381 protein-coding genes, 1 tRNA gene, 1 pseudogene and 3 riboswitches (2 of these 386 cut by a window edge) are annotated in these 461,373 nt (G+C 41.6%); of the genes and pseudogenes, 206 read left to right on the top strand and 177 right to left on the bottom strand.

Annotation, left to right across the window (positions count from 1 at the left end; all coding sequences use genetic code 11):
• Positions 1 to 1,437 carry the 3' portion of a Kelch repeat-containing protein gene (locus QQK00_RS11875; protein WP_284217796.1) on the top strand. 1,395 nt of this gene lie to the left of the window's left edge, so the window shows 1,437 of its 2,832 coding nt (coding positions 1,396–2,832); the start codon falls outside the window, past its left edge; its stop codon occupies positions 1,435 to 1,437.
• Positions 1,438 to 1,493: 56 nt separating this feature from the next.
• On the opposite strand, the gene QQK00_RS11880 is transcribed toward QQK00_RS11875, so the two are convergent.
• From QQK00_RS11880 to nudE, 4 genes are read right to left on the bottom strand one after another with little or no spacing between them, the layout of a single operon-like run.
• Positions 1,494 to 2,948 carry a sensor domain-containing diguanylate cyclase gene (locus QQK00_RS11880; RefSeq protein ID WP_284217797.1) on the bottom strand — a complete coding sequence of 485 codons (1,455 nt, stop codon included), beginning with the start codon at positions 2,946 to 2,948 and terminating at the stop codon, positions 1,494 to 1,496.
• Between the two features lie 43 nt (positions 2,949 to 2,991).
• Positions 2,992 to 3,600 (bottom strand): YceI family protein, encoded by a 609-nt coding sequence (locus QQK00_RS11885; RefSeq protein ID WP_284217798.1) that lies wholly within the window; start codon positions 3,598 to 3,600, stop codon positions 2,992 to 2,994.
• Between the two features lie 37 nt (positions 3,601 to 3,637).
• The gene (cysQ, locus tag QQK00_RS11890) at positions 3,638 to 4,480 is read right to left on the bottom strand and encodes a 3'(2'),5'-bisphosphate nucleotidase CysQ (protein ID WP_284217799.1); all 843 of its coding nucleotides are present in this window, start codon (positions 4,478 to 4,480) and stop codon (positions 3,638 to 3,640) included.
• Positions 4,477 to 5,040, bottom strand: a complete 564-nt coding sequence (gene nudE / locus QQK00_RS11895; RefSeq protein WP_284217800.1) for an ADP compounds hydrolase NudE — start codon at positions 5,038 to 5,040, stop codon at positions 4,477 to 4,479. Before nudE ends, cysQ begins: the two co-directional genes overlap by 4 nt.
• Positions 5,041 to 5,119: 79 nt before the next feature.
• On the opposite strand from nudE, the gene yrfG reads away from it, so the two are divergent.
• Together yrfG and yjjX are read left to right on the top strand one after the other, a co-directional pair.
• Positions 5,120 to 5,812: a GMP/IMP nucleotidase gene (yrfG, locus tag QQK00_RS11900; protein ID WP_284217801.1), complete on the top strand. Its 693-nt coding sequence runs from the start codon at positions 5,120 to 5,122 to the stop codon at positions 5,810 to 5,812.
• Positions 5,813 to 5,844: 32 nt separating this feature from the next.
• The gene (gene yjjX, locus QQK00_RS11905; protein WP_348521154.1) at positions 5,845 to 6,420 is read left to right on the top strand and encodes an inosine/xanthosine triphosphatase; all 576 of its coding nucleotides are present in this window, start codon (positions 5,845 to 5,847) and stop codon (positions 6,418 to 6,420) included.
• Here yjjX and QQK00_RS11910 read toward each other — a convergent pair.
• The 13 genes from QQK00_RS11910 to gspC form a co-directional block, all read right to left on the bottom strand.
• On the bottom strand, positions 6,403 to 7,362 hold the full coding sequence (locus QQK00_RS11910; protein WP_284217802.1) for a GGDEF domain-containing response regulator: 960 nt from the start codon (positions 7,360 to 7,362) through the stop codon (positions 6,403 to 6,405). The two genes, yjjX and QQK00_RS11910, sit on opposite strands and share 18 nt — an antisense overlap.
• Before the next feature lie 117 nt (positions 7,363 to 7,479).
• Positions 7,480 to 8,235 (bottom strand): type II secretion system protein N, encoded by a 756-nt coding sequence (locus tag QQK00_RS11915; RefSeq protein ID WP_284217803.1) that lies wholly within the window; start codon positions 8,233 to 8,235, stop codon positions 7,480 to 7,482.
• Entirely contained in the window at positions 8,235 to 8,711 is a 477-nt protein-coding gene (locus tag QQK00_RS11920) for a type II secretion system protein M (protein WP_284217804.1), read from the bottom strand. Before QQK00_RS11920 ends, QQK00_RS11915 begins: the two co-directional genes overlap by 1 nt.
• 31 nt (positions 8,712 to 8,742) lie before the next feature.
• Positions 8,743 to 9,927, bottom strand: coding sequence for a type II secretion system protein GspL (gene gspL / locus QQK00_RS11925; RefSeq protein ID WP_284217805.1), 1,185 nt, complete (start codon positions 9,925 to 9,927; stop codon positions 8,743 to 8,745).
• 3 nt (positions 9,928 to 9,930) lie between these two features.
• Positions 9,931 to 11,040: a type II secretion system minor pseudopilin GspK gene (gspK, locus tag QQK00_RS11930; RefSeq protein WP_284217806.1), complete on the bottom strand. Its 1,110-nt coding sequence runs from the start codon at positions 11,038 to 11,040 to the stop codon at positions 9,931 to 9,933.
• Positions 11,040 to 11,672: a type II secretion system minor pseudopilin GspJ gene (gene gspJ / locus QQK00_RS11935; RefSeq protein ID WP_284217807.1), complete on the bottom strand. Its 633-nt coding sequence runs from the start codon at positions 11,670 to 11,672 to the stop codon at positions 11,040 to 11,042. The genes gspK and gspJ overlap by 1 nt, the downstream gene beginning before the upstream one ends.
• A 2-nt stretch (positions 11,673 to 11,674) precedes the next feature.
• The gene (gene gspI / locus QQK00_RS11940) at positions 11,675 to 12,070 is read right to left on the bottom strand and encodes a type II secretion system minor pseudopilin GspI (protein ID WP_284217808.1); all 396 of its coding nucleotides are present in this window, start codon (positions 12,068 to 12,070) and stop codon (positions 11,675 to 11,677) included.
• Positions 12,067 to 12,684, bottom strand: coding sequence for a type II secretion system minor pseudopilin GspH (gene gspH, locus QQK00_RS11945; protein WP_284217809.1), 618 nt, complete (start codon positions 12,682 to 12,684; stop codon positions 12,067 to 12,069). Before gspH ends, gspI begins: the two co-directional genes overlap by 4 nt.
• Positions 12,685 to 12,694: 10 nt before the next feature.
• On the bottom strand, positions 12,695 to 13,144 hold the full coding sequence (gspG, locus tag QQK00_RS11950; RefSeq protein ID WP_284217810.1) for a type II secretion system major pseudopilin GspG: 450 nt from the start codon (positions 13,142 to 13,144) through the stop codon (positions 12,695 to 12,697).
• Between the two features lie 4 nt (positions 13,145 to 13,148).
• Positions 13,149 to 14,366 (bottom strand): type II secretion system inner membrane protein GspF, encoded by a 1,218-nt coding sequence (gene gspF / locus QQK00_RS11955; RefSeq protein WP_284217811.1) that lies wholly within the window; start codon positions 14,364 to 14,366, stop codon positions 13,149 to 13,151.
• A complete protein-coding gene (gene gspE, locus QQK00_RS11960; protein WP_284217812.1) occupies positions 14,366 to 15,943 on the bottom strand; it encodes a type II secretion system ATPase GspE in 1,578 nt (525 codons plus the stop codon). Before gspE ends, gspF begins: the two co-directional genes overlap by 1 nt.
• Entirely contained in the window at positions 15,943 to 17,964 is a 2,022-nt protein-coding gene (gene gspD / locus QQK00_RS11965) for a type II secretion system secretin GspD (RefSeq protein ID WP_284217813.1), read from the bottom strand. Before gspD ends, gspE begins: the two co-directional genes overlap by 1 nt.
• A gap of 50 nt (positions 17,965 to 18,014) precedes the next feature.
• Positions 18,015 to 18,869, bottom strand: coding sequence for a type II secretion system protein GspC (gene gspC, locus QQK00_RS11970; RefSeq protein WP_284217814.1), 855 nt, complete (start codon positions 18,867 to 18,869; stop codon positions 18,015 to 18,017).
• A gap of 203 nt (positions 18,870 to 19,072) precedes the next feature.
• Between gspC and hslR the strand changes: the two genes are divergently transcribed.
• Entirely contained in the window at positions 19,073 to 19,498 is a 426-nt protein-coding gene (gene hslR / locus QQK00_RS11975) for a ribosome-associated heat shock protein Hsp15 (protein WP_284217815.1), read from the top strand.
• Between the two features lie 75 nt (positions 19,499 to 19,573).
• Positions 19,574 to 20,482: an Hsp33 family molecular chaperone HslO gene (hslO, locus tag QQK00_RS11980; protein WP_284217816.1), complete on the top strand. Its 909-nt coding sequence runs from the start codon at positions 19,574 to 19,576 to the stop codon at positions 20,480 to 20,482.
• Between the two features lie 74 nt (positions 20,483 to 20,556).
• Here the strand turns inward: hslO and QQK00_RS11985 are convergent, their stop codons facing one another.
• The 5 genes from QQK00_RS11985 to QQK00_RS12005 form a co-directional block, all read right to left on the bottom strand.
• Positions 20,557 to 21,234 (bottom strand): hypothetical protein, encoded by a 678-nt coding sequence (locus tag QQK00_RS11985; RefSeq protein ID WP_284217817.1) that lies wholly within the window; start codon positions 21,232 to 21,234, stop codon positions 20,557 to 20,559.
• Positions 21,235 to 21,394: 160 nt separating this feature from the next.
• A complete protein-coding gene (gene envZ / locus QQK00_RS11990; protein WP_284217818.1) occupies positions 21,395 to 22,723 on the bottom strand; it encodes a two-component system sensor histidine kinase EnvZ in 1,329 nt (442 codons plus the stop codon).
• A gap of 18 nt (positions 22,724 to 22,741) precedes the next feature.
• Entirely contained in the window at positions 22,742 to 23,467 is a 726-nt protein-coding gene (gene ompR / locus QQK00_RS11995) for an osmolarity response regulator transcription factor OmpR (protein ID WP_284217819.1), read from the bottom strand.
• Positions 23,468 to 23,726: 259 nt separating this feature from the next.
• A complete protein-coding gene (locus tag QQK00_RS12000; protein ID WP_284217820.1) occupies positions 23,727 to 24,629 on the bottom strand; it encodes a phosphoribulokinase in 903 nt (300 codons plus the stop codon).
• A gap of 299 nt (positions 24,630 to 24,928) precedes the next feature.
• Positions 24,929 to 25,753 (bottom strand): class I SAM-dependent methyltransferase, encoded by an 825-nt coding sequence (locus tag QQK00_RS12005; protein WP_284217821.1) that lies wholly within the window; start codon positions 25,751 to 25,753, stop codon positions 24,929 to 24,931.
• A gap of 223 nt (positions 25,754 to 25,976) precedes the next feature.
• Between QQK00_RS12005 and QQK00_RS12010 the strand changes: the two genes are divergently transcribed.
• A complete protein-coding gene (locus tag QQK00_RS12010; RefSeq protein ID WP_284217822.1) occupies positions 25,977 to 26,522 on the top strand; it encodes a DNA-deoxyinosine glycosylase in 546 nt (181 codons plus the stop codon).
• Between the two features lie 53 nt (positions 26,523 to 26,575).
• On the opposite strand, the gene purD is transcribed toward QQK00_RS12010, so the two are convergent.
• From purD to QQK00_RS12075, 13 genes are all read right to left on the bottom strand, one after another.
• Positions 26,576 to 27,862, bottom strand: a complete 1,287-nt coding sequence (gene purD / locus QQK00_RS12015) for a phosphoribosylamine--glycine ligase (RefSeq protein ID WP_284217823.1) — start codon at positions 27,860 to 27,862, stop codon at positions 26,576 to 26,578.
• A gap of 33 nt (positions 27,863 to 27,895) precedes the next feature.
• Positions 27,896 to 29,494 carry a bifunctional phosphoribosylaminoimidazolecarboxamide formyltransferase/IMP cyclohydrolase gene (purH, locus tag QQK00_RS12020; protein ID WP_284217824.1) on the bottom strand — a complete coding sequence of 533 codons (1,599 nt, stop codon included), beginning with the start codon at positions 29,492 to 29,494 and terminating at the stop codon, positions 27,896 to 27,898.
• Between the two features lie 194 nt (positions 29,495 to 29,688).
• On the bottom strand, positions 29,689 to 29,982 hold the full coding sequence (gene fis / locus QQK00_RS12025; RefSeq protein ID WP_284217825.1) for a DNA-binding transcriptional regulator Fis: 294 nt from the start codon (positions 29,980 to 29,982) through the stop codon (positions 29,689 to 29,691).
• Between the two features lie 33 nt (positions 29,983 to 30,015).
• On the bottom strand, positions 30,016 to 31,008 hold the full coding sequence (dusB, locus tag QQK00_RS12030; RefSeq protein ID WP_284217826.1) for a tRNA dihydrouridine synthase DusB: 993 nt from the start codon (positions 31,006 to 31,008) through the stop codon (positions 30,016 to 30,018).
• 133 nt (positions 31,009 to 31,141) lie between these two features.
• Positions 31,142 to 32,020: a 50S ribosomal protein L11 methyltransferase gene (prmA, locus tag QQK00_RS12035; RefSeq protein ID WP_284217827.1), complete on the bottom strand. Its 879-nt coding sequence runs from the start codon at positions 32,018 to 32,020 to the stop codon at positions 31,142 to 31,144.
• A 188-nt stretch (positions 32,021 to 32,208) separates the two neighbouring features.
• On the bottom strand, positions 32,209 to 32,361 hold the full coding sequence (locus QQK00_RS12040) for a hypothetical protein (protein ID WP_284217828.1): 153 nt from the start codon (positions 32,359 to 32,361) through the stop codon (positions 32,209 to 32,211).
• 239 nt (positions 32,362 to 32,600) lie between these two features.
• Complete coding sequence (locus QQK00_RS12045; RefSeq protein ID WP_284217829.1) at positions 32,601 to 32,777, bottom strand: DUF6435 family protein; 177 nt, start codon at positions 32,775 to 32,777, stop codon at positions 32,601 to 32,603.
• 194 nt (positions 32,778 to 32,971) lie between these two features.
• Positions 32,972 to 34,138 carry a serine hydrolase domain-containing protein gene (locus QQK00_RS12050; RefSeq protein WP_284217830.1) on the bottom strand — a complete coding sequence of 389 codons (1,167 nt, stop codon included), beginning with the start codon at positions 34,136 to 34,138 and terminating at the stop codon, positions 32,972 to 32,974.
• A 193-nt stretch (positions 34,139 to 34,331) separates the two neighbouring features.
• Positions 34,332 to 35,489: a sensor histidine kinase gene (locus tag QQK00_RS12055; protein ID WP_284217831.1), complete on the bottom strand. Its 1,158-nt coding sequence runs from the start codon at positions 35,487 to 35,489 to the stop codon at positions 34,332 to 34,334.
• A 135-nt stretch (positions 35,490 to 35,624) separates the two neighbouring features.
• A complete protein-coding gene (gene accC / locus QQK00_RS12060) occupies positions 35,625 to 36,971 on the bottom strand; it encodes an acetyl-CoA carboxylase biotin carboxylase subunit (protein WP_284217832.1) in 1,347 nt (448 codons plus the stop codon).
• 12 nt (positions 36,972 to 36,983) lie between these two features.
• Positions 36,984 to 37,445: an acetyl-CoA carboxylase biotin carboxyl carrier protein gene (accB, locus tag QQK00_RS12065; protein WP_284217833.1), complete on the bottom strand. Its 462-nt coding sequence runs from the start codon at positions 37,443 to 37,445 to the stop codon at positions 36,984 to 36,986.
• A 142-nt stretch (positions 37,446 to 37,587) separates the two neighbouring features.
• Positions 37,588 to 38,022, bottom strand: coding sequence for a type II 3-dehydroquinate dehydratase (gene aroQ / locus QQK00_RS12070; RefSeq protein ID WP_284217834.1), 435 nt, complete (start codon positions 38,020 to 38,022; stop codon positions 37,588 to 37,590).
• 186 nt (positions 38,023 to 38,208) lie between these two features.
• Positions 38,209 to 39,075: a hypothetical protein gene (locus QQK00_RS12075; RefSeq protein ID WP_284217835.1), complete on the bottom strand. Its 867-nt coding sequence runs from the start codon at positions 39,073 to 39,075 to the stop codon at positions 38,209 to 38,211.
• Between the two features lie 240 nt (positions 39,076 to 39,315).
• Between QQK00_RS12075 and QQK00_RS12080 the strand changes: the two genes are divergently transcribed.
• On the top strand, positions 39,316 to 40,959 hold the full coding sequence (locus QQK00_RS12080) for a GGDEF domain-containing response regulator (RefSeq protein WP_284217836.1): 1,644 nt from the start codon (positions 39,316 to 39,318) through the stop codon (positions 40,957 to 40,959).
• 31 nt (positions 40,960 to 40,990) lie between these two features.
• Here QQK00_RS12080 and QQK00_RS12085 read toward each other — a convergent pair whose 3' ends face one another.
• From QQK00_RS12085 to QQK00_RS12135, 11 genes are all read right to left on the bottom strand, one after another.
• Positions 40,991 to 42,040 (bottom strand): protein-glutamate methylesterase/protein-glutamine glutaminase, encoded by a 1,050-nt coding sequence (locus tag QQK00_RS12085; protein WP_284217837.1) that lies wholly within the window; start codon positions 42,038 to 42,040, stop codon positions 40,991 to 40,993.
• 14 nt (positions 42,041 to 42,054) lie between these two features.
• On the bottom strand, positions 42,055 to 42,660 hold the full coding sequence (cheD, locus tag QQK00_RS12090) for a chemoreceptor glutamine deamidase CheD (protein ID WP_284217838.1): 606 nt from the start codon (positions 42,658 to 42,660) through the stop codon (positions 42,055 to 42,057).
• A gap of 10 nt (positions 42,661 to 42,670) precedes the next feature.
• Complete coding sequence (locus tag QQK00_RS12095; protein ID WP_284217839.1) at positions 42,671 to 43,495, bottom strand: CheR family methyltransferase; 825 nt, start codon at positions 43,493 to 43,495, stop codon at positions 42,671 to 42,673.
• A 3-nt stretch (positions 43,496 to 43,498) separates the two neighbouring features.
• Entirely contained in the window at positions 43,499 to 45,364 is a 1,866-nt protein-coding gene (locus QQK00_RS12100; RefSeq protein ID WP_348521158.1) for a methyl-accepting chemotaxis protein, read from the bottom strand.
• Positions 45,365 to 46,607: 1,243 nt separating this feature from the next.
• Complete coding sequence (locus tag QQK00_RS12105; RefSeq protein WP_284217840.1) at positions 46,608 to 47,117, bottom strand: chemotaxis protein CheW; 510 nt, start codon at positions 47,115 to 47,117, stop codon at positions 46,608 to 46,610.
• Positions 47,107 to 49,176, bottom strand: coding sequence for a chemotaxis protein CheA (locus tag QQK00_RS12110; protein WP_284217841.1), 2,070 nt, complete (start codon positions 49,174 to 49,176; stop codon positions 47,107 to 47,109). The genes QQK00_RS12105 and QQK00_RS12110 overlap by 11 nt, the downstream gene beginning before the upstream one ends.
• Positions 49,177 to 49,187: 11 nt before the next feature.
• Entirely contained in the window at positions 49,188 to 49,553 is a 366-nt protein-coding gene (locus QQK00_RS12115) for a response regulator (RefSeq protein WP_284217842.1), read from the bottom strand.
• A gap of 3 nt (positions 49,554 to 49,556) precedes the next feature.
• Positions 49,557 to 51,221: an ATP-binding SpoIIE family protein phosphatase gene (locus QQK00_RS12120; RefSeq protein ID WP_284217843.1), complete on the bottom strand. Its 1,665-nt coding sequence runs from the start codon at positions 51,219 to 51,221 to the stop codon at positions 49,557 to 49,559.
• A 62-nt stretch (positions 51,222 to 51,283) separates the two neighbouring features.
• Positions 51,284 to 51,565 (bottom strand): STAS domain-containing protein, encoded by a 282-nt coding sequence (locus QQK00_RS12125; protein WP_284217844.1) that lies wholly within the window; start codon positions 51,563 to 51,565, stop codon positions 51,284 to 51,286.
• Between the two features lie 14 nt (positions 51,566 to 51,579).
• Positions 51,580 to 52,752, bottom strand: a complete 1,173-nt coding sequence (locus tag QQK00_RS12130) for a methyl-accepting chemotaxis protein (RefSeq protein ID WP_284217845.1) — start codon at positions 52,750 to 52,752, stop codon at positions 51,580 to 51,582.
• 271 nt (positions 52,753 to 53,023) lie between these two features.
• Entirely contained in the window at positions 53,024 to 54,865 is a 1,842-nt protein-coding gene (locus QQK00_RS12135; protein ID WP_284217846.1) for a protein-disulfide reductase DsbD, read from the bottom strand.
• Positions 54,866 to 55,085: 220 nt separating this feature from the next.
• Here QQK00_RS12135 and QQK00_RS12140 point away from each other — a divergent pair, with 220 nt between their 5' ends.
• The 3 genes from QQK00_RS12140 (at position 55,086) to groL (ending at position 57,810) form a co-directional block, all read left to right on the top strand.
• On the top strand, positions 55,086 to 55,631 hold the full coding sequence (locus QQK00_RS12140) for an FxsA family protein (RefSeq protein WP_284217847.1): 546 nt from the start codon (positions 55,086 to 55,088) through the stop codon (positions 55,629 to 55,631).
• Positions 55,632 to 55,819: 188 nt separating this feature from the next.
• Positions 55,820 to 56,110, top strand: coding sequence for a co-chaperone GroES (locus QQK00_RS12145; protein ID WP_284217848.1), 291 nt, complete (start codon positions 55,820 to 55,822; stop codon positions 56,108 to 56,110).
• Between the two features lie 56 nt (positions 56,111 to 56,166).
• The gene (gene groL, locus QQK00_RS12150) at positions 56,167 to 57,810 is read left to right on the top strand and encodes a chaperonin GroEL (RefSeq protein ID WP_284217849.1); all 1,644 of its coding nucleotides are present in this window, start codon (positions 56,167 to 56,169) and stop codon (positions 57,808 to 57,810) included.
• A gap of 114 nt (positions 57,811 to 57,924) precedes the next feature.
• On the opposite strand, the gene QQK00_RS12155 is transcribed toward groL, so the two are convergent.
• A complete protein-coding gene (locus QQK00_RS12155; RefSeq protein WP_284217850.1) occupies positions 57,925 to 59,994 on the bottom strand; it encodes a winged helix-turn-helix domain-containing protein in 2,070 nt (689 codons plus the stop codon).
• A gap of 95 nt (positions 59,995 to 60,089) precedes the next feature.
• Between QQK00_RS12155 and QQK00_RS12160 the strand changes: the two genes are divergently transcribed.
• The 9 genes from QQK00_RS12160 to QQK00_RS12200 all read left to right on the top strand — a co-directional run bounded on the left by QQK00_RS12160 (position 60,090) and on the right by QQK00_RS12200 (position 68,950).
• The gene (locus QQK00_RS12160; RefSeq protein ID WP_284217851.1) at positions 60,090 to 61,022 is read left to right on the top strand and encodes a serine hydrolase domain-containing protein; all 933 of its coding nucleotides are present in this window, start codon (positions 60,090 to 60,092) and stop codon (positions 61,020 to 61,022) included.
• Entirely contained in the window at positions 60,998 to 61,564 is a 567-nt protein-coding gene (locus tag QQK00_RS12165) for a serine hydrolase domain-containing protein (RefSeq protein WP_284217852.1), read from the top strand. Before QQK00_RS12160 ends, QQK00_RS12165 begins: the two co-directional genes overlap by 25 nt.
• Positions 61,565 to 61,746: 182 nt before the next feature.
• Complete coding sequence (locus tag QQK00_RS12170) at positions 61,747 to 62,979, top strand: DUF6786 family protein (protein ID WP_284217853.1); 1,233 nt, start codon at positions 61,747 to 61,749, stop codon at positions 62,977 to 62,979.
• A 46-nt stretch (positions 62,980 to 63,025) separates the two neighbouring features.
• Positions 63,026 to 63,445 (top strand): AraC family transcriptional regulator, encoded by a 420-nt coding sequence (locus tag QQK00_RS12175; RefSeq protein WP_284218311.1) that lies wholly within the window; start codon positions 63,026 to 63,028, stop codon positions 63,443 to 63,445.
• A gap of 71 nt (positions 63,446 to 63,516) precedes the next feature.
• Positions 63,517 to 63,924 (top strand): VOC family protein, encoded by a 408-nt coding sequence (locus QQK00_RS12180; protein WP_284217854.1) that lies wholly within the window; start codon positions 63,517 to 63,519, stop codon positions 63,922 to 63,924.
• 214 nt (positions 63,925 to 64,138) lie between these two features.
• On the top strand, positions 64,139 to 65,377 hold the full coding sequence (locus tag QQK00_RS12185; RefSeq protein ID WP_284217855.1) for a serine hydrolase domain-containing protein: 1,239 nt from the start codon (positions 64,139 to 64,141) through the stop codon (positions 65,375 to 65,377).
• A 137-nt stretch (positions 65,378 to 65,514) separates the two neighbouring features.
• Entirely contained in the window at positions 65,515 to 66,252 is a 738-nt protein-coding gene (locus tag QQK00_RS12190) for an ABC transporter ATP-binding protein (RefSeq protein WP_284217856.1), read from the top strand.
• A complete protein-coding gene (locus tag QQK00_RS12195; protein WP_284217857.1) occupies positions 66,249 to 67,700 on the top strand; it encodes an ABC transporter permease in 1,452 nt (483 codons plus the stop codon). Before QQK00_RS12190 ends, QQK00_RS12195 begins: the two co-directional genes overlap by 4 nt.
• Positions 67,697 to 68,950 carry a DUF3526 domain-containing protein gene (locus QQK00_RS12200; protein ID WP_284217858.1) on the top strand — a complete coding sequence of 418 codons (1,254 nt, stop codon included), beginning with the start codon at positions 67,697 to 67,699 and terminating at the stop codon, positions 68,948 to 68,950. The genes QQK00_RS12195 and QQK00_RS12200 overlap by 4 nt, the downstream gene beginning before the upstream one ends.
• Positions 68,951 to 69,061: 111 nt before the next feature.
• Here QQK00_RS12200 and QQK00_RS12205 read toward each other — a convergent pair whose 3' ends face one another.
• Positions 69,062 to 71,260 carry a TonB-dependent siderophore receptor gene (locus QQK00_RS12205; RefSeq protein WP_284217859.1) on the bottom strand — a complete coding sequence of 733 codons (2,199 nt, stop codon included), beginning with the start codon at positions 71,258 to 71,260 and terminating at the stop codon, positions 69,062 to 69,064.
• Positions 71,261 to 71,437: 177 nt separating this feature from the next.
• Positions 71,438 to 72,304, bottom strand: a complete 867-nt coding sequence (locus tag QQK00_RS12210; protein ID WP_284217860.1) for a type 2 periplasmic-binding domain-containing protein — start codon at positions 72,302 to 72,304, stop codon at positions 71,438 to 71,440.
• Positions 72,305 to 72,457: 153 nt separating this feature from the next.
• On the opposite strand from QQK00_RS12210, the gene QQK00_RS12215 reads away from it, so the two are divergent.
• Positions 72,458 to 73,675, top strand: a complete 1,218-nt coding sequence (locus QQK00_RS12215) for an Nramp family divalent metal transporter (RefSeq protein ID WP_284217861.1) — start codon at positions 72,458 to 72,460, stop codon at positions 73,673 to 73,675.
• A gap of 16 nt (positions 73,676 to 73,691) precedes the next feature.
• On the opposite strand, the gene QQK00_RS12220 is transcribed toward QQK00_RS12215, so the two are convergent.
• Entirely contained in the window at positions 73,692 to 74,030 is a 339-nt protein-coding gene (locus QQK00_RS12220; RefSeq protein WP_284217862.1) for a hypothetical protein, read from the bottom strand.
• A gap of 99 nt (positions 74,031 to 74,129) precedes the next feature.
• Positions 74,130 to 75,023 (bottom strand): LysR family transcriptional regulator, encoded by an 894-nt coding sequence (locus tag QQK00_RS12225; protein WP_284217863.1) that lies wholly within the window; start codon positions 75,021 to 75,023, stop codon positions 74,130 to 74,132.
• 263 nt (positions 75,024 to 75,286) lie between these two features.
• A riboswitch (guanidine-I (ykkC/yxkD leader) is annotated at positions 75,287 to 75,428 on the top strand.
• Between the two features lie 53 nt (positions 75,429 to 75,481).
• Between QQK00_RS12225 and QQK00_RS12230 the strand changes: the two genes are divergently transcribed.
• The 9 genes from QQK00_RS12230 to QQK00_RS12270 all read left to right on the top strand — a co-directional run bounded on the left by QQK00_RS12230 (position 75,482) and on the right by QQK00_RS12270 (position 85,889).
• Complete coding sequence (locus tag QQK00_RS12230; protein ID WP_284217864.1) at positions 75,482 to 76,516, top strand: putative urea ABC transporter substrate-binding protein; 1,035 nt, start codon at positions 75,482 to 75,484, stop codon at positions 76,514 to 76,516.
• A gap of 41 nt (positions 76,517 to 76,557) precedes the next feature.
• Entirely contained in the window at positions 76,558 to 77,379 is an 822-nt protein-coding gene (locus QQK00_RS12235; protein ID WP_284217865.1) for an ABC transporter permease, read from the top strand.
• On the top strand, positions 77,376 to 78,158 hold the full coding sequence (locus QQK00_RS12240; RefSeq protein ID WP_284217866.1) for an ABC transporter ATP-binding protein: 783 nt from the start codon (positions 77,376 to 77,378) through the stop codon (positions 78,156 to 78,158). Before QQK00_RS12235 ends, QQK00_RS12240 begins: the two co-directional genes overlap by 4 nt.
• Positions 78,155 to 78,865 (top strand): urea amidolyase associated protein UAAP1, encoded by a 711-nt coding sequence (locus QQK00_RS12245; protein WP_284217867.1) that lies wholly within the window; start codon positions 78,155 to 78,157, stop codon positions 78,863 to 78,865. The genes QQK00_RS12240 and QQK00_RS12245 overlap by 4 nt, the downstream gene beginning before the upstream one ends.
• Before the next feature lie 20 nt (positions 78,866 to 78,885).
• Positions 78,886 to 79,524 (top strand): urea amidolyase associated protein UAAP2, encoded by a 639-nt coding sequence (locus QQK00_RS12250; protein WP_284217868.1) that lies wholly within the window; start codon positions 78,886 to 78,888, stop codon positions 79,522 to 79,524.
• Between the two features lie 122 nt (positions 79,525 to 79,646).
• Positions 79,647 to 83,300, top strand: a complete 3,654-nt coding sequence (uca, locus tag QQK00_RS12255; RefSeq protein WP_284217869.1) for an urea carboxylase — start codon at positions 79,647 to 79,649, stop codon at positions 83,298 to 83,300.
• Positions 83,301 to 83,310: 10 nt separating this feature from the next.
• On the top strand, positions 83,311 to 85,101 hold the full coding sequence (gene atzF / locus QQK00_RS12260) for an allophanate hydrolase (protein ID WP_284217870.1): 1,791 nt from the start codon (positions 83,311 to 83,313) through the stop codon (positions 85,099 to 85,101).
• 70 nt (positions 85,102 to 85,171) lie between these two features.
• Positions 85,172 to 85,480: an ArsR/SmtB family transcription factor gene (locus tag QQK00_RS12265; RefSeq protein ID WP_284217871.1), complete on the top strand. Its 309-nt coding sequence runs from the start codon at positions 85,172 to 85,174 to the stop codon at positions 85,478 to 85,480.
• Entirely contained in the window at positions 85,473 to 85,889 is a 417-nt protein-coding gene (locus QQK00_RS12270; protein ID WP_284217872.1) for an SRPBCC domain-containing protein, read from the top strand. Before QQK00_RS12265 ends, QQK00_RS12270 begins: the two co-directional genes overlap by 8 nt.
• A 62-nt stretch (positions 85,890 to 85,951) precedes the next feature.
• Here the strand turns inward: QQK00_RS12270 and QQK00_RS12275 are convergent, their stop codons facing one another.
• From QQK00_RS12275 to QQK00_RS12290, 4 genes are all read right to left on the bottom strand, one after another.
• Complete coding sequence (locus QQK00_RS12275) at positions 85,952 to 88,747, bottom strand: DUF8487 domain-containing protein (protein ID WP_284217873.1); 2,796 nt, start codon at positions 88,745 to 88,747, stop codon at positions 85,952 to 85,954.
• A gap of 11 nt (positions 88,748 to 88,758) precedes the next feature.
• The gene (locus QQK00_RS12280; RefSeq protein WP_284217874.1) at positions 88,759 to 91,941 is read right to left on the bottom strand and encodes a DUF5107 domain-containing protein; all 3,183 of its coding nucleotides are present in this window, start codon (positions 91,939 to 91,941) and stop codon (positions 88,759 to 88,761) included.
• Between the two features lie 26 nt (positions 91,942 to 91,967).
• Entirely contained in the window at positions 91,968 to 93,392 is a 1,425-nt protein-coding gene (locus tag QQK00_RS12285) for a sugar porter family MFS transporter (RefSeq protein WP_284217875.1), read from the bottom strand.
• A 137-nt stretch (positions 93,393 to 93,529) separates the two neighbouring features.
• Positions 93,530 to 94,471: an AraC family transcriptional regulator gene (locus QQK00_RS12290; RefSeq protein ID WP_284217876.1), complete on the bottom strand. Its 942-nt coding sequence runs from the start codon at positions 94,469 to 94,471 to the stop codon at positions 93,530 to 93,532.
• 234 nt (positions 94,472 to 94,705) lie between these two features.
• Between QQK00_RS12290 and QQK00_RS12295 the strand changes: the two genes are divergently transcribed.
• Positions 94,706 to 96,460, top strand: a complete 1,755-nt coding sequence (locus tag QQK00_RS12295) for a hypothetical protein (RefSeq protein ID WP_284217877.1) — start codon at positions 94,706 to 94,708, stop codon at positions 96,458 to 96,460.
• Here the strand turns inward: QQK00_RS12295 and QQK00_RS12300 are convergent.
• The gene (locus QQK00_RS12300) at positions 96,457 to 96,951 is read right to left on the bottom strand and encodes a hypothetical protein (RefSeq protein ID WP_284217878.1); all 495 of its coding nucleotides are present in this window, start codon (positions 96,949 to 96,951) and stop codon (positions 96,457 to 96,459) included. The genes QQK00_RS12295 and QQK00_RS12300 overlap by 4 nt on opposite strands.
• A gap of 268 nt (positions 96,952 to 97,219) precedes the next feature.
• On the opposite strand from QQK00_RS12300, the gene QQK00_RS12305 reads away from it, so the two are divergent.
• Positions 97,220 to 100,594, top strand: coding sequence for a DUF1592 domain-containing protein (locus QQK00_RS12305; RefSeq protein ID WP_284217879.1), 3,375 nt, complete (start codon positions 97,220 to 97,222; stop codon positions 100,592 to 100,594).
• A 43-nt stretch (positions 100,595 to 100,637) separates the two neighbouring features.
• Positions 100,638 to 101,993, top strand: a complete 1,356-nt coding sequence (locus tag QQK00_RS12310) for a DUF1552 domain-containing protein (protein ID WP_284217880.1) — start codon at positions 100,638 to 100,640, stop codon at positions 101,991 to 101,993.
• A 74-nt stretch (positions 101,994 to 102,067) separates the two neighbouring features.
• Here the strand turns inward: QQK00_RS12310 and QQK00_RS12315 are convergent, their stop codons facing one another.
• From QQK00_RS12315 to QQK00_RS12325, 3 genes are all read right to left on the bottom strand, one after another.
• Positions 102,068 to 103,387 (bottom strand): PepSY-associated TM helix domain-containing protein, encoded by a 1,320-nt coding sequence (locus QQK00_RS12315; RefSeq protein ID WP_284217881.1) that lies wholly within the window; start codon positions 103,385 to 103,387, stop codon positions 102,068 to 102,070.
• 14 nt (positions 103,388 to 103,401) lie between these two features.
• The gene (locus tag QQK00_RS12320; protein WP_284217882.1) at positions 103,402 to 105,414 is read right to left on the bottom strand and encodes a TonB-dependent receptor; all 2,013 of its coding nucleotides are present in this window, start codon (positions 105,412 to 105,414) and stop codon (positions 103,402 to 103,404) included.
• Between the two features lie 72 nt (positions 105,415 to 105,486).
• A complete protein-coding gene (locus tag QQK00_RS12325) occupies positions 105,487 to 105,954 on the bottom strand; it encodes a hypothetical protein (protein WP_284217883.1) in 468 nt (155 codons plus the stop codon).
• Positions 105,955 to 106,136: 182 nt separating this feature from the next.
• Here QQK00_RS12325 and QQK00_RS12330 point away from each other — a divergent pair, with 182 nt between their 5' ends.
• From QQK00_RS12330 to ribA, 4 genes are all read left to right on the top strand, one after another.
• Positions 106,137 to 107,093: a MipA/OmpV family protein gene (locus QQK00_RS12330; RefSeq protein ID WP_284217884.1), complete on the top strand. Its 957-nt coding sequence runs from the start codon at positions 106,137 to 106,139 to the stop codon at positions 107,091 to 107,093.
• Between the two features lie 106 nt (positions 107,094 to 107,199).
• Complete coding sequence (locus QQK00_RS12335; protein ID WP_284217885.1) at positions 107,200 to 108,063, top strand: hypothetical protein; 864 nt, start codon at positions 107,200 to 107,202, stop codon at positions 108,061 to 108,063.
• A 95-nt stretch (positions 108,064 to 108,158) separates the two neighbouring features.
• The gene (locus QQK00_RS12340; protein ID WP_284218312.1) at positions 108,159 to 108,554 is read left to right on the top strand and encodes a YccF domain-containing protein; all 396 of its coding nucleotides are present in this window, start codon (positions 108,159 to 108,161) and stop codon (positions 108,552 to 108,554) included.
• A 221-nt stretch (positions 108,555 to 108,775) separates the two neighbouring features.
• Complete coding sequence (gene ribA / locus QQK00_RS12345) at positions 108,776 to 109,405, top strand: GTP cyclohydrolase II (RefSeq protein WP_284217886.1); 630 nt, start codon at positions 108,776 to 108,778, stop codon at positions 109,403 to 109,405.
• A gap of 21 nt (positions 109,406 to 109,426) precedes the next feature.
• Here the strand turns inward: ribA and QQK00_RS12350 are convergent, their stop codons facing one another.
• The 6 genes from QQK00_RS12350 to QQK00_RS12375 are packed head-to-tail and all read right to left on the bottom strand — an operon-like array spanning position 109,427 to position 119,822.
• Entirely contained in the window at positions 109,427 to 109,960 is a 534-nt protein-coding gene (locus QQK00_RS12350; RefSeq protein WP_284217887.1) for a gluconokinase, read from the bottom strand.
• Positions 109,953 to 112,337, bottom strand: coding sequence for a GH36-type glycosyl hydrolase domain-containing protein (locus QQK00_RS12355; protein WP_284217888.1), 2,385 nt, complete (start codon positions 112,335 to 112,337; stop codon positions 109,953 to 109,955). Before QQK00_RS12355 ends, QQK00_RS12350 begins: the two co-directional genes overlap by 8 nt.
• On the bottom strand, positions 112,306 to 113,649 hold the full coding sequence (locus tag QQK00_RS12360; protein ID WP_284217889.1) for an MFS transporter: 1,344 nt from the start codon (positions 113,647 to 113,649) through the stop codon (positions 112,306 to 112,308). Before QQK00_RS12360 ends, QQK00_RS12355 begins: the two co-directional genes overlap by 32 nt.
• Positions 113,633 to 115,228: a tryptophan halogenase family protein gene (locus tag QQK00_RS12365; protein WP_284217890.1), complete on the bottom strand. Its 1,596-nt coding sequence runs from the start codon at positions 115,226 to 115,228 to the stop codon at positions 113,633 to 113,635. The genes QQK00_RS12360 and QQK00_RS12365 overlap by 17 nt, the downstream gene beginning before the upstream one ends.
• Entirely contained in the window at positions 115,225 to 116,772 is a 1,548-nt protein-coding gene (locus QQK00_RS12370; RefSeq protein WP_284217891.1) for a tryptophan halogenase family protein, read from the bottom strand. The genes QQK00_RS12365 and QQK00_RS12370 overlap by 4 nt, the downstream gene beginning before the upstream one ends.
• 47 nt (positions 116,773 to 116,819) lie before the next feature.
• Positions 116,820 to 119,822: a TonB-dependent receptor gene (locus QQK00_RS12375; protein ID WP_284217892.1), complete on the bottom strand. Its 3,003-nt coding sequence runs from the start codon at positions 119,820 to 119,822 to the stop codon at positions 116,820 to 116,822.
• Positions 119,823 to 120,076: 254 nt separating this feature from the next.
• On the opposite strand from QQK00_RS12375, the gene QQK00_RS12380 reads away from it, so the two are divergent.
• Positions 120,077 to 121,084 carry a LacI family DNA-binding transcriptional regulator gene (locus tag QQK00_RS12380; RefSeq protein WP_284217893.1) on the top strand — a complete coding sequence of 336 codons (1,008 nt, stop codon included), beginning with the start codon at positions 120,077 to 120,079 and terminating at the stop codon, positions 121,082 to 121,084.
• 15 nt (positions 121,085 to 121,099) lie between these two features.
• Here the strand turns inward: QQK00_RS12380 and QQK00_RS12385 are convergent, their stop codons facing one another.
• Positions 121,100 to 122,116, bottom strand: coding sequence for a GGDEF domain-containing response regulator (locus QQK00_RS12385; protein WP_284217894.1), 1,017 nt, complete (start codon positions 122,114 to 122,116; stop codon positions 121,100 to 121,102).
• A gap of 188 nt (positions 122,117 to 122,304) precedes the next feature.
• On the opposite strand from QQK00_RS12385, the gene speA reads away from it, so the two are divergent.
• A complete protein-coding gene (gene speA / locus QQK00_RS12390; protein WP_284217895.1) occupies positions 122,305 to 124,248 on the top strand; it encodes a biosynthetic arginine decarboxylase in 1,944 nt (647 codons plus the stop codon).
• A 26-nt stretch (positions 124,249 to 124,274) separates the two neighbouring features.
• On the opposite strand, the gene QQK00_RS12395 is transcribed toward speA, so the two are convergent.
• Complete coding sequence (locus tag QQK00_RS12395) at positions 124,275 to 125,456, bottom strand: GGDEF domain-containing protein (RefSeq protein ID WP_284217896.1); 1,182 nt, start codon at positions 125,454 to 125,456, stop codon at positions 124,275 to 124,277.
• A gap of 92 nt (positions 125,457 to 125,548) precedes the next feature.
• Positions 125,549 to 126,577 (bottom strand): serine hydrolase domain-containing protein, encoded by a 1,029-nt coding sequence (locus QQK00_RS12400; RefSeq protein ID WP_431307739.1) that lies wholly within the window; start codon positions 126,575 to 126,577, stop codon positions 125,549 to 125,551.
• 196 nt (positions 126,578 to 126,773) lie between these two features.
• Between QQK00_RS12400 and QQK00_RS12405 the strand changes: the two genes are divergently transcribed.
• The 5 genes from QQK00_RS12405 (at position 126,774) to glmS (ending at position 132,971) form a co-directional block, all read left to right on the top strand.
• The gene (locus QQK00_RS12405; RefSeq protein ID WP_284217897.1) at positions 126,774 to 128,162 is read left to right on the top strand and encodes a DNA-3-methyladenine glycosylase 2 family protein; all 1,389 of its coding nucleotides are present in this window, start codon (positions 126,774 to 126,776) and stop codon (positions 128,160 to 128,162) included.
• Positions 128,163 to 128,164: 2 nt separating this feature from the next.
• The gene (locus QQK00_RS12410; protein WP_284218314.1) at positions 128,165 to 128,671 is read left to right on the top strand and encodes a methylated-DNA--[protein]-cysteine S-methyltransferase; all 507 of its coding nucleotides are present in this window, start codon (positions 128,165 to 128,167) and stop codon (positions 128,669 to 128,671) included.
• Positions 128,672 to 128,736: 65 nt separating this feature from the next.
• Positions 128,737 to 129,630: a DMT family transporter gene (locus tag QQK00_RS12415; protein ID WP_284217898.1), complete on the top strand. Its 894-nt coding sequence runs from the start codon at positions 128,737 to 128,739 to the stop codon at positions 129,628 to 129,630.
• 126 nt (positions 129,631 to 129,756) lie between these two features.
• A complete protein-coding gene (gene glmU / locus QQK00_RS12420; RefSeq protein ID WP_284217899.1) occupies positions 129,757 to 131,130 on the top strand; it encodes a bifunctional UDP-N-acetylglucosamine diphosphorylase/glucosamine-1-phosphate N-acetyltransferase GlmU in 1,374 nt (457 codons plus the stop codon).
• 11 nt (positions 131,131 to 131,141) lie between these two features.
• Entirely contained in the window at positions 131,142 to 132,971 is a 1,830-nt protein-coding gene (gene glmS / locus QQK00_RS12425; RefSeq protein ID WP_284217900.1) for a glutamine--fructose-6-phosphate transaminase (isomerizing), read from the top strand.
• A 140-nt stretch (positions 132,972 to 133,111) separates the two neighbouring features.
• Here glmS and QQK00_RS12430 read toward each other — a convergent pair whose 3' ends face one another.
• A complete protein-coding gene (locus QQK00_RS12430; protein ID WP_284217901.1) occupies positions 133,112 to 133,315 on the bottom strand; it encodes a transposase in 204 nt (67 codons plus the stop codon).
• A 274-nt stretch (positions 133,316 to 133,589) separates the two neighbouring features.
• Here QQK00_RS12430 and fic point away from each other — a divergent pair, with 274 nt between their 5' ends.
• Positions 133,590 to 134,696: a protein adenylyltransferase Fic gene (fic, locus tag QQK00_RS12435; protein ID WP_284217902.1), complete on the top strand. Its 1,107-nt coding sequence runs from the start codon at positions 133,590 to 133,592 to the stop codon at positions 134,694 to 134,696.
• A 98-nt stretch (positions 134,697 to 134,794) separates the two neighbouring features.
• Here the strand turns inward: fic and QQK00_RS12440 are convergent, their stop codons facing one another.
• Positions 134,795 to 135,352: a helix-turn-helix domain-containing protein gene (locus QQK00_RS12440; RefSeq protein ID WP_284217903.1), complete on the bottom strand. Its 558-nt coding sequence runs from the start codon at positions 135,350 to 135,352 to the stop codon at positions 134,795 to 134,797.
• A gap of 160 nt (positions 135,353 to 135,512) precedes the next feature.
• Between QQK00_RS12440 and QQK00_RS12445 the strand changes: the two genes are divergently transcribed.
• Positions 135,513 to 136,130: a LysE family translocator gene (locus QQK00_RS12445; protein WP_284217904.1), complete on the top strand. Its 618-nt coding sequence runs from the start codon at positions 135,513 to 135,515 to the stop codon at positions 136,128 to 136,130.
• Here QQK00_RS12445 and QQK00_RS12450 read toward each other — a convergent pair.
• The 4 genes from QQK00_RS12450 to QQK00_RS12465 form a co-directional block, all read right to left on the bottom strand.
• Complete coding sequence (locus tag QQK00_RS12450; RefSeq protein WP_284217905.1) at positions 136,116 to 137,309, bottom strand: acetyltransferase domain-containing protein; 1,194 nt, start codon at positions 137,307 to 137,309, stop codon at positions 136,116 to 136,118. The genes QQK00_RS12445 and QQK00_RS12450 overlap by 15 nt on opposite strands.
• Positions 137,310 to 137,506: 197 nt before the next feature.
• Entirely contained in the window at positions 137,507 to 137,953 is a 447-nt protein-coding gene (locus QQK00_RS12455) for a RidA family protein (protein WP_284217906.1), read from the bottom strand.
• 59 nt (positions 137,954 to 138,012) lie between these two features.
• Positions 138,013 to 138,906, bottom strand: coding sequence for an RNA polymerase sigma factor SigJ (gene sigJ, locus QQK00_RS12460; RefSeq protein ID WP_284217907.1), 894 nt, complete (start codon positions 138,904 to 138,906; stop codon positions 138,013 to 138,015).
• A gap of 3 nt (positions 138,907 to 138,909) precedes the next feature.
• Positions 138,910 to 139,341: a carboxymuconolactone decarboxylase family protein gene (locus tag QQK00_RS12465; protein WP_284217908.1), complete on the bottom strand. Its 432-nt coding sequence runs from the start codon at positions 139,339 to 139,341 to the stop codon at positions 138,910 to 138,912.
• Between the two features lie 329 nt (positions 139,342 to 139,670).
• On the opposite strand from QQK00_RS12465, the gene QQK00_RS12470 reads away from it, so the two are divergent.
• The 5 genes from QQK00_RS12470 (at position 139,671) to QQK00_RS12490 (ending at position 146,601) form a co-directional block, all read left to right on the top strand.
• Positions 139,671 to 140,426, top strand: a complete 756-nt coding sequence (locus QQK00_RS12470) for a MipA/OmpV family protein (RefSeq protein WP_284217909.1) — start codon at positions 139,671 to 139,673, stop codon at positions 140,424 to 140,426.
• Positions 140,416 to 141,534 (top strand): efflux RND transporter periplasmic adaptor subunit, encoded by a 1,119-nt coding sequence (locus tag QQK00_RS12475; protein WP_284217910.1) that lies wholly within the window; start codon positions 140,416 to 140,418, stop codon positions 141,532 to 141,534. Before QQK00_RS12470 ends, QQK00_RS12475 begins: the two co-directional genes overlap by 11 nt.
• 9 nt (positions 141,535 to 141,543) lie before the next feature.
• A complete protein-coding gene (locus tag QQK00_RS12480) occupies positions 141,544 to 144,579 on the top strand; it encodes an efflux RND transporter permease subunit (protein WP_284217911.1) in 3,036 nt (1,011 codons plus the stop codon).
• Positions 144,576 to 145,241: a response regulator gene (locus tag QQK00_RS12485; protein WP_284217912.1), complete on the top strand. Its 666-nt coding sequence runs from the start codon at positions 144,576 to 144,578 to the stop codon at positions 145,239 to 145,241. Before QQK00_RS12480 ends, QQK00_RS12485 begins: the two co-directional genes overlap by 4 nt.
• A 136-nt stretch (positions 145,242 to 145,377) precedes the next feature.
• Positions 145,378 to 146,601: a sensor histidine kinase gene (locus QQK00_RS12490; RefSeq protein WP_284217913.1), complete on the top strand. Its 1,224-nt coding sequence runs from the start codon at positions 145,378 to 145,380 to the stop codon at positions 146,599 to 146,601.
• A gap of 76 nt (positions 146,602 to 146,677) precedes the next feature.
• Here QQK00_RS12490 and QQK00_RS12495 read toward each other — a convergent pair whose 3' ends face one another.
• Positions 146,678 to 147,514 carry a hypothetical protein gene (locus tag QQK00_RS12495; RefSeq protein WP_284217914.1) on the bottom strand — a complete coding sequence of 279 codons (837 nt, stop codon included), beginning with the start codon at positions 147,512 to 147,514 and terminating at the stop codon, positions 146,678 to 146,680.
• A 390-nt stretch (positions 147,515 to 147,904) separates the two neighbouring features.
• Between QQK00_RS12495 and QQK00_RS12500 the strand changes: the two genes are divergently transcribed.
• Entirely contained in the window at positions 147,905 to 149,491 is a 1,587-nt protein-coding gene (locus QQK00_RS12500; protein WP_284217915.1) for a tetratricopeptide repeat-containing sulfotransferase family protein, read from the top strand.
• 61 nt (positions 149,492 to 149,552) lie between these two features.
• Here the strand turns inward: QQK00_RS12500 and QQK00_RS12505 are convergent, their stop codons facing one another.
• Positions 149,553 to 151,898, bottom strand: coding sequence for a TonB-dependent receptor (locus QQK00_RS12505; RefSeq protein ID WP_284218315.1), 2,346 nt, complete (start codon positions 151,896 to 151,898; stop codon positions 149,553 to 149,555).
• Positions 151,899 to 152,306: 408 nt separating this feature from the next.
• On the bottom strand, positions 152,307 to 153,173 hold the full coding sequence (locus QQK00_RS12510; protein ID WP_284217916.1) for an alpha/beta hydrolase: 867 nt from the start codon (positions 153,171 to 153,173) through the stop codon (positions 152,307 to 152,309).
• Between the two features lie 222 nt (positions 153,174 to 153,395).
• On the opposite strand from QQK00_RS12510, the gene QQK00_RS12515 reads away from it, so the two are divergent.
• A complete protein-coding gene (locus QQK00_RS12515; RefSeq protein WP_284217917.1) occupies positions 153,396 to 155,567 on the top strand; it encodes a winged helix-turn-helix domain-containing protein in 2,172 nt (723 codons plus the stop codon).
• A gap of 149 nt (positions 155,568 to 155,716) precedes the next feature.
• The gene (locus QQK00_RS12520; RefSeq protein ID WP_284217918.1) at positions 155,717 to 156,490 is read left to right on the top strand and encodes a hypothetical protein; all 774 of its coding nucleotides are present in this window, start codon (positions 155,717 to 155,719) and stop codon (positions 156,488 to 156,490) included.
• A gap of 19 nt (positions 156,491 to 156,509) precedes the next feature.
• On the opposite strand, the gene QQK00_RS12525 is transcribed toward QQK00_RS12520, so the two are convergent.
• The 5 genes from QQK00_RS12525 to QQK00_RS12545 all read right to left on the bottom strand — a co-directional run bounded on the left by QQK00_RS12525 (position 156,510) and on the right by QQK00_RS12545 (position 163,153).
• Positions 156,510 to 157,703 (bottom strand): sensor histidine kinase, encoded by a 1,194-nt coding sequence (locus QQK00_RS12525; RefSeq protein ID WP_284217919.1) that lies wholly within the window; start codon positions 157,701 to 157,703, stop codon positions 156,510 to 156,512.
• A 109-nt stretch (positions 157,704 to 157,812) separates the two neighbouring features.
• Positions 157,813 to 158,529, bottom strand: a complete 717-nt coding sequence (locus QQK00_RS12530; RefSeq protein ID WP_284218316.1) for a response regulator transcription factor — start codon at positions 158,527 to 158,529, stop codon at positions 157,813 to 157,815.
• Positions 158,530 to 158,706: 177 nt separating this feature from the next.
• Positions 158,707 to 159,855, bottom strand: coding sequence for a type 1 glutamine amidotransferase domain-containing protein (locus QQK00_RS12535; protein ID WP_284217920.1), 1,149 nt, complete (start codon positions 159,853 to 159,855; stop codon positions 158,707 to 158,709).
• 120 nt (positions 159,856 to 159,975) lie between these two features.
• On the bottom strand, positions 159,976 to 162,456 hold the full coding sequence (locus tag QQK00_RS12540; protein ID WP_284217921.1) for an ABC transporter permease: 2,481 nt from the start codon (positions 162,454 to 162,456) through the stop codon (positions 159,976 to 159,978).
• On the bottom strand, positions 162,449 to 163,153 hold the full coding sequence (locus QQK00_RS12545; RefSeq protein WP_284217922.1) for an ABC transporter ATP-binding protein: 705 nt from the start codon (positions 163,151 to 163,153) through the stop codon (positions 162,449 to 162,451). The genes QQK00_RS12540 and QQK00_RS12545 overlap by 8 nt, the downstream gene beginning before the upstream one ends.
• Positions 163,154 to 163,526: 373 nt before the next feature.
• Between QQK00_RS12545 and QQK00_RS12550 the strand changes: the two genes are divergently transcribed.
• Positions 163,527 to 166,340, top strand: coding sequence for a TonB-dependent receptor (locus QQK00_RS12550; protein WP_284217923.1), 2,814 nt, complete (start codon positions 163,527 to 163,529; stop codon positions 166,338 to 166,340).
• Between the two features lie 66 nt (positions 166,341 to 166,406).
• On the opposite strand, the gene QQK00_RS12555 is transcribed toward QQK00_RS12550, so the two are convergent.
• Complete coding sequence (locus QQK00_RS12555; protein ID WP_284217924.1) at positions 166,407 to 166,904, bottom strand: hypothetical protein; 498 nt, start codon at positions 166,902 to 166,904, stop codon at positions 166,407 to 166,409.
• Entirely contained in the window at positions 166,901 to 167,938 is a 1,038-nt protein-coding gene (locus QQK00_RS12560; protein ID WP_284217925.1) for a M35 family metallo-endopeptidase, read from the bottom strand. The genes QQK00_RS12555 and QQK00_RS12560 overlap by 4 nt, the downstream gene beginning before the upstream one ends.
• A gap of 399 nt (positions 167,939 to 168,337) precedes the next feature.
• Here QQK00_RS12560 and QQK00_RS12565 point away from each other — a divergent pair, with 399 nt between their 5' ends.
• On the top strand, positions 168,338 to 169,957 hold the full coding sequence (locus QQK00_RS12565) for a methyl-accepting chemotaxis protein (protein ID WP_284217926.1): 1,620 nt from the start codon (positions 168,338 to 168,340) through the stop codon (positions 169,955 to 169,957).
• Between the two features lie 114 nt (positions 169,958 to 170,071).
• On the opposite strand, the gene QQK00_RS12570 is transcribed toward QQK00_RS12565, so the two are convergent.
• A complete protein-coding gene (locus QQK00_RS12570; protein ID WP_284217927.1) occupies positions 170,072 to 171,301 on the bottom strand; it encodes an ABC transporter permease in 1,230 nt (409 codons plus the stop codon).
• Complete coding sequence (locus QQK00_RS12575) at positions 171,295 to 172,017, bottom strand: ABC transporter ATP-binding protein (protein ID WP_284217928.1); 723 nt, start codon at positions 172,015 to 172,017, stop codon at positions 171,295 to 171,297. Before QQK00_RS12575 ends, QQK00_RS12570 begins: the two co-directional genes overlap by 7 nt.
• Positions 172,018 to 172,095: 78 nt before the next feature.
• On the opposite strand from QQK00_RS12575, the gene QQK00_RS12580 reads away from it, so the two are divergent.
• From QQK00_RS12580 to QQK00_RS12590, 3 genes are all read left to right on the top strand, one after another.
• Positions 172,096 to 172,674: a DUF3299 domain-containing protein gene (locus QQK00_RS12580; protein ID WP_284217929.1), complete on the top strand. Its 579-nt coding sequence runs from the start codon at positions 172,096 to 172,098 to the stop codon at positions 172,672 to 172,674.
• 10 nt (positions 172,675 to 172,684) lie between these two features.
• Complete coding sequence (locus QQK00_RS12585; protein WP_284217930.1) at positions 172,685 to 173,134, top strand: hypothetical protein; 450 nt, start codon at positions 172,685 to 172,687, stop codon at positions 173,132 to 173,134.
• Positions 173,135 to 173,202: 68 nt separating this feature from the next.
• Entirely contained in the window at positions 173,203 to 173,862 is a 660-nt protein-coding gene (locus tag QQK00_RS12590; protein WP_284217931.1) for a DUF3299 domain-containing protein, read from the top strand.
• Positions 173,863 to 173,870: 8 nt separating this feature from the next.
• On the opposite strand, the gene QQK00_RS12595 is transcribed toward QQK00_RS12590, so the two are convergent.
• Together QQK00_RS12595 and QQK00_RS12600 are read right to left on the bottom strand one after the other, a co-directional pair.
• Positions 173,871 to 174,287, bottom strand: coding sequence for a MerC domain-containing protein (locus tag QQK00_RS12595; protein WP_284217932.1), 417 nt, complete (start codon positions 174,285 to 174,287; stop codon positions 173,871 to 173,873).
• Between the two features lie 18 nt (positions 174,288 to 174,305).
• Positions 174,306 to 174,878 carry a ZrgA family zinc uptake protein gene (locus tag QQK00_RS12600; RefSeq protein ID WP_284217933.1) on the bottom strand — a complete coding sequence of 191 codons (573 nt, stop codon included), beginning with the start codon at positions 174,876 to 174,878 and terminating at the stop codon, positions 174,306 to 174,308.
• A gap of 123 nt (positions 174,879 to 175,001) precedes the next feature.
• Between QQK00_RS12600 and QQK00_RS12605 the strand changes: the two genes are divergently transcribed.
• Positions 175,002 to 176,012 carry a CobW family GTP-binding protein gene (locus QQK00_RS12605; protein WP_284217934.1) on the top strand — a complete coding sequence of 337 codons (1,011 nt, stop codon included), beginning with the start codon at positions 175,002 to 175,004 and terminating at the stop codon, positions 176,010 to 176,012.
• Positions 176,013 to 176,180: 168 nt separating this feature from the next.
• Complete coding sequence (locus QQK00_RS12610; protein WP_284217935.1) at positions 176,181 to 176,594, top strand: globin family protein; 414 nt, start codon at positions 176,181 to 176,183, stop codon at positions 176,592 to 176,594.
• Between the two features lie 24 nt (positions 176,595 to 176,618).
• Here QQK00_RS12610 and QQK00_RS12615 read toward each other — a convergent pair whose 3' ends face one another.
• On the bottom strand, positions 176,619 to 177,509 hold the full coding sequence (locus QQK00_RS12615) for a LysR family transcriptional regulator (RefSeq protein ID WP_284217936.1): 891 nt from the start codon (positions 177,507 to 177,509) through the stop codon (positions 176,619 to 176,621).
• Positions 177,510 to 177,586: 77 nt separating this feature from the next.
• On the opposite strand from QQK00_RS12615, the gene QQK00_RS12620 reads away from it, so the two are divergent.
• From QQK00_RS12620 to QQK00_RS12630, 3 genes are all read left to right on the top strand, one after another.
• Positions 177,587 to 178,258 carry a LysE family translocator gene (locus QQK00_RS12620; RefSeq protein WP_284217937.1) on the top strand — a complete coding sequence of 224 codons (672 nt, stop codon included), beginning with the start codon at positions 177,587 to 177,589 and terminating at the stop codon, positions 178,256 to 178,258.
• Positions 178,259 to 178,373: 115 nt separating this feature from the next.
• Entirely contained in the window at positions 178,374 to 179,717 is a 1,344-nt protein-coding gene (locus QQK00_RS12625; RefSeq protein ID WP_284217938.1) for an alkaline phosphatase PhoX, read from the top strand.
• 339 nt (positions 179,718 to 180,056) lie between these two features.
• Positions 180,057 to 182,444, top strand: a complete 2,388-nt coding sequence (locus QQK00_RS12630) for a hypothetical protein (RefSeq protein WP_284217939.1) — start codon at positions 180,057 to 180,059, stop codon at positions 182,442 to 182,444.
• Positions 182,445 to 182,503: 59 nt separating this feature from the next.
• Here QQK00_RS12630 and QQK00_RS12635 read toward each other — a convergent pair whose 3' ends face one another.
• Together QQK00_RS12635 and QQK00_RS12640 are read right to left on the bottom strand one after the other, a co-directional pair.
• Complete coding sequence (locus QQK00_RS12635) at positions 182,504 to 183,409, bottom strand: hypothetical protein (protein WP_284217940.1); 906 nt, start codon at positions 183,407 to 183,409, stop codon at positions 182,504 to 182,506.
• A 309-nt stretch (positions 183,410 to 183,718) separates the two neighbouring features.
• Positions 183,719 to 186,466, bottom strand: coding sequence for a WD40/YVTN/BNR-like repeat-containing protein (locus tag QQK00_RS12640; RefSeq protein ID WP_284217941.1), 2,748 nt, complete (start codon positions 186,464 to 186,466; stop codon positions 183,719 to 183,721).
• Between the two features lie 245 nt (positions 186,467 to 186,711).
• On the opposite strand from QQK00_RS12640, the gene QQK00_RS12645 reads away from it, so the two are divergent.
• Positions 186,712 to 187,164 (top strand): CreA family protein, encoded by a 453-nt coding sequence (locus QQK00_RS12645; protein ID WP_284217942.1) that lies wholly within the window; start codon positions 186,712 to 186,714, stop codon positions 187,162 to 187,164.
• A 24-nt stretch (positions 187,165 to 187,188) separates the two neighbouring features.
• Here the strand turns inward: QQK00_RS12645 and QQK00_RS12650 are convergent, their stop codons facing one another.
• Both QQK00_RS12650 and QQK00_RS12655 read right to left on the bottom strand, forming a co-directional pair.
• A complete protein-coding gene (locus QQK00_RS12650) occupies positions 187,189 to 189,231 on the bottom strand; it encodes a sensor domain-containing protein (RefSeq protein WP_284217943.1) in 2,043 nt (680 codons plus the stop codon).
• 294 nt (positions 189,232 to 189,525) lie between these two features.
• Positions 189,526 to 190,389, bottom strand: a complete 864-nt coding sequence (locus tag QQK00_RS12655; RefSeq protein ID WP_284217944.1) for a LytR/AlgR family response regulator transcription factor — start codon at positions 190,387 to 190,389, stop codon at positions 189,526 to 189,528.
• Positions 190,390 to 190,661: 272 nt separating this feature from the next.
• On the opposite strand from QQK00_RS12655, the gene QQK00_RS12660 reads away from it, so the two are divergent.
• The 3 genes and pseudogenes from QQK00_RS12660 to QQK00_RS12670 all read left to right on the top strand — a co-directional run.
• Positions 190,662 to 192,176: a LamG domain-containing protein gene (locus QQK00_RS12660; protein ID WP_284217945.1), complete on the top strand. Its 1,515-nt coding sequence runs from the start codon at positions 190,662 to 190,664 to the stop codon at positions 192,174 to 192,176.
• Between the two features lie 246 nt (positions 192,177 to 192,422).
• Entirely contained in the window at positions 192,423 to 193,928 is a 1,506-nt protein-coding gene (locus QQK00_RS12665; protein ID WP_284217946.1) for a S41 family peptidase, read from the top strand.
• Positions 193,929 to 194,346: 418 nt separating this feature from the next.
• Positions 194,347 to 194,601 (top strand): annotated as a pseudogene (locus QQK00_RS12670) (transposase); the annotation flags it as partial.
• A 3-nt stretch (positions 194,602 to 194,604) separates the two neighbouring features.
• On the opposite strand, the gene QQK00_RS12675 reads toward QQK00_RS12670, so the two are convergent.
• Positions 194,605 to 195,765: an IS30 family transposase gene (locus QQK00_RS12675; RefSeq protein WP_284217947.1), complete on the bottom strand. Its 1,161-nt coding sequence runs from the start codon at positions 195,763 to 195,765 to the stop codon at positions 194,605 to 194,607.
• Positions 195,766 to 195,820: 55 nt separating this feature from the next.
• On the opposite strand from QQK00_RS12675, the gene QQK00_RS12680 reads away from it, so the two are divergent.
• The gene (locus tag QQK00_RS12680; RefSeq protein ID WP_284218317.1) at positions 195,821 to 196,726 is read left to right on the top strand and encodes an IS3 family transposase; all 906 of its coding nucleotides are present in this window, start codon (positions 195,821 to 195,823) and stop codon (positions 196,724 to 196,726) included.
• 186 nt (positions 196,727 to 196,912) lie between these two features.
• Here QQK00_RS12680 and QQK00_RS12685 read toward each other — a convergent pair whose 3' ends face one another.
• Complete coding sequence (locus tag QQK00_RS12685) at positions 196,913 to 200,128, bottom strand: Ig-like domain-containing protein (RefSeq protein WP_284217948.1); 3,216 nt, start codon at positions 200,126 to 200,128, stop codon at positions 196,913 to 196,915.
• Positions 200,129 to 200,250: 122 nt separating this feature from the next.
• Here QQK00_RS12685 and QQK00_RS12690 point away from each other — a divergent pair, with 122 nt between their 5' ends.
• Positions 200,251 to 200,541: an IS66 family transposase gene (locus QQK00_RS12690; RefSeq protein WP_284217949.1), complete on the top strand. Its 291-nt coding sequence runs from the start codon at positions 200,251 to 200,253 to the stop codon at positions 200,539 to 200,541.
• Between the two features lie 459 nt (positions 200,542 to 201,000).
• Here the strand turns inward: QQK00_RS12690 and QQK00_RS12695 are convergent, their stop codons facing one another.
• Positions 201,001 to 203,361, bottom strand: coding sequence for an agarase (locus QQK00_RS12695; RefSeq protein ID WP_284217950.1), 2,361 nt, complete (start codon positions 203,359 to 203,361; stop codon positions 201,001 to 201,003).
• A 154-nt stretch (positions 203,362 to 203,515) separates the two neighbouring features.
• Entirely contained in the window at positions 203,516 to 207,010 is a 3,495-nt protein-coding gene (locus tag QQK00_RS12700; RefSeq protein ID WP_284217951.1) for a ThuA domain-containing protein, read from the bottom strand.
• A 278-nt stretch (positions 207,011 to 207,288) separates the two neighbouring features.
• Positions 207,289 to 207,453, top strand: a riboswitch (cobalamin riboswitch).
• Between the two features lie 181 nt (positions 207,454 to 207,634).
• On the opposite strand from QQK00_RS12700, the gene QQK00_RS12705 reads away from it, so the two are divergent.
• The 17 genes from QQK00_RS12705 (at position 207,635) to QQK00_RS12785 (ending at position 231,079) form a co-directional block, all read left to right on the top strand.
• The gene (locus tag QQK00_RS12705) at positions 207,635 to 208,459 is read left to right on the top strand and encodes an ABC transporter ATP-binding protein (RefSeq protein ID WP_284217952.1); all 825 of its coding nucleotides are present in this window, start codon (positions 207,635 to 207,637) and stop codon (positions 208,457 to 208,459) included.
• Between the two features lie 17 nt (positions 208,460 to 208,476).
• Positions 208,477 to 209,484 carry a FecCD family ABC transporter permease gene (locus QQK00_RS12710; protein ID WP_431307740.1) on the top strand — a complete coding sequence of 336 codons (1,008 nt, stop codon included), beginning with the start codon at positions 208,477 to 208,479 and terminating at the stop codon, positions 209,482 to 209,484.
• 135 nt (positions 209,485 to 209,619) lie between these two features.
• A complete protein-coding gene (cobT, locus tag QQK00_RS12715) occupies positions 209,620 to 210,702 on the top strand; it encodes a nicotinate-nucleotide--dimethylbenzimidazole phosphoribosyltransferase (RefSeq protein WP_284217954.1) in 1,083 nt (360 codons plus the stop codon).
• Between the two features lie 53 nt (positions 210,703 to 210,755).
• Positions 210,756 to 211,538, top strand: coding sequence for an adenosylcobinamide-GDP ribazoletransferase (gene cobS, locus QQK00_RS12720; protein ID WP_284217955.1), 783 nt, complete (start codon positions 210,756 to 210,758; stop codon positions 211,536 to 211,538).
• A gap of 1 nt (position 211,539) precedes the next feature.
• A complete protein-coding gene (gene cobU / locus QQK00_RS12725) occupies positions 211,540 to 212,121 on the top strand; it encodes a bifunctional adenosylcobinamide kinase/adenosylcobinamide-phosphate guanylyltransferase (protein ID WP_284217956.1) in 582 nt (193 codons plus the stop codon).
• 1 nt (position 212,122) lies between these two features.
• Positions 212,123 to 212,758 (top strand): histidine phosphatase family protein, encoded by a 636-nt coding sequence (locus QQK00_RS12730; RefSeq protein ID WP_284217957.1) that lies wholly within the window; start codon positions 212,123 to 212,125, stop codon positions 212,756 to 212,758.
• Between the two features lie 29 nt (positions 212,759 to 212,787).
• Positions 212,788 to 214,287, top strand: a complete 1,500-nt coding sequence (locus QQK00_RS12735) for a cobyric acid synthase (RefSeq protein ID WP_284218318.1) — start codon at positions 212,788 to 212,790, stop codon at positions 214,285 to 214,287.
• Position 214,288: 1 nt separating this feature from the next.
• Positions 214,289 to 214,903 (top strand): cob(I)yrinic acid a,c-diamide adenosyltransferase, encoded by a 615-nt coding sequence (gene cobO, locus QQK00_RS12740; RefSeq protein ID WP_284217958.1) that lies wholly within the window; start codon positions 214,289 to 214,291, stop codon positions 214,901 to 214,903.
• Entirely contained in the window at positions 214,903 to 215,811 is a 909-nt protein-coding gene (locus QQK00_RS12745; RefSeq protein WP_284217959.1) for a cobalamin-binding protein, read from the top strand. Before cobO ends, QQK00_RS12745 begins: the two co-directional genes overlap by 1 nt.
• 115 nt (positions 215,812 to 215,926) lie before the next feature.
• Positions 215,927 to 216,120, top strand: a riboswitch (cobalamin riboswitch).
• A 215-nt stretch (positions 216,121 to 216,335) separates the two neighbouring features.
• A complete protein-coding gene (locus tag QQK00_RS12750; RefSeq protein ID WP_284217960.1) occupies positions 216,336 to 218,180 on the top strand; it encodes a TonB-dependent receptor plug domain-containing protein in 1,845 nt (614 codons plus the stop codon).
• 184 nt (positions 218,181 to 218,364) lie between these two features.
• Positions 218,365 to 219,417 carry an HD domain-containing phosphohydrolase gene (locus QQK00_RS12755; protein WP_284217961.1) on the top strand — a complete coding sequence of 351 codons (1,053 nt, stop codon included), beginning with the start codon at positions 218,365 to 218,367 and terminating at the stop codon, positions 219,415 to 219,417.
• A 1-nt stretch (position 219,418) separates the two neighbouring features.
• A complete protein-coding gene (locus QQK00_RS12760) occupies positions 219,419 to 223,618 on the top strand; it encodes a transporter substrate-binding domain-containing protein (RefSeq protein WP_284217962.1) in 4,200 nt (1,399 codons plus the stop codon).
• A 274-nt stretch (positions 223,619 to 223,892) separates the two neighbouring features.
• Positions 223,893 to 225,815, top strand: coding sequence for a type VI secretion system contractile sheath large subunit (gene tssC / locus QQK00_RS12765; RefSeq protein WP_284217963.1), 1,923 nt, complete (start codon positions 223,893 to 223,895; stop codon positions 225,813 to 225,815).
• Between the two features lie 13 nt (positions 225,816 to 225,828).
• On the top strand, positions 225,829 to 227,607 hold the full coding sequence (locus QQK00_RS12770; protein WP_284217964.1) for a P-loop NTPase fold protein: 1,779 nt from the start codon (positions 225,829 to 225,831) through the stop codon (positions 227,605 to 227,607).
• A gap of 78 nt (positions 227,608 to 227,685) precedes the next feature.
• A complete protein-coding gene (locus QQK00_RS12775) occupies positions 227,686 to 228,546 on the top strand; it encodes an alpha/beta hydrolase (RefSeq protein WP_284217966.1) in 861 nt (286 codons plus the stop codon).
• Between the two features lie 24 nt (positions 228,547 to 228,570).
• Positions 228,571 to 229,539 carry a phosphotransferase gene (locus QQK00_RS12780; protein WP_284217967.1) on the top strand — a complete coding sequence of 323 codons (969 nt, stop codon included), beginning with the start codon at positions 228,571 to 228,573 and terminating at the stop codon, positions 229,537 to 229,539.
• Between the two features lie 235 nt (positions 229,540 to 229,774).
• Entirely contained in the window at positions 229,775 to 231,079 is a 1,305-nt protein-coding gene (locus QQK00_RS12785) for a DEAD/DEAH box helicase (protein ID WP_284217968.1), read from the top strand.
• A gap of 13 nt (positions 231,080 to 231,092) precedes the next feature.
• On the opposite strand, the gene QQK00_RS12790 is transcribed toward QQK00_RS12785, so the two are convergent.
• The 4 genes from QQK00_RS12790 to QQK00_RS12805 all read right to left on the bottom strand — a co-directional run bounded on the left by QQK00_RS12790 (position 231,093) and on the right by QQK00_RS12805 (position 236,861).
• Positions 231,093 to 232,232, bottom strand: coding sequence for a pyridoxal-phosphate-dependent aminotransferase family protein (locus QQK00_RS12790; protein WP_431307741.1), 1,140 nt, complete (start codon positions 232,230 to 232,232; stop codon positions 231,093 to 231,095).
• A 199-nt stretch (positions 232,233 to 232,431) separates the two neighbouring features.
• The gene (gene mdoH, locus QQK00_RS12795; protein WP_284217970.1) at positions 232,432 to 234,408 is read right to left on the bottom strand and encodes a glucans biosynthesis glucosyltransferase MdoH; all 1,977 of its coding nucleotides are present in this window, start codon (positions 234,406 to 234,408) and stop codon (positions 232,432 to 232,434) included.
• Entirely contained in the window at positions 234,401 to 235,936 is a 1,536-nt protein-coding gene (locus QQK00_RS12800; RefSeq protein WP_284217971.1) for an OpgD/OpgG family glucan biosynthesis protein, read from the bottom strand. The genes mdoH and QQK00_RS12800 overlap by 8 nt, the downstream gene beginning before the upstream one ends.
• 343 nt (positions 235,937 to 236,279) lie before the next feature.
• Positions 236,280 to 236,861, bottom strand: coding sequence for a TetR/AcrR family transcriptional regulator (locus QQK00_RS12805; RefSeq protein WP_284217972.1), 582 nt, complete (start codon positions 236,859 to 236,861; stop codon positions 236,280 to 236,282).
• 144 nt (positions 236,862 to 237,005) lie between these two features.
• On the opposite strand from QQK00_RS12805, the gene QQK00_RS12810 reads away from it, so the two are divergent.
• The 17 genes from QQK00_RS12810 to QQK00_RS12890 all read left to right on the top strand — a co-directional run bounded on the left by QQK00_RS12810 (position 237,006) and on the right by QQK00_RS12890 (position 247,419).
• Entirely contained in the window at positions 237,006 to 237,425 is a 420-nt protein-coding gene (locus tag QQK00_RS12810; protein ID WP_284217973.1) for a GFA family protein, read from the top strand.
• 1,057 nt (positions 237,426 to 238,482) lie between these two features.
• A complete protein-coding gene (locus QQK00_RS12815) occupies positions 238,483 to 239,202 on the top strand; it encodes a site-specific integrase (protein ID WP_284217974.1) in 720 nt (239 codons plus the stop codon).
• A gap of 22 nt (positions 239,203 to 239,224) precedes the next feature.
• The gene (locus QQK00_RS12820; RefSeq protein WP_284217975.1) at positions 239,225 to 239,557 is read left to right on the top strand and encodes a type II toxin-antitoxin system RelE/ParE family toxin; all 333 of its coding nucleotides are present in this window, start codon (positions 239,225 to 239,227) and stop codon (positions 239,555 to 239,557) included.
• Between the two features lie 74 nt (positions 239,558 to 239,631).
• A complete protein-coding gene (locus tag QQK00_RS12825) occupies positions 239,632 to 239,940 on the top strand; it encodes a helix-turn-helix domain-containing protein (protein ID WP_284217976.1) in 309 nt (102 codons plus the stop codon).
• A gap of 15 nt (positions 239,941 to 239,955) precedes the next feature.
• A complete protein-coding gene (locus tag QQK00_RS12830; protein WP_284217977.1) occupies positions 239,956 to 240,129 on the top strand; it encodes a hypothetical protein in 174 nt (57 codons plus the stop codon).
• A 13-nt stretch (positions 240,130 to 240,142) separates the two neighbouring features.
• On the top strand, positions 240,143 to 240,499 hold the full coding sequence (locus QQK00_RS12835) for a hypothetical protein (protein WP_284217978.1): 357 nt from the start codon (positions 240,143 to 240,145) through the stop codon (positions 240,497 to 240,499).
• Between the two features lie 14 nt (positions 240,500 to 240,513).
• On the top strand, positions 240,514 to 240,696 hold the full coding sequence (locus QQK00_RS12840; protein WP_284217979.1) for a hypothetical protein: 183 nt from the start codon (positions 240,514 to 240,516) through the stop codon (positions 240,694 to 240,696).
• Between the two features lie 236 nt (positions 240,697 to 240,932).
• Positions 240,933 to 241,235 (top strand): hypothetical protein, encoded by a 303-nt coding sequence (locus tag QQK00_RS12845; protein WP_284217980.1) that lies wholly within the window; start codon positions 240,933 to 240,935, stop codon positions 241,233 to 241,235.
• A gap of 335 nt (positions 241,236 to 241,570) precedes the next feature.
• Positions 241,571 to 241,909, top strand: coding sequence for a hypothetical protein (locus QQK00_RS12850; protein WP_284217981.1), 339 nt, complete (start codon positions 241,571 to 241,573; stop codon positions 241,907 to 241,909).
• 62 nt (positions 241,910 to 241,971) lie between these two features.
• On the top strand, positions 241,972 to 242,595 hold the full coding sequence (locus QQK00_RS12855) for a hypothetical protein (protein ID WP_284217982.1): 624 nt from the start codon (positions 241,972 to 241,974) through the stop codon (positions 242,593 to 242,595).
• A gap of 1 nt (position 242,596) precedes the next feature.
• A complete protein-coding gene (locus tag QQK00_RS12860; RefSeq protein ID WP_284217983.1) occupies positions 242,597 to 243,136 on the top strand; it encodes a hypothetical protein in 540 nt (179 codons plus the stop codon).
• 17 nt (positions 243,137 to 243,153) lie between these two features.
• Entirely contained in the window at positions 243,154 to 243,792 is a 639-nt protein-coding gene (locus QQK00_RS12865; RefSeq protein WP_284217984.1) for a hypothetical protein, read from the top strand.
• Positions 243,779 to 244,252, top strand: a complete 474-nt coding sequence (locus tag QQK00_RS12870) for a hypothetical protein (RefSeq protein WP_284217985.1) — start codon at positions 243,779 to 243,781, stop codon at positions 244,250 to 244,252. Before QQK00_RS12865 ends, QQK00_RS12870 begins: the two co-directional genes overlap by 14 nt.
• Before the next feature lie 557 nt (positions 244,253 to 244,809).
• The gene (locus QQK00_RS12875) at positions 244,810 to 245,118 is read left to right on the top strand and encodes a transposase (RefSeq protein WP_284217986.1); all 309 of its coding nucleotides are present in this window, start codon (positions 244,810 to 244,812) and stop codon (positions 245,116 to 245,118) included.
• A gap of 2 nt (positions 245,119 to 245,120) precedes the next feature.
• The gene (locus QQK00_RS12880; RefSeq protein ID WP_284217987.1) at positions 245,121 to 245,957 is read left to right on the top strand and encodes an IS3 family transposase; all 837 of its coding nucleotides are present in this window, start codon (positions 245,121 to 245,123) and stop codon (positions 245,955 to 245,957) included.
• Positions 245,958 to 245,986: 29 nt separating this feature from the next.
• The gene (locus QQK00_RS12885; RefSeq protein WP_284218319.1) at positions 245,987 to 246,637 is read left to right on the top strand and encodes an alpha/beta hydrolase; all 651 of its coding nucleotides are present in this window, start codon (positions 245,987 to 245,989) and stop codon (positions 246,635 to 246,637) included.
• Between the two features lie 458 nt (positions 246,638 to 247,095).
• Positions 247,096 to 247,419 carry a hypothetical protein gene (locus QQK00_RS12890; RefSeq protein WP_284217988.1) on the top strand — a complete coding sequence of 108 codons (324 nt, stop codon included), beginning with the start codon at positions 247,096 to 247,098 and terminating at the stop codon, positions 247,417 to 247,419.
• On the opposite strand, the gene QQK00_RS12895 is transcribed toward QQK00_RS12890, so the two are convergent.
• The 6 genes from QQK00_RS12895 to QQK00_RS12920 all read right to left on the bottom strand — a co-directional run bounded on the left by QQK00_RS12895 (position 247,408) and on the right by QQK00_RS12920 (position 255,807).
• Positions 247,408 to 248,156 (bottom strand): IS5 family transposase gene (locus QQK00_RS12895; protein WP_284217989.1). Its coding sequence is split into 2 segments (ribosomal slippage): positions 247,408 to 247,925 and positions 247,925 to 248,156, totalling 750 coding nucleotides; the frame shifts between segments, so codons are not numbered across the junction. The genes QQK00_RS12890 and QQK00_RS12895 overlap by 12 nt on opposite strands.
• A 92-nt stretch (positions 248,157 to 248,248) precedes the next feature.
• Positions 248,249 to 249,088, bottom strand: coding sequence for an alpha/beta hydrolase (locus QQK00_RS12900; protein ID WP_284217990.1), 840 nt, complete (start codon positions 249,086 to 249,088; stop codon positions 248,249 to 248,251).
• A gap of 41 nt (positions 249,089 to 249,129) precedes the next feature.
• Positions 249,130 to 250,203: a Gfo/Idh/MocA family protein gene (locus QQK00_RS12905; RefSeq protein ID WP_284217991.1), complete on the bottom strand. Its 1,074-nt coding sequence runs from the start codon at positions 250,201 to 250,203 to the stop codon at positions 249,130 to 249,132.
• A gap of 79 nt (positions 250,204 to 250,282) precedes the next feature.
• Positions 250,283 to 251,389 (bottom strand): hypothetical protein, encoded by a 1,107-nt coding sequence (locus QQK00_RS12910; protein WP_284218320.1) that lies wholly within the window; start codon positions 251,387 to 251,389, stop codon positions 250,283 to 250,285.
• Between the two features lie 136 nt (positions 251,390 to 251,525).
• Positions 251,526 to 252,413 (bottom strand): response regulator transcription factor, encoded by an 888-nt coding sequence (locus tag QQK00_RS12915; RefSeq protein WP_284217992.1) that lies wholly within the window; start codon positions 252,411 to 252,413, stop codon positions 251,526 to 251,528.
• On the bottom strand, positions 252,406 to 255,807 hold the full coding sequence (locus QQK00_RS12920) for an ATP-binding protein (RefSeq protein WP_284217993.1): 3,402 nt from the start codon (positions 255,805 to 255,807) through the stop codon (positions 252,406 to 252,408). The genes QQK00_RS12915 and QQK00_RS12920 overlap by 8 nt, the downstream gene beginning before the upstream one ends.
• A 283-nt stretch (positions 255,808 to 256,090) precedes the next feature.
• Here QQK00_RS12920 and QQK00_RS12925 point away from each other — a divergent pair, with 283 nt between their 5' ends.
• The 15 genes from QQK00_RS12925 (at position 256,091) to QQK00_RS12995 (ending at position 269,220) form a co-directional block, all read left to right on the top strand.
• On the top strand, positions 256,091 to 257,080 hold the full coding sequence (locus tag QQK00_RS12925; RefSeq protein WP_284217994.1) for an outer membrane beta-barrel protein: 990 nt from the start codon (positions 256,091 to 256,093) through the stop codon (positions 257,078 to 257,080).
• A 40-nt stretch (positions 257,081 to 257,120) separates the two neighbouring features.
• The gene (urtA, locus tag QQK00_RS12930) at positions 257,121 to 258,404 is read left to right on the top strand and encodes an urea ABC transporter substrate-binding protein (protein ID WP_284217995.1); all 1,284 of its coding nucleotides are present in this window, start codon (positions 257,121 to 257,123) and stop codon (positions 258,402 to 258,404) included.
• Between the two features lie 120 nt (positions 258,405 to 258,524).
• Positions 258,525 to 260,183, top strand: a complete 1,659-nt coding sequence (gene urtB, locus QQK00_RS12935; RefSeq protein ID WP_284217996.1) for an urea ABC transporter permease subunit UrtB — start codon at positions 258,525 to 258,527, stop codon at positions 260,181 to 260,183.
• A gap of 44 nt (positions 260,184 to 260,227) precedes the next feature.
• A complete protein-coding gene (gene urtC / locus QQK00_RS12940) occupies positions 260,228 to 261,385 on the top strand; it encodes an urea ABC transporter permease subunit UrtC (RefSeq protein WP_431307742.1) in 1,158 nt (385 codons plus the stop codon).
• Positions 261,385 to 262,278 carry an urea ABC transporter ATP-binding protein UrtD gene (urtD, locus tag QQK00_RS12945; RefSeq protein ID WP_284218321.1) on the top strand — a complete coding sequence of 298 codons (894 nt, stop codon included), beginning with the start codon at positions 261,385 to 261,387 and terminating at the stop codon, positions 262,276 to 262,278. The genes urtC and urtD overlap by 1 nt, the downstream gene beginning before the upstream one ends.
• Positions 262,279 to 262,974: an urea ABC transporter ATP-binding subunit UrtE gene (urtE, locus tag QQK00_RS12950; protein ID WP_284217998.1), complete on the top strand. Its 696-nt coding sequence runs from the start codon at positions 262,279 to 262,281 to the stop codon at positions 262,972 to 262,974. It begins immediately after the preceding gene.
• A gap of 1 nt (position 262,975) precedes the next feature.
• Complete coding sequence (locus QQK00_RS12955) at positions 262,976 to 263,863, top strand: urease accessory protein UreD (RefSeq protein ID WP_284217999.1); 888 nt, start codon at positions 262,976 to 262,978, stop codon at positions 263,861 to 263,863.
• A 50-nt stretch (positions 263,864 to 263,913) separates the two neighbouring features.
• Complete coding sequence (locus tag QQK00_RS12960) at positions 263,914 to 264,216, top strand: urease subunit gamma (protein WP_284218000.1); 303 nt, start codon at positions 263,914 to 263,916, stop codon at positions 264,214 to 264,216.
• A gap of 44 nt (positions 264,217 to 264,260) precedes the next feature.
• Entirely contained in the window at positions 264,261 to 264,566 is a 306-nt protein-coding gene (locus QQK00_RS12965; protein WP_284218322.1) for an urease subunit beta, read from the top strand.
• Positions 264,567 to 266,270 carry an urease subunit alpha gene (ureC, locus tag QQK00_RS12970; RefSeq protein WP_284218001.1) on the top strand — a complete coding sequence of 568 codons (1,704 nt, stop codon included), beginning with the start codon at positions 264,567 to 264,569 and terminating at the stop codon, positions 266,268 to 266,270.
• 122 nt (positions 266,271 to 266,392) lie between these two features.
• Positions 266,393 to 266,851 carry an urease accessory protein UreE gene (gene ureE, locus QQK00_RS12975; protein WP_284218002.1) on the top strand — a complete coding sequence of 153 codons (459 nt, stop codon included), beginning with the start codon at positions 266,393 to 266,395 and terminating at the stop codon, positions 266,849 to 266,851.
• 22 nt (positions 266,852 to 266,873) lie between these two features.
• Positions 266,874 to 267,545 (top strand): urease accessory protein UreF, encoded by a 672-nt coding sequence (locus tag QQK00_RS12980; protein WP_284218003.1) that lies wholly within the window; start codon positions 266,874 to 266,876, stop codon positions 267,543 to 267,545.
• A 48-nt stretch (positions 267,546 to 267,593) separates the two neighbouring features.
• The gene (ureG, locus tag QQK00_RS12985) at positions 267,594 to 268,205 is read left to right on the top strand and encodes an urease accessory protein UreG (RefSeq protein WP_284218004.1); all 612 of its coding nucleotides are present in this window, start codon (positions 267,594 to 267,596) and stop codon (positions 268,203 to 268,205) included.
• A 49-nt stretch (positions 268,206 to 268,254) separates the two neighbouring features.
• The gene (locus QQK00_RS12990; RefSeq protein ID WP_284218005.1) at positions 268,255 to 268,434 is read left to right on the top strand and encodes a hypothetical protein; all 180 of its coding nucleotides are present in this window, start codon (positions 268,255 to 268,257) and stop codon (positions 268,432 to 268,434) included.
• Between the two features lie 33 nt (positions 268,435 to 268,467).
• The gene (locus QQK00_RS12995; protein ID WP_284218006.1) at positions 268,468 to 269,220 is read left to right on the top strand and encodes an SDR family oxidoreductase; all 753 of its coding nucleotides are present in this window, start codon (positions 268,468 to 268,470) and stop codon (positions 269,218 to 269,220) included.
• A 5-nt stretch (positions 269,221 to 269,225) separates the two neighbouring features.
• On the opposite strand, the gene moeB is transcribed toward QQK00_RS12995, so the two are convergent.
• From moeB to QQK00_RS13010, 3 genes are read right to left on the bottom strand one after another with little or no spacing between them, the layout of a single operon-like run.
• Positions 269,226 to 269,981, bottom strand: coding sequence for a molybdopterin-synthase adenylyltransferase MoeB (moeB, locus tag QQK00_RS13000; protein WP_284218007.1), 756 nt, complete (start codon positions 269,979 to 269,981; stop codon positions 269,226 to 269,228).
• Positions 269,982 to 270,032: 51 nt separating this feature from the next.
• Positions 270,033 to 270,437, bottom strand: a complete 405-nt coding sequence (locus tag QQK00_RS13005; protein WP_284218008.1) for a GFA family protein — start codon at positions 270,435 to 270,437, stop codon at positions 270,033 to 270,035.
• Positions 270,438 to 270,496: 59 nt separating this feature from the next.
• A complete protein-coding gene (locus tag QQK00_RS13010) occupies positions 270,497 to 271,372 on the bottom strand; it encodes a glucosamine kinase nucleotide-binding domain-containing protein (protein ID WP_284218009.1) in 876 nt (291 codons plus the stop codon).
• A gap of 163 nt (positions 271,373 to 271,535) precedes the next feature.
• Here QQK00_RS13010 and QQK00_RS13015 point away from each other — a divergent pair, with 163 nt between their 5' ends.
• Complete coding sequence (locus tag QQK00_RS13015) at positions 271,536 to 273,923, top strand: Ig-like domain-containing protein (RefSeq protein WP_284218010.1); 2,388 nt, start codon at positions 271,536 to 271,538, stop codon at positions 273,921 to 273,923.
• A gap of 7 nt (positions 273,924 to 273,930) precedes the next feature.
• Here QQK00_RS13015 and QQK00_RS13020 read toward each other — a convergent pair whose 3' ends face one another.
• From QQK00_RS13020 to QQK00_RS13030, 3 genes are all read right to left on the bottom strand, one after another.
• A complete protein-coding gene (locus QQK00_RS13020; RefSeq protein ID WP_284218011.1) occupies positions 273,931 to 274,386 on the bottom strand; it encodes a methylglyoxal synthase in 456 nt (151 codons plus the stop codon).
• A 35-nt stretch (positions 274,387 to 274,421) separates the two neighbouring features.
• Positions 274,422 to 275,726 carry a DsbA family protein gene (locus tag QQK00_RS13025; RefSeq protein WP_284218012.1) on the bottom strand — a complete coding sequence of 435 codons (1,305 nt, stop codon included), beginning with the start codon at positions 275,724 to 275,726 and terminating at the stop codon, positions 274,422 to 274,424.
• Between the two features lie 194 nt (positions 275,727 to 275,920).
• On the bottom strand, positions 275,921 to 276,772 hold the full coding sequence (locus QQK00_RS13030) for a hypothetical protein (RefSeq protein WP_284218013.1): 852 nt from the start codon (positions 276,770 to 276,772) through the stop codon (positions 275,921 to 275,923).
• Between the two features lie 190 nt (positions 276,773 to 276,962).
• Between QQK00_RS13030 and QQK00_RS13035 the strand changes: the two genes are divergently transcribed.
• Complete coding sequence (locus tag QQK00_RS13035; protein ID WP_284218014.1) at positions 276,963 to 277,823, top strand: substrate-binding periplasmic protein; 861 nt, start codon at positions 276,963 to 276,965, stop codon at positions 277,821 to 277,823.
• 41 nt (positions 277,824 to 277,864) lie between these two features.
• On the opposite strand, the gene QQK00_RS13040 is transcribed toward QQK00_RS13035, so the two are convergent.
• Positions 277,865 to 280,114: a TonB-dependent hemoglobin/transferrin/lactoferrin family receptor gene (locus QQK00_RS13040; protein ID WP_284218015.1), complete on the bottom strand. Its 2,250-nt coding sequence runs from the start codon at positions 280,112 to 280,114 to the stop codon at positions 277,865 to 277,867.
• A gap of 105 nt (positions 280,115 to 280,219) precedes the next feature.
• Between QQK00_RS13040 and QQK00_RS13045 the strand changes: the two genes are divergently transcribed.
• From QQK00_RS13045 to QQK00_RS13085, 9 genes are all read left to right on the top strand, one after another.
• Positions 280,220 to 281,116, top strand: coding sequence for a heme/hemin ABC transporter substrate-binding protein (locus QQK00_RS13045; RefSeq protein WP_284218016.1), 897 nt, complete (start codon positions 280,220 to 280,222; stop codon positions 281,114 to 281,116).
• Positions 281,103 to 282,191, top strand: a complete 1,089-nt coding sequence (locus tag QQK00_RS13050; RefSeq protein WP_284218017.1) for a FecCD family ABC transporter permease — start codon at positions 281,103 to 281,105, stop codon at positions 282,189 to 282,191. Before QQK00_RS13045 ends, QQK00_RS13050 begins: the two co-directional genes overlap by 14 nt.
• Positions 282,184 to 283,071 (top strand): ATP-binding cassette domain-containing protein, encoded by an 888-nt coding sequence (locus QQK00_RS13055; protein WP_284218018.1) that lies wholly within the window; start codon positions 282,184 to 282,186, stop codon positions 283,069 to 283,071. Before QQK00_RS13050 ends, QQK00_RS13055 begins: the two co-directional genes overlap by 8 nt.
• Before the next feature lie 13 nt (positions 283,072 to 283,084).
• Complete coding sequence (locus tag QQK00_RS13060) at positions 283,085 to 283,903, top strand: HugZ family pyridoxamine 5'-phosphate oxidase (RefSeq protein WP_284218019.1); 819 nt, start codon at positions 283,085 to 283,087, stop codon at positions 283,901 to 283,903.
• 93 nt (positions 283,904 to 283,996) lie between these two features.
• Complete coding sequence (locus QQK00_RS13065; protein WP_284218020.1) at positions 283,997 to 284,494, top strand: RNA polymerase sigma factor; 498 nt, start codon at positions 283,997 to 283,999, stop codon at positions 284,492 to 284,494.
• 16 nt (positions 284,495 to 284,510) lie between these two features.
• The gene (locus QQK00_RS13070; protein ID WP_284218021.1) at positions 284,511 to 285,380 is read left to right on the top strand and encodes a FecR family protein; all 870 of its coding nucleotides are present in this window, start codon (positions 284,511 to 284,513) and stop codon (positions 285,378 to 285,380) included.
• Position 285,381: 1 nt separating this feature from the next.
• Positions 285,382 to 288,300 (top strand): TonB-dependent receptor, encoded by a 2,919-nt coding sequence (locus QQK00_RS13075; RefSeq protein WP_284218022.1) that lies wholly within the window; start codon positions 285,382 to 285,384, stop codon positions 288,298 to 288,300.
• Positions 288,301 to 288,557: 257 nt separating this feature from the next.
• Entirely contained in the window at positions 288,558 to 290,027 is a 1,470-nt protein-coding gene (locus QQK00_RS13080) for a Ca2+-dependent phosphoinositide-specific phospholipase C (protein WP_284218023.1), read from the top strand.
• A 297-nt stretch (positions 290,028 to 290,324) separates the two neighbouring features.
• Positions 290,325 to 292,913, top strand: coding sequence for a TonB-dependent receptor (locus QQK00_RS13085; protein WP_284218024.1), 2,589 nt, complete (start codon positions 290,325 to 290,327; stop codon positions 292,911 to 292,913).
• Between the two features lie 136 nt (positions 292,914 to 293,049).
• Here the strand turns inward: QQK00_RS13085 and QQK00_RS13090 are convergent, their stop codons facing one another.
• Entirely contained in the window at positions 293,050 to 294,216 is a 1,167-nt protein-coding gene (locus QQK00_RS13090) for a diguanylate cyclase (protein ID WP_284218025.1), read from the bottom strand.
• Positions 294,217 to 294,397: 181 nt separating this feature from the next.
• Between QQK00_RS13090 and QQK00_RS13095 the strand changes: the two genes are divergently transcribed.
• Both QQK00_RS13095 and QQK00_RS13100 read left to right on the top strand, forming a co-directional pair.
• Positions 294,398 to 295,531, top strand: a complete 1,134-nt coding sequence (locus QQK00_RS13095; protein WP_284218026.1) for a DNA alkylation repair protein — start codon at positions 294,398 to 294,400, stop codon at positions 295,529 to 295,531.
• A gap of 3 nt (positions 295,532 to 295,534) precedes the next feature.
• Positions 295,535 to 296,860 carry a DUF2252 family protein gene (locus QQK00_RS13100; RefSeq protein ID WP_284218027.1) on the top strand — a complete coding sequence of 442 codons (1,326 nt, stop codon included), beginning with the start codon at positions 295,535 to 295,537 and terminating at the stop codon, positions 296,858 to 296,860.
• Positions 296,861 to 296,911: 51 nt separating this feature from the next.
• Here QQK00_RS13100 and QQK00_RS13105 read toward each other — a convergent pair whose 3' ends face one another.
• The 6 genes from QQK00_RS13105 to QQK00_RS13130 all read right to left on the bottom strand — a co-directional run bounded on the left by QQK00_RS13105 (position 296,912) and on the right by QQK00_RS13130 (position 301,235).
• Positions 296,912 to 297,301 carry a hypothetical protein gene (locus tag QQK00_RS13105; RefSeq protein WP_284218028.1) on the bottom strand — a complete coding sequence of 130 codons (390 nt, stop codon included), beginning with the start codon at positions 297,299 to 297,301 and terminating at the stop codon, positions 296,912 to 296,914.
• Between the two features lie 133 nt (positions 297,302 to 297,434).
• Positions 297,435 to 298,037: a response regulator transcription factor gene (locus QQK00_RS13110; RefSeq protein WP_284218029.1), complete on the bottom strand. Its 603-nt coding sequence runs from the start codon at positions 298,035 to 298,037 to the stop codon at positions 297,435 to 297,437.
• Positions 298,034 to 299,182, bottom strand: a complete 1,149-nt coding sequence (locus QQK00_RS13115) for a sensor histidine kinase (RefSeq protein WP_284218030.1) — start codon at positions 299,180 to 299,182, stop codon at positions 298,034 to 298,036. Before QQK00_RS13115 ends, QQK00_RS13110 begins: the two co-directional genes overlap by 4 nt.
• A 67-nt stretch (positions 299,183 to 299,249) precedes the next feature.
• On the bottom strand, positions 299,250 to 299,579 hold the full coding sequence (locus QQK00_RS13120; protein WP_284218031.1) for a DMT family transporter: 330 nt from the start codon (positions 299,577 to 299,579) through the stop codon (positions 299,250 to 299,252).
• Positions 299,579 to 300,172 (bottom strand): DUF7010 family protein, encoded by a 594-nt coding sequence (locus QQK00_RS13125; RefSeq protein ID WP_284218032.1) that lies wholly within the window; start codon positions 300,170 to 300,172, stop codon positions 299,579 to 299,581. The genes QQK00_RS13120 and QQK00_RS13125 overlap by 1 nt, the downstream gene beginning before the upstream one ends.
• A 157-nt stretch (positions 300,173 to 300,329) precedes the next feature.
• A complete protein-coding gene (locus QQK00_RS13130) occupies positions 300,330 to 301,235 on the bottom strand; it encodes a LysR substrate-binding domain-containing protein (RefSeq protein WP_284218033.1) in 906 nt (301 codons plus the stop codon).
• A gap of 127 nt (positions 301,236 to 301,362) precedes the next feature.
• Between QQK00_RS13130 and QQK00_RS13135 the strand changes: the two genes are divergently transcribed.
• The 4 genes from QQK00_RS13135 to QQK00_RS13150 all read left to right on the top strand — a co-directional run bounded on the left by QQK00_RS13135 (position 301,363) and on the right by QQK00_RS13150 (position 304,361).
• The gene (locus tag QQK00_RS13135) at positions 301,363 to 302,259 is read left to right on the top strand and encodes a pirin family protein (RefSeq protein WP_284218034.1); all 897 of its coding nucleotides are present in this window, start codon (positions 301,363 to 301,365) and stop codon (positions 302,257 to 302,259) included.
• A gap of 27 nt (positions 302,260 to 302,286) precedes the next feature.
• On the top strand, positions 302,287 to 302,823 hold the full coding sequence (locus QQK00_RS13140) for an NADPH-dependent FMN reductase (protein ID WP_284218035.1): 537 nt from the start codon (positions 302,287 to 302,289) through the stop codon (positions 302,821 to 302,823).
• A gap of 150 nt (positions 302,824 to 302,973) precedes the next feature.
• Positions 302,974 to 303,396 carry a GlcG/HbpS family heme-binding protein gene (locus QQK00_RS13145; RefSeq protein WP_284218036.1) on the top strand — a complete coding sequence of 141 codons (423 nt, stop codon included), beginning with the start codon at positions 302,974 to 302,976 and terminating at the stop codon, positions 303,394 to 303,396.
• A 77-nt stretch (positions 303,397 to 303,473) separates the two neighbouring features.
• Complete coding sequence (locus tag QQK00_RS13150; protein ID WP_284218037.1) at positions 303,474 to 304,361, top strand: DNA ligase; 888 nt, start codon at positions 303,474 to 303,476, stop codon at positions 304,359 to 304,361.
• 8 nt (positions 304,362 to 304,369) lie between these two features.
• Here the strand turns inward: QQK00_RS13150 and QQK00_RS13155 are convergent, their stop codons facing one another.
• The 3 genes from QQK00_RS13155 to QQK00_RS13165 all read right to left on the bottom strand — a co-directional run bounded on the left by QQK00_RS13155 (position 304,370) and on the right by QQK00_RS13165 (position 307,416).
• Positions 304,370 to 304,630 (bottom strand): hypothetical protein, encoded by a 261-nt coding sequence (locus QQK00_RS13155; RefSeq protein WP_284218038.1) that lies wholly within the window; start codon positions 304,628 to 304,630, stop codon positions 304,370 to 304,372.
• Between the two features lie 197 nt (positions 304,631 to 304,827).
• Positions 304,828 to 305,727 (bottom strand): LysR substrate-binding domain-containing protein, encoded by a 900-nt coding sequence (locus QQK00_RS13160; RefSeq protein WP_284218039.1) that lies wholly within the window; start codon positions 305,725 to 305,727, stop codon positions 304,828 to 304,830.
• Between the two features lie 72 nt (positions 305,728 to 305,799).
• Positions 305,800 to 307,416: an RNA polymerase sigma factor gene (locus tag QQK00_RS13165; RefSeq protein WP_284218040.1), complete on the bottom strand. Its 1,617-nt coding sequence runs from the start codon at positions 307,414 to 307,416 to the stop codon at positions 305,800 to 305,802.
• 177 nt (positions 307,417 to 307,593) lie between these two features.
• On the opposite strand from QQK00_RS13165, the gene QQK00_RS13170 reads away from it, so the two are divergent.
• From QQK00_RS13170 to QQK00_RS13185, 4 genes are all read left to right on the top strand, one after another.
• Complete coding sequence (locus QQK00_RS13170; RefSeq protein WP_284218041.1) at positions 307,594 to 308,193, top strand: CIA30 family protein; 600 nt, start codon at positions 307,594 to 307,596, stop codon at positions 308,191 to 308,193.
• Between the two features lie 19 nt (positions 308,194 to 308,212).
• Complete coding sequence (locus tag QQK00_RS13175; RefSeq protein WP_284218042.1) at positions 308,213 to 309,433, top strand: acyltransferase family protein; 1,221 nt, start codon at positions 308,213 to 308,215, stop codon at positions 309,431 to 309,433.
• 178 nt (positions 309,434 to 309,611) lie between these two features.
• Complete coding sequence (locus QQK00_RS13180; protein ID WP_284218043.1) at positions 309,612 to 310,754, top strand: methyl-accepting chemotaxis protein; 1,143 nt, start codon at positions 309,612 to 309,614, stop codon at positions 310,752 to 310,754.
• Positions 310,751 to 311,542, top strand: coding sequence for a nitrate- and nitrite sensing domain-containing protein (locus tag QQK00_RS13185; RefSeq protein ID WP_284218044.1), 792 nt, complete (start codon positions 310,751 to 310,753; stop codon positions 311,540 to 311,542). Before QQK00_RS13180 ends, QQK00_RS13185 begins: the two co-directional genes overlap by 4 nt.
• A gap of 27 nt (positions 311,543 to 311,569) precedes the next feature.
• Here the strand turns inward: QQK00_RS13185 and QQK00_RS13190 are convergent, their stop codons facing one another.
• Positions 311,570 to 312,172, bottom strand: coding sequence for a LysE/ArgO family amino acid transporter (locus QQK00_RS13190; RefSeq protein ID WP_284218045.1), 603 nt, complete (start codon positions 312,170 to 312,172; stop codon positions 311,570 to 311,572).
• A 134-nt stretch (positions 312,173 to 312,306) separates the two neighbouring features.
• Between QQK00_RS13190 and QQK00_RS13195 the strand changes: the two genes are divergently transcribed.
• Complete coding sequence (locus tag QQK00_RS13195) at positions 312,307 to 313,206, top strand: LysR family transcriptional regulator ArgP (protein ID WP_284218046.1); 900 nt, start codon at positions 312,307 to 312,309, stop codon at positions 313,204 to 313,206.
• A 49-nt stretch (positions 313,207 to 313,255) separates the two neighbouring features.
• Entirely contained in the window at positions 313,256 to 313,855 is a 600-nt protein-coding gene (locus QQK00_RS13200) for a LysE family translocator (RefSeq protein WP_284218047.1), read from the top strand.
• Between the two features lie 12 nt (positions 313,856 to 313,867).
• Here the strand turns inward: QQK00_RS13200 and QQK00_RS13205 are convergent, their stop codons facing one another.
• The 3 genes from QQK00_RS13205 to hppD are packed head-to-tail and all read right to left on the bottom strand — an operon-like array spanning position 313,868 to position 316,529.
• Entirely contained in the window at positions 313,868 to 314,875 is a 1,008-nt protein-coding gene (locus QQK00_RS13205) for a fumarylacetoacetate hydrolase family protein (protein ID WP_284218048.1), read from the bottom strand.
• Positions 314,872 to 315,414, bottom strand: a complete 543-nt coding sequence (locus tag QQK00_RS13210) for a VOC family protein (protein ID WP_284218323.1) — start codon at positions 315,412 to 315,414, stop codon at positions 314,872 to 314,874. Before QQK00_RS13210 ends, QQK00_RS13205 begins: the two co-directional genes overlap by 4 nt.
• Positions 315,414 to 316,529, bottom strand: coding sequence for a 4-hydroxyphenylpyruvate dioxygenase (hppD, locus tag QQK00_RS13215; protein WP_284218049.1), 1,116 nt, complete (start codon positions 316,527 to 316,529; stop codon positions 315,414 to 315,416). The genes QQK00_RS13210 and hppD overlap by 1 nt, the downstream gene beginning before the upstream one ends.
• A 217-nt stretch (positions 316,530 to 316,746) precedes the next feature.
• On the opposite strand from hppD, the gene QQK00_RS13220 reads away from it, so the two are divergent.
• The gene (locus tag QQK00_RS13220) at positions 316,747 to 317,193 is read left to right on the top strand and encodes a MarR family winged helix-turn-helix transcriptional regulator (protein ID WP_284218050.1); all 447 of its coding nucleotides are present in this window, start codon (positions 316,747 to 316,749) and stop codon (positions 317,191 to 317,193) included.
• A 26-nt stretch (positions 317,194 to 317,219) separates the two neighbouring features.
• Here the strand turns inward: QQK00_RS13220 and QQK00_RS13225 are convergent, their stop codons facing one another.
• Together QQK00_RS13225 and QQK00_RS13230 are read right to left on the bottom strand one after the other, a co-directional pair.
• Positions 317,220 to 317,912, bottom strand: coding sequence for a FadR/GntR family transcriptional regulator (locus QQK00_RS13225; protein ID WP_284218051.1), 693 nt, complete (start codon positions 317,910 to 317,912; stop codon positions 317,220 to 317,222).
• A 164-nt stretch (positions 317,913 to 318,076) separates the two neighbouring features.
• Entirely contained in the window at positions 318,077 to 320,212 is a 2,136-nt protein-coding gene (locus QQK00_RS13230; RefSeq protein ID WP_284218052.1) for an alpha-galactosidase, read from the bottom strand.
• A 194-nt stretch (positions 320,213 to 320,406) separates the two neighbouring features.
• Here QQK00_RS13230 and QQK00_RS13235 point away from each other — a divergent pair, with 194 nt between their 5' ends.
• On the top strand, positions 320,407 to 322,368 hold the full coding sequence (locus QQK00_RS13235; RefSeq protein WP_284218053.1) for a beta-galactosidase: 1,962 nt from the start codon (positions 320,407 to 320,409) through the stop codon (positions 322,366 to 322,368).
• Between the two features lie 92 nt (positions 322,369 to 322,460).
• Here QQK00_RS13235 and QQK00_RS13240 read toward each other — a convergent pair whose 3' ends face one another.
• The 4 genes from QQK00_RS13240 to QQK00_RS13255 all read right to left on the bottom strand — a co-directional run bounded on the left by QQK00_RS13240 (position 322,461) and on the right by QQK00_RS13255 (position 329,195).
• A complete protein-coding gene (locus QQK00_RS13240; protein ID WP_284218054.1) occupies positions 322,461 to 323,960 on the bottom strand; it encodes an SLC5 family protein in 1,500 nt (499 codons plus the stop codon).
• 4 nt (positions 323,961 to 323,964) lie between these two features.
• Positions 323,965 to 324,729 (bottom strand): SapC family protein, encoded by a 765-nt coding sequence (locus tag QQK00_RS13245; protein ID WP_284218055.1) that lies wholly within the window; start codon positions 324,727 to 324,729, stop codon positions 323,965 to 323,967.
• Between the two features lie 17 nt (positions 324,730 to 324,746).
• Positions 324,747 to 326,276, bottom strand: coding sequence for a tryptophan halogenase family protein (locus tag QQK00_RS13250; protein WP_284218324.1), 1,530 nt, complete (start codon positions 326,274 to 326,276; stop codon positions 324,747 to 324,749).
• A gap of 156 nt (positions 326,277 to 326,432) precedes the next feature.
• Positions 326,433 to 329,195 carry a TonB-dependent receptor gene (locus QQK00_RS13255; protein WP_284218056.1) on the bottom strand — a complete coding sequence of 921 codons (2,763 nt, stop codon included), beginning with the start codon at positions 329,193 to 329,195 and terminating at the stop codon, positions 326,433 to 326,435.
• 336 nt (positions 329,196 to 329,531) lie between these two features.
• Here QQK00_RS13255 and QQK00_RS13260 point away from each other — a divergent pair, with 336 nt between their 5' ends.
• The 3 genes from QQK00_RS13260 to QQK00_RS13270 are packed head-to-tail and all read left to right on the top strand — an operon-like array spanning position 329,532 to position 332,710.
• On the top strand, positions 329,532 to 330,560 hold the full coding sequence (locus QQK00_RS13260; protein ID WP_284218057.1) for a UDP-glucose--hexose-1-phosphate uridylyltransferase: 1,029 nt from the start codon (positions 329,532 to 329,534) through the stop codon (positions 330,558 to 330,560).
• 5 nt (positions 330,561 to 330,565) lie between these two features.
• Positions 330,566 to 331,714, top strand: a complete 1,149-nt coding sequence (gene galK / locus QQK00_RS13265; protein ID WP_284218058.1) for a galactokinase — start codon at positions 330,566 to 330,568, stop codon at positions 331,712 to 331,714.
• A 15-nt stretch (positions 331,715 to 331,729) separates the two neighbouring features.
• Positions 331,730 to 332,710, top strand: coding sequence for a Gfo/Idh/MocA family protein (locus QQK00_RS13270; protein WP_284218059.1), 981 nt, complete (start codon positions 331,730 to 331,732; stop codon positions 332,708 to 332,710).
• A 28-nt stretch (positions 332,711 to 332,738) separates the two neighbouring features.
• On the opposite strand, the gene QQK00_RS13275 is transcribed toward QQK00_RS13270, so the two are convergent.
• The gene (locus QQK00_RS13275; protein ID WP_284218060.1) at positions 332,739 to 333,314 is read right to left on the bottom strand and encodes a nucleoside deaminase; all 576 of its coding nucleotides are present in this window, start codon (positions 333,312 to 333,314) and stop codon (positions 332,739 to 332,741) included.
• Positions 333,315 to 333,357: 43 nt separating this feature from the next.
• A complete protein-coding gene (yjgA, locus tag QQK00_RS13280) occupies positions 333,358 to 333,876 on the bottom strand; it encodes a ribosome biogenesis factor YjgA (RefSeq protein ID WP_284218061.1) in 519 nt (172 codons plus the stop codon).
• A gap of 82 nt (positions 333,877 to 333,958) precedes the next feature.
• Here yjgA and pmbA point away from each other — a divergent pair, with 82 nt between their 5' ends.
• Entirely contained in the window at positions 333,959 to 335,290 is a 1,332-nt protein-coding gene (pmbA, locus tag QQK00_RS13285; RefSeq protein ID WP_284218062.1) for a metalloprotease PmbA, read from the top strand.
• 102 nt (positions 335,291 to 335,392) lie between these two features.
• Here the strand turns inward: pmbA and QQK00_RS13290 are convergent, their stop codons facing one another.
• From QQK00_RS13290 to QQK00_RS13315, 6 genes are all read right to left on the bottom strand, one after another.
• Complete coding sequence (locus QQK00_RS13290) at positions 335,393 to 336,310, bottom strand: phosphotransferase (RefSeq protein WP_284218063.1); 918 nt, start codon at positions 336,308 to 336,310, stop codon at positions 335,393 to 335,395.
• Positions 336,311 to 336,440: 130 nt separating this feature from the next.
• Entirely contained in the window at positions 336,441 to 337,145 is a 705-nt protein-coding gene (arcA, locus tag QQK00_RS13295; protein WP_284218064.1) for a two-component system response regulator ArcA, read from the bottom strand.
• A gap of 289 nt (positions 337,146 to 337,434) precedes the next feature.
• Positions 337,435 to 338,868, bottom strand: a complete 1,434-nt coding sequence (locus QQK00_RS13300) for a glycogen synthase (protein ID WP_284218065.1) — start codon at positions 338,866 to 338,868, stop codon at positions 337,435 to 337,437.
• 33 nt (positions 338,869 to 338,901) lie between these two features.
• Positions 338,902 to 339,945 (bottom strand): methyltransferase, encoded by a 1,044-nt coding sequence (locus tag QQK00_RS13305; RefSeq protein ID WP_284218066.1) that lies wholly within the window; start codon positions 339,943 to 339,945, stop codon positions 338,902 to 338,904.
• Entirely contained in the window at positions 339,945 to 340,664 is a 720-nt protein-coding gene (gene trmB, locus QQK00_RS13310; protein WP_284218067.1) for a tRNA (guanosine(46)-N7)-methyltransferase TrmB, read from the bottom strand. The genes QQK00_RS13305 and trmB overlap by 1 nt, the downstream gene beginning before the upstream one ends.
• 80 nt (positions 340,665 to 340,744) lie before the next feature.
• Positions 340,745 to 341,488: an alpha/beta fold hydrolase gene (locus QQK00_RS13315; RefSeq protein ID WP_284218068.1), complete on the bottom strand. Its 744-nt coding sequence runs from the start codon at positions 341,486 to 341,488 to the stop codon at positions 340,745 to 340,747.
• Positions 341,489 to 341,669: 181 nt separating this feature from the next.
• On the opposite strand from QQK00_RS13315, the gene mutY reads away from it, so the two are divergent.
• The 4 genes from mutY (at position 341,670) to QQK00_RS13335 (ending at position 343,655) form a co-directional block, all read left to right on the top strand.
• Complete coding sequence (mutY, locus tag QQK00_RS13320; protein WP_284218069.1) at positions 341,670 to 342,728, top strand: A/G-specific adenine glycosylase; 1,059 nt, start codon at positions 341,670 to 341,672, stop codon at positions 342,726 to 342,728.
• A gap of 9 nt (positions 342,729 to 342,737) precedes the next feature.
• Positions 342,738 to 343,010, top strand: a complete 273-nt coding sequence (locus QQK00_RS13325) for an oxidative damage protection protein (RefSeq protein ID WP_284218070.1) — start codon at positions 342,738 to 342,740, stop codon at positions 343,008 to 343,010.
• Positions 343,011 to 343,134: 124 nt separating this feature from the next.
• Positions 343,135 to 343,210: transfer RNA gene (locus QQK00_RS13330), tRNA-Phe, on the top strand.
• Between the two features lie 163 nt (positions 343,211 to 343,373).
• Positions 343,374 to 343,655 carry a helix-turn-helix domain-containing protein gene (locus QQK00_RS13335; RefSeq protein WP_284218331.1) on the top strand — a complete coding sequence of 94 codons (282 nt, stop codon included), beginning with the start codon at positions 343,374 to 343,376 and terminating at the stop codon, positions 343,653 to 343,655.
• Here the strand turns inward: QQK00_RS13335 and QQK00_RS13340 are convergent, their stop codons facing one another.
• Positions 343,656 to 344,249 carry an outer membrane beta-barrel protein gene (locus QQK00_RS13340; RefSeq protein ID WP_284218071.1) on the bottom strand — a complete coding sequence of 198 codons (594 nt, stop codon included), beginning with the start codon at positions 344,247 to 344,249 and terminating at the stop codon, positions 343,656 to 343,658.
• Between the two features lie 274 nt (positions 344,250 to 344,523).
• Here QQK00_RS13340 and QQK00_RS13345 point away from each other — a divergent pair, with 274 nt between their 5' ends.
• The 3 genes from QQK00_RS13345 to QQK00_RS13355 are packed head-to-tail and all read left to right on the top strand — an operon-like array spanning position 344,524 to position 350,927.
• The gene (locus tag QQK00_RS13345) at positions 344,524 to 347,871 is read left to right on the top strand and encodes a ligand-binding sensor domain-containing protein (RefSeq protein WP_284218072.1); all 3,348 of its coding nucleotides are present in this window, start codon (positions 344,524 to 344,526) and stop codon (positions 347,869 to 347,871) included.
• Between the two features lie 28 nt (positions 347,872 to 347,899).
• Complete coding sequence (locus QQK00_RS13350; protein WP_284218074.1) at positions 347,900 to 348,574, top strand: response regulator transcription factor; 675 nt, start codon at positions 347,900 to 347,902, stop codon at positions 348,572 to 348,574.
• A 58-nt stretch (positions 348,575 to 348,632) separates the two neighbouring features.
• Positions 348,633 to 350,927, top strand: a complete 2,295-nt coding sequence (locus QQK00_RS13355) for a DUF5916 domain-containing protein (RefSeq protein ID WP_284218075.1) — start codon at positions 348,633 to 348,635, stop codon at positions 350,925 to 350,927.
• Between the two features lie 29 nt (positions 350,928 to 350,956).
• Here QQK00_RS13355 and QQK00_RS13360 read toward each other — a convergent pair whose 3' ends face one another.
• A complete protein-coding gene (locus QQK00_RS13360) occupies positions 350,957 to 351,250 on the bottom strand; it encodes a PepSY domain-containing protein (protein WP_284218076.1) in 294 nt (97 codons plus the stop codon).
• Between the two features lie 445 nt (positions 351,251 to 351,695).
• Entirely contained in the window at positions 351,696 to 352,523 is an 828-nt protein-coding gene (locus QQK00_RS13365) for a hypothetical protein (RefSeq protein WP_284218077.1), read from the bottom strand.
• 361 nt (positions 352,524 to 352,884) lie between these two features.
• Between QQK00_RS13365 and QQK00_RS13370 the strand changes: the two genes are divergently transcribed.
• The 4 genes from QQK00_RS13370 (at position 352,885) to QQK00_RS13385 (ending at position 358,195) form a co-directional block, all read left to right on the top strand.
• Positions 352,885 to 353,688 (top strand): hypothetical protein, encoded by an 804-nt coding sequence (locus QQK00_RS13370; protein ID WP_284218078.1) that lies wholly within the window; start codon positions 352,885 to 352,887, stop codon positions 353,686 to 353,688.
• A gap of 129 nt (positions 353,689 to 353,817) precedes the next feature.
• Positions 353,818 to 355,374, top strand: a complete 1,557-nt coding sequence (locus QQK00_RS13375; RefSeq protein ID WP_284218079.1) for a tetratricopeptide repeat protein — start codon at positions 353,818 to 353,820, stop codon at positions 355,372 to 355,374.
• Between the two features lie 413 nt (positions 355,375 to 355,787).
• Positions 355,788 to 357,263 carry a carbohydrate-binding protein gene (locus QQK00_RS13380; protein WP_284218080.1) on the top strand — a complete coding sequence of 492 codons (1,476 nt, stop codon included), beginning with the start codon at positions 355,788 to 355,790 and terminating at the stop codon, positions 357,261 to 357,263.
• Between the two features lie 266 nt (positions 357,264 to 357,529).
• Positions 357,530 to 358,195, top strand: a complete 666-nt coding sequence (locus tag QQK00_RS13385; RefSeq protein ID WP_284218081.1) for an SDR family oxidoreductase — start codon at positions 357,530 to 357,532, stop codon at positions 358,193 to 358,195.
• A gap of 23 nt (positions 358,196 to 358,218) precedes the next feature.
• On the opposite strand, the gene QQK00_RS13390 is transcribed toward QQK00_RS13385, so the two are convergent.
• Both QQK00_RS13390 and QQK00_RS13395 read right to left on the bottom strand, forming a co-directional pair.
• The gene (locus QQK00_RS13390) at positions 358,219 to 359,031 is read right to left on the bottom strand and encodes an MBL fold metallo-hydrolase (RefSeq protein WP_284218082.1); all 813 of its coding nucleotides are present in this window, start codon (positions 359,029 to 359,031) and stop codon (positions 358,219 to 358,221) included.
• A gap of 133 nt (positions 359,032 to 359,164) precedes the next feature.
• The gene (locus QQK00_RS13395) at positions 359,165 to 360,868 is read right to left on the bottom strand and encodes a CocE/NonD family hydrolase (RefSeq protein WP_284218083.1); all 1,704 of its coding nucleotides are present in this window, start codon (positions 360,866 to 360,868) and stop codon (positions 359,165 to 359,167) included.
• Positions 360,869 to 361,198: 330 nt separating this feature from the next.
• On the opposite strand from QQK00_RS13395, the gene QQK00_RS13400 reads away from it, so the two are divergent.
• Entirely contained in the window at positions 361,199 to 362,269 is a 1,071-nt protein-coding gene (locus QQK00_RS13400) for a haloalkane dehalogenase (RefSeq protein WP_284218084.1), read from the top strand.
• 127 nt (positions 362,270 to 362,396) lie between these two features.
• Positions 362,397 to 363,563, top strand: coding sequence for a helix-turn-helix domain-containing protein (locus QQK00_RS13405; protein WP_284218086.1), 1,167 nt, complete (start codon positions 362,397 to 362,399; stop codon positions 363,561 to 363,563).
• Between the two features lie 30 nt (positions 363,564 to 363,593).
• Here the strand turns inward: QQK00_RS13405 and QQK00_RS13410 are convergent, their stop codons facing one another.
• On the bottom strand, positions 363,594 to 365,510 hold the full coding sequence (locus QQK00_RS13410) for a methyl-accepting chemotaxis protein (RefSeq protein ID WP_284218087.1): 1,917 nt from the start codon (positions 365,508 to 365,510) through the stop codon (positions 363,594 to 363,596).
• Positions 365,511 to 365,855: 345 nt separating this feature from the next.
• On the opposite strand from QQK00_RS13410, the gene QQK00_RS13415 reads away from it, so the two are divergent.
• The 6 genes from QQK00_RS13415 to QQK00_RS13440 all read left to right on the top strand — a co-directional run bounded on the left by QQK00_RS13415 (position 365,856) and on the right by QQK00_RS13440 (position 373,833).
• Entirely contained in the window at positions 365,856 to 367,484 is a 1,629-nt protein-coding gene (locus tag QQK00_RS13415) for a serine hydrolase domain-containing protein (protein ID WP_284218088.1), read from the top strand.
• Between the two features lie 75 nt (positions 367,485 to 367,559).
• On the top strand, positions 367,560 to 368,741 hold the full coding sequence (locus QQK00_RS13420; RefSeq protein ID WP_284218089.1) for a sensor histidine kinase: 1,182 nt from the start codon (positions 367,560 to 367,562) through the stop codon (positions 368,739 to 368,741).
• A 49-nt stretch (positions 368,742 to 368,790) separates the two neighbouring features.
• Complete coding sequence (locus tag QQK00_RS13425) at positions 368,791 to 369,486, top strand: LytR/AlgR family response regulator transcription factor (RefSeq protein WP_284218090.1); 696 nt, start codon at positions 368,791 to 368,793, stop codon at positions 369,484 to 369,486.
• A gap of 287 nt (positions 369,487 to 369,773) precedes the next feature.
• On the top strand, positions 369,774 to 371,594 hold the full coding sequence (locus QQK00_RS13430) for an arylsulfatase (RefSeq protein ID WP_284218091.1): 1,821 nt from the start codon (positions 369,774 to 369,776) through the stop codon (positions 371,592 to 371,594).
• Positions 371,595 to 371,836: 242 nt separating this feature from the next.
• Positions 371,837 to 372,916 (top strand): methyl-accepting chemotaxis protein, encoded by a 1,080-nt coding sequence (locus tag QQK00_RS13435; protein ID WP_284218092.1) that lies wholly within the window; start codon positions 371,837 to 371,839, stop codon positions 372,914 to 372,916.
• A 122-nt stretch (positions 372,917 to 373,038) separates the two neighbouring features.
• A complete protein-coding gene (locus QQK00_RS13440) occupies positions 373,039 to 373,833 on the top strand; it encodes a UDP-2,3-diacylglucosamine diphosphatase (RefSeq protein WP_284218093.1) in 795 nt (264 codons plus the stop codon).
• Between the two features lie 44 nt (positions 373,834 to 373,877).
• Here QQK00_RS13440 and QQK00_RS13445 read toward each other — a convergent pair whose 3' ends face one another.
• On the bottom strand, positions 373,878 to 374,369 hold the full coding sequence (locus tag QQK00_RS13445; protein ID WP_284218094.1) for a cupin domain-containing protein: 492 nt from the start codon (positions 374,367 to 374,369) through the stop codon (positions 373,878 to 373,880).
• A gap of 206 nt (positions 374,370 to 374,575) precedes the next feature.
• On the opposite strand from QQK00_RS13445, the gene QQK00_RS13450 reads away from it, so the two are divergent.
• Positions 374,576 to 375,523: an SPFH domain-containing protein gene (locus QQK00_RS13450; protein WP_284218095.1), complete on the top strand. Its 948-nt coding sequence runs from the start codon at positions 374,576 to 374,578 to the stop codon at positions 375,521 to 375,523.
• A gap of 8 nt (positions 375,524 to 375,531) precedes the next feature.
• On the top strand, positions 375,532 to 375,996 hold the full coding sequence (locus tag QQK00_RS13455; protein WP_284218096.1) for an NfeD family protein: 465 nt from the start codon (positions 375,532 to 375,534) through the stop codon (positions 375,994 to 375,996).
• A 7-nt stretch (positions 375,997 to 376,003) separates the two neighbouring features.
• Here QQK00_RS13455 and QQK00_RS13460 read toward each other — a convergent pair whose 3' ends face one another.
• Positions 376,004 to 377,200: a helix-turn-helix domain-containing protein gene (locus QQK00_RS13460; protein ID WP_284218097.1), complete on the bottom strand. Its 1,197-nt coding sequence runs from the start codon at positions 377,198 to 377,200 to the stop codon at positions 376,004 to 376,006.
• 181 nt (positions 377,201 to 377,381) lie between these two features.
• On the opposite strand from QQK00_RS13460, the gene QQK00_RS13465 reads away from it, so the two are divergent.
• From QQK00_RS13465 to QQK00_RS13495, 7 genes are all read left to right on the top strand, one after another.
• The gene (locus QQK00_RS13465) at positions 377,382 to 378,290 is read left to right on the top strand and encodes a hypothetical protein (protein WP_284218098.1); all 909 of its coding nucleotides are present in this window, start codon (positions 377,382 to 377,384) and stop codon (positions 378,288 to 378,290) included.
• Positions 378,291 to 378,480: 190 nt separating this feature from the next.
• Positions 378,481 to 378,870 carry a 30S ribosomal protein S6 gene (gene rpsF / locus QQK00_RS13470; protein WP_284218099.1) on the top strand — a complete coding sequence of 130 codons (390 nt, stop codon included), beginning with the start codon at positions 378,481 to 378,483 and terminating at the stop codon, positions 378,868 to 378,870.
• Entirely contained in the window at positions 378,870 to 379,097 is a 228-nt protein-coding gene (rpsR, locus tag QQK00_RS13475; RefSeq protein ID WP_284218100.1) for a 30S ribosomal protein S18, read from the top strand. The genes rpsF and rpsR overlap by 1 nt, the downstream gene beginning before the upstream one ends.
• Positions 379,098 to 379,122: 25 nt before the next feature.
• A complete protein-coding gene (rplI, locus tag QQK00_RS13480) occupies positions 379,123 to 379,575 on the top strand; it encodes a 50S ribosomal protein L9 (RefSeq protein ID WP_284218101.1) in 453 nt (150 codons plus the stop codon).
• A gap of 164 nt (positions 379,576 to 379,739) precedes the next feature.
• A complete protein-coding gene (locus QQK00_RS13485) occupies positions 379,740 to 380,663 on the top strand; it encodes a hypothetical protein (RefSeq protein WP_284218102.1) in 924 nt (307 codons plus the stop codon).
• A gap of 170 nt (positions 380,664 to 380,833) precedes the next feature.
• A complete protein-coding gene (locus tag QQK00_RS13490; protein WP_284218103.1) occupies positions 380,834 to 382,051 on the top strand; it encodes a sensor histidine kinase in 1,218 nt (405 codons plus the stop codon).
• A gap of 171 nt (positions 382,052 to 382,222) precedes the next feature.
• Positions 382,223 to 383,950, top strand: coding sequence for a putative bifunctional diguanylate cyclase/phosphodiesterase (locus tag QQK00_RS13495; RefSeq protein WP_284218104.1), 1,728 nt, complete (start codon positions 382,223 to 382,225; stop codon positions 383,948 to 383,950).
• Between the two features lie 92 nt (positions 383,951 to 384,042).
• Here QQK00_RS13495 and QQK00_RS13500 read toward each other — a convergent pair whose 3' ends face one another.
• The 3 genes from QQK00_RS13500 to moeA form a co-directional block, all read right to left on the bottom strand.
• Positions 384,043 to 384,789 carry a DUF1223 domain-containing protein gene (locus QQK00_RS13500; protein WP_284218105.1) on the bottom strand — a complete coding sequence of 249 codons (747 nt, stop codon included), beginning with the start codon at positions 384,787 to 384,789 and terminating at the stop codon, positions 384,043 to 384,045.
• 158 nt (positions 384,790 to 384,947) lie between these two features.
• On the bottom strand, positions 384,948 to 385,853 hold the full coding sequence (locus QQK00_RS13505; RefSeq protein WP_284218106.1) for a hypothetical protein: 906 nt from the start codon (positions 385,851 to 385,853) through the stop codon (positions 384,948 to 384,950).
• Between the two features lie 26 nt (positions 385,854 to 385,879).
• Positions 385,880 to 387,103 (bottom strand): molybdopterin molybdotransferase MoeA, encoded by a 1,224-nt coding sequence (gene moeA, locus QQK00_RS13510; protein ID WP_284218107.1) that lies wholly within the window; start codon positions 387,101 to 387,103, stop codon positions 385,880 to 385,882.
• A 228-nt stretch (positions 387,104 to 387,331) separates the two neighbouring features.
• On the opposite strand from moeA, the gene QQK00_RS13515 reads away from it, so the two are divergent.
• The gene (locus QQK00_RS13515) at positions 387,332 to 391,882 is read left to right on the top strand and encodes a PAS domain-containing protein (protein ID WP_284218108.1); all 4,551 of its coding nucleotides are present in this window, start codon (positions 387,332 to 387,334) and stop codon (positions 391,880 to 391,882) included.
• Between the two features lie 756 nt (positions 391,883 to 392,638).
• Here QQK00_RS13515 and QQK00_RS13520 read toward each other — a convergent pair.
• Both QQK00_RS13520 and QQK00_RS13525 read right to left on the bottom strand, forming a co-directional pair.
• On the bottom strand, positions 392,639 to 393,520 hold the full coding sequence (locus QQK00_RS13520) for a sterol desaturase family protein (RefSeq protein WP_284218109.1): 882 nt from the start codon (positions 393,518 to 393,520) through the stop codon (positions 392,639 to 392,641).
• Between the two features lie 84 nt (positions 393,521 to 393,604).
• Positions 393,605 to 394,444, bottom strand: a complete 840-nt coding sequence (locus tag QQK00_RS13525; protein ID WP_284218110.1) for a patatin-like phospholipase family protein — start codon at positions 394,442 to 394,444, stop codon at positions 393,605 to 393,607.
• A gap of 177 nt (positions 394,445 to 394,621) precedes the next feature.
• Here QQK00_RS13525 and QQK00_RS13530 point away from each other — a divergent pair, with 177 nt between their 5' ends.
• Positions 394,622 to 397,186 (top strand): glycoside hydrolase family 2 TIM barrel-domain containing protein, encoded by a 2,565-nt coding sequence (locus QQK00_RS13530; protein ID WP_284218111.1) that lies wholly within the window; start codon positions 394,622 to 394,624, stop codon positions 397,184 to 397,186.
• A gap of 125 nt (positions 397,187 to 397,311) precedes the next feature.
• Here the strand turns inward: QQK00_RS13530 and QQK00_RS13535 are convergent, their stop codons facing one another.
• Positions 397,312 to 399,021 (bottom strand): sodium:solute symporter family transporter, encoded by a 1,710-nt coding sequence (locus QQK00_RS13535; RefSeq protein ID WP_284218112.1) that lies wholly within the window; start codon positions 399,019 to 399,021, stop codon positions 397,312 to 397,314.
• A gap of 681 nt (positions 399,022 to 399,702) precedes the next feature.
• Here QQK00_RS13535 and QQK00_RS13540 point away from each other — a divergent pair.
• On the top strand, positions 399,703 to 402,030 hold the full coding sequence (locus tag QQK00_RS13540; protein ID WP_284218113.1) for a hypothetical protein: 2,328 nt from the start codon (positions 399,703 to 399,705) through the stop codon (positions 402,028 to 402,030).
• Between the two features lie 86 nt (positions 402,031 to 402,116).
• Here the strand turns inward: QQK00_RS13540 and QQK00_RS13545 are convergent, their stop codons facing one another.
• The 4 genes from QQK00_RS13545 to QQK00_RS13560 all read right to left on the bottom strand — a co-directional run bounded on the left by QQK00_RS13545 (position 402,117) and on the right by QQK00_RS13560 (position 405,933).
• Complete coding sequence (locus QQK00_RS13545) at positions 402,117 to 403,682, bottom strand: PQQ-dependent sugar dehydrogenase family protein (RefSeq protein ID WP_284218114.1); 1,566 nt, start codon at positions 403,680 to 403,682, stop codon at positions 402,117 to 402,119.
• Between the two features lie 16 nt (positions 403,683 to 403,698).
• Entirely contained in the window at positions 403,699 to 404,616 is a 918-nt protein-coding gene (locus QQK00_RS13550; RefSeq protein ID WP_284218115.1) for a c-type cytochrome, read from the bottom strand.
• Entirely contained in the window at positions 404,598 to 405,380 is a 783-nt protein-coding gene (locus QQK00_RS13555; protein ID WP_284218116.1) for a 3-keto-disaccharide hydrolase, read from the bottom strand. The genes QQK00_RS13550 and QQK00_RS13555 overlap by 19 nt, the downstream gene beginning before the upstream one ends.
• A 169-nt stretch (positions 405,381 to 405,549) precedes the next feature.
• Positions 405,550 to 405,933, bottom strand: a complete 384-nt coding sequence (locus QQK00_RS13560; protein ID WP_284218117.1) for a DUF3224 domain-containing protein — start codon at positions 405,931 to 405,933, stop codon at positions 405,550 to 405,552.
• A 143-nt stretch (positions 405,934 to 406,076) separates the two neighbouring features.
• Here QQK00_RS13560 and QQK00_RS13565 point away from each other — a divergent pair, with 143 nt between their 5' ends.
• From QQK00_RS13565 to QQK00_RS13585, 5 genes are all read left to right on the top strand, one after another.
• Entirely contained in the window at positions 406,077 to 406,952 is an 876-nt protein-coding gene (locus QQK00_RS13565) for a helix-turn-helix domain-containing protein (RefSeq protein ID WP_284218118.1), read from the top strand.
• Between the two features lie 165 nt (positions 406,953 to 407,117).
• Positions 407,118 to 407,645 carry a tetratricopeptide repeat protein gene (locus tag QQK00_RS13570; RefSeq protein ID WP_284218119.1) on the top strand — a complete coding sequence of 176 codons (528 nt, stop codon included), beginning with the start codon at positions 407,118 to 407,120 and terminating at the stop codon, positions 407,643 to 407,645.
• Positions 407,646 to 407,941: 296 nt separating this feature from the next.
• The gene (locus QQK00_RS13575; RefSeq protein WP_284218120.1) at positions 407,942 to 408,502 is read left to right on the top strand and encodes an RNA polymerase sigma factor; all 561 of its coding nucleotides are present in this window, start codon (positions 407,942 to 407,944) and stop codon (positions 408,500 to 408,502) included.
• Complete coding sequence (locus tag QQK00_RS13580; protein WP_284218121.1) at positions 408,495 to 408,983, top strand: hypothetical protein; 489 nt, start codon at positions 408,495 to 408,497, stop codon at positions 408,981 to 408,983. The genes QQK00_RS13575 and QQK00_RS13580 overlap by 8 nt, the downstream gene beginning before the upstream one ends.
• Positions 408,984 to 408,999: 16 nt before the next feature.
• A complete protein-coding gene (locus QQK00_RS13585; RefSeq protein ID WP_284218122.1) occupies positions 409,000 to 409,983 on the top strand; it encodes a DUF4097 family beta strand repeat-containing protein in 984 nt (327 codons plus the stop codon).
• A gap of 528 nt (positions 409,984 to 410,511) precedes the next feature.
• Here QQK00_RS13585 and QQK00_RS13590 read toward each other — a convergent pair.
• Both QQK00_RS13590 and QQK00_RS13595 read right to left on the bottom strand, forming a co-directional pair.
• Complete coding sequence (locus QQK00_RS13590; RefSeq protein ID WP_284218123.1) at positions 410,512 to 412,422, bottom strand: hypothetical protein; 1,911 nt, start codon at positions 412,420 to 412,422, stop codon at positions 410,512 to 410,514.
• Between the two features lie 702 nt (positions 412,423 to 413,124).
• A complete protein-coding gene (locus QQK00_RS13595; RefSeq protein ID WP_284218124.1) occupies positions 413,125 to 414,078 on the bottom strand; it encodes a hypothetical protein in 954 nt (317 codons plus the stop codon).
• A gap of 277 nt (positions 414,079 to 414,355) precedes the next feature.
• Here QQK00_RS13595 and QQK00_RS13600 point away from each other — a divergent pair, with 277 nt between their 5' ends.
• The 8 genes from QQK00_RS13600 (at position 414,356) to QQK00_RS13635 (ending at position 424,177) form a co-directional block, all read left to right on the top strand.
• The gene (locus QQK00_RS13600) at positions 414,356 to 414,682 is read left to right on the top strand and encodes a hypothetical protein (RefSeq protein WP_284218125.1); all 327 of its coding nucleotides are present in this window, start codon (positions 414,356 to 414,358) and stop codon (positions 414,680 to 414,682) included.
• A gap of 202 nt (positions 414,683 to 414,884) precedes the next feature.
• Positions 414,885 to 417,284: a beta-galactosidase gene (locus QQK00_RS13605; protein ID WP_284218126.1), complete on the top strand. Its 2,400-nt coding sequence runs from the start codon at positions 414,885 to 414,887 to the stop codon at positions 417,282 to 417,284.
• Positions 417,285 to 417,644: 360 nt separating this feature from the next.
• Positions 417,645 to 418,790: a 3-dehydroquinate synthase gene (locus QQK00_RS13610; protein WP_284218127.1), complete on the top strand. Its 1,146-nt coding sequence runs from the start codon at positions 417,645 to 417,647 to the stop codon at positions 418,788 to 418,790.
• A 30-nt stretch (positions 418,791 to 418,820) separates the two neighbouring features.
• The gene (locus QQK00_RS13615) at positions 418,821 to 419,723 is read left to right on the top strand and encodes a UbiA family prenyltransferase (RefSeq protein ID WP_284218128.1); all 903 of its coding nucleotides are present in this window, start codon (positions 418,821 to 418,823) and stop codon (positions 419,721 to 419,723) included.
• Between the two features lie 12 nt (positions 419,724 to 419,735).
• On the top strand, positions 419,736 to 420,500 hold the full coding sequence (locus QQK00_RS13620) for an EboA domain-containing protein (protein WP_284218129.1): 765 nt from the start codon (positions 419,736 to 419,738) through the stop codon (positions 420,498 to 420,500).
• 63 nt (positions 420,501 to 420,563) lie between these two features.
• A complete protein-coding gene (locus tag QQK00_RS13625; RefSeq protein ID WP_284218130.1) occupies positions 420,564 to 421,454 on the top strand; it encodes a TatD family hydrolase in 891 nt (296 codons plus the stop codon).
• The gene (gene eboE, locus QQK00_RS13630) at positions 421,432 to 422,715 is read left to right on the top strand and encodes a metabolite traffic protein EboE (RefSeq protein ID WP_284218131.1); all 1,284 of its coding nucleotides are present in this window, start codon (positions 421,432 to 421,434) and stop codon (positions 422,713 to 422,715) included. Before QQK00_RS13625 ends, eboE begins: the two co-directional genes overlap by 23 nt.
• Positions 422,716 to 422,752: 37 nt before the next feature.
• On the top strand, positions 422,753 to 424,177 hold the full coding sequence (locus tag QQK00_RS13635) for an alkaline phosphatase family protein (protein ID WP_284218132.1): 1,425 nt from the start codon (positions 422,753 to 422,755) through the stop codon (positions 424,175 to 424,177).
• Positions 424,178 to 424,220: 43 nt separating this feature from the next.
• On the opposite strand, the gene QQK00_RS13640 is transcribed toward QQK00_RS13635, so the two are convergent.
• Entirely contained in the window at positions 424,221 to 424,631 is a 411-nt protein-coding gene (locus QQK00_RS13640; RefSeq protein ID WP_431307743.1) for a 3-phosphoshikimate 1-carboxyvinyltransferase, read from the bottom strand.
• A 436-nt stretch (positions 424,632 to 425,067) separates the two neighbouring features.
• Between QQK00_RS13640 and QQK00_RS13645 the strand changes: the two genes are divergently transcribed.
• Positions 425,068 to 427,209, top strand: coding sequence for a beta-galactosidase (locus QQK00_RS13645; RefSeq protein WP_284218133.1), 2,142 nt, complete (start codon positions 425,068 to 425,070; stop codon positions 427,207 to 427,209).
• 17 nt (positions 427,210 to 427,226) lie between these two features.
• On the opposite strand, the gene QQK00_RS13650 is transcribed toward QQK00_RS13645, so the two are convergent.
• The 3 genes from QQK00_RS13650 to QQK00_RS13660 all read right to left on the bottom strand — a co-directional run bounded on the left by QQK00_RS13650 (position 427,227) and on the right by QQK00_RS13660 (position 430,910).
• On the bottom strand, positions 427,227 to 429,041 hold the full coding sequence (locus QQK00_RS13650) for a putative bifunctional diguanylate cyclase/phosphodiesterase (RefSeq protein ID WP_284218134.1): 1,815 nt from the start codon (positions 429,039 to 429,041) through the stop codon (positions 427,227 to 427,229).
• Positions 429,042 to 429,071: 30 nt separating this feature from the next.
• Positions 429,072 to 430,193, bottom strand: a complete 1,122-nt coding sequence (locus tag QQK00_RS13655) for an FIST signal transduction protein (RefSeq protein WP_284218135.1) — start codon at positions 430,191 to 430,193, stop codon at positions 429,072 to 429,074.
• Positions 430,194 to 430,352: 159 nt separating this feature from the next.
• A complete protein-coding gene (locus QQK00_RS13660; RefSeq protein ID WP_284218136.1) occupies positions 430,353 to 430,910 on the bottom strand; it encodes a tryptophan 7-halogenase in 558 nt (185 codons plus the stop codon).
• A gap of 533 nt (positions 430,911 to 431,443) precedes the next feature.
• Here QQK00_RS13660 and QQK00_RS13665 point away from each other — a divergent pair.
• From QQK00_RS13665 to QQK00_RS13675, 3 genes are all read left to right on the top strand, one after another.
• Complete coding sequence (locus QQK00_RS13665) at positions 431,444 to 433,306, top strand: sodium:solute symporter family protein (RefSeq protein ID WP_284218137.1); 1,863 nt, start codon at positions 431,444 to 431,446, stop codon at positions 433,304 to 433,306.
• A complete protein-coding gene (locus QQK00_RS13670) occupies positions 433,303 to 435,828 on the top strand; it encodes a glycoside hydrolase family 94 protein (RefSeq protein WP_284218138.1) in 2,526 nt (841 codons plus the stop codon). The genes QQK00_RS13665 and QQK00_RS13670 overlap by 4 nt, the downstream gene beginning before the upstream one ends.
• A gap of 88 nt (positions 435,829 to 435,916) precedes the next feature.
• A complete protein-coding gene (locus QQK00_RS13675; protein WP_284218139.1) occupies positions 435,917 to 437,008 on the top strand; it encodes a glycoside hydrolase family 5 protein in 1,092 nt (363 codons plus the stop codon).
• 17 nt (positions 437,009 to 437,025) lie between these two features.
• On the opposite strand, the gene QQK00_RS13680 is transcribed toward QQK00_RS13675, so the two are convergent.
• Positions 437,026 to 438,081 carry a S66 family peptidase gene (locus tag QQK00_RS13680; RefSeq protein WP_284218140.1) on the bottom strand — a complete coding sequence of 352 codons (1,056 nt, stop codon included), beginning with the start codon at positions 438,079 to 438,081 and terminating at the stop codon, positions 437,026 to 437,028.
• 40 nt (positions 438,082 to 438,121) lie between these two features.
• Positions 438,122 to 438,751 carry a uracil phosphoribosyltransferase gene (gene upp / locus QQK00_RS13685; protein ID WP_284218141.1) on the bottom strand — a complete coding sequence of 210 codons (630 nt, stop codon included), beginning with the start codon at positions 438,749 to 438,751 and terminating at the stop codon, positions 438,122 to 438,124.
• Positions 438,752 to 438,935: 184 nt separating this feature from the next.
• On the opposite strand from upp, the gene QQK00_RS13690 reads away from it, so the two are divergent.
• Entirely contained in the window at positions 438,936 to 441,326 is a 2,391-nt protein-coding gene (locus QQK00_RS13690; RefSeq protein ID WP_284218142.1) for a DUF5060 domain-containing protein, read from the top strand.
• A gap of 115 nt (positions 441,327 to 441,441) precedes the next feature.
• Here QQK00_RS13690 and QQK00_RS13695 read toward each other — a convergent pair whose 3' ends face one another.
• On the bottom strand, positions 441,442 to 443,298 hold the full coding sequence (locus QQK00_RS13695) for a DUF5060 domain-containing protein (RefSeq protein WP_284218143.1): 1,857 nt from the start codon (positions 443,296 to 443,298) through the stop codon (positions 441,442 to 441,444).
• A gap of 27 nt (positions 443,299 to 443,325) precedes the next feature.
• The gene (locus QQK00_RS13700) at positions 443,326 to 444,222 is read right to left on the bottom strand and encodes a family 16 glycosylhydrolase (RefSeq protein ID WP_284218144.1); all 897 of its coding nucleotides are present in this window, start codon (positions 444,220 to 444,222) and stop codon (positions 443,326 to 443,328) included.
• 484 nt (positions 444,223 to 444,706) lie between these two features.
• Between QQK00_RS13700 and QQK00_RS13705 the strand changes: the two genes are divergently transcribed.
• The gene (locus QQK00_RS13705) at positions 444,707 to 445,897 is read left to right on the top strand and encodes a trypsin-like serine protease (protein WP_284218145.1); all 1,191 of its coding nucleotides are present in this window, start codon (positions 444,707 to 444,709) and stop codon (positions 445,895 to 445,897) included.
• Between the two features lie 86 nt (positions 445,898 to 445,983).
• On the opposite strand, the gene QQK00_RS13710 is transcribed toward QQK00_RS13705, so the two are convergent.
• Positions 445,984 to 446,220 (bottom strand): TIGR02647 family protein, encoded by a 237-nt coding sequence (locus tag QQK00_RS13710; RefSeq protein ID WP_284218146.1) that lies wholly within the window; start codon positions 446,218 to 446,220, stop codon positions 445,984 to 445,986.
• A 159-nt stretch (positions 446,221 to 446,379) separates the two neighbouring features.
• On the bottom strand, positions 446,380 to 447,039 hold the full coding sequence (lepB, locus tag QQK00_RS13715) for a signal peptidase I (protein WP_284218147.1): 660 nt from the start codon (positions 447,037 to 447,039) through the stop codon (positions 446,380 to 446,382).
• A gap of 229 nt (positions 447,040 to 447,268) precedes the next feature.
• On the opposite strand from lepB, the gene QQK00_RS13720 reads away from it, so the two are divergent.
• Positions 447,269 to 447,919 carry a YehS family protein gene (locus QQK00_RS13720; RefSeq protein WP_284218148.1) on the top strand — a complete coding sequence of 217 codons (651 nt, stop codon included), beginning with the start codon at positions 447,269 to 447,271 and terminating at the stop codon, positions 447,917 to 447,919.
• 16 nt (positions 447,920 to 447,935) lie between these two features.
• On the opposite strand, the gene pdxR is transcribed toward QQK00_RS13720, so the two are convergent.
• Complete coding sequence (gene pdxR, locus QQK00_RS13725) at positions 447,936 to 449,408, bottom strand: MocR-like pyridoxine biosynthesis transcription factor PdxR (protein WP_284218149.1); 1,473 nt, start codon at positions 449,406 to 449,408, stop codon at positions 447,936 to 447,938.
• An 85-nt stretch (positions 449,409 to 449,493) separates the two neighbouring features.
• On the opposite strand from pdxR, the gene QQK00_RS13730 reads away from it, so the two are divergent.
• Positions 449,494 to 450,480, top strand: a complete 987-nt coding sequence (locus QQK00_RS13730) for a TlpA family protein disulfide reductase (protein WP_284218151.1) — start codon at positions 449,494 to 449,496, stop codon at positions 450,478 to 450,480.
• Position 450,481: 1 nt separating this feature from the next.
• Here the strand turns inward: QQK00_RS13730 and QQK00_RS13735 are convergent, their stop codons facing one another.
• A complete protein-coding gene (locus QQK00_RS13735; protein WP_284218152.1) occupies positions 450,482 to 451,501 on the bottom strand; it encodes a LacI family DNA-binding transcriptional regulator in 1,020 nt (339 codons plus the stop codon).
• A 226-nt stretch (positions 451,502 to 451,727) separates the two neighbouring features.
• On the opposite strand from QQK00_RS13735, the gene QQK00_RS13740 reads away from it, so the two are divergent.
• A complete protein-coding gene (locus tag QQK00_RS13740) occupies positions 451,728 to 451,883 on the top strand; it encodes a hypothetical protein (RefSeq protein WP_284218153.1) in 156 nt (51 codons plus the stop codon).
• Between the two features lie 90 nt (positions 451,884 to 451,973).
• Positions 451,974 to 453,359, top strand: a complete 1,386-nt coding sequence (gene dnaB, locus QQK00_RS13745) for a replicative DNA helicase (RefSeq protein WP_284218326.1) — start codon at positions 451,974 to 451,976, stop codon at positions 453,357 to 453,359.
• A 109-nt stretch (positions 453,360 to 453,468) separates the two neighbouring features.
• Here the strand turns inward: dnaB and QQK00_RS13750 are convergent, their stop codons facing one another.
• Both QQK00_RS13750 and QQK00_RS13755 read right to left on the bottom strand, forming a co-directional pair.
• Positions 453,469 to 454,677 carry an OmpA family protein gene (locus QQK00_RS13750; protein WP_284218154.1) on the bottom strand — a complete coding sequence of 403 codons (1,209 nt, stop codon included), beginning with the start codon at positions 454,675 to 454,677 and terminating at the stop codon, positions 453,469 to 453,471.
• Positions 454,678 to 454,843: 166 nt separating this feature from the next.
• A complete protein-coding gene (locus QQK00_RS13755) occupies positions 454,844 to 455,299 on the bottom strand; it encodes a transcriptional repressor (protein WP_284218155.1) in 456 nt (151 codons plus the stop codon).
• Between the two features lie 113 nt (positions 455,300 to 455,412).
• Between QQK00_RS13755 and nudC the strand changes: the two genes are divergently transcribed.
• Positions 455,413 to 456,198 carry an NAD(+) diphosphatase gene (gene nudC / locus QQK00_RS13760; protein ID WP_284218156.1) on the top strand — a complete coding sequence of 262 codons (786 nt, stop codon included), beginning with the start codon at positions 455,413 to 455,415 and terminating at the stop codon, positions 456,196 to 456,198.
• A gap of 115 nt (positions 456,199 to 456,313) precedes the next feature.
• Positions 456,314 to 457,378, top strand: a complete 1,065-nt coding sequence (gene hemE, locus QQK00_RS13765) for a uroporphyrinogen decarboxylase (RefSeq protein WP_284218327.1) — start codon at positions 456,314 to 456,316, stop codon at positions 457,376 to 457,378.
• 13 nt (positions 457,379 to 457,391) lie between these two features.
• Here the strand turns inward: hemE and queG are convergent, their stop codons facing one another.
• Positions 457,392 to 458,552 carry a tRNA epoxyqueuosine(34) reductase QueG gene (queG, locus tag QQK00_RS13770; RefSeq protein WP_284218157.1) on the bottom strand — a complete coding sequence of 387 codons (1,161 nt, stop codon included), beginning with the start codon at positions 458,550 to 458,552 and terminating at the stop codon, positions 457,392 to 457,394.
• Positions 458,553 to 458,558: 6 nt separating this feature from the next.
• Between queG and QQK00_RS13775 the strand changes: the two genes are divergently transcribed.
• The 3 genes in view from QQK00_RS13775 to QQK00_RS13785 are tightly spaced (at most 1 nt apart) and all read left to right on the top strand, a layout consistent with a single transcriptional unit that may run on beyond the window.
• On the top strand, positions 458,559 to 460,058 hold the full coding sequence (locus QQK00_RS13775) for an NAD(P)H-hydrate dehydratase (RefSeq protein ID WP_284218158.1): 1,500 nt from the start codon (positions 458,559 to 458,561) through the stop codon (positions 460,056 to 460,058).
• Positions 460,058 to 460,546 carry a tRNA (adenosine(37)-N6)-threonylcarbamoyltransferase complex ATPase subunit type 1 TsaE gene (gene tsaE / locus QQK00_RS13780; RefSeq protein WP_284218159.1) on the top strand — a complete coding sequence of 163 codons (489 nt, stop codon included), beginning with the start codon at positions 460,058 to 460,060 and terminating at the stop codon, positions 460,544 to 460,546. Before QQK00_RS13775 ends, tsaE begins: the two co-directional genes overlap by 1 nt.
• Before the next feature lies 1 nt (position 460,547).
• Positions 460,548 to 461,373 carry the 5' portion of an N-acetylmuramoyl-L-alanine amidase gene (locus tag QQK00_RS13785; protein ID WP_284218160.1) on the top strand. It continues 563 nt past the right edge of the window, so only the first 826 of its 1,389 coding nucleotides appear in the window; it begins with the start codon at positions 460,548 to 460,550; the stop codon falls past the right edge of the window.

Consider the following 461,373-nt stretch of genomic DNA (forward strand, 5'->3'; position numbering starts at 1 on the left):
AAAGGCAACATATCAATTACAAATGGCACTGGTAACATAGACGTCGTTGCTAATCGCTGCAAAGCCCCCGACTTTTGTGCTTTAGGTAAAATATCTATCGTCGACGGCTACTTTTATGCTGATAATCAAGATAAACATTGGTTGAAAGGCGGCACGAATAGTCCTGAAAACTTATTGGGCTTTGAAGGTTTTGATGGTACCTATCGCTTACAATCTCAAACAAGGCAGTATGAAGCATCCGTAAATACGCAACTCCATGAATTTAAACCACATAGTAATGATTGGCAAATTGGTGATCCTGTATGGCAACAAGAGAAAGGTAAAAATCTAATTGGTTTGATTAATTACCTTGAGAGCGCATCGCTTAATTCAGCATACTTTTTAAGTTTTAATATTAATGGTGACGGGAATGACGTGTGGCCGCACGTGTCGCCTGATCACATGACTCGATTTGATGTGAGTAAGTTAGATCAATGGCGGATCGTGTTCGAACACATGCAACGTAAAGGGGTAATGGTGCATGTGGTATTGCAAGAAACCGAAAATGAAACTTTGCTTGATAATGGCAATACTGGATTAACGCGTCAGCTGTATCTATCTGAAATGATTGCGCGCTTTGCTCATCTAAATGGCATCATTTGGAATTTAGGTGAAGAAAATGGTCCCACGCATTGGTCGCCGGTTGGACAGAGCCATGCGCAACGCAAAGCAATGTTTAATTATCTACATGAGCATGACCCTTATGGTCGACCAACAATCATTCATACCCATTCAACAAGCAAAGAGAAACACGATATTTTACCTCCCCTACTGGCTGATGAAAGTGTAGATGGTTTGTCATTCCAAGTTGATCAGCCCAAATTAGTCAATGAGCAACTGGTTGAATGGAAGGCTATCAGTCAAGCATCTGGATTGCCATGGCTGATTACAATGGATGAAGTGGGTTTATGGAAGGACGGTGCGCGACCTGATAGTGTGGATGCCTCTCACGATATTATTCGATTTCATACGCTATGGGGCAGTTTGATGGCTGGTGGTGCGGGTGTAGAGTGGTACTTTGGTGCTCATCATCCTCACAATGATTTAAGTGCTGAAGATCTTCGTAGTCGCACGAATATTTGGAAACAAACACGCATTGCTTTGGATTTTTTCGAAAATCAACTCGCCTATTGGCAAATGAAGCCCTTGAACCAATTAGTTATCTCAAACAATAGTTATGCCTTCGGTAACCTGCATTCAAAAATGGTCGTTTACGTCGCAAAAAATAGTCAGGTGAAAGTTGATCTTTCGGATACTAAGATGTCATACATTGCTTGGTTTAACCCTATTGAAGGTGGATTTCACGTGCAGCGCACTAGTTTACAAAACGTCAATAAGGCAAACACATCGCTAAGGCCCCCTTCAAAAGCTCATGATTGGGTAGCCTTGATTTATTAGTCATAAAATATGTTAAGAGTGAACAAAGGTTTACTAAGTCTTTCCAAGCGAGATGGCTATAACGTTTGTTCACAACCGCTAAGTACTCGATTCTTACCTTCTGCTTTGGCTCTGTACATTGCTCGGTCTGCGCGTTCAATCATCACGTCTAAAGTATCAGCGTATTGTCTAGACGCATAGATACCGAAACTAGCCGTTGCTTTGACGTTAACAGACTCGTTAATATGAATCTCCAAACGCTCAATCGCTAGTCGGGCTGCCTCTGCTAATTCTTTCGCTTCTTCCCCATCAGTATCGGGTAGAATGAAGGCAAATTCTTCTCCACCCCATCGAACCACTAAGTCTTGTTTTTTCACAACACTAGAGAAACAATCAGAAATTGTTTTAAGTACCTGATCGCCTGCCATATGCCCATAGGTATCATTTATGCGTTTGAAATGGTCTAAGTCAGTCACTACTACAGCAATTTGTCTATTGCGTTTGCGCATTCTATTGAAGAACATGCGGCCATACTTACGGTTGGATAGTCCAGTTAAAGGGTCTTGATTCATGTTAGAACTGACTTTGTCGATATAGGCATCCACTATCCGGTAAAGGATTTTGTAAGCAAATAAAATCAATACCATGCCAAGCGCAACGTAGATAGCAAATGATTGATTCACTTCTTGTTGGCGGCTATTGAGTGGCGTAAGAATGTATAGACTCCAATTGAGATTTTCCAAATTTAATCTCGATACCAATAAGTCACCTTCTTCGGCTTCAACAATAACGCTTGGTTCTACGGTATCTTTTGATTTTTCAGTAAATTCATCGTACCAATAGAGTTCAGGCAATTGCTTGATACCAATTCCTGACGTTGCCGTTTCTGCCTGCGCAGGAGAGAGTTCGGAAATGGAGGAAAGCACAATCTCATCGCGATTATTAACAAATACAAATTCATGTCCATACTCGCCGCGAAAACGTTCGAATGACTCTAGAAAGTCAGATAACGATTTACCTACACCAGCGAAGCCGATAAATTTCCCATCGTCGTCATATTGACGAACATCAATGTATAAGTGAACATCTTCTCGTTGACCAAGTACGGCTTGTATTTCCGAATCCGTCTCATCTTTCAAGGCGAAATACCAGATTATCTGACCTTCTATCAGGTCGAACACTCTACCATCGGAGTTAAATTGTTTTCTTGATTTGTCGTGTGCTAAGTAAAATTGGAAACCAAATGCATCTTGATAGCCTTTTAGCTGTGTAACTAAGGCATCTTTGTCAGGCTCTTCGCTTCTAAAGTATTGGTCGTACACGCCAATTTCACCGAGTGTTTTTGCAATATGTAAGGGTTCAGTGAGCTCATTTTCGATAAGCGCAAATACAGGTGATATAGATTGCTGATGTTGTTGGCTTTGCTTACCTGCTAAGTCATTAATTGTGGCGTAACCTGATATTACTAAGACAAGAAATACCGCTACACCTAGCGCAAGAAACAGGTTCTTTTGATTTTGATTTGCTGCCACTGTTAACCTCTATCCACTTGAATCTTAAGAGCTAGTATTTTCCTTACTGTTTAGTAAATTCAATACTAAACGTCAGTGGAATTGTACTAGATATCTGAGCCAATTTGGCAATTTCTCGCAGCGCTTCAATACCAGTACCTAAGTCGAACTGAGCAGCATTTAATACTGTGGGCTTTAAGGTGGTTGCAGATATATTCCCATTGTTTAACCTCACTATTAGCACCTCAAAACTTACTTTTTGAGAAATACCACTAATAGTTAAGTCACCCTCAACTGTAACCCGTTTGGCTGTACCTACTGGATGTGTCAACAAAGCCTTATCTACGTTTGCAGTATATGTTGCTGTTGCATGTTCGCTTACGTTGAAGAGCATATTTTGCATACGCTCGTTGCGTATCGGTATTAGTGTGTTCACTGAGCTTAAATCAATATCAATTTGCAAGTGACCTGAAGCACTGAGTGTACCGCTGATACTATCGAAGGTATGAGTTTCAGTAATATTGATATTCTTAGTCGATAAAAAATATAATGAACTAGCGTTTTCATCGAGTAAGTAATTGGCATGTGCTTGACCCGCCAAACAAAAGGTTAGCAAGGTGCTAATAATAATTGATGAAGCTAATGTGAATTGCTTATATAGTGTTAGTTTCATTGCCTAACTGTCCTTGTGTAAACGTTTAAAACGAAGGCTACGAATCACTTTCGTCTGTTGAATAATATTGCACAATGCTTCGCCAATCAACACGACTATCGCCTAAGACAACAAAATCAGGATTGTCTACCGATTCTCTTAGGTTATAAGTGATTTCGTTAAAATCGGCCGCGCAAATTTCGCCACCAGCTTCATTTATAATGCATTGAGAAGCGCCAGTATCCCATTCTCCTGTTTTGCCTAAACGCATGAATACGTCTGCTTTACCTTCAGCAATGAAGCAGGCTTTGAGGGAGCAGCTGCCTGTAGGTAAGGTTTGGTATTCGCGTTTTGAGGTAAGACGATTGAGTACGCGTTCTCTGGATTGTCTGCGACTAATAGCAATGACCACAACATCTTCACTGGGGACAGAAAATTTCCGCACATTAATTGGCTTAGTTTCGATTGGACAACGTTTATATGCGCCTTCGTTGTGGCTAGCAAAATAAAGTGACTGACCACAGGGCCAGTAAATAACGCCAATTACGGGTTTGTTGTCTTCAATTAGTGCTATATTTACTGTGAAATCTCCCGAACGCGCAATAAATTCTTGCGTGCCATCAATGGGGTCAATTAACCAATACCGTCGCCAATTTTCGCGTTCCAAAAGCGGTGGAATCGTTGTCTCTTCAGACATAATTGGAATTTTAGGTGTTAGCCGTTTGAGCGCTTCAACGATAATTTCATTTGCGCGATAATCTGCACTAGTGACCGGGGATTCGTCATCTTTTTCATAGGCCTCAAAGTCACCTTTGTCGTATATATCGAGTACTTCCTTACCCGCTTGAACAGCGATGTCTTTCGCTATTTCTAATAACTCGGCGATTGGTTTTGACATCATTTGCTATCTCTCCATCGTTGTAATAAGAGTAATGCAGCTACACTGCGGGCTTCCCCAAAATCTTCTCTATCTAATAGTTCGTCAATATTGTCGATTGGCCAGGGGATCACGTCCAAAGGCTCAGGCTCATCACCTTCAAGGCTAGCCGGATGCAGATCTTGAGCGATAAGAATATGCATGGATGCGTTAAAAAACGTCGGGGCCATCTGCACTGTCTGCAATCTTAACAAGTGTTTCGCTGAATATCCTACTTCCTCTTGAAGTTCTCGGTTAGCCGCGATTTCTGGGGTTTCATTCGGGTCGATTAACCCTTTTGGAAATCCTAATTGATATGAATGAGTGCCTGCGGCATATTCTTTAATCAGCAGCATAGTATTGTTGTCGAGTAAGGGAATAATCATTACCGCCCCTCTGCCGCTGCCAGCCATTCGCTCGAAGGTGCGCTTTTCGCCATTGCTAAACTCTAAGTCGACTTCTTCTATGCAAAACAATCTACTTTTGGCAACGTTTCGACGGGCATGTATTACCGGTAAGGTTTTTGGTTGATTCGATTTACTCATTGAGCCGATACAAGATACACTTAGTTAGATTAAAATTTTGTAAATTCTGTTTTGGCTACAGTAGCATAAGGAAGCTCGATTGACACGATTACCCTGGCATAATATAGAAACAGTTTTGTTGGATATGGATGGTACTTTGCTTGATTTACATTTCGACAATCAGTTTTGGCTAGAGTTAATTCCGCAGAAGCTTGCTATACGCAGCGGAAAGTCAATAGAGATATGTAAACAAGAACTTGAAGCGCTTTATGCAAAGGTACATGGGCAACTTGAGTGGTATTGCCTTGACTATTGGGCGAAAACGCTTGATCTCGATATTGTCGCGGCAAAACAGGAACTAAAGCATCTTATTGAGATGCGAAAAGATACCATTCCGTTTTTAGTCGCATTGAGGCAATCTGGGCGACAAGTGATATTGGTAACAAACGCACATCCAGAAAGTTTACGTTTAAAAGTGGAGCAAACGCAGTTAGATCAATATGTCGATATGTTAATTTCAAGCCATGAATTTGGCGTCAGTAAAGAGTCTCAGTCTTTTTGGCAAAAATTACATAACAAGCTATTGTTTCGTCCAGAACATACCTTGTTTGTGGATGACAGTGAACGCATTTTGGATGCGGCAAGTGAGTATGGTATTAAATACACGCTTGGCATTACTAATCCAGATAGCAAAAAAGACGAAAACGTTATGTCACGTCATTTACATATTAATGACTATGCGCTAATAGCTGATTCGATCATTAGTGATAACTTCGTCGGTGCGTCAAAATAAGAAAGTAAACTCGATATATAGATGAGCGAATAGTGGAAAAACTGAGAGTCATTGTGGGTTCCAAGAATCCCGTTAAAATTAATGCAGCCTTAACTGCTTTCCAGGCGATGTTTCCTGGTAATGAGGTGTTAGTTGAAGGTGCTGATGCGCCTTCTAGTGTACCTGATCAGCCAATGAATTTTGAAGAGACTCGCGACGGCGCCAAAAACCGCGTTGAGTATTTAATCCACCATCAGGCAATGGTGGCTGAGGTCAAAGAACGAAACAATGAACTAAAGAATTTTTACATCGCCTATGAAGGCGGTGTTGATGTTTTTGATGAAGGGCCAAGAACCTTTGCTGTTATTTGTATTTCTGACGAACGCACCATGTGTTTTGGGCAAACAGCAACCATGCCTATTCCTTTATCGGTATACCAAAAGTTATTGCAAGGTGAAGAGTTAGGCGGTGCAATGGATGGTCTTTTTAATACCGTGAATATAAAACAAAAGGGGGGAGCAATAGGTCAATTAACAAATGGGCTAGAAACAAGGCAGTCGGTTTATACCAGCGCAACTATTCTCGCTTTAGCCCCATATGTATATTCAGATTTATTTGAAGTGAGCTAACTTAGACTCAGTAGTGTAGTAAGGCTTAGACAATTCATATCGATTTTTACCGCTTTTTTTACATTCATATAAAACTCGGTCGGCGGCTTGAAAGGCATCGAATGAATCTGATTTAGTATCTGGATACATTATCGACATGCCCATACTCAAGGTTAGCTTATATTCACCCTGCGCGTTCTTTTGGGGAGGGATTAGTGCAACACTGTCTAATATTGATTGGCATTTAGTTTCAGCAGCACAAGGTTCAAAATCACTAAAAATGAGGGCAAATTCGTCGCCACCTATTCTTGCTACCATATCGCCGGGCCGATGAATACTATTGCGCAAAATACCTGCAACCGTTGTTAGGCATTGGTCGCCAACACTGTGCCCCAAATTATCATTAATTACTTTAAAGTCGTCTAAATCAACAATTAGTAACGCAAGTGGTTGGTGATAACGCGTGCATCTTGCCCATTCTCGCTGCAGGGTCTCGTTAAACTTGCGTCTATTAGCCACTAGGGTGAGTGGATCTTGATAGGCAAGTCGTTCTAGCGCACGAGTTTGTCTATTTAAGCTTAGATGTGTGGCTATTCTTGCTTTGAGTTCGGTTTGCCTAATGGGCTTAACCAAATAATCAACACAGCCAACGTTAAACCCCTTCGCCATGTCTTCTGCACTCTCATTTCCTGAGATAAATATAATGGGAATATCATGGGTGACTGCATCGGCTTTTAGCATTGAACACAGTTGATACCCGTTGCACTTTGGCATAACGATATCCATCAAAATGATGTCAGGTTGTGGAAATTGATGGCACAACTTATATGCATCGTCAGTATTGCAAGCAAAACTGACTTCATAGTCGGCGTGAAGGGTCGAGCGAATCGTCATGATTTGGCTCGCTTCATCATCAATAATGAGAACTCGAGCTCTTTGAACTGCTTCCTGCGGTATATCCATATGAAATACCTCTTTGATTAATAGAAAGTTCAGTATCGAATCGGCATGATTAACGCAAACTGAAGAAAAAAACAACAGTTTTTGTGTAAAACTAGCCTAAAGTATAATTTGTTAAGTTTAAAAGTTAATTTGATAAAAGCCTTGTTGGTCTGGTTGACCAAAGAAATTAGCGGCTTGTTTTATTTCTGATGGAAGTGAATCATCGGGTTTAAACTTGCCCGAAACTTTGTAGCTACCCGTTGTTGTGAGGGATAGACTCGCATCAAGGTTCAGAATGTTTTTGTTATTCATAGTAATCACGTATGCGTTTTCTACACAGCTTAGGTTTGCATCAAAGCTGCCTAAGTTAGTTACTTTGCCATTAGAGCTAATAGCTGCATTCTGCCAGCTGCCTGTGCCTGTTAACTCGATACAGTTTGGACTAGCGTCAAGATGCTGGATGTTGGCTCTTACACGACCCTCTGCAGTAATAAATACAGGTAGCTGTACTTGCGCTAAAAGTGTTTTTACCGGTATGTAAGTTTGTAAATTTTGTATATTGAGATCATTTGTATCTAAGAGGTTAATTGTTATGTCACCGGCGACATACGTTTGAGCCATGTCACGTAAATTACCACCAGTAATGTCGACATTTGCTGAAAGTAATAGTAGCTTTAACGGCGAAAGTTCCCATTTTACGTTGTTAATGTTAATACCGTTTACTATGACTTGGTCCGCACCTCCAGAAAAGAACGTACCATTTGGCGTGCTAAAAAGGACTTTATTTTGGCTGTTTTTTTGAATGGCATTGGTAAGCAAACTTGCGGGCGCATAAATTACCAAACCAAGCACATATATTAAGACACAAAATAATATCCACTGCCAAACTCTCATTAACTCTTTCCTAATTGAAGGCGACGAACTTGAACTATTCCTGGGTTATCGGTTTCGCTGATATCTGATTGAATAATTGTAACGCCTTGTTTTTCAAGCGTATCTAACCAACGTAATAAGTTATTAAATGGCACTGCATCTATCCATACTTGCAGACCTTCGCCTTGGGGCTGCATACGCGAAACTGAAATATTGGCGCCGCGAGTCGTTTGATTTACAAGCTGAGTAAGTGAACCTGAAAAGCGCTTTGCTTGTCCACTTTGTTTCAATAGCTGAGCGCGAGAAGCCCGTTCTTGTATCCATACGTTGAGTGCTTTGGCATTCGACAATTGTGATTTATTTTCATCTATCGCCTGATTCAGTGGTGCCCATATGGCAAAGTAAAAAAGTGCGATAATACCTACGCCGCCACCGATTAAAACAATCAGTTTTTCGCGCTCAGAGAGTGACTTAAACCACTGGGAAACTGCGTTCATTTGATAATTATTCCTTTACGACTATGTATGCTTAACCTTTGACCACTATAACGCCAACAACTTGATCGCCTCTATTGTTGATGGCGCCTTGATCAACTTGCAAACCGAGTGATTGAATGTCGCGGCGGAAGCGTTCTAACGATTCAAAGTTATTGGCAACAGATTGCATACGCAGTTCCGTGCGGCTACTATCAAAGCGCAAAGTTTGTGGTGTAACGCCAGAATTACTAAACGCCCCGGACATTTTGGATAATAGTGCTAGCATACTAGCGCCTCCACCAGCACCTTCTAGACGCTGCATCTCTTGTTCTACTAAACGTTTTATGATTGACATACGCACACGCTGGATACCGGGAAAAGAGGCCTTAACTGTTTGTGATATTGATTGATCTACTTTTGCTTTTTCGCTTTTAAGATGGTTTAACTCAATCGTTTTACCGACTAAATTTGCCGACAATGCGAAAATGGCCAATACCGCTGCAATTCGCCATTTTTGCCAGAACGGATTAGATGCCGCTTTTACAGCAAAATCACCCTGGAATAGGTTTATATCTGCGCTAGATATTTGCTGTCGTAAACGTTCTAATGGCAACTCATCAAAGTTAAATTCGCTATTATCAGGCAGATCAGCGTTTTCTATTTCACTAAACGCATTTATTTGAATTTCGTCATTCGCCAATATCAGCGGCAGTAGCCAATCAACTTCGCCTTGAAGTGCTTCATATTCAGAGGTTTTAACTAGCAGCGAATTGCCAAGCTGCAATAAGCTGACATGATTTTCCGATGGGGTCGGCAGTAATATTGCGTCTGGAATCAGCCGCTGACAAAAAATGCCGGCGTCTTTGAGCGTTTCTTGCCAATCTATGAGTTTTTGCTTTTCTATTACCGCGACCTGCTGACGTTCTCCTTCACGCTTTCCGAGCGCAACATGTTGTTCGGATACGTCGGCACAAATATTTTCTTCCAACATATATGGAATCGCGCTCAGTACCTTTCTATTTGCATTTTTAGGTATAGTGACGGTGGTTAGCAATACGTCGGAGGCGGGCGCTAAGGCAATCACTGTAGATTCTGTCGCGTGTTCTTGCAAGCTACTTAGTTGACTGTCGTTACTGAGTTCGCCAGAGGCAATGATCTCACCTTCTGTTGTGGAATATAACATCCAATGGATAGGCAAATCGGCATGACTAGCCAATCGAATCACTAGTTGTTGCATTTGTTAGATCCCTCCAAACTCTCTACTCACGGTCGTTATAGCGGTATTATCGTCATTCACTTTAAACACGGTTACCATGCTAAATTGAGTGCCGTTATCAAAGGCACTTTGTGTTGATAATTTAAAATATTTTGTTGTTACATCGAACCAGTTAGTTTGCGCAGGCCGTAAACTTAATGCTCGCACTTCTGGCAAGTCTAAAAAATTTTCTTTCTCAGTAAAACCTTCTTCAGGCCGTGTTGAAATAATCTGAGCGGCATCTTCATTGGATATTCCGAGTAAAGCGGCGAGCACTATAGCAGATTCTTCCGTTACTGTATTGACATTGAGTTTGAAATTTCTTTCAGGTACAACGCATAGTTGGGGCAATAAATGTTTTAGCCATCCTTGTTTCATAGCGTCTTCAATGCCATTGATGAGTCTAATTTCGGAGATATTTGCAAACATACTATTTGCAGCCAAATATGGTTGAGGCAAAGATTCGTAATTTGCGTCTTCTGCACCAAAGTCAGATTGGAAGTCGTCTTCATCAATCCAGTCAATGATTGAATCTCGCAAAGTGTCAACAACATAAGAATCTTCAATGTAGTGTGTCAGTATATTACCTAATGCATCTTTTGCAGCTTGTGTAACGGTTTTTATTGAATCACTGCTATTGTTTTCAGGCGCTTGGGTATTGTTGGTTTGATTTTCTGTGTTTTCGGCGTCATTGCTATTGGCGTCGTCCCTGTTGTTTTGTTGCGAGGTATCTGGAGTATCGCTCGCCGTAGGCAGCACGCCATTTAAGTTAAAGCACGCTTGTAAATCCGTAATTTTTGCCTTAATTACTCCGCCATCTATGGGGTATTCGAATTGTTTTGCCCATGGTTGACTTAAGTTGATGTTATCTGGCGTTAAAGACATAAGTTCAAGTAAAGACTGTTTAGCGAATTGCTCAGCACCTAAGGCATACCAATACGCTTGATTATTATTCTTGATATTGCTTGTTCTAGCTACGTTAAGTTGCAGCCGAGAGGTCATTTGCGTTGCCATAATACTAATTAAAGCGACAATCAGCATCACGACTATCAATGCCACGCCACGTTGTTTGCTTTTAGCTCTTGATAGTGTCATTAAGGGGCCACTTGAAACATGCGAATAATGGTACCGTAGGCGTCTGTTTCTAAGGTGATTTTAATTGCAATTGGTAGGCTTGTTTTTTCGATTTTCTCGACAAAATCAAGTTCGTCATTTGTGAATTCAAACGCGGCTTCTACTTGAAAATCTGTCACACCTTCATATAGCACTCTCACCTTAGGTTCGGTACCAATGACTGAATCTACGTGGTTAGTATGCAAACGTTGCAGCTGTTTATCTTGCAAACGGTAAACTACATTTTGCAAAGTACTCCTTGGCAGTATAAATTGTGGATTATGCCAACCATTGCGAACAAAACCGATGGCATCCTCATCACTTTCGAATTCAAAGTTGCCGCCTTTAATGACAAAGGGTTCTCCCTCTTGCCCTGACACTTTTGGTGCGCGTGCCACCATTTGTAAAAAATCGCGCTCCATTATCAGCATTGTGCGTTGTATTGCCTGCAGATCTTTTAGGGCTATTTGAGAATTGTCATTGCTTGACTTAATCGTTGTGAATACAGCCCCTGTCGCTAATGCAATCATTGAAAAAATAGCGATTGCAATGATTAACTCAATCAGGGTAAAACCATGCTTGTGAGTTCTCTGTAGCGCGAAATTAGTCTCCATACTTAAATGCTTTCTTTTACGACAAAGGTTGATACAGAGGTAATGGCATCTTGCCGTTGCGCGTCATCAAATACTGTGACCGTGACTTGGCTTAAGCCATTTGTGGGTGTTTTAGAGACAGTTTGCAACCAGTACCAAGTGCGTTCATTCATTTTGGATTCGCCGGACAGGTTGTTTTTTACTGGCCACTGTCGTTTACTGAGTAATACAGCTTCGGTAATTTGATTGTTGGCAACCCATGTGGCTACGGTCGTATTTTTGAGTAAAGATACAGAACTTAAATGTTCGCTGGCGGCTTTAACAATTGCGCCACCCGCTATAGCAAAGATGGCTACTGCGACCATAACCTCTAGCAGTGTAAAGCCACGTTGTTTGGTTGGCCCAATAAAAAATGTCATAGGGGTTCTGGCCCTATTTTATTCACAGGGATGGTTTCTTCACCCTGTAGTGCGTAATAGAAGGGGTCGATACTGTTATCTATGCCATTATATGTAAATTTTAGTTCGAACGGGGTCAACTCGCCGCTCGACAGGATTAATATTTGAGGCGGTGGCGGGGGGATGTCTTCTTCATCGCCAATTTGAACGCTATCCTCGCTTACACTAAGATTTTCGTCAAAAATTTCCCTATCAAATAACTCATCTTCTTGCTGCCATGGAAGATTGTCTAACAGCAATTCTACTTGAATATCCTCAGGCAGCTCGCGCATTCTAAAGTACTTGTTATCCGAGATAGGCAACCATTTATCATTTTGTAAGCTAACAAATTCATAGGTTTGGCGATCGATATCAATGCGTAAGCCCATTTGTAATTGATTTAGAATAGCGAAATCACTGGCCAAATCGATAAGGACTTGTAACCTTGAAGCTTCTTCGCCGATTTCTTCTGTAATGTCTTTGGAAAATCCACGAAAACTTATTACCGACACAATCAGCCCAAGTAAAAAAACCACCACGATAATTTCGAGTAAAGAGAATCCTGATTGCCTTTTCATTGGACGTGAGTAGTGCATTTAGTTTGCCCTATTGAAGATACTCGTTCACATTCCAAGTACCAATGTCGTCCTCAGTGCCATCGACGCGGTCTGGTCCAAAAGAGTAAATATCATATTTATCTACTTGGCCAGGATTTAGTAAGACGTATTCATTTCCCCAAGGATCTAGCGGCAGGCGTTTGATAATACCGTCTTCAGGGTAATTTTTTGGAATCGGATCAATGGTTGGGATAGATATCAGTGCTTCCAAGCCTTGTTCTGTCGTTGGCATCAAATTAGTACGTAATTGGTACATTTCTAATGAGCTTTCTAATTGTTGTATATCGACGGCCGCTTTTTTAATAGATGCAGCATCTTTATTGCCCAAAATTTGCGGTGCGACGACAGCCGCCATAATACCGATGATAAAAAGTACAACCATGATTTCTATAAGTGAGAAACCTGCCTGTGAGCGATGATTTTTATTTAGACGATTCATATATTTACCCGACAAGGTTATTAAGTGCCAAAATTGGTAACAGGATTGCCATTACAATAAACAAAACTATTCCGGCCATAGATATAATCAACAAAGGCTCAAATAGTTTGAGTGACATATTTACTGTTGCTTCAAATTGTGTTTCTTGATTATCTGCGGCGCGTTTTAGCATTTGCTGAAGCTCACCTGACTTTTCACCGGACGCTATCATATGTAACATCATCGGTGGAAATACTTTAGTCTGTGCTAACGCAGCACGCAAACTGCTGCCTTCTTTTACTTTACCTGCAGCTTCGCTAATCTGTTTCTTTAAGTATTTATTTGCGAGTACGTCACCAGAAATTTTCATTGCTTCTAATAAGGGGACTGCGCTTGCAGACAATATACTGAGTGTTTGAGCAAATCTAGCGGTATTAGTTCCACGAGATAAGCGACCAATGAAAGGTAAATTGAGTATCCGCTTATGCCATGCCAGTTTCATATGCGGAAGTTTAAGCATACGATTAAATGCAAACATTAAAATAACGAACAAAATGCCTGCGTAAATACCGTAATCCCTCACCCAATCAGATATGCCAATAAGTATCCTTGTCATTAAAGGAAGCGTTTGCTCCATGTTGTCGAATTGACCAACAATCTCAGGTACGACGACAGTGAGTAGCATCACCACAACACTGATTGCGACAAACACCATGACTAAAGGATACACCAGCGCTTGCGTGACTTGGCTCGCAGTTTGGTGGCGTTTCTCGGTATAGTCTGCAAGACGACTTAATACTGTATCTAGATGGCCCGACTTTTCTCCTGCAGCGACCATGGCGCAATATAGTTCATCGAAAACGTAGGGAAAGTCGGCTAAGGCGACCGCGAAAGAATGCCCCTCTACGACTTTACTTCTTACTGCCATCATCATATTTTTTTGATTGGGCTTTTCACATTGCTCCGCAACGGCTAGCAAGGCTTCTTCAATAGGCAATGCCGCTTCTATTAAGGTGGCAATCTGCCGTGTAATCAACGCTAAATCGTTAACTGATATTTTGCGTTTAAACAGGCCTGAAAAAGACTTTTTTGCATTAACTTTTTCGGCGACGGTATTGACTTCAATAGGAATTAGGTCGCGCTCTCGCAACTGTTGACGAACCTGTCTAGGCGTATCGGCTTCAATTACGCCCGATTGATTTTTCCCTTTACTATTTACTGCCTTGTACGCAAACGCTGCCATTACTCTTCTCGCGTTACTCGCAATACTTCCTCAAGAGAAGTTTCTCCTGCAAGTACTTTATCTGTGCCGTCCTGCCTAATCGACGGTGTAAACTCGCGGACATACTTTTCAACGGCTTGCTCACCTTTGCTTTCATGCATCATTTCACGTACTTTTTCATCAACGATCAGTTGCTCATGAATGCCGGTCCTGCCTTTGTAGCCTGTATGATTACACTCGGGACAGCCAACAGGGCCATAAATTTTGATATCTTCTGAATCTGATACACCTAATGCTTCTCGCTCTTTTGGTGTTGGCTTATGCGCTTGTTTACATTTGTCGCAAAGTGTTCGAACTAAGCGCTGCGACAAGACAGACAATAAACTAGAAGAAAGTAAGAAAGGTTCTATTCCCATATCTTCTAAACGAGTAATTGCACCTGCTGCCGTATTGGTATGCAAAGTAGATAATACTAAGTGGCCGGTTAAACTGGCTTGAACCGCTATTTGTGCTGTCTCTATGTCACGAATTTCACCAATCATTACAACGTCAGGATCTTGGCGTAAGATAGCGCGGAGACCACGTGCAAACGTCATGTCAACTTTTGGGTTTACTTGGGTTTGCCCGATGCCAGCAATATCAAATTCGATTGGATCTTCAACAGTAAGAATATTTCGATCTTTAGAATTAATTTCAGTTAAGCCAGCATAAAGCGTCGTACTCTTACCTGAACCTGTTGGGCCGGTAACCAGAATAATACCGTGCGGTTTACGAATTAAATTGGCAAAATGTTCTCGGTTGGCTTCTGTCATCCCCAAATCTTCAAGATTTAGGCGTGCGTTATTCTTGTCTAGCAAACGCATTACGACACGCTCGCCATGAGAAGATGGCATGGTTGAAACACGCACATCTACCGCCCGTCCACCAATACGTAAACTAATGCGTCCGTCTTGTGGGACGCGTTTCTCAGCGATATCTAATTTTGCCATTACTTTAATACGCGAGACCAACATTGACGCCATTTTTCGATGTGGCTTCAGAATTTCTCGTAGTACGCCATCCACTCGAAAACGAACAATGAGCTTGTTTTCAAAAGTTTCAATATGTATATCTGAAGCGCCTTCCTTGATAGCCTCGCCTAACATGGCATTGATAAGCTTTATTATTGGTGCATCGTCTTCACTATCGAGTAAGTCTTCTGTGTCGGGCAAGTCTTCGGCAAGCGCAAATAAATCGCTTTCGTTACCCAGATCTTCCATCAATTGTTGCGCCTGAGACGAGTCTCGTTGAAACGATACAGTTAGTAGTTGCTCAAAGGTGTCTTCATCAATTTTTTTAAGGGTAAAAGGTTTCCCTAAAAAGCGTCTAACTTCCGCTAATGCAGACAGTGAGGTGAGTTCTGTATAATTTAACGTGAGGGGTTCCGTCGAAATATCGGAGAGTACTTGATTCCGTTTGGCAAAGCCAAACGGAATTTGATAGTCCAATACAAGGTCTTCACCTAACGCAAGATTGTCAGTTACTGCTGAATCTACCGCTGTATCCACTAATGACTCATTGTCTAAAGGTAGATGTGAGCTTCCAGCTTCGTTAACCATTACTGTTCCTCTTCGTCTTTCTCTAGCAAATACTCTTCAAAAGAGGGAGGGAGGACTAATTTATCATCCCATGCAGGCAAATCTGGACCTTCAGTAAATGGCATTAAAGCAACACCTTCTGCTTGACGCTTCAGTTGTTGCACACGCATAAAGTTATATTTGCGATGACTAATATTGTTCATTGTGGCAGCGTCACGCACAATTGTTGGGCGTAAAAATACCATCAAGTTACGTTTACGCTTAGCGGTGCTTGTACTTTTAAATAAGTGTCCTAAGATCGGAATATCACCTAATAGAGGTACTTTGGAAACGGATTCTTGTACATCTTCATCAATCAAGCCGCCAAGCACAATTGTGCCGCCATCATCGACAATAACGGTAGTTTTGATTTCACGTTTGTTGATAGTGATATCGACCGATGTTGCGCCGCTTACGCTCGAGACTTCTTGTTCAATCGTTAGTTGTACTGCGTCACCTTCGTTAATTTGTGGCGTGACTTTTAACTTGATACCCACTTCTTGACGGTCGACCTGTTGAAATGGGTTTGCATTGTTTGAACCGGTCGTAGAACCCGTAATGATTGGTACGTCTTGACCAACAATAAAAAATGCTTCTTCATTGTCCATCGTGGTTAGATGTGGTGTGGCTAAAATATTTGAGTTGGTATCACTGCTGACCGCTTGCACGACTGCGCCCCAACCATTATCTACAACACCCGCGATTAAACCGCTCGCCCCACCAAGTAATTGTGCTAGCGGAGTTAGATTTCCTTCAATTGTTTCGTTCGTTTGTACTGGCACGCCGTTAGCTGAAGTGGTTGATCTTGTTACTGTTCTATCTTCTGCCTGCCTAAGCGCAACACCTAAACCGCCAACAGGCACCACGCCATTATTGAATTGAGTGCCACCGCCGCTTTCAGATACAAACTGCACGCCAAGCTGCACACCGTCGCTTTCGAATACTTCGACGATAATGGCTTCAACTTGCACTTGTGCTCGTCTAACATCTAATTGGCGGATGACCGCTTCTAACGAGCGCATCATGTCCGGTTCGGCTGTAATAACCAACGAGTTGCTGTCTTCGTGTGAATCGATACTTACGTCACGTGTGCTATTTCGGCTAGAGCGACGTTGCTGCTGATTAGTATTTGCTTGCCCTTCGGCTTGAATGGTAGCACTGACGCCTTGTAATACATTGACCAAATCTTCGGCTTTTGCATAATTTAAAAAGATAACGCGTGTGTTACCACTGGTTTCTAATTCTTGATCCATACGCCTGATCAGGTTAATCATGCGTTGGCGAGCTTTCACGTCTCCACTAATGATGACGCTGTTAGTTCTATCATCGGCTACTAGTCTCGGGCCTGATTTACCGCCCGTGGGTTGTTTACCTTGTGTTTGATTAATACTGTCGATAATCCGCACCATCTCAGAGGCAGACGCATACTTAAGTTTGATAACCTCGACTTCTTCGTCGCCAGCTTGGTCAACACGCTGGATGATTTCTGCTAAGCGATTAACCACTGCTGCACGGCCAGTTAACATCATGACATTTGATGGTTCATGCGCTACTACATTACCGCCACCAGAGGCGTCATTCAGTTGACGAAGAATAGGTGCAAGTTCACGCACAGGTACGTTGTATACGGGAAGTACACGAGTGATCATTTCGTCACCATCAAAACGTGTCCCTTCTACCACCGGAATGTTGGATGATTTTGCATCTTTAGAGCGGACGACTTTGAGAATACCATTTGGCATTTCAACAACGGCATAATCGTAGACTTGTAACACATTGAGAAAAAATTGGTAATACTGATCTTCAGTCATTAGGTCGTAGCTACGTACACTAATTTTGCCTCGAACATTAGGATCGACAACGATGGTCTTCTTCAAATTTTTACCAACGGTGTTAATAAACTCCGTTATTTCAGTATTTTTGAAATTTGGTTGATATTCAGATGCGTTAGCAAATACGCTCGCTGACAATATCACTAACGCCAATAAACTCCGTTTTGTCATAATTTTCCTATTACCAACTCTGGTAACTTGTATTTTGCTTAATAAATTATTCATATGTCTCTGGGGATCTCGATAGAGAGCGAAATAGGCTCATTGTTGCGCAATAACACTAAATCAAGCTCTTCAGCTTCTTGCAATATTCTTAATGCTTCAAGTGCCTGTTGAGGATTTGACAAATCTCTACCATTTAGTTCGGTTAGTACATCACCATTTTTAAGGCCTACACTGTTAAAAAAGGCCGGTTTCTTACCTGGCGCCACTTTATAGCCAATAATACCGAGTTCGTTTTTTGCTGGTGTTAAGCGAATAAAGTCAGCGAATGATTCAGGGTTTTGGAACACTTGTTGTCTTATTTCTTGCGCTTCTTGTTGGGATACTTCTCGTGTTGGCTGTGGACCGACATTCACTGGGTTTCGACTAACGTTTGGCCCTTGTCTTTCGCGCTGACGATTGGCTTCATCAAAATCTAAACCTTCCATCATCAGTGTTTCACGCGTGAGTCTGTTTTTGATGATTACTCTGTCGCTGAATATTTCTACCAGTGTAACACTCGTACCTTCAATCTTGTCGCCTATACCATAGGTTTGCTGCGTATTCCTGTAGGCAATAACGGCGACCCCACCATTTTCTTCAGAGCTTGCTACCACGCCCGATAGTGTCAAATTGAGCTTTGTCTCCGGGGCTTCAGTTATTTGTTCTTCTTGTACTTGTGGCGCGGCCGCTGTATCACCAAATAAATTCAATGAAACTATTGCATCTAGGTTGGTTTTTACTTGTGCTGACCCGATATTACTTTGGTTCAGCGTTTGCGTGTTCTGGCCAGCGACAGACGTGTTATTGTCGTTGGGTAATAAAGACCACGTGAGTTTTGCCGCCCATAAAAGAAGGTATACACTTAGCAGCATAACAATTACAAGTATCAGCTTGGTGTCATGCCGCTGATAAAATTGTTGTATTGGGGTAACAAACTGCGTGTTAATAAGATGTCTCGCTAGGATAAAGTTGGCTTTCTAGTTCAATCTGCCATCATAGCTAGACATTGGCTTATGAACAATAGGTTAATGCAATTGTGATGAAACTTTAACATTTATTGGAGGTTATTTAGCCAATGGGCAATCAGAAACATACCTCTGGAAGCAAAGACGCGCCGACATCGCCAGTAGTTAGACTCGATAAATGGATATGGGCTGCGCGTTTCTGTAAAACAAGGGCCATTGCGCGCGATTGGGTGCAAGCCGGTAAAGTGAATTACAATGGGCAACGCAGTAAGCCGAGTAAAATTGTAGAGTTAGGGGCGATTATCAAAGTCCCCGCTGGATTTGATCATAAGACGATTGAAATACTTGCGTTGTCAGATAAACGTGTAAGTGCAAGTTTGGCACAAGGCTTATACAAAGAAACAGACGAAAGCATTGCGTTACGAGAAAAAAACAAACAAGCGAGGCAATTGAGTGCTTTTCATAGCCCGAAGCCGGATCATCGACCTGACAAAAAACAGCGTCGACAAATAATTAAGATTAAACATCAGGATTAGGAGTGGCGCTATTTTGGCAAAAGCTAATTATGATTGCCTACAACGATGTGCCAGAACTAAGATAAGGTCAAATTCATGAGTGACAAATTAACCCGATTTTTATTTGATGCCTATGCGATACGCGGGGAAGTCGTTAAATTAAATACCGCTTATCAAGGAATACTGTCTTCCTATGATTATCCGCCTAGAATAGCTATTTTACTTGGTGAATTAATGGCGGCAACATCACTCTTAACAGCCACCTTGAAATTTGAAGGTGAAATTGCCTTACAAATACAAAGTGAAGGTCTGGTTAAGTACGCAGTGATTAATGGTACCCACGATCAAAAATTACGAGGTGTAGCCCGTTGGGATGAGTCAGTCAGTGATTTTCCAGAAAACTTTAGTGACCTTTTTAAAAAAGGGGTATTAGCTATTACAATTACGCCAACAGAAGGCGAGCGTTATCAAGGTATAGTTGGCCTAAATAATGAAAGTCTAGCGAAGTGTTTAGAGGACTATTTTTATCAATCAGAGCAGTTACCTACAAGTGTGAACCTATTCGCTTCGGTTGACGAAAAAAATGGGGCTTGCGCAAGCGGTTTATTGCTACAAGTATTGCCTACCTCCAGTGAAACCTCACAAGCTGAAGATAACCCCGATTTTGAACACATAAGAACATTAGGGAATACTATTACCGAAGAGGAACTAAAAACACTCGACGAGATAGATGTGTTGCATCGCCTATATCACGAAGAAAAGGTAAGACTATTAGCATCATCCGATGTGGTATTTGAGTGTGATTGTTCAAAAACACGCAGCGCAAATGCGCTTAGAAATGTAGCCAAGGCTGAACTCTTAAATATTGTTGCTGAGGAAGGTATGGTAAAAATGAATTGTCAATTTTGTCATGCTGAATATGCATTTGACGCTGTTGATATAGAAAATATTCATGCGGATAACTTTCAAACGTTAGCTGCTGGTGATAGTCAATCGAGACATTAAGCGTATGCTATGTGGCTCAGCGTTGGCCGAGCCATTCACTATACGCGTAGATTGCTAATTGTATATGTTGACGACTAGATATCTTCCGCAAATACGACAGGTGCATTTTCACCATCGGCGTATACCAAGTACGAATGCCCAGGTGTGCCTATTTGGCATAAATTGACGACTAAATTATTTATCATTAAATCATCGCACCCTTGGATGTTTATCGGGGAAGTGGGTTCACCGACTTCAGTCCTTACTGCTAGCTGATTGTTGCCTGTGTACATTACATTTAAACGTTGGTTCGCAAATATTCTTACTCTGTATTCTCCTGGGCTTGAAATGGTGCTTCTATCAAAAGCAGAAACATTTATTCTATTCCCGCTTTGCCATGCAAGTACCCAATATTGAAAGCCGTCGTCAGCAAAAAATTCATCTCTAGACTTTTTAACTTTTGTGTTTACATCTTCTATCGATACTTCAGTGTTTGAATATGGATGTAACCATTTGTATCTTGTGACATTGGAGTGTTGATCTACCTGTAAGTCTCTTACTTTAAAGTCGTTATTAAACACGTCTCTACGAAAACGTTCATTTTTAATGAAAAAACTGACATCTGTGTCGGTGACATTTGCATACACAATATCTGCTGAACGATCGGTTTTCACCTGTTCAACAATTTTATCCGTTAATTTATCTCCATCTCCGCATCCATTTAGTAGTGCTACACACCCAACAATCCATAGTTTTGTCATTACTCTTTTCATTTTGTTTTCCTTTCAGAGACTTTTGAATCTCTATTATCGCTGCCAGAGAACTTGAAAACTGTTTAATACTTGTAAGTTATTGTCTAAATCAGTGAGAACTTGTCTGAATGGTATGTATTTGCTTGCGGAGAGTAAGTTTCTGAGGATTTTTTTAGTACGTCTACAATTCTTCGTCGTCTATTTGTTTTCGCGGAGAATAAAACACTGGTAGTGTAAATCCTGCTTCTAAACCGCCGTCGACATGGTTTGAGAACTCCATTTGTCCGCCATGACTTTCTACTATTCGTTTTGTAATTGAGAGACCTAAACCTGAACCTTGCGTGCCTCTCGCCTTGTCACCCTGTTGGAATGGATTGAACAAGCTTTGCATCTGCGCGTCTTCAATACCAGAACCATAGTCTCGAACGGCAATATAAACAGTACGTGAACGTTGTGAATAGCGGGTTTTAATCGATATGTTGTCACTACCATACCGAAAAGCGTTTTCAATCAGGTTATCAATCACTCGTTTTATACCAATTATTCTGATGCGTATGATTGGGATATCTCGCAAGTCGAGCGTTATGTGTTTGTCTTCATGAATTTTTCTTGCATCCGCCAGTTCTACAATAAGATCATTTATCAGTGTTGGCGTTAGCTTCTCTTCTTGATCTTGCCGCGCATAGTCGATGAATTGATCAATGATGGCATTCATATCTTCGATATCGTGTTCTACGCCTTCTTTTATCCAATTTTGCTCCTCGGGTAACATCTCTGCGGATAAGCGAATTCGAGTTAACGGAGTGCGTAAGTCGTGAGAGATACCAGCAGTCATCAATACCCTGTCAGCTTCCAGTTGGCGAATACTCGCGGACATTTTATTGAAGGCTTGTGTCACGGCAATCATTTCTGAACTACCTTGTGCTGGTAAGGGGTCTGGAAAATTGCCATGGCCGACGTTAACCGCGGCTTTTTGTAACGCTTGTAATGGTTTATTTAAGCGCCTTACATACAACCAGCCGCCCAAAACACTTAGTCCGCCAATAACGATGAAGTACATACTCAAGGGGGAAATATCATTTTCAGAGATGCCATCTAAGGGGACTGATATCCATAGATCGTCATTTGTATTGGGTTTAATCCAAACAACGTAGTTTTCACCTGGCTTCACACGCACTTCAATATCTCTGGCTAAACGCTTTGATACTTCTTGTGACATGTATTCATAATACGTCGCGTTATTTAAACCTGCATGCATGGCGCTTATTTGATCATGGAATTTGACGCCAGTAATTAATTGGAGGCGCAACTTCTCGTCTTCACTGAGCGTATTGTCGCCACTAATGAAAAGCGTCGATAGCTGATTAGAGACAAGGGTGTTAATTTGTGTGTAACTTGGGTTGATAAAATAATATGTAACAGATAAGTACGAGACAAGTTGGTTGATAAGCAACAAACCACCGATAAGCAAGGCGGTTTGTGCAAAGGTGCTTTTGGGTATTAATGGCATGGCTTATCCCAAGTGGGCTTAGCTTGCACTCTCACCGTCAGGCACAAACACGTAGCCTAAGCCCCAAACGGTTTGAATATATCGTGGGCTAGTTGGATCGTCTTCTAGCATGCGACGCAACCTTGAAACTTGCACATCAATACTGCGCTCTAAAGCGCTGTAGTCTCTGCCACGGGCGAGGTTCATTAATTTGTCTCTCGAAAGCGGTTCTCTTGGGTGTGTCACAAGTGACTTAAGTACTGCAAACTCCCCGCTTGTTAATGACATTGGGGTTTCCTCGTCCTTCATTTCACGGGTGGCTAGATTGAGCGAGTACGTGCCAAACTTAACGATTTGTTCAGCTTGCGAAGGCGCGCCAGGTGCTTCGTTTGTCTTTCTGCGTAACACGGCTTTTACCCGAGCAAGTAATTCTCTGGGATTAAATGGTTTTGGGAGATAGTCATCGGCCCCCATTTCTAAACCAATAATTCGGTCTACTTCATCACCTTTAGCGGTTAGCATAACAATGGGAATTTCGTTTTCTTGTTGTCTAAGACGTCGGCAAATGGACAAGCCATCTTCATCGGGCAGCATGAGATCCAATACAATTAAATGAAAATTTTCCCTTTCTAGCAAGCGGTCCATTTGCTCACTATTTGCGGCACTGCGCACTTGATAACCCTGTTCTTGAAGGTATCTTTCGAGCAGAGAGCGTAAACGCATATCGTCGTCTACGACTAAAATTTTGGTTGTTTCTTGTCTCATATACTTGCTTTTAAACTCGTCTACTTCCCTAGATAAGGTTTACTATATGGCACCGCTTGCAAATATCCAAGTGTGGCTTTGTTTCATTTTGTTTCAAGTTTGGTTGCGTAGTTTGGCTTACATCGCCTCCTAGCCTATAGCAAAACCGCTGCAAGTCCATCCATGGACGCTCAAATTTTTCATCCATAAAAAATATGTTTTGCTATAGGCTAGGAGGCGATATAAGCCTAGATAATCGCTGTAAACTCACCGATGAGCCTTAGTTGTCGGCGACCCAATCGACCTGATACCCAGCGCGACGCTGCTTATCCATTAATTCTTCAATCAATGGGGTGAGTATTAATTCCATCGCCAAGCCCATTTTCCCGCCGGGAACGACCAAAGTATTAATACGTGACATAAATGCGCCGTCAATCATTTGTAGGAGGTAAGGGAAATCAATATTAGTCATGCCACGCCTGAATCGCACCACCACAAAACTCTCATCTTGGGAGGGGATTTCACGTGCACTAAAGGGATTTGAAGTATCGACCGTGGGGACGCGTTGAAAATTAATATGGGTGCGCGAAAACTGCGGGGTTATGTACTGAAAATAATCATCTAGGCTACGTACTATGCTGCTCATCACGGCATCTCTTGAATGTCCGCGATCGGTAGTGTCACGTACAATTTTTTGAATCCACTCTAAGTTTACGATTGGTACCATGCCTACCAGCAAATCTACATGTGATGCAACGTCATTCTCTTCAGTGGTTACGCCGCCGTGTAGACCTTCATAAAAAAGCAGATCGGTACTTTCGGGTAAGTCCTGCCAAGGCGTAAAGGTACCAGGCATTTGATTAAACGGTACTGCTTCATCGAAGGTGTGTAAATATTGGCGAAACTGGCCGTTGCCAGATTCACCATAGGACTTAAACAGGCTTTCGAGTAATTCAAAATCATTGGCTTTTGGGCCAAAGTAGCTAATGTGTTTGCCTTGTTCTTGTGCCTTGCGAATCTCTACTTCCATTTCGGGGCGGGTAAATCGATGAAAGCTATCACCGCCAACACTGGCTGCATTGATGTCTAAGTTTCTGAAAATATGGCGGATTGCGTTTGTCGTGGTTGTGGTACCAGCGCCAGAAGAACCAGTTATCGCAATGATTGGGTGTTTAACAGACATGATAAGAGCAACTTTTCTTTATAGTTATAAAGTGAGGTGATTTAAGGGTCAAGTTTTTTGTCAAATAAAGTGTGTTACTTTGGTAAATTTACTGAGATACAATCTATAAGGTGGCACTTAATTGGCATTTAATAAATTAAGCCCCACGTACAACCCATCGGCGAACCATAAGATTATCTACCATTTCAATATTTTTATATGTTTTCGTCGCCAATGAAAAGCTATATTTGGCAGATATATAAAACGAAAAAAGCAGCAATAAATGCTGCTTCAATTTCGACTGTTATAGTTAGTGCTTACTAAAGTTTTTTGAACTTTAATGTCATGCGATCGCTTTCGCCGATAGCCAGATATTTAGCGCGATCTTTATCGCCTAAAGACAATGATGGCATCAGTGTCCATACGCCTTTTTCATGATCTTTTGTGTCGAGTGGGTTGAAGTTGACTGGGCTTTCGCCAACTAACTCGAAGCCTGCCTTTTTAGCGGCAGCAATGACGACAGATTGTTTCATGTACCCACTGCTTTTTTGCATTTCATCATCTGCGCTTTCTGGCAATTTATGCTCAACCAAGCCAAGAATACCGCCCTTTTTGAGCGCTTTCGCATAGGCTGCAAAGGCGTTGTTTAAGCCTTGTTGCTCGCCATCCATATACCAGTTGTGCACATTTCTAAAGGTCAGTACGCGATCAAGTGAGCCTGCAGGTGCAAAATCAGGTGCTTTGTTGTGATGAAAAGCAGTGATTTTCATGTTGGCAAAGTCAGGGTTAGCTGCTGTTTTTTCTTTAAAAGCTTTTAGTGTGCGCGCGTAATATTCGTGGGCGCCTTCGTAAACATAGTTGTGCGCGGCGTAAAATGTGCCTTTATCTTTTAACAGTGGTGCCAGTATGCTGCTGTACCAACCGCCACCGGGTGATATTTCAGCGACCGCCATGTCAGGTTGCACATCAAAAAAACGCAGGGTAGCTTGTGGGTTGCGATATTCGTCGCGTAAGCGTTGATCTGCTGCGCGATTTTCGCTGTTTACTGCATCGGCGATTGGGTCTGCAAATACACTAGAGGATGTCGTTAGGATTATGCTCAGTGCCGAAAGGCTAATGGCTGTTTTTAACACTTGCTTTAACATGGTTTGTCTCTTTCTTATTGGTTTATTTTACAGCTAAGGTTTGATTCAACGTTTTTTGATCTAACGTCACTTAATTCAAAATAACGAGACACAGTTTAAGCGTGAAATCTTTCGTTCGCCAATAAAAAAAATTTGGACATTGTATCTCGTTTACCAGTCTCAAGTGTTACCCTAGTCATAAAACAATGTGGTAGACAATACGTTTTTTTGGGATAAATGATAAATGGCGATAGGAAATAATAGTAGTAATTTACTTAAGTCATTTAGCTACGTTGCTAAGACTGACGCTACGTTGTTAATTCTTGGGTCAATGCCGGGAAAGGTTTCGCTTACCCAAAATGAATACTACGCGCATCCTCGTAATGCGTTTTGGTCGATTATGAGCCATTTGCTGGGCTTTCCGCTTGCGTTAGCTTATCCATTGCGCTTGCAAAAATTGTTAGATAATCAAGTCGCATTATGGGATGTGATGAAGCATTGCGAAAGGGATTCGAGTTTAGATGCGGATATCCTTGAATCATCTATTGTTGCCAATGATTTCAGCGCTTTTCTCAACAAACACACTGACATAAAAGTGATTGCACTAAATGGTAAAAAAGCGGAGCAAAGCTTTCATCGTCATGTGTGGAAAGATTTATCTGCTGAGTTTCCGAGTGTTCGGCCTATTGGTCTGCCGTCTACGAGTCCGGCAAATGCGCGGATATCATTGGAGCAGAAGAGGGAAGTTTGGATAAATCATTTGAATAAATCCCCGATTGCTCGGGGATAAGTTTATTCCGTGGCACTATTGCTTATTACTTGTAAGGATATTACAAGCTTATGTTAAGCCTGCTCGCGCGCAATGGCACGATAAGCAATATCTTTACGATAAAACATGCCGTCCCATGATATTTTGGCGACTGCAGCGTATGCGTTTGCTTGTGCTTCGGTGACGGTAACGCCAAGGCTTGTCACGCAAAGTACACGCCCGCCGGTTGTGACTAGGTTATCACTGACTTTTTCAGTTGCTGCATGGAACACTTTAGTATGCTCTGCGTCAACATCTGCAAGACCTGATATTGGCTTTTTAGTTTCATACGCGCCAGGGTATCCGCCGGATGCTAATACAACGCCAACGGCAGCACGCGAGTCAAATGATATCTCACATTCGTCGAGTTTGCCTTCACACGCTTTGACACAAAGTGAAGCTAAATCAGATTGCATACGCATCATAATTGGCTGGGTTTCAGGGTCGCCACAACGGCAATTGTATTCGATGACCTTGGGGTTTCCTTCACTATCTATCATCAAGCCAGCATATAAAAAGCCTTTATAAGGATTGCCTTCTTTAGCCATGCCTTCCATTGTAGGTAAAATAACGTCTTGCATGATTTTATCGTGCACGGCTTGGGTGACTACTGGCGCAGGTGAATAGGCGCCCATACCACCTGTATTTGGCCCTTCGTCATTGTCGTAAGCGCGTTTATGATCTTGGCTAGTCGCCAGTGGAAGTACATTTTTACCGTCACATAGCACGATAAAGCTGGCTTCCTCACCGTCAAGAAACTCTTCAATAACTACGCGGCTACCCGCATCTCCAAACTTGTTGTCAGAGAGCATGTCGGTCACCGCATCGATAGCAGTTTGCTCGTCCATGGCAACAATGACGCCTTTACCTGCCGCTAGGCCATCCGCTTTAACAACGATAGGCGCGCCTTGTTGTTTAATATAAGCAATGGCCTCGTCGATTACTTCAAAGGTTTTGTAGTAGCCGGTAGGAATGTCGTAACGCGCTAAAAAGTCTTTAGTGTATGACTTAGACGTTTCGAGTTGCGCTGCGGCTTGCGTTGGGCCAAAAATCAATTTTCCGTTGGCTTCAAAGAAATCTACCACGCCTTTAGATAACGGCGCTTCGGGGCCAACAATCGTTAGTTCAATACCTAAGCGATTGACTTCGGCAAGTAAGGCTACTTTATCATCTTCTTTAATCGCAAGGCGTGTGATTTTAGCTTCTTGATCCATACCGGCGTTGCCGTCGGCTACATAAACCGCGTCTACCTGATCGGATTTGGCAACTTGATAGGCCAATGCATGTTCGCGTCCGCCGCGTCCGAGTACTAGTACTTTCATATGTTTATCCTTTACAGTCCGTGATTTCGTCAATTAGTGCTTAAAGTGACGCATGCCGGTAAATACCATGGCAATACCATGCTCATTTGCCGCGGCAATTACTTCGTCATCACGCATAGAGCCGCCAGGCTGAATAATTGCCTTTATGCCTGCAGCAGCAGCGGCATCAATGCCGTCTCTGAAAGGGAAGAATGCATCAGACGCCATCACACAACCTTCAACAACGAGGTTTTCGTCTTGTGCTTTAATACCAGCGATTTTGGCTGAGTATACTCTGCTCATTTGTCCAGCACCCACACCTACTGTCTTGCCATCTTTAGCATATACAATAGCGTTGGATTTTACATATTTGGCGACTTTCCACGTAAATAATAAATCTTCCAGTTGCTCGTCGGTAGGTGCTAGGTCGGATACGACTTTTAAGTCATCAGCATCGACCATACCAAAATCACGGTCTTGCACTAACATGCCGCCGTTAACACGTTTAAAGTCATAGCCTTCGGTCAGTTGGCCTTGCCAATCACCACAACTTAACACGCGTACGTTTTGTTTTGCGCTGAGTACTTCTGCCGCTTCATTACTTACGCTAGGCGCAATAATAACTTCAACAAACTGACGCGCAATGATTTCGCTGGCAGTTGCGGCGTCCAAGGCTTGGTTAAATGCAATGATACCGCCAAATGCAGATGTCGGGTCGGTTTTAAATGCGCTGTCGTAAGCATCTAGTATGTTGTCTGCTACAGCAACACCACACGGGTTTGCGTGTTTAACGATAACACAAGCTGGCTGGGTAAATTCTTTCACACATTCAAGCGCTGCGTCAGTATCTGCAATGTTGTTGAACGACAATGCCTTACCTTGAAGTTGGGTTGCCGTCGCTACTGAGGCTTCTTGGATGTCATTTTCTACATAAAATGCGGCGTTTTGGTGACTGTTTTCGCCGTAGCGTAAATCTTGTTTTTTCTGCATTTGCACATTGAAGGTACGTGGGAATTGAGAAGCTTCTGCTTGCTCATCATCTTCTTCATCGTCGCCATTTACCATTGTGCCAAAGTAATTTGCGATCATACCGTCATATTGTGCGGTATGCTCAAACGCTTTGATAGCTAGGTCAAAGCGAGTGGAATGGCTAATACAATTATCGTTGGATTGCATTTCCCGAATCACTTTACTGTAGTCATTTGGGTTAACAATGATCGTGACATCCTTATGGTTTTTTGCCGCGGCTCTTACCATCGTAGGACCGCCGATGTCGATGTTTTCGATAGCGTCTTCTAAGGTACAGTCTTCATTGGCAACCGTAAGCGCGAATGGATATAAATTTACGACTACCATATCGATAGGTAATATTTCATGTCTATCCATGACATTGGCATCAATATCGCGACGTCCTAAAATACCACCATGGACTTTAGGGTGAAGTGTTTTTACTCGCCCATCCATTATTTCTGGGTGTCCGGTATACTCACTTACGTCTTTAACACTTATGCCTTCTTTTCTGAGCAAGCTTGCTGTGCCGCCGGTAGATAGAAGCTCAACACCAATACTGTCTAAATATTTAGCAAGACTGATGATATTTTCTTTATCTGATACGCTCAGTAGCGCGCGTTTTATGGGTGTGTTTTGTTGCATAGCTTATATGGCCTAATAAGTTTGATACTGTTTGTTAAGCAATCTTACGCTGCTAATCTGCCGTGTTGTTGTTTTAATTGGACGCGAATGTTGTAACAAAAACTATTAATTTAAATAAGGTAAATATTGAAGTTGATTAATAAATATCACAAATAAAAAGAGCGCAAAAAGCGCTCTAACAATTGAAATGCAACTTAGCCTAAACCGTACATTTTTAGCTTTTTGCGCAAGGTACCACGGTTAATGCCCATAAGGTTTGCAGCGCGTGTTTGATTGCCACGAGTATAAGTCATCACTTCTTCCAATAACGGTGCTTCTATTTCAGCTAATACTAGCTCGTATAGGTTATCAATATCTTGGTTGTTTAACTCTTTAAGATATTTGTTTACTGCTTGTTTTACCGAAGAGCGCAAAGGCTTTTGTGCTTGGGCTTGAGTCGGTGTTGTTACCGTTGTCGTAAAAGGTGATGTCAAATTCTGATCGAACATAAATGCTGCTCTCTGTAATGTACAATAATAAAGCTATGCTACTGAAGACAGCGATTGGCTGCTCTGTAACGATGAAAAATACTCTGTTAACGAATCGAGTTGGCTTTTTGCATCTTCGAGGCCGTTGAACCTGCGTCTAAATGATTTGCCTTCGTCTTGTTGGCTGACGTACCAGCCAACATGTTTACGTGCTATTCGAACACCGGAATACTCGCCATATAGGTCGTGAACTCCTCTTACATGTTCTAGTAACACGCTGGCCTGTTCTTGAATACTCGGTTTGTCAAGAATAGTACCAGTGGTAAGGTAGTGATGAATTTGTTTAAAAATCCAAGGGTTACCTTGCGCTGCTCGACCTATCATCAGCGCATCAGCGCCGGTGTAGTCGAGCACGTGTTTGGCCTGAATTTCGTTACATATATCGCCATTTGCGACAACAGGAATCGAAATTGCCTGCTTGATTTGACGAATTGTGTCGTATTCAGCATGGCCTTTAAACATACAAGTACGGGTTCTGCCGTGAACCGCCAAGGCTTGTATGCCTGCTGCTTCAGCGATTTTCGCTATTTCTACGCCGTTTCTGTTATCTTCATCCCAACCGGTGCGAATTTTTAAGGTCACAGGAACGTCAACAGCGTTTACCACCTCTGTTAAAATACTTTCAACTAATGTGGGTTCTTTCAATAGCGCTGAACCAGCTAATTTTTTATTTACCTTTTTTGCAGGACATCCCATATTAATGTCGATTATCTGTGCGCCTTGCTCGACATTAAATCGTGCAGCGTGTGCCATCAATTCTGGTTCGCTACCTGCTATTTGTACACTACGTACACCCGATTCTCCGTCGTGATTCATTCGAGCCATTGATTTGGCCGTTTTCCACACTCTAGGGTTACTAGAAAGCATCTCTGATACCACTAGTCCTGCGCCCATTCTTCGACAAAGTTCGCGAAATGGGCGGTCAGTTACACCAGCCATTGGCGCAAGTATCAAATTGTTCGCTAATTTGTAAGGACCAATTTGCACAATATTGCCTGCTCCAACACTTTCTGCTTCTGACTAAATCGGCGGCGTAATATACGTGTTTTTTTGCTTTTTGAAAAGTCTATTTTTTAAACAATTCATAGAAAAATTGCTTGACTTAGTTGATTGTTGACAGTTATCGCTTCTTTGCAGATATTCTTGCCCATTCCCCTTCTTGTTCGATAGGGTCAAATTGGAATTCGTCTGAATACGCGTCGACTACGTCTTGCGCTTGTTCGACAAGTACGCCCGACATCACTAACCAACCACCGCTTTTGCAGTGCGAAGCAATTTTGGATTTAAGTGTTTTGAGAGGACCTGACAAAATATTCGCGATAACGATGTCACTTTGAACATCGGGTTGTTGATCAGCTAAGTAGAGACTGAATTGCTTATTCACATGATTTTGTTCAGCGTTACTTTTACTTGCAATAAGTGCTTGAGGGTCTATATCGATACCGAGTGCGCTTTTCGCCCCGAGTTTCAGTGCGGCAATCGCTAGAATGCCACTGCCACAACCAAAATCAACGACAGTCTTGTTTGCTATGTCTTGACTGTCTAACCATCTTAGGCACATTGACGTCGTTGGATGAGTGCCGGTGCCAAAAGCCAAGCCAGGGTCAAGGAGTACATTCACGGCATTGGGATCGGGAGCACTGCGCCAACTGGGACATATCCACAAACGTTTTCCAAACTGCATTGGATGGAAATTTTCCATCCATTCTCGTTCCCAATCTTTGTCTTCGAGTTGATCTATGCTGTAAAGAAATTCATGCTTGAAGACGGAGGCTTTGCCTATGCGCTCAATAATAGGTACTAAGTTTACGCTAGCATCATAAAGGCCAATGACTTGAGTGTCTGGCCAAAGCAAAACTTCTCCCGGTTTTGGCTCGTACATTGGTGTATCTTTTGCGTCTAAAAATGTTACCGCTTGTGCTTGATTGGCACTTAGCATGTCACCAACGGCTTCGGCATGTTCTGCTTTTATACTAATTTTAAGTTGTTGCCATGCCATATTGAAAGTAATTTCCGTTGGTTTAATTGGGCGTAAATATACAACAACTTGAACTTGATGATAATGCTTTAGTTGGTTTTATACTTTGATTGCCGCTTTCATTTACTATATATCAGCGATGTCTGGGCTTATTAAAAAGTTAATGTATCTTTAGGATAGAACGTGGACACAAGATATTTGACAATCTATCAGGTCTTTTTGCCCAAAATAAACTTTTCAACTAAGTAAAATGTGAGAGCTATACCAATAACAACGATTGCTTCTTGCCAGAGCAACAAATTGAAACGCGACAAAATAAGTGCTGTTACAAAGCCACTAAAGAAAAGTAAGTATCTTTTCATTGTGTCTCTCCTAGAGAATTAAACTTTATTCCTGCGTTATTTGTTGCATATTCAAACTAGATACCTTTTTAATATCCAAATTGAAAATTGCAAAAATGTCGACACTTAATTGCCAACAGAATTTAGAATAGCATTGAGAATATTAATTACAAACTGTACTAAGGTCCAAAATGTTACTCCGTCAGCAGCAAAAGATATTCATAGCTACCGTTTAATTCTTTTTATCACCGGCATTATTTTTAATCAGAGTTTCCTTCAAGTTTTTCGATTTCTTTCCACATGCTTTCTGCCTCGGCAGTGAGCATTGAATAGCTTTTAATATCGCCTTTGCGTTGAGCAAGCATGGCTTGCTCAAGCTTTATGTCATATTGCTTTCGTAATTTTTTGGTGGGATTAGACTTTAAAAAGCCAAACATGCATTTTCCTATCAAATAAGTTTGTGACCTTGACTGCTTACGTAGAAAAAAGTCTTTTGTATCTTTTAATGTGACTAATAAAACCTAAGCACTTTAAACAATTAACTTTGTTTAATGATAGATATATTGGCAGTCAGTCTTTCTTCTTAACGACTCAACACTGCCAATGTTGGTCGCAGAGATAAGATCAAAAACTATTTCTTTATCCTTTCTTTACGCGCTTTGTATTCATGTAACTTCGGAGAGTCAGGATCGATTAACTTTAATATATCAACCATGGCCGTGATGCCAAAATCGTTTGGTGCATTTAAGAAAATTATTAGTCCGTCTTTGCTATTTTCATAGTAATAGCTTAGCGCTACAGTTGACCAGTCAGAGCCAGAATGACCAATTAACTTATCTTGTTTCAGTTCGGTCACGTTCCAACCAAGACCGTATCCAAGTTTGGTCGGGCACAAGGCTTCAGGAGACTGGCTGCAATCTATTTCATAGGATACGGTTTGCACCGAGTGCGCCAGTGTTTTTAGTTCGGCGCTTAAGCCATTCCCTTTCATCACATCGACTAAAAAAGTCGCGTAATCACTAAGCGTAATTACCATGTCACCTGCCGCAGAAAAATCACCTTGATGCCGGCAGTAACCACCTGGATAACAATAATAGCCATGAAATTTTTGCTCTTTCCCTAAGGGTCTCGCAATGCGAGTAAAGTTGGCTTTATTGACGCTCATGAATGCGTTTTTTATGCCTAGAGGTGTAAAAATCTCTTGTTGAACTAAGGTTTCAAAACTGGCATTCAATTTTTTTTCGGCATAGCGAGCCAAATAGTTAAATCCTTCTCCAGAATAACCAAAACTAGTGCCAGGAGGGGCGACAAATTTCAATTTGTTGTCATCTGCGTAAAATCTCCAATTCATAAATCCCGTCGTATGTGTTAGCGCTGTCCTTGGGGTAAGTTTAGATAAATTGGAGTCATCTTTTATATCGGGATCTATCCAATGTTCACTCATAGACTCGTCTAGATTAAGCAGCCCTTTGGAAACGAGTCTTATTGTGGTTTCAGCGGTGATTGTCTTAGTAATTGAGGCGATATTATATAGGGTATCTGGAGACGCTTTTGTGTTTGTATTCTGTGCGCCAAAATGAAACTCTTGTTGGAGCGTACCGTTCTTGATAATCGCGACAGCAGCGGTATTCAGTTGATTGTCTGACACTATGGATGCTAGACGATTTTTGAAGGGTCTTATTTTTTCAGCAGATATTGATTCTATATCACCTGCAAGCACTAAAGATGACGATAGTGCATAAATTAGCAGGGCTTTTACTGCAACTAACGCGGTTTGGAATATTGAGTTTAATTGCATTTTATTGTCTTTGGGCTTGTCTATCAATTCATTGAGTAAGTAGACATTAAAGTGAAGCTAACTACAATTAATCAATGTAATTTTTCATTTCAGCTTTTCAGCGTTAAGATTTGCTAATGTGCTTCAATAACGTCGAATTTCGCTATCGATAAATACCACATTTATCTTACTTTTTGTTAAAGCGACTCTCTTGTCATTCTTTAGATGCTTCAATCGGAATTCTGATACACACTTTAAGGCCTTGAGGCGTATTTTCTTGTACCATAAATTGATGATGTTTAGGGTAGAGAACGGCAAGGCGTTCTTTAATATTACGCAGACCTACGCCTTTTGCTTTTGCATCTGCGTTGCTGTGAATTTTTGAAATAGATGCATGGCCATCAGGCCCATTGTCAGCGACGTCTAGCTGTAAAAACGTTTCGTCAACGGCCGCTTTTATAGCAATTTCACCACCCGATGGCATTTTTGCAATTGAATATTTGATACTGTTTTCCACTAGTGGTTGTAAAATTAGACTCGGTACGAGTAAATTCTTAGTGGCTTCGTCTATGTCAAGTTGTATGTTTAGGCGCTCGTCAAAGCGTGTCTTTTCTATTTCCAAATATAACATAAGTGCCTTGAGTTCGTCATATAACACTACCTTTTTCTCAGGATCGTTATCTAAGCTAAAGCGCAGAAACGTCGATAGGTGTACTAACATACCGTTAGCTTTTTCTTTATTTCCCATCAACACAAGGGTAGAGATTGCATTGAGCGTATTAAACAAAAAATGCGGGTTAATTTGGTAGCGCAACATCTTAATTTGTGCACTATGGGAGAGGCGAACCGCGGCTAGGTGCATCTCTTTTTCGTTGACTAGTCTAAAATAGAAGTTGACGCTAAAGTAGAGAGTACTCCAGGCAAGAATCATTGCTAGACTATATGTCAGACCGCTAAAATAATTGAATATGTTGATGCTTTTTTCTACTTTAGAATGATCGAGCTCAGGATTAACCAGTGGGTGGATTATCCACATGGCGATGCTTTTTGCAGGCGTCCAAATGAGAGCTACCACCACGCAAGATAAAATGACGAGTAACAATATTTTTTGCGGAGAAAAGCGCCAAAAGCCTCTATATAGATATCTCAATGGAATCGTCAATATGGCGGCCATAGAAGCGCTTACCAGCAAAGGAATACCAATCAAGTAATCTTTAGAGATAGAGCTGCCGAATGACAATACGGTATTTTCGATTAGGAATAGCAGCCAGTATACAAACCAACCAACACTGTGTAGCAACCAAAATGAAGGCTTTGTTATATTTGGAGAACGATAAATCTCGTCTGTTTCAGGTACAACTGCTTTATTCATACTAATGTGTAATACATCAAAATTACATAGTAAATACTAATATTGCTGATGAGTACAGTCTAATGAGACGAATTGCATTTTTATGAGGCAAAAAAATAGCCTCAAACAAGAGGCTATTTTGATTGACATAAATTTTTAGACTTCTGCGTCAAGCTTCTTTTCTAAATAGTGAATATTGGTTCCACCATTAAAGAAGTTCTCGTCTGCCATGATTTTTTGCTGCAAAGGGACGTTTGTTTTAATGCCATCGATAACCAACTCGTTTAGCGCATGGCGCATACGGGCAATGGCTTCGTCTCGACTTTCACCATAAGTGATGAGTTTGCCGATCATCGAGTCGTAGTAAGGGGGGACTTTGTACCCTGAATAAATGTGAGACTCCCATCTAACACCTAAACCGCCCGGGGAGTGGAACATTTTTATTAGCCCTGGGCTTGGAATAAAGGTTTTAGGGTCTTCAGCATTAATGCGGCATTCGATGGCATGACCATGAATCTTAATTTGTGACTGCTCAACAGATAATGGTTGACCAGCAGCGATGCGCAATTGCTCTTTAATTAAATCCACACCGGTTATCATTTCTGTTACCGGGTGTTCTACTTGAATACGCGTATTCATTTCGATGAAATAAAATTCGCCATTTTCGTAAAGGAATTCAAATGTACCCGCGCCGCGGTAGCCGATTTCTATACAAGCTTTCCGGCAACGTTCACCAATTTTTTCACGCATGCTTTCTGTAATACCTGGCGCTGGTGCTTCCTCGACAACCTTCTGGTGGCGGCGCTGCATTGAACAATCGCGCTCACCTAGGTGCACAGCATTGCCTTGTCCATCGGCCAATACTTGAATTTCAACATGGCGTGGATTTTCTAAGAACTTTTCCATGTACACAATATCATTATTGAACGCCGCTCCGGCTTCTGCTTTAGTTGTGCGAATAGACGTTTCAAGCTCTTCTTCAGTGCGCACAACTCGCATGCCACGTCCACCACCGCCGCCAGCGGCCTTTACGATGATTGGGTAGCCAATGCGTTTAGCAATGGTTTTATTTTTGTCCATGTCTTCGCTAAGCGGGCCGTCAGACCCTGGTACGCAAGGTACACCTGCTTTACGCATAGAGGCAATAGCCGATACTTTGTCACCCATTAAGTTAATGGTGTCCGCAGTTGGGCCAATAAAAACAAAGCCGCTTTTTTCTACGGCTTCCGCAAAATCTGCATTTTCGGACAGAAAACCATAGCCTGGGTGAATAGCAATAGAGTTGGTTACTTCTGCCGCTGCAATGATTCTTGGAATATTTAAATAACTCTCTGTTGCCGATGCATTGCCGATGCAAATCGTTTCGTCAGCTAGCAACACGTGCTTTAAGTCGCGGTCAGCGGAGGAGTGAGCGGCCACAGTTTTTATGCCTAGCTCTTTGCAGGCCCGGAGAATGCGTAGTGCAATTTCACCGCGATTGGCAATTAGTACTTTATCAAGCATGATGCCCGCCTTTTATTCGACAATGAATAGTGGTTGATCGAATTCTACTGGCTCTTGATTATCAACCAGAATTTCTTTCACGACACCGTCTGCGTCAGACTCAATCTGGTTCATCATCTTCATTGCTTCGATGATACACAAGGTATCGCCTTTCTTCACTTTTTGGCCCACTTCTACAAAAGACCCAGCTTCTGGCGAAGATGCTCGATAAAACGTGCCTACCATGGGGGATTTAACTATATGGCCAGAGGCAACGGTTGGTGCCGCACTTTCTGCGGCTGGCGGAGCTACTGCCGCTGCTGCGGCAGGCAATGGAGCTGCTGGCGCAGCCATTTGCGGCATATACTGTATTTGCTGCGCCTGACTTGTACCACGGTTGATACGAACAGACTCTTCACCTTCGGTGATTTCAAGTTCTGCAATACCTGATTCTTCTACTAGCTCAATGAGTTTTTTTACTTTGCGTATGTCCATCTGATAACCCTTAAAAATTAGCTGTTGTATGTGTATGCGATTAAAGTGTTGTTGAGCCTTAATCGTCTATTATCTATTATTTAGTCTGCTGACTATATGTTTTTAGAATAGTTGCTTCATCTGCAGTGTTTGGTCTTTATTATTATGTTTTTAACTTAAAACGTAAGGCATCTAACGCAAGCTTATATCCAAGAGTGCCACAGCCAACAATAATGCCGACAGCAACATCAGATAAGAAAGACTTATGCCTAAATTCTTCCCGCGCATGTACATTTGATAGATGAACTTCAATAAATGGCAGTTTAGTGCCTAAAAAGGCATCTCGAAGAGCCACACTTGTATGTGTAAACGCGCCGGGGTTAATGATGACGCCGTCAACTTCCCCCATGCCAGCATGAATAGCATCAATCAACTCGTGTTCGGCATTTGATTGCAAGGTACTCAATTGACAATCAGTAGACTTTGCATAAATAGATAAGTCATTCTCGATATCAGCTAAGGTTTGGCTACCGTAAATTTCAGGTTCACGTTTACCAAGTAAATTTAAGTTCGGACCATTCAATAAGAGTACTTTCATCAAGTTAGCGCTTATAATTGTTTATATTGTAGTTAACGTGCTAGTAACGTGTAATTTTTATTCTTTTTAACTAAAAAGTACACAAAAACTTAACTTAGTCTTTCAATATAGCAAATATAACAGAGATGTTTGCACTTTTTCAGCAATTTACTGGTCTAATCACGGAAGTTAGCGATGGATGTAGGTTTAAAGGGGATCGATTTTGAATTTGAAACTACCGACAGCAAATTCATAGTCTTCATCTGTCGATTCGTTTTTATAACCGGGAAATAGCCGAAATTTCCCTAAGACTTTTTTACCGCTTGCAAGTGTGAGTTCTTCTTCAAAAACGGCTTGCTCATTCTGTTGATGTTTTTTTATGGCGTCCAAGGGGAGTGCGTCAGCAAGTGCGATTTGTTTGTCTTTTATGTTTTCAATTTCTGGCAACGACAGTAGCTTTTCTGCGGCGATGGTTGTTTCTACGTGCATTGAATCTAGTTTTAGTATGAACATGGGTTCAGCTGAACGCAGAAACGAATGGGCGATGGTATTTAAGGTTATTTGTTGTTCATATTTGCGAGTAATATCTTTAACTATGCCAATGAAGTGAGTGCCAACGCCACTGGCATCTCGACTTACAAATTGCCCGCAAACCCTAGCCCAGCGCAAGCCGTTTGTATCTTCATTAAAGTAATTTACATGCATGTCTATTTTTTTAGTTTCGCCGATTTTATGTGCATTCCAGCTTTCGATGAGTTTTGCTCGATTCTTTTTGGACACTAAGTTAAAACCGGCTTCTAAATTGCCAATAGTTTTAATTTTCACTTCGGTTTTGTCTATTGATAAGTATATGCGAATAGTGTCTTCTTTGGATTGCCACTCCCACACAGACTCGCCGCTGGCGTACAATGCCTGATTTAAGCGCTCGATGGTGCGGTCAAGCCGTTGATTTGCATCAAGAAGATCAAGTGTTTTTTGACGAATGACTTCTTCAGCTTGTTTCCGGCTGGCTCGTTCTCGCCCTAATTGGCGCTCAAGCAATTGAATTTTTTCTTTGAGCTCTGTATCTGTCATTCGTTTTTTTACTCAAGATATTTTTATAAAGCGGCTAGTTTAGAATGTGAACTAGGTGCTTGCTCTCTATTTCAAAATAATTCTTTTAACAGTATGTGTTATCGGGTTTTTGCTTACTTCCTTTAGGAATAAATCATTGGGTCGATAACAAGCATAGAAAGCGAATCGCTAGTTGAAATAATAAATGATTGAGAAATCGGTAAGCTGATCATATATTGTCCAACGAAAGCATTTTAAGGAGTGTTCCGTATCTCTGTTCCTCAGACGCAAGAAACGTATTATTACGACACGCTTAAGCAGCTTATTGAGTTGTGGGCAAATGCGCGCAAAAGTCGAAAAAAAGCCCCTTTTGTTGAATTCAATGCGAAGATTCGTGAACTTTCCAATGAAATGGCTGTTTATGCTGTTTATGTGCTGCACCACCAGTTAGAAGAAATTAAACAAACTATCAATAATGCGCTCAATGAAAATATTCCATTGAAAGTGGCCGTCAGTAAAATAGATACTGCATTGAATGTGTTGATTTATGGTAGTAAAACTCAACCCGATCCAATACTCGCAGAAATGGTTGATGGCGACCATGCCAGTATCATTGCTGCGTTATGTCAAACGGCCAAAAACACCTTGCCACTTAGTAACGGTGATACCTTGATTGCAGTCATTGATGATGAAAAGTCAGTAGGCGTAAATCTGTGTACTGCTTTAAAGCAGTTCAATTACAACGCTGAATATTTTGCGAACATTCAAGATTATAAACAATCAACACTTGTTGAAAAGTGCACCTTAGTTATTCTCGATGTAACGATGCCTGACTACATTCAGGAAGAGGTGTTTTCGTTTGCATCAGCGTTGCAAGCGTCTGGTGTGAACGTCATTGCGTGTTCATGCCTATTTAATTTAGAAACTCGCTTAGCTGCTGTTAGGGCAGGCGTTTCAGATTACATTGTAAAACCGATAAGCTCGTATTCTCTGTTTGAGAAAATCAGTCGAATATTGCAACGTCAACAGGACGATAGCTTTAATATCGTGCTTGTAGATGATCAAGAGTCGATGGGTATTTTTTATAAAACAGTATTTGAGCAAGCTGGTTGCCATGTGGAATACATTCAAACCGCTCAGAAACTGCTTGATTCTCTTGAATATTTGAAGCCGGATCTTTTTTTGCTGGACATGATGATGCCTGATATCGATGGTTTAGAAATTGCGTCTATGCTGCGCCAAGAAGAGAAGTTTGATTTTGCGCCTATCGTGTTTTTAACCGCGGATGACAGGCTTGAAACCAAACTACGGGTGCTGGATTCTGGCGCAGACGACGTTATTGCAAAATCCACTCCTGCACCGTTAGTGGTAAAGCAGGTAATGGCGCGTTTGAATCGTTCTTCCGTTATCCGTAATTTTGTGTCTAAAGATGCATTAACTGGTGTTTTAAATCATGGTCAAATAGTGGAGTCGGCCAGTAATGTTTTACGCCTAAGTAAACGGCATGGAAACGACAGTGTACTTGCCTTAGTTGACGTCGATTATTTTAAAACAGTCAATGACAGTTACGGACATTCAAATGGCGATCAGGTGTTACGTGCGCTAGGTCAGCAATTAAGGCGAACATTGCGTGAATCAGATCATGTCGGCCGATATGGCGGTGAAGAGTTTTTACTGCTTTTACAGGACTGTGATTTAGCGAGTGCAGTTGAAAAGCTTGATAAATTAAGAGAAGCTTTTTCTAACATTAAATTTAAGTATGAAAGTGGATATTTTAACGTGACATTTAGTGTCGGGGTTGTTGCCTTAGAAAAATACGCGCAAATCCAGGATGCTATTAACGAAGCTGACGTTCGTTTGTATGCAGCGAAAGACGCAGGAAGAAATCAAATAAAGTATAGCTGACATGTACCTTACGACTCAAGATTACGTCGTGCTATAAACGTGTACCAGCCCCTTTACTTTCAACTGCTTGTATTAACGCCTTATTCATGCTTTCTAAAGGGACAACATTGTTTGTTGCACCAAGTTCAATAGCTACCCTCGGCATCCCAAACACGACACAACTTGCTTCATCTTGAGCCATCGTAATTGCCCCCGCGTTTTTTAAAGATAAAAGACCTTGTGCACCATCTCTTCCCATTCCGGTTAAAAGTGTAGCTACAGCATTTTTCCCTACTGTTTTTGCTAAGGATTCGAACATCACATCAACTGAAGGTTTGTGACCACTTACTAGTGGACCGTCATTAAATTTTATCCGGTAGTCAGCGCCACTTCTGGCAATTTCGATATGTTTATCGCCAGGCGCAATATATACGTTTCCTGGCAATAAGCGTTCTCGATGTTCAGCTTCTTTCACTGTTATTTTGCATACGCCATTGAGGCGAGTGGCAAAAGATTTTGTAAAATTGGGTGGCATATGTTGCGTGATTATTGTTGCTGGGAATGAAGGTGGTAATCCTAATAAAACCTCCTTTATCGCTTCAGTACCACCGGTGGATGCCCCAATACCTACAATAATTTCGGTGCCCTTATATTGAAGAGGTGGTGTATTTATTGACGCAATATTCTTTTTAGCTTGGCGCGGTGTAGATTTTGCTGCAATTTTAATTTTTGTGGTTATTTCTTCCTGATATTCTGCAATGCCTTTCGCTACGTCGAGCTTTGGCTTAGGGATAAAGTCAATCGCGCCTAGTTCTAGCGAGCGAATAGTGGCCTCTGCACCTTTTTCTGTTAATGTTGATATCATTAATACCGGTGTTGGTTTAGCTTTCATTAACTTATCTAAAAACGTCAGCCCATCCACTTTTGGCATCTCGATGTCGAGGGTAATCACGTCTGGATTTAGTTTAACCACCATGTCTTTGGCTACATAGGCATCGGCTGCAACGCCAACAAGCGTTAATTCAGGATCTTGTTTAATTATTTCACTCAACAAACTGCGAATTAACGCGGAATCATCAACAACTAATACTTTTATTGGCATAAGTCTCTCTTGTGTTAAAACAAATCTACGTCGCCTGATGCAGGCTGTTTGTCAATTTTAGAGCGGTAGGCTGACTCACGATCAATGATAGTCGTGTTATGCATTGATTTGAGTTTTCTGACTTTTACCTCCCCGGATTCTGGGAAAAAGTAAATCTTTCTTGGGTATTCTCCCAATACATCAGTAGCCGTTACCTTGATGTCTTCTGTTTGCATATATTCAGTGATGAATGCAGCATTTTTTTCGCCGACGCTATGGGTTCTAAATTGTTGCATTACGTTGCCACCGCCAAATATTTTGGCCTCAAGGCGACGTTTAGGAGAGCCTAGCTTCAACATATGATTGATGAGTACTTCCATTGCATAAACGCCATATCGAGCCGAATCTGTGTCAACGCTAGCATCGTCATTGTTCGCAGGTAGTAAGAAATGATTCATACCCGCAACTCTCAATATCGGGTCACGCAAACATACCGAAATGCAAGACCCAAGCACGGTAACGATGAGTGTGTTTTCTTGGGTTGCAAAATATTCGCCAGGTAAAATTTTAACGGCATTCATATTGAAATTTTTATCAAAATATCGATTAGGTGCCAAGTGTTCAGTTAAATATTCACTCATGCGTTATACCTTATATCTTAGGCCGATAGATGGTTTTACCAAGGGGCGTTAGTAGTGTGCTTACATGAGAAAAATTTTCAGAGTGACCGGCAAAATAAAGACTGTCTGATTTCATATGGCGGACAATCTTTGTCAAAATGTCGAGTTGGGTTGGTTTGTCGAAATAAATCATGACATTTCTGCAAAATACAATATCAAAGTCTTTTGCTAAATCCCAAGACGCGTCCATTAAATTTATCTTTTTAAAGTTAACTAGTCGCCTAAGCTCGGGGACTACACGAGCCAAGTCTTGATTTTTTCCTTTGCCACGGTGAAAAAAACGTTTTTTTACATCCTTGGCTAATCCATCCAATTGTTTTATGTCGTATATGCCTGCGCTTGCTTTTGTTAGCACTTTACTATCGATATCAGAAGATACCACGTTGACAGGGATATCAAACTTGCCGAATCCTTCCACTACGCTCATCGCAATCGAGTAGGGTTCTTCTCCTGTCGAAGCCGCCGCACACCATATTTTCAATGGACGTTTATTTGATGCTACAAAACGCTTTAAATAGTCGAAGTGATGTTTCTCTCTGAAGAATGACGTGAGGTTTGTCGTCAACGCATTTACAAATTCTTCGTGCTCATCAATATGTGCGTCTACGTATTGTAAATATTCAGAGAATGAGCGAAGTTTCAAATGTCTTATGCGCCGAGATAGGCGGCTGTATACCATTGAATCTTTATTCTCAGATAAATTGATGCCGGCAATTGCCTTGAGTTTCGTTCTCACCGCATTAAAATCAGCCGAGCGAAACTCAAATTCTTTGTCTTTTTCAGCGCTTAAAGCCATTGTCTAAAAGCTTTCCCATTCATCTTCTTCCGAGATGGCTGGTATGGCTTTGGTACTTGGCCTCGCGCTCGCGACTGAGGGCAATTCATCAAATTGTTGACTTAGTAAATCAGGTGAGCTTTTGACGATATTTGTGGTTACATCTTTAGTATCTAGTTTAAATGTTCCAACTTGACTATTTAAGTCGCCAGCTTGACCCCGCATGCTTTCTGCGGCGGCAGCAGCTTCTTCAACCAGCGCAGCATTCTGTTGCGTCATTTCATCCATTTGAGATACTGCTTTACTGACTTCATCTATGCCACTTGCTTGTTCTGCGGATGCGGCAGCAATTTCGCTCATGATGTCGTTAACGCGTTGGATTGCCACAACGATTTCTTGCATGGTTTCACCCGATTGACTAACAAGTTCATTGCCACTTTCAACTTTGGTTACCGAGTCTGAAATCAAGTCTTTAATGTCTTTTGCAGCATTTGCAGAACGTTGTGCAAGTGTGCGTACTTCTGACGCAACTACTGCAAACCCTCGACCTTGCTCCCCGGCTCTGGCCGCTTCAACTGCCGCATTTAACGCTAATATGTTAGTTTGGAAGGCAATGCCATCAATTACGCCAATGATGTCAGATATTTTCTGTGCACTTTCGTTGATTGAGGCCATGGTAGTAACCACTTGTTGGATAAGGGCGCCACCATTTCCGGCGACGTCAACAGCTTGTGATGCTAGACCATTGGCTTGGTTTGCGTTCTCTGCGTTTAGTCGGACAGTACTGGTGAGTTCTTCCATGCTTGACGCCGTTTCTTCAAGGCTTGATGCTTGCTGTTCTGTGCGAGTAGAAAGATCTGAGTTACCTTGTGCAATTTCAGAAGAAGCGTTGTTGATTGTATCACTAGCTTCGCGAATTTTGCTGATAACGGACACTAAGTTCTCATTGGTTGTATTGCAGTAATTTTTGAGGTCATTAAATGTGCCCTTAAAATCAGAGTTGATACGCTTAGTTAAATCACCCTCTGAAATGGCTAGCAATACATTACTTACTTCATTCAGGCCGCTTTCTGTTGTTTTCATTAGTTGATTCAAGCCTTGTGCCATTGTTAGCATAAAGCCTTCTTTGTCGTTTTCGTTTACGCGTTTTTCAAAATTACCTTCTAAGCTTGCTTGAACAATTTCAGCAATTTCTTGTTCTGCGTTAACTTCTTTAGTTCGCTCTAACCACTCTACTACATAACCTAGGCGCTCTCCGTCAGAGTCAAAGATTGGATTTGCGACAAGCCTAAAATGCCTAGGACCGACTTTAATATGAGATGTATATGATTTTTTTAGCCTCTCAAGAAGAGCCTTTTGATGGCTAGGATCTTTATGGAATGTATCCATATTTGCACCTATTAGTGTGTCAGCATCAAAATGTGGTAAGACTTTCTTTAAGTCTGATTCGGCCTGTTTCATCAACGCTCGTACAGACCGGTTCATATAAATAATGTTTCTATTTGCATCGGCAAGCATTACATTTGTGGTTGTACAATTTAGTGCTTCCAGTATACGCGCAACTTTACGCTCTTCTTCCTTAATTTTTGTTAAATCTTGCCACTCTACACTATGACCTAAGTTATTCCCGCCCTCATCAATAATTGGGTTTACTATCAACTTAAATATGTATCCGCCTAACTTAAGGTTGGCTTCATGTTTGCCTTCTAGTTTGTCAAGGATACGGTGCTGATGCGATGGGTTAACGTGAAACGAATCAATATTTGTCCCTATTAGGGATTCTACGTTGAAATGCGGGAGTTCTTTGCGAATTGCAGATTCAGCTTCCTTTAGAAGTTTATATACTGAGTGATTCATGTACACGATATTTCTGTTTGTGTCTGCCATCATAAAGCAACTGGAAGTATTATCGAGCGCCTCTTTAACTCTAGATGCCTCAATTGAGGTTTTTGCTGCGATCTGAAGTTGAGTATTTAACTTGGATAGTTCATTTTCTAATATCCCCATTTCATCTTTTCGGTCAACATTAAACTTAATGTTATATTCGCCTTTTGAAATTTTGATGAAATGTCCAATTAAAGACATGGTAGAAACTTGAATTGAGCGTATGACGACAAATCCAATAACGCTAATGATACCTAATAAAATACATATTATAGTGAGCGTCGTAATTCTATCTTGGGCTATTGCGCTTTTTCGTTCAGCAATTATTGTCGTTAATTTTACCATGTTTTCATCGTGTTGCGCATACAGTGTATTTAGCAACTCAGTGTATTCATTAAAGAATTGTGTTGCGTCATAAGTTGGTGAATTTTTTTCTAATGTTTCTCTTTCTGCCATTTTTAATGCAGAATCGACGCTGCTGATAAAGTTACTAGCGGCACTATAACCATCCCTTAATCGAATATCTGCATGCGAAGCTGCAGCCATGTTCATTTTGAAATCTTGCAAGGGCGTTCTAATGCTAGATATATTTGCTCGAATAGTGCTTTTTACTCCATTGGCGATTGTCGAAGTAGAAAGAGCTCCAGCGCCAGCTCCTCTGACTTTGCCAATGGCATCTGCTAAACGAGGCATATCCTGCAAATTGGCTACTATCAAGTGGTGGCTTGCCGCACCAGTATCATAGTTAAGTGAGAAATGATTCATTACTTCACCTAAGTACAAATCAGCAATGACGATTAAGTTTGAATGTACGTTAAATGATTCAATAGCAGTGTAGTTTCTACTGTTTACATTTGACTTTATTGTATTCCATCGATTATTCAATTCATTTAAGCCATCCAATAAATCCTTAGTTTCTTCTCCACCGGCTTCGTTAATTAGCTGCCCAATCGCAGTAAATTGTTGATCTACTTTGCTACTTTTGCTCTCGATTGCGGAAACAGCCGCTTGATTGCCGTTAAATAGTTTTGCTGATGTGCCTCGATGCAAGGCTACATACTTCTTAAGCTTAACCACGGCAGACGCAACTGGAATACCGCGAAGTTCCATTTCTGCTGATAGTTGGTTTTTGTACGAAAGTTCGGAGTAGTAGTACGTAGGTAAGCCTAGTCCTATCAGCGCGAGTATAGCTATGATACTCATTTTTTTAGATAATTTAACGTTATCGAGCCAGTTGAGGAATTTCATGTTAATCTTGCTCCGCGGTTACTGCTGGGTCATATAAGCCCAGTTCGTCACTTGAAATTAATTTTTGAATATTGACTAAAATAATCATTTGTTCACTGATGGTCGTTAGCCCATGTAAATAAGCACTATCGAACGCAACGCCGAATTCAGGAGGGGGTTTAATTTGAGAAGTGCCGACTTTTATGACGTCACTCACTTCATCCACTACGATGCCGACGATACGTTCGTCAATCATCAACATAATGACGATCGTAAATTCGTTGTAAGTGGCTTGACCTACACCAAATTTAATACGTAAGTCGATAATCGGCACAATGTCGCCGCGCAGATTGAGGACTCCCTTAATGTAGTCAGGTGCGTTGGCAATTTTAGTTACTTGTTCATAGCCCCGAATTTCTTTTACTGTCATGATATCTAGTGCGTAGTTTTCTTCGCCCAATACAAAGGTAAGAAATTCGTTTTTGTGTTCATTTTCTGTGTGTTGTTCTGGCTTCTTTGTACTAGTTGCCACCTGACACCTCCTGAATAGTCGGGATGTTTATTTCGTTTGATAGCGATTCTACGTCAAGGATCATGGCAACACAGCCGTCACCCATAATGGTTGCACCGGCTACACCTGGTACGCGTTTATAGTGTCGTTCTAAGCTCTTTATGACAACTTGCTGTTGCCCTTCAAGGTCATCTACTAAAATGCCAAAGCGTTTGCGACTGGTTTCTACCAACACAATAATGGCGTCGGTTGGCTTTGTCTTCGCTTTACCGATACTCATCATTTTGTGCAGTTCAATGATTGGCCAGTATTCGTCTCTTACCCACAATAAGTGGTCATTGCCAATAGTTTTTATTTGTCCCGCTTGCGGTTGCATCGATTCAACAATATTCGTGAGGGGAATCACAAAGGTTTGCTCGCCGACAGATACGCACATACCGTCAACAATTGCTAAGGTCAGTGGTAATCGAATGCTAAAGACTGAGCCTTCGCCAGCGTGGCTTTCAATCTCGACAATACCACCAATAGACTCAATATTCCTTCGTACAACGTCCATGCCTACACCACGACCGGATACATCCGTTACTGCTTCAGCAGTCGAAAAACCAGGTTCAAAAATCAGCGGCCACACCTCGTTATCAGGAATGTCGTTTGATTGCACAAGGCCATTTGCTATCGCTTTACTCAGTATTTTTTCTCTGTTTAACCCTGCGCCGTCATCAGTGATTGTAATTATAATGCTACCGCCGCGTTGTTCGGCGTTAAGAATAACAGTGCCTTGAGGTGATTTGCCCATCGCACTGCGCGTGTCTGGCATCTCGATGCCATGATCAATACTATTGCGGATTAAATGGGTTAGGGGATCAACAAGTTTTTCAATTAAGCCTTTGTCGATTTCAGTGTTACCACCTTCGATAACTAAATTAATATCTTTACCAAGTTTATCGGCGAGATCCCTGACAACCCGGGGAAAGCGGTTAAATGCGAATGACATTGGCAACATGCGCATAGACATCACTGCTTCTTGAATTTCTCTAATATTGCGAGACAGCTCGCCAATGGCACCGTCGAGCTTTTCTTCCGTTTCCCCATGTACTTCTTTCCCTAGAATTTGAATCATGGATTGCGTGATAACAAGTTCACCGACTAAATTGACGATAGAATCAATCTTGCCTGTGTCGACTCTAATAGATGATGATTCTTTGCTTTCAGTACGCGGTTTTTTACTTGCCTTGGGTTTAGGTTTTTTTACCGCAGTTTTGGTAGTTTGCTTTGGTGCAGAAGCTGCAGACTGAGGCGTCGCTGTTGCCGGTTTGATAGATTCTGTATTCTTGGGCGTTGAGTCATCGGATGTGGGGGCATCAAAAAAACCGAATCCATCTTCGTCAGGTGCTTTACTTTCTGAATTTACTTGATCATTGCTTGATTCTTCATCAAAGAAACCAAATGCTTCACCGTGATCATTAGAAGTGTCTTTATCGGTAGGCGTTTGTTCATTTCCAGGCGCTGCGTTGTTTTGCGTTCCGTCTTCATCTTCAAAGAAGCCATACGCTGTCTCTTTCTTTTCAATTTCTTGGGTATCGAAAAAACCAAAGGTTTCATCGCCATTTTCGGCTACTACAGGGCTTTCAAATAAACCGAAACCTTCATCTTCTTCGGGGGTAGTGTCGCCGCTTTCACTATCTATGGGAGAATCTTTTAGCAGGGCCTCTAAAGCTGAAGTGCCTTTTTCAATCGCCGACCAGTCGATATCTTCTTCATTTTGATAACATTCAAGAATGACTTTTAGTTTATCGACGGTGATGAGCAATTGGTCGACAATTTCTTTGGTAATGGTTATTTCTTGATTACGTGCTAAGTCAAGAATATTCTCCATTACATGGGTGAGACCCGTAAGGGCATCGAAGCCAAATACACCGCTGCCACCTTTTATTGAGTGCGCAGCCCTGAATATACTATTTAAATCTTCAATATCAGGCTCATCGAGAGAAAGGTTCATCAACAGACGTTCCATTTCATCGAGGTGCTCATGACTTTCTTCGAAAAATACTTCGAAGAATTGACTCATGTCTACAGACATAAAGTTTGCCTCTAGTTCAGAACTTTTGACGCGACTGCGAGCAGCTTTTGCGGATCGAATGGTTTTACCATCCAACCTGTCGCACCTGCTGCTCGACCTTGTGCTTTCATATTGTCACTTGCTTCAGTGGTCAACACTACGATAGGCGTTGCTCGATAAGAACCAATATTTCTAAGCGACTTTATGAGTGTGAGGCCGTCCATACGAGGCATGTTTTGGTCTGTCAACACAAAGTCAAACTGCATGCGTTTACACACATCCAGGGCAGCTTGACCATCTTCTGCAGTAGTGACTTGATAACTCGCAGATTTAAGCGTTACTTGAACCATTTGACGAATCGATGGCGAATCGTCAACGACTAAAATGTGCTTACTCATCAATTAAAACTCTCTTTTTATTTGCACTGTTGTTTGGTTGCCGGGCGGGCTTACCTCAACTGTTTTGCAAAGTTTCTTTATTAATGAAAGACCGCGACCTGAGAGGGAGCCATCTTGCATTTCGGATGTGGACTCCATGTCATAACCAGCCCCAGAATCCTTGATGCCGAACGTGACTTCGTTCTTACTGGGGTCATATATAAATGTAATTACTATTTCATCGTTGTCGTCAACGGACGTTAGGCGTTCTTCTTTTAGCGCCAAATATTCTGCAAATCCGGCATAATCGTCTTTTAACGAAGAATCTAGCTCCAATACGCCATGATCTAAGGCGTTGCTAATAAGTTCGGCAAATACCGTGAACGCCCGTTGCCGCAAATCACCAATAATATCGACACAACGCATAAGGCCATCGAAACAACCGACAATGTCAGTAGTGGCAATTAAACTGCCTGACAACGTAACAGAAGCATTAACCTTGCCAGATTTACCGAGCTCATCAGGTTTTTCGCTATGCAGGTAGTTGTCTACTAGCGTATCTAGTTGAACGTCGCAAAGAGATAAATCGTCTTCTAGTTCACGCATCTTGTTGAAAATAGTAAAATAATTTACTACTAGACTGACTAAAGAGTCTCTGTTTTTGTAGCGACTTAACACCGACAACAGACGAGTCATACCATACTCTTCGCCTTCAGAGTTGCGTTGTTCAATCAAGCCGTCACTAAAGAAAAAGAGATTCTTATAAGGGTGAATCTCCCGCGTCGCGATTATTGGTTCAAATTCGTCAGATTCTAAAATACCGAGTGCCATACTCTTGGCACTGAAGCTTTCGATTTCGCCATCATGGCGTAAAGCTATAAGGTCTGGCATTCCGCCGTTGAAGATAGAAAACTGTTTTAAATTGAAGCTAATTTCTAGTCCGATAAGTGCCACGAATTTGTCGTCAGGTAGCTCTTTACAAAGTTTAGAGTTGGTTTCATGAACAATATGAGCTAGCGCTAACCCTTTCCTTATCATGGCCTTAATTGTCGTTACTAGTGGGAGAATACTAATTGCAGCGGCAAGACCATGCCCTGTTGCATCAGCTAAGAAAATAATTCTATTACCGTTGGGTGACGTTTCTGAAATAAGTACATCACCATTAAATGAACTAGATGATTGCAGGTATGGGTCGATACCTTTGGTATCTTGGATTAATGTTGATGCCATGTGTTCATATACATAGCGAGCTAATCGTTCTTCCTGTTCGTTTTGGTCGAGCAACGCTCTTAAACGACTAGTCTGTTCTGCTAACATGCTTTCTTTTTTGTAAAGTGCACTGACGCGTTGAACTTTTTGCCAAAGTAAATCTAAAGAAAGGGGCTTCATTAAGAAGTCATCGGCGCCCCTTTCGAATGCTTCTGACATAGTAATTTGATTGTCTTCTGCTGTAATCATTACAACCGGAGTGCCAATCGCTAATTCTTCTTTTATTACGTCAATAAAGCTTATGCCATCGCCATCGGGTAGATGATTGTCTAGCAAAATGAATTGAAAGCTCGACGCGCGTAAGAGCTGTCTAGCTGACGCTATAGTATCTGCAATGATTGTGTTGCACTGCTTCTCTTCCAAAAAGCTTTGCAATATTTCAGCAAATAACGCGTCATCTTCGATGATAAGGACTCTCATCGTTGCACTCTTCTATAGTTCAAAACATTTAAACCTTGGTTGTCTTTTGGCACACTGAATCATTAGCTGATGTCAAACAGCCTGTCGAAATTGGCAATGAGTAGAATTTCTTTTGCGCTCTCTCGTGCACCTCTAATACGTACTGATATATTTTGGCTTTTTGCCTTTTTTTGAAAAAGTACCATCATGCCTAATGCTGAACTGTCTAAATAACTTACTTTTGTAAAATCTAATGCGATATCGCTTATACCGCCTTCGTTTAATATTCGTTGATATTGCTCAGTGAATTCTTTGTGGTAACCAAAATCAAATCGCTCGGGAATACTCAATGACTTTTCACTCATAACTTGCTCCTCAGTTAAAACAGGTCGACATCGCCAGCGTCCATACTATTCGCGGACACTGGGTTATGTTGGCTGTTTTTACGCTCGTTAATTTTGTTAATGTGTGCGTGCACCTGTTGGGTGACTTCTTCAATGTTGGATATGTTTGTACTTGCTAAACTATTGCCAATGAAAGTGATAGAATCTTTCGTATAACTTAAGTTCTGGCCATTGATATCACCAAACTGTAAGCCGCGTATCGCTTTGGATAAGGACGCTTCTAAGTCAATAGACATTTTCTCTAGTCCAGACGTGACTTCTGAATCTGATTCGGCTTTTTCTATGATACTGTTGAGCGCTAGATTAATATCTTTTTTGGCTTCAATAACATAACTTACGTCATAACTTGCCAGCGCACCTACCTCTCCGGTTAATCCTTCAATTTGTTTTGACATAGCGGTTAGTTTGGCCTGAATTTGTTCACTAAATTCTGATGACCGATTGGATAGTGAGCGAACTTCGTCAGCAACTACCGCGAAACCTCTGCCATGTTCACCTGCACGAGCTGCTTCAATTGCCGCATTTAAGGCCAGTAAGTTTGTTTGGTCGGCAATACTGTCTATGTCTTTCACTGCTTTTAAGACTTCAGGCACAGACTCGTATATTTCGGTTACTTGATCCAGTAGTGCCATAGATGAAGCGGACATATCGACAGTAGACTGAATGAATTTGTCTAAGGTAATCGCTGTATTATTTGCGAACTGCCGCATTTGTTCGCTATATAGAAGCTCTTCATCAGATTGTTCTTCGTTGTCGTCAATTCTTATTAAACGTTGAATTGTTTCTGATTGCATGCGCACCAATTCTTGCAATTCCGTAAAACTCTCGCCCAAGGTATGTACTGCGTCGTCTTGGGTACTTTTAATGTCAGCGAGATTACGTTCACATTCAGAGAGGGCCGGAACGAACTCTTCAAAGAGACATTCCATTTCAGAAAAAGCGGCGCTAGAATCAGACGATGTTATCGCATTTTCTTCGACATCAGGCACTTTCGTACTATGTGCTTTTCCTTGCAGTACTAAGCACACTAGTAAGCCAATCGACAACCAAACGATTGCGACGTGTGCGAATCCCGTGTATAAAATGACTGCAGATACAACTATAAAAAAGCAGGCAAGCAACAGCATTTTTGGAGACATTGAAAACATATTCAAATAACTCAAGGAACCAGCAAAATATACTGTTATCTATCGGTTTACAACGACAAAGAATTGACACTAATGACCAAAAAATTGACGATTTATTGTACAAATTGTAAAGAGTGTTAGATAAAGCAATTTTGCAGACTAAGGTATAAGAAGTTATCGTAGGGGTTCACTAAAAGTTTAGACTTAATTAGACAAAAGTTTAATTTTTTTGCATTCGGCCACGTTACCGAGAGCATTATTCATGAACAGTCTAGTTGCGAATAAGATTCGATTAATTTTTTAGCGTTAGTTTGACATGTTCAGCAAAGGGGGCAGCTTTCATAAAACCCGTTACACGCGCTTGCGCTACTTCGCCGCCGTTTACATTAAAAAACAATATAGTGGGGAGCCCCAATACATTAAACTTTTCCTGAAAAGCTAAATTGGTCGGTGTATTGTCGGTCAAATCAATTTGCATCCAGACGGTGTCTTTCAAAGCATCGACTACTTGCGGGTCTGGAAATGTGTATTTTTCAAATTCCTTACAGGCAACGCACCAATCGGCATATAAATCTACCATAACTGATTTACCTTGTGCATTCGCGTCAGCAAGCTTTTGCTCGAAATCTTTGAGGTCTTTAACTACAACAAATTCTGGGTGTGCTGCTTTGTCGTGTTCGCTACTAGCATAAGAAAACAAGCCAGTGTTAAGTGCAGTATTCCGCTCAATACTTTGTAGTGCATATATTGTTGCATAAACCAAACCCGCGATAACAACAATACTGCGAATACCTTTTGCAAATGACGCTGATGTTTCCTGGTTAACCACGTAAAGGTAACCAAATAAGCCTAAACTGAGTGCTGACCAAAGCAGTGTGGTCCAGTCGGCAACAAAAATTCTTTCAATAAAGAGGATGGCTACAGTTAGCATCATAAAGCCAAATACAATTTTGATAACGTTCATCCATTGGCCTGCTTTTGGCAGCAGTTTTCCACCCGTCATGGCAAACAATATCAGTGGAATTCCCATACCAAGAGATAGCGCGTATAAGGCACTAAATCCAAAAACCAATGACTCTGATTGCGCAACTACTAACAACACTGCAGTCAGCGGTGCCGTTGTGCAAGGAGATGCGACAAGCCCCGAAATCACGCCCATAAAAAACACGCCGACTAAATTTCCGCGTTTTTGGTTATTGCTAAGACTGTTAAGTCTTTCTTGCCATTTGCTGGGTAACTGGATTTCATATAAGCCGAACATGGCGAGCGATAACAGTACAAATAGAATGATGAAAATACCAAGAAGCACCGGATGTTGAAGCATCGCCTGAAACTGCACGCCAGCGGACGCCACAATTAGGCCAAGAATACTGTATGTAATTGCCATCCCTTGAACATACACAAATGAGAGAACAAAGGCATTCACGAGCGATACCTGTTCTTTGCCTTTACCAATAACAATACTCGAAATAATTGGGTACATTGGATAAACACATGGCGTAAATGCCAAACCAATGCCAAGGAGTAAAAGGAGTCCTAAGCTAATGGCAAGGCTTTGATCTGACAAAAGTTGATCAGCAAGCGTAAATTGTTGTGATTTTACTCGCGTTCCGTCTGATTCTGCGCTAACAGAGGTGTTAGTGGACTCTCCTACGGCGTCTAAATATATGACTTTGGTTGTCGGCGGGTAGCAAAGCCCCGCTTCTGCACAGCCTTGAAAACGCAAACTGATAACGCTGTCTTTATTCGCGTGTTTGATGGGGTAAACAATTTCGGTGTTGTCGAAGAATACTTCAGAAATGCCGAAAAACTCATCTTCAATTTCTACCCCTTTTTGATATGACGCTTCGCCAATTTCGGCACCTTTTGCTTTTGTCTTAAACTGCTTCTTGTATAAATAGTAACCATTGGCAATTGTCCATTTAACGATAAGCTTGTCTTCGCGTTGTTCGAAATCAAGCATGAAGGCTTCGTCAACTTTCAAAAAAGTAGGTGAATCAGAAAATAAAGATTCTGGCGTTAACTGTGCACGCGCATTATTGGCACTTGTAATACCACTTAAGATAACGAAAAATGCAAAAGTGAATGCAGCTAACTGTTTGCTTGTGCGAGATACTGCTTGTGTAACGCCCATGGTTTGCCTTCTACTGATATTGCTGTCTAATATTGATATTGTGCTGTGTTACGCACAAATTGATTACACAAGTGACCCAATCAATGGTCAAAAAATTTCGTGCTAGGCACTTCGTAATGCATCAAACCCTAACAAGAGTGTAGATACTATCTTTTTATTGCACTGGATTGAAAGTGAATAAAAAATCCCAATGTATATATTTCGAACACTGGAGGCGATTTTGCTCATTCTTTTTTTACTTTTTGCTGTATTACCAATTTCCGAAATTATGTTATTGATGTCGGTTTCTGATGGCATTGGCGGTTGGAATACCTTCTTTTTAGTACTAGTCACGGCATTTTTTGGTGCCTATTTTGTTAAACGGGAAGGCTTATCAACCTTGCAAACGGTGCAAGCAAAAACAGCGGCAGGCGAAATGCCCGGTAAAGAGTTAAGTGAAGGGATACTTTTACTTATTGCTGGTGTGCTATTGGTGACACCTGGGTTTATTACTGATGGTATTGGCCTACTTTTTACCCTACCTTTTTCTCGCGCAATGATTGCCGCATCAGTTGTAAAACATTTGATGCATAGGCAACAAAAAACGGGTAGCAGTGGTTTTTACTTTAATATGCATGGCACTGGAAATCGCAGTCAGCATGATAGCGCTAATGCGGAGTCATTTAATGCAAATAGCCAGCAAAACTCAGACGGAGCTCAAGGCACGGTGTTTGATGGTGAATATGTTGATAAAACAGACAACGACAATAAGCCCCGGCTCGAATAAATTGTGTGATGAATAACTTATAAAAAAAATATAAAAAATTTAAATCCAACCCTTGAGTTTATTTCTACGACCCCCACTTAGCTTGCATCATAACGATTTCATACTTGTTTTTAATGTTCTGTATGAGCAGCAAGAATAAGTGATTACTTAAACCATAATGTAAATTGGAATTTTCAGGAGATTTGAAAATGGCAATTCGTCCTTTACACGATCGCGTCATCATTAAGCGCGAAGAAGTTGAAAGCAAGTCTGCAGGTGGCATCGTACTTACCGGTTCTGCAGCAGAAAAATCTACTCGCGGTAGCGTTATTGCTGTAGGCAATGGCCGTGTACTTGAAAACGGTAATGTGCAAGCACTTGATGTAAAAGTGGGTGACACGGTGATTTTCAACGACGGTTACGGCGTTAAAACTGACAAATTAGACGGTGAAGAAGTGCTTATCCTAAGCGAAAGCGACATTCTTGCAATCGTTGAGTAATAAACCAATTTAACTCATCAAGTTTGAGCAATTAATCAAATTAGAGGAAAAAACACATGGCAGCTAAAGAAGTACGTTTTGGCGACGACGCTCGCACAAAAATGCTAAAAGGCGTTAATGTATTAGCTAACGCAGTAAAAGTTACCCTAGGCCCTAAAGGCCGTAACGTAGTACTAGATAAATCATTTGGTGCTCCAACCATTACTAAAGATGGTGTGTCTGTTGCAAAAGAGATCGAGCTAGACGATAAGTTCGAAAACATGGGCGCACAAATGGTAAAAGAAGTCGCGTCTAAAGCAAATGATGAAGCGGGTGACGGTACGACTACTGCAACTGTACTTGCGCAAGCAATTGTTACTGAAGGCCTTAAATCAGTCGCCGCTGGTATGAACCCAATGGATCTTAAGCGCGGTATCGACAAAGCAGTAATTGCTGCTGTTGAAGAGCTTAAAACATTATCTACTGAGTGTTCTGATAGTAAAGCTATCGCTCAAGTAGGTACTATCTCTGCAAACTCCGATGCTGAAGTTGGTCAAATTATTGCCGATGCAATGGACAAAGTAGGTAAAGAAGGTGTTATTACCGTAGAAGAAGGCCAAGCACTGCAAAACGAATTAGAAGTCGTTGAAGGTATGCAGTTTGACCGTGGTTACTTGTCACCTTACTTTATGACTAATCAAGAAAATGGTTCTGTTGAGCTAGACAGCCCATTCATTTTGTTAGTAGACAAAAAAGTGTCTAACATTCGTGAATTACTACCAACGCTTGAAGCAGTAGCAAAGGCCTCTAAGCCTTTACTTATTATTGCTGAAGATGTTGAAGGTGAAGCACTTGCGACGCTTGTTGTAAACAACATGCGCGGTATCGTTAAAGTTGCTGCGGTTAAAGCACCAGGTTTTGGTGACCGTCGTAAAGCAATGCTACAAGACATCGCGACACTTACTGGTGGTACAGTAATTTCTGAAGAGATTGGTCTAGAGCTTGAAAAAGTGCAATTAGAAGACCTAGGTACTGCTAAGCGCGTTGTTATCAGCAAAGACAACACTACGGTTGTTGATGGCGCTGGTGACCAAGATGCTATTGAAGGTCGTTGCTCACAAATTCGTGGTCAAATCGAAGAATCTAGCTCTGACTACGACAAAGAAAAACTTCAAGAACGTCTGGCTAAACTAGCGGGTGGTGTTGCAGTTATCAAAGTAGGCGCTGCGACTGAAGTTGAAATGAAAGAGAAAAAAGCACGTGTTGAAGATGCATTGCATGCAACTCGCGCGGCAGTAGAAGAAGGCGTTGTCCCTGGTGGTGGTGTTGCACTTGTACGTACTGCAGCTAAAATTGCTGGATTAACAGGTGATAACGAAGACCAAACACACGGCGTAAACTTGTTACTTCGTGCGATGGAAGCACCTTTACGTCAGATTTCTACTAACGCTGGTGCAGAAGCATCTGTTGTAACTAATGCAATCAAGAACGGCGAAGGTAACTTCGGCTTTAATGCGGGCAACGATACATACGGCGACATGCTAGAAATGGGTATTCTTGACCCAACTAAAGTAACGCGTTCTGCGCTTCAATTCGCTGCGTCAATCGCTAGCTTGATGATCACTACCGAAGCAATGGTAGCCGATTTACCACAAGACGAAGCGCCAGCACCTGCAATGCCTGATATGGGCGGCATGGGTGGAATGGGCGGCATGATGTAAGCCACTCCATCACAATGCATTGAGTCTTTTTGCAATGCAAAAATATTGAAGCCCGCAACTTTCTGAGTTGCGGGTTTTTTGTGAGTTACTTCGAAGCTATGACAGGCGGTAAAATTATTTTTGTAGCACAGTTTGAAATATGTCAGTGTGGGGCTGTTCCGCACTGTGGAAAATGATGCCTTCTGAGAAGACATCAAAGTGCTCGTGATCTGACCGCAATATAGGCTTGGGCTCAGTACCATTTTCATTCATTTCATATAACTGATATTGGTTATTGTCCCATTTTTGCCAATACCAACTGTTCCCGAACTTTCTTAAATTAAAGTTTCTTCCATGCATCAGCTCAAATTTATCAAATCCAGATATGGATATCGGATTTGCAGAAGCACCGGCGTATATTTTGTTTTCTTGGTCTATCCACAAAGTATCCTCTTCATTCGCATCGAAATGAATAAATTGCCATCGATTGTCAAAATTTGAAACCTCGAGTGTTTCGATGTTGTATCGTTTTGCGATCCATTTATCGTTTTGTTTAACGCTAAAGGCGATCGTCCGATTGTCTTTAAAAGACATTGCACGTATTTCTGCTTGGGGTAGAGGCAACACATTCTCTTTAGCGAGAGTTATATCGTATAGATGAATCTCATTTAATGTGAGCCCAGCAAGAAGTTTTCCATTTGGTGACCAACTTAAATCTACGTAATGCCGCTGATCGTCAAAGTGTGTAAGCTGCCTTTGATGTTTTCCAGTACTGTCGGATATCCAAATTTCTTCGTTGCCACTGGCAAGTCCAACGAAAGCAACTCGCAGATCTACTGGGTTGGCTATGGCCAATCTATCGTCAACCGAAGTATTTACAATATGGTGACTGTCAGACGAATTAAAGGGAAAGACTTTAACATCAAGATTACTCTTGCCTGCAGACAAAAGGTAATCTAGTCCGTTTGGATGTCTTTCTGGTGGATATAGCCTTTGGGAACCGCTGTAGAAAACGGTCTTATCTTGGCCTTGTAGATCATAACTAATAAGTTGCGTTGCTGGGTGATCACCCATAAGTACGATACGTTCGCCAGAATGCTCCCAAATCCCGCAACATATATAGCTATCAAGCTTGAATAAAAGTGAAAGTTCATCTGTATCAAGGTCAATTGAATAGAATCCCTCCCAAATTTTTTCGTCAGGAGATGAAATCAACAATCGGTTTTTTCTTGGGTGCAAATCGAAAGATATATTGCCGCCAAGAATCAAAGGTGGTTGATTTAATCTCCGCTTAGTACCAGTTGTAAGATCAAATTCAAATAGCACATATGGCGCATTAGCGGTTAGACGTTCAGCAAATATTAGTTGTTCATTAGAATGAGTATAAGCAATTTTTCCATAACTTCCTGCTGGGCAACTATAAATAAGTTTGGGTTTACCAAGTCGTAGTTGATCAAATGATTGGGTGTAGTAGCGGCAGTAGTTTTTGGTCGCCACTAAATAAACAATATTGCTACCATCAGGGCTCCAGCTTGCAGGTCCGACCCAAGCGTTTGGATCATCACTTGGCTTAACTTCTATTTTTTGTCCATCAGAAAGTTGCTTAATATATAAATACATTTTGTTGGCGAGTACTTCTACAAACATTAAGTATTTTTGGTCTGGAGAAACAGAGGGGCTCCATTCTTGGCCACTTGCGCGAGTAAGAGGCTTTAGCTGTGGTAACAGCGCAGGCTTGTCATCGTTTGCCATAATCCAAAACAACACAAGGCTAATAACGATAAAGGGAATAACAAAGCTGAATTTGAATAGTCTGTTTTTTGTGAGTTTCGGTTTCGAATAAGTATTCTCGCTTGTTCGACGTGTCGTGCGAATCTCACCATACTGAGTGATTCTCTCGACGTCAGCGATAAATTTGTAGCCCTTTTTAGGAAAAGTAGCAATGAATTTTGGAGGTTTAGGGCTGTCACCTAAGCACTTTCTGAGTTTAGTGATAGCGCGGTTAACAGCGTTATCACTTACTATGCGCCCAAGCCAAACCGACTCTATTAGTTCGTCCCTACTAATGATTTTGTCAGGATGATGACAAAAGTAAGATAGCAATTCTACTAAGATGGGTTCGAGCTGTTGTTCGTTGTTTTCTGTAGACAACAACTGTGTTTGATCGCAGAAAACAAAACTATCACAAACACTATTAAAGGTCACCAATGGTCATAAAAAGTCACCGAAAAATCATGTTTTTAGGATTAGCTTTAGCAATCATTGAAGCATCAAATTCTAGTCATATTAAAGAGAAACACATGAAGCAAATTTTGTTCATATTGTTGGTGTTAAGTTGCGGTTTATCAAAGGCTAACAGCGGTGTTGAAAAAAAATCGATTTCGGTAACGCAACAATCATTGGTTGAAAACGGACTACGGTTACCTGTTAGTTTTGGTCACGATAAGACTTTCACAGTCGAGGAAAGGCTTTTACGTTATAAAGTACCGGGTCTTAGTTTCGCGTTGATTAAAAGTGGGAAAATATCTTGGGTTGCGGGATATGGCTCTGTCTCAGTTTCATCACAAGAAGCTGTTACGCCGATAACGGTGTTTCAGGCTGCATCTATTGCAAAACCAGCGACCGCATTCGGCGTTATGAGAATGCGAGACAAAGGGGTTGTTAATATTGATAAAAATATTGAAGAATATTTGTTCTCAAGCGCTCTACCGTCCGGAAAACAAAACCAAGAATCGCCAGTCACGTTTAAAAATTTACTCAATCATTCATCGGGTTTAAGTGAAGGGGGCTATATGGGCTACGAAAAGGGCGAAAACATACCCTCCGATGTTCAAACGTTTAATGGCGTTCATCCCGCAAAAAATAAGCCTGTTACTATTGAATCTGCGCCTGACACAACAATTCGTTACTCAGGGGCAGGTTATACATTAGTTGAAATAACGCTTAGCGATATTTTCAAACAACCCTTTGAAAAAATCATGGATGATTGGGTGTTATCGACAGTGGGTATGAAAAATAGCTCATTCGATATGAATTACCCATATATAGATGGTAAACAAGTTGCTCTAGGGCACGATAATTTGGGTAAACAAATCAAAGGCGGATGGCGGTTACATCCTGAACAAGCGGCAGCAGGTTTGTGGTCTACCCCTACAGATTTGGCAACGTTAGCCATTGAAGTGGGCAGGCATATAAAGGAGAAAGCCAGTTGTTATCCAGAGCATCTGCCCTAGCGATGCTATCCCCAGTGATGCCTGAAAAAGATCTAGCGGCGCAATTCGGTGGACAGCCAGCCATGACTTTTGTCGTCAACGGGCAAGGTCGCGACTTTATGTTTCAGCATGGTGGAGGCAATGTTGGTTATCGTTGCCTAATGGTAATGTATCCAGAAACAGGTAACGGCGCAGTATTTATGGCAAATTCGGATATGGGTTTTGGCGTTGGCATGGAAATGATAAGGGCAGCATCGTTTGTGTATGAGTGGCCAGACTTTAAAACTAAACGACTAAACAAACGCACAGTCAGTATCGATGAAGCGTCAAATTTCGTCGGTACGTATTATTTTGACTCTGGTTGGAAAGTTGACATTATTGGAGTTGATATGGCTGATGGTATAGCCATTAAGTTTCCAAATGGCGATATTTATCCCTTAACTGGTGTCAAAAGTAAAAACATTTATGTACATGAAGAAACCGGCGTTGAGATTAGTTTTACCGACGTTGCAGGAAAGCATGAAATTTATTTGTACAACCAACGTGGATACAGTAAACAATAAAGCTTTTAATACGGCGTCATTGTTTATTGTGAAAAAGGTGGTTCCGGCAAATAAGACGCTAGACGTCTGGAAAGTAGAACTTACTTTCTTAGGTTGAGTGACATTTAATGTTGATGCGCTCGACTAAATATGGAAAGGTAAATGAACACGGTTCATAACGTTTACTCGCAGGAAAATTGCAGATGCCATCCTTGCCACCATTATTTTCAAGTTTGCATAAGGCTGCTTACCAAAAAACGAACGCATATCTTATGGCGCTCTCTATTTTCCTAATTAGCAATAGTGTTTGCGCCGAGAGCTATGTTCAAGCCATTGAGTTTTTGAATAAACATGACAATCCTATCGTGTTAGAAAGTAATAATGGGCAGCAAAAAATTGTTGTTTCGCCTAAGCATCAAGGACGGGTGATGACGAGTACGGCTCAAGGATTGAATGGTTTAAGCAATGGATGGATAGACAAGCACGCCTTGGAACAAGGCAAAAGTGGCGGTGGCGAAGATCGCACGTGGATTGCGCCAATTGGCTCAAAATATTCGCTTTATTATCCTGTTGGTACCAAAATGAGCGGTGAAAACTGGCGAGTACCACATGCTTTACTTGAGCAAAATTATCCAATCATTAAACAAGGTCGTGACTCAATTACCTTTCAAAAAAAGCTATTTTTCGAGAACTTTCAAGGTAGCCACTTTTCCACCCAGCTAACGCGAAAAGTTACATTAAGGACAAAAGCAGAGGTAGAAAATAGTTTAGGGATTACATTATCAGATGCAATAAGTTGGGTATCGTTTACTGCAGACAATGCATTGATGAATATTGGTAAAGATTGGCGCGCAAGCAATGGACTAATTACTATTTGGTCGATGGCGATGTATCAGGGAACAGATGATATGGTATCTATTTTCCCGACAACGATCGCAAATGAGCTAAATGCCGAAAAACAAGTGAATCAATATTTGTATCCGCTGAATGAAAAAAGGCTACGCCAAGTGAGGCAAGCAATCTTGTATAAAACGGATGGGCGTTACCGAAGCAAAATTGGTATACCTGCAAACATTAGTAAAAATGTAATCGCTGCTTATTCTTCATCTTTAAGGCGCTTAACAATTGTTAAATTTTCGCTACACAAAAATAATACCTATCCTATTTCGCTCGAAGAAGTTGCAACAAAAGGCGTATTGGGCGATGTCAGCAATGCCTATAACCATGGCGCTAATGATGGGAGCATACTTGCTAAACCTGCTTTCTTTGAGTTAGAAAGTGCGGCACCTATGAGAGCGTTAAAGAAAGGTGAATCTATTCAACATACACAGCAGGTTTCTCATTTTTTTGGTTCGGTAGAGGAGCTTGACGCTATCAGTGAGAAGGTGTTGGGTGTTAAATTGTTGGATGTTCTTCGTTTTGGTGAGGATGGATGAATACAGGTAGTTTTGGTTTTATTAAGCTCGGGGTATATTGCTAGTGATGACTACAAATTACAAATTGAAAAAATTGAATGCTGGCAGAGATTATATTGCTGATAATTATCAAGCACCGCTCAGTTTATCCGACATAGCTAAGTGCTCATGTATGTCCCCGTATCATTTTTTGCGCGTTTTCAAGGACACGTATGGAGAAACGCCTAACGAATTCTTGATTCGGCTTAGAGTCGAAAAAGCCAAGAGAATGCTCATTACAGAAAATTGGAATGTCTCAGAAGTTTGCGAAAAAGTGGGTTACATAAGCCTAGGTAGTTTTTCTTCATTGTTTTTAAAACAAGTGGGTATGGCGCCTACTTTATATCGTCGTAAGCTTTGGAGTTTGTCTACTGAAGTATACCGTTTTCCTTCGCAAGCTATACCGGCATGTTATGCCTACCATTTTTTGGGTAAATTGGCTAATTGAGCAATATTGGAGAAATACTGTTTTGATTAGTCCTATAAAATACAAATGAATTAACAACTGAGAATATAGAGATGATCACATCCATAGCACATGCAACAATATATGTACTTAATCAGGACGAAGCGCTTGATTTTTATAAAAACAAGCTCGGTTTCGAGGTTGGTGATGACATGAAAGTGGAAGGCGGCTTTCGATGGCTAACAGTACATCCGAAATCTAATTCACAACTCCAACTGGTATTGGCAGAGCCAAAAGAGGGACCTATGTTCACCAAAGATTCTGCCGAAAAAATACGAAGTTTAATCGAAGAGGGCGCTTTTGGAGCGGGCGTTTTCGAAACTGAAAATTGCCAAAAAACCTACGAAGAGCTTGTGGCGAAAGGCGTGGAATTTATGCAGCCTCCTACAAAACAGCTTTATGGCGTCGAAGCTATGGGTGTAGACAACTCTGGGAACTGGTTTAGCTTAGTTCAAAGGTAAAAGTATAATGTAACAACTAGAGCTAGCAGGACGTCGCAAGCTGCGTCCTGCTTAAGACATTGAGATTACAAAAAACAACAACTCAAATCATACAAAAATCAGTAATAAATCAGCCTTTTTTCATGTGTTTTTAATCCTTACCAGTATGTTGGTAGCAGTTTGTGGTGTTACTAAGCAACGCCATACTAAGTTCAAACATATATAAGGGATAAACATGGCTATCAATTCACATCTTAAAAATTCACTAGTGGTTGTTGTTTTCGTTGTTTTTGGCGGCGTTTCGGCATTAAGCGCAGTCGCAGACAATAGCTCTGCACCAACTGCAACACCTGAAGAAGCAAAAATTAAACATTGGGGCATGCCCGAGATTGGACTGTCTTTTACGGATATTCCCGAACTAGAAAAAGCATACGTTGACGCAACACCCTCTGATATGAAAGATGGAATTCCAGTAGGTAAGTTAAATACAAGTGAAAGCAATAAAGATATTTTATTTACGCTCGCAAAGGAAATATTTAAAGGCAAACATGGGAACTATGACAGTTTACTTATCGCCCACAATGGTAAATTAGTATTCGAATCTTACTACAAGCGCGGTCGTGTTGATTTATCGCATCCACAGTCCTCAGCAACCAAAACTTATACTGGTTTAGCTCTTGGTCGTGCAATTCAGTTAGGTTATTTAAGCATGGCAGATTTAGACAAACCTGTGTATAGTTTTTTGAGTGAATTAGACCCAGCTAAGTTTGTTGAAGGCGTGGAAAGTATTACACTCCGACATGCATTGACGATGACAACGGGTATCGTGCTTAGCCAAGAACAGTGGAAGAATATACGCGAAAATCCAAGTGAGTTTAAAGGCCAGAAAGAGGTTCAAGCGATGTTTGAACAAAGTGAACCAATTACGCCTGACTCACAGACTTTTCGCTATGGCACTGGCCCTGGGATAGTAATGCAAATCATTGAGTCGGTGGTACCTGACACGGCAGAAAATTTTATAAAAAACGAACTTTTCGGCAAAATGGGGATTACAAATTATGATTGGCGTACTGCACCGAACGGATTACCAGCAGCTGGCTGGAAGGCTAGTTTAACATCACGCGATATGCTCAAATTAGGTATCTTAGCGCAGGACAAAGGGCGCTGGAGAGGTAAACAAATAATCCCTGAAGCGTATATCGCCGAAGCTACCAGTAGGCAAGTTTATACCGGCGATGACGACATCTATGGTGGTGGAAAAGATGTATCTAATCAAGGATATGGATATTTTTGGTGGGGCACTGATTTAACCTATGACGATAAACAATATGTGAGTACGTCAGCGCAAGGGGGCGGCGGTGTGTACATCATGTTGGTTGACGCATTAGACTTAATAATTGTAGTGACTGCGCATGAGCGTGAGGATAAGACCCAGCAATTAGTGGCGGAGAGAATTTTGCCAGCATTTATCTAAAACACAATGCTACTTGGCCAATACCGCGCTATTTTAGCGCGCTTTCCCTCTCTTTTATAATTAAACATTGAAACTCACTAATGTAATAATATAACATAGTGGATGTATACGTTATATTATTACATCAAGGCCTCAGTGTGACCAAAAACAACAATAGTAAAGCGCTCATCGAAGCTCGCGACCTCTGTGTCGATATTAAAGATGCTACCATTTTAAAAAATCTAAATTTCAAGGTTGCCGCAGGTGAGATATATGCGCTGCTTGGTGGCAACGGCGCGGGTAAATCTACAACCTTAAAAACATTTTTAGGATTTAATAAACCTGTTAGCGGAAATGCCGTTATCGATGGGCAAGAAGTCACGTCCGCGCTTGATTCGGTGCGCAGTAAAACCGCTTATTTGCCTGAATCTGCGACCTTGTATCCACATTTAACGGCACGCGAAAATGTCAGCTATTTTTTATCGCTCGCTGACATTAAAAAAACAGACGCTGAAATTGACACTGCGTTTGAAAAAGTTGCGTTGCAAGCTAATGCGCGTGAACGGCAACTTCAAACCTATTCAAAGGGGATGCGACAAAAAACCGCAATTGCCTTGGCCTTACTGCGCGAGGCACCAATATTTTTCTTGGATGAACCAACATCTGGTTTAGATCCCGTGGCGATTGACGAATTTAACCAGCTTGTCAGCGATTTAGCTGCAAACGGTGCGACAATCTTGATGGTAACGCACGATGTATACGGCGCGTGTCAGGTGGCCGATCGCATTGGCTTACTTCGCGATGGTGAACTAGTGGGTGAATACGAGGCACCTGAAGGCGGTCGTATTGACACCGAACAAGTGCATATTGCATTTGCACAAAGGCAAACCGCATGAGCGTTGGCATGACTACTAATGCGGTGTTTAGTGTCGCAAAAGATGAATGGCGTTATTGGGTGCGTTCCAAAATAGCGGTGTCTGTGTTGATCATTGGTTTGCTGCTAACAATATCATCGGTCATTGTCACGTTAGCAAATATGCATGAACTTAGCCATCAACGGTCCTCTATGCAAAATAACGCTGAAGAAACCTTTGTCGACCAACCCGATAGGCATCCGCATCGCATGGTGCACTATGGACATTATGCTTTTAGAGTACCTTCGCCTTTGAGTATTCTTGACCCAGGGGTTGACGCGTACACCGGTAATTCTATCTTTTTAGAGGGGCATCGCCAAAATAGCGCGATGTTTGCTGACCAAAAGCAAGGCACTGGCCTAACTAGTTTAGGTAGCTTATCACCTGCTTTCGTTGTGCAAGTACTTGCCCCACTATTATTGATATTGATTGCTTATAGCTCGATGAGCCGAGAAAAAGAATCTCAAACGCTGTCGTTTATTCTTTCACAAGGTACGTCAATTTATGCGCTTATACTAGGCAAAGGTTTGGCTTTGCTGTCGGTGGTCGGGCTCATATTAGTACCTTTAGCCATTGCTGGCATGTATGCCGTTACTCAAGGCGAAAGCGGTATTGTAGTAGTAGGTTTTTTATTGGCTTACTTTTTTTACTTGCTAGTTTGGGCACTTATTGTGTTGTTGTTTTCTAGTCTGTTTTCGAAAAACAGTGAGAGCTTTACAGCGCTTGCTTTTGTTTGGATTTTGCTATGTATTGCTATGCCGCGAATAGCAAGCACAACTGCTGCAACGGTATCACCTTCATCCGGGAAGTTAGAAACCGACTTTGCGGTTTTAGCAGAGCTACGCACACTCGGCGATGGTCATAATGCTAACGATCCTGCATTTGCAAAGTTAAAGGCATCGCTGCTAGAAAAATACAATGTCGACAAAGTAGAAGACTTGCCTGTCAATTTCCGAGGTATGGTGGCTAGTGCTTCTGAAGAAGAGTTAACCCATGTATTGAATCGCTTTGCAGAGCAAAGTATGCAAGACGAATTGGCGCAAACGCAGATTTCCCGTTATTTTGGGTGGTTGTCGCCAATGGTGGCGATTCGTTCTTTGTCAATGATCAGCGCAGGGTCTAGTATTGAAACCCATCACCGTTTTTTGCGAGAGGCTGAGGAGCTACGTTATAGCTTCGTGCAATCGTTAAATAAAGTTCACGTTGAACAGTTGAGCTACATCGATGATATTAATCGGAGTAAAGGCGAGGAAGCGTGGAAAAAGGCTCGAGTAAGTGCCGATAACTGGCAGATGATCCAAGATTTTACGTTTGAGACAGATGCTGCAGAAACACGTTTAAATAGAAGCATTCCGAGCTTTTTACAACTAGCGCTATGGCTAGGTATTTTAGCATTTGGTATCCGCTTGGCAGGGAGGCAGTCATTATGATGTATAGTATTGCTCAGATAAAGCGCGAGTGGCAGTTTATGCTGTCTCAACGATATGTATTGGCACTATTACTTTGTGGGCTGCTTGTGTCAGTTTTTTCTGTGGTAACTGGCATTAGCGAAGTCAATCAGCAACGCGCAACTATTGAGCGGCTTAAAGCTGCAGACGAAATCGACAGAGCAGAAGCACAAGAAAAATATGACGATCCAGGTTCATTGGCTTATTACACCTTTCATTTAACGTATGCTTCGCCCTCAAATTTAGCCTTTGCAGCCCTTGGTGAACGAGATATCTATCCTTGGAAGCATCGTGTTCGCATGCTTGCTTTGGAGGGGCAAATTTACGAAAGCGACGCGCAAAACCCTGAACTAGCGCAAATCGGTAAAATTGACTTTGTATTTGTGATAAGCGCACTGTCCCCATTAATTATTATTCTGCTTTTTCATGATTTAGTGGCGAGTGAACGTAATAACGGACGTTATGATTTTATTGTAAGTACTGCTAAATCGTCTTTTGCGCTCTGGGGAGCTCGTTCTGCGGTGCGTTTTATCTCGCTTTATGTTTGTTTTATGTTGCCGTTTGTAGTTGGTGCGGTGATAAGTGATACCGCGTTTATTGATGTTCTATTGGTAAGCTTTATGTGCTTTGCATATTTTATATTTTGGACATTGCTTAGTCTGTGGTTTGGGCGACATTCCAGTAGTGCACCCAAAATTGCCTCAAGCCTTATTGGTATATGGGTGTTGTTTGCATTTGTATTACCTATTTTGGGTGATATCGCCATCAACAAACATATTGAATCCCCGGATGGCGGTGACATTCTGTTGGTGCAACGAGAGGCGGTAAATGACGCATGGGATCTATCCATTGACACAACAATGGCATCTTTTCTAGCTGAACACCCAGAGTACGACTATTACGAGGAGCTGCAGTCTGGAGGTTTCAATTGGTGGTGGTACTATGCCTTTCAGCAAGTAGGTGATCAAACGGCAGGGTCGTTGTCGGTACAATACAGGCATGCATCAGTGGCGAAATACGAGAGTGCGAAGTATGTGTCGTGGTTATCGCCACCTCTGCTCTTGCAACGCAGTATGACACGTATCGCTGACACAGATGCGAAAGCGGCGTTTGAGTATGAAAATCAAATTCGCGAGTTTCACAAGGCGCTTCGCATGTTTTATTACCCGGAGTTATTCTCGTCAGACACCTTTGATAAAAACAAGCTAGAATCCATGCCTCAATTCAAATAGAGTTCACGAAGCACAATTACCGTGAACGATGAGTTACGTAATTGTATAGATAATTTGTATAGGTAATTAAAAGCCCTTAATTGAGAAGATTAAGGGCTTCTTTAGTGGAGTTTAGAACTTGTAAGAGACGGTAATACGAGCGCTTCTTGGTGTACCAGGCTCTACCCAAACATTGGCATAAGAGTTGGTATAAAATGTTTTATCAAACAGATTTTCTACATCAAGCCTGAGCACTACGTTATTGCCAAAGTCAGCTTCAGTAAACACGCTGGTGGTTGTATAACTAGGTAAATTGAAGTCAGAACCAACCCAGCCATTTCGTTCGCCAACATATAGCAATCCGCCACCCACTCTTAACTGTGTGCTTGCGACATCGTAAACCTTAGCAGCTTGTATGCTTGCTTGATGTTCTGGCGTATTAATGAGTGGGTCCCCAGCATTAATAGTGAAGCCGAAACCATCAACATCAGCAAAGGTACTCAAAAACTCTGCATCCGTATATGCGTAAGAAAACCAAATGCTGGTACTATTTTCGAACTCGATATTGGCATCTACCTCTAGCCCTGTGCTTTCAGCTTCACCTGCGGCAATTGAGAAAAACCCAACTGCGGTAGCTTCAGGTCTGTCGTCGTTAACCAAAAAATTACTTTGTTTTACTTGGAATAAAGTAACATTCAGTAGACCTTCAGCTGATTCAAATACAGAATCAAGCGAAATTTTAACGCCAACTTCGGTAGATTCAGTTATGTTAGGAGCAAATTGATTACCAGCGAAATCTTGCCCTGTTTGTTGGCGATACCCTTCTCCATATGAGGCAAATAAGCTTGTGCCTTCACTCAAGGAATACACCGCGCCTACTTGAGGGGAAACGCGACTATCGTCAGTTGTGACTGTATCAGCAGGAGAAGCCAAAAAGTTTGTGAGGTCTTGCTCAAAATCATCATAGCGTAAGCCGAGTCTTACTTGCAGGTTTTCGCCTAGCTCTAGTTGGTCTTGTACATAAATACCATAGCCCGTTAGCTCTTCGTTTCTATTAGTGTTCGCGCCTGGGTCAGGATTAAGATTAACTCCGTAAACCGGGTTATTGATGTTAAGTAGCAGGTGCGTACTGATATCATCAGGCGTCAATGCTGCTAAATCACCATTGAATCTGGAACGATAACGGTCAATAACCAGTGTGTTATCGAATTTGTCGTAGTCAGCACCGATGATCAAACGATGCTTAATGCTTCCAGTTGAGATGCTGCCTGATAGTTCACCACGGAGTACTAAGTAATCTGATTCAAAATCTCGTGACCGGAAAAATCGCGATATTGTTTCGCCATCTCTAAAGTACGTTTGACGTGAACCAAATTGCGGTTCAAATGCATCACCTTCTAAACTTGTTTCTCGATACCCTAATCCACCAAGAAAGCTCCACTCGTCATTGAAATCATGTTGTACTTCGAGTTGATGCCCAAGCACTTCAGTTTCGATTGGCACAGCTTCACCAACAAACACATCGCGAGGTGAAAAACCAAATTCATCTGAATACACCACACCACGGTCGAATGGCAATTCTTGACTCGTATATTCGAGTTCATAGGTCAAATTGGTTTGGTCAGATATGCTCCATTTGAGCGAGGGATAAAAACCTTGTTTTTGGGTTTCTACCTCAGGCCTAAAACTCTCTGCATCCTCATAAAATCCGACGAGACGCAAGCCAATGTCTTCATTTTTATCGAGTATTGCTTGATAATCGCCTTCAACACGCAATTGACTCCAGCTACCTAGGCTTGCTTTAACATACCCACCTTTTTCATAGGTGGGACGTTTTGTGGTTAGGTTCACTGTACCACCTGGCTCTCCGCGCCCAAACAATGCTGAGCGTGGGCCTTTAAGTACTTCAACTGATGCTATTCCAACCAAATCACGCGGACCACCAAAGCCTCTACCAGCGTTAAACCCATTCACAAGGAATCCACTGGGTAAGTTAATATCCCCAGAAAAGCCTCTTATAGAAAACGCATTCCAGAGGCCACCAAAATTGTTTTGACGAGAGACAGAAGCTGATAAGTCGAGCGCATCATCTAAGCTCAAGACTCCGGCATCACTAAGCGTTTGAAGGTCGATGACTTGATTGGCCGCCGGCGTTTCAAGTGGCGCAAAATTACCCGTGTAGGCTCGACGCTCACCGAGTACTTCGAATACTTCTACGTCTTGGTTCGCATTATTGTCTGAAGGTGAATTGGGTGTGTTTGCAAAAGCGAGAGAAGCGGTTGCCGACATCGCTACGGCGAGTGCCGCGCGTTTGAAATTGTGTTTGTCCATGGTAGATTTACGTCTTAAAATTATGTGAATGTTATATTATCACATGTATATTTGTTAGCAATGTTGGCATGGTTTTTAATATGAATATTAATGGCTTATGCAGTAAGTAGTCCTGAGCTTAAGCCTGTAAAAACTTTAGTTGAATAAATTGGGGAAGTACTTGCATGCTCTCTCGCATCATTGGTTTAAACCAACAAAACTGGCAATACCATACTGATTTACGGTGTCTAGTATTTTAGGACTCGCATTCGTGCGTTGGAAAATAATGAGTTTACGGTTATAGAAATCATATTTTTTCATGATGTCTAAATAGTGTTTGTCAAATAACTCATAAAAAGATCTATCCTCAATCGCCATTTTAAGTCCTTTTTCTAAGCGTTCTTTTAAGCGAGGCGTGGTTTTGCTGACAAACATAAAGGCGGCGTAAGGGTATACAAATGCAACATGCTTTTCAGCGACAACGCCTTTTGGTGCGTATTTTATAGCTTCTGGCTCAATTTCATTTAAGCTTCGTAAAAAACAATCAAATCGCCTGCGTTTTAGCATTTCAAAAAGAAGCTCATAAGTAGATGAATGCACGGTACGAAGCCCATTCAATTCATATATTCGTCGGTCAGGCCAATGTGTTCCAGCGCCAATTAACAAGTTCTTTTGGTTAAAATCTTTTACCGTATCAATGCCTGAGAATCCAGGGTTGTCGTCAGTGATTAGGCAGATTTTAAACCCCAATAAGCCCCGATCAATTGGAATATATATCGTTAAGTGTTGCGCTTCTCTATCTTCGCTACTACCAGCTATTGCTAGGTTTAATGTTTTGCCCCGAATAAGGTCTGAAAATGCCCTACCTTGCTCCATGTTGACTGACGGAAGGATTTCGTATTCACCGTACTCGGCTTTTGTTTTTTGAGCTGCAAGTATGACAAAGTCTCTAAAGGCAGGGCGTTCATAATTGCGTTGCCATAAGATAATTTGATCTTTTGCATAAACTGTGGAGAAATATGAGGTTAACAGAAGCGTGCTGATGGCAGCGACTAACAACTTCATTGATTAACCTTAGCGTAGATATGGATTTCTAATCAGAGAATATACGATGTACAATTTCTAATCAAATTAGTGATGCTTTTAGGCTATTGACGCTGTAAACACTTGAAAGTGTTAGCGCCCCCCAGTATTAGCTAACAATCATATGAGGTATGCATGATCAACAAGTTACGCAATTTAGGCCCAGGCATTATTGTTGCTGCTGCGTTTATCGGCCCTGGCACTGTTACAACCTCTACTATTGCGGGGGCAAATTTTGGCTACACCTTGTTGTGGGCGTTGGTGTTAGCTACTGCTGCGACAATGGTACTTCAAGAAATGTCAGCTCGACTTGGTACTGTGGCGCAACAAGGTCTTGGCGAGGCACTTGCTAAAGAATTTCAATCTTCTCCATTTAAGTGGCCAATGTTTGTGCTCGTGGGCATCGCAATTTTTGTCGGAAATGCTGCATACGAAGGTGGTAACCTGACGGGAGCAGCACTGGGTGCTCAAGCGATATTTGATAGCTCGGATGGGAGCTTCAAGGGCATCGTTCTTGGCTTGGCGATTACCTCGATTATCATACTCACTATAGGGAACTACAAGCAAATTGAAAAAGTGCTAATAGCTTTGGTTTGCCTCATGGGCATTGCGTTTATTGTCACTTTTTTTGTTGTGCAACCCGCGTTGTTAAGTGTATTTAGTGGCATGTTTGTCCCACATATGCCCAAAGGCAGTTTGCTAACAATCATGGCACTTATTGGTACAACCGTCGTGCCTTACAACCTCTTTTTACATGCGTCTGCGGCAAAACAAAAATACAAGGGAGAGGCTCAATTAAAAGCTGCTCGTATTGACACGATGCTATCGATTAGCTTAGGCGGGCTTGTGGCTATATTTATTGTTTCTACCGCGGCTGCCAGTATGTTTGCGGCAGGACTCAAAGTAAATAACGCGACAGATATGGCAATTCAGCTTGAGCCACTATTTGGTGAATATTCGCAATGGTTAATTGGTTTTGGCTTATTGGCCGCGGGTTTAAGTAGTGCAATTACCGCTCCACTTGCCACGGGGTTTGCTATTTCAGGGTTATTGCAGCTTGCACCAGAGAAGAAACAAATGATTGCTAAGTATACTAGTTTATTGGTTGCAGTGGTTGGTACTTTGATTGCGGTTATTGGCATAAAACCCATTACCGTCATTTTGCTTGCGCAATTTGCCAATGGGTTATTACTACCAATCATTGCCGGATTTTTACTTTATGTTATGAATAAAAAGGCGGTACTTGGTCGCTACACGAATACCATTGTATCAAATGTAATGGGGTTTGCCGTAATGCTATTTACCGCGGTTCTTGGTGCAAGACTCATTGGGTTGTCCGTTGGCGTATTTTGAGTCACGCTTTAACGAATCATCTGCCGTGATATTCATCAATCAAGTTAGCCAATAATTCTTGGAATTGTTCTTCAAATGTATCTAGGTCTTGCCCAAAAATTTGTAAATATTTTTCGGCTTTATCATGGTCTAAGCGTTTGCTTTTTGTCTTATACTCAGTTTCTGGAAGGGATTTGTCGTAGCGAGGTGTGACTTTCCAGCGAACGAAATCAGAATGTAAAACAGTCACTTTATTTTTTGCAAACGTACAGAAAGCTTCAATATGCTCCATACCGTCAGGCCCTAAACACCCTGGTTCAAGTCGAAACAACACACTTAGCTTTTTGTAGAGTGGTAAAGGCAAATCTTGAGTCATTATAGGTAAGGTCTCTGAGTTTGGCTTATCACATACTGCGTGAAAAAACGGGCATCTAATTCTAGCGGGTTACAGTGAACAAAAGCAATGCTTACCTACTCATTCTTGCAACTCATTCACTAGTTGCTGAGCAAATTTTGCTGCAGCGACTGGCAGTGTTCGACCACTCCGTTGTCCAAGGTATAGCATTCCATAAGGCACATCTTTAGTATTTAGAGGGACCGCTGTCATATTTAGTTGAGATAAATCTTCCGGTAAACCAATGGAAATTTGAAAGGTAATATATTGCTTATGTAACGCAAGGTATCTCAAAAACTCAAAGCTATCTGATTCAATCGCTGGACTAAGTGATTGGGCGCTTCGGTTGGCCTTACTGTTTAAAATACGCCGAATGCCATAGTCACTGCTTGGCAGCGCAAGCGTATATTGAAGGCAATCGCTTAGTTTTAACTGCGGTCTGCCGGCTAATGGGTGTTCGGTTGACATAATTGCATACGTTTGTTGCTTGCTTACAGAAAGGATCTGAAAGTCAGCTAGCGATTCAGGCTCAAATACCAGTGCAATATCAGAACTCAAATTACGTAAGGATTCTTCAGCCTCTTTTCGATCTTTTTTCTGAACACTGAATGTGACGCCAGGATGCTTTTCACGGTAAATTGAAATCTGTGCGGGCAAGAATGCCGTCAATAAGGCCTGACTGCAAGCGATGCGGACATGCCCCCTGCGTTCTCCAGACAAGTCGGCAATTTGGCTTTTCACTCTTTCGATGTCGGTAAGTTGTTCTCTAACATGGTGCAGAAAAATTTCCCCAGCTGACGACAACCTCACTCCTTTAGGTAAGCGTTCGAATAATTCCACTCCGATGTCTTCTTCAATCGCCAAAATACGTCGATTCAAGGCAGTTGATGTAATCGTAAGTGATTCAGCGGCTTTTCTTATTGAGCCAGCCTCAACAATGGTTTTAAAAAATAAGTAATCTTGTAAATGTCTCATCGCCTATACCAAACTGTGTTTTGGTGAGGTAGTAAAGCAAATGTAAAATAGTGATGCAAAATTTGCACTGCTCTGCTGTGAAATTAGCAGTATACACACTTACGATCGATTGTTTTAATAAACACATACTAGAAATCACGCGTTGTTGTGGTTTTTAACGATAGGCGTTTACATGTATCTATATCTTTACTTTGCATCAGCAAAACGACCTACGCAGAAACAGTTAGCACAAGACGTTAATATATAGTTTCACGTTATTTTGCCAAAAGGATATCTAGGGTTCCGATTAGTTGTTGATTTATTACAAGTAATGTCTGGTCCGAGAGTTATCAACCTGGCTAATATATTCCTAGAATATATTTTGCATCTGCAAGGGTTACACGGAGGGATAAAAGCCCGGGAGGTCAAATAATTTAACCTCTTGTGCTCTTAATTCGTGTAATTATTGGAGATGAAAAATGCGCAAAATCAAACTATTACTGGTGCTAATCACGCTACTAACCTCTCAGCAACTGCTTGCCAAAGAGAAATTTTCTATTTGCTGGTCAATCTATGTGGGTTGGATGCCTTGGGAATATGGTGATAGTTCCGGCATTATTAAAAAGTGGGCCGACAAGTACGATATTGAAATTGATGTCGTACAAATTAACGACTATATCGAGTCTATTAATCAATATACAGCGGGTCAGTTTGACGGTTGCAGTATGACCAATATGGACGCACTGACCATCCCTTCAGCTAGTTTTGTTGACAGTACAGCACTCATCGTTGGTGATTTTTCTAATGGTAATGATGGTGTAGTGCTCAAGGACAAAGGCGCATTAACAGACATTAAAGGCCAAAAAGTTAACTTAGTAGAGCTAAGTGTCTCTCATTATTTGCTTGCAAGAGGTTTAGAAAGTGTTGGCTTATCCGAACGCGACATTCAGGTCGTTAATACGTCAGATGCTGATTTGGTTGCGGCATATTCTACCGCAGGTGTAACAGCCGTCACTACATGGAATCCCTTGTTATCTGAAATTACCGCGCAACCTAATGCAACAAAGGTATATGACTCGTCGGACATTCCCGGCGAAATTATTGACTTAATGGTTGTGAATACCGACACCTTAAATGAGAACCCTAAATTTGGTAAGGCCTTGGCTGGGGCATGGTATGAAATCATGCAAAAAATGCGAGCTGATAAAGCGGTATTAACGCACATGGCAGAAGCATCTGGGACAGACCTTGCTGGGTATGAAGCGCAGCTTTCAACGACAAAAATGTTTTACCAAGCAAAAGATGCGGTAGCCTTCACTAAAAGTGAACAGTTACCAAAAACGATGGAATATGTGGCGAAGTTTTCGTTCGAACATGGCTTGTTGGGCGATGGTGCGCCAGATGCAGGGTTTATTGGTATAGAAACACCTGCTGGCATTGTTGGTGACAAGAATAATATACAACTGCGTTTCAATCCTAGTTACATGCAAATGGCGGCCGACGGCAAACTGTAAGCTGAACATTGGGTAACTAGTTTGCTTTGGGGAGTGAAGATATGAAACGTTTGATGAATATAGAGCCTTCACCCGTGGTAAAAGTGTTTCTAACAATGCTACCTTTTGTTATTGCGGTGGTCGTTTATTGGTTAGCATCAGAAGCACGTTTGTCAGAAAATCCCAACGATAAATTACTGCCGAGTTTTACACAAATAGCGGCTGCAGTTGAACGGTACGCGTTTGTCGAAAATAAACGGACCGGTGAATATTTGTTTTGGCAAGACAGTGCGGCAAGCCTTTGGCGTATTGGTTTGGGTATTGGCATTAGTGCATGCGTAGGCCTTGTTGTTGGCATGCTAAATGGCTTGTTGCCAATGGTGAGAGCAGGCTTATCGCCATTCATCACTATTCTTTCGTTGATTCCTCCAATGGCGATTTTACCGATATTGTTTATTACCTTTGGGCTCGACGAACTCGCCAAAGTAATGTTGATTATTATTGGCACCGCCCCGGTGATCATGCGAGATATGCAGTCGCAAGTGACTCAGCTACCCCGTGAGCAACTGATTAAGGCGCAGACCTTGGGCGCGTCTACATGGTTAGTGGCTATTCGCGTTGTGCTTCCGCAGATTTTACCGCGTTTACTTGCGTCGGTGAGGCTAACGTTAGGTGCCGCTTGGCTCTTTCTTATTGCGGCCGAAGCCATTGCAGCGCAAGAGGGTTTAGGTTACCGAATTTTTTTGGTTCGTCGCTATATGTCGATGGATGTCATTTTACCTTACGTTATTTGGATTACATCGTTGGCGTTTGCAATGGACTTTAGCTTGAAGAAACTGTCCATGCTTTGTTTTCCTTGGTTTCATCAAGGAGAGGCGAAGTGAGTTTTTTGACGATCAACAATTTATGGAAATCTTACGGCGACGTACAAGTTTTAGAGCGTATTAATTTGTCAGTCGAGCAAGGCGAATTTGTTTCCATGGTTGGGGCATCAGGCTGCGGTAAATCAACCTTTTTAAATATGTTACTGGGAAAAGAGCAAGCGACACGAGGGCAAATATTGCTTGAGGGAAACATGCTTAAGCAAGAGCCAGATGAAGAGCGAGGCATTGTTTTTCAGCGCTACTCAGTGTTTCCACATTTAAATGTTTTACAAAATGTCATGATAGCGGACGAATTTACGGAGGCTAAAATACTTGGCTGGGTGTTAGGCAGTAAACGCAAATTAATCAAAGAAAAAGCGCTTGCCTTTATTGATGCCGTAGGATTAACGCCGGCATTGAAAAAGTATCCTCATGAATTGTCTGGCGGTATGCAGCAAAGGCTAGCCATTGCACAAGCCTTGATGAAAGCACCCAAAATATTGCTGTTAGATGAACCTTTTGGTGCGCTCGATCCGGGTATTCGAGCCGATATGCACCAACTAATTCGAGACATTTGGAAAAAGAATAAACTCACTATTTTTATGGTCACGCATGATATCAAAGAGGGCTTTGAGCTAGGTTCTCGTTTATGGGTATTTGATAAAGTGCGTCATGACCCGCATGCGCCAAATATGTATGGCGCTCGAGTAACGTATGATTTGGCATTGAATACCGGTGGGCAGTCAGCTGACATTAACAACATTGTGGCTGAGATTAATCAGCATGAGAAGAATAAATGATTTTATACAAAGATATTTTGGCCAGTGGTAAGCATTGGTCGATGCGCATGCGACGAGGGATGAGTTTAACGTTGGTTGACCTGCATGGTGGGGCCAACGTGGGCATGCTGTTCTACAATCCCGAAAATTTGTTAGAGCGTTACAATGCGCCAGACACACTAAAGTGCCAACATACGTTTAAGCTAACAAAAGGGCATTGTTTATATTCGGATATGGGCAGAATTTTTTGTTCGATAGTTGAGGATAGTGTTGGTTGGCACGATACCTTATGTGGTAATAGCCATGCAGTGTCAGTTGCCACAAAATATGGTAAACGAGACTATCAACTCGACCGGAATAACTGGCATCAAAATGGAAATGATGCCTTCTTGGTAGAAGCGGCAAAATACGGACTCAATAAACAAGACTTAGCAGCCAATTTGAATGTGTTTACTAAAATTGTGCCGAACGAAGATGGCGTACTTACTTACGCTGCAAATCAATCGAAAGCAAATGACGCTATTCAACTGCGTTTTGAAATGGACACGCTTGTTTTGTTGCATACTTGTCCTCACCCCTTAAATCCAGCACTGGAATATCCATTGGGAGAGGTGGAATATCAAATTTCGCGCGCTGAACCAATACAAGACGACGACTTTTGTAAAAACAGTTGTAGTGAAAATCAACGTGGTTTTGAGAACAATCGTCTATATCACTTAGGGTTATAAGGTAGCGTGAGGAATATAAAATGATGATAGAAAGTAATTTGAGTCTTGCGCAAGCCACACATAAAAAAACAGTCGGCGCGGGTGACTACTATATTAACGTTATTAAAAAGGGACAAGTGCTGCGGATTCTCGATATTGAGGGAAATCAGGCGGCAGATACATTGTTTTACAATGCAGATGACCCGGCCGAGCGCTACAGTGCAACGGACACTATTCGCGAACAAGGGAATGTGTATTTGACGGCAGGCAGCGTGTTGATGTCGAATGATTGTAAGCCAATGTTAAAAATTGTCGCGGACACATGCGGTCGCCATGACACTGTCGGAGGAGCGTGCGCCTCCGAAAGCAATACAGTGCGTTATGCTTTGGAAAAAAAATGTATGCATGCTTGTCGTGACAGTTGGTTACTGGCGATTTCTGAGCACCCTGAATACGGTTTAAGTAAGCGGGATATTACTCATAATATTAATTTCTTTATGAATGTACCTGTTACCGAGACCGGGGGCCTAAGTTTTGCAGATGGGATCAGCGGGGCAGGCAAATATGTTGAACTTGAAGCCTTGATGGACACAATCGTATTAGTGTCAAATTGCCCGCAATTAAATAATCCGTGTAACGCATACAATCCAACGCCAGTTGAGATTATTGTTTGGAATTAATGAGCGCTAATTAACGCCAAGTCAGTTCCCGTTGAGGACGACCTCAACGACAGAGACTATCAAACGTAGTAATGGTCTCGATACTTTTGGAAGCGGGACGACCCGCGTACGCGAGTAATGTAATGTCGATTCAAAAAATTACGCCAAAGATAACATTTACAAAAGTTTTAATTGCCAATAGGGGCGCAATTGCCTGCCGTATTATCCGTTCCCTCAAGCGTTTGGGTATTATAAGTGTCGCCGTTTATTCTGAAGCCGATCGGGAATCCTTGCATGTGGCTCAGGCCGATGAAGCCTATAGTTTAGGTGAAGGCGGAGCAAGTCATACGTACCTTGCGCAAGACAAAATAATTGATATTGCAAAACAAGCTGGCGTTGAGGCAATTCATCCTGGGTATGGCTTCTTAAGTGAAAACGCGGAGTTTTCTGAGCGTTTGCAAGCTGAAAAAATCACTTTCATCGGACCAACACCCCAGCAAATGGTTGATTTTGGATTAAAGCATCAGGCACGTGAGTTAGCTGACGCCGCAGGTGTGCCGCTTGTCCCAGGCAGCGGTTTATTGGCTGATTTAGAGGCAGTGACTCATTTTGCAGCACACGTTGGTTATCCTGTGATGCTTAAAAGTACGGCGGGTGGCGGCGGCATAGGGATGCAACGCTGTGATGATCAAACTCAGCTAGAAAAAGCCTTTATTAATGTAAAGCACCTAGGCGCTCAAAATTTTGCAAATGACGGCGTCTTTCTCGAAAAATTTGTAGAGCATGCACGCCATATCGAAGTGCAGGTCTTGGGCAATGGCGTTGGAGAAATCGTCACTTTAGGTGAACGGGATTGTTCAAGTCAGCGCAGAAATCAAAAGGTGGTTGAAGAAACGCCCGCGCCAAATTTACCCACACATACACGCCAAGCAATCCATCGCACTGCGAAGTCATTGATGGCGTCCATCAACTATTTAAATGCTGGTACGGTAGAGTTTATTTATGACCAAGAAGATGATCAATTTTATTTTTTGGAAGTAAATACTCGCTTACAAGTGGAGCATGGTATTACTGAGCTTTGCTTTGAGGTTGATTTAGTGGAGTGGATGCTAAAAATAGCTGCGACACCTGGGTTGGATATGTCGAATATCGCAGACTTAACGCCGACAGGTCATGCTATTCAAGCGCGAATTTATGCTGAAAACCCTGTTAAGAACTTTCAACCATCATCTGGTTTGCTAACAGAAGTAGTGTGGCCATCTGATGAAAGCATCAGAGTTGACCATTGGCTAGAAGCAGGCCTTACTGTGTCGCCGTTTTTTGATCCCATGCTAGCTAAAATCATGGCGCATGGTGAAAACCGATTAGATGCCATTGCAAAATTGAATGACGCGCTAGCAGACACGCAGCTATATGGCATTATGAATAATATCAGCTACGTGCAGCAAATATTAGCGTCCAGCGTATTTCAACAAGGCATGATGAGCACAAGAAGTATCAATGCATTGTCTGCGCAATATATAGGGTTTGAAGTACTTCAGGCTGGCACGATGACTTCGATTCAAGATTACCCTGCACGAACGGGCTACTGGAATATTGGTGTACCGCCATCTGGCCCATTTGATAATTATTCATTTTGTTTAGCCAATCGCTTATTGAACAATGAAGACAATGCGGCAGGTTTAGAAGTAACGCTGGAAGGGCCAAGTTTAAAGTTTTATAGCGAGACACAAGTTGTTGTATGTGGTGCAAACATTGATATCTGGTTAGACAAAATACCTCAACGCTGTTATGAAATTATCGTAGTTAAATCGGGGCAAACATTAAAAATTGGCAAAGTAGGTACTGCCGGCGCTAGGGCATATCTTGCGTTTGCAGGTGGTATTCAGTGCCCTGACTATTTAGGCAGTAAAAGTACGTTTACACTGGGACGTTTTGGCGGGCATGCTGGCAGAGCATTGCGCACAGGTGATTTTATATCATTAACAAACACGCAGACTCGTCAGGCCGCGGCCCAAACCGATGCCATTCAAACACACTCGGTTCAAATACATCCAGATATTGTGCCCCCGATTACTAATGATTGGACGCTACGGGTAATGTACGGTCCGCACGGTGCGCCTGATTTTTTTACAGTCGAAGACATTGCTACTATTCAGTCTCACTCTTGGAAAGTCCACTATAACTCTAGCAGAACAGGCATTCGCCTCATTGGTCCCAAACCCGAATGGGCAAGAGAAACGGGCGGTGAAGCTGGACTCCATCCTTCAAATATACATGACAATGCGTATGCCTTTGGGACGGTCGATTTTACCGGAGACATGCCTGTCATTTTAGGCCCTGATGGGCCAAGTTTTGGCGGCTTTGTTTGTCCGTTCACAGTAATAAGTGCGGATTTGTGGAAACTCGGCCAAGTTAAATCCGGCGATGTGATTCAATTTGAAGTCGTTGATTTAGCTAGCGCAAACTGTATTGAACAAATGCAGCTAAAACAAATTAGCACCTTGCAACCACAAATCGTAGCATACACAGCCATAGATACTGACACGCCGATTATCGATACCTTAGTCACTGATGACGGTGAGCCTGATGTCATTTTTCGACATGCTGGTGATAAATTCATCTTGGTCGAGTATGGTGAGTTAGTGTTAGACGTCACAATACGCGCGCGCGTCCAGGCGCTGTTTGAAGCCGTTCAATCTGCCAACATCGCGGGTGTGCTAGAGCTCACGCCAGGCATTCGTTCTCTGCAAGTCCATTTTAATAGTTTGGCATTGCGTGTTGATGACTTGATTGGAAGACTAAAAGCAATCGACATTGCGCTTGGGGATACTCGGCAACTCAGTTTTGAGTCTCGCATTGTGCATTTACCTTTGAGCTGGGACGACATTGCTTGTCGCCAAGCTATCGAAAAGTATATGCAATCTGTCCGAAAAGATGCGCCTTGGTGTCCATCCAACCTCGATTTTATTCGCAGGATTAATGGTTTAACTGAGATTGAACACGTTAAAAAGATTGTGTTTGATGCGAATTACTTAGTCCTTGGTTTAGGTGATGTGTATTTGGGGGCACCAGTCGCAACGCCCATAGATCAATGCCATCGTTTAGTAACGACTAAATATAACCCTGCACGCACGTGGACCGCAGAAAACTCGGTAGGTATCGGTGGGGCATACATGTGTATATATGGCATGGAAGGCCCTGGAGGATATCAGTTTGTTGGGCGTACCATTCAAATGTGGAACCGTTACCGCGAAAATACAGTCTTTTCCCGTCCTTGGTTATTGCGATTGTTTGATCAGATCAAGTTTTACCCCGTCACAAGTGACGAACTTACCGCATTGCGCGCGGACTTTCCTTTAGGGAAGTGGCAGCCGAAAATCGAAGAGTGCCAAATTTCAATGCCTGATCTAAGCGCGCAGTGGGTCGCAAATGAAGAAAATATCAAGCAATTTAAGCAACAACGAGAAACGGCATTTGCAAAGGAAATGTCAGACTGGAAAGCCAATGGACAACTCAATTACCAATTCGAACCAGATGAGACGCATGAAACAGAAGTCGTTGATTTAAAAGACGGGCAATACCTTGTGGAATCAAGTGCGGCAGGCAGTGTATGGCAGATAAATGTTAACGCTGGGGAACAGGTGCGAAACAACCAAGCATTAGTTGTTCTTGAATCCATGAAAATGGAAATTGATATCAGTGCATTTGAACATGCAACGGTAGTGAAATTATTAGTTAGCAAAGGGCAACAAGTCAGCGCTGGACAAGCTCTATTAATACTAGAATCAAATTAAGGTTAGCGAAGTGAAATCTATTAATTTAAACATAGCGGCATTGCAGCAAGCATATATTGCTGGTGAGTTAACGCCAGAACAACTCATCGGGCAGCTATTGCCCAAAGCCAAGGCCTTGAGTGCGGTGTGGATACATGTGTTGAGTGAAAGTGAAATTGCGCCCTACTTAACCAATTTGGTTGGCAAATCTCCCAGTACTCACCCCTTATATGGGGTCCCATTTGCCATAAAAGACAACATAGACTTGGCTGGCATCCCGACAACTGCAGGATGTGAGGCGTTTAGTTATCTGCCAGAAAAGTCAGCACATGTGGTGCAAATGCTTATTGACGCGGGCGCCATACCCTTAGGAAAAACGAACTTAGATCAATTTGCTACGGGCCTTGTTGGTACGCGCTCTCCCTATGGTCAGACACCCAATAGTTTTGATGCAAATTATATTTCTGGTGGGTCTAGCTCTGGGTCTGCGGTCGCGACGGCAAGTGGTGTGGTTAGTTTTTCCTTGGGTAGCGACACTGCTGGCTCAGGAAGAATCCCAGCTTGTTTTAATAACCTTGTTGGTTTAAAGCCGAGTATCGGTTTGTTGTCGGCATCTGGGTTGGTGCCTGCCTGTCGAAGTTTAGATTGCGTTAGCATATTTGCATTAACGGCTAATGATGCTCGCAAGGTGTTTAATGTGGCAGCACGTTATGACGAAGAAGACTGCTTTGCTCGCCCGAACCCTTTAGGCAACCAATCTCCTTTTAAAACTCAACAGGCCTTCAGTTTTGCAGTACCCAAGCGTGAGCAGTTATCGTTTTTTGGCAGTGAAGAGTATGAAAAGGCATTCTATAAATCAGTAAGTGACCTTGAAGCCATTGGTGGTGAACGCCTTGAGTTAGACTTTTCACCTATGCTGGCCGCCGCTAGGTTACTCTATGAAGGCCCATGGGTGGCCGAACGATATTTGGCGACGAAAGACATCATTGAAAATGCACCAGAAGCGATGATGGATGTAACAAGGACGATTATTGGACAAGGAAAACGTGCAACCGCGCCAGATACGTTTGCGGCTTTGTATCAACTGAAAGCACTAAAAATGCAAGCGGATAAACTGCTTCGACAAGTCGATATTGTTGTCACACCGACCGCCGGGCGGCATTTTACCTTAGATGAAATTAATGAGCAGCCTATTGAGCGGAATTCTCAATTAGGCTACTACACTAATTTTATGAATTTACTCGATTACGCCGCGATTGCGGTACCGACTGCAATCACTGAGCAAGGTATGCCGTTTGGTATTACGCTATTTAGTGATGCGATGAGCGACCAAAAATTACTTTCTTATGCCGACCGTATTCAAACGTATTTGGCGCTTCCACTTGGCGCAACAGACTTTTTGTATCAAGCCAGTGACACGGAATATGCTGAAAATGATGGTTTTGTAGATTTAGTTGTTGGCGGCGCACATTTATCTGGGATGGCCTTAAATTGGCAACTAAAACAACGACAAGCGGTGTTGCTGGAAGAAACCAAAACAACAAAAAAATATAAGATGTTTGCCGTCCCAGGCAAAGTCGAAAGACCTGCATTGGTCAGAGATGAAAAACATGGTAAAGACTTCATCGTCGAAGTCTGGCGCTTGCCAATCGAAAGCTTTGGCTCTTTTGTAAAGGGTATTGCTCAACCACTTGGCATAGGTAAAGTGGAGCTTGCTGACGGACGTTGGTTGACCGGCTTTATTGCAGAAGGTTATGCATCAGACCTTGGCGAGCCAATTAGTCAATATGACGGATGGCGCAGTTACTTGGGGAGAGCTTGAGGCATCGATTGAACATTTTATTTTCCATTATTAGTTGACATGCAACCTTTAGGTTGCTCATGCTTAGTTCATGGATATTTTTAGTGCACTTTCTGACCCTACCAGACGGCATATTCTGGAGCAGCTAAATCGATTAGGCCCGCAATCGATAAAACAGCTAAATGCAGGATTGCCTATTACTAGGCAAGCATTAACCAAACACTTAAATAGGTTAATTAAAGCAAAGTTAGTAATGGCTGAATTTTCGGGAAAGGAGAAAGTTCACAAACTTAATCCCAACGCATTGTTAACTGTAGAACGTTGGATCGCACCTTTTGCCAAGCAATGGGATAAACGATTACAGGGTTTGCAAATTCATATGGAGAATAAAGATGAATGATGTAGATGTTATTGAACGCGTGCTCGATATCAATAAACCTATTGGCCTTGTCTGGCAGGCAATTACTTCCCCTGAAGAAATCTGCCAGTGGTTTGGTTCAGCCTGCAGTGTTGTACTAGAGGAAGGTGCAGAAGGTTATTTTGAATGGCAGGAGGAGTGTGAAGGCCAGTTTGCCATGAAGATCATTCGCATTGAAAAACCGACATATTTTGCGTGGCGTTGGATGCTAAAACAAAACATGCCGTTCAATTTAGCGACGTCTACACTTGTCGAATGGCGACTGACTGAGACAGACACTGGCACGCGGTTAAAGCTTCGTGAATCCGGCTTTGCAAGCGCCAAGCATTTAGACATGAATAAACAAGGGTGGGAACAAGAGCTAACAGACCTACAAGAGTATCTTAAGTAGGTGTGAAGCTCTTATTGCCTCACAAGGTGCTTATAAACGCGTATAATTGTGCTTAACGCCTTTTACTTTAAAATTAAACCTAGTTGCGCGCTAGTGAGTGCTACTTTTGGCGAGAACTCATCACTCACAAGGTATCTTTCTAAGCTTTTCCTAAGTTGCTTGGCCGCTAAACGATTGTCTAAGTCGGTAGTTAAGTCCATGGTTGTTATCAACAATTTGCCTTTACCTACTTTAACTTCAATGATGTTTGCGAGCTTGTGATTGCGGTTAAAATTATCGACTAATTGTACAAGCGGCTGAACGTCGACTGGCATGTCGTCCAATACAATTGCATTCGACTTTTCTAACAAATCCCACCATTGCCAGTTTGTATACTCTTCCGTTGGGAAGTCCGAAAATACTGGGTGTTTGGGATCGGTTAAAATACTCATGTTTACGTAGCCGCCGCGAGGCTTAGTCCACCACCAGCTGGGGCTCCAAAATACGGTTTTAAATTGCGCAGGAATGCTACTCACTAAGCTATCTTCAGCGGCAATTAACAATACAGACTCGCCTTTGTTTAAGGCGTCTTTAAGGCCTTTATTATATTTAGTAAACACCTGCACATTCTTGGATGGCGTATTGCTCACATCTGGATATACCCATATATCCCAATCATTTGCTATTTTCGTGCCTTCAATAGTTATGCTGACATTTAGTTTCTGAGGCTTGCTAACGAACGATAAGCCAGTATTAATTTGTCCGATTTTTACGCGTCCGCCACGCGGAATATTACTGATAGGTAGGTGTCCTTTTGCAATCACCTTGTCGTTGCTATCACTCATTGTCCAAATAGGTCTGGCTTTATTTAAATCTGTTGGCCCGTAGTGATGTATTTCCACGTCGCCGATAAAGCTCTCAGAGTTTAGATAAGTGCGTTTTTGCATTCTCAATAGCGGTACAATCGGGCCGCTAAAACGTTTAAATTCCGCTGCCGACATTCCGCCTTTTGGCTCCCAAAAAGCGTTCAGTAGACCAACGTGAGCAGTACCTTGACCCACATAGTCATGTAGTGCCAGTAGTTGAAATCCGGCATGGTCTTCGGTTCTAAGGAGTACTTCAACTTCTTCTTTATAAAGAAGCGCCGCGTGTTTTGCCGTCACGCGAAAAAAATCATCTGCTTGGTCAAGTAAACCTAATGACGTTAAGTCTTTGCGTACATCGATTAAATTTTGTGGTTTCAACACCCCCGTATATTTTGAGATATCGCTGATATTTGGGTATGTCGCCCACTGGCCCACTTCATGCGAGAGGAAGGGAAGCTCCGTTCTAGACATCTTGGGCGTATGATCCTGCACAGTCGATGGCGCTGAAAAACCTCGAATGCTGCCTACTTTGTATTGGTCAATAAACGCCGTACTCTGGATATGTTTCATCCCATGGCCGCCAGAGGTAGTCGAATACAAATGGCGGTCGTCGTCTTGTTTGGCGCGAGCAACCATATTTGCATTGATTGGCTCTGGGGACGTAAGTTCATTGCCTGAAGTCATCAACATAAAAGACGGGTGATTGCCATAATGTTGGTTTATGCGCAGAAGTTCGTTTTGGATAAACACATCGCGTGCTGGCATTGAGTTATCAATATTGGCGCGTGGACCTTCTGGTTGCAAATACATGCCGACACGGCTTGCAGCGCTGAATGCTGCCTCTGGCGGCGTCCATGAATGGAAGCGTACGTGATTAAGGCCGTGATCTTTCATGGTTTGCATGATCTCAATCCAACCACTTTCGTTCATTGTGGGATAACCCGTCAACGGAAAAATACAGCTTTCCAAATTACCACGTAAATAAATTTTCTCGCCATTCAACGTAAATTGTCTGCCTTCTACGCTGACCTCACGCATGCCAAACAACTCTGACAACTTATCTGCAAACATGGGCTTTGGCGCATTTGAAGCGGCCGTTGATGCCTGTAAATGAGCGTGCATTACATATAGATCAGGCGAAAATTCACCCCACAACAAAACATCATCGCCCATCGGTACAATTGTTTCGATTGTCGTTTCTTTGCCAGTAAAGTTAAAATCAACCGTGCTTGTTTTCAGATGTTTACTATTAGTATCATTATTCGCTTGATGACTACTATGTGTTCTATCAAGTACGGCCTTAAGCGCCACGCTGCCGCTCACACTTTCATTTGATGTATTATGTAAAGTTAAGCGCACGAGCGCCTGTTTTTCCTTGATATTAGGGTAAACTCGAAGCTCATCAATCCATACCGCATCTCTAGCTTGTAATTCAAGTCTTCCGACTAGACCATTCCAATTCGACTGCGTATGCTCTGATACTGACGACGCAAACGCGCCCAAACTAAACGGGTATTTATTATTCACTGCAATAGTTAAACGATGTGTGCCAGATGTAAGATAGTTAGTTAAATCGTATTCATGTGGGGTAGATAAACTGTCTTCACTCCCTACCTTTTGCTCGTTTATCCAAACTTCTGATATCCAGTGCGCACGTTCTAAAAATAACGCGATATGCTTGCCATCCCACTCTTTCGGTATATGGATATCTCGCTGATACCACGCTTTACCTACATAAAAATGTGGCCGAACCAAGGCATTGTACTTTACGGTAGATACTTCTGGTTTACCGTAACCGCCCTCATCCGTCGTGCCTGGTAGGGATATTTTATCCGGCAATTCATGCGCAAACCATTTACCTGCTTCACCGACATTTTCAGGATCTAGTTTAAATTGCCACTCTCCATCCAAGGAGACCGTGTCGTTTGCGTGCGCGTAATGTATTTGCATAAGAAATACGGCCACTACACAGGCGCTTAAACATTTCAGTCGTGATGTGGATAACCATTTCATTGATATTTCCTTTACTTTTCAAGTAATTCAGGGGGATGAGATTCAAACGCGAGCATCATCGGTAAGGATGTTGCGAAGTAATCTATTGGCTTTGGGGCAGCTAGCCGAGACGCTTGATAGTTTTTTAACTTAGTAAAGAGGACAGTTGCTTCGTCTTGCCGACCTAATTCGACAAGTGCTAATCCTCTAAAATGCGACGATTCGGAATATTCGGTAACCGCCATGTCTTTAAAATCTGTTGAGTCAGCGATACATGCGGTAAATTTTTCATCGGCTTCATCGATACGACCTAATGCTTGCAGTGCTTTCCCCTGCCAGTAATTAACCTCACTTGTGGCTTGTAGCAGGTGGTACGCTTCGCCAAGATTCTCAGGGGGTGACATAGCATCAGTAAAAAACGTCAAGGCGATATCTGCTTTGCCCTGCATCAATGCGTCTTGACCAGTTAACAGCATGGCTTGTGTGTATTGGGCTAGGACTTTTCCTTCGCCGCCTTCCCAAGGATGAAACCGGCGTGTGCGTAATATATCCAAGGCCTGTCTATGTTTGCCCGTGTCGTTTAACAGTGTTAGGTAATTTACCGCGCAGTCATCGCGTGTCATTACCAAGTCAACGTTTGAATGTAAAAATGCTAAACGAGACGTTTTGTTGTCCCCGAGTTTTTCGCATAGTTGGTCATATTCAGATACGACTCGCGCATCTCTTGCATTGGCTGACAGTGATTCAAGGTAATATGCTCTGGCGCTTTTACCGTCTTTTCTAATATTCCAATAGGCAATACCAAGGTTGCGACGACTAGTTGCATAAGCCTTGGTATTTTCATTCACCATAGTCCACATCGCGATAGCGTCTTCATAACGTTTTTTATCGTAGTAATAATTACCTAAGGCAAAGGCCTCATTGCTAATGTTGGTGTAAACAGTATCTGCATTAGCGTCAGTTGATTGTGCAATCGCCCACTCAAGCACAATTTGATCTTGCAATCGCGAAGGGAAAAAGTAGTCGCTGGTACTTGTTCTTGCTTTACTCAGGATTTGCATGTCATTCGTTAGCCAAGCCAATAAATACAGGCACATCGGTGATTTTGATAATGGATTTGGTACTGGGCTTTTGTTCGTGTCTTGGTCATTGCAAGATAGGTGCAATGTCACTAATTCAATCGCTATATTGTTAAAGCCGGCCTCAATGCAATCGTAGCAAAGGTCTAAAATGGTTTGCGCATCGTTTCTCGATTTTTCCAACACGCCTTGCTTATCGCCAAATACAAACCGGGCCCAATGATCGAGTGGGTCCGCAACTAGTAAGGCTTGCAGGCTCTTATTTGCGTCAGCAGTTTTGTCTAAAGTTTGCAATACTATCGCTCGCAGTACAATGGCCTTATTGTGTTGAGCATTTGTTGTTAACGATAGTTCGCAATGGTGAAGCGCTTTTTCATAATCTTGTTGGCGACTGTCTAGGCAGGCAAGTTCATAAAAAGCGGCGCTGCGCCAAGCACTATTCCAAGTGGCTTTATAAAATGCTTTGTAAGCAAGCGCTAATTTACCGTCAAATCGAAGCGCTAGCCCTAAAAAGTAGTGTGCTTCGCCCGTTGAAGGATTAGGATGCAGGCTTGTTAGCCTATTCGCTGCAACCCTCAAGTGCTCAATTGCTTGGGTAAATTCGCCGTTTGATAATTTATGTTTACCGTAGGCAATATTACTGCGAATGTCTTGGCTGTCTCGCTTAAGTACTTCGTCCCAATATATCTCTGGGTAGCGGGTAGGATGCCGATATTGCACTAAATGCTCAGCCACAAGGTTTAGCTCTTCAATCGAATCGATATCTTTTGGCATTGCTGGCTCGCGAGCGATTTCTCGGTTTTTTTCAAGCCCACCTAGTTTGACGGGTTGGTACGCTATGTATTCGCCAACACTCAGTTTTAGCTGATAAAAATGGCTAAACGTACATTCAAAATTCGGTAAATACCAAGGTGTGTCTGGTGATAAATCAATATGTAAATCGAGTAGTATTTGGTCGTTTTCTTGCAAGATTATTTGTACATTTTTTAACAGACGAGGGCTTGCAGCACCTAAATCTAATGTGTTGTCTGCATTGCGTACTAAACGAATCGCAGCTTCCTTGTTCGCGTTTTGCACAGGACCAATTTTTTTGTAAGGCCACCAATATTGTGAGAACGTTTTTGTTTCATAAGGTGTTAAATAACTGAAGTCGGGCTGATTATCTGTATACACGCCAGCCATTAATTCAATGTAAGGCGCAGGTCTTTTGGTTGGCCCTACTCTGTCCGTTAGTTCTCTGTCCCATGCCCATCCAAATTCTTCATTTCCCCATGTCCATTGTTTTTTGCCCGGTGCAATATGTTTGTTTGCGACGTGAACAAAGCCGCCTTCGGCATCAAAGTCGTAGGCGCCAAAAAAATCAAAATTGGTTTCGCATACCATGTAACTAGTGGGTACAGGAATATGACTATATTGCCTTAAGTCATTTTTGGGTTGTCTGCTCGCATAGTCAATGCCGTAGTAATCGTTAGTTGCAAAAGGAAAAGTACTTTGTGCCCGTACCGCATGATCAGCGACATAATGTACGTCTGGCGGAAAAAAACTCTGCATGTTGTCGTGAGATTCTACAGCGATATTCGCCCACCACAGAAACGTTTGTGTAAAGGGAGTACGGTTGTATAAGCGAGCGTTTAACTCAATTACGGCACTATCTTCCTGCAAAGAAATTGCGTGCATGCCTTTCATACGATTAAACGGGTCGTGCTCTGATAAATGCACAGTGGCATCGTTTATGTGGACGTTGTTGTTAGTGGCCTCAATATGCACATCTGTTGGCATAAAAGTGCTTGGGCGATGGTGTTGAGGCCAATTAAATTCAACCCCACCGGAAATCCAAGGCCCGGCAAGGCCGACCAAGGCGGGTTTTATTTCGTCTTGGCGATAAAAGAAGTCAAAGTCCTTATTGGTTTTATCCTGCGCCAAAAATATGCGACCACCAATTTCTGGGAGCAACACTAGGCGAACAAAGGCGTTTTCTAATTGTACTGCGTCATAGTCGCAATTTTCTTTGCTATCAAATACCTTATCGATAAATGGTAAGGGGTATATTTTTCCGTTAGACCCTTGGTACACGCGTTTTTCAAAGAACATAGGGTTCTTTTCAGGTTCACCCAATGCATATGTCGGTATTGCCATGTGGCTCCTTTCAACAACGACCTTACTCATGCGTCACCCACTAGAGATTTTTCAATGTCTTCTAACGATTTGTCTTTGGTTTCTGGCACATGCTTTTTGATAAAAACGAAACCAATGAGGCATATTGCACCATAGAGCCAAAAGCTTCCCGCGGCACCCAATGCTGTATTTATTGGTTTGAATGTTAAAGTCAGTACAAGGCTTGCTATCCAAAGCGCAGACACACATATACTCATGGCGAAGGCACGAATATGGTTTGGGAAAATTTCTGATAACAGGACCCAAGTGATAGGTGCTAACGTCATGGCATAAAATGCAATGGCGGCTAGCAATACAACCAATACCGCACTACCTGTTACGCCAAAGTAGTAACATGCGCCTAATATAGTGTAGGTCACCATTAAGCCCGCTGAACCAAATAACATCAGAGGGCGTCTGCCCCAACGATCAACTGTATTAATGGCAATTAGGGTAAACACTAAATTTACGATGCCAGTGATCACAATATTGAACATCGTGCCGCTGACATCGTATCCCGCCGCAGTAAAGATTTCTTGTGCGTAATTGAAAATAACATTAATACCGCACCACTGTTGAAACACTGCCAACACAATCCCTAAACCTAAGACTTTCAGCAATTTGGGGTTGTTCAATACTTGCTTGTAGCCAAAAGTATGTGTTTGGTTCAATAAGGTTTTTTGAATATTTACTAGCTCTGTTTCGGCATATACGTTGCCCCCAATCTTTTCTAGTACGCGTCGCGCTTGTTTGATTTTTTCGTGGTCAGTATTCGCTTTTTTAATTAGCCAACGAGGAGATTCGGGAATAACAAAGGCCAACACCAAGAACAAAAGCGCTGGAATGGTTTCTACAGCGAACATCCAGCGCCATCCAAATTGCCCATTCCATGAATTAAGTAGTTGTTCAGTCGAGGCCTCTGGTTCAACAGGGTGACTATTGTAAATAAGTAAATTGATAACTTGAGCAGCAAGTACGCCAATAACGATAGTCAATTGATTGATTGATACAAACCGGCCGCGCATTTTCGCTGGCGACATTTCTGAAATATACATTGGGGATACATTCGACGCGATGCCTATGCCGATACCGCCCAGTATTCTGGCGACGATGAATATGTCGAAACTCGCGGCTAACGCAGAACTAATGGCTGATATGGTGAATAGTATTGCAGCTAGGATTAATACCTTCTTACGCCCTATTTTGTCGGTGATGGCACCGGAGAGTAATGCACCAAACAAACAACCGACTAAGGCAGAACTCATGGCCCAACCTGATGCCCATGCGTTGTCTTCGCCATCAATCGCGAAATACACCTCATAGAAAGGTTTTGCTCCGCCAATAACGACCCAATCATATCCAAAAAGCAAGCCGCCCATGGCGGCGACTAAGCTAATCATCCAAATAAATCTATAGTTATATCCCTGTTCCAAGGATGCCTACACTTTTGTTAATTTTGTGTGAATAAAAGCATTAAACCAGAAAGATAGCGGTAAATGGAATAGCCAATTTTATTTTTAATGATGGATAATATTATTCTTCGTTCAGCACCACGGGGTATCTGAATTGACTACTCATGGTGTAAGCCTTCGTTAATGAGGTTTTTACGATATTGCTCCGGTGAACAACCTTGAGACTTCTTAAACACTCGGCTGAAGTAGTAGGGGTCGCTATAGCCTAATAACTCACCAATAGCCTTTACCGTTAAGGTACTTTGATACAGATGGTCACAGGCTTTTCGAATTTTTAAGCGTGTAAAATAAGCAATAGGCGATTGGTTAGTGCCATGCTTAAAAGATTTGCAATAATATGGCACAGATACACCCGCGTCCTTCGCCAATTCGTCAATACTGATGCTTGTGTGTAGATGTTGTTTCATATATTCAACACTATTTTCAATCATGTTAGATATGCACAGCTTTGTATCATTTTCTTCTGATGCCATGCTTTTCTTAGACGTCAATGTTTGACGAAGTTTAATCAGACCGAATAAATGCAATAGTTTAGACGACATTAAAAATAGCCCTGCGTCTGAGTAGTTGTAGTCAATACACGCATATAACTGTTCAAATGCTTGTATCATCGAGTTTGTATCGCTGACACTGACAAGATGCTTGTTCTTAGTAGTCGCGACGCTATGTAAGGTTTGCAGACTTTGAGCGCCAGAAAAGTGCACCCAAAAAATCGACCATGGTTGGTGTTCATTACTGCCATATGCATGTGGCATGTCGGCAGGAATAAGCAGCAACTGCCCAGCTTCAACAATGGATGTAGTGCCACCAATGGTCAACCAACCCACTCCTTTCATGCAATAAATTAACACTGACTGCTTGCAACCCTTAGGTCGTTCAACACTGTGTTTAGGCGCGGATGGAAAAGCGCCAATGTGAGTAACAAATAGTGAACTTACGACAGGCAGTTGCTTACATGTGTCGATCACCGACGGTTGCAATATTACTAGTCGTTGATGAGGAAAGCCTTCGCTTAGTTTTGTGTTTGTTTGGCTATTCAAGCGTATATACAATGCGAATTTTATTTAATGCTTAGCATAAAGCAAAGTGTTGCTTAGGTCATTCCTTTGCAATAGTGGCATTTCAAATGCCTTAATAATTTTCCAGTAAGCCCTTATTTTATGAGAAAACCAAAGATTTATTCATGAATAACAGTGGTTGCATGCCATACCTATAAGGTTTACTCTTTTTTGAACTAAAGCATGGCGTGTTTAATTACTTAGGACAAATTTACGATGGGATTGATAAGGTTACGCTATGTTTTAATACTCATTTTTAGCTTTGCTTCGATGAGTTTTGTTGCGCACTGCCAAACACCGTCTGAGCTTTATCAAGAAGCTGAAGCCGCATTCAATAATGGCGAATGGCAAAAGGCACATGATTTTTATCAAAAGTATATTTTAACTCGCCCTAGACCTCCTCCTCGGTTCCAAAAGTACGTGAATAATCGAATACGATATTTGCAAGCACAAAAAGGCGCAGTTGATGAAATGGCGATTGAAAGAGAGAGGCAACGACAAGCGTCACTAGTGGTAAAGGTGAATCCTCGTGTTCGTGATTTTAAAGTGACAAAAGGCCAGTTACAGTCAGCTGAAGACATTACTAGTAACCTCAAAATTCTTGCATCCAAAAGTAAAGCAATCGTTCAAAAATTTAATGCGGATGCGTCGCTAAAAACGTCCCTTATGGTCGAAGCAGATACTCGCTTATTACCAGAGTATGATGCTCTGGCAGACTCGATATTCCGATTCATAGCGGTGAAGCCCGCGTCTAACGAGCACTACGTAAATGCAGTTATCAACACGGATGTATTAAGAGAAGAATGGCGACGGTCTTTTGCAAACCTTTCTCCCCTAGATTTTCAACTTTATTCACCGTATTCAAATAAATTCGTAAACATATTCGAATCTCGATTAAGAAAGTATCGGAATATGTTTACTGGTTTTGGACTGGATTTAGATAAAATTGTAGACGAAATTATGGCTGGCGCATGGAATATATACGACCCGTCACGTGTGTTGCAAAAGTATTTCCCTGAAAATGACGGGCGAGCCGAAGTTTACCCCGAGAAGGTGACGTTGGCCTTCCAATCAATAAATGGAAAAATGGATTATTATTGGGCTTTGCTACCTAAAGACTCAGCCCCTAAATTGCAGGCGGAAAAAATCGCTAGCGATATAAATAGAGTGTCTGGCTTGTGGCATAGTTTAGCTGTAATTAAAGCACACAATGCGTATGGTGGGTGGGGAACAGATTACATGCCGTTGCCCGTTCGCGAAGCCATCGATGCATCGGAAGCCCGCCGCCGCAGTGATGCAAAAAAACTGAGACGCAGTATCAGTCAAGTCAGTGCTGACCAGCGTAACCCTAATGTTTATGGGTTTGTATTGTCGGTATCTACTAAAGCCGAAGTAATGGATAACTATACGTCTATGCTAGAGCGTTTTTTTGCAGAAAAGGCGTTCTCATTTCCACGGATTGGCGTTAACAGTACTGGCTTATTGGATAGACCGTTCTTTTTAAGGCGCGCAGATATGCCAGTCAATGGGCATGACTTAGAAATTAGTTGTTTAGAATATAAAGCTATTCGTAAGGGAAACACGCAAGCAATAGATTGTTTCTTCTTTGAAAAGAATATTCTGGTTGGGTTTAACCTGAACTTATCGCAAGAAAACTGCGCTGAAAACTGTGTCGGCTACAAGCCTTATATTATGCATTTGCGTAAATATGGGTTTGACTTCTTAGACGAAAGTTCTTTAGTTGAAGAAGGAGTTACTAAGCAAGTGTGGGCTAAATTTGATTCTGACAAATTCAAAATGAATGTCACTCTTTGGGGGGCTTTGTATTCTATAAAAAGAGAGAAAAGTCGCTTCTTCGAACGCGAAAGCTCAGGCTTTAGACAGTTTGCACAATTGTGTGTATTCCCCAAAAAAATAGAAGCCCTACTGAAGGATGTTTCAACAAATACGCCGTCATATACGTGCACTTAATTTTCAGGAAATTTTACTATCGAGTCCGGCGAAAATATTACCCAATGTTTATCGGCCCATTTACTGTTGTCGTTTCCGACGAAATAAAACGTTGCGTGTTGGGTTAAGTGATCTTGTAACGTTTCTTGTGAGATAGTATTTGGGTCGAAACTCAAAAACCATGATCTAAGTGAACGCGTAATTGCCGATAGGTACTGCTTCTCTAGTATTGAAGTACTGGTTGCGTTTTCAAGTTCAATATCAACAACCGTTGTTTTCCAAGGATCAAATTTTAGTCCAACAGCTGTTTCCTGTTTTAACTGTAGTTTCACTGTAACCGCGGCGTTGACTTTTTGTGTTTTCGCTTGATGCGGCATCGTTGGCACCGACGACATGACGACCAATATGCTGTTATCTTCGTCTTGATAAACGATATCGTCTTGTGCATTTACTGCCGATGCGACTAGATATGTAATTATTAACGACGCCCAGAACCTACATACATTTTTCATCTTTTTGCCCTAATTGTTATTGGTTTATATAGGTTAAATCGTGCTATTGATAAAGTGGAGAGGTGCTATTCAGATATAGTCACGGTGCACACAGTGAAGTGTAACATCAATCGTATCCATCTTAATCTTCTGTAAGGTGAAAAGAAAGGTGCTTTTTATCTCCGTTAATGTGAACTTAACAATCTGTTTACTTTAAATTCGCATTCTTTATCGGTATTATCATTGATGAATAATTAAGCAGTATCAGGCAAATCTATTGCAGGCTTTAATGCGTGATCAAATTCGAAAATTATGTTTCGCTTGGGGTGTGGCTCTTGGGGCAATATCCTTGGTGGTTTTATGCGCTTTTGCTTTTCCATTGGACGGCGTTTCAGGACAAGGTGTTACTCGATTTTTGGGGCGGTTTCACCCGCTAGCACTTCACTTCCCTGTTGTATGTTTACTGTTAGCCGGTGTTTTTGAGCTTGTTCGATTTCACCCTAAAGCAAGCTCATTGGCTCGCCTTTCATTTCCGCTTATATCATTGGGTGCGATAACGGCCGTTGTTACTGTCATATTGGGCATTATGCTTGCGAGCAATGAAGGGCATCAAGGTGATTTGATTGCTCGGCATCGATTTGGCGGTATTGTGGTGGCGTTGCTATCATGCATCACTGCTGCCTTATATTTCACATCTAAGATGAACGTGGCGATCAAATTAGCGAACTGGTCATATCGCGCGGTGTTAACGATAGCGATTGTCGCGATGATGTTCACCGCTCACGAGGGCGGAAGTTTAGTGCATGGTGAGCGTTACTTATCAGAATATGCGCCGAAGTTTCTTCAACCGTTTTTTGCTCCTAATGATGATGAGGCCATAGAAAACAACCTGAATAGTCGTGCGGGGAGTGACGCGGAGACGAGTTATATCTCACCGAATGTTAATGCCCGTTACGACAACGAAATGCGCCCGTTTATTGAGGCATACTGTGCGCGTTGTCACGGTGCAGGTAAGCAAGAAGCAAATGTGCGCTTGGATACTTTAGACCAGTCTTTTATGCACTTCTCTAGTCAATATGATTGGCAGAAAGTATTGGATGTACTGGGTGCACACCGAATGCCGCCCGATGATGCTAAACAACCTTCTGACGCGGAACGTGCGCAAGCCATCAATTGGATTCAGGATGCGTTGCATGAATATGCTTATGCTAAACGCGCAGAACGTGACGATTCTTCCATGCGCAGACTTAATCGGCGAGAGCTCAATTACACATATCAAGATTTGTTTAACGTAGATGCAGATTTTGCGACGCATTTATCTGCTGATGCTAAATCTCTGCATGGTTACGATACTGACGCCAATATGTTGGTTTTGGCGATGTCCGATGTAAAGGCGTATCACGAGATAGCACGGCAAGCGGTTGAGCGCTATGTGCAGTTTACGCCGTCTACGACATTCAGTAAGGCCGATGTTGATCACTATTTTATTGAGATGGAAGACATCTATCACTTTTGCCGATTAGAAGGTGACAAGTTGTCGTATCAACGAGCACCTGAACCAATCGCGTTTAGTGAGCTACATCGGATGAAGCAGCAACGTAAAAGCAAGCCGATTGAATATCGTTACCGAGACTACGGACCTTTACCTTTTGGGCCGGTGCCGGTCGGCGACGTCAAAGAATTAGGCGAAGGACGAGGATTTGCGCGAGCGCATGAACAGTTCATGCTAATTAAAACGCGGCATAGGGTGGGTGAAGTCGTCGTTAAGGTACATGCAGCAAAAACACAGTCACGTATGGGTGACAACAGTATGCCTAAGTTACGTGTGGAAGCGGGTTGGCGCAAAGAGCAAAGCTTGCGCGTAAAAGTAATAGGTGAAGAAGATATTACTGCGGCCTTAGATAGCCCTCAAGAGAGTGAATTTAGATTTCGATTAGAAGACGTTGTTGCACCACAAACCGCTACATTTTATGACGAAGACAGTGAGTACAACTGGCTATTGTTGGTGTTATCAAATTATGCTCGACATGAAGACGGCGCACTTGGCGGGTCAATCTATGGCCAAGTAGATACGCGTTTAGCGTCATCAAAGCAAGCGCATCCAACGTTTGCAAGACAGGCAGAGACTGCATTGGCTTCACAAACGCGTGCTCAACAAAAATGGCAAGGCTCGCAAGTGCCGCTATTAAAATTGGATGCGGTAGAAATAAGTATTACGCCTGTTGATAGTGATGCTGGGTCTCCTTTTTTAATTGCTTTACCTGCAGATTCTTCAGAACAAAATGAAGTAGTGACGGTTAAAAATACGCTTTCTTCATTTTTAGAAAAAGCCTTTAGGCGCAAGGTTCAAACGATTGACATCCAGCGCTATTTAGATTTATTTCAAGCGCTACGTCAACAAGGCGATGATTTTGAAACAGCAATGCGAGAGACCATGGCTGCGTCATTAATTTCCCCTGAATTTTTGTACATTGGATTTCCAAAAGCTGATACGTCAAACCCAGGCGTCGATTCATCAAACGCCGATTTACCAAACACCAATTTATCAAACACGATGCTCGACAACCAAGCAGCGGCTCACAAACGATCTGACAAAGAAAAGCTTGAGTATAAGAATCAACTGCTTGCGTCTAAAATATCGTATTTTTTGTGGTCATCTATGCCAGATGAAACCTTACGTATGTTGGCAGACAAGGGGACATTGCATGACCCATATGTATTATCAAATCAGATAGACAGGATGTTAGACGATCCTAAAGCGCAGCGTATGAGTGCCGATTTTGCTAAGCAGTGGCTGCAATTGAGTAAGTTTATCAATATCACTGTATCTGAAGAAAAATTCCCTGATTATGGGGACGAGCTTGGTGAATTAATGGTTAAGCAATCTGTCATGCGGTTTCAGGATAACTTTCATCATATGCGTGATGCCCGTGACTTGTATTTTTCTGAGCATATGATGCTTAATAAGCCATTAGCGAATCATTATGGCATTCCTAATGTAGAGAACGGTGTAATTCAACGTATTGATTTACGGGCGCTTGAGGAGAATACGGCGACAGTACCGAAGCAATTGGGTTTATTGACGCATGCTAGTGTGTTGACTATTAATTCTGACGGGGAGGATTCGCATCCCATTAAACGTGGTGTATGGATGTTGGAGCGAGCGTTCAATAATCCGCCTCCACCACCACCGCCCTCTGTGCCGGAGTTAGACACTAGTAACCCTCAGTTAGCGGGTTTAAGTTTAAAGCAAAAAATTGAACAACACCGTGAACTTAGTGGGTGCTCCGGTTGCCACGAAAAAATCGACCCTTGGGGCGTATTAATGGAAAATTATGATGCACTTGGGCGTTGGCGTGATGTTACATGGTTAGCAGATGAAAGTGCCTTAGCGATCGATGCTAGTTCAATTTTACCCGATGGCACCAAAATTAATAATTTCGAAGAGTTTAGTGCTTATTTGCAAGGCAAAGGTGAGACGAAATTAATGAAGGCCCTTGTGCATCATTTTATGCTATATGCTTTAGGGCGGGAATTGGATATTTTGGATGAAGAAGAAGCCGACGCCATTTATGCCAGCTTTCGTGCGTCAGGTTATCGTTTGAGTGCCTTAACGAAAGCAATTGTGCAAAGTGATGCATTTACCAATCGACAAAAAGGCTGAGTTTGTTGCAGCGCTTAAGTAGGTTTTAGTAGGAGGACGTTAGATGAAAAACATTGTTAGATTGAATAGACGGACGTTTTTAAAGGCTGCGGGTTCGTCGTTGCTATTGCCTACTTTACCCTCATTATTTTCAAGCGCAGCGGTTGCTGATACCTATGGCAAACAACAACTCTCACCTAAGCGTATGTGTAATGTCTTTTTTGGCATGGGTGTGTCACTTCCGCCAGAAGAACATATATCCCATAAAGATTGGCATTGGTTTCCGCACGAAACTGGCGCTGACTACCAGTTTACAAAATCTCTTCAAGCACTCGCCCCGCATCGTAAGAATATGACCATAATGTCGGGCTTATCTCATCCGCGCACACGCACAATGTATTCTCATTCTACAGGCGCATATTTTTTGAGTGGCGCAGATCCTAAAACTCCAGCAGGCAATGCTATATCAGCAGACCAAGTATATGCTGAATATGTTGGTCAGCACACTCGTTATCCTTTCATTACGATGGATTCGGAAGGGGGGATCGGTGATTTTAGAGAACCCACCACCTTATCGTATAACCGCAGTGGTCAGCCAATACCGTCTATTGGTAAACCGCGAGGCGTGTTCAATGAACTATTTGGTGTGGGTGAGGGGGACAAAAATACTGAACTTAGAGACATTGGTCGTAAAAAATCTATTTTAGATCGTATGACTCAGGACTTAGGCCGGCTAAATGATAAGCTCGCAGGAGAAGACCGGCGCCGTTTAGATCAATACTTAACATCAGTAAGAGAGTTAGAGCATCGAGTGGAACGTGCGGAAGCGTGGCTAGATGTAGAAAAACCGAATGTCAGTCCATCAGATTTTTCGTTGGACGTGGATCCGCTAAAAGACGGCCCGACTGATTTTATCGATGCGATGTATCAACTCATGTACACCGCGTTCTTAACGGACAGTACGCGCACTATTTCGTATCAAAAGGTGCGAGAGAGTCCAGGGGCATATTCGGTTAAATTTTCAAAAGCAATTGGTTTACCTGACCACCATGCCTTATCTCATAACTTTAAAGAAGACGGCGGGTATGAGCGTTGGGGACAGTATGATGCCTACTTAAGTGAACGTTTTGCTAAGTTCTTGACACAAATGGCTGACACCGATGATCCATTTGCTGAAGGTTCGTTGCTCGACAATACCATTGTTTTATATGGGTCAGGTACAAGCACCGTGCACAACACGCGAAACTTTCCGTTGATATTAGCCGGTGGGAAAAACTTAGGTTTATCCCACGGTGAGCACCGTCACTACGATGAAAAGGTCCCGATGTCTAATTTGCTTAATACCATATTGCAACAACTGGGAACGCCCATCGAACAGTTTTCGGACAGCACAGGTACCATACAGAATATCTTAAGCTAAGGCCTTGGTGTTGGGGCCTTCTGATGAGTCAACGTCTACCCCTTCGATACGCCAAAGCATAGTGGCTATTGGCTCTATTTTGCCTCTTTTCCGTGTATACCTAGTTTTGTGAGCAATGTTTTAGTTAATGAAGCAATGTAAATTAACACCACACTACTGCCGAACATTGGAAATACAATACCGAGACACACGATGATTCCGAGTAATGCTTTGTCTACGTGAAACTTTGCTGGCACAGCGGGTATTCCCCATTGTCCTTTTGGTTTTCGCATAAGGTAAGAGATAAAGCCTGCAATACTTGAGAATGTAAATAATATCGCGACCAACAAAAGTATGCTCCAGTTCACTAGGCCGTATTGCCCTTCGTGCAAGCGCATGAATACTTGGCGCATGTCCATCAATATACCTACGTCATCCCACGTCAATCGTTTAACTACTGTACCTGTATACTGGTCGAGATAAATCACTTGTTGGTTTTCTGTGTAGAAAGCGCGATTGGTAATTTTGTAAACACCTGTCGGTGACGTAGGTAGTTGAATAGTCACTTGCCCTTGTAAATCGATAGATGAAACTAGGTGATGAACAGCATCAATAGAGAGCCTTGGCGTGTTTGTGTCTTTGGGCTGGTGTGATTGAATGCCCTTGCCACTGCGCCAATGCGTTGGATACCCTGATTCAGTTTGTTGTTGTACCCATTTTAGCTGAGTGCCAAATACTTCTGTCCAAGGCATTGCACCGGCAACAATAATGAGCATAAAAACGGACAGCCAAAAACCCAAAACAGCATGTATATCGCGATACAAGATGCGCTTGCTTCTATTAAAGCGAACTAAAAACATACCGCTGATACCTTGTCCTTCCCGTGGCCACCATACGTAAAGGCCTGTTAAAATTAGTACAATAAACCAACTGGCGAACAGTTCGACGACTAGCGTGCCGAACGTGCCCAAGAGTAACTCACCATGAAGTTTTCGTATGGTATACATAAAGGTCTCTTTACGATCAATTTCGCCTTTTACTTCACCTGTGTATGGGTCGACATACAGATTATTTTTAGCGCGGCCCTTTCCTGCTAAACTAAATATTGTGGTGTCTTCGCTGGTTTTCGGTAGCGTAATCGACGCGACTTTTTTGTCGGTTGCACGACTAGCATTGTGCAATTGCGTCGACAACGGCAGCACTTTTGCTCGGTTTAGCGCGGCCATCGCAGTGTCGTCGTTGAATGTTGATGCCACCAATTGCTCCTGATATACCGCTTTATTTACGTCATCTTTAAACAAGTAAATTGTACCAGTAATACTCAACATCAATATAACGGGTAGGGTAAGCAAGCCCGCGATCACGTGCCACTTCCAGAGCCATGCATTTAATGTATTATTTTTTGAAATAGCCATTGTTGCTCCTTTTTCTAAAATGTGACCGATGTGCCGGCATATAAGGTGCGGCCGTCTATAGTGCGAAAGCGTAACGCACCTCGGCTAAATGTGGCTCTGTCTTCCATGGTGTTGGTTAAATTTAAGGCATGCAGCCAAATTCGCCATTGCGCTATTTGATAGTCTAAGCGAAGATTAATGCGTTCAGGTCGTGTATATTTTCCTTCTGGTGAATTGGCATTGTCACTAAAATAACTGGTATAAAAATCGCCTTCGAGTTCAATGCTTAAATCTTCATTTGGTAACCATGCAAGACGTGCATTAAGGTGGTGTTTTGGCGAGCGACGAAGGACTTTACCGCTTAAATCATCGGGCGCACCAATTGAGCTTTGTACAAAGCTGTCGTAGGTATTTTGGGTGTATGTATGAGTTATGCCGACACGCCAACGTGTACCTTTAGGCGCATACTCAACGACGGACTCTATGCCCTTGATACTTACTTTTCCTGCATTATTGGTGCGCTCTACTTCGTTGCCATCGGAATCCATGAACTCCTGAGTGACCAAGTAATCTTTGATATCCATGTAATATGCTGACGAATCATAGTGCCAATCGCCAACATCGCCCCTTAGCCCAATTTCGTGATTAAGTGCTTGTTCAGGTTTTAGCGCAGTATTGCCATTATCCAAATCAAATAAATCCGTTGCGTCCGGCGCATAAAAACCTTCCGCAAGACTAAACCAAAGCATGTGGTTTTCTTGAACTTGATATGTCAGCCCAAACTTAGCGGCAAAGTCGTTAAAATTTTGAGATTGAGTCGCACCGAGTTGGCCTGTATTTTCTGAGCTGCTAAGCGTAATGTCTTCATGTCTGCCACCTAGCGTGAGTGTTAGCCTTTCATTTGGGTCATATTGATACTGTAGGTAGTAAGCATGAATGCCGAGCGTATTTGTAAATTCAACAAACTCGCCAGCTAAATCAATATCGCTTCGGTCATATTGCTGTGTGTCTTGAGTGCCATTATATGATTGATACCCGCCAATAATATTGCCCTTGTTAAGCGTATGGCGATATTGTAATTTTGCACTATAACCTATGTCGTTTTCGTCCTGTGGTCCGCGAAATCGAGACGCGCCAACAGTGTCTTTTTCTCGCCGAACAAGCGCCATTTCAAATGCACCGCTGGTCAGTGTATGTGAAAGAGCCAATGCTAAGGTGTTTTGGCTCAAGTCGGTGGAGGCACTTAGACTGCCCGCTTGTTTAGGATCTTCGTCAATTTGAGCTTGGCTTAAATCACCGCGCGCATTTGTGACTTCTTCAAGCCATTCGAGTCGCGCAGTTATGTGCGTGTTATCGGAGAGATCGTAGCGAAGTTTTGTGCTGGCTTGGTCTCTATCGTTTTTCGAAAACTCTCGTAAACCATCTAATTGACGTGTATTGGCATTAAATGAGTATGCAAACGCTTGCTCACCAATATCTTTACTGCCAACTGTGCTAATGTTGCCTCTAAAGCGATTAAAGTCTCCTGCTTCAAGCGATATCATGGATTTTTGTTGTATTTGCGTATCCCGCGAAACGACATTCACAATGCCACCAAATGCATTGTTTGGAAACAACGCGGATGTCGGCCCCTTTATAACTTCTACACGTTCTATATCGAAGGTATTTGTGCGAGTGAGTCGTTGCGTGGCACCTTCATAGGGATTTTCAAGAGGCATGCCGTCAAGCATGGGTATCGTATATCCTTTACCGCCATCGGGTATTCTAAGGTTACGCACCTGTGTTTCGCCAGGAATACGGTCAAGAAACTCATCAGGATCGACAAAACGGAGTCTTTCTATTTCTGCTCTGCCCACCACATGTGAATTTAACGGCAAGGATTTTAGTTCGATACCACCTAAATTGGCACCGGTAGTATTTGCATTGCCGAGTACGGTAATTTTCTCGATATTTGATGATTGATTGCTTTTTGTCGCGGCGAGAATATTAAGGTGTACACTCACACAAATTGCGCCCGCAAGCGATGCGGTAATTAAGCTAAATTTCATTTGAAATCTTCTGTGTTTAACTAATGGATTACGTCTCATACAGCGCTGAGACGATATGGTAAATTTAAGTTATTAGCTTAGAACAGAAGCAGGGGGTGCTCTTGAAAGCGAGCGCGTATAAGGAAATGCAGTATAGGGGCGTTGTGAAAGTGTTTGAATGAGCGCTTTATATGCTATCCATTTTACTTGCACAGTATTCATTGTCATTTGTTCAAATGTCGGCTCAACGATAGGGTCGAAAGAGCAATCAACGCTGTGAACTGATTTCGGTAAGTCGGGTAAATCTGTCGACAAAGAAAGTTCGACGATTTTACCTGTATTGAGGTAAATTGACTCTGATATCCATTTAGTTTGCGACCCCGTACATATCAGCATGACGTCATTGTTTTTATTTGATGGGTTTATCAAGTTTAAGGCGCCGGCGATTGATTGCGCAGACGACAAATTAAATGACGTCACAATCGACCCAAAAACGCCTTGCGACAACAGCATGGCGCAAGCGATGAAGGTAATCAATTGTTGAGTAAATTTATTCTGCATAAAAGCAATAATCAATTGCGTCACGTCGATTTATGTAATTATCGTAAAGTAAATGATTTGTAAAAAATAGCGTTTTTTCAATGTTTTTTTACCAATGCTTATTTGCATTGTTTTAAATCAACCTAAATCGATTAAACTGCGTAATGAGTTTATAAGAAAAGCAAAAAAGGTAATTTTTATACATGTCTGATCCACTCGCTCTTAGACGGGCACTTTCTTTTGCGCAGTCTATATTTGCATCTAAGGCCTTGTTGATGTGCATGGCTATATTAATATTCATGCCTGTAACGACCGCTAGTGAGTTGGCGTCCGATACCAGAGAAACACCAGAACGCTCTATCACAGGCTTTGAAGGTGCAGACGAACAACAACCTCTTTGGGAAGTTGGGCTTGGCGGTGGTGTGGGAGAAGTCCCTAATTACCCTGCCTCCTCTGAGCGTAATTTTATTGCACTTGCCGCACCATATGTTGTTTATCGGGGGGATGTATTTAGAGTGGGAGACGGCAACGGCGTGAGGGCCGTTGTAGCAGAAGATGATAAATGGGAGTTTGATGTTTCATTTGGCGGTGCATTCGCTGCAGATAGCGATGACAATACAGTGCGAGAGGGGATGCCTGAACTAGATGTGTTATTTGAAGTAGGTCCTCAATTGATTTATCAAATACATAAACGCAAATTCGAAAGTGGTGGTCAAGGGCGTCTCAATTTTCGTTTACAGGCGCGCTCAGTATTTAGTACTGATTTTTCCAAAATTCAACATCAAGGGTACGTACTGGAGCCTGAACTACAATGGCAACAACGAGGATATTGGCGCAAAGATACTGCGTTGAGTGTGCGTCTATCGACAACCTTTGCGTCTGAAAAACTACATGATTACTTTTATGAAGTTGATGAAACCTTTGTGACTGAACAACGACCATTTTACGATGCATCTGCCGGGTACTTGGGTGCAGATTTAGGCGTCGCATTGTCATTTCGAATCAGTAAAAATGCGAGAGGATTTGTAGGAGGATCGTTAAGGTTTCATCAAGGGGCGGCAAACGACGACAGTCCATTATTTGAGCGCAAGAATACAACGCAATTAGCGGCGGGTTTCGTGTGGCGACTTTATCAGAGTGACTCAAAAGCTGGCTATTAACTTTAGCATGCCTAATGGCTTAAATATTCTCTAAATGGCGCGATAACCTTTATAAGATGTTTGGGTTGACGCTTAAGGCGTTTCGTACCTTAGTTAGGAAAATACAATGTTTGAATTATCACAACTTCATATAGATATGGCGAGAAATGCGACAGATGATTTTAATTTGTTTCATGACAGACATCGTTGGAGCTGGATAAAAGACAACCCTTTTCATGGGCCTATAGCCTTGGGGTTTCAGTTGGGGATGTTTATTGAAAGTGAGCTAAAAAAACAAAATCTCGAAGCGCCAGAAGCTAATTACCGATTTTCGACATATGAGTTTAATTTTGCTAACCCCGCAAAAGTAGGTGACAAGCTTACACTCGATATAAAGCCGCCTAGAATGAGTGAAAAGGAGCAAGGCGAGCTGCTCTCTCAACGACTTTGTTTAAAAGTGAATGGTAAACCGGGTTTAATTGGCTTTCATCGAAAAAGCAATTTTGCCACCATTTCAAATGACTTTGGTGAAGTTAACCCTGATCATTTGACAAATTTCACGGATAAAAGCTTTACTGATGACGGCTTTTTTTTGAAGCGAAAATGGATGATCGTGGGTAATGCTAAAAACTTTCTACTAAGTGCTTTTGCAGACCAAACCATGTTCATTGACGAGTTTGCAGACAAGGTGAGTTTTCCGAATATGTACCCATTGTCTCTCATTTCTTCGGCGTTACTTGAACGCGCGAAAGCGAAGCATTATGACTTGATTGGCAATCCGTTGATTTACGTGTCACAACATCTGTGTATTGACAACCAGCAAGTACAAAATTTAAGAAGCAACGATTGCCTACAGATGTTAGTAAAAGAAACGTCTGAAGACGCTAGCGATATCGTGACGCTTCAATGTTCAGGGTGGGTGAAGCAAACAGCTCCCATGTTTGCCGCAGAGTTAAAACTAACCCCCTTGCAGTCAATTTTAGCAAAGTGATCGTGCAGGTATACTAATTGTGTTGTTCTACGTTGTTGGATGCTTTAATGTAAGTGTTTGACAAATGATGGAGCAAATCATGTCTTTTATTCTGAATATTATTTGGTGGCCTTGTTCTAGGTTTTTCATGGTTGTTTTTAGGTATCATTATGTTTATTACCATCATTGGCATACCTTGGGGGCGAGCTGCATTTAATTTTGGTTTACTGATGCTTTGGCCTTTTGGGCGCGTAGCGGTGAGTAGAGCTGCCTACAATGGTGAAGGCGATTTAGGTACTGGTACATTGGGCCTAATCGGCAATATTATTTGGATGATATTTGGTGGAATATGGCTAGCAATTGGTCACTTAATCGCTGCGTTAGTTTGCGCAATCACCATTATTGGTATTCCGTTCGCATTGCAACATCTAAAATTTGCCATGATGGCACCTATGCCCATTGGAAAAGTGATTATTTCTAAGGAAGAAGCGCGTTCTCGCGGCCTAGCGTAAGTCTTGCGCAAGTAAAGCGTGCGCCTTACTACAAACGACAGTGAGCTAAAAGTTCTATAAAAAGTGTCCTACCTGCCCTGATTCGATTTTTTATCAAATTATTTTGTGCGCCGTGCAACTTTTGTATTTACCTGTCGTAAGGTTTTACTAGTAGTGCGGAATTGCGTGCATAAAATAGTTTGAATAAATGAAAAATTAAACGGAGCAATACAGATAGGACAATGCAACATTCATTAAACAATATAAAACCCCGGTACGAGTATGTTAGCTCTGCAAAATTACCGACGCTCTTTGGTTTATTTAACATCCATGGCTTTTTTGATACTACTGAGAATCAAGAACATGTCGTGTTAACCCACGGACAATGGGACGCAAATGATATAGTGCCTATTCGCATTCACTCTGAGTGTTTAACGGGGGACAGTTTGTTTAGCACAAAATGTGACTGTGGTTTTCAGCTTGAAAAAGCCCTACAGAACATTGCAGATCATGGTTTTGGGGCTATTTTGTATTTGCGTCAAGAGGGTAGAGGCATTGGTTTACTCAATAAAATTAAGGCTTACCATCTACAAGACCAAGGCTTTGACACCGTAGAGGCCAATGAACACTTGGGCTTTGACGCTGACTTAAGAGATTATAATATCTGCAAAACAATGCTTGATACCCTCGATATAGTGAACGTCGAACTGATGACAAATAACCCAAAAAAATTGCGTGCATTGGAAGATTTGGGCATTAATGTCGTGACGCGCAGGGCAATTGATCACGGCGTCACAAAAGACAACAAAGGCTACTTGAAGGTTAAGACGAATAAACTAGGACACACATTTAATTTAGACAAGTTGAAATGAGCCCGTTTTAACCAAGCGTTATTAAGCTTTGTTGACAGAATCAAGCACTTGATTCACCAAAATGTCGAGACTTAGTTCTCCATCTAAAACGGTAATGTTCTCGTCTTTACCTATGGGGTTAAAGCTATCGAACTGGCTTTGTAACAGTGCAGGATTGAAGAAGTGTTGCTTGGCATTTATGCGATTGATTAAGCGTTTTTCTAAGGTATCAAAAGAAACGTCTAACAAAAAGCTCAATGATGTGTCACAGCAGGCAGCCACTGCTTTTCTTTGCCTGCTGATTAGGCCTGAGTATGCCACAACACATTGTTGTTGATTTTTAAGCAAGGTGTGAATATGCGCATTTAAACGTAAAATCCATTGATCGCGAATGTCATCAGTTAGTGGAATGCCGTCAGACATCATTTGTTTTGCTTGCGTGGAGTGAAAGTCATCAGCATCTACAAACACCGCTTGGCAGCGTTGGGCGATGTTTTCAGCTAAGGTAGATTTACCCGTGCCGCTTACGCCCATAATGACAATAAGACGTGTTTGTTTAGATGTAAGATCACTCATTTATAATCACGCTAATAAGATAGGTTTTTTTCGCTTCAAACCCACTAATATGACTGCCCTCAATCTGCAAATTATTTGAGTCGCTTGATACTGAGGCTTCTGCCCCGCGCTTAATATTGATTCTTACATTTGCGCCAAAGATCTTTTTACTTATGGACGCATTGGTCCAGCTTGAGGGTAGATTGGGCTTAACGGTTAATGAGCCTTTAGATTGTTTTATGCCAAATAGGCCCTCAATAACGCTTCTGTAATACCATGCACAAGTACCTGTGTTAAATAGTTGGCTCGAGCGACCAGCCGCTTCTGGGAGTTGATGGTATGCCCCCCGGTAATAATTGGGAATGAAGTTAGGTAACTGGCCTCGTTTTAGGCAGTCACTATCTGTCGCGAGCATGCTAAAAAGCACTTCGAATGCAATATCGTTATGCTTGTTTGTGTTATTAATTTTGGCTTGTTGGTACAAGGCGTATGCATAAAAACTTGCCGCGTGGTTATACACCGAGCCATTTTCTGCCGTACCAGGAAACTTCTGCGTCACGCGTCCAATACGTTCGTCCATATGGGTGTATGCTGGCGCTAGCATACAATAGCCAAAGGGAGTTCTTAGTTTGCTTTCGATGGCATTTACCATCTTATCCGCTTGTTCTGGGGTTGGAGCCTCACTAAGCATTGCCCATGCTTGGGGGTTTAAAAATATTTGTCCTTCTTGATCTCGTGATATGCCAAAGTGTTCATCGTCATCAGTAATGCCCCTAGCATACCAATCACCATCCCAACCAAGTGTGTTGCAGGTATCATTTAAAATTTGTTGATAGTCATGCCATTTTGCGGCGCGTATAGTGTCTTGCGTTGTTTTTAATATTTTGGACCAAATACCAAAGGCATATGCACTTGCAAATGTTAACCAGAAAGAAACACCTCGGCCTTGAATACCGACCATATTCATCGGGTCACACCAATCTCCCTGCTGAATAAGACTTAAACCTCGATGATCGCGTTGTGCCCACAAGTAATCACAGGCAAGCTCAAGGTGCTCACTGACGGTGCTTTCATGGTCGCTATCACCAAAACCCACGGTTGTCTCCAGTATGCTAAAGTCATTTGTTTCGCTTAAATATAGTTCGACAAAAGGAAATAGCCAAACATTGTGGTCGCTGTGAGGAACTTGATTAATATATTTAAGCTCAGCGCCTTCATGCAGGAGAATACCATCAGGCATTGCTCCATTTTTTCCCTGTTGGCTTAGGGCAAGCAGAAGGTTACGTTTTGCTAGTGTTGGATTGAGCCAAATGCTGGATAAATGATCTTGTAGAAAGTTTCGCGTTTGTGGATCTGTCGTTAGGCGATTACTTTCAATGTGGTAAGACAACTGGCGTGGCAACCAACTATTAATCATGTGGTTAAGGTCAGCATTGGGCGTCTGAATACTAATCCCTTGTTTTAAGTAGCTTGGCTTGGCAGTGATGTGCTGCTGTAAGCGATTACTCAAGGTTTTTGCATGTGTCTCACTCTGGCAGGGGCCAAATAACCAACTTAGTTTTTTTTGTTGTCGTGGTTCAAGGCGAATTTTATGTTGTAGCACCGCTATGGGCGTTTCGTATAAGGCAGTAGAATTGAACAGTGAAGAATGCTTCACACCGTCAGGGCAATGCATGTGGCCTTCACCTAAAAAACGATTTGTAGAGGTATCAAAGCTCTCGATTGGAGAGTCAGCGATGAATAAGGTTTTATCCATCGATTGTTTGATTTTTGGGTAGTCTTTTGCTTTTTGATAAGGAGTGATGTATTCACCCAATATACCATTAAGTTCAGGGACGAATCGGGCAGATTGATTCATCCATGAAGCATAGCCAATGGTAAAACATGGGTAGATATCAAGGTGTATTTCATTGTTAGATTTATTGACGATATCCAAACGCCAATCTTCTAAAGCAACATCGTCAGCGAGGGTCACACGCAGTGTAAATTGAATATTTGCATGCTCTATTTCCCAGCGAAGCGTGTCTTGGCCTTGTATAAAAGCAAACTTGTCGAGTGTTTGTCGTGTTGGCTCGTAGGGTAAAGAAAATATATCACTATTGCTTAATTTGATGTAAAAGAAGCGCCCCGGATGACCGCTATAATAATGGTGTTCGGGTTGCATGAATGTTTTGGCTTCAAAACTTTGTCCATACGCATATTTGGCAGGTTCAGGTTGCATATGCAGCGCGTTAGCATAGCCTCGACATGTCATCTGAAACATCATTTTTTTGTTCCACAAGTAACCTGTCGCATTTGGCATCGAAAGCGGGCTATGCAAACGGATCTCAGCACCACCTGTGCCTTTTTCATAGGAAAATATGGGTTTATTGATATTCTGGGTCACGGCGTCGCTCATCTAAATCTTGTTGGTAACTGGCTAGGGATGCATCGTCTAAATTATAAAAGTACAAAAACACAATGGAGAGTAAGGCAAAAAAGCCGGGTATGAGTGTCATGAGTAATACGATGCCGTGAATTGACCCCGTGGTCTGCTCGGCGTTGGCAACGTACCCTAAATATCCAAGTACATACCCTATTGTCGCGCCTGCTATAGCACCGCCCAATTTTTGAGAAAAGGCTGCGGCGGCGAATACCATTGCCGTCGACCGTCGGCCGTTTTTCCATTCGCCATAGTCGGCAGTATCGGCATACATCGAAAATACTAAGGGCGATTTGGGACCTAAACACAATCCAATACCTATTTGGATCGCAAATGCTAGGGGTATGCTATCGTTTGGTACCAAGTAAAATAGCACTGAGAGTAACGTTACCCCTAGCATTAACGAGATTAACAAACGGCGTTTATCAAAGAACTTTGTCAGTATTGGCGTCGCGGCTGCGCCAATGCCAAGTGAAATGAGGTATGCACCGCTGAACATGCCAATTAAGTCTTCTCGCGCTAATACATACTTGAAATAAAAGGTACCGACACTCCCCCTAATGGAAATAGTCAACATGATGATTAGTGCAATACTGAACAAAATTAACCACGGTTTATTCTTGAATAAGTCCAAAATATCTTGTTGAGGTTTTGCTTGTTGTTTTGGCGGTTGAATGCGCTCTCGACAAGTAAGAAATGTGACGCAAAATAATCCACCAGCAATTAGCCCGTAGAGTGCCATTGTAAGTTGCCAGCCAAGGATTTCATTGTCGCCACCGAGGGTACTTACCCAAAATGGTGTCATAAAAGCCACAATAGTACCGCCAGAAAACGCCCCGACAAACCGGAAGCTACTGAGCATAGTGCGTTGTTGCGTGTCTTGGGTAATTACACCCAGAAGTGCGCCGTAGGGGACGTTAATGAATGTATAGGCAAGCATCATAAAGATGTAAGTTAAATAGGCCCAAACGAGTTTTCCATCTTGGTCAAGATCTGGCACCGTAAAGGTTAAGATACCTGCAGCGGCAATTGGGATAATGCCCCACAATAAATATGGACGATATTTCCCCCACTTTGTCTTGGTTCTGTCAGACAGTGCGCCCATCATTGGGTCCGTAAACGCGTCAATAATGCGGGTGACCAGCATCATCGTGCCGACAGCTGCGGCAGGTATACCAAACACATCGGTATAGAAAATAAAGAGGAATACGTCAAATACGCGCCAGTAAAAATTTGATGCAATATCACCGCAGGCATAGCCTACTTTTTCTTTAATAGATAACTTCATTCTTAGTCCATGGAGTTTTGCTTGGCGACCCTTGTTCATTCGCTTTTGCTGGATCTTGCCTATTCGTCGAATTGATGTCTGTATTCATGATTTTATTATGTTTAAGGAAGGCCTCATGTATTGGCAATTTAGTGACTGCATGATTAATTGTGGACAGCATTCCGCCAAGAAAATTTTCGAATTCGCTGTCAGGCATCTCATCGGCGATTCTATGATATGCGCGCGGAATGAGTCCTTGCCCAATTAATACTTGCGTCCAAGAATCAACACGGAAAATGTCGCCGTCGTCCAAAAATACCCGTGCACTTTCTTCAAACAACTGTAATTTATGCGCTAAACTATCAGGTACCGCCATTTGTTGGCATGCGCGCCAAAATTCACTGTCATTACGTTGATTTACTTTGTAATGCATGATGATGAAGTCACGAATAGCGAGCATTTCTGATTGCCATTTTTGATTAAACTCATTAACGAGAGATGGCATCACGCCATCAAACGGGAATACACGCATAAATCTAACGATTGATGTCATAATCAGATGGATACTTGTCGACTCTAGCGGCTCGATAAACCCGGATGACAAACCTATTGCGAGGCAGTTATTACGCCATGCTTCGGGCCGAACACCTGGCGTAAAAGCGATTTTCCTTGGTTCGTTAATTGGGTCGCCAGGCAAGTTGCTGATTAATGTGTCGAGCGCTTGCTTATCGTCCCAGAAATGACTACTAAACACTAAACCATTGCCAACGCGGTGTTGCAACGGGATTTGCCACTGCCAACCTGCGCCATGGGCAATAGATTTTGTATAAGGTAACGGTGCTTGATGCGAGTGAGTTTGTACTGCATACGCGCTGTCACAAAATAGCCATTGAGACCAATCCTCATAAGGCGAGCGTAGCGCCTGATCAATCAACAGTGCTCGAAACCCAGTGCAATCAATAAAGAAGTCGCCTTTAACGTGCTGTCCATTATTTAACGACAATGATTGAATATTGCCGGTTTCAGCATCTTGCTCAACAGCAATAATTTTGCCTTCAATCCGTTCAATGCCATTTTTTTCCGCAAAGCCCCTTAAATATTTAGCATATGCGGTAGCATCTAAATGATATGCAAAATTCATAGGTGCTTGTTTAGTATGTAAGAATTTTGCATGTTTAGCGGCTTGCAGTTCATAACAATAGTCGCCAAAGCTAGCTGTAGTAGCCCCTGAAGATTCGGCTTCTTTCAGTGCTCTCAAATAAAAATGATGGAATTCGCCCGCCCAACACTCTTTGCCGGTGACACCAAAAGAGTGAATGTACGCATCGCCTTTCGCCTTCCAGTTTGAAAATTCGATGCCGAGCTTAAACGTTGCTTGCGTTTGTTGCATAAACTCGAGCTCATCAATACCGAGCAATTTATGGAACGTGCGAATAGGCGGTATTGTTGCTTCGCCGACACCTACGGTGGCGATGTCATCGGATTCCACTAAGGTAACCTTTACTGAAGAGGGCAGCAATTTGCTGACCGCTGCTGCAGTCATCCAACCTGCAGTGCCTCCGCCAGCAATCACTAAATGTTTAACGTGTGTATTGCTCATGCGTACTCCATTTGTGCCATGTTTATATGCGTGAGTAGTTCATTATTGTTTGGTAAGCCGCGAACAAGGGCAGCTTGACGGGTTTGATTTTGATGCTGAATTTGCTTGTAAGCAAGCAAGTCTGACTCGCTGGGTGAGTGCAAAAAATCGCTTTTGTGCCGCATGCCATACAAGACATACTGATAACTCAATGAGCTAAATATTTCTTCGTTCTCATATACGTCATGGCGACTGGGTGCTTGGTATTGCCACAATTCCATCAACGACTGTAGTTCATCACTGGCGCTTGCAATGTCACTCACCGAACACCAGAACTCTGAATCTCTGCGCTTGCTTGTTATGTAATGCAATTTAATGAAATCGCTGACTCGCTGCCATCGGTAAGTAAATCGTTTATTGTATCGTTGAGAGACGATAGACATGTGCCGTTTTGTAGACGGAAAGTCATCTAGTAACATACGTATTGACAGCTCAACCATAGCTAACGCCGAAGCTTCCAACGGCTCTAGAAAACCAGCAGACATGCCGATAGCAACGCAATTGTTTTGCCAAAATCTTTCTCGATAACCGGGTGTAAACTCAAGTTGTTTTACGTTATCAAAGGCTAAATTAGGGGTGTTGGTGTATTTACTTAATTCAATGAGCGCTTGGTGTTGAGAGCAAAAATCACTGGCGAATACCATACCTACGCCACGGCGAGTCGACAACGGAATGTCCCAACACCAACCAAAACTATTCGCAGTGGCTTTGGTTGTAGAATGTATTGCCGCCGAGTAATTGTTGCCCGGTAATTCTGCATGTGGCAATTGGAGTGCTAACGCGCGATTGTTTGGTAATGCGCTGCTTAAGTCGACAATCGGGACTTGGTAGTGATTACCTAACAAGCGAGACTTCATGCCAGTACAGTCAACAAAAAGGTCTGCGCTTAGCTTGCCGGAATGTGCAGTGTTTAATGACAGAATATCGTTTGTACTTGGTTCAGGTGTTACATCAAGTACATAGTCCTTAATGTGCGTAATACCCAGTTTATTCACGCAATGTTGCGTTAAAAACTCGGCAAATTTATTTGCATCTAGATGATAGCCATAAGTGAGTACCCCAGCATACTCCGGCGTACTTTTTTGTTTGGGGGCTAAGCCTTGTTTGCAAATTTTTACTTGTGGGCAAACTGTTTCGTCAAACGAATCTTTTGGGTGCTCATGTTGCCATATGTGCGCGAGATTTATATGCTCATGTCCAGTTGGATTCGAAAAAGGATGATGGTACTCATGGCCTTGAGAGTGCCAATTATAAAAGCTTGATCCTTGTTTAAAGGACGCGTGGCAGTGGCGAATAAAATCATATTCGCCAATACCCATCTGTTGCAGTGTTTGGCGCATGGAGGGCCAGGTTCCCTCGCCAACACCCAATATTGGAATATTGGGTGCTTCAATCAGAGTGACATCTAATTGAGGGTATTTAGCCGCTATTGAACCCGCGCTTAACCACCCCGCGGCTCCACCACCAACGACCAATACCCTAGTAATGTTTACATCTTCTGACATTCACATGCGCCTTTTGTACTCTTAACTTAGTAAGTGTATTGAGTACCTTAGAAAGTGTATCTTGCACCAAGCGTATATCGAGCACCTAGTTGTTCTAAACGCCATATTTGTGCTTCAGTACGCCCGTGGGAGCGAGAGTTTTCTTCAGTAATATTGATACCTTCAACGAACACCGTCAAATCTTCATTTACGTCATACGACACACTAAAATCTATTTGAGATAATGACTCAACAAAGCCTGGTTCATTTACGTATTGAGTCGCATTTGCTAAGAATTTATCTCGCCAGTTGTAGGCGATACGCGCTTGAATTGCATCTTTTTCGTACATTAACACAAGGTTAGCGGTGTCACTCAAACCCACCAGTGCAAACTGGGTTTTGCTAGGGTCCGCGGTGATATCGAAGCCAATATCACCATTTACAGTCGTATAGTTAGCTTGTACACCAAACCCTGTATCAGCAAAAAAGTATTGTGACGCTAATTCAAACCCATAAATATGAGCGCCTTGGTTATTTTGCGGTTTTGCATTGATAAAGATTAATTCTGGGTCGTCGGCATTCGGTAGCACATCAAATCGAGCTTCAAATTGTTCGTCAGTCAGTGAGAAGTAATCTACATTGTTTTCCATGGCGGCTACCATGTTAAACAGGGTAGTGTCACTGACTGCAATACCTAAACGGTTCAGCTCCGCTTCTGCGGCAAGCGCTCTAGGACCTGCGGTCGCATCTCGCAGTCCATAGACGTTTTCTTCAACTTGTTGCGATCCGATGAAGTTTTTAACACGTTTATCATAGTAGCCAATAGACACATAGCTGGCGTCATCTAAATAATACTCGAGAGATAAGTCGACGTTGTCAGATTCTACAGGTAACAATGCAGGGTTGCCGGAGCTTGCAGTTGCGGTTGCATCACCTGAGATCAACGTTGGGCTTGAAGGCGTCGACACCGATGACGCTGCACTTAAGTTATTATAAGTCGCTCGGGCAATCGTTTTACTGTAAGAGAAACGCGCCATGAGGTTTTCTTTTAGCTCGATATCAAAATCTAGGCTCGGTAACAGATAGTCATAGTCTGAGTCTAGGCTAAAGTCTTGAGTATCTGTGCCAAATCTGACGTTAAAGTCATTATTCCCTTCCCATGCTACACCACTTGGTAAGTTAATGTTTGCGATAGCGGTTACATCTGTTTTTTCATATCTTAGGCCGGTTAAGAAATTGAACGGCATACCGCTAATTTCGCCTGAATGATCAACCTCAAAATAGACGCCAAATACATCTTCTTCAATAGTACGGTTGGTTGCAAGCGGGTTATTGGCCAACAAGTCGAAACCATATTGTTGTGCTGCCCATGCGCCTATTTCGCCAACGCGGCCTGTAAAGCCCTGGCTAAATATGCCGGAAGTATCATAATCGTCATATAGCGACTGAATATTCAGCGGTGTTAAAATGCCATCAGGTAATTCACCTGGGTTTTCAATCCCCCAGTTTCCTAATGTTTGTCTAGTCAAAGATTGTTGAGAAGTACTTTCCATCGAGCGGGATTCGATACCAAAATTAATCGCTGTGTTGTCGAGTGCATAAGTACCATTAATTTGAGCTTGTGTTACTTCAGTTTTTTGCCTATTGAAGTTCATATCGAAGATGGACGTCCCGACGTCGTCTTGGTCAAGCGTTCCATTTGGATTTAAGTTACCTCTTGCCGCGTCGTCAAAATCAACCATCATGATAGGAAATTCACCACGAAAATCGGCTGTTTGACCGCGCACAACGTTTGCGCCTAGTCCCAGATTTGCCCAACTGCCATACGGTGCATCAGGTCTACCTTCAGCACTTGAATCGTGGAAATCAAATTCTAGCGACAAATCGTCGTTTACATTGTAGTCAACGTTAAAACCGATAGATTTGTTTTCATTCACCTGATTGAGTTCTTGTACTGCAAGCCCTAAATCCCGAGGCGCAAGGGAGCGTCTTTCCTGTCTAGCAATGACCGGTGTTTTGACCGCTTCATCATCAAAGGTTAATTCGGCAAAGAAGCGATCGTCCATCCAAATGGATTGTTCAGCGCGTTGCTCATGTAACTCTTGTTTTGCATAGGTGTAATCTAGCGTGATTTCAATGTCGTCATTTGGCGCAAACTGTGCCGTGACTTGCGCATTTGTTCTGGTGCGTTTTCTGTCTGCTACGTAGTAACGTAAATCGGATGGTATCGCGAATAGTTGGCCGATAGCTGGCGCATTATTTAGCACTACCGCTGGGCCGTTATCGGCATCTGGAGATTGAGGAACCGTGCCATCAAAAGGATTGACACGCCATTCATTAACAAAAGCACCGACAGCGGAAGAATCACGTTCTTGCAAACTTGCCGATAAGGAAATGCCGAACACTCGGTCTTCATTTACGTAACTGACTAATGTGGCAAATTCTGGCGTAACGTCATCACCTGTTCTATTTGTGGTATCTGAAAGCGCTTTCACTGATGCGGTCGCCGACAAGCCGTCTTCTCGTGCATTAAATGGTTTGAATGTTTTAATATTGATAGCTGAACCAATCCAACCCGGTGCAATTCTGGCCTTGCCTGTCTTATACACATCAACGGCTCTCACACTTTCTGAAGCTAAGTCTGAAAAGTCGAAAGCGCGTGAATTCGGAGTACCGCCACCGCTTGGTAAGACTGAACCGGGCATTACTCGATTGTTTAACAACACTTGGTTGAAGTCTTGCCCAAAACCCCTCGCCGTAATTAAGTTACCCTCACCGTTATTGCGACTGATGGATATCCCTGTAATGCGTTGCAGTGACTCTGCAAGGTTTGAATCTGGGAATTTACCAATATCTTCTGCTGAAATTGCATCGACAATCCCGGATGAATCTCGTTTTACACCCAAAGATTCTTGCAGGGAGCTTCGTAGCCCACTGACTTGGATTATTTCTACGCTGTCGTTGTTAGCGCCATTGTCTTGTGCTTGTGCAATTGAAGCAGAGCCTGTAGCGAGCAAGATGGAAATGCTCTTAGCTAATAGTGACTGATTAAACTTCGCTTTAGAAGTCATGGTGCACCGCCTATGCTGGTTGAATGAGTTCTCATTGTTTATTGATATTATTGTTTTATTAATAGTCATTAATTGACTGTAAAAACAACGTGTAAGCGCTTTCATAAACAGGCCAAAAAAATTTATTATTTTGCGTGCCGTGCTCAATAAGGTTCATTTTAACAAATGACTGTCAAATGAAAGCGCTTTCAAAATATCTAAAATTCTCGTATAATGCAATCTAAAATTACAATAATTTAATAACTATTTAACAAATGCCGACAATATACGAAGTATCAGAACTTGCTGGTGTATCACTTGCTACTGTCTCTAGGGTCATGAATGGCTCAGCAAAAGTAAGTGAAAAAAGCAAAAAGAAGGTGCGAGATGCAATGGAGGAGCTAGGTTATCGACCTAATTCAGTGGCAATTTCGCTAGCGTCAAAGCGTTCAAACTGTATCGGTATTTTGGTAGCGGAATTGGATGGTGCGTTTTTTGGTAGCATGATGACGGGTATCGAAAAGACACTTCGTCAATACCAAAAGCATGTTGTTATTACTGCTGGCCACAGCAATGACGCCGATGAACGCGAAGGTGTTGAGTTTCTTAAATCGCGCAATTGCGATGCCCTAGTGATTCATGCTGAACAGTTAAGTGATGAATATTTGATTGAACTGAGTAAAGGCGATACCCCAATTGTTGTAATGAATCGACAAATAGACGCTATCGCTGAAAAGTGTGTGTCGTTAGACAACGTTAAAGGCGGATATATCGCAACGCGACATGTATTAGAGAAAGGTCATCGCCAGTTGGTTAATATTGCAGGGCCTAAATTTAAGAATGATGCAATGGAGCGTATCGTTGGTTTTCAGCAAGCCGTAAATGAAGCGGGTATCGATTTTGATGAAAACCGAGTGTTTGAAGGGGACTATTTACAAGAGAGTGGTGCGGCCGCGATTGATCATTTTGTTATGAGTGGTATTGAATTCACGGGTGTCGTGTGTGGTAATGATCAAATGGCGATTGGCGCCATGGCACGTTTGCGAGAATATAAACGCTTGCCCTCAAAAGATGTTGCAGTAATAGGCTTTGACGATGTGTCGTTTGCAGCATGTACTTATCCAACCTTAACAACCATTAACTACCCAATAAAACTCATGGGCCAGCAAGCAGCAAAATTAGTATTAAAAGATGTATATAAAATCGGCGTTAAAGATATTCGACAGATTTATGAACCCACATTGATGGAACGTAACTCTGTAAAACGCCTGAGATCAAAATAGGCTAGCGGCTAGGACTCAGTTTGCATCTAAATCATCAACACCCATGATATGCCCGAGTTCAACAATGCCTTTGTGATGTTCTTTCTTTGCTTTAAATAGCAAGTTGTCTGCGGCTTGATATAACTGAACGGCATTTCCGCCGCCAGCGGGGGCGGCAACAGCGACTGCAATTGTGCACTCGATTTTATGATCGCCAAATTCTTGATTAACGACAAAATTAGGTTGATTAAACGTATTTATTATTTGGTTAGCTTTGATTTTTGCGCCACTCGTTGAGCAATCTGATAACAAAAGCCCAAAACAGTCATCATCTAGGGAGGCGAATAAATCACCCGGTCTTGCGCCAATGCCAGACAAGGCATCCGCAATACTCGCGGTCATTGCGTAGTATTCGTCTTTACCATATTCCTTTTTGAACCATTGCATGTCTTCCAATCTAACCAAGAGCAACGACAAATGGTGCCAATAGCGTGCGCATCGAGACCATTCTTGCTTGAGTACTTCATCAAACTTAGCTGAGTTAGGTAAGTGCGTGAGTGGATCTATAAAAATAAGGGCTTCGAGTCGTTTTGTTTTACGATATTGCGCTGCGTGACGGTTGATACGAGCAACTAGTTCTTCGATAATTGGGGGTTTGACTACAAAGTCAGCACCACCAAGCTGAAAAGCTTGTGCTTTAATATTTGATCCCGTTAAGCTCGACATAAAAATAATGGGGATGTTACTGGTGTATTGGTTTTCTCTGAGTCGCTCGCAAAATTGAAGACCGTCTTCATCAGGCATCAGAATATCAAGTATTATAGCGTCAGGTAGTGGTGCTCTATTTAGCAATTCCCACGCTTTTTCGGTTGTGCGGGCAAAAGACATTGTGAAGTGTTTGGCAAGACCATTTGCGTATAACTTCAATTCTATATCGTTGTCGTCAATTACCATCACGCGAAACTGTCGGTTTTCACCTGCTTCATCTGATAATAGTTCCATACTAATAGGTCCGTTATGACGCTGAGCGTCATCTAGCGAGTATTTTTCCATGTCACTTGCTCTAGGTTTACGTACTGCGTTAACAATTAAGTTACACTAGGTTCATAAATCTCGCAAACATATTATGTGTAAAATGCAAATGCTTACTATATCTGCCCGCGAATACAACTGCTGGTATCGAACAAAATGCTCGTTATAATACGCGCAAATGAAACGTAATTTATTAACTAGTGTGGCGTATGAGTCAAGTGAATAATCAGCGTAAACGCGATTGGTCTATTGAAGAAGCTGAGCGAGTATTTGGTGTGGCTAGCTGGGGGGGCGGATATTTTGATATTGGTCAAAATGGGCATATTCATGTTATTCCACAGCCAAACAGCCCCGATATTCGGATTGATTTTAAAGCGGTTATTGATGAAATTCGAGGCGAAGGAATTCAATTCCCTATTGTTATTCGTTTCCATGATGTACTGCGTTCGCAAGTCGTAGCGCTTAACCAAACCTTTGGTCGCGCAATTGATGCCGCAAAATATGAAGCAGAATATCGTGGTGTATTTCCAATTAAAGTCAATCAAATGCGCGAAGTAGTGGAAGAGATTGTCGACGCTGGCGCAGAATACAATTTTGGATTGGAAGCTGGCTCTAAACCTGAATTACTCGCGGTACTAGCATATAACACCAACCAAGATGCTCTCACCATACTTAATGGATACAAAGACGAAGAATTTATGCGCTTGGCATTATTGGGTCGCCGCTTAGGCCGCAAGGTGGTTGTGGTCATCGAAAAATTTAGTGAGTTGGTATCATTGGTAAGGCTCAGTAAAGAGTTAAATATTGAGCCAATGGTGGGACTGCGCGCCAAAATGCAAGTTAAGAGCTTAGGTCGTTGGCAAGGCTCTAGTGGAGAGCGAGCAAAATTTGGGCTGACGATAGCTGAAATCATTAAGGCAGCTCGCTATTTAGAAGCGCATGAAATGGGAGATGCGCTCAAATTACTGCATTTTCATATTGGCAGTCAGTTGCCTGATATCCGTGCGATTAAAGATGCCGTGAATGAGAGTGCGATGATTTATGCCGAGTTGGTACATATGGGCTTTCCGCTCGAATATGTGGATGTAGGCGGCGGTTTAGGCATTGACTATGATGGCAGTAAATCCACAAATGATTCATCTCGAAATTACACCTTAGAAGAATATGTTGCCGACGTCGTTTACGGTTTAAAGGAAGTGTGTGACTTGGAAAACGTGCCGCACCCACACATTGTTTCTGAAAGTGGTCGGGCAATTACCGCGCATCATAGCTGCGTAATAACGGAAGTTGTCGGTGAAATTAAGCCTGATGGCGCTGAAATAGATACAACGCCACGAGAAAATGACCATGTGTTACTTAAGAATCTATATGAGTTACACCAATACATCGACGATCACAAAAATTATCAAGAAGTCTACAACGATGCGACACAGTGGAAGGAACAAGCTGCTGAGGCGTTTAAACTACGAGTTATTAGCTTAGAAGAGCTTGGTAAGATAGAAACACTGTATTGGCAAATAATGCGCAAGGTACAAAGCTACTATCAGTCAGAAGATTTTGTGCCTGCGGAGGTACAGTCCCTTGATTTTTCTATTAGCTCTCAGTATTTGTGTAATTTTTCAATCTTTCAATCCGCAGTCGATAGTTGGGCTATTGACCAAATTTTACCTGTTGTACCTATTACGGGTTTAGATAAGCCTCCCACTAAAAATTGCTCTTTGGTCGATATTACTTGTGATAGCGACGGCAAAATCGACAAATTCATTGTTGATCATGAATTGAGTAATGTCCTTCCGATGTATGATATTCCTGAAGATGAACCTTTATATTTGGGGATGTTTTTGACGGGTGCTTATCAAGACGTTATGGGTGACATGCACAACTTATTTGGTCGTCTAAATGAAGTACATATTTTTAGCTATGATGACGATCCAGAAGATTTTTACATCGAAGAAGTGGTAAAAGGCTCGTCTGTCGACAAAGTCTTGTCAGTAATGCAATACCACCCAAGTTCAATGGCCTTAGATGTAAAAAAACTCATTGATAGACAAGTGGCTGAAGGCCACATAAAACCTAGAGAAGGCGTAAAGTGGACGGATTTTTATGAGTATTGCCTTGAGGGTTACACATACTTGAACACATCGAAACCTTGATTGCATTTGCATACGACCAAGATGACTTAGGCAGTATCTTGGTCAACGTTTAACGACTCGTAATACTTTACTCGATTTCGCCCTTGGCGCTTAGCTTCGTATAGGGCTTTGTCTGCACGATTTATTAGCGCATCCGAGCTCAGTTTGCTCAACGGTGGTAAGGTCGTTACACCTACACTAATGGTAATTGACTGAAGATAAGTTAGTTTGGACGTAGCATGTGGGATACGTTTTTCTTGTATCGAGAGTTGCAGTTTTTCAGCAAAATTGAAAGCACCTTTTGCATCAATATTTGGTAGAATGATTGCAAATTCTTCACCGCCATAACGTGCAATTAAGTCACCTTTTCGTTTGGCTAAGTCGGATAAATGCTGCGCGATATTAATGAGGCAATTGTCACCTGCCACATGACCATAGTGATCGTTATATTCCTTAAAGTGATCGACATCCAAGATGATTAACGAGAGCGAAGAATGGTTACGATAAGCTCTGCCGATTTCTGTCGTGAGCATTTCATCAAAGTAGCGACGATTGAACAAGCCTGTTAGGCCATCACGACGAGATATTTCCTGAAGTTGGTGCTCTACAATTTTCCGCTTTTCGATTTCGTGGCTATGTTGGTGATTTAATGAGATAGACTTTTTAAATGCGGCGTTTACAGTGCGTACAAGGCTTAACACAATGCCTGAAAAAAACACAATGCAAAGCGACGAAATGTACCCTGCGTACCCTCCGTATATTGCGATGTGAATCGTACTTGGTACGGCGATGGGTATAATAAAACTTAATAGGCTTAAGTAACTTGCGCCAAACCCGACACAAGCGATTGAACTGAGCATTATGATAAATAAACCAATGGACATGACATATTCAGGTTTATCCATTGGTACAAAAGATATAAATGCGAATGAATATGCAAACCCTGCCAAAGCAGAGACGCCCATCCATGCATATTTCCAATATTGAAACTGTTGTTTATCAATTTTTTTACGCTGTGTTTTGTACATAAAGAACAAGGACAAGCGCAAAATGGACAGTAATAAAACCGCGCAAAACCATTGATATAACGACGTGTGATTAGCTACAGGGAGGATCCAAAACAAAAACAATAGCGCAGACACTGGGTGCGCTATCGCGACGCGCCAAGTTTGCTTATACAGTAAATCGATGACTTCGATTTGTGTCAGTCGGGCAATGCTTTCTTTCATTAAAAGCGCTTTACTTATACTCTTGCTTAATGTTCTTCTATTCGCTGTTATCGGCCAGAATAAAGATGGGTTTAACGCAAATCAGATGATATTCATTTTTCGGTGACTTTTGACCAAAATTTTGGCGTAGCAGTATTTATTAAGTTACTTTCTGCGTTCATTAAAAATCCGAAACCAATACCGAGTTCGGGGGCAAAAGACACATCCGCACGATAACCCTGTACCCAACCACCGTGATAATTTAATTTAATCCCATTAAAGTTATACACACGCCATCCTAGTCCATAGTGAGCGCTTCTTAACTTTCCGCGCCATCCGCGTCGGCGTAATTCGTTTTTGGTTTCAACGCGAGGTTGGGTCATGTCATTCACCATTTCATTACTGACGACGTCTGGGTTCTCAAGCAACATCGCACGCATCCATTTTGCTAAATCTTCCGCGCTTGCGTTGATGCCGGCGGCTGGCGAAAACCGATAATAATCGTCTTTAACTCTTACCTTAACCCATTTGTTTTTTGCAACCGCAGCATGGGGTTTCGCCCATTTAGATGAGGACATCAGCGCTTGTTTACCAACACTGGCTTGCATATCAAGTGGCGCAAAAAAATGCGTATCTAATTGCGCTGAAAAAGAGGAGTTTTGCTCGATAAAGTGCTCTTCAAGCACACCAAAAAATGCATTTTGGTAGGTATAGCAATGGCCGGGTTTACAGATTGGATCAAGGCCAGTTAAGGCTTTTAATACACGCGGACGTTTATAATTCGCCTCAATTAAATTGTCATAAGCATTAGGAATAAAGCCCGTAGATTGACCTATTACGTGGCGCAATAAAATTGGCGCGTCGTTATGTTTATCAAAGGTGTATTGAGGTGTTATTGCCTTTATTGGTGTTTGCCATCCTAACGCTGAGCTTTCTTGCTTAGCGACTAAGGCCGCGGTAAATGTTTTAGACACCGACGCTAGCCTAAACATAGTGTCTTTGCCAATGCGCTCGCCACCACGCTCGGTATTCCCAAAGGTATAGTATTTATTGGGTTTGCCTTCCTCTACAATAACGAAGATAAACCCGGGAATGCCTTTTTTCTTGGCTTCGTTTCTGACGTTCACTGCATAACTGTCCATCCAAGCTTCTGCGGAGACATATAATGGGAATAGAAGGCAAAGGATGGCGGTAAATATTCGGTTCAACTGCTAACTCTTATTACTAATATTTTAGACGACAACGAGTTCCGAAAAACACGTATATTTTGTTTTATATGACGTAGACTACTACGTAAAGTTTACTGATATTATCATTTTTTTTAGTGACATGTTATCCATGCAAGCAACAAGCAAATATCAATTGACCACGGAACAGTGTCAAAGCGCACGTATGGCAAAAGATCCTAGATTTGATGGTGTCTTTTTTGTGTTGGTAAAGACGACAGGGATTTTTTGTCGACCGGTGTGTAAAGTAAGGGCTCCGTTGGAAAAAAATGTCGCATATGCATTTTCAGCGATTGAAGCCGTACATAAAGGGTATCGGCCTTGTTTGCGTTGTCGCCCAGATAGTGCCCCAAGTTCATATGCATGGCTAGGGGTCGAAACAACGGTTAAAAGAGCATGTCATTTACTTGAAGATTTTCCTGAGCAAAATATTGAAACAATCGCGCAAAGAATGGGGATTAGTTCACGTTATTTGTCAAAGTTATTTAGTGAGTATTTGCATATTTCGCCTAAGCAATATCGTTTATACCATCAATTGTTAAGGGCCAAATATTTATTGCACCAAACGACGTGTTCAATCGAAGAGGTCGCGCTAACGGTAGGGTTTAACTCAGCAAGACAACTGCAAACGAACAGTAAAAAAGTATTTGGCTTGAGCCCGAGTAAGATAAGACAGTCTTTGCCCAATACTCAAATAAGCAATGCGTCAAAGCAAATACAAATATTTTTGTCCTACCGTCCCCCTTATGATTGGGGAGCCTTGAGGGACTTTTTTGCCCTGCGTGAAATACAAGGTAATGAAATAATAACAAGTAATGGCATAACAAAAGTACTTACAATTCAAGACCAAAGTGTGCGTGTAGAAATGGTGCATGATGGCGCAAACAATGGATTTTGCGTAAACGTTAATGCAGAAAATAGCCGTTTTATCCCAATGATTATTAAAGCCGTGCAAACGATGTTGGATTTGCATGCAACGCCCTTAATTATTGATAAAGCAATGCGTAAGTCCGGTCTACCAGCAGAAAAATCTGTGCCTGGTATTCGTATTCCTGGCATCGTAAATCGTTATGAAGCGGCTTGCAGGGCGGTGTTGGGGCAGCAAGTAAGTATTAAAGCCGCAATTACACAGTTAAATCGCTTACACGAACATTTGTCTGAACAAGGCGAGTTTCCTTCCCCATCAGCGGTAGCAAATTCAGAATTACGCTTTTTGAAGATGCCTGAACGACGCAAGCAAGCCTTACGAGACTTGTCTATGTTGCTGCACAACACTCCCGATGCAGACTGGGATGAATGGCTAGCAATCAAAGGTATCGGCCCTTGGACATGTGAGTATGTAAACATGCGTACACATGCATCAACCGATATATTTTTAGGGACAGACTTGGTGGTTAAACAACAACTCAAAAAATTAAACGAACAAAATGTGTTTATTGATGACACACAAGCTGCCCCTTGGCGTAGTTATTTAACTTACAATATATGGAGTCAGGCGTGAAGATTATAAAGCAATTACCTGAAGGACATTTTGTGTCGCAATTACAAACGGATATTGGTTATTTACGATTGTATGCCAATGACTCAGCCATTACTGAAATTCGCTTTTTTGAAGACGCAATTGATGAAATAGAGAACTCTGTAACACGCGATGCTAAAGCTCAACTAACGGCTTACTTTGAAAAAAAGCTAAAGACATTTGATTTGCCGCTTGCCCCCAAAGGGACTGATTTTCAGAAGAGCGTATGGGCGCAATTATTAACCGTGCCGCATGGTGAGGTAGTGTCATATTTGGATATTGCCAATCAGCTTGGAAAGCCAACCGCCTGCAGAGCCGTGGGCGCAGCAAATGGAAAAAACCCAATTTCGATTGTTATTCCGTGTCATCGTATTATTGGCAGCAGTGGAAAGTTAACTGGTTACGCGGGTGGCTTGCCAAGAAAATCTTTTTTGTTGACCTTAGAAGGTGCTGATTTTTATACAGAAAAACAATACAATATTGCCCTGTAAAGCAGGAGTGTTGTTATTTAGCATGTCTTAATAAAAACCAAGATAGCCAACGTAAAGGAATGATTGTGAGAGCAAAAGATTTTGCGGAGTTAATTTTACTAGGCGCTATTTGGGGAGCATCCTTCATGTTGATGAGGGCCGCAGTGCCAGAATTTGGTGTATTTGCTTTAGTTGAAGTGAGGGCTATTGGTGCGGCCTTGTGTCTTTTACCCTTGGTATGGCTTAAAAAGCAAGGTCGAGATTTATTTGCCAATTGGCGACATTTGTTTGTTGTTGGCCTACTCAATACCGCGGTGCCTTTTTCACTTTATAATTACGCCCTTGGGCACATTGATTCAAGTTTGGGTGCGATTTTAAATGCGACAGCGCCGATGTTTGGTATTTTAGTTGCTTGGCTATATTTGCGCGATCATATTGGGCGTTGGAGCGTATTGGGCATGCTCGTAGGTTTTACTGGTGTGGTCGTTATAAGTTTTGATCAAAAAACATCTGAATCGGCGTCATTATTGCCTGTCTTTGCTGCATTAGGCGCTGCAATTTGTTACGCCATTGCGGCAAGTTACATGAAGAAGCATTTGTCGCATGCGAAGCCGTTTGCCGTGGCAGCCGGCAGCCAGATATTGGCGGCCGCGATGTTATTGCCTTTTGCTATGTGGTATTTACCTACTGAAATGCCATCATATAACGCTTGGATAGCGGCTAGCATACTGTCTATTGTCTGCACTGGTTTAGCGTATGTCATGTACTTTGATTTAATAGCAAAGGTGGGTACGTCTAGTGCGATTTCTGTTGGGTATTTAATTCCAATGTTTGGCATTTTTTGGGGCGTACTTATATTGGATGAAAGCCTGTCTTTCAAACAACTCTTTGGTGCAGGACTAATATTACTTGGCGTAGTATTGGCCACCAATGCTATTCAGCTATTGCGGCGGAAAAAAGTGGGCGCCGAGATGATTTGATCATAACTATTTTTGCGTCTTCTGGTATGACCTCTAGGCATTGTTAGCGAAGTGTAATGTAAAAAATGCTGACAATGCCGATGACCTTAAGTACACTCTTGCGCAATTAGTTTTTGAGGAATGAAAATGGCGTTATCCGTGATCATTTTGGCGGCAGGGAAAGGCACCAGAATGAAGTCTGCCCTACCCAAAGTTTTGCATCCGTTAGCAAATAAACCCATTGTTGAGCATATTATTGACACCGTTAAATCATTGGATTGTGGTGCGATTAATTTGGTGTATGGGCATGGCGGTGAGCTACTTCAGTCGCGCTTATCTCACCACGAGCTAAACTGGTGTTTACAAGCTGAACAACTAGGTACCGGGCATGCAGTAATGCAAGCGCAGCCGCATGTAAACGACCATGACGATGTTCTCATTCTTGTAGGAGATGCACCGTTGATAAGCGCAGCGACCCTGCAAGGCTTAATTCAAACCAAACAAAGCGTTGATTTAGCCTTACTTACTGTCAATATGGATGACCCGACAGGTATGGGGCGAATTATTCGCGACGGCGCAAATGGTGACAATATTCGCGCCATTGTTGAACACAAAGACGCAAGCGACGAGCAGCTTAAAATTACCGAAATCAACACCGGTATGATGATTATGTCGGGTAAAGACTTAAAACGTTGGTTAGCTGATTTGTCGAATGAAAATGCGCAAGGTGAATACTACCTCACTGATGTCATTGAAATGGCAGCAAAAGAAGGCAAACGAATTGGCGCGGCGCAGCCTGTTTGGCATAAAGAAGTTGAGGGAATAAATAACCGTGCTCAATTAGCCTCGCTAGAAAGAGCCTACCAACGCAAGCAAGCGGATGATTTAATGACGGGCGGTGTGCACATATTTGATCCAGAAAGAATAGACATTCGCGGTAGTCTTACGGTGGGTAAAGACGTAAGTATTGACGTGAATGCCGTGTTTGAAGGCAATGTTAACCTTGGCGATAACGTCGTCATTGGCCCAAATTGCGTGCTTAAAAACTGTGACGTTGGTGCAAATACGCGTATTGACGCCTTTTCACATATTGAAGACGCGCAATTAGCCGATAATTGCCAAATAGGCCCATATGCGAGGCTCAGACCTAAAGCTAACTTAGCCGAAGGTGTAAAGATTGGTAATTTTGTAGAAGTCAAAAAAGCAAATATTGGTAAAGGCAGCAAAGTGAATCACTTAAGCTATATTGGTGATGCAGAAGTTGGCGCAAGCGTGAACATTGGTGCCGGTACAATTACTTGCAACTATGATGGCGTAAACAAATTTAAAACGACCATAGCTGATGGTGTCTTTGTAGGATCAAATTCTGCCATTGTAGCGCCGGTGACGATTGGTGTTGACGCGACAGTTGGCGCAGGAAGTATAGTCACCAAAGATATTGCCGATAAAGAGCTAGCCGTCGCTCGCAGTAAGCAACGCAACATTAAGGATTGGGCGCGCCCAACTAAATTGGAAAAGTAGAGAATTAGCATATGTGTGGAATCGTAGGTGCAGTTGCCGAACGTAATGTAGTACAAATTTTGCTTGAAGGACTAAGACGCCTTGAATATCGCGGGTACGACTCAGCGGGCGTAGCGCTTATTCACAATGGTCAACTCAACACCGTAAAACGCACAGGTAAAGTACAAAGCCTAAGCGACGCCATAAATAGCGAAAATGGTTTAGGTGCAACAGGTATCGCGCATACCCGTTGGGCAACGCATGGCAGCGTAACAGAAACTAACGCTCACCCACATGTGAGCACCGAGCGTTTTGCAGTGGTACACAATGGTATTATCGAAAACCACAAAGTACTGCGTGAAGCGTTGATTTCTCAAGGATACACCTTCAACTCAGATACAGACACCGAAACTATTGCGCACTCAATCGCTGAACAAATGAAAATCACGGGTGACTTACTGCAGTCAGTCCTAAACGCCGTAAAAACCTTTCATGGTGCATATGGTACCGTGGTTGTCGACAAAGAAGACCCCAATACAATGGTCGTGGCACGCTCTGGAAGCCCGCTAGTGATTGGTTTGGGCTTTGGTGAAAACTTTATCGCGTCAGATCAAATGGCATTATTGCCGGTAACACGTCGCTTTATCTTTTTAGAAGAAGGCGATGTTGCAGAAATTACCCGCACTACAGTAAAAATCATTGATACCGACGGTAATGAAGTTGAACGTGACATTATTGAATCATTAGTAGAGCACGACGCAGGTGACAAAGCCGGCTATCGTCACTACATGCTAAAAGAGATTTACGAACAACCCAGTGTTATTCGTAATACTTTAAAAGATCGCGTAAGTGCTGACGGCTTAGCTGACAACATTTTTGGCCGTGATTCGGAAAGTATATTTGCAAAAACCGAATACGTTAAAATTATTGCCTGTGGTACGTCTTACCATGCAGGCGTGACAGCCAAATACTGGTTAGAGCAATACGCAGGCGTTAGCTGTGATGTAGAAATTGCCTCAGAGTTTAGGTACCGCAAGTCGGTAGTACCTGCAAATAGCTTATTGGTGACAATATCGCAATCGGGCGAAACGGCCGATACCTTGGCAGCATTAAAGCTTGCCAAAGAAATTGGCTACACCTCAAGCCTTGCTATTTGTAACGTAGACGGTTCATCGTTAGTGCGTGAATCAGCGTTATCGTTTATGACCCGCGCAGGCACTGAGATTGGTGTAGCGTCGACAAAAGCGTTTACAACGCAATTAGCGTGTTTACTCATGTTAACGATTGCCATCGGCAAGCATAAAAACATGCCAAAAGAAGTACAGCAAAACGTACTAGAAGCCTTACTAACACTACCTACTAAGTTAGAAGAAACCTTACAACTGGCAAGCGAAGTAGAGGATTTGGCAGAAGAATTCTCTGATAAATATCATAGCCTATTTTTAGGGCGCGGGGACCAATACCCAATTGCAATGGAAGGCGCACTTAAACTTAAAGAAATTTCATACATTCACGCAGAAGCCTATGCTTCGGGCGAGCTTAAACACGGCCCACTCGCACTTATTGATGCAGAAATGCCGGTTATCGTTGTGGCACCAAACAATGAGCTACTCGAAAAACTGCACTCAAACGTGGAAGAAGTACGCGCCAGAGGCGGCATTATGTATGTGTTTGCGGATAAAGAAGCGCAGTTTGAAAGTGATGAAACCATGCGCGTGGTTAACGTACCCCATTGCATGGAATCGATTGCCCCGATTGTATATACCATCCCGCTACAGCTATTGTCTTACTATGTTGCTTTGATTAAAGGCACGGATGTTGATCAGCCGAGGAACTTGGCGAAGTCAGTGACGGTTGAGTAGGGAGGGCTCTTTGGAGATCTTGTTGTGCGCGATCGAATTAAAGTTTGAAACTTAACATTAAAGTGTGAAACTACACAATAAAGTTGAAAACATTTAAAATCCGATTACGCTGTTTAAAAGCTGATCGGATTTTTTTATGGCTAAGAAAAAATATACGCTGTCGGAACTGCAGAGGCTGTTGGCGTAAGTCCCTGTTGCTCTTCTCGATACTGCCGAATCCGACGTTGGAGTGTGGAAAAGCCAATATTCATCGCGACTGCTGCTTGTTTGACTTGATAACCTTGTCGAACAACGAGTTCAACACATTCTTGTTTAAATTCTGCTGAGAACGTATTACGGCTCATATTTACCTCATTAGCTGGGGGTAGTGTACCTCTAACAAGGTGTCTAGGAAAAGTAGACCGTTACACATATATAGAAAAGCCAAAAAATTACATACATGTCGTAGGTCATGTACATAAAAGTCAATTTTATGTACATATTTGGCTTTCATGTCGATAACATCGACATAAAACCAGAACGTGTCGAAATAGATACATTTTGTAAACATACTTACTTTACCTGTCGACCTCATCGACATATACTTATCTCATGTCGAAAAAATAGATAAAAATAAACATGACATGGCAAGCAGATGTTCCATTCAATCAACTTCCGCCACTGCCACCTGCAGTTGAGGTGGCGGAGTCTGTTGCTGTGCTTAAAGCCTGTATTCCCGCTCGTGCCGCTCTGGCCGAACTTAAACAGGCTGGGGCATTATTACCTAATCAACGCTTACTGATAAATCTATTACCCTTGTTGGAAGCAAAAGACAGTTCCGAGATTGAGAACATTATCACCACTTCAGACAAGTTATTTCAACATGCGCAGGAAGATAGTCAGGCCGATGCTGTCACTAAAGAAGCATTGCGTTATCGCACCGCTTTGTATGAGGGTTTTACCCAATTAAAATGTCGGCCTTTGTGCACCAGCACAGCAATAGAGGTATGCAGCACATTAAAAGGCACCCAAATGGATGTGCGCAAGGTGCCGGGCACTGTTATTGCCAACTCAAGTCGCGGTGAGGTTATTTACACTCCACCTGTGGGTGAAAAACAGATCCGTGACTTGCTTAGCAACTGGGAGCTGTTTCTGCATGCTGACGACGGTATCGACCCGCTGATTAAAATGACTATCAGCCATTATCAGTTTGAAGCGATTCATCCTTTTCATGATGGCAATGGTCGAACCGGCCGTATATTGAATATTCTCTATTTGATAGAGCAAGACTTATTGACTCTGCCGATCTTGTATTTAAGTCGCTATATTGTGCAGCACAAAGCCGACTATTACGCATTGTTAAATGCTGTTACCAAAGACGGCAATTGGCAAGCATGGATCATATACATGTTGACGGGCGTGACCGAGATGGCCACGTGGACTACGGCTAAAATAGCCGCGGTTAAAGAATTGATTGAACATACCAGTGAGTTTATCAGGCTAAACTTGCCAAAAGCGTACAGCTTTGAGTTAGTACAAGTGATTTTTGAGCAACCTTATTGTCGAATTGCCAATTTAGTAGATAAAGACATTGCCAAACGGCAAACCGCTTCGGTCTACTTGAAACAACTAGTAGACATCGGTGTATTGCAAGAACAGCAAGTGGGTAAAGAAAAGCTTTTTGTACACCCTAAACTGATGAAATTAATAACCTTAGATAGCAATGAATTTGAACTTTACGTCTGACTAGTTTGGTGTGGATGCACTAAATTTTTATGGATGCCCACGACCGATAGTGGAAAATTTATAACGACGATGGACGAAATATAGTCAGCCATTGAAATTCAACGGTATTCCGAAACTAAGATTGCACTTGTTCTGCCCTGCAGTGCTTCAAAAATATGCGGCAGTGCCCCTGAGTAAGAAATATAGTCGCCCTCGTCAAGTTCATAATTTTCAGAAGCTAGACCAAGCCGTGCTTTTCCTTTAGTGATTATTACATGCTCAACTACACCTTGATGGTGTGGTTCGGATACATGTACCTGACCAGGTTCTACTTCTATTTGATAGATATCTCGACAGGTATTTGGGGGGCACGCAGCAAGCAATGTTGCGCGGTAGTTGTTGTTTTTTGATGCCAATGTTGTGCCTTCGCCACGCCGAATCACTTTTGGTGTTTGTATTGGTGGCTCGAGTAAATGAGATACCTGTATGTTAAGCACTAGGCATATTGACCACAACGTTTCGATGCTTGGATTTCCTATACCCGCTTCCAGTTGAGATAAGGTTGATTTCGCAATTTTCGCTTGCCTGGCTACTTCAGCAATACTTAATCCTAGACGGTTTCTTTCGTACTTGAGTGCCTTAGCAATTTGGGGAATTGGCGGTTCAATCTGGCTCATAGGTAATCCTTTATTCACAACAACTTGTTCACTATAACAAACGAACGTTTCTTTTGATAAACAAAGTAAGGGTATTCATTATATTGGGCTTATCGTTTTATATATCAAGATTAGTTGAAAACCTTACACTAACTTAAACGAACCTATTTGGGAGGTCGAAGTGGAATATTTGTCGTCAATCATATTGTTTGCAGTTTTTTCTTCTATTACGCCTGGTCCAAACAACGTAATGGTCATGACCTCAGGATTAAACTTTGGTGTAAAAGAGAGTCTTCCCTTACTTAGTGGGATTTGCGTCGGTTTTGCTACTATGCTTTTACTTGTTGGTTTTGGCATTGGTCAACTTTTTATACTTTTTCCCGAATTAAACTTAACTCTAAAGATGGTAGGCGCTACTTACTTATTTTATTTAGCCTGGCTTATCGCAAAGAACCACAATATGCGCAGTGAAAATAGACAAAGCCAGCCCTTAGGTTTTTTCAAAGGCTTCATTTTTCAATGGGTAAATGCTAAGGCATGGATAGTCGCTATTGGCGCTGTTGCTACATTTTCAAATAGTGCAGATACGTCTGTCGTTGAAAGCTTCTATATTGCGATGGTATTCTTTTTCATCTCGTTTCCATGCGTAGGCGTATGGTTAATGTTTGGGTCGCTACTTCGTGAAAAATTTAAAAGCACGCGTTATTTACGATGGTTTAACGTTTCTATGTCTGCTTTATTAGTCTTTTCAATACTGCCTATATTGAGAGACATCTTCTTGCATCTACAAATATTTTAGCCAGCGTATGTCTTTGCGTGTCTGTTTTAATTGACCAAACCAGCCTGTCAAAAAATGCAGGGGGAGCATCATGCCAACAAACATTAACCACAGTTGCCACATCGAATCGAAGCCATACTTGTCTCCATGATTAATGCCGAAAAATTTGATGCATAACAGATAACAGATACCGATAAGGTATAAATGAACGATGTAAAAAAACATAGGTGCACTGCCAAAAGAGACGAGTGATAAAACAAATCGCTTGTCTTGCCAGCGTTCAAAACAAGCAAGAATTATCACGCCAATACCCAATGTGAACAACAAGAACAATAGGGAAGGCGGATATTTAGTCAGCGCAAAAAAGCTCATTAAGGTGATGTTTAAATGCTCACTTACAAACCAATGATCATCCCCATATTGGTTTATGAAACGTATAAGGCAAAAAGATATAAGTAACCCAAGGCCAAGTCTGATTAGCCGTGATTGGCGTACTTCATTTTTAATGCCTGGCTTAAACCACTTACCTAGTTGATAACCTAAAAGCATCACTGAAGGCCACGGTAGCAATGGATAGCTGGTACGCGCGCTCAGTGTATCAGTAATATGAATCCAATCTCTTTGATGCACAATGGCCCAAACAGTATGTAGACTATGTTCATGAGTTAAGTTAATGCCATCAAGAAGATTGTGCCCTACTATACCGGACACAATAACTAACCACTGTGCAGGTTTGGGCAGGTAAATGAGCCCTGCCATGGCAATCATACTCAATCCTATTACCCAAATAACTTGCAGGTAGAGTTTACTAGGAGGAATAGCGCCAGTCCAAGCTACGCTAATAACGGTCACTTCAAGAAAGATGAGGAAAAGTCCTCGCTTGAGCAGAAATGCCGCTATTTGTTCTTTAGAATGATGCAATCCATATAAGTAGGCAGATAGCCCAGTTAACAATACGAATACTGGGGCGCATAAAGAGCTAAATAAGCGAATCAAAAACTGGCTGGTATCGGTTGTTAGAACGTCCACTGGATCGCTGATATTCAAATGGTTAAAGAAAATATCGCGAATGTGATCGACCAGCATAATTACGATTACGAGTCCTCGCAATGCGTCTATACTGGCTAGGCGTTTATTTACCTTAAGTTGCGTACTTTGGTCGCTATTCGATTGCTCTATATAATTAGAGTGATATTTCATTGAATATTCTGCGTCGTCGGTGTGGATTCATAGGAGATAGTGTCAAATAGTGATTGTAGATTCATACACAGTAGAGTTCAACCGACAGATTTTTATTGGACTTGTAAGGCATCTAAGCTCCAATACCTAGAGGCAAAGTATCAAATTTTGGTAAGCCACTAGGAAAGGTTGCCCATGATGGAGCAGTATATGCAGTGTTAGTTGTTTTCGATTACCACTACGGCATCGACTTCAAACAACATACCGTCCAACGTAAGGCGCGGCACCGGGACTAGCGTTTGAGCCGGCAAGTGCTCACCAAATACTGCAACTAGTTCTTGTGTCATAACGTCAAGCATTGTTGGCTCGTAATTCACAACATAGGTTGTTAACTTCGTTACATGCTTGGTTTCAGCATTCGTTGACTCTATCGCTACTTTTAGATTTTTATATGCCTGCTTAACTTGGTTCGCAAAGTTACTATCAAGTTTTCCGTTTTTATCTTCTCCTCCTTGTCCTGCAATATAAGCAATTTTTTGTACATTCTCTGCAACTACAGCATGGCTAAAACCATATGGCGCGGGATTAAATAATGTGTCGGAATTTACTACGGTAGTGGTCATTGCTTTTTCTTGTACGGCTGCATTTGGGGATGAAGTTGTCATGATTAATGTTAGTCCTATTAATGGTGTTAAAAAGTGCATCGGGATTCTCATATTTCGGTTCAATGGATTGTAACGGTTTTAAATTCAATCGTTTTATCGGGGTTTCTTACAATGAAAACGTTGGTGATTTTGTTGTGTTTATCAAATTCGAAAGAGACGATTGCGTGAATTGCATCATTGTGTTTAATAACAAAACCAGTGTTACAGTTAATAAGGGTCATTTGCCAAGTAAAGTTAACCCAAAAAGCTGAAAGTTCTTCGGTAAGAAATTTACTCACGGTATTGTTGCCAATAACATCTTGAAGGATCGCAGGTACTTTTCCACCTCCGTCAGCTTTAACGATGGCGTCATTGGCTAGCAACGTTTGTAATTGTGTTATGTCTTTGGTAACAACGGCCTGCTTAAAAGAGTTTAATAAGCTAACGGTTTGCGTTTTATCTAAATTGTTTTTTCTTTGTGGGTTGCTTAGGTTTTTTTTGGCCCGTGAGACTAATTTACGGCATGCGGGTGAACTTATTGCTAAGGTGTCTGCCACTTCTTCATAAGGCGTATCAAAAACTTCATGTAACAAAAATGCGGCTCTTTCTTTTGCTGTTAGTCTATTTAACGTTAACAGAAAGGCCGTCGTAAGTGACTCAGCTAATTCTCTTTGAAAGGATTTATCGGTATTATCAAAATGCTCTGGTAGTATAGGCTCTGGTAACCAAGTACCGACATAGTCGATGCGACTTTTTTCAACAGACTTAACGACGTCTAAGCATCTTCTTACGCACACTTTTTTAAGCCATGCTTCTGGGTTTTTAATGGTTGTTTTATCTATATCTGACCATGTTAAATACACATCTTGAACAATGTCTTCTGCATCAGATACTGCGCTAAAAAATCGATACGCTATACCCATTAGTTTAGGCCTGACACTTTGAAATAGTTGAATGTTTTTTTCTATTTCCATGCTTCAATACTCTGATTTTCTTATTCGATTCCATGTATTTATAGTACAAATGAGCGCGGTGAGTGCGGATAATTCTTGTTTACTATAAAACGTTAATAACTCAACGCGTATCACCGAATAATCTGTCGCCGGAAGTAAATCAGTTAAAATTTCTGCCCACGCTAAACTTAGTTTTTCTTTTGGCGTAAATTTATTGGACTGTTGAAACACTACCAATTGGTCAAGTCGATCATTACTTTCTTTCGCTGCCCTTGCTTCCTGGGTATGCAATTCTACGCAATAGCCGCACTGATTAATTTGAGAGACGCGTAACATAATTAAGTTTGCTAAATCAGGTGTTATACCGTATTTGTTTACGCTTTCATGTATCGATAACAGCGATGAAAATATTTCAGGCACTTCATTTTGAAATGTTATTTTTGATGTTGTTGACATAAGTCGTCTTATTTTGATTACGTTAATATATAGACGAATTAGCTATTCTATTTGTGACATTTTGAAAGGATTTTTTTCAGTTCTCTTATTTTTCAGCTTAGAACTTAGCTTGCCAGTTAATTAAAAACTAATCTGTAATACATAAATACACTGTGTGAACAACGCTTGTTAAAGTCTCAAATTTTTAGAAATATTAAACTAACTCTTTCCACAACCTTACGAAAACTTTGATTCAATCTTGTGACGGTAAGTTTCGAGAAAGCCTCCCCATTCATAATGACGACATCCTGAACAATACAACAATCTAAAATCTCATTGGAGTAGAACGTATGATGTCGAATGAATTCATTGGTACCTTATTATTTAGCGCAATTGCGGTTGCCGCTAGTCCCCCTGTATTAGCTGAAGAACCAGAAAGCCGTTGGGGTTTAGGATTAGGCCTAGTGATTAGTGATCAAGGCTATATAGATGTAAGTAACGAAGTAACGCCAGTTCCGGTGGTTTACTACCAAACAGAAAACTTCCAATTACTTGGCCCAAATTTTAGTTACAAACTGGCTGAAATGAGCGATCTAACGTTAGATTTTGTTGGTCAACTACGATTTGATGGTTTTGAGGAAGGTGACAGCGATACATTCCGAGGTATGGAAGATCGTTCTGGCTCTTTTGATCTTGGGTTATCGGTAGGTTATCAAACTGGCTTTGGTGATTTTTCAGCACAATTTATTACTGATGCAACAAATGAGCATAAAGGTAATGAATTTAGCTTAACGTATTCTACATCCTATAACTTTGAAACCTACAACATAAAGCCTTACCTAACATTGACAAGACAAAGCGAAGACATTGTTGATTATTATTATGGAGTTCGTTCAGACGAAGAAACTCAAAGTCGTGCTCTATATATTGGTGAAGCGACTACTAATGTCGAACTGGGTGTTCAGGCGAATTGGCGTGTTGGTCAACATCATAATTTTATTACGTATGCGTCTTACACAGCGTTTGGTAGCGAAATTAAAGACAGCCCACTGGTTGATGCCTCAGGTAGCGCCAATCTAATTCTTGGTTACATGTATGTTTTTTGACAAGCGCTACACGCAACCATCCCTTCTTTTTTACACGGCAATGCTAGCCATATTGCTTGGGTTATCGGCTTGTAGTGATGACAAAGATATAGCGGCAAGTGAGTCGCGTATTGAGCCAAACAATACGCAAGTAAAAATATCGAATGCCGCAGCAAAGCTAGATACGGCATCTCTTGAACAAACGTTGTATAAAAAAGCTTTTCAATTTCATGGCATTGTTAAGGGTATTCACTCATACAATGAAACGATTTTTGAGTCTGGAAAAATAGTACAGTTAGACGCTAAAGAAGGACAAACTGTAAAATCTGGCCAGTTTATCGCTAAACTTTACTCTCCTATTTTGGCTGAAAAACTCGAGCAAACTTATGCGACTTTAAAGAAAAGCAAAGCCGAGTTATCACTTAGCCAACATACGTTAGCACGAAATAAAGTGCTGTTTGAAAAAAAACTAATCGCTCAACAATTACTTGATGAAGCTAAACGTGACAATAGCATTGCGCTACAAGCTAAAAATGAAGCACAAGCTATGGTTGCTCAAGCTAAAAATGAGCTTGCCGACACGGTTATTAAAGCTAAAAGTGACGGTATTGTCGCGAAAATTTATAAGCGTGAAGGTGAATTTGTTAGCCCAGGTGAATCAGTTTTTCGATTTGAGTCTACACATAAGCAAAAAGTCAGTTTTTTGATACCTGAAACCACAGCGGTTGCTATTACTTTGGGAGAAGTCTATCAAATATCGATACCTTCAACTGGCAAGGTGTTAAACGCTATTGTTGTAGAGAAAGCTCTACCTACTGAAGATGGCATCAGGCAACATAACATTACGTTTGAACTCGCTTCGTCAATGCCTGAATTGGTTGGCCTTCGTGTGATATTAAATTATGTAGGTACAAGTGTTTTGGCTTATGAAGTTGATTATCGTGCCATACGTTATAGCGCAGATAATACTCCTTATATCATTAAGGCTGCTGACAAACTTAGCCACATTCCCGTTGCAATTTTGGCGATGAATAATAGCAGTATTCTGATCACCGCAAACCTAGCCGCTGATACCAACATATTAATAAGCAATGAAGTGTCGTTACCTGTTAATTTATATCAATTTTAGGTGCCAACTATGCAGCAATATCATAAGTTTTGGTTTTTACAAGAGCGCTTAATTTTTGGCTTAGTGATAATTATCAGCCTAGTTGGCTTATTTACTTGGTTTAATATTAACGAGCAAGAGGACCCCTTTTTTCCTTACCGCAATGGTAATGTCACCATTATTGCGCCAGGCATGTCGGCAAAAGCAATTGAAGATACCATAGTGCAGCCATTTGAGAGATTACTGGCGACTGTTGATGGTATTGACAGAGTCTCTTCCGAATCGTCTGATGGAACCGCGATTATCGAAATAGAACTAGACGAAACCATCTACGAAACGGAATTTTATTGGCAACGTATACGAGAAAAAGTCTCAGAAGCTCAATCAAAATACGGTCATTTAGTTTCTAAATTGTCGCTCGATGACCGTGTTCAAGACACGGCAGGGGTCGTACTAACAATTGAAACTAGCAAGCCTTTATTGGAAGCGCGACACTACGCGTTATTCGTTCGAGATGAATTATATAAATTAGCAGCTGTACGTAAAATAGAACTGATTGGCGATCCTGGAGAGCAAATAGACGTGCTTTATTCACAAGCCTCTATGCTCGAGTTAGGTATTTCGCCTGAGAATATTGCTAACCAAATTGCAGATGCTAACTCATTAAGAAACATAGGCGTGTTAAAAGGCCAGCTCTATCAAAGCAATATTTCATCGCTTACTCGAATCGACAACATTGAAAAATTAAAAGCGGTTGAAATAACCACTGCTGACAATAAAATCGTTACGCTGAGTGATATTGCAAAGGTGCGCAAAGCGCCGCTAACTATTGAGCAAACAAGCTTTTGGCTTAATGGTAAAAAAAGCATTGGTTTAACCCTTGTTGTGCCGCCAAATACCATACGGGTTACCGATTTTGGCGATGCCTTGATAACAAAAATTGATGCGCTCAATCAGAAACAAAGTGACTACGTAATTAAACCCGTTTTCTTTCAGCCAGAGTGGACTGAAAGGCGTCGCAACGATCTTGCCCTGTCGCTTTTCTACAGTAGTATTGGCGTTGGTTTAGTGCTGTTTTTGCTGATGTCAAAAAAGGTTGCCTTTGTGGTTACTTTAACTATTCCTGCGATTGCACTTTCTGCGATAGCCATTTTTGGTATCTATGGAGGCGTCTTGCATCAAATGTCGATCGCAGGCTTAGTGATAAGCTTAGGGCTTATGGTTGACAATAGTATTGTGATGTCAGAGTTAATTTCTCGTTATCGACAGCAAGGTTTCAGTAATATTGCAGCTTCTCACAAAGCGATTAAAGAATTGTATCGGCCGCTTGCCACCTCAACTTTTACCACTATAGCAGCATTTGTTCCTATGCTATTGTCAGAAGGTAACGTTGCTGATTTTATTCGCATGATCCCCGTGGTCGTTATTATCGCTATTGTGATAAGTTATCTGTATTCATTGGCACTGCTTCCGGCAATCACCAATAATTTAGCAATATTTAAAGAAGGCGGCAGTTCTACTAGGTTCAATCGTTTAGGTGAAGAATTAGCTAAGCTAGGTACTCGCCATCCTAAACTAGTGATTTTGCTATTTATTGGTTTGGTTGTTCTGTCATTTATGGGATCAGAACAACAAGGCGGAGAATTTTTTCCTAAATCAAGTCGAAATCAGGCCTATATTGATATTGAAGGCAGCTTTGGTTTAAGCCTCGAAGCAAGCTTACAAACTACAAAGCAAGTTGAACACTTGTTAAAGCAAAACGATAACATAACCAATATTATTAGCTTTGTAGGTAATTCAGGCCCTTCATTTTACTATAATTTGAACCCAGCACCGCATAACCCTCATGTGGCTAGAGTAGTTTTTGAAACGAGCTCCAATGAATTAATTCCAGGCATTGTTGAACAGTTAAACCAAACGTTCGCCAAACAATTTACGTCTACTCGTGTGCAGGCGAGAGAAATTGGCCAAGGTCCACCTATTGAAGCGCCAATTGAAATAAGAGTATTAGGTGATAACCGTAAGCAATTGCTCGCAGCCTCAGAAGCAATATTTAGCTTGGTCAACAATCACCACGACACTACCGACGCACGTCGGGGCTACATAGTTGGCAAGCCGACACTAGGATTTGAGGTTAATGAGCTAAATTTACAAAATGCACAGATAAAACGCTCAGAGTTATCAAACATGATTTCATGGCGAACCACAGGCATAAATGTGACTGAAGTACCGCAAGAACGTGAGTCAACGCCAGTGGTATTGCGAGAGAACCAAGACATCAACCACGTTGATAGTAACTACATTATGAATACGGTCGTTATGAACCATCAAGGGCAAACATTTCCGCTAAGTTTATTTGCCCAACAACGTTTTACCGGTGAAGTACCACGACTCATGCGCTGGAAAGGCTTTAATAGCAATGTAATTAAAGCCAATGTAAAGCTAGGAGTTGACGCCGCAAGTGTCATCGAAAATTTATTACCGAAGCTGAATAAAATTACTGAGCAATACCAGGTAACGTTAGCGTTAGGTGGGGAAGCCGAAGAAACCTCAAACTCAAATGATGCTTTACTAAAAACCTTGCCTATAGGCGCCATTTTATTGTTTTCAGCGCTAATTTTGCAATTTAACTCGTTCAGAATTTCAGGGTTAATTATGTTAACAATTCCACTTGCTATGATAGGCGTAAAGCCGACTTTAGCTATCGTTGGCGTTAACTTTGGCTTTATGTCGATACTTGGCCTTTTAGCGCTAACGGGTATAGTGGTAAACACCGCTATCATATTGATTGACACTGTACTAGTAAAAATTAAAGAAGAAAAAGCGTCTCTAAGCACTGCGATAGAGCTGGCAACCATAGAACGGTTTCGTCCGGTACTATTAAGCGCTTGTACTACCATTGTAGGGATGATCCCATTAACATCGCCATCAAGCCCACTATGGCCTCCTATGGCATGGACAATCATTGGGGGCTTAATTACGTCTACTGTTTTAACGTTAATTGTTTTACCCGCATGTTTAACATTAACCTTAGATGAGAAGAAGATAAGAGGTGATAAAATTTGAGAGTCTTAATAACAGAAGACAATGGTGAATTAGCTGAATTTATTCAAGAAGCGCTAGCGCTAGAAGGCTATTTATCTGATATTGCCAGAAGCGGCGGTGAATTAAAATTATATTTAAACGAAAGCAGTTACGCGGCCATTATTCTGGATTTAGGCCTGCCTGATATTGATGGTATTGAAGTGCTTAAGAATTTGCGTCGCATTGGTAATATGGTTCCAGTGCTAATCCTAACCGCCAGAGGAGGAGTCCAAGATCGCATCAAAGGCTTAGATCATGGCGCAGATGATTATTTAATTAAGCCTTTTGCTATTGATGAGCTAATCGCTAGATTGCGTGCCTTACTTAGGCGGCCAAATGAACTTTCAAATACTGTACTTACAGCAGGTAACGTGAATATTGATATCATCGCAAAGTCTGTAACAGTAAATGGTAACAACGTTATTTTAGGAAAAACAGAAGTGGCTATTGTTGAGTACTTCATGTGGAACTTAGGACTTACCGTATCAAAGGAGTCTTTAGAAGATATGGTTTATCAAGACGGTTACACTTTAACAGATAATGCTTTGCAGGTTGCTGTACATAGGGTACGAAAAAAACTTACTGAAGCTGGTGCTACGCCCGTTATTTCAACTATAAGAGGAGTGGGTTATCTTTTTAAGTAACGTTATTCCAAGGCATTCTATTGCCTTCAAATTGTTAGTCTATTTTGTTTCATCCGGCACCATTTTATTTGGCTTGCTACTGATTTTTTTTCTACTTTTATCTGAACGTTATGCTCAAATGACCATTGAAAGCGTTATGAATGGCTTAACAAAAGAAATGTCTGAATCTCTCTATATCGATGATTCAGGAACCATCAAACTTGATGATTCAGAGTTGATAATGAAGTGGGGCTTTGATGCGCTCTTTTCTAATTTGGGTTATCGCCTTATTGAAGTTGATACTCAAAATACGATGCTTATGTCAGTACCTCATGGAAAGGAAGGAAGCATATTTAACGGTATTAGCTTAAGTATTCCAATGTACTTTTCACGAGTAGAGGGCAGCAATACCAGTATTTATCGGGTAAAAGTTGAACTAGCTGATAAAAGTTATTATTTTGATGCTGTACGAAGTGATTTGTTGATAGAGCTTGCAAATGAGGCGGTTGAACCAACCATCGTTGATGTGGCAACCACCGTTATTTTGATGACATTTATTATTTTTTTATCTGTTAGTGTTATTGCTATCAAACTCATTGTAAAACCATCTAGCCACTTAACGAAACAAATTCAACATATAAAACCTGAAGACTTGCACAAACGTATCGATGTGGAAAATGTGCCAAACGAGCTCTTACCTATAGCTAATGCAATGAACGACGCACTTAGTCGAGTTGAAGAAAGCTTTGAACAGCAAAAACGATTTATTGCTGATGCTGCCCATGAACTTCGCACGCCACTAACCATATTGTTAAATCGTTTAGAGTTGAAAATCCCGCCTTCTCCAACAAAAAGTGAGTTGTTCGACGATGCTCATTTTATCTCGCGGATCGTAGAACAGTTACTTGATTTATCACGCGCACAAAATACTAGTAGTCAACACCATATTTCAATAAAGCTATCTGATGTCGTAAAGAATGTTTGCTCACATATTGCGCCTATGGTAATTGATAAAAATCAGGCGTTAGAATTGATTGGTGAAAATGATTTAAGTAGGGTAAATGTTGATGAAGGGGAATTAACTGTTATTGTTAAAAACTTGCTCGAAAATGCCATTAAACATATACCCGAAGGTGGAAGAATTAAAACAACAGTGTCTAATAATTCAATCATTGTTGAAGATTCAGGTTACGGTATTCCTAAAGAATTTCATCGACAAATATTTGAACGATTTTGGAGAGAAAATCAATCTAACCGCAATGGTAGCGGCTTAGGTTTAGCAATAACTAAGGAATTAATCAGTCATTATAATGCAACAATTACTGTCAACAATAATTCAAGTTTAGGCGGTGCAAAATTCACCGTAGAGTTCTATAAATAAATCCGAGAACGCTCTGGTATGTAAAGCAGCATTAACATCTAATGCTGCATGACGATGGGCTATTGAGGCAATTACTCTATTGATATAGTTCGATCTCGTCAATTTCGATAAACTTACTGTCTCCGAAATTGCTTTCAAACCTTAGTTTAAAAAAGCGAGCATTGAGTTCAGATGAGAAAGTAAACGTATTACTTTCTTTAAGACTAAGAGTAAATTTAGACTCCTCGTCAAAATCTACACCGTCTTCTGATGTCAATAAAGTGACGTAACGTGGCAGTCTCCCCAACTCTAGCGATTGTTTATTAATGAAAACGCCAAGACCTCTGAGGGTTACACGATATCCATAATCGATTTCTACCCAAGGAGATAAATCTTGTTCGTTAGTATTTTTTATTTCACTGAGCCATATTCCGCGAGCAATTTTATCTGAGGATTCTTCATTGAATTGTTGAGTATATATGTAGCCATCAAATGCGGCTGCAACCTCGTCAACTTTGTAGTGTTGCGAGGAACGAAAGCTATCTTGGTCTAGACCATTTGTTCCAATCAGAGCTACGTTGCCATTGAGCCCGCTTTCCTGTAAGTCTCCTGCAACTACATCGCCTTCGTTATCTTCATATAGCATTGGCATTGCAATTGAGTTTATCAGGCACGTGTCCGCGTCAAAGTTAAAGTCTATAAGTTGCTGTTGTTGGCGTGACAAAACAACTGTATCTAACCAAGCAGATGAGTATTGTTGATCGAGTGGGAATGATAGACCTTCATCTAGGCAATCTGGTGCTTCGTCTCCTATTTGTATAATTGTGATGTTTACATCTGTTGGAGTGAGCAGTATCCCATTGGCAAATGATGTGTATTCTTCAGCGTTAGAATTGAATACAACCATGAATGCAATAAACGAAAAACGTTTCATCTTGTTTCCCCTAAATAAAATTATTCATATTGAAACAGCAAGTTTTACGCCAACTGGCTAAAACCGTATGGAGTAGGGTTAAATAACATCTCGGAATTTACATAGTAGTGACCATTATTTTTTTTTGGACGGCTACGTTTTATGTTAAGAAAAATTAGTGTTCAATACTTTACCTAGATTTTCATCCTTGTAGGTTTTATCATTCTTTTTCGCGTGATGAGTGTTAAGCATTTTGTTTAGCAAATTTTCTTGAAAAAAGCCGCCGTGGCATATCACTAAAGCGTCGTGCTGAATCTGTTAATTACGAACTCATATTTGTACATTTCTATCGTTTTGTAATTGATTTATGTAGAATAATTTTATCTTGCAAACACAGTAGTAGGGCAATCATTGTCTTCTGACAAAATAAGGCAATTACATCTAGCCGCACAAAAATTAATTAATCAAGGTCAATTAAAGTTGGCTCATGGCGCCTGCTCGCAAATTTTGTCTATTGAACCAAAACATGCCGACGCGCATTTTTTACTTGGTATGATCGCATTAAATATGCAGCAAATGACAAAGGCAATTGGCTTAATTAATGTTGCACTTACAGCTTCACCTGATAACGCCGAATATCATGCGTTTTATGCGAGGGCCTTAGTGCTGGTTAATCGGTATCAAGAGGCAAGTGATGCAGTAAACACTGCAATTGCTTTGGGCAGTAACAAGGCTGTTGTGAATGATACAATTGGAGTAGTACTCAGTCGCATGGGTCTTCATGTAGAAGCATTAGTTGCATTCAATAAAGCGATTGATATAGATGCAACTACCCCTACTTATTTTTATAACTTGGCAGCTTCCTTAAAATTTATCGGTAAGTTCAAAGAGGCTAAAGCCGCTTACGACAGGGTTATTTCGCTCCAGCCAAATTATTATGCCGCTTATTCAGCGTTGGCGGAATTGCAGTTGGCTACAAAGAAGCAAAATCATATACAGCGAATCCAAGAGCAACTAGATATTGTGGCAGGCAATGTGGAAGGACAGCTTCATTTGTGTCATGCGATGGCTAAAGAATTAGAATGTTTAGGAGAATTTGAAAAAGCACTCGAATTTTTGACCTTAGGAAATCAGGCTAAAAAACAGCAGATTGCTTACGACGTAAAATCCGATGAAAAGTTATTTGATTCGATAAAGCAATCGCATAGAACCTACTCAAAAGAGAATAGGCTAACTGGTCATTTGTCCAAAACGCCAATATTTGTGCTGGGAATGCCCAGGTCGGGTACCACCTTAGTCGATCGAATTATTTCAAGTCACTCTGCGGTAGTCTCTGCGGGTGAGCTGCAACACTTTGCGGTTGAGGCAAAAAAATTAACCAAAACGAAGTCAAGGCAGGTTTTAGATAGTGAAACCATAGACGCGTTTTCGACACTTGATTTTTCTGAGTTAGGCGCGTCTTACTTGCGTTCAACAGCATCATTTTTGCATCAAGGAAACCGCGTTGTTGATAAGATGCCTCTTAATTTTTTATACATAGGCTTAATCAAAAAAGCGCTGCCAAACGCCAAAATTATCCTGTTAAAAAGGCACGCGGTAGATGTTTGCTTGAGTAACTTTAGAACCCTTTTTGCTACAAGCTTTTCGTATTATAACTACTCCTACGATCTAACAGATTGTGGAAGGTATTACGCCTTATTTGATAACTTGATGGAATATTGGAAATCTGAGTTTGCAGACGAGTTGTTAGAAGTCTCCTATGAAGCCTTAGTCGAACAGCCCGAACGACAAACTAGAAACATACTTAATTACCTTGAGCTACCTTGGGAAGAAAGTTGTCTAAACTTTCATGAAAACCCTTCCCCTGTATCAACGGCCAGCAGTGTTCAAGTGCGTAAACCGATGAATAGTTCTTCAATCGGGAGATGGCAGAAGTACGGCAATCAGTTAGATGAGTTAGTTGATTTTTTAGTGAAACAAAAGTTGATTGAGCATTAGCGGCGTTGATTAGCCGCTAATACTAAGTAGGTATACTTATCTGAGTGACTAGAGCGTGTAATTAGTCTCCGAAATTATAAGTAAACTCTACACCAACGGTACGAGGTTGATTAATAAATCGACCATATGAGCGAATATCAAAGCCATTGACGGCTCTTATGTCCTCTCTGCCCGCACGTGTAGAAGTGACCGCATATTTATCAAACAAGTTCTTCGCATACAATGTGACGTCCCAGCTTTCACCCGTTAGTGTCACGGACATGTTATGTAGAGTATAGCTTGGTAATACTTCCCCAAAGTCACGTAATCCTACACGAGTATATATATCACCAGTATAAGACACGCCATAATTAATAAGCAATGGCATACCGTTGAATACTTCAGTGTTATAAGTTAACCCCATCGACAACGAACGCTCAGGTGAGCCAGGCAGGCGATCACCATCAAATGCATCATCCCCGTCAACAAATTCGGCTGCGTCAGCACCTAGTTCTGCTTTGGTGTATGCAAATGAGCCTTGAGTCGAGAAGCCACCCCCTAACAACGCACGCCACGAGAGCTCTACGCCTTGTGAACTCGCTTCGCTGCCATTAATGGTGATGGGCAATCCACCATTTTCCGTTACGTCTGAAATTTGAATATCAGTCCAGTCTATGTGAAATAGAGAGCCGTTCACGACTAGGTTGTTATTTAACCAAGTGCTATGAATACCAAGTTCGTAGTTTTTCGTTTCGTCAGGCAATATTAAGACTTCATCTGGTAAAGCACACAATGCCTGCCCAGGGGTATTTATATCGTCTGGCGTGCAAGGCGCAACAGAATTGACGCCACCAATACGATACCCTTCGCTTGCAGTAAAATACACGAGTGCATCGTCAGTCATGTCATAGCCGATGTTTAGTTTAAATAAACTTCCATCATCGGATGCTTCGTTTTCCTGTAAATTGGGTTCGATACGATCAGAAGGCGCGCCGCCCAGCGTATCCAATAGCGGAAGATCGAAGCCTTGTGTAACTTCAGTTTCGTATTCGTAGAATCTAGCACCTAAGGTGACAGTGAGATCTTCGGTAACTTCATAGCCCACTTCACCAAAAAATGCTGTTTCTTTTATGTTTTCATCCAATACCGAAAAATACTCTAAATTATCAGGGCGCTCGACACCAAAAAATGCTGGGATTCCTGGGGTAAATTCTTCGCTTGTACCAAATCTATCAAATTCATTGTCGAAGTAGCCGACGATCCATGACAGAGGGCCGTCTGAAGTAGAAACTAATCTTATTTCCTGAGTAATCGTTTCCTGCTCTTCTATTTCTCGTGTAAAGGCAGTAAATGAAGGAAAAGACTCGTAACCGTATTCGAAGTCGAGTAACAAATCTGTTTGATCACGCTGTCCCAACTCATCATAATTTGATATTCCTGTCGCGGAGACTAGCTCAGCAAATCCCAAGTCAAACACTAGTTCAAGGCTAAATAGCTCGTTTTTGAGGTTATTTGGTTCAAGTACACGCAAACCCGATTCATACGGCCCGGTGTTAAAAGATTCTTGGTGAACTAATGAACGTCCCTCAATCTCTTGGTCTTGGTAGTAGTAAGTAAAGTTTGCTTCGAACTCATCAGCGGGTGTCCAGCGAAGACTAATTCTAGCCGAATCTGTGGTTTCGCCGTTTGCATCATTTACTCTTATTAAGTTGTCGTCGAACGCTTCATTGCTTGGCTGTGGATTTGATACACCAATCTCTTTCACTACATACGCGTAATCGATAAAACCCGGGTCGTCATAATGTTGAAAACTTGCGCGTAGCGCGAGGGAGTCATCAATAATTGGTATGTTGACAATGGCACCAAATGTATTGCCATTGCTATCGCTTTCAGACATAGAGTATATGTCACCATAAACTTGCGCGGATGTAACATCCATTTCAGCTTTCTTCGGAATGTATCTGATAGCGCCGCCGAGTGTTCCTGCTCCATATAATGTGCCCTGCGGTCCAATCAATACTTCAACCCGTTCCATATCTGTTAATTTGAGGTCCAGATATAACGGAATTTCACCTAAATATGTGGCAACTGTTCCACCACCAGTATTTGTGCCGCTAGGCCCGAGAGAATCAGTATTCAGGCCACGTACGATTATTGTGTTACTCGAACGGCCACCTTGGTCAACGACGGTTAATCCAGGCACCCACTTCGATACATCGACTAAATCATACACTCTGTCTCTTTCGAGTTGAGTTGCACTTAGGGCCATGATATTTACTGGTATGTCTTGTACATCGTTAACGCGTCTTGTTCCTGTGACCACGATTTGCTCAACACCTTGCTCTTCAGCTTGGTCATCTTGGGCACTTGCTAAGACAGGCATAAATGAGGCTGATATAGCTAGAGTGAGAGCTGAGTATGTGAATATTTTTTTGTTAATATTATTATGTTGCATCATGTTTTCTCGTTAGTTCATAGTTGTATAGCGCGTAATAAGTGTACTATTTTGTTCGAAGTCTCGTTTTGAATAGCACTTTTCATGCCTAAAAGAAAGAGCATGACAGCCAAATTACGTTAGAAAAACTTGTTTTCGCTGGGTAATTATTCTTAGTTTATGCAAAAAAAGAAAAATTTCACCATTTTAGTGCTTTTGCGCATCTTCATGGTGCGGTAATTTTAATGAGGAATTTAGATGGAATTCTTTAACTATATGTATTTATTGAATTTATCCATAGCATCAGGAAAATAGTTGAAAACCCATAAGGTTTTCAATGAATATTTATTCAAAAATGAAGTGAAAGTTAGAATAAAAGCCATTTGGTCAGCGTTAGCGCCCTTAGATTTTCGTTTTCAGACCAGACAGCCATGTGATGCCTTGTACCCCGGTCATCGGAAATGCTGCTTGATGACCGCCCTCTGCAATAAAGTGTTGAAGAGATACGCTCTTTGCGCGTTGGGTTTTCAATATGTGAATAAATTCTTCTGCGTATTTTCCTAGCTCTGTTTCCAATGCGCCGTAAGATATAAATACCTTACGATTCGGCAGCCGTTTACTATCTTGTGCGCTATCGTGAGTATTAGACGCGAGTTTGGACAAATATGAAATGTTCCCTTTCAGTGAAGGACTACCCAGAATGTAATTTTTGAAGGTGTCTGGTTGCGCTAGCAAGGTGTAAGCACCGAATTCCCCACCTAATGAGTAGCCAAAATATGTACGGTCGTTAGGCATCGTGCGGTAGTTCTTTTCTACATATTTGATAACGTCATTACGTATAAATGATAAGTGGCTTTTGGCTTGTCCAAATTGGTATTTAGCTTGGTTATCCGCATTGGTGGATTTTTCGCTCGAGTAATCTCTGTAGCGACTAACATGTTTTCCGACTTCATTTTTTAACTTTTCGTCAATATCTGTTTGCCAAGAAATACCGACGAGGATAACGTCTTCCATCAAAAATGTCGTGGCGGCAGACAGCAATTCGATATGCCACATAGCATCAGTAAAATAAATGACGGGATATTTTTTGTCGCGCTTTTGCGAATAGCTCTCTGGTAGCTTAATGTAAAGCTCATAGCGCCAGTCTGTTGCCGAATTACTTATTGGGACGACCTGCGTACCCGGTATCTCATACAAGGTAGGTTCGCTAGCAGCACTGCTTATAAGTGGCACTAACATTAAAAAAACGATGCTTATAAGTTTATTCATACTAATCTACTAAGGCTATATCAACTGTTGCCATTGACGCTACGGTAATTTGACCTGAAATGCTTGATGTTGCCCTGATGTCTTTCTGAATTTTTTCTGACGTTAAATTATTATATATTTATCAATTAGTTATAAATTTTGGCGCGGTTGAAATTTGTGCCAACTTCGGTGTTTTTGTGTAGACTATTGTTCAGGCTATCGTGTTTTACAATTTGAGGTTTCATGTCAGTACAATATTGGGTGGGTGGTTTCTTTATTGATTTATCTAGAAATCAAATTACTCAAAATGAGCAATCACAAACAATTGCGCCGAAAGCGCTGTCGGTACTCACATACTTGGCAGAACACCGCGGTAAAGTCATAAGTCATGACGAACTGCTTGAAAATGTATGGGAAGGTACTGTTGTATCGCCAAATACCCTACAAAGAAGCATCGCACAATTAAGAAAAGCATTAGGCGATGACGGTAAAATTTATATAAAAACGCATGCCAAACAAGGTTATAGCTTGGAGTGTGATGTTAGGTGGCATGGTCAAGAAGGTGTTGCACCTGCGCGTGAAGCAACAAACGCCGCTACCAACCAAACTATTGATTCACATACGATTGATATACATATTGCTACGCCAGTTAACGTGGCCAGTACAAAAAGCGATGGGAACTCAGCGCCTACAACATATGTTAAACGTTTGATCTTTGCATTTTTTGCAATCGTTATTGTCAGTATTGTTGGCGCAAATTTAGTTATTTCAGACGCTACACCAAATTTATCTTTTGGCGAATTGCGTCTATTGACGACAACCGACAATAGAGAGTTAGCCAGTATATATTCGCCCGATGGGCAATATGTGGTGTTCCATCGTTATTCAGAAGAATTCTGCCTAAATAACATTTGGGCAAAAAATTTGAATACGCAGGAAGAATTTCAGTTAACGAGTGAGCTGGATTCGTATGGCAGTCACAGCTTCTCAAAAGATGGTAATAAATTGGCTTTTATTATTTCTAGGGACTGCGTAGCACCTACTTCCCAGAAAAAATGTTACGTCTTAATGACCTTAGACTTTCACAAGGCGATTGTTTCCCCTCAACGTCCGACTGAACTGATAGAGTGTAAAAACTCGGTAATTCGAAGTCCAGTTTGGTTAAATAACGACAATATAGCCTTGTTGCAAAAAACAGCCGAGCGCTGGACGTTAATTAGCTATTCGCCAGAAGACGATACGAGCGATATTATCTATTCGCTTGAAGACGGCAATATCATCGACTATGACTACTCCGCTAAAGAGGATCTTATTGCACTGACAAGTGTTCGTAGTGACGGCCTATATTACATTGAAATACTCAGCTCAGAAGGTGTTTTGTTATCAAGTAATAAAATAGAGTACCCCGATGAAATTGCGCCCTTAAGGTATGTTTATCCCAACTTTTCTCCTTATGAAAATCAGCTGATTTTCAGTACAGGTCGACAACTTTTTACACTGTCCTATGAGGGGCACGTGGACAATGTAAGTCTCCCGCTAGATTCACCAATGGGAACACCCGTCTTTCACCCCAGTGGTGGAAAAATGTTGGTTATTAAAGGGCATTACGATAGTGATATTGCATCAATCTCTATTGAACACCTCATGCAAAAAGATGGAGACCTCAGCGAAAGCGCAGATTATGAAGTGTTGGAACGCTCAATCCTAAGGGATTATTCTGCGAGAAAGCAGGCCAACGGCAGCGCTATTGCTTACTTGTCAGGGCGCTCAGGTGAAACACAAGTGTGGCTGTTTGACGGCAATCAGTCTCAGCAACTCACGCATTTTCCGTTGGACACCAATATTTATGGTATGGATTGGGCAACTGACGGCAACAGTCTTTTAGTGAATGTTGATCATCAACTTGTTCAGGTTTCGTTGGATGGTACGCAACACAGCATTCCTTTTGAGTACCCGCTTGATAGTTTGCTTCAATGGGACAGCAATGAGCAAACGGCGCTTATCAATCTGCGAATAAATGGTGTGCTGGCGTTTGCTGAACTAAATTTACGTAATTCACAGATGCGTATTATTAAAAACGAGCGAGTTGATTGGGCGTATAAAAATGATGAAGGTAATTTAATTTATATCGATCATATGGATCGGTTTTGGTTGTCAGGCGCACTTGAAGATCAAAGAATACAGGCGCTTGATGATCAGGGAAGCGATAAGCGATTTGTCGTAAAAAATGACATAATTTACGGTGTAAATGAGGATTTTGAGCTATGGTCGTATTCCCTGAATGATAGTACCTTTAATATTATCGCTAAATTACCCACAAACGTAGACTATTTGACAGATATAGACGACTCACAACTGCTCATAACAATTAGAGATTCTGCGCGTAAAGAAGTGGCGGAGCTTTCTTTGAAGTAATGCGACAAGTCGAATGGTCGTTGGTAAATTTCTAAATTGTTTGGCTGTGTAATATTTATTTAGAAAACAATGCTGATTATTTTTTCACACCTATTTCACAAGGCATTCAGTACTTTCAAGCTCTAATTTAGAGCTTGAAAGGGCATATCATGCAAAATAAATATTGGTTTTTACTCGCAGGACTTGGCTTGGGGAACATGCCCCTCGCGAATGACCTTGAATCTCCACCTTTATCACCTCACCATACGGTGATTGATACCCAAAAACGTTTACAAGATAAAATCTCACATGCAATAACTGCGTTTGAGCAAACACCCCGTGAAGACTGGTCGTTTCGCCTTACAAGGCATGAGAATGAAGAAGGCGATATTACGAGTAGTATTGAAATCTTTAACCCGACTAAGGCTGCGCATGAACGATGGACGTTGTTGCGATCCAACGGCGAAATACCCAACCAAAAGCAAATACGTAAGTATATAAAAGGTAAACAGAAAGGTGCTAAAAACTCTGAAGAACAGGGGGTTTCAATGAGGTTGCGAGACATTGTTCAATTAGAGAGTTTACAACTTACTAGTGAAGACGAAATGTTTATCAATGCAAGCTTTGAGGTGTCATTAGTGCAATTGGGTGAAGAGGCAGCGAAACACTTAAAAGGGACGCTTACCTACGTGAAAGAACAAGCATTTATTGAGCGTATTGTCATTGTTAATACCGCGCCGTTTTCGCCAATGTTCAGCGCTAAGATAACAGACTTTACACTGAGTTTTCGGTTTACAAAAATAAATGCGGCTATACTCCGGCGACAACATGATTTATCGATGAAAGGGAGTTTTGCGTTTTTTACAGAGATTGATGAAGTATCAAAAGATGTCTTCTCTGACTATAAATATGTAGGGCAAAGTATCGCGAAGCAACCAAACTAGCGTTTGCAGTGGCAATCACTCACGACGAAAAATTAAGTGTAACGGTAGTGCCGCTGTCGCTGTTTACGGCCATAAACCACCCTTGAGATTCGCAGAGTCGTTTGACGATAGACAAACCAAAGCCAAACCCCGTGCTTTGCTGACCTTTAATGCCAATTTCTGTCACTTGATCTGATATCGCCGGGTCGATGCCAGGGCCTGTGTCTTGAATAATCAGGGTGTTGTTTGTAAACGCGATTTTTACTACACCTGACTCGGTGTACTTAAAGGCATTGCTAATGAGGTTATCTAAAACTACTTTAAGTACGTTTGCGTCGGCGTCAATATTTACATGGCAGCTGTCCTGTATATCGACGACTAGCGATTTGTGTTCTATTAGTATTCGGTTGTCCAAAATTGCCTTTTCTACTATCGGCATAAGCGGCGTACTATTGCTTTTAATATGCGAATGTTCTTCTCGGGCCAGCATCAACAGGGTTTGTACTGTTTTTTCCATTTGATCTGTTGCATCAAAGATTCTTTCTAGCACGGCAGTGTCAGCAGTTGGCTGTTGCGGACGCGCACGACAGAGCTCAATTGCATTTTTTATGACGGCAAGTGGCGTTCGGAGTTCATGACTGACATCTCTGGTAAAGCTCTTTTCTCGCAGCAGTGCTTGTGTAATTTTATCCAAGGTATCTTCAAGTGTTCTTGCCAAAATACCCACTTCGTTATTTGGGAATTGCTGAGCAAATTTTTCAGGGAGGTCTTCTGGCGCTACATCTTCTACTAGTGTTGCTAATTGTTGCAAAGGTTTGGTGGTTTTTCTGCCAATGAACCATGCTATCAAACAGGCGAGCGTCGAGATCAGTATGGCACTTACTAGCAAAAATTGAATAACACCACCGCGAATGGGACGGACAAGGAGTTGCTCGCTTACCTCTGCAATAAGAAAAACATTTGGGTGTTTTTCGACATGGTGTAGGTGGTAGTGTCGGCCTTCTAAGCCAAAAAATTCTTTTCGAAGTGGTTCTTCAATTGCGATGCTGCGAATATCCTTTGGCAATGTAGACTTTGAGAAGTGTAGTTGCATATTTGAGCTTCTTGTTTTGGGCCACGTTCCAGTGCGTTCATATGTAGCGCTTAAGTAGTCCGCTTCATTTACAATGCCCTTTTCGATAAAGCTGTCTTCAAGCGTGTACATAAGTACAAATGAAATTAAACTGTAAACCACTGAAATTACTAGCGTAAATATACAAAACAGTAAAACAATGCGCCGGCTTAAGCTGTGAAACTTTCTTTTGTTTACGTACATTTTTTGCCCATAGTGTCTGCTAAATCCGCTATTCTTGAAGTTCAATGGTAAATCCGACGCCGAATACCGTTTTAATCATTGGGTATTGATAGGGTTTGTCAATTGCAGCCCGCAGTTGATAAATATGAGAACGCAGAGCGTCGGATTCAGTGGGTTCATCTCCCCATAGTTTTTGACTCAATTCCGAACGACTAACGATTTGTGGATACGCCTCTGCTAGCACCACTAGTATCTTATAGCCCATGGCGTTAAGTTCGATTTTTTCTTCATTACGGGTAACATATTTGCGTTTTCTGTCAATGCGTAATGGACCCAATGTTAAGGCATCTTTGGTGTGTAAACGATGTCGCCTAGACAGCGCTAGGCAGCGTACTTCAAGTTCTTGTAGCGAAAAGGGCTTTGTTAAGTAGTCGTCTGTGCCCACTAAAAAACCTGACACTTTGTCATCAATACTGTCTCTCGCGGTGAGCATGAGAATGGGAATATGTCGATCGGCTTTTTCTCTTAGTTGTCGACACACATCTATGCCATCCATGGTTGGCAGGTTTAAATCGAGAATAACGACGTCGTAATGGTGCTGGAGTGCTAGCTCAAGCCCTTGTTTTCCTTTGTTTGCAAAGTCGAATATATAGCCTTTATGTTCCATATATTCCGCAATATTCTTTGCAATGCTAAGTTCGTCTTCTACAAGCAAAATATGCAATGCTGCTTGTTTAGATAGCTGTTGCTCAGATATCTGTTGCATAGAGGTCTGTCGCTTAAATGTTTGAGCTGCTGGTAAGGGCTTGATCATTTCAGCGTCCTTCTGATTTTCTATGATTGTGTTCGGTGTTCGGTGTTCGGTGTTCGGTAACCGGGTGATCAATAAACCGATTATAAATAACGTGGCGATTAACGCACTGTGACCTTAACCGCCGAGCATTCATAAGCTGTTTAACATGTCACGCGCGGATTCAAAGTCTGGCTTATCGACCAAAATCTGATGAAGTGTTTCTTTGGTAGCGGCCATGTCTCCAAGCTTATATTGCGCTTTCGCTATTTGCATATCAAGTTTAGTGCTATTTATGGATTTTTGCCCTAATTTCATGAGCTTTAAGGCATTTGCTATTTCTGTGTCAGTTTCGGTGGCTTTAAAATAGTAAAACCCGTACATACCTACTAGCTGAATATTAAATTGCTCAGGTGTGGACAATAACGCCTTCTCTGCTTGAATATTTCCCTTTAAAATATCGGCGACTATACTCAAGGTTCTGTCATCAGAAAACTGCGCGATATCGACTGTTTTAATGCCAAGCGATTCGATTAGGGCTTTTGCAACGCCGACGGTAGAGGATGGGTTTTGTCCAGTAATGAGTCGCTCATCTACGGCAACATGACTTAACATGATGTCACTAGATTGAAATTTTCCGCCGCGTTCTGTGAGTTTGTCTTCTAGCATAAATTCAAATTTTGGTAGCCATTTTTGCCCAAACAGTTGTTCTTCTTGGTTTGTAAAACCGTTTACAATTTTATTTGTGACTAAAAAATTTCCATCCGCTAGTTTAACGTTTACAAGCGCTGCCGGTCCGTGACATACCGCCGCTACGGTGCCATTTTGCTGATAAATATCTGCAATCAGCCTCTGCAGCGGCAGGTCGTTAGGCAAATCAAACATTGCACCTTTTCCACCCACAATAAATATCCCGTCATAGTGCACTGCGTTAAGTGTTGCGGTTGGCTGTGTATTATTTAATTTAGCCATGATTGCAGTGTCATTCAGCACTTGCGCATTGTAAGGCTTATTAGGGTCATATTTATCAGCGTCAACTGCACCGCCCTTCGGACTTGCGATATCTACGTCGACGTCATGCGCTTTAAACACTAAATATGCTTTTGCAAATTCATCGAACTCATAGCCTGGCGCTTCTTTACCTTGTTGTTGGCCGTGCGCACTCACTACCATCAGCACTTTTTTATTGTCACTAGCGATGAGTTCAAATGATAAAAGCCCTAATGATAAAAAAACCAATGATAAAAATTGTATTGGCAGCCATGCGATGAATGAATATAAATAATGTTTACTATGCTTCATTGTGTTTTCTCCTGTTAGTTGTCAAAAAGGATGCGGATAGGTGTGTGAAAAGGATGTGAAAAGAATACAAATCATAAAAGCGAGTATAAAAAGAGAGCAAAAAGGGGCAAATTGCCCCAACTACTCCGTCATCAACTCCCTTATCGAGCTCGACAAGCTATTCTTGTTGGCGACAATACCTATCGCAGTGACTATGAATAATATGATGGACAACGTTGTCAGTAACCAAAAGAAATTTGGCCGATATAGCATAGAAAACTGAGACTCATAAATGAGTAAGCCTGCAATCCAGGTCCCTATGATCGCGCCGCTTGCAGCAATGCTTCCAGTAACAAACCATTCAATGATATTGAGGTGAAAGCATGTTTTTTTGGATAAACCAAAACTCATAATGATGCTGTTTTTTTTCTTTTCTTTGGCTTCAAGTGCATGCACAGAAGACAAAATGACGATGCTCGCTAGTAAACTAATCAAGATAGAAAAGCCGCTGATTATCTGCGTTACCATTGCGAGTGTTTTGTCAAAGCGTTGCGTTATTTCATCCATCGAAACCATACGCAATGAGGGGTGTTTTTGCCATACTTGAGCGAGCAACGAAAATTGCGCGTCTTCGAGTTCTAGGCTTGCCATGTGGTAGTGTGGCGCGGCAATAAAATCAAGTGCAGCGGCGGGCATTTGTGCCCAAAAGGTGATCGAACCTGCGCCGGGTTTGTATGCATGGCTCGCGGTAATTTCAAATTCGACGCTTTGTTCGGTGATATAAAACGTTAATCGATCGCCTAACTGCAAGCCTAGGTCGGTCATCACTTCTTGTTCAATTGATATTTGTTGCCAGTGTGTAGCATTTGTTTGCCACCATTCACCATCGACTATACGATTGTTTTCCGGTATTGAATCATTCCAATGTAAGCGAATAGATCGCATAAAAGTAGCTAAGCTATCACTTGGTGTATCTGCATAATCCGACAAATGCATATCATTTATATGCGTAAGTTTGCCGTACATAAAGGGTTTACGTTGGCGTATTTCAATGGCGTTTTTGGCGACCCATGTATCAATGTCGATCATTTGTGTTTCGCTGGCTTGCGTTATCAATAAGTTGCCATCATGCTGACGCTGATATGCATTCATGGTGCCACCAAGGTCTTTAAGTAACATTAAGGTAAATAGCAGCAAGAATGCACACAGGCCGACGCCTAATATCTGTGTAGTCTTGCTAAGCAATCGTTGTTTCATCATGTAAAGTGCAAATGGAATTAGACCAGAGAATTTTTTCGTTGATTTTTCACCGAGTGACAATGCAAACCAACTAATCAATAAAATGAGGGTTATGCTTATCCCTATTGCGCCCAAGACCATCGCGGTTAGCAGAGCATTGTCAGAATAAATCGCTGACACTGTTGCTAATACTATCAAGGCACAGGTAAAAGATAAGCTTTTGCTGACCTTACTATCTAGGTTGTTAATGAGCTGTCTCACAGATGCCTGTTTGAGCCGAAACCAAATAGGTAAGTGAAATGCGCTAAAGATAATGGCGGCAATCAGCATTGGTTTAATCGAATGCAGAATATTCCAATGCCATTCGAGCGCGTCAAATCGGGTGCTTAACCATTGAATGGCTAGCCAGTGAAGTAGGGTCGATAGCAACAACACAAGCGGCAATAAAAATGCGATATTCAATAGCCATTTTATAATAGAGATTTGCAGCCCTGTACTTTTTGACGCACCAAAGCTTATACACACTGCTGAGAAAAACTGTTCTTTTTGCATCTGCAACTGATTAAGTTGTTGGATGGCGATAGCTGCCATGAAAAATAGAATAATCGATGCGAGGCCAATGAAGTTCTCTGTCCGCTGCCAAAACAAAGCCAAGGGGTGTGCACCTTGCTTGTGATGAATCTGTGCGGCGGGCAAGTGCGCTTTTTGCCATTCAATCATGTCGTTAATTTGCTTTTTATTGGCGGAAAATAAATAACGAGAATGAATAATATCTTTAGGGAAGTTGAGTTGTTCTAAATCGTCATGGTGTATCAAGGCACGCATATCTACGTTATGCCCTTCCATTAATCGATCCGGTTCGTGCAGTATAATACGGGATACTGTAAACCTTTGATCCCCAATATTTAATTGTTCACCCAGTTGAATTGACAGTACGGTAAGTAGGCGTGAATCCATCCAAATTTCACCGCTTAGCGGACCTGAACTACCAGCAATAGTTTTACCTCCTAGTGAGTAAGATGTGAGTAACTCCCCTTGCAGAGGATAGTTGTTACCTACTGCTTTGAGTGTTACTCGTTGCCAATTATCATTGTAAGTTAAGGTCGTCTTGAGGCTTTGAGTAAGCGCGCTTCTCTCTGATATCCTATTGAGGTGTGTTTCTTGTGCATCCGTCAAGCGACCTTTTTGACTGATAACTATGTCAGCACCTAATAAGTTGTTGAGGTTAGTGTTGAGGTAGGTTTGAATGGAGTTGCTTGTCTGACTCAATGTAACGATAAATACCATTAAAATCAATTGGATAAGCGCAGGAAAACGTCTATACGCATGCCCCTTTTCTTGGTGGTAAAATTGCCAAGCTAAACTAAGATTATTGCTACGCATAATGCACCTTACCTTTATCATGCTCATGCTCGAGCAGTTCACATTGTCCATTTTTGAAAGCCAATATGTGTTGTGCGCGTGCCGCTAAGGTCTCGCTATGCGTAACCATAACGAGTCCCGCCCCATTTTCTAAACAGCAAGAAAATAATATGTCAGCGACTTCTTTTGCACTCTTCGTATCTAAATTGCCTGTGGGCTCATCTGCAAAAATGAATTTGGGTTCGAAAACTAGTGCTCTAGCAATGGCAACACGTTGTTGCTCACCACCACTTAATTGTTGCGGTTTGTGTTTAAGTCGCTGCGCTAGTCCAACGCGCGTTAGCCAATATTTTGCTTTTTCTTCAGCGCCCTTTTGTCCACGCAGTTTTAGCGGCAAGGCAACATTATTTAATGCATCTAATTCGGGGAGTAAATGAAATTGTTGAAAGATAAAACCAATCTCTCCACGTAAATCACTTAAAGGGAGTTTGTGTGTATTTTGAAGATATGTTACTTGCCCTTTTGAGGGGAGTTCTAAGCCTGACATTAGCATTAATAGACTCGATTTACCGGATCCTGATGGACCTGTGATGGCATACGATTCTCCTTGAACAAGGGAAATACTTAAGTCTTGAAATAGAAGCACTTCATGTTCATTGCTGGTGAAAGATTGGCCAACCTTATCTAATTCAATTCGGTTATTTGGATTTATTGACATAGTCATGATCCTTTTTTAGGTAATTTTGCTGCAGCTTAGAAAGCGAACTGTGAAATGGATGTGAAACGATTAGCGGTGCAATTTTTTAAATGTTAAGTATTTCGCTAAACGGGTTTTTGATAGCGATATCATATTTGGAAATTCTTGTTTTATTTTTGGTGTTAACTCATTGAACCATATTTAATAACAAATTATTAATAATTTGATAACGCTATCAAAATGATTTACAGTGTTTTTGAATCATTATTATGTGCAATAAATATTTTAATTGAGTGTAATAAGTAGTCGGTTATGCGTTTTTATTCTTAATGCTATGTATAGAACTTAATCAGTTATTCGCTTGTTTATTCCAAAACTTATGAGGGGTAACACTATGCCAGTAAAGAAACTATTTACAAAAAAAACGCTAGCTATAGCCGTGACTGGAGCGCTTTATAATATTGCCTTGCCTGCAAGCGCGCAATCTGAAACCAAGGCGGATAAAAATGTTGAATATGTTGAAGTAAAAGGTATACGGCGGTCGCTATTTTTATCTGGGAGTATTAAACGCGAGTCCTCTGGCGTTGTAGATGCAATAACGGCGGAAGATATCGGTAAATTTCCTGATACCAACTTAGCTGAGTCATTGCAACGTATCACCGGTGTGTCGATTGACCGCTCAAATAACGAGGGTAATCAAGTGACGGTGCGCGGCTTTGGACCCAGTTTTAACATGGTTACTTTAAATGGCAGGCAAATGCCACGCTCATCATCTCTTACATCGGACGGCATTCCCCGAAGTTTTAATTTTCGTGAGTTGTCCTCAGAGTCTGTGTCTGAAATTCAAGTGTATAAAACAGCAAGAGCAAATGTCGATTCGGGTGGGATAGGCGCGACAATCAATATTGAAACAGCGAAACCTTTCGACTACGACGGTTTTAAAGCATACGGCAGTGTAAAAGGGATTATTGATACGAGTGTTGAAAGCGGTGATACCGTTACACCTGAGTTATCAGGGGCAATCAGTAACACGTTTTTAGACGGCAAATTGGGCGTACTGTTGTCACTTGGTCATTCTGTTAGGCATAGTCATACGGATAGAGCGGGCACTGAAGGCTGGGTGCGAAATCACGGACAAAATATCAATACATCCCAAATAAATAATGGTACAGGCGCGTGGTGGGCTGCACAAACGGTTGATTTAGACTTAATAGACACCGAAAGGGAGCGTCAAAATGCGCAGCTTGTCGTGCAATTTGCGCCAAACGAAAATGTAGTGGCAACGCTCGACTATACACTTCAGCGCTTTGAGCAAAAGTCGCAAATGAATCGTCAAGGCATGTGGTTTGATTCACCCACAGGGACGCCAGACGTCAATGGTACCTTAGTAAACCCTATCGAAGTAACCGACGAATTAAACTTTTGGGCGTGGCAGTTTTTAGAACAAACTGAAGGTGATTCACTCGGGCTAAATATTGAGTGGCAAGTAAATGATTCCCTCAGTTTTAATGTTGACCTTCACGGCGCTGAGTCTAAATCAAACCCCAACGGAATTAACTCTGAGCATCGCGCAAACTTGGCCAATGGCGCATATCAGCTAAATGACAGCGGTGACTTGGTCGCAGTCGCAACTAAACTTGTTGATATTACAGCAGATTTTTCCACAGATATTCCAAGAGTTGTAGTGGACGACTCTGCACTGCCGGGCGGGAATGCTTATGACCCTTCAAATATTATTCCCGACTTGTTTCATACCTTCGGTTATGAAATCGACAATAACATTCAACAAAATCGTATTACGGGTAAATGGGAAAATAACAATAGTGGTGCTTTAGTTGAGGTTAATTTTGGTCTTCAGAATACCCAATACGAAGTCGATACTCGGCGTTTTGGTACCTTTTCATTTGTGACTTCTCTTAATATAGACAATCTTGGATTAACATTTGAAGATGTAGGTGATGCCTTAAGTGAGTTTGGCGGCGCTCAGTCTTTGTATCCGTTGGTGCCTAGATATTCAGCAGACCGTTTTATTCAACTCGCAGAAGAGCAAGGATTGTTTTTTCAAGTACCGCCCTCTCAAGATGGCGTAGAGGAAAAAACCACCGCCGCGTTTGTGAGCGCTGATTTTGAGTTTGAACTGGCAGGCATGCAAACTTATGCAAATATTGGTTTGCGCCATGAGCAAACCGACGTTAGCGCATATTCAGTGCTAGAGAGCATACAAAACCTCCAGTACAACCATGTGACCGGTATCCAACAGGTGCCAGATGGTGTGCCAGTAGCGCAAACACTCAAGGGCGAATACAACAATACCTTACCAAACCTTGACGTAAAGCTTGATTTAACGGATAAGCTAGTGGGGCGATTTTCCTATGGAAAGAGCATCACGCGTAGTGATTTAGATAAAATGTTCCCATCGACTAGAATCACCCAGTTGCGTCCAAATGAAGTCGCTAAGGCGAGACAAGGCAACCCAAATCTTTTACCCTATGTATCTGATAATATTGATATTTCATTTGAGTATTATTATGGTGATGCAAGTTACGTTTCGATGGGATATTTTCACAAAGATGTCGATAACTTTATCGGTGAAATTACGGTCAATCGAACACTTGACGATGTGAATGGCAATCCCCTAACTAATCCGAGTGTAAATGCCGACCCAGATCTTTGTCCGAGTGCCGTAGTGCCTGATCCTGCGTGTTTTAATCGTGCCGACCAACCAGCAATTGAGTTTGAATTCACTACGCCAAGCAATTTAGACTCGTCTGAAGTCGACGGTTGGGAATTTACGTTGCAACATGTCTTCGGTGAAAGCGGATTTGGCACAATTGCCAATTATACTGTCGTAAATTCTGATGCAGAATACGACATCAGAAAAATAGATGGTAATCGGGCGCTTACCGGCCTTAGTGACTCAGCAAATTTTGTTGGATTTTATGAAAAAGGCGATGTCTTGGTGCGTATTGCGTATAACTGGCGAGACCAGTTTCTTCTTCAAGGAGGTAATGAACCTACTTTCACAGAGGATTATGGTCAGTTAGACGCCAATGCAAGTTATCAGGTCAATGAGCATTTTACGGTATTTGTTGAAGGCTTGAATTTAACGAACGCCACCATTCGAAGACATGGTCGTTACCAGCAACAACTCATCGATGCTGAACAATACGGTAGTCGCTTTAATGTGGGTGTGCGGGCAACGTTCTAAGCTTGTTTATTACTAACCGCATTGGTCACAGACGCTGACTAATGCGGCTTCAAATGATTTGTGAAACTAATCAGTAATCAAGCTGTGTGTATCCAAGTCAACTACGTATTTATTGCTTTGTTCGTCGGTTATCGTAAGTCTACGTTGCACTTCATCTACCTCCATGCTGGCGGGATAAATTTCTTGTACGTCTGTTTCAATTAATGGGTCGAAGGCAATTTTGTATAGCTCAAGTGACCAAGAGAGTGTTTGTTGTTGGTCAAGTGCGTTTAATGTTGTACTTGAGGACGTTAACTCCTCATTAGTCTTTGTTGTCAGTAAATAGGTCATGCCCTCAAATTTAAGCGACGGGACATCTGGTGGCGCTGCTCTTTTTGTCGCTATTGATGGGGCTGAGCTTTGTCCATTATCATTGGGAAGCGGAATGCCACTCATATGTATGTCCTCTTTAGGTATTGGCGTATCTTGTCGGGTCGTTGTTGTATCGTCACATGCAAACAAAGTGAAGGTTAGCACAATAATACATAAGGCTTGCAGGCGATATTTGTGGTGCAAGTTACTCATGGTTTGTTTAAGACCTTGTTTAAAGAGTTATTGCTCAAGGCTTTTGCTGCATTGGCACAAAAGTATGCCCATGAATCTGCATTCTCAATGGCTTGAGCCGGAGTAAGGTTTTTATCAGGCCGAAGACCATCAAAGTCGTATTTGTGATCCTTTGTACTTAATTCTAAATGTGTGATTTCGTGAATTACTGTTAAGGCCCAATAGTCGCGATCAGGCATGATGCTGTTGTTGCTGAAGAAGCCATTTTCGATATAGATAATTGGAATTTTTTCATAGTTCCCGGCGTAAACAAACGCAAGGGCCGCTGCCAAACCCTTATCTTTGGCGTCAGTTGACGATCGTATTGTTGGCATGTCAGTAAAGATTATTTTATTTGAACTAATGACAGATACTACTTTGCGGATGCCAGCGATAAGTTTAGTAATACATTTATCAACTTCTGTTTCGTCGAGCTTGTTTCCTACAAACCATCTGCGTACGATTCTTTTTGCTCTCGATTTGGAAGACAGATGCGCCAGTGACAGCTCAATTAACGTAGCTTGACACCATTTCATTGCAACATTAGTGGCTTCGCCCAGCGCTTTCTTTTGTTGTGATGTGAAGCGTTCATCGACTTCCGCAATGCTTGCTGCTAGCAAAACGGGGTTATTGCGTACATCGTATAATTCATTCGAAATGTATTTTGAAAATATTTTCGGTGTAGAAATCACCCACACTTCTTGAGAACCCTGAGCTTTAATAAGATAGACATGCCTGAGAAACTTTACTAAAGAAGCTAGTATCACTTGTGTGTCTGTCATTGCCTTAGATGTGTCGGCACCCACAGACAAGTATATTTTCTCTCGCTCTTTTGCTAAGAGCGCTAACCTAAGGCCATCCAGTTGTCCTGAAAATTTGCGGTCAAAGCCATCAGATACCATAATGCTTTTTATTGCTAGCATGACGTTTTTTAAAGGGGCAGTGTACTTATCGGTATAGCCATCTAGAATTGACTTTTGATAGTTAAATTCTTCAGAAAAAGGTTTCAATGGCATACTAAAACTCCATGTTTTTGCATCTCTTTGAGCTGAATAATAGACAGGATTACTATCATATTTCAAATACTATTTGATTGAATTAGCAGCAATATTAAGGCTTGCATCGTTTCCGTGTTGTGTTACGCCCTTTTTGTTGTAACTTCGATATTGCGTTAATGCAACGTGACATATATTACGCTTATGATGAATATCGATAAAGTAAATAGCTACCCCAAAAATGCTTTTTTCTCTCCTTTTGTATAATAAAGCGAATGAAAAACAAACGTAATAACGCGGTATCAGGGCGTTAGTGATCTCTCTTTCTTTTTCTTTCAGTGTTAATAACTATTTCGCATATAAAAATACGATTTAGCTGTCGATAAACATAAGTGTTCATTACCCAACTTATCTTTCAATATGAAAATCAATAGTCTTAAATCACGTTTGTTACTGATTAGTATGACGGCAGCGTTGTCGATATTTTTGTGTTCGGTCCTTATTACCTTTTTACTCTCCAATAAAATCGACAAGTATGAATATTTGTTAGCGAATGAAAGCCGGGCGGCTGTATTAACCGGCACTATGAATCAGTTGTTTAAAACCCAAGTGCAGGAATGGAAGAATGTACTGTTGCGCGGGCACGATAACAACGACCGCGAAAAATATTGGAATCGATTTATCGATAAACAACAACAAATTCAAACGCAAGTCACCGCAGTATTAAATATGCCTTTAGCGGCAGATATTAAACAAAATTTGAATCAATTTAAGTCATCACATGCCGCAATTTTTGCTCACTATCAAGCTGCATACTCACAGTTTTTGGACAATGATTTTAATCATAAAGCTACGGATAGGATTGTTCGAGGGATTGACAGAGAACCATCTAAGCTGCTGGCCGACGCAGTTGAAATGTTGCAATTGGAAGTGAAAGTCACTAGCGATAACTTGGCTAAACGAACAAAGTTTCAGCGGACCGCGGCTTACATTAGTTCTGCAGTCGTACTTGTATTAGCATTATTTTTAATGCGCTACTTTTTAACACGTAAAGTGTCCTATCCAATATCGAAACTGATCAAAGCGATAGAGGCGGTGAGTCATGGGGATTTTACAAAACAAGTATCATCAAAACGCAATGGAGAACTTGGTTTATTGGCAGGCGCCATTAATCTCGTTAGGAAAAAGCTCCACCATGTTAGCGAGCAACTAGAACATGAGCAAAGAGCGTTAATCAGCGTGAGCCATGAAATCAGTGGTGATGCAACATTGGTTTATACAATTGCATCTCAATTGAATGAGCAAGCGAATAATATTTCTGACGTATCCCAGCATATTTCGAGTGCAGTCGCACAAATGAGCGAGAATGTCTCAGAGGCTAACATCACTGTGACAACAGCTAAAAAATCTGCCAATAAAAGTCGAGAAGTGATGCAAAATACAATTGTGGCTATACAATCCTCGAGCACCAAAATAAGAGAAACGTCTGACGTTATTCGGCAACTAGGGGAAGATACAGCACTTGTCGGTAGTGTTGTCGACGTTATTAACGGTGTTGCAGAGCAAACAAACTTGCTCGCGCTGAATGCTGCGATTGAAGCAGCACGTGCAGGTGAGCAAGGGCGAGGTTTTGCTGTAGTAGCCGATGAAGTGAGAACATTGGCGTCTCGTACTCAGCAATCCACGGAAGAAATTAAAGGTATAATTGATAAGCTACAAAAAGGCGCAAGTGCGGCAGTACAGGCAATCATGGAAGGGGAAGCTGAGGTCGTTGCCAGCGAGAATACGGTAAACAGCGCCTCCTCAATGTTACTGGAAGTGGATGATGCCGTAGCAAAGATTACCCTCATCAACGAAAAGATATCGTCATCTTTAAGCACACAATTAACACTCAATGATAAAATTGTTGAGCGTGTCGTTAACCTAACATCAACTGCAAAAGATAGCAGAGAATGCGGTGAAAACCTGAATACTAATGCGGTTAAATTGGCGGAAGTAAAAGATAAAATGTTGGCAGAATTGGAACATTTAACAGCATAGCCTATCTACTTTCGCTTGAATTTATCATGCATGTTAACGAAAACAGTCCCTGTTTTTTTCAACAGGTACTGTTTTTATAACGTATGAAGGTTTTAGCTTCTTATTGCAAGGCTATCAAGACAACTGGGCTTGCAAGGCTTTTTTATACGCTTCGATTGCAGGTGCAATGGCGGCTAGCACCACGGCTAAAAATATAAAAGCCCCTAAAATAAGCACTTCTTGGCTAAAAATATTAGCGCTCAAGAATAACCCGTAAGTGCTCGCTAGCCAGTCAGACAGCGCCATTAAACTTGTCGATACGAGAACACAAGCACTTAAAAATGCCAATATGGCAATCAGTATTGCTTCGTACACGATGAGCTGAAAGATTGTTATTGGAGACGCACCTAGGGTGCGTAACACGGCAATTTCAATGCTGCGTTCATTCATCGAGGCAATGAGCATCGTGGTCAATCCAAATAAAGACGATAGTAGCACCAAAAATGCAATCACTCTAAGCAGGTTTTCTATATTCCCCATGAGCTGCCACAACTGCATCATCGCGACTCCTGGCAATACTGCCATTAAGCGATCATCATTATAGTTATTGAGTTTACGTTGCAGAGTAAACGTCGCAAACTTATTGTCTAGGCCGACTAAAGCCGCGGTAATCGCTGTCGGTTTTAGTAAATCGAATCGTTGCTGTTCAACAATACTGTTTAGCTTTGAGGGAGGAAGGTGAATTGCTTCTATTGCCTCTAAGCTAACATGCACGGTTTTGTCTACCGGTGTGCCTGTCGGTTCGAGTATCCCAACAATGACAAATGGCGCGTTGTCGTGGTTTTTAAAACTCGTCGCACCGATGCCATGAGATATAACAATTTTGTCGCCAATGGCATATGCTAACGACGTCGCAACTTCAGCGCCGAGTACTACTTCAAATAGATTATTAAACTGTTGGCCATTAGAAAACGTAAGTGAGCGTTTTTCACCATAGCGAAAATGTGTGAAGTAGCTATCCGATGTCCCCAATACTCTGTACCCTCGATGAGAATCACCGAGTGAAATTGGAATAGTCCACGCAACATTTTTTTGTTTACCCAACATTTCATAGCTATCAAAACGAATATTATTTGTCGGATTGCCCATCCTAAAAATGGAATAGAGCAGTAAATTTAAGTCGCCGCTCGGTGCTCCGACAATTAGGTCCGTACCAGAAATCGAGCGGTTAAAACTTTCTTTTGCTTCAGCTCTTAAATGCTCAACTGCAATTAACACGCTAATACTTACTAGCAACGATAAAAAAGTTAGGACTACGGTTTTTTTGCGGCTGCGTAAGCTCTGCCAAGCAAGCGTTCTTAACATGCCGACTCCTTACTGTTAGTGCGCCACTGACAAATATCTGATACAGCAATATGTTGCGTAAAATATTGACGCAATGATTGATCATGACTGACAAAAATCATCGTTGTATCGCGTGTTTGTTCCATTGACATTAACATCTGCATGAAGCCGTCTCGCGCATTTGCGTCAAGTGCGGATGTGGGCTCATCAATTAACAACAAATCAGGTGAATTGATCAAGGCTCTCAGTATGGCAACGCGTTGCTTTTGTCCGACACTTAATTGAGCGACTTGTTTATTCAAAATATCAGTGGGTAGTTTTACGCTATCTAACATCGGTGCTAAGCTGTCACGCACATTGACGCTGGTTTTTGCGAAATATACTGCCAGTTCAATATTTTTGATAACACTTAAGTACGGGATAAGATTAAACTGCTGAAAAACAATACCAATGTTGCAGGCGCGAAATTTGTCTACTTGAGATGCAGACAGTTTACTTAAGTTACTTGTACCTATGTCAATGCTGCCACTGTTGGGCTTGGTGATGCCAGACAGTAAGCTGAGTATCGTCGATTTACCACTGCCCGAATCGCCGTGCAAGAATATGCGTTCACTAGTTTTTACCTGCCAATTTTCACAATATAATGTGGGCGCTGTATTCGCATAACGGTAGGTAATATCAGACAATTTTACTGCAATGGCTTGATTGTCAGCTTGCTGTAATTTTGCAATGCTCATAGTAATTGGATGGCTCGTTATTGGTAAATATTATGCTGTTATGATATAACATATTTTGTATTAGGGATCAGTATCGATATGAATAAACTAAAAATTAAACGCGATATTTTTGCGCGCGCATTAGCATGTATTGCCGCACTGCTGTTTTGTGCAAACGCTTTTGCTGACAAAAAAGAGTTTGTCGAGATAGAGTGGATAGAACTCATGCCCAAAGAAGATTTAGCGGTATTACTCGACCCCCCAGAGTTTCTCTTGAATATTCAGGATGGTGCTGCTGACGATAATATGGAAAAACTCGCTGAAAAAAGTGCTATCGACGAAAAAGCGAAGCGGTTTAACGAAGTACTTAAATCAGAGAAGATTATTCCAGCGTTTGATGGCCGTGATATTAGAATTCCTGGCTTTATTGTTCCGTTGAGCAATAACGAAGACCGTAAAGTGACAGAATTTTTTATTGTGCCTTATTTCGGTGCTTGTTTGCATTTGCCGCCTCCGCCGCCAAATCAAATCATTTTTGCTCGCTGGCCTGAAGGGATTACAGTCGAAAGTCTTTCTGTTCCTATGTTGTTTGAGGGTAAAATGTACATCGAAACCGTTGCTAATGATATGGGTACATCTGCTTATGGCCTGACCTTAGATAACGTTCAACCTTATTGAGTGGTGCGTCATGAAAAAACACTATACTACCAGCCTTGTTTTGTTGTCACTTATCTCTGCTTCTAGTGTCGCGTGCGATATGCATGGTAGCGGCCTAAATTTTGGTATTTTTGGCAATATGGCGACAATGCCTAAACAAAATTTTCATAGTGAATATGACCAAACGCTGTCGCTAGCGCACATAGATGAGAAAACTGTTGAGAAAGGCACTGATGCTTCTGTCAACTTTACATATGTCGCCCCTATTCGTTTTGAACGAATTAACGTTGAGTTTGCGGCGAGTGACGATCTTGTATTCATCAGCGACGAAAAAGTAAGTTTGATGCAGCTTCGAGGTGACTTCACATTGCAGTTTCAAGCAAAAAGTAAAGGGCAGCACTCAATAATAGTCAACATTTCCGCCACTGAAAATGGTAAGCCTCACTTTATGCGACAAGAGATTTTGGTAAATGCCAGTTAAGATACAACGCGTAACTAGCCATATAAAATCAAAACGCTGCATTCTATTAACTAGTTGAGCTTAAATCGATGAAAACCAAAGGCATTGTCGGCATAATATTGATGTCATTTATTGCAGCCTTTGTAACACATGTAAGTATTAAGCACTCTAGGCAAATAGCGTCAATGTTACTGCCCGCGTCGACGGTATATGAGGCGAAACCTACTTGGTATACAAGCCAAACCAAATTTGAAGAATTGACCTGGGAAATGTTACTCCCGGAGCATGAGTATGAATTGATCAGTCGTTATCAACAGGGAGAGGCTAAAACAGTCTCTGATTTCACTTCTCAAATCCTAAACTCGATAGAGTCAGCGAGCGACAAAGAATATCAGCAAGCAATGATATCCGTAAATACAGTGGATACTTTTGCTGAGCAGCGTGTTTCTATTTCGGGATTCATTGTGCCAATTGATTTTTACCCGAATAAAGACTTACAAAATGTGTTTTTAGTCCCCTACTTTGGTGCCTGTCTTCATTTTCCACCACCGCCGCCCAACCAAATGATTTTCATACAATTAGCACAAGGTTTTGGTGATTTTGATATTGGTCAAGCGTATACGGTAAAAGGAAAGCTTAAAGTCGAGTTATTCGAAGATTTTATTGGGACGTCGGCATATTCATTAGAGCCTAGTTCGATTAAAACATACAGTGGTGAGCCTGATACCTTCAGAACTCACGCACGGTAATATTTTAATTAGCTGACAGCTGAAAGCCGACCATTTTTAAATTTAGTATTTCTTAATTTCATGTTCTTCAAGTGGCCCCAAACGATAAGCGTCGAGCCAGCGATTGATATTAATACTTCTGCCGTATGGCCAAACGTATCGTGACCAATCGCGGCAGAAACTATGATTAACATCAAGCCTATGAGTGCGAGTATCAAAGTTTTTTTATTACGATGCTGGCGATAACCCCAACTTATAGTGAATAGGCTTAAGGGCACAACAAAAATAATTAACCAAAGGTGAAATGCCTCGTCTGTTAAATAACTTAGGCCTGCGAAGTAGGGCAAAATCAACGACAATAGTATGGGTAAAATACAATGCACGATGCATAGGCCAGAAAGCGCAATAGCAGATTTATCGGCAATATCAGTGGCAGTATCAGGCACGTTTGAGTTTCCTTTCCATTAAAGTTTAACCTTAGGGTTTGATGCAGAGATTTCACTTTGTCCTTGTCCCGAACTCAATGTCCACAACACGTCTACGGTTTCGAGACTGTTAAAGCTCTCAAAAATAGCGAAATTCAAAACAGATATGGCGGTATTGCAATCTAAGGTGGTCGTTACTTGGATATCTGCGTGCGTATCTGCATGGTCGCTCGTATGCTTTTCATGCTCATGCTCATGCTCATGCTCATGAGAAGGTTTGTCATCATTGCTGTGTTTGTCGAAGTGTTTAATGTCAAATTCATTCGGGATTACTACTTCGTGAGTAATAAGTGCGCAGTCATTTGGCAGCGAGAGGACTTTATCCAGTTGCTTTAGGCGTTTCGATTGCATATGAACATACTCTTGCTGCTTTTTTGTCTCTGGCTGATGTTCAAACCCGAAAACATCAGATGCTGGCAGGGTAAATTGCAGTTGCCATGTGTTTCCATCTTGCGCGATGAATAGCGTGCCTTTGCCGTGCATATGTGTTTGGGCTAGCGAATAACTTGATAGTAGGCATGAAAAAACTGCCAGTTGTTTCAATAGTTTCATTTCTCAACCACTTATAGTTAACTCGAATCAATTCTTGCTGATGGTTTTGTTATAATATAACATTTCTACAATAATTAAAGAATTAATTCGTAAGCTACTGGTTTTAAATCTAATGGACTTGTCATGGTAAAAAACGTACCGACTAACGTCATTACTGGTGCGCTAGGTGTCGGCAAAACGACGCTGATACAATCACTTTTATCGAATAAACCTGATGGCGAACGTTGGGCCGTTTTGGTGAATGAGTTTGGAGAGGTTGGCATTGACGGCTCAATGCTGTCTGGTGGCACTGTTGATGGGAAAGAGAAAAGCATTTTTATTAAAGAAGTACCTGGCGGTTGTATGTGTTGCACCTCAGGTTTGCCCATGCAAATTGCGCTTAATCTTTTGCTTGCACAAGCAAAACCGCATCGCTTACTAATAGAGCCAACTGGCCTAGGACATCCTAAAGAAGTGTTAGAAACACTGTCGCAAAGTCACTATAAAGATGTGCTCAATGTTCAAGCGACGCTGACCTTAATTGATGTCAGGAAGCTTGATGACCAAAAATGGCGAAATCACGAAACGTTTCAAGCGCAAATGCAGATTGCAGATACCGTCGTCGTGACTAAATCTGATTTATATACGCATGATTGTATGCCGACACTAGAAACTTATATGCATGAGATTGGTGTCTCCTCAACGCCAGTGGTGCATGCTAATTGCGGAAAGGTTGATAATCGCTTGTTGGCCAATGCTTCGAATTTTACGCTGCACTTGTCTGATTCGGAGCAACATCATCATACAAATAAGCTAAATAGTGCAAATACGCTTATTGCACCAAAAGAAGGCGCTTTGCGCATTGCTAACCAAGGCGAGGGTTATTTTTCTAGAGGTTGGTTATGCGCTGCTACATATGCATTTAGCTATAAGCAATGTGTAATGCTATTTAAAACATATACTGCAGAAAGATTAAAAGCGGTAATTATTACTGATAGCGGCATCTTTGCTTTTAATGTCGCGGACGGTGCTTTTGAAGAGCGTCGTTTGGATGAGGCTGAAGATTCGCGTATCGAATTGATATCGAGTAGCGAAGACTTCGCCAATACATTTGCTGAGGCGATTGATAGTTTGATTGACGAATACACTAAGTAGTGCACTTTATTGGTGAAGTAAACTTTTAACCTTGTTTTAAACAGTGCAAAGACCTGATTAAGTGACGAATGTGAAACAGTAAGTTATTGAAAATATAGCGTATTATGAAGTGGTGCGATATGTGCTGAGTAACATAGATATCGTTAATTACACATAGGAGTTGTATTCATGAGTCCAGAAACTGTTTCCTTGGTACAAGGTACTTTTGCGAAAGTAGCACCAATAGCACCAACTGCGGCTGCACTGTTTTATGGTAAGTTATTTGAACTAGATCCAACGCTAAAGCCCATGTTCAAGGGTGATATAACGGAGCAGGGGGCCAAATTAATGAAAATGATTGGTATGGCGGTAAATAGTTTAAACAATTTGGACGCGCTCGTACCTGTTGTGCAAGACCTTGGTACACGACATGTAGATTATGGCGTTAAGGATAAGCACTACGATACGGTTGGTGAGGCCTTAATTTGGACATTGAGTGAAGGTTTGGGAGAAGATTTTACAGACGCAGTAAAAGCCGCATGGATAGAGACTTACACCGTATTAGCAACGGTCATGAAAGAGGCCGCTAGCGAAACTGCGTAGGTGAATGAATATCGCCTTATATCTCTAGTTATCTGTAAAATCTGTTTCACACAAATAGTCTAGTAGTTTCCGCACAGCGCTTTGCGTTGCAGCGTTGTTGGGTCTAACTGCATAGAGAGCGATGGGCGGGACTTGCCAAGTCGGACAAATTTCTATTAATTGGCCTTTTTCGATGGCGGTTTTAGCAAGGTGAACAGGCGGAGTGGCGACCCCTTGTCCTTGAATACATAGCTCTGTCATTGCCTCCACATTATTTACAGTGACCTTACTGGTAAAATGAAGTTTGTGCCGTTTTCCTTCAGGGTCGACGATTTCTCTGCTTCGTGGCATTGGTGTTAAATGTACCCATGGCCAATTCTGCACATCCAATGGCGTGTCCGGTGTCGCTAGTGTTGCATATAGCGTAGATGCACAGACCAATTTACGCTGAAGAAATCCAATGCGCCTCGATTTCAAGCTACTGTCTGGCAACTCACCAGCCCTAATCGCTAGATCTATGCCTTGCTCAACTATATGTTGACGTTGATCCGTATATTCTAATTGAAGTGTTAACTCCGGGTGCTTGGAAGCGAAGCTGGCTATACCTTGACTAATTGGATGGCGTGTCAGTGCGGTGGGTAGCGTAATACTTAACTTACCATGAAGGTGTTTTTTACTGGCAGAAATTTCGGCAAGGCCCGAGCGTGCGGTAGATAGCATTTCATTTGTTTTTAGATACAGCATCTGCCCTTCGTGAGTGAGTGAAAGATTACGTGTTGTTCTGTATAAAAGTGGCGTCTCCAATGATTTTTCAAGTCGGCTGATGTGATAACTAACCACCGATGGTGACAAACCCAAGGTTTTCGCCGCCAATCGAAATGATCCCTTTTTAGCTGTTTCAGCAAATATTGCCATCGCACGCAGTTCATCAATCATCGTTATTGTACCAATTTATGAAATAGTTAAATCGAATACTAGCATATTTTAAACCAATGAAGTGCGAGGTAAATTACGTGGATAGTTTTGCGACAGCAAAAAATTCAATTGTTGAAAAGGTAGTAACCGCCATGTCTTTGTTTATTGCAATGTGCTTGTATTCTATATCTATGTCAGTTTCCCCCGGACCTGTAAATCTTATTACCTTTGCCTCAGCAATAAATTTTGGTGTGCACAAAACAATGCCATTTGTATCTGGGGCAACAGTCGGTTTTGTCTTCTTACTGCTATTTGTTGGCCTAGGGTTCCACCAGTTGTTCACCTTTCAACATGACGCCATTGAACAAGGTTTTACCATTGTATCTTGTCTATTTATTGCTTATATAGGGTATAAAATAGCTACAGCCGATGTGACATTGAGTCGCAAAAGCGATGAGGCACCAAGGTTTTTTAGTGGTTTCATGCTTCAATGGCTAAACCCAAAAGCGTGGTTAGCTTGCGTTGCTGGTATATCCGCCTTTGAATTGAATGAATCTCTCGAAGCGCTACTAGGCTTTATTAGCATTTATTTTATATGTTGTTATCCCTGCTTAGCACTTTGGGCAGTGGCTGGTCATAAAATGCGTAACGTAATGAAGCAAAAGAGTTTTCTACAAATTTTAAATCGATTGACCGGCGCAGTACTGATTATTATTGCCACTTATCTTTTATTAAGTAATTTCATTGCGATTGGCGTGCCTTACATATAAATGTCATAGTTATTGGCGACACTATATGCAATATTATGTCGCACATTAACCTACGAGTATTTTCGAAAGTGAAAGATAAGAAGGTTAGCAATAAAATAAAAATACAGGGAATATTATGCTTACTCGCCGACGCTTTAATCAAGGGCTCCTTTTTTCTGCGCTTAGTGGTTTAGCGCTTAATCTACAAGCGAACCCAAGTGCTAAGACAATTAAACATAGTCGTGGTCTTGGTGCTTTGCTGCCTGATCCAAAAGGTGTTATCGATTTACCACAAGGTTTTACTTATCAGGTCATTTCGTCCCTAGGCGATAAAATGGATGATGGCCTCACAGTGCCAGATCGAGCCGATGGCATGGGCTGTCTTAAGTTGGACGATGAGCGTGTGGCGCTTATTCGAAACCACGAGCAGAAGCCAGAACATAGTAAAGATTGGGACGTTAACTTTAGTGACGAACAATTAGCTAGAGCCTATGATGCGCATCGCTCGGGCATCCCCTTGCCTGGTGGCACGTCGAATATCATTTTCAATATGAAAACCGGGAAAGTCGAACAACAGTTTATGTCGCTTCTTGGCACAATTCGTAATTGTTCTGGTGGCATTACGCCGTGGGGTAGTTGGTTAACCTGCGAAGAGTCGGTTGACAAGGCATCTGACAAAATCAGTAAAGACCACGGTTATGTGTTTGAGGTACCAAGCACAACCAAAGGCTTAGTCGACCCTAAGCCGATAAAAGCCATGGGGCGTTTTAATCACGAAGCCGCTTGTGTAGACCCTAAGTCAGGCATAGTGTATTTAACCGAAGATAGAGGCGATAGCCTGTTTTATCGTTTTATTCCCAACGAAAAGCAAAACTTACATGCCGGTGGTCAACTACAAGCTTTAGTGATAAAGGGAAAATCGAAATTTGATACGCGCAATTGGTCGTCTTCAAGTATGCAAGTGCAAGTCGATTACGCATGTGAATGGATTGATTTAGACAATCCCGAAAGCCCGAAAGATGATTTGCGCAAACGAGGTTATGAAAAAGGCGCGGCGCTTTTTGCTAGAGGTGAAGGGGTCTTTTTTGGAGATGACGAGTTGTATTTTTGTTGCACTGACGGTGGGGCAAAAAAGTTAGGGCAAATCATGCGCTATAAAGTGTCAGGCAATTCTCCTACGATTAGCCTATTTTTTGAAAGTGATGATCCTACAAGCATGAATTTTGGCGACAATCTTTGTTTGGCACCTAGCGGGCATTTGGTCGTGTGTGAAGACCAGTATCTGGACACAGTCAATAATCATCTAAAAGGCGTTAGTCCGAGCGGTAAGTCTTATGATATTGCAAAAGTGCGCTGGCAAACCGAACCAGCAGGTGCATGTTTTTCGCCGGATGGCTCCACTCTTTTTGTAAATATGTATTCACCGACAGCAACGTTGGCAATCACGGGGCCTTGGCACAAAATGGAGGCGTTAGCCTAGGTTGGTGAGTGCTAGGTCATGAATATCATGTCAGTGAACAACAATGCAAATAATAAGCAGGGCTAGCGATAACCCAGTATCGTTAGCTCCTGCGCTTCTTTAATCGTATTTTTAAGAAGAATACGCGAGACGCTTATGCAACGAATGAAGTGACTTAACAATAGACGTAAATATGTTAATTTAAAGGCTTGTGGAAGTATTCATCCATGAGCCTTTTTTATGAGAAATTACTGGCCTAAATAACACTAAAAATACGCAGCAGGCTAGAACAATACAAACGAAAGATTAAGCACTACATTAACCGGATTGCGTTTCACTAACTTATGAAGGAACAATCGAATGTCTTACTTACGTATAGCGAAGCCTTATAAAGCGAGTATTAGGGCTGATGTCTTCACGAGTTTTGGTATTACGTCGTTCCAGTGTGTGATGACGGTAATTACCTTGCTAATGGTCTTAAAAGTTGATCAACTAAAAGATATCTTTTACCAAGTAAATGCTGCCAGAAGTTGGCTCGAATATCTTCCTTACATCGCCAGTATTACGTTCTTTAGCTTGAGTTTGTGGTGGACATCCCGGTTTATTCTAGACCTAAATTCTTATCCTAAACGTCGGCCTAAGAGCATCCTCAAAAACCCTTCTATTTTCGCGCGTTTTCTTTTTCACCATTACGGCTTAGGGTTTGTTAAATCAAAAGAAATTATCGACGCCAATAAATATGCTGGCAGAAAAGTTGGTAAATACTTACCTCGAATATATGCTACTTTGCCGTTGGTTATTATTGGGATTTTTAACCTTTACGATGATATGACCAGCGTTGGTTTTGTTACCCTTTGTACATCTGCATTCGTTGGAATATTTGTCACATTTCGGCGTCGATATTTTTTGAGTCATAAAGCCAAAAAAATAACATCTAATCGTTTAGTCATGCGGTTGTTGAATCCTTGGACATGGACGGTAGTGCTTATAATTTGCTATTCAGTTGTTGCATTTGCTGCAATAACTAACACCCAGAGTTTCGCTAAAGAAACGGGCGCAGCATTTATCATCTTTTGGGGCTTGGCGAGTGTTATTTTTAGTTTAACTTTATTCGTATATATTGTCGTTGTTCCTACTATTAACCTAATGTTTTTCATTATTAACGTTGTGATTAGTAAGGTTCGACATAAGTTTCATGACAATCCCCGTAACCCTCCTAAAAGTAACCGAGTACATTTATTCGATAAAGGTATTTCATTGCCTTATCCAATTGTCACCATCGCCATAATTTTTGCTGCACTGATGTCGTATTTCGTAGACACGGATAACCATCAGGTACGAAAATTACAGGCAAGTGACAATCAAGTGATTGCTGATAGTTACGCATTTAGTTCTTTAGCATCTGCGTTAGATAAATTTCACCAGGTAAAGGGCAAATATTACTACCTAGATAACAAAAGCAACACCAAAAAAGTCCCAATGTTTTTTGTGGTAAGCCAAGGTGGTGGATTGCGAGCGTCGTATTGGAGTGCGGGGTTTTTGTCGATGCTTGAAAGCAGATACCCTGGCATTCATAAGAATATATTTTCTTTATCTGGGGCGTCTGGTGGCACGGTAGGCAACGTATTTTTCACAGGAGCACTCCATTATTGTCTACAAGACGAAAATACCGACAATTGCCGCACCGATAACTTCCAATCGTCTCTGTTACAAGCGGTCGGTCGGGACTATTTGTCTACAGTCGCAACCTCCTTTATGTATAACGACCTGCTCTATCGCTTTTTACCCCTTCCGTTTTTAAGCACTGATCGTGCGACGTATTTAGAGCAAGATTGGGAAATCGGATTTAAAGATACGTTTAGTTCTGATGGTTTAGGGCAGGGTTTCCAAAGTACCTACCTTAATAATACACCGGATAGTCATTGGTTGCCGCTTGTGTTGTCGATGGGCAGTATTCAAGAGAGTGGCTCGCGTGTAATTACAGCGCCTTTTCCTGTTAAGCCCAATGTGTTCAGAGATAAGCTCGATATTTATCCCCAAATGGGTTGTAAAAATGGCAATCTTAAGGCATGTAATATGCGCCTTAGTACGGTTGGTTTAAACTCGGCTCGTTTCCCATATATCACGCCTGCGGGGACACTTGATAACAGTGTGGAATGGGAAGAAAAGCAGCATATACTAGATGGTGGTTACGTTGATAACTATGGTGCCCATTCAACTGCTGACTTAGTAAGATACTTGAAGCAAAGCGCTTGGCTAGATAAAACTCAGGACGCCCAAGCTGTCGAGTATGTGCCGGTGGTGATTGTACTGAAAAATTCAGTAGATACGGCATCAAAAAAAGAAACGAATGACGGCCTGTCATTATTTGATGTCAGCAGGACTGCCCCGTATGGTGAGCATAGCAGTTGGCCATTAAATGAAATGCTAGCGCCGATACAAGGGATCGTATCTGTGCGTGCGGGGCATACAAGTGCCGCCATGTCAGACTTGCTGCACTTGCAAAAAAGTGCGGATACTGCCTTATTTACAGACGATAGTTTTTGTAGTGAAAACATCGATATACATGATTGTATCTTATTGAATACTTTAGTGATTTCTTACTCAGGGCTAGTGCATGAACAAGATGGCAAGATGGACCCACCGTTAGGTTGGTGGTTATCTCCCGCGTCTACAATGCAAATGGACAATCAATTAAGCGCAATGGAAGCCAAAACCATGAAATTAATGAAAGGCTTACAACGTTAAGCATTAACTAGGGCATGTTAGGGTAAGTAGCTTATAAAGTGAGTACTTTCCTTTTTGGTTTAGTCTTTTGGGTTGGCAACTTTCCAGTTTGCTACTTGAGGGTTTATCATGCCATGAGTCACATACAGTGGCCTTATTTTGTTAGCTTGTCGCAATTTACTTAAACCAGTTTGCAGTGCAGAAAATATCATCCTGCTGTTCGCTACTTCTTTAGACATGACGAAAACGCGAGCGTCCATTATTCTGACTTTTATGCCGTTGACAGGCTTTACTAAGGTACCTTTGTGATTGAATATGAAATCCTTCCCACCGGAAAACTCGATAAGAGAAAAGTCCGCTCGGCCAGCTGCTAACATATTGACGATTGAGTCATACTGAATCGATGTTAGCACCTTGGGTGTTACCTGAAGCAGTGCTTGTAAGTCATGTCGCCAATTTCGAAACGTAATTGCAGAGTATTGCGTAAAGTCTATGTCTTCGAGCGCCATCTTTTGTAAGGGGTGGGAGACAATAGTGTAAAGTCCCTTTTCAAACTCGCCATATCGAATAATATCTTGTGAAATAAATACGTTCGGATTGCCTTGTACATCCTCTTTCCATATCGTCTCCGCGGGCATTAGCATTGTACCGTTGCTTACATCTCTTAATGATCGGCTGTAATTAGGGACGATAAGGAGCGCTATCTGAATATCAAAGTTTGCCGCTTTAAATGCCTGACATATAAGTGATAAATCGACCATCATTCGATGATTGGGGCGACCTTTGAATAGCCGTAAATCCTCACAAACATTGTTTAATTTGTCTAGTTCGTAGACTTCGTAGGTATCTTTGAGCATGGCAATTTTGGCGATGACTTTGTCATTCGCGCTGACGATGTGGGAGAAAATCATCAAAACAACACAAGTCAGTGTCTGCGTGAACACTTGCGTACTTATACTAGATTGTAGATTGGCCCATGGTGACATATAAATACCAAGGTAAAATTAATCGTTATACAGATTTTTCTTACGTCTGCTTTATCTTTTATTAAAGCCTGTTTGCGTAATATAAGCAATTAGTATAATTACTTCATGCTGTATCGAACAGTATACCCAAAACAGAATCTCATCTGTTTTTTTACGGACGGAAAAATTTTTGATTTGAAAATAAGTACTATGGCAGGCCAACTGTGTATTTTATCGCATAACTAGATATATGCGCTTTCGTTATCTATGTATTTAGATATTTTGAATTGAGATCTACTTAAGTAGATCTCAATTTTATTAATGAGTTTTTTACTTCGACGTAAACCATGGTTCGTTATTGGCGCCGTCAATATACCCAACGTACCAGCCGCTTCCCCAGCCAGATGCCCACAGTAAATGGCGATTATGTGGATCGGGTTTGGCGTCAATAATCTTGTCACTATTCGCCAAATTAGTATTAATTTTCTTCCAACGTTTGCCGTTGTCTTGAGATAGATATAACCCTGGATTCATGAATTGGCGATCCATGCGCATTTGGCTACCTGTATTTAACAGTAATATGTTTGGATCGACGGGCGACGTTTCTATTTGTAGTACCATCGGCGCGTCAAAGAATTTATGCCAAGTTTTTCCTTTATCTGCGCTGCGCCAAGCACCACCTTCTTCGTTGTTGCCTTCATAAAAACGGCCGGTGCTAATAAACATCTCATTTGTTTGCTTATCTATATAGATGTTATTCACACTTTTGATTTGTTTAGGAAGGGATATTTTTTTCCAATGTTCACCTTGGTCAATAGTCTTGTAAAGGCCACCATTGTTTCCTGTAGCGGCAGCATAAATCACCTGAGAATTTAGTGGATCTAGGGCCAGTCGGCGTAAGCTTGTGGTTTTGTTAAAGCCATTGTTACTTACCTTCCAGGTAAGACCGCCATCTTCAGACTTCATAAAACCGTAACCACCTTTAGTTGGTTCGCGTCTGGGCGCTCGGTAGATCTCAGAAAAAGCATCTCGCTCATTTACAAAAAACATCGTATCTGGATTACTCGGATCTATAAGCAGAGAGTTACTCGCAGGTAACATGCCCGGCGGGCCTTGAATTATCTTGCCGTCTCTATTGTTTCGTTCGGTAGAGGTTTCAAGTACGGTAGAGATATTTTGCCATGTTTTTCCGCCATCAGTAGAGCGTCGCAATTGCCCTTTGTGCGCTTGGCGCCACGCCATAATATACATTGTATTTGGATCATCTGGATGCACTGCAATAGTGGATATAGAGTACATCCCATCCACTTGTGCCTGACCTTCAATTTGCCGCAGGGCAACCGCTTGAGGGTTGTTGTCATTTGCTAAAGGTACAGTTTCCCAAACACCATGCTCTCCGCTCGTGAGTAAACGGCGATGTTGTATGCCTGTGTCTAACAGCATAATGCGTCCGGGCAAGTCACTGTTACCTCTGCCAATCCAGACATCGCTGTTGGGAGCCGTTTCGACATCGTCTACTTGTTGCCAAGTCTTGCCTTTGTCTACAGATTTATGCGTTTGTTGCGCAATGCTTAAGAACACTTCGCCCTTTGCATTTACTTCTAAGAGCCTATTGCCTTCCATTTCTTCATGGTCATCCATGTACGCTTGCACGTGGGAAAACTCGACGTTCGCGTCTGAAGGATTATTGCGAGACGCCCAATATTCAGCGTCTTTGTCGCTCAACCAATATTTGCCATGCCGAGCAACAACGTTCCATGTTTTGCCCCCGTCTAATGAACGCCACGCTTCTCCTGGACCAAAGGTGCGATCGTGCTTCTTATTGTACGACACATAGATTTCATTCTTATCATTTGGGTTAATGGCGATGCGATTAAATACTGGCAAAATGTTAGTCGGGAGCGTTGGAAACTGTTTGCGTGCTTTGTCAGTGCCAATACCCAACCAATGACCTATTGCTCTGTAATAGCGCCATATCTCGGCAGGATAGCTTACTTGACTTAGGTCAAACGCTAGGTTGCCAGTGATGTCCTGCCAACTAAGTCCTGCATCAACGCTCTGATATATACCGCCCGACGATGTTATCGATTTGCCGTCAGCGTGGTACTGCGTTTGGTCGATGAGGTAAAGTATAAATTCGCCAGACGCCTTGTCGAAATAGTAGCTTAAATCTCTAGGCATGTTATGCGGTAAACCGTTTGCCTTTGTTTCCCAATTGAGTCCGGCATCGTGGCTATGCATCAATCCATGATTACTCATCATGATCACGTGCTCTGAATTCAAAGGGTTTACGATGATTTCTCCAACATCTAAATTGTCAGGAAACCCTTTGCTAATTTTCTGCCAAGTACGTCCTCTGTCTATACTTTTTAAGATATAGCCATAATCTGCGTAGGTAAGTATGTTGCCGTGAGGTTTTTTGAGTGAGCGATGATTTTCTTTCACGTTCCAAAAGTCACCCGCGCCAACGTACCAAATGTTGTCGTCATTTGGATCAATGGCTAAATCGCTTAAACGCATACCAATTTGTTCATCGTACCAGCCTTTTTTAAAGGCTAATGGGTCGTACGGGTCAACGCCGTATTGCTTGTATGATGGTGAAAGCTCGGCGAGTTTAGACCAGTTTTTACCTTGATTGACTGATTCGTAAACCCAACCATTCCAATCTAACGCCACCGCATAATTTGGGTTTTGCCTCGAAAACTCTATATCAAGCACACGTTTCATCAATTGACCCAATTCATCATGATCTTGAATACTCTGCCATGAATTACCTGCATCCCAACTACCATAAGCAACGTGCATATCTGGGGCCATAAACATGACATTTGCATCCGCCGGGTGTAGCCAAAGCTCCTCGTTATAACCAGACATCCCTGGACCAATGTTTTGCCATTGTACAATTGGGTCAGAGTCGACGCGTTCGTTTTTTAGCGTTTTAAAATATGCGACATTTGATGAAGATATCTGCGAAGCAGCTTGCTCAATAGGTCGATCTTGCTTTACATCTTGACCAGCAACACATGCCGTTAAAATTGCAGAAAAACTGCATACAACTGAAAATTGAAAAATGCGCATTATTAAAACCTTAGTATTAATGTGTTGCTGTCACAATTTGCGAAAACCGCATGAGCTGGCAGTCTCGCTGTAAGCCGCAAATGATTGAGACATATTACAATAAATTTACATGCAGAAGATATGATTTACATATAAATTTATTGTGATTTAGGTAGTTTTGCGACGTAAAGAGTGCCTAAACGTAGTGTTTTGTGTTTGAAAGGGTATACTTGCTTTTGTCACTAATACCGATTGAGGATTGTCTTGTGCATCGCGTACTGTTATTCGTTTTGATTACTATACTCACTGCTGCCTGCAGTGATAAAGAAGTCGGTGACGTGTCGTTGGGTGTGTTTACTACGAAAGACATTAAAATTGACGCCTTGCAGGATCCTATTGTATCTGGAGTGACGTGTCATATTTCAAGTATCGAAGCTAATTTAGATTTATCGGATCCTTCTGATAGTTCTATTGCATGTCGACAAACGGGAGAGATTACCGTCCAGATGCTCAGCCAAATAGATCAATCTGACGCCGGTGAAGTCGTGTTTAAAAAATCAAAAAGTATCTTTTTTAAGAATATGAAAGTGAGGCGAATATACGACAAAACCAATCACACCCTAATATACGTGTCGTATTCGACGAAAGAAATTTCCGGCAGTTATAAACACAGTCTTTCTACTGTACCGCTATGGGAGACGATTGCGCAGGACAAATAGTTATCTGAGGTTCTGCTTAGCTACTCACTTCTGTGAGTCCAATAAATGCTCAAACTCATTTGCAGGCAAAGGTTTTGAATAAAGATATCCCTGGACAAAACGACAATTTATACTGCTTAAATATGCGGCTTGTTCTTTAGTTTCAACACCTTCAGCCACCACATGTAATCCTAATTTATGTGCCATAACAACAATGGCCTCAGTGAGCACCTGATCATTGTCGCTATTCTCTAGGTTGCGAATAAATGCACGGTCTATTTTGAGAAAATCTATATCTAGTTTATTAAGGTATGCCAATGATGAATATCCGGTGCCAAAATCGTCAATGGCAACTTCTATTCCTGCATCACGGAGTCGATGAAATTGCGCTAATACACTTGGCTCAGCGTTTAGTAATAGGCTCTCGGTTATTTCAAGTATTAAGACTTTGTGTAAATTTTTTGACTTAACGTCTTTTATCCAATGATTCCAAAACTCAATGTTTTCATATCGAAATTGGATGGGTGATACGTTGAAACTGATTTGAAAGTCATCATGCGTTTTTTGTCCCCATTTTAGCCGATACATAATGGCTTGATTTGCGACCCATGTGCCTATGTCATTAATCAATCCGGCAGATTCAGCAAGTGAAATGAAATCGCTAGGGGGGACCGTACCCAAGGTAGGGTGGTGCCACCTTAGTAAACTTTCTGCCTTACAAATCAACCCGGACTGTAGGTCGATGATAGGTTGGAAATGCAGGCTGAGTTGCTTTTCTGACAACGCCGCTCTCAACGCGTTGGTCAATGTCATTTTCTTTAGAGCGTCTTCCTGCATGGATTTGGTAAAGTAACAAAAACGGTTACGGCCCATTCTTTTTGCCATGAACATTGCTTGATCAGCCTGTTTAATCAACGATTTAGGCTCACAAGCATCACTCGGACAATGCACCAAACCAATACTCGCTGAGACATATAGCGTTTCCGTAGGTGTTTTGAAAGGTTTTGCAAATGAGTGTACGAGTTTTTCGGCTATTGCGCCGGCGTGGCTGGGACTTTCGATTTCTGGCAGTATTGCAATAAACTCGTCGCCGCCGATTCTTGCGACGAAATCCGTTTTTCGTAAATGCAGCAATAGGCGTTTTCCGACTAAGGTGAGTAATTCGTCACCTACGTCATGGCCCAAAGTATCATTAACTTCCTTAAATTCATCTAAATCGATCAATAGTAAACTAAAAGGATGTTCATTCAGATTAGTCATTTCTAAATGTCGCTGTAGTGCCGTTTGAAAATGATGTCGATTTGCTAGTCCTGTTAGCGTATCAAAATTAGCTTGTTTCCATAGTGCGTCTTCCCAGCGTTTTGCTGCAGTCATATCTGATAATAAGGCGACGTATCGTGTGACTTTTCCAGAGTGTTCAACAATAGAGTCGACACTTGTGCGAAGTACTAACTTTTCGCCCCATTTGCTGGTCAATCTAAGTTCACCCTGCCAATTATTTAAGTCATCGAGGTGTTTTGTCATTGCTGCATATTGTTCAAATGAAGATGGGTCAGAGAGAATATTGTCGAGGCATTTATTTTTTACGTCTGAGAACTCGTAGCCAGTGATCTCTGTAAACGCAGGATTGGTAGAGACTATACATTTACTTTCATCTAAGATAACCACAGCTTCGCTACTATTTTCTATGGCCAGCGACGACAAGCGGAGCTTCTCCTTAGCAGCTTCAAATTCAGAAATATCCTCTACCGCCGACAAGGTGATTCTTTCTCCATTAGCTAAGTTGATGCGATTGCCATTCAGGCGAACGGCAACCCAATTGCCAGCCTTAGTAATATAATGTTTCTCGTAGGGACCATAACTACCGGTGTTTTGCATAGATTCTAGCTGCACTTGTTCTTGCATTTCATATTGCTTAGGCGTTAAATCCCAGAAACTGAGTGTGTTTAACTCTTCCAAGCTGTAACCCGTAATTTTAGCAAAGGCTTTGTTTACGAAGACAAATTTACCACTTTCGGTTTTGTTGACTGCTAGCCCAACGGACGCATCATCAAATAGTGCTTTATAAATGTTCTGGTCGTCTTTCATAGGTAAATTGGCGTATCGTTCATATTCATCGGCGGTTATTTATTCTGTATCATAGTTATACACAACTAAGGTCATACTACTAAAGTCGGCATTTTGTGATTTTCCATTAGTGAGCAAGTTTGTGATCCATAAAACCCTAAAATCTGCTTGCGAGGCCTTAGCAAATTGTAAGCATTGTGAGCCAGCACTGCCCATAGGAGCAAAGCCAATTTTTCAGTTGAATGCGCATGCGAAGATATTGAGTGAGCGTAGGTGAGGCGACGCTTTATAACCCAGAAAACTTTGTCATTATGCCTATGACATTTTGTTACTCTCGGCTTGGTGAAAGTGTGGTAGCGATTTTAGGTACTTTTTACCAATTCTTAAGCGTTGATTGTTTTGCATTTTCGCTTCTAGACTGTTGCGGCAAATTGTATGTATTTCTGAACGTCTTACTATATATGAACGATGAATACGGATAAACTGATCGGCTGCCAACTGTGTCTCAATCTCTTTCATGGTTTTGCGCATTAGATAGCTGGATTCTTTTGTATGGATCTCTAAGTAATTTCCGTTTACTCGCACATAAATAATGTCTTGTGCGTTAATAACGGCCTTGGATCTACCTTTATAAACCACAAAGCTCTGCGCTGATTTATTCATAGTTTCTTCAAAGCTATGAATTTGATGTTTGTAATTTCTGATTTGAGCTTCTGTTTGCAATCTATATGCATAAAACGTGCATGTCAGCAACGTAAGTAAAGAGGCAACAATATATCGAGGGAAATAGACGTAAATTGTTTTAATGGCATCATACCCCTGCACCCAGTACTCAACTAAAACCCGATAAGTGCCGCTGAATAAAATACAAATTAGAAAACTACGGGCTAAAAATTTTAACCCTTCTTGAGTGGAAATATCGTGTTTGGCGGCGGTTCTTAGCAGCAATGGCGACAGGGCTACCCAAACAATCCAATCTTTCAGTACACATTGAAATGCCTGTTGCCATGAACTGTAGTAACTGTTGTCAGTGATCAGCATGTAACTATAGCTGTAAGCTGTCATGAAACAGAAAAAAATCACCCACGAAAGCAGTAGCCCTAGAATATACTTTGATTCAATACCACCCTTGCGCCCTGGCTTATCTATTTTAGGAAAATATCTACGGGTAATTATCATGGCGTGTTTAACTCGACAGCATTATCTGACTAAATTTTACCTTAGCTTCGTCTGGATGAAAACCGAGGCCTACATATACGTAAGTTTTTGATTATAGGCTTTGGTGTACTTGCACTACTTTTATCCCTCTCAGAGTCGTTTTGTCACAATTTTGTTTTACAAGCGCGAGATAAATTTATGATGCAGATAATAGTCAGCTTCATAAATTCGAGTGTCTTACGAGAGTGCTCCGCATCCGCACATTTTTTTGTACGAAAAGGTTCAATAATCAAATGAAAATATCAAACAACTTTCTTTTTTTAACTATTTTATTGGTGTTGTCCTTCAGTGCAATAGCCGAGCCACCGCGGCCACCTTTGGGCAAGAAATGGGTGCTCAATCATGTATTTTCCGATGAGTTTAATGGTACAGAATTAGACAAGTCTAAGTGGTTCGATTATCATCCCACGTGGGCAGGTCGTGAGCCGGGTATTTTTTTACCCTCGCAAATATCGGTACGTGATGGTTTGATGCGAATTAAAGGTGAAAAACTAGCGCAAGATAAAGTGATTACTTCACAGGATATTGTGACTGAAGAAGGCACCGAACGAACATACAGCATCGCAGGTGGCGCGGTGATATCTAAAACCGAAGACGCTTACTTTGGATATTATGAAAGCCGATTTAAGGCGGCCAAAACTACGATGTCCACTACCTTCTGGTTGGCAACCCGCAATTGGGATTTTCCTGGGCCAAAAGAGTGTAATGACCGATACGGATTGGAGTTGGATATACAAGAGTCTATTGGTCGAGAAGGCAACTTTGATGGAAAAATATTTGCAAAAGGTATGCATGCAAATGGCCATTTTTGGTATGCCGACTGTGACGGAAAAATGCAAGACCTGCGATCACCTCAAACTACCGTTAAGACGGATACTTTTGCTTCGGATGGTTTTAATACCTATGGCGGCTGGTGGCATAACGAAAGCTCGGCAAGCTTTTATTTTAATAATGGCGCACCTAAATTTATGACATTTTATTCTGAGATAAAAGATAAACCCTTTGATCAGCCAATGGGCGTGAATTTAGTCTCAGAGACCTACCCTTTTCCTTGGGTTGAACTTCCGAATGATGAGGAGTTAGCAGATCCTGAGAAAAACGTCGCATATTATGATTGGGTGCGCGCTTATGTGCTAGTTGATGCGGAAAGTGATCAACAAAATTCGGTTAAAGATACACCGGAAATCTATGCAGAGTCTATCCACCTTAATACAGATTCGGCGACCCTTATAGGCGACAATAAACTGTCCTTTTTGGCAACATATAAAACCAACCGTCGCAGAGTCTTGCGATTTGAACTAAAAGATGCGCAAAACAACGTGCTAGGAACATATCAAGTTCAAGTTAACCCTGGTTACGCTTTCTTGCCGTATCAGCTTAGCTTCTCAAAACCGTTGTCACGTTCAAAAGAGTACAGTATTACTACTAGTATTTGGTCGGTTCAGAAAGCTAATCATTCAGAGCAAGCTGTATTTGTTCAAACCGCGCAATTGCCTAATTTAAATACTGTCGATAATCTGCACCCAAGAAAACACGGTTTAACTTTGCTCGAAGTGTCGGCTGAAGGGAGTGTTAGCTTAACTCAAAAGCCAGGTGTGTATCACTTTGGTGTCTTTGACAGCCAAAACGACATTGTTCATCAGGGCATCACATACGATAATTTGATTGATGTTAGCAATTTATCCAGTGGTGATTTTACAATAAGATTGGACGGTATTCAGGCTGCCAAGTTTACAATAGTGAAATGATGCTGTTTTATGCGCGTTTCAATACCTAGTATATTGTAAATAGTATTGAGGAGCGCTCTGTACTCCTCTCTGCTGCCATCAGCCGTCAGCTGGCGGCAATATCCGCAATATTCACCTCATTTTTCACCTCACTATTCACATTGATACATTTTCTAACAGTACCTTACATTTATTCACTACATTCTCAACGGAACAATGAGCGTATGTGCTTCATTATTGATGAACTTTTTTAATTTCAGGAATTAAATGATGCACTACAACTCTAAACGCTTCTTGAGCGTTATTTTGGCAGTTGCCGCTGTTAGCATAACTGCATGCAATAGTAAAAGTAAAAACAAGACGGATCCGATACCGGATCCTAACCCGCCTCAAACACCGATAGACAATGTACCAGCTACCAACGGCTTATGGCACTCTCAGGCTTATGGCATGGTGTTGGATGTAAAGTCAGATGCTCATCAGTTTTATCAAATCACAAATGAATACTGCCAAACAGCGGATTATAGTTTTGATAGCTCAGCGCTTATCGATAGTATTTCGCTGACTGACTCAGAAGATAGTATGGAAATAACTTTCGCAGGTCTCAAGGTACCGGGCGTTGTCATGCAACGAATTAAAGATCTACCCGATCAATGCCTCACTGACATTGTTGCAAACGATGGCGAAGACAGCTATGTGTTTGATGCACAAAGAGACTTTGAGATTTTTTGGGCGAATTTTAATGAGTACTATGCATTCTTTCATTTGGAAGGTATCGATTGGGATGAGACCTATCAGTGGGCAAATGATCAAATTAACGACAATACAACGGAAGCTGAATTGTTTGAAATTTTAGCTAAAATGATTGAGCCCTTAAAAGACTTTCATGTGTCTTTAGAAAACATAGAATTAGACGAGCATTTTAGCGTAGATAGAAAACCAACATTAGACGACATAGCCTTGGTTGATTTTATAGCCATTAATCAAATTCATCCTCCTTTTAGCGACGAACAAATTGAGGCATTTGAGGAATATTTGCAAGAGGCAGAAGATACTTCGTTTACCATTATTCAGTCTTATTTTGACGAAGAAAGTGAGATTAAAATTAATGACAGCGACACAATTGCATGGACAATGTTGAATGATAATATTGGCTATATCAATATCGCGACAATGGACATTGTGAGTATTGGTGTTGAAGGCAATACCGTTCAAGAAAATCGAGTCATATTGTCTAGCGTATTAGACAGAATAGTTGAAGACTTAAAAGATACGGCCGGTATCATTATCGATATTCGTTATAACGAGGGCGGTGACGATTTAGTTGGGCAAATGTTTGCAGAACGATTTTTTCCAGAACGTACACAAGTTTATAGCAAGCAAGCACGTTTATTGGACGAGCGAACTCCCTTACAAACGGTATTTGTAACACCTGTTGGTGAAACCATTTTGGATAAGCCAACAGCAATATTGACTAGCTCTTCAACATCAAGTGCAGCAGAATCTTTTGCCTTGAGTATGCGCGAGCATGACAAATCGATATTAGTAGGTGAAGCCACAGCAGGAGGCTTGTCAGATACGCTGCCAAAATCATTGCCACATGGCACCATTTATAGCATATCGAATGAATTTTATTTGTCGGTCGACGGTATTTCCTACGAAGGTCTTGGTATTCCTGTAGGCATTGAGCAAGCATTCTTTACTCGAGACCAATTAGAAGGCGGTGTGGATCTGGGGTTGGAAAAAGCGCACGAGTGGATTTTAGCGCAGTAAGTGAATACAGCTAAGTGATACGTAAATCCCAGTTATTTATTGTTGGCAATGCGTAGCACATGATAAATGAGGGCTTGCCTCTATGCGTGTCCACTTATTAAACTCATGGGCTGGAATACTACTTTTTCCAGCTTTTTCAATGCTTTGAGCATATAATGGATGATGTTCATGATGGTCTCTGTGCACGAAGAGCAAAGACATCATACATACAATGGCTAAACAAGCCGCGAATGCGGTTCTCCAATGACGTTTGTATGATTGGGTGTTTGATTGATGGTATTCATTTTAAGGTGTCTTTAGTTCGTATCTGATTTTGCCTGTGGGCGATTTATTATGCTAAGTATTTTGGAGATATGAACTTCCCAGAGTTTGCTAGACACTTTTAACAGTTACAATGTAACTTACAGTAGAGGTGTTTATGAGCAAAGGCAAAAGATATACCGAAGAATTTAAGATTGAAGCCGTCAAGCAGGTGACTGATCGTGGATATTCGGTGAATGAAGTCGCTGAGCGACTCGGAATAACGACTAAATCATTGTACAACTGGCGTAGCCAATTAAGCGGCAAGAAATCTGTTCACACATCATCCGATAACTCGGTTCGTATAGCGAAGTTAGAGGCTGAATTAAAGCGTGTTACGGAGGAACGAGACATATTAAAAAAGGCAGATGTAGATTCAAGTGATCATCGCAACACTCTTTTCAATCATGTGTGATGGTGTTTTGAATTTCAATGTTTTTCTAGGTCGTTCGTTTAATTGAGTTGCAACCTCATTAAGTCTTGCTTGTGAATGTGGGGACAAATCCGTCTTTTTAGGGAAGTATTGTCTAATAAGGCTATTCGTATTCTCATTTGTGCCACGCTGCCATGGGCACTGAGGGTCACAAAAATATACCGGCATACCGAACTCTTCAGTAATGACACTATGCTTAGCCAACTCCATACCTCTGTCCCAAGTTAGTGACTGGCGATACTTAGCAGGCATTTTACTAAACGTTTCACATAGTGCTTCGTTTACAGAGTCTGCATCTTTTCCGACTAATTTCAGAATAATGGTGAAACGAGATTTTCGGTCGACCAAGGTGGCTATATGCGTATTCTTAGAGCCGGACACTAAATCACCTTCCCAATGCCCTAGTGAGCGCCTATTGTCGATATGTTTAGAGCGTTCGTGAATCGAAACGCCATTCACTATATTAATTGAGCCCCTATCACCTTTTCTCGAATGAAATCGACTATGGCGCATTGGGCGCTTCCTTCTCAGGTGTTGACAAAATGAATGGTGAATAATTTTTTTTGAGCGGACATAGAGTGACTTATAGATAGTTTCGTGCGAAACCTGCATCTTTTTACGTCGTGCATATTCAACACGTAACCAACCGGATATCTGCTCGGGAGACCATTTTAATTGAAGTTTATCCAACACTAACTGCTTAAGTTCTGGGTGTAATTGAAGCAAGCCAAGCTTTGGTCGCTTTGCCATACGTTTAGCTCGATTATCTGCATCTACCGCTTGATAACATCTACGCCCTCGATTTCTAGATACTTCTCTGGAAATCGTTGAAGGAGACCGATTGAGTTGCTCCGCTATAGCTCTAATACTTTTTTTAGCGGAAAGTGCGACCCGAATTTCTTCACGCTCTCTCATGGTCAAATGAGTAATATTACGTTTTCTAGGGGGTGGTTTAATACCGCCAGAACTTTTTAATATTGTAAAAACAGAGCCTGGCTTAGCTTCAATTACTCGGCCAATATCACTAAACCCTGCACCTTGTTTCCATAAATCAAAAACCAGCTCTCGTTCGTCCTGGGTAAATGTCCGTTTTAGTTGCTTCATCAAATGTCCTCACGCAAATCAGTATTTTAATATAACTGTTGCGATGATCACTTGAATCTACAGCAAGGTACTTTGCAAGCCACCCAGAATAAAGTACGCCTTTATTCGCGAAAACCAGAATACGTTTTCTGTGTCAGCAATGTGCAGAGTGCTTAAAATAAATCGTAGTGGGTTTTATGCATGGCTAAAAAAGCCGTTGAGTACTCGCTCTATAGAAGACAATCGCTTACTTAAGCGCATTCATGAGTTCTATGAAGCCAGTGGTGGAACGTACGGTAGTCCTTGGATACACCAAGATTTACGTGAAGCTGGAGAAGTGTGCAGTGTTAATCGTGTCGCCAAAATTATGCGGCAAAACAACTTGGTAGCTCAAATAGGTTATAAACGAAAATATATTAAGGGCAGCAAGCTTTCCAATGTGGCGGATAATGTTTTAAAGCGTGACTTTGCACCTGATGCACCCAATATTGCGTGGGTAAGCGACATCACGTATATCCGCACTTATGAGGGATTTTTGTATTTGGCAATTGTCATCGATTTATATTCTCGTCGAGTTGTCGGTTGGTCAATGAACAAAAATATGGATAAACGACTAGTGATCAACGCGTTACTAATGGCGGTTTATCAGCGTAGGCCTGCACAATCAGTGCTAGTGCATACTGATCAAGGTAGTCAATATGGCAGTGCCGACTACTTAGCATTCTTGAATGAACATAACCTTGTTCCCTCAATGAGCAGACGTGGCAATTGTCATGACAATGCGCTAGCAGAGAGCTTTTTTGGTACACTTAAAAAGCGCGTGTTAAGAAAGAAGATATTTTCGACGAGAGACGAAGCGAAGACTGAGATATTTAATTTTATCGAAATGTTTTACAATCCAAAAAAGCGTCATTCACATACAGGTGGTGTATCACCTGTTAAATTTGAAGATACGTACTTTTTGGAAAAACAAATTGTCTAGGGAAGTCTGGGAAGTTCAATAGTTTGTACGAGCCTGCAATAGAAAAACGCGACAAAAGCTTTTATTGCGTTCGCAACTAATTAAGTGCCAGAAAAATTCCGGCACACGTGTACCAAAGTCGCTAAATTACTTGTTCAATCGATTAATGTGAATGCTTGTTCTTAATCTTGTATGCTTACCAAACGATTAAACTCTATATGTGTATTTGCGAATAAGTAATAAACACAATAGCCACATTTGCCAAAATTGTAGTGCACCACCGCTCCGACTATCTGATGTATTAACTGTGCTACGCTCATTAATGATTACGGTCACACTTGCTTGAGTAACTTCACCGTCTTGGTCACTGGCTTCAATTACAAAGCTATCTGTTCCCGTTGCCCCAGAGTTAGGTGTGTATTGGAATTGACCGTTTTGCGAAAGTGTTACCTGTCCTGAAGTAGGTTGAGTAGCTACGTTCAATGTCAATTCATCACCGTCATCAATATCTTCGAAATTGACGGAAGAAGACACAGAACGATCTTGTGTAACAGACAGGCTAATTGTGTCATTCGATATAAAAGGTGCGTCGTTAATCGGATTCACGTTGATGGTAATAGTTTGTAGTGTTGAGTCTGTGCCATCGTTTATATCAATTTGCAATTGGAAAGACCCATTATCATTAGCTTGAGGGGTAACTTCTAACACATCGTTCGAAATTACCGTGCTCCATCCCTCTGGCGGGTTCGTAACGTTGTACGAAACCGCATCATCTTCTACGTCTTGTGCTGTAAGGTTCAGTGTAAAAGAATTATCTTCATCAACGCTTATTTCAGTGTCGCCCGTGAATTCAGGGGCATCATTGACTGCGGTAATTGAAATGGGTATTTCGCGCGTGGTTTCGGCGTCGCTATTGTCGGTTACCGAAACAGTAATACTATCAGTACCAAAAATGTTTTCCGAGGGGGTATAGGTAAGCACCCCACTCTCTGAAATAGTTGTAATACCCAAACTAGATGTACTAGAAATCATATAAGTAAAGATAGTGTCGTCAACATCATCTATTTCAAGTGTCATACTTACACTTTGATCTTCAGCGGTTTCAATGGATTCCGAAAGTATAATAGGTACGTCGTTAACTGCGGCAATTTCTATGTTAACCTGGAATACCGACGTACCTCCATGAATATCACTCACCTGTATTTCCCCGTTGTCGCTACCGGAAAAATTTTCGTTTGGCATGTAAGTCAGCAGATTATCAACGATAGATAATTGACCATTTTCTGGCTCTCTGAACACAGCGAAAGAGACTTCATCATTTTCTGTATCTGTGGCTAATAATGTTGATTCTACGGTAGTGTCTTCGTCTGTTCGAAGGTTAACATCGGCGTGGGTCGGTGCTAGATTAATTTGTATCTGATTAATAAACCCACCACTTCCTCGAGCAACAGTAAATAGTCTGTTGTTTTCACCAAAACTAATACCGTTTGAAGTAATGCGGTCGTTTTCATCGATTAAAATAGGGTCGTTAGGATTACTAATATCATAGACAAATCCTTTTCCATTGATAACCACAAGGTAATTGCCATTGATGTATACAGTAAAGTCATTGAAGTGGGTAAAGAAACTCAAATGAGGTATCTCTATGGTATTGACTAGGACTGGGTTACTCGCATCACTCACATTATATAAATTGACCACAGGTTGCACTGAGTTTAAAAAATCAGGGACAAACAATAAATCGCCATTTTTATAAACCCCTCCAATCACAATGCTTTGTCGTTCAATAACCGCTACTGGTGTAACTTGAGTTAGGTCGCTAGAATCGTAAATGGTGACTTCATTAGGAATGTTAGTGGGTACAAATAAATTGTTTCCTTCAGCAAATACGGGCTGATAAAAAATTGAAGAAAAAGTAACATTATTCAATTCAAATCTATCTACTTGGGTAAGCGATGAAGTAAAAAATGCGAAGTGATCAAAAGTCCGTGCAAGTACTCCATTTGATAAAGTAATCACTTCGCCATTACTACCAGTGATACCAGCGCTTCCTAAATGAATACCGTTATCTACTCCTGCTAGTATGTCAGCTTTAGTGTGTCTTTCTAGGGAGCCAGCTTTGAAAAGCAGCAAGTCATCATCAAAAAACTCCACACCAGCAACTATATCTCTGTATGTATAGCGACCATCCAGCGAATTGCTTTGGTCGCTTCCAAGTGTCCAGAAATGCACTGAATGATTTAAAGAAGACGTGACTAATACAGAATCTTGGATATCAAAATCAGTGACTTCTCCCGATTGTGAGAAGGCGCTTGCCGAAGATAAATCCGTGCTATTCTCAACACTAATAGCTTCAATGCCTTCGAAATCTTTTGATACCACTAGTAAGTCGTCTATCAACAAAGAGTCACGCAGAAAGCCATCAGTGTCGAAAGAGGAATGAAATGACATTTGATTGTCATTATTTATTTGATACACGTGTATCGAACCAAATGTAGATATGGCAAATAAAAGTGAATCAGATCTTTCAAAATTAGTGTAGGAAAAATTATTATCTGATTGATAAATCAAACTCACTTGATCATTATTATTGCTAATTTCAAGCACTTGTAAGCCATCACCACTGCTGCCAAGAAACCATAAGTTTTCTTTTACGAGAGACCCTACATACCTCTCTGTAGCCTCGTCGAATGCAATTTCCGTCGCATCAAGAGGAATACCTTGCTCATCAACAGGTAAAGTGAACAGTGTAGCAGGTGTTGTTTCTTGGTTGAGAACGATGAAAAATACATTGTTATCAAAAGAAATAGAAAATCGATTATCAGTGAAAAAGTTGTTTGGTGTAATGCCTACACTTTTGACCGATACATCTCCAATCTGACCTGCTTCTGAGACATTGAAGTGATGAATAGACATTGATCCTGTATGCGCTACATCAGCCACATAAACATTATTGTTGTTGCCTGCCACAATTGTAGGATTACCCGGAAGACTGTCTAATGAATTTTCAGAAATAATGGTGAGTGTTTCCTGTTGAATGGTTGCGTTGACTAAATAAAGGCCTTGATTGGTATCAATAAGGAATAACCAATACCCATTGAAAAAAGATACATCGAGTACATTTTCGACACTTGCGTTGTTGATATGGAAAAATTCGTACTGAAATGAAGGCGTGAATTCGCTGCCGTCAAAATTTAATATATCAACGACTCTACTGTTATTAAAAGGTGCCCCAGCCCCAGCCCCATTAAGGCCTGTGACTGCAAATATGCCATTATTGTAGGCTACTTGATTGTAAGGATCTGACCCAAATTGCTGTTCCAGTACCAGTGATACGGGCTTGGTAGTTCCAGTTACATGGATAGAAAATAGCAGTGCAGTGTATAAAAGTAACCTAGTAGTGTAGGCAGTGAAGCGAAGCATTCTGTTCCCTCAGTATATCTTTGTAAAATACGCAAGTAACTTTGCGCAACCTCTTTGGGGGAATATATTAACCTTCTTAAAAATGAATGTCAGCACTATTTGAATAACCGTTTTAAGGCCGAGTGCCAATTAATTTGCCGCGTCTCAAACAATTCGAAATGTGGCTCATCACATCCGAACTAAAAGTACTACCTAAAACCAAATTGGGCGAAGCCATCGAATACTGGCTCAGCCAATGGGATACGCTTCAACGCTACACACTCGAAGATGAGGTGAATATCGACAATAATCGTACGCTTACTTTTATAGACTCTCTCAAAGGTCAGGAGATTAACACGAAAGTCATCTGCACACTGAAATACCAATCTCTGGCATGCATAAGACAAATTAAAGCTATGGATTACACAATGTGACAGCTGTATTAGACGTGTGTTGCACTTGTGTCAAATGGGGATTTTTCAGAAAATAGCAAATGAGTTGTCGTCCAGATAGGTAAGTGATTTGGTCTTTGGTACTGAAATTTGGAAACAAATATTTGAAAGGTCATGCCTCAACATATCCTATGTTCAAGCGATGATTTATTTTAGGTCTCAAGCACCAGAATCAAAATCTCGTTGGATTGTATAGTCGTCAATAGATTTCCTTTGTCAATTGCAATATGAGGTAAGTAACCAGCTCGATAAACTAGTTCATTATTATTGTGTTCGAGAGAGCAATGGCTAAGAAAGCCCAGTGTGAAGAAACAGATGCGTGAAAAAGCACTGTGTTTTAGGAAACGAAGGAAGCGGTTTACATTCGAATACTGTCAGTCACCACCTAAAACCAAAATTTTAGGTGGTGCATGGCTATAGACGTATATTCGACTGTTTTAGTTACTTCTCTTGACCATTAAAACGCCTAGGATATAGCTCCGTATTAATTTCCCTTGCTGCTTCTACCATTTCTGTATAAGGGACATCTGCATTACTAACAAAACCAACATTATAGTTTTCACCGTCATAGGCGCGTCCAGTCACAGGTGAATCGGTGTACTGGAACCAATGTGCGCCTACCATGTATGGGTTATCTATGACTTTGCGCATATACGCTTTATATCCGCGCGCACGATCTGCCTGGTCGCTCGAATGAATAAGCCCTGGGTGGTACAAACCAGTATCCATTGCACCAAAGTGATATTCACCAATAATACTCGGCATATCTACTTCAGGTAAAAAGTGCCAAACAGCGTCATGCATACCTTCTCGGTAGTAGTTGTAACTCATTACATCCACGTACTTTTTGGCGGCACGCACGCCCTCAGGGTTAATACTCCATGCAGCCATTCGTACGCCCATGTACATATGATTTGGCATCACGGCCGTTAATGCTTTGTCAACAACGTCGAAATACTGGGTAGTATAAGCTTCTAAAATCATCGACATATCTGGGATCATACCGTCGGTAATCTCCTCTACCTTATAGCCTTTGGCGAATGACGCCCAAGACGCAATTGAGCTGCCCCATGTAGCGTTTAGTTTTTCAATTGTGCCATGTTTATCTTGTAGCATTTTCATGAAAACTTGTTTAGCTGGGCTTTCAGCTGCATCCATTAAAAAGTTTTGTACAGGGATGCGATAGTGACTATTTATGTTTGCAGGATTTCCCCAGCTTTTTTCATTGTCGATGAATACACCTATACACCAAGGGTTGTTTTGCACTTCGTCTGCAATCACTTTTGTCGTTACCGCAGCGCGTCGCGTAAACTCTGGATCATATGGGTCTGGCATAGGAGACCATCCGTGACCATCCGCGGTGACGGTTTTGAAATCACCAATGATCCAACCGTTGGCAAAATACGGGAATTGATTTTTTTGATAGAATTCTTTGTCTACCCAGTTGCCGAAGGATGTCATCCCCCAACTACGCTGCCGTTTAATTGTTACATCTTCCCAATCATCAATGAATGATTCAGTGTATCGCTCACCATATCTACGTTCTAAGTTTGACTGATAAAAACTAAAGGTTTCACCGTGCGCCAATGGACCTTTGTGAGTACTTCTTCTGTAAGAGTAATGATTGGCTAATTCGTCATCGTATTCTGGTAACCAGTTAAACATCTTGTGTCTCAGGTCAGATGACACAAAACGAGTTTTTTGCGCGTCGGCAGACACCGGACGAATACCTAAAGAGTCTTCTGGCGTGACGTCTTCTGGATCAATATAACGAACGGCGTCATCTTTAAAATCGACACCAGTAAGCGTCGTTGTATTTGCTATACGAATGTTGGCAAGCCCTGACGAGAAGAATAAATATCCCTCTGGGTCAACAAGGTACCACTTACCTTTTACTTTTTCTGTTCGGAAGTACCCGGTCGCTTCCAATTTTGGCCCATTTTTCCAACCACCAAATTTTGAGCGATCTGGCAGTACAGGATTGGCTGCTAGATCAGCTAATTCTTCCTTTGCTAGCTGTTTTAAATGCGCGTCAGATTTTACTTTGTTTTTATAGTTGCTTTTAGCCGGTTGTCCAAATTCATCGACCAAACCGACTAAGTAAGTTGAGTCTATTTCTGGGTTTGAGCGTGCTCTAATATTGTCTAAGACGATGGATTTGTCTTCTAAATTGGTAGAAATATAGAAATTAGCCGTAGTAATGCCACTAAGATCTAATAATTTTTCACCATTCATATAGGGCATTCTAAAATCATCAGAAGGCCACGCCGGCGGATCAGCTCTTAGCCCACTGTCTCTAGATATTTGTTCGCCGCTTAAGTCAATATAGTAGGTTTCGCTGCTGTTAGCTGGAATAATCATACTACGTAACTGAGATTGGTAATTTTTATCTTTCACTCTTACATACAACTGCACAGACACATCGCTTGTATTTGTTGCATCAAATGCCAAATTCATATTGCCCAACGAAGTAAAATCCCAAGGTGTTTCGGGTGTAATTTCTAAAACCGAATCTTCAACACTTGAATCAAACAGCAATTTTGCAGCTTGTTTACCCTGAGTGACACCGTCCGTTTTTGTCAAATTAATGTCGATATCTCTCTTTTGGTAAGTGCTTGGTAAGGATGCATTTTCAAAGTCCTCTAGCAAGATTTCCTGTTCATTTCCTGCTTGAGATACACCAGCGGATGTTGATTTAGCGTCAGAAGCATTATGAGAGCATCCTGTGACACTTATGGCAGAGGCCATCATGCTTGACGCAATGACAGCTGATAAAACGATAGAGATTCGAGATTTTTTCACAGCGGTATCCAGAGTGGTTTGTTAAAAGTGTATTGTAAACAATTTACATATAAAAAACATTCTTTAAATAAGAATTTTATTGTTGTTCGGATAGCGCGGAATAGCATCAGACAATTATTGATGCTATTCCTCGGGCCTGTTGATTTTTGTCGGGTTATTGTAAAAATTGCACGGCTGTAATGTGCGCTGTACTGTCGTCGTTTAGCGCTTCAGCCAAAGTAACTACTAAGTAGATTGGTGTGTTTTCATCTAGCGTTTTGGTAAATTTTAACCTTAGTTCACTGGGTTGATATTCTTTTGTGCCTGCATAATCGAATTTACCTGAAGCCAATACGTCACTGCCATCTTGTTGTGTCGAAACAGAAAATATTGCGCCTTTGGGTAGCCAGTTTCGGTATTTTTGTTCTATTTGAATGGAAGAGACGCCAGTCATATCAAAACTGCCCAAAGGTAAGACAGATTTAGCCCCCGACATGATAATTGTTTGGGCGTTACCGCCGGAATACCGTAAATTCTCGGCGCCTTCTTTATTGTCGAATAATTGTTTGGCATTTAATTTGGGTGATCGTAGTGTAATGCTTGAATGCGCGCTTACACTTGATAAATTTGCTGCGCCATTGTCACGATAACTTGCTTTTAGCGTATAGTTTTCCAGTGTTTCTTTTGTTGGGAGCTTTCCACTTAACGGCAAACTTGGGGCTTTAGACTTAAGCATCATAATGAATTTGGCGAGTTCTTCGCGTTTTTCATCAGACAGGAAGTCATGTGCGGGCATTTGGTGTTGTCCCCATTTTCCAGTGCTACCAGCGGCAATACTTTTAACCAAGTACGCAACAGGATCATCCATCGAAGCGTACTTATCAGCAACTGCCTGAAATGCTGGGCCCACTGACTGCGCTTGTTCTTGGTGGCAGCCAATACACAAATGCTTTTTAGCCGCGGCTCTGCCGGGCCCCATAGGGTCACTCGCCGCAAGATGACCCACTGCGTCTTGTTTGTCACTGGTGTCCACTTTGTCAAAAACAATCTCTACTTTTGAGAACTCTGGTGAATCTTGCCGAATAATACCGTCTTCGCTGTCTTGTATTGCTACCGTATATGTACGTGAGGTTTCGTTAGGCCAAATAAAACTCTGATTCCCCGACACTTTAATGTCGATTGTTGGTGAAGCATTACCCACTTCTATTAGTTGTGTCGCTATGCTAGTAAGCCCTTCCTTGTCTGTTACTGTCAGTGCGATGGCGTACCTGCCATTGTTCTCGAAGTTAATTGATGTAGTATGACCAGAACGCGTGTTTGCATCAGAATTAGTAAACGTTGCGTCTTTCAGGTCTTGTCCTGCATTTAGTGTTGATGTCTGCCACTGATATTCAAGCCTATCATTGTCGGGGTCAAATGATTCGACACCAGACAATTTGACCATTAACGGCGCTAAACCATTTGTTACGGATGTCGTTAGTTTGGCTGTAGGTTCACGATTTCCGTCGCCCGTATATGTGATTTTAGAGAGGCGAGCGTCTACATTACCCGAGTGCCATTTTGAGCCATATTCCAATACATATAGTTGTCCTTGATAACTAAACTTCAGGTCGATCGGCGCAACAAATTCAGCGTCAGGCGCAAAGTCTTCAATTTTATAGATGTCACCATTTTCATCTTCAAAGACAACTTTGATCCAACGGCGCATAAAATCAGAGATAAATAAGCCGCCGTCATAATATTCTGGAAGAGCGTCAGCGTGACTGTTGCTACGATAAACACCCGCGACTAGAGCATTTCTAGAACCAGCACCCAATTCTGGGAATATTTCTGAATGGCTATATGGATACCAAATATAAGCTGGCTGCGCTTCTGGCAAGTGTCTAGCACCCGTATTTCGCGGTGACGTATTGATTGGCTTGAGAGGGTTATTCCATGCGCCAGCTATATTTGTTGCATAGTCAAATTGTCTAAATGCCTTATTGTTGCCAATGAACAAGGGCCACCCGAAATTTCCCGCTTTAGTGACTTTGTTCACTTCATCGTAACCCTTTGCACCGTGCTCTGCATTTGCGCCTTTACTGTCAGGGCCGACATCACCGTAATAAAGTGTTTTTTCTTTGTTATCAAAGGCAATGGTGTAGGGGTTACGAGTGCCCATTACATAGATTTCGGGTTTTCCTATGGTGGCGTCAGTAAAAAGATTACCTTTGGGGATGGTGTAAGTTCCGTCAGCTTGCGGAGTAATGCGCAATATCTTCCCTCTAAAGTCTTGCGTGTTTGCTGATGAGCGATATGCGTCATGCGCTTCACGCCCATCTCTAAAGTCGGCAGGTCCAACACCGAAGGATTTGAATGGATTAGTATTGTCACCAATGGCAATAAATAGATTGCCTTCAGCATCAAATTCCATGTTGCCCCCAGTATGGCAACAGGTATCTTCGTTAGCAAAATCCAATAAGGTAATTTGGCTAGATAAGTCGATTTTGTTGTCTACTATTGTGTATCGAGATATACGTTGGAGCGGCCCCGTGGCGTCGTTTTTTGAGGCGACGTTGTACATTAAAAAAATATGCTTGTTTGTGTCGAAGTTGGGGTCAAGCGCTAGTGCGAGTAAGCCAAACTCACCAAAACCTTCGGCAGAGAAAACATCGATATTACCAATTTGTGTAGTTGTTCGACTGCTTACGTCCACCCAATGTATTTTGCCTTTTCGTTCGACAAATACAACCGCGCTACCATCTTTTGTAATATCTAAACTAACAGGCTCATTTAGCTTGTCTAACAACACGTCTTTTACGAAACGATTCGGTTCTGGCCTCGACAGGCTATAATTTCTCGTATTGTTACCTATCGCATATTCAATACCGCCAAGTATGTGTTTCATGACTATGTCATTTTTAAAACTGCTTTCGTCACGGCCTAGGCCAGAATAAAATGACCGTCCGCCGTCAAATTCAAGAAACCATGCAATGGGAAGGTAGGTATCGCGAGTTTCAGCGCTGTTTTGGCTTGAATCAGGCGCATAAGTATTACGATTGTATGAGCCACTATCAATGGCGAGTATATCCGTTCTGCGGGTTGATAAATTTGAGAATTCTAGCCACTCATTGTTAATGCTGAAATTGTCGGGTATATGTATGGCCGATGCGTGCGTTTTATCAAGCACCCGGATGCGGGCAGTTTGAATGTTAGATGGCACGGTAGAATGACTTTTATAGGTGCCACCGAGTAAGCGTTGGTACCAAATCCAAGCACTTTTTTGTTCGGCTTTGCTTGCCGAATGAAGTCCGACAAAGCCGCCTCCCGCCTGTATATACCGCTCCATCGCTATTTGCTGAGCAGGCGTAAGAATATCGCCCGTATTGTTTAAGAAGATAAGGGCAGCGTACTCTTTTAAATTAGCATCATTAAATAGGCTACTGTCGTCAGAAACCGTCGCATTAACGTTATGCGTAGAAAGCGTTTCTCTTAATATTTGGGCGCTTGCTTCTCTAGATTCTTTGGCTGCCGTGGTGTCATCCAGTGCTTTCGTAAAAATAAGCACGTTCTTGGGTGTAATTTCGACAGAATCAACGGCTTTACTCTGTTCGTCAGAACTGCATGCCGTTATGAATATCGAAAAAAATACGACGACAATGACTAATTGGCATTTTACAAACGATTGCATATTGGGGTGCGCCTTTTTTGTTTTTCAAAATGTTAAATCAAAAACTTAGCAGGCCATACTACGAGAGCATTGCATCAAGTCAATCATCATTAACATATTGTTTACATCATATGTGGCTGAACACCTTTACGGCACTCGCTTTTAGCAGAATTTATGAGATTTAACATCTATATTGATTTTTTTGCTATGGACGTATTGACCGTTGATTCACTCTTTTTGAACAAGCGTTGCAATCCGAACCACAACACTGCCGTTTTAAACCTTTCCATTTATTGTTACACTCATGAGCGTTAATTGGTTTGTCATCACTGTGAACGTTAGTGATAGCAATTAAATGGGAATTTGGTGAGACGCCAAGACTGTGCCCGCAACTGTAATCTGCGCAATGTTGTTTACCTAAACGACGCAGAAAGTCAGATACCAACCAATTAGCTGTGGCCTATTAACTTGGGTCTATTAATTGCGGCCTATTAGTTTCGGTGATTAATCAGCTGCTTATGCTTTCGTGCGGGAATACACGAATGAAAACATGTATTGCGCTCTCTTTTTTTGTTTTCTGCTTGGTCTATTCCTGTCCGTACTTTTTCCTCGGTAGATACGTTGCTTGTAGGTAGGTAGTATCAAATGGCAAACGCGCCTGCGCTCAAAGCGTCAAACATATCTGTGAAAATCGATAATAAACCAATACTAAATGGTATCAGCTTGGGTTTGCCTGCTGGCAAGCTATATGGCGTGCTAGGGCCAAATGGGGCCGGAAAAACAACATTATTAAAATGCTTGTCTGCGCAACTCAATGGCAAAGGCGAAGTGCTTTGGCAAGGACAAGATATTACAACACTGGATATTAAGTCTCTTGCACAGCAGGTGGCCGTTGTGAATCAAATCAACGACACGGTATTCGCGCTTACTTCTCAACAAGTTATCGAAATGGGTTTGCTGCCTCATAAAACCTTGCTTGCTAGACGCAATGATGAAGATGAGAAAGCCATTCAAAATGCACTTAATGCGGTAGGGTTGGTGGATAAGCGTCAACAACTATTTAGTGCGCTCTCTGGTGGTGAACAACAACGTTGTTTAATCGCAAGAGCATTGGTGCAACGTTCCCCCTTGTTGATACTTGACGAGCCGGTCAATCATCTAGACGTATATTATCAACACCAAATACTGCAGCTACTAAAAGCCTTGTGCCGCTCGCAAAATAAGACCATTGTTGTTAGTTTGCATGACCTAACGCTTGCGGCGAGTTATTGCGATGAGCTGGGTTTACTCTCACAAGGTAATCTTGTTGCGACCGGCTTACCTAAAGATGTGTTACAGGCAACATTGCTTACTAAAACGTTTAATGTGCCATGTGAAGTGAAGCATAGTCAAGATGGATATTTACAGGTGAATTTTCGGCCTGAGTTTAACGCGCAACGGTCGTTTTTTCAGGGATCTACATGCGCATAAATTTGATGAAGGTGAATATTAAATCACCTTGGATGTGGCTCGTCATTTTTGCGCTGATCACACCTTTGTTTTCTCTATTATTTGGTGCCGCAAATTTGAGCGCTACTGACGTAGCAGTGTGTTTATTTTCAGATTGTCATGATGAAATCAGTAAGGTAATTTTTTGGGATATTCGGTTTCCCCGCGTTGCTGTAGGATTTTTAGTTGGTGCTGCATTGTCGCTTGCTGGCGCAACCTTGCAAAATGTCACGCGTAACGGCCTTGCTGACCCTTACTTATTTGGTGTCGTGTCAGGCGCGGGTTTGGGTGCGGCTATTGCTACAGTATTTATCAATAATGTGCTTCGCGTGCCGACAGACGCAAAAGGCGAGGCCTTTGCTATTGCGCTGCCTTTGGCGGCATTCTTAGGGGCGTTATTGGCCGTCAGTTTAGTGTTAATCTTGGCGCGTACCACATTTGGCCGGAAAGTTGAGCATATGCTGTTAGCCGGTGTGGCGGTATCTTTTATGCTCAGTGCGCTCAGCCATTTTATTCTATATGTAGGGGACCCATTTGCTGCTAACCAAGTAGTATTTTGGTTGATGGGGAGTCTAGCCAGAGCGGAAGTTTGGTATGCATGGGTAATGTTACCAATAGTTGCTATTTGCATGTCGTTGCTATTGCTATTTGGCCCGCAAATAGATGCTCTGCTACTGGGCGACGAAAACGCGCTTACCCTGGGTGTCAATGTAAAGTATCTGCGTGTTTTATGTTTAACCATATGCGCTGGATTAACCGCGTGCGTGGTGGCTTATTGCGGTGGCATTGGTTTTGTCGGCTTAATGATTCCGCATATTGTACGAAATTGGATTGGGGTAACGAGCAGAGCTTTACTGCTTGGTAGTGCGTTGTTCGGTGGCATTTTTATGGTGTTAGTCGATGTATTTGCTCGTGTAGCGATTGACGGACAAGAGATTCCGATTGGTATTATCACTTCCGCGATTGGCAGTGTTTTCTTTTTGTTGGCAATGAAGCAGCGTGGATGACTTTGTATCGCAAAGGCGAGGTGTGTTATTTCAGTAAGCTGCGCAATACCTGCAACTAAGCAAACTAAGCAAATTATGCATGTAACACCAACTCTCACATACCGAATTGGTATTTAAAAAGGTAGCAATCATTTTATGTCAGTCTTTAGTGCCGATTATTGGCAAATTTCACCTGTTGACAATGCACTTGCCCCGCAGATTAGACAGATCATTGATGGCAAGATAAAACCCATCGGGTCGCTCGGCGTCCTCGAAGCTTTAGCTTTGCAATTGGCATGTATTCAGTCCGACGAAAAACAACAAACAAGGCAATCGAAGGTCGTGATTACATCACCCACAGTGTTGTTGTTTGCCGCAGATCATGGTGTGGCAATGCATGGAGTAAGTATTGCGCCTCAGCAAGTCACTGGTTTTATGACGGAGCGCTTTTTGGAAGGCAGTTCGGCAATCAACTGTTTTTGCAGGGCGAATGACGTCGCGTTGAGAGTCATAGATGCGGGTTTATTACACCCCATAAGTAGCGACGCGAATATATTTTTTGAGCAACGTATTGCGGCAGGAACGGCTGATTTTTCAGTGCAAGCCGCAATGACTCAAACACAAGTTACTGCGGCGATGGCGGCGGGAGAGGCGATTGCAAAACAAACCATTAGTGAAGGTTCAAATACGCTGGCATTTGGCGAGATGGGTATTGGCAATACTACCAGCGCATCTACGTTACTTGCTACGTTACTTGGTTTGAACGCGAGTGAAGTAGCTGGGCTCGGGACCGGTATATCTCCGGAACAATTGTGCAAAAAAACGGCGTTAATTGATAAGTCGCTCAGACGTGTGCAAGCGGGTAAAGGCTGCCCACTATTAGATGCAGAGTTAGCATTGACCGAGTTCGGCGGGTTTGAAATTGCGCAAATAGTTGGTGCAATGCTAGCGACAGCGCAAATGAAAAAAACGATTATTGTCGATGGTTTTATCGTTGGGGTCGCTGCGATGCTCGCCAGCTATATTCACCCAAATGTTAAAGACTACATGGTATTTAGCCATCACTCGGCTGAAGGGGCGTTTCCCTACTTAGCAACGGCCTTGGGCGCTACTCCGCTATTGGATTTAGGTTTGCGATTGGGTGAGGGCACTGGCGCTGTGCTCGCTGTTCCTCTGCTACGAAGTGCTGCGAGTTTTTACAACGACATGGCGGTACTTGATCCAAGTGTGTTGACGTAAGTTGATTTACAATGGCTTAAAGAAATTTAAAACAGCTTAATAGGAACATTAATATGAGTACTCGCATACGGCAAGAACTTAATTTATTAATGCTGAGTATCAGTTTTTTTTCACGACTACCGGTAAAAAAGAACTTGAATTACAGCCCAGATAAAATGCACGAAGCAGGCAAGTATGTCGCGCTTGTGGGCTGGATATTGGCATCACTTTTGTCTTTGCTTTACATGTTCTATAGTGCTGTTTTTCCAAGCAACGTTGCTGTATTTTTGCTTGTTGTGAGCAGCGTATTAATGACTGGCGCTTTCCATGAAGATGGTTTAGCTGATACTGCTGATGGATTTTGGGGTGGGTATACTAAAGAGCGTAAACTTAGCATCATGAAAGACAGCCGCTTAGGCACTTATGGTGCTAGCGCGTTGATTTGCGCACTGTTAGGAAAGTTTGTATTACTATCTGCTTTGGCCGAACACGCTTTTGTTATTCCAGCCCTATGTATTGCCTACCCATTGAGCCGTACAATTGGCATCAGTTATGTGCAAGACATGGCGCATGTATCTACACCCCATAGTGAATCAAAGAGTTCACCCATGGCGAAACCTTTTCGCGCGTCGCATCTTAGTATTTTATTGTTAACTGCCCTTGTCGCTTGCCTACTTTTACCTTTCACTACGATGCTTATTTTACTGACAATATGTTGGGTCAGTCGTGTTCTACTAAAGGCTTGGCAAAACAAGCATATAGATGGCTTTACCGGAGATACCTTAGGGGCGAGCATCATTATTAATGAACTGCTTATATATGGCGTGATGTTGGCAACTCTTGTAGGCGAGGGCTAAAGTGATTTATTTGATTTTAGGTGGTGCGCGCTCTGGTAAGAGTCAATACGCGACACAAATTGCAACGCAATTGAGCGAAAGTGATGGCCTACAGGTGAGCTATATAGCCCCTGCAACAGCTATCGACGATGAGATGAAGGCGCGTATTCAACGTCACCAACGTGAGCGACCTGACACCTGGCATTTAATTGAAGAGCCGCTTGCCGTAAGTACAGCAATTAGACGCACTAATGATACTCAAATTGTACTCGTTGATTGTTTAACATTATGGCTAAATAATCAAATTTATCATTGCCCCAATCAAGATTTTGAGTGTTTATTTGCTGACCTAATTGCGGCGGCGAGTGCGAGCAAAAGCCACATTATCTTTGTCTCGAACGAAGTGGGGTTGGGCGTTATTCCGATGGGCGAAGTGACCCGGCAATTTGTTGATCAGGCCGGGTGGATGAATCAAGCCATTGCGAAAGCGGCGGACGAAGTCAAGTTTATCGCAGCAGGCTTACCCATGTCGTTAAAATCTCGGACGAATAAAGTTCCTATGTCCGCAGCTAATGCTGAGCAAACGAGTAAAAGACGTGAATAAGATGGCAAATACGACCATCGACTTACTTCGTCACGGTGATGTGGCTGGTAAATCTGCACTGTATGGGCATACAGATGTAGCGCTAAGTGATGACGGGTGGCAAAAGATGCAATCGCAAACCGAGAGCCTACCTATACCCGATGTAATAATAAGTTCGCCCTTAAGCAGATGCTATGCCTTTGCTAAAAACACAGGAAACACAAAATTAATTCCTGTGCAGACATCTAACGACTTGATGGAATGTAATTTTGGCCGTTGGGATGGTGTCGCCTTTGACGACTTACATGGCAACTTGCAAAACGAGTGGCCGCTTTTAGATGCTTTTTGGCAATCGCCATCAACAAATACACCGCCCCAGGGTGAGGCGCTTGCAGCAATGTATCAACGAGTGTGCAAAGGCTTTACAGACATATGTCAACAATACAAAGGTCAACGGGTACTTGTTGTGAGTCACGGCGGTGTTATTCGTCAAATTGTTGCATCCATTTTGGGTATTGACTGGCAAGGAGGTGATTTGTATCAGCAGTTGAGTATTGAGTACGCAAGCTTGACTCGTATTGTGATACTTGATGTTCCGAACGCTAAACCCATCCTTAAGTTTATAGGTAAACCTGCGCCCTTAGAGAGCCAATTTTGAGTGAATCAAGATATAAACAAAACACCATTATGGTACAAGGTACCATGTCTGACGCGGGCAAGAGTATGCTTGTGGCTGCACTGTGCCGCTGTCTAAAAAATAAAGGTTACAATGTGGCGCCTTTTAAGCCGCAGAATATGGCCTTAAATAGTGCAGTCACTGCAGAGGGCGGCGAAATCGGACGTGCGCAAGCCGTACAGGCAAAAGCGGCGGGTATTGTCCCTCATGTGGATATGAATCCGATATTGTTAAAACCATCTACTGATACTGGCGCGCAGGTAATTGTGCATGGGAAGGCTATTGGTGATATGCAAGCAGGGCCTTATCACGCGTATAAAACCAAAGCGATGAGTGCAGTGATTGAATCTCACGCACGTTTAAGGTCTCAGTATGACGTCGTTGTTGTTGAAGGGGCGGGAAGTCCTGCTGAAATTAACTTACGCGATAGAGACATCGCGAATATGGGCTTTGCAGAAGCAGTGGACTGCCCCGTGATTTTGATTGCTGATATTGACCGCGGGGGTGTGTTTGCGCAATTAGTCGGGACCCTCGATTTACTCTCTGCTTCGGAACGCGCGCGGGTAGTTGGTTTTGTCATTAATAAGTTTCGTGGCGATATCTCATTGTTGACATCAGGCCTCGATTGGTTAGAGGCACGAACAGAAAAACCAGTACTTGGCGTGTTGCCATATCTTCATAATTTACAGCTTGCCGCCGAAGATGCCATTCAAGTTGAGCAGAAGGTCTCTAAGGTAAAACTGAAGGTTGTGGTGCCAGTGTTTAGTCGGATTAGTAATCACACTGACTTCGATACCTTGCGTTTACATCCCGAAGTAGATTTGCAACTGGTGCCTCAGGGTAGCCCGCTACCGCCTGCTGATCTAATTATTTTACCTGGTAGTAAAAATGTGCGAGCAGACTTGCTTATGCTTAAAGCGCAATCCTGGCAACAGGATATTCAGCGCCATTTGCGATATGGCGGCAAGGTGCTTGGCATATGTGGTGGGTATCAAATGTTAGGTGAATCAGTGAGTGACCCAAAAGGTATTGAAGGCAATCCCGGTGTTAGTGAGGGCTTAGGGTATTTGCCAATTTCTACGGTGCTTAAGGCAGAAAAACAACTCACACAAGACAGCGGTGTGTTGTGCTTGTCTGCAAGCAACCAAATGCCTATGCCTAAGGTGCAGATAAAAGGCTATCAGATACATGCAGGTGTTTCCCGTAAAACAGCGATGGTTAGTCCGTTTTGTCTGCTCAATGGTGACAACAGTGCGGGTGAGGAAGGTAAGTGCAAGGAAGATGGTTGCGTCTCGGCAGACAATCAAGTCGCAGGGTCGTATTTACATGGCTTGTTTGATGAGCCTGAAGCGATGCAGCACATTTTATGCTGGGCCGGCGCAAACACACAATTGATGGAAGATTATGATTCGCAACAAGAAAAAGAGATTAAACGCATTGCCGATATGACTGAAAAATACTTGGATTGGCAGCGACTTCAACAATATTTACCGGGGCTTACAGGAGATTAACATGAGCAATGATGACAACGCGCAGAAAAGTAAAGAGAAGCACCGAGAGAGGATGCAAGAACACAAAGCCAAGGTAGATGAGCGTATTGCGCAAGCGCAAGAAGAACGTGGTATTTTAATTGTTCTCACCGGCAATGGGAAAGGTAAATCAACCTCGGGTTTTGGTACTGTTGCCCGTGCGGTAGGACATGGCTTAAGCGCCGCCGTTGTGCAATTTGTGAAAGGCACGTGGCCTTGTGGAGAGCGTGATTTATTGCAAAAGTGTGAAGTTCCATTTCACGTAATGGGTACAGGCTTCACTTGGGAGACACAAGACAAAGACACCGATATTAAGGCTGCAAAGGCGGCGTGGGAACAAGCAAAAATTTGGCTTGCTGACTCTTCTATTGATGTGGTGTTATTGGATGAAATTACCTATATGATTACCTACAAATATCTTGATTTAGACGATGTATTGCAAGCTTTCGAGAATAGGCCTAAAGACCAGAGTGTTATCGTGACTGGGCGAGCTTGTCATCGAGCGATAGCTGAAATGGCAGATACGGTAAGTGAAGTAAAACCAGTAAAACACGCGTTTGATAACGGCATTAAAGCACAAAAAGGTATTGATTGGTGATGGCATTATGGTTTAACAATATTCGTAGGCTTAGCACATGGATGCTGCTGCTTCTGTATACTGTCAATTGCCAAGCGTCTGACAACACGCCTGTTAGTCCTGATGACCTTGCAAAACAATCATTACGTTTTATTGTTTTAGCACCGCATATTGTTGAGTCTATGTATGAAATTGGCGCAGGCCAACAAATTATTGGTACAACGGAACACGCCGATTTTCCAAAAGACGCTGAGGCAATCCCAAGAATAGGCAACTACGCCCGATTGCAAGTTGAGAGAATTTTGCAACTACGCCCTGATGCCGTGATTGCATGGCAAACCGGTAATCCTATGGAAGACCTTGCGCGCCTCGAAAAATATAACATTAAGGTAGTGTATTCTCATCCAACTAAGCTCGAAGACGTGGCGACCGAAATTAGAATGTTAGGTGAGTTGACGGGGCGAAGTACTGCCGCTGAGCGGATTGCAAGTCGGTATTTGGTGCGATTAAATGAGATTAAAACGCAATACCAAAATGCAGCCCCAATTTCTGTATTTTATGAGCTTTGGTCTCGGCCGCTTCGTACCGTTGCAGGGCAAGCATGGCCGCAACAACAAGTTGCGCTTTGTGGCGGCAATAACCCGTTTGTAAATGCGACCGAAGATTACCCTCAAGTGTCTTTAGAAAAAGTAATTGCTTACAAACCTCAAGTGATTATTCAACCAAGTCCTCATAGTGGTGAAAGCCCAGACGGTATCGATTGGCAGCAGTGGCACGAGATTCCAGCGGTTAAACACAAGCAAATATTGCATCCGAATTCTGACAAAGTACATCGTATGACAACACGGATGTTGGATGAAATTACCCTACTGTGTGAGCAAATAGCGGCGGCAAGAACACTTTATACTGCGCAAAATGAAGCTAAATAAAGCCCTTCCAAAACTAGCGGCGGACGTTCAAGTAGACAGAAGGTTGACGCAAATATAAGCGAATGGATGTGAGTGCCGTTAGAACTGCATTGACTTTCTGCGCCTAGATTTGTATTGTTCGCGCGCTGTTTAAGGTGCCTGTCGATTGTCATACCAAGATCATCGGGACAGGGTAAACGGGAAGTGTGGTATTGCTGAACAAATTTGGTCTGTTTAACGTGAATCCACCGCTGCCCCCGCAACGGTAACACCATTCTAATTGTCCTATTGAATGGTTAGCCCGATACCGGCCTAAGACGCAATTTATCGCCAATAAGAGCACGTTATTGTAGGCGCTTATTATTGGCTTACCTTTTTGAATGAAGCGGAGGGCTTCATCGGAATTCACAGTTTTTCACATGCTAACATTTGTTGAACTGTTCTCTCCTCATATAGAATATGTGAATGAGATGTGCCATTCATTTTTGTTTGGTGCTAGCTTTCCTTTTCCCTCCCTTGATCGTTATTTTGATTAAGGAAGACACATGCAAGGCCGTAAATTATCGCTAGCCATTGGATTAGCATTATCATCTACTTATTTGTCTGCTGATGAATCTTCATCAGAAGATACTGTCGAAAAAATCGTTGTTGTATCAAGTCGAGTCGCGACCCCATTGCGAGAAGTCGCTACTTCGATATCCGTCGTCACGCAAGACGATATTGAGCGCCGTGGTTACATTAGTTTAGCTGACATACTCAAGGTACAACCGGGGGTAAATGCTACTAATAGCGGTGGTGTTGGCTCAACTTCTGCACTAAGAGTGCGGGGGGAAGAGGGCTATCGTACCTTAGTACGCGTTGACGGTGTTGATATTTCAGACCCAACGGGTACACAAGTGCAAACGCAAGTAGCGCATTTATTAAGTTCTAACATTACCCGAGTCGAAATTTTACGTGGTACACAAGGTTTAGTGTATGGCGCTGATGCAGGTGGTGTAATCAACATTCACACTGGGCAACAAAATGAAGCGCTTTTTGGAAGTGTATCTGCTGAAGGCGGGCGTTTTGATACACGCAATATTGCCGGTGAAATTGGCGGCGGTTTAGGCGGCGTTGACTATTATGTTTCTGCGTCTGACTACAATACAAATGGCTTTAATTCCAGTGTGAATGACTTAATCGATGCTGACAGCGATGGCTATTCGAATACGACTATTCATGCGCGCTTTGGATACCAAATTAATGATGATTTACGGCTAGGTGTCGTTGCAAGGAGCAACGATGGCGAAGGTAAATTTGACAGTTGTGGGTTTGGTGCAAGCTTTAGCAATTTTTGCACAACTAATTTTCAGCAAAACAACCTTCGTATAAATGCAGAATATACACTTGGTAGCACCGAACATGAATTGGCCTTTGTTAAAACCCTAGTGGAAAGGGAAAACGTCAATCAGGGTGTATCAAGCTTTTTTACCAAGGGTCACGTCGAAAGAGTCGAATATGTCGGTAACGCCGATATTAGTGACAATAGCCACGTAATTTGGGGCTTTGACTGGGAGCAGGAAGTCATTTCTTCCGCCAATCAAGCGCGTACGCAAAAAGGGTATTATCTTGAGTATCAAAGTGAAGTATTGAGTGATACTTTTGTCACCGCAGGCTTACGTTACGACGACAATGAAGATTTTGGTGAGCGGGTTAGTTACCGCTTAAGTGCAGCCAAATTATGGGAAGTAAAGGGTGGTGAACTGAAGTTGCGTGGGGCTTATGGGACTGGCTTTAGGGCACCGAGTATTTTTGAGATTGAATATAATCGAGGGCCATTTGCATTTGCGCCCGCGTCAGAAACCTCATTGAAAGAAGAGCAAACGAAAGGTTACGAGCTCGCAGTGGCTTATGCTACTGAGGCCGGATCTAGCTATGAAATCGTCTATTTCGACCAAAAAATTGAAGACAGTATCTTTTTCGATTTAGCGGGTTTTTCTGGGTATTTGCAAGACATTGGCACGTCATTCTCTGAGGGTGTTGAACTCATCGTAAATCAGCAGCTTGCAGACGAACTAGTGCTCACCGCAAACTATACATATAACGACACCGAAGATACAGCGGGTGAGCAGCGTTTACGTCGGCCAGAACACTTGGCAAACATTGGTTTAAGTTATCAATTCGATCAGTTGAGCTTTGCGGCGAACATGCGTTTTGTTCGTGACTTTGTCGATGTTGGTACGGCGTTGCCTAATTACGACGTTGTGGATGTAAGCGCTAGGTATAAATTTGATAACGGCGTTAGCGTATTTGTCAGGGTTGAAAATGCTTTTGATACGGAATATCAAGATCTTGAAGCGTTTAACACCGCAGGATCAGCGTTAAATGTCGGTGTTAAATATAGCTTCTGACAAAGTGATTGAGTGACACATAATAGTTTTTGAAGATGCACAGCCATTGCTATGCATCTTTTTTTTCACTTGTTGCCAACTGTCCTTATACTTTCATATGAAAAAAAAGTTTGTAATATTGTAGACTCCTGTGTATCAATAGCTTTCCATTTGTTAAGAATGTTTTTGATATTAAGGAGTTTTTTTGAAAAGCGGCAAAGATATACATATCCTTATTGTTGACGATGTATCCGAGAATATTCAGGTTGCGATGAATATTTTGAGGGAAGAAAGTTATATGTTTTCTTTTGCATCTGATGGTCAAGAAGCCCTCGAGTTAATAAAATGCAACTCCTTCGATTTAATTTTATTAGATATCATGATGCCCAAGGTGAATGGTTATGATGTGTGTCGTCAAATCAAAGAGATGGAGAACGTTAAAGATATACCGGTAATATTTTTGACGGCTAAAGCGGATGTAGATTCAATATCACAAGGTTTTTTGGCGGGGGGAGTCGACTATATCGTCAAGCCTTTTCATGCCAACGAGTTGCTCGTTAGAGTCAAAACACATGTTGAGCTAGCGTTGTCACGTAAAGCACTAAAAGAACATTCTGATGAAGTACAAACAAAAGCTCGGCTTCAAGCGGAGAGGCTGACAAAAGAGATTGAAGAAAATCAGTGTGAGATGATCTATATTCTGATGGAAGTTATGGAGTCTACATCTGATGAAACCGGACAGCATATTAAGCGAGTCGCAGATACTAGTAAGTTGCTAGCCCAATACGTTGACTATTTGAGTGACGAAGAAGTGAATGCTATCTTTTTAGCATCGCCTATGCATGATATTGGTAAAATCGCGATACCCAAACATATTTTGCATAAACCTGGGCGCTTGACCGACGACGAAATGACCTTAATGAAAACGCATGCTGAAAAAGGGTATGACTTACTCAAAAATTCAAAGCGTCGTTTGACGACAGCGGCGGCCATTATTGCTCGCGAACACCATGAAAAATGGGATGGCAGCGGTTATCCAAGAGGACTAAAAGGCGAAGAAATACATATTTTTGGTCGAATTGTGGCGCTAGCGGATGTATTTGATGCGCTTACCCATAAACGTCAATATAAAAACGCATGGTCGGTAGAGGATGCCGTGGAGTATATTAAACAAAACAGCGGTATACATTTTGACCCATTTTTGGTGGAAGTCCTGGTAGAACATCTGCCAGAGTTTTTGGAAATAATGAAACAGTAAGATGCCATTTCGCTTTGCGTTTTGTTTACTTTTGCTCCTTATTTTGGGTTTTCAGCAAGCCGAGGCTCAACACTTGGCAAAAGTCCAACTTACTCAACAAGAACAGGAGTGGATAGCCAACCATCAGCAGCTTGTTGTTGGTGGAAGTCCTGACTGGACGCCATTTAATTTCACCGATAAACAAGGCAATTATCAGGGCATCGCATGGGATTATTTGCAGTTGGTAGCAAAGAAAACTGGCTTGACCTACCGAGTAGTTATTGATGAATGGCACGTTAATTTAGCACGCGCAAAAAATAATCAAGTCCAGATTTTGGGCGCCGTCTACAAAACCGAAGAAAGAGAAGCCTTTCTTAATTTTTCCCGCCCATATTTTGAAGCACTAGACTATTTTTTTGTTCGTAAAGATTTACAGGTCAATAGATTAGAAGATCTCAATGGTAAGCGTCTGGCACTGCCTTTAGGTTATGCGCATCGAAAAATAATCCAACGCCACTTTCCTGAAATTATAATTGTTGATGTACTTACCTTTGGGGAAGCCATTGATGCAGTGCTGGAAAATCGCGCAGATATACTGTTTGATACATATGGTGCGTTGATATACACCTTAGATATCGAAGGTATTAATACTATTGTGCCTTTTAAATCAACTCGTCATTTAGGTAAGAACCCAATACACATTGCGTCTACTAAGGCACATCCTGAGTTGGCGAACATTATTCAAAAAGGGCTGGATGCAATTACTCCAGAGCAGCATAGAGAAATTTACAATCGTTGGTTTAGCCCCAATAGTCTTGCAGACACATCAACACAGTCGAAAGTAAGCGCTGAGTTTGGACAGGCAAAAAATCGTCTGAAGTTAACCGATGAACAGCATAAATGGATTCAGGAGCACCCGGTGATAAATGTGGCCGGCGACTACGCATGGGCACCTTTCGAATATCAAAATGAGCGAGGCGAACATGATGGCTTAAGTCATGACATGTTATTAGAAGTTGCCGCATTAACGGGCTTACAGTTTAGGTTTTCTAATGACGTTTGGGAAAGGGCATTGGTAAGCGTTGAACAGAAGCAAAGTGATTTATTAGCCGCTGCATTTAAAACGCCCGAACGTGAAAAGCACCTATTATTCTCAGTACCATACATAGATGTACTTAATTATTTTTTTATTCGAAGTGATATCGATATTTCCCGTATTGAGGAGCTGTCAGGGTATCGTTTAGCCATAATTCGTGACGCAGCTATGGAAGAAGAAATCCGTCAGCAAATCCCGGGAATAGAATTCATCTATGTAGAGTCGCCAGCGCAAGCGATACAGTATATATCTCAGAATAAAGCCGATGTGTTGTTTGATTCACATGCCGTTGTGATGTACTTGCTCGACAAAACACCACAAAGCAATATAGTGCCGCTTAAGACCTTGCCAAACCTCCCGATAAATTCGTTGCACATAGCGGTAAGAGACGATTATCAGCCCTTACTGGACATCATTAATTTGGCTTTGATTCAGATTGAGGATGATAGGTTTGACTACATGCTTGATAAATGGGGAATAAATCGACAATTAGGCGGTACGTCAAGAATAGCACTAAGCAAAGAAGAACAAGCTTGGTTATTGGAGCACAATGAATTTACGTTTGTAGCAGATCCAAGTTGGATGCCTTTCGAAGCCGTTGATCAGCAAGATCAGTATCAGGGCATGATGCCCGAGTACTATGATTTGGTGGCAAAAACCCTTGATATTACCTTTTCAAGAGTAAGCACTAATAGTTGGCAAGAAAGTACAAATCTGATGTTAACAAAAAAAGTTAACATGGGGACTGCGGCAAGCACCTATAAACCTTATCAGGACCTACTATTTACTGACAGTTTCATCCAAAGCCCATTTGTAATTGTAATGCAAAATGAGCACAAATATATCGATGATGTCAGTAAGTTGATGGACAAGCGAATAACGATAATTCACGATTATGCTAGTTCGGATGCATTGATAAATCGTTTTCCTGATAAGCAATTTCAGATTGTTTCATCCACCGATGTCGGCCTAGAAGACTTATATTTAGGTAAAACAGATGTGCTAATTAGTCCATTGGCGCAAGTAAATTACCTCATTGCCGAGAAAGGCTATAGCAGTTTACGCGTTGTGGGTAAAACAAACTACGATTTAGAGATTAGCTTTGCTATACAGCCTGAGTTTTCTGAGCTAGTGCCAATGATAAACAAGGTATTGGCGAGTATTAGTACCGTCGAAAAACAGCAGATTTTGGACAAATGGGGTGAGAAAGAATTACTGCTCAAGACGGATTATCAACTTATTTTTATCATTCTCGCAGTGGCCGTTGCCATTATTTCTTTTGTATTTTTTTGGAATAGGCGACTACAGTGTGAAATCCAACTGAGAACTCGTACTGAACTATCTTTAAAACAAAGTGAACGCAATTTATCTGTGGTTATCGATAATATTCCTGTGATCGTCTATGTGGTGGACGTGCAAACTGATTTATTGCTTATGGCTAATGTAAACGCAATTAATGCATTGGGGATAGATGAAGCCAAGGTGCACTCTGTGATGGGCACGCAGTTTTATAACGGTGAAACCGACAAAGTACTGGATCATCAAACGAAAATCTCAACTGTCGATGGTCAGAGTATTGAAGGGCTATTGTCTATTATTGCTATTCGGTATCAAAACAAAGATGCCTTATTGCATATTATTGTAGATTTAAATGAACGGATTTCGATGGAAAGAGATCTACAGAAAGCAAAGAATCACGCCGAGCTAGCGAATAAGGCTAAATCAGAGTTTCTAGCGAATATGAGCCACGAAATTCGTACGCCAATGAACGCGATAATTGGCTTTACGGAGCTGTTAGAAGAGCAAATTCAAGATACAAAGCTTACGTCATTTGTTAAAACCATTAAATCTGCCGGTAGTTCATTGTTATTGTTGATAAACGACATATTGGACTTGTCTAAGATTGAAGCCGGGAAGTTGAATATTTCGAAGGAAGTCTGTAATCCTCATAGTATTTTCGAAGATATTAGCAATGTATTTTCCATGAATGTGCGAAATAAAGGCTTAGACTTCATACTAAAAGTGGATGACCGAATTCCACATGCCTTATTGTTAGATTCTACGCGTATACGACAGGTATTATTTAATTTGGTCGGTAATGCGGTGAAGTTTACGGATACTGGCAGCATCACTTTGTTGGCCGCGGCCGAAAACAAAAATGACATTCACAGTACGGTCGATTTGCGCATTGATGTGCAAGATACCGGCATTGGCATTGAGCAACATATGCTTGAACATATTTTTCAGAGTTTTCAGCAGCATGAAGGTCAAAGCGTAAGAAAATATGGTGGTACGGGGCTAGGCCTGAGCATTAGTAAACGCTTAGTCGAATTGATGGGCGGTAAAATTTTTGTCACTAGTCAGCCTGGCAATGGCGCTTGCTTTTCGGTGTTATTACGTGAAGTTGATATTATGGCGGTTAAAAGGGGGGAGTCTGAAGCCTCCATCGATCGACAGATGCCAAGTGTTGTTACGTTTAATAAGGCGCGTGTATTAGTGGTTGACGATATTGAGGATAACCGAAATCTGTTGATTGAAATTTTTAAAATGCTGAACATTGAATGTATGCAAGCATCTAACGGTCGACAAGCGGTAGAGATGGCCAACAAGCATAAGTTTGACTTAATTGTAATGGATATACGTATGCCGGTAATGGATGGCTATCAAGCCGCAAATGAAATAAATCAAACAAAACCTAATTTGCCAATAGTGGCACTTACTGCGTCAGTGATGCGAGATGATTACGAGCGTCAACGCCGAGAAAATTTTGTGGGTTATTTGCGTAAGCCGGTATTAAAAAAGGAACTCGTTGACGAGTTGAAGAAGTACCTTCCATACAGTCAAGTTGAGTTGCAAGACACGCAGACCAAAACTACCCAATTTGGCAAGGAACTTGTCATCGAATTGGCTAAAGACTACTTGGCGCAGTGCAGACAGTTAAGTCAAAGCAATAACTTACAAGAAATCGCAGCGTTTGCGAACGCGTTGATTGAATTAGCGAAAGCGCGTAAATCAGAGGCCCTCGAAACATATGCTAAGCAACTTGTTGAGTCGACAGATAATTTTAATATTGCTGAGATTAAATCGGCATTAAATCAATTTACTATTATGTGCACAGAGCAATAATTTGCTCATTGTTAAAAATGTCTGTAGTTTGCAAATAAACCAAGCATGCCATCCATTTTGTCGACGAAATATTGATAAGACACAGTTATTAGAAAAATTTCCACAACATGCAGTCATATTTCAGCGACTTGCGCACTAATAAGTTGTGTTAAACGTTATTTTACTTGTTGATTTTGAGTAGACCTGCTAACTTTTTGAGTGCGGACAAAAATTATACAGCTCACAAACAACTACTGCGGTCTTAAATGCAATACACCAAAAAAGGAATGAGATATTGTCTGATACTTCAAAGGGACGTAGTCGACGATTAGGTTGGAAACCACTAAGATATAGTGTCGACGTCGGTGACGAAGTTAAAATTGTAGAACCTCCTTTTGTGGTCGCCGTTATTGCCAATTTAAGTGGCTCGTCGTATTCGGAACATAGGCCGCAGCTTCACGAAAGGAATTTTAAAGCAGTCGACGTTAACAACTTAGATGATTTGCTTGACCGAGTGAGTCCAAATTTACATTTCACTGTAGAAGACACCTTGGGTATAGGCGACTCAGGTCTTAGTCTAGATTTACACTTTCGACGTTTTGCAGATTTTAGGCCTGAAAATGTCATTATGCAGGTTCCTCACTTGCACAAGGTTTATCAACTTCGCAGCTATTTTTCTGAATTGATGCTCAATCTTGAGATACGACGCGAGCTTGTAGATGAATTTGAATCCTGGGAGCTGAGCGAAGAAAAGCGCGTAGAGTTACTTTCTTTCGATTTTGAATATAGTGAAGATTATGCTGAATTAGAGGGGTTACCTGAAGGTATCAGCGACGCTACTCATTATTCTGTATTGCGCGTGATCTTGAGTGACTGGAAGAGTAGCCAGTTGGGTATTGTAGAATTTGTTAATGCGAGGCTTTCTGAACTAGACAAAAAGTTATCTGCGCAGGTCGATCTTATTATTCATCATCCAGAATTTATGGCGCTGGAAGCTACCTGGCGTGGCCTTGAATATCTTGCTAGAGAAACTGAAGTTAGCGATCTATTAAAATTGAGAGTGCTGAACGTATCAAAGCGTGAAGTTTTTGAGCAATATGATAAGTGCATCGAAATTGACCGAAGTGTACTTTTTAAAAAACTCTTTGATGATGAAGTTGGTGTGATGGGTGGTGAGCCCTACGGGCTTATTGTGTGCGACTTTGATATTACACTGCAACGTGAAGACATAAGTTTACTTGACAATTTGGCGCATACGGCGGCCATATGCAGAGCGCCAGTACTAATGTCCGCTTCTCCAGATTTATTTTCACTCACGTCATGGTCTTCGCTTTCTAAACTGCATAATCTGACGAGGTTGTTCGAAAGTGCCGATTACCTTCATTGGCGAGCGTTTAGACAAACGCTTGATGCCTCCTTTGTATCACTAGTACTTCCACGCTTATTAGCCCGTATACCTTGGGACAGCGAAGGTGACATACGTCAGCACGGTTTTTTGTATACCGAAAATTGCGGAAATGACGAAAATGACGATCATTTTAGCTGGATGAGTGGCGCATTTGGCTTGGCGTCGGTTATCGTCAATGCTTTTGCTCGTGATCGATGGTGTGCTGACTTACGAGGTCCACGCTGGGGCAGAATCGAAGGCATCCCTGCCCACCATATTCATGAAGGCAATGAAATTTATAAAGTCATTGGTCCTAGCGAGTTGGATTTTTCGGAGCGACGCCTGCATGAACTAGCAGCCCTTGGTTTTGTTTCATTGTCTCGCCATAAGAGTGGGGAATTTGCGGCTGTACATACACCTACTTCTGTTGCGGAGCAAAAACTATATTCAAGTCAAGAGGCGAATGACTGCGCATATCATGCGATACAATTAGAGCATCAGCTTTGCGTTGGGCGAGTATGGAATGTTATTCGTTCTTATTTAAGTCATAGTTGTGGGCAGTATGACAATTGGGAAGTCGTGTCAGAAGATATCGAGCGTTGGCTTCGGGAGTATTGTGTCGGTGACGATATGGACAATGATAGTCGGAGCAAGTCGGTTTTTGTTGCGCCATTTAAAAGCGTTGACGTAAAAATTATAGGAACCGACAAATCACAACCGCATATTCAAGTAAGAATTGAGCTTAATTATATTCCTCAAGGGAAGGCTATCGCGAGTATGCTATTTGTGCATCCACCGACGGGTGTCTTGTCTGCTAGGCTTATCCCTTGAGTAAGGGCTGACAATGGAAAAAAATGGTCAGCACTCAAGGTCTGAGGAGTATTCTTCTAGTACCTCGATATATAACGATGAACCGGATGTAAATGATCAACTGGACCGAGTTGAGCTCGCAAAAGCGTTTTCAGAACTGGTTGATAGTTGTGAAACGCCGTTAGTGATTGGGATTTTTGGTACTTGGGGGGCAGGTAAAACGACATTCTTAAAATTGGTTGAGCAACACTTTGCAGAACAGTCTACACATAGTGTTTGGTTTAACGCCTGGGAGCATGATCAGGACGACGCGCCGGCGGTATCTTTATTACATGCAACGGTAGATTCCCTAGGACTTAACCAAGAATTTAAACACTCGTTATCCCAAGTGGCATTGGCATTTGGCTCTGTTTTGTTGAAGAAGACCACGACGCTTTCGATTGATAATGTCGAAAAAGTTAAGAAAATTCTTGATGAAGAATCGTTTCGCGTCAGGGAAGCAAGGGCCAAATTACAGAGTCACTTTAAAGAGCTACTTAAAAAAGCCGCAGATAAAGGGCATGGAAGAATTGTTTTCTTCATCGATGATTTAGACCGGTGTTCGCCTGAATGTGTGGTTCGCGTTTTGTCGTCAATTAAGCTTTATTTTAATGTACCAAATTGCGTGTTCTTCCTTGGCATTGATCGCGAGACCATTGAGCACGCAATTAATACGGAAACAGGCAAAAGTGGCAGCAGTAATGAGGCTAAATATTTGGACAAGATGGTTCAACTACCTTTTTCCCTGCCGCCTATATCAGAAAAAACCTTTGAAACATATATAACTGCGTTGTTACCAGACGATTTACTTGCATGCTCGAAGGTCTTATTCGATGGACTGGATCGAAATCCTCGTTCAGTAAAACGCTTTATTAACAATTTGATTCTTAGGCATAAACTGGCATTAAACCTTAAGATTTCAAATTACGACCCGCAACTTTTAGCGTTACTACTGCTTTTTGAACAAGCACAACCTGCATTATTTCGAGAGTTGGCTCAAAATCAATCGCTGCTATTGGATTTGCATCAGAACGACGAAAAAGCTAGAGATAAAATAGAATCGAAAAGCATTCGTAAGGCGCTTGCTAACGCATATGTGTCTGAGTTTGCTCGCCTAACGAATTATTTTAGTCTAGCTAATTTAGATGTAGCGATGAAGCAAGAGAAAGATGAATCGCTAGATCTTAGTGCATTGGCTAAGGCGCATGGGAAGTGGCTGAAAAGTGTGAGGCAAAAAGGCCAAAAATGGGTAGAAAAAGGCGTTAATTTTACCGAACAAAACTTTGATAACATGATCTTGCGAGAAGCTGACTTTACAACGGCATTGATGAACAATAGCAGTTTTAGAAAAGCAGATCTTAGACGAGCGCGTTTGGCTGGTGCAACCTTGCAACACGCAGATTTTACCGCTGCAAATTTGAGAGAGGCTGATTTGCGCGAGGCAGATTTAGTGGGTGCTAATCTACATCAAGCAGACTTAAACAATTGCAACCTGACCAGAACAAATCTGCGAGGGGCAAATTTACGCAAAACGATTGGCTTAAGCTACGAACAAATAAAAAAAAGCCTGATTGATAGTAGTACCCAGCTACCCTTGCCATTAGCAACAAAAGTCGCGAAACAAAATGACAATATTGTTACTCGTCGCGCTGTTAAAGGTAAACCTTTACAAGTAACATCATCTACTTCAATGGATAAAACAACACCCGTTAAATCTATGAGTGTAGGCGCTAAAATTAAACAGTTTTTTTCTTTTTGGCAACGTGACTTTTGATGTTGTTTGCACGACGTGAACTGCTAGGTGATTCGCATGCAATATCCCTCATTTGGGGTGTTTACAAAGGAAAGAACAATGATGTATTTTTTGCAAAAAATAAACCTTATTAATCGAAGTAGAATTCATTTGCGTCACTTCATTTCTACAATCGCATTAACGCTGTTGCTAGCGTCGAATACCGCCTTTGCCGCCGATGACAAAAAACCATGGGTTTGGCACGAACACATTAAAGGAGTGTATGACGGGCCTAAATCTTTGGTGTCTGCGATTACAGGGATTGAATATCCTTACCACGTGTACTTACCACCTTCGTATAACGAGCAGCCAAACGCCGTTTATCCAGTGTTTATTATTCTTGACGGGCAATGGAATTTGCCGGGCTATGGCTTTAACGTCGATCAAAAAAAGCTCGATATTATTCTTGTTGCGATTGAAGAAGGGCCAAAGGGAAGCAAGCGCAGAAATATTGACTACAAGTTGCCCGGTGCAATTGCATATACCGACTTTATTGCAAAAGAGTTTGTGCCTCATATCGATAGTCATTACCGAGTTGACAGTGCCAATCGTACAATTCAAGGCACCTCGCTAGGCGGCATTGCGTCGACAGTTATGTTACTTAGAGACGATGTAAAACAACCGCTTTTTAAGAACTACCTAGCGGATGATCCGTCATACTGGGATAGAGCCGATGAAATGCAGGCGTTAGCGAAATTACGCAAAGACGCGGGCGTCACTAAACAAGCCAATTTATTTGTTACTACTGCCTTTCCCTTAGGTAATCACTATGCGGCGACTGAATTATTGGACACTATAGAAAGCCTAGATATTCCCCATTTGAATATCACCAGAGAAAAGTATTTCACTACGCACAAAAACATTTCATCTGCTTCACTGAAAGATACCTTAGATAAGGTATTTGGCAGTTTAAAGCAGTAGCGCAACAACGAGACAGTATTCACCATGAAAACCCTAGATTTACAAACGCCATTGGCCACACTTCAAGCATTTTTAACTGCGTTAAATTGGCTTCAAGATGAAAATATTCAAAAAGTAGAATCGCCAGGTGAAGGCAATATGAATGTACTAATGCGTGTAGTGACCGATAAGCGCACATTTATTTTGAAACAATCCAGAGCCTATGTACGCAAATATCCTGATGTAGCCGCGCCGATCGAAAGAATTGACGCCGAGCACGAATTTTACTTAGCCATTCGGGGCGCAAACATTGAGGCACATACCCCTCGCGTTCTAGCATACGCGCCAGCACATTATTTGATGATGATGGAAGATTTAGGGGCGGGTGAAGATATGACGCAGATATATTCAGAATGCGACGTTGCTGTTGAAGATGTCACGTGTTTGCTGACTATTATGGCGCATATTCATGAACAAAAAGCCCCTGAAGACTTCCCGTTAAATCTTGCTCTGCGTAAATTAAATCATGCGCACCTTTTTGTGCTGCCTTATATGCTCGATAATGGCTTTCAGTTAGATGACGTACAACAAGGTTTGCAAGCCTTGTCGATGCCATACAAAACGGATAAAACGCTTCAAGCAATCATCGACAAATTAGGTCAACATTATCTTTCTCAAGGCACTACCTTACTTCATGGCGACTATTACCCCGGTAGTTGGATGAAAGCGAAGGGACAACTTTACATCATGGATCCTGAATTTTGCTTTGTCGGCGCAAAAGAGTATGACGTTGGGGTAATGGCCGCTCATTTGCTCATGACTACCGGCGAGCATACATGGCTAAATACCGTTTGTGCCACCTACGCAAATAAACTCGACGAGCAGTTAGTGTATCAGTATGCGGGTATGGAGATTTTGCGGCGGTTAATTGGCTTAGCGCAATTACCACTTAAAAGGACAATAGAAGAAAAGGCCGTGTTGTTAAAATTAGCGCGAGAATTAGTGATGGCCTGAGGTTGAGGTATGTGCTCGGTATTTTTTATTTACATTGGTTTTCTAATTAAATAGAAGAAAGGTAAATAAGGCCTTGCTCAATACAACAAATTACTATAAGTTCGCCGCTCCTTTTTTATCCAGTGCGCAAAGCGCTTTCGTCTGTCAGCTTTCGGTCGGTCTTCGAGCGTAGTGTTGGTATTGGCGCTGAATAAATGATTACCATCCAACATTTAACAAGAGTATTTTTAAATATATGAGTTTTTCCTCTTTAGGGCTATCTAAGGCGCTCGTCAATGCGGTTGAATCCAAAGGGTATTCAACGCCTACTCCCATACAAGCAGAAGGCATCCCTGCAGTGCTTTCCGGCAAAGATATTATGGCAGCAGCGCAAACGGGGACAGGAAAAACAGCGGCATTCACTTTGCCGCTGATTGAAAAACTCTCGAATAATTATCGGCCACCTAGAGCTAACCATATTAAAGCCTTGGTGTTAACACCTACGCGTGAATTGGCAGCTCAGGTAGCGGCCAATGTAAATGAATACAAAGTAAATACTCAGATAAAGTCGCATGTTGTGTTTGGTGGTGTATCTATTAACCCGCAAATGAAAAATTTGCGCCGTGGCTGCGATATTCTAGTCGCAACACCGGGCCGCTTATTGGATTTATTTCAACAGAACGCGGTTAAGTTTTCCGATGTTGAAGTGTTGGTACTGGACGAAGCCGACCGTATGTTAGATATGGGCTTTATTCATGATATAAAACGAGTGCTTAAACTATTGCCGGTAAAACGTCAGAATTTACTGTTTTCTGCGACGTTTTCAGACGACATTCGCACGCTCGCTAGTTCTTTGGTAAATGATCCGATTGAAATATCGGTAACGCCTAAAAATACTGCAAATACGAGTGTTGAGCATTCGATAGTCTTTCTTGAAAAAGCCAACAAAAGCCGCCTATTAAGCCACCTTATCGAGAGTAACAATTGGCAGCAAGCCTTGGTATTTACTCGCACTAAACATGGCGCCAATAGACTTACAAAGCAATTATCAGGCAAAGGGATTACCGCTGCGGCTATTCATGGTAACAAGAGCCAAGGTGCTCGTACCAAGGCATTGAAAGAGTTTAAAAGCGGTGAGTTGCGTATATTAGTTGCCACAGATATCGCGGCAAGAGGCATCGACATCGATCAATTACCAAATGTCGTTAATTATGATTTGCCAAATGTTGCAGAAGATTATGTGCATCGCATTGGCCGTACCGGCCGAGCTGGGGCGACAGGCAGCGCTGTATCATTTGTCACCATTGAAGATGTAAAGCAACTCGCGGATATTCAGAACCTAATTCAAAAAATCATACCTGTTATTCATGTAAAAGGTTTCTCGTCAAAGCATGAGTTGCCGCCAATGAAACTGAAGCCTGTGAAACCAGCAAGACCCAAAAAGCCGAAACAGGGCAGCACAGGTGCTAAAAGTGCTAACGCAGGTAATAACAGCAACTCAAGAACGCGTGCAAAACAGCGACGCAAAACGCCGCCTAAAAACCAGCATACACAAAACTAGCTATTGACCGCTATCAATCTACAACAGCATGGCGGTCTAGCACACTCTCTAGTGCGGCCATGCCAGCAGGTAAATCAAGTTGTTGGCCAAGTAAATTAATACTTGCGCCAAAGGCGTGTAATGTTCGGAATAAATTATGTGCACGGCATTGTTCGCCCATTTGCCCAATTCTGACGATATTAGCACCAAAGGACCCTGAAATTTCGACCTTATAGCGGCTTGACAGCGTGCGAAGTAGCTCAGGCGACTGAATGCCATCAGGCACTTTGATACCAACGACGGAGTTTAATCTAGCCTCGGGTTTAACATGCAAGTGAAGCCCCATGGCTTCAATTCCTGCCTGTAGCGCTTGCGAACTTCTTGCATGTCGTTCGCATCTGAGCTCAAGCGTTTCGGTACAGACTAAGCGCAACGCTTCATGAATCGCCAAAATACCGGATACAGGGGCAGTGTAATGATACGATTTTTTATACCAAAACTGGTCCGCTAATTTTGCATCTAAACACCAGTGCTTTAGTTGGTCTTTGCGGGCTAAAATATGTTCCCACGCTTGTTTAGAAAATCCAATGAGTGATACGCCAGGAATACACGATAAGCCTTTTTGGCCGCCAGTAATAACAGCATCAATTCCCCAATTGTCCATTTCAAATGGCATGGTACTTAAGGTACATACGGCATCGACAACGACTAAACAATTGTGCTTTTTCGCAATGGCGGCAATATTGGCAAGTGCATGATTGCATACGGTGCTGGAGGTTTCGCCTTGTACTATCGTAAGTACTTGCGGCTGATGTTTAACAATATATTCTTCCACTATTTCGGGGGCCGCGCTTTCGCCCTCAGGCACAAGTAGTCGGATAACATCTGCATCGACACGCGCAGCCATTTCGGCTAAGCGACTACTAAAAAAGCCGTTGCATATACTGAGTACTTTACTTTTAGGTACGACCAAATTGGCAATTGCCATTTCCATGGCCGCAGAGCCAGGCCCAGCTACACCGAGAATGTGCCCATGTTGTGTTTGAAACACATACCGAGACATTTGTTTTACTTGCTCGATAATTTGCGCCATGGTGTCCCCGAGATGATTAATCACAATGCCATTTGCTGCCGCGACTCGGGCCGGAATTGGCACAGGGCCAGCGCCCATCATGAGTAGTGGTTCGTCGGGCAAAATGTTGTCGAGTGATAATAAGCCAGTGGGCGCCTGAATTTGCAAAATGTTTCCTATAGAGTCATATGTTAGAAGATGTAGCGAGTTACATTCTCTACTACATCATATTGCACAAGCGCATATTATAAGCACATTGGGCAGCGAAAGCTCATGGCTTTTTTGCTCAACTCGATTTGATTTAGGCAAGTTTTTTGGGTGTGAGAATATTTGTACCTTCTTGTGTCTCTTTATTTTTGTCATCGGGGATAGCATTGGGCAAATGTTGCGATTGCATATCTTGCCATTGCTCTGCCGGCAGCGTAAATACATTCACGAGATAGGGTGCCGCATTCAGATTTGCTGTTGTTTGCTGAAGTTTTTTCATTTCGTAGGTTGGGCGTAGCTCTTCAGGGATGAGCAGTATACCTATGCGCTTAAACATTAAACCAAGCGATACGCTGCTCGAATAGCGAATCACCGGGTAGGCAAGCACTAAGCCTGTGAGCACCGGCAATAGCCAGTAAAATAAGGCGGGCGCAAAAACCAATACGACTGCTGACCACACCAACCCTAGTAAGGTAAGTGGCCATGTAAACGTAAAGGCAGTGCGCCAAGGCAGCATTTTCCCCTCACGCGTTTGCGCCTCCCATTTTACGCTTTTACCTGCCAATACATTGAGCACAAAATAGCTGTGATACATTAACATGATAGGTGCGAGCAATACGGCAAACGAGAATTCGAGTATCGCGCTAAACATAAATTTTAGGGGGCCGCCAAATTCACGACTGCGCTGCAATAAGGTTAGTAATATCCCAAGCATTTTGGGTAAAAATAGCAGTGCAATGGTCACGTAAAGCGTGATTTCCATCACGGCTTGTTTCGTAATTAGCCATGTGGGGAATAATTGATAGGGCTGAGTAAAATAAACTGGTGGTGTTAGCGATTTTATTACGGCATCTGCTGTTCCTGCAATAAGCATAAAAAGTAAGAGAATTGACGAGACATAAGCAAATGCACCGAATAAGAAATGTAGGCGATTGGCTGTACGTAGTTTTGGTGTTTTGATGAGTGCCAAATGTTGCATATTGCCTTGTACCCATCGGCGGTCTCTAGTCGCGTAATCAATAATGTTTGGTGGTACTTCTTCATAACTGCCATGGTGATCAGTCAGTAAATACACTTCCCAACCTGCACGGCGTAGTAACGCGGCTTCAACAAAGTCATGACTAAGAATATCGCCACCAAAAGGCTTCCTGCCTGTTAATTTTGGCAGTCCGCAGGTGTCAATAAATGCGGATATTCTTATCGTGGCATTGTGTCCCCAATAATTCGCGCTATTGGTTTGCCAGAATGCGAGGCCAGTGGCTAACATCGGACTATATACATGCGCGGCAAATTGCACAAAACGGCCGAAAAACGTCGTTTGTCTTACGGGCATGGGGATGGTCTGAATTAGGCCGACCTTTGCGTTGAACTCCATTCGCTGTGCAAGCTCAACGACTTTACTACCCGACATAACGCTATCTGCATCAAGCACGGTCATACTCTCATACATATACCCCCAGCGCTGGCAAAAGTCTTTTACATTGCCGACTTTTCTTTCGGTATTGTTGACGCGACGCCGATAAAAGCAGCGGTTTGCGATATCTGAGGGCAGGCGTTTTAGCATAGATGCCCAATACGACAATTCTTTATCTATTAAACTCTCATCTTGGGTGTCGCTTAGCATGTAAAAGTCGAATTGGTCGCTTTGTGCTTCTTTCGAAATGCCTAATACGTTTGCTTCAAAACCGGCCATAATGCGCAAGGTATCTTCATTGTATACCGGCATAATTAGCGCGTGTCGATTGTTTAGCTTTAGGTGTTTGTCGGCAAAGGCATGTTGTCTTTTTAAGGTTAAAGGGTCGCGCTTGAATAGCTTTAATATGAAGCCAATGATGGCTGTCCAAAATGCCATTGATAGCCAGAGGTATAACACCGACGCCAAACATAGTTGCACCCATTCCAATGGGCGTAGTTCGTTGGGTTCAAGAATGACAAAGGTTTGATAGCTAGTCCATACTGCCGTAGGTAACACCAGTGACAGCATAAGCAGTATTCGAAAAGCTGTAAAACGAGTAGCCAAGCCAGTTGTAGGTGGCGTTGCCGGTATTGTTGTCGATGAGGCGTTATTCATACACGTAACTCCATGTTTCGCTTATGGCCTTACCATTCTCCGTTAAGGTTAAACGAATGTCCGTGGCTAAATCGGTATCTATGGGAGTGACTAAAAATGATGCGCGAAGCTCCCGGTTAAAATTGGTGCTTAAAACGGTGATGTGCTCAACACGCCCATTGTTAGCTGTAAGATCGGCTGTAAGGTCTTTTGCGTCTATCTGTTCGATGTTGTCAAAGTCGACCACAAAACGACGCGTGAGGTTGTCTTCATCCTGTGCTTCACCAGGCAAAATTGTGTCGCCTTGCAAGGTGCGAATTACTTTTGCTTTTGCGTTATCCGTTGCCTTTGCGTTGGTGGTTTGCACTTTGTAGTCGACAAACAATGCGTCGCCTTTCTTGACCGGTTTATTGTTTATCCAATATGCGACAATGTTGTCATGCGTTTCTGATTGGGTCGGAATTTCGACAATTTCTAGCCTGCCATTTTCAAACCCAGCGTTTGGTGTTACCAATAAGCCCGGTCGCTGGTGATAATGGGCTTCGCTGTCTAAATAATGGCCGTATTGTATGTCTCTTTGTAGCATACCAAAGGCTTTTGGTTGTTTTGTTGAAAGAGACGTGATCCTTAAGCGTTGGGGATTTGTTAGCGGTCGCCATATTTGTTCGTCCTTGTCGGTAATTAGCAACACACCGTCACTGTCGTGTATTTCGGGTCTAAAATCGTCCGGTTTATCTTTTGTGTTTTCACCATAAAGAAACATACTGGTAAACGGCGCTAGGCCAAATTTTTCAATGTCTTGGCGGGCAAACATCCAAGCGCTTACGTCTGCTGTGGTTGATTTTCCCGGTTGTATTTCAAAACGAAACACTCCTGTAATTGACGGGCTGTCCAACTTTGCATATACCGTCAGTTTTTTACTAACGGTAGGTTCAATTAACCAAAACTCGGTAAATGTCGGAAATTCCTCTCCCTCAGCTAAACCTGTATCAATCGCAATGGCGCGGGACGAAATACCATAATGTTGATGCTGACCAACCAAGCGAAAATAGGTCGCGCCCAAAAATACAGCAAACTCGTCTTTGTAGCTTTGGCTATTAATGGGGTAATGTACCCGAAAACCTGCGTAAGCTATATTTTCGGATGCTATATTACTTATCTCCATAGCGGGTGGATCGTAGCTAAAAAATGACGAATCAAAGGCTAGTTCGGCATTTACATTGGCATAGTCAATCACATTTATTTTTACTGCTTGCTTGTACAAAAATCCACTATGAAATAGCTGTACTTCGTAAGGGTTACGTTTATGCCAAATGCTTTTGTCGGGCTTAAAGCGAATAGCCTTATATTCTGAATAACTCATGTTAAGCAGGTAGTCGTTTTCAATTAAGGCTGGCGCGGTGTATGCAGATTGCGCCTCTTTTTGTGCTTGTTCTACCAATGCTTTTAAAATCGGCGTGTTGGCGTCTGGCAAATTATTACTAAAACTAAACGGTGCTACGAGGCAAGCCAATAGCCCAAGCCCAGCTTTGATAAGCGCTGAATGCATATGTCGTCCTTTTTTTATTTTATGCGATGACGTTACGAATCTTGCGAGATTTGTGCAGATGCGCGTAACTGAGTAAGATTGCTATGATAGGTTTTGCAAATATCGAACCAAGATAATGTTATATTTTTGTTATTTTAAATATATGAAATGTATAGATAAATTAAGAGTTAACTAGGGATAGTTGATTGTTGGGTAAGATATTGGTGTTAGAGTTTACTTTTTTACAAGGTGAGTGTGAAAAAATTACGTGTTTTACCGGCTTGAATGTGTTGTTTCAGCGGTCCTACCTAGAGAGTATGATTAACGCTTCGAAGTGCTTTTGCCTTCACTGCTTTTTTTAATATTATATTCCGCCCAATTTTACACCTGCTTCTCGTCGACATGCAGCCAATAGATTCTCAATCGACTCTTGATTCTGAAGCGTTCTAGCAATAGCAACAGCGCCAATCATCATTGCCGTTACAGATAAAGTATCTTGTTCGTCACAGTTGGTATAGTCCCTCGCATACTCCATGATTGCCGTATTCATGCCATAGTAAACCTCTGCATAAGCAGTTTTTGTTGTTTTATTCTGCATATTGATGTCTGTGGCTAAGAACGCTAACGGACAAGACAAAGAGCGATCACCTTTAACATGCTCCATGCTTAAGTAGTTATTCAGTAGCAGAGACAGCCACTGTTTATTAGATGTACCCTCAGGTTTAAGGTTGGCAAGTTTAGTGCTGCTGGCTCTAAATTTTAATGCTTCACGATAAAGTTCTGCTTTACTCGTGAAGTGCGCATAAAATGCACCTCGAGTAAGCCCGCAGTTATTCATCAAATCATCGATGGTAACGCCTTTAAAACCTTTTATTGCAAATAGTCTGAAGGAGCTATCAAGAATTTTCTCTCGGGTTTCGTTTTTATGCTTCTTTGTATAGGGCATAGGTTATGCTTTCTAAAATTTTATATATGTTCTTTATCATATATAAAATTTGCTCTAGCATGAAGCCTTGCCTTTGGATAGGAAAATTAAATATGCATATTGTTTGTCCCATCCATGTTAAGTATCAACCAGATCGGAGATAACGTGGAAAAACATATTGGAAGTTGTATGTGCGGCGATATAGAATTTTGTTTTGAGAGCACACCAACAAATACTCTTTTTTGCTTCTGCAAAGAATGTCAGGCGCTCACTGGCTCTGATAAATGGTTTGGGCTTTGGGTTCCAAAAGATGATTTGAAATTTACGAAAGGTACACCTACATTATATACACGTACTGGAGATTCAGGCAATGCAGTAAATTATCAGTTCTGCGGCACGTGCAGCACTGTTTTATGCGCTGAGGTAACAGCGGGAAATTTTTACTCTGTATCAGCAACCTCACTAAAAAATAATCAGTTCGATCCTAAAATGTCAATCTATGCATCTTCCGCCCCTTCATGGGCAGCCTTTCCTCGTGATGTGCCAAAGTTTGACATCATGCCACCAGGAATGAATAAAAAATGAAAAAAGCCTAACTAATGTTAGGCTTTTTTCGAGGAGGATTACATAAATGGCTGTTACACAAAACCTGTTAGATAGAGGTCCCAGGCCGTTTAATTGGCTGTGTCCTTTTTATTCAACTGTTTAGTAATGTTCTGGTCAATCACCGATTAACTATGAAAATTCCTTTTGGAATGTGTCCGGTTGGACTTGACCAGAACAATTGGATAGGGTCGTTAAATGTAAACTTGACTGAGCGGGAACCAAAACTTCTAGTTCGGCCATTATCTGTTAAGTGCGATATACACCATAGACCACTAGTTCGACAATTTGAACCAAGTGTAACAATGGGTTCACCTAGTGAGTTTTCTCCTTGATAACCGATCCCATTTATCGTGTTGTTTGATAATATTGTGTGTAATGGATACGATTTCCAATCTTCTACAATCAAATTTTGAGTAGCTCTATCGAGTTCTTCAAGCGATTCATGAGTCAATAATGAGGCATGACTTTTTAAAGCTGAAACCATAATGATTAAAAAGATGTAGCTTTTAATTTGCTTTGAATTAATCAATTTTTTTACTCCTTTGTTGTATCCAATGGATTATTCAATCAATTTTTTTTACACGTTGTAATCGGATTCAAGACATCTTGTCATTTCGCGAAGCCTTGTGCTATGTAAATCCCACTTACCTATCCATTTTGGACCTATATACCAACCAACTTTTTGAATAAAACCATCAAACCTGACTGTGTGAATATACTCTATGCGACTCATGTTATCAGAGAGCTTTATCAATTTTTATCTTGTCGCCATCGATGTATTCTATACAAATGTCATATGTTGGATATTTCTTACTTGCATTACCCCGAAGGAATTCAACTCCACCTTTTCCGGCTTTTTCACAAATCACTAAATCTCCATCTGCCTAACATCCAATTCATCCAGTTTTCAGGTTTTTTGATAATTTCCTACCTACTCGCCTGTAGCTCAATAAAAATACAGGTTTTTAATGTTCGTCTTGTTGTTTGTGCATTAACCTGCCACTATAAACGCAACTGTGCACCTATAATTGCGTTTATGGACGGAAGACCTTTAGTAAATAATGAGCTTTATGATCCTCTGATTAGTAAGAATTTCGGGCGATCATCTGAACTCAAATATCGAAATAAATTATTACTTCTAATGGCTGGAATTGCTGGCCTTAGAGAAATTGAACTCACCCTTGCAACGATAGGTTTGTTTGTATCTCCTGCGGGTGATTTTAACGAGTTTGTCGTGTTACCTGAGTCGATTACAAGGGATGGTAACGAAAGACCAATTCTAATGGCTCATGATGAATTAAAAAGTTCATTTGAGACTTACATTAATTGGTTAATCGAGTCGGGTATCAACACAACACCAAACAAGCATTATCTAGGGTTAAATCCTAACGCTCAATTATTCGTGAATGATGAGTACAAAGGTTTTACGATTCAAAACCGAGGCGAAAGAACAAGTCCACATGCAATGAATAAGGTATTGGATCAGCTAATTAAAAATGCAGGGCTTTGGAATTGTGGGGTAAGACGATTATCACTCGTAAGAACCTGTGTTATTGAATCTTATCGTTCTGGTATGAGTACAACAGACATATCAATAGTTACAGGGTTTAGTGATGACTCTATCAGCAAGATATTAGCAATGGACTATACAGCATATAGCCCTATTGCCGAGTGGTTTGTTAACCGTAAAGAAACTAAACAAAAACGATTAGAAAGTTTTAAAAAGCGTAGAAAATTTATGCTTAATCTTGATTAAATAAGAGGTCTAAACCCTAAAAATGAAGAAGTTTAAATTCATTAATAGTCAGTCAAAAAAAGAGTTTTTAGCTTTGCCTGGTACAATTCAAAAACGCTTTTCTAATGACCTGAACGCAATTTGCCAAAACAAAGAGCCTTTTAGCAAATTTAAGCACTTAAAGGATAGCGTTGGTATTGGAGCGGTTGAGCTAATAGAGAACGGTAGACCAGCATTTAGAACGATTTACGTGGCTAAATTTGCCGATACTGTATTCATATTACACTCGTTCACCAAAACAACTAATGGTGTAGACAAACAAGCGATGGACACAGCCAAAAAACGTTACAAGTTAATGAAAAAAGAAATTAAATAGACAATATATCAATACTTGTATATATATCAAATCTGATATATATTGTTTATAAGTTAATCAATAAGGTTTTTAGTATGACTCTTGAATATACAAATATCTTTGATGCTATTACAGAAGATAAAGCCGAAGCCTCAGAGCTTCAAACACGCTCAGATTTAATGATAGCTATCCGTGACATTATTGATGCTAACAAATGGTCTCAAGAAGTCGCAGCAGAACGTATGGGGCTAACACAGCCGCGCGTTAGTGATTTAAAAAGTGGCCGTATAGAAAAGTTCAGTATTGATAAATTAATGACTTGCTTGTATCGCGTTGGCTTTCGTTTTAAGCCTAGTTATGTTGATAACAAGCTCACGATGACTGTTGAGTCAGTCGCGGTTTAATTAAGTAGAAATATTATGTCTAGAGACGAATTGATTAGTGCATATGGCGATGGTTGGTACGATGGTTTTCTTGCTGCGAAAAAAATTGCAGAATCCGACAACGAAGACATTTTTGATTATAAAGAAGACCACATTTTAAGTATGTCTGAACATGCCGAATCTGAGTCTCAAATAGCTAAATCAGCGTAAAGGAAAAATTACGATGTCTTGGAAATATGTATCAAACGAAAATGATGAAAAATACTGTCTGCCTCTGCCAGAAAGTCAGACATTGAGTGAGTCAGACTTACCAAAGAATGAATTTGACCTACGTGCAAAGCTAGCATTTTGGCAAATGAACTTTTTTGTTCCGTTTAATTCCTTGGGGTGGTTTGAGAAACATCTCGATAGTAAAAATTACAAGGAAGTTAAGACAAAATTAGACCACGCAGATCAGGAACTTATAGAAATAATTGCTAGTCCTGAAAACCACGCTGCGCTGAAAAGGATATTGTCTGTAATGCCAGAACATGTTCCTCAAAAGCGGTATTTAGTAGACCACGTTTTGTCATTAGGTTAACTGTAGGAAAAACGATGAAGTTTACAGGAATAGCTAAAGTAAAGCTGGCAGATGGCTCTTGGGTTGTAAGAATAACCGATGGAGATATGGAAATAGAACCAATCTCTAAGCAGGATTACATTCTGGGAACATTCCAGCCCGATTTTGACGAGCTAACTGAATCAGATTGGTTACCAAAGAGCTTTAATCACAGGTAGGAAAAATTTATGCATCGAAAGGCTGAAAACAAATTTGCAAAGTTAATTGAAACGATACTCACCTCGGACCACAGGATTTATCTATGTATTGCAATAGCACTATACATAGCAATATTCTTTCTCCCTAAGCAACCGTGGGTGGCTGGTTTAGCTGGTGTAGGCTCAGCAATACTATGCTTTCTTTGGTATCCAAATTTTATGCTTCGAAATGAGAAATTATCGACAAAGGAATAAAAATGCTCGATTTTTTAAAAGCTTCTGACAAAGAAATGGAAGACAGAAATTTGGCACAAAATGTCGTCCAAGCATTAACTCAGAGTAAAGATATTCTGCCTTGTGAGCAAGGTGCCTTCAATGTAAAAACAGGTTTGGTGTTCAAGGCGGTGCTTGAGAAAGTCCATATCGAATCTATTGGAAAAGGTAATGTTTTTGGTGAGGTTTCTTTTAATAAACCCGACTGCTTTATAAAGCTGCTCAATGCATACGACGTTCCAGGGGCAATTATTGATAAAGTGCTTGCTAACAGGGCGGAGGAATAGAGAAATGATGAGATTGCTAAGAAAAGAACCTGCCAAAACAGGGTTGTTTGTAATTGTCGTAGGTCTTCTTCTCATTTTAATGATGTTCTTTTTTATTAACTGGAGATCAGATTGGAACTTCATGACCAACGTCTCTCATTCTGCGATGTATTCAATTAAATATGACTGCCACACTAGGACGTCGCTCTTAAATAGCTACGAAACTTATGAAGCATGTGAGTATATTCATATTAAATTTAAATATTTGGTCTGGTTGCCAATTTGTTTAATTGGGTATGGGAGCTACTTACGCATATTTCAGCCCATTTCCGAAAAAGGAAGAGAGGAATAAAGAATTGAATTTACAGGAATTGTCATGGCGGTTAGGTTTCATAATTTTGTGCTATTTATCGTTTAGTGCTGTTGCAGACGAAACAAACAGTAAAGGCAAATCATCTGCGTTGCAGTGCTTATCACAATACAATAAATTGGCAGAATCAGTTAGAAAACTCAACATCGAAGAGACGTATGAATTCACATTGCTTTTCTTAGACAAGCTTCAGCAAGATGAGCTAAAAGACCAATTAAAAGAGCAAAAGTCAGAATTTTTGGAAAACCCAGAAGCAAGTAGAGTTTATTTAGATATGTTGATGACTCAATGGACCGAGGCATGTGTCAAAGATTCAGGGGAATAAAAAAATTGAGTATTTCAAAGCAAATTAAAAGCTACATCCTTTTAATCATCTCGGTTTCAACTTTGAAAAGTCATGCCTCATTAGTGACTTATGAATCGCTTGAAGAACTCGATCAAGCTACTCAAACTTTGATTGTAGAAGATTGGAAATCGTATACTTTGCACACGGTATTATCAAACAACACGATAAATGGGATCGGTTATCAAGGAGAAAACTCACTAGGTGAACCGATTGTTACACTTGGGTCTAATTGTCGAATTAGTGGTCTATGGTGTATATCGCACTTAACAGATAATGGCCGAACTAGAAGTTTTGGTTCCCGCTCAGTCACGTTTTCATTTAACGACCCTATCCAATCATTTTCTCTTTTCTTAATTCAAGGTATTAATGAGCCTGTAGCTGGTCAAAGCAGTTGGTCAATCGATTTTGACACCGGCGAGTCATTAGTAATGGATTCAATATATGAACTTGGCGAAAGTTTTGGTTTGAGTTATTTGGGGGCATCCGGTATTAATGGAGCGACAGCAGTAACAATAAGGCAAACACGAAATGATACTAATGTGGTATGGGCTTTCAATCATATTGGATACGAAACATTAAAAGTAAGCGAACCTACTACGATGGTATCTTTCTTGATTTTGATCGCAATCTATATGATTCGCTTTAAATTACGAGAAAGGAATTAAGATGCCAACTGAAATTCTAACAGCAATTATTGGTTTTTTAGCTTCAGTGATAGCAGCATGGATACAAAGTAGAAATAATCCTAATCAAACAGATAGTGATGGCCAATTTAAGAAGTCAAAAGCATTAGCAGTATTCGCTATTGGGATAGCTTTTACTAGCTTAGTAGTAAGTCTTGTCTCTTTTAAACAAGCGTTTACTCCGGAAATCAAAGTCGTCAGTGAAATGATTACTGTTTATGCGCCAGGCACTGATTTATCTGGAGTTGATAAAAATAGAACTATGAAACGCTATGTCGCCGGAGTCGATAGAGATCCTACACAAAACAAAACCATTAATATCGTTGATCTAAAGTGTTCGCAAGGTATGAAGCCAATTGGCGCTTGGTACGCTATTAACAGAAGCCGTCCTGGCGACTTACTGTACAATATATTTGTTGCTCCAAAGCATGACAATATTGAACTAACGCTACGCGTTGCTCAAGGTTCTCGGGGTTATGCCTATGTACAGATTTTCGCACTTTGTAGTAAATTCGAAAAGTGACAAGGGATAAAATACAGGTGAACATTGAGACAGTTCTGGTCGGATTAATAGGTGTTTTTGTGGGGGTTATATTAAACACTTTCAAAGACCTGTATCTACGAAAGAGAACAGAAAAAATCGCTAGAACATACCTTTCAATTCAGATCTCTGCGTTATTACATAACTTTATTTATGGTTGCTTGGATGTCGTTAATGACAATGGGTTGTATGAGGGGAAAAGAGATGAATCAGGATGCCTTAGAGCTCAGGTTGATACTCCAAAATTTGAACCCATGTCAGTTGAGGTTGATTGGACAACATTACCACCAAAATTAATGCAAAAATTGCTTCAATTTCCAAGTGATGTCGAGTATTCAAATATTTATATATCTGAAGTATGGGAATATGCGGCGACTCCTCCAAACTGGGATGAGTTTTTTGAAGCAAGAATTGAAAAATTTGCGCCCTTGGGCGTCACCGCAATTTCTTTGATAAAGGAATTGGAAGCCGTCTCAAACGTACAGTTAATTGACGACAAAGCTATTTCAGAAATTAAGAAAAGATTAGATTTAGAAATAGAAAAAGTAGAGAAAGCAATGCGTGTCAGGGATGCGCAAAACGCTGAAAATCTATCTAAATTATCAACAAGGGAATCAAGAAATTTTGGAAGTATTTAATTTGATATTGGCAATTATTGGATTTTTCGTAACGATTATTGGGGCTTTTCTTGAGCTTCGTGGCAGCTGTAAAAAGTTGGGCTTCGCTCTAGTAATTGTGGGAGCAATTGTTGGTTTCATAGGTTGGACGTTTGAAAACATTGAAACAAGAAAAATGCAAGAATCCATTTTGGAAAACCAAGAAAAACTCGGAAAAGCGCAAGCTCTTCTGGCGAAGGAACAAAAGAAAACTCTTTGCGTAGCAGAAATATTATTTAGTGCCGCTGAACAAGTTAGTAACGTGGACGCTTCTGCTTATGGGAAAGGCAATGATGGTAAAGCTAGGAGAGAAAGGCTTGTCAAATATCTAGTGGAAAACAAGGGGTATTTACTTGAAGAAGGGTACACAAACGGGCCGTATAGCACACCACAAAACTGTGTGGAAATGGAACAACTAGTAATAAAAGCGAGTAAGGAATAGAAGCAAGAACAAGCAAGGCTTGCTCTGTAATAATACTCCATTTTAGGGAGTTAACGCAAAGCCACCTTCTTTAGAAGGTGGATTATTTACTGAGCCCGTTGCGGTATATTTGTACGTGACGCCAGTGGACTTTATAAAGTCGTTTAATTTGTACTAGCTCAGACTTGCTCTTGATGTGCGTTTTGTCTGGTACTAAAAACAATCAACGTCTTTAGCAACAGTGGCAAACGTCGAACTGAAAATCCCATTTTTGACTTTTTTTCGTTGTAAGAAATTAAGCTCGTAACCTAGTCGGCAAAATTAATCAAAAGTCAGCCTGCTTGATTTCGATGAAATCGTATCATTTTTACCATAGATAGTGTCTACGTTAGCCTCATCACATAAAATACTACAGTATTTTTTAAAAGATGAAGCCACTTTTTCATATTCATGAAATGCTCCAAGGACATTTTCCTCTTTTAGATAATCCACTAGATATTCTACTGGTGCATTGTAACGGTCTACTTTTCCTAGACACCTTGTTAGAGGTACACTAACCTATAACTAATGAGGTAAATATGAGCCGTAAAACGTTCTCAGCAGAATTTAAACAAGAATGTGTTGAACTCGTTGTTCGACAAGGTTATCAAGTCAAACAAGCAGCACTCGCGATGAATATTGGCTTTTCCACACTCCAACGTTGGATTCGGCAGTATCGAGAAGAGCAACAGGGACTTACGCCAACAGCCTCTGCGATTACGCCAGAGCAACAACGTATTCAAGCGCTTGAAAAGCAGGTAAAACAACTCCAAAGTGACAATGACCTGTTAAAAAAAGCGTCAGCCTTTTTCGCCATGGAAATGAACGGCAGCAGCAAGTCGCGCTGAACTTGAAAAAGGCTGGATATCCCGTTAAACAAATATGCCGTTGTTTGCCTGTGGCTAGGAGTAGCTTCTATGCACGCTGCAAACCTAAAGCCATTAAGCCTGAGACACTGCGTTTACTCGCCGCTATACGCCAGACCCATAAGGATATGGATGCCACTTATGGCACTCGACGTATGGTTGTAGAATTACGTGAATTAGGTTTTGATGTTGGACGTTACAAAGTGAGTCGACTGATGAAAAAACTTAAGTTAGTCGCCAAGCGTCCCAAACAGCATCGATACCCTCGCTATGGACAATCATCGTTGCTTGCCCCTAATAGCCTAAATAGGCAATTTAATCCTGAAAGGGCTAATCGCTATTGGTCTGGCGACATTACCTATATCCGCACTAGCCAAGGGTGGCTGTACTTAGCGATTGTCATGGATTTGTACTCTCGAAGGGTGATTAGTTGGGCGTTTTCAGATAAACCTAATAGCGAGTTAACGACGCGAGCACTTAGGTTAGCAGTGAACAAACGACAGCCTAATCAAACAGTGGTTTTCCACTCGGCTCATGGAGGGCAATACACAAGTACGGCGTTTCAACAATGTATGGAGGAACACAACATTGAGTCAAGTATGAGTAGAAAAGGAAATTGCTTAGACAATGCCGTGACGGAACGTTTCTTTAGAAGCTTAAAATCAGAGCGAGTGAATTATAGAAGATATAAAACACGCCAAGCAGCTAAAGCAGATATCATAGACTATATTGAACCGTTCTATAATCAAAAAAGGCGCCATGCTACGCTGGGCAATATATCGCCAGCGGAATATGAGCTAAACTATTTAAAAACAGCCTAACTGGGTGTCTAAGATCATTAGACCGTTACATCAAAGCTGCGGCCGATAATCTGCATGCAATTATTGAAAGTTTCAATGAAATTAAAAAAGATTGTATCCAAGAAAAGTCCCTATACATAGTAGCTCATAGTATGGGGGGGTTAGTCGCGCGAGCACTATGCCAACTAACAGGCAGTAAAAAGTATGTGTCAAAAATAGTGACACTGGGAACACCTCATGATGGAACACTCTACGATGCTCAGGTTATAGGTCACATGATTCACTGGGGAGAGTCGATAAGTTCAAAAATGAAGGGGTTTACGCCGAATGCAAATTCGGCAAAAGAGTTAACTAAGAAGGACAATACAAACGGCCAATGCCTCATTGATAAATTACAAAGAGATTCAGATAGCTTGAAGGACATTAAAATTTTCAGTGTTTCCGGTGGGAAAAAATGGTTAGATTATGGTAGCTTTTTTAAAAGTTATATAGCAAATTGGAAAATCCAAAAATGGTTCGAAGATAAGCCTAATGATGGCCTTGTGTTGGAGTACAGCAGTAACATCAAAAACTCAACGCCCGACGCAGACAATAATCACCACCACTTTAATAAATATACTGAGTACGACGACATTAACCATTCGTATTTAATCGATAACCATCAAATACTACTTAAGTTAACCGCTTGGTTGAAAGAATAGTAATTTTTAGCGTACTTCACGGAAATATAATTTTATTCATTAAACAGCTATCTAGGTGACAAAATAGCTGCCTATAAGTTTACTTCTTCGAGTTCGCAAATTCAGATAATAAGTGCACGGAATCTCACCAGTAAATTCGGAGGCTTTTCATTTGAGATGTCCGTACATTTGCACGATTCAGAAGCTCAAAACCAGAAATTTCAACTTCCGCTGTTTGTCCTTAGCGGTGATCAGTTTCGTTAGTTGCCAATGGCTCTTTCTCGCTCAAAATCGTCAAAATGTAAAAAATACTGACAGTCGCCTAACTGCCCATTTTTGTCATTCAAGATAGAAAACAGCAACAAAAAATACCTACTCTATGCGTCCGCAAAGGAAGTCAAACAGACTGTCGAGTCTGGTTGAGCTCTCAATTTCAATGTGTTAGATGAAGTCTGAGCTAATACAAACTTGTTCGTTCAATGCTACCTGTATCACAAAGACATTTAGCCATTTATGAACGCGTGTCAAATACGAGCAAACATGCAATAAATATGTTTGATACTCAGCTTGGTTTGAGATTCCCACTATCCAATCACTCTTCAATGATTTTGAATATGCTGACCCTAATGTGCCAGCCAGATGATCAGCCACTACCTTACGATGGTACAATTGACGTTCTGGATAAACTGATTAAATTGGCTTATCAAAAACTCTCGGATAGAAAAACATCCTTGAACTATCAAGCAAATGTTGATACTAAAATTGACAGTAGATTAGGGCGTGTTGATCTTTCACATAGGTAACCAACACATAATACAAGCCAAAGCGACCATGCTTTCATAATTGGCTTTGAGTTTATCGTACCGAGTGGCTATTGCTCGGTACTTTTTGAGCTTTTCAAACGTATTCTCGACTAAATGACGATATTTGTATAGACACCAGTCAATATCGTCATTACCTACCTTTGAGTTCGATTTTCTAGGAATATTCGGTATTGAATTTCTCCCCCTTACTTGTTCTCGAATAGCCTCGCTATCGTATCCTTTATCAGCGATGATGTAATTTGCATACGGCAACATATCTATCAACGGTTTCGCTGCTTTACTGTCATGAGGTTGTCCGCCTGTAATCGTAAACTCAATGGGTAATCCGTAACTATCTACAGCTAAGTGTATTTTACTTGTATTGCCACCTTTGCTTTTGCCTATAGCTTCATCATATTTTGAGCTTGCTCCAGCACTGTGTTGATGTGCTTTAACGATACTGCCGTCAATAAATATCCATTCGAAATCAGGCTCAGAAATCAGCTTTTAAAAAGTCGCTGCAAAATACCTTTTCGAGTCCAAAGTAAAAAGCGCCTGAAAATGGTATTCCATAAGCCAAATGTGTCGGGTAAATCCTGCCAAGGGCAACCGACTCGCATTCGATAAAGAATCCCTTCCATAGTTTGTCTATGTTCTGGCTTGTCATATACACGGTCTTCAAGCAATATAGTTCGCAGCTTAGACCAGTGTTCATCTGTGAGCATTAATCTGGGCATGGCAATTTCGTTAGTTGTTTTTGGCGAAAATATTATACGAAATTGCCGACTTTTAATTTACTTACCAAAGATCAACACGCCCTAAATAGCGTTTATTCCAAAACAGTATCTTTCAGCCAATCGCGGGTTATTTGTATTACTCGCTGTGAATGAGTTTTTGATGAATCGAACACGTTGTAAATGTGGTCAGCGCCCACAACGAGCACTTTTTCCACACGTTCTGCATTGACTAGGTTGTCATATAAACGTGACTCTTCGTATATTTGAGGTTCGTCGGAGCCAACAAGATACAGCAGTTTTCCTGTAAAACAGCGTAAGGGCGGGTAAATATCTGCTGCATTCATGCCCAAGTAGTGTTCTTTCGTAATGATTAAGTTGGCCCAAGTATTCAGCGTTACACTGCCTTGAGTCATTACCTCTCGATGTTGTTGTTCGCTCAACATGCGCGGAAACAAGCTGTCGGGATTGCCTGCGTATGACCATAACACCAAGTTATCGATGCGGTTTTCATCATTCGCCGCTAGCGATAATGCAGTTGTACCACCTAAACTGTGCCCTAAGACAATGACTGGCAACGAGGGGAATTGTTTTTTTAGGTGTCCTAACGCTATCTGCGCGTCGTGTACTCTGCTTGCATAAGTGCTAGTCAGCGTATAATTAGATTTCTCTTGTTCGCTTTCGCCCCTTATATCTGTTCTTAGCGATACAATTCCCATATGCGCAAACGCTTTCGCTGTATCAACAAACAAGTCGCCGACACCATCTAGGTGAGCCGCCCAACCGGTAATAAATAGGGCGATTGCTTTGGGTGGTTTATTGTCACACTGCGTAATAGCAATACGTAAATCAGTGTCTATTTGCGTATATTCATCCAATACATGGCTGCACGTGTCGCTTTGTGCATTGGCGAATGCGCTGGTAACTATCGTCATCACACAACATAAGCATAACAACCGAGCGGTATTGAATACTGTCATACGTTTACAAACGCTTGATTACTGTTGGCAGATATAAAAGCTTTTTCAACAATATTGATATCTTTCAAGCCTTCTTCTCCTGGCACCATAACGGCTTTGTCTAGCAAGATAGCGAGGGCGTCGTCATCCATTTGTTTTGCTTGTTGATTGCCCTCGAATGCGGGTAAAACCAAGCCAGTAGACGACTTGGCAACAACGCCCGAATACGGCTGCATGGGGTTTAGCTCATACCAGCCATTTTTGCATTGTATTTTTAGATGATTGAAGCCTTTTACAACGCTAGTGCCGCAGTCCGCTTCAACCCCCGAGGGAAGTTGCAAAGTAAAATATGTCGTGGCATCGACATGGTCAAAACCAGCGGTATGTTCAATGCGTGCTTTTACTGCGGTAGGTTCAAGACCTGTCACGTAACGCACGCCATTTATTGCGTAAACGCCCATGTCATATAGCGCGCCACCACCCATTTCTGGTTTCATTCGCCAATAGTCAGAAGGGCCTGCTCGCCCCGCATATCCTGCAAATGCACTCACTGCTTGTATGTTTCCAAACGGGTTTGTTGCGCCTAGTTCAGCCATTGCACGCGTATTTGGTTCATGTTGCATACGGTAGCCAATGCTGAGTTTCACGTTGTTTTTCTTGCATGCCGTTATCATTCCTTGACATTCCTTGACGGTCATTGCCATGGGTTTTTCGCACCAAACGTGCTTTCCTGCGGCAGCGGCCATCAGCGCAAACTTTAAATGTGTAGCGGTGGGTGTTACAACATATACAACATCTATTTCGTCGTTATTTGCAATGCTGTGCATGTTGTCATAAGTATATACATTGCCGTCTGAGATACCGTATCGCGTTTGCCATGAGGGGATTTTGCTCGGCGATCCGGTAACAATACCTTTGAGTTTGCAATGCTTGGTAAACTTAAATGCTGGTGCGAGTACGTCTGTGCTGTAATAACCTAAGCCCAATAACGCCACGCCAACTTTTTTGCTAGGCGCGGCAACGCCAACGATTGGATTAACGCTGAGTCCTGCAAGTGTTCCGGCGATAAACTGACGACGGCTAATAGGCATTTTTTGCTCCTAGGCGGTAGGTTTATCAATGCTCAAATCTTAGTTAAGCACAGCGAGTGATACTTGCCAACTATTCTTCTTATACAATCAAGTCATGGATTTCTTTGAGCGAGGGAAGGTGATGGTCAGTTTGATAAAACAATCGATTCAACCGGCCTAGCAAGTTGACAGTGCGACTTGGATCGTTAGCCTTTCGACGATGCTCGCTCTCAGTTTCTAAAAATTCCCAAGGCTTCAAATTTAGTGCTTTGATTTCTTCTTCACTCACCCCTAAAGAATTTATCGTTGACAATATGCGTTCTGTTTTACTTTCTTGAATTGGGAGTAGATTTGTGTAGGTGCTGCGCAGGGGCGCGTCTACCGCTTCGATAGCTAGCTCAATTGCTTGCCAAATTTGATCATGTCCGGTATGCGCACCTTTGGGTTCATAAAACCCCATCACTTCCCATTCGAATTCTGCATTGCCTACGGCAATGGAACTATCGACTATGGGAGAGTAGGACAAATCGGGTCTGGCACCAATGTTGTAGGCGTCAACTGATAGGCCAATGACGATTGCCAAATCACCAATGAGCGCTGTGTTGGTATAAATGGCTTCGAATGCGGCGCGTTTTACGCCCATCCACCCATAAACGTAGCTATTTGTGCCGGCAAATTCCCGTATTTCATCGGGTAAGTCTTCGCCATATTTTTCGATGAAAAGTGGCGTAGGGTCTTGTGCCAAATACTCATCAGGCACCCATACTTCATACTCCTCTCTGTTGTCCCCTTTGCCGCGACTTTTTATACCTACCGATAAATTAAGTGGCCGACAAATGCTTCTATTTTCATCCACACGGTGAAAAAACTCAGAGCGAAAACGTTTTATATAAGGGGCGTCTAGCCCTGCAATTGCCGCCGTTGGATATCGAAAACCAATGTCACTACCGTTAATGATTGAAAAACCGGCAATGTTTTTTTCGAGCAGGGTTTTAACGTTTTTCAGATCTTTATAGTTTGGCACAATAATACTGCGCTCAGGTTCTATTGTTAACCGCCTACCATCAGGTGCAACAAATTTGGGTACTTTGTGATACGCGTGCTGATTAAGACCAATAGATGAGGCGAAGCCATTTCTTAGCAGTGCTAACTCGGTAAAAAGTGCATCGTGGTCTCGTATGTGCTTGATTAGCGGTCGATGAGTCATGCGGAGTGCTTGATTTCCTTTCTTATTTGTTTTTAACAAGCTATATCCATCGTATGCGCTTTTATCAATTGAAGCAATGGCTTACCGCGTAATTGTCTGGGAAGGTAGAATAAAGAATGCAGCACATATAGCGCGTCTACGACTCTAAGATGCGAATCGAAATTGCAGCCGCTGCCGTGCGATTATCTACGCCCAGCTTTTTGTAAATTTGCTGTAGGTGTTTGTTGACGGTGCGTGGACTCATATCCAATATTTGAGAAATTTCCCAGCTAGTTTTGGCATATGAGACCCAATACAACACCTCAGATTCTCGTTTAGTGATGGGTAAGTTTTGTTGTAAATCGGCAGGTGTTTTTTGTTGTTTTGTTTCTTTAATTCGCAATAGGTGCAAGGATTTTTGTTCGTTCTCATAGCTTATTTCTAGTGGGCCATCAAAACAATCAATGTTAAGTGTTGTCGCGGTGTCCCTTTTAATCCATTGGCTAATATGCGTAGCCAATGTCGCCCAAGGTACTTTGTCGTCTCCAGCAACGGCTTCGACCAACTCATGAACATGTGGCGTTGCCCATGAAAGCCGCCCTTCATTTGTCACGCAAAATACATTGCTCCCGGCGTTGTCCAAGGCGTTTTGTGCACTTAAGGTTAGGTTTGCGGTCTGGATGTGTGTTTTGATTCGGGCAATTACTTCGTCGGGGTTCATTGGTTTGGTGACATAGTCACTTCCACCTGCCTCAAAGCCACGCACAACGTCTTCAACGTCCGTTAGTCCCGTCATAAAGATGACGGGGGTATTGGGCAAGACTTGTTTGAGTCGTTTGCATGTTTCAAAGCCATCGAGTTCTGGCATTATCGCGTCTAGTAAAATCACATCAGGTTCAATCTTTTCAACAATCGATAGCGCTTGCATGCCACTTAATGCGACCAAAGCAGTATAGCCTTGTTTGTTTAAGGCAATGTTTAGCATGCCTAAAGATTCAGGAGAGTCATCTACAACTAAAACAATTTCTTGTAGCTTATTATTCATGGCTAGCTTCTTTTAGGTATTGAATAATTTCGGGAAAATTGCATTGCTCAACATATATATTGAGTTGTTTTACCATTGTGTCCGGTATGTTGTGTGATGCCTGTAAATCGTTAAGTTTTTCGCTAAAGCCAGACAGAAATCCAATTTCTGCTAAGCCAATAAGTTGTTCGTAGTCGCTTGTCTCTAACGTCGGTTTATTACATTGCTCCATCTTGTCATTGATTGACGTGTCAATTGAAATGTCAACGCCTAAGGCGTTGTTTTCGTTTGTTTTAGACTTGTATTGCCATGATAAATTTAACAACTCCCCAATTTTGGCTAGTAAAATATCTAGATTAAAGGGTTTGGCAATATATGCATCATGAAGGCCTTTAGCCGCAAGATTAATGTCATTTTCCCTGACGTTTGCAGACACCATCACCACTGGTAACTTATGTTCTTGCTCACGCAACAACTTTAGCATTTCCCATCCATCCATCACTGGCATTCTTACATCGAGTAATATTAAATCGATATGTTCTTCTTCTAAATATTCAAAGCCGGTTTTTGCGTCGATTGCGTTATATATTGAAAAGCCAAGGGGGGTTAACAACTCTCGCATCAGTTGTTGCTGTGAGGGATCGTCATCAACTACCAACACATGCTTAGGGGGGCCAATGTAAGCAATTACCTGTTTACTCTCAATTTCAAGCGGTGTTGCCTTGTGTTGAATTTGGGGGAGCATGAGTTTTACATTAAATGTACTGCCTTTTCCGACTTGGCTATGCAGTGTAATATCGCCGCCCATTAAGTGAATGAGTGAACGAGATATGGTTAAGCCTAAACCGGTGCCGCCAATACCTTGAGTATACGTGTTTCTAATTTGCTCAAAGGGTTTAAAAATGGTTTCTTGGTCTTTTTGTGCTATCCCCATCCCGGTATCTATAATATTAAAATTGATGACCTCATTTCGGTAAGATACTTCTAAGGTGACTGTGCCTTGTTGAGTGTATTTTATCGCATTAGAAATCAGATTTATCAGTACCTGTCGAAAACGTTGCTTGTCTGTGGCGACAACGTTAGGCAAATTACCCGAAGGTTTGTACAGAAAATCTAAGCCTTTTTGTTTTGCTTGCATCGCAAACATATCGACCAATTGTTGTAAGATTGCCTTTAAGTTAAATTCGTCTTTATGGAGAGAAAGTCTGCCGGCTTCGATTTTTGAAATCTCTAATAGCCCTTCAATTAAATCTGCGAGGTGTTCGCCATTGCGCTTTATAATGTTCAAGGAGTTCTGCTGGTTTACCGGAATATCTGCGTCCTGACTTAGCAATTGAGCATATCCCAACAGCACGTTTAAGGGAGTGCGAAGTTCATGGCTTAGGCCCGCTAAATAACGACTTTTCGCTTGGTTTGCTGATTCCGCAAAATCTTTAGCATCTTTGAGGGCTCTTGATGTACTCTCGTGAGCGTCTATTTCGGTCGCTAAGGCTGACGTTTGTGATCGTAATTCGTTTAATGCTATACGGTTGCTCGACCGCGCCAAAATGAACAACCAACTGACAATACCGATAATGATCAACATGAAAAAGAAGGTCTTGATAAGGGTATTGCCCAACACCGTTTGCACGTTGGTATCTTCCGCTGGAATTTGCAAATAGATTAAAAATAGAATTGAGGCACCTACAGAACCTAAGCCCAGTGTCATGTATATGAACTGGGCTGTAGAACTCGTCATTTGGTTCAGTAATTTAGTGTTTAAAAAGCGTTTAAAAAAGTGATGGGATTGGCTGAATATTGTGCCTTCTGGGCGGCACTTATCCCCGCAGCGAACGTCTAGTGAGCAACATAAGGAACAAATTGGATTCTTATATGCGGGGCAATAGGTCATGTCCTCTTGATCAAAGGTATTTTCACAGATGTAACAAGTCTTAGGCGCTGTGTAAACCGTAATTTTATTATCGACAAGGTAATACTTTCCTTTGGTTAGATAACCGATGAGTGGCACGGTGATGAACGGCAGGCCGCATGCAATGAACGATGCTAAGGCTTGTACGGTCTCTCCGTACCAGCCTAAATGTCCGGTGAAGCCAACAAATGTGGCGATAAACATAGAGCATACGCCAACCGGATTAATATCGTATAAGTGAGAGCGTTTAAACTCGATGTGTTTGGGGCTAATGCCTAGTGGCTTATTGATAACTAAATCAGCGACGACAGAACTTAACCAAGCAAGGACTACGACAGAATAGACCGATAACATGCTTTCAATGGTTTGATAAATATCCAGCTCCATCAATAGCAAAGCAATTGCCACGTTAAATACCATCCAAACAACTCGCCCAGGGTGGTTGTGCGTGACGCGAGAGAAAAAATTGGACCAAGCTAATGAGCCAGCATATGCATTGGCTACATTGATTTTTAATTGCGAAATCACTACAAAACTACAGGCAACGAGCAGACTGAATTCAGGATTCTCAAATACTAAACTGAAGGCTAGGTTGTACATGTGTGCTGGGTCATCAGCGACATTGGGTGCTATGCCTTGTTTTAAGGCAAAGTAGGCTAAAAATGAACCCAAAAATAGTTTCATTGCGCCAAATATTATCCAACCTGGGCCTGCAATGACGAGTGCCGCCCACCATTGATGTTTATTTTTTTGTGGTTTTTCAGGTAAAAAACGCAAAAAATCGACTTGTTCGCCAATTTGCGCAACGAGTGACAAAAGTACAGCTGATGCTGCACCAAATAGCATTAAGTTAAACCCTTTGCCGTCTTCGCCAGCGTTACCCGTATAGCTAATCCATTTTTTAAAATCACTGTCGGGATGCGTAAAGACAAAATACAAGGGAACCAGTTGAAGGACTATCCAAATCGGCTGGCTCCACACTTGAAATCGACTTATGTAGGCAATGCCGTGAGTCACGAGTGGTAATACGACGAGTGCACTAATTACGTAGCAAATGGCAATGGGAATATCAAATAGTAGCTGCAATGCCATCGACATGATCGCCGCTTCGAGTGCAAAAAATATGAAGGTAAATGAGGCGTAAATCAACGACGCAATGGTTGAACCAATGTAGCCAAACCCAGCGCCTCGGCTTAACAAATCAATATCAACGCCATTTTTGGCCGCATGGTAGCAAATGGGTAAGCCGGTCAGAAATATCACAAAGACCAAAGATAAAATCGCCCATGCCGCATTTTCAAAGCCAAAACTGATAGTAATTGCGCCGCCAATAGCTTCGAGTACCAAAAATGACACAATGCCTAGGGCAGTATTTGCGATTCTATTCAGCGACCATATGCGTGCGCGTTTTGCCGTAAAACGAAGCGCAAAATCCTCCATCATCTCATTAGCGACGAGCTTGTTGTAGGTTCTGCGTGTGGACAGTATTTTTCCGTTTGAATCCATTCGAGGCGCCAAAACTTCTTAAGTGTGTGCAAAACATCTATCGCAATATGTGCAATTACGACACGTATTCAGCTTGATTATAACGAATGTGTTCTCGCGATTATATCCAAAAAAAAATATCGGCAATATGCGTAATTGTGCGTAGTCGATTTCGCTATTTTGCGCATATTTTCTTTGCTGCAAAATCGAGATACTGCTACTCGTCAACATACATTCAAAGACTGTTTTTAATTTACGTAAAGCACATACACACATTTTTTTACGCATTTAAAGGGAAACAACCATGAAAAGAACACATTCTAAATTAAAACCGATTGCAGCAAGTCTATTGTTAGCGATGGGCGCGGCAGGCACAGCATCAGCTGAAATCAGTGATAAGTTTACTGTCGGTGGATTCGTAGATATGTCTTGGACATATGCGGACATTGATGGCGGCAGCTCTGAGCAATCTGCGGGTATCGACCAAGTAGAATTTAATATTGGTTATCAGTTTGACGACAAGTTATCAGCAACAGTTGACATTGAATATCAAGACAATGGCACTGGCGAAGAAGTTGACCTCGAGCAAGCGTTTGTATCTTACGCGGTGTCTGACCAGTTCTCCATTAAAGCGGGTCGCTTTTTAAGTTACACCGGTTGGGAAACTGAAGAACCTACGGGCTTATTTCAATACTCTGGCACCGGTTACGCTGCCTATTTCTATGGCGGATATCAACAAGGTGTCTCGGGCATATACAGTGGCGACGGTTTTGCTGTAGCGCTCTCAGTGGTAAATGACTTAGGTGACCTAGAAGGTGAAGCTCGTGATTCAGAGCAACCTGGCTTCGAAACGATGCTGGCCATCATGCCAACAGAAGAAATCACAATTAAAGGCTTTTATTCTACAGATAGCCTTGATGGCACATCTGAAGATACCACGCTTGTTAACTTATGGGCGAGCTATTCTACTGGCGCGTTGACGCTAGCGGCGGAATACAACACGTCTGAGAATGCACCAGCTTATGTGTTTGGTGGCGCAGGTATTGATGCGGAAGCGAGTGGTTACTTACTGATGGGTAACTATGCATTTGATTCTTTTGGTTTAACACTTCGTTATCACGATTGGGAAATTGAGACGGCCACTGGCGCAACGTATGAAGATGCTTCTGGTTTTACTATCTCTCCAAGTATCACGGTTAGCGACAACTTATTGATGGTATTCGAATATCGTCTAGATGAAGTAAACGACGTTGATTCTGATTTCATCGCCGTCGAAGCGCTAATTACATTCTAATTTGAGCTAATTTAGCCAGAAAAAATTAAGGAAACTCAAAATGAAATTGAAAAAACTCATTGCCGCAAGTTCGATTATTGCAAGTAGCTTAATGGCACAAGTGGCTGTTGCTGCAGACACCATTAAAGTTGGCGTTTTACATTCGTTGTCAGGCACTATGGCTATCAGTGAAACGACACTGAAAGACACTGTGCTTATGATGATTGAAGAACAAAACAAAGCCGGTGGCTTGCTTGGGAAAAAGCTTGAAGCTGTTGTCGTTGACCCAGCGTCTAACTGGCCGCTTTTTGCTGAGAAAACGCGTGAGCTCTTAGCAAAAGAAAAAGTTGACGTTATTTTTGGTTGCTGGACATCGGTATCTCGTAAGTCGGTATTGCCAGTGATTGAAGAGCTAAACGGTCTACTATTCTATCCAGTACAGTACGAAGGTGAAGAATCATCTAAAAATGTATTTTACACCGGTGCTGCGCCAAACCAGCAAGCGATTCCAGCCGTTGACTATTTGATGAATGACATCGGTGCTACTCGTTGGGTACTTGCGGGTACTGACTATGTTTATCCTCGTACTACAAACAAAATCCTAGAAGCTTATTTAAAAGCGAAAGGTGTTAAAGACGAAGATATCATGATCAACTACACGCCTTTTGGTCACTCTGATTGGCAAGGCATAGTATCTGATATTAAAAAGTTTGGTTCAGCAGGTAAGAAAACAGCGGTTGTATCTACTATTAACGGCGATGCAAACATTCCTTTCTATAAAGAGCTAGGCAACCAAGGTATTTCGGCAGAAGACATTCCAGTTGTTGCTTTCTCTGTTGGTGAAGAAGAGCTATCTGGTTTTGATACTAAACCACTTGTTGGCCATTTAGCGGCTTGGAACTATTTCCAAAGCGTTGAATCAGAGGAAAACGACGAATTCATCGCTGCGTGGAAGACGTTCATTGGCGACGAAAAACGCGTGACTAACGACCCGATGGAAGCGACATATATTGGTTTCAAGATGTGGGCAAAAGCGGTTGAGAAAGTGGGTACAACGGATGTTGATGCTGTTGAGCAAGCGATGATCGGTGTTGCTGTACCTAACTTAACTGGCGGTGTTGCGGTTATGAACCCTAATCACCATTTGTCTAAGCCAGTATTAATTGGTGAGATCCAAGAAGATGGTCAATTTGAAGTTGTGTGGGAAACGCCAGACACTGTTATTGGCGACGCATGGTCAGATTACTTACCTAGTTCTATGAATTTAGTTTCGGATTGGACAGCACCAATCAAATGCGGAAACTATGATGTAAAAACGGCGAAGTGTTCAGGTCAAAACTTCTAAGTTAACGATTCAATTATGTGTGTTGCAGTGAAAGGTTTGTAAATTCCCTTTCGCTGCATTTTTGTCAGGGACGACATTTTTTATTTTTTGCAGTTATTTTTTATTACAAAGGAAAACACAATGAGGCGATTTATTTCTGTGTTGTTCTGCTGTTTAGTGTCTTGGTATGCCATCGCAGATGACGATGTAAATACAAAAGATTCAACAGCCGCATCGAGTAGCATAGATAGTGAACTTATTGAATTAGTCAATCAATTACCCAACACCAAATTGAACAAAATGCAGCCCTTGGTTGAAAACATTGCTGCGATAAAAAGTCACAAGACACGAGAGGTTTTGCAAATACTACTGGCAGGTGATTTATATTACCTTAAATCAGATAAAACGCTTGTGAATGCCCAAAAACAAAATGATGGGAATTACCAATTAACAAATATTCTAACTGACGAGGCCTTAGCGCCAGTTAAAAAACGGGCTATTCGAAAAATCAGATCTAATAACCGTTTACGAAGCGCTATTCGCTCGTTTATTGCCAAAATTGACCTGACAGACGATGATAAATCAACTCGTTACGGCGCCGTAGAGCAACTACTTGAAAAGCCCTCACAAGAAACACTAGATACCATGCGGTCATTGTTACCTTTGGAAAAAGATGCCGATGTCGCTAATCTAATGCAGACGGTGTTGCTAATTGAACAGCTAAAGCATGGCAAGATTGATGAGCAGTTGTCTGCGGTCGCTGGCTTAAAATCGAGTCTGGAGCCTGTTGTATTAAATACTCTGAGTGCCTTAAGTGAGGAATTGTCGGCATCAGAAAAAACGCAAGAACAAGAACAACTGCTTACTGCCATGTCTAAAGCAATTGCTACGATTGAAAGTAAGCGCAGCAATTACAAATTTATTGAGAATGTCTTTTTTGGCTTGAGTCTAGGCTCAGTGCTTTTGCTTGCTGCCATTGGTTTAGCGATTACGTTTGGCGTGATGGGTGTCATCAATATGGCGCATGGCGAAATGATCATGTTGGGCGCTTATACTACCTATGTTGTCCAGTTAGTTTTTCCTAATTTAATTGAATATTCTTTGTTGATAGCGGTGCCTGCGGCATTTGTTGTCACAGGCCTCGTTGGTATTTTAATTGAGCGCGGGGTTATACGCTTCTTGAAAGGTCGTCCGCTGGAAACCTTATTGGCCACCTTTGGTATTTCTTTAATCTTGCAGCAGTTGGTCCGAACAGTTTTTTCTCCGCTTAATCGACAAGTTCAGTCACCTGAATGGATGACAGGATCATGGCAGATTAACCCGGTATTTTCACTTACCTTCAATCGTCTATACATCATTTTGTTTGCAATTATGGTCTTTTTTACCTTACTAATGATTCTAAAAAAATCCTCTTTAGGTTTGCATGTAAGAGCGGTTTCGCAAAATCGGGAAATGGCTAAAGCGCTAAGTATTAAAAGTGATTGGGTTGACGCGATTACATTTGGGCTTGGTTCCGGTATTGCTGGGATTGCAGGCGTGGTATTGAGTCAATTGACAAATGTAGGGCCTAACCTTGGGCAAGCGTATATTATTGATTCATTCCTAGTCGTGGTATTTGGTGGCGTAGGGAATTTGTGGGGCACGTTAGTGGCGGCAATGTCGCTTGGTTCAATAAATAAATTCCTCGAACCAATTACCGGCTCTGTGCTCGCCAACATCATAGTCCTCGTTGGCTTGGTACTATTTATTCAGAAACGCCCGAAAGGATTGTTTCCTCAAAAAGGCAGAGCGGTAGATTAATGAATATGAAAACGACGCATACCTTTGTTGAAATAATTCGAAAAATGAGCCATTTACATATTGTGGTTGGCACTTTATTCGTTGCCACCATTTATGTGAGTTTTTGCAACTTGGCGTTTGCCGAGTCAAGCTTTTTGCATGTATCTGACTACACCGTGAGCCTATTTGGTAAGTATTTGTGTTATGCCTTGCTCGCGTTAGCGGTGGACTTAGTTTGGGGCTATTGTGGAATTTTGAGTCTAGGTCATGGTGCCTTTTTTGGTTTAGGTGGCTACGCCATGGGCATGTACCTCATGCGTCAAATTGGCGACCGAGGAGTGTACGGCAACGCAGAATTACCAGATTTTATGGTTTTCTTGAATTGGACAGAGTTGCCTTGGTATTGGGCTGGCTCTTCTAGTTTTCTGTGGATGGTACTCATGGTATTTGTGGCGCCAGGAATACTCGCTTTCGTCTTCGGTATGTTGGCGTTCAGATCGCGTGTAAGCGGTGTATATCTCTCCATCATGACGCAGGCAATGACCTATGCGTTGATGTTGGCGTTTTTCCGCAACGAAATGGGCTTTGGTGGCAACAATGGCCTCACGGATTTTAAAGAAATAGCCGGTTTTTCATTGCAAGACCCGCACACTAAATTAGGCCTTTTTGTTGTTACTGCGATTGCACTTGCCATTGCTTATTGGGTAAGTAACTACATTGTTAAATCAAAATTGGGGGCGATAATTACGGCAACGCGCGACGCTGAAAGCCGTGTGCGGTTTGTTGGGTACAAGCCCGAATATTACAAAGTCTGGATTTTTGTTGTCTCGGCAATGATCGCGGGTGTGGCTGGCGCATTATATGTACCGCAGGTCGGTATTATTAACCCGGGTGAGTTTTCACCGCTAAACTCGATTGAAATTGTGGTGTGGGTGGCAATTGGTGGTCGCTATACCCTATATGGGGCGATTATTGGTGCTATTTTGGTGAGTTATGCTAAAACACGATTTACCGCAATTATGCCAGAGGCTTGGTTGTTTGCCTTAGGCGGATTGTTTGTCCTAGTTACCTTGCTTTTCCCTAAAGGGATTGCCGGTGCGTTGCCAGGTGTTGCAAGACGTTTTGGTCTCGATGCCAACACCAACGACAACAAAACCAATAAAAATAATGCACAAAGCGAAGAGCAAGGTACATTGAAAGCGCCACGCGCAGGGGGACAATGATGATCGTTGATAAAGCTGGCACCCCCATAACCGCCACTGACAATGTACAGCCGGATACGCGTCATGGCGTCATTTTATACGTCGAAGACGTGAGCGTAAGTTTTGACGGATTTAAAGCCCTAAATGACTTAAACCTTTATATCAATGACGGTGAGCTACGCTGCTTAATCGGCGCAAATGGTGCAGGTAAGACGACATTGATGGATGTTATCACCGGTAAAATTCGTCCAGACACGGGTAAAGTAAATTTTGGGCAACAAGTCGATCTTTTACAGTTAGATGAGTCTGAAATAGCGAGAGTGGGGATTGGTCGTAAATTTCAAAAACCGACGGTGTTTGAAGCACTTTCGGTGTACAAAAATATTGAACTTAGTTTAGCTGGCGACAAAGGCATTTGGACCTCGTTGTTTGGCAAGTTAACGGGTGAACAGCGAGACCGTATTGACGAAATATTGCGGACTATCGGCTTAACCAACGAAGCATTTTATATGGCCGAAAGGTTGTCTCATGGTCAGAAACAATGGCTTGAAATAGGTATGTTGCTAGCAGCAGAGCCGCGCGTATTGTTGGTTGATGAGCCGGTGGCAGGCATGACAGGCCAAGAAACCGAAAGAACCGCTGAGCTATTAACGTCTTTAGCGGGTGAGCATTCTGTCGTCGTTGTTGAGCATGACATGGCATTTGTACGCTCAATTGCGCGCACGGTCACGGTGTTACACCAAGGAAGTGTGCTTGCCGAGGGGAGTATGTCAGAAGTGCAATCTAATCCCGAGGTTATTAAAGTGTACCTTGGTGAGGATAGTGGTGAAGATAGTGGTGACGACAACAGCGAAGGCTACCCATCAGAAAGTGGTGAAGAATACATTGAAGCCTCAAGCAGTAAGGAAGGTTAAATGATTGAACTAGCTAAGGTAAATCAAAAATACGGCGGTACTCAGATTCTTTGGGATCTTAATTTAAACGTAAAGAAAGGCTCTCGTACCTGTATTATGGGGCGAAACGGGGTCGGTAAAACAACTTTACTTAAAGTTATCATGGGTATACTGCCGATCGCCGAAGGGACATTAACGATTAACGGCGTTGATATGGTAAAAAAGTCAGTGGAATCGCGTCCTGATATTGGCGTAGGTTATGTGCCCCAAGGTAGGCATATATTTGGTCAGCTTACCGTAGAAGAAAACCTTAAAATTAGTTTGAATTGCGCGCGCCAGAAAAGTAAGTTAATACCAGAACATATTTATGAGTTGTTTCCTGTATTAAAAGAAATGCTGCAACGCCGCGGTGGTGATTTATCGGGTGGGCAACAGCAGCAGTTAGCGATCGCACGTGCATTGGTGTTAAATCCAGAGATACTTATTTTGGATGAGCCTAATGAAGGTATTCAGCCAAATATCGTGCAACTCATTCGGGATGTCTTACTTAAACTCAATCGCGAACAAGGGATTACTATTGTGCTAGTTGAACAAAAGCTACCTTTTGCTCGCGCTGTCGGTGAAGAATTTGTACTAATGGAAAAAGGACATGTGATGTCAAGTGGCCTAATGGCTGATTTAAATGATGACCTAGTGAGCCAGTACCTAGCCGTTTAATATGAATCTTGCGCAAGAGAACTTGAAAAATGCATGGCAAGCATCTTTATATTTAAGGTTTGGTGATACTGCCGTAGGTACGCAACTACTAAACACCAAGCGGCATGGCCCACTCAACGTGCAGCGAGCGTTTTTTCCAGAAGGAAAAGACTGTGCTCACGTATACCTTTTGCATCCTCCTGCTGGCATTGTTTCAGGTGATGAACTCCGCATTTCCATCGACGTGCTTGAAGGAGCTCATGCACTTATTACTACCCCGGGCGCAAATCGTTTTTACCGGGCGCGAGAAGACATTTCTATTGGTGATTCGAAACAGTATCAACACGTCGAATTTAGACTAGCCAAAGACGCTAAATGTGAGAACTTTCCTTTAGAAACCATCGTTTACGATGGTGCTGACGGCGTTAATGAAGTGGATATCTACTTACATAAGAACGCATCGTATCTGGGCTGGGATATCACCTGTTTGGGTTTGCCCTCTTCAACACAGCCTTTTAAAAGTGGCAGCTTCACGCAACTTAATCGTGTGTTTTGTGATGATGAATTAATTTTTCATGATCGTATTGCTGTACACCCAAATAATGATATTTTTAATCATGTTGCTGGGCTTAACGCAAAACATGTGTTTGCGACGTTTTTAGCGCATGTGCCCTTGGATTCAGATCAAAAAAGCGCGTTAGAACAGTCGATTGATAGTCTTCGTGCAGTAGTAAGTGAGAATGACGCTGAAGGTAAAGTGAGCATTACAAAAATACGAGGGCTACTTGTGATGCGTTATCTTGGCGATAATGCTGAGGAATGCAAAGCGCTTTTTACTGAGTTATGGCAAATTTTGCGTCCAATAGTCATGCAAAAAACGGCAGTAAACCCCCGTATTTGGTACACATAATATGAGGGGGTGTAGATGGCACCTTTATTGAAAATAGAGCAGAGAATTGTATGGATTTGCTACCAAGAGAAAAAGATAAATTACTAATATTTACCGCGGCATTATTAGCTGAACGTCGTCTTAATAGAGGGTTAAAGCTTAATTACCCTGAAGCGATGGCATACATTTCAATGGAAATAATTGAAGGTGCCAGAGACGGTAAAACGGTCGCGGAGTTAATGGATTACGGCCGTACATTATTGGGTCGTGATCAAGTGATGGAAGGTATTTCCGAGTTGATACCTGAAGTGCAAGTAGAGGCGACGTTTCCGGACGGTACCAAACTAGTTACTGTGCACAACCCCATTGTTTGACAGCCATTATATTAGGCTGTTTGTTATAACGGAGAATAAACATGTTGATCCCCGGTGAAATTAAGACAGATGCTGGCGAGCACGAACTCAATCAAGGCCGCGAAAAAACGAATGTCGTTGTTGCCAACACGGGTGACAGACCAATACAAGTCGGTTCTCACTATCATTTTTACGAAGTGAATGCCGCGCTTTCTTTTGAGCGCGAAAAAACTAAGGGTTTCCGATTAGATATTACCTCGGGCACAGCAGTGCGTTTTGAACCGGGGCAAACGCGAGAAGTAACCTTGGTGGCATATCAAGGGAAACGCAGAGTATTTGGTTTTCGTGGTGATATACAGGGAGATTTGTAGATGGCGACTATAGATAAGCACGCTTATGCGCATATGTTCGGTCCAACGGTGGGTGACCGCGTGCGGCTGGCAGATACCGATTTATGGTTAGAGGTTGAAAAAGACTTCACTACTTACGGCGAAGAAGTAAAGTTTGGTGGAGGTAAGGTCATCCGAGACGGCATGGGACAGAGCCAAGCATCATGCAAAGATACCGTTGATTTGGTGATTACAAATGCCTTGATACTCGATCATTGGGGCATTGTGAAAGCAGATGTCGGTGTAAAGGACGGCCGCATTGCGATTATTGGCAAGGCCGGAAACCCCGATGTGCAAGACAACATTGATATTGAAGTTGGCCCTGGGACTGAAGTTATTGCAGGCGAGGGGCAAATTTTGACGGCCGGCGGTATAGATGCGCATATCCACTTTATTTGCCCTCAGCAAATTGATGAAGCGTTGATGTCTGGTGTGACGACAATGATTGGCGGAGGGACTGGCCCTGCAACGGGTACTAATGCGACTACATGTACACCGGGTCCGTGGAATATCCATAAAATGTTGCAAGCGACCAATGATTTCCCGATGAACTTTGGCTTTTTAGGGAAAGGTAACGCCAGTTTACCGTTGGCACTAGAAGAGCAAATTGAAGCGGGAGTTTGTGGTCTCAAACTCCATGAGGATTGGGGAACAACGCCTGCCGCTATTGATAATTGTCTATCGGTAGCAGAGCGTTATGATGTGCAAATTGCTATTCATACTGATACCTTGAATGAATCTGGTTTTGTGGAAGACACCCTAGGTGCATTTAAAGGGCGGACTATTCATACTTATCATACTGAGGGGGCTGGTGGCGGCCACTCGCCAGATATCATTCGCGCGTGTGGTGAAGACAATGTATTACCTTCATCAACCAATCCTACGCGTCCTTATACTATTAATACGGTTGATGAGCATTTGGACATGCTCATGGTGTGTCACCACTTAGATCCATCTATCCCAGAAGATATCGCCTTTGCGGACTCCCGAATTCGTAAAGAGAGCATCGCCGCAGAAGACATTATGCATGACTTAGGGGCTATCAGCATGATTGCCTCTGATTCTCAGGCCATGGGACGCGTGGGAGAGATGATCACGCGGACATGGCAAACCGCCCATAAAATGAAACAACAGCGCGGGCCGCTTGCACCAGACACTGAACGCAACGACAACTTTAGACTAAAGCGCTACATTGCTAAATACACGATAAACCCTGCCATTAGTCATGGTATCAGCCATGAAGTGGGCTCGATTGAAGTCGGTAAATTAGCGGATTTAGTCTTGTGGAAACCTGCATTTTTTGGCATTAAACCGTCGATGATTATTAAATCAGGCTTTATTGCGGCGGCGCCGATGGGTGATGCAAATGCGTCTATTCCGACACCGCAGCCCGTTTACTATCGGCCGATGTTTGGGTCTTACGGCAGTGCTGCAGCGAATACGTCAATGACCTTTATGTCGCAGGCCTCGGTGAATGCGGGTGTGCCTGCCGATATCGGCATGACAAGAATGGTGGGAATATGCAAGAACACGCGCAATATTGGTAAGAAAGATATGATACACAATGCGTGGACGCCTAAAGTAGAGGTAGATCCGCAAACCTATGAAGTGCGTGCAAACGGCGAGCTATTGCGCTGTGAACCGGCGACATCTTTGCCCCTAGCACAACGTTATACTCTTTTTTAGTCGCACTCCTATAAATAGGGAGAGTAGTTAGTTGCTATTGTTATTGTCGAGCAATAGCGTCGACTTTAGCAAGGACATTTAACGTGTATTTGTAACAATGAAAAACGTAATTGGAGTAATAAATGCTTAAAGCATATGAGCGCTATGATCACACACATGATCCTATCGCTGATACCATTACACTGGATCATGATACGCGCAAGAAAGCGCGGATTAAGGGGACGACTGACAGTGGTCAAAGCATTGGTATTTTTATGGAACGCGGTCACCCCTTGCTTGTGGGCGAAATACTTAAGACTGAGTGCGGCAAACAAATACAAGTGATTGGTGCTGAAGAACCGGTGAGTACTGCGAGTACAGACAATTGGTTAACATTTGCAAAGGCTTGTTACCATTTGGGAAATCGACATACGGTGTTGCAAGTGGGTGAATTGTGGCTACGTTACAAGCCTGATCATGTACTCGATGAATTGGTCGAAATGTTTGGTTTATGTGTTGATGCATCGCCCGCCGTATTCGAACCTGAAAATGGCGCGTATGGTAAGAGCGCGCATGCACATACGCATTCCCACGAACACTAATACTATCATGCAAGTAAATCCCATGAATATCAATCGCTTACTTCAGCTTTGTAGTGCGAATCTGCCCGTGGGTGGATTCTCGTTTTCACAAGGTTTAGAGTTTGCGATTGAAAACGGCTGGATTAAAAATCAGGCAGAAACCGCCAGTTGGGTAACATTGAATATGCGTGAATCAGTTGTAAGGACTGATGTCGCCATACTTAAGCGTTTGTATATGGCCATAGAAAAACACGATCTGAGCCAATTGCTTTACTGGAATCAACATCTGCTTGCATGCAGAGAAAGCAATGAACTTTTACTAGCAGATACAGCGATGGGAAAAGCGCTAGTGCGTTTATTAAATCAATTGGATGCGATTGATACAAGGCCCTACGAGGTGCTTTTTGCACAAGCGGATATCAGTTTTGTAAGTGCATTCACTGTCGCAGCGTATTTGTTTGAAATCGATTTACTTCAAGCACAAAGCGGCTATTGCTGGACCGTTATAGATAACCAAGTCGCGGCGGCGACCAAGCTCGTTCCCTTAGGTCAAACCCAAGCTCAAAATTTATTGTTTGGATTAAATAATGAGATCCGAACGTGGTTAGCGATTGCTAATCAACTAAGTGATGATGAAATTGGCGGTAGCTTACCTCATTTGGCAATGGCTAGCGCATGGCATGAAACACAGTATTCTCGACTATTTAGGTCGTAAAATTAGCGAATAAAAATAGATTTAACGAACATAATATTGGCAAACAAAATGAAAAAACAAGTATTAAGAATTGGCGTAGGTGGACCTGTAGGTTCGGGTAAAACCGCATTGTTGCGTCAACTGTGTCTGGCGTTGAGAGACAAGTACAATATGGCCGTAGTGACCAATGATATTTATACACGCGAAGACGCAGAGTTTTTGACAAAAAATGATGCGCTGTCGGCTGATCGAATTTTAGGTGTAGAAACGGGGGGCTGTCCGCATACCGCCATTCGAGAAGACGCCTCGATGAATTTGGCCGCAATAGAAGAATTGCAAACACGCCATGACAATTTAGATTTTGTGTTAGTAGAAAGCGGCGGTGACAACTTAAGCGCGACATTTAGTCCTGAGTTGTCTGATTTGACTATCTATGTGATCGACGTTTCTGCGGGTGACAAAATACCTAGAAAGGGTGGGCCGGGCATTACTAAATCGGATTTACTCATCATCAATAAAATAGATGTCGCTGACTTGGTTGGTGCATCACTGGATGTCATGGACAGAGATACGCGCAAAATGCGAGGCGACAAGCCGTTTATTTTTAGCAATATGAAAACCGAACAGGGCTTACAAGACATTATTGCTTTTATTGAAAAAGAAGGCATGTTGGGCGTCTAGCGTGCCATGCATAATAAAGGTTATACCAATTACACATACGGAGATACCAATGAAATTTTTTATACTTATGTTGTTAATATTGTCGTCAGGGTCTGCTTTCGCTCATCATGACCACCTAGTCAGTGACAGTACTTTGCACCTGATGTCACATATTGCCTTGATCGTTGTAGTGGCGTTATGCGGATATTTTGGTTTGCGGATGTATCGTAAAATGAAAAACTCTGATTAAATGGGCGTTAGCGCATATTTACTCGTTTGAGTGTTGATGGATAAAAAAGTTGTTGTAGTTACAGGTGGAAGTCGTGGCATTGGAGCGGCGAGCGCGAGACTATTTGCTCAAAAAGGGTTTCTCGTCTGTATCAATTACTCGTCGAATGATTTTGCGGCAATGCAATTGCAAAAAGCCTTGAATGCTGAGCTTGAATGTACGTATTTGTGTAAGGCCGATGTGTCGACTGGTGAGGGGGTTGAGCGACTTTTTAACTTTATTGATAATCAGCTAGGCAGAATTGATGTCCTTGTAAACAATGTTGGGATCCTTAAGCCGCAAGCGTCGTTGATTGATATAGACGAGGATCGTATTAACCAAATATTACGAACAAATGTCACCAGTCAATTGTTATGTGCCAAAGCAGCGGTTAGTCGAATGTCAACTTCCTATGGTGGTAGCGGTGGTGCGATTGTCAATGTATCGTCAGGTGCCGCTAAGTCTGGTTCACCTAATGAATACATTGATTACGCTGCATCGAAGGGGGCTATTGATAGCTTCACAATTGGACTCGCAAAAGAGGTTGCAAATCAGGGGATTCGAGTGAATTGTGTGCGCCCAGGCATGATTCATACTGCTATTCATGCCGATGGTGGAGAGCCAGAACGCGTAACTCGCTTAAGTCGCAAAATCCCATTGCAACGAGGGGGGCAACCCGCAGAGGTCGCTAACGCCATTTACTGGTTGGCGTCAGAAGAAGCCGCTTACACAACGGGCAGCTTTATTGATGTTACAGGCGGTTTGTAAGGTATTTAAGTCTTCCCACACACCGAACAACTATCTGAACGCTTAACGGCAAACTCGTTCCATTTAGCTGTCATTGCATCGTATAGGCATAACTTGTTAATGGCTGGAGTGCCGTAGTTTGTGAGTATTTTTATCGCTTCTATTGCTTGTGTTGCGCCTATTACACCTACAAGTGGTGACATGACACCAGATTCAACACAGCTAAGGTTTTGCTCGCCAAAAAACTGGCTGATGCAAGCATAACAAGCGGAACCTTGCTCGGGAACAACACAAAATACTTGCCCTTCCATTCGAATGGCCGCACCTGATACCAGTGGCGTCTTCTTGGCATAACTACACTTATTGATGAGGTTTCTAGTCTCGATGTTGTCGCTACAGTCGACAATGAGATCATGTGTTTTCACTAAGCCCATCAATTCAGTTTCGCTTTGACGTTTATCTATACAGGTAATGTCGATTTCACTATTGAGCTTAGTTAACGAGGTATACGCAGAGTCGACTTTTTTTAAGCCAATGGCCGATTCAGTGTGAAGCACTTGACGCTGTAAGTTGGTGTTTTCGACAACGTCATCATCAACGATGGTTAATTTGCCCACACCTGATGCCGCAAGGTATTGCGCCGCTGCGCAACCCAAACCGCCGACGCCAATAATCGCGACATTGGCGTTGATCAATATTTCCTGTCTATCTAAATCGAAGCCTGACAGCAATATATGGCGACTGTATCGCATGGCTTGTTGTGTACTGAGCGTTTTTTTCATGCACTAGCACTCAGAATGACGCGTTAGCTTTTGCATATAGATGGCTCACCATCACTCAGGAAATCCTGTGAATTTTTCAGCATTTAATCCCTTTTCGTACCAATTGGCGCGCTCTGACCAAAAAATATTGTCTTGGGGGGCAATGCTAGGGGCGTCATCTAAACTGCCTGCCGGTACTATAAGGGCTTTGCCTGAACTGGATACATAGGGCGTAGGTGAGCCACACGTCGCACAAAAGCTGCTGGTTAATGACCGGCCAGGCACATCAAAGCGTTTAACTTGCTCTTGCCCTGACAACCAAGTGATGTTGTCAACAGCCGTAAACAAGTTAGAGACATGTGCAGACCCAGTAGTTTTTTGACATTGTTGGCAGTGACAAAAATGAAATTGCATGAACGTATTTTCACATTCAAATGTTACGTCACCACAAAGGCAACTCCCTTTTATTTTACTCATCATTACTCCTAGATAATTTGGTAAAGGCGCTTAATTAGCGTTTGTATCTGCCCAAGTACTTATTTAACCATTGATCTAGCCTGCAGAACAGCCCCGAGGTCAGGCTCGGATAAACTAGGACTGCACAAGGCGCGAGCATCCTTTGCCAAATACGGCATAAGGGCATTCGAAATACCGCCAATGATACTCAAGCGTACTTTTTTAATGTCCATTAGCCTGTGAATGTATCGCCCAGTAAATGTCGCGATTTCCGTCACTACTTGCATCGCTATGGCATCGCCTTTGTCTGCGTATTCAAATACGATGGGCGCTAGGGAGGCAAAAAATGAGGGGTGTTTGGATATGCTCAAAGTGACGAGCGTTTTTGCATCCTCGCAGTTAAATGATTGCAATATGTGTTGCGTTAATGGCGTATGGGCGATTACACCATCCAAGGCTTCAAGCGTCAGTCTTATTGCTGTCAGGCCCAATTTTGCGCCACTTCCGCCATCGCCTAATAACAATCCGTGCCCGCCAATTTCTTCATAGTGGCCGAGGTGTTGAATACCTGCACAAAACCCGGTGCCGGTGATGATGACAGCGCCATCACTGCCATTGTGCGCTCCAGCCAGTGCGATATGTAAATCGGTAGTTATTTTTAACTGTTTAAACGGGTGTTGCCATTGCTTAACATCAGATGCATGGGGTTCAACTGTCGCGCCAGCAACACCAATACAAGCCGCAGTATCACTAAAAAGTGCGGGATCAATGTTTGCATCTTCAAAGGCTAATTGTGAGGCTGATAAAAATGCGTCTATCGCTTGCGTGGCACCTCGTACCAAATTAGACGCACCCGCTATACCTTCCCCTAACAGCTTGCCGTCAGCATCTTCTAATCGTGCTTTTGTTTTGGTACCGCCACCATCAATGCCTAGATAGAAATTTGGCTTTTTCATTTATGAGTCCGTGAAATCGTGAAAATTGCGTATTTGCGTTAAAAATGTCCGATGATGTCTTTACTTTTCAATTTATATACGCAGTTAGTATTTTATAAACGCAAATATGTAATTAAAACAATGTAGAGTAAAGTATAAAATACTACCAATAAAAGGAATAAATATGCTTATTCGACTGCTTGTATTAGGTTTTATAGTCTTTGGTACTATAAACTCATACGCATCAACACCAAAAGAACGTCAATTTGAGGTGCTACTACAAACCCACGTCCCAGGTGACCCTTATCGTGTTGTATCTACCGGTTATCTTATATATTACCCGGAAGACTATGAACAGGAAACGGATAAAGCGTTTCCTGTTGTGTTGTTTTTACACGGGGCTGGCGAAAATGGGACAAGTCCAAGCCTACTAAAATCAAAAGGTGGGTTTTTACCCGGTTTGGTTGAGCGAGATTGGAATTTTCCATTTATTATCGTATCCCCATTAGCTAGGTGGTCGATGGATTCATTGTCTCAGGCACCATACCTAGAAGAAATCATGTCTCATGTCCGTGCAAACAATCGTATTGATACAACCAGAGAATATGTTGCCGGTTTATCTCAAGGTGGCAAAGGCGCTCGATTATATGCTGAGAGACATGCTGATACTATTGCAGGTTTGGTTTCAGCTGCTGGTTACGCGGGTGGCGTAAATATTGATGGATTAGCGCAGAGCAATATTCCAGTCATTTTAAGCCATAATAAAGATGATGGGACGATTTCTTATAAGAGCTCGCAAGGGTATTACAATCGGCTGATTAATGCTGGTGCGACTAACGTTGTATACGATTTACAGGATACCGGCGGGCACAATGCGTGGACACGTGTATTCAAAAACATGCAACAATGGGATTGGTTACTGTCTTTTTCTAATCAAGGTACAGGCATTTCAATTAGTACTGCAAGTGCGTCGCCGAATGTCATCACATCAGACGTTACTTCTATTCAAATAAATGCAAACGTGATTGATGAATCTGGAGAATTAATTGGCATTCAGTCGGTGGTCGCAGATGTTAGTGAGGTAAGTGGCGTAGCGAATGATCTCATTGAAACAGTTGCATTAGGTGACAACAGCTATCAACTAAATTATGACCTTTTCAGCACCTTAAATTCAGGCACATATACCATAAACATAATTGCCACTGACTTAGATGGCAACACCAAATCTAAGCAAATAACGATTGAAGCAGTGTTGCCCGTTAATGCGCTGCCAAGTGCGACGATTGTTTCACCGAGTACTGGCGATCGCTTTGTTGAAGGACAAGATGTTGTTGTTGCCGTGGATGCGTTTGATAGCGATGGTGATATTCAGCAAGTATCACTTTATGTGAATGATGAACTTAGTGCAGTAAGCGACACGCAGCCGTATGAGTTTACTATTGACGATTTGTCGTATGGTGTAAATCAACTTCATGCGGTGGCGGAAGACAACCAAGGTGCTCAAACAGCGTCTGCTCGTATTACATTGATTGTCGACCCACTTAATCCGCTGCCAGCGGGTACTGAACGTCTAATTACTGTCGCAGGTGCTGGAAAAGTGACTAACGGTGGGTATTTTCCGCTAGAGATGGCGTTTGACGACCAACCAAGTTACGTAGACGATGGCACACCAGAACTTGTCGCTGGCGGCAGTTCGGCACCCTATTATTCCAGTCGCTTTGGGTATATTGATTTTGGTGAAAACTGGTTTAATGTGCGAATTACGAAAACATGGACGCTTTACAGGCCTTGGAGTGGCGGTCAACAAACGCCATATCAAAGCGTGTGGTGGGATGACGATAGCGATGCCGTGAACGACGATGGTGTTGTGGAGTCACAATTAAACTTTAATAGCGCAACAAATTTGGTAGCGCATGGTGATAGGCAATGGGCGCTTGACGGTAATTTTATACAAAATCCTATTGCGCCCAAAGCACGCTATTTGATTCTTCAGGCACCCGAGGCAATGTCCAATCGTGCGCTTGAGTATGCGATTATTGGGTGGGAGGTAGATGAACAAATACCACCACCGCCGCCTCCCGCAGCAGATTTAACCTTAATTCAACCGTTTGCAGCGGGCAAAGCTGAAGGTAGTGGTTACTTCCCTATGCAACATGCTTTTGATGACACGCCAGAATATTCAGATGGCATATTAAGTAATGCGGTGTCAGGAAACAATGCGCCATACTACAGTGGCAGAGTTGGCTATATCGACTTGGGCGACAATTGGGCAAACATCAGTATTGTTGAAACTCATACTTTATATAGGCCATGGAGTGGCGGTGATCACACGCCTTATGCGGAAGTTTGGTGGGATGACGACATTGATAGTATCAATGATGGGATCCTGGAAACGTCCATTAATTTCAATTCGGGTCAAAATTTGGCGAACAAAAACGATACCCAATGGATAAGAGATTTTGATGGTGGCGATACACCAATTCAGGCGAAAGGGCGATACATGCTCTTCCGCGCACCAGATAACATGTCTAGACGCGCGCTTGAATATGCCATTATTGGAACAGAGCAATAGTCAGTCGTTACTCTCTTCCTGCCGCGTATGCTGAGTAATCAGGTACGCGGTAATCATAAGACGTGTTTACTAATGACGATGTGATTAAATAGTCAGCGCTAGTGGGATTACAGGCAACTGCAATATTCCATACAGCGGCTATTCTCAGCAAGGCTTTTACATCAGGATCATGTGGCATAGAGGCTAACGGGTCCCAAAAAAATATCAAAATATCCAGTGTCTGTTCAGCAATTTTGGCACCTATTTGTTGATCACCACCCATTGGTCCACTGAGCAATGGCGCTACCTCCAAGCCCGTTGCTTTTTTTATTCGTTGGCCGGTGGTCCCTGTTGCACAGAGTGTTTGTTTTGCCAAATTCGCTTTATGTTTGAGGCACCATTGTGTCAAGGTATCCTTCATATGGTCGTGCGCGACTAGCGCTATACGTTTGGTTTTAGGTGCTAGTGCTTGGGTGTATTCCATAAAGTTAGTCACAATGCCTTAAATTATTTGCCCGATTAACGAGGGTCGTTAATGATGGCTTCTTCTATTCTATCCAATCTATCTTGCCCCCATACGACTATATTTTCAAATTGAATACTCGGTACACCCCAAACCCCTAATGAATACATTTCTTTTAGGTTTGCATCAACTTCTATACGCCAGCGGTTATTGTGTAAGTGCTGTTTGGCTATTTGCCAGTCTAGCCCAGCGGTCTTGACGATTTGGTACATGCCACTTTCATTGTCAGCGTGAATACCTTGCGCATTAACCGCCTTGGAAAAGCTGACTAAAAACTCAATGTATCGTCCTTGACTTCTTGCATAGTCCAGCAAGGCATAGCAGTTTTCAACGGCAGTGCCAAGCGGGTCTGCGACAAAGCCATAAGGTATCTTGTGTTTTTGTGACTCTCTTAGGGTATCTCTAAATATGTACATTTTTTTGCGCTTTGGGACATGTACACCTCGCATTACCATCGGTAATACGGGTTTTATCTCGATGCGTCGTTTGTACTTTCGGCCAATATTAATAAGCCGCATAAGCGCAAGATAAGAGTAGGGGCTTCGGGCTGACCAATATAAGATGATTGGAGATGAGCCAGCATTATCGACTTGTAGGCTTGTACGCGTGGCATATGCTCGTTCATCAGTTTTTAGTTCTGTGGATTGCGTTTGTCTATCCGATATCCCAAGTCGGGCGCTCAGGTATGAAAGCCTGTCTAGGCCCCAATACCAGTCACCAGCAAAGTAAAGCATCGCGCTATTGTAATGCCCTCGATTAATCAAATTCATGGCATTGTAGTCGCATGAGCGTTTGGCATACGCTAATTTGTTACCTAAGTCAGGGATTAATGTAGGGTTTAAGGTGAAATGATGTAAGGCTTTTAACAATACTTCCATGTTGTCTTGGGTTGTATAAGGCCGCTTTGTTATTGTTTCCAGATAGAAACTGAGCGTACGTTGATGACTAGCGGTGAGTGGCAGCTCTATTGGTGGCTTCAGGCCAAATTTATCTGCAAGGTAATGGGCATCCTGCCGCGCATATTTTTGGAGCATCACTGGTTCAGGAAACATGTCCTGCTCTTTATCTACTATCCAACGTATTGTTATGTTGAGTTTGTTTACGTCATTTCTGCTACTGCTAATGTCATCTGCAAAATGGTGCGCGAGATACTCAAGTAACAATTGACTGTATGGGTCGCCTACTTGAAGATATACCTCAATCATAGGCCAATTGCCTCTCAATTTTGATTCAATTTCGGCAGATTTATGCTGTATTGTCTGGGCAAGTTTACCGCCAATTCCTTTGGCAATGTAAGGCATTATCCTTCGCTTAATACGCATATGTGGGCTTAGTAGAGACATGTGAGAAGTGATATCGTTTGATACTACCAAAGTTTATTATTTGACTAAATATCTTGCGTTTAAACGTTATAAAAACGTGATGATTTGTATGCTTTTTAAACGTCGACTAGTGCGATGGTTATGGCGTCAGATAATTGTCAGGCTTATTTACCTTAGTTTACTAAGAAGCTCGCAATGCCGAATTGGTTGATTGACAGCAAGGCCTCTTGTGACATGTCTTTATTTTCTAAAAAAAGTAATCTCCGGTTATACATGCCATGAAGTTGTAATATGTCGGCATAATGTTTATCGAAGATTTCATAAAAGCTATTGTCTTTTAGCGCTTTAGACATACCATATTCGATGCGTTCTTTTAAGCGTATATTTTCAGATTTCACAAACATAAAATCCCCAAAGGGATAAATAAAAATTAGGGCAGGTTCTATCTTAAATTCGTCTTCTGCGTACTCAATTAGTTCTTGATCGACTTCAACAATACTTCTAGACAAACAATCAAAGCGCTTTTCTCGCAGCATTGGAAATAAGTTGCGGTACACAGGGTTATTAATCGATTTTAAGCCATGATTTGAAAATATATTTTTGTCCGGCCAATGCGTCCCTAGACCAACTAAAATATCGTTACTTTTAAAGTCTTCTAATGTACGTACGTAGGAAAAGTCAGCTTGTTCTTTTCTTACCATACATACGCGAAAGCCCAATAAGCCTCGATCCAAAGGTAAATAGATAGCGCTTGCTTTTTCTTCGCGTTCTCTGTTGACACCCGCGAGCATGAGATTTATTTGACGGTTACCATTAATTAAATCTGCAAAAGCCCTGCCTTGTTCGGTCGGCTGGCTAGGCTCAAGCGTATAGTCACCATACTCTTCTTTTGAAAGCTCAAATATATTGCGCAATGCTTCGCGTACATAGGGTTTGTCGTAATTTCTATTCCAGAGTACAACCTTGTCCACTGATAGCGCTTCAAACGCAACAACAAGCAGCAATATTCCCCAAATTCTTTTCATACCGTCATTATTCCTCTACAGCGCACAAATAGGACAATCCGGCACACTGTATATTTTTAGACTAATTACACATAAAAATCAATCTATTCAAAAAGGTCTTTTGGTAGCACACATGAACATATTTTTTTGTTTGTGCGGATCGGTGTTGTTACTATATATCTATTAAGGTCATAAATAAGGAGTTTGCAAGTTGAAAATAAAGATGTGTTGTTTACTTGTTATCTATTTTCTTGGTATTACTGCGAGTGTTGCTTCTCCTGAAAAAACCAAAATTGTGATTCATACTGATGGGTACTATCCACCATTTAGTTACCTTGACGGTAAGACTTTAAAGGGTTTTTACGTTGATTTAATCACAAAAATCGATGAACGTTTAGTTGATTACGACATAGAGTTAGTGCCCGATAAATGGAGCGTGGCCCGCGACAAACTTAAAGACGGAAACGGTTTTGCCATATTAGGTTCATATTTCCACGGACATACTCAGCCGTATTTGTACCCTTATTCAATCCCTCTTCATGAAGAAGAAGTCGTGTTGGTGTGTGGGAGTACAAACGATGACAATATTGGATTGAGTGTTTCTGAGCAAACTAGCGTTACAACTAATGCGCAGTGGCCAAAAGATTTTAAAGGTAAGTTGGTTGGTAATATAAAAGGTTACGATGGTTGGTTGCGTAATGCAGTGCGCAGTGCCGAAAATCTTGCGTACGTGCGGTTTTTAGAAATACCTAATATCGAAACTGCGTTGGCAATGATTGTCAAAGGGTCTCTTGATTGCGCGTTGTTTGAAAGGTTTGCGTTTCATAAAGCTAAAAAGCTGCTAGTGGCGTCAGGTAGATTTGATCCACAGACGGATATTCATCCGGTAATTTCAGCGTCGATAGCGCAAGAGAACGCCTATTTAGCATATTCGTCCAAAGCATTCGAATCAGAGCTATACCCCTTTTCAAGGGATTTCAAACGTGCGTTTGATATTGCTCTGTTCGAATTGCAACAATCAGGTGATTTGGAAGCGTTGACTAAACGTTATGGTGGCCTAGATATTCACTGATTTACGCATAGTATGTGCCAAATGTAAGGTGCGTCGATGCGCTAAAAACTAACAATCAAATTTGTCGAAAAATTGCGACCAGGTGACGTGAAACGATTGAGGTTAGCACTTCTGTCACGACCGAGCACTTCTGATGCAAGCCAGTATTTGTTGTTAGTCAGATTAAATACGCCAAGGTTAATTCGAATATTTGGTCGCAATTGATAGTGTCCGAGTAAATCGAAGGTTGTAAAGGATGGCGCTCTAAACAACACGGTATCAGGCGACGCATTTTCTTGTATAGGCGCTTGCGCTGTGTGAGAGGCGATAAACTCCAGGTGCCAAACACTATCTACTTCGCCGTATTGAATTCCCAACACCGACTGCGCTGGCAACACTGAAGATAGTTCTGCGCCAGTTTCAGTGTTTTCACTCGATTGATGCGATGTGCTGAATCTTGCTTGCCAGTTGTTAAAGACATCAAATGTTTCTCCGATGATCCAAGTCGCATGTAAATCTACGCCATTTATCTTAACGTCATCAATATTTTTGGCCTGAAATTCTAGTAAGTTACTTGTGGGGTTAAACCCTTTGACCGCAAGCGATTCAATAAAGTTTTTGTATGCATTCCTATATGCGCTGAACGAGAAGTCAATTGCCTTGAAAGACGTCCTGAGGCCAAATTCCCAGCTTGTGACTGATTCTGGTAATAAGTCTGGATTAGCTAAAGATGTATAGCCACCAGCAAAGTTAGTAAAGCCAACATTAACATCGTCCATTGGCGGAATACGAAAGCCTTCAGCATATTGAGCCCAAAGTGAGAGGGTCTCGTTTGGGTTGTATATTGCGCCAAACTTACCTGTGAGCTCTTCTTCTTCAACCGGCACAATGTCAACACCTGGATTAGCATTTGAAAATATTGAATCGCTATTTGGAGAAAGCGTAAACATATCATAGCGTAACCCTGGGCTTAGTCTAATTTTTCCATTTAGTAACTGATATTCGTCTTGGATGAATATGGCTTTTTCAGTCAAGGTCGATATGGGAAAGTCACGTGCTGGAAAGATTGAAAATTCTCTTTCCAATGTGTTGCTGGCCGTGTTTAGTGTAGCGCCTTCTCGAATGGATTCAGAATCCGTTTGCTGCCAACTTGCTCCATAAATTAAATAGTGCTCACCCGCGAGGTCAAAACTATGATCGAATTGCAGGTTTGTGCCTATCGCGTCTTGCTTAAATTTGCTATCACGTTGTCTAAATGTGACGGTGGGTGGTTGGGTGCTTGGGCTGCTTCTAAGCATGTTCGTATGTTGCAAGGTATCAGATTGCTGAGAAAATACACTTAAGTCAACCCGTTTAAGGTGTGAATGCTGTGGCTGATATACATAGTTTAACAGCAATCTGTGCCGGGTTTGCTCGTCGTCACCTTCACTATTTAGTGTTAAGACGCCACGAGATACAGTACCGGCATCAGAGAGTAGTGTGGTTTTGCTATCTTGCCGCTGGTAGTCTGTCGTAAACGTAAAGGCGTGTGAGACGGAGGGTTGATAGATGACTTTTGCCAATGCGGAGTGGGCATTATTGTCTTGTGGATTTGCGCTGTTGCGATTTGATCCTCTAATTTCTTGACCATTCATGTCTTTCTGTTCAGAGAAGTGACTTTGTGTTTCTTCGCCGTCGCGGATGCCAGCATTTAATAGCCATTGCCAGTCGTTATGCGTACCGGCATAGGTGATATTTGAGGAGAAAGTATTTGACTGACTATTGTAGCCGCTTTTCAGTCGTATGGCGGTATCTTTGTCGTCAGCGATTAATTCGTTTGGAGATTTACTTCTAAACGCCACTACGCCGCCAATAGCATCACTGCCATAAAGCGTCGATGCTGGCCCTCTAACAATATCGACAGTGCTAATTAAATCGATATCTACAAAGTCTCTACGTGCAGACAAATTGGGGCCAAATGAAAATTCGTCAGCAATCGGTACTCCGTCCAACAAGATTAAAACGCGATCACCATTAATGCCGCGAATATTAAAGCCCGCAAGCCCAAATCTGCCATTTCCTTCAACACTAATGCCGGGTTCATAGCGCAAAATGTCACGGATATTCGTGGACGCGAGCGAATCTATTTGTTCGCTAGTAACTTGTGTAACGGTTGCAGCAATTTCGTTAATCTCTCTTTTAGTTTTTGTCCCACTGACGGTAATGACTTCCAGCGCTTCGACTCCGTCTAGCGCATCTGCGTTAGCTGGAAAGTGCATGGAGAGGGATATTGCCGCCAGTACAGCAAAAGGCTTGGAATTGTAAGATTGCATAATTTCTCTTTTTCTAAATAAGAACAATTTTTATTTGCATTTAATGCTAATGATAACTATTATTATTTGCAACAAAATTATGTGATTTATTTTAAGGCTGCTTTAATGGACAGAGTGACAACGAGTATTCTAGTAAAATTTGTATTGATGTTTGTTTTTCTAAGCACGATGAACAAGGATGTTCATTCTCAGGAAAAAAACGCAAATTTTTCTGTGCAATTAGCAGGTGATAACACACCCCTGAAGATTGTCAGTGCAGGTGGCAGCGTCACGGAAATCCTTTTTGCGCTAGGTGCGGCAGCATCAGTCATCGCGGTTGATACAAGTTCCTCTTATCCAGCATCAGTGCAAACGCTGCCAAACGTTGGCTATTACCGTCAGTTGAGTGTTGAAGGAGTTATCTCAACCGGCGCTAGTCACTTGATTGCGCTAAAAGGCGCTGGACCGAGTACGGGCTTACAACAAATTGCGGCGGCGGGCGTGGCTGTTCATGGCGTCGATGTGCCAAAGAATATTGAGGGTTTGTATCAAGCCATTACGACCATTGGCGAGCTGGTAGAAAAACAGGAAGAGGCAAGGGCGCTGATTGCGAGCTTAACACAGCAATTTGCGACTATTCGTGCTCATGAGTGGTCTATTGTAGGAAAGACGGCGGCGTTTATGATGTCTATTTCAGACCAAGGCTTAATGGCCGCTGGTCAGAGCACAGTACCTGACTTGATTTTCTCACAATTGGGTTTGACTAACCCCTATACCGACATCAATGGTTTTAAAGCGGTTTCACCTGAATCTCTGTTGAAGCACCCGCCTGATTTTATCTTGATGCCCGCTCATCAAGCGCGAGGGCATACCGTTGAACAACTTTGCCAAAAGGCTGCAATGCGTTTATACGTCAAACAACACGGGTGTAATTTATATATTGTTGATTCTTTGAAATTCCTTGGGCTAACACCACGCCTACCTAGCGCGTTTAAAGATGTTTTAGCCTATGCAAATAACTGAGCGAAGTTTTCAATTTGAGCGTGTGGCTCGCCAACAAAAGCATCGACAAGCGTTATTGCTTTGTATATGCACACTTCCTTTTGCATTTTTGCTATCGCTAAGTATCGGCGCTGTGGATGTCAGTCTGTGGCAAATGTTAGCGTCATTCAGTGGTGATTTAAACGATGTAACGAGTGAATCAAACATGCAAGCGATGCAGCGTGCGATTGTCTTCGAAATCAGAATGCCACGTATTTTGATGACCATGCTTACTGGCGCTGGCCTTGCAATTTGTGGTGTTGTGTTGCAATCCATCTTTAGGAATCCTCTTGCTGATCCGGGACTCATTGGTGTGTCTTCATGTGCGGCTTTATTTGCGGCCTTAGGCTTTTTTATTAGTTCGATATTCATCGTGAGTGAATGGTTGCTCCCTTATTTTATTCCGGTGATGGCATTTATCGGGGCATTAGTCAGTGTTTGTTTGTTGTTTGCCGTCGCAGGGCGAAACAAACAAGTGAATACCTTAATGCTAATACTTGCTGGTGTGGCGATTAACGCTGGCGCGATGACCTTGCTCGGAATTATCACGGTTATTGTTGATGACAGCACGTTACGCCAAATTTCGTTTTGGAGTATGGGCAGTTATGCAGGTATTTCGGCGTCGGTGAGCGTAATGACCACCTTTGTAATATTTGTCGGTGCTTATTTGCTTTGGCAACAAAAAAACGCGCTGATGTTAATGGCGATTGGTGAGAAGCAAGCAAAGTTTCAAGGTATCGACACCGAACGCGTTAAAATTCGTTCACTTATCATTGTCTCTGCAATGATTGCGGTATGTGTCAGCTTTACCGGCATTGTCGGTTTTGTCGGATTGGTTGTACCACACATTTGTCGGATGTTAAGCACTAGCCACCTAAAAGTTCTTATGCCTATGTGTGCGATGGCCGGTGCAATTCTAGTTTGTTTGGCTGACACATTGGCTCGCATGGTAATCGCCCCGTCTGAGTTGCCAGTGGGTTTGATTACATCAGTGATTGGTGTGCCGGTTTTTGTTGCATTGATATACCAAGAAAAAAGGAAGCAAATGGATGTATGAAATACACGGTTTGAGTATTAATCGAGGCACAAAAGTGCTGATAAAAAACGTTGATGTCGACTTTCGTGCGAATAAAATCACGGCCATTATAGGCGCAAACGGTGCTGGAAAATCTACCCTATTTAAAGCCCTATTAGGCGAATTTATACCTGATGCAGGGCAAATACATTTTGACAACAAAAATATACAAGCATGGTCTTTATCGGACTTAAGCAAAAAGCGCGCGTACATCGCGCAAAGCTTTCGACCAACCATTGCATTACCGGTATTTGAATACTTAGCACTTGCCAGAGAGCAATACCACGAAAGTGAGCAACGTACTCAGCGCTTGGTTTTTGAGATTGCGAGTAAAATGGGGATTCATCTGAAGTTACTTGCATGCATTACGCATTTGTCTGGCGGTGAGTTTCAAATGTTAGAATTTGCTCGCGCTTGGTTACAGCTATGTGGCAGCACTAATGGCAATGGCAGTATGAAAGGCAAATGTTTAATGCTTGATGAACCAAGTAGCGCACTTGATATCTGTCAGTCTCAGCGACTATATACGCACGTTAAACATTTTCAACAGGCAGGCGGTACTGTGTTGATCATTGATCACGACATTAATGCGGTTTCGCAGTTAGCAGACGACTTGGTATTCATTAAAGACGGCGCACTGCAAACGTGCGGCCCCACTCCTTCTGTATTTACGGCAGAAAACCTGAACGATTGTTTCAATACAAGCGGCCAAATTCAGGGGCAACAAGCCAATAAATCACATTCGAACATGCGCAAACTTACGGGCGTTTATGTACTCAACGGTAATGCTTCACAAACGCCAATGCAAACTGAAAATGATGTGCATAGTGGCATACCAAATACCTTGAATTTTGATACGTAGGAAGAAATTAATTATGACAACAGCATCTATTATTACTGAGACGCAAGATGCGTCGCAGGAGAAAGACACACTGAGTATTACAGCTGAAAAACGCGACACGAAAAAAACACATATTCACAACGCACGAAAGCTAATGCGTCAGCAACACAGTGGCGTACTGTCTACGCTAAGCTTATCGATGAAGGGCTTCCCTTTTGGGTCTATCACGCCATATTTAATGACCGAGGAGGGCGACATAGTCATATATGCGTCAGATATTGCTCAACACTCTCGAAATATGAAAGTCGAATCAAAAGTGAGTTTGTGCGTACATGACGCTCATGCGCAAGATAGCCAAGCAATTGCTAGGGTGACACTATGCGCGTATGCAGAAATTGATGCAGTAGACAAAGATCTGCAACAAGCGTATTTCACTCTATTCCCCCAAGCGAAGGCTTACGTGAAAGCCCATGATTTTCGGTTTTATCTATTACATGTAGACCGTGTTCGTTATATTGGCGGGTTTGGTGAAATCTATTGGTTTTCGCAAGAAGAATGGAGTGAATCTCTGCCAGTCTCGGCGCAAAGCAAAGCGGCAATTGAACATATGCATGCTGACCATGCAGACGCACTTGCTGATATTGTCAATGCTTTTGCGATTAAATCGGGTGTAAACAAAGGTACGGTAAAGATGCTGACTTGTTACGCAGAAGGGTTTCATTACATTGTTGTCCGGAGCACCGAATCAGACAGCGATACTTGTAACAGGCAGTTTATCCCTTTTTTAAAGGAGGTTAATGAAGATTATAGTTTGCGAAAGGCGATGGTTGAGCTAACTAAATATAGTCGGTAATCTGTATTTTTCTTGTTTGTCATTCTCTTGTCATTAATTTACTTGATACTGCGTACTGCCAGAGATTTAATCATTCGGTTGTGAACGCAGTATATGAGACATTCATTTTTACAAACCTTCTTTTTTTCCGAATCCCTGAGGACTTACATCCGTTCATTGGTGCAAAGAGACTGTGACGTAGATGACGTTTTGCAAGATACTTACTTGAAGATGGCAGGGGCAGAGAATTCCATTGACCACCCGCAACGCTATGCAAAAAGGGTGGCACGAAACATTGCTTTCGATATGCACCGCAAACAATGTAACATGCCTCAAGAAATGACGCATGAGCCAACATGTGACAAAACAGATCTAGATAGATTAATGGCACAGACACAACGCATCGAGCACTATCAACGTATTGTCTCGAATATGCCAAAGGTGAGAAAGGATGTGTTTATTCGCTATCGCATCGAAGGCCAAACAAAATCTCAAATAGGCAAAGCATTAGGTTTGTCTCAAGAAAGTGTTAATAAGCACATTACACGTGCATTAAGTAGCTTAAAGTGTGAAATGGAAAAACTGATGTCAGCTAACAATGAGCACGGTTAACGAGAGCGCTGTTAATATGCATAAATTAAACAATGAATCCTGCCCGATTAAAGAGGACAAACTTGCCCAACAAATTTGGGATGACCCAGCGCTTACAGAAGCCTTAAAATCCTTACCAACTACTAATACAGTAACGTCCAATAAAAGCTATGCAAAGTATTGGGTGTCGGGCGTAGCAGCGAGTTTTATTTTGCTCGTGATAGTTAGCTTTACTCAATTTACTCCTGTCACAGGTCAAACGGAATTGAATAAACATTTAAGTAATCAATACAAAACGCAACGAGCAGAACGACAAGCGATTGCTCTTGCCGATGGTAGTAACATCCACTTAAATGCCGATACACAACTAAGTGTTGTGTTGTCTGAGTCAATGAGGCAGGTCTCGCTGAGTAAAGGCGAAGCTTACTTTGATGTCGCTCATAACGCGAATAGACCTTTCAAAATTCAATCGTTTTATGGTCAAGTCGAAGTATTGGGCACAGCATTTAATCTTGAGCAAAGTAGTCGAGGATTGAGTGTGAGCGTTTATGAAGGGCGTGTCCGTTTATCAAACTCCGATGGAGATGAGCTAATTTTACTAGGAGGCCAGAAGGCTGAGGTGGATATCTCGGGCACTATTGGACCTAAGGTCTTGTTCAATACTACTGAATCAACTGACTGGCAACAGGGTTTGCTAAACGCAAATGATATGCCGCTTGGCCAAATTGTAGAACGTCTGAGTCGTTATTCTGTTAAGCCCCTTTATCTCGCGCCAGGATTAAGTCAGCGGAAGGTTACAGGGTCATTTGCCTTGAATGAAGTCAATACAACAATTGGGCTTATTGGAGAGTTATACGACTTAGAGGTTATAGTCAACGACGATAACGTTTATTTACGTCCCAAGTAACATGACGTGGTTGTCATTTTGTTTACGTTTAACACTGTGCACATTAGGTCTTCTTGTTTGCGCTAGTAATAGCGCTTGGTCTTCTTTACAAAACGCGGCACATACGAAGTATCTAGAAAAGCACGAAGTTGACATACCTGGTGGTAGTCTAAATGAGGCTTTATCAACCCTTTCAGCAACTTTTGATGTGTCGATTGTCGCAGATACGGACTTTATTCGTCAGTTTTCAATCCTGCATGTAAGAGGCGTATATAGCCTTGATCAAGTATTGTCGTTGATGTTGTCACCACACCCAATAAACATCGCTAGAACGGAAGGCGGGATTGTGCTAAAGCCTATCGCAGCGCAACTAAATGCCCCTGAAAGTTCCGAAGTGTTTGTTACTGATAGCGATATTGAAACACTGCAAGTAAGAGGGTTTCGTACACGTTCCTCGTTTATCATAGGCAAGCAATCATGGAACCAGCAGGTCGAAGAGGAATTTTATCGCCGACTGCAATACAACGGCAGTATCAGTTCGGCAAATTACGGTGCACTAAGTGTTCTGCCGTCATCTAATCTTGCAGAAGCGTTTGGATATTTATCGGGAGTGACTATTTCACGAGATTTTGGCGAGGGTTTGAGCGTCAGCGCTCGTGGCGTCGGACCCGCTTATCAATCCACTATGCTAAATGGTCACCTACTTGCAGTAAATGAAAATGTGCGTGATAGCGGACAATTGGGTAGGGCGTTTAGGTTTGATGTGCTGCCTGTACAACACATTGAGCGTATTGATGTCTATAAGTCGCCAAATGCAGCGATGCCTGAAAGTGGTATAGGGGCAACGATTGGTATGAAAAGTATGCAAGCCTTATCTATAGGTGAAGGTATTCGTCAAATAAGTATTGGGCTTGAGCATAACGTTCATGCACAAAAAAAAGCGCTAAACACACAGGTGTTGAGTAATTGGGTGAATCAGGAGCAAAGCCTAGGACTACTGTTGACAGCTAACAGCCATGGGCGCTTTATTCGCCAAGATCACTTTCAAACTTGGGATTGGGAGCAAAATGGGAATAGTTATTTACTAGAGCAATTAGGCACTGATGTGCTGTTACCGAGTAATCGCATGGCGATCACCCTAGAAAACGAGCGACGAAACACAAATGGGGCATCGGCTTCTGTGCAGTGGCGCCCAGCAGATAATATTGATATCAGCGCTGAGCACTTTTATTCCTCGTTAACCAGTGATTACATTGAACAACGATGGTTGAGTCGACTAGATACGGCCACACAGCTAGGAGATGATTTTGCCATACACGGCAACAGTTTAGTTTCAGCAGATTTTGAAAACGTTGCGCATCGCACCGCACTAGACACGTCAAAGCAAGCCCATACAAACAGCACAAGTATGCTGACACTTACAACGCAAAGCGAACCGTGGCAATGGTATGGGTCATTTGCAAATACTGAAGCGATCAGTTCGACAGTGCGGCCAATTACCCGAACACGTATTCAAACTGCACCTATAAATGTGCGTTTTTCATTAGCGGGAGGACAAAGTGCACAGCCAGTGTATTCACTAGATCCTTTGCCTAGTATTGCCTTAGATTCATCTTTTTTTGAACATATTAGTGCTCGTAATATACGTGTCTCAGACCGAGGTAAGTCGCTCAGAAGCTTTTTATCCTACCAAGGTGATGACGCAAACTTGAGGCAGCTAAAATTTGGGGTGGACTGGCGGCAAAAAGTACGTACCTACATGCGTCAAGACGTGAATGTCGATGTTGATCAACTGGCAGATATTCCAGTCGTGCAACCGCATGTGGATGACGTCCGCGTGAGCGGTTTTTTAAATGGATATTTAGCCGGATCATTCCCCTATGTTTGGCAAGTGCCCAATCAAAGTGTGTCGGAACATGCATTGCAACAAATGCCATTTGATTTACCCTCGCAGGCAGATCGCGCGCGCAGCTATAAAATTAAAGAGCGGGTAACAGGAGCATTTACCGCAGTCGACTTTTCTTTTACAGCGCCTACGCCAATGGACGTAAACCTCGGATTAAGATGGCAATCATGGCAAGTTTCAGTGTTGGGTGCAGCACTATTCGAACTGCAAGAATCATCAATATTGCCGCTTGTGGATGAGGTGACGACGCAACATGCCTTTTGGTTACCAAACCTTAACCTTAGCGCAGATGTTTACGAGGGCGTGCAAGTAAAGTTTGCGATGGGTCAGTCTTTAGCGTTTCCCAGCTATTCAGATTTACAGCCGGGCTTGTCATTGAATACGACTGAAGGTGTTCTGCTTGCTTCGGGTGGCAATCCAAGACTGATGCCAGTGAAATCCAGTCACGCGGAAATAGGTGTGCTATTAACATCTACACCTTGGTTTAAATTGTCAGTTGGGGGGTTCTTGCGTCGCTTAACGGGCTTTGTGAATATTGGCAGCCGTCCCATCGATATAGATGGGCGTGAGTATCAGGTATCCCGTCCAGAAAACAATAAGGGGTTTACCTTGCATGGCCTTGAAGCTGATGCATTTGTGAATCTAAATAAGACAATGTCAGTTAGGCTCAGTAGCACATGGCTGGCAGATGACCTGCGCAAATATGGCGTAAGCGCAGTGGCGGATTGGGAGTACAAATTACAACTGTTATATGAGCATCAAAAAGTAACAGCAAGCGTGTCAATGGATGAACAAAGCGATATGTTATTTAACCAACGAGGTTTGTCGACACCCGACACCCGTTTGGCCTCCCAGCGTTTTATCAATGCGCATATTGCTTACCAAATAAACGACAATCTAGAACTTAGTTTAACAGGGAAAAACCTATTCGCATCGCCGGTAATTTATTACTTTGAGCACGCAGGTGAAGAGGTGTTCAAAGAAGCTGAATATGTAGGTAAGCGGCTTTCTTTTAACGTCAAATGGACGATTTAACACCCAGTCACTATGACTTCACGATAAATATGCCAACACAATAATTCTTGTTAGTGTGTGACTTTGTCACCAAATTTTCACAAAACACATTGTCCTAATCTTTCCTTGAGATCCGTCTTTTAGGTATCAACATGATAGTCGTAATCTTGGCTGGAAAAAGTGTAAATTTCTACCAGCTGATTAAGCGGTTCAACTGCGTCTGTTGTGGCGATTGTGCAAAATAACGGTAGCCCATAAATCGGATAATAGGAAAGAATATGCAAAAACTAATGTCGATAGTACTCGTTGCATTATTGCTTAGTACTAAAGTGTATGCGCAAGTAAAATATAATGAAATAAGCCAAAAGTCCTCTCACAATAGCTATTCAAGAGATGAGGGAATATTAGACCAATTAGTGTTTCATAGAATACGTTCTATCGAGTTTGATTTACATCGGGGCAAGATAGGCCGTCCGTCTATTAATAAAGACTGGTACGTTTATCATACCCCAGTTATCGACACAAAAACTAATTGCGATAAATTTAGTGACTGCTTACGTGAGCTTCAAATCTTTGATCAACAAATACCACAACATGAAGTAGTAACAGTTTGGTTTGATATAAAGGATGGCTTCGCGAGTGGTCAATCAGCAGAAGAATTGGATGCCGTAATCAAACGATTTATCGATGAAGATGATATTTTAAAACCAAGCGATTTATTTAACGCTTGCGAGAGCGCTACTGGGCTTAAACAAACAGTAACAGGAAATTGCAATTGGCCATCTCTTAGTAGCCTTAAAGGAAAATGGATTTTTGTTGTTACCGACACCAGTTATGCGAGTAATCGTCCGACGCGTTTGGGCTTTTCATCCGCAGCCATTAGCAGCATAAACGATGTCGGCCGGGCGGATAAACTATTTTTCAATACGAATAGTTCAAGTCAGGCCTTGGCTAAATATATATTTGATAGCGGTTTTATTACACGTCGTTACATCGTAAATAGTCAAAATGACTTTAATGCAGCGCTGGGCGCCCGAGTCCATCATATTGCAACGGATAAAATTAATTATCGTCGAGATACATGGTCAAAAACGCACAACCATAATGGTTATCCGTTTTTGTGTATTTTACACTCATGTCAAAATTATACCGAGGTAGATGACATAATTGGGATAAACGTAAATTCAGAAGACATATGGGGAAGCAGTGATAATTTCAGTTTTCAATATCAAAACAAAAACCAAGCTAACGGTCGATGGGAAGCGGCCGTGAATGTCGCGAGTAGTCATGTAGACCCTTTTGCAAAATCATGTTTGATGGCACGAGCCGAATTATCAGCCCAAAGCCCTTACTTTGCAGTATGTCGTTTATCAGATAATGGGCCTCTAGTCACTCAATACAGAATGCGCTATGGGGATAGAACTAATGCTAAAAATGGTACTATCCGCAATGTTACTGGTATCAGTCAAAACGATCTAAGCTATATAAAAATTGACGTTTATAGCAATGGGCGTTGTATCTCGGGGCAAGGTTCACGAGATGGTATCTCTTGGACGACAATTACAAATCAATGCTTTAATCAAACGTTAAAGTATCAAGGACTTGCTGCAAGCTCTCATGGAAACAATACGGTAAAACACCTCTTTAGTAATCCTAGGTATTGGAATAACACTCAACAAAAAAATGAATTTTCAAGCCGCCAATTTGGAACCGTTAGATCATCCACTGTGTTTCAAGGTGCTTTTTAAAAAGCACCTACGAGAAGGTAGTTAATAGATACAATATTTAGTCCGTATTCTGGATAAGTAATAGCTGATTTAAGATGGGCTTTTAAAACGCAGAGATACGCGTTTTGAGTTCTGCTAAACGTTATTGCTTCTCCAGATTCGAGTAAGTAAATTTCGATGTACAACTAATGCAATGGACAAGTCGTGCTCAATGTGAGCCTAGTTGCTTGCACCTTTGTCACTAAATTGTCACAAAAAATATTGTCCTAATCTTTTCGAGAGATCCGTCTTTTAGGCATCAACTAAGAGAGAACTCATATGAAAACTACATTATTTACACCTCTGGCAATTGCTGTAACGACCGCGTTTAGTGCAAATGCTATGGCGCAAACTACTCAAACAAACAAAGATGAAGCTGTTGAGCAAATATTGGTACTCGGCTCGTACTCAAGTAGCGTGCTGCGCGCGATGGACCTGAAGCGCTCTGCTGATACAGTGTCAGATGCAATCTCTGCGGAAGACATCGGTAAATTTCCCTCTGAAAACGTTGCAGAAGCTTTACAACTAGTACCAGGTGTTCAAATTGATAGAAACCGCGGAGAAGGGCTTGGTGTGAGTGTAAGAGGTTTAGGCCCAACGTTTCAAGTCGCTCAGCTAAATGGGCGCAGTATTGCAGTGAACGAAAACGTCGAAAACAGCGGGCAAAACGGTAGACAATTTCGGTTTGACGTGTTGCCTTCATCACTTATTTCGGGCCTCGAGGTTATAAAGGCACCAACAGCAAAAATGGAAGAAGGCGCTATTGGTGGGTTAGTAAATATACAAACCTTTAAACCCTTACAGTTAGGAAACTCGGGCTCTATCAACGTCAGTGCAACACAGTCAGACTTAGCCGATAGTATCGATCCAAAAGTGTCGGGTTTATATAGCTGGATGAGCGACGATAAGTCTTTAGGTGTATTAGTCTCAGGTGCATACTCAAAACGGGACATACGTCAAGATCGGGTGTTTACTTTTAACTGGATCAGAGGTGCGTTGAACGCGGCCGAATCAGAAACACAGTCACTTGACAATGCTTTTGCGCCTCAAAGAAACAGACCAACCTTAGAGCGTCAAGAACGGACGCGTCAGTCACTCGCTTCAAGTATTCAATGGAAAAGCAGTGATACGCATGAACTCAGTGTCGATTTACTTATGTCAAAGTTCAACGTAGCGTTTGACGAGATTGGGATCGATATTGAATTAGGCGGTAGCGTCGAAAACCCGGTGTTGCAGGGAGATTCTTTAGTATCAGGTACTGCGCTTGATACTAATTTACAATTATCTCGCGAAAGTTCTGATTCAGAGCATGATGCGTTTAGCATTGCAATAAACAACCAATGGGAGCGTAAAGACTGGGCGTTATCAGTTGATGTCAGTCACTCTACCGCAAACAGTGAAACAGTTGATCCTATTAGGCGTACCCGTATTCGATTAAACGATCAGGCTGTAGGGTTTGACTACAGTGCTGGTTTTGAAGATGCACCGTCGTTTACTTTCCCTGTAGATATTACAGATACAGCCATTTTCCCCGGACGTCGTATAGAGTACAGAACGATAGCCGTTGAAGATACCGACAATGCACTAAAACTCGACGCAGAGAGGTATTTCTCGGGCTTAGTGTCGTCAATTGAGTTTGGCCTGCACGCACGGCAGCGTGAACGTGAGTATAATCGCCGAGACATTCGAGTATCGGATGGCATCAGTGGTCAATTCTTTGATACAAGTTTCTACGAGACTTTCCCAGTTAATGATTTTGCTAGCCAAGTGAGTAGTAGCTATCCGAGCATATGGGCGGTACCTAACGAAAACAGCTTTTTCTCTAGCTTTTTTGCACCAGAATTGTTGAGCAATCCACTGACCGCAGGTGATCAGCGAAATTCTTATGTTGTCGATGAGAGCATTGCTGCCGCTTACGTCATGTTAAATGTCGAAAGCCAAGATGCTCTCCCGTTTTACGGAAACATTGGTTTGCGTGTTGTACGCTCAGAGCAATCACCGGTAGGTACCAGCATCATTGACAATACCCCCCAAGCTGTGGACTTTGAATCTAGTTCAGTAGAAATATTGCCTAGCGCAAATTTAAATTTTGAGTTGTCAGATGAACTATTGTTGCGTACCGCATTTGCCAAAGTGCTTACCCGTCCATCGCTACCAGATTTGAGGCCTGGTCTGACTTTTAGCACTGACTCGCCCACTGCGAGGGGCGGAAATCCTTTGCTTGCACCCTATGAAGCGATGCAGTACGACCTCTCCGCAGAATACTATTTTTCTGACGCAGCCTATGTATCGGCGGGTTATTTTTATAAGGACATTACCACCTTTATTTCTACCCAAGCGCAACTGTTGAATGTCGAAGGAACAGAGGTCATTTTAAGTGCGCCGTCAAACACCGGTAGCGGTGATATCTCTGGTGTTGAAATCGCTTATCAACAAGTATTTGAAACGCTGCCCGCCCCTTTTAACGGATTGGGATTACAAGCCAATTACACCTATGTTGAAAGTGAAGTAGAAGTAACAGAGGATGGACAATTGCTCGCGCAACCGATCGCAGGTTTATCTGAAAATAGCTTCAATTTAGTAGCGTTTTATGAGTATGGAGGATTTGGGCTTCGCATGGGTTACAACTGGCGAGATGATTTCTTAGTAAGTAATGGTGTAGGCGCTGTATCAGATCAATACCAAGACGCTTTTGGGACACTGGACAGTAGCGTATCCTATGACTTTACTGAGAACGTCAGGCTACAGTTTGAGGCTGTAAATATTACCGATGAATCAATTAAAACTTATTTTGATGACCGAATCAGAGGTGGTCGGATTGACCACTACGGTCGTCGTTTTTCCCTAGGTGTTAGTGCAAAGTTCTAAGTGTCACCTTTTGTGGCGCCTTTCGTTAAGGCGCCATTTTTATTATGTTTTACTCCATCAAAAGAATATCCATAGATAATTCGCTTAGCGGTTCATTTTACGCATCGTTGTTGTTATCTGCGGCCTGCACCGTCGTTTATGAAATGGATTCTGCACTTTTTTTAAAAGGTGATACTACATTTCGCCCAGATGATTTTGATGTGAAAAGTGCTTTGTCTGCACAAGAAATAGCAAATAGAAAGTCGGTGTCATCCGGCGAAAGTTGAGTTACACCAAAACTAGCGGTTAGTCTTATAGACTGCTTGTTAAAGGTGAATTCTTCTTTCATTAAGTGTCGCCGAATTTTTTCGGCGACAGCACTAGCACCGCTCGCATTTGTATCTGGCAGTACAATGACAAATTCCTCGCCCCCAAATCGCGCAACAAAATCAATATGTCTTACAGTTTGCCTTAAAATATCGGCGAATTGTATTAAGACACTATCACCCGCCAAGTGGCCATATTCATCGTTAATGGTTTTAAAGCGATCGATATCGCAGATAATAAGACTGCATTCCTTGTCTTCCTTCTGGACTAAGCTTATTTGTGCATCACCAAATTCAAATAAACCCCGGCGGTTGGCGAGTTTTGTTAGCGGGTCGTGAAATGCTTCAGTTTTAAGTTTTTGGTTCAAATTCTGATATTTTAATAACGCGGGTCTAAAAATAAAAAAACCTTCGAGTAGGACTGTCGCTATAAGAATAAGAATGACTGCGCGTTGTTGCTGATACAGCTTGGAAAAAGTAGTTTGAGATTCTTCTTCATATTGAGAAACCGCATATTCTAAACTTTTGAGTAATGCATCCTTTTCCGTTTGTATGTAAATGATGTTTTGTTCAGCGTTTGCGATAGCCAACTCATCACCGTTGAGCAGTGCGAGTTGAGTAGATAAATATTTGTCTGTTCTGGCCTTAATTTGGTGTGGGCTATTTAAATACAATGCACTTAACGCCTCTGACAATTCCAAATATTTGGGTGGGTGCTTAACGCCTTCTGACATTAAAAAGGCTAAATTATTTTGCATTTGTTGAATTGCTTGCAGCGCTTGTTGATGAGTTGTTGGATCATTACTTTTGAGATACTCAGTCGTTAATAATGCAGTGCGCTGAGATAACATTCTTTGCTGGCCGCCGATGTTTATAACTTTGCCACCTTCTGAGTAGTGGTTTAGCATTTGGTTAAGATTAAACAGTACTAACAAACAAAGCAGCGTGACAACAATAAATGACACACTAAATTTAATACTTACTTTTGTCTCACTCATGTTCAGCTGTTTCAAATGGCGTTTGTTTAAAAAAGCAAATACTGGGCCGGATTATTTCATACTTTGGTCTTACGATCGACATTCGTTATGCTGTACCTTTAAGTCCATGCTGCTGCAAATAAGTTGAAGTTAGTTACACCCTCTACTATTGTAGTGTTTTGTTTTTTTAACGAATTTTTAAATGCCTGAACCTTTTAAAAATCTATTTTCTAGCGCCTTAATTGAACAAATGGGGCGGTGTTTTACGGCGTTTTCGTCCGACTTTGATGAGCAGAAATTTGTTGCTTTAGCGTCATCTGCGCTTGATACCTTAGAATTAAAAGAACGCAGTGAGCAGATTAAGCAAGCGATGACAGATACCTTTGGTAATGACTTTGAAGCCAACTGTAATGTCCTTGTCAAAAGTTTAAAACCTATGATTACGCCTGATGACGTTAGTGAAGCGCCCGCACATTCACATCTCATAAATGGTTGGGCAATCATGCCGATGGCAGATTATGTTGCTGAACATGGACAAGATGCCTTAGACGTATCTATGCAGACTTTGTATGAGTTAACTCAGCGATTTTCTGCGGAGTTCGCTATACGTCCATTTTTATTGACCTATCCAAAAGGTGTTATTGCAATTTTAAACAAATGGGTAAGCGACCCTAGTCATCACGTGCGCCGTTTAGTTTCTGAAGGCACGCGCACGCGTCTACCGTGGGGCATACAGCTCAAGAATTTTATTGAAGATCCATCACCAGTCATTCCCCTACTTGAAGCGCTAAAAGACGATCCATCAGAATATGTTAGGCGGTCTGTTGCCAATAACCTGAATGATCTTGCTAAAGACCACCCAGCCTTAGTCGTAAATATTGTTAAGCAATGGCGAAATGGGGCGGATAAGCATAGAGAACGCTTAATAAAGCATGCCTGTCGCACCTTATTTAAGCAAGGACATGCCGGTGCTTTAGAGGTGTACGGGTACAATAGACCTAAATTACGTGTTTGCGATTTGCGTCTATCGACTCAGACCGTGTCGGTCGGTGAAGACTTATTGTTAGAAGCAACACTCATGGGCGAGGACGGTGTATCACAATCATTAATGATTGATTATGTGGTGTATCATAAAAAAGCAAACGGCAAATCAATGCCAAAAGTATTCAAGTGGAAGACAATCGAGCTGAAAGGGCTTGAGAGTAAAAAAATAAACATGACGAAAAAACACAGCTTTAAACCGGTCACAACACGCAAGTATTATGTTGGCGAGCATAAAGTTGCGCTAAAAATAAACGGCGTTGAACAAGCCTCGGTGCCCTTTGAGTTGGTATAACTTATGAAAAACAGACAGCAGATCATTGATGAAGAACTCTTAAGGGTAGACGGCGTATGCCCCGGTAATGGCCATGCAAAGCATAAGAAAATGTCGATTAGTCCGTTTGTTTTTTATCGAGGTACTTCTCAGCTTTTCTATAACGATGTTGCGTGCGGCTTGCTTGATATCCCCTCTGTTGAAAATATACCACTGACGACAATAATGGGTGATTGCCATACTTCAAATTTTGGTTTTTTTACTGAAGAAGGCAGCTTTGGTGAACGTATCATATTTTCAGTCAATGATTTTGATGATGCGTGTGTAGGCCATGGTATTTGGGATATTATTCGTTTATTGGTGAGTTTATTGCTTGCCGCAGAGCATTGTAAAGGGGTGGTTGACGGGTGTTACGCCTCAGAAAAAGACTATAGTCACAAAACGGCTGTAGACAACGGGCAAGTGCAGCGGGCAATGCAAGCCTTCTTAAATGCGTACATGTTAGTCTTAGAGCAGGGCCTGAGCAGAAAAGCCTCTGATACATATTTTCTAGATGAAACGTTTGACGATTTTGCGACCCCATCGCCAATACAAAAGCGTTATCAAAAAGCCAAAAAAGTGGTCTTGGGCGGAGAGTGTTTTCTAGAGAAAAGCTCGCTTGCCAAAGCAATTGCGCTTGAACACTATCCATTGAAGTTTAAACAACGAGAAGATAAGTTTGTCCGCTTATCTGGTGAAGAATTTAGAGAAATTACGCGTGCAGTATCTCCTTATTTTTTTGAAAGCATACTAGATATAGTCGCTAGGGTTGGCTCTGGTACCGGCTCTGTAGGCATGCAGCGTTATTACGCACTTGTTGGGCCAGAGGATATCAATGAAGTGAGTCAACTAGCCCTGTGTCATGTCGTAGAGATTAAACAACAACGAGAGGCGGCGCCGCTTTTCCATTTCCCAAATTTGCACCACCAGAACAGGCTTAATCCCGCACATTTAACCGTAAAATGTCAACGCCGAATGCAACGCCGCAGCGACTACATTCTTGATGAAGCTTATTTTAATGCGCAGCATTGGTTAGTGCGCTCTCGCCACCATGCCAAAGTAGGTATTGACCCCGAACATATCGGTATTGGCAAAGTAAATACACACCATGGCGGGTTTATTTTTTACGCGAGCGCATGTGGACAAGAGCTGGCGAGGGCACATTGTCGGGGGGATAGATATTCTCTAGATTACGAACGAGCGCAATTATCCTACTTACAAACACATGCAAAGCGTTTACTTGAAATCGCTAATCAATATGCCAAACAAGTAATGCAAGACTGGACATATTTGTGCGAAATGGAGCAATAGACGGTTACGTCAATGTGTTAATCTTAAGCCTTCGTTCAGCTCGGTCTATTCTTATTGTTTTTTCTTGGATATCGCAGAAATCATTGCGCATAAGTAAAGCACTAACGTTGCTAAGAGAATAGCGATTATGTCATGCCAGTCAAACAGACCAGTACGAAAATAGGGTTGTAAGACCTCGTATATTACTCCGCCAAGTCCCGTATAAAAAATTCTTTTATTTAAAGATAAAGATGAGTCAAAATATGAGAGGAAAAAGAATGTTGTTATTAGCCCTAAAAAGCTGGGTGCAGAACCAGCGATGCCAAAGTCGTTGATATCGTTCTCATATATATATGGGCGATAGACAAAGGTAAAGATAGTAGTAACAACTAGCCCGATAAAAAAATAAACAAATAATTTTATGTCTCGTTGTACTTTAATCTCTGTGTTTTTCTCGCCCATATTAGTGCATCTTCTTTTTAAGTTAATGTTTAATGCGTGGTAAAGAATATGAGATTGCTGCAATAACGTTAACTGGTCATTAGGTAAGATTTGTCTATTTACAACGTAAAAGATAGACAATGTGAGCTGTCATTCACAACCACCCCTTCTGTTTTGCTATTCTGGCGGCATCAGCACGATTCGTGGCATTCAATTTGGATATTGCTTCTGAAAAATAATTGCGAATGGTGCCTTCAGACAAAAAAAGGCGTTCCGCAACTTCTTTCGTTTTTAGTCCCTCACTGGCTAAGGCCAACGCTTTCGCTTCTTTGGTAGATAAGGGGTTGGTATCTTCCAGTGCCATCATCGCTAATTCTGGTTCTATTACTTTATTTCCTGCAACAACCGTTTGAATGCTTTTAAGTAAGTACTCGCTATCAGCCTCTTTGAGTATAAACCCTACTACACCTGCTTTAAGCGCGCGATTAATATAGCCTGGTTTGGCAAACGTCGTCATGATGACAAATTTACTCTGGTTGGTATTTTTCAATGATTCTGCAAGGCTCAAACCCGAGACCTTCGGCATTTCTATATCACTTAATATCACCTCTGGCGGGGGGTTAGTCGCAAGCCAATCTATAGCTGCTTGACCATCTTCGCATTTGGCGACGACATCAATATCTTCTTCCAAACTTAATAGTGTTGCAATGGCGTCGCGCACCAATCGTTGATCTTCTACTACCATGATAGTCGTCATTCTGCTTCCTTTGATGTGTTGTTTTGGCTAACCAATAGGGGGAATATCACTGAAACGCAAACGCCCTTGTCAATTGTAAAGTCAACCTTAGCACCAAGTATTGCAGCGCGCTCTTCAATACCTGTTGTCCCATTTCCTTTTACAATTGCTGAATTGGTGTCGTTGGTGGCAACGATTCCGTTGTCTTGGATAACCATTGACGCTGTGTCATTCTCTTGAGCTACAGTGATGGAGACCAAATTGCCGTTACAGTGCCGCAGTATATTTGTCATGCACTCTTTCATGATGAGTGTGAGATTGGTCTCTTGAACGGCGTTTAAGCTTGTCAGCACGTTTGTATCGATACTTTTTTCAATGATGAATTGTTTGTCTCGTAGTTGAGCAAGGCTTTTCTCAATTTCATCTTCCATTGACAAGTGTTTGATACCAGTGACTGTTTTTCTAATTTCACTCAATAAATTCTGCGATAACGTTGCGAGCTCCTTAACTTCGCTGCGGGCTTGTTCGTATTTACCTTTTTCCATGAGTTTGTCCGCTACTTGGGCTTTTAATGAAATGCCACTCAATGCATGGCCGGCAATATCATGCAAATCACGTCCTATGCGTTCACGTTCGGCAATTGCACTTAAGGTGCCAAGCGCTTCTTTAGCCTGTGTGTCTTTAATTAAATGCGTGGTTTCTCTTCTTTCCATGAAGCCAAACCCAAGCAGTGCACAACAATTTAACAGGCAAGCCAGAAGAAACAACCATTGGCCAGGGTACATAAAGTGCTGCAACGCTAGGATGCTAAGCATAACGCCAGACGTCACGCTAATACTAACGGCAGGGCGGTAATAGTAGCCGACAACAAAACTCATATAACCAAAGAGTATTGCACCTCCAACATTAAACACGCTTGCCGCGTTGTTTATTAAAAATAGACATACCAGTAATACGGGTATCAGTTTTTTCGGGGTATTTACAGTTACGACATAAAAAGCAACAAATACAAGGTAGCATGTTCCAATGATGACGTATTGGCTCGTATCTTTTGTCGCGCCAAAAAATAATGGCGTAAAGTAAAACAGTGAAAATAGTAAGGATGTATATGCCCACTTTTTTTTGCGACCTTCCGCCAATAACGGAAGAAGTACTTCATTTTTCATAGGTCAGTTCCCTTTGATCGTTATCACATATACATATTGTTGTGTTAAGTCAGTAGCGGCCTTCACGCTATTGAAACACCATGCTTGATTTACTCGTGATTAAAATAGTGCCGCAAACAATCAACAATATCCCAACAAGTGCATAAATATCAAAGCTTTGTTTGAAAATTATTACTGATGTTATGCTTACCAATGCGATTCCCATGCCTGACCAAATAGCATAGGCAACTGCGACGCCCATGTGCTTTAGCACAAAGGCAAATACTATGCCGGATATCGCGTAAAAAATAATAGATGTTGTGCCATAATTCGTATTTTCCCAGCCATTCGACGCCTTAAGGAAAAGTGTTGCTGTGACTTCTGTCAATATGGCGATAGCGAGTAGTAAATAGGTCATTAGTTTGCCTCAGAAAGTAGATTAATTTGCTGAAATTTCTGTTTCTGAGTGCGTTGCCGATGCTGATATTCCAATAGATAGATGGATACAACGTAGAGGCTGACAATAACACATGAAATTGCTTCTACTCTGTGTTCTGGAAATAAATACCATACAGCAACTATTGCCAGTGTTCTCCCGATTGCGTGAAAATAGCCAATCCAATGTTGTACTATCCACGAGAAGGGGATCCACATAATGCCTGCAAGTATACCTATACTGAGTGACAGTGTTTGATAGTCAGATTGGGCGGCAGGAATACTAATACCAAATACGAGCAATGCCATTATCAAACCGCTGAAAAATAGGCCATCAAATACATTTTTTTCTGTTTTTTTGCTAAAAAATCGCTCGCCCGTTAGATAAGACAAAGCCGCGCCTAAGTAGAAAATACCACCTGTACCAAAATACAACATCATGGTTTTTGTAAATTCATCGACAAAGGGGGATATTACGCCAATTGCTCCCCACACAATCATGCCAGCCAACGGCATAGCTAAAAATCTGCGTTGCTTAAATGCTTCTCTCTGTTGTTCTAAGGTTTGCGTAGTCATAGTTGATATCCAAGTTTTATGTATATGCCCCGAGGGGGTAACAAAGTATGGATACAGTTTGTCAACAAAATGGCTGATTGATAATTGTCGAAAGTCATTAATTTAATATGACATTTGTCATGACTTAACTTGCATAGTAAAGATCAACACGCCCTGGTTACTGTGTAATGTAATCGTCTATGTTTTTAAGCAGGTAGTTTTTGAATGTTTGCACAGCAAGTGATTGCCCATGTCGAGACGGAGCAAGTAAGCTCAGCTGCGCCCTTCCTGCATTCCAGTTTGGCAACACGTGAATAAGTGCACCACTATCGAGTTCTTGCCGACAGACGTAAGATGGCAGGTTAGTTACACCTAATCCATTTGTTGCGGCGCTTTTTAAACTACTCATATCATCACTTGAATATATTGAGTCATACACCACTTTCTTTTGTATGCTGTCTTGGTTTTGTAGTATCCAGTGAGAGCCTTTTGGTTGCCACCCAACATTTAAGCTTTTGGCATGGTTCAAGTCTTCCGGCGTTTTGATACTCCCTAATTTTTCCAAATATCTTGGACTTGCAAATAGCTGCCACGAAACGGTGGCAAGGTGGCGTTGAACGATGGATGAATCCGGTAAAGGTTTGGCGTGGCCTCGAATGGCCAAGTCAACGCCCGAAGACACAAGATCGATTGATTGATTTGTGACTTGTTGTATTAATTCAATTTTAGGATTAGCAGATAAAAACTTGACGACTAATGCCTGAATGGCAAATTGGGCTACGCCCACAGAACAGCTTATTACGACGCGACCACTGATTGTCTCTTTTTTGTTTAAGATTGATGCTTCTGCTAAAGCCATCTCATCCATCATTGCTTTGGCATGTCGGTAGAACAATTGCCCATAGTCGGTAATTTTGAATTGTCTTGAGGTGCGCTGAAAGAGTTTAACCTCCAAACGTTGTTCTAAGGTAGAAATATGCCTGCTGACTCTGGATTTAGGAATGCCCAACGCCCTAGCAGCTGCTGAGAATCCTTTTTTTTCTACCACATGCACAAAATAGAAATAATCATTTAAGTCGAACATTGTGTTTTTTATGTCCTTTCTATTGTTCTATTTATAGAACTTAACTTTCTTTTTTTACCTATTTTAACATTTATTGTTCCAATTTATATTACGTCCAGAGTAAATATTCAATTAAGGTGTACTTAGGATGAGCAAATTACGTACAAATAATACGATTTCAGATAATGCAAAAGTCGCTAGCATTTCTCCAATTGTGAAAGGCAATCCGCTTTCCATTGGTGCGGGGTTTACTGCGCTTACTTTTCGTGAAGGCAAGTTTGAACGGCTCATGGATCCACTTGTTTTAGTCGATCACTATAAGATGACAATGTCTACTTTTGGCGAGCATCCTCATGCAGGTTTATCCGCAGTGTCTGTACTTTTTGAAGATAGCGAAGGCAAGTTTCATAATCGAGATTCGCTTGGCAATGATGTTGACATTTTACCAGGTGACTTATATTGGCTTAAAGCTGGGGCGGGAGCTCTTCATGATGAGGCCCCACGCGCCAATTCTTACATTCATGGTTTGCAAGTTTTCGTTAATTTACCTACTGAACATAAACAGGATGTTCCTGCGTCTAAGCATGTTTCAGCGAAAGATATGCCCGTTATTGAAAATAACGGAGCTCGAGTAAGGATAGTGCTAGGGGAAAGCAACAATATAAGTGGTCCAACATCGCCCGCGTTACCGATGACTATTTTGGATGGAACAATTTCACACGGGGCTATTTTCCAGCATGCTATAAATGCGCAAGAAAATGCATGGGTTTATGCAGTACAAAGCGATATTGTTGTGAAAACGGTTGACCAGTCCATTCCCCTCAAGGTCGGTGAATCAATCGCTATATCTAATCAGCTCAGTGACGCACAGCAAACGATTGAGATTTCCACAATAAGCACGAAAAAAGCGCACTTTGTCTTGTTTGCTGCGATGCCGATTAACGAACCATTTGTTCAAAAAGGGCCTTTTATTATGAGCAATGAGCAGGAAATACAACAGGTAGAAAAAAAGTACGCCGCTGGCCTATTTGGTCGCTTAGATTAATTCAACGTTTGAAGAGGTTTACCACATATGAAAATTGTTACGTTTGCCGCTAGCAATAGCACCAAGTCAATCAATAGAGCTTTGCTGAAATACGCCGCCTCATTTTTGGATAGCCATGAAATCGAGATACTTGATATAAATGATTTCAGTCTACCGATTTATAGTGCAGATATAGAAGAAAAGCACGGTGTGCCCGAAGCGGCATCACGCTTCTTAAAACGCATCGAAGCGGCCGATGCTTTGCTTATTTCGTATGCTGAGCACAATGGCAATTATACTGCTGCTTATAAAAACCTATTCGACTGGGCGAGTAGAGAAAAACGCGGCGTCTATGATAAAAAACCTATTGTAATGCTTGCCACTTCGCCAGGTAAAAATGGTGCAAACTCCGTGCTTACGATGGCAAAGAATAGTGCACATCATTATGATGGAACGGTGATTGCTTCGCTTTCTGTTCCAAGTTTTTATGAAACGTTTGATTTAGCAAAAATGGAAATCAAAGATGAAGAATGGAAAGTAAAACTCGCCACCACCTTAGCGGCATTCGATTCATCTACTTTGTAAAGTAACTACCGTGCTCGTTAGTGGCTTGAGTGTTTCGTCCTTTTTTCTTGGTTGTATACTTTAAGTTAACAGTTATTGTATCTATATCTGTATTGTTTACATTTTAGTCCGCAGTGATACTTGTCGCAAATCAGCATTGAGGTGACGAATATGAATAATCGCGGTATTGATTTAATCCAAGCACAAATGCTATTGAACAATGCACTTAAGCTCGCGAGAGCTAAAGCTTTACCACCACTTTCCATTGTTGTCCTTGATAGTGGTGCTCATCTCAAAGTGATGGCGAGTGAAGACGGTGTGGGTACTCAACGTTATCAAATTGCGTTAGGGAAGGCCCAAGCGGCCTTGGGCATGGGGTTTGATACTCGGCAGTTTTACCAATTAGTTAAATCAGGTGTGTTACCAGAAATGTTTGCAACAAGCATAAACGGTGCAACGGGTGGACAGTTTATTCCTTTGCCTGGTGGTGTACTTATATACCATCAGCAGCAAGTGATTGGGGCGATGGGTGTTTCTGGGGCGTCATCAGATCTTGACGAATGGGTAGCCAAAGAAGCACTTGAAAATAGATAAAACAGGGCATTTGTACAGCTGATACTCACAGAATGAAAAACGTAGACTGACGCAAAGGTTTTTACGGATGAACAATTATGCGCCCCTATGTCATTAGTCAGTGGTTAATTACTAAGTGGTTAATTTACTTTCTTACTATTTTTTTTGTATCTGTGTTTTTTATTTCACCTGTTGCCGGCCAGCAAACGATGACCGTTCAGCTAGCCAAGGTATTTAAGGGGCATGATGTCAATGAATATCTTGTCAGCGAGAAATACGATGGCGTGAGGGCAATTTGGAGAAACAACACGCTGTTTACCCGACACGGACACGAAATACACGCGCCAGCATGGTTCACTGAAAATTGGCCTGATACGTGGTTAGATGGCGAATTGTGGTTTGAACGTAACAATTTTGAATACGTCATGTCTACGGTGAGTAAAGATAAGCCAATCGACAGCGAGTGGCAGAAAATACGTTACATGGTGTTTGACAAACCAGATTACGTAAATATCTTCGAGATGCGGTATTTAGCGTACTTATCGTTGATTAATGCGACTGACTCTCCGTATTTAGTAGCCGTTAAGCAATTTTCAATGGCATCCAATCATTCACTATATGGTCTGTTGACTGACTATGTTGATACGGGCGCAGAAGGATTGATGTTACATAAAAAAGACGCATTGTTTGGCAGTGGAAGAACCGGAAATTTAGTCAAACTGAAAACACATATGGATAGTGAGGCGCTTGTCGTCAAACATTATCAAGGAAATGGAAAGTATTCAGAGATGTTAGGGGCAATGCTCGTGAGGTGGTTTTCTCCAACGGGCAAAGAAGTGTACTTTAAAATAGGTTCAGGTTTTAGTGATTTACAGAGGTCAAATCCCCCCTCAATTGGTAGCAAGATTACGTTTAAATATTATGGTCTGACCAAGCGAGGTGTACCGAAATACGCGAGCTTTATTCGTGCTCATGACGAGGGCTAGTAAGCAAATTAATAACAAGCTTTGTGGTAACGAGTAAAGACTATTTTTACTGAAGATGGCAAGGCGGCTAGCTTTATTTTTGAATTGAGTAAATTTTCAATCTTCGCATCGACATAAATAAGTGCGCCAGCTAAGGCTAAACATATCATCGGTATATATATAAATGCAGCGACCAAATTTGGTTCGATGACTACGTTTATTAGCACTGGCAGTGTAACTATCGCACAAGCACATATGCGATACGCAGCTAAAAAAGAGAGTTTAAGCATGTTCTTTTTCCTTAAATATTGTTTGCGAAAACATTTTGCTAACGAAAACATTCCCCGCAAAAATATGCATGTAAATATGGACTGCATAATTTATAAGCAGACTTTAACGATCTTTTTGAGCACGAACAAAAGGAAAATATTCACTATATAGATGAACTAAATTCACCTATATAACAGGCTTAGATATCTATTGTTTTTTATTTTAAAAGTGGCGACTCAGTTAGCCAATCGATAAAACATTGGATATCGTGTCTATCAGCACTCTCTTCGCGGTATACCGCATAGACTGAACTAGCAAACCGTATGTTTTCTGAGAAAGGGCGCACTAGTAAGCCTAAGTCTTCATTTGATTGTTCTATTGGAAACATCGCTTGAGCAAGGCCAAGGCCCTGTGCGGCGGCGCGAATAGACGCGTCGTAGTTATTGAACGTAATGGCTCGTTTTGTGGATATGCCCGTTACACCAACAGCTTTCGCCCATCTTGGCCAGACATTGCTGACAGCTGTAATATCAATCAGTGGCACCTTGCATTTTGTAGACACTACGTCGATTGGTTTATTGAGATTATATTTTTTCTTGAAGGCCCTACTGCAAACGACTGCGATAAATACATCGCTTATTTTTTTTGTTACAAGGTCTGGCCAATCACCAGCACCTATTCGGATAGCGACATCTACGTCATCGTAGCGCAAGTCTGTCATTTGGCTACCCGTTTCGATACGTATATCGATATCAGGATACAGCTCTTGAAATTCACTAATTTGTGGTATCAGAATATTTGTTGCAAATGATGAGAAACATGAGATTTTTAGCGTTGGGGCTGAATAGTGTTGTGTGACCTTTTTGGTGCCTTGCTCGAAGGCTGCAATACCTTTCTGAATATAGTGCAAATACATTGCACCTGCACTATTGAGTTTAACGCCACGACGCTTTCTTAGAAAGACTGGAAAGCCTAAGTGGTTTTCAAGCGATTTAATTTGATGGCTAACCGCTGATGGCGTTATGAACAGTTCTTCACTTGCATTTTTGAAGCTGCCCAAACGCGCAGCAGATTCAAAGATGACAAGCAGGTGTACAGGCGGTAATTTTGTTTGCACTCGATAACCATTTAAACGTTAATATTGATAATTAAGCATAAATTAAATTCATGTAAATAGCGTAATTATTTTCTATGGTTTAGCGAAATGGTGTTTCACGCGATTTGCATAAATTACTGCAGGTACAATAATACAGATTGCCATGGCGGCAAGTACCCATAAATACACATGCTGGAAAGTAGCGATGTTAACTATGTTTGAAGCTTGCTCATTGTTTACGTGATCTGCATAAGCAATGGCGCCAACAGCGGCGTCATTAGCAATCGAAAACCCACCACTAAATGCGCTTTCCCAACCGAGTGATGACAGTGAAGAGTAGGCTTTATAGGCAAGCGCTGATGACCCCAATGCTAATATGCCGATGGCTACGGTCCCTAGACTAAACACGCCAAAACTTACTGCACCTATACTAATAATGCCCGTCGATATGATACCAACACTGATAGGTGCTATTGCAATTCCACCCCACGCAAAAAGCAAACCATGCGCTTTAGCGCCGCCCGCTATCCAGCCGAAAGCAGGTTTATCGCCATCTTCATGCGTGCTCAATTGAATGTGAATCAACGGAATACCAAATAATGCCAATTTACTTATAAAATCACGTTTTTTGCTTCCTTTTTGATGTTTTTCACCACAAAATGCGTCGGGCTCAAAAATACGCTCTTGTGCTCTAAGTTTGCGTGTCGACCTCAGCATCCATACCACCAATATTGAGTAGCTTAATACAAAGCCAAAAACAACCAACTGTGACAAAAGAGTATAAATGTCTGACAGCGCTGGTTGCTCGATTGCTGAATGTTTTAAAGTAAACATACTCGCGACATATACGCCGGCAACTAAAAAAAATAGTACTACTTGTTTAATAACTAACTTCTTTTCGCGCTGTGTACGAGACTGCGTTAAGCTAGCTTTAATACCAAAATAAGAGCTTATAACACCCGAAAAAACAGCGAAATATGTGATTAATGACGTCCAGCCAACTATTGAGCCCGTTTTACTAGCAGTAGCACTGACCGATGCAGCCTTTGCGGGGGCGGATACGCTGCCAATAGCCGCCATCACACCCACTGTAAATGCCACCGTTGGCTTACTATTTTTTAAGCCTTCTTCAATTAGAGATGACATCGCATGATTAAGTAGTTTTCTTCCTCTTGATAGGCGTTTTTTTACTGTATCTGTCGTGAGATCCAATTGCTTAGCCACGGTATCAATTGACTGCTGCTCTCGATAAAACAGCACTAATGGTTCTCTGTAAGTAGTATCAATGCCATCCAATACTTGCCAAAGTAAGCTCTGTCGTTGCTCTTTCATCAGGTCACCTTCGAGTTCTGTAGATGACAGTGACGTTTGCGTTTGATCGCATATTTCTTCTGCGGATTTTAGGGGCTGATTGGCCTCCTTACGTCGATGGTGACTGACTTTGAAGCGTAATATGCCACAAAGCCAGCTTTTTAACTTCTCTGGGTCTTGCAAAGAATCCAGTTTTTTCCATGCTTCGACAAAGACTTCTTGGGCAATATCTTCGCTGTATTTGATATCACCAAGCGATGCGTATGCAAGTGAGCATATTAAATTTTGGTAGCGCACGACTATCTGACTAAACGCTGTTTTGTCTCCGCCTAAGGCATGCATGACAAGGCTTGTATCATTTGCGTCAGGATGTATTAGCCGCTTTCTAAAAATGTTCATAAATTACAAATCTCTGGAGTGATGATGAATAAGTGCCTCGAGCCACTAAAAGGTGACAAATTTTTTTGTCACCTTTTAAGGTCATTCAGGCACTTACCTATACATGTGGCACCGGCAATGGCCAGTTGAGCCATATTTCAATCCAAATTTTTCTGACTAAAGTAGGGTAATTTAAAAATGAATCTCAAAAGTAATCATAGCATTTATATCGCCAAACTCATTTTATTAACAAGCTTTCTTGTTTTTTCATCTATTTCAAAGGGTACTCCTTCAGCACTTCTAATCGATGATTTTTCGCAACATGACAATACCAGCCTAGGGACTTCCAGAATATTCGTTAGCGATACCAGTGTTGGCGGAAATTCAACGATGGACTTTCATCTAAGTGAAGGCGTCATACAGGTGTCGGGTGACATAATGCCGCCACGTGGTCAACCAGGTTGGTCGAGCATGGTATTGCTACTAAATGAGGCGGAGCAAGTAGTGAATGCGAGTATGTACAAAGGTATTAAACTGCGTATCCAAATTAACAGTGGGGCCGTGTCTATATCTGCCAATAGTGCCGATGTTAGCAATTTCGATTACCACTCTGCGCAGGTTATAACGCAAATAGACGGCGAGTTTCATGACATTAAAATACCGTTTACGTCAATGAAACGTATGTGGTCCGAGCAAACGCAACTAAATACAAAGGCTTTGAATAGTTTGAGTATTGTGGCCTTTGGTTTGAAGCAAACTAAATATGAGTTTGCAATAGAAGAAATTAGTTTTTACTAAAGGGTGACGTTACCTATTTATGTCTATTCAACATACTCGACACTATTACCTTGATGCGGTTCGTGCGTTTGCTTTATTGCTCGGAATTGTGTTTCACGCGAGCTTATCTTTTGTGCCAATTTTTATTGGGTGGGCGGTCATGGATATCAATACAAGTGGCGTGGTGTCGATATTCGTGTTCACTAGTCATGCGTTTCGAATGCCTCTTTTTTTTCTAGTGGCGGGTTTTTTTACCGGTCTAAAATTGCATCAACTTGGGGTATCTGTTTTTATAAAATCTAGGCTAACCCGTATTGCTATCCCATTTGTTATCGCTTGGCTGATATTGCGACCACTACTTGCCTCAGGGTGGGTTATGGGGGCTGAAAGTATGCAAGGAGAGGTTAACGTCTGGACGGGGCTATTGGCTGGCGTCAATAGCTTACTTAATGCGCCGAACGATTTTTTGGTCGGGACGCATTTATGGTTTTTGCATTATTTATTGAGCATAACATTTGCCATGATTCTGTTGAAAAGTCTTTTAAGTACTGATCAGCATATTTATGAAAATGTACGTAAACTGATCTTAACTATTGTCACTTGGCTATGCAGCTCAACTTGGGGCACGTTGTGCTTGGTGATATGCACCAGCACTGTCCTTTGGTTTATGCGAGGCTGGAATATCGATACACCTGATAAATCTCTTATACCCGAACTTCCTATTTTCGCTCTTTATGCTGGATTTTTTGCATTGGGTTGGGTGTTGCAAAAACACCCCGTATTACTAGGGAAGTTTATGTGTTTAAATTGGCAAAAATGCTTTTTGTGCCTCATTTCGACAATAATTGGTGTCAGTTTGTCTGAATATGAAGGGCAAAGCGGTCACCCACATTACTATTGGCTTAAAGCACTTTTCCTGGTGTGTTATGCCATGATGATGTGGACATATGTGATGATCGCCATGCGTATATGCCGACGCTTTTTTTATCAAGCAAACAAGGTGATCCAATATATTTCAGAAGCCTCTTATAGCTTGTACTTAGTGCATCTACCGATTGTCATTTACCTACAAATAATATTCGCTGAGTTAGCTTTTCATTGGGCACTTAAATTGCTGTGTATCTGCGTGATTACGTTTGTTTTTTCGATATTACTTTATGACGTGCTGATTCGAGCAACCATCATTGGAAAGGTTCTAAATGGAAAGCGTAAACCGTCAATTATACTTAAGTATAGGTATTCTTCAGGTGTGAATAGTTAAAAACTATTAAATACTTTAGTAAAGAACTACGCAAATCGGTCGTAAACTATAAGTATATATATTTCGAAATACATTTGAAAATGCCTCTTTCTTCATCTATTACACGATCTATTCGTTCCACTTGTTTGTTTTTAATCACGACCTTAAAAGCGGCGTATCTTTGTGAGGTGAAACACTCATGAAAAACCCAGTATCTATTAATACACTGCAAAGGTTAGGCGTTTCAGGTTGTTTGGCCATATTCTTGGGTATCATTGTTGTTGCATTTACTACGGCCGTTTTTGAGCAAATGCATATGAGCATAGGCATCTTTTGTGTGGCAAGTGCTTTTGCGATATTTGTGCTAAATGCCATTCGGCGTGATGTCATGTCATTCCAAGATTATCTAGGAAATCTGACAAACGAATATGACAATCAAATAGGGGAGTGGGTAAGAGGACCGTTACATGCTTTGCAAGATCCAGTGGTAAACGTTTTGAGAAACAAACATCGTCATATAGATACGTCAGATTCCATCGTATCAGAGATGAGCTTTTCATCAAATGAACTTGCCAGCAACGCTAAGCTAGTCGTTGACCATTCGCGTTCTCAATCAGACGCCACTATGTCTGTCGCATCTGCGATTACTGAAATTACGCAAAGTATTGAGGATGTTTTCAGGCGTTTAGATAGCACAAGGGAGGCCGCAGACAGCAGTAAAAATGTTTGCCAAGCGGGGTATGAAAACTTATCTAATGCCAAGCTTATGGTACAAAAACTGTCGGAGTCAGCAAGCACAAGTGCATCTAGCTTAAAAGAATTAGAAACCAATATGGATGTCGTAAATTCTATGTCTCAGGTCATTCGTGAGATGGCAGAGCAAACAAACTTATTGGCATTAAATGCCGCAATAGAGGCCGCGCGCGCTGGCGAACATGGTCGAGGTTTTGCTGTCGTTGCCGATGAAGTGCGCAATCTAGCACAGCGTAGCCATGAGTCTGCACATGCAATCACCGAACAAACAGTGAATATATCGCAAAGTATGTCCAATGTTGCTTCACAAATAGCGCATCTACTTGACGGCAGTACTAGTACCACTGCGAAAGTGACTGAAGTATCCGATACACTGCAATCTTTAGTGGGTTCATCCGAACAAGTATCTGATGACATTACTGGTGTGGCGGTTGCTTGTGATCAGCAAGCAAGTGCATGTCGAGAAATATCGATGTTAATAGAAGATATTTCAAGTAAAGCAACAGAAAACGTCAAACGAGCGCAACAAACATCCGATGTTGCCACGCACTTACATCAACTTACCGAACAAAACAAGGAAGAAGTATGACCGTATTTATCACCATTTTGTTATGCATAATCCTTGTGATTGGGGCCTTGGTTGTATCTGGAATGCGCAATGAAAAAGGCAATCATGAAAAACAAAAAGAAGGCATTAAGTGGCTACATGAGCTTGTGCTAATGTTATCTCTGATTCAGCAACATCGGGGACTGACCGCTGGCTACATCGGCGGAGACAAGAGGCTAATGCCAAGAATCACAAAGCTTCAAACAGAGATCGAACAAATTCAGAACAACATTGACAAACATTTTGTCTGGGTGAAAACCAATGGATTCTGGATAGGAAAAATCGACCATTGGTTACGTCTTAAAACCGTCAAGGAAGACAAAACTAAAGAGTACAATTTTAACCAGCACAATAGCTTTATCCGCAACCTCTTACATCTTATCGAAGAATGCGCTGAACAACATCATTTACAAGAGATGAAATGTTCTGACGACACACCCGCAAATATTCTATGGCAATTGCTTTTGAATGCCGGTGAATCTGTCGGTCAGGCGCGGGCCATTGGCACAGGCATTGCGGCTTCTGGCAGTTCGAGCAGTGTCGAGCGAATAAAACTGCATTTTTTGCAACAACAGCTTGAGCAATTTCTTGCGCGTAATCCAATGCCAGAGTTAGCGCCGCCAATAGAGGCACTATTAGCGTGTATTGAGAGTCAGATTTTGATAGAAAAGCCAAGCTTAAATGCCACGCAGTACTTTGAGCTAGCGACTAAGGCGCTAAATAAAATTATGGACGGCTTTAAGAAGCAATTAGGTAGTTTGAGTGCGTAGTATTTCAAGCCCTCTTCACGTCGACACTCATTGCTCAATAAAGAACAATTGAATAGCAATAGCGCACAGTATTAGCCCTATGGATAGGTCGAATAAGCGCCAACGTGCAGGTGAGCTCAATATGACCTTAAGTTTTGGCGCAAAGAAAGATAAGCAACTGAACCAAAGAGTTGATGCGACGCAAGCCCCTGTTGCGAACCAAAATGGACTATCTTGCATTGCGCCAATATTGCCCAAAAGGATGACTGTATCCAAGTAGACATGTGGGTTAAGTAAGCTAATTGCGAACGCAGTCAATGCGGTTTTTTGCCAAGTTTGTCTATTTGTATCCGCTGCACTCAAACCAGAAGAACCTTTCAACGCTCTGGAAAAAGCCTGCAAGGCTAAATACCCTAGCATTAAAATTCCGCCCCATTTTAAAAATGGCACTAGGGCTGGAATTGCTTCATTAATGTGGCTAGCTGAAAAGACACCAACACTAATCAAGCATACATCACAAAAAATGCAGACACCGGCAGCTGCCCATCGATTCGCACCCGCCATACTTTGACTGAGTACCCAAATATTTTGAGCGCCGATGGCAATGATCAGACTCAAACCGAGCATTACGCCTGACAAAAGTGATGTCATTTTATTCTTTTCCTTGATTAGACGCTAGCTAACCATGTGTTATCAGGTTACCGCGGGTTAGAGATAGCTTGCAGAATAAAGAGATGATTGATATAAATCCAATGAATAAATTTATGCATACATGAATTTAAATCATGATAGATTATCGGCTACTACAAGCATTGGCCGCTGTCATTAAGAATGGCAGTTTTGAAAAAGCGGCAAAACATCTGCATATAACGCAATCAGCAGTGAGTAGACGCATTAACCGCTTGGAATCCCTTTTGGGTGAACCAGTGATTGTGCGTTGTCAACCTCCACGAGCCACTAAAACGGGCACAAAATTGCTTAACCATTTGCAACAAGTTCAACAACTTGAAGTGTCCATTGGTGTTGGGTTTCAGCCAGATGATCCGGACAATAATCTACCGTTGACGATTACATTGGCAAGTAATGCGGATTCACTGGCGACGTGGCTGCCCGAAGCATTGGCTTTTCCGGGTTTTGATAGTGAAAAAAAGTTAAGTTTTGATATCTCAATCGTTGACCAATCTGTTGGCCTAAATAAAATGAAGTCTGGCGAAGTAATGGCTTGTATTTGCGATTCTAGTAAACCTGTTAATGGCGGGCTTTCACGTTACTTGGGCGATTTACAGTATCAAGTTGTGGCAAGCCCCAACTTCATTCATCGGCATCAACTGAATGGTATTAAAGGTTTGCATGAGCTGCCTTGTTTAGTGTTTGACCAAGATGATCAGCTTCAGCATCGATTTTTACAAAAGTACTGTGGTCATGCGCCAAAATATATTCACTTATGTCCTTCATCAGAAGGCTTTAAGCAAGCCTGTATCGCTGGCTTGGGTTACGGATTATTACCTACCTTGCAAATTGATGATGCAATTAGCGCAGGTGCTTTGGTCGATTTAAGGCCTGATTATACATTAGATACGTCGTTGTATTGGCATTATTGGCAAACTGAGAGTGAGCAGTTGAAATCATTACGTGAACATGCCCTCGCTATTTCAAGGCGAGTGTTGCCGCAGTCAGCAACGTAGATTTTGTGCATCGTGCACCTTTACTTTTAACCATTGAATAGCAGATAAAATGATTGACTTATTGGGTTTTGTTTTCATTATTTTACCGATAGCCTTGTCTCCAGGCACAAGCTTTGTCTTGGCGATGTCAAATGTATCCATCTTAGGGGTGAAAGGCATATTCCCTGTACTTTATGGCACCAGTATTGGCATTACTATTCACGCCTTGCTTGCAGGTATAGGCGTCTCAGGGTTGCTTACTAAACATCATACTGTAATGTCTGTGATGAAACTTATTGGTATCACATTTTTACTATTTTTGGGTGTGAGGCTTATCCTGAATGGTATAAATAGCGACAGAGCACAAGCTAAATTTCTATCCGCAGTCAGTGGTGTAAAAGACGCATTTATATTGAATTTGGTCAATGTGAGAGCAATTGTTTTGTACGTTACAGTTATACCCACAGTTGCCGGTGGTAAAGTGCTCAATTTTCTGTTGCTCTCGACAGTACACATATTAATCTTAGCGTTTTGGATTGCTGTTTGTGCCATTTTACTGCGTTCAGCAAATAAGCGCTTTCAAATGAACCGCATACACCTCATTACCAATGTCTTGGGTGGTTTGTCACTTATCGGATTTGCGGGCAAAATGTTATTTGAAAACATTTAGATAATTTGAGACTTATACTTTACATACTCGTTGGCTAATTTGACCGAATATTGACCTTTGGTTTTCGTCGAACATTTCAATACTAATATGATCACCAAAAGCCATAAATGGTGTGCTTGCTTTACCTGTTTTGATTGTCTCGATCATACGTGTTTCGGCAATGCAACTGTATCCAGCTCCGCCTTCTGATATTGGTTTTCCAGGTCCGCCATCAAGTTTATTTGACACCGTTCCTGAGCCTATTATCGAGCCCGCGACAAGGGGACGAGTGCGGGCCGCATGAGCAATGAGTTGACCAAAGTCAAATGTCATATCCACGCCGGCATTTGGCTCACCAAACTTGTTACCATTTAGATGTGAAAGCAATGTAAGATGTAACTTGCCGTTTTGCCAATGATTACCCAATTCGTTAGGCGTCACAGCGACAGGACTAAATGCACTTGAAGGTTTAGATTGGAAGAAGCCAAAACCCTTGGCCAATTCGTCAGGAATTAAGCCCCGCAACGACACATCATTCATAATCATGATCAAGCGAATGTGGTTTAGTGCTTGGTCTGCTGAAACCGCCATTGGCACATCATCGGTAATCACTGCAACTTCAGCCTCAAAATCTATTCCAAAGCCTTCGTCTTGGCTTAGTTGGATATCATCGTGTGGGCCTAAAAAACTGTCTGATCCGCCTTGATACATTAACGGGTCTGTCCAGAAGCTTTTCGGTATTTCTGCACCTCTGGCTTTTCGGACAAGTTCTACGTGGTTTACATAAGCGCTGCCGTCAGCCCATTGAAAGGCTCGTGGTAAAGGTGATGCGCATGTCGATTGTTCAAATGGCAGGCCTATGCAATTGCCACCTTCTAAGTCATCAAATAGCGTGTTAAGTTTGCTCGCCACGGCTGTCCAGTTGTCTAGTGCATATTGAAGTGTTGGTGCGATATTCTCGGCGCTTACCATGTGAGTCAGCGCCGAATTTACAATGACTAATTTGCCATCTCGGCCATGTTTGAGACTTGCTAATTTCATGCTTTAGCTTCCTTAACCGCTTTGTGCAACCAATCTGCGTGCTTAGGCGCCTTTTTAGTTACTGTCCATTCCTCCAACATTTCGGATGCAACGTGTTTTAGGTCCGTCATCATCTCAGGCGTACCAATGTTTAGCGCAAGTTCTATGCGATGCCCATTGGGGTCAAAAAAATAGATGGATGTAAAAATACCATGATTGACGGGACCTAATACGTCGATGCCATGATTCTCTAAGTTTGATTTGGTGGCAATTAGGTCTTCTACAGCATCAACTTTAAACGCAATATGTTGCACCCACGCTGGTGTATTTTCGTCATGACCCATTTCGGGTGAGTTTGGCAGTTCAAAAAATGCTAAGACATTGTCGTTCCCAGCATCTAAAAACACGTGTATATAAGGATCTGGTGCATTTGTAGACGGTACCTTGTCTTCAGCAATCGCGAGTTGAAACTCCATGTTGAGCATAGTTTGATAAAAGTCCACAGTTGTTTTGGCGTCTTTACACCTGTACGCCACATGATGAATCCCAGAAAGTTTCATCACACCGTTTCCTTTGGGTTCTTAGCGCCACTGTCGATATCTGTGGTTTCTATCGAACCGCGGGCTAATTGGTCACGCTCTATTGATTCAAACAGTGCCTTGAAATTACCTTCGCCAAATCCTTGGTCTTCTTTTCGTTGAATGAACTCAAAAAAGACTGGGCCTAACATGGTTTCAGAGAAAATTTGTAAAAGTAGGCGTACTTCGCCTTTGTCAGTGCTTCCGTCTAGCAGTATGCCGCGTGATTGCAATTCGTCCGTTGGCTCACCATGGCCTGGTAGGCGTTCCTCTAACATTTTGTAATAAGTGTCTGGTGGTGCGGTCATAAATTTCATACCCGCAGTTTTAAGTCTATCCCAGCATTCAAGTATATTGTCGCAAGCGAACGCGATATGTTGAATGCCTTCGCCATTATATTGCATTAAAAATTCTTCAATTTGCCCGCCACCGCCGCGAGCTTCTTCATTTAGTGGAATACGAATTTTTCCATCTGGGGCTGTCATTGCCTTAGATAGTAAACCGGTATATTCCCCTTTTATGTCGAAATAGCGGATTTCTCTGAAGTTAAACAGCTTTTTGTAAAAGCCTGCCCAGTAGTCCATGCGACCTCTATAAACGTTATGGGTAAGATGGTCGAGTGTGTGGAATCCACAACCTTCAGGATGTTTTTCGACACCGTCTAGCCAATGAAAGTCGATATCGTAGATGGTTTCGCCTTCTTTATAGCGGTCAATTAAATATAATGTCGCCCCCCCTATGCCTTTTATTGCCGGCAAGCGCAATTCCATGGGACCGGTTTGAATATCTATAGCTTGTGCACCGCGATTTAGCACTTCGTTGTATGCAAATTGCGCGTCCTTGACTCTAAAGGCCATACCGCAAGCAGAGGCGCCGTGTTCTTCTGCATAATAATACGCGGGGCTGAATTTCTCATAGTTGGTTATAAAATTGATATCGCCTTGACGCCACAAGCACACATTTTTAGAACGATGAATCGCTACTTTTGAAAACCCCATTGTTTGGAATATGGGTTCTAGAATACCTTTTTTGGGGGCAGTAAATTCAACAAACTCAAATCCGTCTAAGCCAATGGGGTTTTCAAATAAATCAGGCATTTTTGAGACCTCGCGCTTTCGTGAGAGTCATCAAACGAAAGAATAGTTAATTCGTTGTGCTTAATAGTTGTAATTACAACTAAAATAGTTGCTATTGCAACTAATGTCAAGAAAAGGTAGCCTTCAAGATGTGCTGTATATTCAATCCGACGTATGGATGAACGAGCTCAATGCAATTTAACCCCTTCAGTTGAACAAGTAATAAACAGGAAATATGATGGAGCCTTTGTTAACGCTTGAGCGTTATTTACCTTACCGTTTGTCTCTTTTATCCAATAAAATCAGCGAAACTGTCGCTAAGACATACAAAGATAAATTTGCTATTTCTATCACTGAATGGCGAATAATGGCAGTGTTGGGAGAATATCCCGGTATATCTGCGGATGAAGTATCACTCAAAACGCATATCGAAAAATCGCTAATAAGCCGTGCCATAAGCAAATTACTTAAGCGAAAGCTATTGTGCCGGAATATTTCTGAAGACGACAAACGTCGTTCTGAGTTGGTTCTTTCTAATACGGGATATGAAGTTTATGAAGAGATTGTGCCTTTGTCTCTAGAATACGAACGTAAATTTTTGGCCTCGTTATCGCAGCAAGAACAAGAAGTATTAAGCAGTTTGATAGATAGACTGAGTCAGCATGCAGAATCGATAAGCCTTTAGTTAGTTGAGCAAGGTATCCAAGATGTTTACAGCTTTGATTCAACTCTGCCCAAAATTTTCTCTAGAAAATCAGTGGTCACTTCTTTTGCTTTAACAGCGTTACCAGATTTAATGTTATTGAATATTTGTTCGTGTGCATTAACCATATCATGTTGATTTTCATAGATATAATTTTGGTATCGAGTACCTACACGCAATGCTGTATTAATAAAATCCTTTAGCTGAATGAAGAATCTGTTTCCACTTGCTTCAAGTATTGCACTGTGAAAAGCAATCTCTGAATCTAGTGCGTCGTCAAGGCCGTTTTCGGCATCTTCAATGCGGTTAAGCGCTGCTTCAATACTATGCAATTGGCTTGGAGTAGCGTGTTGTGAAGCCAATTCAGCCGCAACAGGTTCCATTGCTAAACGTACTTGCACAAATTCTTTTAAGAGCGATAACGATGGCTTACTTTTTAATATCCAAGAGAGTACATCTGTATCGAACATATTCCAGTTAGTTTCGGGTAGGACGCGAATACCTTGTTTGGGCCGAGAAGATATTAAGCCTTTTGCAGATAACATTTTAACAGCTTCTCTTGTTGAGCTGCGGCTTACTTCAAATTGCTCACAAATCTCAGCTTCCGATGGCATACCCTTGCCGACGGCATATTGTCCATTTATTATGGCAAGGCCAAGTGTATGCGTGAGTTGTTGGGTGAGATTGTGCGGAAGTTTCATATCTTCTACTGCTGATCAAAGGCGAAAAAAACGTTTGCCGAGTTGTTAATACGACTTATAAGATAAATTCTATATGTCTTGTATGATAAGTTACTTTGGGATAATTTCATATCTTTTTTGCACACCATTAATTGTTAACATTTTGGCAGTCTTTGGATTTGTTCTTATATCGTTGTTTTCGTTAACTTAAACACCAAACCACTCTGTGGACATACGATGGGTAACTGCATACCAAATTGCATTAATGCCTCGCCAGAATAATGTTTGCCATCGATAATATTGAGTAAAGAAGGTGAATATTCGTTTAGTTTTGTTGGCCATATCATTTTAAGTTCGTAAATAGCATCTGCTAGTAGGCCCTTATACCTAAAGATAGGTGGCTGGGTTCGTCGCGTTTCGATAATACTGTTGTAGGCAAACAAGGCCTCGGATTTGTCTTTTGCAACGATACCAAAATTGATATTTTGACCATCGCTGTCATAACGATATAAATCGCCATTGTGAATGAGATGTCGATTTTTTTTATAAATATCAGTACCGTCGCGAAGCGCTTGTTTTTCTTCCTCCGTAAGCTCTCTGGGGTCCATTTCCATCCCCATGTGACAAAACATTGCAGTAGAAATGCGCATGTCAATTGGCATAATACGCCTAGTAATATGGCAATCTCTAGGACCAACGTGTGATCCAAGTAAGTTACTAGGGATGAAGAAAGATGCACCCCTTTGAATGCTAAGTCTATCTAAGGCATCGTTTGAGTCAGAAGTCCAAACCCTATCTGTATGTTGTAGCACACCATAGTCAATTCTCGCTCCACCAGAGGAACAGCTTTCTATTTCAACCGCCGGGTGGCGTTCTTTGACGCGATCGATAAGCGCATATACCGCGAGCGTCTGCTTATGGATACCGCTCACACCATGTTGATCACCTGTGTGATTAATATCTCTGTTCATATCCCATTTGATGTATTCAATTTGTGGGTATTCAGTCAGTATGTCGCTAATTTGATTGAACAAATAATCGCAGACTTCTTTCCGGGTTAAATCCAGTACTAATTGATGACGGAAGTCGATTTGCGGATTACCTAAGGTCGACAATACCCAATCAGGGTGTTGTCTAAATAAATCACTATCAGGGTTGACCATCTCAGGTTCGAACCATATGCCAAATCCAAGCCCTAAGCCGGTAACATGATCAATAAGTGGTTGCAAACCGTCTGGGTAGACATCTTTATCGACAATCCAATCACCTAAGCCCGCGCGGTCTGTTCTGCGACCTTTAAACCAACCATCGTCAAGTACAAAGCGTTCCGCTCCGACATCGGCGACAATACTGGCCAATTGTTTAAGCGTGTCGGTATCATGATCAAAGTAAATCCCTTCCCAGGTATTGTAATGTACTGGACGAGGTAAGCTATGAAATTGAGGATTGAGAATTTCTTTTCTTACGTAGTCATGAAATTGTTGGGAGAGTTGGTTAAGTCCTTCGCTGCTGTAGCTAACATATAGCACAGGGCTAGAATAACTTTCATCTTTGCCAAGCACTATTTCGCCAGACCCAAGTAATTCACTCATTTGTGCGTAGGTGCGTTGCTCAGGCAATAGCTCCACACGTGTCCGATGATTGCCGCTCCAAGCTAAATGAAAACCATAACATTCGCCTTGGTCCTCGGTTGTGTGAGGCGTGTGCAACACTACGCCCGGAAAGTTGTCATGAGAGGTTTTACCTTTGCGGTTTTCACGGGTATATGCCCCTAAAAACAAGTCGATGCTAGTTGTTTGAAACTCGTATGACCAACGCCCTTCGAACGACATTATTTTGGTGATATGGTCAGGTACTGCAAACGTTGGCGCAGCGCAATCGTTGACAGTAAGATCAGTAGATCCTAAGTTCTGTATTGTTGTAGAGGCTTTAAGTACATTGCTTGAATCAAACGTTAGGGAATGAGAGATCTTAATATTCCGAACCTCATCAACAGAGATAAAGGTAGCGCTATTGCTATCTATTTGTTCAATGTCTACCAATTCAGCGCCCACAGACCATGCAACACCTTGATCACTAAGACTAATACCCGGATGGCCGGTAAAGCCATTCCCTAAACACGGACTCAATGACAAAGGTACTTCATGTACCAATGCACACTTTGGTTCTTGTCTAACATGTAATTCTGCAAGCATATCGTCGTTTGTTGCAGAGGAAAGTATTTTTCCAAAATAGTGCACGACCGGCGTGTTTCGTCTACAGTCAATGACTAGACTGATTTTTGGGCTTTTAATATGAACGAAATTTGGTACCTGATTCATGCGTACATTCCAACTGTTGTGCTAGGGTCTAACGACCTTTTTAAATAATGTTAATGCAGCTTGTTTTTTTCTGCTATTCGTTAATAATAATGCAATCCAATAATAAATCATATAAATATGTTAAATATTTTAAAGTTTGTTTTTATCCTTGCGCAAATATCGCAAGAAAAACAAAATCATAAGTGGAGATCAATATGTTAGGTGTATGTTATTACCCAGAGCATTGGCCTCAAAGCATGTGGAAAAAAGACGCAGAAGAAATGCGTGAATTGGGGTTAACGTATGTGCGATTGGCTGAATTTGCTTGGTCAAAGATGGAGCCAGAAGAGGGCGTTTATGATTTTGAATGGCTTGATAGTGCGATTCAAATTTTAGCAGAAAAAGGCCTTAAAGTTATTTTATGTACGCCCACTGCTACGCCGCCTAAATGGTTGATTGATAAATTTCCAGATATTTTACCTGTCGACATTAATACAGGTGTGACTAGAGGTTTTGGTTCGCGTCGGCACTACGATTTTTCGAGCAAAAATTATCATCGAGAATCAATGCGCATTAGCGAAGTTATGGCAACTAGATATGCTAATAATCCAGCAGTTGTCGGTTGGCAAACAGATAACGAGCTAGCATGTCACGACACTACTCACAGCGGTAGTGAAAACGCAAAACATGCTTTTCATTTGTGGCTTGAAAAGTACTATGGCGATATTGATTCACTCAATAAGGCGTGGGGCACCATCTTTTGGTCGATGGAATATCAGCGCTTCGATCAGATCGAATTGCCAATATTGGCCGTGACTGAAACACACCCGTCACATCAACTTGCCTATCGTCGATTTAGCTCAGAGCAGGTGATTAATTATCACAACGACATGATAGATGTGCTAAGTAAACATTGCCCTAAGCATTTTATGACGCATAATTTTATTCCGATGACCGATACTCAAGCAGACAACTTTGCTTTAGCTGAAAAGTTAGATTTTGCATGTTATGACAACTATCCACTAGGGCGCACAGATTTGTTCTTTGCGGATAGCGATACAGACACGTTTAAACGCTATATGCGTACAGGTCATCCTGATTTTTCGAGTTGCTCGTTCGATCAAATTCGCGGTATAAGTAACGATAATTTTTGGATAATGGAGCAACAACCTGGTCCAGTAAATTGGGCACATCACAACCCTAGGCCGTTGCCTGGCATGGTGCGTTTGTGGTCATGGGAAGCCGTGGCACATGGAGCAGAAACAATTTGTTATTTTCGGTGGCGACAAGCGGCATTTGGTCAAGAACAAATGCATGCAGGCATAAAACGTGTTGACAATTCAAAGTCTCCTGCGTGGTTTGAAACCGAGCAATTTAGGGATGAGCTTGCGGAAACAGGTTTTGACCTTAAGGCAAAAGTGCATACATCTGTTGCGATTATCATGAGCATTGAAAACCAGTGGGTGACTGAAATCGAGCGTCAAGGCGATAGTTTTAGTCATCAGTTGGTTGAGTTTGAGTATTACAGCGCATTAAGGCAATTAGGTATTGATGTAGATTTCGTTTCATCAAACGACAATCTCGCAGATTACAAAATGATTGTTGTTCCATGCATGCCTGTCGTGAGTGACGAACTAATCGACAAATTGGCGGACAGTCAAGCGCATGTAATTTTTGGCCCTAGAAGTGGGGCGAAAACGGATGAATTAACCTTTGCGCCTAATTTAGGTCCGGGCAACATTCAACGCTTAATCCCTATTCAGGTGGAGAGTACAGAGACCTTGCGGGCAGACTGTACGATGAAAATGCTGTACAAAGGTGCTAGTTACCTTGGATCTCGTTGGAATGAAGCACTGTCTATTGGTGACAAGGTGAACACGGTCGCTCAATTCCACAATAAGCAAGCTGCCGTCGTTCAAAACGATAAAGTAACCTATGTGGCGACGCTTTGTGAAATAGAGTTTTTACGCGTTTTACTGAATGATATTGCACTTGCTTGTGACATCAAAACGTACCAATTACCAGAAGACATTCGCTTATCTCAACGTGGAAATTTTGGTGTGTTTTTTAATTATTCCGGGCAAGCAAAACGAGTGGAGTTTGACCGCGATGTCGAGTTTGTACTAGGCAGTGAAGAAATTGCGCCTTACAGTCTTTCTATTTTTAAACGTAATTAGTATATGGCTACTTTGAAGCCGTGAATTGAGGTCTGACGTAATGCGATTTATCATTAAGTCAGACCTTTTTTACATAGTTGTTTGAAGTTGGGCTAGCCTACATTTTCAGCAGGGACATCACCTTTTAATTGATCGAGTGTAAATTGTGGCGGCTCCTTGTATAGGATCCAATTCAGCAATAACGCCAATGCAATTGAGCTTGCTAAGGTAATGAACATTTGGTGAATAAAGTGTAGCTCAAGCAAGCTGGCTATCATGCCGGTCTCAACGTCAAATAAACCATAGCCTTTGAAGCTTAAGAAACTATAAAACACAACGCCGTAAACCACTGAAAATATACCGGCAGTCGCATGAACATTTTTAAACACAAGACCCAAAATAAACACTGACAAAATGGGCATACTTAGTAAACCATACAGTTGCTGAATTAAATTAATAATACTGTCTGCCTGTGCATATACTTGTACAAGCAGTAGCGATATTACGGTAATAAGGATTGTTACAATGCCGCTAAGCGCCGGTACATTTGGCTTGTCGTTGATGTACGCTTCATGAATATCACAGACGTACAATGCGGTTGCAGAATTGAGGTTACTATTAAAGGTCGTTAGCACTGCTGCAGCCATTGCAGCGGCAAATATTCCACTTAACCAGCTTGGCAGTAGGTCAGCGACTAATGTGCCATAAGCAGAATCTCCAATATCACCATATAGCTTAAATGCAACTATACCCGGAATAACGATAATTGAAGGAACGATCATGAAGCGTATCGCCGCGGCAGCAAACACGCCTTTTTGTGCTTCTTTGATGTTGGGTGCAGCCATGGCGCGTTGCGTGATGACTTGATTGGTACCCCAGTAAAACATTTGGATAAAGATCATACCTGTGAATAACGTATGCCAAGGAATGGGCGAGTCATTATCACCAATAAGTGTTAAGCGTTCTGCAGGAACACCATCGAAACTAAAATCAATTGCCTTCAGCGCAAGTATCACTACCAAAACAGCCATAAACAACAGCAATACACCTGAATAAGTATCTGATACCGCCACCGCTCTAAGCCCACCAAATATCGCATAAACAGCACCAACTACCGCAAATGCGATGGCGATATACATGAGAGGTGCATCTACATTGAACATGTTTTGCATAAACAACGCACCCGAATAAATCACCGCGGGGCAAAATATCAACGCACTGCCAAAAAAGAACAGCAGGCTAATAATCGCGCGAATGTGGCGATTGTGATAGCGCTTTTCGAGTAGTTCGGTCGTTGTGGTGCAGTTATAGCGGTAATAGACTGGTAAGAATACTTTGGCGAGAATGATTAAGCCAATTACCGCGGCAAATTCCCAAAGTGCTAGAAGCGCCATTTGGTTTCCATTCATACCAACCAACTGGTCGGTGCTTAAGTTTGTTAGCGTAATTGAGCCTGCAACAAAATACCACGCTAATCCGCCGCCGGCCAAAAAGTACTCTTTATTTTGGTTAGATTGCCTATCACTTCTGCCTCGGCAATGCATGTATGTCGCTAAACCTATAAGGGCCGTGACAAAAAGAAAAACTGCAACTTGTATTGTTTGACTACTCATAATTTTAGCTCACTGTGGTGTCTTTGCTGACTTCTATTTTTACCGTATCTATATTGGTGTGAGTCGTAAGGTTGTTGTGTTTGTTGATGAGCACGTTGATTTGAAACAGCGACATTAGCATTGCATAAATGGGTGCTAGGTAGCCTGCTTTTCTGAGTTTATCGAGATCATCGGTACTGATCGTTTGAAGTTTATCTTCATCAATGGTTTGTAAGCCCTTAATTACACCTACTTCGCCGCTTTGGTAGTGCACTTGAAGGTCTACTGATTTCATTAAATCCAATGAGTCAATCATTTTGGTAAATGCGTATGTCAAACGCATTTGTTCAAGCTCGCCTTCAAGCAGTTTTGTTTTTTCGCTTAGCATTGGTGTCGCTTTGCCGTCACCAGTAAACAAAGCCAGGCCATGTTCTTCGCTTAAATGCCCACTGTCTTGATCAAACCCAATAGTAAAATGCTTTTCATTTTCTGGCGATTGCATCAAATACAATGGATACGTTCGAAAGTTGGTTGGTTGGAACACACTATGCCAAGAATTGTCTTGCACGAAGAGGTTTTCTTGCGTTGCAAAACTCATCATTGCCGATACTGCCAATTGTCCGTTGATACTATTTCGCGTAATAAATACTGGAAAACATGTGGCTGCATTGGCAATTTCTTGTGCTTGTAGATTGCATACATGCTGCCTTGATGCATGTGACATCATTGCGTCATTGGTAACTTTTAAGTTTTTATGAGCATTAATGCTTAGCTCTATAAGTTTAGCCATGTTGTTATTTTAATTTCCTACTGTTGGTTGGCAGCTAACCACTGCTCAATATAATCTCGATGAGATGGCAATTGTTGCAACATTTGATGCGTGATTTTTTGGTTGCGTTGGATAATCATCTCTGCCTGTTGTTGGTCTTTATATAGGTGTTGTTGTTTGTCGAAATTTGGTTTAAAGCCCATACCATATAAAACATATTGATAACTAGCGGCTGGGAATAATTCAATAGCACTTTCAAAATCTGCTTGTGTTGGTCCTCGGTATCCCCATACTTGAAGATCCTCTTTCAAACTTTCTGGTATCGATTCTATTTGAGTATGTGCCTGCCAATACGGCTCAGGTCGCTGAGTCAGCATGTAATGCAGTTTTAAGAAGTCGATAATGCGGCCCCATTTGTATTGCAATTGTTGATTGAATCGTTTTGCAATGGTTGGCATAACGGCAGCATCAGGCGGGAGGTTTTCGGCAACGAAACGAGACGATATTTCAATTAGCATGATTGCCGTAGCTTCAAGCGGTTCAACAAAACCTGCGGCCATGCCGATTGCCACGCAATTGTTCTTCCAAAATATTTCTCGATGTCCAGACTGAAAGCTGATCTTACGTACATATTTATCGACGCCAGCATTGCCTAGATACTTTCGGAGATTAGATTCTGCTTCATCATCACTTAAGAACTGGCTTGAATACACATGACCAACGCCCCGTCTATGGGTTAGGCCGATATCCCAAATCCAACCGGCATTCTGCGCGGTGGCTATTGTATGTGAGGCAATCGGATCACTTGGGTTGGCATATGGCACCTGAATTGCTAGAGCAGAATCGTTAAATAAGTACTTGTCGGCGTGCTTAAATGGAACACCAAGTGTTTCGCCAAGTAATAACGATTTAAAGCCCGTACAATCAATGAATAAATCGGCGTTGATTGACGACCCATCATCTAACAATACTGCAGATATATTGCCGTCATCATTTTTTGAGACCGTGGCTACCGTGCCAATCTTGTGTTGAACGCCGAGTGTATTTTTACTGTGGTTCTTGAGTAATTCGGCAAATGCGCCTGCATCGAGATGATAGGCATAATTGCATTGTCCAGAATATTCAGCTTCAGCTATGGTCCTTGGTGCTAGACCCGCTTCACACACATGATGTTGAAAGTTTGATTCAACGGCATACTGCTCGATATCATCAATATATGGTGCTAAGTCGATACGGCCATAACCTAGTGGTACGGTAAATGGGTGGTAATAAAAATCACCGTCGCCTTTAACCCATTCGACAAATTTACCGCCTTGTTTAAACACTGCATTGCAGTGGGCAAATAGCTCAGATTCTTTTAGGCCGATATCTTTTAGTGTGTTTTTCATCGTTGGCCAAGTACCTTCGCCAACCCCTACAGTGGGAATGTCAGATGATTCAACAAGCGTAATTGAGAGTGTTTTATCTTGAGTGATTGCCGTTTTATGGTAGGCCGCAATAACAGCGGCGGCTAACCAACCTGCGGTTCCCCCACCTACAATGGCAATACTGCGTATTGGGCGATTCATTTTCATTTTATAAACACAACGCTCTTAACTACTTTATTGAAAACTAACGATAAAGTGCATTTTGGTATTTGTAAATGCACTTTAGCCTTACTATCCATGACGAGATAAGAAACAAGGGGAGTGAGTGAATCCACCCCCCTTATAAGCATACACTTCTTAGAATTTTGCTCTTACACCAATTGAATAACGTGAGCCGTTATCTTCAATTGAGTAAACTTGATCGGCGAAACGACCCGTTTGACGCAATTCTTCTTCGGTAATATTAATCCCTTCAAAGAATACCGTCACAGTGTCATTTACATCATAGCTTGCACTCACATCCCACTGACCAAACGTATCGGTGTTAATGGGTTCGCCGTTAAAGCCATTATCTATTTGACGTAAAAAACCTTCGCGGTTGTTGTAAGCAACACGTGCCTGCCAACTCTCTGCTTCATAGAACATGATGAGGTTTTGAGAATCACCAAGGCCTTCAAGTGCGAAAGTCGTCGAAGAATCATCACCAATCGAAACATCACTATCTACGACGGTTGCATTGGCAGTTACACCAAAGCCGTTTTCGAATACGTGAGTCCATGCGATTTCGTAACCAGTTACACGCGCCGCTTCACCGTTTTGTGGACGTGTAATGGTATAGGCTTCTTCTAGACCAACAAGTTCATCTGCGAGTGACGACGGATCAACATTACAATCGGTTGAGTTCGATGGATTACAACGACTACCTGGTTGGCCTTCACGATCAGCTAAGGTGTATAACTCCGTGCCGGATAAAGTCGTAATAAAGTCATCTACTTCTTTGTTGAATACCGCAAAGGTAAATAGGCTTGTATCACCATAATACCACTCGTAAGAAATATCCCAGTTTTCTGAGCGGAAAGGTCTTAAGTTCGGGTTACCACCCTGACCAGTTAAGTTTTGACGGCGAGGCTCGTTAAACGTTGTCGATGGTGAAAGTTCTGATACCGTTGGACGCGTCATTGAATCATACACTGCAAAACGCAATACCATGTCATCGGTTAATTCAAACTTAACGTTGACGTTTGGTAGTAAACTTGAATAACTGCCTGATTCAACGATATTTTGCTCAGGAGCAAAGACGTTTTGGAATAAGGTCAAATCCGAAGTCGGAATGACGTCAGATAAGAAAGCCTGCACTGCATTGCCGTCTACATCTGTTTGTGAGTATCTAGCGCCAATGTTTAAGCTGACAGGCATGTCACCAATGTCATAACCAAAGGTAAAGTCAACGTATAGGCTGGTGATTTCTTCGTCAATCGTATAGCGGTTACCTTGAAGTGTTGGCTGAATTGGATTGCCAGAGCTTGCTAAGAAATCCACATACGCGTCGCCATCATAGGTATAAAACGTATCAATAAGACCAGAGAAGAAGTTGTTCGCAGTGAACGGACGGAAGTCGATTGTAGAATTTGGTGCAGGCGTACCGTAACCACAAAAGGCACATTGACTACCAAAAATTTGGAACGAGCTTTTTTCCCTTTCTTGATGATACACACCAAAGTTAGCTTTCTGGAATACCTCTGTATCAGCTAAATAGGTAAAATCAGCTTTGTACTCAGTGATTTTGTCTTCATAAGTAGGTTGATTACCTTTTTCGTTGTAATGCAGACGAGATAGGCTAGCATCTGGCAAGTTACCGCCACCAAAACCGTCATGCCTTACGGTGGGCGTGCCGCCCGTGCCGTCATACTCATAGTTATTAATTATACCAACCACGTTGAAACGGTCGCGTCCAGCGCGATCATTTTCAGCACTAGAGGTATTTATGTCGAATTTAGCAGATAAGGCGTCGTTAATTTCCCAATCAACATTTAGACCAAAACCATCATTGCTCACATCGCTTGAGTTTCTGGTGTGTGATACAAAGTCAGTGGCCGGGTTACCTGATCCACCGACTGGGAAGTTACCGATTTCTTGCGTGAACTGAATGAGCGTTCTTGTATCTGGATTTAAAGTACCCGAGCCCACACGGTCAGGTTCAAACCAAGAGGCTAAATCTGTCACTAAGGAATCAACTTCAAATTTAGACACAAAGCCATCTAAAGTAATTGTAATGTCTTCGTTGGGCGCAAATTGAAGGACTAAGTTTGCGTTAGTGCGCTTACGTTCTTGCGTGTCGACAATTTGATCCCAGTTTCTTGGGATGTAAGCATTCTCAAATAAGACGCCATTTGCGTTTTGAATCGTTTGTCCAGGGCGCCAGCCAGCCGTTTCAATACGATTGATTTGGACATCACGTTGCTGATGACTGACTGCGGCTAAAATACCAAATTTGCCGTCTGCGAAGGTGCTACTTACTAACCCTGATACTGACGGAGCGGTTTCTTCCGACAGTGTTTCATATACACCTTTTGCCGATACTAGTGCAGTAAAGCCTTCATAATCAAACGGACGGGCAGTGAGTAAGTTAATTGTACCACCGATGCCACCTTCCTGTAGGCCTGCGGTCGTTGTTTTAAATACGTCTGCGCCGACGATTTGGTCTGCGGACAATGAATCGAATGCAAACTCACGTCCTTCCGTTTCTGACGCGACTTGTCGGCCATTTACTAGCACCGTATTGAATTGGGGGCCGAAACCACGAATAGTGACTGCTTGACCTTCACCACCGCTACGATCAATTGAAACGCCTGTAATACGCTGCAACGATTCTGCAACGTTTAAGTCAGGAAATTTACCTAAATCTTCAGCTTTGATGCCATCAGATACAACATTTGCATCTTTTTTATCAGCCATCGACGCTTTAATACTATTGCGTATACCGCTGACAGAAATAACTTCTACGTTGCTGTTTGCGCCAGATTCTTGTGCAGAAACTAGCGATGTTTGAAAAAGCGCTCCGGTAACCGCAAGCGCAATGGCGCTACGTTTACCTAAACTAGCCATTGTGTCTATAACCATATTTTACCCCTGTGTTGTATGTTCAGACCTTTTTTTATCTGTTTCAGTCTGTGTACCTTTAGCAATTACTACCAAAAAGTATAAAAAAGCCTATTTAACTTATTTATATTATAATTACTCTTATTAAGTTTAATTTCAATAAAAAAAACATAGTTTATGTAATAATATTTATCAATATTACGCATTTTAATAACATATGGTTTACATAGAGGGCTTTTGAATTAACTAGATACAAAGGGGCTAAGGGGGAGTGAAAATCCCTATTTTATTCTGGTATACTGCTCGCAAGTGTTTATTTTTTTATCATATAAATCATATTTTTTAAGGGTAATTAACATGTCGTCTAATCCGGCCGCATTCCGTCGGCGTAATCCGCTAACGGGTGAATGGGTGCTTGTGTCACCTCATCGAAATAACAGACCTTGGTCAGGTGCAACTGAAGAGCCATCAAAAGTTGAGCTCCCGGCGTACGAAAGTAACTGCCCGTTATGCCCCGGAAACGCGAGAGCTAACGATACGTCAAACCCTAATTACGAAAGTACATTTGTATTTAAAAATGATTTTGCTGCGTTAACTGAACATGAGATTGAACCGGTAGATGCTTCAGACTTATTTCAAGAACAAAGCGCAGTAGGTGAGGCGCGTGTTATTTGTTTTTCTCCCGAGCACAATAAAACACTGCCTCAATTGACAGAGCAAGAATTGCTTTCTGTGGTAAATACATGGCAGCGTGAGTATTCCGAGCTTTCTGAAATATATAATTGCGTTCAAATATTTGAAAATAAAGGCGAAGTAATGGGGTGTTCACAACCTCATCCACATGGACAAATATGGGCGCATCAGCACCTTGCCACTGAAGTTGAAAAAGAAGAATTAAGTCAAAAAGCGTACTTTGATGATCATAGCAGCGCCTTGCTCTCTGATTACGTGGCCGCTGAGACGAAAGATGCATCTCGCACAGTTTGTGAAAATGACCATTGGTTGGTTGTTGTGCCTTTTTGGGCAAAATGGCCTTTTGAGACACTACTAGTAAGTAAAGATGGCATTGCCGATTTTATTGCGTTAAATCAAGCGCAAAAGCTAGCATTGGCGTCCATACTTAAAGAACTTACGACTCGATATGACAACGTTTTCAATACCAGCTTTCCTTACTCGATGGGATGGCATAACGCACCAAGCACATTAGAAGATAAAAGCCATTGGGTTTTACACGCGCACTTCTATCCACCATTGTTGCGCTCTGCAACAATTAAAAAGCATATGGTTGGGTATGAAATGCTTGGCGAAAGTCAGCGTGATTTAACGCCAGAGTTGGCCGCGAAAATACTTCGCGAAGTTAGCAGTACACACTATTTGGAAAATTAATACACATGTCTTTAGATACCCTTAAACAACACTTCCAAGAGAAGTTTTCTCAAGCACCAGATATTTACGTAAGCTCTCCTGGAAGAGTAAACCTTATTGGCGAGCATACAGATTATAACAATGGTTTTGTTTTGCCGTGCGCCTTGCAGTATAAAACGCATATTTTGGCGACAAAACGCGACGATTCCTTGATAAAAGCGTACTCTTTGCAATATTTAGAACAACCTGAAGAGTTTGATTTAAACGCTGAAATTATGCATGGTGATTGGGCTTGGGGAGATTATCTACGTGGCGTAGCCAAAGAATTGCTTGGCCAAGGTCATCAACTGACGGGGCTAAATATCTTTATTGACTCTCAGGTGCCGCAAGGCAGCGGATTGTCTAGCTCAGCTGCGTTAGAAGTGGCTGTTGGTGGTTTATTTAACTACGTGGGTAAACTAGGTTTATCGACGCAACAAATTGCGCGTACTGGGCAAGCTGCAGAAAACAACTTTATTGACTGCCAATGCGGCATCATGGATCAACTCATCTCTGCAGAAGCAAAAGAACAATCTGCGCTGCTAATTGATTGTCGTGATTTATCGACACGTTCTGTGAGTATTCCTGAAAACCTTGCCTTAATGGTGATTAACTCCAACTACCCTCGAAAGCTTGCAGACAGCGAGTACAATGAACGTCGCGCTGCATGTGAATTGGCAGCCGCGGCAATGGGCACTCCCTCGTTGCGTGAAGCAAGTATGGAAAAATTGGAAGCCGTTAAAGCAACCTTAGATGAAGTTGTGTATCGTCGAGCGAAGTACGTTATTTGTGAAAATCAGCGTGTCCTGGATGCGGAGAAAGCCTTGTCTACGGGTGATTTACCTACCTTGTATTCAATCATGAAAGAAGCCCATTTGGCGCTTAAAAATGACTTCGAAATTACAGTACCCGCCACCGATGGCTTAGTTGATATTTGTATGGAAGCACTGGACGGAAAGGGTGCTTGTCGTCAAACCGGTGGTGGTTTTGGTGGTGCCGTTATTTGCCTTTGTGACAAAGCCGACACCGACAAAGTGGTTGCAGCCGTTGAAGCAAACTATCATAAGAACTTCTCTCTTACCGCTGACATCTTGATTTGTGAACCTGGCGGAGGCTTGAACGCCTCTTCATTGTAATAAGGTTATCTATCAATGGCTGTACGTTGGGGAATTATTGGCTGTGGTCACATAGCCAATACCTTTGTTGCTGGTGCTAAACAAGTCAAACATGCAGTCTTAGCGGGCTGCGCGGCCTCAGATTGTGAACGCGCAAAGGCGTTCGCTGCTGATCATGACATTTTAGTTGCCTATCCTGATTATCAATCTCTTATGCTCAGCAAAGAGATTGATGCTATTTATATTGCGACGACACATAACTTTCATTTTGAGCAAATAAAGTCGAGCTTACTAGCGGGTAAACACGTATTGTGTGAAAAGCCAATTACGCTTAATAGTAGGCAAGCTATGGAAGTTTATGCACTTGCTAGACAGCAAAATCTATTGCTTATAGAAGCGGTTTGGACGCGATTTTTACCTGCCATTATTGAATTGCAACGTCGTTTAAACGACGGCGCTATCGGAAAGGTGAAGCATGTAAGTGCAAGTTTTAGTTTAAATAGAGAGTTGCCAAATTCGCATCGTTTAAGAAACAAAGCCTTGGCTGGTGGTGCTTTACTTGACTTAGGGATTTACCCGATAACCTTTGCGGATATCGTGTATGGTAAATCACCTGTAGCGGTTTTTAGCAGTGCCTATATGACTGATACGGAGGTGGATGAAGTGTCTAGCTATCTTCTCAAATATGAAGATGGTCGTAGTGCTACTTTATCAGCTAGTTATAGAATGGATGCCCCTATTTTCGGTCATATTTACGGTGAAAATGGCCGTATTGTCGTACCGCATTTTTTGGGTGCTCAAGGATTTCAAATATGGCAGGGTGAGACCTTAGTGGAAGAGGTATCTTGTCCGTTTGAATCAAGTCAAAACTTCCAATTTGAAATTGCGCATTTTCAATCTTGCCTTGAACAAGGATTGACAGACAGTCATTTACTTTCTACAGAAACGAGTACGCGTGTACTTGCAATCATGGACGACGCTCGAAAACAATGGGGCTTGGCTTATGCGGATGAATAAACCAGCATATAAAGCACTAAATCTGCCTTTAATGGCTATTGCAGCCTGCTAACCCCAGCCAGTCTTCCATATCTTGTTCGGGCTTTTCTTTTCTGAAGTTGGCATATAATTCTACGCCTAGTTTGTCTTCTAGAATATCGACTTGAACCCCTTTATCTCGCAATAGGCTTTCATTGCCTGATGCATTCGTCACATCTCCTACAACCACTCGGTTAAAGCCTCGCATGTAGAGCAAGGTGGCACAGACATCACATGGGCTTAAACTCGTGAATAAAGTGGTTTTACTAAAATCGATTCTGCCTGCATCTCGAATAGCCGATGTTTCTCCGTGGTTGTATGGGTGACTTTCTTGTATCAATGTGTTGTGGCCTTTGCCAACGATTGCATTTGTTTGATTGTCGACAATTATCGCTCCAATTGGGCAACCGCCTTCGTCATAGCTTTTTTGTGCAAGGAGTACCGCTATTCGCATAAAGTGTTCGTCACTAAGGCGTGAAACAAAATCATGATTTACAAGCGAAGGTAGGCTAAGCGTTGGCATATGAGCGATTGCGTTTAGTGCGGGTTCACATACATCACTATCTTTGTTTAAAATCGTAGCCATAAACATCTCCTATTTACTTACGCCTTCTGTGTTTATCTTGATTTTAGGCCGTTTCTGCCAGTGATCTCAAGTACTTAAACATCTCGCGTGACGCGGAGGGCGGTTTATTATTGTCAGCTTCTTTTTTGGCTGTGCGGACTAAATGACGTAGTTTTTGTCTATCACCGTGAGGGTACTCATTTAGTAGGTTTTGAATCTCATCGTCGCCGTATTGAATAAGCTTGTCGCGCCAAACTTCTAGACGATGAAATTTATTTACATCTTCTTGGTGCGCGCCTCTCAACTTGCTCATCGCCAGTTCAATTGGTTCAATGTCGGTTTTACGTAATAGTTTTCCTATGAACTGTATTTGGCGCCTAAAGCCTTCTTTCTTTCTGTTGATTTTTGCAGCAAGCCCAAGTGCATCTGCTAAGTCGTCGTCTAAAGGAATTTTGGCTAATTGCCCCGGTGTAAGATCTAATAGTTCTAATCCCAATTTTTTAAGATCTTCGGATTCTTTCTTTAGTTGCGTTTTACTGACGTATTCGATTTCGTCGTCTGGCTGATCATCAAATTGATTCATATAGCGTCTTTTAATTCACTTAATGCTAAACTATCGCGAATTGTAACTATCCAACAGTGATTTGCACAGCGAAACTTACATTATGCAAATAGAGCAACAACTCGCAGAGATCCAAAACATCGTAGAAGACACATTGACATTCGCCAAAAAGCTTGGTGCTACTGGCGCAGAAGCAAGTATGTCAAAGGTAGAGGGGATTGCGGTGAGTTCCCGCATGAAAGAAGTAGAAAACATGGAATTTACTAACGACGGTGGGCTTGGTATTTGTGTGTTTGTAGGGCAAAAAAAAGGCTCTGCATCTACTGCTGATATGAGCCCTGCTGCGTTGAAGCTTACAGTCGAAAAGGCGATTGAAATTGCAAAATATACGTCTGAGGATGATTGCGCAGGTTTAGCCGACAAACACTTAATCGCGCAAGATATTCCTGATTTAGATCTTTATCATCCGCAAACGCTTGATACTGAACAAGCATTAAAATATGCCGTTGAAGCAGAAACTGCGGGTTTGGATGCTAATCCACTTATTAGTAACTCTGATGGCGCCTCATACAATGCGAATTTGGGCATCAAAGTTTACGGTAATACTCAGGGTATAAATGCAGGTTATCCTAGCAGCCGTTACAGCTTAAGTTGCGTGTTAATTGGGCAAGATGGTGACGATATGCAGCGAGATTACGCATATACCATATCGCGCGAAGCTGACAAGCTGCGCGCCCCCAGTGACGTCGGAGTTGAAGCGGCCGAGGTTACAGTATCAAGATTGAACGCACGCAAAATAAACACATCTAAAGTACCTGTTATTTTTCATCGAGACATTGCCGCCGGGCTTTTTGGTCATTTCATTAGTGCAATCAGCGGTGGTAGTTTGTATCGCAAGTCGAGTTTTTTACTTGATAGCAAAGGAAAGCAAATATTTCCAAGCTGGTTTAATTTGCATGAAAAACCTCATTTACTTAAAGGTTTAGCGAGTTCGCCTTTTGATAACGAAGGTGTTAAGACTACTGACATGGATATTGTAAGTGATGGTGTGTTGCAAGACTATCTATTGACAAGCTATTCCGCGCGAAAGTTAAATATGGTGACTAACGGACATGCAGGTGGCATACATAATTGCATGGTCGATGATACGGGACACTCAGACGCTGAATTGCTCAAAGAAATGGGCACTGGTTTGCTGGTGACTGAATTAATGGGGCAAGGTGTCAGCATTGTCAATGGCGACTATAGCCGAGGCGCCGCAGGTTTTTGGGTTGAAAATGGAATTATTCAATACCCAGTGCATGAAATCACCATTGCTGGAAATTTAAAAGACATGTATTCCAGCATCGTAGCCATTGGCAATGAGCGTGAAGTAAGAAGCTCATTGCAAACCGGCTCTGTCTTAATTGGTGAAATGCAAGTGGCTGGTGCTTAGGCCATGATAAGGTCAGAGTTTCTGCAGGTACTGGGCAGTTTTTTAAATTTACTTGTCTGCCCAGCGTTGTCTAATAGAATATATTTATGACAAGATTAAACGTTATTCTATTAGATATTGAGAAAAATTGAAGGTTACTAGACTTTTTACAAAGGTTTTTTGCCGATTACTCTCATCGTCCTCGATATCGTTAATAGCCCATGAAACCTCGTCTGTATAAACAAACAAGAGCATGTTTTGCCAGTATCTTTTTTCAATGTCAGTTAGCTCAACGTGTTTTTTATAACCTGAAAGGAATAATTTCCACTCATCTACCGTAAAAATTCTATTAGGTGCAGTGTCTTCAGTCGTGTGAAAAAGAAGTAGTGCAAGGGCTAAATCAAATATTCTGGGTACTTTACCGGCATTGTCTGTGTCAATCAGATAGAGTGTTTTGGGTTGATAGATTAGATTGCTAGCTTTAAAGTCCCAGGTACAATCTGAAGTGGGTAGCTCCCGAGTTTTGAGGCAATCGAACTTATTGGAGGCCAAAGATTTTACGTTATCGAATAATTTCTTTCCTGCTTCAGAATTGAACTCACGAGGATAACGCAAAGAAATCTTTTCAATATCATCAAGTATCTCGTCATAAAACTCCTCATCATAATCCTCCCACGAGAAGCCGTGTTTGAAGACTGAATCAGACGTAGAATGCACTCTCCCGAGTAGCTCACCCGCAGTGTAAATTTGTTCTTGTGTAGACTGATATCTATCCCCTTCAATGAAGGGATAAACAACCCAGTTTTCGTCATCTATTGAATGAATTAATTTGTCATTAAACCTTAAAGGATGGATGGTGTTAATTCCATTTTCACTTAGCTTTTTCTGCCAATTTATAAGAGGCGCTAACCTATCTATCTGCTCTTTGGTTTTTTTGATAATTACTTTTTTTCCGTCAATCACATGCTGAAAGACAGGTGCATATTTGTATATAGAGCCGACATCCCTACTTAATCCGAAATACTCATAAACGTCCATCATGTTCCTTTTTCAATATATCATGTGCGCTGTTGTAAGCAGTGGGTAAATTTATCGCTTGAGTTAATTCAGATATTTTTGTGATAAAAAAGGCGCTACAGGAGCGCCTTTCAAGAAATGATTATTTATCGATTTAGTCGACCGCACCGCAAAAGCGATACCCTTCACCGTGGATTGTAACAATCAACTCTTCGTCGTTTGGCTCTGATTCGAAGTGTTTACGAATACGACGAATAGTGACATCAACTGTGCGATCGTTAGGTCGCAGTTCACGCCCAGTCATTTCCATGATTAGTTGTTCACGAGTAAGAATCTTACCCGGATTACTTAAGAACAAATGCAAGGCTCTAAATTCGCTGCGTGGTAATCTGAATTCATTACCCGTAGGAGAAATCAAGCTGCGACTGTCACCATCAAGTGTCCAACCGTTAAACTTAACTTTACTTGGCAAATCGTCGTCTTCTCCGGCATTACTTGTACGAGACAACAAGTTTCTTGCACGGATAGTTAATTCGCGAGGGTTGAATGGTTTAGTTAAATAATCATCGGCACCTATTTCTAGACCAAGAATCCGATCAACATCGTTATCTCGACCTGTTAGGAAGATAAGGCCAACATTCTTACGATTTCTGACTTCGCGAGCCAATATCAATCCATTCTTTCCAGGTAAATTGATGTCCATGATCACCAAATCAATGCCGTTTGCTTCAAAGCAATGATGCATTTCTTCGCCATTTTCGGCTTCGTACACGTTGTATCCTTCCGCTTCAAAGAGGCTTTTAAGCGTGGTACGTGTTACAACTTCGTCTTCAACTATTAATATGTTTGGAGTTTGCATTTCTTTAGTTTTCTTCTACGTTAACTCGAGGATGGCTAGCTAAATCACTCGATAGGGTTTACCCAATCCTTTCACGTTCACTGGCGACTTACGTTAGCAACTTTGTCACCCTACCGCCTAGGTCTATATATTACGTTATACTCCGAAGCTTATTAACAGTATTTCAAAAAAAAGCGAGGAGTTAAAGTACCTTTTTAACAATTGCACATAATTTTTCGAGCAAAAACAGCAAGATTAAGACGGTTGCATAAAGTATATTACAAAAAATTAACAAAAATGCTACTTGTATCTATCGCTTATAAACTCTGATGTACTCTTCAGCAGCAGCATGCCACGTAAATCTTATGCTCATGGCGCGCTGTTTTATGTCATCAAAGGCTGTTTTATCTTCTAAAAATAAAATGATAGCGCGGCGTATACAATTGACTAGCGCTGTGCCTGTGGGTTCATCAAATACAAAACCATTGCCATTGGGTTCTTTTATGTCAATGATTGTATCAGCTAAACCACCAACTTTTCTGACAATTGGTAATGTTCCGTAGGCTAAACTATACATTTGATTTAGACCACAGGGTTCGAATTCCGATGGCATTAAAAAGAAATCGCTACCGGCCTCAATCATATGCGCCATTTCAGGTAAAAAATCTTCTACAAAGGCCATCTTTTCTGGGTGCGTTGCAGCTATTCGTGTTAGCTCACTCGTAATTCTGCTGTCGCCCGTTCCCATAATTATTAACTGAACGTTGTGACTAAGCATGTCTTCCAAAATGGGTAACAAATAGTCAAAGCCTTTTTGCCTTGTTGCTCTGCATACCATACCAAATACTGGTATCTTGCTGCTACGTGGTAAGTTGTTTTCAGCTTGCAAAGCCGCTTTACATTTGGCTTTACCTTTAATGTCATCAGCGGAAAAGTTAGACGGAATCATTGGATCGGTGGACGGATCCCATTGACTGTAATCGCAACCATTCAATACCCCAATTACACTGTCGCCAGCACGAGAAATGACATCATTTACGCCGTGGCTTCCTAGTTCAGTGAACAATTCTCTGGCGTATGAAGGGCTTACGGGGCAGGTGATATCAGCGTACAATATACCTGTTTTGAGCATATTAAGATAACCGTTATGATTATACACTTTGCTTGCATCTATATGGTCGAGTACGCCTACTTGATCTAAACCTTCAATACCCTGGAATGCTGCATTGTGAACACTAATGACAACCTTAGCATCGGTATACCATTGTGGATCTGACAATAAATCATTGCGCTGAAAATAGTCGCTTTTAAGGAAATATGGCACCATTGACGTATGCCAATCATTTACGTGCACAATATCGGGTTTAAACCCCAATTCGTGGCTTGCGCATACCGCACAGAGCGAGAATAAGCTAAATTTTTGCGCATTGTTTGCCATTAGCGTATCTGTGTACGGTGTTGACGATTGTGAAAAGTACTCGTGATCAATTAGATATACAGGTACGTTGTCTAAACTTAATTGCTTAACGCGGTAGTTGTAGCTGCGATTATTTACATGCAGCACTTGTTGTATACTGGCATCTGATAAGTCAAATGTATCGGCCACTTGACGGTAGTAAGGCATTACAATTCTAACTTCGTGGCCTAGTTCAGCCAATGCCAGAGGAAGCGCTTTGCCTACATCAGCCAAGCCACCCGTCTTAATAATGTCTTCGACTTCAGAAATTATAAAAAGTATCTGCATAATATTCCTTCTGGATGCAAACTGGCTAAATGCCTATCGCTTGGTGGTTTGATACACGGTAAATTTGTTCGATTTTGCCAACACATCAAAATTGTTAAACGTATCTTTAATGCAATCAGCATAAGGTAAAAAGCGATTGGCTACCAAGGTTAATTTTGCCATACGTATGCAATGGGCATGCGCATCTTGAATAAAGCGCTGAGTAATTTCGTAGTCGTTTTTAAGGCCTGAGTGAAAGGGAGGATTGCTAACGATGTGATCAAATGATTTGTTTACCGCTTGCATTCCATCACTCGCCAATACCTCGCCCTCTATATTGTTCGCTTTAAGCGTTTCTTGTGTGCAATAGATTGCTAGCGCTGATAAATCGCTTAGCGTAAGTTTCAGTTTTGGGTTTACTTGTTTAAAGTAAGTGCCAATAACTCCCGTACCGCATGCAAAGTCATACAATTTTCCGCGCATTTGTCGCAGTTTGGTTTTATCGGAAAACTGATTTAATAGCAACGTCGTTCCAGGATCTAGCTGCTTGTGACCAAAAACACCAGGTAAAGAGCATAAGATAATAGACTCATCGTTAATAATGTACTCTCGACGAATGAGGTAGTGGTTTATATCGAATTCACTGTGCTTGCCTTGTTTTTCTAGCGTACCACCTAACAACGTGCAGTGTTTAGCGCCGTCCAACTTGTTCACACTAGATAGGTATTTCTCCATTACCTTGCTGGCACTTTTTATCCCGCCTTTGTTTTCTCCTACGACGAATATTCTAGTGCCAGTGTCTAAATAGCTTGATAGGTTATCAAGCAAAAGATCCAGCACCTGCTTGGCTTTTGGCATATAAATCACTACGCCTGCTAAACCAGATACAACATCTTTCGAGAAAAACGCAGAAAAGCACTGTGTTGTTTGGTACTGTTTGCTGCAGGCTTGGTATACGTCATGAAATTGATGTAAACCGATTGTATCTTTTGGTAGAAGCGAAAATACAGATGTATCTTCCGGGTTGACTAATGCCCAAGGTCCAGTAGAAAAAATATCTATATTGCGCTTTATTAGTTGTGAAGCTGGACTAAGCACTAACTTACTCGCTTATATATAATGTCCCAAACGCCATGACCTAGACGCTGCCCTCGTGCCTCGAACTTTGTCAATGGGCGGTAATCAGGCCGTGGCACAAAATGATTATTTTCGGCAGTATTTTCGAATCCGTCGCTGGCTTCCATAACGTTTATCATGTGTTCGGCATAGGGTTCCCAGTCCGTCGCCATATGAAACTCCCCCCCTATTTTTAATTTAGCGCGGATACTTTGTACAAAGGCGGGTTGTACAATTCGGCGTTTATGGTGACGCGTCTTGTGCCAAGGGTCAGGAAAAAACAGTTGCAATCGTTCAATGCTTTCGTTGTCTAGACAAGTATCTAGCACTTCTACAGCGTCGTGCTCAAATACTCGTAAGTTTTCAATGGCTTGTTCTGCGGCTTCACCCAAACAAGCGCCAACACCGGGTTTATGTACCTCGATACCAATAAAATCCTTTTCAGGGGCATTCTTCGCCATTTCTACCAATGACTTTCCCATGCCAAACCCTATTTCAACCACTCTGGGGGCATTGCGACCAAAAACGTCATTTAGGTCCAACTTGCCCATGTCTGTGGACAAACCCATCGTTGGCCAGTTGTCTGTTAATGCTTTAGCTTGCGCGTTAGTGAGGCGCCCTTCACGTTTTACAAAGCTTTTTACTTTGGAAATGTATACGCCAGCCGCACGGGCTTCTTCTTCTGAATTAAACCGAGTCATTTTGCGATGCTTCTTGCCTTGTCGGAGGTTTGATATGAGTAATGCGTAAAAAATAGTGGTGTATTATCTCAGGACTTTCATTAATTGCAATTGGTGAGTTGCGCGGTAAGTAAGCTCGCAAGATCCTTGGCGCTAGTTAAAGGGGTCATGTGAGCAGTGTTTGGAAGTAACTCAAAGGTTGCCGAGGGTGAGCGTAAACAGTGCTCTTTAATTGCATCAGCCTTGGCTATCTTGTCGTACTGCGCAGCAATCCATAGTTGAGGTGTTGATAGCTGAGATAACTGTGACGACAGATCCTCTCGTGGCGTTGTGGATGCCATGTGAGCCCTCATCACACCTATGCCCAAATCCGAAGCCATGGCTAACACAGTTTGCGGATATTGCGCCTCTTGTACTTCTTGTGTTGTGAAATATTGAGATAAGCTCGCTTGACTCAATGCATTAGTGTTTTTGGCGCGCTTGAGAGAATTCAACACATTCTTGCGCCTGAGTGTTTCTTCTTTGGACAAGCCATTTGGGTCATAGCAAACAAAAGATAAGCTTTTAATCTTGTTTTGATTCTTTGGGTGTAAAGCCAATAAGGCAGCTATGTAACCTCCCATTGAGAAACTCACTAGGTGCACTTGTTCATCGTAGCTGTCGACTCTGTCTTGGGTTAGCGCTAGCATGTCTTCAAGAGAATTAGCCCATTGAAGCGGCGAATAGTCCCGCTGTTCCATTGTCATTTTGTCCCAAGTTGGCAACCAAATTCGTTCATCACATAAAGTCCCTGGGATAAAAATAACGGGCGAGGAAATGGTTATGTCGCTATGGGGATTTGGCATTTAATTGGGTCTATTTCGCTAAAAAGCTTGTATGATGGAGGTGAGTATAATTATCTACTCTATGTGCTGCAAATGAACATACATATGATAGCGTTTCACCTATTAAACAGAAGCGCCAGCATTTACAGTAAAGATAATGAGTAATTGAAGTTAATGACAAAAAAGGGCGTTAGCCGCACGTATGGTCAGTAAGAACAACGATTTTGGTTTTAGTGAGAAAATTCTCACGTGGTATACAACACACGGTCGAAAACACCTTCCTTGGCAGCAGCAAAAAACACGGTATTCTGTTTGGGTATCAGAAATTATGTTACAGCAAACACAAGTCGCCACAGTGATTCCCTATTTTGAGCGTTTTATGGCGAAGTTCCCCACCGTTTGTGATTTAGCAAATGCGGCTCAAGACGACGTGCTTCATTTGTGGACTGGTTTGGGGTATTACGCGCGCGCCAGAAATTTGCATAAAGCAGCGCAAAAAGTAAGAGATGAGCATAGTAGCAAATTTCCTAGTAGCTTTGACGCTGTGCTTGCCTTGCCCGGTATAGGGCGCTCTACGGCGGCGGCCATTTTGTCTTTGGCTGACAATCAAGCTTATGTGATTATGGATGGTAACGTAAAGCGTGTGCTATCTCGCTATTTTGCGATCGAAGGTTGGCCTGGACAGGCTAAAATTGAAGCACAACTTTGGACATTAGCGGAGTCATTAAAGCCACGTGCACGTTTTGATGATTATACGCAGGCAATGATGGATATGGGGGCTACCTTGTGTACGCGGTCAAAACCAAGTTGTGACAGTTGCCCTGTGACGTCGCATTGTTTGGCAAACGCTCAGGGCCGACAGTCAGAGTTGCCTCACAAAAAACCTAAAAAAGCCCTACCTGTAAAAGCAGTGCGTATGCTGATTCCATTTTGTAAGGGTAGCGTCTTTCTACAAAAACGGCCTAGCACCGGTATTTGGGGAGGATTGTGGGGGTTTATTGAAACGTCGCATGAAGATTCAAAACAACGCATCAGACACTTGAGTGGTCAAGCATCTGCTACAATTCGCGAATTAGAGGGTTTTAGGCATACGTTTAGCCACTTTCATTTGGATATTTCGCCCATATTAATAGAGATGAATGAGCCAAGGCTTGAAATTAATGAAAGTGAGCATGCTTGGTTTTCAATTCATGAAGAATCACAAATTGGTTTAGCCACTCCCACGGTTAAGATATTTAAGCAACTAAAAGCGCGTTACTAAGGAAATAATATGAGTCGTACAGTGTATTGTGAACACCTAAAAAAAGAAGCTGATGGGCTAGATTTTCAACTTTATCCTGGTGATATCGGTAAACGTATTTTTGACAATATTTCTAAAGAGGCATTTGGTATATGGCAGAAAAAGCAGACCATGCTAATTAATGAAAAAAAACTCAATATGATGCAAGCCGACGATCGTAAGTTTTTAGAAGAGCAAATGGTCGCGTTTTTGTTTGAAGGCAAAGAGCCGACGATTGAAGGTTACGTGCCGCCTAGTAAATAGGCAATTAAACTGTCAATTGGTCAAATAATGATGGAATGGCCAAAAAAAGCCATTTTTTTACCAAAAAGCTATTGACTTAGAGGGCGTAAATCCGTTTAATACGCGTCCACAGTGAGAAGCTGATGCCTCGATAGCTCAGTTGGTAGAGCAGCGGATTGAAAATCCGCGTGTCCCTGGTTCGATCCCGGGTCGAGGCACCATTATTAAAAACAGAAAAGCCAGCAAGCGATTGCTGGCTTTTCTGTTTTTAGCAGTATTTAAATTTTTTAGAATACGATCAAAAAAGCCGTTCTATGATTGCTCATGAAGAACGGCTTCTAATAATATCGGTCTTGTTGTATTTACCTTAGTTTATGCAACAAATTGGCTTGCCCCACCACCAAACCATTTCCGTTAGAGAGTCTCTCTAAACCGCGTAAAGGATTTATAGAAAATACAACATTCCTAACTAAGGTGCCGCTCAAACGTAAACTTACCGAATCTCAAATTGTTGTAATTTTAAAGCTAGCTGAGTTCGGAAAAAAGGTGAATGATATTTGCCGTGAACTCGGCATTAGCAGTGACAAGCCAGGGATTGATGCATTGAATGGCATTATTGCTGATCCAAGTCGCTCTTGCTGGGACTTTGGGGAATCAATCGTTTGATTAAAAATGGTAATGCACTTGTGTAGATAACATCGTTATATCTGCATCAAGATCTATGCTTACTGTCTTAATAACAAAACTCCAATTTTTGATTTTATATTTGGCGCCCAATGCATAATAGATACTTGAGTCTCTCCCGTCTTTTAATGATTCTTGATTATGCGAAGTGTTCGCTAAATTCTGTGCTTCATTGATATCCAAATTTATCGACACGCCTCCAAATTCAGCAAATAAATCGATTGTTTCAGTAATGGGGTAGCTGCCAATCGTGCTGATACTTAACCCCTTACCTTTCATCCCTAATGTTTTATGGTCACCAAGGTTAAATAATGATGCTTCGTAACTTAGGTACTTAGAATATTTGTATCCGCCAATAAGTGTTAAGCCGGTCTCTTTGCTCGATGCTCCTTTTTCTTCAGCGGAGATATTAGCGATACCAAATCCACCATAAAATCCCGAACTTAAGTCGTTTGCTTGGCAGGTTAATGATAATGAGCTGGTTAGCAGTACAGCTATTTTTGTCCTATTAAATTTAATTTTCCTTAAACAAAAGGCTATTTGTTTAGCTTTGATATTCGTTCGTTTTAAAATCATGAAATATTACATCCTATTATCGAATTTTGTCTTAATTAGCCGATAGTCACTTACATCAGCTTTGTGCTTATTGTGTCAAAGGACTTAATGTTGTCTTTTTTGAGACTACTTAATTTCGGCAGGCAACTATTTCGTTTGATAACAAAGTACATTAAGTTACCTTGTAAGCTATTAGAGCAAACGGCTCTGAAGATTTGCTGAAGATGTGCACTATTATTGATTAACACTTAATATAGTTTTCTAATTTGAATAGATAAAGTAGAGATCTTGAGTAGTGAAGCAGAACAATGATGCTGAAAACAATAAAAAAGTAAGCGTTTTAACCTATTTTTTTGGGGTTGTTTTGGCGTTAATTGTGCCTTGTGTTTCCTCGACAGATAACTTTCTTGCGCCTAACTCACTTGTGTTCAAAACACTATCAACACAACCAGACTTTTTATTAAATAACGTGACCGCAATCATGCAAGATAGCCATGGTTTTTTGTGGATCGGCACTGAAAATGGCTTAAAGCGATATGATGGTTACGAACTCAAAATGTATAACAATATTCCAAGTGATCAAGCCAGCCTTTCTCATAACGAAATAGCAAGCATACTTGAAGATCGTGATGGCTTTATTTGGTTAGGAACTGAAGGCGGCGGGCTCAACAAGTTTGACCCTAAAAGCGAACGTTTTGTCCATTTTTTCAATGATCAAATCAAAGAGGTTAATTGGGATGCGTTAAGTGATGATGAGGTAATCCCTCTCGATGCTGCATTAATTAACATAGCGGACAGCGGTTTGGCAAATGATAACATCAGTCACAACGTTATCCATGCACTTGCTCAGGATGACGAAGGTAACCTATGGATCGGCACAGAAGGTGGTGGTCTTAATGTTCTCAATCAAACTACGGGCAAGTTTCATCATTATCTTGCTGGCGATGATGATAGTCATTCATTGTGTGATAACGAAATAAAAACGCTTTTTATCGATAGTCAAAACCTTATATGGGCGGGTACAGAAAATGGTTTATCAAGTTATCAACCAGCAAACCAAACATTTACTTGCTATCGCTACCAAGAAGATGATGTTAACAGTTTAAGCCATAACGAAATATCGTCTATTTTGGAGGATAAACACGGTAATTTATGGATAGGTACGGAAGAAGCGGGCTTAAACTATTTCGAACGTGATAAAAACCGTTTTAGCCATTTTCAGTATGACAGTTCGGTTAGTGATAGTGTGAGCAGCAATTCAATTGAAGATTTGTTATTCGACCAAGAAAGTAGGCTTTGGGTTGCTACCGAAAATGGGTTAAATCTATTCAACTCAGAACAACAGAATTTCTCGCGTTTTCATCATCAGCCAAATAATAAAACAGGGCTAAGTAGCAACCGCTTATCCGCGTTATTGCTCGACAGTAGTCATAATTTATGGGTTGCCACCAAAAACGCAGGCCTAAACCATGTAGATCTGAAACCGAAAAAATTTCATAAAAGCTCGTTAAACCGTGCCGGAGAAGCTCAATGGTATAGTCATCCAGTGAATGCCATTTATCAAGACAGCCTCGACAGCTTGTGGATAGGCACTGAAAACGAAGGGTTATTTGAATATCAAAATAATGGCACAACTCGCCATTATCATGCGTCAGATATTAACTCAGGCTTAAACAATAATGTCATCACCGCAATTTCTGAAGATACTAAAGCTAATTTATTTCTGGCAACAGACGACGGAGGCTTCTATAAACTTGACCGCCAACATCAAACTTTTGAAAGGATTACACTTAATGCCACAAAAAATTCGATAGCGACATTGCATATAGGGCCCTCGCAATATATCTGGATGAGTGCTGGTGTTGGCACTATAGCGAGAATTTCGCCTAGCTTAGATGATATTCAATATCATCCTTTATTAATGAATGACGGAAATGAAGTCGTGGCTGCTGATATTTCAAGTATTCTTGAACTGGATGACGGTATGCTTTGGCTTGGTACTAAAGAGTCAGGGGTGATTGTCTATAATCCCAGCTCAAAACAAACTATTGTTTTAAAGAATAATCCAGAACAAGCGAATTCATTGAGTAGCAATATTGTTAATACGGTTAAATCAGACCACAAAGGTGGTCTTTGGATAGGCACTCACTTTGGTCTAAATCATTATAATCCTGACAGTGGTCAATTTACCCTTTATACAGAAGAACATGGTTTACCTTCGAATGTGGTCAATAATATTGTTATCGATCAAAACAACCAGCTTTGGCTGAGCACGCAGCGGGGACTTACGCGTTTTAACCCAGCGCGTATGGAGTTTAGCAATTTTGACCGTGATGATGGCCTTTCAAATGCGTATTTTCAAACAGGTTCTGCACATATTAACAAAAATGGCGAGTTGTTCTTTGGTGGTAGTAAAGGTATTGATCACGTTAAACCTGAAACAGTGATTACTAATCCTTTCCCGCCTAAGGTGCAGTTCACCGACTTTCAAGTGATGAATCAATCGGTTAAGCCATCACAACGTGGGCTACTGGCATTTTCAATCACAGAGACCAATGTTATTAATTTAAACCATCAACAAACCATGTTTGCTTTTGAATTTAGTGCGTTAGATTTTACCATTGCCAATAAGAACCAGTATGCTTACCGGTTGTTGGGGTTTGATCAAACATGGCAGTTTGTAGGGAATAGACGGTACGCTTCTTATACCAATATTCCTGCAGGTAATTATCGTTTTGAGGTCAAGGCAACCAATAATGACGGCTTATGGTCTTTGCAAAACGCAGGTATTGACATCAATATTGCCGCAGCTCCTTGGTTAACTTGGTGGGCTAAGCTTATATATGCTTTGATTATTGTTAGCCTCATTTTTCTTGCGCTGACATTGCGTTTTCGTCAAGAAAGAAATCGTTTAGCGATGGAGCAAAAAAAAGAAGAAGCACTATTTTTAAAAGAAAGTTATCAAAAAGAACAGCGTTTTACTGCTGATGTGGCGCATGAATTGAGAACGCCGATTGCTGAATTGCGGACCATGGCCGAAGTAGCGTTAAGGTGGCCTGATGATCCCGCGCAAGCACAGCCTTTTTATCAAGATACACTTGATGCCGCATTACAAATGCAACAGATGGTCAATAATTTACTTGCATTAGTAAGAGCTGACCTCGGCGTTGTCGCGATTCATTTGTCTGACATAGATCTGACTGACATGTTACTGAGGGTTTGGGAAAACTATAAAACTGAAATAAACAGTAAGCAATTCAGTCTGAGTACAGATTTATCGCAGGAGAGCCTGATTCACTCAAGTGCGGCAGAATTCCGGCTAATACTTAACAATATCATCTCCAATGCGATAGAGTATGCGCCAAATAATACCACTATTGACGTGAAATTAATGACCACGCAGGATGGCTATTACTGTTTATCTATTAGTAATCAAATGATTGAATTGCTTACGGAACAAGATCTTCTTAATATGTTTAACCGCATGTGGCGAAAAGATTTAGCGAGATCATCAGAGCAACATGCTGGCTTGGGGATGTCATTAATTCAATCTTACGCGAGAATGTTGTCTTTAACGGTAGACGTGACGGTAAACGAGCATCAAATTTTTACTATTAGTATTGGGAAAATACCAATAGTTTAAAATTTATTCATGACAAGGAAAGGGCGCGATGAAATTGCTGATAGTTGAAGACTCACAACGTTTAAGAAAGTCTTTACAATTAGGGCTTAAACATTTGGGGTTTACTGTTGATACTACTGGTAATGGTCGTGAAGCGATAGCGTATTTGAGGGTTAATCATTATGATGTGGTGTTGTTAGACCTAATGCTGCCTGAAGTTGATGGCTTAAGTGTATTGAAAGAAATTCGCCACCGTAAAAAAGAGAGTGCGGTGATTGTCATTTCCGCCAAAGATCAAGTGGATGATCGTATTTTAGGCTTAGATTTAGGCGCGGATGACTATTTATGTAAACCGTTTGACTTCGATGAGTTACACGCGAGAATCAAGTCATTAATACGGCGAAAATACCAATTACATAATAATGTGATGGTCTTTGGTAAGCTTAAGGTTGATATTGACATGCGGTCGGTTGCGGTAAACAAACAGGCGGTGAATCTTACGCCAAATGAGTATTCAATATTAGCATTATTAACCATGAATCAAGGCAAGGTCATGACGTTCAATAATATAGAAAATCACCTGTATGACAGCTACAGCAGTGTAACCAGAAATGCAATTGAAGCTCATATTTCTGCCGTCAGACGGAAGTTAAAAGCACACCAAGTGACTGATTTGATCAAGACCCGCCGTGGTTTTGGTTATTATATTGATGCTGTTGAATAACCCACAAAAAACATTTTTTAGGCGCTTATATTCTTTCCCTGCGTTTTTGGTATTTTTTATGATTTCTTTATCAAATACCGTTTTGGGGCAACAATACGCTGGTTTTATTGACGGTTATCTTGATGAGGCGCATTGGCTCCAAGCAATACGCTACGATCATTTTAAAGTCACTCAACCTTATTCATTGCATGAACCAGTATTTGTAACTGAAGTTTTGGTTTATAGCGATGAATATGGTTTATATGTCGGTTTTATTAATCAACAAAATCAATCTTCCGGTGTTACGCATACGAGTTTACGCGATGAACAAATAAAAACTGATTTCAACGAATTAATTGTTGATTTTGATGGCCAAGGTAAACGTGCTTTTGGTTTTAAAGTTAGCCGTAATAACGCCGTGCAAGATTCAGTTTGGCATAATAAAAATCGTGAACAAATTGACTGGAATGGAAATTGGTTGCATGGAGTGACAATTGATGAAACACACTGGCAAACCGAACTATTTATTCCTTGGACGGCTGTTATCAGCAACAAACAGCAAAGTACGACACGCGATGTTAAACTTTATTTTTCTCGCTGGCATCAGGAATTGCGACAAGCGTTTTCATATCCCGCTATCAATCGTTCACAATTAACGTTTATGGACGAATTCAAAACCTATCATGCTGTTACCACTTACCAACCACAATTAGATTATTTTCCGTACTTTACACTTAATCATGATTTATTAGCCGGCGAAAATCATTATAAGGCTGGCATGGAGGTTTTTTGGAAACCAAACAATAACCAACAAATCAACTTGTCGGTAAACCCCGACTATGGGCAAGTTGAATCAAATGATTTGGTGATAAATTTTAGTGCTATTGAAACATTTTCCTCTGAAAAACGTCCATTTTTTCGTGAGAACAATGAGTTGTTCGATATTTGGGGGCCAGAATCACTGCGTGTTATTCATACACCACGCATTGGCGGGGCTGGTGATAAAGAGCAGGCTCGAGATATTGATGCGGCCATTCGTTTTACGCAATTAGGTGAACACTTTGATGTGAGTATTTTGGGTGCCTTTGAAGCCGACAACAGGCATCTTGATGGCCGTGATTTTCTTGCTGTTAGAGGCCAGTATAAAGCAGAAAGTTGGAATACTGGCATTATTCAAACATTTGTCGATAGCCCCAGTATTAATCGAAAAGCACAAACAACCGCGGTAGACGGCTTGTTGGAAGTAAATGAACAGCTGTTTATCTCAGCGCAACTTATTCAAAGTCAGATCACTGAGTACAGTCTGCATCCGATTAACAACACGAATGCCCATCACCGTACTCATATTAACCCTAAGATAAGCGATATCGCGTGGTGGTTAAAAGCCGATTTTCAAGTAAGTGAAGTATGGTCTAATGAAATTTCGCTGCTTAATTATGGTGAAAAATTTGATATTTCAGATTTCGGTTTTGTCAAACAAGTTGATCGGCAACAGTTTTTATACAAAAGCAGTTATGAATGGCCTGAATTGGAAAGCACTTGGCTGCGAGACATTATAGTCGAAGTGAATTTTACCGCACAGAATAATAAAAGTAATGATGATTTACCGATAGAGTTCGAGCTCGACATGACCACAATACAACCCTCTACAGCGGCGTGGGAATTTGAAGTGCTTTATATTGCCGCCGGTGATGACGATCTTATTACAAGGGGAAGTAATGTTGCCTATCTGCCAAAGAAAACTGAATTTGTACTCGGTTATACTACAGCGCAAGATTATTGGTTTCAGTTTGAAGTGTCGGCTGGTATAGGTTCTCAAGGGTTGGATGGCGCCTACAGCACGCTTGAAATTACACCGTCACTGCAAATTGACCACTGGATGAACGTGGAACTTGAAATTGAATATCAAAAATTTGAACACGGATTAATTTGGCTAGGTGATGAAGACGCAATTGTGTTGGATGAAGATGAGCCAGACTATGAAAAACAAAACCAGCTCGGTGACTTTGCCATTGACGAGTTATCGATTGCTTTGAATGTATCGGCCCACATCGCGGACAAACATGAGATACGACTAAAGCTGGAAGCTGTTAGTGTTGAAGCTGACGCTAATCAGGTGATTGAAGTTGGCAGAGACAATCAAATTTACCGCGCAGCGCAGCAAGATCTAGAGAGCTTTTCTGAAAGTGAGTTTGCACTGCAGGTTCGTTATCGCTATGAAATTAGCGCATTAGCTGAATTTTATTTGGTCTATAGCCGAGGTAGTGAACAAGAAATTTCAGGATTGCCAAAATCGCGACGTAAGTTTATCAATAGTGCTATTAATAACGCAGATGAAGAAAACCTAGTGATGAAATTTAAGTACCATTATTAGGGTAATTATCTTGTGATGTAGCGACCGCATTAATCGCCATCATCAACATTAGGGTCAATTTGTACTTTTAGTATACGTCCTTTAGCCGTAATAAAAGCCTCATAAGGTTTACCTCGATAGATGAAATCAACGTCATATACTTTTTGGCCATTATAAACTTCGATATCAACATCTTTGACGCGAGCGTTTTTATAACGCTGTTTAATTATCGCTTTTAGCTGACCTTTTGTCAGTGCGTTTTGGTTAGTTTCTGCCGGCGCCTTAATCCATACGTCTTTGTTTTTATGGCTATTTTCCGCAGCTTTCAGTGGATTATAAAACATCAATACTATTATTTGTAAAAATAACGCGATGGTTATCAATTTAAAGATAATCGAAAATGTGTTTGATGGGCTTATAGCCATTTTTAGATTTTGTCTTACATAGCGTAGTTTAAAAATTTATGAAACCTTCAGAGTTCGTAACATGTTTTGAGCAGCCATAGCTTTACATCATACTTTTAAGGCGCTCTTTGAAGACAATCATAAAGTTTTTTAATGTTTACTTTCAAGCTTTATGTTGGTGCGTGAGGGCTCATCACTTGCGCTATGGTTCGGCAGGTGCAATAATCATAGCAGACATTGTGAGCAGTGATGGATCTCATACCATGAGCTTGTCACGCTAGCGCGCAAGAAGGCTCATGAAACGATTAGATTTAGTCATTCGCCTGATAGCCATTTAAACAATTGAGTTAGCGATATAGCCGAACTACAGCGTTCATGTAGGGAATTACTTCGATTGTATAGATTTGCGCGAAATTAGGATAAGGAATAAGCCTAACGCAGCAAGCAATGCCGGTGATGGTTCTGATACCTCTACACTAGTTTCAATAATCGATATTTGCCCAGCGATATCTTGCATAAAAGGCATAAAGAAGTTACTGCCATCTTGCAATACACCACTGATGGTGCCAGAAAGCTCAGTAATTAAACCGCCCATATATGCTGTGCCATTTACATAAAAATCTGAGCCAAAAAGCGTAATAGTACTTTCATCAAATGCCGCTAAACCGCTGTCCAAACGGCCTAAGCCATCTGCCGCAAACATTCCGCCAAAGATCAAAATTGAAGCGATATCGAAGGCCTCAATATCTTCGTTAAACGCGCCGCCCCACAATGTAACAAAGCTGTTGTCACTCGCCTCCACGTCGTCACCTACCAGGCCGCCAAAAACATTTACAATCGAATCATCAAACGCAAGAATATCATCTCCGATTTCTCCGCCAAACATATTCAGTGCTGCAATATCATATGTATGTGCGTCATTCTCAATCATGCCACCATTTATCTCAACTAGTGACGAACCAAACACAACCACACTAGTATCGTCGACGATTACGGTGTCTGTGCCTACTTGCGCACCATCAGCTAACACAACTGTCGTCGCGTCACCCGAAGTACTGTTGTCTACTATAAGGAAATCTGGGCGAACATCGGTATCAACAATATTGATACCACCATTGTCAAAAAATAATGGAGCTGCATGCAGTGTATTGGCGGAAAACAAACTGACTAGTAAGAAAAACCCAAGTCTGATATTAAAATTTTTTAAATTCACTTATTAAAATCCTAGTTATAATTGGTCGGATGCGACCGAATGTCGTTGGCGTTGGGCGTAAGCAAGATTTTAACCAATAATTATTCTTTTGATTTTCAGTTACTTATGCTAAATTCACTCAGAGGAGTATGAATAGTGTAAAAAATATTGACATCATTACTTATCTGAAGAAAGAAAGCCAAAGAGTAATGCGTAGAAGCGACAGTATCTGCGATAAAGGAGTATGCGAGTGTATAAGCAAGTATCCCCTGAAAATTATTGGGCACACACCATAATCAGCATGACAATAATCAACGTGTCGCGCAGCCGGGGGTAATTACATAATTGCACTTGTCGTAAATGTTTTAGGTTACTTAATATAATGTTCGCAAAAATTACTTTTTATAAATCGCTTATTGTGATGTCGCTCTTTATCTTTTCACTCTTTGCTCAATCCTCAGATGACATCCCTACCCTAGATGCGCATCAACTAAGGTCAATCGGTAAGAAAATTTATCAAAATGAAACTGGTAGTAATCCGGCTTATTTAGTTGCTTGGAACGCCGGTGAATCATTTGCCAGCCTAGGCTTAGGGCATTTTATCTGGTTTCCTGAAGGCATTAATAGTCCGTTTACGGAGACATTTCCTGCGCTACTTGATTATATACAACAACAAGGCGTGATACTTCCTTCTTGGTTGCAAGCGCAGCGATATTGCCCATGGTCAAATAAGCAATCGTTTCAACAAGCGCAGGACAGCGCGCAAATGGCAGAATTACGGGCATTGCTAGCAAGTACGTTTGAACATCAAGTAAACTTTATTTATCAGCGCATGCGCAACGCGCTGCCTGCGATGCTCAAAAATGTCACTAACAAACAAGAAGAAGCGCTTGTGGTAGCGCGTTTTCATCAATTGGCAAGCAATGAATTAGGTATGTACGCATTGATTGACTACGTCAATTTTAAGGGTGAAGGCATATCAAAAACCGAAAAATACGAGGGGCAGGGGTGGGGCTTGTTGCAAGTATTGCTGAATATCGACGAAGATACTGAATCAATTAATACAGCCTTTCGTCACGCGTGTGAATATGTGTTGACGAGGCGTGTCGAAAACTCACCACAAAAAGGCGTTGAGCAAAAATGGTTGCAAGGATGGAAAAAACGCTGTGGTACCTATGAAAAATAGAAGGGAATGATTTGACTTGCGTATTTTTGGCTTATGTACTTTCAGGGTATACGATGGGTTTAGGTCAATTGACAGTTAAGCTAGCGAAGACTATATTGCATAAATAATAAGCAAGGAGAGTTTTTATATATGGCAATATTAAGGCTAGTATATTTTAATATTTTTTTGATTTTTACGCTTGTATTAAGCATTTTTATATCCACAAAAGTTGTAGCTGATGATGTTTTTAAAGCAGACAAGTTGTTTGTCGCAAACGATTACAAAGGCGCTGCGTTAGCTTATGCCGAAGCTGCATCTATTGGAAGTCCCCATGCCTTTTATCAGTTAGGTGCGATGAATTACAAAGGCTTGGGCATGCCGGTTAACAAAACAAAAGCCTTAGTTTGGTTTGCCTTAGCAGCCGAATACCATTTTAGTGATGCTCAAAATGTTGTGGATAATATGTTAGCGAGTTTAGATGAGCAGACTCAACAAGGTATCTTAGAAAAGATACAAGTAGCAAAACAGAATACGGGTAAACTAGCTATTGAAGAACGGTTTTTCCCTCAACTGAACGTCGCTCTTCTAGATGAAACGGTAACATTTGGTGGGCACGCCACGTTAGACAATAAATACACAGGCTCTGATTTTGAATTAGGTGTGTTTGATCAACCTTTCATTTTTGATGGCGGTGGATTTGATAATGGAGGGTTTGATGAGTTTTCGACTATTTTTGACGATGACATTACCACGTCATACCTTGCAAGCGGAGGATTAAAAAATATCGATGAATCAGATAAGCTTAGGCGTCGATTACCCTTTGCAATTGTTGATTACGACCTAGGTGAGGATGGCTCAATACGTAATTTGCAGACGGTTCAAATATTGGGTAATCCTACGACGCTGATTCAACGTTTTGTGCAAACTACATTGCCCCCGCCGGCGTTTCAAGGCAAACGCGTTGAGTTTACAAACAGAACCTATCTAGGGATTGCAAACTTTGATAGGTTCGGCATTAAAGAGCAAAACAAAGACTTTTATTTCCGAGTGAAGCGCTTGGCGCGTAATCTAAAGAAAAGTGATGATTTGAATGATAAGTTTCAGTATGCGATGACGCTTTATAACTTTCCTTGGTTAAATCAAGAAGAAGGGGAAGCAAAAGCCGTGCTTGCTAAAGTTGCTGCCGCCGGGCATCCAATCGCTCAATATGAGTATGGCTTAAGGCTTTACCGTGACCAAACGAATATTGCCGAAGCAATTGATTGGCTGACACAGTCAAGCAAATATGGTTATGCAAAGGCGCAGTATCAATTGGCTAGAGTTCTGCATGCTAGCCCATGGGTGATGAATGAAGAAGACAAGGCACTATATTGGTATATGTCTGCTGCAAATGATGGCCATAAAGCGGCGGCCTTAAAAGCGGCAGAGTTAAAATTACTGGCAAAAGACAAGCGTCTTATTAATGTGTCCGAGGCGATTGCGTTACTCGATAGTATTGAAGATAGCCAGGAAAACAACCCGGAGTATAATTTCTTGGTCGCTGTATCTCACAAAGACCGAGACAATAGAGATTTTACGCAAGTGGTAGGATATATGGAAAATGCGATCTCTTTGGGTGAAAAATACAACTGGGATGTTGCGTATTGGGAAGCGTTACTCGAGTTGTGGCGAACCGGTCGCGTCACTGTTAAAGATCAACCTAGCTAGTTTAGTCCATAAAAGACCTCCGTTTAAATGATCGAATAAGCTTTATTGGCTTATTCGGTCTTTTTGTTTGCAGTCGAAACTACGTTCGATTGGTGTTATACGACTCAATTTTTACCTCGTTTCACGGTATCCCGTATTTTACGCGAGTTGCCAACCTCTCATTTTTTAGTACAAAAAATGTACGAAAAATTCTATTATTTTTCTAAATTAACCAAAAAATAAGAAAATTATAAGATTAGGCCCCCCCTCTATTTCTAATGTACAGCGGCACACCCGGGCTGTTTACATTTTGAAAATTAGACAATCGTTAAAAGCTAAATAGTCCAGTGTTTTTTTATGCACCAGCACGCGAAAGCACACGAATGCTAATAAGTGTTGGACGTTCTTAACCAATAAATTAACGGACTGCTTTTATGAATCGTTTGACTCCACTCTTTTCAGTCATGCTTGCGTTATCCTTGAGCGCGTGTAATGACGACGACTCCCCTATTTTGCCTGAACCAACCCCAGCGCCTGCACCAACGCCCGAACCTGAGCCCGAACCAGAACCAGAACCTGAGCCAGAACCAGAAGTCGTTACCGTAGAGCTTGAAGATTTTGTAGCAACCGGCGGTATATCTTTTGACGATGACGCGTTTAGTACTGGGTTTCAAGCTTTTTCAACAGAAGGTGACTCGCTGGGCGGTATCAACTTCAACCAGAATAAAGATTGGGGTGAATACGACGTTAATTTTGTAGGCAGCGCGACATATCAACTTGAAGTGCGCGCTGGTGTGCCAGCGCCCGGTGATCGTAATATTCGTATTTATGTTGATGGTTACATCGTTGGTTCAGGTGCCTTGGTGTCAACGGGTGATTGGAGTGTATTAGATGTTCAGGTGGTGGCTGACGATTTAGTCATACATGCTGGCGAGCGCGTCGTTAGAGTCGAAAGTTTTGGTGAAGAGTGGCAGTGGAATGCCGATTGGATAAGATTTACGCCTATTGGATCTGCGCCTGAACCGGAGCCGTTACCGCCGGAGAATGACATTCCACCACCAGAAATAGTGAAGCACTTAGAAGTCGAAGGCAATGAACGTCTTTACATTGCGCATTTACCTAAAGGCTACGAAACAGGTGAAAAACGCCCCTTAGTACTGATGTTTCATGGGGCTGGTGGTACAGCCGCTACTGCTCGTGCGCTCACACAGTATAATGATGTTAGCGATGAGCATGGTCCAGTACTTATTTATCCGCATAGTCTAGCGACAGCTGAGGGACCTAATGGTGAGCCTCCAGCTCGAGTATGGGACGCCTTTTTTGGTGTTGATTTAGGTGGTTTTCACGATGTGGAATATGTTGAGGCCGTTATCGCTGAAGCGGTTGAGTTGTATAACGTAGACCCTGATAAAGTGTTTGTGAGTGGCCATTCAAATGGCGGTTTATTTATAGCTGGACTCATTTGTCATGTACCTGATTTAATTGCAGGCGTTGCATTAAACATTGCCACACAAATTGCACCGGAAATCGAGTTGTGCACACTTAATCCTCGTATGCCTGTGATAAGCTCAAATGGCACTGAAGATGAGGTTTTCCCTTATGAAGGCGATGACAACTTCCTGACAAGTATACCTGCGACGAATGAGCTATATGCAACACGTAATGGTTGTGATTTAACGCCGGTTTCAACCGATATTGCTGATACTGATCCCGATGATGGTAGTACGGTCACAAAACTGGAATTCCAAAATTGTGACAGCGGGTATCCAGTTGTTCATTACCGGGTCAATAATGGTGGTCATCATTGGCCAGGCGCTATGATTGACAATCCAACAAGTTCTGTGAATCAAGATATTGATTGGACTGAGGTTCAGTGGGAGTTTTTCCAACAAATTATGGACAATCAGTAAGTGCCTTAAATTTAAATATCCTTGTGATATTTGCACCTCAAAATTGCTTAGCTTGTGCTGGCTGAGTAATTTTTTAGGCCTGAGCTAATCAGGCCTTTTTTGTATTTTCTGTACAGGTAATTTTGGTTTAAAACATTTCTTACTAATACCAACAGGCCGCAAAAATAGTGTACTCTATTGTCCGTTACATACTTCAGCTACGATATTGTGTTCGATGTTAAGACAGTTATGCTCGAGGTTAAGGCAGTCAAACGTAAGGACTCTATATGTCATTAAATATTGTTATCATTGGCACAAACAAAGGTATTGGGCTTGAATTTGCTCGCCAATACTCTACGGCTGGTCATCGCGTATTTGCTATTTGTCGTCAAGCAAGTGACGCACTCAAAGGCCTTTCTTGCACTGTAATTGAAGGGATTGATGTTACTGATGATAAAAGTGTTCAAGGTTTGGCAAAAGCATTACCAATAGATCACGTCGATATACTAATTCACAATGCAGGGGTGCTGGTTTCTGATACTTTTCCTCACTTAAATATGGAGAGTATGAAAAAACACTTTGACATAAATGCCTTAGGTGCTTTACGCACAGTAATGGCACTTGTACCAAAACTTGGTAGCGGAAGCAAAGTCGGTATTGTGAGTTCCAGAGTAGGATCTATCGACGACAATACGAGCGCTAATAATTATGCATACAGAGTGTCTAAAACCGCAGTTAATATGATTGGCAAATGTTTGAGTATTGATTTGGCTAACGACGGTATTGCCGTGGCCTTACTTCATCCAGGCTATGTACGCACACAAATGACCAACGGCAACGGTTTGATTGATGCTAGTGAGTCAGCCCAGGGACTAATCAAGCGAATGGATGAATTGAGTATAGAGACAAGCGGTATTTTCGTTCATACGAGTGGTGAGTTGTTACCGTGGTAGGCGTCATCCATTGCGCATACACGCTAGGGTGTTACAGAACGATTGATTGTTCGTTTTTCACCAGATGTTGAGAAATAATCCTTCCCAGATGCCTTGAGTTCCTTAGGTACTATCGTGGGTACATGAATACCAACGTGCTCATGTGCATTGAGTAATTCGTCCAATATGTAGTTACCTTCCATAGAGTAGAAGAACCAATACGGGGGAAATGCCATATGCGTCTTGCGAGCTGTCCAGTGATCTTTGTATGGCAAATAATGATCGTCATTTGGATCGGCATCGCCCATATGCATAACGGTAATTGCGCCTTTTTTGTCATCAGCAATGGTCACTCTAAATACAATATTTTCGATATTCGCTCTGCCAGGCCAACCGGCATGCGGAATTCTCACACCTTCAAAGGTTATATTTCCGATTTGCATTGTCTTTGGCGAGTCATTAAATGCTAGTGTGATCGGTATTAGCTGAGATGAAATAGTACCTACATTTGGTAAAACTTGTAGGGTTTTAATGGCCTGCTGAGGCGCTACTAATTTGGTTGCCGGGAATTTTTCCAAATAGCGAGCAACGTCGTCTGCTGCAAAATGATCACCATGAGCATGGCTAATTACAATTGCGTCAATGTTATCAAAGGGGGCCTCACCAGCAAAAATGGCGGCTAACGTTTTTTGAGGTACAAGTAGATACTGATTAAAGCTTTTATGAAAGAAAGGGTCAAAAAGTACTTTAGTATGTCCATTGCTCACAAGCACCGCTTCGTTAGCTAAATACGTCGCAGATGAATCATGTGCTTTGACAATAGTCATGCAGGATAAATAAAGACTTACAACAAACATAAGTCTTCGTGTTTTTAATTTAAAAATCAACGGCTTACTCTTATATCTTGACCAATCAAACAAATCTTGTTTTTTTGCATATTACAGCAAATAAATGCAAACGCTAGTCGATCAATGATTTGTCACGAGCAATCTAAAAAAATTGCTGCAACTGTAGCCTAGATGGATATTGCTCACTAGTATGAATAATGACTTTTCCTTGGCTAATTGATTCGTGTTCTAAGCCGCTTTCTTCAATGTCAGTGCCTTGTATGACTATTGATAAACGTTCGCCAGCGCGAAATAAGGTAGATGATGGAAGGATTTCTATTTCTACCTCAACAATGTCATCTTCAAGGATTGGTTGCGCTTGTTGATGAAGGTGATAAGGCGTTAAAAAAGAGGACCTGTTTAGATCTTGTTCTCTATGACTTGCGCGAAGCCAACCATTGGCTACTTGACCGTTTTCGATGTCATTGCCAAAAAAGTGTACTACCTCCCCATTTATATCGTGCTTTTGAATGCCGACAAAAATGTCGGTGTCTTGTGCACCCTCTAAAGAAATCCAAAGCACTGCTTTCATGCCACCCGTAATTTCAGTGTCATTGCTGAATGTATGACTAAAAACAACTCGCTCACTTTCACTGACGGTATCAGTATCGGTATCGGTATTATATTCACTTTTACTGGGTGACGATGGCATGCTTTCTGATAGTTGATTATTTATCGCGTTTAAATAGAGTACGGTTTCATAGCCTAAGGAGAGCGGCCAATTTTCAGCATATTTGGTTTCACCTTCATAATACGCTGAGCGCAATTCATAAGTGACGCTGGGTTGTTCCATAATACTTTTGTCGTTATCCGCTAAAAAATGGTTAAAGAATGATAGTTGACGCAGTTTTGCTTCATCAGAGTAGTACCATTCCCATTTTTTTCTGCCATGAATTTCAAGCCATTTATAGGGCGATTGAATTTGCTCAAAACCTGCTAGCGTCCCACGAGTATGGAGTCCATGGTCGGGCCAACTGGCGACTACATAAGCAGGGATGTTTATTGATGATAAGTTGCTCGGTGAGTGATGTTCGTAAAACGCGTCGAAAAAAGGGGTTTGTTGCACTTGGTTAAAAAGGTTTTGCTCAGCGGCGTTTGGGTGTTTGTTTTCCAAAATTCGAAACATCCACCAACCTTGTAAAAATGAATTTCCACCAATACCGCCATGATAAGCAAAGTCGCGATACAAATCTGTTAAGCCTTCCCAAGGCATAAACGCTTTGAGGTGAGGTGGTGCAAGTTCGGCGACTTTCCATTGGTTCATTGCCATATAAGAAACGCCATTTAGCCCGACATTTCCATTTGACCAGGCTTGTACACCTGCCCACTCAATTGCATCATAATAGTCTTGCGCTTCTTGATCATTCAATATTGCCATATCACCTTCTGACAGGTTCATTCCGCGGTTATCAACGGCGATGACCACATAGCCATTGGGCACCCAAAATGCAGGATCAGCTTGCTCAAAAGTGGCGAACTCTGAAACGTTGATATGCCCATCACTTTCTTCATATTCTACGTCCAACCAATCTTTGTTGTAGGGGGTCATCGCCATAATGACAGGGTATGTGCCGTCACTGTTGGGACGAAATACATTGGCTGAGAGCGTTATACCATCACGCATCTGTATGCGGACATCTTTTTCAAAAATGAACTCACTGCCATCTGCAAATACGGCAAGATTTTCATTTACCTCAGGGGGCGAGGGGATAGGCGTAACTGTTGTTGTATCACTTCCACATCCTGAAACAAACATTGTCACGAATGCTAAGGCGGTTAAATTATGCAGTGCTTTCGATATATCCATATCGTTCTCTCACTAGTATAGGGAGCTAGAGTTTATCAAGGCACATATCAGTGATTTGTCATGCAAGCGTGAAGTGAACGTGAAACTTATTGCAGTGTTTTCCACCGTCTTTTTCACCCTGTTAGTTAATAACTAAATGATTAATAAAGAAAAATATCTTGTTTAGAAAAACATTTGATTAAATTCAGCGATATGCTGGGTCTTTCGTTTATAAGTTAACTCGTCATATGAATGCCTGTTTATAGCGCTGTCATATGTCGGAAAATAAAAGAATATCGACGAAGACAAACAGCAAACGAATGAAAACTTTAAGTCCAGAAAGGAGTAGGTATGAAACTGACAGATGTCACCGCAACGTTGATTACGAGCGTTACGATAGTGGTGGTAAGCGTATTCGGTACGTTGTTGGCCTCAGCGAACGCTGAAGAAAAACAGGCAAGTGCGAATGTTCAGACGAGCACTACTGTTGAGTTAGCAAGGCATGATTTCCCTTACAAATCACATTATGTGGAAGTAAAAGGCGCAAAGATGCATTACGTGGATACCGGCGGTAAAGGCTCGACAATTGTGATGATCCATGGTCAACCCACCTGGTCATATTTATGGCGCAACATTATTCCGCATTTAGAGGATAAACACCGTGTTATTGCACTTGACCTCATTGGCTTTGGTAAATCTGACAAGCCAGATATTAGTTATAAAGCGCCTGAGCATGCGGAATATTTACAAGGTTTCATGGAGCAACTGAACTTAAAAGATATTACCTTGGTGATTCATGATTGGGGATCGATTCTTGGTTTCAATTATGCAGCAACTAACCCTGATAATGTGAAAGCAATAGCCTTTATGGAAGCTGCTGTTGCAGTGCCTCCAATTCAGCCGCCTTACGGCATGCAAAAACCGAAACTTGACGCACAAGGGCCTTCGACCGTAGAGCAATTTGGCCAAATCTTAAGTCAAATTAAAACGCCGGGTGTTGGGGAGAAAATGATTCTTGAAGACAATTTCTTTTTGGAGCAATTGACCTTGGCTGGGTTTGTCGGATGGTTAACCGAAGATGAAATGAATGCATATCGCGAACCTTTTTCGGAAGGCAAAAATAGAATGCCCATGTTGCAATTTCCTCGTGATGTACCTATAGACGGGAAAACCCCAAAATATACTGTCGACATGATGGCGAAGTACAATACATACCTGCGAACGCGAAAAGACTTGCCCAAATTACTGCTTCATCTCGATAAAGGATTTGTTACGCAGCGCTGGGCAGTTGAGTGGATGCGTCAAAATTTATCAGATATTACTATTCACAATATGGGTGAGGGGAGCCATTTTATGCAAGAACATAATCCTGACGGCATTGGCACTGCCATTGCGATGTGGATGGATGCCAATAAGTTGTAACAACAGGCGAATTTACTTGAATAAAAGGTTCGAATAGGAGTATATCGTTTATTCGAACCTTCTTTTGTGCCTGCGATTGTGCTAAAAATACCGTTGCACTACCATTCGTTGCGCTGGCATGGGTTATATGGAAAAACACACAGGGACACAATCTTTCGGGGAATATTCATCACTCTTGTTTTCATACATCTTCAATATGTATGACATGTTTGTGTTGGCGACAGGCTTTGTAGCGATGCTGTTGATTTTACCTTTGATGTTAAAACGCGATCGCAGTAACGCAGACTACACGCTTTCTGGGTTTCTATTGGGTCAAGGTGTTGTGGCTATTTACACCGTGTTTTACTACAACAAGAATCTTAACGCAGATACTATAGAGTTCTTCTATCCCTTTCATTTTGCGCCATTTTTTATCATTTATGGTACACAAGGTATTCTTTTATATTGGTGTAGCAAAGCGATGATGGGTGAGAATCCCAATTTTCTTTCAAAAAAATCACTTAGCGTTGCCTGCGTATTATTTTTGTCTATCGCCAGTAATATATGGATGGACAAGGATCCTTACGCCAAAAACTATGGTATTTCCCTGGTGATATTGGCAAGTATGTCGGTATATTTCGGTATTGTTGCAATTAGGCAAATGCAGCGTTTTGATACGCAAATTAAAGCGACCTATTCTAATGTAGATAAACTCAAGCTTGACTGGATGCGTTACTGCGCCACTGGTTTTGTGCTGGTATGGATCATTGGGTTGATTTGCTTTTTTTGTGGCATATTGGGTTACTCTCAAGTGGCGAGTAAGTTGGGCACTGTTAACAATATTCCGCCCCTGATTTTAGTGACATGTATGGTGGTGTTTAGTCAGTCAGTTGCCAATATTGCAGAAGTAACCTTGCCTCTTGAGCACGAAAATACAAAGGATTCGGCTTGGGAAGAAAGTCCAGAAATTATTGAGCAGTTGAACAACCTAATGCTAAATGTAAAGGTGTATCAAGATCCTGATCTTCGTTTGGAAGGGTTGGCAGATTCTTTAGGTGTTTCCGAGCGACGAGTTTCGATGATAATCAATCGCCATCACAACAAAAATTTTTACGATTTTGTGAACGAGTATCGAGTAATGGACGCGGCTGAGCAACTCAAACTACATGACGCAAAATCAAAAACGATACAACGCGTATTCGAAGATGCAGGTTTTAATAGTAAAAGTACGTTTAACACCTTATTTAAGAAAATCACGGGACAAACGCCCAGTGATTTTAGAAAGAGTAGCAACCAAAGTGTCTGTGTTAATTGAGCCTAGTCGTTCAACTTCTCGGTAATCTCGTTATTTTTGGTATTCACTCATTAACAATTCGAGATGGCTAGCAAGTTGATCAAGGTTACTGATTTGATTTGTGATTTGCTGGACGCTTTTCACGTTTCTTGATGCAGTGCCGCGCATCTCATCCATATGACCGTTTATTGAGTCTATCGAATGAGATTGTCCGCCGACAGCATGGGACACTTGTTCACAGCTTGTGCCTATTTGCTCAAATAGCTCTCTGTTCTCCACTAGTATTTCTTGTGCCACTGCAATAGAAGACGACGATGACTTAGACTGTTCTACAATAGAGTTTATTTCGGTCGTTGCATTTTCTGATGATTGCATTAATTCATCCATAATGCCTTGAATTTCTTTCGTCGAGTTTGCGGTTCTGTGTGCCAGCGTTCTTACTTCGTCGGCCACCACCGCGAATCCACGACCTTGATCGCCCGCTCTGGCTGCTTCAATGGCCGCGTTAAGGGCAAGTAAGTTTGTTTGGTCAGATATTGCTTGAATCGTTGCCAGTGTGCCTGCGATGGTTTCGGTATTGGTGGTTAGCGACTTAATGACGGATGACACGTCATTAATCTTGCTAGCAAGTTGATTTATCTCTATCTGAGAATTGCTAATAACGTCAGCGATTTTCTTTCCATTGGTTGCAATATGCTGACTTATTTCATTTGCATTGTCGGCGTTTGATACCACCTCGGTGGTGCTAGTACTTACATTCTCAAGTTGTTCAGCGACTTTGATTGTGCTTGCAGTTCCTAGCTCAACATCGTGCATAGTAGATTCGGCATCTTGTTTCAGCTTTTTCGATACTTCATGTAAGTCAACGCCATTTGCTGCAACGTCATTGAAGACTGTTTCAAGTTTGTCTACGAATTTATTGTACCCATCTGCCACCAACGCGACTTCTTTTTGTCCGTCTGTGGATAGGCGGTAAGATAAATCAGAGCCGCCTTCACCTAAACGTTGAAATAAGTTTGCTAATTCATCAATCGGTTTGCTCACTGAAGACGAGATAATGTTAGCTAATATGAAGCCAACGATAACAATGGCGATTGACCATAAGGCTATTTTCCATATTGCGCTATTGATTGAAGCGAACAATTCTTCCGTAGGTACTTCGGCAACTAAATACCAATCCATATTGGGGATGTATCCGGTAGCCAGTAATATTTCTTTTCCTTTGTGTTCCAATTCAACCAAGCTAAACGCTTTTTTATTTAACAGCGTTGCCCCAAGTTCTTTTTCATACAAGTCAGCAAGTGTCGTCTTCTTTTTTACTTCAGGGTCGTTATGCAGTTGTATGAATCCTTTGGCATCGAGTAAGTATACAAAACCAGTTTGTTCGATACGGTAATTCTTCAAGGTGGTAATGACGTCATCGAATGAACGCGCTGTGCCAGATAAGCCCCTCCCGTTTGTTTGCTGAAAATTTACAAACAGATTGGTTTTGCCAGAGTTAGAGGAGGTGTGCATGCTCACCATGTTTTCTGCATTGCTGTCAACGTAGGCAAAATACCAACTATCCGCTTTTCCCGGCGAGAGAACACGTTTAAAGCCATTTTGGTCCCAGTATTTATTGGTGCTCTTGTCAGCAAAAGACACTGAAGATAGGCCATGCTTTAGTGCAATTCCGCCTAATTTATCAATGAGTAGCGCTTCGCCGTTTCCGGTCTCGCCATTTTCTACCCAATCATGAATATAAGGATCGTTTGCTACTTGAGAAGCAATAGTCTGCATATTTTTGATTTGCGCATTAATATCAGAAGCAATTTTTGTCACTGTGCTTGGTAGCTCAGTGTTGAGCACTCTATCTGAGATAGTTGTACGCGCAGTAAATATACTCAATGTGCCTATCGATACGGCGGTTATCACAACCAACACGGTTAAGGTTACGATAATTTTTTGTTTGATAGAGAATGCTAGCATTTCTTTAGAATCTCGTTAATTTTGATCTAAGCAGTCCGCTGCTGTTCGATCGAGTTACTAACTTTGTTGTAAACGCGCTACAACCTAATGCAATAATTATCGACTGATAGAATAATTTCTAGAATGCTATTTCGACGATAGTTTAATGTTTAGGAATGTCGCCGATTAGCAGTGCCAGTCCTAAAATTTGGTATTGACACCCTATCTATTTACCGTTAATCAGTCGTAATCCCCGTTTGACATATTTTTGTGTTTGTTCCGTTTTTTCTTAGTAGATTTTGTTCAGACATAACCAGCAATAAGCTCAGTTTGAGTAGCTCGAATGAAATTAAGAGGAAGATTAAAATGAACATTTTAAAGAAAATTGGTGCGGCAGGATTAAGCGTTTTGTTATTGCTTACAGCACTGCCTTCGGCCTTTGCACAACAAAGCCTAGACGGTGTTTGGCGAGGGCTTTTAACCTTACAAGAAGGAGTATCTATCCCTATTGGATTTAACATCACTGACAACAACTCTGTACTTACAATGGACAGTCCCAATCAAGGCATGAAAGCAAAGGTACCCACGTCATTTACCATCAATGATGGTAAAGTTGAATTTACGGATACTTCTCTTAATGCAAGCTTTTCTGGTGCGCTAAGTGGCGCAAATAAGAATGAAATATCGGGTGTGTTCACGCAGGGAAAAGACACGCAACTCCGCCTTTATAAGTTGGATGATACGGCGCTCTCTAGAATGAAATTCGAAGGTAAATATACAGGCGACTTAAAAGTAAATGCCAACATAGTTTTACCTTTAGCGTTAAATGTGGCAGTGCTGCACGATGGGTTTTCTGCGACTTTAGACAGCCCTGCTCAAAATAGTTATGGCATTCCAATTGACAGTATTTCGATTGATGACACAACGCTCAGTTTTGCGTCGGCAATGTTGAATGCAAGTTACCTTGGCAAACACAAGCAAGCAGCATACGTAGGCAACTTTACGCAAGGAACAAGTATTCCGCTTACGCTCACTAAAGTTTCTGCCGAGAATGCGCATGTGCAGTATCAGCAACCAGATTTTGGCGAGCAAGGTGGCAGTGTTGCCGTTATTACACAACACAACGTCGAAAAAAAACATATAGGTGAACATACAAGCACGACACAATATGAAATTGGTTCAGTAACAAAAACATTCACCACCTTATTGCTAGCAAAGGAAGTGTCTGCAAAAAGGCTTGCCTTAGAAGACTCTATATCTACATATTTTATAGGTGCGCCAGAGATATCTCTGGTGTCTGTAGCCACACATACCAGCGGCTTGCCTCGTAACCCAGGCATTTTGAGGTCAATTGCGCATCCTACTAACCCTTTTACAAATCTTACTAGGGAACATTTAAAACAGGATTTGGCATCAGTTAAGTTGACGGAAAAGAACCATACATATTCTAACTATGGTAGTTCGGTATTAGCGGAGGTTATGGCGGTTGCCGAAGGAGTATCTTACACTGATTTGGTTAGCAAAAAGATCTTTGAGCCGCTAGCAATGAAAGCATCTTATGTTGCGTCGACGTCAGACATAGGAAAAGGGAAACTTGCTCAGGGTTATTCAAGCGTAGGTCAAGCGGTTGAGCCGTGGTCTTTTGCCGCCGCATCAGGTGCAGGTGCCGTAGTGGCAAACCTAGACGATATGATAAGGTATGTTCAATATGTGATGAATCTTAATAAAGTCGATCCGCAGTTAGCTAACATACTATTCACTGAGAGAGTCGAGTTTTCGGCATGTTGCGGGCAAGCCTTAGGTTGGATGCTTGATAAAGACAAACTAGGCAATGAGTTTGCTTGGCACAACGGAATGACCGCTGGTTTTAGCGCTTTTGTTGGCTTCTATCTTGATGGTTCGCGAGCTGTTGTATTACTGAATAATCAGGCGGTGCCTATAGATAATCAAGGGCGTGCATTGCTATTTGATGAAAACACTATCGCTCGCCTATAGATTTTCTTTAAAACAGATATCAATGTAATGAGTAAAGCCTTAATCTACTTTTTCAATATATAAAGTTGTTTGATTATGAATTCTAGATATTTTTACGTGTATCAAATTGCTGGCTGGCTTATTGTCTTCATTGCAATTGTGGCTACTATAAAGTTTACGCGTAGTTTGGTAGATTTTGAACTTTTTATGGCAGGAATACTGATCGCAACAACTGCTGTGTATTCTGTTTTTACGCGCCATATTTATAAAAAGAAATTTGCCTCAAAAGGCTTCGTATCCCAGAGTGTTTACTTTGCAATACAGTCTTTCATCGGCGCTTGTGCTGGCGGTGTTGCATTAGTCGCATTTATTATTTTGCTCACTCACTTTTCAGGTCAAGCTATCCAGTTCAATTCTCAGTTTTTGATGTCCTTGTTCACCATTTTTTGGGGAAATGCGTTGAATATGTTTATTGCCTCTTTTGCGTGGAGCGCAATCTATTTAAGCATCACCAAAGCCCGACAGTTGTATGAAGTGAAAAGAGCACTATCTACCAGTCAACTAGAAGTACTTGTTCAACAACTCAATCCACATTTTTTATTCAATATGTTGAATAATATTCGTGCACTTATTCTGGAAGATCCTAATAGAGCGCGAGAAGCCTTAGCTCAACTTTCAGACATGCTTAGATATAGTTTACAGCAACACAAAGAAACCAAGGTAACCGTGGCTGAAGAGCTGAAAATTATCGAGGAATATGTCGATTTGTGTAAGATTCAGTTTGAAAGCCGTTTACGCTTTAAAACGAACATTGATTGTGAAGCAAAATTGGCGTTAATTCCAAGCATGTTGCTTCAGCTTTGTATTGAGAACGCGATCAAGCATGGTATTTCATATATTCGAGATGGCGGTCTTATCCAATTAAACATACATGTGAAAGCGAACGAGTTGTTCATTATTGTAAACAATCCCATTGCAGACAAAAGAACAATTAAGACGATAGACGCGTCTAATGAATTTTTTGATACTGATGAAGCTGCGAAAGAAAGCAAATCAGACAATAAATTTGTTCAGGGACGTGACCGCGTTGGTATTCGAAATATGCGAGAGCGTTTACAACTGCTTTATCCATATGCGTCAGAAACTGTTAGTCAAGGCAAGTCGTCTAAAATCATGCCTACTGACTTACATTTACACATGGCAGATGGTATGGCTGAAATTAGTATTCGTTTGCCATTAGAATATGAAGATGATGCAGCAAAGACCAACACGCCTTAGGCTAGGTATAAAGGCACAAACCAAGCGTATTGCAAATTGAGGAAATAATATGCGTGTAGCAATTGTTGATGATAGCCGGCTGGCAAGAGTAGAACTACGTTCGCAGTTATCACAAATTGAAGGCATTGAAATTGTTGCAGAAGCCGCCAGCGTCAAAGCCGCGTTAGATATTCTCGCGGAGCATATGATTGATTTATTGTTATTAGATATCGACTTACCTGACGGCACTGGCTTTGACGTGCTAGAACAAAGTAATCAAACGCCGCAAGTGATTTTTGTGACTGCGTTTAACGAATACGCTATTAAATCCTTTGAGTACAATGCGTTAGATTATCTTCTTAAACCCGTAAGACAAGAGCGTTTAGCAGTATCAATTAGCAAAGTAAATGCAAAAAAAGTGTCTGAAAAGTTGAGTTCAGATAAGCGCATTTTCATTAAAGATAGGGACAAATGCTTTTTTGTGCACCTTGATGAGATTTTTGCTTTTGAAGCGATGGGCAATTATACCCGCGTCTATTTGTCAAAAGGCGTTCCGGCTGTTTATCGTCCCATTAGTGCTATATATGACCGCTTAGATCAATCTGTTTTTTTTCGTGCCAGCCGCAGTTGGATTGTTAATACTAATTTCATAGAAAACATCGAAATACTAGAAAATAATACATTTTTAGTGAAGATGACAAATGGCAAAGAAGTGAATATTTCTAAACGCCAAGCGGCAGAATTTAAGCGTATTTGGTCGCTCTAATTAAGTATATTCTCCCCAGTTTAGATAAGCGTGCAGTGAATGTATAAATTTTGTTAACGCTATTCTTGAAAAAAGTAAGACTCTTACCTTATAACTGCCTTTATACTCGTCACTAACGAGTCATTGCTTGCACTGAGCAACGTCAATCGAGGTGAAGATTGTTTTTTACATCCCCAATTAAACGTTCCAATATTTGCAGTATTAACAAAATTTGTGTGAGCATTAGCCTATTTTCGCTGCTTTTTTTGAGCGCTTGCGTGACAAATGCTAACAAGTTAAATGACAGCATGTCGACTGCAAAGAATACCAGCAATCAACAAACGCCTAATGTTGTGCTCATTGTCACAGATGATCAGGGCTTTGGTGATTTAGGTGTGAATGGGAATCCGATAATTGATACTCCAAATCTGGATGAATTAGCAAGACAAGGCGTAAATCTTACCAATTTTCATGTAGATCCTACGTGCTCGCCAACGCGGGCTGCGTTGCTAACGGGCAAACACTCTTTGCATGCTGGCGTGTGGCATACCATTCTAGGCCGTTACATGCTTGGGCCTGAGCATCAAACGATTGCTGAAGTATTGAAAGACAATGGATATCGCACTGGGATATTTGGTAAATGGCATTTAGGAGATAACTATCCTTATCGCCCTCAAGACCAAGGGTTTGATGAGGTGCTGATTCATGGTGGTGGTGGCGTAGGACAGACACCTGACTATTGGGGGAATACGCAGTTTGACGATACATACTTTCACAATGGCGAACCTATAGCGTTTAAAGGCTATGCGACGAAAGTATGGTTTGATGCAGCGAAGGACTTTATCTCTGATACACACAACGTTTCAGCTACAAAAAAAAGTGTCCAGCCATTTTTCACATATATTCCGCTAAATGCACCTCATGGCCCTTATCGAGCACCAGAAGAGTATATTCAAACCTATTTGTCTAAAGGCTTACCTCGTGCCTTGGCAAGCTTTTATGCAATGATCACTTATGTAGATGAGCAAGTGGCTGGTCTGCAAAGTTTTTTGGCTGATAAAAAACTGCTCGATAATACCATATTCATTTTTATGACTGATAATGGCAGTTCTTTTCGACTTACCAATCATGAGTTGACGTTAAATAAGGACTACGTAGGCCTAGCGAAATCTTTTCCTACTTGGCAGCCAAATGCCAATTTACGCGGGTACAAAGGAGAGGTATTTGAAGGTGGTCATAAAGTCCCCTTTTTTTTGTCTTATCCAAATGGCAAGTTAAAGGAGGGCAATGTTGATGAGTTACTTGCGCACTACGATGTAATGCCAACCCTATTAGATATGGTGGGGATTAAGCCCCCCGAAGGATTGACTGGGCAAAGTGCTAAGTCATTGCTTCTTGGCGAGACAAGTGCAAAAAAAACGTTTCGTGAACGTAGCGTTGTTATTACAAACCAACGAGTAGACAAACCAAGTGTTCTTCGTCCGACGGTTGTGGCGTATCAAGATTGGCGCTTGATCAGCGGTGTTAAGGATAAAGACAATAACGAGCATCAACTGTATTTGTTGTCAGAAGACCCTAACCAGCAAAACAATATAGTAGACAAATTCCCGGATATTACCAAACGACTAGTTGCTGAGCGAAATGCTTGGTGGAGTGAAGCTAAGCGCATTGGGTTTAAGGACCGATTTATTGGTGTTGGGTATCCGCAAGAAAACCCAGTACGTCTAAATGCAATGGATTGGATGGAAGTGCCTGAGAAACAACCCGTGCCGTGGTTTATTGGACACCAACCGCCAGCGCCTGAATGGGACTACGTGCATTGGTTAACTGAAGAAGCCAATTATAGTGCCTTACCTTGGTATATAGACGTCGCGACCTCGGGGAAATATAAAATATCTATATACTTCCATGATATTCCGGCAGGTACGCCTATTTTAAAAGATTTATGTGTTGTCGATGTGAATGGGACTGTCGCTGAGGCAAAAGTACATGGCCGAGCAGCTTTATGTGAAGTGACGCTAGATCTTTATAAAGGTGAACAGAAATTGACCGCTTGGTTTACTGACGACGCTGAATCACTGTCAAAGGAAAAAGCCGCTTTTTACGTTTATATTGAAAAGCTAAAGTGAGTTATTTAAGTTCAAATACATCTGAAAACTTTTGGTTATGAATAACTTGTACTATGCTGAATATTGCAAAATTGGTGTGTTAAACAACTAATGTTTAAAAAATCCTAAGAAAATAGTTTGGAAAAATTTGTTGTTGCCGATAAATACCATTATCAAGACAGTTCAATGACGTTGACGACAGTTCAATAAAGGACACAAGTCTACATTTTGGTACAGAGCTAATTAACAAAGGAAACCCTTTTATGTTTGTACTTGCTAGTTCGCTACGTTCGGCACAAGCCGACAATGATAGCTTAAAAGACAAAGTTGCAGAGCTTGAGCAACTTACACAGAAGTTGCAATCTGATAACGAAGAATTAAACCTCCAAGTGGAAGAATTATCTGTAACAAAGTCAGGTTTCCAAGGTGAAGTCACAGCGTGTATGTTAGATTCGATTCGCCAAATTGAAGATGTACATGAAAACCTATTAGCCCAATACAACATGACATCAGGCGAAGGCGAACGCATTGATTCAATAAACGAAATGTTTAACAGTTCTACTCAATCACTTCGAGACATTACGGTATCTATGAATTCGATGGGTAGCAAAATGGGACATATGGCAGAAGGCATATTAGGCTTGAGTGATACGGCTGATTCAATCAATGCTTTCGTTACAACGATTACAAGCATCAGTGATCAAACTAACTTACTTGCGTTAAATGCTGCCATCGAGGCCGCGCGAGCAGGTGATGCAGGTCGTGGATTCAGTGTCGTAGCGGATGAAGTAAGAACACTAGCAACAGAAACCAATAAATCGGCTAGCGAAGTAGCAGAGCTGGTAACAAATATTATTTCATCGACTAGAAATGCAACCGGCTCGGTAGATGAAATTAAAAGTAACAACGAGCAACTGTCTACTGGTATTGTGTCGTTAGATGAAAATTATCAGCAGATAACAACCCAATGCCAAGAAATGATGAACAGTATTACGGGTTCTTCATTAACTACTTTTATTCAGACGATTAAGTTGGATATTGTTCGTTGGAAAGGAAAAGTTTATGAAGGCGTACAGCAACCTGGCACTGTAACGGCTGAGTCACTAGTAGACCACACTGCTTCTCGCTTTGGTCAGTGGTATAGTCAAGATGGACAAAGTAAATATGGCCGTGATTCTACGTTTGTTTCTTTAGCTAAACCTAACGAAGACTTGCATAAAGAAGGTAAAGAAGCTTTACGTGCAATGTCGCTAGGTAACGAAGACCAGTGTTTAAATCATTTGAAAAAAATGGAATCGGCAAGCCAAAATTTGATGCGCCTATTGGATCAACTACAAGGCTAACAACTTAGTTATTTTGTACATGCAAACTAACGAATGTAAAAATAGCTTCATTAAAAAGTAACGCCTTTGTCATGCACAGTACATAAGCTATGGCTCCAAGTAAATCGCTACTTGGAGCCTTTATGTATAAAAAACGGCATTTTTCTAGCGTCTTCATTTCGGATGTTCACTTGGGTAACCAAGATTGTAAAGCCGAATTTCTTTTAGATTTCCTCAATAATACGTCTTGCGACAAACTATTTTTAGTCGGTGATATCGTTGATTTGTGGCAAATGACAAAGCAATTCCGTTGGCCTGATGCACACAATGAAGTCCTTCATAAAATAATGGCCTTAAGCCACGGTAAGACTGAAGTCATTTATTTACCTGGAAATCACGATGAGCCATTGCAAAAATATCACGGTATGCAGTTTGGCAACCTCGAGATTTGTCGAGAGTACGTCCACACCGCAAATGACAACAAGCAATATTTAGTCTTTCATGGAGACCAATGTGATGGTGATGTCACGTTAGGTAAGTTCCACGCTTGGTTTGGTGATAAGGGCTATGACTTGCTACTCTTTTTGAATCGTCATTATAACCGCTACAAAGCTTGGCGTGATGGGAGTTATTGGTCGCTTGCAGGCTATATTAAAAGCAGGATTAAAGGTGCGAACAAGGCCATTCACCGATATAAAGTAGCGGCTTGTCAGCGCGCAAAGGCTAAAGGCCTTGATGGTGTTATATGTGGGCATATTCATCACCCAGAGCAGGATACGATTTTAGGTATTACATACCTTAATGATGGCGACTGGGTAGAGAATTGTTCTGCCCTCGTTGAAAACTTAGATGGTTCAATGGAAATCATTTATTGGACTGAGGTACAAACTAGTAGAGCGATTGACTTTCCAATTAAGAAAGCAAAACGTGCTGCCTAGTTTGTCAGTAGTAAATATAGCTTGGTTCGAAATCGCGATGGGTTTCAAATAAACTTAAAATAGTCGTTTCCAAGGGCGTTGATTTGAGCTAATACGTCTTTGTTTTCGATGTAAGAGAAGTCCTCAAAATTGAACCCCGGGGCAACAGAGCAGCCCACTAGCGTATATTCACCCGTGGACTCTGCGGCTTGGAAGTAACCGCCTGGTATGATGCCGAAGTAATTGATATCTGATACGGTTACACCACCACTCGACGATACAAGGTGTTTTTCTTCCACGCATTTCCCATCAAATTGAAGTAAACGTAGGGGCGCACCTTCATAGATATTCCAAACCTCATCATGTAGGACTTTATGCCAACGACTGATTTGTCCTTTTGTCAGTAAAAAGTAGATATGCGTTAAACCATGACGAGTTTTACTGTTAATTGGCGAACTAAGCATCGTTGATGACTGGTACATTTGTACATAATATCCGCCTTCGGGGTGTGGCTTCATACCGAGTGTTTTAATTATTGTATCTATTCTATTTTGCATATTTCTCCCTTTTCGATTACTGACTGAGACGGCCCTCGTCGGTGAGGATTTGAACACACTTAAGCTCAGATGTTAGGATGTCACTTACTTTGGCAACTTTGTATTATAAATTTGAAACCGCCATGCGCTAGTTGTCAGAGTATATGAGGTATTTGTTAACACCAAACAAATAATATAGTAATGGAATATCAAAGGGAGTAGAAATAATGGAAGAGATACTCGGTTATATACTCAGAGTAGAAGTGTTCACATTAATTTTTGTGTTAATTTTGCTTAAGAGCTCAATTAAATTCGTTCCGCAAAATCGCGCGTATATTATTGAAAGATTTGGTAAATTTCAGTCTACCAAAGAGGCGGGTTTAAATTTTATTATCCCCTTTATCGATAGAGTGTCCGCTGATCGTTCACTCAAAGAGCAGGCAGTTGATGTACCTGAGCAATCTGCAATCACAAAAGATAATATTTCTTTATCGGTAGATGGCGTGTTGTATTTTCGTGTCTTAGATCCGTATAAAGCCACTTATGGCGTCGAAGAATATGTGTTTGCTGTGACGCAACTAGCGCAAACAACCATGCGTTCTGAACTAGGTAAAATGGAACTTGATAAAACCTTTGAAGAGCGTGATTTGCTCAATACGAATATTGTTACTTCAATAAATTCGGCGGCAGGTCCGTGGGGGATCCAAGTGATGCGTTACGAGATTAAGGACATCGTTCCCCCCAATTCTGTGATGGAAGCCATGGAAGCGCAGATGAAGGCAGAACGTGTTAAACGTGCTCAAATTTTGGAGTCTGAAGGTGACCGGCAAGCCGCGATTAACAGAGCCGAAGGTGAAAAAGCCTCAGTAGTGTTAGCTGCTGAAGCGGATAAATCAGAACAAATTTTACGTGCGCAAGGTGAAGCATCTGCGATTGTGGCTGTTGCAGAGGCTCAGGCAGAGGCATTACGCAAAGTAGGTGAAGCAGCCAATACGGACGAAGGCCAAAAAGCCATAGAGTTAGACCTCGCGACAAAAGCCATTGATGCAAAACATGCTATTGCTAAAGAATCTTCTGTGGTTTTATTGCCTGATGGGGCAACGGATGCGGGCAGTATTGTCGCTCAAGCGACCAGTATTATTCAAAAACTGAAAGGTGAAAAATCAGGAGGATAGGTACTTCGATGAACGAATGGTTTGTAAACAATTTTATTGAATCCATCATGGTCTTGGGTATTGCATTATTGATAGTCGAAGTCCTTGTGCTAGGTTTTGCCACATTTTTCTTGTTCTTTGTCGGTTTGGCGGCAATAACAACGTCAATTTTAATGTGGATAGGTATTGTTGACCAAAGCTGGTTACAAGCGATAGCGAGTATGGCGCTCTTTACCTCGATATATACTATTTTGCTGTGGAAAAAATTGAAAGCATTGCAAAATCAAACAAATCATAAACGTGCACAAAATGATTTAAATGATGCCGTATTTACATTAGATGCCGATGTAAGTGAAAACCCTGCGATACCGGTTTATCAAGAATATTCTGGTGTCAGTTGGCAATTGTTGTCATCCTCACCACTTAAGGCAGGGACACAAGTTAAAATTTTACGAGCGGATGTTGGTAAGTTAGTTATAGCGCCAGCAGAATAGGCTAGTGTTAGTCGGGCATATGCCAAATGGTTTTGCTTGTTATCGTTGTGTTGGAAATTAGTTCATGCGACAAGTCTTGGCCATCCATGCTGTTAATTTTAAAGAGCATTTCGACGTTTTTGTGTTGACTGGAAAGTTCGCTTTCCAGAGATGCGGCATAACTTGTTTGTGTTGTTTCTTCACTGCTAGTTAAAAACCAACTTAGCCACAAGAGAGATGAATCAGTAAAACCAGAAATAATATAGATTTTATTGTTTCTAGGCCCATCTACTTTAGCGAATAGTCCGTAATCTGTGTATTGTTGGCTAGTGTTTTTCGGTCCATAAAATGCTTCCGTTGTATTTTTTACGTTAAGTCGATTGTTCTCTGAGTCAAAGCTGTATTGTGACCCACTAAAATAGTTTGCCAGCATGCCCATATTTTCAAAATGCCCAATGTAAATGATATTTGCTTGTTTAATATCGTTAGCACTTAAATCTGATGACAAGATAACAGGGGTGTATCTAAAGTCATTCGAAAGCGTCAGTATGTTTTTAAACGCTAGGACTAATCCTTTACTCATGCGTCTATCATTGTGATGTGTTTCACGCATCGATGACTCTGCTTGAGTACCTAATACAATAATATTTTTCACTTTGGGTGACTGATACTCAGCCCATATAGGGTTTAACGTCGTTTTGTCAGATTTGTACACATCGAATGTAGTAATAAATAAGAAGTGTATCAATAGGGATAGAATACAAAAGGGAATAAGGTATTTTGTCTGATAGCCTTTGAGGGCTGTTTGACGGAAGGATGATTGCTTTTTGGCCTTCTTATCAGAATCAACAGATGTGCTAGCGTGAGTATTTTTAATAAAGACAAGTCTGTATTCACCTACGGGAATTACGGTGCGGAAATCTTCTTGTTTTCCTTCTTGCAGATAATACTCCAGTAACTTTTTTCTCAACCTAGAAACATGCACCCTAACTGACGCATCTTCGTTTGAGTTGAAATTGACATTTTTATCGAAGACATCAATAGCGATTTCTAATTCTTTAGGTAGAGATGTCGTTGTCAATTGCTGTTCGATTCGTTGAATTTCTTTTTGAACCAGGTATTCAAGCAGCTTGCTCAAGTTAGACGACCGGGAAAGCGCATTACTTTGCTGTATTCTTTGAAGCTGTTTGTACAAATCTTCTTTTGAAGGGACCACAGTTGTCATATTACGCTAAGTCTCATTTTAGTTGATGTTTGAGCAATGATGTAACGGTTACATGATACATGTTAACAGTATTGCAATAACTGTTTCATGGCAAACAAATGAGGGGTTCATGTAGACCGACTACCTTGGATGATTGTATGTTAAAACCCAATCATTTTTCTGGATTATAGGTAGACAAACAATGAAAACAGCAATCTCGCTATTACTTATCACTAGTCTGATATCTATGTTTCCTTTTGGATCGTTGGCGTCGACCTGGGTCTATGAAGGACAGCGAATAGCCATTAGCGCTGATGGCAACAATCAGGCTGACATATTGCACTTTTGGCCAAGAGCGGATCCTGACGATTGGGGAGCAACACCCGCAGCGTTAGCTATTATTGCTAAATTAGGTAAGAAAAAAGCCTTAGTACATTACTCTTATAATAACTTTATTGACTCACCAAAGCATACGTCAGATGTAAACGAAATGGCGATTGGTGTGAACGGGGCTATTCAGCATTGGGCATATGACGCTAGCAAGTTTTTTGATGTTAGTGAAAACTATGAACTTGCGTTAGTGGACTTGGTAAGTGCACTGGAAGTATCTAGTGAAAATGATCCTCTATTTTTCATTCACATGGGGCCCTCTGAATTTCTATATCGTGCAGTAAAACGGGTGATTGAGAGAGGCAATGCAGATAGCTTAGCCCATATCTATCTTATTTCGCATAGCGGCTACAACGACAATCATTTGCGCAGAGGCGACCCCAAATTTGATAAAAAGCCTGTACAAGAAAACCAAAAGCACCATACGCTAACAGACGTCATTGCACTTAGTGACGGTCGAATCAATTACAAAAAAATTAAAGATCAAAACGCAAAATGGGAACCAACTAAGTTGTGGCATTCCGATCAAGACTGGTCGGTTTGGCAATGGATGCAAGTGCACCAAGATACTAGTGTGAAGTGGATATACGAACGAATGAAGAGGCACCCTCTAGGTGTTGCGGACATTTCTGATGCGGGTATGGTTTATTTTCTACTAACCGGCGACGAAAACGGTAGCCCAGAGAAATTCAAAACGTTAATCGGCAAAAGTATTAATTAACTGCAGTGTATTTTACACCTTGCTTTATACCCTCGTGCTGGGCTTACTTAAACACTTGAAAATATCAGCGTATTGCGCTTGAGTGCGCTGTGACTATCTTGTATACTCCGCGCCCTGCAACTAATATCTAACTCCTTGCCTTCATGACAGCTGGTTGCACTGTTCGAGGCTTTAACCGTAGGGAGCAGAAATGCGTCATTACGAAATTGTATTTATGGTTCACCCAGATCAGAGTGAACAAGTGCCTGGTATGATTGAAAAATACCGCGCTATCCTAGAACAAGACGGCGGTAAAATTGATCGTCTTGAAGATTGGGGTCGTCGTCAGTTGGCGTACCCAATTGAAAAACTTCACAAAGCTCATTATGTGTTAATCAACACGCAAGCAACTGCTGAAGCAGTTGAAGAGCTAGAAACTGCTTTCCGTTTCAACGATATCGTATTGCGTAACCTTGTTATGCGTACTAAATCAGCGACTACCGAACCATCTCCGATGGCGAAAGAAGAACGTCGTGAAGAACGTAAAGAAAGACCAGCGGCAGCTAAAGTGGAAGCTGAAGCAGCAGAGGGAGATGAATAATGGCTCGATTTTTTAGACGTCGTAAGTTCTGCCGTTTTTCTGCAGAAGGTGTAACTGAGATTGATTATAAAGACATCTCTTTACTAAAAAATTACATCACTGAAAGTGGTAAAATTGTACCTAGCCGCATCACTGGTACAAGTGCAAAGTATCAGCGTCAGCTTTCAACTGCAATTAAGCGTGCTCGCTTCCTTGCGTTGTTACCTTACACTGATTCACATAAATAAGTTTGGCAATTAAGAGGTAGCAAAGATGAATATCATTCTACTAGATAAAGTCGCCAACTTAGGCGGATTAGGTGATCAGGTTGCTGTTAAATCTGGCTATGCGCGTAACTTTTTGTTCCCGCAAGGCAAAGCAGTTCCTGCCACAAAAGACAATGTAGAAAAGTTTGAACAACGTCGTACTGAGTTAGAAGCGAAAATCGCTGAAGCGCTTGGTGCAGCAGAAGCAAGAGCTGAAAAGCTTGGTGCATTAGAAGTGGTGACTATCGCTGCTCCTGCAGGCGATGAAGGTAAATTGTTCGGTTCAGTTGGTACGCGTGATATTGCTGATGCAATTACTGCGGCTGGCATTGAGGTTACTAAAGCCGAAGTTAAACTGCCTACTGGTACATTACGTGAAACTGGTGAGTACGATATTGACGTCCAAGTTCACGCAGAAGTAATGGCTTCTGTTAAGCTAGCGGTTATCGCTGAAGCTTAATATAAGCTACTAAGTAATTAAAAACCCGAGTTTATACTCGGGTTTTTTTATGCTTGATTTTTGTGTCACATATTGTGTAGCGTATTGCATCTGTTTGCTGAAGGAAAAGGATTTTATGTTAGTAAGTGTTGTTGTTTCATTGTTATTACTCGGGCAGGTAAAGCATGCTGAATTTTAGTAAGCACATAATAAATAGAGAGAAGTTTAAGACTCGAATGGCGGGGTACAACTTTTCGCAATTATGTTACTTCGTCAGTTTTATTATTATAGTCGTGTCACTTATTGGCGGTTTAAGTACTTTTTATTTGGCGCTTTGCATTGCTATTTTAGGCTTGGCGCGAGAGCTAAATGTGCTTTTCTTAAAACTTTGGGACTATGCGTTAGGTAAGAGCTTTATCGTTATTATTTATGCAGGTGCTGCAAATATCGCGCTTGCATATGCCGCTAGTCAAATCAATCAAATTACAGGTATCGAACCCTATCCATTTATCTTTACTATTGGGTTTACTGCACTTGTATTTACGCCGTTTTGGGTCGCACTTAGTTCGTTACTCATATTGTCCGTCGTACTTATTTCTATCAATCTTTGGTTAGTACTCTCCATTTTATTACGAATATTTAGGGTTAATGTTAGAGCACATTGGGAAGATCATCAAAACGTGTGGTTAACGATGATTTTGAGGCTTCTTTTAGTTCCCTTTGTTTGCGCATACCTATTTAGCATAGTGTTTCCGTATTTTGCAGACTCTAGCTTTGAAGCTTTGTTTACAAATAAAATCTATCAAAGAGTCATAGCATTAGATGCAAATGAGAATATTGAAGAGACAACGATTAGTGCAGAAGAAAACGCAAACGCAAACGCGTCGTTATTTGATCAAGAAACTCGACGGAAAGGACGCTTTTTAAAGTCGATTATTGCTGATTTTATATTCTACTTTGAAGCTTATGAATACAGTAGTTGTAAAAAAGAAAGTGGACAACGTAGTGTCGTCATTGACGATTTTTCTGTCTTGTTGATTTCGATTGATGAAACAAAGCCGTATGGATATAGCTACATCGTCGCTAAATGTGAGCCGGTCTATGAATAAAGTAGGTATTTACTTACGTTTACATGAGCTTTCTAAATCATATATTGTGCCTGTCGGTTTAGCATACTAGCGAGACTTTGTGGGCTTGATATTCTGCTGGTACCGTCTTGTTATTAATATACATTTCCAATAGTATCCTTCGTGAATGAACTATAGGAAACAAACTTGTTTTGGTAGAAAGCCTTAAAAATAGCAGCGATCCTGAAGAACTTGCGCTTGAAAATACAAAAGAGCTTGAGATGCTTCGTGACAGAGTCATGACACTCGAAAGTGAGCTTTCTGCTTTAAGAGAACGTAATATTCTTCAAGCGCAAGTTATCAATTTACATCAAGACAGTATTTTTGTTAAAGACCAATATTCTGAAATGATTTTTGCCAACGAAGCTGCATTAGATTTTTATGCAGAGCGAGACCAAGCGGAAAATGAGCTCGTTGATGCTGAGCATAATGCGGATAAAAAACTTAATCCCGAAAAGGTCAGCGGCGCGTTTTCAGGAGCGCAAGTTAAACGATTTAAAGAGACGGATAGAATAGCGTTTAAAGACGGTATTTTTCAGGCGCGCGAAAAAGTCATATTGGCTGACGGTAGTGAAACGTTTGCGAACTACGTAAAAAAGCGTTTTGTGGGCGATGATGGGCAACCATATTTGCTTTGTATTAGCCGCGAAGAAACCGAGCGTGAATCACTAATAAATGACTTAAAGCGTTCGAATCAAGACCTAGACAATTTTGCATACGTGGCGTCCCACGATTTGCGAGCGCCATTAAACGCCATAAAAACCATTGTGTCATGGGTCGTCGAAGATTCAAAAGACGTCTTGCCCTTGGAAACCATCGACAATCTTTCATTGGTTATGAACCGTGCCGAGCGCATGGAAAAACTACTAAAGGATTTATTGGAATACAGTCGCATTGGTCGAGAGAAGCAGGAGCCGATAGATATTCCGGTAAAAGAAAAAATCTTTGAGTTATTGAATCTTGTAGATTTACCTATGGGCTTTGGTTTGCATTGTGACGATACAAGCATACTAGTACCAGAAGTGCCATTTAGTGTGGTGATGGTGAATCTTATTAGCAACGCGATTAAACATCACGATTCTACTAATGCGAATATCGACATTAAGGTTAAGAAAAAAGTACGAACAACAACTGTAACTGTTGCAGATGATGGACCCGGCGTACCCGATGCGTTTAAACAGAAAGTCTTTGAGCTATTTCGTACGTTAAAGTCTAGAGATGAAGTTGAGGCGTCTGGCATGGGCTTGAGTGTTGTGAAAAAATTGGTTGAACAATACGGCGGAACGATCACAATTGAAGACAACATCCCTCGTGGAACGCGATTTATTGTGAACTGGCCGACAAAATATAAGCGTCCGACCATAAAATAAGCAGAAATAGAGATTAAAACCTTTCACTCTTTTGTATTTAATTGTAACGTATAGGTCTCTGGAGCGACTGGTCTCCTAACGGTACGAATCTCATCGCGTAAGTTTTCAAATAGGGATAATTTGAGTCATCTTAGGTAAGAGTGGTTACCATAGATTTAAGAGTACTACCTGATGGAAATGAGAAGGCGCCTTAAGGTTCTTGTTGTTGACGATGATTTAGTAGATAGAAAGATTATTCGTCGTACCCTCACTGCAAATTCTTTTGATGTAGACATCATTGAAGCGGTATCTGTTAACGAAGGTCTAGGAAAGCTTCGTCAAGAAAGTTTTGATGTAATATTACTTGATTATCGTATGCCTGGGTCTGATGGCATCGAAATGGTAAATGCACTGAGATCTCGTGCAGACTTAGGCAGTGTGGCTATCGTAATGATGAGTTCCGCAGAGAGCGAAGAACTTGCCGTGGAATGCATTGAAGCCGGAGCGCAGGATTTCATTCTAAAATCCGATATTGGCAAGTTGAATTTGCAACGTGCAATAACCCATGCACAAAAACGTTTTGAACTTGAACACAAACTCCATCAAAATTACCTTAATGTAAAACACCTTTCTGAAAAAGATCCTCTTACTGGCTTATCGAATCGTCATCACTTCAATCAATTGATGTCGATTTTGATTGATGGCGACGGCCATACGCGTTCTGACGTGGCGTTGATTTTGATGGATTTGGATAACTTTAAGTTCATTAATGACACAATGGGTCACGATGCTGGCGACCGTTTGCTAATTGAATTTTCAAAACGAATAAAAGCACAACTTCGGCGACACGAAAGTTTTGCCCGCCTTGGTGGTGATGAGTTTGCCATTATACTTAATGGTATCCGCTCTCCAGAACAAGTGACAATGGTCGCTGAACGTATTCATAAGGCCTTAAAACAACCTATTTTTATTGCTGAAAGCGAACTTGAGTGTAATGCCAGTATTGGGGCTGCAATGTACCCTATGCAGGCTAAGAGCAAAGAAGATCTCGTAAAGTATGCAGATGTTGCAATGTATACCGCAAAACGTGCCGGTAAAGGCATGGTGAAACTGTATGACGACTCGATGCAAGCCAAGTTTAGCCGACAGTACGATATTCAAGTTGGATTAAAAAAACACTTGAATGACAACTCGTTTAATATGCATTTTCAACCCGTCATCGATATTAAGACGGGCGGCGAAATTGGTTACGAAGCCTTACTTCGCTGGCCGGATGACAAGGAAATTTTTGTGCCGGATGAATTTATCCCTATTGCAGAAAAAAACAACGACATACATGAAATAGGCAATTGGGTGATTGATAGAGCGATTGAGCAAATTGCAGATTGGCAACATCAGGCAACTAACACTAATTTCATTGCTATCAATATATCGCCCGTGCAATTGCAGTTCCCTAAAATTGCACAATATATAATTCAACGTGCAGAATACCATGCCGTAAAACCTGAAAACATCGTGCTCGAAATCACCGAAACAGCGCTTTTTGAACAGCAACACGTAATCAAAGAGTCTATCGAAACCTTATCAAACTATGGTTTTGTCATTTCGCTTGATGACTTTGGTGTTGGTTATTCATCTATTTCTCACCTCATTAACTATCCTATAGACATTGTGAAACTAGACAAATCACTATTCACGATTGACGAAAGTGAAGAAAAGCGTTTGGCTGTATTTGAAGCGTTGGCGACCATGCTAAAGCGGTTAGACATGACAGTTGTTGCTGAAGGGATTGAAACAGAAGAACATCTAAAAATGTGCCAAGCGTTAAAGATTGATCATGGGCAAGGTTTTTATTTTGCTAGACCTCAATCCGCCTCCGTAATTGAATCTAGATGGTATGAAACGGCTTTATTGGATTAAGTCGAGACTAATTCAGTTGAGCTTCTCGAGCTAGTTGTATTTTTCGGTTCGTTCGTTATTGTTATTTGGATTTAGCCTGATTACCAAGGGCACTACAAATACCCTCCAACCGCTTGTATCGGATTCAATCCACTATTGTCACTTAGCCAAACGACTAACGCAGTTTTCTCAATCGCTATTCCTTTCTTTGCTAAGTCGCATTTAATCATCGAGTAATCTGGCAATTGGTAGGTAGTATTGTTTTCAAAATGTAGTGAGTCCATCGCAAGTACAACAAAATTGTCTTCCAGCGTCTTTCGAGCATTTTCACCACGCCTGACTTTGGTCAAGAGATCAAAGCCCAATATTGCGATATTAACCTTATGTGTACCGTCGAGTTCGCCATCAAACGAAATATTCAGTGCATCACCTTGCGTTTTTGCTTGCAGAACGCCCACGTTCTCTTTACTGAGGGACAAGCCCTTTCCTGCAAACCAACCGGTCCACTCCTGGCCATTTGCAACAAACCCTGGCGTATATACTGAGTTGATTGCACCCTGTTTGGCGTATTCTCGTTGTCGCTGACTAAAGCTTTCGTTACCAAATGGATCTCGCCAACCTATATAATCCCAATAGTTCACATGAAACACGATGGGAATTATGTCTTGCCAGAGTTTTGGATTGTTTGTAATGTCATTTACCCATTGTTGCGCCGGCGGGCAACTGCTGCAACCTTGTGAAGAATATAATTCGAGTAAGGTCGTTTGATCTTGCTCAGACGTAAAAATACGTGCAGAAGAATCAACGCTTGCAAGTGCAATATTCATCCATACTGTGAAAATGCTCAGTATGAATGACATAAGCAATATGAGTCCTAGGGATCTAATAAAGCAATGAGGACATTTTTTCATGATGCGTACTCGGGAAAGTTTAGGATGTTAGTAGAGTACAATTTATTTATCACGAAACCGTCCAAGTCATTCGACGAATCAGTAACAATTCATGACTCAATCATCCACTAATTAGGGCTATTAAGTACTTTCCAGTCTTTTACTGCGGGCGTAATAATTCCTTCTTTGACGTAATGCGGGGTGATACGTTTTTCGTTCCGTAATATTGTTAGCCCCCGTTCCAAGGCATTAAAAATTTCCTTACTATTTTTACTTTTTTTAGAAATCACAAACACGCGCGAATTAAACACTTTTACCTTAACACCTTTGATGGGCAAAACGGTGACTCCGTAATAGGTAAATTCAAGGGATTTGTTTTTTGGAAATTCAATCAAGGAAAAATCTGCACGACCGGCTTTTAGCATATTCAACAATGATTCAAACTTAATAGTAGTTAACACTAAGCCAGATATCTCGCGAAGCGCCTTATAATCATGTTCCCAATGTCTAAACGTGACAGACGAGTAATCTTTAAAGTTTATCAAGCTCGTTTGTTTAAACTTTTGTAATGGGTGACCCGGCGATGTATATATGCCTTTTTCAAATTCACCAAAACGAATCACTTCTTGAGTAATATACAAATCTTGAAAATTAGTAAGACTACTGCTCCAAACTGTCTCAGCAATAGTGTGTATCAGGCCACCATTTGCATCTCGTAAGGCCCGATTATAGTTAGGTACAGGGGATACATTTATATCAACTTTAACGTTTGCTGCGGCAAAAGCTTCACACATTAAAATAAGTTCAATCGCCATTCGATGATTGGGTCTATCATCAAACAAGCGTAACTCTTCACAGACGTTTTCGATGCTTTTCATATCATACTTGTCAAATGAGCCAGTATGCATGCCGATGTTTATTTTGAGGAGGGTTTTAAAGGTATTCGGGTTTGCATCAGCCACACTAGTGGCTATGCCGAAAAGTAGCACAAATAAACACTGAAAGAATTTATTGTTATAAAACGTAGTGCTCATTCATCCTCAAAATACATAATTACACCTTATAAACCAAACACCTGAATGTCGACAGTTTCACCTTCTTTAACGTTCCCTTGCTCTCTTTTTAGCACTGCAAAGCAATTTGCATTTAATACTGAGGTGAGCATGCCAGACCCTTGTGGTCCTGTCGGTTTAACTAATAACTTGCCACTTTCTTGCCAGTATATGGCACGTTGAAAATCTAGCCTCCCTGGGCGCTTAATAAAGGGCTCAGCCGCTATTGCACTAAGTAAGTTTGTGCTTTTGTCTCTCATACCAGACATTTGCGACAACGCAGGCATAGCAATTTGCTGTAAGGTTACGACCGCCGATACAGGGTTCCCCGGTAAACCAAAGAAAAAAGCACTATTGAGCTTGCCAAACGCCAACGGTTTTCCGGGTTTTATCGCGAGTTTCCAAAAATTTATATTGCCGATTTCTTCCAATACTTGTCGAGTGTAATCAGCCTCACCTACTGATACGCCACCAGACGAAATAACGATGTCTGTGTCTTGATCAGCTGTTAAAAATGCTTGTTTTATTTTGTCTGCACTGTCTTCAATTAACCCTAAATCGACCACTTCAAGGTATGCTTGAGAAAGCATAGATATTATGGCATATCGATTTGAGTCATATATTTGGCTGGCTTTTGCTGTAGTGCCTGGTGGACATAGCTCGTCACCAGTAGAAAATACTGCAACTTTAAGTTTACGATATACCTTTACACTACTTATACCAAGACTTGCGAGTATCCCAATGTCGATGGCACGAAGCGCTTGTCCCGCAGATAAAATAAGCTTTCCTTGCATAATATCTTCGCCACATTTTCGTATAGAATTGCCTTTTTTGGGTGAAGATAGGATGGAGATTTGATTTTCAACGGCATCGACGTTTTCTTGCATTTCGACTGTATCTGCGCCACTGGGTACTGTTGCGCCAGTCATGATTCTTACGCATTCGCCCTGATTTACTTGTCCGATGAAAGGTTTGCCAGCAAAGCTTTTACCAATCATTTTAAGTGCTTGTCCTGCAGATAAGTCTTGATGCCTAAAGGCGTAGCCGTCCATTGCTGAGTTATCGGTCGGTGGAACATTAATACTAGAATGAATATCTTCGGCAAGAATGCGACCTTGAGCGGCTAACAAATCACATTGTTCCGTTTCAGCAATTGCTTGTGTTGAAGAATTTATTTTTGCCAATGCTTGTTCTACCGAGAGCATCGACGTCGCTGTTTGATCGCAGTTCATTGAGTATATGGGCCTTAACACGAATAATCATTTTCGGCCGTTAATATAGCATAAACAGGTATATATTTTTATAACACGTACTCATTAACACTAATCAACTATTATCCAAAATCGTTATGTTATCGATACGAACTTTGCTAGACAGTTCATTAATACTAAATAGTACCTATATGTTAAAGCGTGCTTAGCAAATACCTTGTTGGATGATAACTGAGTAAGTACCTCGTAATGTTGAATGAAAAAGACGGATTTGTCTTGTTACTAAATAAGCTCCAATCTACCGAAAATATGTCGGGGCCGCTGGCTGGGCTGATTGCAGATAAGACGCCTGAACAGCTAAATTCCTTTGTAAATGTTGTGGGTTTAATCACTGCGATTGTCTTTGCTGTATTAATCATTGGTATCGTTGTTGGTATTTTTACAAAAAAGAAATTAAACAAAGCGCTTGAAAAGCAAGTTAGCCTTCAAAACGCTATTCCTGCGGGTATATTGCAGGTGGATACGGAAGGTAAGATTACTGGTGCAAACAAAGACAGTGCAAAGCTTTTAGGTCGTCAGCATGACAAACTCATTGGCATGTCATTGGCGTCGTGTTTTGTAGAGAACAATCAAGAGACAGTATTAGAGGCACTCAATGCAACAGACGCAAAAGTTCAGGCATGTGCACGTGCAAGCAAGTTAATACTTGCAGTAAACATTGGCGCGCTGATAAGTACGCACGATGGTATGACAAGAAGCATCGTACTTGTTGATCAAAATAACTTACAACGTGCATTTACAAAATCTAAAGATGAACACAGGCATCTTTTGTCTTTTGTTGCAAACGCAAATCTCGGAAAGATCATTGGTGATTTATCCGATGAAGAAATCAGATTGGATGAAGCCGCAGCTACATTACTTTCTTCAGATGATTACCCGCTTATTGACCATAAAAAAGCGTTGCCATTTCAGTCTCTAATTGAATATGTTCACAAGGGGGACGCAGAAAAATGGAAGCGCTTGTTGGATACCTTTGCGCATAAAGGGTATGCCGAAGTGAGTCTGCGTGTTAAACCACTTAATGCGCCAAGCCATACACAGACAGATGACGCTGGTGTGGTAGAACAATTCTACTATTTACCCATTAAATTTAGGCTAAGTACGCAAAGTGAAAAGCAAGAGGAGCGCTTCACGCAATTTGACGCCATTATTGAGCGTGAAAACGACTTAGCAGAATACAAGCAGCAAAATGTTATTATTGAGCAGCAACTACAGTCTATGCTAAGCGCCAACGCAAACCCTGTGTATACACTAGACGGCGTTGGCAATATTACCTCGCATAACAATGCATTTAGCTCATTGCTGCGTATTGTAAATCCTAATATCAATACTCAGAATATTTTTGAAGCGCAAGTATTTCCTGAAAATATTCTGGAATTGCATAAGCGAAGCGCGGGTGTGAGTAATTTTGCTCAGCAAGCCGAGTGCAAAGTAATTGCACATGATGGGCGAGAATTACACTTACGCTGTTTTATTGCGTTTTATACGGCGAATGAGTATTTGAGTGAAAAGACAGAGCGCAGAGTCGTGGGCTCTATTTTAGACGTTACTGAAGTGATTGAATCAAAAACGCAACTCAAGAGTGAGCGAGAGCAGCTAGAAAATATGCTGAATTTGGCGCCAGTTGCCATAGCAACTATTGACGCTGAAGACCGTGTAATTACCGCAAATCACAATATGCTTCATAGACTGCAATATTCAGAAAATGAGCTTAAACATGGTAACTTCTATCAGTTGTTTTCTGACCCTGCTGAGGCAGGTAAGGCAGCGAAGAAGCTAAATCAAACCGGTAAGTTACGTGATTTTCATGCAAGGTTGAAAGGGAAAGACAACCAACTTCACCCTAGCGAATTACATATCGACCTTATTAATCGCGAAAAACAAGAGTATCTATGTTGGATCGCAGATCGTTCAGACGAGCAGTTCCAACAGGATAAGTTTGATAGCCTACTTGAACATAGCAGTATGCCAATGGCGATATTGAATGAGCAAGGATTTCATAAGCTGAACGAAGCGGCGTTGTCGTTCTTTGGTGCGCAAGACGAATATGAATTGCGCAACGTGATGCCTTATTCTACAAAACTTAACAGCAACGAACTGAAAGCAAGTCGTTTAAAGCGGGCAATCGAGCAAGTTAAACAATCGGGTAAAGTGCACTCACTTGATTGGGAGTACCAGATTGGCGACTATTCTCTCCCTTGCCATTCTACATATGTACCCATTTATAAAGATAAGTCTTTTGATTCGATTCTGTGCATATGGATGGACAAACGAGAATTACAAAAGGCTGATGAAGCAAGGGCACAAGCCTTGAGCCTTAAACAAGCAGCAGAGCGCGAGAGCGAAGAAAAGCAAAAATTACTTGCAGACAGTCAAGATGAGCTTGCGAATAAAATGAAATCGCTGGAAGACACTCAGCAAGAACTGAAGAGTGTACAGGCACGCTTTGATGAAACTTGCAGCGAATACTCTCAGTTAAAAGAAGAACACAAGAGTGTTGCCGACAACCTTCAACAATTGCAAAGTGATTACAGCCAAAGTCGAGGCATGCTTGCCGACGCACAGCGCACAAACTCCGAATTAAAAGATCAATTAGACTCATCCGCTGAACAGGTAAAAGGGCTACATGACCAACGGGAACAAATTGCCATCGCCCTTAGAGAGAGTGAAAATAAGTACAAAGATGCCCAACAGGCACTTGCTTTAAGTGAAGATAATGCGCAACAACTTAAATCGCATCTAAAAGACCAAAAAGGCAAAATGACGACACTTGTTTCGCAAATACAACATATGAAAGACGCAGTGAGTGATAAAGATGAGCAAATTAATCAGGTAAGTGAACAAATTCAATCTTTGCAATCTCAATTGTCGAGTTCAGCAACAACGACAGAAAGTTTACGCCAACAACTAGTTAATCAACGTAAAGCGAGTGAAGAGGCCGAAAAACAACGACGCGCGCTTGAGCAAACGTATGAGCTTGCGCAATCTGAAATTCAAAATAAAGCACAACATTTGGAGCACTTACAACGTGAAATGCAGAAGCTTGAGGAAATGTCGAATCAAGAAAAAGGTGATATGCAGGCGCAGCAATCTGCACTTCGCGAAGAGCTTGAAAATAAACAACAGCAGCTACAGCGGACAAAAGATGCGTTGAGTGCCGCTCAACAAACGGCTGAGCAAGAGAAACAAGCAAGAGATCAGCAAGAAGCGATGTTAAAACAGCTTCAACAAGAGTTAAACGATACTGAAAATCACGTAAAAGAAAAACAGGCAGAAGCTGAACGTCAAGAGCAAGCACGAAAAGAAACGCAGCAAAAACTCTGGGAGGAGTTAAAAACTAAACAACAGAAACTGCAAGAAACTGAGCAGATTTTAAGTCAAGCAAAGCAGCAAACAGAAGCTGAAAAAGCAGAAAAGGAACAACATCGCAAGTTAATGGAACGGTTGAAGCATGAGCTTGCCGAAATTGAATCTAAGAGCGCCGCAGAACAGGCTAAAATGAGCGAAAGCGATCAGCAATGGCAGGCTGCTAAAGAATCTTTAAAAGAAGAAGTGGAAGCTAAACGTAAACAACTGGAACAAACCAAGCATGAACTGGACGAAATTCAGCGTCAAGCCGATAAGGAACGCTTAGCTCGCTTACAACAGGAGCAAAAGCTTGAGTTGTTAGCAGTTGAACTGAATGATGTAGAAACGCGCGCCGAGAAGCAACAACAAATGATTGCGGGTAGCGAAGAGCAATGGCACAAACACCATGCAGAAATAGAAGAGCAGAAGCGTCAACTGCAACAAGCGCTTCAGGAAGCAAACAGTCAGAATCAAGAACTGCAAGGCAAGTTAGCCGGTAAGCTTGATGCGTTAAAACAAGCTGAGCACCAAGTAAATCAGTCGCAATCTGGGGAGGATGCTCTGCAGAACGAGCTTGAAAAAGCTAAGGCCGTCGCTGAAGAGTTGGAGAGCAAGATTGCGCAGCAAGCTGAACAAGAGCTTAAGCTGCAACAGCAATTGAGCGAACAACAACATGCCTTGGAAAATAAAGAAACCGCAATTTCCGCCCTTGAATCCAAACAGCAATCGTTGGCTGAAGAATTGGCGAAAGTGCAACAAGAATATGCCGAGAGTAAGGAGAGTTTGTCTCATCAGCATAACAGCCATTCTACGCTTTCATCTCAGATGGGAGATTTAGAGAAGGCCTTGGAAAAGAGTCAGCAGCAGATAGCCGAAAAAGAGTCTGCGTTGCAGGCGGCGCAGTCAGAATTGCAAAACAGCCAAACAAAATTGGCTGAGCAAGAGTCTGCGCTAATAAATGCACATAAACAAGAATTGCAAGAGGCAACGAGCGAAGACAATAGCTTATCTCGCCGTCGCCCAGAAATCGAGAAATTGGATATGCCAAACAATCCGACGGATTGGTTCGATTTATTGCCTTATTTGCAAAAACAGGGACAAATTGAATCGTTGCCTGCAGCCCTTTCTGGGTTAATTGATGGCCTAGAAAGCAATTTGCTAAGTACTGAAGATGCGATTGAAGCGAACGACGTATCTGGCATCTTTAGAGGCACTAGAGCACTCATCAGTATTGCTCATGAAGTGAACTCAGATGTATTGACAGACATGATGTCGAGCATCGAAGACGATTGTAAGAGCGGAATGGTTGATAACGTATCTATTCGCTGGCCAGCTGCCAAGCAAAGTTTAGAAAAGACCTTAAGAGTGGTTTATTCTCATGTTCATGGATAACAGGCTCAGTAGAAGTCCAATTTCAGGTCTATTCTCGGACCTATTCTTTGGAAATTTCCCGTCTTAATAAGCGTCAATTTTAGTGTGATTTGCACCATGTAACATATAGGCGTCCAGTCTAACCATAATTTCTGTCCCTTCAGCGTTTGCTTACGCCAGCCTCTCGTTCCTCATTGCAATAAATACTCGCCAAAAGGCTTTCCGATAAGTACATATATTTAACAAAAATATCGAAGTATCTTTTCAATGATTTGACACAAATTTACGTATAAAAGCAGACAATTTCATAGTTTTCACTTACAAGTGATTAAAAAACAATCTTTTATATTTCTTTTAGATCTTTAAACGTGGTTTTTTATATTTATTTTCATAGGATCAAAATAAACACTAGACGATAGGTAGTTTTTTTTATACCTTAGTATTGAAGCGAATAACTGACTAAGTGGTTATCTTCCTATTTGGTTGTGCACATTCAGCGAAAGCTTCAAAAGGGTTTGTTGTTTACCCCTTAAATAACAGTTGGTTAGCTTGTTGTTGCAAAAAACAAGAATATTAATCTTAGACGGAGACGTATAAAATGAAAAAAGTTAGTACTCAGAAGCAAAAACAAGTTACTGGTGGCTCTCAATTATGGAGAGGCCAAAACTAAGTTTTGGTGATTAAAGAATTTTAAAATGGCCGATTATATCGGCCATTTTTGTATCTGAAATATGTATGTGAAGATAATATTTGACGTTAGTGTCGCAATAAGGTTTGTTATTCGCCTCGTGATTGCCTCGAAAACCCATGCAACATCTGCTTGCTAAAATGTTTAGGCATTTTTTCGTCACCCTTGTAGCCTAGTAATATATCGCCACTATCTTCTGGGACATAGGCTGTCCCGAATATGTAATCCCATAAACTTAGCGTTAAACCATAATTCATACCGTGCTCCATGCCTTTTGGTAGGTCACGCGCATGGTGGTAGAGATGCATCACTGGGTTATTGAAAACATACTTAAGCGGTCCATAGCTCAGTTTAAGGTTTGAATGGTTAATATGACCAATAGTGATTGTAAAAAAGTGAACAATAAATGCTTGTGAGGGTTCAAAGCCGCCAATGAGCATGATACCGAAGGTTTTTAGCGGTTTATATAAGACGTTCTCCATCCAGTGGTAGCGAAGATGTCCAGCAAAGCCCATTTCTTTAATTGAATGATGTACTTGGTGAAAGCGCCAAAATACATTTACTCTGTGCAACGTAAGGTGGGTTAGCCATTGTAAAAAATCGAGTAAGATAAAAAACACAAGCAATTGAAGTGCTGCCGGCCAGTTAGACATATCGATAAGGGCAAGTGATTCCATATCGATGCCTATGCTCTCCATATGAGTGGCTAAGACTGCATATACACCAGAAATAACAATGCTGAAAATGAAAAAATTAAAATACATGTAAAAAGCGTCAAGCCAAAAATCATGTCTAAACGTCGATTGGTTTTTTCGCCACGGAAAGCGTAACTCTAGTCCCCACACAATCAGTGATAATATTGTTAAGCCCCAAAAGTAGTTTTGAGACCAAGGTACGTCAAATATTATGTTGCGACCGACCCACTGACTTGTGCCAATGGCAGTGTCAAAAAATAACTGAATGCTCGACATTGTTTATATAACTTCCTCGGTACCAAAAATACTTTGCATGTAGTAATCAACAATATAGACCGCGCTGCGCCTATATTTATTCGCTTATTTAGTATTATGTTGATGTATCCGAGATAATTTGATGGGTAAAAACTTCTTCACGGTGTCATAGCCAATATCATAAAGCGCCTCTTTCTGCCCCGGCGACATTGCGAAGTCTACAGATGATGTCGCCCCTGTATTTACTACAATAGTATTGTGCCAAAAATTAGCGTGTACATATTCACGAGAAAGCGCTGTCATAAACGTACGAATAAGCATTTGAATATATTGCGGGAGAATAAAGCGTCGATTAGTATTTAATGGTGAAGTTTTTTGATCACTGCATAGGCGAAAGCAAACGTTCGGCGTGCCGTCACCTTGCCAATCATTAAACAGCGCATCTTCTGACAAAATAGCGCCATCAACCAATAAATGCTCTTTATATACCTTTGAACTAAAAATTAACGGTATCGACATAGAGTATCTAACGGCTTTCGATATTTTTAGGTTTGGTGAGTTTTGTTTGTTAAAAATAACGGGTCCTCCACCATTCAAATCCGTGGCGACTATATGTAATGCGGTGTCTAGCTGGGCGAAGGTTTTATGCTCTAAGTGTTTATCTATCCACGCCTCAAACTTGTTACCTGATGAAAACCCTCCTTTTGTGAGTAAGCGCCAAAACGAGAATTCTTTAAACTGACCAAAGTTGGTGATGGTGGCGAGCTGAAGGATTTGTTGCAGCGGCATACCGTTAGCATAAAGTGCTGAAACAATCGAACCGCCAGATATGCCAACAATAGTAGTGAATGATATATCTAAGTCATGAAGTGCTTGAAGGATTCCAATATGCGCAGGTAAACGCGTACCTCCGCCCGAAAAAATAGGCACTATGTTTCTGGACATTGCGATAACTCAACTCCTAACGCCACCTGAGACTTAAAGAATAGACGCTAATTACATTGCGGTAAAGTTAGGGCATATTTGTAGTTTATATAAAGTGTTTGGCTTGTTGTTGACAATAAATTAACAGCTTGCATACTTTAGCAACATATATATCCAATAGTTAAGCTTTAGTTGTTTATGAATAAATTCCTTTTACTACTTACACTGAGTAGCATACTTATTGCCTGTTCCCCCGCGCCTGAAGGAAAAAAAGATGGTGACGCTGTTAAGGGAGTAACTTTATCTTCCAATAAGTTAGGCCCTCAGAATTTTAATGACGGCTGGTTGTTTACTGAGGGAGATGATGAAAACTTTGCATTAGCTTCTTTCGACGACACCAAATGGACAACGCTTCGTTTGCCTCATGATTGGTCCGTATCTCATCCGTTTGAAGAAAAATGGGACGGTGCTACAGCTTATTTACCTGGTGGAATGGGTTGGTATCGAAAGACGTTTTCTACACCAACGACAGAGAAAGAGACCCTAACGTTCATTAATTTTGATGGTATTTATAATCATTCAACCGTGTATATCAATGGTCAAAAAATTGGTGGAGAAGTGAACGGTTACACACCGTTTACGCTAGACCTGAGTGAGCATCTGAAACCAGAAGGTGAAGAAAACGTATTAGCCGTGCGTGTTGACCGCTCACGATATATTGATTCTCGTTGGTATCCTGGTTCAGGGATTTATCGCAATGTGACGCTCTATCAAAAGCCTAAGTTACATATTCCTGTTTGGGGAACATATATAACGACCCCCGAAATTACGCAAGACAATGGCAGGGTGAATATTGCTATTACGATAAAAAATACCTTGTCTTCGCAGCAGTCTAGCCTTTACCGAACGCGCATATATGATGCCGCAGGAAATAAGATTTTAGTGGACGGTGGAACTGTTACAGTAAACGCAGGTGAAGAGTTTATTGTGGAGCAAAAACTCGATGTAAAATCGCCTGAATTGTGGGATACAGAATCGCCTTATTTATATTCTGCCGAAACCGAACTTATCCAGAATGGTCAAGTAGTTGATCGGATTAAAACCCCCTTAGGTTTCAGAACAATTGAATATAAACCTGATACCGGGTTTTATTTGAACGGAAAACATACCTTAATAAAAGGTGTGAACATTCATCACGATGCTGGGTTAGTTGGTGCTGCTGTACCAGAAGATGTATGGCGTCGTCGCCTATTAACACTTAAAGCTTCTGGCGTTAATGCGATTCGTATGGCGCATAACCCTGCGTCGCGTGAGTTAATGGCGTTGTGTGACGAGCTAGGATTGTTGGTCCAAGCTGAGATATTTGATGAATGGGACTACCCAAAAGACAAACGTCTGAACCAACAAGAAAGACACGATGACTACATTAGCCGGGGTTATGCTGACTGGTTTCAAACGCATGCACACAAGGATTTAAAGGCAGCGGTCTTGCGCGATCGAAATCACCCATCGCTCATTATGTGGAGTATTGGGAATGAGATTGAATGGACGTATCCAAGATATGCTGCAGCAACTGGCTATTTTGAAATGGAAGCCAACGGCAATTACTTTTTTAACCCACCTTACATTACACCAGAAGAGATTAAGCATCGCTTTGATACGAGCGAAGAAGGCGAATATGTACTCGCTAAAACAGCTAAAAAGCTCTCTGAATGGGTAAAAGCACTAGATACGACACGGCCGGTCATTGCTAATATGATCTTGCCATCGGTGAGTCATATTTCTGGCTACACCGACGCCCTGGATATTGTTGGTTATAGTTATCGACGTGTAATTTATGACTATGGGCGAAAATTGTTTCCAGAAAAAATGATCATGGGCACTGAAAATGTAGTGCAGTGGCATGAGTGGAAGGCAGTTATTGAACGTGAATTTGTCGCAGGTACATTTTTGTGGACCGGCATTGACTATATGGGCGAAGCTCACGGTGGTTGGCCGCGCAAAGGCGTAGCGAGTGGTATGCTTGATTTAGCTGGTTTTAAAAAGCCGTCATTCCATATGTTTAAATCTTTGTGGAATTCAGAACCACATGTTTATTTGACTACGCAAGACATTGAAAAGTCAGTGTATACGTTGGATAACACAGGAAAAGTCGTTGAAAAAGAAGAAGGCAGTTGGGCACAACGTGTTTGGTATTGGCATGACGTTGAGCGCCATTGGAATTATACAGAGGGCCTAAATACGGTTGTAGAGGCATATAGTAACTGTGATGAATTAGAGTTATTCGTAAATGGAGAATCCTATGGTAAACAAAACTTAGCGGATCACGCCGATCGCATATTTAAATGGTCTGTGCCTTATGCCGCTGGAGAAATAAGAGCCACGGGTGCATGTGGTGCCAGTGACATCATTGAGACGACTGAAGCGCCAACGGACTTTGTCGTGACAGCAGATAAAACCTTATTGAGCCTTGATGAAAAATCTGTGTCTCACTTAGAAATCCAATTGACAGATAAGCAGGGTAAGCCAGTAACGCATACTGAGTCAGATATTCGTTGGCAAGTGCCAGAAGGCTTAGACCTAATGGGGGTAGACAATGGTTGGGTTAACAACGTACAAGCATTTCAAAGCACCTCGGTGACTACTCATGAAGGAAGAGCATTGGCGATTATTCGAGGTTTAAAGGCCGGTACATATAAGGTACAAATGACACAGGAAGACGGTGCGACGAAACATGTGAGTATTGAAGTTAAGGGGGATTAGTATTTAGATGGAGCGGAAGCTGCATATTGAATAGTAACTAATCCTCTATCGAACGCAAATTGCGAGCATTAAAAAACCAGCGATGTCGCTGGTTTTTTTGTTCTCTCGATATTTACATGGTGTGATTACCAGAAAGTAATATACAAAATAATGGTTAATACAACGACACCCATACCAAGCATTTTTGCTTTTGGAGAAGGCGTTAAATCAATATCTGTATTTTCAGGTAATACAACCGGTTTTTCCATTGGTTTCCATGCGGTCATTACTGCACAGTACGCACAAACAACAACTAAGCAAATTGCCATTCTATCGAGGAAAGATATACTATCTGCAAACCATAAGCCGGCATCTACAATCACGTCACCAAGATACCACTTGAGTAATCCGTATAATACGGCATTCAACACGATACCACTCCAACCAAGGAATTTAGGCGCGCGAGGTACTAACATGCCAAATAAGAATATTGCGATGATGCCTGAGCTAATAAACCCTTGGAATTCTTGGATGAAGGTAAATATGCCGCCAAAGCTTGGGTGAGCAAGTGTAGGTGCAATCGACGCAGAAATAATAACAAAGATGATTACGAAGCCTCGGCCCCATACTGGCAGCTTTTCATCAGGGATGTCAGATTTAATTTTTCTTACTACATCCATTGTTGCGATGGTAGAAGCCGAGTTAAGCATTGACGCTAATGAACTTACGATAGCACCAAAAATCGCCGCGAGCACAAACCAACTAATCCAAGGATAGGGTTTAATCAAGTTTCGGAGCAATACAGGGAATGCACCATCAAAATCATATCCGTTGCCTGAAGATAACGCCATTTGCTCGTAGTAAAGGTTAAAGGCAAGAATACCTGGAATAACGACTACAAATGGAATAAGTAGCTTAAGGAAAGCGGCAAAGACAATACCCATCTGACCCTCAGCTAAGGATTTAGAGCCCAATGTACGTTGAATGATGTATTGGTTAAAGCCCCAGTAAAACAGGTTAGGGATCCATAAACCGACGATAAGTGCAGACCAAGGAATTTCGGCATCCGTCAGTGGACGAACCATATGCAGCTTACCGCCTTCAGCGGCAGTCCCGCCATTGAGTAACTGGAATCGTTCCCAAGCGCCGGCATCTGCTAATTGTTCGGTTGTTACGTCTTTTAAGGTCGCTGTTTTTACGAGTGTAGCAGGATCTGCACCGCCAAGCGCTTGAAAGGCAAGATAAGCCACGACAGCGCCCGCTATAATAAGTGCTGCGCCCCAAACAAGATCTGTCCAAGCACAGGCTTTTAAGCCACCTACAAACACATAGCCAGCAGCTAAGAAAGCAATTAACCAACATGCGGCGGTCAAATTGCCTAGCAGAAATACATCCGGATAGTAGCCCGATATAACTTTAGCGCCTGAATAAATAACGGAAGCAGTAGGTACACCGACTAAAATGAGCAAGGTGGCGAGCGCCATTACAGTGCGAGCAAAGCCACCATAGCGGTATTCCAAAAATTCAGGTGCCGTATATATGCCGACTTTCAAAAATTTGGGTAACAACACAAAGGCGACAAAAATTAAGGTAATTGCGGCCATCCATTCATAGGACGCAATCGCCATTCCTAGCCAGTCTGCCGCCTTTCCAGACATGCCGACAAATTGTTCAGTCGAAATGTTTGCTGCAATAAGCGAAAAACCTACGAGATACCAAGACAAACCGCGCCCAGCAAGAAAGTAACTGCTTGCTGCACTTCCGGTTTCTTCAGCGCCTTGTCGACTCTTCCATATACCTAGCCCGATAACACCAATGACGGCGATTGAAAATAGTGATATTTCTACGATATTCATTACTAATGAATCCCTTTATTTATAGATGATCGACGTAGGTGAGAGTAATCGGTATCTATTTTTCTAATTGAATTATAACTGTTACAAAAATTTACAATTAAACTTACGTTAAATTTACAATAAGGTCAATTTGCCCACGCAGTTTACATGGGAATTACAAAAAGAATAGCCTTGCACTTAATACTTGACGAATACCTCTTACTCGGCGCTTAATTTGTTGCATAGAAAGAGAATTTATTTAGTCGATGAAAAGCAGATATGGAATCAACTAGCCGACAACTCGTCAGTCAAGTAGTGTACATATAAAGTACAGGCATGCTTACACCGCCCAATGTACGTATTTATTGTATTTTCAATACGTCTTAAGAATATTGATCTATGTGTTCCTGATGAAATTAATTCAGCGAGGCATCACATACGTCTGTTATACAGTATAAGAAAAAATTTACACATAGTTAGCTTTGAATAATGTATTTTTTACTCATATATAAAAATCATTTTGCATATATACATTTTCTCATGGGTGTTTTCTTTACAAATTGGAAACATCCAATTAACCTGCGATTGTTGACAACCAGTATGTCAACAATAAGTGTGTCAACAATAAACAGATTTTTAGCCTTCTGCTAGTTCAGACACGTTCCTTGCCGCTTTATACATTTTATTAGGACATCACGACAAATGGTAAAACATAAGCTTTCCTTTATCGCTTTATCACTTATATTAGCAAGTTGCGGCGGCGGCGGAAGTGATTCTGCACCTACGCCGACACCCCCAGTAACTCCGCCGCCCGTTACAAGTGACACAACGCCTTCGGCATTTACGTTTACAGATCTTGATGATGTTAATGTTTCCTCACAAACGGCATCGAATCAAATAACCGTATCGGGTATCAATGCGGCATCTGCTATTAGCGTTACCGGCGGTGAATATTCAACTGACGGTGGAGCAACGTTTACATCGGAGAGTGGTACCGTTGATAACGGTGATGAAATCATTGTTAGAGCGATGTCTTCTGCAGATTATGACAGCAGTGTTGAAGTAGTGCTTACTATCGGGGGAGTATCGGATACATTCACGATAACCACAGAAACTGCGCCACCAGCAGTTCCGACAGTAGATGTGAATTTAGATTTGGCGCATAGTGTCAATGGTGTTGAAACATTTGATCGTAGCAAATGGATCGTGCTTCATGCGGCGGTTACGGACAACGAATGGGACAGCAATGAGCAACGAGATTCGTTTTTAGAAGACTACGATGTGTATTTAGGACGGAACAATGGCGCTATGCCATGGCAGTTAAGTCGTTTACAAGCGACGTCAACTAACGGCTTTTTAGATACTGACCAAATGGTAACCTACGGGAATCAGGCGATAGGTTGGTATGCAGCAGATACAGCCGGGCATAAACATGAAGCACGTGCTAGCAACATGATGTTTGGTGGCCAACCAATTATGTATCCAATGGCAGAATATGGTCCAGTGCCTTGCAGTGGGCAAGACTGTGACGGCAATCAATGGCTTGCAGGCTTTGAAGAGGGTGCAAAATTTTACAGTGAATTTTTAACGCATTATTTTGGTACTGGTGGTACAACAGGTGAAATGAAACCCACTATCATTGAAGTGCTAAACGAACCATTTGTGCATGCGGATGACGTACAGGCTACTCGCCAGCAAATTTCAGAGTTTCACTCTGTAGTGGCTCAAAAGATTCATGAAGACCATCCTGATGTATTGGTTGGCGGTTACACTGCGGCGTTCCCACAGTTTGAGGCTGGCAACTTCAATCAATGGGAAAATAACTGGCGCTTATTTATCGACGAAGCAGGCGCAGATATGGACTTCTATTCTGTCCATATTTATGACGGCGGTAACAACGGTCAGCCGACTTATCGGTCGGGTTCCAACGCAGAAGCGATACTCGATATGATTGAACATTACGGTAAGCTGTCCACGGGCGAAGTAAAGCCTTTCGTGATTTCAGAGTTTGGGCATTTTGATCGCCCTATTACAAACGCAGGACCTTATTCACGAGAACGTGATTGGTTTGGTGTAAGGTCATTTTCATCTCAAATGATTCAGTTTATGGAAAGACCTGATCAAATCGTATCAGCGATTCCATTCATGATTTTGAAAGCTAACTGGGTGGGCAACAATGGCATTCGAGATGATGGCTCTCGCTATGGACCTCGGTTATTGCGTTTAAGTAATGAAGACGAAGGTGGCTTAAATGTTGTCGATGATGAAAGTAATGAATGGGTATATACCGATTTCATCAAATTCTTCGAGCTTTGGTCTGATGTTGGTGGTACACGGGTAGATACCAAAGCAACAGATCAAGACATGCAGGTGGATGCTTATGTAGAAGGAAACACAGCGTATGTCATTATGAATAACCTAGAGTTTGAAGACAAAGTGTTTACCTTGAATATGGCGGGTATGGGAGACAATCAGATTACTGCTATTTCTTCCAAACAGGTTTACCAAGATAGCGCTAGCTTAGCGTCTGTATTTGAGGAGGTAAGCGATATAGCCTTGAATGAAACTGCATTTAATGTGCATTATCAGGCCACGAAAATTGTAAAAATTACCTTCGCGAATGACATTAATGTTGATGGAAGTCTGAAAGAAAGCAAACATTTTGCAGATACTTATAAACAAGCAATTAGTGCAAATGTTGGTATCGATTTTACGATTAACGGTGTGCAAGCGACGGCGGCGACAGGTGAAGCAATGCTGCGTATGGGCTTGGGCCGCGCTCACAATACCTCGCTTACGCCAACAGTTATGGTGAATGGCACTGAGGTAAGTGTGCCGGTGGACTTTAGAGGTTATGATCAAAATACCCGTGACGAATTCTTTGGCGTAATTGAGGTGCCAGTGCCTTATTCGCTTATTCAAGAAAGCAATTCAATTGAGTTGACCTTTGAAGATGGCGGTGGCTTTGTCACTAGTCTAAGCCTGCAAGTGTTTGAAGCGAGTAGGGAAATTGTTCGTACACCAAATTAATTGTATATAAAGCTAAAAAGGCAGTTATCGAAAAGATAACTGCCTTTTTATTATGAGGCTTCTAATCAGTGTTAGTGCAACACCTCTTAGTAATTTACAGGAATTTCGTTCACTGTATATCTAACGATATCGCCGAGTAATCGCTGTTGCGAAGAGGAGCGCGCATTGTTTAACGACATGGTGTAAATATAACCGGATTGTAGTACGGGATATTTGGCGATTATCGTTTTCTTATCTTTTGATAGTGTTGTTAATACTTTTATATTTTTGTCATGATCTACTTTGGGCGAACCATAATCTGCATGATAATGATATGTATGAGATTCAAAACTGATATCTGGCATATCATTTAAGGGCATAGAAAAGCTGAGTTCAAAGCCGTCTTCACTTAGGATTACATCTTCAACAAACAAAAAGTCCTTTTTGTTCCATTGAACAGACTTGATACCTTCGTCACCTGCCCAACCTAGATGCGTTTTTCCTATCCAAAGTTTGCCATCTGTATCGAATGAAAAACGGTTGTTGCCAATGCCCAGTTTGTTAGTTTCCAAAAAGGGAATCGACGCACCTTGCATTACACCATTGACTTCATCTGGTAAAAAACGAATTAAACGTTGTTGATTCATATCGCCAATTAACATTTCATCAGCAGGCAAACCAAATTGTTTAAGTTTTGGTGGCGCTATTGGTTGTGTTGGTGAGTTTGCCAATTCAGCATGAGGAAAAAGTGCGGCGGGTGGCGTGCGTAAGGCATTTAGTTCCTTCGCTGTCATTTTTACAGGGTCTTTATCCCATCCTTCCTTCCAAACCAACGACGCGGGATGGCCATAAAACTTTCCTTCTTCCACATGATACAGTGGACTAGTGGCTAACCAGTCGCCTTGATTATCGGTTACCCATAGCTCGTCATTGTTATCAATGTAAAGCCCATTAGGGGAGCGAAATCCTGAGGCGTAAGGCAGTGTTTTTCCATCAGGTGTAATTTTAAGTACCCATCCTCGGTAAGCCACTCTAGAAAACATACGTCCTGCGGTGTGGCGAAGGTTTGTTTTCCATTCATCATTCCGCCAATTTGTCATTACCTCACGAGAGGGGCCTAACGGACTAAATGTTCCTCTCACGTTTTCAAATACACCGGCGTAGTTAGAGGCAACATTGAGACTAATGTAATAATTACCTTTACTGTCAACAGCAGGGCCAAAGGCAAATTCGTGATAGTTCCCGGATAGCCCAAAATCATCAGATATATTTTGATAAAAATCTGCTTTACCATCGTTGTCTTCGTCAACCAGTCTGGTTAATTCTGCCATCTGTGTGGTAACCAAGGAGCCATCTGCTAATTCGAATAAACCAAGTGGCTCATGTAGTCCATGTGCAAAATGTTGCCATTCTCTTGTTTTTTGGTCATATATCAATACTTCGCCACGATGAAATGCAGCCGCAAGTTTGCCATTTCTAAGCGCGGTTAAGCCGCCAATTTGTGCGTTAATTTCTTTTGGAATCTCGATACTTTGGATGTCGTAATAGTTGTCCCAATCGTCGTTGGTGTTGGCAGTTGCACAAAAGCTAACGGTGGTAAACGTCGTCACAAAAGTGAAAGCCACAACATATCGCGATTGATATATTGTAGAGAGCGCGTTGATTAACTTCATTGGTTTACTCTCACTTTTAGTCATTTGGGCTACTCACTTTCATCTTGATTGTGAATGATTTTGCTTGGTTTTTTGACAACGTAAGTTTACTGTCGATGATTTTGCCGACTGATGAGCTTATGCTTAACTCGCCATCCTTAAGTTTTGTGATGCTAGACAAATCCATTGTCACTGCCTGTTCATGCCCTGACAGCGTAAACCGTCGCTCAATGCTATTTTTTGTTAGGCCAGGTTGGAATGATTCTGTGACCTCTACATTGCCAATTTGATAAATAAACACTGGTAAGTCATCAACTAAGCGATACCCTTTGTATTTTGGTGTGAGCCCTTTTGCAAAGGACCAAAGTGCATCCGCGTTTTCTTGGTAGATGATGTCGCTTTCTAATTTTTCTTTGTTATTTTCGCCACCTAAAAAATACTGTTTACTCTTGAATACATATCTAAGACGACAAGTGGCTGCATCCCAATTTAGTCCAAAACCGGGGGCTAGCAAAATGCCCACTGACGCGGGACTAGCAAAAGGCATATACGCCCGTTTGTAGTATGGGTATGTTTGTGGTGGTGCTTTAAATGTAAAGTTATGTCGTTTGTTGGATTTTTTCTTCTTTTTTGCCGGTGTAAAACTCACCACATACTCATGTATTGCGATAAGTATGTCGTCATCTAAGTGCGACATTGCAGGCATTTGAATCGTATTGTCACGTTTCTTACCCGGCTTTTTTGTCCATGACAAAAAAGCCGGCTGTTTGTTGGCCGGGTAAAGTGACTGAATTTCTTTTAAAGATGGCCCAACGGTATCTTCAAGGTCTGCATGGCAGGCTTGACAATTGGTTTCATATGCGGATTTTCCATCATCATTTGCCAGCGTATTCGTACTAGCCATAGAAAGCAGAAAAGCCCCTAAGAAAATGCTTACTAAAGGTGTCTTGCCCATATATTCCGATAACTCACTTTAATGTTTTTATTTTGGATATAAATAGATTCGCAGCCGTGCGCCTCGTAATACGGCGGACCTTTGTGTTGAGTTCTGCCCTGAATTTCAACATTATTTTGTACAACGATGCCATTGTGCAACACGGTAATATTTGCTTTTTCGAGCAATTCTCCAGAATCAGAAAAGCGTGGTGCTTTGTATATTACGTCATACGTTTGCCATTGCATTGGCGGAAGGCTTGCATTTACTAATGGGATACTTTGTTTGTAGATAGAACCCGCTTGTCCGTTAACGTATGTAGGGTTTTGATAGGAGTCCAGTACTTGTAACTCATATTTTCCTTGTATATAAATCCCACTGTTGCCTTGTCGTTGGCCAGAACGTTCGGGATCTTTTTCCGGTGTACGCCATTCGATATGTAACTGCATATCGCAAAACTTTTCTTTTGTCGCTATGCCAGTGGCACCGGGCTTAATGGTCGTAATGCCGTTATGTACATCCCAGTCCGCTGGGCCTTTATGCCCATGCCATTGATCTAAGTTGTTGCCGTCAAACAGGACAATTGCATCAGAAGGGAAAGGGTAGGGCTTAACCTCTTTCGGTGTGGGTGTCCACACTTCCGTATCTTTCGGGTTGTATTCATCAACGGCAAACGCTGCGCTCAATGTGGACGTTACGACCAAAAAGGTACTTCCAGAGACGCATAAAAGCGTTTTTGGCACCCATTTTAGCTTGTTGGTATTGCTGTTTTTGGCAAGACCCATAATGTATTTACACTTAAAATAATGAAATTATATGTAAAATACTATGTTGTATGGTGTTAATGCAATGTTTTCGTTCGTCCGATATAATTTTTTTCCGGAAGTAAGCAGCCTTGTAGTAGCATTTTCTAATCGTATTTTATTAGAAGCTCAACTACAACGCAGTGTTAGTTTAGGGGGTAGAAGCAAACGAAAACTCTGCTTTTCCGTGGTCGTCAGATCTCAGGGTGCCTGAACTGCCAAGGACTAAATCATCATGTTCCGAGAATAGGACACTCAAGGTCGCAGTGGCGATGCCATTTTTGAATACGCCTTTATGCTCGATGATAAGTTGCTTTTTATCATTACTCTTGGAGAACGACACGTGTTCATATCCGATAAAGCTAGCATGTTTCTCATTGTTGTAAAAAAGTTGATATTCAATGCAGCTGGTACCAACGATGTCACCGTGGTACTCGGTTTTAACCGTTGCTTTGTTTAGTTTAGTGTCATTGTTAATCTCAGTGACTGTAGATTCCTGCCAATCTATAATTTGAAAATAGCCGTTAATGGTCATTGTCGTTTATCCTTGTTTACTTTGAACTAATTTAATTACAATGCGAGATAAGCTTACCATCAGCAGCAACAGACCTGATTGTAAAAATGCGACATGCGCGTTACTTTAGCAAAAGGTTGGTATCTCATTAAAATGGTAACGTTATGCGCGAGAACCTAGCACCCATTTCAGGGATTTTTCACAATAAAGACAGCCAGAAAGTGAAACATGAAAACTATTCACTTAGACGGTATTTTCCAAATGACACATTGGCGCCATACATCGAGCAGTTTTGGTTTGTCGATTGGCAATTTCCAAACGGACAAACACACGTACAAAAAAACTTGCCCGATCCCAATCCTAATTTATTGTTTAAAAATGACGAGATGTATTTGTTTGGTCCAATCGACGGACGTTTTGAATATAAAATGGAGGGCATTGGCAGTATTGTTGGTGTGAAATTTCATGTAGGTGTGCTACCTCAGCTCGGTTTGTCATTTTTTGAAAAGTATAAGGCCAGTCACATGGTAAATCGCCAATATGCGATAGACGAGATATTTGATTTATATTCGGACGCGTTGTTTTCATTTCAGAATACACTTGCACAGAAAAGAAAAGCGGCACCACAAACACTATGTGGTGCTATCAATGATAAAAGTTATGACGATGACCATTACTTTGTCAATCTATTGCAGGAAATGTTGCCTAAATTACTTGCTACGAGGCCAATTTTAGATAGTAGAGCGCAGAAGATACTCGATAATATTAAGCATCAATCAATATATAAGGTGGATGCATTGGCTGCTCAAATGGATATTTCAGTACGTCAATTACAACGCATTTGCAAAGACTACATTGGCCTTTCGCCAAAGTGGTTAATTCGAAAGTACCGGATGCATGGTGTGCTGAAGTTAATTGATGATGGCGAGGCGAGTATAGTAGATGCTGCAGCTATGCTTGATTACACCGATCAGTCTCATTTAATGCGTGACTTTCAAACATTCATCGGCCAGACGCCAACGTCATACAAAAGTGAATAAAGCGGTATAATTTTATGTTCCGCGCTTGCTGCCAAAGGTACGAATAAGCTAAATACGGTGATTCGAACGTTTGATTCGGTGTAGTAACCGGCGTTCGGACGCCAGTTTCGTTTTGATTGCGTAATGTGATCTCGAATTCAATTAACCAAGCATTCGGAGAACATCATGACATTACGTAAAGGATTTATTATTTCGATATTTATTGCGGCGCAATGCTTTGCTGCAGGCAAGTTAAGTGCGCAGGGAATGAGGGACACCATTGGGAGCTTTAACAAAAATGTAATTCAATGTTATGAGCAAACAGAGAAAGTATATCAGGGGATAGCAAAAGCTAAATTATCCACGCGTCCTTGTTCTAAGATCATCCTTAGTAGCACTAAGTCGCGTGAAGCCGAGGCAAACGCGCGACATAACAGAGGGATTATCTATCAATATTTGGACCAGCAAGCGCGCGCGATTAAAGATTTTGAACGAGCAATAAAGCTCGATTCAAGTTCTGTTGCGTCATATATCGCACTTGCCCAACTGCATCTTAAGCAAGAAAACTGGGTACTTGCGTATAAGTATTTTGACGCGGCGAGTCTGTTAGACAAATCAGATAAACGGCTTGTAGCAAATAAACAATACGCGGCCAATAAATTGCAACAAGCTGAATCCAACAAAAATCTTACGGCTAATGTATTGCTAAAGTGAGACCCAGTGCTGCCTGGTAAGTCAATGATGATTTAGTCTCGTGACTCGTGTGCAAGGTAGTTCTTAATAAAACGAGAACTACTTTGCCCTACTACTTCCTTTCTTCCTTCCTATCCCTTATTGTTTCAAGCACTTATGCAGTTATGGTGCCTATCCAATAGTAGACAAAGATTAGCACTATTTCTTATCTAGAATTCGGGTTAATTAAAAAATTTTGATTGTGTAAATTTGACTATGTAAACCAATGCATAATTGCTTGCGACTAACCCAATAAGACAAACAAAAAGCCAAGGTAAATGAATAAGCCATTAACTCTTATACCGTCGGATACTGCATTAGAAAACGGTGAAGACAATATTGTATACGCTGCTAAAAATGGCGATCGCAATGCGTTTAAGGTGCTTTATGATGCGCATATTAATCGCGTATATGCCTTATGTTATCGGCTTTGCGCAGATAAATCGCAGGCCGAGGATGCGGCGCAAGAGGTGTTTATTCAGGTATGGCGTAAGTTAGATAATTACGACGGTAAAAGTAAATTTTCTACGTGGCTTCACAGTGTGACAGCCAACGTCACTATTAGCTATTTACGCAAACAAAGAGGTTGGTGGCATAAGATGTTTAGTCTTGAGTCAGCAGAGCTCAGGCACGAGATTGCCTCTGAACCAGACATGGATGCTTTTGAAAAACATATATATCAGTTACCTGAACGCGCCAGATGGGTGTTTGTTTTGCATGCAATAGAAGGTTATCGACACGAACAAATAGGTGAAATGCTGGGCATTGCTGTCGGCACGAGCAAAGCGCAATTTCATCGAGCAAGACATTTAATTGAGGAGTGGATGAGTAATGAATAATTCTGAAAAAGATATGACTCAGCAGCTCGAAGCGCTACCGCGCGAAAAAACGCCGTCGCGAGATCTATGGCCGGGTATAGAGTACGCCATTTCGCAACGCCAAGCGGCTGAGAAAACAAGTTGGCGTCGCCAGACGGGCATTGCGGCATCTTTTTTAGTGGCGCTGCTTGTCGGGTATATGGGGTATCAAGGGTTGGGTAGTCAAGGAATATTACAGAACAACCAAGCTATCGCTGAGCAAATGAGTGTGCAATTTATGCAGCAGCGTGATGCTCTCTTAATTAGTTTAGACGGTCAAAATGCCACGACACAAAATTGGCAACAACAGTTAGATGAACTGGATGCGGCTGCAAAAGCAATAAAAACAGCGCTAAAAGAAGATCCTAACAATCAAGCATTATTAGCCATGTTAAAAAATGTTTATGAGCAACAGTTAAAACTCATAGAGCGTGTGCATGCGCCTTCTTGGCAACAAATTTAATTTATAGGGTAATTTTATGAAACTTGTAAAAATGAAAAGTATGAAAGCAACAAAAACCGTTGTTGTCGCATGTGTATTGTTTTGCTCTACTCATATATTCGCTGGTCAAAAAGTTAACGAAACGAAGGACGCAAGCGAAGACAGTATTGTTAAAATTGAGCATCTCTCGGGTAAGGCTGAGATAAAAGGTTGGAATAAAAAGCAAGTAAAGGTTGAAGGTGAACTTGGCGAAAATACGAAAGACTTTCAGTTTACGCGCAATGGTAAAACAATAGAGATTATTGTGAAGGTCGAGAAGAAAAGCTGGTCAAGTTGGGGAAGTTCGCATGCTGATGGTGACGAATTGGTGATTTATGTCCCCAAGAAATCCAGAGTAGATTATCGAACAACAAATGCAGATGTTGAGATTAGCGACGTGAGTGGTGGCACCGATATCGATGTGATCAATGGTAGAATTGAAGCAAGTAACTTGCAGGGGCGAATTCGTTTAGAGACAGTGAATGGTGATGTTAGAGCGCGTGAGCTTGCTGGAGACGTTGTCATCGATGCTGTCAATGGTGATATTGATGTTGAGCATACTAGCGGTGAGAATATTCGAATTGAAGCAGTAAATGGCGATGTTGAATTTAACTCTAAGGCTAGTGACGTGAAGGTCGAAACCGTCAATGGTGACATGAGTATCAAGCTCGACACTGCGATGGATTTAAACATGGAAACCGTGAACGGTTCTATAGACGCGTCTGTTGATTTAGATGACGGAGGTTATATTAAAGCGAGTTCAGTTGGCGGTAGTATTGATTTAAATCTTGATAAGGATATTCAAGCAAAGTTTGATATTGAAAGCCATGCGGGTGGGCGAATTCGTAATAAATTTAATGATGTAGCCCCTCAAAAAGCAAAATATGGCCCTCGCAGATGGTTAGAATTTTCAACGGGTGATCCGACGGGAACGGTCGAAGTGTCTACAGTAAATGGTACCGTTACACTAGATAAGCGATAAGTGATAGACGAAACAATTCTATAAATTTGGCTACAAACCCGAGCAATTAGTAAATACGCTCGGGTTTCGTGGAATAAGTTGGCTTCTTCTGTGAATCAGTGTGATTGCCGAGGGATTAGACGCCATATAATCCGATATTTTCGATACCCCTGCCAAATCTATTCTGATAGTCTCTTTTGTACGTAAACCGGAACTTGGCGAAATTGTTGCAAGCGACAGATAAGAGGGTAGACCTTTTTCATAACCGGACGTTCAGTGTTTGAATATTTACAATGAACTCTCTTATTTCAATCTATCTCCGACCAGCTCAGCGTTATGCAATTTCCAGCAACACTCCTTTGATAATGAAGCTTAGTGATGTTTGTAACTAAGTACTGAGTTGTAAAATAGAGAAACATTTTAAAACTATCTAACATTAATTGTGCGTTGGTCAATTCAAATCGTATTGCCTTGCGGATTTTCTATAGTGAAATTGACCATAAGTTAAGACTCCATTGATGCAAACAAAAACTATTTTTGATAGATTTATTAAAACGCATTCTCAATGAGTTTTTCTAAAGCAAGTATATTGGCTGCTGATAAGGATGTCGTTAAATTTGCATCAGTGGAAGCGTCAATGGCAGTCGCTCCGTGAATGTTGCGTGCTAAAAATTGATTAAACGCATTTATCAGTGCTTGTTTTTGCGTGGTGGTTAAATTTAAATAACAATCCTGATTCGTAATAGATGGACAAGTTTTTGTTAGAGCATTTGCGTGTTCCAATGCAAGTTCACTTAAAAAGTTGTTCACATTAGCAATCAAAAGTGCCTTTCTTTTCTTGAGGGCTTCAGGCGCGCTCGCTCGCACCTTTATGTCACTCACATTCGCAACCAGCTTGTCAATCGCTTGTAACTCTCCGGAAAATTTTTCAAATAGTGCTTTGTTAAAGAACTTTTTATAACCATTTTGCAACACGGTTTTGACTTTACCCGCATCACTTAATGGTTCACTGCCTAACGGTATGATAGTGCTAAGCTGATGAGCTGGGTTGGGATTGATGCTTTCTAGAAACGCATGTAACTCTATTTGAAATTGCTGTACTTGTTCACTTGATATTAATGACTCACATTCAGGCGGTAATGGTATATCATCGCATTTTGCCGTTTTCATTTTGTTTAGCTCAATGTCGTACAGTTTGACGAACTTTGATGCCTCGATAGAAAACAAATCAAATTTATTTTTTGTAATATCGCTAACAATTGTCTTTAAGGTATTCAATGATTTTTGCAAACTCGCTTCTTTGGCACGGCTACTAAAGGTATTTTCTAAGCCTGAAATCGCTTGTACCGCTTGCGCAGCACTTTCATCTGCAGCTTGATTCAAATCATTTAACAGCAACTCAAAGGTCTGAATATTATCCAAGGTTTTTTCAACGAAACCAGATTTAATTTGAAAGGTTAAATAGGTGTTTTTACGATAGTCCTTGAAATACTTACCGGTATTCAAATCAAGTGTACATGGTATGTAGTCAAACTCATCAAAGGTGCCATCATCATAGTCAACTCTGGTCAATTCCTTATCATCTTTTTCACACTCTTCCACCAAGCGGCCGGAGAGATTATCAAAGTACAATTTGTCCAATAGTTCGGTTTCCAGTGGCCCTTTGTTAGTATTTTTACGGATAAATGCGTAGTTACCTTCAGCAACGATTGGGCTTTGATAATTTTGCGATTGAGAATCGGGAACCAAGGTCATCGAATACCGAAAAAGAATATCATCACTGGAGTTAGATAATATGGCTGAGCCAACAGAATCTAGCACTGTCAGCACATCACTGGCAGGCGGATATAATTGTTTTCCAGCGGATGCCAGTGATTGCAGCATCGCTTTTTGTTGATCTGAAGGATCATCAAGCTCGACAATGGTCAACTGAATAATTAAGGGACCACCTTCATATTTGATAGGACCATAAACGGGTAAATAAGATAAATTTAAATACTGAAGGGCTTTTACGCCATTTGAATAAAAAATAACCCGACCATTTTTATCTGCTGAAGGCCCAAATGACATTGAACATCCGGCCTTTCCTTGCTCACACACATTAGCAATGATCACCATCTCAGCGTTGGAGCCTCTTCGTCCAAAGAACTCAGAAGCATTTTTCCATTCAAATGCAGCACCGTTGAATGCTTGCATCAAATGCACCGAGATAGTGTCTCCGGAAGCAATTTGTGGGACTTTCGTGTATTTTCGGTAAAGAGTTTCATAACACTCACGCGTTACCCCTGCACGAGTATATTCGGATTTGTCATAAAGTGCTTTGTCACATTGAGTTATATCCTTGGCGGACAAGGCATTATTTTCAACGGTTCGAACATAATCTACCTCGCCTTCTTCAATTATCTGGCAACCGGTAAACAAAATAAGTGAATAACATAGTAAAAAAGTACGTAGTTTCATTGCGAGCCCTCTTTCCTTGAGTTCGGAACTACCTCATTGCGCGACGCGAACAACCATCACAAAACAACGCCACGAACAACCATCTCAAACCCTTAAATTATAAAAATGTGCGTTCTTGCTCTAGTGGTGGCAAGTTTTATTACCAATTTAATATTCGATTTTACTAAAAGTCTGGATAAAACATATATTTAAAAATTCTCAAGCTAATATACTTAATTATTAAGTAATATGGTAGGCAAAAACAAAAAACATGCTTTTTGATATCGAAACAGGCTGAATAATTAAGTCTTTGTTAGTTCAAATTAAAAAGAATAACAATTACTTACGCCTTCTTAACACGATGGACAAGTTTCTCATTAGCTTTAAGCGACCGGAAATCGTGCATAGCGCCAATTTACATAATACTGATAGACGGTCCGATAACGGCACACAAAAATCGGTCAAATTATCAGAAATAGATTCATTTCAACGACCGCTTAATGCCCTGAGCGAGTCAGATTTTTATAATCTGATGGATTTTATCAGTTACGAATACTAGATTGTTTGAAAAATTTGAGAGTCCGCTTAGTGCCATTCAGCATCTCTCAATAATTAAAACTCGCAGGTCGGTTCCTTGTCTATTTGAGCCAGTGGTTACAAGGGTTTCGGCAGAAAAGTACGTTTTGCAGACGTAAGCTTAGTAATTAACCCAACTAGGTTTAACTATTGAGAAGTTTCAAATCGAGTTTGGGTGACGCTGTAATTTCGGCCCATCCATATAGTGGAATCATATTTATCAAAAAACTCTAGATATCGCTTTTCTATGTTGCCTATTACTCGCTTAGGAGTCAGTGGAATAGTAAATAGCTTTTCGCCCTGCAATGAATAAAACTCAAGTACATAGGGTTTTGTATACGTTTTGATGAGCAAGTGTTCCTGATCACTGGTAAATCGCCCCATTCCCTTCGTTACTGTGGCAATGAAATTTTCTCTTCCATTTGCTATCTCACAGAACTCAGAAATATCATTGTCTCTATCAGATAGCATATATCCGTATTCACACCTATGAAAAAGTAACCTGCCATTGGTATAGGTAGCATGGCAATCAACTGTGCTGCTGAATGTCGCTCTTTTCATCGTGTATATAAAGGGGTCATAACGCGCCCCCCACATGTTTTTTTTCAAAGTACAAAAATATTTAGTTTTAAAGTAATGAAAGTTATCTTGAAGCGTAACAAGATATTCCTTTTCACTAACTTTAACCGCAGCACGATACGGCCCAGTCTTACGGTTAGCCTCATCACGAGGAAGTGAATCTTTAACGCTGGTAGTTTTAAAAGTTCTTTTACGAAGGTCATATTCAACAAGCTCATGGTCGAACACACAACCAAACCCTACATCCGTTATAAATAGTGCCCCGCGGTAGTTGAAGCCACACTTATCCATTGAAGGAACTTCATAATCAAGCACTTCTATAGAACCTGAATTTAAGAGTACGAACTTACCCAATTCACCTGAGTTTGTGCCAAGAATCACACACATATCATTCGATAGTGCTAGGCAACCATTTACGCCGAAAGGCAAAGTATATTGATGAATTATTTCTGACTTTACCTTTAATTCTTTCTTTTCCATGCTTCCAATTAATGGGGTAATACTATCACTTGTTATAGTCAAAAATATCCTGAATTGTCAGTTTACTGATTACTAGTAAAAAACATGGCGGCGACATTTCCACTGTAAGCTTAACACAGCGTTTTTGTTCACTATTTAAAAGTTACTGACAGTCCGCAATTTGTCTTAAGCTGCCTATCAGCTCAAGTTGAAGTATTTACTTAAAAATATCACTTTAGATATGAGCCGGTATAACCTCTTAGTAATCACACCAATACAATTCATATTAGTTCAAGTATACTAGCGCGCTAAAATTTTCTTACCACACAATGGATGATCAATGATTCAAATTGGACTTGCCGCATTTTTAGTATTTTTATTCTTTAAATTTACAGACAAAGACAAAATAATAGATGGTTTTATATCTCTTACATTTGTACTTGCGCCCGCAATTTTAGTCTTTCTTATTCAAATAGGTTTACGTGCCTTAGATGCGCAACCTGTACTCATGTATTTGCCTGATTTGCTTTACTTTTTTATTCCGTTTTTCATGTTAAAAGCGGTAACTGAGTACAGTTGGGTAAAATCGGCGGTTCAAGCAGGTGTCGTTTTTGTCATTGTCTTAATTTGCCAGTTGTTAATTGCGGTTTTACTTGCGCAATTGTAAATACTACTGAGCTTGTTATTTAATTAACTCTCTAGCGAGATTAATTGCTTACATTGAAAAAAACGTTGATCCTTTAATTCATATTTGTAAAATCTTATCGATAACTTTGTTAACAAAAAATGAGTAGATTTAGTGTAAATCGACTAGCAAATTTGATGTTGGTCGTCTAAATTTAACTTCAAATTTTATTGAAGGACACGCTATGATTAAATTTTCTCGTCGGTCGATTGCACTTGCATTTGCGGCTGTTTTTTCGGGGACTAGCCTAAATGCCCTAGGTGCTGTCGACGATGCAAACGATTTTAAACACAATACTTCTTTGTCAACGGCGAAGACCTTAGACGGTGAAGTGATGCTGTTCGACTTTGAGTCAAAAAAAATCCCATCTTCAATTGGTAGTAATAATGCAGATTTGGGCTTAGACACCAATCAACCAATTAGTGGTGAGCGGTCATTAACTGTTTACTTCAATACAAAAGAAAATAACGCCTCGTCAATCGTTATACGTCCTGAAACGCCGTTTGATTGGTCTTCATATAAAGATTTTCACTTGGCTTGGGAAGTCACTAACAGCGGGACGGAATCAGTACAAATTGATTTAAACATTGGCGATAAAAACGGTGATTTCTATACACGAGGCATAGCCGTGGGTGTGGGCGAAACAAAAACGGTTTACGCTAAAATGGATGGCCATGACCAAGTTGATCCACCGTGGGCAACACGCACTGAATTTAATTTTTCGTCAGGCTTTCGCTCAAACCCAGTGACATGGGAGTCAGGGGATCATCAATTTTATTCTTTTTGGGGTAAAAAGCGCTTAGATTTGACCGGTATTACTGCGATCTCTTTAAATGCAGTCGGCCTCGTTAGTGATCGCCAAATTAAGATAGACAATATTCGCTTGCGCCCTAATCCAAAAATGGACAAAGACTTTCTGGTCGGCTTAATTGACAAATATGGCCAAAATGCCAAAGCAGACTATGAAGACAAAGTTAATAATGATGAACATCTGGCGCAAATAGTTGCGGATGAGATGGCGACCTTGAGTGGCGAAAAACTTCCTGATCGCTCAAAGTTTCATGGTTGGAAAGATGGCCCTCGTTTTGAAGGGACGGGCTTTTTCCGTACGCAAAAAGTAAAAGGTAAGTGGGCAATTATCGATCCCGAAGGATATTTATATTTCTCAACCGGTATCGACATTATCCGCTTGTCTAATTCGTCTACGATGACTGGTTATGATTTTGATGATGAATATATCCCTAAAAGAAGCGCAGACGAGACAGTTGCTGAAGATGATCAACCTTTAAATAGAGTAGCCGATAAGGCCTTGCACAGTCGAAAGATCATAAATGATACTCGCGCTAATTTATTCGAATGGTTGCCGTCATATGATGATCCATTAGGTAATCACTTTGGCTATAGACGCGAAGCCCAGAGTGGACCGCAAAAACGTGGAGAAACATACAGTTTTTATAGTGCAAACTTAGAGCGTCGTTATGGCGAAACTTACAAGGAATCTTACTTAGATACTTGGCGTTCAGTAACCGTAAGACGCATGTTGGATTGGGGTTACACCTCGTTGGGCAATTGGTCACAAGAGCAATATTATGGTAACAATCAAATCCCATTCGTCGCATTTGCCGATATTATCGGTGAATTTGGAACCTTGAGTTCGGGGTTCGATTTTTGGCATGGTGTACCTGATGCTTACGATCCACGCTTTCGGGCAAGGGCTGTTGCTGCCGCTGAACATGTCGCTGGGCAAATAAACAATACGCCGTGGTGCATGGGTATATTCATGGACAATGAACAAAGCTTTGGCCGTGGTGGTAGTGACGAGCTCTACTACGGTATTGTGTTCAACACACTAAAACAAGATGCTACTCAAGTCCCTGCTAAAGCTGCATTCACCAAAATCCTGAAAGAAAAATACAAATCGATTAAAAAGCTAAATAAGGCGTGGAATAAAGAGTATGCGTCTTGGGACAGCTTTGCAAAAGGTGCTGACTCTTCATTTAATACTGATGCCCAAAAACAAGATTACTCTGACTTACTGTATGCCTATGGCGTGCAGTATTTTGGGACAGTCAATAGTGCATTAAAAGAAGTATTGCCAAACCATATGTACCTAGGCTCTCGTTTACCTGTGTGGGGAATGCCTGACGAGATTGTAAAAGCGGCGGCGGAGAACAGCGACATCATTACATATAACCTGTATGAAGAAGGTATTGTGCCAAGTGAATGGGAAATTTTGGAAAAAGTGGATGCGCCGAGCTTAATTGGAGAATTTAGCTTTGGTTCAGATGATGCGGGTCATGTGCATCCTGGAATCATTATTGCGTCAGACCAAAAGGATCGTGGCTACATGATGAAGCGCTATATGGAAACCATTGTCGACAATCCATATTTTGTGGGTGTGCACATGTTCCAATATATGGATGGCCCTATTTCCGGTCGTGCTTACGATGGAGAAAATTACAATACTGGTATGGTGAATGTTGCGGATATTCCATACAAGCATATGGTTAAAGCAGCGAAAGAAGTCCATGCTGAATTGTATCAGCGACGTTATGGCTTCTTATTGGAAGACGATAAGAAATAGTGCATTTAAAATGTTAAAGGCCGTTGCATCATTTGATGAAGCGGCCTTTTTGTTTGGGCGCCATAAACATACGGTTGCTCAGTGCAATATATTATTTTGAAAATAACATAATACATTTCTGTTGTTTCGTACTTTAGCGCTAATATTGCTTAAGGTATGATTTATCAAAGCATTCGTTTTAAGACCTCGGACTTGAGCAAGAATCATGGGAATGGTAGGTCAAGTTCGTTATAACTTTTGCTTAAAAAACGCTTGAATATAGTTATCATTGACACCATATTCACATATAAATAACAAAATTCATTCGCAAGCAGGTGTTTGTTCCGCTAAACACTTCGTAGTAATTAAGGTAAGTAAGTTGTGTCACAAAGCAATGTATTGGAACAGGTATGTTTATCTCAAAAATTTACGGTGAGTTACGAGTACCCCGTAGTATTTTGTCGAAATGCATTCGACCCAACAAACGAGACATTAGCTAATTTAATTAACAATAAACACGAATCACCTTGTGTGCTGCCCATTTTTGATGAGCAGGTGTCGCTATTGCATCCTGAACTTAAAAGTGATGTGAGCACTTACTTCTCTAATATTGGTGTTGAGTGTCTACCTTGTTTAGTACTAGAAGGTGGCGAGGGCTGTAAAAACAATGAATCGCTTATTGATACGCTTTATGCTGAAGTAGAAATGCACAAAATAGATCGCCATTCCTACTTTCTTGTGATTGGCGGTGGAGCCTTAGTGGATGCTGTTGGTTTTGCGGCGGCGACGGCGCACAGAGGGATTCGTCTTATTCGGATGCCATCTACGGTGTTGGGTCAAAATGATGCTGGTGTAGGTGTAAAGAATGCTGTTAATTTTCACAATCGCAAAAACTTTGTGGGCACGTTTGCGCCGCCGTTTGCTGTTGTCAATGATTTTACATTGCTTGACACCTTAACAGCGCGTGATAAGCGAGCAGGTATAGCCGAAGCAATAAAAGTAGCGTTGATAAAAGATGCTACTTTTTTTGAAGAGCTTTACGCCACTCGACATGCATTGGCAAACTTTGAAGCTAAAGCCACAGAAAAAATGATCATAAAATGCGCTAAATGGCACCTTGATCATATCGCAAATGGCGGAGACCCTTTTGAACTCGGCTCTGCCCGTCCATTAGATTTTGGGCATTGGTCCGCCCACAAATTGGAGCAAATGACTCACAACGCGCTAAGGCATGGTGAAGCCGTTGCCATTGGTATCGCGCTCGACACTATTTATTCTGCGTTAATGCAACATATCAGCATTGAGCAAGCCGACAGGGTAGTCGAGCTTTTATTAGACCTAGGTTTTGAGCTTAATCATCCAATTCTCTTAGACCTAGATATCGTGAAAGCCTTAGACGAGTTTAAAGAGCATCTAGGTGGCGACCTCTGTATCACCTTACTTTCAGATATTGGTAAAGGCTTTGAGGTGAATGAAATTGACGATGCCGAAATGTTGAATGCCATAAATCAAATAAAATCAATATAATGTGATAACATAACATTTATGTTGAATATTATGCCTTTTCTTAAACTTATTCGTGCGCCAGCGGGATTTACTGCAATATCGAATATTCTCGCTACGTCGGTAATCGTTTCTAATGGCCAATTGGATTGGTCGCTACTATATTTATTGTCGGCTAGTGTATGCTTTTATTTTTCGGGCATGACTCTAAATGATTGTTTTGATTATAAAGAAGACCTAGCTGAACGCGCTTTTCGTCCCTTGCCGAGTGGTCAAATTTCAATCGGATTTGCCTGGTTATTTGGCTTTGGGTTGATGATTGCTGGTCTTGGTATGGCCTTCGCTTTTAGTCAAGCGTCAGGCGTGATTGGTATGTTTTTGTGCCTTGCCATTGTGCTATATAATGGCGTAATAAAAGATGGTTTGCTTGGTTCTTTTTGTATGGCAAGTTGCCGCTACGTTAACTGGATTTTTGGTGCAAGTTTTGTGCTTATGTTCGCCACTAGTAAACAGAGCCTGAGTCAAAACTTGAGTAGTATCGACTATTTCATTGCGGTGCCAATATTTTTCTATATTGCTGGCCTTACCTACTTAAGTAAGCAAGAAACCTCGGCCGCAAACAAACAAGCAGTATGGGTAACCGCGTTCTTCATATTTTGCAGCGCTATTTCGAGTTTGTTCTTAGCCCATATGCATTTTGAGTTATTCGATTGGCAGCGTTACATCGCTTATGGAATTGTCATACTGTGGTCATTATTGATGTTAAATAAGCTGCGAGTGGTGTTTGCTGATTTTGTCCCAGAGAATATTCAGAAACTGATCGGCTTTATGGTAATTGGCGTTATACCACTAGATGCACTAATTACTGCTATGGCGGGGCACTATTTATACAGCTTGTTTATTTTGGCGTTGCTACCACCTTGCAGAATGTTAAATAAAAAATTATACGTTACTTAGGTTGATTTATTAATGTTAAACCCAGTTGCTAAAGATATGTTGCCACGTGTGCGTATTCAACTTACGACAGAAGAGAATGCTTGGTTGTCTGCTGGGTTTGACGCTATTCGAAGTAGCAATGATGCTGTCAATGAGCTACTTAATATCTCGGTCGGGGTAAAAAGGAAAATTAAGAGTGCGGTTTCTTTAGATGAGTTGCCTTTATGCGAAGCAAGCGAAATTGTGCGAATCATTTTATTAATAGATACACTTCTTTGTCATTCTAACTTGCCAATTTCTCAGCTAGTAAAAGACTATTATCAGTATGGTGATAGTCAAGAAAAGTGTGCCTTGATTAAAGGCTTGTTTCTCCTAGACTCAGAAGGTCTAGCGGTGAATACTGCCGTGAGAGCAAGTCGATGTAATAGTGTTGATGAGTTTGCTGCATTAGCACTACATAACCCTTATCCAAGTACGCATTTTGAAGTATTAAATTTTAATCAGTTAGTGCTTAAAGCCTTGCATCAAGGTTTGAATATCGAAAATGTAATTGGCTTACAATCGCGTTCAAATGACGTATTAAATAATATGTGCTTTTCTTATGTTATTGAGCAAGCGTTAGCTGAGCGAATTCCGCCAGCCTCTATTTGGTCGGCAATTCAAGTCAATGCTTTGGAAGCTGAACATAAAGCTGTTTTCAGTCAATATGCGCGACACTTTGCTGCGCGCGATGAAGCGCACAAACAAGGTCTTGAACGTTTAATTGAATCTCAAGCGATTGAGGATGTCACAATTTGAAATCTAGCGCATGGGTCTTGAGATGCGTTAGTTACGGAAATATTAAAATTTAGGATGATAACCATGAAATACTTTGATCCGCATATTCATATGCTAGCTCGTACCACTGATGATTATGAAAATATGGCTGCAGCCGGCATCATTGGGGTCATCGAACCTGCCTTTTGGCTGGGCCAGCCGCGCACACAAGTAGGGTCGTTTATTGACTACTTTGACACCCTAATTGGTTGGGAACATTTTAGGGCGTCGCAATTCGGTATTATGCATTTTTGTACAATGGGCCTAAATCCAAAAGAATCAAATGACATAGAATTGGCGGAAGCCGTAATGAAAATTTTACCGCGCTATTGTCAAAAAGATAATGTCGTGGGCGTTGGCGAAATTGGTTACGATGACATTACACCTGAAGAAGATAGGTTTTTGGCTGAGCAACTACAGTTGGCTATTGATCAAGAACTGCCAGTACTTATTCATACGCCTCACAGAGACAAAGTCGGCGGGACCAAGCGTACCTTAGATGTGATTAAAGAAAGTGGTATTGCTGAAGAGATGGTATTGGTCGATCATTTAACAGAACAAACCTTACCTTTAGTTTTAGAAACGGGGTGTTGGCGTGGGCATAGTATCTACCCAAATACAAAAATGTCAGAACCACGTATGGTTAAGCTGTTGCAAGAATACGGTACGGATAAAATGGTGGTCAACAGTGCGGCTGATTGGGGCGTGAGTGATCCACTTAAAGTGCCAAAAACCGCACAAGCCATGTTAGATAGCGGCTTTAGTGCAGAAGAAGTTGAAAAAGTCACCTTTAACAACCCAATTAATTTCTTTGCGCAGAGCGGACGAATTTCGTTAGACATGGTGAAAAAGCCCTTGATTGATCAAACAAAAACCTTCGAAGACAACAAAGTCTTGCGTGGGCAAGAGCCCATTGTCGAAACACCAAAAGACTAAGCGCTTGCAGATGAGCTTTTCAGCGGCGCAAATTGCCTATTGCAGCAATGTGCACCCTGGCGAAGATATAACGGATGTACTTGAGAATATTCGAGTGCATTTCGCTGCGGTGAAAAATGGCCGTGGGTTGCCTCAAATGGCGTCGGGTCTATGGTTGTCTGCAAAAGCAACCAAGCAACTTATTGATGACACGCATAAATTCGATGAATTTACACAAGTGCTGGGCAACGAGGGAGTGAGGTTAAGTAGTTTAAACGGTTTTCCTTATGGCGATTTTCATCAAAAAGTTGTTAAGCAACAAGTATATTTACCTACTTGGGCAGAGCTGTCGCGCCTTGAATATACCCAGCAACTTGCTATTGTCTTAGCCAACTGTTTGCCAGATGATGTGTCCTTTGGCGCAATATCAACCTTACCCATAGCCTATGCAAGCAATTGGACGGTCGCAGAACACCGCCAATCGGTTGTAAATTTTGTCACGCTTGCACAGTTTTTAAAAACGTTAGAAGAAGATACAGGCAAGCGTATTGTTGTCAGTATCGAAATGGAGCCTGATTGCGTATTGCAGTCCACGACCGAACTTACTGCGTTCTTCAAAGACGAGTTAATACCCTATGCTGAGAGTGTTGGAGTAAACAAACATAGACTGCTCCGCTATATTGGTTGTTGTTATGATACCTGCCATCAAGGCGTGATGGGAGAAGATATTCGAGCGTCTTTGCAGGCGATTCACTCGCTTGGGATAGTGATTGCCAAAATTCAAGTCTCAAATGCACTCACGGCTAGAGTAGCAACTAATGAAGATATTGAAGCACTGACACAGTTGTTTAGTGATGAAAAGTTCTTACATCAAACAAAAGTGTTTAGTAGTGGAAGGCAAACGACGGCAATTGCAGATTTGAATAGAGAAGATTTAATTGCTCTGCTAGAGAGCGCTTCTGGTGATTACTGTAACAATATAGATGCGAATACGAGCATTGAGGCGCGTATTCACTACCATATACCGATTAATCATGCGGAGGAAAATTTGCCATTGCCAAATTTAGGCACTACGCAAAGGGCTATTTTGACGGCCTTAGATTTTGTTTCCGAGCACCTACCTTATGCACCACATTTAGAAATTGAAACCTATACTTGGCTAAACTTGCTTTCAAAAGAAAAAGATAAAAAGCTGGCCTTACATAGCGGCCTGATTGCTGAATTTGATTGGTTAGAGCAGGCGTTATTTGCACGAAATTTGTTGGCTGGAGTATCCAAGTAGCAGTGGTAGATGTAATGAATAGAATAAGAGCAATAAGATGACAAAACCTAGTGCTAACCCTTTAGTCGTTCTGAATGTTGTAGGCCTCAGCCCCTATATGTTGGGTGAAAATACGCCGAACATGAATAAACTTCTACAGCGAGGCTATCAAGCCCAGCCAATGGACGTCGAGTTTCCGGCGGTGACCACTACTGCGCAATCAGCCATGTTAACTGGCAAACAAGCAAGAGAGCATGGCATTGTAGGTAATGGCTGGTATTTTCGAGAGTTGGCTGAGGTGGGGTTTTGGAAGCAATCAAACCAACTTGTGCAATCAGACAAAATTTGGGATGTACTAAAGGCGCAGTATCCAGAGTTTACAGTATCTACGCTTTTTTGGTGGTATAACATGTACGCTAACGTAGATAATAGCATTACACCACGACCGCATTATCTTGCAGACGGCAACAAGATATTTGATTTATATTCTTCGCCTACTGGCTTGCACCAGAGCATTGAAAACGACATTGGAACCTTCCCATTTTTTAATTTTTGGGGGCCGAAAGCGGGTATTGGTGCTAGCCAGTGGATAGGGAATGCCGCTATAAAAGAGTTTGAAAAGAATAGGCCTGATTTACAGTTCGTTTACTTACCTCATTTAGATTATTGCTTACAAAAATTTGGACCCAATCATGTCTCTATTCCGAGTGAGATACGCGCCATTGATGAGGTGGTAGGCAATATCGTAAAAGCCTATGAACAATACAACGTAGATTTTTTGATTGTATCAGAATATGGCATTACCGAAGTCAACCAGCCCATTCATATCAACAAAATGCTCCGTAAGGCGGGTTATATCAATGTGCGCGAGACGCAAATATCAAATACGCAAATTATCGAAAATATAGATTGCGGGGCGTCAAAGGCGTTTGCTGTCGCTGATCATCAATGCGCCCACGTATATCTGCATGATAAGTGTCTAAATGACGGCAAAACGTTAGATGATGTAAAAACACTACTGCTCTCAAATGATGGTGTTGAACAAGTCTTAGATAAAAAAGCACAACAGAAATACGGGTTAGATCATACGCGAAGTGGCGATTTAGTCGTGATAAGTAAAGCGAATGCCTGGTTTACTTATTACTTTTGGCTTGACGACACAAAAGCCCCTGAGTTTGCACGTACTGTCGATATTCATAGAAAAATTGGTTACGACCCAGTAGAAATGTTTATTGATCCTGAGATTAAATTTCCTTTTTTATACGTTGCCAGTAGAGTTCTCAAAAAGAAATTAGGTTTTAGATATTTAATGGATGTTACACCGTTGCGTCCAGACTTAGTCAAAGGAAGTCATGGACGTATTACCGATGCGCCGGAACAGGGCGCTATTCTTATTGCGCCGAAAAATGCTATTGAAGATGGTAAAGCCTATCGTCAGGTAGATGTATTTGCGCTTATCCGTCGTCACTTTGCGAATGCATGAGCACAAAAAGCGCAGAGTAACGCTGGTGTTCAGCGCTATTCTGCTATAAACCTTTAAACCAATCCCAGATACCTAGTGAAAAGTCTTCAAATAGATTAATACCTAACCAAGATTTCAATAAATACAGAGTTAACAAGCCCACTAGCATTGAGAATAGAACGAACAGCGATATTATCAATGCCGAGGTGAGTGCAGAAATTCTTTGTTCTCGTCTAGACATTTCGCGATGGTTTTTGCCCACAAGGAATACGTAATAGATGCTTGTTGGAGACAATGGAATCGAAAACGTAGAGCGAATATCGATACTGTGTTTTTTCCAGCTTCTTGCGCCTAAAGCAGTGTGCAAATGTGCGAGTTGCTCTTCAGAAAAGCTTTCTGCTATCTCTTTTGGCATTCTTTGTAGAATATTTTTCACCGCCTGCGGTTGTCCTTTTGGAATAACCGTTTTACCGATATTTTTTTCCTGTTCAGGATGTCTGTTTGAGTCTGTTTGAGATTTAGTGTTAATACTGTTCACGCGATAAAAAGTGTCCCTAGCCCTAAATAATTTAACGCCCGAAACGTTGGATAGTTTAATTAAAAATAGGCATTTATATTTAGGATGGGTATTGTGTTAACGACAATGTATAGACGTAAATTCCATTTTTTGTTTTCTACATCTTGAACTTACGCTAAATGATATCGCTATCAATTTGGTGGGACTATTAAATATTTGATGATTTTCTACTGGTATTTGTGGACTAAATCGGTATTCCAATATTAAAAACAAATAGCGACCTTCCATGGTTTAACTTATTGTATTTATATTGATTGCCTCGTTTGAATGTATTAATCTTTAAGACAATCCAAAACTTCACTAAAATTTCTTTATGACTTTTCTATATAATAAAATGATAGCGTTATCATTTTTGTTCTTGGTTTATACAATTTGCAATCAAGTACAAGCTCAACAATTACTCGAACAAGAAGCGGTAGAGGGCGAAACTGCGTCCGCAGAAACCTTACGCTTAATTGCCTCAAATACTGAAGCGCTATCATCTGCTGCTCGTATCGAAGAGGTATCTGGCGGGCAAGCAATAGATAGTCGTGTATTGCGAATATCTGTAATGCCTGATGGACAAGATCAAGATGGCATCGCGTTTATTGCCCCCGACGGAGGCTGGAATTTAACGGATTGGCGTTCAATCAAAGCTGATATCACAAACCTGAGTGAACATACGATTCACCTCGGTATACGTGCAGACACGCCTGGTTCGGAAGAAACCAATAAGGGGTGGGCGCATAAGCTTTATCAGTATGTGCAAGTAGGGGAAACCAAGACGATTTCGCTTAATCTTTACAACACAGACTGGGCCATTGAGCCGCCAATGAATGTGCGGGGGCTGCGTGAAAAACCGGGGCAAGCCATTATTCCGCCAAACGAAGTAATTAAGATCAGCGTAGTTTCTGTGAGACCAAATCAGACGGATACCTTCACCGTAAGCAATTTGCGAGGAGAAGGTGCAATGGCGAAAATGTCAGTAGATAAATTTTTGCCTTTTATCGATAAATATGGCCAGTTTATGCATGCTGAATGGGATGGTAAAGCTAAGTCGGATGCAGATCTTTTGACTCAGCTTGCGCAAGAGAAGAAGGACTTAGCCGCTAATCCGGGTCCAAAGAATTTTAATGAGTATGGAGGTTGGGCGAACGGTCCACAACTTGAGGCGACTGGACATTTTAGAGTCACTAAGCGTAATGGTAAATGGTGGTTAGTTGACCCAACAGGTAAACTTTTTTGGTCCGCAGGCCCTGATATGTTGGCGGCAGATTTTACTGGTCATACTGGCATAGATTACCGTGAAGAGTATTTTGCTTGGGTGCCACCGCGCGAAGGTAGCCCATTTTCGGAGCATTACTTTTTGAATGAAGGGTGGGCACCGCATGGCTTTTATCGAGATAATTTGCCCTTTATGATGTTTGACTTCCATGATGCTAATTTGCAGCGTAAGTACGGAAAAAACTGGCGCGACGCGTTTGCAAATATGGCACATAAGCGTTTGCGTAGCTGGGGCATGAATACCATTGCTGCATGGGGTGACCCTGCCGTTTACCGTCAGCAAAAAACAGCATATACAACGCATGTATGGATTCATGGCGCGCGCCCAATCGAAGGATCTAGTGGCTACTGGGGGCAATTTCCCGATGTTTTTGACCCCGATTGGCAAGAGACTGCACGTAAAGCGATTGGTGCATACAAGCAAGAACAAAGCGACCCTTGGAATATAGGCTACTTTGTCGATAACGAAATGGGGTGGGGTGATACTACAAGCCTAGCCGTTGCGACATTGACTAGCCCACCAGATCAAGCGGCTAAAATTGCATTTATGGATGATTTGAAAATGAATCATCGCAATATTCAAGCGCTAAATGCATCTTGGGGAACAAATTACCGCTCATGGGATGACATGCTGGAAAGGCAAGACGCTGATGGCCTCGATGTTGACCGTGCCCGTCCTGACCTTGAAGCCTTTTATAAACGATTGTGTGAGCGGTACTTTCGTATCATCAAGCAAGAGTTAAAAGCAGTTGCCCCTGATAAACTTTATTTGGGTGTTCGTTTTGCATGGCGTAATGACATCGCGGTAAAAGCCTCCGCCCGCTATACCGATGTTGTGAGCTACAATGCATATCAGGGATCGGTGCGTGACTTATTCCTACCGGAGGGAATAGACCGTCCGTTAATGATTGGCGAATTTAATTTTCAAGCGACTGATACTCGCGGGTTTGGTGGGCAAATTGTTAGTGCTCGTGATCAGGCGCATCGTGGAGAGCGTTATGTTGAATATATTCGTAGCGCATTAGAAAACCCACAGATTGTAGGTGCGCATTGGTTTGAATATACTGACGAATCACCTGCGGGTCGGCCTGATGGCGAAAACTGGAACAATGGTATTGTTTCTGGCACAGATTATCCACATTATGGACTAGTGGATGGTATTAGAGAAATTGGCTATAAAATGTATGAAGTCAGAGCCGGTCTAGCGGAATAGTATTTGGTATTACTTTTCTAAATAAATAAAGAAAGGAACTTATTAGCGGGCATAGGTTTATAGAAGTGATAACCTTGGAATGCTGTAATGTTCTTTTCTTTTAGGAAGGCTAACTCTTTATCGTTCTCAACACCCTCAACAATACACTCCATCGAAAAATGCTCGCAAATCCCAACGATAGAAGATGTAATGACTTGGTTGTCTTTACAATTATTGATGTTAGCAATAAAACTGCGATCAATTTTAATTGTTTGTAAGGGAAGCTTTTGTAAGTATGACAGCGAAGAATAGCCGCTGCCAAAATCATCCAACATAAAGTCGATACCTTCGCCATTGAGCTGATGCATTTTTGCAATGGTTAAATCGATATTATCGATGGCAACATTTTCGGTGATTTCTATGCGCAGCTTCTTATGATCTAAGGCATATTTGTCTATTGTCGTTAATAGGTTTTCGGTAAATTGGGGTTGTACGAACTGCCGAGGACTAATATTGATACTTAGATACTTGGGCGTTAATTTGTAAATGTCTTTTTCTAGTATCTTCAGTGTTCTGCATGCTTCTTCAGCAACCCAATCGCCAATTGAGAGAATTAGGCCACATTCTTCTGCAACAGGGATAAACTCGGCAGGGCTTACCCAACCTAGTTCTTTACTGCGCCACCTAATAAGTGCTTCGGCACCAAGAATGTCGCCTGTTTCGTCCACGAGAGGTTGATAGTAAACCTCAAATTCTTCATTTTGTATTGCTGTGCGTAGGTACTTCTCGATTTTAGAACGTTTGTCTGAAAATGCTTGCAAATCTTCACTAAAGAAACTGAAACCATTGCGATTCCCATGTTTTATGCGATACATGGCAAGGTCTGCATTTTTAATGAGTTTTTGAGATTGAATATCGACACAGTTTTCTGCATGTTCTCGCACTGGGAACAGATTGATGCCCGTACTTATGGTGACAATTAATTCATTTTCGCCGACATGAATCGGTTGAGATATGGTTTCTGATAATTTTTCGGCAATTCGTTTGGCCTTACTGGTGGCGATGTCTCTATCATTGTCTAGATCGACAACTAGCAGTGCAAATTCATCACCACCGATTCTGGCAAGCGTGTCACCTTCTCTTGTGCACTTTCTAAATCGTTTTGCTATTTCTTTGAGTACGCCATCGCCAAAGGAATGACCAAGGCTATCATTGATGACTTTAAAACGGTCCAAATCAATATAGAAAATAGCACCAATTCTTTTACTTCTTATGGCGTTGGATATTGCTTTTTTCAAGTTGTCATTGAACATCTTGCGATTAGATAGTTGGGTTAGTGAATCCATCAGAGATTGTTCTCTGAGTTTTTCCTCTACTTTTTTTCTGGCTGATATTTCGTCTACTAAGGTTTGATGTTGTTCACATGCTAGACAACTGGTGGCCAACTTAGACATCAAAGACACCAATGCATTTATGACCTTGTCTTCAATTGTTTGATGTAAGCGCTCACAGATTAATATGCCAAAATTAGGAACAAAGAAGAAATAGTGATGCGTGTCATCCTCAAAGGAATGTGTTTGAGACGGTGTAGCCTGTTGAAAAAGTGCGTTTGCCGCTTTAATTACCTTGGTGTCAAATCGACTATTTGATTTTGGAAAGCTTAAGGATTTGTAATCATCTAACGACGAATCATTGATGTGCCACACCATGTGAATGGCGCTTAGACTTAGCCTTTTTTGCGCACGTTCCATGAATACGTTTAACATGTCATCAAGCTTTAAGCCAATGCCAATATTCATAGACAGCTCATGCTGTATTGATATTATTTGGAGTGCTTGACCCATTGGGTTCATCGTCGTGACTCCATCACCTTTATGCAAAAATCAATCACTAGACATCACAATAGCAGCAACGGCTGTTTTGTTGTGTAAGTCGATACCGCCGGCTTTTCCAGAAGCAATTTCCCCTAGTGCGAGCGCTCCGAATAAGGGGGTGTTTTCTCCAAGCGTATGCCTAATTTTATGCAATTCTTGCGTAAATTTGTCTCCCAAAAATAGCTTTCTGCTAATGCAGTCAAACAACAATGTAGCTTGTATATCCTTGGACACAGTTTTTTCTTGAATCGCAGATGCAGCAGCTTCAATTAAGCTATCAGCATGGCCCTTAAGTATGTACAACATTGTGTTTTCAGGTACCCGGCCAACACAAACTAAGGCTTGGTCGTTTACGGTAATAGGGTCACGTACAAGTAGTTTTTCGTCTAGGCGCTCCAAACCAAATGGGTAGGAGGAGGCAATTTCAAAAAAGTTTTCGGTGTCGAGTTCTCTAGCATCATGTCGTTCGATGACGTCTTTATATACTTGATAAGCAGGTTCAAAATTCAGTTGTAAAATTTGGTTGTCGTCTACCTGATTAGCCAAAAATGGGCCTTCTAGTACTTCCCAACCATGGCCTATTGCGAGTTCTACATCTTGCTTGATAGCGACGAGTAGCATGGCATCTTTGATGATCCCTTTGGGTGTAAATAAGCAAGGCATTTGATTAAAGCTTAAAGAGCCGGCACCGCCACCAAATACTTGCAAGGATTGCCCAAATTTTTGAAATACTTGATTCAGTGCATTCCCAATCCCTCTCGCCAAACCGTCAACGAGCATTAAGACAGTTGAAAAATCCTGCATAGCAAAGTGTATACTGAACTTGTTTTCGTGGCACTCGCTTAGGCCTTCAAATACTTTTACTTCTAGTTGCGCATGCATAGGGATGATTAGCATGCCAGTTTCGTATGCCGTGTCTTGATGAATTATGTTAGGGAACACGCCACCGAATACAGGCTGTGCAATAGTTTGGAGTGTTTGATCGAGGCTAGTTCTGTCGTCGAGCCCATTGTCACAGCACAATATAAGAAAGCCACTCGGATGCGTTGTCTGTAATTGACTTATGGCATCATTTAATGTTGTTGAGGTGACATGTTCAATGTATTTCGCGACACCGAATATATTTTGCATACTAGTCCTACATTAAAATAACAAATACTAGGAGAAGCCTAGGCTTACAAGGATTTCCCCGGATGCATGATATTTCTAATAGACGACGAAACTTATTAGACTATGGTTTTATCGGCAGTTGAATAGTATTGTTTACCTTATTCGACAAACTTTAGGCCATCATAGGTCTGATTGGCAATGCACTTGAATAAAGTTAGATTGCATAGGCATTGTGGAGACCGAAGTTTCAATCACCTGTTGAATATGTTGTAGACGCCTTGCTATTTCTGTTTCAGGCAGATTATCTACTATTGGATGATACGCATTTGCATGTGCGCCTTGCCCATGTATGACTGCCAACCACGATGTCTCGTCAAACAATTCGTTGTCTTTTCGAAAAATTCGCCCATTGCTTGTATACAATGACAATTTGTCGGTTACGCCTTGCGGTACATCCATGTGTTTACAGTAACGCCAAAATTCGATGTCTTCGCGGTCAGTCAATTTGTAATGTAGTATGATGAAGTCGCGAATTTGCTCCATTTCCAACTTGCTTTGTGTATTAAATTCATCAATATCTACTTGGTTAAATTCGCTATTGGGAAAAAATGCCATTAAACGAGAAATAGCAGATTGAATGAGGTGTAATCCGGTAGATTCCAAAGGTTCAATGAAGCCAGCAGAACCGCCACCTAAAATAACAACATTTTTAATATTGTTTTGAGTATTCGTTTGCATGCTTTAATGTCCTTTTAAGTGTCAATAACGTACTACGCTGATAGGGCTTGTTCAAAGCGGTATTTGAGTTTGTCTAATATGCCTTGCTTGGTAAAACGGAAATCGTCAGTAGCGCCTCTTTAAATCCAGGAAATAAATATGCTGCAACGAAGCTCATAAGGGTCCCAATGACGATTATTGGTTGAAATCGATTTCATATTATGTGCAAAAAAATCGGCTTAAACAGGCATTTTGCTTAGCTAAGCATGAAATAAATGGAAAATGTTTAAAACCGATATTCTTACTTTATTTCAAAATGTCAACATATTGTAAACTTGGATGCACTGTGGATGTAAGTTTATGTTTATTAATGCATCTTAAGTGATTGATATTAAATTACTTAAGTATTTCCTAACGTTTTTTTACGATATTCGAAGATAATTTCTATGTTATCAAATTGTTTAATTATTTATTGAAAACGGTTTCATAATGCATTACCGTTTAAACCAAATTGAGTAGCAGACTCATTATTCATGAACTGAACTAGGGGAATTATGCAAATTGCTGTAATTGATATGACCATCGTTGCTGCCTATTTATTGGCAATAATATCCATAGGTTTCTATTTAAAGAAAAGGGCATCTAAAGACATGTCGGCTTATTACCAAGGTGGCCGCAAGTTACCTTGGTACATGTTAGGCCTGTCAAATGCATCCGGTATGTTCGACATTTCAGGCACCATGTGGTTGGTGACCTTAATGTTTGTTTATGGCATGAAAAGTATCTGGATACCTTGGTTGTGGCCGGTTTTCAATCAAGTCTTTCTTATGGTGTATTTGTCTATTTGGTTACGACGTTCAAACGTATTGACCGGTGCAGAGTGGATGCGAACGCGTTTTGGTGATAGCCACGGAGGAAAATTGTCGCATTTCGTTGTCGTATTGTTTGCCATTATAAGTGTGTTGGGCTTTTTGGCTTATGGATTTGTGGGGGTCGGTAAGTTTGTTGAAATATTTGTGCCTTACGAAATTGTTTCTCCCTATCTGCCTTTTGAACTATCGCCTGAATTTGTCCCACATTTTTACGGTATCTCTTTTACTGCTATCGCGACACTTTATGTAATGTTAGGCGGAATGATGAGTATTGTATGGGCGGACGTGTTGCAGTTTACTATCATGACGTTTGCAGCTTTGGCCATTGGTTTCATTGCGATGGCGCAAGTGTCACCTGACGCATTATCTGCTGCGACCCCAGAGGGGTGGAATAATCCCTTTTTTGGCTGGTCATTGTCTCTAGATTGGTCGGGTATTATTGACGAAGTCAATGACAAAATCTTATCTGATGGATACTCATTATTCAGTATTTTTGTAATGATGATGCTGTTTAAAGGTGTATTAGTAAGTGCCGCTGGCCCAGCACCGAACTACGATATGCAAAAGATACTTGCGACTAAGTCACCTAAAGAAGGTGCATTGATGAGTGGCTTTGTGTCTATTGTTTTAATGCCTATTCGCTATTTTATGATTGCGGGTTTTACAGTGCTCGCCATTGTTTATTACGACCGATTGGATCTTGTGTCTGGTGGCTCTTTAGATTTTGAAAATATCTTACCAAGTGCAATCTTGGAGTTTGCACCAGTGGGTATTTTAGGGATTCTGCTAGCGGGTTTAATCGCGGCTTTCATGTCAACCTTTGCAGCCACAGTAAATGCTGCGCCAGCATACTTAGTGAATGATATTTACCATCGTTACATCAACCCAAACGCAAGTAATAAGACCCTCATTCGCGCGAGTTATCTAATTTCGGTAGCGGTAGTCGTGATCAGTACGTTCATTGGCCTTTATGTGCAAAGCATTAACAGTGTATTGCAGTGGTTAGTATCAGGGCTTTGGGGTGGATACGTTGTCTCAAATGTATTGAAGTGGTACTGGTGGCGGTTAAATGGCTACGGCTACTTCTTCGGTATGCTGGCCGGTATTGTTGGCGCGCTAGTATTCCCGCCTATATTTTCAGCCGTATTTCCCGAAATTAGTTCGGACATTGCACCATTGAGCGTGTTCCCCATTCTACTTATTGTTTCGGGTTTAGTGTGTATTTTAGTCAGTATTTACACGCCTCATGACGATATTGAGGTCTTGAAATCGTTTTATAAGACAGTGCGACCTTGGGGATTCTGGGGGCCGATTAAAGCGCAAGTGATGGCAGAAGATCCAGATTTTGTTCCGAATAAAAATTTCAAAAACGATATGTTTAATGTTGCAACCGGTGTTGTAACGCAAACGTGTTTAGTCGCGCTTCCCGTTTTTATTGTCATTAAAGAATGGGGCTCTATGACTACTACGCTTGTTATTTTAGTGGTGAGTGCGACTTTATTGAAGCGCAACTGGTACAACAAATTAGATGAAAATGCAGCATGATAGATTCAAAAACTAAATTTGGTCATTTTGACAATGACAATTATGAATACGTAATTACCGATCCGTTTACGCCGTCTCCATGGATCAATTACCTAGGAAATGATGGCTTCCATGGGTTAATTTCTAACACAGCGGGTGGTTACACATTTTTCCGTGATCCGAAGTTTAGACGCTTAACTCGATATAGGTACAACAATGTGCCTGTAGATACTGGTGGTAGATATTTTTATATTTCAGATGGGGACGACGCGTGGTCGCTCGCTGGGCGTCCGATGGATACGGTACTTGATAAGTACGAATGTCGACACGGTATGGGATATTCACGCTTTTTATCACGTAAAAATGATGTGGAAGCGAAGGCAACGTGTTTTGTTCCGTTAAATACGACTGCCGAAGTTTACATGGTGTCACTCGAGAACACCGGTGCTAAAAGTAAACAACTAAGCATGTTCTCATTTTTAGAATGGTGTTTGTGGAATGCTGAAGATGATGCAACTAATTTTCAACGAAACTTGTCCACGGGTGAAGTCGAAATTTCTGAGAGCACACTTTTTCATAAAACCGAATTTAGAGAGCGTCGTAATCATTATGCTTTTTATCATGTGAATCATGAATTATCCGGCTTTGATACGTGTCGAGATAGTTTTTTAGGCCCGTATCGCGGCATGCATAACCCGCTTGTGGTCGAGACGGGTAAATCCAACAATTCTCATGCGCACGGTTTTTCGCCTATTGCGTCACACCATTTAAAAGTGGATTTAGCGCCGGGCGAAAAAACCTCTTTCGTTTTTGTTATGGGCTATTGCGAATTGGCCAATGACGAAAAGTGGGCACGGCCGGGCGTTATAAATAAAAAACCTGCAGAAGCACTCATTCACCGTTTTGATACGACTGAGAAAGCACAAGCGGCTTTAGATGATTTACATCGGTACTGGCAAGACTTGTTAGGTAAGTGTGTTGTTAAAACACCTGACAGTGCGTTTGATACCAGTATTAACATTTGGAATCAATACCAAAATATGGTGACGTTTAATTTATCAAGAAGCGCATCGTTTTATGAAAGCGGTATTGGCAGAGGTATGGGATTTAGAGACTCTAATCAAGATACCATTGGTTTTACGCACATGGTGCCGAATAAAGTGCGTGAGCGTATTTTGGATTTATCTGCGACCCAAAAACCAGACGGTTCAGCATTTCACCAATATCAACCATTAACTAAAAAAGGTAACGCCAATATTGGTGGTAACTTTAATGATGATCCTATGTGGCTGGTGCTGTCGACCTGCAACTACATTAAAGAGACAGGAGACTACGCAATATTAGACGAACTCGTCCCGTTTAATAATGATGAAACCGACAGCGGCACTCACTTTGAGCATTTACATCGGGCCTTTAATCATGTGGTGAACAATTTAGGGCCTCATGGTTTGCCCTTAATCGGCCGCGCCGATTGGAATGACTGTTTAAACCTTAATTGCTTTTCAACTGATCCAAATGAATCTTTTCAAACAACGCAACGCGGTGCGTCAGATATTGCTGAGTCATTAATGATTGCTGGGCAATTTGTCTTGTACGGAGAAGAATTTGCCGTGTTGTGTGATAAGACAGGACATTCAGAATTAGCGCTCACTTGTCGTGCGCATACTGATAAGATGCGAGAGGCGATCAACACGCACGGATGGGATGGCGAGTGGTTTTTAAGAGCTTACGATGCAAGAGGTAATAAGGTAGGCTCAAACGATAATCAAGAAGGTAAAATTTTTATCGAGTCTCAAGGGTTCTGCGTAATGGCTGGCGTAGGTACTGACAATGGTCGAGCAAAGAAAGCGATGGACTCGGTGGCAGAGCATTTGGTAACAGACTACGGCATCATGCTACAGCAACCTGCATTCAGCGGATATGACAAATATTTGGGCGAGATATCGTCTTATCCGCCAGGTTACAAAGAGAATGCTGGCATTTTTTGCCATAACAACCCGTGGATCATTATTTCTGAAGCAATGTTACACAACCCTGATCGCAGTTTGGCGTATTTTTCTAAGTTGTGCCCGACATATTTACAAGACAAACAAGCTTTGCGTCGCTCTGAACCGTATGTTTATAGCCAAATGGTCGCTGGTGCTGATTCCGCTGTGCCTGGCCAAGCTAAGAACTCGTGGTTAACAGGGACGGCATCTTGGAGCTATTATGCTGCAGTGCAGTATATATTGGGTATTCGACCAGACTACGATGGTTTAAGAATATCGCCTTGTGTGCCTGCTGAATGGCAAGAAATCAATGTGAAACGCACATTCCGGGGTGCTCGCTACGATATCGATATAGTGAATGACGTAAGTGATGCTAGTGTCGGCGATGATCATACTGGTGAGTGCAATACCAGCAATACTAGTGATAGCACTAAACCATGCGTGACAGCTTCCCGCATTAGTATTGTTGTTGACGGAAATGCACTGATAGGCAACTTGATTCCATTCGCTGAGTTTTCTGGCGACCACAAGGTTGTGGTGACCTTAACTAAATAATTAGATTGTTACTTTTTTTAAACGTTGTTTTAAAGCTTTGATTAATGCGCACTATTTTGTGCGCTAATAATAAAAAACAGGATTAAATATGTTACGTATATTTAAAACATGCTTTGTCGCAGCACTACTTTGTTTCGTTGGTGTGGCGAACGCGTCAAAAATTGACCTAGAGACCATTGCTGAGTGGTGGAACATCCCTTATCCAGAAAGTTTCGATACGTCTCAGCTGAAGACGCAGGGGTTTATTCACGTAAAAGGAAATCAATTTGTCGATGCCTCTGGTAAACATTTTGTTTTTAGAGGAATGAACATCGCATCTCCCGATAAGTTGCTCAAACAAGGGCAATGGAAGAAATCACTGTTTGCAGAATTGAAAGACTGGGGAGTAAATACTATTCGCCTACCTGTTCATCCAATCGGGTGGCGCTCAAGTGGCAAATATAATTATATCGAGTTAATTGACGAAGCAGTTGTGTGGGCCAACGAATTAGGTATCTATTTAATTCTCGATTGGCATTCCATTGGGTACTTGCCTAATGGTTTGTTTCAGCACCCAATGTATAAAACCAATGTTCAAGAAACGATGGAGTTTTGGCAATTTGTCGCTGCAAGATACAAAGGTGTGCCTACCATAGCGGTTTATGAAATATTCAATGAGCCGACCGATATGGGAGGGAAAGCAGGTACCGCTGATTGGTTAGAATGGAAAGCGTTTAACGAACAAGTTATTGATGTTATTTATGCACACGATAAGCAAGTGATTCCTTTGGTTGCAGGCTTTAATTGGGCATATGACTTAACAAGTGTGATTGAGCATCCTATTGAACGAGAAGGGATTGCTTATGTTAGCCATCCATATCCTCAAAAGGCAAAACCCAAGCCAAGGACTAAAGATGCAGTTTATGCGTCGTGGACCGAAAAATGGGGACATGTGTCTGCTAAGTATCCAATTATTGCCACGGAGCTTGGTTGGGTTGAGGAAGGCGGCTTTGGTGCTCATATCCCGGTGATAGATGACGGGAGTTATGGCCCATGGATTATTGAATACATGGAGGCAAGGAATATTTCTTGGACAGCATGGTGCTTTGATCCTGAATGGTCACCGACAATGATCCACGATTGGGATTTTAAGCCAACAGAGCAGGGCAAATTCTTTAAAAAGGTATTACAAGCATACTGAGGTTAACGTGTTGGATTTTAGCAAGTCGGCGACTCAAGTAAGGCGATTGTCTTTTCATCGCAGTTGATTTCAGTGAGTATGCCATTGGGCATAACCCATTGCGGGTCTGTATGGCCAAATGTTAAGTTAGCAACGACAGGTAAGTCAGCTTGCTTAAATTCAACATCCAGTACTTTGCGGATCATGTCTATAAGCGCCAGTTTATTTTCATTGCTGTAATCTCGTGCGCGTCCAAAAAGAATACCTTTGACGCGACCGAATATGCCTTGAGTGCCATAGTTTCTTAAAAAGTACTTCACGCAGTCAATAGAGGGGGCGTTTTCACTGGTTTCGAAATACAAAATTTTATCGTCCCAAAATGCCGGCTCAGGCCAATACTTTGTGGCTTTTAAAAACTCTAATACTTCGATACAGCCGCCAAAAAGACGACCCTCAACTTTGCCTTGTCCTTGGATCCACTGCCAACCAATATCATCTTTTTTCAGCGGTTCTACTTGCCCTGCGTTTTCAGGTGTTTGCCAATTGAGATAGCGTTCGGTATAACCCTCAAAATAGGGAAGCGAATAGCGCGCAATCTGAGTCATTAACATGCGACGAATATGTTCAGTCACATGCTTGGGGTACGCTTGCAGTTGTGCAAAACCTGCCATCACAGCTGGGCCGTTAAACGTGACTAAGCCCTTTTGATTAAGATAGGTGAGGAAGGTTGTGGCATCAGAATAGCCCATGATTATTTTTGGGTTTTTCAGTATGAGCTCGATATCTAAGTACTCAAGTATTCGCACTGAGTCGTCACCACCAATGGTGACAATAATGGCATTTACCTTTGGATTAGCGAATGCGTTATTAATATCCTGCGCCCGCTTTTCGGGGGAAGCATAAAGCGTATCGTTATCCATCATAGCCGTGGGCATTTCAAGAATGTTAACGTCGAATGTGTTGCGTAAGTTTTCTAGGCCTAAGTCATATACATACGGAAACGTATAAGCTAAGCCACTGCATGGTGACAATACCGCAATAGTATCGCCAGCTTTTAAGCTGGGCGGTTTAAGGGGAAGGCCGTTAGAATGCATTCGTCGTCTTTTTTTTGTTGTTTACGTCATTTTAGCTGAGTTATCGAGTGCCAAATATTTTATCCCCAGCATCACCTAGTCCAGGTAAGATATAGCCTTTTTCATTTAGATGGTCGTCAATCGATGCAGTATATATGTCAACGTCTGGGTGTATTGATTGCACTGCTTCTATACCTTCAGGTGCAGCAACAAGAAATAAGCCCATAATGTTTTCACAGCCTTTACTTTTTAACAGGTCAATGGTGGCAATCAGCGTTCCGCCGGTCGCCAACATTGGATCTACAATCAATGCTGTTCGCATTTGCACATCGCTGACGACTTTATCAAAGTAGGCAACAGGTTGCAGAGTGTCTTCATCACGATATAATCCCACGACGCTGATTTTTGCATTCGGAATGAGTTTCATCACACCATCTAACATACCAAGACCTGCTCGAAGTATTGGAACGACCGTAATTTTTTTGCCTTTAATTTTTTTAATGTTAAGCGGCTCGCCCGTCCACCCTTCGATTTCTACTACTTCAGTGGCTAAATGACGAGTGGCTTCATAGGTGAGCAAATTGCCTACTTCACTTGCGAGTTCTCGAAAGTCTTTACTGCTGACACCTTGGGCTCTCATTAGTCCTAGTTTGTGCTGTATTAGCGGATGCTGTATTTCATTTACTGACATTTTGACCTCTAAAATATGATAACACCATGTGTAGATTCGCCTCGATTTTAGATTAAGAAGCGCCCCATTTATCTTATAAGAATTTGTTCAGATTAGTTGCTTATATTTTGCACTTTTTATTGTTTTTACTGTTTCTACTATGTTATAAATATGTAAATTCATTTTTAAAATGTGTAATCTATATATGAAAAAGCGTAATGCAATAACAATTATGCTGCTATTCTTGTTCTCAGTTACGCTAAATGCTAAGCCAAAACAGAATGCAGGCATAGAGTTACTTGCCAGTAGTTTAACGCCACAGGCGACAAATTATCGCCATGTGCCGGGTGGATTGGCTATTCGGACAGATCGCGGTAAAAGGAGTGCACAAATTAAAGTGGCCGTACCTGCCGGAAACACCGACTTTAACATCGAGTTTCACGCATTGCCTGACGCTGCTGGCGATGCGGAGCATGAGCTACTGTTAGGTGATACAAGTATTGGGAAGTTTGTTGTCCCTGCTAGCACGAACGATTCTCATGTAATTACAAAGGTATTCAAGAGCATATACATCAATGAAGGTGAATCACTCACTGTGCGTACAAAAGTGAGTTCGAATAATGAGAAGAATTACAGTACCGGGCAATGGAACAAGCTTGTATTTGTGCCCTTATCTGTAGACCCAGGGCGTTTAAAATCTATCGTCAATCGTGCTCGCTCTCAAATTGAGATTGAATCGGGTCCTGCGGTAGCTGTTACACGCGAGGCTGATGGGGATTCGTCAGTGAGTATTAGTGGTGAGTTGAAGCAGTGGCATCCGGTAACCCTAACGATGCAAGGACCATTTGCACATGAGCAAGATATAAAACCCAATGCCTTTTTAGATTACAGAATGTCAGTAGAGTTTTCCCATGAAAGTGGTGTACCGACTTATACTGTGCCTGGGTATTTTGCTGCCGACGGTAACGCTGCACAAACATCTGCTGATATGGGAACTGCATGGCGAGCGCATGTATCACCAGACAAAGCCGGTACATGGCACTACAGAGTATCATTTGTGTCTGGCGAGGGGGCTGCGATTGTGCCTGCAGTAGGCGAGTATCTGGCACCTTATCACGGGAAGTACGGTACCTTTAAGGTGAAGAAAACAGACAAAAAAGGCAAAGACTTTAGAGCAAAAGGGCGCTTAGAGTATGTGGGTGGCAGGTATCTCCGCCATGCTGGTAGTGGCGAATTTTTCCTAAAAGCGGGTCCTGATGCCCCAGAAACCATATTTGCATATGAAGATTTTGACAATACGGTCAATATGAAACCTGATTTACCCTTAAAAACTTGGCAAGCGCATGCGCAAGACTTTAATGACGGTGATCCCACCTGGCAAGGAGGTAAAGGTAAAAATTTGATTGGTGTTATGAATTATCTGGCAGATACGGGCGTAAATGCATTTTCATTTTTAACCTACAATGCCGGAGGTGATGGTGACAATATTTGGCCATATGTTGAACGCAATGGAAAACGTCATTTTGACACATCTAAGTTGGATCAATGGAATATCGTCTTTTCTCATGCGCAAGCAAAGGGAATTTATTTGCACTTTAAGCTTCAAGAAAACGAATTGGATGACAATCGACGAGGCAGTGCAAAAAAATATGCAGTGATTGAGGAGTCCCTAGATGGCGGCTTATTAGGTACTGAACGAAAAGTCTACTTGCGTGAAATTATTGCGCGGTACGCACATCATTTGGCGTTAAATTGGAATCTTGGCGAAGAAAATACACAAAGCTATGAAGAACAGCGAGATATGGCGGAATATATTTATAACCTTGACGCCTATGATCATAATTTGGTTATCCACTCTTTCCCAAACCAGCAAGAAAAAGTATACCGAGAGTTACTTGGCCCCAATTCAGTATTAACAGGGGCATCGTTGCAAAATTCATGGGATAAAGCACATAAACAAACCTTGCGTTGGATAGATGCAGCACGTTCTGCGGGTAAAAATTGGGTGGTGGCAAACGATGAACAAAACCCAGCGGGCATGGGGATTCCGCCAGATCCTGGCTACAAAGGCTTTGATGGCTTCGCTACCGACAGAAATGGCAAGTACGATTTACATGATGTTCGCAAATATACGCTTTGGGGTAATCTCATGGCAGGTGGTGCGGGTGTCGAATATTACTTTGGCTACAAATTACTGGAAAATGATTTGAATGCTGAAGATATGCGTAGCAGGCATCGTTCATGGGAGTATGCAGGTATTGCTATTAACTTTTTTGAGCAATACGACATCCCAGTGCAGCGTATGCGTAACCTAAATAGGCTCATCGGAAATAGTAACGGCAGCAATTTAAAATATTGCTTTGGTAACGAAGGCGAAATCTATTTAGTGTATTTACCAAATGGCGGCACAAGCGACATAGACTTATCGTCTGAAAGCCCGAAAGCGAAGTTTTCTATTAAATGGTTTAATCCTAGAACTGGGGAAAAACTAATGCGGGGTAGCGTGCGTTCTGTCAAAGGCGGGCGTTTGGTTTCTGTTGGTAATCCACCCAATGAGGAAAGTGAAGACTGGTTAGCGGTGCTCTCAAAACGTTAGGTGTAGCCACATTTGGCGTAGGTAAAAATATTCAATGTGTTCATGTCTAAACCGTCTACTATTCCACTTAGCTCTCACAATATAGTAGACGGTTTTAACTGGTTTAAGTTATTAATCAACGTCGCTTGATTAAGACAACCCAATCTTTTGTTCCATCTTTGGGAGGTAAACCTAAAGAATGCTTTTCCCGTCTAAAATATTGTTTGAGCGGAGACGTTATATTAATTTTTTCTACGCTACCTGTTTGCAGTTCTCCACCATTTCTAGGGTCAAACCATTCCACTGAGTACTCTGCTTCTCCTAGCGGAAAGTTAAGCGATATGTCTTTTGAGGCATCTTTAGCGAAAACGATATAAAACGCTTTTTCTTTTCCTAATACCCATGCATTATTTGTAATGTCATCCTTGTTCTCGGCTTCTTGGTATGCAACGTCAGCTAATTTGAAGAAATCCAAGGCATGCTTTGCTTGTGTCCAAAATAAATCACGTGTGCGCCAATCTTGTGCGGTAAGATCTGAATGAGGATGTGCATATCCGAAGTACCATTCAGTCCCCCATGCTCCTGCCGTTAGCGCTCCCCAGAGACCATTCATCCGTGCATCATTATGCTCAGGATCGAGCTCGTCTGGTAGCAAACTGTCTTGGGCATCTCCAGGTTCGTCAACGGCCACTGCGAAAGGGCGTCCATTAACAACAGGCCATGCCCTTAGGCGTTTTACGGCGGCATGCACATGACCAAAATCTTTACGATGTGTTTGCACTGAGGCGCCGGTGTAATAACTATCAGGGCCGGTTAAATCGTTATAATCATTCCCATTGTGAATGACGATATGATGATTGTAAGGGTCGTTGTTGTAAAAGTATTTCGCCATTGCTAAACGTTGAATCGTTGTTTGAGGCATGGTTTTGTGGTTTTTATGCCATTCGCCATTTTCCTCACCCATATTCCAGTTGAGGGCCAAATGATGACCGAAACGAGCAATTAGTTCTCGATAATAGAGTTGGCGCTCAAGGCCAAGTCCACCGTTATCGAGCAAGCCTTGGTTTTCGACTTCAGCTGTTTTGAAGTGAAGAAACAAGCCTTTTTTCTGAGCATGCGAAAAAATGATGTCCCATTGCGCTAGTTTTGATACATCCATTCTGTCGTAGGTATCGTAATCGATATAGGGGAATACATTTTGATCGTCACCTTTGATATTCAGTGTTAAGAAGGAGATTGAGTTCATTCCCTTAGACGATAAATAGTTTAGTGCACCTATCAGTGCTTTCCCTTTACCATCTTGCCAAGTAGGATCGTTTTCATTCCAATCCTTTTTATGCGCTTCCCAAGTTTTGACGAGATTGTCTTTGTGGCCGTCAGAATGAAAGGTGCCGTCAAAATCGGCATAAGACAATAAGTTTTCAGGCGCGTCAGGCCCAGCTTTTAGAAAATATTCACCTGTTTCGGCAAAGCGAAGATACGCCTGATTAACATATTCTAAGCGACCTCGTTCTCTAAAGTCAGGATACGCCTTATCACTTGCTTGGATAGCAAATTGACCTTTTTGATTGTCCATGTAGTTGGCGGACGTACCGGTAAATGGTTTGTCTGACACGGCAGCAAATTTTCCTTTTCTAAAGAGCGCTTGCCATTGCCATTCGCCTTGTAGGTTTGGGGTAAAGTGAACTCGCCATTTATTTCCAGCGGATGCGCCGGTATTCGCCGCGTTCCCATCGGCGGCAAAATAGCCTGGCACCATAAATTTTTTGCCAGAACTTATATGTGTAAACTCTACATTTAAACGAAAATGAATAAACGGGTTTATTTCATCTGTTTCATTTGCTTCCGGGCCATCAAATGTGAGTGTTACGGCATGCCATTTTTTCAATTCGCCGCTCAACTCAACATTTGTGCTCGCAGCTGAAAAATAAGAGAATAGGCTCAACCATATGATTGATAACCATCGCATTTGCATTATTTTGGAGGTGTGCATTTATATTTTCCTAGTGTTCGACGTTATTTAACTAGTTGGTTGATAAGCTCTTATCCAATCAACATACATTCGATTTTTTGTTGGGTCTATTAGCTCTTCTTTGGTGGGAGTGATCCCCTTTTTAGCTCGCCAAACGTGGTCTTCCATATCGAATATTATTCGCATCGGCGTATTAAAAAAGTTATTGTCGGGATCGGTTAAGTCAGTATCTGTTGACAAGGTGCGTATTAGCGAGCCATCTAAGTAAAACTCCATATGCGTCGGGCTTTTCCAATAGAAACCAAAACGATGATAGTCTTCGTTGAGCATATCTTGTGTAGGTGTTTTATGGTGTTTAGGCTTGTGTCCGTTATCTTGTAAGTAGTCATTAGTTACGGGATCACGTACAAAAATATGATAATTGGTGGCCATTAATTTGGCATTGTGTTCGGTGTCACCATAGGTTTCTGTAACATCAATTTCATATACATCATCATCACTTAGCATCCAAAAGTTACTTGCTAAAGCGAATTTAGAGACTTTTAAACTGGCTTCTACGTATATGGGATATTTAATCAGCGTTTTTGCGGTAACAAAGCCTGTAAAGATTGTCTTTTTAGACTGTATATCGCCATAGTCAATAATCTCACCTTGCTGACTTTCTGGTACTGGGGAAGCTGACAATACAAGCTTGCCATTTTCAATGGCACTGTGGTTTGAATCAAAATATGTCGCACCAGGCCCTTTCCAGCCTCGAATATGATTGTCGTGCCACTTGTCATTAAAGTCATTAGATTTTTGTTGATAGTTGAAACTGTCACTTACTTCGTCGACTAGTTGCCAATTGTGTTGGGTATTCAATTTGTCAGGTAAGGGAATATCTTGCCAGTCATGTATATCTTTGCGATCGTTTACAGCTGTCTCGCAAGCTGAAATGAAGAGCAATGATAGAGCTATTAAATAAAAAGGCGTGCGCATTATTTGATACTTCTATTGGCTAATGTTTATAAACAGTATTTATGCAAGAATTGTAAATGATGTAAAAGGCAATTGTTGGCCTTGTAATAAAAACGTAAACGCACTCTAATATTTTATAACTACGCAGTGCAAACTAGCTTGTAAAAGATTTTGACAGCGTGAGTGATGCGCTGCCATTTTTAGCTACTAAAATGACCAATATATTTATGTTCAATGCATGATTTAAGGGATAAAAATTATACCTGTCAGTAATCTTTACAAATTGGCAGAACCTTAGACATTTACAATTTCTTTGCGTCATTAAATGCTCCCTTTTAGGGCTGGATATAAAGGGTTTGTGTTGTAAGTCCTCTTACCTGTACTTTTGGAGCGATTAATGCATGTCAAAATTTTGACGTTTCAAACTAAAACGTTAAATACAATAATAAAATTACTAAATAAGAAGAATCATATGAAAAAGTTATTGAGTAACACGAAAAAAGCTGCAGTAGGGATTGCACTTTGTACCACCATGTTAACAAGTGCAAATGCAGGGTTGTTAGTGACCGATTTAGGTATTCAACAACCAAAAATTTTAGCCGGTGGAAATTCTGGTGATCAAGCGCCACCGGTACCAGCAGGCGATTTTACCGGTGTTGTTAGTATCAACATTCGATACGATGCCGATGGTGATGGAGCTAGAGACAGCTTTATTTGTACTGGCTCAGTAGTTAGTCAACGCCACGTCGTGACTGCTGCTCACTGTGTTGATGAAACAGGTACGGGTGTCGTAGTTGATATTAACAACCCTATGAATGATGTTCGTGTCATCTTTAATGATGGTGGTGATTGGGCAACTGGAAGTGCTGCAGACAGTTTAGTAACTGCGGCTAGTGTAGCAATTCATCCTGATTATGAAGGGTTTGGAATTTGTGGACCAGGTGACAACCCTGGTTTCGGTTCGCAGTGTTTGAATGATGACGTCGCAATCATCGAACTGCCTAGTGATGTGCCAGACGGCGTAGAAATCTATGATTTTTATCGCGGCGTAGAACCGTTAGGCGATGACACTATTTTAAAATTGGCGGACGGTAACACCTTCTTCACTATGGTTGGTCATGGTACGGGCGGTAATGGTATTGATGGTGACTCGTTTTCACCGGACTTTTTTGTAAAACGTTTCGGTTTCAATATTCCAGAATTGTTTGAATGTGACGATGAGACCTCGCCTGTGCCAGGTGGCTTTTTCTCGGCAGATGACTGTGCAAATAACTACGGCAATGCGGTAGAAGTTTGGCGTGCTGATTTTGACGGTGTTGACGAGAATGGTGTATTACAGGACTTTTTCTGTGACGTTGTAGGTGTTGGTTGTGGCAATTTCTTTGGTCAAGATTTTTCAGATATCTTTGAAGGTAGCATCGGTGGCGGTGATTCAGGCGGCCCTTCTTTCGTATTTGACGTGATTGCAGACAAATGGGTGTTAATTGCTAACAATACTTTTGGTAGCGGTGATGGTTCGTTCGGTTCTGCCTTTGGTGGTAACTTCTATGCGCCTTACTTATCTTGGATCAACAGCTTTGTTGCAAATGTTCCAGCACCTGCTGGTGCAATTTTTGCGCTAAGTGGCCTATGGTTGCTTAGAAGAAAGGCGAAAGCTGCTTAATTTACTATTTAAATAGTAACGCAATAAAAAGCCTATGCTGGTGACAGCATAGGCTTTTTTGTAAGTACTTTGATTTAATGTTTCTTTTAGCTATGCGTCAGTGCAGACTGGATGACCTTCGCATGCTCACATAAGTCATAACCTAAGTTTGTCAGGTAGCCACCATCAGGTTGATTCACTATCCCTTTGTTAAATAGGCGCTTCGCTGCAGCTATAACGGAAGGATCTGCATCATGATGTATTTTCAGTCCTTGCATTAGACTACTGCTTGGATATTTGAGGATTAAATTGAGTTCGTCTGTGAGTTCTTGATTGAAAGACATTTACCGTACCCTATGTTTGCCAAAGATTAAAATTGCCAAATACGTTCTTCAGATGATGCGCGATAATACTTTATAGCTGGCTAGCTATCTCAATCATCTGATTCGTACTTTTACATTTTTATAACAATTGGGCAAGTATCTTATGTACATGCAAGTTACCTATATTAGTTGCTTCCAAAAACGCTCAGCTTTTGGGAGGTAGTAATTATCAGTATCTAATGAATACATAACATTCGTCGCTCTACCTAGCAACTCATCTTTTGGAATGAAACCATAGTATCTTGAATCAACGCTGTTGTTCCTGTTGTCACCCATTACAAAATAAAACCCCTTTGGAACAACGATGTTTTTAAATGAATCTCGAGGATTGGGTACATCAACAAACTGCACAGGGTGTTGGTAACCAAGTAAATTTTCTGAATACAAAGCGGGTGAGTTTATCTTTTCGTATTGGATGATTTCTCCGTTTAATACTACTTGATTATTTATCATAGCGATTTTGTCGCCGGGCAACCCTATCACACGTTTCACTAAACGCATGTTAGCTGCTTCAGACATGAATACAACTATATCCCCTCGTGCTGGACTGCCCATTTCGAGTAATGGGATGTCGGTAAATGGAATGTCGAGTCGATAGGCCATCTTATCTACAAAAATACGATCGCCTTCTTCAATTGTGGGTAACATTGAACCTGTTGGCACTTGATACCAATCGGCAATACTGCTACGAGAACTGATAAGCAATAAAACAAATAACATGAAGCCCCAGTTTTCTTTAAAAAGACGATTTAATTTTTGATTAAAGCCTGTTGCTTTCATTCCGTTCTCCTAGCCTGTACAAGTAATTTTCTGACATTCTCTACTATATCTGCCATTTAGTTAGATAAACGAGTATAAATCTGTAAGCGCATATTGCGTTGTGTAACATTCTGTTTCGCAAGTTTGCATTAGTGGCGTTTGTTCAATGCAATGGCAGCTAGGTATATATTGGGTTATCATCGCGCAAATTTCTGCCCATTTTGGCAAGTAGTGCTTAAAGGAAACAAATATGATCAACAATGATGTATTAAGACGCGTGCGTTTCGCGTTGCGGATCAACGATGGGAATGCAATCGATATCTTTAAGCTGGTTGATTACGATATGGATAAAGATTACTTGCAGTCCATTATGAAAAAAGACGAGGAAGCAGGATTTTTACCTTGCCGGGATAAAACCTTGGCAATGTTTTTGGATGGTTTGGTGATTCAAAGACGGGGGAAAAAGGAAGGTGCACTACCTAATAAGTTAAAGGCCGGCGAAAAACTTTCAAATAACGACATATTGCGAAAGCTGCGCATTGCAATGAGTTATCGTGATGAGGATATGATTGAGATCTTGCGGTACGCGAACTTCAGAATTGGAAAAACTGAATTGTCAGCCTTGTTTCGTAAGGCAGACCATCGTAATTATAAAGACGCAGGTGATCAAATCGTGCGTAATTTACTGCAAGGTATGGTTAGAAAGTATCGCCCAGAGGCTGCAAAAGACAGTACATCCAAAAAAACTTATAGCAAACTTCAATCTCTCCCAGCTGAGAATAATAAGCCAACTAACAAACAAGCACCGCGCATGCATTACAGCCAAAAAACAGAAAAACAAGTGGCGCCTAACACGCCGGTAAATCACGATATTTGGGGCAAACCTAAGCCAAAGAAGTAGCTGCCTTGCGTTAAGGTTATATTTCTCTCAGCTTATATTTACTCAATAGTATCTTGCCTAGCACTGCTATTGCGGCTGATATGTCGTCTGTATTTATGCAACCGAAACCAAATACTATTGCGTTTGGTAGCGCTTCTCCAGCACAAAAATCGGTCAGCGCACGTATTGCTATGTCGTGATTTGCCGCTGTACTAGCTAAATCTTTGGCGTCTATCACATCGATAAGCGTAGCAGTCGCATGCAAACCTGTTCGGATGGGTAATAGCGTTAAAAAACCTGAGCAATGAATGCTTAAGGCTTTTTTTAACGCAAAATAGCGAGCTGAATAGATTTTCTGCATTTTACGAATGTGTTTTCGCAATTCTCCTGATGTAATAAAGCTTGCTAGTGTCATTTGAGTTTGCGTTGGCGTATGCCAATCAGACTGGAATTTTGCTGCTGTTAAAGAAGGGAGTGACCATGATGGTGCCAATAAATAACCTATTCTCAACTCGGGAAGTAAGTTTTTAGAAAAAGTACCTACATAAAAAACAACGCCGTTGTTATCTTGCGTTTTGAGAGCATCTATTGGTGGTCCACTTAGCCTAAAATCGCTGTCGTAGTCATCTTCTATGATTAACATGTCTTTACGCATTGCTAAATCTAAAAGTGCTAAGCGTCGTTTAGCTGACATCGCTATCCCTAGTGGAAATTGATGTGATGGCGTGACATAAATAATATTTGTATCTAATGGAATGTCTGATACGACGATACCTTCAGAGTCAACGTTTATTGGTACAATGTCTGCACCCGCTGCACTAAAAACATCTCTCGCCATAAAGTAGTAGGGGAATTCCATCGCCACTTTCGTTTTGCCCGTTCTTACTAGTATTGTCGCGATTAAATTAAGCGCTTGTTGTGCGCCATTACAAATGAGTATTTCATTTGCATTGCTTGCTACTGCGCGCATTAACGATATGTGTTGCGCGACGGCTTCACGAAGAGCTAATATGCCCTGAGGTGTCCAATGCGCTTTTGCTAGTTGATTCAGTTGTCTTGAACCAGCAGAAACGTACTTTCGCCATTTCTCAAAAGGGAATAGCGATACGTCTGGAGAACCTACTTTGAAGGAATATTTTAAGTCTGGGTAAGGCGCGAGCTCTCTCGTTTGATTTTCTACTCGCCAATATTCTTTGATATGTGCGGATAACTTTTGGGGAAAAGGCCTACTGTTTTCTGTCAGATTCTCGGAAGCATTCGTAACGTATGTGCCGTCGCCAACTAAGGTTTCAATGTAGCCTTCAATTGCCAAATTGTCATAGCTAGCAATTATCGTGTTTCTAGACACGCCTAAAGAGTTAGCGAGCGAGCGTGTAGAGGGCATTTTAAAACCGGGCTTTAATCGATCGTTTTGGATTGCTAAGCGAATTTGCCTAGACAGGCAATCTACCAAGGTCTCCTTACCATCAGAGATAAGGCGAATGTCAATTTCAAGAATTGGATCTATCAAAATACACATTTTTGGAACTTAAAAAGTACCAGTCAGTGAATCATAATACCCGCAGTTGTGCAATTTAAAAAATAATGGAGTTACTATGTATAAAGCAAGTTTTGCGTCTTATAACCTAAGGCGAAAGAAGATTGTAGGAATCGTTATTGGCTGCTTGGCTGTGTTGTCACCGATTAGTTTAGTTAACGCGAAAAACAATGTGGATTTGGACCTAACGTTAAGAAATGGTGGCGTATTTAATGCAAGTCAGTACAAAGGGGAGAAGCCTGTTTATTTGAAATTTTGGGCATCTTGGTGTCAAGACTGCTTGCGAGAGATGGACCATTTGCAAGAAACTTCACAAGCGTATGGTGAAAGCGTAGAAGTAGTTGCCGTGAATGTGGGGTTAAATGAATCAGCAGAGGAGATAAATAAGGTTGTTCAACAATTTGGTTTAACCTTACCGATTGCTCTTGACACCAAAGGGGAATTGGCTAAGTCACTAAATTTAGTTGGCACACCGTATCACGTGCTCATAGATACAGATGGGTTGATTGTTCATTCTGGGCATGAAGCAAATAAAGAATTGGATCGTAAATTGTCCTTATTGTCTAGCCATGACAAACCTGATTTACCAGCGACTCTTTTCAATTCTGGCGACGCAAATAAAACTAGTCAAACTATCTTTTTAAACGAGGCGCTTGACGGTTTACAGGTATTACATTTTGCGACGACATGGTGTGAATCCTACCTAAAAGAATCACGCCCTCGTATGTCAGAGGCATGTGTTGACGCTGAAGCGAATTTCAATAAGTTACCAAAAAAACTGCCAAATGTGGCGTTTAAAACAATCGTTAGCCACTTGTGGACGTCTGCATCAGACGTGGAGGAATATGCTACTACATATGGTGTAACACACCCTATTGTGCTTGATGAACAGGGTGATACGTTTTTTACTTATAGAGTACAAGATTTTCCTACGTTTGTGGTGACTGAAGATGCTACAGAAGTCTTTCGCACAAAATCCTTTAATCAGTTACAGGCATTCGTTGAAAAACATACTAAAATAGTAAGCAAGCGCAAAAAACTATAATTTAACTTGTGGGAACCGGCCCTGTGCTTTGCCTAATGACTAGCTCAAATGGCAGTGTGATAGATTTGCATGTGGTCTGTTCTCCTTTCATTAGTGCGAGTAGCATGCGCATACTTTCTCTTCCAATATCTTCAAGTGGTTGTTTAATAGTGGTTAAGGTGGGTGACATGAGCTTGGCGTAACTAATGTCATCAAACCCCATGATTGAAATATCTTCCGGTATTTTAAAGTCGTATTCTCTCAGCGTATTCATTGCGCCTATAGCCATGTCATCACTAAAGCAGAATACTGCAGTGGGTCGGTTCTTTAGCCGAAGTAATTTTTCCATTGCAACTACGCCTGAATCTGTACCGTAGTCCCCTGTGATGATATATCTATCGTCAATTACTATGCCTGCATCGTTTAGCGCCTCTTTATAACCGACTAATCTGCTCTCGGTGCTTGGAGTAAACGAGGGGCCTTTGATTGCAGCGATACGCTTGTGCCCTAGTGAAATTAAATGGTTGACGGCCGCCATGGCGCCTGCCTTGTTGTCTATTAAGACTTTATTGATATTGTCATCGGGAATTTCTTCACATGAATTGACTAGCGGCGGTAAATCGTGAAAAGCCTGACGGTTTTCATCTACTGGAAAAGGAATGCGAGGAGTAAAAACTAATATTCCATCAGCCTGTCCGGATGTCACCATATCACCATAATGAGATTCTCGCGCCTCAATGTTTTGAGTGTCTCCTAGTAATACAGAGTACCCTGCTTGCATTGCTTCGTTTTCGATTGCCCTAATAATGCCCGCGTTCACTTGATTTGTAATGTCAGGCATTACGACGACAACATTGCCACTTTTTTGCGTCCGTAAGCTTGCACCAAAGCGATTAGGTTTGTAGCCAGTATCTTTTACGGCTTTAAGTACTCTGGTAAGCGTTTTATCATTTACTAGCTTAGGTGTTGACAAAGCTCTAGAAACTGTCGCCGCTGATACACGTGCTTGCTTTGCAACTTCTTTAATACTGACTTTTGCCAATCCACTCTCCCAATAACCTTTAACTTAACTGAAATCGGTTTCAATTAAAACGACGCAAAACAGGTAAACCTTCTATACAAATTACATGATAACCCATATGCAATGGCTTTTCATATGTGAATCTCACTATACTAAATGAAAACGATTTCATGAGTTGTTTTATTTTGTTAATGTATTGTGAAATTAATATTCAAAAATCTATGCAAGATTTGATTGAGGTTCGATAATGAATATAAAAATTGGTCAAATGACGCAGGCGGAACGAACACACATTACGTCCGCAGAAATAACGACATTTTTTATTGGTTCAGTATTAAACGGCGGTGTTGCTGATGCTGATTATGCACCGCTGTATCCATATGGGCACGGTCTATCGTATTAGGCCGTATTTTGCGCATTTAACATGCGACAAATCTTAGAAGACATTGCGCTAGATTTGTCGCATAATATTCGGCCTTATTATTTTTATGTAATGCCTGTGAACCAACCTACCAACGATAATATCGAGAGTTTACACATTCCGCCGCATAGTATTGAAGCGGAACAATCTGTACTCGGTGCACTAATGATATCCGCTGATTCTTGGGATAAAGTTGCAGATTTAATCGTTGAAGAAGATTTTTACAATCACGCTCATCGCTTGGTTTTTGCTTCCATTATCAGGTTAATTAATAAGAATGAAGCGATTGATGCTGTCACGGTAAAAAGTGAGCTGGAGGCCCATGCCCAACTTGATGAAGCAGGTGGCTTTTCGTATTTAATTGAACTTGCGAAAAATACGCCAAGCGCTGCAAACGTAGGCGCGTATGCTAACGCCATTCGTGAACGCGCTATTGTTCGCGAACTGATTGGCGTGGCACATGATATCGCTGATGTGGGGTTTAATCCTGAAGGTCGGGATTCAAAGGAAGTATTAGACTTCGCAGAAACCAAAGTCTTTGAAATTGCTGAAAAACGCACTAGCGCTGGCGAAGGGCCAGTCGACGTTAAGAGTGTGCTTAAAAAGACAGTTGATCGTTTAGATGAGCTAGTAAAACAAGATCAAGATGTGACGGGTGTATCAAGTGGATATACCGATTTAGATCAAATGACCAGTGGTTTACAACGTTCAGATTTGATTATTGTTGCTGCACGTCCATCTATGGGTAAAACAACCTTTGCGATGAACCTCTGTGAAAATGCGATGATGATGCAAGACAAGCCAGTACTCGTATTCAGTCTTGAGATGCCAGCAGAACAAATCATGATGAGGATGTTAGCGTCCTTGAGCCGCGTTAATCAGACGAGCATTCGTACTGCTAAGTTAGACGATGCAGATTGGATGCGTATGCAGCAGACCATGAAAGAACTTCATGATAAAGATAACTTGTTTATTGATGACAGTTCGGGGTTAACGCCAATGGAATTGCGAACGCGTGCGCGTAAATTAGCGAGAGAGCGCGGTGGAATTTCGATGATTATGGTGGATTACCTCCAGCTCATGCGAGTACCAAGTCTGTCGGATAATCGAACATTAGAAATTGCAGAGATTAGCCGCTCGTTAAAGGCGCTAGCGAAAGAGCTAGAAGTACCGGTGGTTGCTCTATCGCAGTTAAATCGTGGCTTGGAGCAACGCGCTGATAAGCGACCTATTAATTCGGATTTGCGTGAATCTGGCTCAATTGAGCAGGATGCCGATTTAATTATGTTTATTTATCGTGATGAGGTGTATCACGAGAATAGCGAATATAAAGGTATTGCAGAGATTATAATCGGCAAACAGCGGAACGGTCCTATTGGCACCTGTCGCTTAACCTTCCAAGGTCAATTCTCTCGCTTTGATAATTATGCGGGGCCAGCGTTTGAGGATGAATATTAGGGCTTGTTGATCTTTGTCCAAAAACATATTAAACAATAAAAAGCAGAACACGAAGTTCTGCTTTTCTTGTTGTCATAGTCGTTACTTTTAACGAGTAACTACTCACATATTAACGTTTAACTTTAGTTTCAACCTTGGTTGATACTACTACTTCAATACGACGATTAAGGCGATGTGCTTCACGTGTATTGTCAGTGCGTTTTAAGCGAGACTCGCCAAATCCAACTGCTTTTAAGCGGCTACCATCAATCCCGTACTCGTTAATTAACAAGCTACGTACTGATTGAGCTCGTTTTTCAGATAAGAATTGGTTGTAAGCTGCCTCACCCACCGCGGACGTGTGTCCTTCTACTACTGCTGTGGTGTTACCGTAACGGCGCATAAAGTCTACGAACGCCTCTATTTTTTGCGAATCAGGGTTGCTGATTACGCTACTGTTGTTCGGGAATAGAATATCTAATGCAACAGATACTTCTTTCTCTTCTAAAATACTACAACCAGAAGCATCTACTTTATCCGTACTCGGTGTTCCCGGGCATTTGTCATCTGCATCATAAACGCCATCATTGTCGCTGTCTTTTTGGACGACAGCGGTAATTTCACAGCCTGTGGCATCTACTTTTACACCTGAAGGCGTGGTTGGGCATTGATCTTGTGCATTTGGCACGCCGTCACCATCTAAATCAATACTACAGCCTGTTGCGTCTACTTCAGTGCCTGGCGCAGAGTTCGGGCAACGATCAACTGCGTCATATACGCCGTCACCGTCTGTATCCGGCTGTGCGATAGGCGCAGACGTTTGACCAAAGATATATGCCAAGCCCAATTTAGCGCTAAATTCATTATACCCCTGACCAAAATCATAATACGTTGCTAACTCGGTGATTACGCGCCAGTTACTGTTGGTTTCCCAATGCTTACCAACACCTAAGCTTGCCATTCGATAGCTATCGCGAATAGATTGTTCGCGTAAACCACCAAATAAGTAGGCAACATCGTCTTCAAGAAAGTACATAGCATCAACACCAAGTTGCGTGCCGTCATCTGCAAGCGCAGAGCGATTGTTGTCGTCTTTATCAATAAGCAATCTGCCTAATTCAAAACGCACAGCCCACGATGGATCAAAGCGAAAGCCTAATTCACCGCCAAAACCGCGTCCTTTGTCAAGGCCGCCTACTGGTTCTGGTTTTTCACTGTCTGCATCGTAATAGTTTACGAAACCGCCAACCCAGTTTTCATATGGCGGTGTTTCTTGTGCTGAGGTAATGAATGAAGCTGAAGCTAACGAAAGACCAACTGCTATAGCTAGTTTTTTCATGTTCCTTATCCCTTTTCCTATAATTATTAAAATATTCTTTAAAGTTAGCGAGTTGGCGCAAGTATACTATCAAATTGTTCACAATTCTAAACAAGCCGGTAGTTTCCGGTGGATAGTTTTATAATTATTTTTTTGCTGCTAGTTTTTAACGCCGTTTATAAAGAGCCTATACGCAATTTTTACATGTACCATGTGCCTCAATTGTTTGGCTTTTTATGATAAACGCGTTTTCAAATGCTTGAGCTTCTAAGGTGTCCTTAACACCTTTAGATTGTATTTCTTGCACATCACCGCACTCGTCACAGATCAAAAACTGCACGGGGTGAGAGCACCCAAAATGATGGCATGCTTTGAACGTATTCGTAGACTCCACCTTATGGACTAAACCCAGGTTCAGAAAAAAGTCTAGTGCTCTATATACCGTCGGTGGCTTTGCGTTTTCTTCTGTTTCGCGCAACTTATCGAGTAAATCGTATGCACCAATTGAGCCGCCTTGTTGCAATAATAACTCGTAAACCCTCGCTCTAATTGGCGTAAATCGACTACCGTTTTTTTCGCAAAACGCTTTTGCTTTTTCAACTAATGCTTGTTGTTCACTGCTTGGTTCTTTCGGCGCAGACAATTGCATCTCCGATTTGTTACATTATTTAACAAGTATATCATCGGATGATTTGTGGACAAGCGAGAAAACGCGTAAAGTTTTGCCCCTGAATTTCAATAGGAGGTGCATAACAGATGAATTTTGTTTTTGCAGATGGAAAATTGCTAGTACCTAAAAGCCCGGAAAACATAGATATCGTAGCGTCGCTTAATAGGGTGTCCTTCGCTACCTTTCCTGAATACAAAGATGACGTTGTTAGTTTTGAGGGTAATCTTGGCGGAAAATATCAGTTCCTCGAATTACATATTAGCGAAATAGATGAAGACAATTGGTCATTCTTGACTGTGAGAGAACTCCTAAATTGTTTATCAGATGAGCTTTTTGCGCCGATCGCACAAGCTTGGCAGTATGCACGCTTTTTAAAGACGCACCGATTCTGTGGGCAATGTGGTGTCCAGATGCAACGAGTGCATTGGGAAATGGCGACTCACTGCCACAAATGCCAGCACCGATGTTATCCACGTGTATCGCCATGTACCATTGTGTCGATTAAAAAGGGCAAGCAAATACTGTTGGCGAAGGGTGTTAGGCATTTATCAAGCGGTATGTTTTCAACGTTGGCGGGATTTGTAGAAAGTGCAGAATCTTTAGAAGACGCTACTCATAGAGAAGTGTTTGAAGAAGTGGGCATAACTATAAAAAATTTACGTTACTTTGGCAGTCAACCTTGGCCTTTTCCTCATTCACTTATGTGCGGTTTTATTGCGGATTATGATGGAGGCGATATTAAGATTGATGAAAAAGAAATCGCAGAAGCCAATTGGTATGATATTGACGATTTGCCATTGATCCCGCCTTCAATTTCTATCGCAGGGAAACTAATTGAGGCCACAATTCAAGAAATTAGAGGAAGCCAGTAGTTTTTAGACGCGCATATCAGTAAACTTGCGCGCTGTTCTTCTTTACCTAAACATATTGGGTAAACGATAAGCTACAAAATAAAATATGAATAATAAAGATATTGCCGAGGGATATATGACTGGCTTGAAAAATGATCGCTATTTGCGTGCTTTACTTAAACAACCTGTAGATGTCACGCCGGTTTGGATGATGCGACAAGCAGGTCGGTATCTTCCAGAGTATCGCGAGTTAAGAGCGCAAGCGGGAGATTTTATGGCTCTTTGTACCAATCCCGAATTAGCGTGTGAAGTAACATTACAGCCTCTTCGTCGGTTTGAACTTGATGCTGCGATCTTGTTTTCGGATATTTTAACCATTCCCGATGCGATGGGTCTGGGTCTATATTTTGAACAAGGCGAAGGGCCTAAGTTTAAACATGTCATTGCCTCTGATGCGGATGTTAAAAACTTGCCGATTCCAGATCCCGAATTATCGCTGACGTACGTGATGGATGCAGTGCGGACTATTCGTAAGAATTTAAAAGGAGAAGTGCCTTTAATCGGCTTTTCTGGCAGCCCGTGGACACTTGCTACCTATATGGTCGAAGGTGGTTCTAGCAAAGCATTTACTAAAATCAAAAAAATGATGTTTGCGTCGCCTCAAACCTTGCATTTGTTATTAGATAAGCTTGCGGATTCAGTTATCACCTACCTAAATGCACAAATTGCAGCAGGTGCTCAGGCCGTCATGGTATTTGATACATGGGGCGGCGTTTTATCGCCACGTGACTACAAGCTTTTCTCTTTGCAGTATATGGAAAAGATCGTCAACGGACTGACGCGTGAATACGATGGGCAAAAAATTCCAGTAACGTTGTTTACTAAAAATGGTGGCATGTGGCTAGAATCTATCGCGGCGACAGGTTGTGATGCGCTTGGCTTAGATTGGACGATTGACATTGAAAATGCCAAAGCACGAGTTGGTGATAGCGTTGCACTTCAAGGTAATATGGATCCGTCTATTCTGTATGCATCACCGGCGCGTATTGAAGAAGAAGTGGGAACAATATTAAAAGGATTTGGACATGGTAGTGGGCATGTCTTTAACCTTGGGCACGGTATTCATTTAGACGTACCGCCCGAAAATGCAGGTGTTTTTGTTGATGCGGTGCATGAGCAAAGCAGACAGTATCATAAGTAACTAGTTGAAAAAACTAGGCATCTCTAGGCAAGCCCTTTTGTATAGACCTCACTAATCGTGCTTGTTGACGGTTAGTGAGTCTGTTTTTATGGTCAGTCGCATCATTTTGTTTCTTCATCTGCATAGAGAGTGCCCACTTGAAATGTTCTAGCAGTACGTCTGAATTTGTATTTTCAAGGGCTCGTGAAAGTTCATTTATAATTATTTCTGAGTAAGGCGCATTGCCCATAGCGACGGAGAGATTACGCTGCCATTTTTGGTAACCAATCCGTCGGATAGGTGAGCCTTCAAAATTTCTTAAAAAGACCGCTTCCGTCCATTGAAACAAAGTAATCAAATCGGCATTCTTTAGCGCAATACGATCATTAAATTCATGCTCGCTTGTGATATTGGCTGCTTTATTCCAAGGGCAAACAAGCTGGCAATCATCACATCCGTATATTCTATTTCCTATGGCTTCTCGAAATTCAAGCGGAATTGCACCGTCATATTCGATGGTTAAGTATGAAATACACCTATTGGCATCGACAGTATATGGGGCGACTATCGCCTTTGTTGGGCAAATTGATATGCATGCCGTACAAGTACCGCAAGCATTTTCTATTGGAGCATCTGTTGGCAGTGGAATGTTTACAAAAAGCTCACCTAAGAAAAACCACGAACCTGCAGACTTATCTAGTGTTAAGGTATGTTTCCCCGTCCAGCCAAGGCCTGCTTTTTCCGCAAAAGCATGCTCCATGACTGGCGCAGAGTCCACAAAGGGTCTGTATTCTAATGATGCGCATTGTGTTTTAATTTTTTCGGCCAATAGTTTGAGCCGCTTACGAACGATTTTATGGTAGTCGCGGCCAAGTGCATATCGGCTAATATAAGCACTTGATAAATTTTCAAGGTTTTGCGCGAACATTGCGTCTTCTGGTAAGTAGTCCATGCGCACGCTAATAATTCTTTGACTGCCCGGAACCAAACTTTCGGGATCGAGCCTTTTATCTAGATTCCGCTCAAAAAAATGCATTTGTCCATGATAGCCCTTTGCTAGCCAGTCTTTTAATTGTTGGCCATGCATGCTTACATCAAGATCGCAGATACCAACGTGTTGAAATCCTAGCGATTTCCCCCAAGCCTTGATATCGTTCGCGAGTTTGTTAAGGTCTATTATGGGAATTGAGGACATACTTTTATGCTGCAGAAAATTGATTCGTCAAGTTTAACACAGAATTTGTATCGCGCTGAGCAAGTCCGCTTATATGAAAAAGCTGCCGCGGTAACACAAAGTATTGAAATGTACACGCTTATGCAGCGAGCAGGGAAAGCAATATTCGAACAGTGTGTGGCATTTATTCCAAATGTTGATAATTACTTGGTGTTCGTTGGTGTTGGACACAATGCTGGCGATGGCTATATTGCTGCGCTACATGCAAAGTTAGCGGGCAAGAATGTTACCTTATGTGCTGTTGAGCCTAAACGCGACGTACACGGTGACGCTGCACGTGCAAAACAAGCATGGTTAGACAGTGGCGGTAAGGTGGACGTTTTTGACGTATCTATGCTAACACGTGCGGACGTTATTATTGATGCGCTTTTGGGGACCGGAATTAATGGTACGTTGCGCAAAGAGTTTGCCGATGTCATTGACGCCATAAACCTTTCAAATACACAGGTCGTGAGTGTTGATGTGCCAAGTGGCCTTGATGCTGATACCGGTGAGTCGCTTGGGCAATGCATACAAGCTGATGTAACTATTACCTTTGTTGGTATTAAAATGGGCTTAACTACTGGGATAGGTAAGCAATCTTGTGGAAATTTAGTTTTCAATGATTTGGGGATCGGGAAAGCCTTTGCTGAGTTAGCGAGAAGCGATGCGAAAGCGCTAGATATTGCGCATTTTGAAGGGTTATCGCCGAGGCCAATTAATAGTCATAAGGGAACATATGGTCGTCTGCTGTGCATAGGCGGTAATGCTGGTATGTCTGGTGCAATAAGACTAAGTGCTGAAGCCGCGCTCAGAATGGGGACGGGCTTGGTGAAAGTATATGCACATCGCGAATCAAAAATTCAAATATGTGCCGGCCGCCCAGAGCTAATGGTCATCAGTGATGGTCTAGATGAAGCATTGAAATGGGCGACTTGTATTGTCGTTGGGCCCGGCCTTGGACAAAACGAGTGGAGTAAATCTATTTTTGATCAAGTAATGGATTATGTGCAACGTAGTCCAAAACCCATTGTCATTGATGCGGATGCGTTAAACTTGAACGCGGTGAATACTAGCTTCGTCGCGCTACCCGATTGTGTTATGACGCCTCATGCTGGTGAAGCCGCGAGACTATTAAATGTGGCTGTAGACGAAGTCGAAAGCAATCGCTTTAATTATGCACGTCAATGTGCTCAGCGTTATGACGCTGTTTGTGTACTGAAAGGCGCCGGTAGTATTGTTGACGATCAACAGCACTCGTGGGTTTGTCGCCATGGTAATCCTGGCATGGCTACTGCGGGTATGGGTGATGTATTAACCGGTATATTAGGCGCTTTATTGGCTCAAGGTGTTGATAGTCACTTAGCGTGCCAATATGGTGTATCATTACATGCAAAAGCAGGTGATATGATTGCCAGTAAATATGGTCAACGAGGAATGTTGGCAAGTGATTTGTTTGAAACAATGAGAGTGTTAGTTAATCAGTAATGACGCAAGTTAAGTTAGATCGCAAGGTAATTCAGTGTGATACAGAGCAAGAAACAGATACGCTCGCTAAAAATTTTGCGGAACAATTATTGAAACAAAATTTAGGCGGTACACTTATTTTTTTAAAAGGTGATCTAGGCGCAGGGAAAACGACATTTTCTCGAGGGCTATTGCTTGCACTAGGGCACAAAGGCAGTGTGAAAAGCCCAACCTATGCGCTTGTAGAACCATATAAAATAAGAGACATTGACGTATTTCATTTTGACTTATATCGACTCGCTGACCCTGAAGAACTTGAGTTCATGGGAATAAGGGATTATTTTAATGAGAATACTTTCTGCTTAGTAGAGTGGCCAGATAAGGGATATGGTTTATTACCGCCAGCAGATATCGAAATATTATTAGCATATACTGATGTTGGGCGGCAATTTGATATTGTCGGTAAATCGGATAAAGGCATTCAGTTAGTAGAGCAGTTACACATCTGAAATGAATAATTTTTATATCAAAAGTGGCATCAAAAACGTTGAAAGTGGCAAACCGTATTGCTCATGTCTGTGGCGCACTGCACAAACCTTTTTTGCTTTGTTTACAATTTCTCTTGCGATTGCATCAAGCGTAACTGCTGGCGAAATAAAAGATGCCCGATTTTCGTTTGCAGCCGATACAAGCCGTCTTGTACTTGAGTTAGAGTCTGCACCCAAGTTTACGTATTTCACATTAAAGAATCCGCAGCGTTTGGTTGTTGATTTGCAAAATGTCGACAACAACTTCTCTTTTACTGATTTACGTTTAAAGGGTAATCTTGTCGATAAAATTCGGCATAGTAAACCGAAAAGCCCGAACGATACCCGTTTAGTCATCGAATTAGCCAGTAAAGCCCAGATCAAATTGTTCTCGGTAGCGAAAAACGCTGACTTTCCTGACCGTTTAGTGATTGAGTTAGTCGACCCTAATCCAGTGCCTGTACTCGTAAATTCGACAGGGCCAAATAGAGACAAGAACATTATTGTGGTTATTGACCCCGGACATGGCGGCACTGATCCTGGTTCTATCGGGCCAACGGGTACTTATGAGAAAAACATAACCTTAAGCATATCAAAGATGCTAGCGCGTTTGATTGAGAATGAGCCAGGTATTAAAGGCGTGATGACCCGGAATAGCGACTTTTATATATCACCTAATGAAAGGCCAAAAATCGCTGCTAGAGAGCAGGCGGACTTACTTGTTTCTATTCACGCCGATGCATTTACTACACCGCAGCCGCGTGGCGCGTCGGTTTGGGTGTTATCAAAGGGGCGGGCCGACAGTGAAC

This window comes from Agaribacter marinus (assembly GCF_030160655.1).
Taxonomy (GTDB): domain Bacteria; phylum Pseudomonadota; class Gammaproteobacteria; order Enterobacterales; family Alteromonadaceae; genus Glaciecola; species Glaciecola marina.

Excerpts from the sequence above, each read along its gene's own strand:
- QQK00_RS11885 (WP_284217798.1), bottom strand. The coding sequence starts at position 3,600 with ATGAAACTAACACTATATAAGCAATTCACATTAGCTTCATCAATTATT.
- cysQ (WP_284217799.1), bottom strand. The coding sequence starts at position 4,480 with ATGATGTCAAAACCAATCGCCGAGTTATTAGAAATAGCGAAAGACATC.
- nudE (WP_284217800.1), bottom strand. The coding sequence starts at position 5,040 with ATGAGTAAATCGAATCAACCAAAAACCTTACCGGTAATACATGCCCGT.
- QQK00_RS11910 (WP_284217802.1), bottom strand. The coding sequence starts at position 7,362 with ATGGATATACCGCAGGAAGCAGTTCAAAGAGCTCGAGTTCTCATTATT.
- QQK00_RS11915 (WP_284217803.1), bottom strand. The coding sequence starts at position 8,235 with ATGAGAGTTTGGCAGTGGATATTATTTTGTGTCTTAATATATGTGCTT.
- QQK00_RS11920 (WP_284217804.1), bottom strand. The coding sequence starts at position 8,711 with ATGAACGCAGTTTCCCAGTGGTTTAAGTCACTCTCTGAGCGCGAAAAA.
- gspL (WP_284217805.1), bottom strand. The coding sequence starts at position 9,927 with ATGCAACAACTAGTGATTCGATTGGCTAGTCATGCCGATTTGCCTATC.
- gspK (WP_284217806.1), bottom strand. The coding sequence starts at position 11,040 with ATGACACTATCAAGAGCTAAAAGCAAACAACGTGGCGTGGCATTGATA.
- gspJ (WP_284217807.1), bottom strand. The coding sequence starts at position 11,672 with ATGGAGACTAATTTCGCGCTACAGAGAACTCACAAGCATGGTTTTACC.
- gspI (WP_284217808.1), bottom strand. The coding sequence starts at position 12,070 with ATGACATTTTTTATTGGGCCAACCAAACAACGTGGCTTTACACTGCTA.
- gspH (WP_284217809.1), bottom strand. The coding sequence starts at position 12,684 with ATGCACTACTCACGTCCAATGAAAAGGCAATCAGGATTCTCTTTACTC.
- gspG (WP_284217810.1), bottom strand. The coding sequence starts at position 13,144 with ATGAATCGTCTAAATAAAAATCATCGCTCACAGGCAGGTTTCTCACTT.
- gspF (WP_284217811.1), bottom strand. The coding sequence starts at position 14,366 with ATGGCAGCGTTTGCGTACAAGGCAGTAAATAGTAAAGGGAAAAATCAA.
- gspE (WP_284217812.1), bottom strand. The coding sequence starts at position 15,943 with ATGGTTAACGAAGCTGGAAGCTCACATCTACCTTTAGACAATGAGTCA.
- gspD (WP_284217813.1), bottom strand. The coding sequence starts at position 17,964 with ATGACAAAACGGAGTTTATTGGCGTTAGTGATATTGTCAGCGAGCGTA.
- gspC (WP_284217814.1), bottom strand. The coding sequence starts at position 18,869 with ATGCTGCTAAGTGTATACCTTCTTTTATGGGCGGCAAAACTCACGTGG.
- hslR (WP_284217815.1), top strand. The coding sequence starts at position 19,073 with ATGGGCAATCAGAAACATACCTCTGGAAGCAAAGACGCGCCGACATCG.
- hslO (WP_284217816.1), top strand. The coding sequence starts at position 19,574 with ATGAGTGACAAATTAACCCGATTTTTATTTGATGCCTATGCGATACGC.
- QQK00_RS11985 (WP_284217817.1), bottom strand. The coding sequence starts at position 21,234 with ATGAAAAGAGTAATGACAAAACTATGGATTGTTGGGTGTGTAGCACTA.
- envZ (WP_284217818.1), bottom strand. The coding sequence starts at position 22,723 with ATGCCATTAATACCCAAAAGCACCTTTGCACAAACCGCCTTGCTTATC.
- ompR (WP_284217819.1), bottom strand. The coding sequence starts at position 23,467 with ATGAGACAAGAAACAACCAAAATTTTAGTCGTAGACGACGATATGCGT.
- QQK00_RS12000 (WP_284217820.1), bottom strand. The coding sequence starts at position 24,629 with ATGTCTGTTAAACACCCAATCATTGCGATAACTGGTTCTTCTGGCGCT.
- QQK00_RS12005 (WP_284217821.1), bottom strand. The coding sequence starts at position 25,753 with ATGTTAAAGCAAGTGTTAAAAACAGCCATTAGCCTTTCGGCACTGAGC.
- QQK00_RS12010 (WP_284217822.1), top strand. The coding sequence starts at position 25,977 with ATGGCGATAGGAAATAATAGTAGTAATTTACTTAAGTCATTTAGCTAC.
- purD (WP_284217823.1), bottom strand. The coding sequence starts at position 27,862 with ATGAAAGTACTAGTACTCGGACGCGGCGGACGCGAACATGCATTGGCC.
- purH (WP_284217824.1), bottom strand. The coding sequence starts at position 29,494 with ATGCAACAAAACACACCCATAAAACGCGCGCTACTGAGCGTATCAGAT.
- fis (WP_284217825.1), bottom strand. The coding sequence starts at position 29,982 with ATGTTCGATCAGAATTTGACATCACCTTTTACGACAACGGTAACAACA.
- prmA (WP_284217827.1), bottom strand. The coding sequence starts at position 32,020 with ATGGCATGGCAACAACTTAAAATTAGTATAAAAGCAGAACATGCCGAA.
- QQK00_RS12040 (WP_284217828.1), bottom strand. The coding sequence starts at position 32,361 with ATGAAAAGATACTTACTTTTCTTTAGTGGCTTTGTAACAGCACTTATT.
- QQK00_RS12045 (WP_284217829.1), bottom strand. The coding sequence starts at position 32,777 with ATGTTTGGCTTTTTAAAGTCTAATCCCACCAAAAAATTACGAAAGCAA.
- QQK00_RS12050 (WP_284217830.1), bottom strand. The coding sequence starts at position 34,138 with ATGCAATTAAACTCAATATTCCAAACCGCGTTAGTTGCAGTAAAAGCC.
- QQK00_RS12055 (WP_284217831.1), bottom strand. The coding sequence starts at position 35,489 with ATGAATAAAGCAGTTGTACCTGAAACAGACGAGATTTATCGTTCTCCA.
- accC (WP_284217832.1), bottom strand. The coding sequence starts at position 36,971 with ATGCTTGATAAAGTACTAATTGCCAATCGCGGTGAAATTGCACTACGC.
- accB (WP_284217833.1), bottom strand. The coding sequence starts at position 37,445 with ATGGACATACGCAAAGTAAAAAAACTCATTGAGCTAGTAGAAGAATCA.
- aroQ (WP_284217834.1), bottom strand. The coding sequence starts at position 38,022 with ATGAAAGTACTCTTATTGAATGGTCCGAACTTAAATTTACTTGGTAAA.
- QQK00_RS12075 (WP_284217835.1), bottom strand. The coding sequence starts at position 39,075 with ATGACAGATACAGAGCTCAAAGAAAAAATTCAATTGCTTGAGCGCCAA.
- QQK00_RS12085 (WP_284217837.1), bottom strand. The coding sequence starts at position 42,040 with ATGCCAATAAAAGTATTAGTTGTTGATGATTCCGCGTTAATTCGCAGT.
- cheD (WP_284217838.1), bottom strand. The coding sequence starts at position 42,660 with ATGAGTGAATATTTAACTGAACACTTGGCACCTAATCGATATTTTGAT.
- QQK00_RS12095 (WP_284217839.1), bottom strand. The coding sequence starts at position 43,495 with ATGGCTTTAAGCGCTGAAAAAGACAAAGAATTTGAGTTTCGCTCGGCT.
- QQK00_RS12100 (WP_348521158.1), bottom strand. The coding sequence starts at position 45,364 with ATGATGGCAGACACAAACAGAAATATCGTGTACATGAATCACTCAGTA.
- QQK00_RS12110 (WP_284217841.1), bottom strand. The coding sequence starts at position 49,176 with ATGTCTGTAGACATGAGTCAATTCTTCGAAGTATTTTTCGAAGAAAGT.
- QQK00_RS12115 (WP_284217842.1), bottom strand. The coding sequence starts at position 49,553 with ATGAGTAAGCACATTTTAGTCGTTGACGATTCGCCATCGATTCGTCAA.
- QQK00_RS12120 (WP_284217843.1), bottom strand. The coding sequence starts at position 51,221 with ATGAGAGTCCTTATCATCGAAGATGACGCGTTATTTGCTGAAATATTG.
- QQK00_RS12125 (WP_284217844.1), bottom strand. The coding sequence starts at position 51,565 with ATGAGTGAAAAGTCATTGAGTATTCCCGAGCGATTTGATTTTGGTTAC.
- QQK00_RS12130 (WP_284217845.1), bottom strand. The coding sequence starts at position 52,752 with ATGTTTTCAATGTCTCCAAAAATGCTGTTGCTTGCCTGCTTTTTTATA.
- QQK00_RS12135 (WP_284217846.1), bottom strand. The coding sequence starts at position 54,865 with ATGGGCGTTACACAAGCAGTATCTCGCACAAGCAAACAGTTAGCTGCA.
- QQK00_RS12145 (WP_284217848.1), top strand. The coding sequence starts at position 55,820 with ATGGCAATTCGTCCTTTACACGATCGCGTCATCATTAAGCGCGAAGAA.
- groL (WP_284217849.1), top strand. The coding sequence starts at position 56,167 with ATGGCAGCTAAAGAAGTACGTTTTGGCGACGACGCTCGCACAAAAATG.
- QQK00_RS12160 (WP_284217851.1), top strand. The coding sequence starts at position 60,090 with ATGAAGCAAATTTTGTTCATATTGTTGGTGTTAAGTTGCGGTTTATCA.
- QQK00_RS12170 (WP_284217853.1), top strand. The coding sequence starts at position 61,747 with ATGCCATCCTTGCCACCATTATTTTCAAGTTTGCATAAGGCTGCTTAC.
- QQK00_RS12175 (WP_284218311.1), top strand. The coding sequence starts at position 63,026 with ATGACTACAAATTACAAATTGAAAAAATTGAATGCTGGCAGAGATTAT.
- QQK00_RS12180 (WP_284217854.1), top strand. The coding sequence starts at position 63,517 with ATGATCACATCCATAGCACATGCAACAATATATGTACTTAATCAGGAC.
- QQK00_RS12185 (WP_284217855.1), top strand. The coding sequence starts at position 64,139 with ATGGCTATCAATTCACATCTTAAAAATTCACTAGTGGTTGTTGTTTTC.
- QQK00_RS12195 (WP_284217857.1), top strand. The coding sequence starts at position 66,249 with ATGAGCGTTGGCATGACTACTAATGCGGTGTTTAGTGTCGCAAAAGAT.
- QQK00_RS12200 (WP_284217858.1), top strand. The coding sequence starts at position 67,697 with ATGATGTATAGTATTGCTCAGATAAAGCGCGAGTGGCAGTTTATGCTG.
- QQK00_RS12205 (WP_284217859.1), bottom strand. The coding sequence starts at position 71,260 with ATGGACAAACACAATTTCAAACGCGCGGCACTCGCCGTAGCGATGTCG.
- QQK00_RS12210 (WP_284217860.1), bottom strand. The coding sequence starts at position 72,304 with ATGAAGTTGTTAGTCGCTGCCATCAGCACGCTTCTGTTAACCTCATAT.
- QQK00_RS12215 (WP_284217861.1), top strand. The coding sequence starts at position 72,458 with ATGATCAACAAGTTACGCAATTTAGGCCCAGGCATTATTGTTGCTGCT.
- QQK00_RS12220 (WP_284217862.1), bottom strand. The coding sequence starts at position 74,030 with ATGACTCAAGATTTGCCTTTACCACTCTACAAAAAGCTAAGTGTGTTG.
- QQK00_RS12225 (WP_284217863.1), bottom strand. The coding sequence starts at position 75,023 with ATGAGACATTTACAAGATTACTTATTTTTTAAAACCATTGTTGAGGCT.
- QQK00_RS12230 (WP_284217864.1), top strand. The coding sequence starts at position 75,482 with ATGCGCAAAATCAAACTATTACTGGTGCTAATCACGCTACTAACCTCT.
- QQK00_RS12235 (WP_284217865.1), top strand. The coding sequence starts at position 76,558 with ATGAAACGTTTGATGAATATAGAGCCTTCACCCGTGGTAAAAGTGTTT.
- QQK00_RS12245 (WP_284217867.1), top strand. The coding sequence starts at position 78,155 with ATGATTTTATACAAAGATATTTTGGCCAGTGGTAAGCATTGGTCGATG.
- QQK00_RS12250 (WP_284217868.1), top strand. The coding sequence starts at position 78,886 with ATGATGATAGAAAGTAATTTGAGTCTTGCGCAAGCCACACATAAAAAA.
- uca (WP_284217869.1), top strand. The coding sequence starts at position 79,647 with ATGTCGATTCAAAAAATTACGCCAAAGATAACATTTACAAAAGTTTTA.
- QQK00_RS12265 (WP_284217871.1), top strand. The coding sequence starts at position 85,172 with ATGGATATTTTTAGTGCACTTTCTGACCCTACCAGACGGCATATTCTG.
- QQK00_RS12270 (WP_284217872.1), top strand. The coding sequence starts at position 85,473 with ATGAATGATGTAGATGTTATTGAACGCGTGCTCGATATCAATAAACCT.
- QQK00_RS12275 (WP_284217873.1), bottom strand. The coding sequence starts at position 88,747 with ATGAAATGGTTATCCACATCACGACTGAAATGTTTAAGCGCCTGTGTA.
- QQK00_RS12280 (WP_284217874.1), bottom strand. The coding sequence starts at position 91,941 with ATGGCAATACCGACATATGCATTGGGTGAACCTGAAAAGAACCCTATG.
- QQK00_RS12295 (WP_284217877.1), top strand. The coding sequence starts at position 94,706 with ATGGGATTGATAAGGTTACGCTATGTTTTAATACTCATTTTTAGCTTT.
- QQK00_RS12300 (WP_284217878.1), bottom strand. The coding sequence starts at position 96,951 with ATGAAAAATGTATGTAGGTTCTGGGCGTCGTTAATAATTACATATCTA.
- QQK00_RS12305 (WP_284217879.1), top strand. The coding sequence starts at position 97,220 with ATGCGTGATCAAATTCGAAAATTATGTTTCGCTTGGGGTGTGGCTCTT.
- QQK00_RS12310 (WP_284217880.1), top strand. The coding sequence starts at position 100,638 with ATGAAAAACATTGTTAGATTGAATAGACGGACGTTTTTAAAGGCTGCG.
- QQK00_RS12315 (WP_284217881.1), bottom strand. The coding sequence starts at position 103,387 with ATGGCTATTTCAAAAAATAATACATTAAATGCATGGCTCTGGAAGTGG.
- QQK00_RS12320 (WP_284217882.1), bottom strand. The coding sequence starts at position 105,414 with ATGAAATTTAGCTTAATTACCGCATCGCTTGCGGGCGCAATTTGTGTG.
- QQK00_RS12325 (WP_284217883.1), bottom strand. The coding sequence starts at position 105,954 with ATGCAGAATAAATTTACTCAACAATTGATTACCTTCATCGCTTGCGCC.
- QQK00_RS12330 (WP_284217884.1), top strand. The coding sequence starts at position 106,137 with ATGTCTGATCCACTCGCTCTTAGACGGGCACTTTCTTTTGCGCAGTCT.
- QQK00_RS12335 (WP_284217885.1), top strand. The coding sequence starts at position 107,200 with ATGTTTGAATTATCACAACTTCATATAGATATGGCGAGAAATGCGACA.
- ribA (WP_284217886.1), top strand. The coding sequence starts at position 108,776 with ATGCAACATTCATTAAACAATATAAAACCCCGGTACGAGTATGTTAGC.
- QQK00_RS12350 (WP_284217887.1), bottom strand. The coding sequence starts at position 109,960 with ATGAGTGATCTTACATCTAAACAAACACGTCTTATTGTCATTATGGGC.
- QQK00_RS12355 (WP_284217888.1), bottom strand. The coding sequence starts at position 112,337 with ATGAGCGACGCCGTGACCCAGAATATCAATAAACCCATATTTTCCTAT.
- QQK00_RS12360 (WP_284217889.1), bottom strand. The coding sequence starts at position 113,649 with ATGAAGTTATCTATTAAAGAAAAAGTAGGCTATGCCTGCGGTGATATT.
- QQK00_RS12365 (WP_284217890.1), bottom strand. The coding sequence starts at position 115,228 with ATGAGCAATACACACGTTAAACATTTAGTGATTGCTGGCGGAGGCACT.
- QQK00_RS12370 (WP_284217891.1), bottom strand. The coding sequence starts at position 116,772 with ATGTCAGAAGATGTAAACATTACTAGGGTATTGGTCGTTGGTGGTGGA.
- QQK00_RS12375 (WP_284217892.1), bottom strand. The coding sequence starts at position 119,822 with ATGACTTCTAAAGCGAAGTTTAATCAGTCACTATTAGCTAAGAGCATT.
- QQK00_RS12380 (WP_284217893.1), top strand. The coding sequence starts at position 120,077 with ATGCCGACAATATACGAAGTATCAGAACTTGCTGGTGTATCACTTGCT.
- QQK00_RS12385 (WP_284217894.1), bottom strand. The coding sequence starts at position 122,116 with ATGGAAAAATACTCGCTAGATGACGCTCAGCGTCATAACGGACCTATT.
- speA (WP_284217895.1), top strand. The coding sequence starts at position 122,305 with ATGAGTCAAGTGAATAATCAGCGTAAACGCGATTGGTCTATTGAAGAA.
- QQK00_RS12395 (WP_284217896.1), bottom strand. The coding sequence starts at position 125,456 with ATGAAAGAAAGCATTGCCCGACTGACACAAATCGAAGTCATCGATTTA.
- QQK00_RS12400 (WP_431307739.1), bottom strand. The coding sequence starts at position 126,577 with ATGGACAGTTATGCAGTGAACGTCAGAAACGAAGCCAAGAAAAAAGGC.
- QQK00_RS12405 (WP_284217897.1), top strand. The coding sequence starts at position 126,774 with ATGCAAGCAACAAGCAAATATCAATTGACCACGGAACAGTGTCAAAGC.
- glmU (WP_284217899.1), top strand. The coding sequence starts at position 129,757 with ATGGCGTTATCCGTGATCATTTTGGCGGCAGGGAAAGGCACCAGAATG.
- glmS (WP_284217900.1), top strand. The coding sequence starts at position 131,142 with ATGTGTGGAATCGTAGGTGCAGTTGCCGAACGTAATGTAGTACAAATT.
- QQK00_RS12430 (WP_284217901.1), bottom strand. The coding sequence starts at position 133,315 with ATGAGCCGTAATACGTTCTCAGCAGAATTTAAACAAGAATGTGTTGAA.
- fic (WP_284217902.1), top strand. The coding sequence starts at position 133,590 with ATGACATGGCAAGCAGATGTTCCATTCAATCAACTTCCGCCACTGCCA.
- QQK00_RS12440 (WP_284217903.1), bottom strand. The coding sequence starts at position 135,352 with ATGAGCCAGATTGAACCGCCAATTCCCCAAATTGCTAAGGCACTCAAG.
- QQK00_RS12450 (WP_284217905.1), bottom strand. The coding sequence starts at position 137,309 with ATGAAATATCACTCTAATTATATAGAGCAATCGAATAGCGACCAAAGT.
- QQK00_RS12455 (WP_284217906.1), bottom strand. The coding sequence starts at position 137,953 with ATGACAACTTCATCCCCAAATGCAGCCGTACAAGAAAAAGCAATGACC.
- sigJ (WP_284217907.1), bottom strand. The coding sequence starts at position 138,906 with ATGGAAATAGAAAAAAACATTCAACTATTTCAAAGTGTCAGGCCTAAA.
- QQK00_RS12465 (WP_284217908.1), bottom strand. The coding sequence starts at position 139,341 with ATGTCAACAACATCAAAAATAACATTTCAAAATGAAGTGCCTGAAATA.
- QQK00_RS12470 (WP_284217909.1), top strand. The coding sequence starts at position 139,671 with ATGATGTCGAATGAATTCATTGGTACCTTATTATTTAGCGCAATTGCG.
- QQK00_RS12475 (WP_284217910.1), top strand. The coding sequence starts at position 140,416 with ATGTTTTTTGACAAGCGCTACACGCAACCATCCCTTCTTTTTTACACG.
- QQK00_RS12480 (WP_284217911.1), top strand. The coding sequence starts at position 141,544 with ATGCAGCAATATCATAAGTTTTGGTTTTTACAAGAGCGCTTAATTTTT.
- QQK00_RS12490 (WP_284217913.1), top strand. The coding sequence starts at position 145,378 with ATGAATGGCTTAACAAAAGAAATGTCTGAATCTCTCTATATCGATGAT.
- QQK00_RS12495 (WP_284217914.1), bottom strand. The coding sequence starts at position 147,514 with ATGAAACGTTTTTCGTTTATTGCATTCATGGTTGTATTCAATTCTAAC.
- QQK00_RS12510 (WP_284217916.1), bottom strand. The coding sequence starts at position 153,173 with ATGAATAAACTTATAAGCATCGTTTTTTTAATGTTAGTGCCACTTATA.
- QQK00_RS12515 (WP_284217917.1), top strand. The coding sequence starts at position 153,396 with ATGTCAGTACAATATTGGGTGGGTGGTTTCTTTATTGATTTATCTAGA.
- QQK00_RS12520 (WP_284217918.1), top strand. The coding sequence starts at position 155,717 with ATGCAAAATAAATATTGGTTTTTACTCGCAGGACTTGGCTTGGGGAAC.
- QQK00_RS12530 (WP_284218316.1), bottom strand. The coding sequence starts at position 158,529 with ATGCAACAGATATCTGAGCAACAGCTATCTAAACAAGCAGCATTGCAT.
- QQK00_RS12535 (WP_284217920.1), bottom strand. The coding sequence starts at position 159,855 with ATGAAGCATAGTAAACATTATTTATATTCATTCATCGCATGGCTGCCA.
- QQK00_RS12540 (WP_284217921.1), bottom strand. The coding sequence starts at position 162,456 with ATGCGTAGCAATAATCTTAGTTTAGCTTGGCAATTTTACCACCAAGAA.
- QQK00_RS12545 (WP_284217922.1), bottom strand. The coding sequence starts at position 163,153 with ATGTCAATAAATCCAAATAACCGAATTGAATTAGATAAGGTTGGCCAA.
- QQK00_RS12550 (WP_284217923.1), top strand. The coding sequence starts at position 163,527 with ATGCCAGTAAAGAAACTATTTACAAAAAAAACGCTAGCTATAGCCGTG.
- QQK00_RS12555 (WP_284217924.1), bottom strand. The coding sequence starts at position 166,904 with ATGAGTAACTTGCACCACAAATATCGCCTGCAAGCCTTATGTATTATT.
- QQK00_RS12560 (WP_284217925.1), bottom strand. The coding sequence starts at position 167,938 with ATGCCATTGAAACCTTTTTCTGAAGAATTTAACTATCAAAAGTCAATT.
- QQK00_RS12565 (WP_284217926.1), top strand. The coding sequence starts at position 168,338 with ATGAAAATCAATAGTCTTAAATCACGTTTGTTACTGATTAGTATGACG.
- QQK00_RS12570 (WP_284217927.1), bottom strand. The coding sequence starts at position 171,301 with ATGTTAAGAACGCTTGCTTGGCAGAGCTTACGCAGCCGCAAAAAAACC.
- QQK00_RS12575 (WP_284217928.1), bottom strand. The coding sequence starts at position 172,017 with ATGAGCATTGCAAAATTACAGCAAGCTGACAATCAAGCCATTGCAGTA.
- QQK00_RS12580 (WP_284217929.1), top strand. The coding sequence starts at position 172,096 with ATGAATAAACTAAAAATTAAACGCGATATTTTTGCGCGCGCATTAGCA.
- QQK00_RS12585 (WP_284217930.1), top strand. The coding sequence starts at position 172,685 with ATGAAAAAACACTATACTACCAGCCTTGTTTTGTTGTCACTTATCTCT.
- QQK00_RS12590 (WP_284217931.1), top strand. The coding sequence starts at position 173,203 with ATGAAAACCAAAGGCATTGTCGGCATAATATTGATGTCATTTATTGCA.
- QQK00_RS12600 (WP_284217933.1), bottom strand. The coding sequence starts at position 174,878 with ATGAAACTATTGAAACAACTGGCAGTTTTTTCATGCCTACTATCAAGT.
- QQK00_RS12605 (WP_284217934.1), top strand. The coding sequence starts at position 175,002 with ATGGTAAAAAACGTACCGACTAACGTCATTACTGGTGCGCTAGGTGTC.
- QQK00_RS12610 (WP_284217935.1), top strand. The coding sequence starts at position 176,181 with ATGAGTCCAGAAACTGTTTCCTTGGTACAAGGTACTTTTGCGAAAGTA.
- QQK00_RS12615 (WP_284217936.1), bottom strand. The coding sequence starts at position 177,509 with ATGATTGATGAACTGCGTGCGATGGCAATATTTGCTGAAACAGCTAAA.
- QQK00_RS12625 (WP_284217938.1), top strand. The coding sequence starts at position 178,374 with ATGCTTACTCGCCGACGCTTTAATCAAGGGCTCCTTTTTTCTGCGCTT.
- QQK00_RS12630 (WP_284217939.1), top strand. The coding sequence starts at position 180,057 with ATGTCTTACTTACGTATAGCGAAGCCTTATAAAGCGAGTATTAGGGCT.
- QQK00_RS12635 (WP_284217940.1), bottom strand. The coding sequence starts at position 183,409 with ATGTCACCATGGGCCAATCTACAATCTAGTATAAGTACGCAAGTGTTC.
- QQK00_RS12640 (WP_284217941.1), bottom strand. The coding sequence starts at position 186,466 with ATGCGCATTTTTCAATTTTCAGTTGTATGCAGTTTTTCTGCAATTTTA.
- QQK00_RS12650 (WP_284217943.1), bottom strand. The coding sequence starts at position 189,231 with ATGAAAGACGACCAGAACATTTATAAAGCACTATTTGATGATGCGTCC.
- QQK00_RS12655 (WP_284217944.1), bottom strand. The coding sequence starts at position 190,389 with ATGATAATTACCCGTAGATATTTTCCTAAAATAGATAAGCCAGGGCGC.
- QQK00_RS12660 (WP_284217945.1), top strand. The coding sequence starts at position 190,662 with ATGAAAATATCAAACAACTTTCTTTTTTTAACTATTTTATTGGTGTTG.
- QQK00_RS12665 (WP_284217946.1), top strand. The coding sequence starts at position 192,423 with ATGATGCACTACAACTCTAAACGCTTCTTGAGCGTTATTTTGGCAGTT.
- QQK00_RS12675 (WP_284217947.1), bottom strand. The coding sequence starts at position 195,765 with ATGAAGCAACTAAAACGGACATTTACCCAGGACGAACGAGAGCTGGTT.
- QQK00_RS12685 (WP_284217948.1), bottom strand. The coding sequence starts at position 200,128 with ATGCTTCGCTTCACTGCCTACACTACTAGGTTACTTTTATACACTGCA.
- QQK00_RS12700 (WP_284217951.1), bottom strand. The coding sequence starts at position 207,010 with ATGCAATCGTTTGTAAAATGCCAATTAGTCATTGTCGTCGTATTTTTT.
- QQK00_RS12705 (WP_284217952.1), top strand. The coding sequence starts at position 207,635 with ATGGCAAACGCGCCTGCGCTCAAAGCGTCAAACATATCTGTGAAAATC.
- cobT (WP_284217954.1), top strand. The coding sequence starts at position 209,620 with ATGTCAGTCTTTAGTGCCGATTATTGGCAAATTTCACCTGTTGACAAT.
- cobS (WP_284217955.1), top strand. The coding sequence starts at position 210,756 with ATGAGTACTCGCATACGGCAAGAACTTAATTTATTAATGCTGAGTATC.
- QQK00_RS12730 (WP_284217957.1), top strand. The coding sequence starts at position 212,123 with ATGGCAAATACGACCATCGACTTACTTCGTCACGGTGATGTGGCTGGT.
- QQK00_RS12735 (WP_284218318.1), top strand. The coding sequence starts at position 212,788 with ATGGTACAAGGTACCATGTCTGACGCGGGCAAGAGTATGCTTGTGGCT.
- cobO (WP_284217958.1), top strand. The coding sequence starts at position 214,289 with ATGAGCAATGATGACAACGCGCAGAAAAGTAAAGAGAAGCACCGAGAG.
- QQK00_RS12745 (WP_284217959.1), top strand. The coding sequence starts at position 214,903 with ATGGCATTATGGTTTAACAATATTCGTAGGCTTAGCACATGGATGCTG.
- QQK00_RS12750 (WP_284217960.1), top strand. The coding sequence starts at position 216,336 with ATGCAAGGCCGTAAATTATCGCTAGCCATTGGATTAGCATTATCATCT.
- QQK00_RS12760 (WP_284217962.1), top strand. The coding sequence starts at position 219,419 with ATGCCATTTCGCTTTGCGTTTTGTTTACTTTTGCTCCTTATTTTGGGT.
- QQK00_RS12770 (WP_284217964.1), top strand. The coding sequence starts at position 225,829 with ATGGAAAAAAATGGTCAGCACTCAAGGTCTGAGGAGTATTCTTCTAGT.
- QQK00_RS12775 (WP_284217966.1), top strand. The coding sequence starts at position 227,686 with ATGATGTATTTTTTGCAAAAAATAAACCTTATTAATCGAAGTAGAATT.
- QQK00_RS12780 (WP_284217967.1), top strand. The coding sequence starts at position 228,571 with ATGAAAACCCTAGATTTACAAACGCCATTGGCCACACTTCAAGCATTT.
- QQK00_RS12785 (WP_284217968.1), top strand. The coding sequence starts at position 229,775 with ATGAGTTTTTCCTCTTTAGGGCTATCTAAGGCGCTCGTCAATGCGGTT.
- QQK00_RS12790 (WP_431307741.1), bottom strand. The coding sequence starts at position 232,232 with ATGATGGGCGCTGGCCCTGTGCCAATTCCGGCCCGAGTCGCGGCAGCA.
- mdoH (WP_284217970.1), bottom strand. The coding sequence starts at position 234,408 with ATGAATAACGCCTCATCGACAACAATACCGGCAACGCCACCTACAACT.
- QQK00_RS12800 (WP_284217971.1), bottom strand. The coding sequence starts at position 235,936 with ATGCATTCAGCGCTTATCAAAGCTGGGCTTGGGCTATTGGCTTGCCTC.
- QQK00_RS12805 (WP_284217972.1), bottom strand. The coding sequence starts at position 236,861 with ATGCCCTATACAAAGAAGCATAAAAACGAAACCCGAGAGAAAATTCTT.
- QQK00_RS12815 (WP_284217974.1), top strand. The coding sequence starts at position 238,483 with ATGGACGGAAGACCTTTAGTAAATAATGAGCTTTATGATCCTCTGATT.
- QQK00_RS12820 (WP_284217975.1), top strand. The coding sequence starts at position 239,225 with ATGAAGAAGTTTAAATTCATTAATAGTCAGTCAAAAAAAGAGTTTTTA.
- QQK00_RS12825 (WP_284217976.1), top strand. The coding sequence starts at position 239,632 with ATGACTCTTGAATATACAAATATCTTTGATGCTATTACAGAAGATAAA.
- QQK00_RS12830 (WP_284217977.1), top strand. The coding sequence starts at position 239,956 with ATGTCTAGAGACGAATTGATTAGTGCATATGGCGATGGTTGGTACGAT.
- QQK00_RS12835 (WP_284217978.1), top strand. The coding sequence starts at position 240,143 with ATGTCTTGGAAATATGTATCAAACGAAAATGATGAAAAATACTGTCTG.
- QQK00_RS12840 (WP_284217979.1), top strand. The coding sequence starts at position 240,514 with ATGAAGTTTACAGGAATAGCTAAAGTAAAGCTGGCAGATGGCTCTTGG.
- QQK00_RS12845 (WP_284217980.1), top strand. The coding sequence starts at position 240,933 with ATGCTCGATTTTTTAAAAGCTTCTGACAAAGAAATGGAAGACAGAAAT.
- QQK00_RS12860 (WP_284217983.1), top strand. The coding sequence starts at position 242,597 with ATGCCAACTGAAATTCTAACAGCAATTATTGGTTTTTTAGCTTCAGTG.
- QQK00_RS12875 (WP_284217986.1), top strand. The coding sequence starts at position 244,810 with ATGAGCCGTAAAACGTTCTCAGCAGAATTTAAACAAGAATGTGTTGAA.
- QQK00_RS12890 (WP_284217988.1), top strand. The coding sequence starts at position 247,096 with ATGCTACCTGTATCACAAAGACATTTAGCCATTTATGAACGCGTGTCA.
- QQK00_RS12900 (WP_284217990.1), bottom strand. The coding sequence starts at position 249,088 with ATGACGATAGTTACCAGCGCATTCGCCAATGCACAAAGCGACACGTGC.
- QQK00_RS12905 (WP_284217991.1), bottom strand. The coding sequence starts at position 250,203 with ATGCCTATTAGCCGTCGTCAGTTTATCGCCGGAACACTTGCAGGACTC.
- QQK00_RS12910 (WP_284218320.1), bottom strand. The coding sequence starts at position 251,389 with ATGACTCATCGACCGCTAATCAAGCACATACGAGACCACGATGCACTT.
- QQK00_RS12915 (WP_284217992.1), bottom strand. The coding sequence starts at position 252,413 with ATGAATAATAAGCTACAAGAAATTGTTTTAGTTGTAGATGACTCTCCT.
- QQK00_RS12920 (WP_284217993.1), bottom strand. The coding sequence starts at position 255,807 with ATGGATTCAAACGGAAAAATACTGTCCACACGCAGAACCTACAACAAG.
- QQK00_RS12925 (WP_284217994.1), top strand. The coding sequence starts at position 256,091 with ATGAAAAGAACACATTCTAAATTAAAACCGATTGCAGCAAGTCTATTG.
- urtA (WP_284217995.1), top strand. The coding sequence starts at position 257,121 with ATGAAATTGAAAAAACTCATTGCCGCAAGTTCGATTATTGCAAGTAGC.
- urtB (WP_284217996.1), top strand. The coding sequence starts at position 258,525 with ATGAGGCGATTTATTTCTGTGTTGTTCTGCTGTTTAGTGTCTTGGTAT.
- urtC (WP_431307742.1), top strand. The coding sequence starts at position 260,228 with ATGAGCCATTTACATATTGTGGTTGGCACTTTATTCGTTGCCACCATT.
- urtD (WP_284218321.1), top strand. The coding sequence starts at position 261,385 with ATGATCGTTGATAAAGCTGGCACCCCCATAACCGCCACTGACAATGTA.
- urtE (WP_284217998.1), top strand. The coding sequence starts at position 262,279 with ATGATTGAACTAGCTAAGGTAAATCAAAAATACGGCGGTACTCAGATT.
- QQK00_RS12955 (WP_284217999.1), top strand. The coding sequence starts at position 262,976 with ATGAATCTTGCGCAAGAGAACTTGAAAAATGCATGGCAAGCATCTTTA.
- QQK00_RS12960 (WP_284218000.1), top strand. The coding sequence starts at position 263,914 with ATGGATTTGCTACCAAGAGAAAAAGATAAATTACTAATATTTACCGCG.
- ureC (WP_284218001.1), top strand. The coding sequence starts at position 264,567 with ATGGCGACTATAGATAAGCACGCTTATGCGCATATGTTCGGTCCAACG.
- ureE (WP_284218002.1), top strand. The coding sequence starts at position 266,393 with ATGCTTAAAGCATATGAGCGCTATGATCACACACATGATCCTATCGCT.
- QQK00_RS12980 (WP_284218003.1), top strand. The coding sequence starts at position 266,874 with ATGAATATCAATCGCTTACTTCAGCTTTGTAGTGCGAATCTGCCCGTG.
- ureG (WP_284218004.1), top strand. The coding sequence starts at position 267,594 with ATGAAAAAACAAGTATTAAGAATTGGCGTAGGTGGACCTGTAGGTTCG.
- QQK00_RS12990 (WP_284218005.1), top strand. The coding sequence starts at position 268,255 with ATGAAATTTTTTATACTTATGTTGTTAATATTGTCGTCAGGGTCTGCT.
- moeB (WP_284218007.1), bottom strand. The coding sequence starts at position 269,981 with ATGAAAAAAACGCTCAGTACACAACAAGCCATGCGATACAGTCGCCAT.
- QQK00_RS13005 (WP_284218008.1), bottom strand. The coding sequence starts at position 270,437 with ATGAGTAAAATAAAAGGGAGTTGCCTTTGTGGTGACGTAACATTTGAA.
- QQK00_RS13010 (WP_284218009.1), bottom strand. The coding sequence starts at position 271,372 with ATGAAAAAGCCAAATTTCTATCTAGGCATTGATGGTGGCGGTACCAAA.
- QQK00_RS13015 (WP_284218010.1), top strand. The coding sequence starts at position 271,536 with ATGCTTATTCGACTGCTTGTATTAGGTTTTATAGTCTTTGGTACTATA.
- QQK00_RS13020 (WP_284218011.1), bottom strand. The coding sequence starts at position 274,386 with ATGGAATACACCCAAGCACTAGCACCTAAAACCAAACGTATAGCGCTA.
- QQK00_RS13025 (WP_284218012.1), bottom strand. The coding sequence starts at position 275,726 with ATGCCTTACATTGCCAAAGGAATTGGCGGTAAACTTGCCCAGACAATA.
- QQK00_RS13030 (WP_284218013.1), bottom strand. The coding sequence starts at position 276,772 with ATGAAAAGAATTTGGGGAATATTGCTGCTTGTTGTTGCGTTTGAAGCG.
- QQK00_RS13040 (WP_284218015.1), bottom strand. The coding sequence starts at position 280,114 with ATGCAATCTTACAATTCCAAGCCTTTTGCTGTACTGGCGGCAATATCC.
- QQK00_RS13045 (WP_284218016.1), top strand. The coding sequence starts at position 280,220 with ATGGACAGAGTGACAACGAGTATTCTAGTAAAATTTGTATTGATGTTT.
- QQK00_RS13050 (WP_284218017.1), top strand. The coding sequence starts at position 281,103 with ATGCAAATAACTGAGCGAAGTTTTCAATTTGAGCGTGTGGCTCGCCAA.
- QQK00_RS13055 (WP_284218018.1), top strand. The coding sequence starts at position 282,184 with ATGTATGAAATACACGGTTTGAGTATTAATCGAGGCACAAAAGTGCTG.
- QQK00_RS13060 (WP_284218019.1), top strand. The coding sequence starts at position 283,085 with ATGACAACAGCATCTATTATTACTGAGACGCAAGATGCGTCGCAGGAG.
- QQK00_RS13065 (WP_284218020.1), top strand. The coding sequence starts at position 283,997 with ATGAGACATTCATTTTTACAAACCTTCTTTTTTTCCGAATCCCTGAGG.
- QQK00_RS13070 (WP_284218021.1), top strand. The coding sequence starts at position 284,511 with ATGCATAAATTAAACAATGAATCCTGCCCGATTAAAGAGGACAAACTT.
- QQK00_RS13075 (WP_284218022.1), top strand. The coding sequence starts at position 285,382 with ATGACGTGGTTGTCATTTTGTTTACGTTTAACACTGTGCACATTAGGT.
- QQK00_RS13080 (WP_284218023.1), top strand. The coding sequence starts at position 288,558 with ATGCAAAAACTAATGTCGATAGTACTCGTTGCATTATTGCTTAGTACT.
- QQK00_RS13085 (WP_284218024.1), top strand. The coding sequence starts at position 290,325 with ATGAAAACTACATTATTTACACCTCTGGCAATTGCTGTAACGACCGCG.
- QQK00_RS13090 (WP_284218025.1), bottom strand. The coding sequence starts at position 294,216 with ATGAGTGAGACAAAAGTAAGTATTAAATTTAGTGTGTCATTTATTGTT.
- QQK00_RS13095 (WP_284218026.1), top strand. The coding sequence starts at position 294,398 with ATGCCTGAACCTTTTAAAAATCTATTTTCTAGCGCCTTAATTGAACAA.
- QQK00_RS13100 (WP_284218027.1), top strand. The coding sequence starts at position 295,535 with ATGAAAAACAGACAGCAGATCATTGATGAAGAACTCTTAAGGGTAGAC.
- QQK00_RS13105 (WP_284218028.1), bottom strand. The coding sequence starts at position 297,301 with ATGGGCGAGAAAAACACAGAGATTAAAGTACAACGAGACATAAAATTA.
- QQK00_RS13110 (WP_284218029.1), bottom strand. The coding sequence starts at position 298,037 with ATGACGACTATCATGGTAGTAGAAGATCAACGATTGGTGCGCGACGCC.
- QQK00_RS13115 (WP_284218030.1), bottom strand. The coding sequence starts at position 299,182 with ATGAAAAATGAAGTACTTCTTCCGTTATTGGCGGAAGGTCGCAAAAAA.
- QQK00_RS13120 (WP_284218031.1), bottom strand. The coding sequence starts at position 299,579 with ATGACCTATTTACTACTCGCTATCGCCATATTGACAGAAGTCACAGCA.
- QQK00_RS13125 (WP_284218032.1), bottom strand. The coding sequence starts at position 300,172 with ATGACTACGCAAACCTTAGAACAACAGAGAGAAGCATTTAAGCAACGC.
- QQK00_RS13130 (WP_284218033.1), bottom strand. The coding sequence starts at position 301,235 with ATGTTCGACTTAAATGATTATTTCTATTTTGTGCATGTGGTAGAAAAA.
- QQK00_RS13135 (WP_284218034.1), top strand. The coding sequence starts at position 301,363 with ATGAGCAAATTACGTACAAATAATACGATTTCAGATAATGCAAAAGTC.
- QQK00_RS13140 (WP_284218035.1), top strand. The coding sequence starts at position 302,287 with ATGAAAATTGTTACGTTTGCCGCTAGCAATAGCACCAAGTCAATCAAT.
- QQK00_RS13145 (WP_284218036.1), top strand. The coding sequence starts at position 302,974 with ATGAATAATCGCGGTATTGATTTAATCCAAGCACAAATGCTATTGAAC.
- QQK00_RS13150 (WP_284218037.1), top strand. The coding sequence starts at position 303,474 with ATGCGCCCCTATGTCATTAGTCAGTGGTTAATTACTAAGTGGTTAATT.
- QQK00_RS13155 (WP_284218038.1), bottom strand. The coding sequence starts at position 304,630 with ATGCTTAAACTCTCTTTTTTAGCTGCGTATCGCATATGTGCTTGTGCG.
- QQK00_RS13165 (WP_284218040.1), bottom strand. The coding sequence starts at position 307,416 with ATGAACATTTTTAGAAAGCGGCTAATACATCCTGACGCAAATGATACA.
- QQK00_RS13170 (WP_284218041.1), top strand. The coding sequence starts at position 307,594 with ATGAATCTCAAAAGTAATCATAGCATTTATATCGCCAAACTCATTTTA.
- QQK00_RS13175 (WP_284218042.1), top strand. The coding sequence starts at position 308,213 with ATGTCTATTCAACATACTCGACACTATTACCTTGATGCGGTTCGTGCG.
- QQK00_RS13180 (WP_284218043.1), top strand. The coding sequence starts at position 309,612 with ATGAAAAACCCAGTATCTATTAATACACTGCAAAGGTTAGGCGTTTCA.
- QQK00_RS13185 (WP_284218044.1), top strand. The coding sequence starts at position 310,751 with ATGACCGTATTTATCACCATTTTGTTATGCATAATCCTTGTGATTGGG.
- QQK00_RS13190 (WP_284218045.1), bottom strand. The coding sequence starts at position 312,172 with ATGACATCACTTTTGTCAGGCGTAATGCTCGGTTTGAGTCTGATCATT.
- QQK00_RS13195 (WP_284218046.1), top strand. The coding sequence starts at position 312,307 with ATGATAGATTATCGGCTACTACAAGCATTGGCCGCTGTCATTAAGAAT.
- QQK00_RS13200 (WP_284218047.1), top strand. The coding sequence starts at position 313,256 with ATGATTGACTTATTGGGTTTTGTTTTCATTATTTTACCGATAGCCTTG.
- QQK00_RS13205 (WP_284218048.1), bottom strand. The coding sequence starts at position 314,875 with ATGAAATTAGCAAGTCTCAAACATGGCCGAGATGGCAAATTAGTCATT.
- QQK00_RS13210 (WP_284218323.1), bottom strand. The coding sequence starts at position 315,414 with ATGAAACTTTCTGGGATTCATCATGTGGCGTACAGGTGTAAAGACGCC.
- hppD (WP_284218049.1), bottom strand. The coding sequence starts at position 316,529 with ATGCCTGATTTATTTGAAAACCCCATTGGCTTAGACGGATTTGAGTTT.
- QQK00_RS13220 (WP_284218050.1), top strand. The coding sequence starts at position 316,747 with ATGGAGCCTTTGTTAACGCTTGAGCGTTATTTACCTTACCGTTTGTCT.
- QQK00_RS13225 (WP_284218051.1), bottom strand. The coding sequence starts at position 317,912 with ATGAAACTTCCGCACAATCTCACCCAACAACTCACGCATACACTTGGC.
- QQK00_RS13230 (WP_284218052.1), bottom strand. The coding sequence starts at position 320,212 with ATGAATCAGGTACCAAATTTCGTTCATATTAAAAGCCCAAAAATCAGT.
- QQK00_RS13235 (WP_284218053.1), top strand. The coding sequence starts at position 320,407 with ATGTTAGGTGTATGTTATTACCCAGAGCATTGGCCTCAAAGCATGTGG.
- QQK00_RS13240 (WP_284218054.1), bottom strand. The coding sequence starts at position 323,960 with ATGAGTAGTCAAACAATACAAGTTGCAGTTTTTCTTTTTGTCACGGCC.
- QQK00_RS13245 (WP_284218055.1), bottom strand. The coding sequence starts at position 324,729 with ATGGCTAAACTTATAGAGCTAAGCATTAATGCTCATAAAAACTTAAAA.
- QQK00_RS13250 (WP_284218324.1), bottom strand. The coding sequence starts at position 326,276 with ATGAATCGCCCAATACGCAGTATTGCCATTGTAGGTGGGGGAACCGCA.
- QQK00_RS13255 (WP_284218056.1), bottom strand. The coding sequence starts at position 329,195 with ATGGTTATAGACACAATGGCTAGTTTAGGTAAACGTAGCGCCATTGCG.
- QQK00_RS13260 (WP_284218057.1), top strand. The coding sequence starts at position 329,532 with ATGTCGTCTAATCCGGCCGCATTCCGTCGGCGTAATCCGCTAACGGGT.
- galK (WP_284218058.1), top strand. The coding sequence starts at position 330,566 with ATGTCTTTAGATACCCTTAAACAACACTTCCAAGAGAAGTTTTCTCAA.
- QQK00_RS13270 (WP_284218059.1), top strand. The coding sequence starts at position 331,730 with ATGGCTGTACGTTGGGGAATTATTGGCTGTGGTCACATAGCCAATACC.
- QQK00_RS13275 (WP_284218060.1), bottom strand. The coding sequence starts at position 333,314 with ATGGCTACGATTTTAAACAAAGATAGTGATGTATGTGAACCCGCACTA.
- yjgA (WP_284218061.1), bottom strand. The coding sequence starts at position 333,876 with ATGAATCAATTTGATGATCAGCCAGACGACGAAATCGAATACGTCAGT.
- pmbA (WP_284218062.1), top strand. The coding sequence starts at position 333,959 with ATGCAAATAGAGCAACAACTCGCAGAGATCCAAAACATCGTAGAAGAC.
- QQK00_RS13290 (WP_284218063.1), bottom strand. The coding sequence starts at position 336,310 with ATGATGGACGTTTATGAGTATTTCGGATTAAGTAGGGATGTCGGCTCT.
- arcA (WP_284218064.1), bottom strand. The coding sequence starts at position 337,145 with ATGCAAACTCCAAACATATTAATAGTTGAAGACGAAGTTGTAACACGT.
- QQK00_RS13300 (WP_284218065.1), bottom strand. The coding sequence starts at position 338,868 with ATGCAGATACTTTTTATAATTTCTGAAGTCGAAGACATTATTAAGACG.
- trmB (WP_284218067.1), bottom strand. The coding sequence starts at position 340,664 with ATGACTCGGTTTAATTCAGAAGAAGAAGCCCGTGCGGCTGGCGTATAC.
- QQK00_RS13315 (WP_284218068.1), bottom strand. The coding sequence starts at position 341,488 with ATGCCAAATCCCCATAGCGACATAACCATTTCCTCGCCCGTTATTTTT.
- mutY (WP_284218069.1), top strand. The coding sequence starts at position 341,670 with ATGGTCAGTAAGAACAACGATTTTGGTTTTAGTGAGAAAATTCTCACG.
- QQK00_RS13325 (WP_284218070.1), top strand. The coding sequence starts at position 342,738 with ATGAGTCGTACAGTGTATTGTGAACACCTAAAAAAAGAAGCTGATGGG.
- QQK00_RS13340 (WP_284218071.1), bottom strand. The coding sequence starts at position 344,249 with ATGATTTTAAAACGAACGAATATCAAAGCTAAACAAATAGCCTTTTGT.
- QQK00_RS13350 (WP_284218074.1), top strand. The coding sequence starts at position 347,900 with ATGAAATTGCTGATAGTTGAAGACTCACAACGTTTAAGAAAGTCTTTA.
- QQK00_RS13355 (WP_284218075.1), top strand. The coding sequence starts at position 348,633 with ATGATTTCTTTATCAAATACCGTTTTGGGGCAACAATACGCTGGTTTT.
- QQK00_RS13360 (WP_284218076.1), bottom strand. The coding sequence starts at position 351,250 with ATGTTTTATAATCCACTGAAAGCTGCGGAAAATAGCCATAAAAACAAA.
- QQK00_RS13370 (WP_284218078.1), top strand. The coding sequence starts at position 352,885 with ATGTTCGCAAAAATTACTTTTTATAAATCGCTTATTGTGATGTCGCTC.
- QQK00_RS13375 (WP_284218079.1), top strand. The coding sequence starts at position 353,818 with ATGGCAATATTAAGGCTAGTATATTTTAATATTTTTTTGATTTTTACG.
- QQK00_RS13380 (WP_284218080.1), top strand. The coding sequence starts at position 355,788 with ATGAATCGTTTGACTCCACTCTTTTCAGTCATGCTTGCGTTATCCTTG.
- QQK00_RS13385 (WP_284218081.1), top strand. The coding sequence starts at position 357,530 with ATGTCATTAAATATTGTTATCATTGGCACAAACAAAGGTATTGGGCTT.
- QQK00_RS13390 (WP_284218082.1), bottom strand. The coding sequence starts at position 359,031 with ATGTTTGTTGTAAGTCTTTATTTATCCTGCATGACTATTGTCAAAGCA.
- QQK00_RS13395 (WP_284218083.1), bottom strand. The coding sequence starts at position 360,868 with ATGGATATATCGAAAGCACTGCATAATTTAACCGCCTTAGCATTCGTG.
- QQK00_RS13400 (WP_284218084.1), top strand. The coding sequence starts at position 361,199 with ATGAAACTGACAGATGTCACCGCAACGTTGATTACGAGCGTTACGATA.
- QQK00_RS13405 (WP_284218086.1), top strand. The coding sequence starts at position 362,397 with ATGGAAAAACACACAGGGACACAATCTTTCGGGGAATATTCATCACTC.
- QQK00_RS13410 (WP_284218087.1), bottom strand. The coding sequence starts at position 365,510 with ATGCTAGCATTCTCTATCAAACAAAAAATTATCGTAACCTTAACCGTG.
- QQK00_RS13415 (WP_284218088.1), top strand. The coding sequence starts at position 365,856 with ATGAACATTTTAAAGAAAATTGGTGCGGCAGGATTAAGCGTTTTGTTA.
- QQK00_RS13420 (WP_284218089.1), top strand. The coding sequence starts at position 367,560 with ATGAATTCTAGATATTTTTACGTGTATCAAATTGCTGGCTGGCTTATT.
- QQK00_RS13425 (WP_284218090.1), top strand. The coding sequence starts at position 368,791 with ATGCGTGTAGCAATTGTTGATGATAGCCGGCTGGCAAGAGTAGAACTA.
- QQK00_RS13430 (WP_284218091.1), top strand. The coding sequence starts at position 369,774 with ATGTCGACTGCAAAGAATACCAGCAATCAACAAACGCCTAATGTTGTG.
- QQK00_RS13435 (WP_284218092.1), top strand. The coding sequence starts at position 371,837 with ATGTTTGTACTTGCTAGTTCGCTACGTTCGGCACAAGCCGACAATGAT.
- QQK00_RS13440 (WP_284218093.1), top strand. The coding sequence starts at position 373,039 with ATGTATAAAAAACGGCATTTTTCTAGCGTCTTCATTTCGGATGTTCAC.
- QQK00_RS13445 (WP_284218094.1), bottom strand. The coding sequence starts at position 374,369 with ATGCAAAATAGAATAGATACAATAATTAAAACACTCGGTATGAAGCCA.
- QQK00_RS13450 (WP_284218095.1), top strand. The coding sequence starts at position 374,576 with ATGGAAGAGATACTCGGTTATATACTCAGAGTAGAAGTGTTCACATTA.
- QQK00_RS13455 (WP_284218096.1), top strand. The coding sequence starts at position 375,532 with ATGAACGAATGGTTTGTAAACAATTTTATTGAATCCATCATGGTCTTG.
- QQK00_RS13460 (WP_284218097.1), bottom strand. The coding sequence starts at position 377,200 with ATGACAACTGTGGTCCCTTCAAAAGAAGATTTGTACAAACAGCTTCAA.
- QQK00_RS13465 (WP_284218098.1), top strand. The coding sequence starts at position 377,382 with ATGAAAACAGCAATCTCGCTATTACTTATCACTAGTCTGATATCTATG.
- rpsF (WP_284218099.1), top strand. The coding sequence starts at position 378,481 with ATGCGTCATTACGAAATTGTATTTATGGTTCACCCAGATCAGAGTGAA.
- rpsR (WP_284218100.1), top strand. The coding sequence starts at position 378,870 with ATGGCTCGATTTTTTAGACGTCGTAAGTTCTGCCGTTTTTCTGCAGAA.
- rplI (WP_284218101.1), top strand. The coding sequence starts at position 379,123 with ATGAATATCATTCTACTAGATAAAGTCGCCAACTTAGGCGGATTAGGT.
- QQK00_RS13485 (WP_284218102.1), top strand. The coding sequence starts at position 379,740 with ATGCTGAATTTTAGTAAGCACATAATAAATAGAGAGAAGTTTAAGACT.
- QQK00_RS13495 (WP_284218104.1), top strand. The coding sequence starts at position 382,223 with ATGGAAATGAGAAGGCGCCTTAAGGTTCTTGTTGTTGACGATGATTTA.
- QQK00_RS13500 (WP_284218105.1), bottom strand. The coding sequence starts at position 384,789 with ATGTCATTCATACTGAGCATTTTCACAGTATGGATGAATATTGCACTT.
- QQK00_RS13505 (WP_284218106.1), bottom strand. The coding sequence starts at position 385,853 with ATGAGCACTACGTTTTATAACAATAAATTCTTTCAGTGTTTATTTGTG.
- moeA (WP_284218107.1), bottom strand. The coding sequence starts at position 387,103 with ATGAACTGCGATCAAACAGCGACGTCGATGCTCTCGGTAGAACAAGCA.
- QQK00_RS13515 (WP_284218108.1), top strand. The coding sequence starts at position 387,332 with ATGTTGAATGAAAAAGACGGATTTGTCTTGTTACTAAATAAGCTCCAA.
- QQK00_RS13520 (WP_284218109.1), bottom strand. The coding sequence starts at position 393,520 with ATGTCGAGCATTCAGTTATTTTTTGACACTGCCATTGGCACAAGTCAG.
- QQK00_RS13525 (WP_284218110.1), bottom strand. The coding sequence starts at position 394,444 with ATGTCCAGAAACATAGTGCCTATTTTTTCGGGCGGAGGTACGCGTTTA.
- QQK00_RS13530 (WP_284218111.1), top strand. The coding sequence starts at position 394,622 with ATGAATAAATTCCTTTTACTACTTACACTGAGTAGCATACTTATTGCC.
- QQK00_RS13535 (WP_284218112.1), bottom strand. The coding sequence starts at position 399,021 with ATGAATATCGTAGAAATATCACTATTTTCAATCGCCGTCATTGGTGTT.
- QQK00_RS13540 (WP_284218113.1), top strand. The coding sequence starts at position 399,703 with ATGGTAAAACATAAGCTTTCCTTTATCGCTTTATCACTTATATTAGCA.
- QQK00_RS13545 (WP_284218114.1), bottom strand. The coding sequence starts at position 403,682 with ATGAAGTTAATCAACGCGCTCTCTACAATATATCAATCGCGATATGTT.
- QQK00_RS13550 (WP_284218115.1), bottom strand. The coding sequence starts at position 404,616 with ATGGGCAAGACACCTTTAGTAAGCATTTTCTTAGGGGCTTTTCTGCTT.
- QQK00_RS13555 (WP_284218116.1), bottom strand. The coding sequence starts at position 405,380 with ATGGGTCTTGCCAAAAACAGCAATACCAACAAGCTAAAATGGGTGCCA.
- QQK00_RS13560 (WP_284218117.1), bottom strand. The coding sequence starts at position 405,933 with ATGACCATTAACGGCTATTTTCAAATTATAGATTGGCAGGAATCTACA.
- QQK00_RS13565 (WP_284218118.1), top strand. The coding sequence starts at position 406,077 with ATGCGCGAGAACCTAGCACCCATTTCAGGGATTTTTCACAATAAAGAC.
- QQK00_RS13570 (WP_284218119.1), top strand. The coding sequence starts at position 407,118 with ATGACATTACGTAAAGGATTTATTATTTCGATATTTATTGCGGCGCAA.
- QQK00_RS13575 (WP_284218120.1), top strand. The coding sequence starts at position 407,942 with ATGAATAAGCCATTAACTCTTATACCGTCGGATACTGCATTAGAAAAC.
- QQK00_RS13580 (WP_284218121.1), top strand. The coding sequence starts at position 408,495 with ATGAATAATTCTGAAAAAGATATGACTCAGCAGCTCGAAGCGCTACCG.
- QQK00_RS13585 (WP_284218122.1), top strand. The coding sequence starts at position 409,000 with ATGAAACTTGTAAAAATGAAAAGTATGAAAGCAACAAAAACCGTTGTT.
- QQK00_RS13590 (WP_284218123.1), bottom strand. The coding sequence starts at position 412,422 with ATGAAACTACGTACTTTTTTACTATGTTATTCACTTATTTTGTTTACC.
- QQK00_RS13600 (WP_284218125.1), top strand. The coding sequence starts at position 414,356 with ATGATTCAAATTGGACTTGCCGCATTTTTAGTATTTTTATTCTTTAAA.
- QQK00_RS13605 (WP_284218126.1), top strand. The coding sequence starts at position 414,885 with ATGATTAAATTTTCTCGTCGGTCGATTGCACTTGCATTTGCGGCTGTT.
- QQK00_RS13615 (WP_284218128.1), top strand. The coding sequence starts at position 418,821 with ATGCCTTTTCTTAAACTTATTCGTGCGCCAGCGGGATTTACTGCAATA.
- QQK00_RS13620 (WP_284218129.1), top strand. The coding sequence starts at position 419,736 with ATGTTAAACCCAGTTGCTAAAGATATGTTGCCACGTGTGCGTATTCAA.
- QQK00_RS13625 (WP_284218130.1), top strand. The coding sequence starts at position 420,564 with ATGAAATACTTTGATCCGCATATTCATATGCTAGCTCGTACCACTGAT.
- QQK00_RS13635 (WP_284218132.1), top strand. The coding sequence starts at position 422,753 with ATGACAAAACCTAGTGCTAACCCTTTAGTCGTTCTGAATGTTGTAGGC.
- QQK00_RS13645 (WP_284218133.1), top strand. The coding sequence starts at position 425,068 with ATGATAGCGTTATCATTTTTGTTCTTGGTTTATACAATTTGCAATCAA.
- QQK00_RS13650 (WP_284218134.1), bottom strand. The coding sequence starts at position 429,041 with ATGAACCCAATGGGTCAAGCACTCCAAATAATATCAATACAGCATGAG.
- QQK00_RS13655 (WP_284218135.1), bottom strand. The coding sequence starts at position 430,193 with ATGCAAAATATATTCGGTGTCGCGAAATACATTGAACATGTCACCTCA.
- QQK00_RS13660 (WP_284218136.1), bottom strand. The coding sequence starts at position 430,910 with ATGCAAACGAATACTCAAAACAATATTAAAAATGTTGTTATTTTAGGT.
- QQK00_RS13665 (WP_284218137.1), top strand. The coding sequence starts at position 431,444 with ATGCAAATTGCTGTAATTGATATGACCATCGTTGCTGCCTATTTATTG.
- QQK00_RS13670 (WP_284218138.1), top strand. The coding sequence starts at position 433,303 with ATGATAGATTCAAAAACTAAATTTGGTCATTTTGACAATGACAATTAT.
- QQK00_RS13675 (WP_284218139.1), top strand. The coding sequence starts at position 435,917 with ATGTTACGTATATTTAAAACATGCTTTGTCGCAGCACTACTTTGTTTC.
- QQK00_RS13680 (WP_284218140.1), bottom strand. The coding sequence starts at position 438,081 with ATGCATTCTAACGGCCTTCCCCTTAAACCGCCCAGCTTAAAAGCTGGC.
- upp (WP_284218141.1), bottom strand. The coding sequence starts at position 438,751 with ATGTCAGTAAATGAAATACAGCATCCGCTAATACAGCACAAACTAGGA.
- QQK00_RS13690 (WP_284218142.1), top strand. The coding sequence starts at position 438,936 with ATGAAAAAGCGTAATGCAATAACAATTATGCTGCTATTCTTGTTCTCA.
- QQK00_RS13695 (WP_284218143.1), bottom strand. The coding sequence starts at position 443,298 with ATGCACACCTCCAAAATAATGCAAATGCGATGGTTATCAATCATATGG.
- QQK00_RS13705 (WP_284218145.1), top strand. The coding sequence starts at position 444,707 with ATGAAAAAGTTATTGAGTAACACGAAAAAAGCTGCAGTAGGGATTGCA.
- QQK00_RS13710 (WP_284218146.1), bottom strand. The coding sequence starts at position 446,220 with ATGTCTTTCAATCAAGAACTCACAGACGAACTCAATTTAATCCTCAAA.
- lepB (WP_284218147.1), bottom strand. The coding sequence starts at position 447,039 with ATGAAAGCAACAGGCTTTAATCAAAAATTAAATCGTCTTTTTAAAGAA.
- QQK00_RS13720 (WP_284218148.1), top strand. The coding sequence starts at position 447,269 with ATGATCAACAATGATGTATTAAGACGCGTGCGTTTCGCGTTGCGGATC.
- QQK00_RS13730 (WP_284218151.1), top strand. The coding sequence starts at position 449,494 with ATGTATAAAGCAAGTTTTGCGTCTTATAACCTAAGGCGAAAGAAGATT.
- QQK00_RS13740 (WP_284218153.1), top strand. The coding sequence starts at position 451,728 with ATGAATATAAAAATTGGTCAAATGACGCAGGCGGAACGAACACACATT.
- dnaB (WP_284218326.1), top strand. The coding sequence starts at position 451,974 with ATGCCTGTGAACCAACCTACCAACGATAATATCGAGAGTTTACACATT.
- QQK00_RS13750 (WP_284218154.1), bottom strand. The coding sequence starts at position 454,677 with ATGAAAAAACTAGCTATAGCAGTTGGTCTTTCGTTAGCTTCAGCTTCA.
- nudC (WP_284218156.1), top strand. The coding sequence starts at position 455,413 with ATGAATTTTGTTTTTGCAGATGGAAAATTGCTAGTACCTAAAAGCCCG.
- hemE (WP_284218327.1), top strand. The coding sequence starts at position 456,314 with ATGACTGGCTTGAAAAATGATCGCTATTTGCGTGCTTTACTTAAACAA.
- queG (WP_284218157.1), bottom strand. The coding sequence starts at position 458,552 with ATGTCCTCAATTCCCATAATAGACCTTAACAAACTCGCGAACGATATC.
- QQK00_RS13775 (WP_284218158.1), top strand. The coding sequence starts at position 458,559 with ATGCTGCAGAAAATTGATTCGTCAAGTTTAACACAGAATTTGTATCGC.
- tsaE (WP_284218159.1), top strand. The coding sequence starts at position 460,058 with ATGACGCAAGTTAAGTTAGATCGCAAGGTAATTCAGTGTGATACAGAG.